Annotated in this window: 436 protein-coding genes, 11 tRNA genes, 1 other RNA gene and 2 pseudogenes (1 of these 450 cut by a window edge); 208 read left to right on the forward strand and 242 right to left on the reverse strand. The window is 64.6% G+C overall.

Annotated elements, in window-relative coordinates; all coding sequences use genetic code 11:
• The first annotated feature begins 311 nt into the window (after positions 1-311).
• Positions 312-1,256: a formate dehydrogenase accessory protein FdhE gene (gene fdhE / locus DFO50_RS03535; RefSeq protein ID WP_112692040.1), complete on the forward strand. Its 945-nt coding sequence runs from the start codon at positions 312-314 to the stop codon at positions 1,254-1,256.
• 49 nt (positions 1,257-1,305) lie between these two features.
• Here the strand turns inward: fdhE and cysM are convergent, their stop codons facing one another.
• The gene (gene cysM / locus DFO50_RS03540; RefSeq protein WP_028500079.1) at positions 1,306-2,205 is read right to left on the reverse strand and encodes a cysteine synthase CysM; all 900 of its coding nucleotides are present in this window, start codon (positions 2,203-2,205) and stop codon (positions 1,306-1,308) included.
• A gap of 175 nt (positions 2,206-2,380) precedes the next feature.
• On the opposite strand from cysM, the gene DFO50_RS03545 reads away from it, so the two are divergent.
• Positions 2,381-3,568, forward strand: coding sequence for an MFS transporter (locus DFO50_RS03545; protein WP_051529007.1), 1,188 nt, complete (start codon positions 2,381-2,383; stop codon positions 3,566-3,568).
• A 63-nt stretch (positions 3,569-3,631) separates the two neighbouring features.
• On the opposite strand, the gene DFO50_RS03550 is transcribed toward DFO50_RS03545, so the two are convergent.
• Positions 3,632-5,155, reverse strand: a complete 1,524-nt coding sequence (locus DFO50_RS03550) for an MFS transporter (RefSeq protein ID WP_084300259.1) — start codon at positions 5,153-5,155, stop codon at positions 3,632-3,634.
• 30 nt (positions 5,156-5,185) lie between these two features.
• Positions 5,186-6,052, reverse strand: coding sequence for a LysR family transcriptional regulator (locus DFO50_RS03555; protein ID WP_051529006.1), 867 nt, complete (start codon positions 6,050-6,052; stop codon positions 5,186-5,188).
• Positions 6,053-6,431: 379 nt separating this feature from the next.
• On the opposite strand from DFO50_RS03555, the gene DFO50_RS03560 reads away from it, so the two are divergent.
• The 4 genes from DFO50_RS03560 (at position 6,432) to DFO50_RS03575 (ending at position 11,640) form a co-directional block, all read left to right on the forward strand.
• Positions 6,432-7,784 (forward strand): EAL domain-containing protein, encoded by a 1,353-nt coding sequence (locus DFO50_RS03560; RefSeq protein ID WP_107889511.1) that lies wholly within the window; start codon positions 6,432-6,434, stop codon positions 7,782-7,784.
• A gap of 76 nt (positions 7,785-7,860) precedes the next feature.
• Positions 7,861-9,474 (forward strand): methyl-accepting chemotaxis protein, encoded by a 1,614-nt coding sequence (locus DFO50_RS03565; protein WP_028500075.1) that lies wholly within the window; start codon positions 7,861-7,863, stop codon positions 9,472-9,474.
• Between the two features lie 102 nt (positions 9,475-9,576).
• Complete coding sequence (locus DFO50_RS03570; RefSeq protein ID WP_112692041.1) at positions 9,577-10,704, forward strand: alanine--glyoxylate aminotransferase family protein; 1,128 nt, start codon at positions 9,577-9,579, stop codon at positions 10,702-10,704.
• Positions 10,705-10,788: 84 nt separating this feature from the next.
• On the forward strand, positions 10,789-11,640 hold the full coding sequence (locus tag DFO50_RS03575) for a hypothetical protein (RefSeq protein WP_112692042.1): 852 nt from the start codon (positions 10,789-10,791) through the stop codon (positions 11,638-11,640).
• Between the two features lie 19 nt (positions 11,641-11,659).
• Here DFO50_RS03575 and DFO50_RS03580 read toward each other — a convergent pair whose 3' ends face one another.
• Positions 11,660-11,968, reverse strand: coding sequence for a chaperone modulator CbpM (locus DFO50_RS03580; RefSeq protein WP_028500072.1), 309 nt, complete (start codon positions 11,966-11,968; stop codon positions 11,660-11,662).
• Between the two features lie 3 nt (positions 11,969-11,971).
• Positions 11,972-12,919 (reverse strand): DnaJ C-terminal domain-containing protein, encoded by a 948-nt coding sequence (locus tag DFO50_RS03585; protein ID WP_107889508.1) that lies wholly within the window; start codon positions 12,917-12,919, stop codon positions 11,972-11,974.
• A gap of 283 nt (positions 12,920-13,202) precedes the next feature.
• On the opposite strand from DFO50_RS03585, the gene DFO50_RS03590 reads away from it, so the two are divergent.
• Positions 13,203-13,652 (forward strand): Hsp20/alpha crystallin family protein, encoded by a 450-nt coding sequence (locus DFO50_RS03590; protein WP_028500070.1) that lies wholly within the window; start codon positions 13,203-13,205, stop codon positions 13,650-13,652.
• Between the two features lie 16 nt (positions 13,653-13,668).
• Here the strand turns inward: DFO50_RS03590 and DFO50_RS03595 are convergent, their stop codons facing one another.
• The 9 genes from DFO50_RS03595 to DFO50_RS03635 form a co-directional block, all read right to left on the reverse strand.
• Entirely contained in the window at positions 13,669-13,992 is a 324-nt protein-coding gene (locus DFO50_RS03595; RefSeq protein ID WP_107889507.1) for a hypothetical protein, read from the reverse strand.
• A gap of 69 nt (positions 13,993-14,061) precedes the next feature.
• Complete coding sequence (locus DFO50_RS03600) at positions 14,062-14,862, reverse strand: alpha/beta fold hydrolase (protein ID WP_107889506.1); 801 nt, start codon at positions 14,860-14,862, stop codon at positions 14,062-14,064.
• A gap of 147 nt (positions 14,863-15,009) precedes the next feature.
• Positions 15,010-16,383 carry a pyridoxal phosphate-dependent aminotransferase gene (locus DFO50_RS03605; RefSeq protein ID WP_112692043.1) on the reverse strand — a complete coding sequence of 458 codons (1,374 nt, stop codon included), beginning with the start codon at positions 16,381-16,383 and terminating at the stop codon, positions 15,010-15,012.
• Between the two features lie 10 nt (positions 16,384-16,393).
• Complete coding sequence (locus DFO50_RS03610) at positions 16,394-18,031, reverse strand: L-serine ammonia-lyase, iron-sulfur-dependent, subunit alpha (protein ID WP_112692044.1); 1,638 nt, start codon at positions 18,029-18,031, stop codon at positions 16,394-16,396.
• A gap of 52 nt (positions 18,032-18,083) precedes the next feature.
• Positions 18,084-19,877 (reverse strand): PDZ domain-containing protein, encoded by a 1,794-nt coding sequence (locus DFO50_RS03615; protein WP_107889502.1) that lies wholly within the window; start codon positions 19,875-19,877, stop codon positions 18,084-18,086.
• Positions 19,878-19,961: 84 nt separating this feature from the next.
• Complete coding sequence (locus DFO50_RS03620; protein WP_028500065.1) at positions 19,962-21,983, reverse strand: thiamine pyrophosphate-binding protein; 2,022 nt, start codon at positions 21,981-21,983, stop codon at positions 19,962-19,964.
• 77 nt (positions 21,984-22,060) lie between these two features.
• Entirely contained in the window at positions 22,061-24,001 is a 1,941-nt protein-coding gene (locus DFO50_RS03625; RefSeq protein ID WP_107889499.1) for a lipoxygenase family protein, read from the reverse strand.
• A gap of 261 nt (positions 24,002-24,262) precedes the next feature.
• Positions 24,263-27,106, reverse strand: coding sequence for an adenosylcobalamin-dependent ribonucleoside-diphosphate reductase (locus DFO50_RS03630; protein WP_107889498.1), 2,844 nt, complete (start codon positions 27,104-27,106; stop codon positions 24,263-24,265).
• A gap of 514 nt (positions 27,107-27,620) precedes the next feature.
• Complete coding sequence (locus DFO50_RS03635) at positions 27,621-28,280, reverse strand: cytochrome b/b6 domain-containing protein (protein WP_028500062.1); 660 nt, start codon at positions 28,278-28,280, stop codon at positions 27,621-27,623.
• A 251-nt stretch (positions 28,281-28,531) separates the two neighbouring features.
• Here DFO50_RS03635 and DFO50_RS03640 point away from each other — a divergent pair, with 251 nt between their 5' ends.
• Positions 28,532-28,741 (forward strand): glycine zipper 2TM domain-containing protein, encoded by a 210-nt coding sequence (locus tag DFO50_RS03640; RefSeq protein ID WP_028500061.1) that lies wholly within the window; start codon positions 28,532-28,534, stop codon positions 28,739-28,741.
• A 57-nt stretch (positions 28,742-28,798) separates the two neighbouring features.
• Here the strand turns inward: DFO50_RS03640 and DFO50_RS03645 are convergent, their stop codons facing one another.
• Positions 28,799-30,601 carry a GGDEF domain-containing protein gene (locus DFO50_RS03645; RefSeq protein ID WP_084300262.1) on the reverse strand — a complete coding sequence of 601 codons (1,803 nt, stop codon included), beginning with the start codon at positions 30,599-30,601 and terminating at the stop codon, positions 28,799-28,801.
• A gap of 120 nt (positions 30,602-30,721) precedes the next feature.
• Between DFO50_RS03645 and rph the strand changes: the two genes are divergently transcribed.
• The gene (rph, locus tag DFO50_RS03650) at positions 30,722-31,444 is read left to right on the forward strand and encodes a ribonuclease PH (RefSeq protein WP_112692045.1); all 723 of its coding nucleotides are present in this window, start codon (positions 30,722-30,724) and stop codon (positions 31,442-31,444) included.
• Here rph and DFO50_RS03655 read toward each other — a convergent pair.
• The 5 genes from DFO50_RS03655 to DFO50_RS03675 form a co-directional block, all read right to left on the reverse strand.
• Positions 31,441-32,862, reverse strand: coding sequence for a hypothetical protein (locus DFO50_RS03655; protein ID WP_028500058.1), 1,422 nt, complete (start codon positions 32,860-32,862; stop codon positions 31,441-31,443). The genes rph and DFO50_RS03655 overlap by 4 nt on opposite strands.
• Positions 32,863-33,080: 218 nt before the next feature.
• Complete coding sequence (locus DFO50_RS03660) at positions 33,081-33,587, reverse strand: hypothetical protein (protein ID WP_146745009.1); 507 nt, start codon at positions 33,585-33,587, stop codon at positions 33,081-33,083.
• 11 nt (positions 33,588-33,598) lie between these two features.
• Positions 33,599-34,294: a C39 family peptidase gene (locus DFO50_RS03665; protein ID WP_051529003.1), complete on the reverse strand. Its 696-nt coding sequence runs from the start codon at positions 34,292-34,294 to the stop codon at positions 33,599-33,601.
• 11 nt (positions 34,295-34,305) lie between these two features.
• Complete coding sequence (locus DFO50_RS03670; protein ID WP_112692046.1) at positions 34,306-34,674, reverse strand: hypothetical protein; 369 nt, start codon at positions 34,672-34,674, stop codon at positions 34,306-34,308.
• Positions 34,675-34,749: 75 nt separating this feature from the next.
• A complete protein-coding gene (locus tag DFO50_RS03675) occupies positions 34,750-35,751 on the reverse strand; it encodes a hypothetical protein (protein ID WP_028500056.1) in 1,002 nt (333 codons plus the stop codon).
• Positions 35,752-36,231: 480 nt separating this feature from the next.
• On the opposite strand from DFO50_RS03675, the gene DFO50_RS03680 reads away from it, so the two are divergent.
• The gene (locus DFO50_RS03680; protein WP_112692047.1) at positions 36,232-37,638 is read left to right on the forward strand and encodes a sigma-54 dependent transcriptional regulator; all 1,407 of its coding nucleotides are present in this window, start codon (positions 36,232-36,234) and stop codon (positions 37,636-37,638) included.
• Positions 37,639-37,665: 27 nt separating this feature from the next.
• Here DFO50_RS03680 and DFO50_RS03685 read toward each other — a convergent pair whose 3' ends face one another.
• The 3 genes from DFO50_RS03685 to DFO50_RS03695 form a co-directional block, all read right to left on the reverse strand.
• Positions 37,666-38,730: an ABC transporter ATP-binding protein gene (locus DFO50_RS03685; protein WP_036386556.1), complete on the reverse strand. Its 1,065-nt coding sequence runs from the start codon at positions 38,728-38,730 to the stop codon at positions 37,666-37,668.
• On the reverse strand, positions 38,723-40,366 hold the full coding sequence (locus DFO50_RS03690) for an iron ABC transporter permease (protein WP_051529001.1): 1,644 nt from the start codon (positions 40,364-40,366) through the stop codon (positions 38,723-38,725). Before DFO50_RS03690 ends, DFO50_RS03685 begins: the two co-directional genes overlap by 8 nt.
• A 72-nt stretch (positions 40,367-40,438) precedes the next feature.
• Positions 40,439-41,434 (reverse strand): Fe(3+) ABC transporter substrate-binding protein, encoded by a 996-nt coding sequence (locus DFO50_RS03695; RefSeq protein ID WP_199489736.1) that lies wholly within the window; start codon positions 41,432-41,434, stop codon positions 40,439-40,441.
• Between the two features lie 196 nt (positions 41,435-41,630).
• Here DFO50_RS03695 and DFO50_RS03700 point away from each other — a divergent pair, with 196 nt between their 5' ends.
• Positions 41,631-41,975, forward strand: coding sequence for a DUF2325 domain-containing protein (locus DFO50_RS03700; RefSeq protein WP_028500053.1), 345 nt, complete (start codon positions 41,631-41,633; stop codon positions 41,973-41,975).
• Between the two features lie 9 nt (positions 41,976-41,984).
• On the opposite strand, the gene radA is transcribed toward DFO50_RS03700, so the two are convergent.
• From radA to hpnC, 6 genes are read right to left on the reverse strand one after another with little or no spacing between them, the layout of a single operon-like run.
• Positions 41,985-43,340: a DNA repair protein RadA gene (gene radA, locus DFO50_RS03705; protein ID WP_107889495.1), complete on the reverse strand. Its 1,356-nt coding sequence runs from the start codon at positions 43,338-43,340 to the stop codon at positions 41,985-41,987.
• A 2-nt stretch (positions 43,341-43,342) separates the two neighbouring features.
• Entirely contained in the window at positions 43,343-43,840 is a 498-nt protein-coding gene (locus tag DFO50_RS03710) for a hypothetical protein (RefSeq protein ID WP_051529000.1), read from the reverse strand.
• Between the two features lie 14 nt (positions 43,841-43,854).
• The gene (locus tag DFO50_RS03715; RefSeq protein WP_028500051.1) at positions 43,855-44,598 is read right to left on the reverse strand and encodes an SDR family oxidoreductase; all 744 of its coding nucleotides are present in this window, start codon (positions 44,596-44,598) and stop codon (positions 43,855-43,857) included.
• Entirely contained in the window at positions 44,595-45,908 is a 1,314-nt protein-coding gene (gene hpnE / locus DFO50_RS03720) for a hydroxysqualene dehydroxylase HpnE (RefSeq protein WP_233495178.1), read from the reverse strand. Before hpnE ends, DFO50_RS03715 begins: the two co-directional genes overlap by 4 nt.
• The gene (gene hpnD, locus DFO50_RS03725) at positions 45,893-46,729 is read right to left on the reverse strand and encodes a presqualene diphosphate synthase HpnD (protein WP_028500049.1); all 837 of its coding nucleotides are present in this window, start codon (positions 46,727-46,729) and stop codon (positions 45,893-45,895) included. Before hpnD ends, hpnE begins: the two co-directional genes overlap by 16 nt.
• 43 nt (positions 46,730-46,772) lie before the next feature.
• A complete protein-coding gene (gene hpnC / locus DFO50_RS03730) occupies positions 46,773-47,585 on the reverse strand; it encodes a squalene synthase HpnC (RefSeq protein ID WP_028500048.1) in 813 nt (270 codons plus the stop codon).
• 164 nt (positions 47,586-47,749) lie between these two features.
• Here hpnC and DFO50_RS03735 point away from each other — a divergent pair.
• From DFO50_RS03735 to DFO50_RS19075, 7 genes are all read left to right on the forward strand, one after another.
• Positions 47,750-47,825: transfer RNA gene (locus DFO50_RS03735), tRNA-Ala, on the forward strand.
• A gap of 49 nt (positions 47,826-47,874) precedes the next feature.
• Positions 47,875-47,950 (forward strand) — tRNA-Glu (locus DFO50_RS03740).
• A gap of 348 nt (positions 47,951-48,298) precedes the next feature.
• Positions 48,299-49,915, forward strand: a complete 1,617-nt coding sequence (locus tag DFO50_RS03745) for a methyl-accepting chemotaxis protein (RefSeq protein ID WP_158537396.1) — start codon at positions 48,299-48,301, stop codon at positions 49,913-49,915.
• A gap of 219 nt (positions 49,916-50,134) precedes the next feature.
• Positions 50,135-50,767, forward strand: coding sequence for a PolC-type DNA polymerase III (locus tag DFO50_RS03750; protein WP_107890336.1), 633 nt, complete (start codon positions 50,135-50,137; stop codon positions 50,765-50,767).
• A complete protein-coding gene (gene arfB, locus DFO50_RS03755) occupies positions 50,752-51,150 on the forward strand; it encodes an alternative ribosome rescue aminoacyl-tRNA hydrolase ArfB (RefSeq protein ID WP_028500046.1) in 399 nt (132 codons plus the stop codon). The genes DFO50_RS03750 and arfB overlap by 16 nt, the downstream gene beginning before the upstream one ends.
• Before the next feature lie 163 nt (positions 51,151-51,313).
• Positions 51,314-51,389: transfer RNA gene (locus tag DFO50_RS03760), tRNA-Ala, on the forward strand.
• A complete protein-coding gene (locus tag DFO50_RS19075) occupies positions 51,350-53,161 on the forward strand; it encodes a methyl-accepting chemotaxis protein (protein WP_233495193.1) in 1,812 nt (603 codons plus the stop codon). Before DFO50_RS03760 ends, DFO50_RS19075 begins: the two co-directional genes overlap by 40 nt.
• 16 nt (positions 53,162-53,177) lie before the next feature.
• On the opposite strand, the gene DFO50_RS03770 is transcribed toward DFO50_RS19075, so the two are convergent.
• Both DFO50_RS03770 and DFO50_RS03775 read right to left on the reverse strand, forming a co-directional pair.
• Complete coding sequence (locus tag DFO50_RS03770) at positions 53,178-53,495, reverse strand: RnfH family protein (RefSeq protein ID WP_112692049.1); 318 nt, start codon at positions 53,493-53,495, stop codon at positions 53,178-53,180.
• Entirely contained in the window at positions 53,482-53,919 is a 438-nt protein-coding gene (locus DFO50_RS03775) for a type II toxin-antitoxin system RatA family toxin (RefSeq protein ID WP_028500043.1), read from the reverse strand. The genes DFO50_RS03770 and DFO50_RS03775 overlap by 14 nt, the downstream gene beginning before the upstream one ends.
• Positions 53,920-54,067: 148 nt before the next feature.
• Between DFO50_RS03775 and smpB the strand changes: the two genes are divergently transcribed.
• Both smpB and guaA read left to right on the forward strand, forming a co-directional pair.
• Positions 54,068-54,517 carry an SsrA-binding protein SmpB gene (gene smpB / locus DFO50_RS03780; protein ID WP_028500042.1) on the forward strand — a complete coding sequence of 150 codons (450 nt, stop codon included), beginning with the start codon at positions 54,068-54,070 and terminating at the stop codon, positions 54,515-54,517.
• Between the two features lie 88 nt (positions 54,518-54,605).
• Complete coding sequence (gene guaA / locus DFO50_RS03785; protein ID WP_107889490.1) at positions 54,606-56,183, forward strand: glutamine-hydrolyzing GMP synthase; 1,578 nt, start codon at positions 54,606-54,608, stop codon at positions 56,181-56,183.
• A gap of 200 nt (positions 56,184-56,383) precedes the next feature.
• On the opposite strand, the gene DFO50_RS03790 is transcribed toward guaA, so the two are convergent.
• From DFO50_RS03790 to DFO50_RS03800, 3 genes are all read right to left on the reverse strand, one after another.
• On the reverse strand, positions 56,384-57,664 hold the full coding sequence (locus tag DFO50_RS03790) for a type II toxin-antitoxin system HipA family toxin (RefSeq protein ID WP_112692050.1): 1,281 nt from the start codon (positions 57,662-57,664) through the stop codon (positions 56,384-56,386).
• Positions 57,657-58,043, reverse strand: coding sequence for a helix-turn-helix transcriptional regulator (locus DFO50_RS03795; RefSeq protein ID WP_199489737.1), 387 nt, complete (start codon positions 58,041-58,043; stop codon positions 57,657-57,659). Before DFO50_RS03795 ends, DFO50_RS03790 begins: the two co-directional genes overlap by 8 nt.
• A 115-nt stretch (positions 58,044-58,158) precedes the next feature.
• Entirely contained in the window at positions 58,159-58,650 is a 492-nt protein-coding gene (locus DFO50_RS03800; RefSeq protein ID WP_028497834.1) for a DUF2938 domain-containing protein, read from the reverse strand.
• A gap of 40 nt (positions 58,651-58,690) precedes the next feature.
• Here DFO50_RS03800 and DFO50_RS03805 point away from each other — a divergent pair, with 40 nt between their 5' ends.
• Both DFO50_RS03805 and DFO50_RS03810 read left to right on the forward strand, forming a co-directional pair.
• Positions 58,691-59,149: a helix-turn-helix domain-containing protein gene (locus tag DFO50_RS03805; protein ID WP_199489738.1), complete on the forward strand. Its 459-nt coding sequence runs from the start codon at positions 58,691-58,693 to the stop codon at positions 59,147-59,149.
• A 207-nt stretch (positions 59,150-59,356) separates the two neighbouring features.
• Complete coding sequence (locus DFO50_RS03810; protein WP_112692051.1) at positions 59,357-60,970, forward strand: ABC-F family ATP-binding cassette domain-containing protein; 1,614 nt, start codon at positions 59,357-59,359, stop codon at positions 60,968-60,970.
• A gap of 253 nt (positions 60,971-61,223) precedes the next feature.
• Here the strand turns inward: DFO50_RS03810 and DFO50_RS03815 are convergent, their stop codons facing one another.
• The 15 genes from DFO50_RS03815 to DFO50_RS03885 all read right to left on the reverse strand — a co-directional run bounded on the left by DFO50_RS03815 (position 61,224) and on the right by DFO50_RS03885 (position 69,536).
• Complete coding sequence (locus DFO50_RS03815; protein ID WP_112692052.1) at positions 61,224-61,580, reverse strand: Mor transcription activator family protein; 357 nt, start codon at positions 61,578-61,580, stop codon at positions 61,224-61,226.
• Positions 61,577-62,176, reverse strand: a complete 600-nt coding sequence (locus DFO50_RS03820; RefSeq protein WP_112692053.1) for a gp16 family protein — start codon at positions 62,174-62,176, stop codon at positions 61,577-61,579. The genes DFO50_RS03815 and DFO50_RS03820 overlap by 4 nt, the downstream gene beginning before the upstream one ends.
• Before the next feature lie 15 nt (positions 62,177-62,191).
• Positions 62,192-62,266: hammerhead ribozyme type II (locus DFO50_RS03825), an RNA gene on the reverse strand.
• On the reverse strand, positions 62,266-62,538 hold the full coding sequence (locus tag DFO50_RS03830; RefSeq protein WP_112692054.1) for an HU family DNA-binding protein: 273 nt from the start codon (positions 62,536-62,538) through the stop codon (positions 62,266-62,268). The genes DFO50_RS03825 and DFO50_RS03830 overlap by 1 nt, the downstream gene beginning before the upstream one ends.
• 68 nt (positions 62,539-62,606) lie before the next feature.
• On the reverse strand, positions 62,607-63,122 hold the full coding sequence (locus DFO50_RS03835; RefSeq protein WP_233495180.1) for a host-nuclease inhibitor Gam family protein: 516 nt from the start codon (positions 63,120-63,122) through the stop codon (positions 62,607-62,609).
• Between the two features lie 14 nt (positions 63,123-63,136).
• Positions 63,137-63,697 (reverse strand): hypothetical protein, encoded by a 561-nt coding sequence (locus tag DFO50_RS03840; protein WP_112692055.1) that lies wholly within the window; start codon positions 63,695-63,697, stop codon positions 63,137-63,139.
• Positions 63,694-63,939 (reverse strand): DNA-binding transcriptional regulator, encoded by a 246-nt coding sequence (locus DFO50_RS03845; RefSeq protein WP_112692056.1) that lies wholly within the window; start codon positions 63,937-63,939, stop codon positions 63,694-63,696. The genes DFO50_RS03840 and DFO50_RS03845 overlap by 4 nt, the downstream gene beginning before the upstream one ends.
• The gene (locus DFO50_RS18775) at positions 63,936-64,235 is read right to left on the reverse strand and encodes a hypothetical protein (protein ID WP_146745010.1); all 300 of its coding nucleotides are present in this window, start codon (positions 64,233-64,235) and stop codon (positions 63,936-63,938) included. The genes DFO50_RS03845 and DFO50_RS18775 overlap by 4 nt, the downstream gene beginning before the upstream one ends.
• Position 64,236: 1 nt before the next feature.
• The gene (locus tag DFO50_RS03855; protein ID WP_112692058.1) at positions 64,237-65,433 is read right to left on the reverse strand and encodes an ExeA family protein; all 1,197 of its coding nucleotides are present in this window, start codon (positions 65,431-65,433) and stop codon (positions 64,237-64,239) included.
• Between the two features lie 9 nt (positions 65,434-65,442).
• Complete coding sequence (locus DFO50_RS03860; RefSeq protein ID WP_112692059.1) at positions 65,443-67,230, reverse strand: DDE-type integrase/transposase/recombinase; 1,788 nt, start codon at positions 67,228-67,230, stop codon at positions 65,443-65,445.
• 3 nt (positions 67,231-67,233) lie between these two features.
• Positions 67,234-68,163 (reverse strand): DUF3102 domain-containing protein, encoded by a 930-nt coding sequence (locus tag DFO50_RS03865; RefSeq protein WP_112692060.1) that lies wholly within the window; start codon positions 68,161-68,163, stop codon positions 67,234-67,236.
• Positions 68,164-68,181: 18 nt separating this feature from the next.
• Positions 68,182-68,490 carry a helix-turn-helix domain-containing protein gene (locus DFO50_RS03870; protein ID WP_112692061.1) on the reverse strand — a complete coding sequence of 103 codons (309 nt, stop codon included), beginning with the start codon at positions 68,488-68,490 and terminating at the stop codon, positions 68,182-68,184.
• A complete protein-coding gene (locus DFO50_RS03875; protein WP_112692062.1) occupies positions 68,487-68,966 on the reverse strand; it encodes a hypothetical protein in 480 nt (159 codons plus the stop codon). The genes DFO50_RS03870 and DFO50_RS03875 overlap by 4 nt, the downstream gene beginning before the upstream one ends.
• Positions 68,963-69,358 carry a hypothetical protein gene (locus DFO50_RS03880; protein ID WP_158537397.1) on the reverse strand — a complete coding sequence of 132 codons (396 nt, stop codon included), beginning with the start codon at positions 69,356-69,358 and terminating at the stop codon, positions 68,963-68,965. The genes DFO50_RS03875 and DFO50_RS03880 overlap by 4 nt, the downstream gene beginning before the upstream one ends.
• Positions 69,339-69,536, reverse strand: coding sequence for a DNA-binding protein (locus tag DFO50_RS03885; RefSeq protein WP_112692064.1), 198 nt, complete (start codon positions 69,534-69,536; stop codon positions 69,339-69,341). The genes DFO50_RS03880 and DFO50_RS03885 overlap by 20 nt, the downstream gene beginning before the upstream one ends.
• Before the next feature lie 83 nt (positions 69,537-69,619).
• Here DFO50_RS03885 and DFO50_RS03890 point away from each other — a divergent pair, with 83 nt between their 5' ends.
• The 24 genes from DFO50_RS03890 to DFO50_RS04005 all read left to right on the forward strand — a co-directional run bounded on the left by DFO50_RS03890 (position 69,620) and on the right by DFO50_RS04005 (position 84,814).
• A complete protein-coding gene (locus DFO50_RS03890) occupies positions 69,620-70,036 on the forward strand; it encodes an XRE family transcriptional regulator (RefSeq protein WP_146745011.1) in 417 nt (138 codons plus the stop codon).
• Positions 70,033-70,749: a hypothetical protein gene (locus DFO50_RS03895; RefSeq protein WP_112692066.1), complete on the forward strand. Its 717-nt coding sequence runs from the start codon at positions 70,033-70,035 to the stop codon at positions 70,747-70,749. The genes DFO50_RS03890 and DFO50_RS03895 overlap by 4 nt, the downstream gene beginning before the upstream one ends.
• Positions 70,746-71,303 carry a hypothetical protein gene (locus DFO50_RS03900; RefSeq protein WP_146745012.1) on the forward strand — a complete coding sequence of 186 codons (558 nt, stop codon included), beginning with the start codon at positions 70,746-70,748 and terminating at the stop codon, positions 71,301-71,303. The genes DFO50_RS03895 and DFO50_RS03900 overlap by 4 nt, the downstream gene beginning before the upstream one ends.
• A gap of 87 nt (positions 71,304-71,390) precedes the next feature.
• Positions 71,391-71,798 (forward strand): M15 family metallopeptidase, encoded by a 408-nt coding sequence (locus DFO50_RS03905; protein ID WP_112692068.1) that lies wholly within the window; start codon positions 71,391-71,393, stop codon positions 71,796-71,798.
• Positions 71,798-72,004 (forward strand): hypothetical protein, encoded by a 207-nt coding sequence (locus DFO50_RS03910; protein ID WP_112692069.1) that lies wholly within the window; start codon positions 71,798-71,800, stop codon positions 72,002-72,004. The genes DFO50_RS03905 and DFO50_RS03910 overlap by 1 nt, the downstream gene beginning before the upstream one ends.
• Positions 71,985-72,599, forward strand: a complete 615-nt coding sequence (locus DFO50_RS19080; protein WP_158537398.1) for a hypothetical protein — start codon at positions 71,985-71,987, stop codon at positions 72,597-72,599. Before DFO50_RS03910 ends, DFO50_RS19080 begins: the two co-directional genes overlap by 20 nt.
• Positions 72,596-72,973: a hypothetical protein gene (locus DFO50_RS03920; RefSeq protein WP_112692071.1), complete on the forward strand. Its 378-nt coding sequence runs from the start codon at positions 72,596-72,598 to the stop codon at positions 72,971-72,973. The genes DFO50_RS19080 and DFO50_RS03920 overlap by 4 nt, the downstream gene beginning before the upstream one ends.
• Entirely contained in the window at positions 72,966-73,277 is a 312-nt protein-coding gene (locus DFO50_RS03925) for a hypothetical protein (protein ID WP_112692072.1), read from the forward strand. Before DFO50_RS03920 ends, DFO50_RS03925 begins: the two co-directional genes overlap by 8 nt.
• Before the next feature lie 26 nt (positions 73,278-73,303).
• Positions 73,304-73,846: a DUF3486 family protein gene (locus tag DFO50_RS03930; protein ID WP_233495181.1), complete on the forward strand. Its 543-nt coding sequence runs from the start codon at positions 73,304-73,306 to the stop codon at positions 73,844-73,846.
• Between the two features lie 4 nt (positions 73,847-73,850).
• Positions 73,851-74,096, forward strand: a complete 246-nt coding sequence (locus tag DFO50_RS03935) for a hypothetical protein (protein ID WP_112692074.1) — start codon at positions 73,851-73,853, stop codon at positions 74,094-74,096.
• Positions 74,093-75,700 carry a terminase large subunit domain-containing protein gene (locus DFO50_RS03940; RefSeq protein WP_112692075.1) on the forward strand — a complete coding sequence of 536 codons (1,608 nt, stop codon included), beginning with the start codon at positions 74,093-74,095 and terminating at the stop codon, positions 75,698-75,700. The genes DFO50_RS03935 and DFO50_RS03940 overlap by 4 nt, the downstream gene beginning before the upstream one ends.
• An 11-nt stretch (positions 75,701-75,711) precedes the next feature.
• A complete protein-coding gene (locus tag DFO50_RS03945; RefSeq protein WP_233495182.1) occupies positions 75,712-77,163 on the forward strand; it encodes a DUF935 domain-containing protein in 1,452 nt (483 codons plus the stop codon).
• On the forward strand, positions 77,156-77,989 hold the full coding sequence (locus DFO50_RS03950) for a phage minor head protein (protein ID WP_112692077.1): 834 nt from the start codon (positions 77,156-77,158) through the stop codon (positions 77,987-77,989). The genes DFO50_RS03945 and DFO50_RS03950 overlap by 8 nt, the downstream gene beginning before the upstream one ends.
• Positions 77,986-78,438, forward strand: coding sequence for a phage virion morphogenesis protein (locus DFO50_RS03955; RefSeq protein ID WP_112692078.1), 453 nt, complete (start codon positions 77,986-77,988; stop codon positions 78,436-78,438). The genes DFO50_RS03950 and DFO50_RS03955 overlap by 4 nt, the downstream gene beginning before the upstream one ends.
• A 190-nt stretch (positions 78,439-78,628) precedes the next feature.
• The gene (locus DFO50_RS03960; protein ID WP_112692079.1) at positions 78,629-79,747 is read left to right on the forward strand and encodes a peptidase; all 1,119 of its coding nucleotides are present in this window, start codon (positions 78,629-78,631) and stop codon (positions 79,745-79,747) included.
• A gap of 27 nt (positions 79,748-79,774) precedes the next feature.
• A complete protein-coding gene (locus DFO50_RS03965; RefSeq protein ID WP_112692080.1) occupies positions 79,775-80,701 on the forward strand; it encodes a hypothetical protein in 927 nt (308 codons plus the stop codon).
• 8 nt (positions 80,702-80,709) lie between these two features.
• Positions 80,710-80,946, forward strand: coding sequence for a hypothetical protein (locus DFO50_RS03970; RefSeq protein ID WP_112692081.1), 237 nt, complete (start codon positions 80,710-80,712; stop codon positions 80,944-80,946).
• The gene (locus DFO50_RS03975) at positions 80,943-81,275 is read left to right on the forward strand and encodes a capsid cement protein (RefSeq protein WP_112692082.1); all 333 of its coding nucleotides are present in this window, start codon (positions 80,943-80,945) and stop codon (positions 81,273-81,275) included. Before DFO50_RS03970 ends, DFO50_RS03975 begins: the two co-directional genes overlap by 4 nt.
• 2 nt (positions 81,276-81,277) lie before the next feature.
• Positions 81,278-81,715: a gp436 family protein gene (locus DFO50_RS03980; protein WP_112692083.1), complete on the forward strand. Its 438-nt coding sequence runs from the start codon at positions 81,278-81,280 to the stop codon at positions 81,713-81,715.
• The gene (locus DFO50_RS03985) at positions 81,715-82,179 is read left to right on the forward strand and encodes a Gp37 family protein (protein ID WP_112692084.1); all 465 of its coding nucleotides are present in this window, start codon (positions 81,715-81,717) and stop codon (positions 82,177-82,179) included. Before DFO50_RS03980 ends, DFO50_RS03985 begins: the two co-directional genes overlap by 1 nt.
• Positions 82,176-82,409 (forward strand): hypothetical protein, encoded by a 234-nt coding sequence (locus DFO50_RS03990; RefSeq protein WP_112692085.1) that lies wholly within the window; start codon positions 82,176-82,178, stop codon positions 82,407-82,409. The genes DFO50_RS03985 and DFO50_RS03990 overlap by 4 nt, the downstream gene beginning before the upstream one ends.
• A gap of 3 nt (positions 82,410-82,412) precedes the next feature.
• A complete protein-coding gene (locus DFO50_RS03995) occupies positions 82,413-83,843 on the forward strand; it encodes a phage tail sheath subtilisin-like domain-containing protein (RefSeq protein ID WP_112692086.1) in 1,431 nt (476 codons plus the stop codon).
• A gap of 2 nt (positions 83,844-83,845) precedes the next feature.
• Positions 83,846-84,370: a phage major tail tube protein gene (locus tag DFO50_RS04000; RefSeq protein WP_112692087.1), complete on the forward strand. Its 525-nt coding sequence runs from the start codon at positions 83,846-83,848 to the stop codon at positions 84,368-84,370.
• 138 nt (positions 84,371-84,508) lie between these two features.
• Positions 84,509-84,814, forward strand: a complete 306-nt coding sequence (locus DFO50_RS04005) for a phage tail assembly protein (protein WP_112692088.1) — start codon at positions 84,509-84,511, stop codon at positions 84,812-84,814.
• Positions 84,815-84,873: 59 nt separating this feature from the next.
• On the opposite strand, the gene DFO50_RS04015 is transcribed toward DFO50_RS04005, so the two are convergent.
• Positions 84,874-85,113 (reverse strand): hypothetical protein, encoded by a 240-nt coding sequence (locus DFO50_RS04015; protein ID WP_112692089.1) that lies wholly within the window; start codon positions 85,111-85,113, stop codon positions 84,874-84,876.
• Between the two features lie 28 nt (positions 85,114-85,141).
• Here DFO50_RS04015 and DFO50_RS04020 point away from each other — a divergent pair, with 28 nt between their 5' ends.
• From DFO50_RS04020 to DFO50_RS04080, 14 genes are all read left to right on the forward strand, one after another.
• On the forward strand, positions 85,142-87,754 hold the full coding sequence (locus tag DFO50_RS04020; protein ID WP_112692090.1) for a phage tail tape measure protein: 2,613 nt from the start codon (positions 85,142-85,144) through the stop codon (positions 87,752-87,754).
• Positions 87,754-88,680, forward strand: coding sequence for a phage tail protein (locus DFO50_RS04025; protein ID WP_112692091.1), 927 nt, complete (start codon positions 87,754-87,756; stop codon positions 88,678-88,680). The genes DFO50_RS04020 and DFO50_RS04025 overlap by 1 nt, the downstream gene beginning before the upstream one ends.
• Entirely contained in the window at positions 88,680-88,886 is a 207-nt protein-coding gene (locus DFO50_RS04030) for a tail protein X (protein ID WP_112692092.1), read from the forward strand. Before DFO50_RS04025 ends, DFO50_RS04030 begins: the two co-directional genes overlap by 1 nt.
• Positions 88,874-90,073 carry a phage late control D family protein gene (locus DFO50_RS04035; protein ID WP_112692093.1) on the forward strand — a complete coding sequence of 400 codons (1,200 nt, stop codon included), beginning with the start codon at positions 88,874-88,876 and terminating at the stop codon, positions 90,071-90,073. Before DFO50_RS04030 ends, DFO50_RS04035 begins: the two co-directional genes overlap by 13 nt.
• Entirely contained in the window at positions 90,070-90,681 is a 612-nt protein-coding gene (locus DFO50_RS04040; RefSeq protein ID WP_112692094.1) for a phage baseplate assembly protein V, read from the forward strand. The genes DFO50_RS04035 and DFO50_RS04040 overlap by 4 nt, the downstream gene beginning before the upstream one ends.
• A gap of 44 nt (positions 90,682-90,725) precedes the next feature.
• A complete protein-coding gene (locus tag DFO50_RS19960; RefSeq protein WP_374755023.1) occupies positions 90,726-90,974 on the forward strand; it encodes a CV_2116 domain-containing protein in 249 nt (82 codons plus the stop codon).
• Between the two features lie 52 nt (positions 90,975-91,026).
• Positions 91,027-91,374: a GPW/gp25 family protein gene (locus DFO50_RS04045; protein WP_112692095.1), complete on the forward strand. Its 348-nt coding sequence runs from the start codon at positions 91,027-91,029 to the stop codon at positions 91,372-91,374.
• Positions 91,371-92,477: a baseplate J/gp47 family protein gene (locus tag DFO50_RS04050; protein ID WP_112692096.1), complete on the forward strand. Its 1,107-nt coding sequence runs from the start codon at positions 91,371-91,373 to the stop codon at positions 92,475-92,477. The genes DFO50_RS04045 and DFO50_RS04050 overlap by 4 nt, the downstream gene beginning before the upstream one ends.
• Positions 92,470-93,585 (forward strand): phage tail protein, encoded by a 1,116-nt coding sequence (locus tag DFO50_RS04055; RefSeq protein ID WP_112692097.1) that lies wholly within the window; start codon positions 92,470-92,472, stop codon positions 93,583-93,585. Before DFO50_RS04050 ends, DFO50_RS04055 begins: the two co-directional genes overlap by 8 nt.
• On the forward strand, positions 93,585-93,947 hold the full coding sequence (locus tag DFO50_RS04060; RefSeq protein WP_028500631.1) for a hypothetical protein: 363 nt from the start codon (positions 93,585-93,587) through the stop codon (positions 93,945-93,947). The genes DFO50_RS04055 and DFO50_RS04060 overlap by 1 nt, the downstream gene beginning before the upstream one ends.
• A gap of 8 nt (positions 93,948-93,955) precedes the next feature.
• Positions 93,956-96,505, forward strand: coding sequence for a hypothetical protein (locus DFO50_RS04065; RefSeq protein ID WP_112692098.1), 2,550 nt, complete (start codon positions 93,956-93,958; stop codon positions 96,503-96,505).
• A gap of 2 nt (positions 96,506-96,507) precedes the next feature.
• On the forward strand, positions 96,508-97,077 hold the full coding sequence (locus tag DFO50_RS19335) for a hypothetical protein (protein WP_199489739.1): 570 nt from the start codon (positions 96,508-96,510) through the stop codon (positions 97,075-97,077).
• A complete protein-coding gene (locus DFO50_RS04075) occupies positions 97,074-97,379 on the forward strand; it encodes a hypothetical protein (RefSeq protein WP_199489740.1) in 306 nt (101 codons plus the stop codon). Before DFO50_RS19335 ends, DFO50_RS04075 begins: the two co-directional genes overlap by 4 nt.
• A gap of 132 nt (positions 97,380-97,511) precedes the next feature.
• Complete coding sequence (locus DFO50_RS04080) at positions 97,512-98,306, forward strand: DNA adenine methylase (RefSeq protein WP_233495183.1); 795 nt, start codon at positions 97,512-97,514, stop codon at positions 98,304-98,306.
• Positions 98,307-98,461: 155 nt separating this feature from the next.
• On the opposite strand, the gene DFO50_RS04085 is transcribed toward DFO50_RS04080, so the two are convergent.
• Complete coding sequence (locus DFO50_RS04085) at positions 98,462-99,337, reverse strand: LysR substrate-binding domain-containing protein (protein WP_028497832.1); 876 nt, start codon at positions 99,335-99,337, stop codon at positions 98,462-98,464.
• Positions 99,338-99,463: 126 nt separating this feature from the next.
• Here DFO50_RS04085 and DFO50_RS04090 point away from each other — a divergent pair, with 126 nt between their 5' ends.
• Both DFO50_RS04090 and DFO50_RS04095 read left to right on the forward strand, forming a co-directional pair.
• Positions 99,464-100,087 carry a glutathione S-transferase family protein gene (locus DFO50_RS04090; protein ID WP_028497831.1) on the forward strand — a complete coding sequence of 208 codons (624 nt, stop codon included), beginning with the start codon at positions 99,464-99,466 and terminating at the stop codon, positions 100,085-100,087.
• 101 nt (positions 100,088-100,188) lie between these two features.
• Complete coding sequence (locus DFO50_RS04095) at positions 100,189-100,842, forward strand: DJ-1/PfpI family protein (protein WP_112692101.1); 654 nt, start codon at positions 100,189-100,191, stop codon at positions 100,840-100,842.
• 225 nt (positions 100,843-101,067) lie between these two features.
• On the opposite strand, the gene DFO50_RS04100 is transcribed toward DFO50_RS04095, so the two are convergent.
• Positions 101,068-101,835, reverse strand: a complete 768-nt coding sequence (locus tag DFO50_RS04100; RefSeq protein ID WP_112692102.1) for an alpha/beta fold hydrolase — start codon at positions 101,833-101,835, stop codon at positions 101,068-101,070.
• Positions 101,836-101,933: 98 nt separating this feature from the next.
• Between DFO50_RS04100 and DFO50_RS04105 the strand changes: the two genes are divergently transcribed.
• Positions 101,934-102,812, forward strand: coding sequence for a LysR family transcriptional regulator (locus DFO50_RS04105; protein ID WP_028497829.1), 879 nt, complete (start codon positions 101,934-101,936; stop codon positions 102,810-102,812).
• Positions 102,813-102,821: 9 nt separating this feature from the next.
• On the opposite strand, the gene DFO50_RS04110 is transcribed toward DFO50_RS04105, so the two are convergent.
• From DFO50_RS04110 to DFO50_RS04140, 7 genes are all read right to left on the reverse strand, one after another.
• On the reverse strand, positions 102,822-103,205 hold the full coding sequence (locus DFO50_RS04110) for a VOC family protein (protein WP_107889475.1): 384 nt from the start codon (positions 103,203-103,205) through the stop codon (positions 102,822-102,824).
• Positions 103,206-103,239: 34 nt separating this feature from the next.
• On the reverse strand, positions 103,240-104,496 hold the full coding sequence (locus tag DFO50_RS04115; protein ID WP_112692103.1) for an MFS transporter: 1,257 nt from the start codon (positions 104,494-104,496) through the stop codon (positions 103,240-103,242).
• Between the two features lie 89 nt (positions 104,497-104,585).
• On the reverse strand, positions 104,586-105,830 hold the full coding sequence (locus tag DFO50_RS04120; RefSeq protein WP_028497826.1) for a DEAD/DEAH box helicase: 1,245 nt from the start codon (positions 105,828-105,830) through the stop codon (positions 104,586-104,588).
• A 123-nt stretch (positions 105,831-105,953) separates the two neighbouring features.
• Positions 105,954-106,361 carry a DoxX family protein gene (locus tag DFO50_RS04125; protein ID WP_028497825.1) on the reverse strand — a complete coding sequence of 136 codons (408 nt, stop codon included), beginning with the start codon at positions 106,359-106,361 and terminating at the stop codon, positions 105,954-105,956.
• Between the two features lie 23 nt (positions 106,362-106,384).
• Positions 106,385-107,086, reverse strand: coding sequence for an alpha/beta hydrolase (locus tag DFO50_RS04130; RefSeq protein WP_028497824.1), 702 nt, complete (start codon positions 107,084-107,086; stop codon positions 106,385-106,387).
• Between the two features lie 11 nt (positions 107,087-107,097).
• Positions 107,098-107,901, reverse strand: a complete 804-nt coding sequence (locus DFO50_RS04135) for a dioxygenase (RefSeq protein WP_112692104.1) — start codon at positions 107,899-107,901, stop codon at positions 107,098-107,100.
• A gap of 28 nt (positions 107,902-107,929) precedes the next feature.
• Entirely contained in the window at positions 107,930-108,565 is a 636-nt protein-coding gene (locus tag DFO50_RS04140) for an NADPH-dependent F420 reductase (protein ID WP_112692105.1), read from the reverse strand.
• Positions 108,566-108,690: 125 nt separating this feature from the next.
• On the opposite strand from DFO50_RS04140, the gene DFO50_RS04145 reads away from it, so the two are divergent.
• Positions 108,691-109,584: a LysR family transcriptional regulator gene (locus DFO50_RS04145; protein WP_233495184.1), complete on the forward strand. Its 894-nt coding sequence runs from the start codon at positions 108,691-108,693 to the stop codon at positions 109,582-109,584.
• Positions 109,585-109,590: 6 nt separating this feature from the next.
• On the opposite strand, the gene DFO50_RS04150 is transcribed toward DFO50_RS04145, so the two are convergent.
• Positions 109,591-110,385, reverse strand: coding sequence for an SDR family NAD(P)-dependent oxidoreductase (locus tag DFO50_RS04150; RefSeq protein ID WP_112692106.1), 795 nt, complete (start codon positions 110,383-110,385; stop codon positions 109,591-109,593).
• 227 nt (positions 110,386-110,612) lie between these two features.
• Here DFO50_RS04150 and ssuD point away from each other — a divergent pair, with 227 nt between their 5' ends.
• From ssuD to DFO50_RS04170, 4 genes are all read left to right on the forward strand, one after another.
• A complete protein-coding gene (gene ssuD / locus DFO50_RS04155; protein ID WP_028497820.1) occupies positions 110,613-111,749 on the forward strand; it encodes an FMNH2-dependent alkanesulfonate monooxygenase in 1,137 nt (378 codons plus the stop codon).
• Entirely contained in the window at positions 111,746-112,597 is an 852-nt protein-coding gene (locus DFO50_RS04160) for an amidohydrolase family protein (RefSeq protein WP_112692107.1), read from the forward strand. Before ssuD ends, DFO50_RS04160 begins: the two co-directional genes overlap by 4 nt.
• Positions 112,598-112,656: 59 nt before the next feature.
• Positions 112,657-113,625, forward strand: coding sequence for a sulfonate ABC transporter substrate-binding protein (locus tag DFO50_RS04165; protein ID WP_028497818.1), 969 nt, complete (start codon positions 112,657-112,659; stop codon positions 113,623-113,625).
• A 197-nt stretch (positions 113,626-113,822) separates the two neighbouring features.
• Positions 113,823-114,758 carry a CysB family HTH-type transcriptional regulator gene (locus tag DFO50_RS04170; protein ID WP_028497817.1) on the forward strand — a complete coding sequence of 312 codons (936 nt, stop codon included), beginning with the start codon at positions 113,823-113,825 and terminating at the stop codon, positions 114,756-114,758.
• A gap of 43 nt (positions 114,759-114,801) precedes the next feature.
• On the opposite strand, the gene DFO50_RS04175 is transcribed toward DFO50_RS04170, so the two are convergent.
• From DFO50_RS04175 to DFO50_RS04185, 3 genes are all read right to left on the reverse strand, one after another.
• Positions 114,802-115,536, reverse strand: coding sequence for an ATP-binding cassette domain-containing protein (locus DFO50_RS04175; protein ID WP_112692108.1), 735 nt, complete (start codon positions 115,534-115,536; stop codon positions 114,802-114,804).
• A gap of 10 nt (positions 115,537-115,546) precedes the next feature.
• A complete protein-coding gene (gene ssuC, locus DFO50_RS04180) occupies positions 115,547-116,341 on the reverse strand; it encodes an aliphatic sulfonate ABC transporter permease SsuC (RefSeq protein ID WP_107889468.1) in 795 nt (264 codons plus the stop codon).
• A 158-nt stretch (positions 116,342-116,499) separates the two neighbouring features.
• Complete coding sequence (locus DFO50_RS04185; RefSeq protein WP_112692109.1) at positions 116,500-118,182, reverse strand: ShlB/FhaC/HecB family hemolysin secretion/activation protein; 1,683 nt, start codon at positions 118,180-118,182, stop codon at positions 116,500-116,502.
• A 274-nt stretch (positions 118,183-118,456) separates the two neighbouring features.
• Here DFO50_RS04185 and DFO50_RS04190 point away from each other — a divergent pair, with 274 nt between their 5' ends.
• Both DFO50_RS04190 and DFO50_RS04195 read left to right on the forward strand, forming a co-directional pair.
• Positions 118,457-118,723: a hypothetical protein gene (locus tag DFO50_RS04190; RefSeq protein WP_028497814.1), complete on the forward strand. Its 267-nt coding sequence runs from the start codon at positions 118,457-118,459 to the stop codon at positions 118,721-118,723.
• Between the two features lie 38 nt (positions 118,724-118,761).
• Positions 118,762-119,112 carry a tRNA-binding protein gene (locus DFO50_RS04195; RefSeq protein ID WP_028497813.1) on the forward strand — a complete coding sequence of 117 codons (351 nt, stop codon included), beginning with the start codon at positions 118,762-118,764 and terminating at the stop codon, positions 119,110-119,112.
• A 77-nt stretch (positions 119,113-119,189) separates the two neighbouring features.
• Here the strand turns inward: DFO50_RS04195 and DFO50_RS04200 are convergent, their stop codons facing one another.
• The 4 genes from DFO50_RS04200 to DFO50_RS04210 all read right to left on the reverse strand — a co-directional run bounded on the left by DFO50_RS04200 (position 119,190) and on the right by DFO50_RS04210 (position 122,424).
• Positions 119,190-119,978, reverse strand: coding sequence for an autotransporter domain-containing protein (locus DFO50_RS04200; protein WP_233495194.1), 789 nt, complete (start codon positions 119,976-119,978; stop codon positions 119,190-119,192).
• A gap of 190 nt (positions 119,979-120,168) precedes the next feature.
• On the reverse strand, positions 120,169-120,360 hold the full coding sequence (locus DFO50_RS19460; protein WP_233495185.1) for a hypothetical protein: 192 nt from the start codon (positions 120,358-120,360) through the stop codon (positions 120,169-120,171).
• A 47-nt stretch (positions 120,361-120,407) separates the two neighbouring features.
• Entirely contained in the window at positions 120,408-120,986 is a 579-nt protein-coding gene (locus DFO50_RS04205; protein WP_146745014.1) for a hypothetical protein, read from the reverse strand.
• A 67-nt stretch (positions 120,987-121,053) separates the two neighbouring features.
• On the reverse strand, positions 121,054-122,424 hold the full coding sequence (locus tag DFO50_RS04210; RefSeq protein WP_112692111.1) for a sigma-54-dependent Fis family transcriptional regulator: 1,371 nt from the start codon (positions 122,422-122,424) through the stop codon (positions 121,054-121,056).
• A gap of 229 nt (positions 122,425-122,653) precedes the next feature.
• Here DFO50_RS04210 and ddaH point away from each other — a divergent pair, with 229 nt between their 5' ends.
• Complete coding sequence (gene ddaH, locus DFO50_RS04215; RefSeq protein ID WP_028497809.1) at positions 122,654-123,418, forward strand: dimethylargininase; 765 nt, start codon at positions 122,654-122,656, stop codon at positions 123,416-123,418.
• A gap of 209 nt (positions 123,419-123,627) precedes the next feature.
• Positions 123,628-125,043 (forward strand): basic amino acid/polyamine antiporter, encoded by a 1,416-nt coding sequence (locus DFO50_RS04220; RefSeq protein ID WP_036384720.1) that lies wholly within the window; start codon positions 123,628-123,630, stop codon positions 125,041-125,043.
• On the opposite strand, the gene recR is transcribed toward DFO50_RS04220, so the two are convergent.
• From recR to dnaX, 4 genes are read right to left on the reverse strand one after another with little or no spacing between them, the layout of a single operon-like run.
• Positions 125,040-125,642, reverse strand: coding sequence for a recombination mediator RecR (gene recR, locus DFO50_RS04225; RefSeq protein WP_028497807.1), 603 nt, complete (start codon positions 125,640-125,642; stop codon positions 125,040-125,042). The genes DFO50_RS04220 and recR overlap by 4 nt on opposite strands.
• A gap of 12 nt (positions 125,643-125,654) precedes the next feature.
• Complete coding sequence (locus tag DFO50_RS04230) at positions 125,655-126,056, reverse strand: GFA family protein (protein ID WP_112692112.1); 402 nt, start codon at positions 126,054-126,056, stop codon at positions 125,655-125,657.
• Positions 126,057-126,083: 27 nt separating this feature from the next.
• Positions 126,084-126,410, reverse strand: a complete 327-nt coding sequence (locus tag DFO50_RS04235) for a YbaB/EbfC family nucleoid-associated protein (protein WP_028497805.1) — start codon at positions 126,408-126,410, stop codon at positions 126,084-126,086.
• Positions 126,411-126,413: 3 nt separating this feature from the next.
• Positions 126,414-128,501 (reverse strand): DNA polymerase III subunit gamma/tau, encoded by a 2,088-nt coding sequence (dnaX, locus tag DFO50_RS04240; RefSeq protein ID WP_112692113.1) that lies wholly within the window; start codon positions 128,499-128,501, stop codon positions 126,414-126,416.
• Between the two features lie 135 nt (positions 128,502-128,636).
• Between dnaX and DFO50_RS04245 the strand changes: the two genes are divergently transcribed.
• Positions 128,637-130,013, forward strand: a complete 1,377-nt coding sequence (locus DFO50_RS04245) for an FAD-binding oxidoreductase (RefSeq protein ID WP_107889464.1) — start codon at positions 128,637-128,639, stop codon at positions 130,011-130,013.
• 23 nt (positions 130,014-130,036) lie between these two features.
• Here DFO50_RS04245 and DFO50_RS04250 read toward each other — a convergent pair whose 3' ends face one another.
• Positions 130,037-130,555, reverse strand: a complete 519-nt coding sequence (locus tag DFO50_RS04250) for a GNAT family N-acetyltransferase (protein WP_199489741.1) — start codon at positions 130,553-130,555, stop codon at positions 130,037-130,039.
• Positions 130,539-132,542, reverse strand: coding sequence for an excinuclease ABC subunit UvrB (uvrB, locus tag DFO50_RS04255; protein WP_028497801.1), 2,004 nt, complete (start codon positions 132,540-132,542; stop codon positions 130,539-130,541). Before uvrB ends, DFO50_RS04250 begins: the two co-directional genes overlap by 17 nt.
• 225 nt (positions 132,543-132,767) lie before the next feature.
• Here uvrB and DFO50_RS04260 point away from each other — a divergent pair, with 225 nt between their 5' ends.
• Positions 132,768-133,640, forward strand: coding sequence for a D-alanyl-D-alanine carboxypeptidase family protein (locus tag DFO50_RS04260; protein ID WP_107889463.1), 873 nt, complete (start codon positions 132,768-132,770; stop codon positions 133,638-133,640).
• Between the two features lie 224 nt (positions 133,641-133,864).
• Here DFO50_RS04260 and kdpE read toward each other — a convergent pair whose 3' ends face one another.
• The 7 genes from kdpE to DFO50_RS19770 form a co-directional block, all read right to left on the reverse strand.
• Positions 133,865-134,554 carry a two-component system response regulator KdpE gene (kdpE, locus tag DFO50_RS04265; protein ID WP_112692114.1) on the reverse strand — a complete coding sequence of 230 codons (690 nt, stop codon included), beginning with the start codon at positions 134,552-134,554 and terminating at the stop codon, positions 133,865-133,867.
• Positions 134,551-137,226 carry a sensor histidine kinase KdpD gene (locus DFO50_RS04270; protein ID WP_112692115.1) on the reverse strand — a complete coding sequence of 892 codons (2,676 nt, stop codon included), beginning with the start codon at positions 137,224-137,226 and terminating at the stop codon, positions 134,551-134,553. Before DFO50_RS04270 ends, kdpE begins: the two co-directional genes overlap by 4 nt.
• A 76-nt stretch (positions 137,227-137,302) precedes the next feature.
• A complete protein-coding gene (gene kdpC, locus DFO50_RS04275; protein WP_112692116.1) occupies positions 137,303-137,944 on the reverse strand; it encodes a potassium-transporting ATPase subunit KdpC in 642 nt (213 codons plus the stop codon).
• Between the two features lie 20 nt (positions 137,945-137,964).
• A complete protein-coding gene (gene kdpB / locus DFO50_RS04280; protein ID WP_036384713.1) occupies positions 137,965-140,028 on the reverse strand; it encodes a potassium-transporting ATPase subunit KdpB in 2,064 nt (687 codons plus the stop codon).
• A 58-nt stretch (positions 140,029-140,086) separates the two neighbouring features.
• Positions 140,087-141,865 carry a potassium-transporting ATPase subunit KdpA gene (gene kdpA / locus DFO50_RS04285; protein ID WP_107889461.1) on the reverse strand — a complete coding sequence of 593 codons (1,779 nt, stop codon included), beginning with the start codon at positions 141,863-141,865 and terminating at the stop codon, positions 140,087-140,089.
• Positions 141,862-141,954 carry a K(+)-transporting ATPase subunit F gene (gene kdpF, locus DFO50_RS19085; RefSeq protein WP_084299741.1) on the reverse strand — a complete coding sequence of 31 codons (93 nt, stop codon included), beginning with the start codon at positions 141,952-141,954 and terminating at the stop codon, positions 141,862-141,864. The genes kdpA and kdpF overlap by 4 nt, the downstream gene beginning before the upstream one ends.
• A complete protein-coding gene (locus tag DFO50_RS19770) occupies positions 141,951-142,076 on the reverse strand; it encodes a hypothetical protein (RefSeq protein WP_255420178.1) in 126 nt (41 codons plus the stop codon). The genes kdpF and DFO50_RS19770 overlap by 4 nt, the downstream gene beginning before the upstream one ends.
• A 242-nt stretch (positions 142,077-142,318) precedes the next feature.
• Here DFO50_RS19770 and DFO50_RS04295 point away from each other — a divergent pair, with 242 nt between their 5' ends.
• Entirely contained in the window at positions 142,319-143,884 is a 1,566-nt protein-coding gene (locus tag DFO50_RS04295; protein ID WP_107889460.1) for a PAS domain-containing methyl-accepting chemotaxis protein, read from the forward strand.
• A 105-nt stretch (positions 143,885-143,989) separates the two neighbouring features.
• Here DFO50_RS04295 and DFO50_RS04300 read toward each other — a convergent pair whose 3' ends face one another.
• The 4 genes from DFO50_RS04300 to earP form a co-directional block, all read right to left on the reverse strand.
• On the reverse strand, positions 143,990-145,297 hold the full coding sequence (locus tag DFO50_RS04300; RefSeq protein ID WP_107889459.1) for a hemolysin family protein: 1,308 nt from the start codon (positions 145,295-145,297) through the stop codon (positions 143,990-143,992).
• 222 nt (positions 145,298-145,519) lie between these two features.
• Complete coding sequence (locus tag DFO50_RS04305) at positions 145,520-145,873, reverse strand: DNA-binding transcriptional regulator (protein WP_308417826.1); 354 nt, start codon at positions 145,871-145,873, stop codon at positions 145,520-145,522.
• 339 nt (positions 145,874-146,212) lie between these two features.
• Positions 146,213-146,773, reverse strand: a complete 561-nt coding sequence (gene efp / locus DFO50_RS04310) for an elongation factor P (RefSeq protein ID WP_028497791.1) — start codon at positions 146,771-146,773, stop codon at positions 146,213-146,215.
• Between the two features lie 67 nt (positions 146,774-146,840).
• Positions 146,841-147,974 (reverse strand): elongation factor P maturation arginine rhamnosyltransferase EarP, encoded by a 1,134-nt coding sequence (gene earP, locus DFO50_RS04315; RefSeq protein WP_112692117.1) that lies wholly within the window; start codon positions 147,972-147,974, stop codon positions 146,841-146,843.
• A 120-nt stretch (positions 147,975-148,094) separates the two neighbouring features.
• Between earP and DFO50_RS04320 the strand changes: the two genes are divergently transcribed.
• Positions 148,095-148,547: a peroxiredoxin gene (locus DFO50_RS04320; RefSeq protein WP_112692118.1), complete on the forward strand. Its 453-nt coding sequence runs from the start codon at positions 148,095-148,097 to the stop codon at positions 148,545-148,547.
• A gap of 52 nt (positions 148,548-148,599) precedes the next feature.
• Here the strand turns inward: DFO50_RS04320 and leuD are convergent, their stop codons facing one another.
• The 6 genes from leuD to DFO50_RS04350 all read right to left on the reverse strand — a co-directional run bounded on the left by leuD (position 148,600) and on the right by DFO50_RS04350 (position 152,730).
• Positions 148,600-149,241 (reverse strand): 3-isopropylmalate dehydratase small subunit, encoded by a 642-nt coding sequence (leuD, locus tag DFO50_RS04325; protein ID WP_028497788.1) that lies wholly within the window; start codon positions 149,239-149,241, stop codon positions 148,600-148,602.
• Complete coding sequence (locus tag DFO50_RS04330; RefSeq protein WP_107889456.1) at positions 149,238-149,360, reverse strand: entericidin A/B family lipoprotein; 123 nt, start codon at positions 149,358-149,360, stop codon at positions 149,238-149,240. The genes leuD and DFO50_RS04330 overlap by 4 nt, the downstream gene beginning before the upstream one ends.
• Before the next feature lie 85 nt (positions 149,361-149,445).
• Complete coding sequence (locus tag DFO50_RS04335) at positions 149,446-149,589, reverse strand: entericidin A/B family lipoprotein (RefSeq protein WP_084299739.1); 144 nt, start codon at positions 149,587-149,589, stop codon at positions 149,446-149,448.
• A gap of 82 nt (positions 149,590-149,671) precedes the next feature.
• Positions 149,672-151,090: a 3-isopropylmalate dehydratase large subunit gene (gene leuC / locus DFO50_RS04340; RefSeq protein WP_107889455.1), complete on the reverse strand. Its 1,419-nt coding sequence runs from the start codon at positions 151,088-151,090 to the stop codon at positions 149,672-149,674.
• A gap of 114 nt (positions 151,091-151,204) precedes the next feature.
• On the reverse strand, positions 151,205-152,113 hold the full coding sequence (locus DFO50_RS04345) for a LysR family transcriptional regulator (RefSeq protein WP_199489742.1): 909 nt from the start codon (positions 152,111-152,113) through the stop codon (positions 151,205-151,207).
• Positions 152,114-152,118: 5 nt separating this feature from the next.
• Positions 152,119-152,730, reverse strand: coding sequence for a TetR/AcrR family transcriptional regulator (locus DFO50_RS04350; RefSeq protein ID WP_084299738.1), 612 nt, complete (start codon positions 152,728-152,730; stop codon positions 152,119-152,121).
• A gap of 403 nt (positions 152,731-153,133) precedes the next feature.
• On the opposite strand from DFO50_RS04350, the gene DFO50_RS04355 reads away from it, so the two are divergent.
• Genes DFO50_RS04355 through adeC form a run of 3 tightly spaced genes read left to right on the forward strand, consistent with a single transcriptional unit; the run spans position 153,134 to position 158,921 of the window.
• Positions 153,134-154,315 (forward strand): efflux RND transporter periplasmic adaptor subunit, encoded by a 1,182-nt coding sequence (locus tag DFO50_RS04355; RefSeq protein ID WP_028497784.1) that lies wholly within the window; start codon positions 153,134-153,136, stop codon positions 154,313-154,315.
• A gap of 12 nt (positions 154,316-154,327) precedes the next feature.
• Complete coding sequence (locus DFO50_RS04360; protein WP_028497783.1) at positions 154,328-157,477, forward strand: efflux RND transporter permease subunit; 3,150 nt, start codon at positions 154,328-154,330, stop codon at positions 157,475-157,477.
• Position 157,478: 1 nt separating this feature from the next.
• The gene (gene adeC, locus DFO50_RS04365) at positions 157,479-158,921 is read left to right on the forward strand and encodes an AdeC/AdeK/OprM family multidrug efflux complex outer membrane factor (RefSeq protein WP_028497782.1); all 1,443 of its coding nucleotides are present in this window, start codon (positions 157,479-157,481) and stop codon (positions 158,919-158,921) included.
• A 71-nt stretch (positions 158,922-158,992) separates the two neighbouring features.
• Here the strand turns inward: adeC and DFO50_RS04370 are convergent, their stop codons facing one another.
• Entirely contained in the window at positions 158,993-160,510 is a 1,518-nt protein-coding gene (locus DFO50_RS04370) for an MFS transporter (protein WP_028497781.1), read from the reverse strand.
• 87 nt (positions 160,511-160,597) lie between these two features.
• Between DFO50_RS04370 and DFO50_RS04375 the strand changes: the two genes are divergently transcribed.
• A complete protein-coding gene (locus DFO50_RS04375; RefSeq protein ID WP_107890331.1) occupies positions 160,598-161,530 on the forward strand; it encodes a LysR family transcriptional regulator in 933 nt (310 codons plus the stop codon).
• Between the two features lie 24 nt (positions 161,531-161,554).
• Here DFO50_RS04375 and DFO50_RS18790 read toward each other — a convergent pair whose 3' ends face one another.
• The 6 genes from DFO50_RS18790 to DFO50_RS04405 form a co-directional block, all read right to left on the reverse strand.
• Positions 161,555-165,703: an RHS repeat protein gene (locus DFO50_RS18790; RefSeq protein WP_146745016.1), complete on the reverse strand. Its 4,149-nt coding sequence runs from the start codon at positions 165,701-165,703 to the stop codon at positions 161,555-161,557.
• 43 nt (positions 165,704-165,746) lie between these two features.
• Positions 165,747-166,724: an RHS repeat-associated core domain-containing protein gene (locus tag DFO50_RS04385; protein WP_199489743.1), complete on the reverse strand. Its 978-nt coding sequence runs from the start codon at positions 166,722-166,724 to the stop codon at positions 165,747-165,749.
• A 54-nt stretch (positions 166,725-166,778) separates the two neighbouring features.
• Positions 166,779-167,798, reverse strand: a complete 1,020-nt coding sequence (locus DFO50_RS04390) for an RHS repeat-associated core domain-containing protein (protein ID WP_112692120.1) — start codon at positions 167,796-167,798, stop codon at positions 166,779-166,781.
• A 225-nt stretch (positions 167,799-168,023) separates the two neighbouring features.
• Positions 168,024-169,052: a low specificity L-threonine aldolase gene (locus tag DFO50_RS04395; protein WP_107889452.1), complete on the reverse strand. Its 1,029-nt coding sequence runs from the start codon at positions 169,050-169,052 to the stop codon at positions 168,024-168,026.
• A 118-nt stretch (positions 169,053-169,170) separates the two neighbouring features.
• Positions 169,171-170,736, reverse strand: a complete 1,566-nt coding sequence (locus DFO50_RS04400) for an MDR family MFS transporter (RefSeq protein ID WP_112692121.1) — start codon at positions 170,734-170,736, stop codon at positions 169,171-169,173.
• Positions 170,733-171,173: a MarR family winged helix-turn-helix transcriptional regulator gene (locus DFO50_RS04405; RefSeq protein WP_051528607.1), complete on the reverse strand. Its 441-nt coding sequence runs from the start codon at positions 171,171-171,173 to the stop codon at positions 170,733-170,735. The genes DFO50_RS04400 and DFO50_RS04405 overlap by 4 nt, the downstream gene beginning before the upstream one ends.
• A gap of 139 nt (positions 171,174-171,312) precedes the next feature.
• Between DFO50_RS04405 and tadA the strand changes: the two genes are divergently transcribed.
• From tadA to DFO50_RS04425, 4 genes are read left to right on the forward strand one after another with little or no spacing between them, the layout of a single operon-like run.
• On the forward strand, positions 171,313-171,846 hold the full coding sequence (gene tadA / locus DFO50_RS04410) for a tRNA adenosine(34) deaminase TadA (RefSeq protein ID WP_107889449.1): 534 nt from the start codon (positions 171,313-171,315) through the stop codon (positions 171,844-171,846).
• Positions 171,800-172,279, forward strand: coding sequence for a L,D-transpeptidase (locus DFO50_RS04415; protein ID WP_112692123.1), 480 nt, complete (start codon positions 171,800-171,802; stop codon positions 172,277-172,279). Before tadA ends, DFO50_RS04415 begins: the two co-directional genes overlap by 47 nt.
• A complete protein-coding gene (locus DFO50_RS04420) occupies positions 172,276-172,971 on the forward strand; it encodes a L,D-transpeptidase (RefSeq protein WP_112692124.1) in 696 nt (231 codons plus the stop codon). The genes DFO50_RS04415 and DFO50_RS04420 overlap by 4 nt, the downstream gene beginning before the upstream one ends.
• A 2-nt stretch (positions 172,972-172,973) precedes the next feature.
• Positions 172,974-173,411 carry a DUF2721 domain-containing protein gene (locus tag DFO50_RS04425; RefSeq protein WP_028497773.1) on the forward strand — a complete coding sequence of 146 codons (438 nt, stop codon included), beginning with the start codon at positions 172,974-172,976 and terminating at the stop codon, positions 173,409-173,411.
• 16 nt (positions 173,412-173,427) lie between these two features.
• On the opposite strand, the gene DFO50_RS04430 is transcribed toward DFO50_RS04425, so the two are convergent.
• The 10 genes from DFO50_RS04430 to ccoN form a co-directional block, all read right to left on the reverse strand.
• Positions 173,428-174,081: a hypothetical protein gene (locus DFO50_RS04430; protein ID WP_112692125.1), complete on the reverse strand. Its 654-nt coding sequence runs from the start codon at positions 174,079-174,081 to the stop codon at positions 173,428-173,430.
• A 16-nt stretch (positions 174,082-174,097) separates the two neighbouring features.
• On the reverse strand, positions 174,098-175,480 hold the full coding sequence (locus tag DFO50_RS04435; RefSeq protein WP_028497772.1) for an AAA family ATPase: 1,383 nt from the start codon (positions 175,478-175,480) through the stop codon (positions 174,098-174,100).
• 198 nt (positions 175,481-175,678) lie between these two features.
• The gene (locus tag DFO50_RS04440) at positions 175,679-176,098 is read right to left on the reverse strand and encodes a Spy/CpxP family protein refolding chaperone (RefSeq protein ID WP_028497771.1); all 420 of its coding nucleotides are present in this window, start codon (positions 176,096-176,098) and stop codon (positions 175,679-175,681) included.
• Positions 176,099-176,433: 335 nt separating this feature from the next.
• Positions 176,434-176,877, reverse strand: a complete 444-nt coding sequence (locus DFO50_RS04445; RefSeq protein WP_051528604.1) for a YbaY family lipoprotein — start codon at positions 176,875-176,877, stop codon at positions 176,434-176,436.
• On the reverse strand, positions 176,874-177,383 hold the full coding sequence (locus DFO50_RS04450) for a FixH family protein (protein WP_051528603.1): 510 nt from the start codon (positions 177,381-177,383) through the stop codon (positions 176,874-176,876). Before DFO50_RS04450 ends, DFO50_RS04445 begins: the two co-directional genes overlap by 4 nt.
• Positions 177,384-177,435: 52 nt before the next feature.
• The gene (ccoG, locus tag DFO50_RS04455) at positions 177,436-178,869 is read right to left on the reverse strand and encodes a cytochrome c oxidase accessory protein CcoG (protein ID WP_112692126.1); all 1,434 of its coding nucleotides are present in this window, start codon (positions 178,867-178,869) and stop codon (positions 177,436-177,438) included.
• Between the two features lie 194 nt (positions 178,870-179,063).
• On the reverse strand, positions 179,064-179,990 hold the full coding sequence (gene ccoP, locus DFO50_RS04460) for a cytochrome-c oxidase, cbb3-type subunit III (protein ID WP_028497768.1): 927 nt from the start codon (positions 179,988-179,990) through the stop codon (positions 179,064-179,066).
• Complete coding sequence (locus DFO50_RS04465) at positions 179,990-180,202, reverse strand: cbb3-type cytochrome c oxidase subunit 3 (protein WP_028497767.1); 213 nt, start codon at positions 180,200-180,202, stop codon at positions 179,990-179,992. Before DFO50_RS04465 ends, ccoP begins: the two co-directional genes overlap by 1 nt.
• An 11-nt stretch (positions 180,203-180,213) precedes the next feature.
• Positions 180,214-180,828, reverse strand: coding sequence for a cytochrome-c oxidase, cbb3-type subunit II (gene ccoO, locus DFO50_RS04470; protein WP_028497766.1), 615 nt, complete (start codon positions 180,826-180,828; stop codon positions 180,214-180,216).
• 23 nt (positions 180,829-180,851) lie between these two features.
• Entirely contained in the window at positions 180,852-182,273 is a 1,422-nt protein-coding gene (ccoN, locus tag DFO50_RS04475; protein ID WP_028497765.1) for a cytochrome-c oxidase, cbb3-type subunit I, read from the reverse strand.
• 353 nt (positions 182,274-182,626) lie between these two features.
• Here ccoN and DFO50_RS04480 point away from each other — a divergent pair, with 353 nt between their 5' ends.
• On the forward strand, positions 182,627-184,417 hold the full coding sequence (locus tag DFO50_RS04480; protein ID WP_028497764.1) for a M61 family metallopeptidase: 1,791 nt from the start codon (positions 182,627-182,629) through the stop codon (positions 184,415-184,417).
• 7 nt (positions 184,418-184,424) lie between these two features.
• On the opposite strand, the gene DFO50_RS04485 is transcribed toward DFO50_RS04480, so the two are convergent.
• Positions 184,425-185,471 (reverse strand): AraC family transcriptional regulator, encoded by a 1,047-nt coding sequence (locus DFO50_RS04485; RefSeq protein ID WP_028497763.1) that lies wholly within the window; start codon positions 185,469-185,471, stop codon positions 184,425-184,427.
• A 221-nt stretch (positions 185,472-185,692) separates the two neighbouring features.
• On the opposite strand from DFO50_RS04485, the gene DFO50_RS04490 reads away from it, so the two are divergent.
• The 9 genes from DFO50_RS04490 to pepN all read left to right on the forward strand — a co-directional run bounded on the left by DFO50_RS04490 (position 185,693) and on the right by pepN (position 199,290).
• A complete protein-coding gene (locus DFO50_RS04490; protein ID WP_107889447.1) occupies positions 185,693-186,964 on the forward strand; it encodes a hydantoinase/carbamoylase family amidase in 1,272 nt (423 codons plus the stop codon).
• A gap of 44 nt (positions 186,965-187,008) precedes the next feature.
• A complete protein-coding gene (locus DFO50_RS04495) occupies positions 187,009-187,689 on the forward strand; it encodes a glutathione S-transferase family protein (RefSeq protein WP_084299722.1) in 681 nt (226 codons plus the stop codon).
• Between the two features lie 226 nt (positions 187,690-187,915).
• The gene (gene allE, locus DFO50_RS04500; protein WP_028497761.1) at positions 187,916-188,689 is read left to right on the forward strand and encodes a (S)-ureidoglycine aminohydrolase; all 774 of its coding nucleotides are present in this window, start codon (positions 187,916-187,918) and stop codon (positions 188,687-188,689) included.
• Between the two features lie 135 nt (positions 188,690-188,824).
• Positions 188,825-189,853, forward strand: coding sequence for an aspartate carbamoyltransferase (locus DFO50_RS04505; RefSeq protein WP_107889446.1), 1,029 nt, complete (start codon positions 188,825-188,827; stop codon positions 189,851-189,853).
• 351 nt (positions 189,854-190,204) lie between these two features.
• Positions 190,205-191,662: a YfcC family protein gene (locus DFO50_RS04510; protein WP_199489744.1), complete on the forward strand. Its 1,458-nt coding sequence runs from the start codon at positions 190,205-190,207 to the stop codon at positions 191,660-191,662.
• An 88-nt stretch (positions 191,663-191,750) separates the two neighbouring features.
• Positions 191,751-193,115 (forward strand): allantoinase AllB, encoded by a 1,365-nt coding sequence (gene allB / locus DFO50_RS04515; protein ID WP_028497758.1) that lies wholly within the window; start codon positions 191,751-191,753, stop codon positions 193,113-193,115.
• Positions 193,116-193,339: 224 nt separating this feature from the next.
• On the forward strand, positions 193,340-194,779 hold the full coding sequence (locus DFO50_RS04520; RefSeq protein ID WP_036384703.1) for an NCS1 family nucleobase:cation symporter-1: 1,440 nt from the start codon (positions 193,340-193,342) through the stop codon (positions 194,777-194,779).
• Between the two features lie 151 nt (positions 194,780-194,930).
• Positions 194,931-196,370 (forward strand): YfcC family protein, encoded by a 1,440-nt coding sequence (locus tag DFO50_RS04525; RefSeq protein WP_036384702.1) that lies wholly within the window; start codon positions 194,931-194,933, stop codon positions 196,368-196,370.
• 298 nt (positions 196,371-196,668) lie between these two features.
• Positions 196,669-199,290 carry an aminopeptidase N gene (gene pepN / locus DFO50_RS04530; RefSeq protein ID WP_112692127.1) on the forward strand — a complete coding sequence of 874 codons (2,622 nt, stop codon included), beginning with the start codon at positions 196,669-196,671 and terminating at the stop codon, positions 199,288-199,290.
• 104 nt (positions 199,291-199,394) lie between these two features.
• Here the strand turns inward: pepN and DFO50_RS04535 are convergent, their stop codons facing one another.
• Positions 199,395-199,727, reverse strand: coding sequence for an SCP2 sterol-binding domain-containing protein (locus DFO50_RS04535; RefSeq protein ID WP_028497755.1), 333 nt, complete (start codon positions 199,725-199,727; stop codon positions 199,395-199,397).
• Between the two features lie 262 nt (positions 199,728-199,989).
• Here DFO50_RS04535 and DFO50_RS04540 point away from each other — a divergent pair, with 262 nt between their 5' ends.
• From DFO50_RS04540 to DFO50_RS19940, 4 genes are all read left to right on the forward strand, one after another.
• A complete protein-coding gene (locus DFO50_RS04540; protein ID WP_107889444.1) occupies positions 199,990-200,640 on the forward strand; it encodes a GntR family transcriptional regulator in 651 nt (216 codons plus the stop codon).
• 310 nt (positions 200,641-200,950) lie between these two features.
• On the forward strand, positions 200,951-202,867 hold the full coding sequence (locus DFO50_RS04545; RefSeq protein ID WP_107889443.1) for a M14 family metallopeptidase: 1,917 nt from the start codon (positions 200,951-200,953) through the stop codon (positions 202,865-202,867).
• Between the two features lie 455 nt (positions 202,868-203,322).
• Complete coding sequence (locus DFO50_RS04550; RefSeq protein ID WP_036384701.1) at positions 203,323-203,832, forward strand: PAS domain-containing protein; 510 nt, start codon at positions 203,323-203,325, stop codon at positions 203,830-203,832.
• Between the two features lie 16 nt (positions 203,833-203,848).
• On the forward strand, positions 203,849-205,312 hold the full coding sequence (locus DFO50_RS19940) for a methyl-accepting chemotaxis protein (protein WP_107889442.1): 1,464 nt from the start codon (positions 203,849-203,851) through the stop codon (positions 205,310-205,312).
• Positions 205,313-205,389: 77 nt separating this feature from the next.
• On the opposite strand, the gene DFO50_RS04560 is transcribed toward DFO50_RS19940, so the two are convergent.
• Positions 205,390-206,325: a LysR family transcriptional regulator gene (locus DFO50_RS04560; protein WP_112692128.1), complete on the reverse strand. Its 936-nt coding sequence runs from the start codon at positions 206,323-206,325 to the stop codon at positions 205,390-205,392.
• 103 nt (positions 206,326-206,428) lie between these two features.
• Between DFO50_RS04560 and DFO50_RS04565 the strand changes: the two genes are divergently transcribed.
• Positions 206,429-207,427 (forward strand): aldo/keto reductase, encoded by a 999-nt coding sequence (locus DFO50_RS04565; RefSeq protein WP_107889440.1) that lies wholly within the window; start codon positions 206,429-206,431, stop codon positions 207,425-207,427.
• 13 nt (positions 207,428-207,440) lie between these two features.
• On the opposite strand, the gene DFO50_RS04570 is transcribed toward DFO50_RS04565, so the two are convergent.
• Positions 207,441-208,844 carry an MFS transporter gene (locus DFO50_RS04570; RefSeq protein WP_112692129.1) on the reverse strand — a complete coding sequence of 468 codons (1,404 nt, stop codon included), beginning with the start codon at positions 208,842-208,844 and terminating at the stop codon, positions 207,441-207,443.
• Positions 208,845-208,957: 113 nt separating this feature from the next.
• Between DFO50_RS04570 and DFO50_RS04575 the strand changes: the two genes are divergently transcribed.
• The gene (locus tag DFO50_RS04575; protein WP_028497749.1) at positions 208,958-209,821 is read left to right on the forward strand and encodes a helix-turn-helix transcriptional regulator; all 864 of its coding nucleotides are present in this window, start codon (positions 208,958-208,960) and stop codon (positions 209,819-209,821) included.
• A 194-nt stretch (positions 209,822-210,015) separates the two neighbouring features.
• Here the strand turns inward: DFO50_RS04575 and DFO50_RS04580 are convergent, their stop codons facing one another.
• Positions 210,016-210,204, reverse strand: a complete 189-nt coding sequence (locus DFO50_RS04580; protein WP_146745017.1) for a hypothetical protein — start codon at positions 210,202-210,204, stop codon at positions 210,016-210,018.
• Between the two features lie 115 nt (positions 210,205-210,319).
• On the opposite strand from DFO50_RS04580, the gene DFO50_RS04585 reads away from it, so the two are divergent.
• Positions 210,320-210,574, forward strand: coding sequence for a type II toxin-antitoxin system HicA family toxin (locus DFO50_RS04585; RefSeq protein WP_112692131.1), 255 nt, complete (start codon positions 210,320-210,322; stop codon positions 210,572-210,574).
• Complete coding sequence (locus DFO50_RS04590; protein WP_028497747.1) at positions 210,571-210,912, forward strand: type II toxin-antitoxin system HicB family antitoxin; 342 nt, start codon at positions 210,571-210,573, stop codon at positions 210,910-210,912. The genes DFO50_RS04585 and DFO50_RS04590 overlap by 4 nt, the downstream gene beginning before the upstream one ends.
• Before the next feature lie 282 nt (positions 210,913-211,194).
• Here the strand turns inward: DFO50_RS04590 and DFO50_RS04595 are convergent.
• From DFO50_RS04595 to DFO50_RS04605, 3 genes are all read right to left on the reverse strand, one after another.
• A tRNA-His gene (locus DFO50_RS04595) sits at positions 211,195-211,270 on the reverse strand.
• A gap of 43 nt (positions 211,271-211,313) precedes the next feature.
• Positions 211,314-211,390 (reverse strand) — tRNA-Arg (locus DFO50_RS04600).
• A gap of 25 nt (positions 211,391-211,415) precedes the next feature.
• A tRNA-Pro gene (locus DFO50_RS04605) sits at positions 211,416-211,493 on the reverse strand.
• Positions 211,494-211,605: 112 nt separating this feature from the next.
• Between DFO50_RS04605 and folD the strand changes: the two genes are divergently transcribed.
• The 11 genes from folD to DFO50_RS19090 all read left to right on the forward strand — a co-directional run bounded on the left by folD (position 211,606) and on the right by DFO50_RS19090 (position 220,684).
• Entirely contained in the window at positions 211,606-212,457 is an 852-nt protein-coding gene (gene folD, locus DFO50_RS04610; RefSeq protein WP_028497746.1) for a bifunctional methylenetetrahydrofolate dehydrogenase/methenyltetrahydrofolate cyclohydrolase FolD, read from the forward strand.
• Between the two features lie 79 nt (positions 212,458-212,536).
• Positions 212,537-213,397, forward strand: coding sequence for a formyltetrahydrofolate deformylase (gene purU, locus DFO50_RS04615; protein ID WP_028497745.1), 861 nt, complete (start codon positions 212,537-212,539; stop codon positions 213,395-213,397).
• A complete protein-coding gene (locus tag DFO50_RS04620; RefSeq protein ID WP_028497744.1) occupies positions 213,397-214,002 on the forward strand; it encodes a hypothetical protein in 606 nt (201 codons plus the stop codon). The genes purU and DFO50_RS04620 overlap by 1 nt, the downstream gene beginning before the upstream one ends.
• A 186-nt stretch (positions 214,003-214,188) precedes the next feature.
• On the forward strand, positions 214,189-215,121 hold the full coding sequence (secF, locus tag DFO50_RS04625; protein ID WP_028497743.1) for a protein translocase subunit SecF: 933 nt from the start codon (positions 214,189-214,191) through the stop codon (positions 215,119-215,121).
• A gap of 142 nt (positions 215,122-215,263) precedes the next feature.
• Positions 215,264-215,902, forward strand: coding sequence for a DedA family protein (locus DFO50_RS04630; protein WP_107889436.1), 639 nt, complete (start codon positions 215,264-215,266; stop codon positions 215,900-215,902).
• Between the two features lie 41 nt (positions 215,903-215,943).
• Positions 215,944-217,866: a DNA mismatch repair endonuclease MutL gene (gene mutL, locus DFO50_RS04635; RefSeq protein WP_112692132.1), complete on the forward strand. Its 1,923-nt coding sequence runs from the start codon at positions 215,944-215,946 to the stop codon at positions 217,864-217,866.
• Between the two features lie 81 nt (positions 217,867-217,947).
• On the forward strand, positions 217,948-219,114 hold the full coding sequence (locus DFO50_RS04640) for a benzoate/H(+) symporter BenE family transporter (RefSeq protein ID WP_028497740.1): 1,167 nt from the start codon (positions 217,948-217,950) through the stop codon (positions 219,112-219,114).
• A gap of 32 nt (positions 219,115-219,146) precedes the next feature.
• Positions 219,147-219,680: a helix-turn-helix domain-containing protein gene (locus DFO50_RS04645; protein WP_233495187.1), complete on the forward strand. Its 534-nt coding sequence runs from the start codon at positions 219,147-219,149 to the stop codon at positions 219,678-219,680.
• Entirely contained in the window at positions 219,680-220,252 is a 573-nt protein-coding gene (locus DFO50_RS04650; protein WP_036384697.1) for a PIN domain-containing protein, read from the forward strand. The genes DFO50_RS04645 and DFO50_RS04650 overlap by 1 nt, the downstream gene beginning before the upstream one ends.
• A 73-nt stretch (positions 220,253-220,325) precedes the next feature.
• On the forward strand, positions 220,326-220,511 hold the full coding sequence (locus DFO50_RS04655; protein ID WP_255420181.1) for a DUF2269 family protein: 186 nt from the start codon (positions 220,326-220,328) through the stop codon (positions 220,509-220,511).
• A complete protein-coding gene (locus DFO50_RS19090; protein WP_156952444.1) occupies positions 220,508-220,684 on the forward strand; it encodes a hypothetical protein in 177 nt (58 codons plus the stop codon). Before DFO50_RS04655 ends, DFO50_RS19090 begins: the two co-directional genes overlap by 4 nt.
• 5 nt (positions 220,685-220,689) lie before the next feature.
• On the opposite strand, the gene DFO50_RS04660 is transcribed toward DFO50_RS19090, so the two are convergent.
• Positions 220,690-221,298: a glutathione S-transferase gene (locus DFO50_RS04660; RefSeq protein ID WP_112692133.1), complete on the reverse strand. Its 609-nt coding sequence runs from the start codon at positions 221,296-221,298 to the stop codon at positions 220,690-220,692.
• Positions 221,299-221,418: 120 nt separating this feature from the next.
• On the opposite strand from DFO50_RS04660, the gene DFO50_RS04665 reads away from it, so the two are divergent.
• Positions 221,419-221,874 carry an Lrp/AsnC family transcriptional regulator gene (locus DFO50_RS04665; protein WP_107889434.1) on the forward strand — a complete coding sequence of 152 codons (456 nt, stop codon included), beginning with the start codon at positions 221,419-221,421 and terminating at the stop codon, positions 221,872-221,874.
• Positions 221,875-221,894: 20 nt separating this feature from the next.
• Here the strand turns inward: DFO50_RS04665 and DFO50_RS04670 are convergent, their stop codons facing one another.
• Positions 221,895-222,821, reverse strand: coding sequence for a pyridoxal-phosphate dependent enzyme (locus DFO50_RS04670; RefSeq protein ID WP_028497735.1), 927 nt, complete (start codon positions 222,819-222,821; stop codon positions 221,895-221,897).
• A gap of 147 nt (positions 222,822-222,968) precedes the next feature.
• Here DFO50_RS04670 and DFO50_RS04675 point away from each other — a divergent pair, with 147 nt between their 5' ends.
• Together DFO50_RS04675 and DFO50_RS04680 are read left to right on the forward strand one after the other, a co-directional pair.
• Entirely contained in the window at positions 222,969-224,777 is a 1,809-nt protein-coding gene (locus DFO50_RS04675; protein ID WP_028497734.1) for a putative nucleotidyltransferase substrate binding domain-containing protein, read from the forward strand.
• Entirely contained in the window at positions 224,777-225,385 is a 609-nt protein-coding gene (locus DFO50_RS04680; protein ID WP_028497733.1) for a 3'-5' exonuclease, read from the forward strand. Before DFO50_RS04675 ends, DFO50_RS04680 begins: the two co-directional genes overlap by 1 nt.
• 53 nt (positions 225,386-225,438) lie before the next feature.
• On the opposite strand, the gene yiaY is transcribed toward DFO50_RS04680, so the two are convergent.
• Together yiaY and adh are read right to left on the reverse strand one after the other, a co-directional pair.
• Positions 225,439-226,587, reverse strand: a complete 1,149-nt coding sequence (yiaY, locus tag DFO50_RS04685; protein ID WP_107889433.1) for an L-threonine dehydrogenase — start codon at positions 226,585-226,587, stop codon at positions 225,439-225,441.
• An 88-nt stretch (positions 226,588-226,675) separates the two neighbouring features.
• Positions 226,676-228,196 carry an aldehyde dehydrogenase gene (adh, locus tag DFO50_RS04690; RefSeq protein ID WP_028497731.1) on the reverse strand — a complete coding sequence of 507 codons (1,521 nt, stop codon included), beginning with the start codon at positions 228,194-228,196 and terminating at the stop codon, positions 226,676-226,678.
• Between the two features lie 326 nt (positions 228,197-228,522).
• Between adh and DFO50_RS04695 the strand changes: the two genes are divergently transcribed.
• Positions 228,523-230,352: a sigma-54-dependent Fis family transcriptional regulator gene (locus DFO50_RS04695; RefSeq protein ID WP_112692134.1), complete on the forward strand. Its 1,830-nt coding sequence runs from the start codon at positions 228,523-228,525 to the stop codon at positions 230,350-230,352.
• A gap of 3 nt (positions 230,353-230,355) precedes the next feature.
• Here DFO50_RS04695 and cysK read toward each other — a convergent pair whose 3' ends face one another.
• Positions 230,356-231,288: a cysteine synthase A gene (cysK, locus tag DFO50_RS04700; RefSeq protein ID WP_028497730.1), complete on the reverse strand. Its 933-nt coding sequence runs from the start codon at positions 231,286-231,288 to the stop codon at positions 230,356-230,358.
• Positions 231,289-231,461: 173 nt separating this feature from the next.
• Between cysK and DFO50_RS04705 the strand changes: the two genes are divergently transcribed.
• Entirely contained in the window at positions 231,462-232,262 is an 801-nt protein-coding gene (locus tag DFO50_RS04705) for a CHAD domain-containing protein (RefSeq protein ID WP_112692135.1), read from the forward strand.
• 123 nt (positions 232,263-232,385) lie between these two features.
• Here the strand turns inward: DFO50_RS04705 and DFO50_RS04710 are convergent, their stop codons facing one another.
• Positions 232,386-234,005 carry a YdgA family protein gene (locus DFO50_RS04710; RefSeq protein ID WP_028497728.1) on the reverse strand — a complete coding sequence of 540 codons (1,620 nt, stop codon included), beginning with the start codon at positions 234,003-234,005 and terminating at the stop codon, positions 232,386-232,388.
• A gap of 156 nt (positions 234,006-234,161) precedes the next feature.
• Here DFO50_RS04710 and DFO50_RS04715 point away from each other — a divergent pair, with 156 nt between their 5' ends.
• The 4 genes from DFO50_RS04715 to DFO50_RS04730 all read left to right on the forward strand — a co-directional run bounded on the left by DFO50_RS04715 (position 234,162) and on the right by DFO50_RS04730 (position 237,285).
• A complete protein-coding gene (locus DFO50_RS04715; RefSeq protein ID WP_112692136.1) occupies positions 234,162-235,343 on the forward strand; it encodes a fatty acid desaturase in 1,182 nt (393 codons plus the stop codon).
• A gap of 16 nt (positions 235,344-235,359) precedes the next feature.
• Positions 235,360-235,950 (forward strand): methyltransferase domain-containing protein, encoded by a 591-nt coding sequence (locus DFO50_RS04720; RefSeq protein ID WP_112692137.1) that lies wholly within the window; start codon positions 235,360-235,362, stop codon positions 235,948-235,950.
• Positions 235,951-236,042: 92 nt separating this feature from the next.
• Complete coding sequence (locus DFO50_RS04725) at positions 236,043-236,777, forward strand: energy transducer TonB (RefSeq protein ID WP_158537399.1); 735 nt, start codon at positions 236,043-236,045, stop codon at positions 236,775-236,777.
• 37 nt (positions 236,778-236,814) lie between these two features.
• Positions 236,815-237,285, forward strand: coding sequence for a copper chaperone PCu(A)C (locus tag DFO50_RS04730; RefSeq protein WP_112692138.1), 471 nt, complete (start codon positions 236,815-236,817; stop codon positions 237,283-237,285).
• A 156-nt stretch (positions 237,286-237,441) separates the two neighbouring features.
• Here the strand turns inward: DFO50_RS04730 and DFO50_RS04735 are convergent, their stop codons facing one another.
• The gene (locus tag DFO50_RS04735; RefSeq protein WP_028497725.1) at positions 237,442-237,846 is read right to left on the reverse strand and encodes a RidA family protein; all 405 of its coding nucleotides are present in this window, start codon (positions 237,844-237,846) and stop codon (positions 237,442-237,444) included.
• 125 nt (positions 237,847-237,971) lie between these two features.
• On the opposite strand from DFO50_RS04735, the gene DFO50_RS04740 reads away from it, so the two are divergent.
• The 11 genes from DFO50_RS04740 to DFO50_RS19965 all read left to right on the forward strand — a co-directional run bounded on the left by DFO50_RS04740 (position 237,972) and on the right by DFO50_RS19965 (position 247,081).
• Positions 237,972-238,874, forward strand: a complete 903-nt coding sequence (locus DFO50_RS04740) for a LysR family transcriptional regulator (RefSeq protein ID WP_112692139.1) — start codon at positions 237,972-237,974, stop codon at positions 238,872-238,874.
• A gap of 100 nt (positions 238,875-238,974) precedes the next feature.
• Positions 238,975-239,193, forward strand: coding sequence for a DUF2892 domain-containing protein (locus DFO50_RS04745; RefSeq protein WP_028497723.1), 219 nt, complete (start codon positions 238,975-238,977; stop codon positions 239,191-239,193).
• A 6-nt stretch (positions 239,194-239,199) separates the two neighbouring features.
• On the forward strand, positions 239,200-239,562 hold the full coding sequence (locus DFO50_RS04750; RefSeq protein WP_028497722.1) for a carboxymuconolactone decarboxylase family protein: 363 nt from the start codon (positions 239,200-239,202) through the stop codon (positions 239,560-239,562).
• A 248-nt stretch (positions 239,563-239,810) separates the two neighbouring features.
• Positions 239,811-241,532: an arginine--tRNA ligase gene (argS, locus tag DFO50_RS04755; RefSeq protein ID WP_028497721.1), complete on the forward strand. Its 1,722-nt coding sequence runs from the start codon at positions 239,811-239,813 to the stop codon at positions 241,530-241,532.
• A gap of 179 nt (positions 241,533-241,711) precedes the next feature.
• The gene (locus tag DFO50_RS04760) at positions 241,712-242,740 is read left to right on the forward strand and encodes a folate-binding protein YgfZ (RefSeq protein ID WP_028497720.1); all 1,029 of its coding nucleotides are present in this window, start codon (positions 241,712-241,714) and stop codon (positions 242,738-242,740) included.
• A 147-nt stretch (positions 242,741-242,887) separates the two neighbouring features.
• On the forward strand, positions 242,888-244,633 hold the full coding sequence (locus DFO50_RS04765) for a bifunctional diguanylate cyclase/phosphodiesterase (protein WP_051528598.1): 1,746 nt from the start codon (positions 242,888-242,890) through the stop codon (positions 244,631-244,633).
• A 333-nt stretch (positions 244,634-244,966) separates the two neighbouring features.
• On the forward strand, positions 244,967-245,260 hold the full coding sequence (locus DFO50_RS04770) for an H-NS histone family protein (RefSeq protein WP_308417874.1): 294 nt from the start codon (positions 244,967-244,969) through the stop codon (positions 245,258-245,260).
• A 203-nt stretch (positions 245,261-245,463) separates the two neighbouring features.
• Positions 245,464-246,396 carry a dihydroorotate oxidase gene (locus DFO50_RS04775; RefSeq protein ID WP_107889427.1) on the forward strand — a complete coding sequence of 311 codons (933 nt, stop codon included), beginning with the start codon at positions 245,464-245,466 and terminating at the stop codon, positions 246,394-246,396.
• A 128-nt stretch (positions 246,397-246,524) separates the two neighbouring features.
• Positions 246,525-246,600: transfer RNA gene (locus DFO50_RS04780), tRNA-Asn, on the forward strand.
• A 58-nt stretch (positions 246,601-246,658) separates the two neighbouring features.
• Positions 246,659-246,952, forward strand: a complete 294-nt coding sequence (locus DFO50_RS04785) for a GIY-YIG nuclease family protein (protein WP_028497717.1) — start codon at positions 246,659-246,661, stop codon at positions 246,950-246,952.
• Between the two features lie 24 nt (positions 246,953-246,976).
• Positions 246,977-247,081, forward strand: a complete 105-nt coding sequence (locus DFO50_RS19965; RefSeq protein WP_107890327.1) for a type II toxin-antitoxin system HicB family antitoxin — start codon at positions 246,977-246,979, stop codon at positions 247,079-247,081.
• Positions 247,082-247,084: 3 nt separating this feature from the next.
• On the opposite strand, the gene DFO50_RS04795 is transcribed toward DFO50_RS19965, so the two are convergent.
• The 4 genes from DFO50_RS04795 to DFO50_RS04810 form a co-directional block, all read right to left on the reverse strand.
• Positions 247,085-248,839: a cytochrome c peroxidase gene (locus tag DFO50_RS04795; RefSeq protein ID WP_112692140.1), complete on the reverse strand. Its 1,755-nt coding sequence runs from the start codon at positions 248,837-248,839 to the stop codon at positions 247,085-247,087.
• A gap of 14 nt (positions 248,840-248,853) precedes the next feature.
• Positions 248,854-251,517 (reverse strand): TonB-dependent receptor, encoded by a 2,664-nt coding sequence (locus tag DFO50_RS04800; RefSeq protein ID WP_158537400.1) that lies wholly within the window; start codon positions 251,515-251,517, stop codon positions 248,854-248,856.
• Between the two features lie 137 nt (positions 251,518-251,654).
• Positions 251,655-252,614, reverse strand: coding sequence for a FecR domain-containing protein (locus tag DFO50_RS04805; protein ID WP_112692142.1), 960 nt, complete (start codon positions 252,612-252,614; stop codon positions 251,655-251,657).
• Positions 252,611-253,126 carry a sigma-70 family RNA polymerase sigma factor gene (locus tag DFO50_RS04810; RefSeq protein ID WP_028497714.1) on the reverse strand — a complete coding sequence of 172 codons (516 nt, stop codon included), beginning with the start codon at positions 253,124-253,126 and terminating at the stop codon, positions 252,611-252,613. The genes DFO50_RS04805 and DFO50_RS04810 overlap by 4 nt, the downstream gene beginning before the upstream one ends.
• Before the next feature lie 186 nt (positions 253,127-253,312).
• Here DFO50_RS04810 and DFO50_RS04815 point away from each other — a divergent pair, with 186 nt between their 5' ends.
• The 3 genes from DFO50_RS04815 to DFO50_RS19095 all read left to right on the forward strand — a co-directional run bounded on the left by DFO50_RS04815 (position 253,313) and on the right by DFO50_RS19095 (position 255,279).
• Positions 253,313-254,365: an NADP(H)-dependent aldo-keto reductase gene (locus DFO50_RS04815; protein WP_107889422.1), complete on the forward strand. Its 1,053-nt coding sequence runs from the start codon at positions 253,313-253,315 to the stop codon at positions 254,363-254,365.
• A gap of 88 nt (positions 254,366-254,453) precedes the next feature.
• Positions 254,454-255,062, forward strand: coding sequence for a LexA family transcriptional regulator (locus DFO50_RS04820; protein WP_036384696.1), 609 nt, complete (start codon positions 254,454-254,456; stop codon positions 255,060-255,062).
• A 52-nt stretch (positions 255,063-255,114) separates the two neighbouring features.
• On the forward strand, positions 255,115-255,279 hold the full coding sequence (locus DFO50_RS19095; protein WP_156952443.1) for a hypothetical protein: 165 nt from the start codon (positions 255,115-255,117) through the stop codon (positions 255,277-255,279).
• A gap of 91 nt (positions 255,280-255,370) precedes the next feature.
• On the opposite strand, the gene DFO50_RS04825 is transcribed toward DFO50_RS19095, so the two are convergent.
• From DFO50_RS04825 to uvrC, 6 genes are all read right to left on the reverse strand, one after another.
• Positions 255,371-255,444 (reverse strand) — tRNA-Cys (locus DFO50_RS04825).
• A gap of 41 nt (positions 255,445-255,485) precedes the next feature.
• Positions 255,486-255,561: transfer RNA gene (locus DFO50_RS04830), tRNA-Gly, on the reverse strand.
• 19 nt (positions 255,562-255,580) lie between these two features.
• Positions 255,581-255,656, reverse strand: a tRNA-Gly gene (locus DFO50_RS04835).
• 31 nt (positions 255,657-255,687) lie between these two features.
• Positions 255,688-255,763: transfer RNA gene (locus DFO50_RS04840), tRNA-Gly, on the reverse strand.
• Between the two features lie 81 nt (positions 255,764-255,844).
• Positions 255,845-256,426 (reverse strand): CDP-diacylglycerol--glycerol-3-phosphate 3-phosphatidyltransferase, encoded by a 582-nt coding sequence (pgsA, locus tag DFO50_RS04845; protein ID WP_028497711.1) that lies wholly within the window; start codon positions 256,424-256,426, stop codon positions 255,845-255,847.
• A 30-nt stretch (positions 256,427-256,456) separates the two neighbouring features.
• Complete coding sequence (uvrC, locus tag DFO50_RS04850) at positions 256,457-258,253, reverse strand: excinuclease ABC subunit UvrC (protein ID WP_028497710.1); 1,797 nt, start codon at positions 258,251-258,253, stop codon at positions 256,457-256,459.
• A 114-nt stretch (positions 258,254-258,367) separates the two neighbouring features.
• On the opposite strand from uvrC, the gene guaB reads away from it, so the two are divergent.
• Positions 258,368-259,828 carry an IMP dehydrogenase gene (gene guaB, locus DFO50_RS04855; RefSeq protein ID WP_028497709.1) on the forward strand — a complete coding sequence of 487 codons (1,461 nt, stop codon included), beginning with the start codon at positions 258,368-258,370 and terminating at the stop codon, positions 259,826-259,828.
• A gap of 91 nt (positions 259,829-259,919) precedes the next feature.
• Here guaB and astE read toward each other — a convergent pair whose 3' ends face one another.
• The 3 genes from astE to DFO50_RS04870 form a co-directional block, all read right to left on the reverse strand.
• Positions 259,920-260,924, reverse strand: coding sequence for a succinylglutamate desuccinylase (astE, locus tag DFO50_RS04860; protein WP_112692143.1), 1,005 nt, complete (start codon positions 260,922-260,924; stop codon positions 259,920-259,922).
• A gap of 123 nt (positions 260,925-261,047) precedes the next feature.
• On the reverse strand, positions 261,048-261,926 hold the full coding sequence (locus DFO50_RS04865) for a hypothetical protein (RefSeq protein ID WP_051528595.1): 879 nt from the start codon (positions 261,924-261,926) through the stop codon (positions 261,048-261,050).
• A gap of 132 nt (positions 261,927-262,058) precedes the next feature.
• Positions 262,059-263,240, reverse strand: coding sequence for an NAD(P)/FAD-dependent oxidoreductase (locus DFO50_RS04870; RefSeq protein ID WP_233495188.1), 1,182 nt, complete (start codon positions 263,238-263,240; stop codon positions 262,059-262,061).
• Between the two features lie 193 nt (positions 263,241-263,433).
• On the opposite strand from DFO50_RS04870, the gene DFO50_RS04875 reads away from it, so the two are divergent.
• The 5 genes from DFO50_RS04875 (at position 263,434) to DFO50_RS04895 (ending at position 269,448) form a co-directional block, all read left to right on the forward strand.
• Positions 263,434-264,408 (forward strand): ABC transporter substrate-binding protein, encoded by a 975-nt coding sequence (locus DFO50_RS04875; protein WP_036384695.1) that lies wholly within the window; start codon positions 263,434-263,436, stop codon positions 264,406-264,408.
• A gap of 110 nt (positions 264,409-264,518) precedes the next feature.
• On the forward strand, positions 264,519-265,337 hold the full coding sequence (locus tag DFO50_RS04880) for an ABC transporter permease (RefSeq protein WP_028497706.1): 819 nt from the start codon (positions 264,519-264,521) through the stop codon (positions 265,335-265,337).
• A 52-nt stretch (positions 265,338-265,389) separates the two neighbouring features.
• Positions 265,390-266,184 carry an ABC transporter ATP-binding protein gene (locus DFO50_RS04885; protein WP_199489745.1) on the forward strand — a complete coding sequence of 265 codons (795 nt, stop codon included), beginning with the start codon at positions 265,390-265,392 and terminating at the stop codon, positions 266,182-266,184.
• 97 nt (positions 266,185-266,281) lie between these two features.
• Positions 266,282-268,108 (forward strand): ATP-binding protein, encoded by a 1,827-nt coding sequence (locus tag DFO50_RS04890; protein ID WP_158537401.1) that lies wholly within the window; start codon positions 266,282-266,284, stop codon positions 268,106-268,108.
• On the forward strand, positions 268,105-269,448 hold the full coding sequence (locus tag DFO50_RS04895) for a sigma-54 dependent transcriptional regulator (RefSeq protein ID WP_107889417.1): 1,344 nt from the start codon (positions 268,105-268,107) through the stop codon (positions 269,446-269,448). Before DFO50_RS04890 ends, DFO50_RS04895 begins: the two co-directional genes overlap by 4 nt.
• 2 nt (positions 269,449-269,450) lie before the next feature.
• On the opposite strand, the gene DFO50_RS04900 is transcribed toward DFO50_RS04895, so the two are convergent.
• From DFO50_RS04900 to DFO50_RS04910, 3 genes are all read right to left on the reverse strand, one after another.
• The gene (locus DFO50_RS04900) at positions 269,451-270,746 is read right to left on the reverse strand and encodes an EAL domain-containing protein (protein WP_112692145.1); all 1,296 of its coding nucleotides are present in this window, start codon (positions 270,744-270,746) and stop codon (positions 269,451-269,453) included.
• Between the two features lie 170 nt (positions 270,747-270,916).
• The gene (locus DFO50_RS04905; RefSeq protein ID WP_158537402.1) at positions 270,917-271,561 is read right to left on the reverse strand and encodes a response regulator; all 645 of its coding nucleotides are present in this window, start codon (positions 271,559-271,561) and stop codon (positions 270,917-270,919) included.
• Between the two features lie 43 nt (positions 271,562-271,604).
• Complete coding sequence (locus DFO50_RS04910) at positions 271,605-271,925, reverse strand: helix-turn-helix transcriptional regulator (protein ID WP_107889414.1); 321 nt, start codon at positions 271,923-271,925, stop codon at positions 271,605-271,607.
• A gap of 199 nt (positions 271,926-272,124) precedes the next feature.
• Between DFO50_RS04910 and DFO50_RS04915 the strand changes: the two genes are divergently transcribed.
• Both DFO50_RS04915 and DFO50_RS04920 read left to right on the forward strand, forming a co-directional pair.
• Positions 272,125-272,742, forward strand: coding sequence for a helix-turn-helix transcriptional regulator (locus DFO50_RS04915; RefSeq protein ID WP_107889413.1), 618 nt, complete (start codon positions 272,125-272,127; stop codon positions 272,740-272,742).
• Between the two features lie 117 nt (positions 272,743-272,859).
• Positions 272,860-273,519, forward strand: coding sequence for a helix-turn-helix transcriptional regulator (locus tag DFO50_RS04920; protein WP_028497700.1), 660 nt, complete (start codon positions 272,860-272,862; stop codon positions 273,517-273,519).
• Between the two features lie 4 nt (positions 273,520-273,523).
• Here the strand turns inward: DFO50_RS04920 and corA are convergent, their stop codons facing one another.
• The 9 genes from corA to DFO50_RS04965 form a co-directional block, all read right to left on the reverse strand.
• Entirely contained in the window at positions 273,524-274,621 is a 1,098-nt protein-coding gene (corA, locus tag DFO50_RS04925; RefSeq protein WP_107889412.1) for a magnesium/cobalt transporter CorA, read from the reverse strand.
• Between the two features lie 69 nt (positions 274,622-274,690).
• Positions 274,691-276,202 (reverse strand): Ppx/GppA phosphatase family protein, encoded by a 1,512-nt coding sequence (locus tag DFO50_RS04930; RefSeq protein WP_112692146.1) that lies wholly within the window; start codon positions 276,200-276,202, stop codon positions 274,691-274,693.
• A 177-nt stretch (positions 276,203-276,379) separates the two neighbouring features.
• Complete coding sequence (phoU, locus tag DFO50_RS04935; RefSeq protein WP_028497697.1) at positions 276,380-277,081, reverse strand: phosphate signaling complex protein PhoU; 702 nt, start codon at positions 277,079-277,081, stop codon at positions 276,380-276,382.
• A 146-nt stretch (positions 277,082-277,227) separates the two neighbouring features.
• On the reverse strand, positions 277,228-277,890 hold the full coding sequence (gene rpiA / locus DFO50_RS04940) for a ribose-5-phosphate isomerase RpiA (protein WP_028497696.1): 663 nt from the start codon (positions 277,888-277,890) through the stop codon (positions 277,228-277,230).
• Between the two features lie 89 nt (positions 277,891-277,979).
• Positions 277,980-278,474 (reverse strand): 2-C-methyl-D-erythritol 2,4-cyclodiphosphate synthase, encoded by a 495-nt coding sequence (ispF, locus tag DFO50_RS04945; RefSeq protein WP_036384690.1) that lies wholly within the window; start codon positions 278,472-278,474, stop codon positions 277,980-277,982.
• A gap of 13 nt (positions 278,475-278,487) precedes the next feature.
• Positions 278,488-279,183 (reverse strand): 2-C-methyl-D-erythritol 4-phosphate cytidylyltransferase, encoded by a 696-nt coding sequence (gene ispD, locus DFO50_RS04950; protein ID WP_028497694.1) that lies wholly within the window; start codon positions 279,181-279,183, stop codon positions 278,488-278,490.
• The gene (gene dnaQ / locus DFO50_RS04955; RefSeq protein ID WP_028497693.1) at positions 279,180-279,905 is read right to left on the reverse strand and encodes a DNA polymerase III subunit epsilon; all 726 of its coding nucleotides are present in this window, start codon (positions 279,903-279,905) and stop codon (positions 279,180-279,182) included. The genes ispD and dnaQ overlap by 4 nt, the downstream gene beginning before the upstream one ends.
• Positions 279,906-279,931: 26 nt before the next feature.
• On the reverse strand, positions 279,932-280,381 hold the full coding sequence (rnhA, locus tag DFO50_RS04960; protein WP_112692147.1) for a ribonuclease HI: 450 nt from the start codon (positions 280,379-280,381) through the stop codon (positions 279,932-279,934).
• Positions 280,371-281,105, reverse strand: coding sequence for a class I SAM-dependent methyltransferase (locus tag DFO50_RS04965; protein WP_107889410.1), 735 nt, complete (start codon positions 281,103-281,105; stop codon positions 280,371-280,373). The genes rnhA and DFO50_RS04965 overlap by 11 nt, the downstream gene beginning before the upstream one ends.
• Before the next feature lie 30 nt (positions 281,106-281,135).
• Between DFO50_RS04965 and gloB the strand changes: the two genes are divergently transcribed.
• Together gloB and DFO50_RS04975 are read left to right on the forward strand one after the other, a co-directional pair.
• A complete protein-coding gene (gene gloB, locus DFO50_RS04970; protein WP_112692148.1) occupies positions 281,136-281,909 on the forward strand; it encodes a hydroxyacylglutathione hydrolase in 774 nt (257 codons plus the stop codon).
• Between the two features lie 265 nt (positions 281,910-282,174).
• Entirely contained in the window at positions 282,175-284,073 is a 1,899-nt protein-coding gene (locus DFO50_RS04975; RefSeq protein ID WP_112692149.1) for a LysM peptidoglycan-binding domain-containing protein, read from the forward strand.
• 94 nt (positions 284,074-284,167) lie between these two features.
• Here DFO50_RS04975 and DFO50_RS04980 read toward each other — a convergent pair whose 3' ends face one another.
• From DFO50_RS04980 to cmk, 9 genes are all read right to left on the reverse strand, one after another.
• The gene (locus DFO50_RS04980) at positions 284,168-284,812 is read right to left on the reverse strand and encodes an MBL fold metallo-hydrolase (RefSeq protein ID WP_084299701.1); all 645 of its coding nucleotides are present in this window, start codon (positions 284,810-284,812) and stop codon (positions 284,168-284,170) included.
• Complete coding sequence (gene rfaD / locus DFO50_RS04985; protein WP_028497687.1) at positions 284,812-285,801, reverse strand: ADP-glyceromanno-heptose 6-epimerase; 990 nt, start codon at positions 285,799-285,801, stop codon at positions 284,812-284,814. Before rfaD ends, DFO50_RS04980 begins: the two co-directional genes overlap by 1 nt.
• A gap of 48 nt (positions 285,802-285,849) precedes the next feature.
• Positions 285,850-286,815: a D-glycero-beta-D-manno-heptose-7-phosphate kinase gene (gene rfaE1, locus DFO50_RS04990; RefSeq protein ID WP_051528592.1), complete on the reverse strand. Its 966-nt coding sequence runs from the start codon at positions 286,813-286,815 to the stop codon at positions 285,850-285,852.
• A gap of 14 nt (positions 286,816-286,829) precedes the next feature.
• A complete protein-coding gene (pyrF, locus tag DFO50_RS04995) occupies positions 286,830-287,561 on the reverse strand; it encodes an orotidine-5'-phosphate decarboxylase (protein ID WP_051528591.1) in 732 nt (243 codons plus the stop codon).
• 13 nt (positions 287,562-287,574) lie between these two features.
• Positions 287,575-288,744 (reverse strand): lipopolysaccharide assembly protein LapB, encoded by a 1,170-nt coding sequence (gene lapB / locus DFO50_RS05000; protein ID WP_028497685.1) that lies wholly within the window; start codon positions 288,742-288,744, stop codon positions 287,575-287,577.
• An 85-nt stretch (positions 288,745-288,829) separates the two neighbouring features.
• Entirely contained in the window at positions 288,830-289,126 is a 297-nt protein-coding gene (locus DFO50_RS05005) for a lipopolysaccharide assembly LapA domain-containing protein (RefSeq protein ID WP_028497684.1), read from the reverse strand.
• Between the two features lie 180 nt (positions 289,127-289,306).
• Positions 289,307-289,615, reverse strand: a complete 309-nt coding sequence (locus DFO50_RS05010; RefSeq protein WP_028497683.1) for an integration host factor subunit beta — start codon at positions 289,613-289,615, stop codon at positions 289,307-289,309.
• Positions 289,616-289,627: 12 nt separating this feature from the next.
• Complete coding sequence (gene rpsA / locus DFO50_RS05015) at positions 289,628-291,397, reverse strand: 30S ribosomal protein S1 (protein WP_084299696.1); 1,770 nt, start codon at positions 291,395-291,397, stop codon at positions 289,628-289,630.
• Positions 291,398-291,415: 18 nt separating this feature from the next.
• On the reverse strand, positions 291,416-292,081 hold the full coding sequence (cmk, locus tag DFO50_RS05020; RefSeq protein ID WP_028497681.1) for a (d)CMP kinase: 666 nt from the start codon (positions 292,079-292,081) through the stop codon (positions 291,416-291,418).
• 190 nt (positions 292,082-292,271) lie between these two features.
• On the opposite strand from cmk, the gene aroA reads away from it, so the two are divergent.
• Together aroA and DFO50_RS05030 are read left to right on the forward strand one after the other, a co-directional pair.
• Entirely contained in the window at positions 292,272-293,558 is a 1,287-nt protein-coding gene (gene aroA, locus DFO50_RS05025) for a 3-phosphoshikimate 1-carboxyvinyltransferase (protein WP_107889407.1), read from the forward strand.
• Positions 293,555-294,004, forward strand: a complete 450-nt coding sequence (locus DFO50_RS05030) for a nucleoside triphosphate pyrophosphohydrolase family protein (protein ID WP_051528589.1) — start codon at positions 293,555-293,557, stop codon at positions 294,002-294,004. Before aroA ends, DFO50_RS05030 begins: the two co-directional genes overlap by 4 nt.
• A 134-nt stretch (positions 294,005-294,138) precedes the next feature.
• On the opposite strand, the gene DFO50_RS05035 is transcribed toward DFO50_RS05030, so the two are convergent.
• The 19 genes from DFO50_RS05035 to DFO50_RS05125 all read right to left on the reverse strand — a co-directional run bounded on the left by DFO50_RS05035 (position 294,139) and on the right by DFO50_RS05125 (position 313,430).
• On the reverse strand, positions 294,139-294,864 hold the full coding sequence (locus DFO50_RS05035; RefSeq protein ID WP_028497678.1) for a YebC/PmpR family DNA-binding transcriptional regulator: 726 nt from the start codon (positions 294,862-294,864) through the stop codon (positions 294,139-294,141).
• Between the two features lie 119 nt (positions 294,865-294,983).
• Entirely contained in the window at positions 294,984-295,778 is a 795-nt protein-coding gene (fliR, locus tag DFO50_RS05040; RefSeq protein WP_028497677.1) for a flagellar biosynthetic protein FliR, read from the reverse strand.
• 1 nt (position 295,779) lies between these two features.
• A complete protein-coding gene (fliQ, locus tag DFO50_RS05045) occupies positions 295,780-296,049 on the reverse strand; it encodes a flagellar biosynthesis protein FliQ (RefSeq protein WP_028497676.1) in 270 nt (89 codons plus the stop codon).
• A gap of 10 nt (positions 296,050-296,059) precedes the next feature.
• The gene (gene fliP / locus DFO50_RS05050; protein WP_051528588.1) at positions 296,060-296,821 is read right to left on the reverse strand and encodes a flagellar type III secretion system pore protein FliP; all 762 of its coding nucleotides are present in this window, start codon (positions 296,819-296,821) and stop codon (positions 296,060-296,062) included.
• Entirely contained in the window at positions 296,821-297,264 is a 444-nt protein-coding gene (gene fliO / locus DFO50_RS05055) for a flagellar biosynthetic protein FliO (protein WP_051528587.1), read from the reverse strand. Before fliO ends, fliP begins: the two co-directional genes overlap by 1 nt.
• A 4-nt stretch (positions 297,265-297,268) precedes the next feature.
• Positions 297,269-297,712 carry a flagellar motor switch protein FliN gene (fliN, locus tag DFO50_RS05060; RefSeq protein ID WP_028497674.1) on the reverse strand — a complete coding sequence of 148 codons (444 nt, stop codon included), beginning with the start codon at positions 297,710-297,712 and terminating at the stop codon, positions 297,269-297,271.
• A 37-nt stretch (positions 297,713-297,749) separates the two neighbouring features.
• Positions 297,750-298,751 carry a flagellar motor switch protein FliM gene (gene fliM / locus DFO50_RS05065; protein ID WP_028497673.1) on the reverse strand — a complete coding sequence of 334 codons (1,002 nt, stop codon included), beginning with the start codon at positions 298,749-298,751 and terminating at the stop codon, positions 297,750-297,752.
• 2 nt (positions 298,752-298,753) lie between these two features.
• Positions 298,754-299,194: a flagellar basal body-associated protein FliL gene (fliL, locus tag DFO50_RS05070; RefSeq protein ID WP_051528586.1), complete on the reverse strand. Its 441-nt coding sequence runs from the start codon at positions 299,192-299,194 to the stop codon at positions 298,754-298,756.
• A 113-nt stretch (positions 299,195-299,307) separates the two neighbouring features.
• Positions 299,308-300,549, reverse strand: coding sequence for a flagellar hook-length control protein FliK (locus DFO50_RS05075; protein WP_158537403.1), 1,242 nt, complete (start codon positions 300,547-300,549; stop codon positions 299,308-299,310).
• 109 nt (positions 300,550-300,658) lie between these two features.
• The gene (fliJ, locus tag DFO50_RS05080; RefSeq protein WP_107889405.1) at positions 300,659-301,093 is read right to left on the reverse strand and encodes a flagellar export protein FliJ; all 435 of its coding nucleotides are present in this window, start codon (positions 301,091-301,093) and stop codon (positions 300,659-300,661) included.
• Positions 301,094-301,100: 7 nt separating this feature from the next.
• Positions 301,101-302,504 (reverse strand): flagellar protein export ATPase FliI, encoded by a 1,404-nt coding sequence (gene fliI / locus DFO50_RS05085; protein ID WP_112692150.1) that lies wholly within the window; start codon positions 302,502-302,504, stop codon positions 301,101-301,103.
• On the reverse strand, positions 302,491-303,303 hold the full coding sequence (locus tag DFO50_RS05090; protein ID WP_158537404.1) for a FliH/SctL family protein: 813 nt from the start codon (positions 303,301-303,303) through the stop codon (positions 302,491-302,493). The genes fliI and DFO50_RS05090 overlap by 14 nt, the downstream gene beginning before the upstream one ends.
• Before the next feature lie 4 nt (positions 303,304-303,307).
• Positions 303,308-304,306: a flagellar motor switch protein FliG gene (gene fliG / locus DFO50_RS05095; protein ID WP_028497668.1), complete on the reverse strand. Its 999-nt coding sequence runs from the start codon at positions 304,304-304,306 to the stop codon at positions 303,308-303,310.
• Complete coding sequence (gene fliF, locus DFO50_RS05100; protein ID WP_112692152.1) at positions 304,299-306,011, reverse strand: flagellar basal-body MS-ring/collar protein FliF; 1,713 nt, start codon at positions 306,009-306,011, stop codon at positions 304,299-304,301. Before fliF ends, fliG begins: the two co-directional genes overlap by 8 nt.
• A gap of 128 nt (positions 306,012-306,139) precedes the next feature.
• Positions 306,140-306,475, reverse strand: a complete 336-nt coding sequence (fliE, locus tag DFO50_RS05105) for a flagellar hook-basal body complex protein FliE (protein WP_028497666.1) — start codon at positions 306,473-306,475, stop codon at positions 306,140-306,142.
• A complete protein-coding gene (locus DFO50_RS05110; RefSeq protein ID WP_112692153.1) occupies positions 306,472-307,887 on the reverse strand; it encodes a sigma-54 dependent transcriptional regulator in 1,416 nt (471 codons plus the stop codon). Before DFO50_RS05110 ends, fliE begins: the two co-directional genes overlap by 4 nt.
• A 4-nt stretch (positions 307,888-307,891) precedes the next feature.
• A complete protein-coding gene (locus DFO50_RS05115; RefSeq protein WP_028497664.1) occupies positions 307,892-308,572 on the reverse strand; it encodes a chemotaxis protein CheB in 681 nt (226 codons plus the stop codon).
• Positions 308,569-312,741: an EAL domain-containing protein gene (locus tag DFO50_RS05120; RefSeq protein WP_158537405.1), complete on the reverse strand. Its 4,173-nt coding sequence runs from the start codon at positions 312,739-312,741 to the stop codon at positions 308,569-308,571. The genes DFO50_RS05115 and DFO50_RS05120 overlap by 4 nt, the downstream gene beginning before the upstream one ends.
• A 284-nt stretch (positions 312,742-313,025) precedes the next feature.
• Positions 313,026-313,430 (reverse strand): OsmC family protein, encoded by a 405-nt coding sequence (locus DFO50_RS05125; RefSeq protein WP_028497663.1) that lies wholly within the window; start codon positions 313,428-313,430, stop codon positions 313,026-313,028.
• 501 nt (positions 313,431-313,931) lie between these two features.
• Here DFO50_RS05125 and DFO50_RS05130 point away from each other — a divergent pair.
• Positions 313,932-316,337: a hypothetical protein gene (locus DFO50_RS05130; protein WP_146745018.1), complete on the forward strand. Its 2,406-nt coding sequence runs from the start codon at positions 313,932-313,934 to the stop codon at positions 316,335-316,337.
• Between the two features lie 39 nt (positions 316,338-316,376).
• On the opposite strand, the gene DFO50_RS19100 is transcribed toward DFO50_RS05130, so the two are convergent.
• Positions 316,377-316,556, reverse strand: a complete 180-nt coding sequence (locus DFO50_RS19100) for a hypothetical protein (RefSeq protein ID WP_107889402.1) — start codon at positions 316,554-316,556, stop codon at positions 316,377-316,379.
• Positions 316,557-316,664: 108 nt separating this feature from the next.
• Here DFO50_RS19100 and DFO50_RS05135 point away from each other — a divergent pair, with 108 nt between their 5' ends.
• The 6 genes and pseudogenes from DFO50_RS05135 (at position 316,665) to DFO50_RS19470 (ending at position 333,466) form a co-directional block, all read left to right on the forward strand.
• Positions 316,665-318,935, forward strand: coding sequence for a hypothetical protein (locus DFO50_RS05135; RefSeq protein WP_158537406.1), 2,271 nt, complete (start codon positions 316,665-316,667; stop codon positions 318,933-318,935).
• 48 nt (positions 318,936-318,983) lie between these two features.
• Entirely contained in the window at positions 318,984-321,788 is a 2,805-nt protein-coding gene (locus DFO50_RS05140) for a Tc toxin subunit A (protein ID WP_112692156.1), read from the forward strand.
• A 54-nt stretch (positions 321,789-321,842) separates the two neighbouring features.
• The gene (locus DFO50_RS05145) at positions 321,843-326,009 is read left to right on the forward strand and encodes a neuraminidase-like domain-containing protein (RefSeq protein ID WP_112692157.1); all 4,167 of its coding nucleotides are present in this window, start codon (positions 321,843-321,845) and stop codon (positions 326,007-326,009) included.
• A 53-nt stretch (positions 326,010-326,062) separates the two neighbouring features.
• Entirely contained in the window at positions 326,063-328,858 is a 2,796-nt protein-coding gene (locus DFO50_RS05150; protein WP_051528582.1) for an RHS repeat-associated core domain-containing protein, read from the forward strand.
• Between the two features lie 167 nt (positions 328,859-329,025).
• Positions 329,026-331,347, forward strand: a pseudogene (locus tag DFO50_RS19340) (SpvB/TcaC N-terminal domain-containing protein); the annotation flags it as partial.
• 49 nt (positions 331,348-331,396) lie between these two features.
• Positions 331,397-333,466, forward strand: coding sequence for a toxin TcdB middle/C-terminal domain-containing protein (locus DFO50_RS19470; protein WP_233495189.1), 2,070 nt, complete (start codon positions 331,397-331,399; stop codon positions 333,464-333,466).
• A 5-nt stretch (positions 333,467-333,471) separates the two neighbouring features.
• Here DFO50_RS19470 and DFO50_RS05160 read toward each other — a convergent pair whose 3' ends face one another.
• The gene (locus DFO50_RS05160; RefSeq protein ID WP_051528581.1) at positions 333,472-333,993 is read right to left on the reverse strand and encodes a murein L,D-transpeptidase family protein; all 522 of its coding nucleotides are present in this window, start codon (positions 333,991-333,993) and stop codon (positions 333,472-333,474) included.
• Between the two features lie 164 nt (positions 333,994-334,157).
• Between DFO50_RS05160 and tsaD the strand changes: the two genes are divergently transcribed.
• Together tsaD and DFO50_RS05170 are read left to right on the forward strand one after the other, a co-directional pair.
• A complete protein-coding gene (gene tsaD, locus DFO50_RS05165; RefSeq protein ID WP_028497657.1) occupies positions 334,158-335,192 on the forward strand; it encodes a tRNA (adenosine(37)-N6)-threonylcarbamoyltransferase complex transferase subunit TsaD in 1,035 nt (344 codons plus the stop codon).
• 4 nt (positions 335,193-335,196) lie between these two features.
• A complete protein-coding gene (locus tag DFO50_RS05170; protein WP_028497656.1) occupies positions 335,197-336,501 on the forward strand; it encodes a replication-associated recombination protein A in 1,305 nt (434 codons plus the stop codon).
• Positions 336,502-336,508: 7 nt separating this feature from the next.
• On the opposite strand, the gene DFO50_RS05175 is transcribed toward DFO50_RS05170, so the two are convergent.
• The 3 genes from DFO50_RS05175 to DFO50_RS05185 all read right to left on the reverse strand — a co-directional run bounded on the left by DFO50_RS05175 (position 336,509) and on the right by DFO50_RS05185 (position 338,071).
• Entirely contained in the window at positions 336,509-336,838 is a 330-nt protein-coding gene (locus DFO50_RS05175) for a type II toxin-antitoxin system RelE/ParE family toxin (protein ID WP_028497655.1), read from the reverse strand.
• Positions 336,835-337,107, reverse strand: coding sequence for a type II toxin-antitoxin system Phd/YefM family antitoxin (locus DFO50_RS05180; RefSeq protein WP_028497654.1), 273 nt, complete (start codon positions 337,105-337,107; stop codon positions 336,835-336,837). The genes DFO50_RS05175 and DFO50_RS05180 overlap by 4 nt, the downstream gene beginning before the upstream one ends.
• 88 nt (positions 337,108-337,195) lie before the next feature.
• On the reverse strand, positions 337,196-338,071 hold the full coding sequence (locus tag DFO50_RS05185; protein ID WP_233495190.1) for a prephenate dehydrogenase/arogenate dehydrogenase family protein: 876 nt from the start codon (positions 338,069-338,071) through the stop codon (positions 337,196-337,198).
• Positions 338,072-338,324: 253 nt separating this feature from the next.
• Between DFO50_RS05185 and DFO50_RS05190 the strand changes: the two genes are divergently transcribed.
• The 3 genes from DFO50_RS05190 (at position 338,325) to DFO50_RS05200 (ending at position 339,423) form a co-directional block, all read left to right on the forward strand.
• Positions 338,325-338,645, forward strand: coding sequence for a YqjD family protein (locus DFO50_RS05190; protein WP_028497652.1), 321 nt, complete (start codon positions 338,325-338,327; stop codon positions 338,643-338,645).
• Positions 338,646-338,737: 92 nt separating this feature from the next.
• Complete coding sequence (locus DFO50_RS05195; protein ID WP_084299685.1) at positions 338,738-339,118, forward strand: phage holin family protein; 381 nt, start codon at positions 338,738-338,740, stop codon at positions 339,116-339,118.
• Positions 339,115-339,423, forward strand: coding sequence for a hypothetical protein (locus DFO50_RS05200; protein ID WP_028497650.1), 309 nt, complete (start codon positions 339,115-339,117; stop codon positions 339,421-339,423). Before DFO50_RS05195 ends, DFO50_RS05200 begins: the two co-directional genes overlap by 4 nt.
• A 9-nt stretch (positions 339,424-339,432) precedes the next feature.
• Here the strand turns inward: DFO50_RS05200 and DFO50_RS05205 are convergent, their stop codons facing one another.
• The 20 genes from DFO50_RS05205 to DFO50_RS05300 all read right to left on the reverse strand — a co-directional run bounded on the left by DFO50_RS05205 (position 339,433) and on the right by DFO50_RS05300 (position 365,157).
• A complete protein-coding gene (locus DFO50_RS05205; protein ID WP_036384673.1) occupies positions 339,433-340,602 on the reverse strand; it encodes a dicarboxylate/amino acid:cation symporter in 1,170 nt (389 codons plus the stop codon).
• Between the two features lie 95 nt (positions 340,603-340,697).
• Positions 340,698-341,495 carry an aminodeoxychorismate lyase gene (pabC, locus tag DFO50_RS05210; protein ID WP_028497649.1) on the reverse strand — a complete coding sequence of 266 codons (798 nt, stop codon included), beginning with the start codon at positions 341,493-341,495 and terminating at the stop codon, positions 340,698-340,700.
• 55 nt (positions 341,496-341,550) lie between these two features.
• Positions 341,551-342,399 (reverse strand): Rossmann-like and DUF2520 domain-containing protein, encoded by an 849-nt coding sequence (locus tag DFO50_RS05215; RefSeq protein WP_028497648.1) that lies wholly within the window; start codon positions 342,397-342,399, stop codon positions 341,551-341,553.
• 69 nt (positions 342,400-342,468) lie between these two features.
• Complete coding sequence (locus DFO50_RS05220) at positions 342,469-343,743, reverse strand: O-acetylhomoserine aminocarboxypropyltransferase/cysteine synthase family protein (protein WP_107889396.1); 1,275 nt, start codon at positions 343,741-343,743, stop codon at positions 342,469-342,471.
• A 115-nt stretch (positions 343,744-343,858) separates the two neighbouring features.
• Positions 343,859-345,013, reverse strand: coding sequence for an alanine--glyoxylate aminotransferase family protein (locus DFO50_RS05225; RefSeq protein ID WP_112692158.1), 1,155 nt, complete (start codon positions 345,011-345,013; stop codon positions 343,859-343,861).
• A gap of 289 nt (positions 345,014-345,302) precedes the next feature.
• Entirely contained in the window at positions 345,303-346,277 is a 975-nt protein-coding gene (locus DFO50_RS05230; RefSeq protein ID WP_028497645.1) for a peptide ABC transporter ATP-binding protein, read from the reverse strand.
• Positions 346,274-347,236, reverse strand: a complete 963-nt coding sequence (locus DFO50_RS05235; protein WP_107889393.1) for an ABC transporter ATP-binding protein — start codon at positions 347,234-347,236, stop codon at positions 346,274-346,276. The genes DFO50_RS05230 and DFO50_RS05235 overlap by 4 nt, the downstream gene beginning before the upstream one ends.
• 10 nt (positions 347,237-347,246) lie before the next feature.
• Positions 347,247-348,161: an ABC transporter permease subunit gene (locus DFO50_RS05240; protein ID WP_051528580.1), complete on the reverse strand. Its 915-nt coding sequence runs from the start codon at positions 348,159-348,161 to the stop codon at positions 347,247-347,249.
• Between the two features lie 9 nt (positions 348,162-348,170).
• A complete protein-coding gene (locus DFO50_RS05245; RefSeq protein ID WP_028497642.1) occupies positions 348,171-349,199 on the reverse strand; it encodes an ABC transporter permease subunit in 1,029 nt (342 codons plus the stop codon).
• A gap of 420 nt (positions 349,200-349,619) precedes the next feature.
• Positions 349,620-351,215: an ABC transporter substrate-binding protein gene (locus tag DFO50_RS05250; RefSeq protein ID WP_107889391.1), complete on the reverse strand. Its 1,596-nt coding sequence runs from the start codon at positions 351,213-351,215 to the stop codon at positions 349,620-349,622.
• A 216-nt stretch (positions 351,216-351,431) separates the two neighbouring features.
• Positions 351,432-351,626 (reverse strand): DNA gyrase inhibitor YacG, encoded by a 195-nt coding sequence (locus tag DFO50_RS05255; protein WP_028497640.1) that lies wholly within the window; start codon positions 351,624-351,626, stop codon positions 351,432-351,434.
• A gap of 8 nt (positions 351,627-351,634) precedes the next feature.
• A complete protein-coding gene (zapD, locus tag DFO50_RS05260; protein WP_233495191.1) occupies positions 351,635-352,399 on the reverse strand; it encodes a cell division protein ZapD in 765 nt (254 codons plus the stop codon).
• Positions 352,400-352,424: 25 nt separating this feature from the next.
• On the reverse strand, positions 352,425-353,039 hold the full coding sequence (gene coaE / locus DFO50_RS05265) for a dephospho-CoA kinase (RefSeq protein WP_028497638.1): 615 nt from the start codon (positions 353,037-353,039) through the stop codon (positions 352,425-352,427).
• A gap of 52 nt (positions 353,040-353,091) precedes the next feature.
• Positions 353,092-353,877 carry an A24 family peptidase gene (locus DFO50_RS05270; RefSeq protein WP_112692159.1) on the reverse strand — a complete coding sequence of 262 codons (786 nt, stop codon included), beginning with the start codon at positions 353,875-353,877 and terminating at the stop codon, positions 353,092-353,094.
• Positions 353,878-353,886: 9 nt separating this feature from the next.
• Positions 353,887-355,143 carry an HlyC/CorC family transporter gene (locus DFO50_RS05275; RefSeq protein WP_028497636.1) on the reverse strand — a complete coding sequence of 419 codons (1,257 nt, stop codon included), beginning with the start codon at positions 355,141-355,143 and terminating at the stop codon, positions 353,887-353,889.
• Positions 355,144-355,279: 136 nt separating this feature from the next.
• Positions 355,280-356,353, reverse strand: coding sequence for a porin (locus DFO50_RS05280; protein WP_028497635.1), 1,074 nt, complete (start codon positions 356,351-356,353; stop codon positions 355,280-355,282).
• Between the two features lie 372 nt (positions 356,354-356,725).
• Positions 356,726-358,360, reverse strand: a complete 1,635-nt coding sequence (gene groL / locus DFO50_RS05285) for a chaperonin GroEL (protein ID WP_028497634.1) — start codon at positions 358,358-358,360, stop codon at positions 356,726-356,728.
• Positions 358,361-358,412: 52 nt separating this feature from the next.
• Complete coding sequence (gene groES, locus DFO50_RS05290; protein ID WP_028497633.1) at positions 358,413-358,700, reverse strand: co-chaperone GroES; 288 nt, start codon at positions 358,698-358,700, stop codon at positions 358,413-358,415.
• Between the two features lie 179 nt (positions 358,701-358,879).
• Positions 358,880-363,565 carry an autotransporter outer membrane beta-barrel domain-containing protein gene (locus tag DFO50_RS05295; RefSeq protein ID WP_158537407.1) on the reverse strand — a complete coding sequence of 1,562 codons (4,686 nt, stop codon included), beginning with the start codon at positions 363,563-363,565 and terminating at the stop codon, positions 358,880-358,882.
• A gap of 278 nt (positions 363,566-363,843) precedes the next feature.
• Entirely contained in the window at positions 363,844-365,157 is a 1,314-nt protein-coding gene (locus tag DFO50_RS05300; protein ID WP_028497631.1) for a sodium-dependent transporter, read from the reverse strand.
• Between the two features lie 271 nt (positions 365,158-365,428).
• Here DFO50_RS05300 and lhpH point away from each other — a divergent pair, with 271 nt between their 5' ends.
• Positions 365,429-366,436: a trans-3-hydroxy-L-proline dehydratase gene (lhpH, locus tag DFO50_RS05305; protein ID WP_112692161.1), complete on the forward strand. Its 1,008-nt coding sequence runs from the start codon at positions 365,429-365,431 to the stop codon at positions 366,434-366,436.
• A 23-nt stretch (positions 366,437-366,459) separates the two neighbouring features.
• Positions 366,460-367,377: a bifunctional Delta(1)-pyrroline-2-carboxylate/Delta(1)-piperideine-2-carboxylate reductase gene (gene lhpI, locus DFO50_RS05310; protein WP_112692162.1), complete on the forward strand. Its 918-nt coding sequence runs from the start codon at positions 366,460-366,462 to the stop codon at positions 367,375-367,377.
• On the opposite strand, the gene DFO50_RS05315 is transcribed toward lhpI, so the two are convergent.
• Both DFO50_RS05315 and ccoG (DFO50_RS05320) read right to left on the reverse strand, forming a co-directional pair.
• Positions 367,370-368,950, reverse strand: a complete 1,581-nt coding sequence (locus tag DFO50_RS05315) for an ABC transporter substrate-binding protein (RefSeq protein WP_112692163.1) — start codon at positions 368,948-368,950, stop codon at positions 367,370-367,372. The genes lhpI and DFO50_RS05315 overlap by 8 nt on opposite strands.
• 120 nt (positions 368,951-369,070) lie before the next feature.
• On the reverse strand, positions 369,071-370,462 hold the full coding sequence (gene ccoG / locus DFO50_RS05320) for a cytochrome c oxidase accessory protein CcoG (protein ID WP_107889380.1): 1,392 nt from the start codon (positions 370,460-370,462) through the stop codon (positions 369,071-369,073).
• A 139-nt stretch (positions 370,463-370,601) separates the two neighbouring features.
• Here ccoG (DFO50_RS05320) and DFO50_RS05325 point away from each other — a divergent pair, with 139 nt between their 5' ends.
• The gene (locus tag DFO50_RS05325; RefSeq protein ID WP_036384665.1) at positions 370,602-372,020 is read left to right on the forward strand and encodes a PLP-dependent aminotransferase family protein; all 1,419 of its coding nucleotides are present in this window, start codon (positions 370,602-370,604) and stop codon (positions 372,018-372,020) included.
• A 29-nt stretch (positions 372,021-372,049) separates the two neighbouring features.
• Here DFO50_RS05325 and DFO50_RS05330 read toward each other — a convergent pair whose 3' ends face one another.
• The 9 genes from DFO50_RS05330 to DFO50_RS05370 all read right to left on the reverse strand — a co-directional run bounded on the left by DFO50_RS05330 (position 372,050) and on the right by DFO50_RS05370 (position 384,606).
• Positions 372,050-372,583 (reverse strand): ABC-type transport auxiliary lipoprotein family protein, encoded by a 534-nt coding sequence (locus tag DFO50_RS05330; RefSeq protein ID WP_112692164.1) that lies wholly within the window; start codon positions 372,581-372,583, stop codon positions 372,050-372,052.
• Positions 372,580-373,485: an MlaD family protein gene (locus DFO50_RS05335; RefSeq protein ID WP_107889375.1), complete on the reverse strand. Its 906-nt coding sequence runs from the start codon at positions 373,483-373,485 to the stop codon at positions 372,580-372,582. The genes DFO50_RS05330 and DFO50_RS05335 overlap by 4 nt, the downstream gene beginning before the upstream one ends.
• Positions 373,485-374,279, reverse strand: a complete 795-nt coding sequence (locus tag DFO50_RS05340) for an ABC transporter ATP-binding protein (RefSeq protein WP_199489747.1) — start codon at positions 374,277-374,279, stop codon at positions 373,485-373,487. Before DFO50_RS05340 ends, DFO50_RS05335 begins: the two co-directional genes overlap by 1 nt.
• Positions 374,280-374,281: 2 nt before the next feature.
• The gene (locus DFO50_RS05345) at positions 374,282-375,394 is read right to left on the reverse strand and encodes an ABC transporter permease (protein ID WP_112692165.1); all 1,113 of its coding nucleotides are present in this window, start codon (positions 375,392-375,394) and stop codon (positions 374,282-374,284) included.
• Between the two features lie 38 nt (positions 375,395-375,432).
• Complete coding sequence (locus tag DFO50_RS05350; protein ID WP_112692166.1) at positions 375,433-376,014, reverse strand: DJ-1/PfpI family protein; 582 nt, start codon at positions 376,012-376,014, stop codon at positions 375,433-375,435.
• 142 nt (positions 376,015-376,156) lie between these two features.
• Positions 376,157-377,569, reverse strand: a complete 1,413-nt coding sequence (locus tag DFO50_RS05355; RefSeq protein WP_028497622.1) for an FAD-dependent oxidoreductase — start codon at positions 377,567-377,569, stop codon at positions 376,157-376,159.
• 138 nt (positions 377,570-377,707) lie between these two features.
• Positions 377,708-382,159 (reverse strand): glutamate synthase large subunit, encoded by a 4,452-nt coding sequence (gltB, locus tag DFO50_RS05360; RefSeq protein WP_028497621.1) that lies wholly within the window; start codon positions 382,157-382,159, stop codon positions 377,708-377,710.
• Between the two features lie 318 nt (positions 382,160-382,477).
• Positions 382,478-383,386 carry an oxygen-dependent coproporphyrinogen oxidase gene (hemF, locus tag DFO50_RS05365; protein ID WP_028497620.1) on the reverse strand — a complete coding sequence of 303 codons (909 nt, stop codon included), beginning with the start codon at positions 383,384-383,386 and terminating at the stop codon, positions 382,478-382,480.
• A gap of 71 nt (positions 383,387-383,457) precedes the next feature.
• On the reverse strand, positions 383,458-384,606 hold the full coding sequence (locus DFO50_RS05370) for a PLP-dependent aspartate aminotransferase family protein (RefSeq protein ID WP_028497619.1): 1,149 nt from the start codon (positions 384,604-384,606) through the stop codon (positions 383,458-383,460).
• Between the two features lie 299 nt (positions 384,607-384,905).
• On the opposite strand from DFO50_RS05370, the gene DFO50_RS05375 reads away from it, so the two are divergent.
• Positions 384,906-386,675, forward strand: coding sequence for a long-chain fatty acid--CoA ligase (locus DFO50_RS05375; protein ID WP_028497618.1), 1,770 nt, complete (start codon positions 384,906-384,908; stop codon positions 386,673-386,675).
• 180 nt (positions 386,676-386,855) lie between these two features.
• Here DFO50_RS05375 and DFO50_RS05380 read toward each other — a convergent pair whose 3' ends face one another.
• The 6 genes from DFO50_RS05380 to queG all read right to left on the reverse strand — a co-directional run bounded on the left by DFO50_RS05380 (position 386,856) and on the right by queG (position 391,782).
• Entirely contained in the window at positions 386,856-387,428 is a 573-nt protein-coding gene (locus DFO50_RS05380; RefSeq protein WP_199489748.1) for a GNAT family N-acetyltransferase, read from the reverse strand.
• Positions 387,407-387,799 carry a VOC family protein gene (locus DFO50_RS05385; RefSeq protein ID WP_028497617.1) on the reverse strand — a complete coding sequence of 131 codons (393 nt, stop codon included), beginning with the start codon at positions 387,797-387,799 and terminating at the stop codon, positions 387,407-387,409. The genes DFO50_RS05380 and DFO50_RS05385 overlap by 22 nt, the downstream gene beginning before the upstream one ends.
• A gap of 106 nt (positions 387,800-387,905) precedes the next feature.
• Positions 387,906-388,136 carry a hypothetical protein gene (locus DFO50_RS05390; protein ID WP_028497616.1) on the reverse strand — a complete coding sequence of 77 codons (231 nt, stop codon included), beginning with the start codon at positions 388,134-388,136 and terminating at the stop codon, positions 387,906-387,908.
• A 314-nt stretch (positions 388,137-388,450) separates the two neighbouring features.
• Positions 388,451-389,560 (reverse strand): porin, encoded by a 1,110-nt coding sequence (locus DFO50_RS05395; protein ID WP_107889370.1) that lies wholly within the window; start codon positions 389,558-389,560, stop codon positions 388,451-388,453.
• Between the two features lie 266 nt (positions 389,561-389,826).
• Positions 389,827-390,636, reverse strand: coding sequence for a glutamate racemase (gene murI / locus DFO50_RS05400; protein WP_112692167.1), 810 nt, complete (start codon positions 390,634-390,636; stop codon positions 389,827-389,829).
• Between the two features lie 39 nt (positions 390,637-390,675).
• Complete coding sequence (gene queG, locus DFO50_RS05405; protein WP_028497613.1) at positions 390,676-391,782, reverse strand: tRNA epoxyqueuosine(34) reductase QueG; 1,107 nt, start codon at positions 391,780-391,782, stop codon at positions 390,676-390,678.
• Between queG and tsaE the strand changes: the two genes are divergently transcribed.
• Positions 391,781-392,248, forward strand: coding sequence for a tRNA (adenosine(37)-N6)-threonylcarbamoyltransferase complex ATPase subunit type 1 TsaE (gene tsaE / locus DFO50_RS05410; RefSeq protein ID WP_028497612.1), 468 nt, complete (start codon positions 391,781-391,783; stop codon positions 392,246-392,248). The two genes, queG and tsaE, sit on opposite strands and share 2 nt — an antisense overlap.
• A complete protein-coding gene (locus DFO50_RS05415; protein WP_112692168.1) occupies positions 392,230-393,495 on the forward strand; it encodes an N-acetylmuramoyl-L-alanine amidase in 1,266 nt (421 codons plus the stop codon). The genes tsaE and DFO50_RS05415 overlap by 19 nt, the downstream gene beginning before the upstream one ends.
• 63 nt (positions 393,496-393,558) lie before the next feature.
• Here the strand turns inward: DFO50_RS05415 and DFO50_RS05420 are convergent, their stop codons facing one another.
• Together DFO50_RS05420 and DFO50_RS05425 are read right to left on the reverse strand one after the other, a co-directional pair.
• Positions 393,559-394,299 carry a beta-ketoacyl-ACP reductase gene (locus tag DFO50_RS05420; RefSeq protein ID WP_028497610.1) on the reverse strand — a complete coding sequence of 247 codons (741 nt, stop codon included), beginning with the start codon at positions 394,297-394,299 and terminating at the stop codon, positions 393,559-393,561.
• A gap of 380 nt (positions 394,300-394,679) precedes the next feature.
• Positions 394,680-396,311 (reverse strand): ABC-F family ATPase, encoded by a 1,632-nt coding sequence (locus DFO50_RS05425; protein WP_028497609.1) that lies wholly within the window; start codon positions 396,309-396,311, stop codon positions 394,680-394,682.
• Positions 396,312-396,509: 198 nt separating this feature from the next.
• Between DFO50_RS05425 and dapA the strand changes: the two genes are divergently transcribed.
• On the forward strand, positions 396,510-397,385 hold the full coding sequence (gene dapA / locus DFO50_RS05430) for a 4-hydroxy-tetrahydrodipicolinate synthase (protein WP_107889367.1): 876 nt from the start codon (positions 396,510-396,512) through the stop codon (positions 397,383-397,385).
• Positions 397,386-397,405: 20 nt separating this feature from the next.
• A complete protein-coding gene (gene bamC / locus DFO50_RS05435; protein WP_028497607.1) occupies positions 397,406-398,569 on the forward strand; it encodes an outer membrane protein assembly factor BamC in 1,164 nt (387 codons plus the stop codon).
• Between the two features lie 836 nt (positions 398,570-399,405).
• On the opposite strand, the gene DFO50_RS05445 is transcribed toward bamC, so the two are convergent.
• Positions 399,406-400,548, reverse strand: coding sequence for a cupin domain-containing protein (locus DFO50_RS05445; protein WP_028497606.1), 1,143 nt, complete (start codon positions 400,546-400,548; stop codon positions 399,406-399,408).
• Positions 400,549-400,648: 100 nt separating this feature from the next.
• On the opposite strand from DFO50_RS05445, the gene DFO50_RS05450 reads away from it, so the two are divergent.
• The gene (locus DFO50_RS05450) at positions 400,649-401,134 is read left to right on the forward strand and encodes a peptidylprolyl isomerase (protein WP_028497605.1); all 486 of its coding nucleotides are present in this window, start codon (positions 400,649-400,651) and stop codon (positions 401,132-401,134) included.
• Positions 401,135-401,276: 142 nt separating this feature from the next.
• On the opposite strand, the gene prmC is transcribed toward DFO50_RS05450, so the two are convergent.
• From prmC to DFO50_RS05475, 5 genes and pseudogenes are all read right to left on the reverse strand, one after another.
• A complete protein-coding gene (gene prmC / locus DFO50_RS05455; RefSeq protein ID WP_107889366.1) occupies positions 401,277-402,086 on the reverse strand; it encodes a peptide chain release factor N(5)-glutamine methyltransferase in 810 nt (269 codons plus the stop codon).
• Positions 402,086-403,363, reverse strand: a pseudogene (mgtE, locus tag DFO50_RS05460) (magnesium transporter); the annotation flags it as partial. The pseudogene mgtE and the gene prmC, both read right to left, overlap by 1 nt.
• A gap of 440 nt (positions 403,364-403,803) precedes the next feature.
• Entirely contained in the window at positions 403,804-404,487 is a 684-nt protein-coding gene (mtgA, locus tag DFO50_RS05465; protein ID WP_028497602.1) for a monofunctional biosynthetic peptidoglycan transglycosylase, read from the reverse strand.
• Positions 404,488-404,759: 272 nt separating this feature from the next.
• Positions 404,760-405,584: a shikimate dehydrogenase gene (aroE, locus tag DFO50_RS05470; RefSeq protein ID WP_028497601.1), complete on the reverse strand. Its 825-nt coding sequence runs from the start codon at positions 405,582-405,584 to the stop codon at positions 404,760-404,762.
• 48 nt (positions 405,585-405,632) lie between these two features.
• Positions 405,633-406,082: a rhodanese-like domain-containing protein gene (locus DFO50_RS05475; RefSeq protein WP_028497600.1), complete on the reverse strand. Its 450-nt coding sequence runs from the start codon at positions 406,080-406,082 to the stop codon at positions 405,633-405,635.
• A 328-nt stretch (positions 406,083-406,410) separates the two neighbouring features.
• Here DFO50_RS05475 and glnA point away from each other — a divergent pair, with 328 nt between their 5' ends.
• From glnA to ntrC, 4 genes are all read left to right on the forward strand, one after another.
• Positions 406,411-407,829 (forward strand): type I glutamate--ammonia ligase, encoded by a 1,419-nt coding sequence (glnA, locus tag DFO50_RS05480; RefSeq protein ID WP_028497599.1) that lies wholly within the window; start codon positions 406,411-406,413, stop codon positions 407,827-407,829.
• Between the two features lie 251 nt (positions 407,830-408,080).
• Positions 408,081-408,353, forward strand: a complete 273-nt coding sequence (locus DFO50_RS05485; RefSeq protein WP_107889364.1) for a hypothetical protein — start codon at positions 408,081-408,083, stop codon at positions 408,351-408,353.
• A 72-nt stretch (positions 408,354-408,425) separates the two neighbouring features.
• Complete coding sequence (glnL, locus tag DFO50_RS05490) at positions 408,426-409,481, forward strand: nitrogen regulation protein NR(II) (protein WP_028497597.1); 1,056 nt, start codon at positions 408,426-408,428, stop codon at positions 409,479-409,481.
• Positions 409,478-410,896: a nitrogen regulation protein NR(I) gene (gene ntrC / locus DFO50_RS05495; RefSeq protein WP_028497596.1), complete on the forward strand. Its 1,419-nt coding sequence runs from the start codon at positions 409,478-409,480 to the stop codon at positions 410,894-410,896. Before glnL ends, ntrC begins: the two co-directional genes overlap by 4 nt.
• Positions 410,897-410,937: 41 nt before the next feature.
• Here ntrC and ylqF read toward each other — a convergent pair whose 3' ends face one another.
• Together ylqF and DFO50_RS05505 are read right to left on the reverse strand one after the other, a co-directional pair.
• A complete protein-coding gene (gene ylqF, locus DFO50_RS05500; protein WP_028497595.1) occupies positions 410,938-411,888 on the reverse strand; it encodes a ribosome biogenesis GTPase YlqF in 951 nt (316 codons plus the stop codon).
• Between the two features lie 43 nt (positions 411,889-411,931).
• Complete coding sequence (locus tag DFO50_RS05505; protein WP_028497594.1) at positions 411,932-412,198, reverse strand: hypothetical protein; 267 nt, start codon at positions 412,196-412,198, stop codon at positions 411,932-411,934.
• Positions 412,199-412,238: 40 nt separating this feature from the next.
• Between DFO50_RS05505 and DFO50_RS05510 the strand changes: the two genes are divergently transcribed.
• Entirely contained in the window at positions 412,239-413,639 is a 1,401-nt protein-coding gene (locus DFO50_RS05510) for a deoxyribodipyrimidine photo-lyase (RefSeq protein ID WP_112692169.1), read from the forward strand.
• A 62-nt stretch (positions 413,640-413,701) separates the two neighbouring features.
• On the opposite strand, the gene DFO50_RS05515 is transcribed toward DFO50_RS05510, so the two are convergent.
• The 4 genes from DFO50_RS05515 to DFO50_RS05530 all read right to left on the reverse strand — a co-directional run bounded on the left by DFO50_RS05515 (position 413,702) and on the right by DFO50_RS05530 (position 415,690).
• Positions 413,702-413,902 (reverse strand): CsbD family protein, encoded by a 201-nt coding sequence (locus tag DFO50_RS05515; RefSeq protein WP_028497592.1) that lies wholly within the window; start codon positions 413,900-413,902, stop codon positions 413,702-413,704.
• 45 nt (positions 413,903-413,947) lie between these two features.
• Positions 413,948-414,103, reverse strand: a complete 156-nt coding sequence (locus DFO50_RS05520) for a DUF1328 domain-containing protein (protein WP_084299677.1) — start codon at positions 414,101-414,103, stop codon at positions 413,948-413,950.
• Between the two features lie 73 nt (positions 414,104-414,176).
• Entirely contained in the window at positions 414,177-414,782 is a 606-nt protein-coding gene (osmY, locus tag DFO50_RS05525; protein ID WP_084299675.1) for a molecular chaperone OsmY, read from the reverse strand.
• Between the two features lie 290 nt (positions 414,783-415,072).
• Positions 415,073-415,690 carry a glutathione S-transferase N-terminal domain-containing protein gene (locus DFO50_RS05530; RefSeq protein WP_028497590.1) on the reverse strand — a complete coding sequence of 206 codons (618 nt, stop codon included), beginning with the start codon at positions 415,688-415,690 and terminating at the stop codon, positions 415,073-415,075.
• Between the two features lie 170 nt (positions 415,691-415,860).
• On the opposite strand from DFO50_RS05530, the gene DFO50_RS05535 reads away from it, so the two are divergent.
• The gene (locus tag DFO50_RS05535) at positions 415,861-416,466 is read left to right on the forward strand and encodes a TetR/AcrR family transcriptional regulator (protein ID WP_036384647.1); all 606 of its coding nucleotides are present in this window, start codon (positions 415,861-415,863) and stop codon (positions 416,464-416,466) included.
• An 85-nt stretch (positions 416,467-416,551) separates the two neighbouring features.
• Positions 416,552-417,658, forward strand: a complete 1,107-nt coding sequence (gene nemA, locus DFO50_RS05540; RefSeq protein ID WP_112692170.1) for an N-ethylmaleimide reductase — start codon at positions 416,552-416,554, stop codon at positions 417,656-417,658.
• 32 nt (positions 417,659-417,690) lie between these two features.
• Here nemA and DFO50_RS05545 read toward each other — a convergent pair whose 3' ends face one another.
• Positions 417,691-418,281, reverse strand: a complete 591-nt coding sequence (locus tag DFO50_RS05545) for a lysophospholipid acyltransferase family protein (protein WP_028497587.1) — start codon at positions 418,279-418,281, stop codon at positions 417,691-417,693.
• 210 nt (positions 418,282-418,491) lie between these two features.
• Between DFO50_RS05545 and DFO50_RS05550 the strand changes: the two genes are divergently transcribed.
• The gene (locus DFO50_RS05550; protein ID WP_051528577.1) at positions 418,492-418,743 is read left to right on the forward strand and encodes a DUF2325 domain-containing protein; all 252 of its coding nucleotides are present in this window, start codon (positions 418,492-418,494) and stop codon (positions 418,741-418,743) included.
• Positions 418,744-418,756: 13 nt separating this feature from the next.
• Here the strand turns inward: DFO50_RS05550 and ubiE are convergent, their stop codons facing one another.
• Genes ubiE through queA form a run of 3 tightly spaced genes read right to left on the reverse strand, consistent with a single transcriptional unit; the run spans position 418,757 to position 420,890 of the window.
• A complete protein-coding gene (ubiE, locus tag DFO50_RS05555; RefSeq protein WP_028497586.1) occupies positions 418,757-419,491 on the reverse strand; it encodes a bifunctional demethylmenaquinone methyltransferase/2-methoxy-6-polyprenyl-1,4-benzoquinol methylase UbiE in 735 nt (244 codons plus the stop codon).
• A 2-nt stretch (positions 419,492-419,493) separates the two neighbouring features.
• Positions 419,494-419,865 (reverse strand): gamma-butyrobetaine hydroxylase-like domain-containing protein, encoded by a 372-nt coding sequence (locus tag DFO50_RS05560; RefSeq protein WP_028497585.1) that lies wholly within the window; start codon positions 419,863-419,865, stop codon positions 419,494-419,496.
• Positions 419,862-420,890, reverse strand: a complete 1,029-nt coding sequence (gene queA, locus DFO50_RS05565; RefSeq protein ID WP_028497584.1) for a tRNA preQ1(34) S-adenosylmethionine ribosyltransferase-isomerase QueA — start codon at positions 420,888-420,890, stop codon at positions 419,862-419,864. Before queA ends, DFO50_RS05560 begins: the two co-directional genes overlap by 4 nt.
• A 227-nt stretch (positions 420,891-421,117) precedes the next feature.
• On the opposite strand from queA, the gene aroQ reads away from it, so the two are divergent.
• The 10 genes from aroQ to parE all read left to right on the forward strand — a co-directional run bounded on the left by aroQ (position 421,118) and on the right by parE (position 431,973).
• A complete protein-coding gene (gene aroQ, locus DFO50_RS05570; protein WP_028497583.1) occupies positions 421,118-421,585 on the forward strand; it encodes a type II 3-dehydroquinate dehydratase in 468 nt (155 codons plus the stop codon).
• 47 nt (positions 421,586-421,632) lie between these two features.
• The gene (gene accB, locus DFO50_RS05575) at positions 421,633-422,088 is read left to right on the forward strand and encodes an acetyl-CoA carboxylase biotin carboxyl carrier protein (protein WP_028497582.1); all 456 of its coding nucleotides are present in this window, start codon (positions 421,633-421,635) and stop codon (positions 422,086-422,088) included.
• A gap of 210 nt (positions 422,089-422,298) precedes the next feature.
• Positions 422,299-423,654, forward strand: a complete 1,356-nt coding sequence (accC, locus tag DFO50_RS05580) for an acetyl-CoA carboxylase biotin carboxylase subunit (protein WP_028497581.1) — start codon at positions 422,299-422,301, stop codon at positions 423,652-423,654.
• 1 nt (position 423,655) lies between these two features.
• Positions 423,656-424,552 (forward strand): 50S ribosomal protein L11 methyltransferase, encoded by an 897-nt coding sequence (gene prmA / locus DFO50_RS05585; RefSeq protein WP_028497580.1) that lies wholly within the window; start codon positions 423,656-423,658, stop codon positions 424,550-424,552.
• A 109-nt stretch (positions 424,553-424,661) separates the two neighbouring features.
• On the forward strand, positions 424,662-425,909 hold the full coding sequence (locus DFO50_RS05590) for a DUF3426 domain-containing protein (protein WP_107889357.1): 1,248 nt from the start codon (positions 424,662-424,664) through the stop codon (positions 425,907-425,909).
• A 236-nt stretch (positions 425,910-426,145) separates the two neighbouring features.
• Positions 426,146-428,131, forward strand: coding sequence for a methyl-accepting chemotaxis protein (locus tag DFO50_RS05595; protein ID WP_112692171.1), 1,986 nt, complete (start codon positions 426,146-426,148; stop codon positions 428,129-428,131).
• Between the two features lie 107 nt (positions 428,132-428,238).
• The gene (locus tag DFO50_RS05600; protein ID WP_028497577.1) at positions 428,239-428,730 is read left to right on the forward strand and encodes an RNA pyrophosphohydrolase; all 492 of its coding nucleotides are present in this window, start codon (positions 428,239-428,241) and stop codon (positions 428,728-428,730) included.
• Positions 428,731-428,811: 81 nt separating this feature from the next.
• The gene (locus DFO50_RS05605) at positions 428,812-429,366 is read left to right on the forward strand and encodes a thioredoxin family protein (RefSeq protein WP_028497576.1); all 555 of its coding nucleotides are present in this window, start codon (positions 428,812-428,814) and stop codon (positions 429,364-429,366) included.
• A gap of 16 nt (positions 429,367-429,382) precedes the next feature.
• Complete coding sequence (locus DFO50_RS05610) at positions 429,383-430,003, forward strand: DUF2238 domain-containing protein (RefSeq protein WP_112692172.1); 621 nt, start codon at positions 429,383-429,385, stop codon at positions 430,001-430,003.
• Positions 430,003-431,973, forward strand: coding sequence for a DNA topoisomerase IV subunit B (gene parE, locus DFO50_RS05615; RefSeq protein WP_028497575.1), 1,971 nt, complete (start codon positions 430,003-430,005; stop codon positions 431,971-431,973). The genes DFO50_RS05610 and parE overlap by 1 nt, the downstream gene beginning before the upstream one ends.
• Before the next feature lie 101 nt (positions 431,974-432,074).
• On the opposite strand, the gene cysB is transcribed toward parE, so the two are convergent.
• Positions 432,075-433,010 (reverse strand): HTH-type transcriptional regulator CysB, encoded by a 936-nt coding sequence (cysB, locus tag DFO50_RS05620; RefSeq protein ID WP_028497574.1) that lies wholly within the window; start codon positions 433,008-433,010, stop codon positions 432,075-432,077.
• A 144-nt stretch (positions 433,011-433,154) separates the two neighbouring features.
• Here cysB and DFO50_RS05625 point away from each other — a divergent pair, with 144 nt between their 5' ends.
• The 9 genes from DFO50_RS05625 (at position 433,155) to DFO50_RS19775 (ending at position 442,470) form a co-directional block, all read left to right on the forward strand.
• The gene (locus tag DFO50_RS05625; RefSeq protein WP_112692173.1) at positions 433,155-433,853 is read left to right on the forward strand and encodes a phosphoadenylyl-sulfate reductase; all 699 of its coding nucleotides are present in this window, start codon (positions 433,155-433,157) and stop codon (positions 433,851-433,853) included.
• 61 nt (positions 433,854-433,914) lie between these two features.
• Positions 433,915-435,585, forward strand: a complete 1,671-nt coding sequence (locus DFO50_RS05630; RefSeq protein WP_028497572.1) for a nitrite/sulfite reductase — start codon at positions 433,915-433,917, stop codon at positions 435,583-435,585.
• Positions 435,560-436,066, forward strand: a complete 507-nt coding sequence (locus DFO50_RS05635) for a DUF934 domain-containing protein (protein ID WP_028497571.1) — start codon at positions 435,560-435,562, stop codon at positions 436,064-436,066. Before DFO50_RS05630 ends, DFO50_RS05635 begins: the two co-directional genes overlap by 26 nt.
• A 197-nt stretch (positions 436,067-436,263) precedes the next feature.
• Positions 436,264-436,920 (forward strand): OmpA family protein, encoded by a 657-nt coding sequence (locus tag DFO50_RS05640; RefSeq protein ID WP_028497570.1) that lies wholly within the window; start codon positions 436,264-436,266, stop codon positions 436,918-436,920.
• 201 nt (positions 436,921-437,121) lie between these two features.
• Positions 437,122-438,042 carry a bifunctional riboflavin kinase/FAD synthetase gene (locus DFO50_RS05645; RefSeq protein WP_112692174.1) on the forward strand — a complete coding sequence of 307 codons (921 nt, stop codon included), beginning with the start codon at positions 437,122-437,124 and terminating at the stop codon, positions 438,040-438,042.
• A 16-nt stretch (positions 438,043-438,058) separates the two neighbouring features.
• Positions 438,059-440,923, forward strand: coding sequence for an isoleucine--tRNA ligase (gene ileS, locus DFO50_RS05650; RefSeq protein ID WP_112692175.1), 2,865 nt, complete (start codon positions 438,059-438,061; stop codon positions 440,921-440,923).
• Positions 440,916-441,389 carry a signal peptidase II gene (gene lspA / locus DFO50_RS05655; protein WP_199489750.1) on the forward strand — a complete coding sequence of 158 codons (474 nt, stop codon included), beginning with the start codon at positions 440,916-440,918 and terminating at the stop codon, positions 441,387-441,389. Before ileS ends, lspA begins: the two co-directional genes overlap by 8 nt.
• Complete coding sequence (gene ispH / locus DFO50_RS05660) at positions 441,386-442,318, forward strand: 4-hydroxy-3-methylbut-2-enyl diphosphate reductase (RefSeq protein WP_028497566.1); 933 nt, start codon at positions 441,386-441,388, stop codon at positions 442,316-442,318. The genes lspA and ispH overlap by 4 nt, the downstream gene beginning before the upstream one ends.
• Positions 442,319-442,338: 20 nt before the next feature.
• Positions 442,339-442,470, forward strand: a complete 132-nt coding sequence (locus tag DFO50_RS19775; RefSeq protein ID WP_255420186.1) for a hypothetical protein — start codon at positions 442,339-442,341, stop codon at positions 442,468-442,470.
• On the opposite strand, the gene DFO50_RS19105 is transcribed toward DFO50_RS19775, so the two are convergent.
• A complete protein-coding gene (locus tag DFO50_RS19105) occupies positions 442,460-443,962 on the reverse strand; it encodes a methyl-accepting chemotaxis protein (protein WP_107889343.1) in 1,503 nt (500 codons plus the stop codon). The two genes, DFO50_RS19775 and DFO50_RS19105, sit on opposite strands and share 11 nt — an antisense overlap.
• Positions 443,959-444,642 carry a PAS domain-containing protein gene (locus DFO50_RS05670; RefSeq protein ID WP_233495192.1) on the reverse strand — a complete coding sequence of 228 codons (684 nt, stop codon included), beginning with the start codon at positions 444,640-444,642 and terminating at the stop codon, positions 443,959-443,961. Before DFO50_RS05670 ends, DFO50_RS19105 begins: the two co-directional genes overlap by 4 nt.
• A 57-nt stretch (positions 444,643-444,699) precedes the next feature.
• Here DFO50_RS05670 and purT point away from each other — a divergent pair, with 57 nt between their 5' ends.
• From purT to DFO50_RS05685, 3 genes are all read left to right on the forward strand, one after another.
• Positions 444,700-445,908 (forward strand): formate-dependent phosphoribosylglycinamide formyltransferase, encoded by a 1,209-nt coding sequence (gene purT, locus DFO50_RS05675; RefSeq protein ID WP_028497564.1) that lies wholly within the window; start codon positions 444,700-444,702, stop codon positions 445,906-445,908.
• Positions 445,905-446,291: a group II truncated hemoglobin gene (locus DFO50_RS05680; protein WP_028497563.1), complete on the forward strand. Its 387-nt coding sequence runs from the start codon at positions 445,905-445,907 to the stop codon at positions 446,289-446,291. The genes purT and DFO50_RS05680 overlap by 4 nt, the downstream gene beginning before the upstream one ends.
• Positions 446,292-446,439: 148 nt before the next feature.
• Positions 446,440-446,838 (forward strand): hypothetical protein, encoded by a 399-nt coding sequence (locus DFO50_RS05685; RefSeq protein WP_028497562.1) that lies wholly within the window; start codon positions 446,440-446,442, stop codon positions 446,836-446,838.
• A 67-nt stretch (positions 446,839-446,905) separates the two neighbouring features.
• Here DFO50_RS05685 and folB read toward each other — a convergent pair whose 3' ends face one another.
• Entirely contained in the window at positions 446,906-447,262 is a 357-nt protein-coding gene (gene folB, locus DFO50_RS05690) for a dihydroneopterin aldolase (protein ID WP_028497561.1), read from the reverse strand.
• 81 nt (positions 447,263-447,343) lie between these two features.
• Between folB and plsY the strand changes: the two genes are divergently transcribed.
• The 3 genes from plsY (at position 447,344) to DFO50_RS05705 (ending at position 449,142) form a co-directional block, all read left to right on the forward strand.
• Positions 447,344-447,970 carry a glycerol-3-phosphate 1-O-acyltransferase PlsY gene (gene plsY / locus DFO50_RS05695; protein ID WP_112692195.1) on the forward strand — a complete coding sequence of 209 codons (627 nt, stop codon included), beginning with the start codon at positions 447,344-447,346 and terminating at the stop codon, positions 447,968-447,970.
• Positions 447,971-447,994: 24 nt separating this feature from the next.
• Positions 447,995-448,201, forward strand: coding sequence for a hypothetical protein (locus DFO50_RS05700; RefSeq protein ID WP_028497559.1), 207 nt, complete (start codon positions 447,995-447,997; stop codon positions 448,199-448,201).
• 68 nt (positions 448,202-448,269) lie between these two features.
• Positions 448,270-449,142 carry an ATP-binding protein gene (locus DFO50_RS05705; protein WP_107889335.1) on the forward strand — a complete coding sequence of 291 codons (873 nt, stop codon included), beginning with the start codon at positions 448,270-448,272 and terminating at the stop codon, positions 449,140-449,142.
• Between the two features lie 10 nt (positions 449,143-449,152).
• On the opposite strand, the gene DFO50_RS05710 is transcribed toward DFO50_RS05705, so the two are convergent.
• Positions 449,153-449,578 (reverse strand): potassium channel family protein, encoded by a 426-nt coding sequence (locus DFO50_RS05710; RefSeq protein ID WP_051528574.1) that lies wholly within the window; start codon positions 449,576-449,578, stop codon positions 449,153-449,155.
• A 90-nt stretch (positions 449,579-449,668) separates the two neighbouring features.
• Between DFO50_RS05710 and DFO50_RS05715 the strand changes: the two genes are divergently transcribed.
• Complete coding sequence (locus tag DFO50_RS05715) at positions 449,669-450,619, forward strand: class I SAM-dependent methyltransferase (protein ID WP_028497557.1); 951 nt, start codon at positions 449,669-449,671, stop codon at positions 450,617-450,619.
• Between the two features lie 343 nt (positions 450,620-450,962).
• Here the strand turns inward: DFO50_RS05715 and DFO50_RS05720 are convergent, their stop codons facing one another.
• Positions 450,963-451,901 carry a LysR family transcriptional regulator gene (locus DFO50_RS05720; protein ID WP_028497556.1) on the reverse strand — a complete coding sequence of 313 codons (939 nt, stop codon included), beginning with the start codon at positions 451,899-451,901 and terminating at the stop codon, positions 450,963-450,965.
• A gap of 101 nt (positions 451,902-452,002) precedes the next feature.
• On the opposite strand from DFO50_RS05720, the gene DFO50_RS05725 reads away from it, so the two are divergent.
• From DFO50_RS05725 to DFO50_RS05735, 3 genes are all read left to right on the forward strand, one after another.
• Complete coding sequence (locus DFO50_RS05725; RefSeq protein WP_112692176.1) at positions 452,003-453,211, forward strand: MFS transporter; 1,209 nt, start codon at positions 452,003-452,005, stop codon at positions 453,209-453,211.
• 118 nt (positions 453,212-453,329) lie between these two features.
• Positions 453,330-453,701 carry a thioredoxin gene (trxA, locus tag DFO50_RS05730; RefSeq protein ID WP_028497554.1) on the forward strand — a complete coding sequence of 124 codons (372 nt, stop codon included), beginning with the start codon at positions 453,330-453,332 and terminating at the stop codon, positions 453,699-453,701.
• 77 nt (positions 453,702-453,778) lie between these two features.
• A complete protein-coding gene (locus DFO50_RS05735) occupies positions 453,779-454,315 on the forward strand; it encodes a glutathione peroxidase (protein WP_112692177.1) in 537 nt (178 codons plus the stop codon).
• A gap of 9 nt (positions 454,316-454,324) precedes the next feature.
• Here DFO50_RS05735 and DFO50_RS05740 read toward each other — a convergent pair whose 3' ends face one another.
• Entirely contained in the window at positions 454,325-454,813 is a 489-nt protein-coding gene (locus DFO50_RS05740; protein WP_028497552.1) for an Lrp/AsnC family transcriptional regulator, read from the reverse strand.
• A 167-nt stretch (positions 454,814-454,980) separates the two neighbouring features.
• On the opposite strand from DFO50_RS05740, the gene DFO50_RS05745 reads away from it, so the two are divergent.
• Together DFO50_RS05745 and hppD are read left to right on the forward strand one after the other, a co-directional pair.
• Positions 454,981-455,733, forward strand: a complete 753-nt coding sequence (locus DFO50_RS05745) for a phenylalanine 4-monooxygenase (RefSeq protein WP_112692178.1) — start codon at positions 454,981-454,983, stop codon at positions 455,731-455,733.
• 62 nt (positions 455,734-455,795) lie between these two features.
• A protein-coding gene (hppD, locus tag DFO50_RS05750) for a 4-hydroxyphenylpyruvate dioxygenase (RefSeq protein WP_112692179.1) crosses the window boundary here: on the forward strand, positions 455,796-456,715 show its 5' portion. It continues 139 nt past the right edge of the window; only the first 920 of its 1,059 coding nucleotides appear in the window; the start codon lies at positions 455,796-455,798; its stop codon lies beyond the right edge, outside the window.

Below are 456,715 nucleotides of genomic sequence, written 5' to 3' on the forward strand. Positions count from 1 at the left end.
CGGCGCTGATCCTGATCGCCGGCATCATCATCCACGTCTATGCGGCAATCTGGGTCAAGGGCACGATCCGGGCCATGGTCGAAGGCGTGGTCACCACCAGCTGGGCACGGGTCCACCATCCGAAGTGGCTGCGCGAGATGCAGGCGAAGCCGCGGAAATAAGCCCCTTTGTCAGTCCCCGACAGCAGGCCATCGGCCTGCTGTTTTTCATTCCGGCGCCGGCGGCGGAGCCCGCGCACGGATGTGGGATAATCACGGTCAATTCGGCCCGCCCATGGCGACCGGCCGTACGACCGTTCAACCGGAGCCTCCATGTCTCTCAGAATTCTCCCGCAGGACCAACTGGCGCAATCGTCGACCACCATCGTGCCGTTCTTCCTGCCCGAGTCGACCCCGCCGTATGCGGCGCGGGCGAACCGTTTCAACGAACTGGCGCCGGGACACGCGCTGGAAGCCTATCTGCGCCTGTGCGCCGCGATCAGCCACGCGCAGGCTGCCGCCGCCAGCGAGGTCGACGTGGCCGCGCCGGTGCGCGAACAGCGCTACTGGGACCAGTGCGCGCTGCACGACCTGCCGCCGCTCGGCACCGAAGGCTGGCCGCGCGATCCGGTCTGGCGGACGCTGCTGGCGCATCTGCTCGCCACGCTGGCTGCCGATCCGGCGCTGCCGGCCGAAACCCGGACCGTGCTCGAGCGGCTGGCCGCCAGTGACGCAGACGGGCTCGAACGGCGCGCGACACAGCTGCTGTCCGGCGACTGGAGCGGGCTCGACCGCGCCGAGGCGCCCTTTGTCGCCGCCGCGCTGCAGGTGTATTTCAATCGTCTGGCCGCACAGCTGTCACCGCTGCAGGTCGGCAACCCGTATGTGCATGCCCATGGCTGTCCGGCCTGTGGCGCCGCGCCGACCGCCAGCCGCATCCGCCCCGGCGCCGACGGCCTGCGCTATCTGCACTGCAGTCTGTGCGAAACCGAATGGCACAAGGTGCGGTCGAGCTGCACCCAGTGCGGCGGTACCCATGACATCGGCTACTGGTCGCTGGAGACCGAAGACGACGGACGCCCGACCGAACGCCAGCAACCGCCGATGCGGGCGGAAGGGTGTGGCGATTGCCATGCATATCTGAAGATGCTCGATCCGGGCAGGGCGCAGAACGGCGACGTGCTGGCCGATGACATCGCCACGCTGACGCTGGATCTGGCCATGGATGAAAAGGGCTTCGAGCGCGCCGGACCGAACCTGCTGTTCTTCCCGGGCTGATGCCGGGGGGCGGGACGGCCGGCATCAGCCCGCCGTTTCCGCCCGGCCCTTACGCCGGGAACAGCCCGGTCGAGATGTAGCGGTCGCCGCGATCCGGCAGGATCGACACGATGACCGCATTGTCGAGCTGTGCCGACAGCCGCAGCGCCACGGCCAGCGCTCCGCCGCCGGACGGACCGGCAAAGATCCCCTCCTCGCGCGCCAGCCGGCGGGTGGTGTCCTCGGCTTCGGCCTGACTGACGTGCTCGAGCTGGTCGAGCTGGTCGAAATCGCAGATCGCCGGCACGTACGGGTCTTCCCATTTGCGGATGCCGGGAATCTGGCTGCCGGATTCCGGCTGTACGCCAATGATGCGGATGGCCGGGTTCTGCTGTTTCAGGTAGCGCCCGGTCCCCATCACCGTGCCGGTGGTGCCCATGCTGGACACGAAGTGGGTGACGGTACCGGCGGTATCGCGCCAGATTTCCGGGCCGGTCGACGCCACGTGCGCGGCCGGGTTGTCCGGGTTGGCGAACTGGTCGAGGATGATGCCGGTGCCGGCATCACGCAGCCGGTTAGCCTCGTCGATCGAGCCCGGCATCGACAGCGCCGACGGCGTCAGCACCACCTCGGCACCATAGGCTTTCATCGTCGCCACGCGTTCGGCGCTGGAGCTGTCCGGCATGACCAGGATCATCCGGTAGCCCATCACCGCGGCGGCCATCGCCAGTCCGATACCGGTATTGCCGCTGGTGGCCTCGATCAGCGTATCGCCGGGATGAATGTCGCCCCGTGCCTGCGCGGCGCGGATCATGTTGATCGCCGGCCTGTCCTTGACCGAACCGGCCGGGTTGTTGCCTTCCAGCTTCAGCAACAGGGTATTGGTCGTCTGCCCGGGCAGACGCTTGAGCCGGACCAGCGGCGTATTGCCGATGAAATCTTCCAGGGTTTTGAAAACGGGACGGGACATCGGAGCGACAGGCGGTAATGTTGAATGCGGCATCTTAGCGCCATCGTCCGCACGCCGCTGTATCGTTTGGCGCTTTCCTTATGCGTGTGCGACGGCAAGCCCCTTGCGCCAGTCAGGTTGACGCCCGCCGGTGCGGATGAAATAGTGCCAGCCCCCGTTTGCTGCGAGCGCCGCCGTGTCCGCCGTTCCCGATATTTTGCCCGCCCGTCACGGCCACGCCCTGCTGCTTGCCGGCATTATTCTGGTCGGTCTGAACCTGCGACCGGCCCTGTCCAGCATCTCGCCGGTACTGGAAGACATCCGGCTCACGCTCGGGCTGTCTGCCGTCACGGCTGGCTGGCTGACCACGCTCCCGGTGTTCTGCCTCGGCCTGTTCGCGCCGCTGGCTCCGCTGCTGGCCCGCCGCATCGGCCCCGAGCGCGGCATCCTGGTCGCGCTGGCCGTGCTGGCCGGCGGCATGCTGCTGCGCACCCGCTTCGGCATCCCCGGCCTGTTTGCCGGCACCGTGATCGCCGGGGCCGGCATCGGCATCGCCGGGGTGTTGCTGCCCGGCATCGTCAAGCGCAACTTTCCGGCCCAGGCCGATCTGATGACCGGGGTCTACACCATGGCGCTGTGCGCCGGCGCGGCACTGGCAGCAGGCTTTACCGTGCCACTGGCGCAGTATTTCGGCAGCTGGAGGCCGGCCATCGCCAGCTGGGCGCTACTGGCCGTGCTCGCCGCGCTGCTGTGGCTGCCGCAGGTGCGCCATGCCCATACGCTGAACAGCCAGGCACAGGTACCGGCCCGGCTGTGGCGCGAGCCGCTGGCCTGGCAGGTCACGCTGTTCATGGGCCTGCAGTCATCGACGGCCTATATCGTCTTCGGCTGGCTGCCGTCCATTCTGCAGGCACGCGGACTGACGCCGCTGGCAGCCGGGGGCTGGATGTCGGTCTCGGTCATGATGCAGCTGATCACCTCGCTCGGCGGGCCATGGCTGGCGCGCCGCGCCCGCGACCAGCGCGGTCCGATCGTACTGATGCTGACCCTGACCGCTGCCGGCCTGTTCGGCTGCCTGTATGCGCCGGCCACACAGCTGCCGCTGTGGGCCGTGGTGCTCGGCCTCGGTCAGGGCGGCAATTTCAGCCTGGCGCTGTCGCTGCTGGTACTGCGCACCCGCAATGCCACCACCGCCGCGCAGCTGTCCGGCATGGCCCAGGGGCTCGGCTACACGCTGGCGGCGCTGGGTCCGCTGACCATCGGCATGGTCCGCGAGTGGAGCGGCAGCTGGCAGGCCACCGGTCCGCTGCTGGCGCTGATCGTGCTCGGCGCGCTGATCGCCGGGCTTGCTGCCGGCCGCGACCGCAAGATCGGCCACGACTGACCTGCCCCTTTCCCGCCAGCGCAGAGAGCCCTCCCGGACACCCGCTGCAGAATGCAGCCGCGTCTAACGGGGCGCCTCGCTGTGCGTCAGTGCCGCACCGGCACCGGGTGGCAACCGCCGCGTCTCGACCACCGACAGTATCGAGAACAGACCGACCACCACGAAGGCAGGCCAGAAATCGGCCGCGCCCAGTTGCGCATGGCCCTGCACCCGCTGCGAGATCTGCAGCGTCATGCCGGCAACGATGACCCCGAGCCCGAGCGACAACTGCTGCACCACGCTGGCCAGGCTGGTTGCGCGGCCGGCGTCGGCGCTGGCAATCTCGGCATAGACGATCGAATTCAGACAGGTGAACTGCAGCGACGGGAAGAAGCCGCCAAAAGCGACCAGCGCCAGCATCAGCAGATGCGGCATCGATGGGGTAAACAGGCCGTATGACGCAATCGCCAGCCCGGCCAGTACCGCATTGACCAGCAGCACCTTGCGAAAGCCGTGACGCTGCAGCAGCGCCGGCGCGATGGTCTTCATGAACAGCGCACCAAAGGCCGACGCGCAGGTGATGGCGCCGGACTGGAATGGCGTCATGCCCAGCCCCTCCTGCAAGGCCAGCGGCAGCAGGAACGGCACGGCGCCCAGGCCAATACGGAACAGCGATCCGCCGACCACGCTGGCGCGGAAGGTCGGCAGCCGCAGCAGGCGCAGATCGAGCAATGGCGAAGCGGTGCGTCCGGCATGCTTCCAGTAGCCCGCCAGCAACAGGCCACCTGTGGCGCACATCAGCAGCGACACCCAGACCGGCACCAGCTCGCTGTCGAGCAGGGCCAGCCCCAGCATCAGTGAGGCCCCGCCGGCGGCAGACAGCAGAAAGCCGCGGATGTCGAGCGGCCCCGGATCAGCCTCGCGCAGGTTGTCGATAAAGCGCCCGGCCAGCCAGATGCCGAGCAGGCTGACCGGCACATTGATGAAGAAGATCCAGCGCCAGTGAAAATAGGTCGTGATGAAACCACCGAGCGGCGGTCCGATCACCGGCCCGAGCAGGGCCGGCATGGTCAGGTAGCCGATGGCCTTGACCAGTTCGGTGCGCGGCACCGAACGGAAGATGACGATGCGGCCAACCGGCACCATCATCGCCCCGCCGACGCCCTGCAGAAAGCGGGCGGCAACGAAGGCCGGCAGCGAGTCGGAGAAGGCGCAGCAGATCGACCCCAGCATGAAGATGCAGATGGCAGAACGAAAGACCGTGCGCGAGCCGAAGCGGTCGGCCACCCAGCCGCAGACCGGGATGAACACGCCGAGTCCGACCACGTAAGCGGTCAGTGCCAGCTTGAGGGTGATCGGGTCCTGCCCCAGATCGCGTGCCAGCGCCGGCAGCGAGGTCGCGATGACCGTGGCGTCGATGTTCTCCATGAACAGCGCGCAGGCCACGATCAGAGGAATAATGACAGTACGGGACACGATGGCGGGGCCGCGGTGTCGGCGGCCCGATATAGGTAAAGAGACCGGACTATTCTGGCACGATTCGCGGGATGCCGTAGTCGCTTTGCCGACGGTCGGGGGCGACAGGAGTGTTATGGCCGCCGCGGTCATTGCACGGCAAGAACATCGTCATGGGAAAGGTCATGCGAACTGTTTGCGCAGCATGTCGATAAAGAATCGCACCCGCGCCGGAAGATATTTTCGACTGAGATAAATGGCATAGATGCCGCTGACCGGCGGAGCCCATCCGGTCAATACCTGCTGCAATCGCCCGGCGCGCAGATCGGTATTGACCAGAAAGCTTGGCAGGATGGCAATGCCGCCATGGGCCAGCACCAGCTTGCGCACGATGCGCAGCGAGTTGACCTGGATCTGTCCATGCACCGGGACCCGTTCGGTCTGCTGCTCTGCCGTGCTCAGCTCCCAGAAGCGTGTCGCCTGGTTGTCATCGTGGACAATCAGCCGGTGCATGGCCAGGTCCTGCGGCGATTTCGGCAGCCCGGCACGCGCCAGATAGGCCGTCGACGCCACCAGGTACGGCTTGAAATCGGTCAGCTTGATCGCATGCAGGCTGGAATCCTTCGGCTGGCCGACACGAAGGTCGATATCGACACGCTCGGTGACCAGATCCAGCGGGCCATCGGTGGTGACCAGGTTAATCGAGACTTCCGGATAGCGGTCGGTGAAACTGACCACATTCTCGATCAGGAAATTGGATACCAGATAATCCGGCGCCGAGATGCGCAGCAATCCCCTGGGGGTGTCGTAGTCGTTCCGGACCTGTTCCAGCACTTGCCGGTAGTTGAGAAACAACCTTTTGCATTCATGAAAGTATTGATCACCGGCGGGTGTCAGCACCATGCGCCGCGTTGTCCTGACCACCAGTTGCGTACCGACATAGGCCTCCAGCCGCTTGATCCGGTCACTGACAACCGAACGGCTCACGCGCAGGGCAGCGGCCGCGCCGATGAATGAGCCTTTCTCCCCCAGCGCGACAAATGTCAGCACGCACTCAGGGTGCGCTATTTTATAGTTTTCCATCCTGGCACCAGTAAAAAACGGGCTATCTATATACCATCCCCAGTAAGGCAAATTGAATTATTCGCGTGGAATTTGCATATGAACAAAGGACAGAAACGCTGACCGAGAGAAACATCACAGCAATTCGTTACATCCGGCATCTATAATAAGCAGCAGGAAACTTCAATAATTCAGTGTGGCCGGTCATTTACCCAACGGTGCATCACACTGGCCTTCCTGGTGGGCACCAGGCCAGCCCACACCAAAAAGGCTGTTAGATTACCGCGTCCCGACACAAAAGAATGAACGCCATTGTTCTGACTGGCAGACATATGAGTTCAGTGTCATCCCGGGAGCATCATGCATAATGGTGCAACCTGAATTTCCTCAACCTTCCAGATATGCGATAGCCAATATGGAACCTTTATACCGAACGGAAGGGCGCGCGCTGGCGGGCATTTTTGACGGTGCCACACTCGAGGTGGCGGTTTCAACGCTATTAAAAGACCCGGAATGGAAACCCTTCGGTCTTGGCATATTGATGCTGGAAAGTTATCGCTCAGCCCTGACCAGTTGCGGCCGCAAAACAGCAGAAAAGCAGATTGCCCAGATCACGGAAACCCTGCAACAGCAGGTTGAAGCAACGTGGCCGTTTTTTCGCATTGCCGACGATATTTTCGTCTTCCTGGTACAGGGGCCGGATCGCACGGCCTTTCAGGGCGCATGCGAATGCCTGCGGGAGCAAATTGCCGGTTTGCGTTATGCGCTCAATGGTGAGGAATTCCCGATCCCGACCCGGATGGGGCTCTTGTCGGTCGATGAGCGGGAAGCCTGCGCCGACCGGCTGATCGACCAGGCACTGGCCTATGGCCTGCTGGCCAGGCCCACTGACGGCATCCACTTTGCCCGGGCGGTCAGCGCACACGAACATGACCAGCGCATCTCGCCGCATCACTGGATTGCGCGCATCCACCAGTCGGTCGCCGACGACCGCTTCGTGCTGTTCTCGCAGCGCATCCTGCCCCTGCATCCGCGCCGCCAGGATGAATACCGGCATGAAATCCTGTTGCGGATGATGGATGCCCAGGGCCAGATCTGGTCGCCCGGCTATTTTCTGCCAACGGCGGAGCGACTGTCACTGACGCCGGATATCGATCGCTGGGTTATCAGGAGCACCTATGAATGGCTGAGCCGGCATCGGCAGCATCTGGGAGTCAGCCGCCTGTCGACCTCGATCAATCTGTCCGGCCATATTCTGTCCCGGCCTGCCCTGGCGGATTACGTCCTTGAACAGCAAAGCTTGTACGGGATAGACAGCCGGGAAATTTTCTTTGAAATTACCGAGACCTCCGCGATTACCGACCTGCCGCAGGCGATTGAAACCATTCTGGCCCTGCGCCAGCATGGCTATCGCTTTGCACTCGACGATTATGGCAGTGGCATGGCCACTCTGTCGCGCATGCGCGACCTGCCGGTCGATCTGATCAAGGTTGACGGCAGCTTCATCAAGAATATCGCCAACGACCCGGTCAGCCGTTATCTGGTCCAGCATATCTGCGAAATCAGCCGGGCACTCGGCCGCGAAGTCCTCGCTGAGTTCGTTGAAAACGAAGCCATTCTTGATTGCATTACCGAGCTGGGATTCGATTATGCGCAAGGGTATTGCATTGGTCGTCCCATTCCCCTGCAGCAACTGCAGAACGGGCTGGGTCTTGCCTGAATTTTTTTGCCTTGAACATTAGTATTTAACAATACTTTTCATAACCGGAATTCGCATCCTTGAAAGTACCTTTCCCATGAGAATCTCCACTCGTCTTTACAGTCTTGCCGCCTTTGGCATTCTGGGGCTGCTGATCATGACCCTCACTGCTTATCGGGATTTTTCCTCGATCCGCGATGAAAACGCCATTATGCAGACTCAGATTCTGCCCTCGGTCCAGCGCATCAATCAGATCGAGGCGGAATTCGCCGCCAGCCGGCGTGCCGTGCTGCAGCACATACTGGCGGGACCGGAAGGCAAGGCCAAATACCTGGCGCTGTTCCAGCAGGCGCGAAAAAACATCCTCGAACACATCGAATACTACAATACCCATCTGGTGGCCGATGACAAGGACCGCCAGAACATGACGGCGGTCCAGCGCGAGTTCGATACCTATTATGCGGAAGTGCCGGCCGTCTTCGCCCTGTCCGATCAGGGTCGCCAGGAAGAGGCGCGCGCCATGTCGGCGCAGAAAGTCACGCCGGTCTCCGAGAAGACCGGAGTCATCCTCGAACAGGCGGTGGAACACAACCGGGAACTGCTTGCTGAAGCCAATCAGGCCCTGGGCGACGCCATTGCCCATGGCAACACCATGCTGATCAGCACGTTTGCCATCGTCGGGCTGATTCTGCTTGCCGCCAGCCTGTGGACGCTGAAGAAGATCCTGCTGCCGCTGACCGGCCTGCGCGACGGGCTGATCCAGCTGTCCGGCGATTACGACTTTACCCGCCGTTTCGAGCGCAAGGAAAAGGACGAAATCAACGAGGCATTCCAGGCACTGAACGCCCTGCTTGGCGTGCTGCAGGCCAGCTTCACCCAGTTGCGCTCGCTGAGCCAGAACGTCAACCAGACGGCGCATGCCGTGGCATCGGCCTCGACGCAGATGACTTCGGCGTCGCAGCATGTCAGCGAATCGTCGTCCAGCATGTCGGCCGCGGTCGAGCAGATGACGGTCAGCATCACCCATGTCGCCGACCGTGCCCAGGAAGCCGATCAGCGCTGCCGCGAATCCGGCACCGAAGCGAATACCGGCGGCGAAGTCATCCACGACACCATCGGCACCTTCCAGCAGACCATGGTCGCCGTACAGGCAACGGCGGAGCAGATCACCCGGCTCAAGACCCACACCACCAATATCGGTACTGTGGTCAACGTGATCAAGGATATCGCCGACCAGACCAATCTGCTGGCGCTGAACGCCGCGATCGAAGCCGCCCGCGCCGGCGAGCTCGGCCGCGGCTTTGCCGTAGTTGCCGATGAAGTGCGCCTGCTGGCCGAACGCACCGCGCAGTCGACCCAGGAAATCACCGGCACCGTACACAGTATCCAGGAAGAGGCGAGTCAGACCGTCGAGGCCATGCGTCAGGTCGTGAACCGGGTCGAACACGGAATGGAGCAGGCCTCGCAGGCCACCGAGGCGATCCAGCGCATCATCGACGGCACCGGCAGCGCGGTCTCGCAGGTGTCGGAGATCTCCGGCTCAATGCGCGAACAGTCGCTGGCCAGCACCAATATCTCGCAGCAGGTCGAACGCATCGCGCAGATGATGGAAGAGAACCACGCCAGCGCGACCAATACCACGGCCTCGGCCGAGGAACTGAAACAGGTCGCCCAGGAAATGCACGGCACCATCGAGAAGTTCAGGATCTGAAAGGGGCGGGAACGGTCCCCGTTCCCGCCGCGCGCTTGCCGCGCGATTTTGCCCGGGTGTATCGTCGTCGGCTTCCTGCCTACCCGCCCCCGGTTGTCCATCATGCCCCGACAAGCTCTCGAACTCTTCATCCCCGGCCCGACCTGGCTGCGTCCCGAAACCCGGCAGGCTGCCCTGCTGCCGGAATTCGGCCATCGCGACAGCCAGGCACGGGAGGTGGTGTCCTCCATTTTCGACAATCTGCGCGCCATCGCCGAATTGCCTGACGACTACGATATCGCGCTGGTCAACGGCAGTGGCAGCACCGGCATGGAGTGCGCGCTGCGCTCGCTGGTCGCCGACGACGACCGCCTGCTGTGCGTCACCGTCGGCGTTTTCGGCGCACTGTTCCATTCGATGGCGATCGGCAACGGCAAGCAGGTCGAACGGCTCGATTTCGAGCCCGGCTGCAGCATCGATCTGGACGTCCTTGAACACACACTGCGCAACGGTCGCTTCAATGTGGTCACGCTGACCCACAACGAGAGCTCGACCGGCGTGGTGTCCGATATCGTCGGCGCCTGCCGGCTGATCCGCGCCCATGGTGCGCTGCCGATCGTCGACGGCGTCAGCCTGTTCGGAGGCAACCACAGCCGCATCGCCGACGCCCTGCCGGCGGTCTATGCGACCACCACCCAGAAGTGTCTGGCGCTGCCGGCCGGCCAGGCCATCCTGTTCGTCCACCGCGACGCCCTGGACAAGGCGGCACAGGTCAGCAACCGCGGCTATACCAGCGACCTGCTGAAACACGTCGAATTCGGCCGCGACCGGCAGATCATGACCACGCCGGATACCACGCTGCTGAACCAGATGCAGGTCCAGCTCGACACCATCGTCCATGCGGAAGGCGTACTGCAGCGCTTTGCCCGCCACCGGGCGATGCGGGCCACCGTGCGCGCCTGGGCCACCGCCCGCCCCGACCGGTTCGAGCTGTTCGTTGCCGACGCCGACGCCTCGCCCAGTCTGACCACGGTCAGCATCGACCCGGCGCTGGACCCGGCCGCCCTGAAAGCCGCCATGCGCGAGCGCGGCTACCTGATCGACACCGGCCACAAGAAGCTGAACGACATCCTCGGAGCGCAGTCGCGCCGGCTGCTGATCCGCATTCCGCACATGGGCGATATCGGGCCAGCCATGCTTGACCGCTATCTGGACGCACTCGACAGCGAATCGGCCGCGCTGCGGCGCTGACGCCGCGGGTCAGGTATCGGCCTGATGGTCCGTCCCGCCGGGACGGACTACCGTGTTCCGGTCAGATTTCCGGAATCGCCCTCCATGTTTGTCGCTCCTTCCCCCCAGCCAGCTCCCTCCTCCCGGCAGGGCCTGGCATCGGGCCTGTCTTTCCAGGCAACACATCACGGAGTGACCTTCAGTGTCAGTACCGACGGCACGCCACAGAGCCACGGCCTGCTGTTTCCGGAGAGCGGCATCCCCCTGGACCAGGCCGCCTCCGATCCCGCCCATTTCCGGCAGCGGCTCCAGGGCCTGCGGCAGGAAGAACGCCAGGCCATACAGTGGGCAATGGTCGGACAGCCCGCTGATGTTCTCCAGCCTGTCCACAAGGGCATGCAGGTGGAGGCGGGCCTGTATGCGACGCTCAACAGCCATCTCGCCGACGGTATCCGGCTCGATCCGGGCGAATGGTCCATGATGCGGGACCTGTCATCCGCGCTGGGCAGGCTGCCGCCGGTACCCGGCGAGTACCTGCGGGTCGTCGAGTACCGTGACCTGGCCGCCATTCCATGGGGTACGGCCATTCAGGTCGGTGATCTGGTAACGAACCACCCGTGCTTCATGAGCACCACCCCCGACGACAGTTATGCAAAATGGGCCGTTGGCGAATACGCGTGCTCGGCGCAGCCCTATGCCCTCGTCTTTTGCAGGATCGGGTCGGCAACCAGCGGCGTCCCGTTATGGCCCGGCGTTGATGCCCGACCGGGAGACCCGTCCGTGGTGCTGTTTCCCAGGGACGCCTGCTTTCTGGTGAAAAGCATTGCCAGGGCACAGGCGACCGGGCAGGCTTTTCCGGCCATGCGCATCGGCGTGGTGCTTGAACAGGTCGCCAGCGGCCAGCCGCTCAGGAACCTCCACTCTGGCGAGCCGGTGCGGGTCCGGACCCCGTGGTGAGTCCCGACCGGCCCGGATTTCAGCACAGCCCGGCGGCCCGTGCCCGGATGCGCAGCGCATCCATTTCTTCCAGCAGGTCGGCCATCAGCGCCGCCAGCTCCGGCACCGCGTCGAAATCGCGTTCCAGTTGCCGCATGCGGCGGGCACGCAGGATGGAAACGGTCGAGAAACGCCATACGCCGGCCACGCTTTCGGCATGCGGAAACAGGCCTTCCTCGATATGACGCAGCAGCCATTGCGGCTCCACTGCGCAGGCACCGGCGACCTGCTCCAGCGTAAGCCAGGTGTCTTCCACCAGACTGCCGATCAGGATGTCTTCATCGTGCATCGCTCACTCCCTCCCCTGCTGCCGCGGATCGAAAGCCAGATCCCGCGCCATGGTCTCGTACAGTTCCCTTGCCCGCGGCGTATCGGCAGGCGGCACCACTATCCGGATATCCAGCAGCAGATCGCCCGGCGGCTCGCCGGGAATGCCGCGTCCGCGTACCCGCAACCGGCGCCCTCCCTGCGCGCCCTCCGGCACGCGGACCCGAAGGCTGCCCGGCGGCAGGTCCACGGTCACGACGGCACCCAGCACCGCTTCCCACGGCGTGACCGGCAAATCCAGATGCAGGTTGCGGCCGTCGGTACGAAAACGCGGGTGCGGCTTGAAGTGGACTTCCAGCAGCAGGTCGCCAGCCGGCGCCCCGCCCGACCCCGGGGCCCCCTGGCCGGCCAGCCGGATCATCTGCCCCTCGCACACCCCTTTCGGGATTTTCACGCTCAGCGTGCGCGTTCCCACCCCGACATGTCCCTGGCTGTCGAGTTGCGGAATGCGCAGTGAAATCTGCCGCGTCGCGCCGGTAAAGGCATCCTCCAGATCCAGCAGCACCTTGGCCCGGTGGTCGTCGCCATGCACGGGGCCGGTGGCACCGCGGCCCCGGTGAGGACGGCCTCCCGTCTGACCGAACAGGCCGGCAAAGAAGTCGGAGAACTCCGCCGCCTCGCCCGGCGAGAAGCCATGTGTGGAAAATTCGAAACCGCTGTCCCAGTCCGGCGGGGGACGGAAATCCTGGCCCGGCTGATAGCCCTGGGCCAACTGGTCGTAGGCGACGCGTTTTTCGGCATCCGCCAGCACCGCATAGGCCTCGTTGACTTCCTTCATCCGCTCTTCGGCTTCCGGCTCCCGGGAAAGGTCCGGATGGTATTTGCGCGCCATGCGCCGGAAGGCTTTCTTGATCTCATCCGCCGTCGCGGTGCGATCCACACCCAATACCTGGTAGTAATCCTTGAATTGCATGCCCCTGCCCCATATTTGAAATTGCGCGAGTTCCGGATTCCTTCCCCGACTTCATTTCATCACTATAGAAGCTATGCTGAAGACGGCATCGGGATTGCCCGGCCCTGGGCCGGCCGGATGCATGGCCGACCCGTTCCGGCCCAGGCGCAGCAAGGGGATCAGGACCGGGAGTGCTTTCCGGATTCTCGCCAACCCGGGTCAGGAACACTGGCAATGACAAATACCGGCCCAATGGTTTTTTTCATGCAGCATGTTTTCAAACCGTACCCAAAGGAGCGTCACCATGAGTTTGATCAAATGGGATCCATTCACCGAACTTGAGGAAATGTCGCATCGCCTGAATCGCCTGATCGGGCGCCCCGGTCTGCCGGCGTCCACCGGCAGCGAGATGCTGAAGATCGTCGACTGGACGCCGTCCGCCGATATCAGCGAAACGGAAACTGCCTATCTGATCAAGGCGGAAATCCCCGGCGTGAACAGGGAAGACGTCAGCGTCACGGTCGAGGACGGGGTGCTGACCATCCAGGGCGAGCGCAAGGCGGAAAAGGAAGAAACCGGCAAGAAGTTCCACCGCATCGAGCGGTCCTACGGCAGCTTCGTGCGCAGCTTCCGCCTGCCGCAGGGTGTCGACGACACGGCGGCAAAGGCCGAATTCAAGGACGGCATGCTGAACATCACGCTGCCCAAGTCCGAACAGGCCAAACCCAGAGCGGTCAGCATAAAAGTGGACTAGACGGACCGGCGCCGGCTCAGGCCAGGTGATACTTGAGCCAGAACGCTTCCCGGCAGGCATTGTCGAAGCTTTTGCCGGCCGGGCTCACCTGGCAGCACGGCGCGTGCCCGATCACTTCGTAACTGATCCAGCATTCGGCACAGGCCAGTTCGCTCGGGAACTGGTCCTGTTCCACCACGCGGCGGAGGTGCACACCGTTGTCGAAACGGTAGTCGGTGCACTCCCGCTGCACCTCGAAGCCCTGATCCAGCCAGCGCTCCCGCGCGACGGACTGTTCCACGATCGAGACCGGGCCCGGCAGGCCGTGGATCACGCCAACATACGTCACCAGCCTATCCATGGCGGCACTCCGCCCCATCGGCGATCCCGTTCATGCGCTGTCGTACCATTGCCGCTTCGCTCTTCCTGCTCAGATAGCCGCCACTTTACCATCCTGACCGGCCAGCGGACCGAGGAAGCGCCCGACTGCATCAATCACGACGTTTTCCTGCTCGCGATGCGGCACATGACCGCAGGCCGGCACGATTTCGGCCACGGCAGGGCCGCTGCTCAACGTACGGATGCGCTCGGGATGTCGCAGCGAGCCGTATTCATCGTGCTCGCCATGAATTGCCAGCAGCGGACAATGCACCCGCGACAGTTCCTCATCCAGATTCCAGTGCAGAAAATCCGGAGCCAGCCAGGTGTCGACCCAGGCGTCGAGCACCCACTGCGCCTTGTCGCCGTGGTATTTCCGGAGCCGGTCGAACTGCGCCTCGTCCGCGAAAGTCTGCCGGGCATGGCGGATGCCGGCCAGCGTCCGTTCTTCGACAAAAGCCTGGGCCGATTCAGTCACCACACCCTGACACTGTGCCGGAAAGCGCGCCGCACAGCTGACCGCCATCGCACCGCCGACGCTGTGGCCGAATGCGATGAAATGCTCAATGCCCAGCTGCCCGCACAGGGCCGGAAACACCTGCCCGGCCTCCTCCCGCACGAAATGACGGTCCAGCAGGCCCGGATGCGGATCGGAGCGGCCGAATCCCAGCCGGTCATAGGCAATCACCTGACGCCCGCTCGCCTGCGACAGCCGGTCCGGAAAGTCCCGCCACAGCGCCACGCAACCGAGCGAGTCGTGGAACAGCACAATCGGCGGCAGCATGCCGCGCTCGCCCCAGCTGCAGGCAAAAAGACGGCCTTGCGGTGTATCGATGCGGATTTCCCGCGCCATGGACAGTCTCGCGAAAAGGGGACAGGAAAAGCATGGCACTGGCCATGGCGGCAAATCAAGCCGCAGCCGGGGCGACCGCCATCACCAGAGACAAAAAAACCGCCGCGTGAAACCTCGCGCGGCGGCCAGACGGACCCTGCCCCCTGCTCAGGCATTCACCGCCAGCGGCTTGAGCAGGGCATGCAGCGAGCGGCCCATGCGCTCGATTCCCTTCACTACCCGGTCCTTCGGTTCCGCGGTGTAGCACATGCGGAAGAAGCCGGGCTCGCGGCTGAAGCATTCCTGCCCGGGGATCAGGGAGACGCCGGAACTGGCCGTGATGTATTCCGACAGGCGTTCCTCTCGCGGGTCGATGTCGGGGTGCAGCGCTTTGTGCAGCGCCTGGTGCTCGCTGCCGTCGGGTGGCGGTACGCGGTCGAGAAATTCCCGCAGATCGAGCCAGAAGAAGATGGCACTGCTGTTGTGGTCAAGGAATTTCAGCCGTGCCGAAGCCAGGGCTTCGCGGGTGGCGGCATACTGGGTCCTGAGCAGCGACGAGGCTTCCGGTCCGGCGTAGAGCTGCATGGCTTGCTGCGCCAGCGCGGGATCGGGCAGACCGTCCCCGTCGAGGAACAGCGGGGCCAGGGTGCGGTATTTGAGCGAATCGAAAGGAGTGAACCAGGCCATGGTGCGCAAGGAGGCATCGCCCGACATCAGGGCATGCACCTTCTGATTGCGCGAGATCACGAAGCCCACCTTGAAGCCCGACATGCCGAAATCCTTGGCCAGCCCCCAGACGGCGTGCACCCGCTCCCGCCCGTCCTCGCCGGCCTCGCGCACGGCGTCGAGGGCAAAGGCCGGCACGAAAGGTTCGCCGCCTCCCACCTGCGAGAAAAAGTAAATCTCGTCGGAGATGATGTGCATCCGGGTTTCTTCCAGGACCCACTTGTAGATGGCGTTCAGCGTTTCCGGGGAATAGTTGCCACCCAGCGGGTTTCTGGGGTTGGTCAGCACCAGGAACTTCGGCTGCGGCTGCACCGAGAGACAGGCCCGCTTCACGTCCTCCAGCGTGAGTTCGAACTTGTCGATGCCCTTCTCCAGCAGATCGAATGGCACGAAGCTGACGCGCGGCCGCTGGGCAAAACTCCAGGGAAAACCGTACCAGAGCGGTGCGGGCGAAATGGCGACATCGCCCGGCGTGCCCAGAATGAAGGCCAGGCATTCCAGCGCCGCCGAAGTGCCCCCCACCGCAAACACGTCCTGGGCAGTCAGCAGATCGCCATGGCCCCAGGCCTGGTTGAGAAAACCGGCCCAGCTGGAGCGAAAGGCATCGCTGCCATAGAACTTTGGCGGATAGCGCAGATCTCCCGCGGTAAAGGGTCTGGCTGCGTCAAAGAGATGCGCCCGGTAGAAATCGAACAGCAGGACATTCTCGGCAGTCGACAGGTTTACCGCATAGGGGGCAGCAACGCTGCGGTAGTGCGCAACGCGCTCTTCCACATCGGTCAGGTGGCGCAGGGACAGGTTGTGTGTCAAGGACATGGCAATCCCCTCAGCAGGTGGTACGGGACAGGGAGATCCGCATGTGTGAACGGGCCGTGCACAGTTCCCGGGTCGGCGGGAACAGATCGGGGCGCCTGGCCTTGACCTCGTCCTGCATCACCAGGGCAAGGCCGCCGGTCGAGGTTTCCTTGTACTGGTCGTTCATGTTCTCCGAGATCTGCTGCATGGCCGTCACCGCCTTGTCGAAGGGGATGTCGGACACGAAGGCCGTTCCCAGCTTCGCCATCGCCTGGGCCACGGTCACGGCGACGATGGCCGCACTCAGGTTGCGGTCGATGCACGGCAGTTCCACCAGCCCGCCCACGGGGTCACAGGTCGACCCCAGCTGGTCCTCGAGCGAAGCCTCGGCCGCATTGAAGGTGATGATGTTGTTGTTCCCGCCCAGCAGATGGGCGAGGCCACCGGCAGCCATGGCGCCCGACGTCCCCACTTCGGCCTGACAGCCGCCCACCCCGCCCGAGATATTGGCATTGCTCTTGACGATGCCGCCCACGGTACTGGCGATAATGAGGAAACGCAGGATGCCGTTCAGTGCCGTGCCCGGAGTCCGGCCGAACAGCCAGTCGATCTCGTCCTCGTCCGCCTGGGTGACGATGTAATGGTAGAGAACGGCGGGCACCGTGCCACAGGAGCCGTTGGTGGGGGCCGTCACCACGTGCTTGAGTGCCCCGTTCTGCTCGGACACCGCCAGTGCGAACAGGCTCACCAGATCGAGCTGCTGCTCGAAGCTGAAATCCCTGGACAGCCGGCGCAGGCTGCGGAAAAAAGCTTCCTGCGTACTGGTATCGGCCCGATCGCCAATGAGATTCCGGTAGAGCGTCTTCGCCCGCGGGGTGGCGAACATCACCTTGTAGCAGTCATCGTCGTCGGCGTAGGTAACGCCATCGTAGATCAGCGTGCCCATCTGCAAGCCAATATCCTGCAGATAGGCAACCACGCCGGCCCGGTCGGTCGGCAGGCCGGGCTGGGCCGGGTCGGGATGCGCCTTGCGGTATTGGGCGAAGGCCTCCTCGTTCTGCATGATGGCTTCGCACAGGTCGCCGGGCGCGGCAGCCACCAGGGTGGCGGCATCAACGTATTCCACCGGCAGGCTGGTCAGTGCCTGATAGAGCGGCTGCATCACCGGTGCAGTGCCATAAGAGCCGCCGCCGTAGGAATAGTAGGTCAGTTCATCGGGCCGGCCGCTCGCCGGCGCGCCATCCCGGTAGGTAAAGCGGAAGACCATCTTTTCCTTGTCCGTATCTTCCCGGGTATCGAAGATCAGCTGATAGGCCACGGTCGGGCCGCCCGGATAGGCAAGGCTGGAGAGCTGGGCGATATCGGTGATGGAGGAAATGCCCAGCGTCGCCTTCAGCTGGGAGCTGACGTCGAAGGTCATCACATCCTTGCCCAGCAGTCCGAGCGGAATGGCGATGGTGGTGTAGTGCCCGCGCCCGACAAAGGCCAGCGAGCCGTAAAGGGTGACGGAAACCACCTCCAGATCCGCCAGCCAGCCGCCCGTTGCCAGGGCGTCGTAACAGGCCATGGCGGAGCGCCAGGGCGCCAGGGTGTGGGAGCTGGACGAGCCGATGCCCTTTTTCAGAAGATCGCAAACGCTGAATTTGATGAAGTCTGTCTGTACAGTCATGGTGCCTCCCTGGTGAGGCCGGAGCACGCCGGGACGAACCCGGCGCCCGGACTCAGATCATGGTTTCGATGCCGTGGAAGTTTTCGTAGAAGTCGAAGCTGAACAGCTCGCCCTGACCGGGGTCGAACGCCTGCCCCAGCCAGCTGGCGATCTGTGCAGCCTGCCCGGCACTGCCCTGCCAGCGCATCGAGGTAAACAGGACGGGCTCCAGCGGGACCGGGGCAAGGGTAAAGGACAGCAGGCGATGCCCGCGCCGCACGGTCAGCGTCACCGGCGCGGTTTGCGCCGCCACCCATTTCAGGGCGTCGCCGCTGAAGGCATAGCCATCAATGGCAGTGATTTCATCGCCGGCGGCAATGCCGCTCTGCCCGGCCGGGCTGGTATCGGCCACGTTGTAGATTGTGGGCCCGAGGTCATTGAGGAACACCAGCCCCAGATAGTTGCCGGGCGTGGCCTCCAGCCTGAAGCCCAGATTTTCCAGGAAACGCGGCACCGCAAGCCCGCCCGGGTGGGCCGCCCCCGCCTCCATCTGCGCCCCCAGACCGGGCAACCGGCTCTCGAAGAAGGCAATCACGTCCCCGGTGGTGTAGCCCGGATAGCCGGGGCCACCGTCGACATACTCCCGATAGAAGGCGGAAAACGCCTCGTCGAGGGAGCTGCCGGCCCGCAGGCGCAGCGCGACATCGGCCTCGAAGGCAATCAGCATGCCCTTATCGTAGTAATCGATGGAATTGTTGACCCGACCCGCATACTTGCTGTGGTTCAGATAGGTGGCCAGCGAGGAATCCACCCCGCTGACCCGCTGATAGGCCGGCTGCACGGTGAGATGGTTGTAATAGCCCATCACGGCGCTGAAGAACTGCCCGGGCGTATAGGCGCCGGCGCGGGTGCTGAGCAGATACTCGTAATAGCGGGTAAAGCCCTCGGCCACCCACAGCCCCTCGGTGAAGCAGCCGCAGGAAAGCTGGTGCTGCAGATCCTTGAGCGGCGCGGGACGCAGGCGGCGCACGTTCCAGGCATGGAACATCTCGTGGGCGCAGACCCGCACGCCATGCGCCGTCTGGTCCGGCAGAATGAAGACACTGGGTCCCAGTCCGCACATGGTACTGGTCAGATGCTCCAGCCCCCATTCCGCGTCGGGGTTGAGGCTCATGATGAAGGTGTAATCGCTGAAGGGGAAAGAGCCAAAAATGGCGAAACACTGCCGGGCCACCTCGGCCAGCTGGCTGGCGAAGGCTTCCGCCTTCTGCGGAAAACCGATGCCGCGATCGACAAACAGGCTGTAGATGGGTGTGCCGTGCACCGTCTTCTCGATCAGGTCGAACTTGCCGAGGGCGACCGGGGTATCGAGCAGGATTTCGTAGTCGGGATATTCCCAGGTGTTGTCCGCCAGCGCCCTGGCCCCGGACGGATGGTGGATGCGGGTCCAGCCATCCGGCAGCAGATAGCGGACCTGGCAAGGCCCCGAATGCAGGGGGGTGAACAGATAGCGGGTGCCCAGCAGGATGGCGTACTCGTCGTCGAGGATGCCGCAGGGCTCGCCAAAATCAGTGCAATAGGCGCTGGCCGTGTAAGTGATGGTGGCGGCACCGTCGGCGCCCCGCACCACGAAGCCCTGCCAGCCATTGCGTTCGACGGCAAGGGCCGCGCCGGTTTGCGGATTGACGGCACGCAGGTCGAAGAGATCGCGGGCGTAGGTGTCAAAGCTGTAATCGCCGGGCACCCAGGTGGGGATATTGAGCGGGATATCGCCCCGGGCGCACGGCCCGCTCAGGGAGAGCTCCACTGCCATCTCGTGCCGGCCGGGGTTCAGGCTGACGGTGTATTTCACGCTATTTTCAGTCATCGGAAAGTCGTCCTGTTGCTTGGAGCACGCAAAAGAAACCGCCAGGCCACGGAGAAATGCGGAGATGGCCCGGCGGCAGGATTGCTACTTCAGCTTCCAGCGCGTGTTGGAAGGCAGGTCGCGGCCCACATTGCGGACCGCCACCAGCGTGAAGGTGGAGGGGGATGGTGGCCGGGCCCCGCCGTGCTCGAATTGCGGGCACCCATCGCCCGGAGTACCGCCGGTGCACGGTCCGTGCGGCAGTGCCGGCGGCGGCGTGCTGGTGCGCAGCGTGGCCAGTACGTCCTGAAGCTGCTGGTTGCTCACCACTTCGTAACCCACGCCGCCAAATCCCCTGGCCAGGCTCGGCCAGTCCCACAGCGAGGTTTGCTGCACCTGGGCAAGGTCGACAAACTTCACCGTGGGCGGGGTGGCGTAGGCCTGAACATTGACCAGGAACTGCTCGATGGCGAACACCCCGTTGGCCATCACGAACACCACGCAATCCTGCCCCAGCTCGGCCAGCTGGCCGAGGGCGTTGGCGCTTTCGGCAAATGCCCCGTCACCGCACACGGCAATCACCCGGCGCTTGATGCCCCTGGTCTCCAGCGCCAGCTTGACGCCGCTCACGGCCCCCGGCGCATAGCCGATGGCCCCCCAGGCGAGCTGGGCGATATAGCCGCTTTCCGGAACTTTCACGTTGTTCAGCGAATAGAAAGTCAGCCCGGTATCGGCCAGCAGGATGGGCGCCTGGTCTTCCGGCAGCGCCGTCAGGAACTGGTGGTGAAGCAGGGACTTGAAGCTGTCCCAGGTAATCTGGTCACCAGCCGGATAGGTATTGGGGGCGGGAATCTCCCACGGGCTGCCCTGCAGGCGGGGGAAGGTGGCCACGCCATTGAGCTGCCCGTCCGGCTGCAGCCCCTTTACCGCCGCCGTCAGTGCCTCCATGAACGGGCCGAGCTGGATATCGCCCCAGTAGAGCTCGCCTTCGGTCTCCGGGCTGGCGAAACTGTTGATCATCACGGCGCCCAGACGGGCCTCGATCTGGCCAATCAGCGGCAGCGGCAGACCGGCCGCCGAATTGGGACTGTAATCGGCCGAGGCCACCCCCGAGAAGTTGAAGTCGGTCTCGCGCACGCCAAGCATGAAAATCATGTCCGCCGAGCGCACCAGGTCCTGCACGTTCTGCTGTGAGTTGCGGCCGTTGTAGACGCCCGAGAACTGCACGTCTTCACGGTATTCGCTGAGGATGCTCTTGCCCAGCAGGTCCGACAGATAGGGGGCTTTCAGGGCTTTCAGCAGCTCGACAAACTGCGCCTGCAGCCCGCCGCGCGCGATTTCCACGCCGCCGATCACCACCAGCTTCTTCGCATTCTGGAGCGAGGCCAGCACCATGTTCACCGCACTGAGCAGCGAGACGGCGTTTTGCGGCAGCGGCGAGGGACGCAACGGCGGGCGGCCGTCCACGGCCACGCAGGGATAGGCCTGGAGCCCCACCGCCATCTCGATATAGACCGGACGACTTTCGGTAATGCAGGTGGTGAGCGCGGCATCGATCAGATCGGGCGCCGTGGCCGGGTTGTCGAGGCTCACCGCCATGGCCGTCACTTCCCGCAGGACGCGCAGATCGGTGTGCGCACCATCGAACATGTGGTGCCACAGCACCCCCTGGTCGCGCTGCGAATTGAACTGGGCCTGGGACGGGGTGCCGTTGATCATTACCAGCGGCACGTTCTCGACATAGGCACCGGCCATGGCCTGCACGGCGTTCAGCGAGCCCACGCCGTAGGTGAAGGCCACACAGCCCACCGTCTGTCCGCTCAGTGCGCGGCCATAGCCATCGGCGGCATAGGTGGCGAGCATTTCGTTGTTCGGGTGCACCCGCACCAGACCCTCATTGATGCCGGGGTCATCGAGGGTCTCCACCCAGGGGGCGATATAGTCGCCGGGAATGGCCTGCACATATTTGCAGCCGATTTCCACCAGCCGTTTGTTGAGATAGCTGGCGATGGTTTCCGTGCTGCCGGTGGCGGCAGCCAGGAGGGAGCGCAGCGGTTGGCCAGCCTGGGACACGGGGTCGAATTCCCGCTTCTGGCTGGCGCCGGACATCAGAAAGCTTTTGAGCATGGTTCAGTCTTTTATGAAATGGGACGGGATGCCGCCTGACGGCGGCCTCCCGGAACGGGGTCAGCAGCCAGGCCGATTCAGATCTGGATGCAGCTCATGGCCGCCGAATTCAGTTCGGCGGACTGGGCAGACGGCGCCGACACGGTGAGATAGAAGTAGCCCACGCTGTTCGGCACGGTGGCGGCCTGTGGATTGGCCTCCTTGTAGGCGTTGACGCGCGCCTTCTGCCGGGACTGGATGTTCGACTGCACCGAGGCCGGGCCGGAACCCCAGACCGCCGCATGGAAGTTGTGCACCGCCTGGGCCTGGGCCGATCCTGCCGGATAGCCGTACGTCGCCTGGAGCGAGGCTTCGCTGCCATCGCCCGCCACCAGATCGTCCACCTCCGAGGTGCCGTTCATGACGAAGGCAATCTGGTTCTGGATCGGCCAGGCCACATGGCCGTCCGTGACCGCCTTCGGGTCGGGCAGCGCAGCCAGCAGTTGCTCGTCACTGACGCCCGGCGCGACGGGCGGCGGAGCAGTCATGGCAAAAGCAGCGTTGGGCAGGAAACCCAGGCCCGGCAGCATGCTGTTATTGATTGCCGTGTGCTGTATCGACCCGATAAAGAACAGGTTCGTCGCGAGCTGTTTCAGATATGCCCTGGTGGGCTGCCAGGTAAACCGGGCCGTGCCGCCAGGCTGATTGAAAGCCGCGGAGACCTTGCTCATCCAGGCATTGAGCGGCTGATCCTGGGCCACGGCCGCGTCGCTGGCATAGCTGGCATCCACCACCTCGCTCACGAAGTTCTCGATGGCATCCCACCAGACCTGGCCATCGTCGCGGTAAGGGAAGGAAACCGGCAGGGTCGCCTGATCGATGCCACGCAGCTTGAGCTGGTTGGGGAACGAGGCATCATCGAGGCTGTAGGAGCTGAACAGGCTGCTGATGATGTCGTAGAGCCCGATGCGGCCGGTGGGCAGGAACTGGTCACAGAACTGGCCCGACTGATAGAGGCCGGAGCCATCGGCGCTGTAGACCAGATTATTGATGTTGAAGACTTTTTTCAGATGTGGCTGAAGCAGCTTCAGGATCGGATGTGTTGCCGGAAGCTGGCCCTGCTCCAGCAGATTGAGGGCCGCGGTACCGAACTGCATCACCACGGTGTGGGTGTTGTAGAGGTGGGTGCCACTGAACCACCACTGGGCATCGGCATTGCCCACCCACAGCTTGGCCAGCAGCCAGCTGTTGGCATCGTCACCGGGGGTAAAGATATAGGCGCCCGGCGTCAGCTGGATGGCCACGGGCAGCAGTTTGCCGCCGTCGACCACAAAATAGACCAGCGGCGAGGTCAGCCACTGACCCGAACGTACCAGTTGCTGGCGTACCGCGTTGCCCAGAGCAATCTGATAGTCACAGACAAACAGCGTATTCGCATTGACCGCCGCCTGGAGTTGCCGGGTCAGCGCCTGCGCGTCCTTGCTGCCCTTGGCGCCCTGCACCCACTGGGCGATGGTCGCAGCGGTACCCACATAACGGGCAATGACATTGGGGTTGGCACCGCCCAGACGCTGGCGGGCGAACTCGGCGTCATCGGCGATCCAGTTCTGGGTCAGGCGGTCCACATACCCCTGGCTGAAGGTAGCCTCATCCCAGATCCCCTTGGTGTAGCGCTGCCGGATCTGTTCGGCGGCCGTCCCGGTATAGCTCTGCCCGGGCACCCTGGCCTCGATACTGGCCTGCTCGGCGACCACCTGCCCGCCCCGCTTCTGGCTGGCAGCCAGATCGGCACTGGTCCACTGCCAGTCGGCAGGGATGGTATCGAGGCGGTTGAACCACGGCGGCAGCACACCGCCATAGACACCGCTGGTCGGATACTCGGCCGGACCGTAGCTGAGATCGGCCTTGAGGTACTCGAAGGTGTAGTCGGTCAGGCTGCCCGCCGCGGTCAGGCGTTCTTCACCCTGGATCCTTGGCAGGCTTACACCGGTGGCAAGCCCGTTCATGTACTGCTGGATGGCAGAGATTTTTTCGGTCATGGGTGTGTCACTCCTTGTTATGTCAGGATCATCGTCTTCACTGCAAATATGAAGAAAGCATAGAAATGATCTTGAAAATAGCAACAAGGAATTGCTTCACCCCCCGTCGTGCGGGACTCCCGCACCCGGCAGCAGGCATGAAAATGCCCCGCGATCAGGGATCGCGGGGCATCGGGTCAGACTATCAGCAGCAATGCAGCACAGACACGTGGCCGCCTGTGCCGTTCACATGCAACACGGCGGCGGCGGTCTCCGTTCCTCTCAGCCGCAGCTGCCGATATGGCCGCAGGCGGTGCAGAACTCGCAGCCGTCCTTCTTGATCACGGCGTGGTTGCCGCATTCCGGGCACTTGCGGCCAGCCGTCGGCGTGGTGTGGGTGGACAGCGACTCGAACAGCTCGCCCTGCTCCGGCACCATCACGCCCATTTCCTCCAGCGGATAGCCGTCCTCGTTCAGCACGCCGAGCATGGCGAAGCGGTGGATCATCAGCCGCGCAATATAGGCGACGGTCGACGGCCAGCTCTGCGACTTCTCGCTGCCCGGCAGGCGGGCGAAGAAGTCGCCCTGCGGTTCGGCATAGGTCAGCAGCTTGCGCAGCTTCATGCCGATCCAGGCCGGATCGATCACGCGCATGTCCAGGCTCAGCAGCTTGCACAGGCCGTCGAGCTCGCGCGGGTAACTGCCGGCCAGCCAGACCGAGAACGGGCGGCGCTGACCGTTCGGCAGCACCAGTTCCTTCAGGAACAGCACGAAGTCGTCATCAGTGGCCGGGTTGACCACATCGACCGACCAGCTCATGGTGCCGTCAACGCCGGACTTCGGTTCCTTCTTGGCGAACAGCGCGTCCATCACCGGCGTGGCTTCGCCGGCAACGGCCGTCAGCGCGCCCAGCTCGACGACGCGATGGCGCACCACCTGCGCCAGCACCGAGCTGGCGCTGGTTGCGTGAATGGTGTCGCTGCCGAGTTCCAGCGCGTAATGCTTGTCGTCGAAGGTCTTGGCCAGCGCGTCGAGCTTGGTGGTCAGCCAGGCGCGATCGAGCGAGCGCATGTCCATCGACAGGGTCTTGGCAACCGCGCCAAGGCCGCGCGGCTGTTCCGCGCCATTGACCCACACCTCGAACGGCTGGGTGTGGCCGTTTTCGATATGGCCGACAAACACGGCAAAGTCGCCGCTCGGGTGCTCGACCATATAGGTCCAGCCCGGATTGCCGCCCTTGAGCTTCGGCCGGTTCGGCCACTTCAGCGAGGCCAGCGCCGGTTGCGGCGCCGCGTTCAGCGCGATGCGGCGATCGGGATCATCCGGCGACTGGACGATGTCAGCCGGCGACGCATTGGTCGGCTCGATCGACAGCACCGAACCCAGCACGCTGTTCGGCCGGTAGGTGGTGATGCCCTTCAGGCCGGCACGCCAGGCTTCCAGGTACAGGCTTTCAAAGTCGGCGAACGGATAGTCGGCCGGCACGTTGACGGTCTTGGAGATCGCGGTATCGATATACGGCGCGATCGACGCCACCATGCGCATGTGATCGAGTGCGCTCATCGACAGCGCCGACTCGAAGTACGCCGGCAGATTGTCGATATCGCCGCCGAGTTCGCGATAGACGCGATAGGCGTGATCCTCGACCCGGTATTCCTGCTGCGAACCGTCGGCCATGCGCTTCTTGCGGGTATAGAACCAGCTGAACGGCGGCTCGATGCCATTGCTGGCATTGTCGGCAAAGGCGAGCGAGATGGTACCGGTCGGTGCGATCGACAACAGGTGCGAGTTGCGGATGCCGTGCTTCTTGATCCGGGCCTTGAGCTCCTTCGGCAGGCGGCTGGCGCAATGCGGTTCGGCCAGGTACTTGTCGGCCTCGAACAGCGGGAAGGCACCCTTCTCGATGGCGAGGTCGACCGATGCGGCGTAGGCGGCGTTGCGCATGCATTCAGAGACCCGGGCGGCAAAGGCGCGGCCGGCATCCGAACTGTACTTCATGGTCAGCATGATCAGCGCATCGCCCATGCCGGTGTAGCCCAGGCCAATGCGGCGCTTGTTCTGCGCTTCGCGCTTCTGTTCCGGCAGCGGCCAGACCGTCAGGTCGAGCACGTTGTCGAGCATGCGCACCGACTGTGCGACCACCTGCTCGAACAGACCGAAATCAAAGGTGGCCTTGCCCGAGAACGGCTCGCGCACGAAACGGGTCAGGTTGATCGAGCCGAGGTCGCAGCAACCATAGTCCGGCAGCGGCTGCTCACCGCACGGGTTGGTCGACTCGATGACTTCGCAGTAGCTGAGGTTGTTGTCGCGGTTGATCTTGGACATGAACAGCACGCCCGGCTCGGCATGGTCATAGGTCGACATCATGATCTGCTGCCACAGGTCGCGGGCCCGGACCGCACGATAGACCCAGCGGCCATCCTCGCGCAGATAGGCATCGGCGAACTCGCGGCGGTCGGGCTCTTCCTTGTGCACCAGCTCCCACTGGCCGTCGGCTTCCACCGCTTCCATGAACGCATCGGACACGCCGACCGAGATATTGAAATTGCGCAGGTCGCCCTGGTCCTTGGCGTGGATGAACGCCTCGATATCCGGGTGGTCGCAGTCGAGCACGCCCATCTGCGCGCCACGACGGGCACCGGCCGACTCGACCGTCTCGCAACTGCGGTCGAACACGCGCATGTACGACACCGGGCCGGACGCGCGGCTGTTGGTGCCCTTGACCCGGGCACCCTTCGGCCGGATGCGGCTGAAGTTGTAGCCGACGCCGCCGCCACGGCGCATGGTTTCCGCCGCCTGCAGCAGGGCTTCGTAGATGCCGACCTTGCCGTCACGCAACTCGCTGACCGAGTCGCCGACCGGCTGCACGAAGCAGTTGATCAGCGTGGCGGCCAGGTCGGTCCCGGCAGCAGAGTTGATGCGCCCGCCGGGGATGAAACCCTGCTCCAGTGCCCAGAAGAAGCGGTCGGCATGCTCGGCCGGGTTCTTCTCGATGCCGGCCAGCGCGCCGGCCACGCGGCGGCGTACATCAGCGACGTTCTGTTCGTCGCCCTTGGCATATTTTTCCAGCAGGACTTCGCGGGAGATGTCTTGCTCGGGCAGGAGTGCGAGTTTCTCGTGGATCACGATCGGGTTCCCATCTGTAGCGCGCGGGGCCCGGGCTGCAAGCCCGGCCCGCCATGAAAAACCGCCGTGCTCCCCGGACGGGGACGGCGGTGCAACGTGTTCGGTCATTTGCGTTGAATTCTACTAGATGTCGCTATGCATTCAAGCCTTGACACTAGATGTAGATTCTGGGGTCGGACATTGGCAGCAGCGAAAGCCCCGCCCCGCAAGGCTTTGTGTGCCCGGTTTTTTTTTCCGGCCCCCGGCAGGCGGCAGACGGACGGTCAGAATGAACGCCGGCGGACGGAAAGCGCCCGCTGCTGAAAAAGCGCTGAAAACGCGTGGAAAACCTGGACAGCGCCGGCCTTTTTGCCGTTCCCGGCCCTGCGGTCGCCCCGGCCTGCTGTTGCCAAAACACGACAGCCGGCCGGTCCGGGCACCGGCCTGCATCAGGCGGCTTGCACGTTTTATCCATGAAAAACGGACCGCTTACCGGGATAAGTGGTCCGTGTCGTCCGCCTCGCTCCGGCAGTGCTTACAAGCGCGTCACCAGCGTATAGATCGCACCGGCCGACACCACCAGCGTCACCATGGCGATCACGGTCGGGATGAATTCCAGCTTGCCGACTTCACGCTCGAAGCGCTGGTCACCGGTCAGCATCGGCCGGACCAGGTTGCGCTTCCTGGCCAGCGCATAGAACGCGATTGCGCTCAGGTGCAGCCCGACGGCGCCCAGCAGCACGTTGAACAGCAGCTTGTGCCAGCCGGTGATGCTCTCGGCCAGATCGCTGTCGATCAGATGGGCCAGCGGGCCGTCATACGAATAGCTGTCGACGTCGGCGGCAAAGAAACCCAGGGTGATCTGGGTCGCCAGCAGCGCCAGCATCAGCAGCACCATCAGCGCGCCCAGCGGGTTGTGGCCCGGCACCTGCTCTTCGGGCAGCGTGCCGCGCAGATAGCCGATGATGGCGCGCGGACCGCGGATGAAGAATGTGAAGCGCGAGGTCTGGCTGCCCAGCAGGCCCCAGATCAGCCGGAACAGCACCAGGGTGGCGATGCCGTAGCCGGCCCAGATGTGGTACTGCAGCCATTCGCCGCCCTGTGTACCGGTAAACCACATGGCACAGAACAGCACGACCAGCGACCAGTGGAACAGACGGGTTGGCACATCCCAGATTCTGACCAGGACCGACATAAGCTCTCCTCGGTTCGATTAAAACGATAGATGACACATTTTATTCCAGATGCTTTAACGCCAGATGATTCCGTTTTTTCATTTTCCCGGCGAACGGTCATGATTACGTCATCAATCATGCCGTGCGGGCAGGGTATTTACAGTTCAAAACACTCGTTTACAGGTTTATCGCCAGCCAGCATTGGGAATCGTCGTGATTGCTGGTAAATATAACGCCATTGCCATTAGGAAATACCGAGGAGAACCCTGTCATGAAACGCACCCTGATTCCGATTACCTTGCTGCTTGCTGCCATTCTGAGTACCGGCTGCGCCGACATGAACAAGCGTCAGCGCAATACGGCGGCAGGGGCAGCGATCGGTGGCGTGGCCGGCGCGGTGCTGACTGGCGGCAGCACGGTCGGCACGCTGGGCGGTGCCGCCATCGGCGGCGTGATCGGCCACGAGACCACCCGGCGATAGTTCGCGCCAGCAGGCGCACCGCCCCCCACGATGCCGGCGCAAGCCGGCATCGTGCATTCAGGCCGGCACGCGGCGCTCGACGAACAGGCTGCGCCCGGGGGTCTTCTTGGCGATATGCTTGGCATCGGCGGCGGCAGCCGACAGCTCGTGGTGGCTCGCATACTGGCCCGGTTCGACCTTGACCGCACCGATCGACATGCAGGTCAGCGGGAAGAACGCCGCATCGCCGGTCCGGCCCGGCAGCACATAGCCCCCGGCCTCGCGATGGCCCGGCCTGAAGAAGGCCCGGGCGCCGTCGTCGAACGCGACCAGCACCCGTTCCAGCCGGGGCTGCCAGTCGACACTGCGCATCAGCATGATGAAATCGTCGCCGCCGATATGGCCGACAAAATCGCAACGGCCATCAGCGGCCTCCACCAGCGTGCTGCCGGCCAGCTGGATCAGTTCGTCACCCTTGTGATAGCCGTACAGGTCGTTGAACGGCTTGAAGTGGTCGAGATCGCAATAGGCAATGACGAAGCGGGCATTGTCGGCCAGCAACTGGTCGATGGTTTCGTTGATCGGCACATTGCCGGGCAGGCCGGTCAGCGGGTTCGCATAGCGTGCGGCCGAGATCTGCATTTCGGTCATGCGCCGCATCAGGTCGAAGCCGGTGCCCATGCCCAGATAGCGGCCTTCGTCGGTGATGATGAAACCGTCGACCAGATAGCGCCGGTCAGCGGCGACCACGCGCGCCGACAGGGCCTCGAGGCTCATGCGACGATCGACCACCAGCGGGTCGGCGTCCATCATCTGCATGCAGGATTTCTTGCTGTACAGCTCGCGGCTGAATGGCCTGGCAAAGGTCTCCAGCACATGGTGGCGACGCAGCAGGCCAACCGGCTGGCCGCCATCGACCACCGGAATGGCAAAGCAGTCGCTGTCGGCGTTGAACAGCTGATAGGCCTGCTCGTTCAGTGCGGCGGGTGGCAGGGTCGGGACTTCGATCAGCAGTTCCCCGGCCGTGGCCCGCGCGGGCGAAGCGGTCATCGGAGCATAGGTGGTCATACGGTCTCTGGTCTCCCGTTCGATGGCGCCGAGCGGAACGGCTTCGGGCCGGCCAAACAGATAGCCCTGGCCCAGCCCGATACCGTAGCGGTACAGCGGTTCCAGCTCGTCGAAGGTTTCGATGCCCTCGGCAATGACGCGCGCGCCGGTTGCTGCGGCAATGTCGGCCACCGCGGCGGCAAAGCGCTGCCGGACCGGGTCCTGATGAATGCCGCGGACAAAGAATTTGTCCAGTTTGACGAAATCGGGCTGCAATTCAGCCCACAGGCGCAGGCTGGAAAAGCCCTCGCCGAGGTCATCGAGGGCAAGCCCGAAGCCCATGTCGCGATAGCGACGCAACTGGCTGCGCAAATGATCATAGTGACCGGACGGGCGCGATTCGGTCAACTCTATGACAATATCTTCCGGCCGCATGCCGCGGGCCGCCAGCGCGCGCAGGCAGGCTTCCGGCCTGCCGCGTCCTGCGAGGATGCTGTCCGGACAGACATTGACGAACCATTTTCCGGTCCGGCCGCAGGCCGCCACGCCGGCCAGCATGACATCGAGGCAGAGCCGGTCGAGTTCAAGCAGGCGCCCGCCGGTTTCCGCCGCGGCGAACAGGTCGGTCGGCTGGGCCAGCACGCTGGTCGCCGGCCCCCGGATCAGTCCTTCATGCGCAAAGATCCGCCCGTCAGCCAGCTCGACGATCGGTTGATACACGGCCGTCAGGCGCCGGTGCTGCAGAATGGCCCCCAATTCCGCCGACAGCGCATCCCCCGCCAGCCAGTCCGGCAACCGGTCCGCAGGAGAAGACACCAGGGAAGCCTTTGACATCGTCACCATCCGCTCGCCTCTTGATAATGCCGGCACTGTATAAGCCGAGCGTGACGACGGCATGACATGCGCCCGCCGGGCTACAATGCCGCCTTGTCGAAAGAACCAAGGATGTCCCCCATGCGCCCCTCCCAACGAACGGCCGAGGCATTGCGCCCGATCCGCTTTACCCGCCACTACACCCGCCATGCCGAAGGCTCGGTGCTGGTCGAGTTCGGTGATACCAGGGTCCTGTGCACTGCCTCGGTCGAGGAATCGGTACCGGGCTTCCTGAAGGGCAAGGGACGCGGCTGGGTCACGGCCGAGTACGGCATGCTGCCCCGTTCGACCCATTCCCGCATGCGCCGCGAAGCGGCCGCCGGCAAGCAGTCGGGCCGCACCCAGGAAATCCAGCGCCTGATCGGTCGCAGCCTGCGCGCCGTGGTCGATCTCGCCGCGCTCGGCGAACGGCAGATCCTGATTGACTGCGATGTGCTCCAGGCCGATGGCGGCACCCGTACCGCCAGCATCTCCGGTGCCTATGTCGCGCTGGCGGATGCCATTGCCGGCCTGATCACCAGAGGGGCACTGACAGCCTCCCCGCTGCGTGACGCCGTCGCCGCCGTGTCGGTCGGCATTGTCGACGGCACGCCGGTGCTCGACCTCGATTACGAAGAGGACTCGGCCTGCGACACCGACATGAATGTCGTCATGACCGGTGCCGGTGGCTTTGTCGAAATCCAGGGCACGGCCGAAGGCGCCCCGTTCTCGCGGGCCGAGATGGACCGGCTGATGGCGCTGGCCGAACAGGGCATCCGCGAGATCGTCACCCTGCAGCGCGAAGCCCTGCAGGCACCGCGCTAGAACGAAATCGGCGCGCGCAGCGTCAGCTGGACATCCGGCGAGTCCCGGGTCACCCCCACGCCAAGCGTCAGGTTGACCGCTGTCGACTTGGTCAGCCGGTAGGCGTAGCCGAGCTGCAGCATGCCGATCTGGGCGGTGTACGCATCCTCGGGCGTCTGGCCGTTGACCTTGCTCTTCAGTACCACGTTGTGGTCGTAGGCAAGGCTGAACGACGAGCGGTCGTTGATGGCGATCCCCATGCCGATATTGAAGCCGATCACGTCGCCCGGGTCGAAGTCCTTGATATAGGTGGCGCTGCACACCGAGGTGTCGTTCGCGTCGCTGCGGTAGCGCACGCAGCGGTTCTGGTTGACGCTGGTCTTCTGGTTCCAGGTGTAATTCACCGAGCCGAAGAACACGGCCGGATCGGACGGCAGGATGGCCGACAGCCCCAGCTGGTAGCTCCAGAAGCCGGAACCGGTCGCCAGCTCGGTCTGATAGTCGATGCCCTTGGTGGTATCGGTCACATAGCTGACATCGAACGGCCCCTTGCCGGTCGTCGACTTGACCCGCAGACTGCCGATGTAATACGGACTGCCGTCGACCGGCTGGTTCAACTGGTAGCGCAGCGCCAGTTCCATGTCGCCGATGCCATTGCCGGTCGTGTTGAACACGCTGTCGTGCGAACTGCCGGTCGCCAGCGGGCGCTGGATCGAATCCTCAGTCTGGTACACGTACGGTATGCGACCTTCGATTTCCAGCCGGTTGGTGATGCCGTAACGGCCGGTCAGGCCGAGCACGAAGGCCGAACGGTTGACCTGGCGGATATCGATCAGGCCGATAGTGATGGCCGGGATGATGGTGTAGCCGATCAGGGCCACACGGTCGGAACTGGTGTAGGTGTACTGCAGCGACGGCTCGAACACGAAGCTGCCGCGCGGCGTCAGCACGCCGGGCACATCGAGATTCTGGGCAACGGCCTGGGTGCGCGCCTCGGTCGCCGGGTTGGTCGACGAGGGCGTGGACGTGATCGCCGGACGGGCCGGCGTCACTTCGGCGCCGCCGGGGCTGGCCGTCACATCGGGCGCCGGCGGCGAAGCGCTGGCTACCGTGGCGCCGATCGCATCCGGTGCCGGCGTAACCACCGGACCGCCCGGGCTGGCGCTGACATTCGGTGCCGGCACGGCGGCAGCGACCGCCCCGGACGGCTGCACATTGAGCCGGGACTCCAGCTCCTGAATGCGCTGGCGCTGATCGGCCAGTTGCTGTTCCGTATTGCGACGATAGGACTGCCAGTCGTCGAGTTGTTTCTGCATGGCGTTGAGCCGCGCTTCCAGGCTGCTGTTCGCGGTCTTTTTCGGGGGGGTGGCCGACTGCGCCGACGCCGAGACCAGCAGCCCCGCGATCGCCAGGTAGAGGGTTTTCCGTTTTGCTGGCACGAGTTCCCTTTCGCCGGTTCATGACCGGAATCACCGCAGGCCAGGAAGGCTGGGCCGCCAGCGGGACCGTTTGCGGGTGATTCCATTAAAGGTGAGGACAGCGCGATAGCCAATGCCGGATGCGTTAACCGGGTGCGAGGCATGCGATGTTGCCGATAAACGGCAATCTGCCTGGCACGAAAAGACAAACATGACGACAGCCTGATGACGGCAATGCCTCAGCGCAGCACCGATCCCAGCGTGGCCTGCTGGAGATTCCGCCCCAGTTGCAGTGCATTGAATGCGCTGAGGCTCGGAGCAGACAGGTTCAGTGTGGTCAGGGTCTGGATCAGCCGGCCGTCGACGCTGTTCTGCACCGTCACCACGGTCGGCAGCATGCTCTGCACCACATTGGTCATGCCGGTCGACAGCGAACCACCGGACAGCGCCAGCGACGTCAGCCCGGCACTGACCGCACCGGCCTGCGACACGGCCTTGCCGACATCGGCAATATTCAGGCTCTGCAGGCTCGCCAGCTGGCCATCGATATACACCGCCTGGCTGATGCCGAACGACATGACCGTCCCGCCCGGCACGGCATAGCCGCCGCGCAGGGTGTCCAGCTCCGGCATCGGTACCGCCTCGCCACGGGCGAGCACCACCGTGTCGTCAGCCGGCGCCGGTGCTGCCGCCAGTGCCGGGGACAGCGGCAGACAGCACAGCGCCATCCACAAAATCCGTTTCATGTCGTCTCCATTCAGAAATCCGTGGCGGGCGGTCGCAGCCAGGTCACATTGGCGAACGCGGGGTCGTAGCGCGCGGCCGACAGCGGCGCCGGTTCCCGGACCCGCCATTCGGGGTCGCGGTTGAAGCTGCGCTGCCCCTGTTCCTTCCGGTTCAGGATCACGAACACCACTCCGCCCCAGTTCGCCTCGAACTCGGGCCGGGTCAGGGTGCGCGTACCCAGCGCCGGATCACCGATCAGCACCCGGCTGGCGCTGATCCCCTTGACCACGACGAAATGCCGGTAGCCACCGTTGTTGATCAGCACGATGGCAGGGATGCCGGCCTGGGCAAAGTCATCCAGCCCGACCTTGAAACCGTTGGCCTGAAAACCGCGCGCATCCAGATAGCGTTTCATGTCCGCCATGGAAAAGCCGACGCGCTGGATCTTCGCCTGGTCGCCGGTGCGGTACATGGCGGCGAACGTGTCTTCTTCCCGCGTCGGCGTGCCGTAGTGAAAGTTCAGCAGCGTCGCCAGCGCCGCCGACCCGCAACTGAAGTCATAGCGCTGCCGCACGGTCGAGCGGAATGCCCGCTCCTTCAGGCTTTCCACCCTGACGTGGAACACGCCAAGGCTGCCCAGCGGCGCCCCCATGTCGTCGGCCTGCGCCGGCAACGGGAAAAAAGGCGCCGCCAGGGCGGCGCACAGCAGAAGCGGATGCAGGTTCACACATCGCTCCTTCAGAACAGGGAGACGTTGAGAATGGTGGAGTTCTGTATCACCACCTGGTTGCCGGAGTTCTGCACTACGGTGCCGATGCCGTTCAGGCCGGACAGCGCGCCCCCGGCCATCAGGTTCACTCCGGTGCTCACGCCGTTGAAGGTGCCGTTGCCGACACTGGCCTCCAGATCGGCACGCTGGCCGACAAAGCTGATCATGTCTGCCCGGTTGGCCGCCTGCCCGGCCTGACCGTCCAGGTCCGCAAGCATGGTTGCACCATGCAGCACCACCTGCTGTGCATCGGCCGGTGGCGGTGCAGGCGGTTCGGCCCGGGCCGCCGCCCCGAGCAAGGCGAGCGCAACCGGAAGCGTATTGAATATTCGGTTCATTGCCTGTTCCTTTCTGCATGCAGGTATCGGGCAACGGGTGCCCGATACCTTTTTCACTTCATGGAACAAGCGCAATCACTTCGCCGTCACCGGCGCCAGCACATTCACCGACTGCTGCACCACGGCACTGAGGCCGGAGTTCAGCGACACCTGGGCGATGCCGGCCGTGCTGCCGAACGCGCCCTGGTCGATGCTGTTGTTGCCGGTCAGCATGGAAGGTACGCCCGTGCTGTGGAAGCCGGTGCCCGACACCGACACATTGGACGTCGCCGCGCTCAGGTCGGTGGCAATCCAGGTGTTGGTGTAGGTCTTGTTGTGGCTGTCGGTCGTCGTCGTCGTGTTGTACGAGTCCTTGGTCGTATTGCGGGTCGTCGACAGTGCCAGGTTGCTGGTGTTGTTGGAGTCGGAATAGGCGTTGCTGCCGTCATTGGCCGCATTGCCACCCTTGCTGGCGCTGACCGTGGTCCTGGTCGACGTGTTGTTCGAGTCCGCCGTCGCATTGCCGCCATTGGACGCCACCCCGCCCTTGGACGCGCTGACGCTGGTCCTGGTCGAGGTATTGCCCGAATCGCTGGTATTGCCCGAATCGGCCGTCGCATTGCCGCCGTTGGCAGCAGCACCGCCCTTGGAGGCAGAGGTGTTGACCGACGAGTTGGTCCTGGTCGACGTATTGCCCGAATCGCTGGTATTGCCCGAATCGGCCGTCGCATTGCCACCGTTGGCCGCCACCCCGCCCTTGGACGCACCGACCCTGGTGGTGGTCGAGCTGTCGGTATAGGTACTGGTCTTGGTCGAGGTGTTGCCGGAGTTGCTGGTGTTGCCCGAATCGGCGGTCGCATTGCCGCCGTTTGCGGCCACCCCGCCCTTGGACGCGCCGACCCTGGTGGTGGTCGAGCTGTCGGAACTGCTGGACGCGCTGCTGTGATTGATCGTATTCCCGGAATCCGTATTGGCCGTACTGCCGCCGGTTGCGGCAGAGCCACCGGCCAGCGCATTGCCGTCCACGGTAACGGCGGCCAGGGCGGCCGGGGCGGCAAATGCCATGGCGATGGCGGCGGCGAGAGCGAGTTTCTTCATTACCTTCTCCTGGTGAGTCGAATTGCATTGCGTCCCCAAGCGGGAACGTCACCAGGATGGCAAGAGTCATGCCTACATGTAAAAATCTGTTAATTCGTTGTTTTTTAACGATTTTAATTTTCAGATGAAAAACATGAAAAAAAACCGGTACCGCCCGTCACTGGCAGTGTCTCGATTCTGAGTCAGTTCGCCGCACGGGCCGCCACCCGCCTTCACCTGCCGTTGGCACAATCGGCCGCTCACCTGACGACATGCCCGGTTTTATTGCCCCTCGCATATTCTGGATGTGCAGAAAACGCCAAATGTCCAGCGCGTTTGCCGTGCCGGACCGACAGGCGGAAAGCGCCATTGCCGCTCGTCATTCCTGACCGTCTGTCTCAATGACGAGACAAATTGCAGGCGGGAATGCCTTCTATCCCTTATATCCGTGAGGGGGGCCGCGAAAGAAGGTCACCATGCGGTACACAGGGGTAAAAGAAAGTGCAGAAAAAACGCATCCTCATAGCCAATGCTTGTGCGGAAACAACCCGTATCGCCACCCTGCTGAAAAAGCACGGCTGGGAAGTCCAGACGGAGAACCACCCGGACCGGCTGGCCCAGGTGTGCAGGCAGTTCAAACCGGCAGTCGGCCTGTTCCGCCTGGATGACACGCTGACCGGTCACCACCTGGCGCCACCGCTGCGCGCGGCGCTGGCGGAAACGCAGATCGACTGGATTGCGGCAGTACCGCGCCGGCTGATCGACCTGCCGGCCTGGCAGACACTGCTGTACGAGTGGTTCTACGATTACCACACCCTGCCCTATGATCCCGAACGCCTGCTGGTCACCCTGGGCCGGGCCTATGGCCGGGCGCTGCTGAACCAGAACGGGGGGGAGCAGGTCGAGCCGCAGACGCTCGAATACGCCGATTTCATCGGTCAGTGCGCCAATATGCGCAAGCTGAAGGACGATATCCGCAAAGTCGCCTCGACCGGCATCAGCGCGATGATCACCGGCGAGTCGGGGACCGGCAAGGAGATGGTGGCCCGGCTGCTGCACGAGATGTCACCGCGCAAGGGCGGCCCGTTCGTCGCAGTCAACTGCGCAGCCATTCCCGGCACGCTGATCCAGTCCGAGCTGTTCGGTTATGAGCGCGGCGCCTTTACCGGCGCCAACCAGCGCAAGATCGGCCGCATCGAGGCCGCCGATACCGGCACCCTGTTTCTCGACGAGATTGGTGACCTGGCGCGCGACCTGCAGGCCAACCTGTTGCGCTTTCTGCAGGAAGGCACGATCGAGCGGGTCGGTTCCGCCGTCAGCAAGGAAGTCGATGTGCGCGTCATCTCCGCCACCCACGTCAACCTGCCGCTGGCCATTGCCGCCGGCAACTTCCGCGACGACCTGTTCTATCGGCTGAACGTCTGCAATCTGCGCATTCCGCCGCTGCGCGAACGGCAGGAAGACATCATCCCGCTGGCCGAACGCTTTCTGACCGGCTGTGTTGCCCGGCAGAAACTGCCGCCCAAGCGCTTTGCCAGCGAAGCACTGACGGCGATGCAGCGCTACACCTGGCCCGGCAATGTGCGCGAGCTGCAGAACCGTGTCTATCAGGGGGCGGTCATGTCGGCCGGCCGCCAGGTCACGCCGCTGGACATGGGCATCGACGACAAGATCGTGCCGGAAATTGCCTGGCAGACCCTGGACGAGGTCCGGGGTCTGGCCGAGCGCGGCGCGCTGCAGCGGACGCTGACGCTGTGCCGTTACAACTATTCGCTCGCGGCGCAGAACCTGGGCATTTCCCGCGCCACGCTGTACCGGCTGCTGGACAAGCACCAGCTCGGCACCGGCGATGATCCCGACGACGAGGCCGATATCGACGCCGACAAGGGGGCATCGGTTCCGGGCTGAAACGGCGGCTGTGTCAGCGCTGAGACATCATTCCCCGGTGCGCGGAAACAGGGCCACACCCTGGACATCGAGCCGGAAGCCGACCTGCTCGCCCGGCTCGTGGCGGGCGTGGCTCGGCATCAGCGACAGCAGTTCCCGTCCGGAAGGCAGGCGCAGCGCGTACAGGAACTCGGCCCCGCGGAATACCCGCGACACCACTTCCGCCCGCAGCGCGGCCGCCGGATCGATCACCACGTCATCCGGACGCAACAGCACATCGACCGCGGCACCGGCCGGCAGCGCCTCGCTGCCGTGGCAGTCGATGCCATCGCCAACATCAACCCGGCCATCCGCCGCCATCACCCCGGCCAGCAGTGCGCCCTCGCCGACGAAATCGGCGACAAAGCGCGTGGCCGGCTCGTGGTACAGCGCATACGGCGTGGCCCATTGTTCAATCCTGCCGCCGCGCATCACCCCGACCCGATCGGCAATGGCAAAAGCCTCGCGCTGGTCATGCGTGACCAGCACCGCAGCCACGTTCTCGCGCTTGAGGATCTGCCGCACCTCCTGACCCAGGGTTTCGCGCAGCATCACGTCCAGATTGGAAAACGGTTCGTCCAGCAGCAGCAGGCGGGGCCGCGGCGCCAGCGCACGCGCCAGGGCCACCCGCTGCTGCTGTCCACCGGACAGTTCGTGCGGATAGACCGCGTCGCGCCCGGCCAGGCCGACCAGCTCCAGCAGGCCGGCCACCCGCTCCCGGCGCGCGCCGTCGGCCAGCGCCTCCAGGCCGAAGCCGACATTGCCGGCCACGGTCAGGTGCGGAAACAGCGCATAGTCCTGGAACACCATGCCGATGCCGCGCCGGTGCGCGGCCATCTGGTAGCCGGCCCGGGAAAAAACCGTCCCGTCGACCCGGATCTCGCCGGCCGACAGCGGTTCAAAGCCGGCAATGGCGCGCAGCACCGTGGTCTTGCCGCAGCCGGACGCCCCGAGCAGGCAGCCGATCTCGCCGGCAGCCAGCGAAAACGACAGCCGGTCAACCACCGGGGCGTCACCATAGCGCACGCTGAGTCGATCGACGTCGAGCAGCGGCAATGCGTCTGTCTCATTCATGTGATTCATTCCCCTTGTCCGGACGGCTGCCCTGCAGCAGCCGTTCCCTGGCCAGCAACAACACCGGCGCCAGCCCCACCAGCACAATGGCAACGGACGGCAATGCGGCCCGCTCCCATTCCCCTTCACTGGTCATCTCGAATACCCGCACCGCCAGCGTGTCCCAGCCAAATGGCCTCGTCATCAGCGTGATCGGCATTTCCTTCATGATGTCGACGAACACCATCAGCAGCGCAACCAGTACGCCGCCGGACAATTGCGGCAGATACAGCCGCCGGAACAGCGCCATCCCGCGCACGCCAAGCAGGCGGGCAGACTCTTCCTGGCTGGGCGGCACGCGCTGGAACGCGCTTTCCACCGGCGAGAAGCCGACCGCGCAAAAGCGTGCCGCCAGTGCCAGCAGCATCACCACCAGCGTGCCCTTGAACACGGCCGTCTGCCCGGCCAGCGCCGGGACGTGATCGATCAGCACATTGTCCAGCCAGGCAACCGGCACGAACACGCCGACCGCGAGCACCGTGCCCGGCACCGCATAACCAAGCGTGGCCAGCCGCACCAGCAACCGGGTCGGCCAGCTGCGGTCGCGACGCTGCGCATAACCGAGCAGCAGGGCCAGCAGCAGCACCATGGTCGCGCCGAGCCCGGCCAGCACGACTGAATTCAGCGTGAACTGCCAGTAACGGGCATCGAGGTCAGCGGCGGCGACCTCGTACGCCCACAGCAGCAATTGCACGAACGGCACGACAAAGGCGACGCCCAGTACCGTGCCGGCCCACAGCGCCGCCCCCCAGCCGCGTGCACCGCCCAGCCGGAGGCGGCGCAGCGGTGTCGCCGCGCGCGCGGCATAGGCGCGCCGGCCGCGTGCATGCTGTTCGAGCCAGACCAGCAGAAACACCGCCAGAATCAGCAGTGATGCCAGTTGCGCGGCGGACGACAGCGAAAACAGCGAAAACCACGCCTTGTAGATGGCGGTGGTAAAGGTATCGACGTTGAACACCGCCACGGTGCCGAAATCAGCCAGTGTTTCCATCAGCGCCAGCGACAGCCCGCCAATGATCCACGGCCGCGCCATCGGCAGCGCCACGCGCCGGAAACCGCGCCGGCGGTCCAGTCCCAGCGAAGCGGCGGCCTCGAGCGCGCGCCGGCCCTGGGTCGCGAACGCATTGCGGGCCAGCAGGTACACATACGGGTACAGCGCCAGGCTCATGACCAGCACCACGCCGCCGATGGAACGGATCGGCGGAAACCGGACCGGACCGCCGGCCAGCTCGCGCAGCTGCGTCTGCAGCGGGCCGGTAAAGTCCAGCAGGCCGACCATCGCGAAGGCCAGCACATAGGCCGGCATCGCCATCGGCAGCATCAGCGCCCAGGCAAAGAAGCGCCGGCCGGGGAAATCGTGCACCGCCACCAGCCATGCCAGCGGCACGCCAAGCAGCAGCACCCCGGCACCGACGCCGCCGAGCAGGATCGCGGTATTGCCCAGCAGGCGCGGCAGCACGAACTCGCCAAGGTGCGACCAGATGTCCCGGTCGATGGTGGTAAACGACGACAGGATCACGGCGAGGGGCAGCAGCGTGACCAGCGACAGCAGCCCGGCCAGCCACTGCCAGCGCCGGACGGAAAAGGAGAACGGCATCGGATCGATTCAGACAAGCGGGAACGGGAAAAACCGCCCGGGGGCGGTTTCGGGAATCAGGCAGAAAATGAATCAGCGATACCCGGCACGATCCATCAGCTTGACCGCCTCGGCCTGCAGCTCACCGGCCTTGGACACATTCACGTAGTTGTGCTTGAAATCGCCCCAGGCGGCCACGGCCGGGTCCGGCTTCACCTTCGGGTTGACCGGGTATTCCATGTTCTTGTCGGCGTACAGGTTCTGCGCCTGCGGGCCGGACAGCCATTCGAGCAGCTTCAGCGCACCCTTCTCGTTCTTCGCATGTGCAGTCACGCCAGCACCGGACACGTTCACGTGGGTGCCGGAGGTCTTCTGGTTGGCCCAGAAGAGGCCCAGCGGCAGCCTGGGCTGCTTCTCCATCAGACGGCCGTAGTAGTAGGTGTTGGCAATGCCGACATCACACTGGCCGGCCGCAATCGCCTCCAGCATCCTGGTGTCGTCCGGGAACGGCGCCGTGGCCAGGTTGGCCACCCAGCCCCTGACGATCTTCTCGGTCCTGGCCGCACCGTGTTCGGCGATCATCGTCGCCACCAGCGACTGGTTGTAGACCTTCTTCGACGTGCGCAGGCACAGCCGGCCCTTCCACTTCGGATCGGCCAGGTTCTCGTAGGTCGACAGGTCGGCCGGCTTCACCTTCTGCGTGTTGTAGAACATGGTGCGGGCGCGCACCGACAGCCCGTACCACTGCCCCTTCGGATCACGCAGGTGGGCCGGCACATTGGCGTCCAGCGTCTTCGATGCGACCGGCTTCAGCAGGCCTTCATGCGCGGCCTGCCACAGGTTGCCGGCATCGACCGTCATCAGCATGTCGGCCGGCGTGTTTTTGCCCTCGGCCTTCAGCCGCTCCATCAGCGGACCTTCCTTGTCGGTGACGAACCTGACCTCGACCCCGGTCTCCCTGGTGTAGGCATCGAACAGGGGCTTGATGAGCTGCTCGTTGCGGGCGGTGTACACGGTCACGGCCTCGGCGTGCGCCAGCGCAGTCAGGGTGGACAGAGCCACCGCGGCCAGGGCGAATTTTTTCATCATGAATCCTTCAGTCGATCGGGGAAGTGAGAATGAAACTCACCTTACTTGTCGATTCTTAACGGATTCTTGGCACGTGCCCGTGTCAATGTTGAAAACAGTTCTCATTTACATCTTGACAGACCCGGTCCGGTATAGCTGATAATAATTCTCAATTATCCAGATTAACCCACGCTATCCCCTGAACAGGAGACAGACCATGAACGCGATGCTGGTTGGTGCCGATACCCTGGGCAACATTCCGAACGTCCTGAACGAATTCGGCATTTCCATTCACCGTCATGTCAGTGGCCGCAACAGCGCCCACCAGCGCAAGTCCAACACGCTGCCGGCAGACACCGACCTGCTGATCCTGTTCACCGATTTTCTGGGGCACAACGTGATGAAGCACTTCCGCTCGCTGGCCGCCAGCCGCGACGTCCGCTTCGTGGCTTGTCGCCGCTCAACCTGCGCGCTGAAGCAGGCGCTGTCGGCCGTGGGCCTGCAGACCTGCAGCGGCTGCGACACCCCCTGCGGCAGCGTCCGCCCGCTGAAACGCGTTTGAGCAACGCGGTCAGCGGCAGGCGTCCACCGCCTGCTCCAGGCGTTCCACGGCGATGATCTCCATGCCTTCCACCGGCTGCTTCGGCCGGTTGGCCAGTGGCACGATCGCCCGCTCGAAGCCCAGTTTCGCCGCTTCCCTGAGCCGCTCCTGCCCGCGCTGCACCGGCCGGACCTCGCCCCCCAGCCCCACCTCGCCGAACACCACCAGCTTGTCCGGCAACGGCTTGTTGCGCAAAGACGACACGATGGCGAGCAGCACGGCCAGGTCGGCCGCCGGCTCGGCAATCTTGACACCGCCCACCGCATTGACGAACACATCCTGGTCAAAGCAGGCAATGCCGGCATGCCGGTGCAGTACCGCCAGCAGCATCGCCAGCCGGTTCTGCTCCAGCCCCACCGTCAGCCGGCGCGGCTGCGGTGCGTGGGTGTCGTCGACCAGTGCCTGTATCTCGACCAGCAGCGGTCGGGTCCCTTCCTGGGTCACCAGCACGCAGGAGCCCGGCACGTCATCACGGCGGCTGGACAGGAAAATCGCCGACGGATTGCTGACTCCGCGCAGGCCGCGATCGGTCATTGCGAACACGCCCAGCTCGTTGACGGCGCCAAAGCGGTTCTTGATCGCGCGGATCATGCGGAAGCTGGAATGGGTGTCGCCCTCGAAATACAGCACCGAGTCGACGATATGCTCCAGCACGCGGGGCCCGGCCAGCGCGCCTTCCTTGGTCACGTGTCCGACCATGACGATGGTGATGCCGGTCTGCTTGGCCACGCGGGTCAGCTGGGCCGCACACTCGCGCACCTGGGCGACCGAGCCCGGCGCCGAATTCAGCGCATCGGCGTAGACGGTCTGGATCGAGTCGATGACCGCCACATCCGGTGCTTCATGCTTCAGCGTGGCAATGATCTGGTCGAGGCGGATTTCCGCCAGCAGGCGCACCGCCGATGCATCGACCGCCAGCCGCGACGCGCGCAGCGCCACCTGGGCGGCGGATTCCTCGCCGGTCACATACAGGACCTTGCGACTGAGTCCGATCGTGGCCAGCGCCTGCAGCAGCAGGGTCGACTTGCCGATACCCGGATCACCGCCGATCAGCACCACCGCACCATGTACCAGCCCGCCGCCGAGCACCCGGTCGAGTTCCTCGATGCCGGTCGGCGTGCGCGGCGCTTCCTCCGCCTGCACGTCGGCCAGGGTCTGCACCGAGGACGTGACCGACAGCGCTTCGTAGCGACCGCCCGGCTTCGCCGGCTCGATCACGGTTTCGGTCAGCGAGTTCCAGGCGCCGCAGCCCGGGCACTGTCCCTGCCATTTCGGCGAAGTCGCACCGCAGTCACCGCAGACATAGGCCGCTTTTGCGCGGGCCATGCTCAGTGGGCGGCCGGCGGTACCGGCGACGAGCGGCGGGCTTCTTCGTCGGCCGTCTTGCGCAGGGTCGGAATCAGTCGCTCGGACGCGTCAGCCACATTCTGGCGCCGGGTCGGCATGTGATCGGACGCATTGGTCGCCTCGATCACCTTCATCAGCTTTTCCACTTCCGGGTCCAGCGGCTCGCTCCGGGCCGGCTTCAGCGTTTCCGGCTTCTTGCCGGCTCCGGCCTTGTCGGCCGCCGGTACCGGCGGGGGCGGCGGCGTCAGGGTCGGCAGCTGGTTCTTGGCCATGTACTCGTTCATTTCCTTCCAGCCCGCGTACACCTGCGCACGGTCCGCGTCCGTATTGCGCTGATAGCATTCTTCCAGCGAGCGGCCAGTCTGCCGGCAGCCGGCACCGATCGCCTTGTTGGCATCACGGTTCAGGCCACTGACATTGCCAATCCAGTTGCAGCCGGTCGTTGCCAGGGTCAGGGCAAGCACAATGAGAGCGCGCATGAGTTGGGGTCCGTTCAAGAATTGAGTTCGACGACTTCGCCGCTGCGTCCCTGACTGGCCGGACCGCTCCAGTAGCAGAACGCCGGCAGCAGCGTTTCAATATTCGGCAGTTCGCTCTTTGCCTGCCCCGGATGGGTCCGCACGCGCTGCGGCGAGTTGACCGGGCCCGGCACCAGCAGATTCACGCGCAGGTTCGGATGCATGTCCCACTCGTCGGCGGCAATGCGGGTCAGATGCGACAGCCCGCTCTTGGACACCGAGAACGCGCCCCAGTACGGCGATGCTTTCAGGCCGTGGGTTTCGCCGACAAAGACCACCGCCGCATCCGGCGAACGGGTCAGCAGGGGCAGGCAGGCACGCGTCAGGGCAAACGGCGCCACGGTATTGATGCGGAACTGGTTCACCCATTCCTCGATGCGCTGGTCCTTCAGCGGCGACAGCGCATACATGTGCGCCGCGCAATGGACGATGCCGTCGAGCCGGCCGACGGTCTTGTAGATCTGCAGCGCCAGCTGCTCGAACTGCTCATCGGTGGTCGTCAGCAGGTCGAGCGGGATGGCAGCCGGTTCCGGGTAGCCGGCGGCGACGATTTCGTCATAGACCGCCTCGAGTCGACGCGCGCCGCGCGCCAGCAGCACGATGGTCGCGCCACGGCTGGCGAAGTCCATCGCCACGGCCCGGCCTATGCCCTGGGTCGCCCCGGTGACCAGAATGACGCGGTCTTTGAGTTCGTCGGCTTGGGGAAGGTAGTCGTTCATGTCCGGTTTTCTTGTTTGAGGCCCGCGTCCAGCGCGCGCGCGGCGGTCAATCCGCTGCGAACCGCACCCTCGATCGTGGCCGGATATTCATTTTGTACACCGTCGCCGGCAAGCCGCAGGCGCGCGTGCGGCGTGTCGGTCCGAAGCCGCTGCATGCCGGCCTCGCAACTGAAAGTCGCCCGCCTCTCGGCAATCACTTTCAACACTTCCACCCCATCGAGCTGCGGCCATTGCTGCGCCAGTTCTGCGGCGACCCGCTGGCCGATTTCAGCATGATCCCACGCTTCGTGAGCGCCGGGGCCACTGATGACGACCGCAAACAGGTCTTCCTGATCGCTGAATTGTCCGCGATCAAACACCCACTGGGCAATGCCGCCAGCCAGCCCCATCATCGGGAGCGGCAAACGGGCACCGGTCCGTGCACGCAAGTACACGGTGTATATCGGCTGAAAAGCGATGGAATTGACCCTGGATCGCAGATCGTCGAATGACCGGTCGGCCGGCAGCAGCGCAGACAGATGCTGTGGCGCCGTGGCCAGCACGCAACCATCGAAATGCTGGCCGTCGACATCGACTCCCGCGTCGACCGGCACGATACGCTGCACCCGGCAGCCGGGCCGGTATGCATGCCCGCGTGCGCCCAGCCAGGCGATGGCCGGTTCCGGCAGCAGCGCGGACAGGTCGGTACGCGGAATCAGCAGGTCGCTGGCGGCGCGGCCGGCGGCAAGGCTGTCGCGCAGCACGTTGGCCAGAATCTGCATGTCGGCCTTTGCCGGCGGCGTGTTCATGGCGGCCAGCACCAGCGGGGTCCAGAAGCCGTCGACCAGCGCCGGCCCCTGCCCGGTCGCCGCCAGCCAGGCGGCGACGGTCATGCCGGCCGGCACGCGAAAGCGCGCCAGCTGCAGCCGCAGCATGGCAGCCAGCAGACGCGCGCGCGCCGACCGGTCGAGCCCGGTCGCGGTCGCCAGCCCGGCCAGCACGTGCAGCGGCGCCGGCCACGCCGGCAGGCGCAGGCCGACACCGCCGGCCACGTCCAGCGCCAGCGGATGCCGCAGCAGCAGCCGGTCCGGATCGGCGCCGACCGACCGCATCAGCGCCAGTGTCTCGCGGTAGGCGCCGAGCAGCAGGTGCTGGCCATTGTCCAGCCCGCGCGGTGCCTGCCCCAGCCGCCGCGCACGGCCACCGGCCACCCGGCCGGCCTCGAACAGCGTGACCCGGTGATCCCGTCGCGCCAGTTCGACAGCAGCGGCAATGCCGGCATAGCCGGCGCCGATCACGGCGACCTGCGCCGGCTTCAGCCGAAGGTCCATGTTTTCCAGGCCAGCCACAGCTTGCGCAGCGGGGTCAGCGACAGGTGCTGGTTCAGGACCCTGGCCGGGCCGTCACGACGGATTTCGTCCAGTGTCGCCCGGTAGATGGCCGCCATCGCCAGCCCGACCCGCTGCGACTTGCGGTCGGCAGCCGGCAGCTGTGCCAGCGCCTGTGCGTACCACTGCTCGGCCCGCTCGATCTGGAAGGTCATCAGCCGGCCGAATGCCTCGCTTTCGCGATAGGCGAGCACATCGGCCGCCGGCACCCCGAAGCGCTGCAGTTCGTCGACCGGCAGGTAGATGCGGCCGCGCCGGGCATCCTCGCCCACGTCGCGGACGATATTGGTCAGCTGGAAAGCGATGCCGAGATCATGTGCATAGTCGAGCGTGCGCGGATCGGTATGGCCGAAAATCCGCGCCGACAACTGCCCGACCACGCCGGCCACGCGGTGACAGTAGCGCTGCAGATCGGCAAAGGTCGCGTAGCGCGCCTGGTCCAGATCCATTTCCATGCCGTCGATAATCTCGCCGAACAGCCCCTGCGGCAGATCCATGGCCTGCACGTGTGGCTGCAGCGCCCGGGTCACCGGATGCGTCGGCGCCCCGGCGTACAGCGCGGCCAGTTCGCCGCGCCACCAGTTCAGCGTCATCCGCGCCACCTGTTCTTCGCGGGTTTCGTCGACCACATCGTCGACCTCGCGACAAAACGCGTACAGGGCGGTAATCGCCCGCCGCCTGTCATCGGACAGGAAGCGGAAGCTGTAGTAGAAACTGGAACCGCTTTTCGCGGCCTTGTCTTCGCAATACTGGTCCGGCGTCACGCCGCCCTCCCCCTGAATGTGTTCATTGCCGACTGCGGCTGTCTTATTTTTTTCTCAGTGCCCGCCAGACCATATAGGCCCAGTCGCGACTATCCAGCACCGGCCGCTGACGGAAGACATCGCCGTCAACCTGATGAATCTTGTACAGGATGCGTTCGCCACCCATGACGATCATCCGCAGTTCGAAGCCGAAGCGGCCTCTCATCTGCTGCGCCAGCGGCGCCCCGGCTGCCAGCATGCCGCGCGCGCGCTGGATCTGATCGCGCATCATGGCGCCCCACAGGCCGCCGGTGTCGGCGCGGCCGATCTGTGCCTCGTCGATGCGGTAGCGCCGCAGGGCGTCCTGCGGCAGGTAGACCCGGCCCTTTTTCCAGTCCAGCGCCACGTCCTGCAGGAAGTTGATCAGTTGCAGCGCAGTACAGATGCCGTCGCTCATCGCCACCCGGCGCGCATCGTGCTCGCCCATCAGCTGCAGCATCAGCCGGCCGACCGGATTGGCCGACTTGCGGCAGTACGACACCAGATCGCCAAACGTCTCGTAGCGGGTGACCGTCACGTCCTGTTCGAATGCGTCCAGCAGGTCATGGAACGGTTGCATCGGCAGCGCGTGCCGGCGGATTTCCCGCGCCAGTTCGGCATACAGCGCGTCGCCGGGCGTCTGGCCGGCCTCGATCTCGTGCAGCCGGGCCCGGCAGACCGCCAGCGCGGCCAGCCGCTCGCCGGCACTGGCATCCCCTTCGTCGGCAATGTCGTCGGCACTGCGCGCAAAGCGGTAAATGGCGTGCACGGCACGGCGGATCCGGCGCGGCAACAGAATGGAACCTACCGGAAAATTCTCGTAATGTCCGACGCCCACTGTCCCGTCCCGTCTGGTCTCAAAGCCGCAAAGTATAGCCCAGCCAGCCCGGCCCAAGACGGGAACGACGGAAAAGTGTTGACAGGCTGAAAGCCGATCAATAATATGCGCCCCACTTCGACGCAGCGCCGGCCCAACCGCGCTGCAGATTGTGTCGGATTCGTGGGGGTATAGCTCAGCTGGGAGAGCGCTTGCATGGCATGCAAGAGGTCAGCGGTTCGATCCCGCTTACCTCCACCAACGGTTTCGCGGTATCGCAACGGTTCAGTGTTGCGACGATCCGGAAGATGTCCCCATCGTCTAGAGGCCTAGGACACCGCCCTTTCACGGCGACGACCGGGGTTCGACTCCCCGTGGGGACGCCAGCATCAGGAAAAAGCGGCTGCTTGCCATCAAGCAGCCGCTTTTTCTTTGCCTGTCGTTTTCGCCCCCCCCCTGCCCCGGCACGACCCGGCGTCTGCAATCCATAAAATCAGGTCTCTGATTCATCATTTATTTTCCCGTCGGATAAGACTGGATTAACACTCGCAGGCATGTCGATCCGGTCATATAAAAATCGGACCCCATTTCGATATGGCCGAATGCTCATATAACCTATCATCCCGGCAGCAGCTTTCACGCTGACAAAACAAGAACAAATAGAGCGAGCCCTACGTCCTCACTTTTCTATATACCTATAATGCAGGAGCTTCCTCATGTTGCAATTTTTCCGGATGACGAGTATTCGGACCCGCCTGATATTGGGCTTTGCACTGGTTTTACTGTTTCAGCTCTTGCTCTCTTTCAGTATCTGGCAACAACAGCGCGCGATGCAGGCCGAAGTCACATCCATCGTGGAAATCTCCGGCCTGAACATTCATGAATTGAATTCCCTGCAGCAACACGGCAACGATATTCTGCGCGCCATCAATCAGGCCGAGCAGAGAATGGACGCCAGTGTCATCGGCAATACCGTGGCAGAACAGCGTCAGCAGATCCAGCAGAATCTGTCCCGTCTGCGAGCCAATATCGACAGTGCCGACAGCATGCCGAGCGAACGCGAAGCATTAAGCAAGATGCTTTCCGCGTACAACGACTTCAATACCGAAGCCGACAAGACCCTGCGCCTGATTGCAGCCAGGGATGCCGCCGCCACCCAGCAGCAACAGGACGGGCCGATGAGCGCCAGTCATGAACGTCTGCAAGCGGCCGTCAATGCGCTGCTGAATATCGAGTTCGATTCCAATACCGAAGACAGCGAACAGATTCTGGCGCTGATGCAGACCAATCACATGATCCTGCTGGTCGTGACCCTGATCACGCTCAGCCTCGGCATCCTGCTGGCCTGGGTACTGACCCGTTCCATCACCCTGCCGCTGGGCCAGGCCGTCGATGCTGCCGACGCCGTGGCCGCCGGCCGGCTCGACCATCAGGTCGACATCACCCATGGCGGCGAACTCGGCCGCCTGCAGGCTGCGATGCAGCGCATGATCATCCAGTTGCGCCAGACCGTCGGCAGCGTCCGTCAGGGGGTCGATGATGCCAGCACCATGAGCGAGGAACTGGCCACGGCGGCACAGCAGGTCCACGAGGCCTGCAAGTCGCAGTCGGGCTCGGCCAGCGCCTCCGCCGCCGCGGTGGAACAGCTGTCGGTCAGCATCAGTCTGGTCAGCGATGCCGTGGCCGCCCTGCGCCAGAACGCCACCGCCAATCTCGACGACAGCCGCCAGGGCGTCATGCAGATGGGCCAGCTTGAGCAGGCGATGGTGTCGATGCAGTCGCTGATCCGCAATCTGGCCACGGCGGTCGACGACTTCGTCAACAGCTCGGCTTCCATCACCCAGATGACCGGCGATGTGCGCGACATTGCCGACCAGACCAATCTGCTGGCGCTGAATGCCGCCATCGAGGCGGCGCGTGCCGGCGAGGCCGGGCGCGGTTTTGCCGTGGTCGCCGACGAGGTCCGGCTGCTGGCGGAGAAGTCCGCCACGTCGGCCTCGGAGATCGATGCGGTCAACCGGCAACTCGGCGACAAGTCCGCCGCCCTCAGCGAGGTCGTGCGTCAGGGGCTGGATGCCCTGCAGGCCAGCGTGGAAAAGATGGAACACGTCGCCACCCTGTTCCGCGCCAGTGCCAGCAGTGCCGAACATGCCAATGCCGATATCGACCATATCGCCAATCAGGCACAGGAGCAGAAAGTCGCCAGCGGCGAGATCGAGCGCCACATGGAACAGATGGTGGCCATGACCGAACAGACCACGGCGGCCATGGAAAGCATGACCGAACACAGTGCGGCCATTGCCACGCTGTCGAAGACACTGGACGACAGCGTCAGCATTTTCAAAATCTGACAGCAGACTGCTGTCAGTCGGGGGCACGGCAGTCTGCCGGATTGAAGCCAGCCTCTTCCGCCCCCCGCTGCGCTCGTCCATTCTTCGTGGGCGGCGTTGACGGACAGTCCGGGCCGCCCCTTGCCGGGCGGCTTTTTTCCGCCCGTGTCCTGCAGCCTGCGGCGCCAGGCCTTACACTGCGTGTCTTTCCCGATTCCACCCTATCAGCAGGTCTTTCCGTTGGAACCCATTGCCGTCATCGACTTCGAAACCACCGGTATCTCTCCCGGCCAGCAGGGACGCGCGACCGAAATCGCCGCCGTGCTGGTCGAAGATGGCCACATCGTTGCCCGCTACCAGAGCCTGATGAACGCCGGCGTCAGCGTGCCGCCGTTTATCGAGGCGCTGACCGGCATCTCCACCCGCATGCTGCGCGAAGCACCGCCGGCGGCGCAGGTGATGCGCGAGGTCGCCGCCTTCGTCGGCGACACGCCGCTGGTTGCCCACAATGCCGCCTTCGACCAGAAATTCTGGGATGCCGAACTGGCACGCATCGGCCTGGCCCGCCGGCAGGCATTCGCCTGTTCGATGCTGCTGTCGCGCCGGCTGCTGCCGGACGCGCCGAACCACAAGCTCGGCAACCTGACCGCCTGGGCGCAACTGCCCGTCACCGGACAGGCGCACCGGGCACTGGCCGATGCGGAAATGGCAGCCAATCTGACCACCTATCTGCTTGACCAGTTGCAGACCCGCCATCGCGTCGCGGCACCGACCCATTCGCTGCTGTGCGCGCTGCAGCGCGTGCCAAAGGCCCGGGTCGGCGAATTCCTGCGCCAGCAACCGGGAAAGTCCGCACCATGCCGGTCACGCTGAACGAACTCGAAGTCGAATTCAGCGCCATCCGTGCGCAGGGCGCCGGCGGCCAGAATGTGAACAAGGTGTCGAGCGCGGTCCACCTGCGCTTCGATATCCGCGCGTCTTCACTGCCGGATGCGGTCAAGGAAGCACTGCTGGCCCTGCACGACCAGCGCATCGCCAAGGATGGCGTGATCGTCATCAAGGGGCAGCGCTATCGCAGCCAGGACAAGAATCGCGCCGATGCACTGGAGCGCCTGCGCCAGCTGATCGCCAGCGTGTGCGTGCCGGTCAAGGCGCGCAAGGCGACCCGACCGACCCATGGTTCGGTGAAACGACGGCTGGAATCGAAAGGCAAGCGCGCAGAGGTGAAGCGTCTGCGGGGAAAACCCGCCGAATAGTTGCATCAGGGCCAAAGGAAAAACCCTTTCTGTTTCATTCCCTTATCCGCTTTGCCGGCCATGGCAGCCAGATTTCTTGTGACAGGGGGCTTGCGCAGTACGAATCACTATGGCAAAGTTGCGTCCTCTTCAGCGCAGTCCGCCGATTGTCGCCGAAGAAACGGGGGGTATAGCTCAGCTGGGAGAGCGCTTGCATGGCATGCAAGAGGTCAGCGGTTCGATCCCGCTTACCTCCACCAGGATCAGAGAAAACGGCAGCGGAAACGCTGCCGTTTTTTCGTTCGTCGCCGCACCGCCGACAACATCTTTTGCTCCGGATACTAGCACTTGGGTCCAGATACCATGCGCCGTTAACTGGCATCCCCGTGAGAGCCTGGAGCAAATCGTGAAAATAGCGCACAAGCTCGTTATTCTGAGTCTATCCATTATTGCCGTTTTCGCCATTCAGATATCGGTCTCCCTGTATTTGATGTCCCGGGCGAGAATCAGCGTGGAAAACATTACCGGTAATGTGATCCCGACCCTGTCCCGGGTACCGGCAATCCAGATGGAATTTTCCGAGGCGCGCCGCAGTCTGGTTTTATATGCCGCCTCCGATCCGGCTGCACGAGCGGATCTGCGCCAGCAATTCATCAACAAGCGCAGTGAAATCGACACCGCGCTTGCCGGCTATGAAGAAGCCCTCAAACTGGATCCGGCTGAAATTCTGGACGAAGACCAGCGCCTGTTTCAGGAGCTGAAAACCAGACTGGGTCTCTGGCTCGATTCGACCGGAAAACTGCTGGACAGCAGCGATGAAACCCGGCTTCATGCCTACCTTGCCGGCGCCAGCCGCCCGTCGCAGGCAGCCAGCAATGTGTATCAGGCCATTGATGCCCTGACTGAATTCAACAATGGGGAAGCGCGACGCCAGAATGCCCTGACGGAGAACACCCTGTCGCTGATGACAACCGGCACCCTGGTCATCAGCCTCGGCAGTGGTCTGTTGCTGACCCTGGCCTGCGTTCTGCTGTCACGCAGCATTGTCCGCCCCCTGCTCCGGCTGCAGCGTGACAGCGTCCATGTCAGTGACCACTACGATTTCACCCATCGCTTCGAGGGCGAACGGCGGGATGAAACCGGCAAGACGGCACTGGCACTGAATGATCTGCTGGCCAGTCTCCAGCACAGCCTGGGCCGGCTGGTCATGATCGGCAACCGCGTCGGCCATGGCTCGGAGACACTCGACAGCCGCGCCTGCGCGCTGTCGGCAACATCGGACCGGGTGACCCGCTCCACGGTGGAGATGGCGGCAGCGATCGAGCAGATGACGGTGAGCATTGCCCATGTCGCCGAGCAGTCCGGCGACGCGCTGCGCGCGGCGCAGACATCAAGGGAGCTGGCCGAGAGTGGCAGCACGGCCATTGCCGACACCATAAACAAAGTCCACTGCATTGCCGACCAGGCGGCCCGCAGCTCGACCCAGGTGGCGACCCTGTCCGCGCAGCTGTCCGATGTCAGCGCCATCGTCACCATCATCAAGGACATCGCCGACCAGACCAATCTGCTGGCGCTGAATGCGGCGATTGAAGCCGCCCGTGCCGGCGAGCGGGGACGGGGGTTTGCCGTCGTGGCGGACGAGATCAGGAAACTGGCCGAACGGACAGCAGAATCGACCCAGCAGATTTCGGCCACCATCACCCATGTCCAGGGCGAGGCGGTCGAGACGGTGGAGGCCATTCAGCGCACGGAGGAAGAAGTCATCGCCGGAGTGGCTCACGCCCGGTCGGCCGATGAAGCGATCGGAAAGATCCTGGCTGGCGCCAGCACGGTGGTCGACCGGATCAGCGAGATTTCCGAAGCGATGCGCGAACAGCACATTGCCAGCAACGGCATCGCCATCGAAGTCGAAAGAATCGCCAGTCTGGCGGAGGAAAGCCACGCCGGCGCCATGGAAACGGCCAATGTCAGCACCAGCCTGAACCAGGATGGCACTGCACTGCTGGCCATCGTCGCCCAGTACCGGGTGTGACCGGCGGGCGGCGGGACTACTCGCCGCTCCCGCCCTTTTTCATGCTCTTGCCGGCCTCGGCGCGTGCGCGACGCACCGCCTTCGGGTCGGCAATCAGCGGGCGATAGATCTCGACCCGGTCATGTTCGCGCAGCACGGTCTCTTCGCTGATCGCTCTGGAGAAGATGCCAAGCGCCATCTGCGCCGGGTCGATATCGTCGAACTGCCCGAGGATGCCGGACTGGCGCACCGCCTGCCCGGCCGTGGTGCCGGCGGCGACCTTCAGCCGGATGATCATCTGCCGCTCCGGCCGCGCATAGGCGACCTCGACGTCGAAGGATTCAGTCGTCGCCATACAGCTTGTCCGCTTCCCGGATAAAGGCGTCGACCAGCGACGTCATGATGCGGCTGAACACCGGCCCGATCACCTTCTCCAGCAGCTTGCTGGAAAAATCATAGCTGAGTTCGAACACGATCTTGCAGCCGATATCGCCCAGCGGCTGGAAGCGCCAGCCCCCCGACAGGTGCTTGAACGGGCCATCGACCAGATCCATGTCGATGCGCTCGTTGTCGACCAGCCGGTTGCGGGTGGTGAAATGCTGCCGGATGCGCAGATAGTCGATATGCAGGCTGGCCACCATCTCGCCATTGCCGGACTCGACGACCTCGGCATGCGAGCACCAGGGCAGGAATTTCGGATAGCGTGGCACGTCGTTGACCAGATTGAACATTTGGGCCGGAGAGTGCGCCACCAGGACGGTTTTTTCGATGACGGGCATGTAAGAGGAAGAAGGGGCCGGTGTGGACAGTCGCGCATTATAAACCGGCCGGCACGCCCCGCGCGGACCAGGATCAAGCTGTTGAATCAAGGCGGATTTCGGCCCGGGGCCGGATTTTGCTACAATAGCCGGCTTCACGGAGCCCGCTATGAGCATCATCGAAAACAGAAAGGCGTTGCACGACTACTTCATCGAAGAACGCTTCGAGGCCGGCCTCGTGCTTGAGGGATGGGAAGTCAAGTCGATCCGCGCCGGTCGCGCGCAGATCAAGGAAGGCTATGTCGTACTGATCAACGGCGCATTCTGGCTGATCGGCGCGCACATCTCCGCCCTGCCTACCGCCAGTACCCACATCACTCCCGACCCGGTACGCCGCCGCAAGCTGCTGCTGTCCCGCCGCGAGACCGACAAGCTGATCGGCAAGGTCGAACGCGCCGGCTACACCATTGCGCCGCTGAACCTGCACTACAAGCAGGGCTGGATCAAGCTGGAAATCGGCCTGGCCAAGGGCAAGAAGCAGCACGACAAGCGCGAGAGCACCAAGGAACGGGAAGCGGAACGCGAGAAGCAGCGCTATATGAAAGAAAACCGCAAGTGACGCGCCCCGTGCCGCGCCACTGCCCACAATCCGAATATTCCGGCCGCGCCGTGCGCGGCCTTTGCCATTAAGACAGCCAGGGAACGCCATGGACAAGATCCTCATCCTCGACTTCGGCTCGCAAGTCGCCCAACTGATCGCCCGCCGCGTGCGCGAAGCCCACGTCTACTGCGAACTGCACCCGTACGACATGCCGATCGCCGACATCCGCGCGTTCGCGCCGAAGGCCATCATCCTGTCCGGCGGCCCGAACTCGGTGTACGAATCCGAATACCTCGCCGATCCGGCGCTGTTCGATCTCGGCGTGCCGGTGCTCGGCATCTGCTACGGCATGCAGTGGATGGCCCAGTCGCTGGGCGGCAAGGTCGACGCCGGCCACATGCGTGAATTCGGCTACGCCGAAATCCGCGCCCGCGGCCACTCCAAACTGCTGGAAGGCCTGCAGGACCGCGCCAACGACGCCGGCCACGGCCTGCTCGACGTGTGGATGAGCCATGGCGACAAGGTCGTCGCGCTGCCGGACGGCTTCAAGGTCATCGCCGAAACCCCGTCCTGCCCGATCGCCGGCATGGCCGACGAGGCCCGCCACTTCTACGGCGTGCAGTTCCACCCGGAAGTCACCCACACCCGGCGCGGCACCGAGATGATCCACCGCTTCGTGCTGCACATTGCCGGCGCGCAACCGTCGTGGACCATGCCGAACTACATCGACGAAGCGGTGAAGAAGATCCGCGCCCAGGTCGGCAGCGAGGAAGTCATCCTCGGCCTGTCCGGCGGCGTCGACAGCTCGGTGGCCGCCGCGCTGATCCACCGCGCCATCGGCGACCAGCTGACCTGCGTGTTCGTCGACCATGGCCTGCTGCGCCTGAACGAAGGCCAGATGGTGATGGACATGTTCGCGAAGAACCTCGGCGTGAAGGTGATCCAGGTCGACGCCAGCACCGCCTTCATGGGCAAGCTCGCCGGCGAAACCGACCCGGAGAAGAAGCGCAAGATCATCGGCGCCGAATTCGTCGAAGTGTTCCAGGACGAGTCGAAGAAGCTGACCAACGCCCGCTGGCTCGCCCAGGGCACCATCTACCCGGACGTGATCGAATCGGCCGGCGCCAAGACCAAGAAGGCGCACACCATCAAGAGCCACCACAACGTCGGTGGCCTGCCGGAAACGCTGAACCTCAAGCTGCTGGAACCGCTGCGCGAACTGTTCAAGGACGAAGTCCGCCAACTCGGCATCGAGCTTGGCCTGCCGCACGACATGGTCTACCGCCACCCGTTCCCGGGCCCGGGCCTTGGCGTGCGCATCCTCGGTGAAGTCAAAATGGAATTCGCCGACCTGCTGCGCCGCGCTGACGCGATCTTTATCGAAGAACTGCGCAACACCATCGACCCGGCCAGCGGCAAGACCTGGTATGACCTGACCAGCCAGGCCTTTGCCGTGTTCCTGCCGGTCAAGTCGGTCGGCGTGATGGGCGACGGCCGCACCTACGACTACGTGGTCGCCCTGCGCGCCGTGGTCACCAGCGACTTCATGACCGCCCACTGGGCCGAACTGCCGTACAGCCTGCTCGGCCGGGTGTCGAACCGCATCATCAATGAGGTGCGCGGCATCAACCGGGTGGTGTATGACGTGAGCGGCAAGCCGCCGGCGACGATTGAGTGGGAATGATCCGGCGATAGTTTTCAGCCTTTGGCCACTATCGTGAACAACGATGAAACCCCTGAATTTTCAGGGGTTTCTTTGTTTCTACGGTCGACCGCTATTGATGGAGGTCGGCTCATGCCGCCACTGCCACCTCCGCAAGCCGATTGCACCTGCAAATCCTTTGCCACCACCCGGCAGGCACCGTGCCGAAGACGATAATCACCTCAGCCCCCCGCCCGAGCCCCCTGACGCAGCAGATCAACATTCTGGTCGATGCGGCTCTGGATCATGTGCAGGGTGTCGTGGGTGATGAGCTGCGGATACTGCTTGTCGGCGATGACGGCAAACTGGCTGGCCACGTCGCAGATGCGGTCAACGATGCGGCCGGCTGTCTCCTCGGAAACCTCGGCCTCCTCGGCCAGTCGGAGCATCGCGGTGCGATCAATCTCCAGTGCCTCCCCCATCACGTCCATCTGGTGATACCCGCCGGGCCCCTCGCAGAAGGTCACGTCGTAAGCCGGCGCCAGCTTCCACTCGCCAGTTGGCGACATAAGGTAGGCGAAGTTCTTGGGGTGGTCGTCCCGGTTGTTGAACGCCACATTGAAGACGGCACGCTCGAAGGCGAATGCCTTCTCTCGCACGTCGTTGGTGCACATCTGGGTCGCGCGCAAGAAGTTGACGTAGTCCAGGACCCCGGGGCTCTTGTAGTCGCCCCCGGTAAAAGCGGCGAGGCTTTGCATGGGAATGCGCTGACCGTCCTGACGATCAAAGCGTTTGCTGGCGAACGCCGCCAGCCCATCGGGCAGACTGAAATACTGCGTGTCCGGGGTCTGGATACCGCACATGCGCAAACACGCGGCATAGACCATTTCGATAGTGCACACTTCTGCATGCTCGTCTTTGGCCGGGAACTTGACCAGCCAGGCTTCGAAGCCCGGCGTCACGGCAGTGGTAAATGCACCGGTTTGAGGATCGCGATAAACCAGCGCCTTTGGTCTGGCACCTTGGGGCGAGCCCCCTACCAGCAGCAGTCTCTGCAGGAATTCTCCACCGTCGCCACGGAGCACTTCCTGCACTTCGGCGGCAAGCCGATCGAGCGAGAGATGCACTCGGGATCCCTGGCCCTCGGGCACCACTGGCTCGAACGATATGGCGCCCATCGCATTGCTGCCAATGTATGCCAGTCGCTCCAGGGGGCCGATACGCGCAGTGGCAAGACCACGGCGCCGGAACAAACGGTCCATCAACAACATGCCCCAGCCGTCAGGCAACGCGTCATAGACGGGTCCTGGCAATCCCAACTGGTGGGACGGGAAACCCCGGCGCAGCGGGGGCCCCGCCAGCGGCAGGGTGTAGGACGACAGCTCCAGGCCTTTTTGCCTGGCCTCATTGCTGTACTCAAACACGATCTGGGGGCGACCGGTCAGGGCGGTGGTGGAGATCAGCGTGCCCCATAGCCATCGCTCACCCCAGCCCTCGTAGTACACGTTTACTTGCTCAAGCATTGCCGGACTTCCTCCTGGCACGGTGACGACTGGCGCTGTTTTCGTAGCGCCGAATGTCTTCGAGGCTGTCCAGTTTTGGCAGGAACAGGTCTTCGAGCTCCCGGGCCCGGCCAAGGACCATTGCCACGCGGACCACGTTCTCGAACCCGACATTGCGCCCGGCCTCGAGGTTGGACACGGTATTGGCGCCGATGCCGGCGCGACCGGCCACGTCGGCTTGCGTCATCTGCAGCGCCAGACGCTCCGTGCGCAGACGCTCGCAAAGCCGTTTGACGACCTCATCCGGCTTGCTGAAGCTTAAATCCAGCATGGCGTGCATTCCTGTCGAGTCCTGCTTGTTGGCATCCGAAATTGCAGAATCAGCCAAAGCACCGATCAAGCATAATAATTCCTGTATTTTGTGTCTTATATTAAATAATAGTACTTTAGCCACAATATACTGGATTTAATTTTACCATGATCTGCGATCGTACCGGCTTTCCCGGTCACGCCGGTCAAGACACGAAAGCGATCAGGACTGCCGACAAGTAAAGGCCCAGTCCGAAGACAGTGTGCGTCATCACGCTGCGCAGGCAGTTCCTGCCGGGCGCCGGGGTTCTGGAAGACGCGAATCCCGCCCCCATGGCTGGCTGTATCAGGAACAGCGGTACAACCACGGTCGCGGCACCCACGATGATGGCGGGCGCCGGGGTCGGCGCCTGCAGCCAGGCCAGGCCCTGAATGCAGGCCAGGAGAACGGCGAAGGCAATGCCGGTGGCGTAGTGCACGATCCAGCCCAGCGCTGCTTCCCTGTGCACCGGACGGGCCTGGCCGATGCGGGTGTGTGAAAACCGGCCATGGCACAGGTGTCCCACCCAGCGCCCGACCAGGGCGAAGTTGAGCGTGGGAACGCCAAGCGCCCTCATGAGCATCAGCCAGAGATCCATGATGACCGTGGCGCCAATGCCCATCAGGACAACCCGTGTTGCCGCTTCCAGTAATGCCATGCCCGCCTCCCCTTTATTGACTGCCCGGATTGACGGATGGATGATAGAAGTTGAAGTCAACTTCAAGTCAATGGGTCGATGCATGGATATCGCGGAAGTCGCCAGGCGAACGGGGGTTCCTGCTCACACGCTGCGTTTTTATGAGAAAAAGGGGCTGATCTCGTCGGTCAGCCCGCGTGGAGTGCGCCGCCAGTTTGCACCGTCCGTGCTCGATCAGCTGGCCCTGATCGCGCTGGGTCAGGCCGGTGGTCTTTCGCTGGATGAAATACGCACCATGCTTTCCCCGAGTGGAGAGGCGCGCGTCGACAGGGCGATGCTGGTGGCCAGGGCTGATGAGATCGATGCGACGATCAAGCAGCTTCAGGCCATGAGCCGCGGATTGCGGCATGCGGCCGCATGTCCCGCCGCCAGTCATGCCGCGTGTCCGACCTTTCAGCGCCTGCTCAAGGCTGCGGCTGCCGGTGCCCTGAAACAGCAGCGCACCTGCCCGCACGGTTGAAGGATGGCTGACTGCCTGCACGACGGAGCGCCTCGAACGGGTGAGCGGCACGGCTTTGCCCTTGACCGCCGATACCCTTAAGATTGCAGAAGAACCACACTTCACCGGGGTTATCGTCATGCGCCATTGATGCCGCCGTCTTCATGACGGCCAGTCTCCACCTACCCCCACAAGCAGGGGGAGTACCTGGCATCCCTGGAGTGACACATGACGAGTCCCGGTCTCACGCTGGAAGGCGTATCCCATGTTCTGCCGGACGGCAGAACGCTTTTCACCGGCCTCAACGAACAGTTTGATCTGCGCCGCACCGGTCTGGTCGGGCGCAATGGCATCGGCAAGACCGTGCTGGCACGCATGCTGGCCGGACAGGTTCCGCCGACGACCGGGCGTTGCATGCGCTCTGGCAGCGTGTATTACCTGGCACAGCAGGTATCGCTTCCGGCAATCCCGACCGTTGCCGGTCTGGCCGGTGTGCAGGCCACGCTCGATGCGCTGGAACGCATCGAGGCGGGCAGTACGGCGCCCGGGGATTTCGATGCCGTGGGCGACCGCTGGGATATGCACCAGCGATTGCAGCACGAGCTGGAGCACCATGGTCTGGGCTATCTCGATGCGGCGACGCCAGCCTGCACGCTCAGCGGCGGCGAAGCCATGCGCGTGTCGCTGATCGGTGCCTGGTTGTCGGATGCCGATTTCCTGATTCTGGACGAGCCCAGCAACCACCTCGACCGGCCGGGCCGCCAGGCACTGATTGCGCAGCTGCAGTGCTGGTCGCGCGGACTGCTGGTCGTCAGCCACGACCGCCAGTTGCTGGAGACGATGGCGCGCATCGTGGAGCTGTCTTCGCTGGGACTGCGCAGCTACGGTGGCAATTACTCCTTTTACGCCCAGTGCAAGGTGCAGGAGCGGCAGAACGCCGTCCGGCAGCTTGAGCAGCGCAAGCACGAACGCCAGCGCGAAGAACAGTCCCTGCGCGAGCAGCACGAGCGCCAGCAGCAGCGGCAGGCGCGCGGCAACCGGCACGGGCACGAAGCCAATCAGGCCAGGATTCTGCTCGACCGTCAGAAAGCGCGCAGCGAAACTTCGGCGGGCAAGCTGCACCAGCAGCATGCCGCGGCCCGTGAACAACTGGCCCGGCGCGTGCACGAGGCCGCCCGGCAGGTCGAGGACGACATGGCCATCGTGCTGCACGCGCTGCCGGTCGCCCCGTCTTCACAGCGACGTGTCGCCGAGCTCGATGCGGTGGTGCTGCCCTTCGTGCCGGCAGCCACGCGCCATGTCAGCCTGACGTTGGGCGGACAGCAGCGTGTGGGGCTGGTCGGGCCCAACGGCTGCGGCAAGTCGACCTTGCTCAAAGTCCTCGCCGGCCAGCTCCAGCCTCTGGCCGGGACATGCAGAACGCCGGTTAAGGGCATCCATCTGGATCAGCGGCTGGCCAGCCTGGCACCGCAGCGCTCCGTGCTGGAACAGATGCGTGACGCCAATCGCACGGCCACGGAAAGCGCGCTGCGCATGCGCCTGGCCCAGCTCGGGCTGGATGCCCGGAAAATCGTCGTGCCCAGCGATTCACTCAGCGGTGGCGAGCGCCTGAAAGCGGCGCTGGCATGCGTGCTCTATGCCGACCCGCCAGCGCAGTTGCTGTTGCTGGATGAACCCGGCAACCATCTGGATCTGCCTTCGCTGCAGGCGCTGGAGACCATGCTGCGCAGCTATCAGGGCGCGCTGGTCGTGGTCTCGCACGACGATGCCTTCATGGACAGGCTGGGTTTGACGCATCGCCTGGTGGCGACCGGACAGGGATGGCGACTGGAGCCGTGGTGAGGAACACGGCAGTCAGAAACGACACTCGAAAGTTGTCATCTGACACCCCCGTAAAACCCTCCTGATGCTGGAGATCACTGATGGCCCGTTCGTCTCATCCGGGCGGGGTGCTGTGGTGGTGTGAGATATCCCGACAGAGAAGTCAGAGATAATTGGGACTTGCCGGGACGATATGGGAAGAGTCTGGACGACAGAACTGAAAAACTGTTGCAACAGATGAAAGTCAGAACGGGCCAGATTGTGGCCCGTTCGTTCAGGTGAACATGTCGCCTTGGCGGCGTGCCGTCTCTTCCTGGCGGACGGTCTTCACGATCTTGTAAATCCACTGCAGCGAGACACCGTACTTGCGTGCCAGGTCGCTATGGTTGGTGCCGTTGAACGCATCGTAAATCTGCTGGTCACGCTGGGACAGCTTGTAGGACAGCCCCATCGGGAAATAGATGTTCTGGCCACCCCAGTGTGCGGCCATGCGGTCCGCGATCTCCCGGCCAGCCTGCTCGGCCCTGGCGGGCTCAATGCCCAGCAGCTCGGTCAGCGCTACCGCAGTATGTTGAGCGAGGTCGACCAATAGTTCCGGCCCCTTGCTCTTGAAGTCCGCCCCCCCTTTCATACGTCCTCCCTGACAAAGTGTCCTATGACGGCCTTGAATTCGATCTCGGTCATATCGCCCACGCTGGCCCTGCGTCCAAGCACCTGATTGGCTGCATCACGCAGTTGGTCTTCCTGTGCGGCCATCTGCTCAATGCTGGAGGGGGAAGCCAGGTGCATAGCCTTTGCCAACCTGGCACGGCGGTCCCAGATCACACGCTCGCGCCACTCTTTCAGATGCTCAATAACCTGGCTGGCCTGTTCGGCCGATAGCCACTTCAACATGTCGACCCTGGTCATGCGGGCGACGAAGGTACGCAGGGCCAATTCCGACGGATTGCGTACTACGCCCATACTCGCCAGCTCCAGCCACAAGCCGCGAATCATTTTCGACTGTGGGTCATCGGCCAGGCTCAAGCCGCTGTTCTTGGAACGCACCTTGAAGCCGCTACGCTTCATGTATTCCAAAACCTTCTCCAGTTCTGGAACGGTCAAATTTGCAGCTGACGCCTTCTTTCCAATCCGCAGCAGGATGGCGCGATAGCTGCCGTCATCCAGGCCGAGATCGCGCTTGGCCACGTGGACCAGGCGGATCAGCCGTTGGCGTTCTTGATTCATTTGCGGTGCATTCATCGTTGGCTGCTCATCAGTACCCGGCGACCCTGCCGGGCAGACCACGCACATGTGTCCATGCGCGCGGTTTCGCTTTACGCGGCGGCGTCCTTCAGTGCCTTGGCCGGCGCAAATCGGGGAACGCGCCTGGCTGCAATCTGGATGGTTTCCCCGGTTTTCGGGTTACGTCCGGTTTTGGCTGCGCGTTGGGATGTGCCGAATTTTCCGAGGTCAGCGATAAGCAGTTCACCGCCGGTACGAACGGTGTCCTGCACCGTGCTGGTCAGCGCGTTAAGCACGGCTTCGGCCTGCTTGCTGGAAACGTCCGCCTGGGCGGCCAGGTGCTTGATCAGTTCCTGCTTGGTCATGGTCAGATCCTTACTGGTGAGAAATATTGTGAGTACAAAGCCGTGCTCAATCCGTTCGCACATTTGGCTCAGACACCCGTTACCACCTCGACCTCAAACGGCTGAACAATGAAGTCTTCAACCCCGGTCACAATGCTGATGCCGGCAATACCGGAAACCGCCGTCGGATCGGACAGCATGGCTTCCTTGTTCGGTTCGTCCTTGCTGCGGATAAAACGGTCGAGTCCCAATGCGCGCAGGGTGTCCATCACCTTGTCCACAGCACGAATGGAAACGCTGGGGGGGCGCTGACGCCAGGACACTTCCCCGGTGATGAGATTGGCCGTCTTCCTGCCATCGGCACACAGTTCCGCCCGATGGGCTTCGCACCAGGTATGAATACCGGCGGTCAGCGTCTCGACCTGAACCTTGAGTGCATTGATTTGCTCTTTGCGGGACGCGGTGGCCTCGGCGATCAGGTCGTTGATCTCCGTCTCGATGCGGGTCAGCTCTCGCTGTGCATCACCCAAGGCACGGATGGAGTCCATCGCCTGCTCTTTGCTTTGGCACACGAAGGCAGCCGCTTTGGTTTTCTGTTTTGCCACTGGAATCTCCTTAATCAGCTGGCGGTCTTGTTCAAGGTCTGTTTCACAAATGCCGGCATGGGCGCACGCCTGGCCTTGGACAACGGCGGCGAATCTCGCGCCAGGGCGTCGGCTGCAGGGATAAAGCCGCAGCCTTGGCGCCAGCCCTCTCCCTGCTGCCGTCGGTATTCGCGGGCCGTTTCGGCCTTTGCCTCAAACTGGTTGGTCTGGCTGGCGATCACCTCATACAGGTAGCCGTGCGTTTTCAGCGGAAGCTGCAACTTGCCGGCATCGCGTGCGGCCAACACCACCTCTATTGCGGTCACCCACACCACTTGTGGTGCCGACCAGTCACGACCGTTACGCTGAACTTGCGCACGCTCGATGTCGGGCAGCAGCTCATTCAGCAGGCTGGCAACACGCTCGAAGCTCAGTTCCCGCTTGAGCGGCCGGAACAGCGCCAGGTACTGGATCAAACGCTTGCCGAGGGGGGCCGGAGCGCGCAATGCCAGCATCACCGCTTCACGCGCGCCCTCACTGGCGATCAGCACATCCAGGCTGGACAGCGCGCCGCAGGCCGGACATTTCAGCTTCATGCCCCACCCGCCGTACCGTTCTCCAGCACGGCACGGATCTGCTCGGCATTACTGGCATTGATCTGCCGGGTGTCGATGCCCAGCACATAGTGCAGTCGCAGCAGTTCGATCACCGACGCAGGCATGTCGCGGCCGCTTTCATAACGACTCCCACCGGACTGGGTGACATGCACTTGCTGCCAGAACGTCTGCTGGGTGCGCCCGGACAGGCGGCGAAGTTCGCGAGGCTGGATACGGGTCATGACTTGCTCCGATGAGACATGGTTGATGGCAATACGCTGTGGACTTCATTCCACACGACTCGGCACTCATCGACGTGGATGCTGACCCAGGTGCCGACAGCACTCCGGCGGGTCGTGATGCAACTGGCCTGGCGGCGCAGCAACGGTCCGGCAGACGCATCAACCAGCAGCGTCAGATCAGGATCAGAGTCGACGGCGATGACCTGGACGCCCTGTTCGCGCAGGCGGCGCAGCACACGGTTCTGCAGCCCCAGGCGAGCCGTCGCAGCGGGGTTCAATACGCGGTTCGGCGTCATGTCATACCCCCTTGACCACGTCGGCCGTCACGCGCGGAAAGCCATACTCGGCAGCCTTGTTCATGCATGCGGTCAGCAAATTGCCGATGGCCAGCGGGTACAGCAGCGACACCGTCTCCGCGCCATGCTGCCTGGAGCTGGTCACCGTCAGCTTGGCGCGCAGCGCCTCAATACCACCGGCGTCAATGACATCGCCGGCCGGTTTCCCCATGCGCTCCAGCTTGAACTTCAGGTATTCGTCCAGTTGCTGCCCCTCCAGGGGCGTCAGCTCGACCATCTCGCACCGTTGCACCACTTCACGCACGTCCTGGGCGCGCTCATTGAGCTTGGCTTTCAGTTCCGGCTGACCGATGAGGATGATCGACAGCAGTTTTTTGAAGCCGGATTCCAGCTCAAAAAATCGCTTCAGATGCTTGATGGTCGGAATGGGCAGCGCATGGGCTTCGTCGATCACCAGGCAATGCCGGTAGCCAGCGGCGTGACTCTCGCGCAATGCCTTATGCAACTGGGCGAAACGCGCCTCCGGGCTCGACCTCGGCTTTTCCAGCGGCGCCACGGCAGCCATGATCGCCTCGGCGATATGCGTTGCTTTCAGGCTCTTGCCCTTCTGGTCGTTGTCCTCCATTGCCAGGACATACGGCCGGATGAGGGTAATCGGCTGGGCCTCGCGCAGAATGCGGTCTTCCAGGTCACGCAGCAGCGTGGTCTTGCCGGCGCCCGACTCGGCGACCACCGCCAGCAGTCCGCCATGCCTGGCCGTCTGCAGCATGGCCTCGCGAACGTAGCGAATGTCCGGGCTGATATACATGTCCTCGTTCGACTGGACCGCCTCGTCAGCAAACGGGTCGCGGAACAGGGCGAAATGTTTGCGGGTTGCTGGATACAAGGTCTGTTTGCGCAGTAGCATGGAGTCCTCCTGATTGATGTCTTCACGGGTTTTCGATGGGGAGACCGGGCGGGCTGCGTTGGCGCGCAGCTCGCTCACCTCGATAAAAGCGTCAGCCTGTTCGGCCGCAGTCGCGCCGTGGCTGTGCAGGAAAATGCAGGTGCTTTCCCGCAACGCTCGCTCATCCAGACTCCTCGGCCATTCGCCGTGGTTGACGATCTGGGCCACGGTGGCCGAACTGACATTGAGGTGTCGGGCCAGCTCGGACTGGGTACGGCCGAGCTGCTGCAGCAGGGATTTCAGTTTCAGCATGAGAGCTCCTCAAGCCGTCTTCAGCAGGCGAAGCGGCGGATTCTGGACAGCCGACTGGCCAGTCAGTTCTGCAACAATGGCGCTGAACGCATCCTGGGGGATTCCTTCCGGATAGCGCTGCTGCAGCCACTTCAACTGCGCAGCACTCCAACTGCCACCATTGGCCTCCACCCGGGGCTTGAGCAACTTGGCGGCTTCAAAATGGGTGAGCATCGGCAGCTCGACGATCGGGGCAATCAGCTCGTGAGCCGTACCACGACGCGGGATGAAAATAGGCAGATCGGCATCGACCAGCGGTTTGTACGGGTCCAGCCGACCGCCGAATGGCAGCGCCCTGGTTTTGCGCGCTGACTCAGCGGCAGTCACGCTGTCGGTACCGGTTACCAGTTGTTCGATCCGCCCCAGCGCGACCTGCGCCGGGGTATGTGCCAGTGGCTTGAACGACTCGCCAATCACGGCAGCATCAGCACGGAATCCATACTCGTCGCGCTGGATGGCATCGACCACGTGAAAGCACTCGCGGCCATCCGCGCCGACCAAGACCACCTGGGCGGCCTGATCGCGCCAGGGATTGCGGGTGACCATCAACTTCTCGCCCACCATCACTTCCGGCACGCGGGACACGTCGTACTCGACGCCATGGAACGACACCGTCATCCGTGGGGACACCTTGCGGCTTTCCGGCTCGGCGATGGCTAGCTCGCGGCATACCGCAATCGCAGGCACCTTGATCAACTGGCTGGCACTGATGGTCATCCACAGTGCCGTGCGCGTGCATCCGTGCCGGGAGTGCAGCGCAGTGGCATTGAAGTGGCTGCGCCATTTCCTGGCGAGGACATTCAGTGAATTCAGGTCATGCACCGGCTGGAACTTCAGACCCGGCTCCAGCTTGCATTCGATCAGATTGTTGCTGTTCTCGACCTGGCCCTTGGCCCGCGCATTGCCGACCTTGTTGACGACCATCTGGATGCCCAGCGCCCGGCACAGATTGCGAGTCATGGCGGCCGTATTCGCCGACCCCGGGTCCATCATCAGCAGCGTCGGACGGCCATGCAGCACATCGGCGCCACCACGCTCCTGCATGGCATTGATCAGCACCGAGCACAGGTTCTCGCCCGACTCGCCGCCGGTGACATATTCGACATAGACCCAGCCGCTGCTGTGGTCGGTGATGGCATAGCGCCATACCCGCTCGTTGGCGATGCGAGTCAGATTGCCTGGTTTGTTCTTGTAAAACACCTCAGCATCCATCACCCGCAAACCGTTGGCGCGGGCATCCGCAGACGGGCGCAGGTAATACAGCACGCACATGCTGGCATCTACCTGCCAGACATGGTTTGGATGACGGCTGGCCAACTCGGTGACCGGGGCCGGGGCCAGCAGCTGGTCCGGGTGCAGGCCATAGCCGCGCAGCGCACGAGAAATCGTGCTTTCGGACAGTGGCCGCAGTTCGCCCGTCGCCGTATCAATGCCCATGGCCCGGATCATGTCATTGCTGCGCAGAGTCGCCACCGCATCAGCAACGGCATACAGCCGTTTGCCATTTTTGCGCGTGGACTCCATCAACACAGCTGAGATCAACATGGCCTCATCCCGGCTCAGGGCCGTTTGCCCGGCATCAGACCGACGCTTGCGTGGTGTCATCACTGCGACCTCCTTGAGTTTGCGCAGCAGCGTGGCGCGGGACAGATTCAGGTCACGGCAGGCAGCGTCATAGATCGCCCCCTTGCCGCCATGCCCGGCACTGCGGGCGGCGAGCGCCACAGCGACCAAGCGTTCGGTCAGGACGGCGCTCATGAGTTATGCCCTGGCCAGATCTGCCGCCAGCGGCAAATCGAGCGGGTCCTGGTCATCCCGGAGCCAGGCAGGCACGTCCTGGCCATCCGCGCCCGGCTTGACCCCGAACTCTCCTCGCAACTGCTTGACGGCCAGTTCGCACTGCCCAAGCAGGCCCGCCATAAAATCGTCATGCGGGATGCCGTGCTTCTCGGTGTGGGCAGCCAGGGCCTGGAATGCTGCATGCAACTTGCCACGCACTACCGACTCAGCCTCAAACGCGAACGCGCTGGCTTCCTTGCGAATTTCCTCACCCTCGACATCCGGTGGCGGGGTCTGAATGCGTGGAGTCCTGGTGGTGAGCCGGGTGGCCATCTCATCCAGCTTGCGGTTCTTGTCCGACAGCAACCGCGCCTGGGCATGGGCGTCCTCGCGAGCGTCACGCAATGCCTGCTTCAACTCGCGGCTGGTCATGCGGTCGATATCGTCCAGCGTCATGCCAGCCACCGTGCCGCCATCGGCCAGGGCCTGCAGCTGGTCATCGTCCTCGGTCATCAGCTCAAACAGCTTGGTCTTGCCCAAATGCGCCAGCGCTGGCGCTTTTGCCGTCAGTGCTGGCGACAGATACTTGATCGATGCCTGCATCATCCGTTGCGCCGTGCGCTCCGGCAGGCCAAGTTGCTCACGCACAATGCTTTCAAACTCGCCATGCGGCTCGTTTTCTTTCAGTACAATCAGCCGCTTCCCCGCCTCCAGCATCGCCTCGGCACTCTGTGCCATATAGAAGCGCACTTCGCACACCACACGACCGCGCTCATAAGGCTGGCCATCGCCAAAGCGTTCCGCGATTTCTGTGGCATGCGCAGCCATCCGGTTCTGGTCTGCAAGAATCGGCGCCGCCGGCAACGGGGGCAGTACCGTAGTTTCTGTAGTGGGTGAAGCGTGTCGTCCCATGTTTTTCCCCTTATCCCCTTAGTTCCATACCCCAGCGGCAATGCGCTGGTTGATTTCAGCAATGCGCCCCTGCAACTTGGCTACATGCTCGGCATGCGCCTGGGCGATCTGCAGCATCTGCACCGAGTGAGCGAACCGTCCGTTATCCAGTTTCACTACCAGTCCGGCCTCGATCAGATCAGCCGTAGCGCGAGTAATGGCCGATGCCGGGCAGCCGATGGCATCGGCCAGATCCTTGTTGGAAAGCCCGGTGACCGTTTGCCCCTTCAAGGCTTTCAGTACTTCCAGCACCCGGATACCGGTGCTGCTGGTTCGTGTCTTGCTCATGACGCATTCCCCAGTTCCAGCTCCGGCTGCACGTACTTCTCGACATTGCCGTGATGCCAGGCCAGCCCTTCCATCGCCAGTTGAATCCCGGCCAGCGTGTCCACCGCATTGGCCTTGTCGGCCGCAAACTGCAGTAGCTTGCCGACCGCATCGTTCAGTGCGCCCTGCAGCACCTGGATGTCTTCGGCAATGATCTTTCGGCCAGTGGGAATCTCGATCAGCAAGCTGCCGTCACTGGCGGCCAGCCAGCGGGTTGCGTAGTTGATGCCGCATACCGTTTCGTAGGCGCGGATCATGTTGGCCGGGATGCGGCCGCTATTGATCCACTTGTAGACAGTCCAGTGATCTGCCACCCCCATCCGGTCGGCAATGCGCTCGACCGACAAGTTGCGATGCTCCCTGGCGTAGTCCTTGCACAACTCGAGCGCATGACGCAGCGACGTCGGCTGAATGCGCTTCCAGCCATGTTTCATCATTGGAATGACCTCTCTGGCAGTGGCTCCAAACACGGAGCGGTTTTGCCTCTGGGCAAGGCGTTTGCCGTGGATAGAATGAAAAGCGGATAATCTGCACAGGAACTCAATTCATGCTCGATGCCGATTTCAATGAACTGGCAGGCCGGATTGACGGCATTGCCCAGGCCTTCCTGCATCTGGCGGCAGAGGCCGAGCGGCAGGGTGCGGCCGATGGGCCGAGACTGACGGCAGCACTTCGACAGCGAGCCCGCTACTGGCCTGCCTGTCCCGAACAAGCGGGTCTGCAACGGACGCTGTACTTTCTTGCTGATCAACTTGACGATGCACGCAGTGCACGCCGAGGCCTGCTGAGAGCCCATGACAATGGTGTCCTTATGCGGCGATGTGTTCATGCTCAGGTGACTTGAGGCCAAGCTTCACAGCGATTTCGTGTGCGCGGCCGTAGTTGCCTTTGTCGAAGCCATTGAGGACGCGGTACACCGCATTGCGGGTGTAACCGTTCTCATCCGCCCATGCGGTAAAGGTTCGCCCCTCACGGCGGAACCTGGCTTTGACTTGTGCAGGGGTCATGGCAGTGGCTCCTGTATGAATGATGTTGGTGATTTGTTGGGGTGATTATGGTTCAAAATTTTGAACCTTGCAAGGGGCTTTTGGTGCATAGAATTGAACTTGGGGCGCGACTGGTAGAAGAGCGAAAACGGTTGGGATACAACCAGACCGATTTCGGCCGCGTGGGCGGCGTCTCGAAGGGATCGCAAATCCTCTACGAGAAAGGCGATGGCGCCCCGAATGGGGACTACCTGTCCGCCATTGCCTTGGCCGGCGTAGATGTGCAATATGTGCTGACCGGAATGCGTTCGTCATGCGCCATGACGCCAGCAGAGCGGGTGCTGATAGAGCGGTTCCGTGCCTGCCCGCCTGCGTTGCAGGACGCGGCAATGCGTGTCCTGCTGGGAGAGGAGACTTCCCCAGGGCAGCAAATTTTTCATGGCGATGTAGGCCAGGTGATCAAGGGTGGTGTCGATCAGACCGGGCTTCATTTGTCCGTGGGGAGCAGGAAGAAAAAATGAATCAGAACTTTCACGGCAATGTCGCTCAGGCCGTGCAGGGTGATGTGAAACATACCGGCCCTGAAGTCAGCAATTCCAACTCGGTCACCTTGCATATCAACGGGGTGGCGTCGCCTGAGCCGACAGCAAGTGTCAGTGAACCGCTGTCGTGGCAGCAACAGGAAGAGATCCGTGTTCTGGTCCGTGCCATCGCCGACGCGTCGGATACGGACATGGGCACAATCTGGCGAAAATTTTCCGCCTATTTCGATGGTGTCTATTACCAGCAGCTACCGAAAGAACGCTACCGCGAGGCGGACCGGTGGCTGAACGAATGGCTTGACCGCGTGCGCTCCACTGCATCTATCACACCAGATACCGCGTCGACCGTGGTCCTGCCCCAGACATTCCCTGAAGGTATTCAGGCTGCCCCGTGCGCCGCTTGTGCAGCGGCGGAAAAACAGGTGGCCCTTATTTACAAAGCGGCATTGGCTGTCGCGGTGGTCGCATTGCTGGCCGGCTTTACTGCAGTGCATTTTGCTTGGCAAACATCAACGTTAAGACAGGCGGTCGCTGCGACCGAGGCACGCCTCCGCCAATGCGAATTTGAAGGCCGGTCGTACTCACTGGGCAGCATCATCGCGAACGAACATGCGGATGATGTGCAGTGCATTTCCGACAAGAAGGAATCGCCGCCACAATGGCGTGCCATTAAAGCAGGCACTCAAACATGAAAACAGCAGAAAAGGGCGGATTGAATATGCGGAAAGCAGCAACAACCTTAACTTTGGCTATGGTATTGGCGCTGGCCGCATGTGGTGATGAGCCACCCAAGACCATCAAGGAGATCGACTCCCATATCCTCAAAGTCGAGGAAAGCAAGGATGGGGGGAAGACGAGTCTGCGAGTTATCTGGGAGCTGCCTGGTATGTCAGCTTCATCTGATATGACTTCTGCTACTTTCGGCATGGAAAAAATTGTCAAGGGGATTGTGACGTACTTCCCAAATCAACAGGCTGATGAGATTCGCTTTGTCCTGAATGCAGGGCTTGTAGACCACTATGGCAATAAAAGCCGTGCGGACGTGGTTGAGGTTCCTTTCCAGATGACCGAGATTCGGAAGATCAATTTTGCGTCCGACAGCTTCACTCAATGGGATTTGCTCAACTTGAGCGGGGACACCAGAACCCCCCATCCTGTGGGACTAGAATTCATCACGGAATACTGCAAGGAGGAGAGCAACGCGAAGTATGCGAGGGACTTCTGCTTGCGAAGCTTGAAGCTTTAAACTCACTTTCCCATCCTTAAATCAGATTAAAAGACCCCTCCAGATATGCCGCCGACAATGGCGGCATGTTCACGTCTGGAGGGCGCCATGCCTAGCCGAAAACTCGAAGACCTGCACCCCGACCTGCAACCGGTCTGTCACGAATTCCTGCGCCGCTGCGCGGAGGCTGGTCTCGATATCCTGATTACCTGCACCTGGCGCTCCGGCGCCGAACAGGATGCGCTGTATGCCCAGGGTCGTACCCGACCTGGTGCGCGCGTAACCAATGCCCGCGCCGGCCAATCCGCTCACAACCACACCATTGCCGGCAAGCCGGCCTCACGCGCCTTTGACATCGTGCCGCTCCAGCATGGCAAGGCGATGTGGAACGCCGCGTTCCCTGCGTGGTCGATCGCCGGCCAGATCGGCGAGTCCCTGGGGCTGGTCTGGTATGGCAACCCGAAGGCGCGCTTCCACGAGATGCCGCACTTCGAGCTGGCCCGGGGGTATCAGTGATGGCGCTGGTACCCGAATGGCGGCGAGCATGGCGCTACTGGTCGGTACGTCTGGCCGCTGCGACGGCGATGGTGGCGCTGGCCGAACCGCTGCTGCCCCAGTTGTCGGCGTTGCTGCCGCCGCGCTGGTATGCACTGGCCGCGCTGGCTATCGGCGTGGCCCGGATCATCAAGCAGGAGGTGGTCGATGCTGCCGATGCCGATTGACCCGGGCCGACTTCAGAAATGGCTGGCCGGGGTCGGCGTGGCCACCTTCGTGGCGCTTGCGTGTGGCGCCGCTGGCTATCGCCTGGGCCATGCTCATGCAGCCGCAGATGGCGCCACGGCGCTGGCCAGCTATCAGGCCGCCACGTCTGCCCGTGCCCTTGCCAGCGAAAAAGCCGCACGCAATCGCGAGCAGGCCCTGACCGCCACTGCCAACCAGCTCGGCTGGACGCTGATCGACGAGCGTGCCACCCATGCCCGAGAGGCCGAACACCTTCAGCAAAGGATCTCCGATGTCACCCAATACCGTCCGACAGAGGATGCCGCACTCCAGCCTGCTCCTCGCTGCGTGTTCACTCGTGGTGCTGTCCGCGTGTGGAACGATGCCGTCGGCGCCGATGCCGGGGGTGACGGTCTGCCCGCAGCCGACCCTGCCGCCGACGTTGCTGCAACGGCCGCCGCCGATGACACCGTTGATTCCGGGGTATCACAGGCCGACGCCCTCGCTCACCTGATCGACTACGGCCAGCGCTGCCGTGGCATCGAATCCCAACTGAACCGCCTGCTCGACTGGCATGTCGAGGAGGCCAGACCATGACGGTCCAGATCGAATTCTGGCAGCTGGTCACCTTGCTGCTCACCTTCTTTGGCGCTGTCGCCGGTGGCGCCAAGGCGTTGTTCGGCCAGATCGACCGTCGGCTCGACGAGCGATTCACCTCGCTCGAGGCGGCGCGCCAGGCGGCCGACGCTGCAATGCAGACCACGCTAGCCCGCCATGCCGACGAGGAACAGCGGGTGGTCGAGCGCATGCAGAACCTGGACCGCGATTTCATGCAATGGAAGGCCGAACTGCCGCTCCAGTACGTGCGCCGCGAAGACTACATCCGCAACCAGACCGTGATCGAGGCCAAGCTCGATGCGGTGGCGTTGCGCCTTGAAAACTGGCAATTGAAGGGGGCCACCCGTGATTGATCAAGCCAAAGTCCGGCGCGAATCGCTGCGCTGGTATCTGCTGCTGGCACTGTACAACGCGCGTCCGGAGGAACTGTCCGAGTCGCCAATCCAGATGACCATGCAGTCAATCTACCCGGACGTGACGCCGATCGAGGTCCGCCGCGAGCTGGACTACCTGTTCAGCCGTGACCTGGTCGAGCTGCGCAAGGAGGCGTCCGGCCGCTGGTGGGGCAGCTTGACCCGCTATGGCACCGACATCGCCGAGTACACCATCGATTGCGAATCGGGTATTGCCCGCCCGGCCAAGTACTGGAGCCAGTGATGGCGCGCCGCAACAGTGTCGGTCAGTTGCCCCAGCCTGTGCGCGAGTGGCTGGACAAGTCCCTGGTCGAGGGCAATTTCAGCGGCTACCAGCTGCTGGAAGAAGCGTTGCGCGACAAAGGCTTCGCCATCAGCAAGTCGGCGATCCACCGCTACGGTCAGAAAATCGAGCGGCGATTCGCCGCCATCAAGGCCAGCACCGAGGCCGCGCGCCTGCTGACAGAGGGTGCGGCCGACGATCAGGACGCCCGCTCCGAGGCGGTGATCGCCCTGGTACAGACCGAGTTGTTCGAGAGCATCGTCAACCTGCAGGAGGCTGGAGACGAAGACATCGACCCGGCCGAACGCATTGGCCTCTTGTCCAGCGCGGCCAAGAACATCGCCACCCTGGCCCGTGCCAGCGTCAACCAGAAGCGCTTCAGGTTGGACGAGCAAGCCCGCATCGAGCGCGAGGCCCGCGACAAGCTGCTGGCCGAGCAGGAGGAGAAGCTGCTGGAAATGCGCGGCTCGGACGGCATGAGCGAGCAGATGGAGGTCCGCATCCGTCGCATTCTGCTGGGTAAGGAATAGAAAAATGCGAGCAGTAACCGAGCGAGATATTCGGCTTCCTGAGTTTCGGGATGCCAAACTTGAAGACCTAGAGTTGCGAGCAGACGGAAAAGTGGTTCGCAAGGACCGTTGGGAGATGGGCATTCACAAGATCCGTAGTGCACTCGGTGACACACGGCGCGAGTTCGAGATTGACGAAATTGTGTGTGCGGTGAAAGCCTTGGTCGCGACGGTACCACCCTCTCCCGATGATGAGACAGAGGAAGAATGAAGCCCGATGCCGAACTCCTGGAGCCGCTGGGCTCGCCGCGCAAGATCGACCTGGCCGAGGAGTTGGAACTGGCCGGCGTGGTGGTGCCACAGGATGTGGCCGACGCGATTCCGGCCAATGAACCGGTGTTCCTGCCCTATCAGCAGCGCTGGTTCGAAGACGAAGCCCAGATCATGTTCGGGGAAAAATCCCGACGCACAGGGATTACCTGGGCAGAAGCCGGCCGCAATGTTGTCAAAGGTGCCAAGCCTCGCAAGCGTGGTGGGTGCAATACCTTCTATGTCGGCAGCAAGAAGGAGATGGCGCTGGAGTACATCGCAGCCTGTGCGCTGTTTGCCAAGGCGTTCAACGAGCTGGCGCAGGCCGACGTGTACGAGCAGACCTTCTGGGACGATGGCAAGCAGGAAGAGATCCTGACCTACATGATCCGCTTCCCCAAAAGCGGCTTCAAAATCCAGGCGCTGTCCAGCCGGCCGTCCAATCTGCGCGGCCTGCAGGGCGACGTGGTGATTGATGAGGCGGCATTCCACGAAAAGCTGGAAGAGCTGCTCAAGGCCGCGCTGGCGCTGACCATGTGGGGCAACAAGGTACGGCTGATCAGCACTCACAACGGCGTCGAAAATCTGTTCAATCAGTACATCCAGGAAGCGCGAGAGGGCCGCAAGGACTACAGCGTGCGCCGCATCACGCTGGACGACGCCATCGCGGACGGCCTGTACAAACGTATCTGCTACGTCACCGGCCAGACCTGGACGCCGGAGGGCGAAAAGAAATGGCGCGACGATCTGTACAAGAACGCGCCCAACACCGAATCCGCCGACGAGGAATACGGCTGCATTCCGAAGCACAGCGGCGGCGCCTGGCTGTCCCGCGCCCTGATCGAATCGCGCATGTCGGCCGACACCCCGGTGCTGCGCTGGGCATGCCCGCAGGGCTTTGAACTGTTGCCCGACCACATCCGCATCGCCGATTGCCGCGACTGGCTGGAGGCCAAGCTGGCACCGCTGCTGGCTGCGCTGCCGGCGGACGCCATCAGCTTCGATGGCGAGGACTTTGGCCGCACTGGTGACCTCACCGTCCACGTGCCGCTGATCCAGACGCAGAACCTGGTGCGCCGCGTCCCGTTCATCCTGGAGCTGCGCAATGTGCCGTTCCGCCAGCAAGAGCAAGTAGCGTTTTACCTGCTGGATCGGCTGCCACGCTTTACCGGTGCCGCCTTTGACGCCCGTGGCAACGGCCAGGCGCTAGCCGAGTACGCCATGCAGCGATACGGCGCCAGCCGCATCCAGCAGGTGATGCTGTCCGAAGGCTGGTACCGCGAACACATGCCGCCGGTGAAGGCCGCGCTCGAGGACGGCGAGCTGATCGATCTGCCCAAGGACGCCGACATCCTGGCCGACTTGCGCGCCGTGCAGGTGGTCAAGGGCGTGCCGCGCATCCCCGATAGCCGCAGCACCGGTGAAGACAAGGGCAAGCGCCACGGCGATGCCGCTGTGGCGGTGGCGCTGGCTTACTTTGCCAGCCGTGAAATCAACAAAGGCCCGGTGACAGTGAAGTCCCGCCGCCGTCGTGCCGGCAGCAAAATCACCCAGGGGTATCAATGAGAGCCAAAGGCATGTGGGTCAGCCCCACCGAGTTCATCCAGTTCGGGGAGCCGCGCAAGTCGCTGTCCGAGCAGATCGCCACGCGCGAGCGCAGCATCGACTTCCACACGCTGGGCATGCACCTGCCCAACCCGGACTCGGTGCTGAAGGCGCTGGGCAAGGACATCAAGATCTATCGCGAGCTGCGTGCCGATGCCCACGTCGGCGGCTGCGTGCGCCGTCGCAAGGCGGCGGTCAAGGCGCTGGAATGGGGGCTGGATCGTGACAAGGCCAGGAGCCGCGTGTCCAGGTCGATCGAGAGTCTGTTCGCCGACCTCGATCTGTCGAGGATCATCACCGAGATGCTGGACGCAGTGCTCTATGGTTACCAGCCGATGGAAGTGATGTGGGGCAAGGTCGGCGGATTGCTGGTGCCGGTCGACATTGTCGGCAAACCGCCGGATTGGTTCGTGTACGACCAGGACAACCAGCTGCGCTTCCGTTCCCGGCACAACAGCATTCAGGGCGAGGCGCTGCCGCCGCGCAAATTTCTGGTGCCACGCCAGGACGCCACCTATGACAACCCCTACGGATTTGCCGACCTCAGCATGGTGTTCTGGCCGACCACCTTCAAGAAGGGGGGCCTCAAGTTCTGGGTGAAGTTCACCGAGAAATACGGCTCGCCGTGGATTATCGGCAAACACCCGCGCAGCGCGACGCCGACCGAGACAGATCAGTTGCTCGACAGTCTGGATGCCATGGTGCAGGACGCGGTGGCAGTTATTCCGGATGATGCCAGCGTCGAGATCAAGGAAGCCGCGGGCAAAACCGGGTCGGCCGAGGTATATGAGCGACTGCTGACCTTCTGCCGCTCCGAGGTGTCGATCGCCCTGCTGGGCCAGAACCAAACCACTGAGGCCAACAGCAACCGTGCCTCGGCCCAGGCCGGGCTGGAGGTGACGCGCGACATCCGTGACGGCGACTCGGCCATTGTCGAGGAGACGATAAACACCCTGATCCGCTGGGTGTGCGAGCTGAATTTCAACGACGGTGCCCGGCCGGTGTTTTCACTATGGGAGCAGGAAGAAGTCGACAAGGTACTGGCCGAGCGCGATGAGAAGCTGACGCGCGCCGGGGCCAAGCTGACGCCGGCCTACTTCAAGCGCGCCTACAAGCTGCAGGACGGCGACCTGGTCGAGGCGGCCACGCCGGACGTACCGGCGGCCGAGTTTGCGGAGGGCGAGGAAGCACCCGACCAGGACGCGCTGGACGCCGCCTTGGATGTGCTGTCGGCCGACACTCTCAACGCCGACGCCCAGGCGATGCTGGCGCCGCTGTTAAAGCGCATTGAAGACGGTGCCCAGCCCGACGAGCTGCTCGGCGCGCTGGCCGAGCTGTATCCGGAGATGGATGCCAGCGGCCTGCAGGAGCGCCTGGCGCGTGCCCTCTTCGTCGCCAAGCTGTGGGGGCACCTCCATGCCTAAAGTGGATCTCGCCTACTGCATGAGCCTGGAGCCGAAGAAGGCGGTCGAGTACCTGAAGAACAAGGGCTACGCCATCACCTGGAACTGGGAGGAACTGTGGCAAGACGCCCAGGCCCAAGCATTCACCGTGGCCAAGGCAACGCGGCTGGACATTCTGCAGGACATCCGTGAGGCGGTGGAAAAGGCCCTGGCCAAGGGCAAGACCGTTGACTGGTTTAAAAAGGAGCTGACGCCGGTGCTGCAGGCCAAGGGCTGGTGGGGCAAGCAGGAGCATGTCGACGAGGAAACTGGCGAGATCAGCCAGGTGCAACTGGGCAGCCCGTGGCGCCTGCAGACCATCTTCCGCACCAACCTGCAGACGACCTACATGGCCGGCCGCTGGCAATCCCAGATTGAGAATATCGACGACCGCCCGTACTGGCGCTACGTCGCCATCCTGGACAGCCGTACCCGGCCCAGCCACCGTGCGATGAACGGCAAGGTGCTGCGCTACGACGACCCGTTCTGGCAATCGTTCTACCCGCCCAACGGCTGGGGCTGCCGCTGCCGGGTCACCACCCTGTCGGCAGACGACATCAAGGCGCGGGGCGTCAAGGTCGAAACCTCTGAAGGCAAACTGGGCAGCGCGATGAAGGCCGTCTCGGCAAAGAGCGGCGAAGAGCGCGAGGTGGCCACCTTCCGCGCTGTCGATCCGAAGACCGGCCGTGAGGTCACGGTTTCGCCGGACGTGGGCTGGAGCTACAACCCTGGCGCCGCTGCGTGGGCCCCCGATCTCGGGCGCTATACCGGCGACTTGGCCAAGCTGGCTAGAAAGGAACTGCAATGAGCGACTTCGTCAGTATCACCGTCGACGACAGCCAGCTGCAGGCGGCGCTACAGCGGCTGGAATCGTCGGTGCTCGACATGACCCCGGCCATGCGCAAGATCGCCGGCACGCTGGCGCATGCGGTCGAGGAGAACCTGGAAGCCGAAGGTCGGCCGCGCTGGGCGCCCAGCCAACGCGCCAGCAGCGAGGGTGGTGTCACGCTGCAGCAGTCCGGCCGCCTGGCGTCTTCCGTCGTCACGGATTACGACGCCGCCTCGGTGGTGATCGGCAGCAACACCGAGTACGCCCGTATCCACCAGCTCGGCGGCAAGGCCGGCCGTGGCCACTCAGTCGAGTTGCCTGCGCGCCCCTATCTGCCCATCACCGCTGACGGCGATCTGCAGCCCGAAAGCAGCGAAGCGGTACTCGGTACCGTGCTGCGTCACCTGAAAACCGCCGCTGGCGTCTAGCCGTTCTTGCGGCTTTGGGGCGCGCGGAACGCGCAACGATAGCCCCGCAGCCTGATCGCCGCCCCGTAAAGCTTTATAAAGGCTTTACATCCAGCAAGCCGACCGCCTTCTCCCGCGTCATTTCCAGTCCGGCGCGGAATTGTAAAGTCGATTAAAAGACCCTCTACCGTTCGCCGTCGATCATGACGGCATGAACGCGACCAAACCCCTGCACATCTTCAAGCCTGGCCGCCAGACCGCGATGTCTGGTGCGGTACTGGACTTCTCCGAGTCCGATCTCGCGGCCTGTGCCCGCGCCTACGATCCGGCCCTGCATGAAGCACCGATCGTCATTGGTCACCCCAGACATGATGCCCCGGCCTATGGCTGGGTGAAGTCGCTGGCTGCAGGGCATGACGGTCTCAACGCCGATCCACACCAGGTCGATGCCAATTTCGCTGAATTGGTGACCGCGGGTCGTTTCAAAAAAATCTCTTCCAGCTTCTATCTGCCCGATTCGCCGAATAACCCGGTGCCCGGCGTTTATTACCTGCGCCACGTCGCTTTCCTTGGCGCCCAGCCACCGGCCGTCAAGGGCCTCAAGCAGGCCGCATTCGCCGAGGGCGAAGCCGGTGTGGTCGAGTTCGGCGACTGGGGGCTGGAAACCAATGCCTCGCTATGGCGGCGCCTGCGCGAATGGCTGCTGGCCAAGTTCGACCAGGAAACCGCCGACGCGGTAGTACCTAACTGGGAAATCGAGTCCATCCGTGAAGCGGCCAACCGTGACGACGTGCCGCGTACCGCCTTCTCCGAACCTGCTGTTGATCCCGTCCACCCCACGAACAAGGAAATCACCCCTGTGACGCCCGAAGAGAAGGCCGCGCTGGAGGCCGAAAACGCCCAGCTGAAACAACGACTGGCGGCGTCCGATGCCGAGAAGAAATCTGCCGCCGCCGCCAAGCGCCACGGCGAGCATCTGGCCTATGCCGAGCAGCTCGTTGGCGAAGGCAAGCTCGCGCCGAAGCACCGTTGCGCCGTGGTTGCCTTCCTGGACTTCGCTGACGGCGAGACCGCCGTGGAGTTTGGCGAGGCTGATGCCAGGCAGCCGCTGGCGGCTGCCTTCAAGGGCTTCCTGGGCGACATGCCCAAGCTGGTCGACTTCGGCGAGACCGCCACCAAGGACAAGGCCGGCAAGGGCGGTGATGCCAATGTCGCCGAGTTCGCCGAGAAGTCTACCGACCCCGATCGTCTCAACCTGCACGTGCGCGCCACCGAGCTGGCGGCTGAAAAGGGCATCCCCTACGAGCAGGCCGTGCGCCAGCTGCTGTAACTCCAACCGACTGACAAGGAGCCTGTAATGGCAGACCGCTTGAAAAAACTCCGGGTCGTCGACCCGGTACTGACCAGCCTGGCGCGTGGCTACCACAACGCGCAATTCATCGGCGAGGGCCTGTTCCCGGTGGCCGAGCTGGATAAAGAGTCCGGCATCATCCCGCTGTTCGGGCAGGCCGCCTTCCGCCTGTGGGAGACCGAGCGCGCGATCCGCGCCAAGTCCAACGTGATGACGGCGGACGATGCCGACACCCTGGACGTGGTGCTGCGCGAGCACGACCTGGCCTACCCGGTGGACTACCGCGAACAGGCCGAATCCATGTTCAACGAAGAAGCCAAGGCGGCCCGCCGCGTGAAGGACGCGATCGACTTGGGTCGAGAGGTACGCGCGGCCTACCTGGCACAGAACCCGAACACTTACCAGGCCGGCGCCAAGGTCACGCTGTCCGGCTCCAGCCAGTGGAGCGGTGGTGGCGGCGACCCGATCAAGGCGGTGGAGGACGGCAAGGAAGTCGTCCGCCAGCGTACCGGCATGCGCCCGAATACAGCGGTCATCGGTGCCGCCGCCTACGCCTCGCTCAAGTTCCACTCGAAACTGGCTGCCGCCCTGGGCGCCGACAAGGACAAGCTCATCACCCTCGAGCACCTGAAGGCCATCTGGGGTCTCGAAAATATCTACGTCGGCGAGGCCCTGGCGGCAAATGGCCAAGGCGCGCTGGGCGACATCTGGGGCGACAACGTGGTGCTGGCCTATGTGGCCAAACCTGGTGCTGGCCAGGCTGACCACGATGTGCCGTCCTTCGGTTACACCCTGCGCAAGAAGGGCATGCCGGAAACCGACAAGTACGACGCCGAAGGCAACAAGGTCGAGTACGTGCGTCACACCGACGTCTACAAGGTGGTAGTGGTCGGCGCCGACGCCGGCTACCTGATCGCCGATACCAACGCATGAGGTCTGCCATGAACACCAAGACTTACCGCGTGCGCGGCATCGACCTGGATCACGACGGCAAACGCTACCCGGAAGGCAGCACGATCGAAATGGGTGACGACGAGGCTGCCGAGAAGCGTCGCTGGCTGGAACCGGTGGCCTCCACCGAGCCGCTGACCTTAGTCGAGCAAACGAAGTCGACGAAAGGCTCCAAGGCCGACGACAAGGGCCAGTCCACCGGCCAAGGTGAAGGAGACAAGCAATGACCTCGCAAAATGTGATCCTGGTCGCCTCGGTGCTGGCCATCGCTGACCTTCCCGCGAGCCGCTTCGTCGGTTTCGACGGCGGCGTCTGCGCCGATGGCGCCAAGGCGTTGGGCGTGGTGGAGGTGGACACCGAGGTCGACAACATGGCCCCGGCCAACGTGCTGGGAGTGATCCTGGTGGAAGCCGGCGCCGCCGTGGCAGCCGGCGCCGAGGTGCAGTCCGACGCCAGCGGCCGTGCCATCACCAAGGCCGCCGGTGTCGCCAACGGCACAGCCTGGGATACGGCAACGGCCGCTGGCGAACTGATCCGCATCGTGCGGGGCATCTGACCATGCGCTACTGCTCGCTTGCCGACCTGCAGCTGGCGATTCCGCTGGCCACCCTGATTCAGCTGTCAAACGACACGGTTCCAGCCGAGCCGACCCTGAATCTGGCCGTGGTGGAAGAAGCCGTGCGCCAGGGCGAGGAGCTGGTCGACGCTCACTTGCGCGGCCGCTACAACCTGCCGCTCGACCCGGTGCCGTCCGTCGTCAAAGACGCGACGGTCAACCTGGCGCGGCATTGGCTGTACGCCCGGCGGCCGGAAGGCAGCGAGCTGCCCGATGCGGTCACCCGCACCTACAAATCTGCCCTGCAGATACTGGAGGCGATCCGCGACGGCAAGCTGACCATCGGCGTGCCGACCGGGGAATCCGCCCCGGAGCCGGGCGAGATGAAGGTGCGGGCTCGGCCGCGCCGCTTCGGCTCCGACCTGCTGGATCGCTACTGATGGCCACCACGCTAGAGATCATTGACGCAGTGGTGGGCTGCCTGCGCACCAGGCTACCCGCCCTGGCTGTCGAATACTTTCCGGAGCGCCCGGTGGACTACCGGCTCAACCATCCCAAGGGCGCGCTGCTGGTGAGCTACCTCGGCAGCCAGTTCGGCGACACCGTCGACACCCAGTACATTGCCCAGCCCCGCACTGTGAAGCTGTCCGTCACCGTGGTGCTGCGCCAGCTCAATGGCCGTGGCGGCGCGGTCGATGTGCTCGACTTGGTACGCCGGGCACTGGTGGGCTTCCGCCCTCCAGACTGCAGGAAGCTCAAGGCCGTGTCCGAGAAGTTCCTGGGCGAGTCGGCCGGCATCTGGCAGTACGCGGTCGACGTGGCCTCCCAGGCCATGCTGGTCGAGGATGCCGACGTCGACACCGAGACACCCCTGACCCAAGTCACTCACGAGGAAATCCCATGAAATACCGCTACAGCGGCCCGACCAGCGGCGTGACGCTGCAGGAGGGCGAAGAAGTCCGCGAGGTGATGCTGCACACCGGCGTCGAGGTCGAACTGCCGGAAGAGCACGAGTACACCAAGACCCTGCTGGCCCTGCAGTACCTGACTCCGGTGGACGACAAGGCCAAGCAAACCAAAGCGTCGGCGCGCACCAGCGCCGGCACCGATGAACCGGCAGCGAAAGGAGCGTAAGCGATGGCTGCAAATTACTTGCATGGCGTGGAAACCATTGAGGTCGAGCGCGGCCCGCGTCCCGTTCGCACGGTGAAGTCGGCCGTGATCGGCTTGATCGGCACGGCACCGATCGGTGCGGTCAACGTGACCACCCTGACCCTGTCCGAGAAAGACGCGGCCGCGTTCGGCCCGCAGCTGTCCGGCTTCACCATCCCGCAGGCGCTGGACGCGATCTACGATCACGGCGCCGGCACGGTGATCGTGATCAACGTGCTCGATCCGGCAATCCACAAGACCAACGAACCGAGCGAGGCTATCACCTTCGACGCCTCGACCGATCGCGTGAAGCTCGTCCATGGCGCCGTGGCCAACCTGGTGCTGAAGAGCAACGACAACGCGACCACCTACGTGAAAGACACCGACTACACCGCCAACCTGGTCACCGGCGAGATCGTTCGCGTCAAGGGCGGCGGCCTCACGGCCGGCGCCAGCGTCAAGGCCGGCTACGACTACGCCGACCCGACCAAGGTCACGGCGGCCGACATCATCGGCGCGGTCGACGCGGCCGGCGTGCGCACCGGCCTGAAGGCGCTCAAGGACACCTACAACCTGTTCGGCTTCTTCGCCAAAATCCTGATCGCTCCCGCCTTCTGCACGCAGAACTCGGTGGCGACCGAGCTCATCGCGATGGCCAGCCAACTGGGCGCGGTGACCTACGTCGACGCGCCGATCGGTACCACCTACGCCCAGGCGCTGGCGGGGCGCGGCCCGGCTGGCACCATCAACTTCAACACCTCGAGCGACCGCGTGCGCCTGTGCTACCCGCACGTGAAGGTGTACGACCCGGTGCTGAACGCCGAGCGCCTGGAGCCGCTGTCGGCCCGCGCAGCCGGCCTGCGCGCCAAGGTCGACCTGGACAAGGGCTTCTGGTGGTCGAGTTCCAACCAGGAGATTGCCGGGGTGACCGGCGTCGAGCGTCAACTGTCGGCGATGATCGACGACCCGCAGTCCGAGGTGAACCTGCTCAACGAACAGGGCATCACCACGGTGTTTTCCAGCTACGGCTCCGGCTTCCGGCTGTGGGGTAACCGCACCGCTGCCTGGCCGACAGTGAGCCACATGCGCAACTTCGAGAACGTGCGCCGCACTGGCGACGTGCTCAACGAGTCGATCCGCTACTTCAGCCAGCAGTACATCGATATGCCGCTGAACCAGGCGCTGATCGATGCCCTGGTGGAGTCGGTGAACGGCTACGGCCGCAAGCTGATCGGCGACGGTGCGCTGCTGGGCTTCAAAGCGTGGTTTGACCCGGCGCGTAATGAGGAGACCGAGCTGGCCAACGGGCACCTGCTGATCAGCTACAAGTACACCGTGCCGCCGCCGCTGGAGCGCCTGACGTTTGAGACCGAGATCACCTCGGAATATCTGCTGACCCTGAAGGGAGGTAACTGATCATGGCCGGCAAGATCGAGATCAACCGCATCACCAACGCCAATATCTACGTGAACGGCAACTCGCTGCTCGGCCGCGCCGAGGAGGTCAAGCTGCCGGACGTGTCGGCGATCATGCAGGAGCACAAGGCGCTCGGCATGGTCGGCAAGATCGAACTGCCGGCCGGATTTGACAAACTTGAGGGCGAGATCAAGTGGAACTCGCTGTATCGGGACGTGGCCAAGACCGTGGCCAACCCGTTCAAGACGGCACAGCTGCAGTGCCGCTCCAACATCGAGACCTACGGCGCGCAGGGCCGCCTGCAGGAAGTGAGCCTGGTCACCTTCCTGACGGTGATGTTCAAGAAGAACCCGCTCGGCACTTTCAAGCAGCACGACAACGCGGAGTTCGGCTCCAGCTTCACCGCCACCTACCTCAAGCAGGTGATCGATGGTGAAGAAATGCTGGAGCTGGACTACCTGGCCAACATCTTCCGCGTCGGTGGCGAGGACATGCTGGCAACGTATCGCAGCAATATCGGCGGCTGACCATCCCCACTTCCGCTTGAGACCCACTTCGGTGGGTTTTTTCATTTGTTAAAGCCGTTTAACTGACCCCCGCGCGTCGTCCGTCGACAATCCTTCGTGTACCTCCCGTTTCCGTTCAACCGATACGAAGGAATCCTCATGGAACTTAAACTGCAATACCCCTTTATCACAGCAGCCGGCCAACAGGTCGATACCGTCGCCGTGCGCCGCCTCAAGGTCAGGGACTTGAAAGTGATCGGTGAACAAAGCGGCGGTAATGAAGTACTGCTGGAACTGAACGGTGTGGCACGCATGTGTGGCTTGGTGCCCGAAGACCTGGATGAGATGGATGCCGCCGACTACCAGGTGGTGAAGGCCCGATTTCTGGCGTTCGTGGGTGTCACCGGACAACCTGTGGGCGGGACAGAGTCTGCTGGCGCGGTGGTTCCGGTTTCAGCCGAGTGAGATTGACCGGCTGACGGTGGACAGCTTTTGTCGCTGGGTAGATGAGGCCGGCAAGCAGATCAAGCGCGAGCACGGCGATGGCTGATCAGCCACGCCGCTGCCTTGATGAGAGCTGCAGCGACAAAAGCCACCACTGCAATGACCGGGCCGAGGAAGGCCAGGCCGAAGAAAGCTACGAGACCAAAGATGAACGGCACCGCCCAGAGCGGCAGCTCAATGACCAGCCAGATGCCGAGTGCGACTGCAAGCACGACGACGATGGCGTAGGCGATGGTTTCGGCAAGGGTTTCGACGTTCATAACTGCATCCTAAGTTCCGAGTATCCACATGGCAAGTGAGTTCTACATTGGCGTCAAGATCGGCGCGACGATGCTGGCCAGCTTCGGCACCGCGCTGTCTGGAGCCCGAAACACCATGACCAGCCTCGGCAAGGTGGCCGACGACCTGAAGGTGAAGCATGTCCGCTTGGGCGAAGCCATGGCGCGTGCGATGGCACACCCAACTCGCAACGTTGGCGAGTTACGCCGCCAATACGAGCAACTCGGCAAGACGATGGAGACCGTGGCCGCCAAGCAGGCGGCTTTAGCGTCTCGCCTGGCGCGCGGTGATACCTTGCGCCAGCAGCGCATGGGGATCGGTAGCGAGATGGTCGGTACGTACTTGACCGCCACGGCAACCGCCGCCCCTATCATCGGAGCGGTCAAGCAGGCGGCCAACTTCGAGGCTGGCCTACGTGACATCGCCATCACAGGCAACCTGACCAAGCAAGAAGAATTCAAGGTCGGCGAGGCTGTCCGCAAGGCCGCGCTATCCACCAGTCAGGGCCACGCGGCCATTCTGGAAGGCGTGGGCACACTGGTGGCGGCGGGCATGGATGCCAATAAGGCCGGCCAGTATTCTGGGTTGCTGGGCAAGGTGGCCACCGCGACCAATGCCGACATGAAAGACCTCGCAGGCATGGTCTATTCACTGTCCGAAACCTTGGGCATCAAGGGCGACGCGGCGCTCAAGGAAGCGTTCAACCGGGCGGCCTTCGGTGGCAAGCTCGGCCGCTTCGAGCTAAAGGATATGGCCAAGGCGCTGCCGGAGATGACGGCGGCCTTTGCATCAAAGGGCATCAAGGGGCAGGCCGCCCTGACGCAGATTATTGCCAGCCTGGAAGTCGGCCGTGAGGGTGCGGGTTCCGGTGATGAGGCGGTGACCAATCTGCGCAACTGGCTGTCGCACATGAACACCAAGCACACCATCGACGCCTACAGCAAGGCCGGGGTTGACTACCAGAAGTCGATGCAGACCCTGGTGGCGGACGGCTATTCCAGCTATGAAGCATCCCTGCAGATTGCGCAGAAATTCGTTGCCTCCCGAGGTGACGGCTTCATGAAGCAGTGGAAGGAGGCCGGCGCAAAGGGGGATGAAGAAGCACAACGCCGCCTGATGGAAAGCTTTGGCCTAAATGAGGTGTTCCAGGACATCCAGACCATCAACCACTTGCTGGCCATGCGCCAAGGCTGGGACAAGTATCAGGACAACAAGAAAAAGATGGGTAGCCAGGAGGCGATGGGCACCATCGACACGGACTACCAGAAGCGTGCCGAACTCGCTACCAAGGCGTGGGAACGCTTCAAGACGCGTGTTGCCGACGTAGGTATCACGGTCGGCAATGCGTTGATGCCTTCGCTGACCGGCCTGCTCAACACGCTGACCCCGACGATCGAAAAGATCGGGCAGTTCGCCGCAGCGCATCCCGGCGTGATCCGCGCCGTTGCCGGCTTCGCTGTGAGCGTGATCGGACTCAAGATGGCCACGCTCGCCTTGGGCTGGGGGCTGAACTTCTTCGTCAAATCGCCGCTGAACATGCTCGGCACCGCCTTCACCACAGTTTCCGCCAAATGGACGCTGATGCGCGCTCTGGTGTTTGGTGGTGCTCCGCGTCTAGCAACAGTCTTCCAACTGTTCGGTGTCGGTGCGGGGACCGCCGGCAAGCTCGCCGCCGGCATCGGCCGGCTGGGAGGAGTATTTGTCTCACTCGGCCGTGGTGCGCTGGCTACCGGCCGCTTGCTGTTGCCCTTCGGCCGTGGAGTGGCGATGGCCTTTGGCTCGCCTCTGATGCTGGCTGGCCGTGGCATGTTGTTCCTGGGCAAGTTGCTGGCCGGCAACCTGCTGTCAGGTCTGCGCCTGGCAGGCCAGGCCGTGCTGTGGCTTGGCCGAGCCCTGCTGATGAACCCGATTGGGCTGCTGGTGACGGGCATCGCCGTTAGTGCCTACCTGATCTATCGCCACTGGGGCACGATCAAACCGTGGTTCCAGCGGCTATGGGCCGGAGTCCGGACCATTTTCGCCGGTGGCATCGGCAGCGTGGCCAGGGCGATTCTCAACTGGTCGCCGCTGGGGCTGTTCTACAAGGCCTTCGCCGGGGTGATGCGATGGTTCGGTGTCAGCCTGCCGAAGAACTTCACCGACTTCGGCAGCATGCTGATCGGTGGTCTGGTCAACGGTATCAAGGCCAAGCTCGGCGCCGCCAGGGATGCCATCGTCGGGTTCGGTAGCAGCATCAAGGGCTGGTTCACCAGTACGCTCGGCATCAAATCCCCGTCGCGCGTGTTCATGGGTTTCGGCGACAACATCGCCCAGGGCGCGGCGATCGGCATCGGCCGCTCGAGCGGACTCGCCTCCCGGGCTGCCGCCGGCATGGCATCGCAAACGGCTGCTGCTGCGACCGCCAAGCGCCTCGGCGCCGGTCAGGCCAGTGGCGCCGGAACGGGCGCGGCTGCAGGGGCTGCTGGCGGATTTGTTATTCATTACAGCCCGACGATTCAGTTGCCTGCAGGCACGCCGGAAAGCGTCAAGGGACAGGTTGAGGCCGCCCAGAAGCTCACGCTGCACGATCTGGAGAAGCTGATCGACCGGGTGCTCGCTCAACGTGCACGGAGGGCCTACTGATGTTCGCGCTGCTGGGTGACATCCAGTTCGACCTCATCACGTATTTCGACGGCTTCGAGTCGCAGTTTGGTGCGGACTTCGCCGAGCATGCTCTGATCGAAGGAAAGCCGCGCCTGCAGTGGATCGGCGACAAACTGGATGAGATTCGCATCCAGCTCTCCTTCCACACCCAGTTCTGCGATCCGGAGCGCGAACTGCTGCGCCTGAAGACGGCCAAGGAAGCGCACCAGGCTATGGCGATGGTGCTGGGCAATGGCGATTACAAGGGCTGGTTCGTCCTGACCGATGTCAGCGCCACCAGCAAGCAGACCGACAAGGCCGGCACGCTGCTGGCACTGGAGGCCAGTCTGACACTGCGCGAGTATGTCGGCGACAAGAAGAACCCGATGTTACCACCCGCCGTACAGCCCAAGCTGCCGCCGGTAGCCGCCAAGCTGTTGCCGGCCAACCTGACTGCCAAGGTGGCCTCAGTGGGGGCTGGCCTGGCCGGGGCGGCGAATGCCGTGCGTGACAATATCCGCCAGGCCGTGACCTACGCCAATCAGGCGCAATCGTCGATTCGGGTGGCTGTGGATGCGGCACGTCTGGCGCAGGGTCTGCGTGCCAATCCAATGGCAGCACTGGGTCAGGCGGCGGGCTTGCTAAGCAGCATGAAGCAGGTGGCTGACCCGCTGACCAAGCTGTCTCCGGTGCTGGCCAGCCTGACCAGCCAGTTGCCCGAGGCAGCCAGTATCCTGCGTGCCGGCACCAGTGCGCTGGGTGCTGTGCGCAATGCACAAGGCGCCCTGTCGGCCATCAATGTGGGCAATGTGACGGGCCGCATCGACTACCTGTCTGGCCGACTGTCGGCTGCGGCCGGCGTTCTGGAGGCTGCGGTGCCCAGCATCAGCAAGCTGGCCGGCGCGGTCGTGACGAGGAAGATCTGATGTTCCTGACCCACATTTCTGCCGAGGGTGAGCGCTGGGACCAGCTCGCCCATCGCTACTACGGTGACCCGTTGCAGTACGAGCGCATCGTCGCGGCCAACCCGCACGTGCCGTTGACTGTCACGCTGCCGAGCGGCCTGACGTTGTCGATCCCGGTGATCGAACAAGTCGACCTGTCCGAGGAGCTGCCACCATGGTTGCGCTGACCGATCGGATGTCGGGTGCGGTAGCCAGGGTGCCGCACCCGGTATTCATGCTGTCCTACGGGCATAAAAACATCACCGAGGACATCGAACCCTATGTGCTGTCGGTGACCTATACCGATTACCTGTCCGGCCAGTCCGATGAGCTGGAGGTGCAACTGGAGGACGCAGACGGCCGCTGGATGCGCGCCTGGTACCCCGGCAAGGGCGACAGCCTGTCGCTGAAGATCGGTTACGAGGCCGAATCCCTGTTGCCGGTCGGTCCATTCGAGATCGACGAGATCGAGTTCGCCCATCCGCCGGCAACGGTCACCATTCGGGCGCTGGCTACGGGTATCAAGAAATCAGTACGCACCCGCGTCGGCCGCGCTTACGAGAACACCACGCTGGCCGCAATTGCCGGCCGCATCGCCAAGCGCAACCGCCTGACGCTGACCGGAAAAATCCGTGATATCCGTATCGACAGAGTGACACAGTATCAGGAACGCGATGTGGCATTCCTGACTCGGCTGGCACGTGAATATGGCCATGCCTTCAAGATCGTCGGCAGCAAGCTGGTCTTTACCGAGTTAGGCGATCTGCGTGATGGCAAGATCGCTGCCACGCTCAAGTTGACCGATCTGAAGAGCATCAGCCTGCGTGACAAGATCAAGGACGTGTACAACGAGGTCAAGGTCAAGTACCACAACCCCAAGACCAAGAAACTGGTGGTCTATGGCGTGAAAGGGGGCCAGGTCGCTGCGGTTGGCCAGACCACGGTGACTACCAGGCGGCGCTCCGGCCAGTCGGCCAGCGGTGACACCCTGAAGCTGTCCACCCGGTCGGGCTCGAAGGCCGCCGCCCAAGCCAAGGCCAAGGCTGCGCTCGACAAGTCAAACCAGCAGCAAACCGGCGGTACCCTGACCCTGATTGGCAACCCGAAACTGGTGGCAGGCAACACCGTGCAGCTGGAGGACTGTGGCCGGCTATCCGGCAAGTACTTGATCGAATCGGCTCGCCATCGCCGGGATCGCAGCAGCGGCTACACCACCGAGCTGGAGGTGAAGCGTGTGGCCGGCGTGCAGCAGGGAAAAGGCAACACCGCTGCCGCAAAGAAAAAGACCTCGGGCAAAGGCCTCAAGGTGTACGGCCTCAAGAACGGCCAGATACAGGTGGTCGGTACCACGCCGCAGAAGAGCAAAAAGAAATGAACGACGACACCCTCGACGAGTTTGGTGCCTCCGTCAAATTCGGCACGGTCAGTGCCTCGCGGCCGGGGTTTGCCCGCGTGCGGCTGCCGGCCGTCGACAATATGCGCACCATGTGGCTACCGATCGCGTACCCCAAGACCAAGGACGATCAGTGCTGCTGGACGTACGACAACGGCGAGCACGTCGCGGTGCTGCTGGACTCGCGCGGCGAGGATGGTGTGATCCTGGGCGCGGTGTACTCCAGCGCCGACATGCCGCCAGTTACCGACCCGAACAAGTTCGTCATCCGTTTCAAGGACTCCGCGCTCCTGGAGTACGACCGGAACAGCCACGTGCTGACGGTTTCCGGGGTGCAGAAGGTTGTCGTCGAGGCCAGCGCCGAGATCCTGCTCAAGGCCGACGCCAAGGTGACGGTCGATACGCCGGAGGCCGAGTTCACTGGTAACCTGACCGTGCAGAAGAAACTCACCTACCTGGGCGGCATGTCCGGATCGGGGGGCAGTGGCGTCGCCGCGACCATCACCGGCAATCTTCACGTCGACGGAAACGTCGACGCCACCGGGGCCATCGTGGATGCCGGCGGCAACTCTAACCACCATTCGCACTAGGTGTCCTACATTAGATAGATATCCGAAGTCTTAAGGAGTTAATGATGGAGCTTTTGTACCGTGGATACTTGATCAGCCCTAGTTGTCATTTTTATCCTGATCTAAATCGTTGGGGAGTTAGGTTCTTTGTCCGCAAGGACAACTTGGATAATACGGTGCTAGTCCCGTTTGATGTCTCTGACATGGATTGCGACTCAGAAGTAGAGGCTCAGCGGCATAGCCTTGCTGCCGCCAGACAACGGGTTGACCGGCATTTAGATGACCAAGACGGATCCCTAGACGGCCTCGACTAAGCCTTAAAGCCCTTTAATATCCCCCGGCCGGGCATGGCGGCACGATAGCCGCATGACCCGGCTATCTGACTCCCTTCACTGGCAACCCGCCCTCGGCAGCTTCGGCATCGTCGAAACCGTGGTGGACATCGACCAGGCCATCCGTGTGATCTTGCGCACTCCCAAGGGGAGCGACCCGCATCGCCCGGAATTCGGCTCCAACCTGCACCTCTACCAGGATTACCCGGTCGACCAGGCCGTGCCGCATGTGGTGCGCGAGACGGTCGAGGCGATTCGCCAGTGGGAGCCGCGCTGCGAGCTGGTCAAGGTCACGCCAACGATTGAGGAGTCCCGTATCACCCTGCGCGTGCAGTGGAAGCTGGGCGACGGCATTGAACGTGAGACGGAGGTGCGCCTGTGAGCCTGCCCGAGCCGAATTTCATCGACCGCGACCCGGACGCCATCACCGCCGAGATCGTGGCGCAGTACGAGCAGCTGTCTGGCAAGACCTTGTATCCGGCGCAGGTCGAGCGGCTGCTGATCGACGTGATCGCCTACCGCGAGACCCTGGTGCGCATCGGCATCCAGGAGGCGGCCAAGCAGAACCTGGTGGCCTACGCCCGCGCGCCGATGCTGGACTACCTGGGCGAACTGGCGGGCGTCACCCGCCTGCCAGCACAACCTGCCAAGACCACCCTGCGTTTCACCTTGGAAGTGGCGCTGGCCACCAACCTGCTGATCCCGGCCGGCACTCGTGTCGAGGGCGGGGATGGCGCGGTGACTTTCGCCACCGACGCCGACGCCACCTTGCTGGCCGGCCAGCTGTCAATCGACGCCGTCGCGACCTGCGAGGAGCCCGGCGCCGCCGGCAACGGCTGGCAGCCCGGCCAGATCAACAGCCTGGTCGACGAACTGGGCGACGTCGAGGTCGTAGCCGCCAACACCACGGTGACCAGCGACGGCTACGAGGAGGAGGAAAACGACCGGCTGCGCGAGCGCATCAAGCTTGCTCCGGAGTCCTTCTCCAACGCCGGCAGCCGTCTGGCCTACCGCTTTCACGCCCTCAAGGCTCACCAGAGCATCGTCGACGTGGCGGTGCTGTCGCCCACGCCCGGCGTGGTCAAACTCTACCCGCTGCTGGTCACCGGTTTGCCCGACGCGAACATACTGTCCCTGGTGGCAGCGACCTGCTCAGCCGACCGCGTGCGGCCGCTGACCGATCAGGTGCAGGCCCTGATGCCGTCGCCCGTCGACTTTACGATTGACGCTCAACTGGTGCTCTACACCAACGTCGACGCCGCCAGCGTAAAGGCCCAGGCACAGGCCAATGCCGAAGCCTACAAGGCCGACCGCGCCGCCGGTCTCGGCCGCGACGTGGTGCCGAGCCAGGTAATTGCCGCCCTGCAGGTGGCTGGCGTGTACCAGGTGATCCTCAACGCGCCGGCGCTGAAGGCGCTGGCCGAGAACGAGTGGGCGCACTGCACGGGCATCACCCTGACCGTGACGGGCTCAGTCAATGGCTGACGCGCTGTTGCTCCCGCCACCGCTGGCTGGCGACGAACGGTTCCGGGCTCTGGGCCGGATTGCCGCCCGAATCAGCGATATTGACCTGTCTCCGCTGCTGGTCTATCTGGTTGATGCCGTTAACGCCACGGCGCTGCCGCATCTGGCCGAGCAGTTCCATGTCATGGGAGATGAAGGTTGGAATCTGGCCGGCAGCGACGCCGAGCGCCGAACACTGATCAAAGCCGCAATCGAACTGCACCGCTATAAAGGCACACCTTGGGCGATCAAGACCGCGCTGGCGAAGATTGGTTATCCCGACTCGGAACTGATCGAGTACCACGACTACTCCCGGCATTGGACAGCAGCAGGCGGCCATACCCTCAATGGCGACTGGCTTCTGGATGGTGGTGTGGGTCTTGTGGCTCCGGCCGGTATCCCGCTTCGTCGTGTAGCGCTCAGTCACTGGGCCGAATATGCGATCCGGCTCAATGTAGGAACCGACCTCTGGACCCAGGAACAGCAACGGGCTATCCGCCGCATGGCCATGATGTACGCGCCAGTGCGCAGCCATCTGAAGTCGCTTCTGATCTGGGCATCTCTGGAATTCGACGCCAGTGTCCGTCTGACCGGCTATCGCGGCCGCGTGCATACCCGTCTCGACCGCTGCCGGCGTCTGAGTGCGCACAACCGCACGACGCTCGACGGCTGCTGGCTGCTCGATGGCGACGACGCCCCGCTGATGCTGGCCAGCTGGCCGCTCGACGGCCGCCGCCTGCACGGACGCACACCGGCCGGCCGGCCGCTCAATGCCGGCGCGATGTCGCTGCGCACCCGCCTGCGCCAGCGTATTCGCTCCAGCCTCGGCGGGTCGCGCACACGCACGGTCACGCTCGGCGGCAGGTTCGCCCGGCTCGATGGCCGCACCCGACTGTCCGAATCCACGCTCGGCGACGGCTGGACGCTCGCCAGTGGCCGCTCGCTGGGCGACTCCACGCTGGACCGCATCGCGGCACCACGGCTCGACGGCACGTGGCTGCTCGGCGGTGAGACCGGCCAGCCGGGGCTGTGGTTCACCGGCACCCTGACCATTCGCCGTAATGGCATCACTACAACGGAGGCCATCTGATGGCTCAACAGGCTATCGCCGTTTCGCACACGTATCGGCACCAGGTCGCGCTCGCCGCGGCCGCCGGCACCGCCATTCCGAAAACCGCGTGGATGGCATTCGGCCGTAGCGACCGACCGTATGAGCCGGAGACCGATTTCGCGCTCGGCGACGAGTTCGTGCGCGTACCGGTCACGACACAGGTCGACGGCCCGACGCTGATCGCGTCCGGCGTCCTGACCGGCGAGGCGGCCGGCGGCAACACACTGCGCGAGGTCGGCGTGTTCACCGCCGACGGCACGCTGATGGGCCGCCGCGTGCTGGCCCCCAAATCGTTCGAGCCCGACACCGAGTTCGAGGTCGAACTCGTTTTTGAATACTGAGAGGCACCATGACCCAGACCACGCTGACCCCGTCCGACGCCCCGGCGCTGACGACCTCGCTGCCGGCGCTGACCACCAGCAGCGTCGCCCACCCGGATACCTGGAATCCGACCCATCAGGCGCTGCTCGACAACGACGCCTATCTGAATGCCACCCTGGCGTCGCTGAGCGACAGCACGGACACCCGCGTCGGCGAGCTTGATGCGCGCGTGTCGGGCGTCGAGGCGACCAGCAGCGTGGCTGTCCAGCGCGCGGTCAGCCTCGACTGGCTGTATCGCGGCAACCGCGTCGCATTCGAGCTGTTCACCCCCGGCTATACGCTGATCGACCTCGCGCCGGTCCCGGTGACCGGCGGCGTCAATGGTGACGACTCGCTCGATGTGGCCAGCACCGCCAGCCTGCGCGTCGGTGATTACTATGTGCTGGCTGATGCTGGCGGCACTGCAGCTCTGGTCCTGGTGTCGGCCATCCTGTCGGCGACCCGCCTGCGCCTGAGCGCGAATCTCGGCCGCGACTGGACGGCCGGCGCGACCCTGTCGCGGTCGAGCCTCGACGTGCGCGGTGCCGCAAACGCGGTGGCCGCCGTCGGTGACCTCTACCTGAGCCGCCCGATCAATATCGGCACCGACCTCGACGGCGGTGCCGTCGTGCTGCGCCGCACGCTGAATGCCGGCGAGGCGCGGCTCTACTACCGCGATGCCTACCAGACGACCTGGCGCGAGTGCGGCTGGTCGGTGCGTCGCCAGGGCGATGGCGTGCCGGCCGGATTTGCCGACTACGAATACATGTTGCCGATGCGTGGCGATGGCGCGCTGCGCCTCGACATCAGCGGCGAGCCGATGACGATTCACCATCTGGTCGCGCTCGGTGCGCCGACCGGCCTCGGCGGGTTCATCAACCCGGCCCAGCGCCCCAATACCCCGACCCTCAGCGTGCCAGCTGCTGCTGCCACCAGCATCATGGAGCGGCCGACGCTGGCGCTGGCCGGTTACAGCAGCCCGGCCAACAATGCCCAGGCGGCAGTGCAGTTCCAGTTGTCGGTGACGGCGGATTTTGCGGCGGTGCTGCACGACTCCGGCGAACTGCCGGCCGGGCTGTCCTACCCGCTGCCGGCCGGCGTGCTGGCAGTCGGCAAGACCTATCAGGTGCGCGCCCGTGTCCGTGACGTGGCCGGCCTGTGGTCGGACTGGTCGGCCGCCAGCGCGTTCACCACCGCTGCATCGTTCGTCTACGTCGCCACGCCGACGCTGACCGGTCCGGCCATGAACGCGGTCGACATCCCCGAACAGCCGACGCTGGCATCGAGCCCGTTCGCCGTGTCGGGCGCGACCGACACCCATGCGGCGAGCCAGTGGCAGATCCGCAGTGCGGCCGGCAGCTATGCGGCGCCGGTCTGGGACAGCGGGACCGATACCGTCAACAAAACGTCGGTCGTGACCCCGGCCGGCAAACTGCAGCCCGGACAGAACAGCTATTTCCTGCGCGTGCGCCACCAGGGGGCAGCCAAGGGCTGGTCGGACTGGTCGAATGAAATCAGGATCACCACCAAAACCCAGTTTGCCAACGTGATCGGCATCGTGCTGGCCCAGACCGGCGGCGGAGCCGGCACCTGGCGGCGCATCGACGAGAACGGCAATGACCGGGTCACGGATGCGTCGTTTTTCAACACGCACCCGGTCTATGGCGCCGTCAGCGACGTGACGATCGACGGGCAGGCGATGGTCCGCATCCCGGCGTTCTATGTGAAGACCGGTACGCTGGCCGCAGGGCCATATGCGGGGCGTCGATTCTGGTCGATCTCGGACCAGCCGCTGCCCGGCTACGCGCTGCACCCGGCATTCATGGTCGATGGGGCGCCGGTCGGGCAGTTCTGGGTCGGCAAGTATCAGGGGGCGATGGTTGCGCAGAGCCTGAGTTCGGTTGCAGGGTTGAGTCCGCTCAACCCCACAAATTTCAACAATGTTCGGGTGTACGCAGCCAATCGCAACGTGGGCGGCGCCAGCGGGTTCAGCCTCTGGAATTACCACCAGTTGTCGGCCATTCAGTTGCTGGCCCTGATCGAGTTCGGGGGGGCCGACAGTCAGGCGCTGGTGGCGCCTGGCCATCTGAGCGGCGCGCCAGTTGGTACAAACGCCCCCGCTAATCTCGCGGCGTCGTGGCGGGGGGTGACCGGTTTGTGGGGGAATGTGTTTCAACTGGTAGAGGGGCTGCGTATCGCGCCGGATGACAGCATCCAGATCTGGGACAACAGAGGGACGCGGAACTGGGTGACCACATCCGCCAAAATTGGGCCGTTTCCGGTGCCGGTGACGTTTTCGACTGCGCAGGGTACGGGTTATGACCTGTCGCTGACGTTCGTACCTGGCACCACCTCGAATATGGTTACTGACAGCAGCAATGGCGATTATTTCAACGCGAAACAAACGGCCGGTTATCGGGTTGCCATGCACGGTGGGGCCGCGGGTTACTCAAATGCTGTTGGTCTGTTCTGCCTGTATCTGCTGGGGGACGACGCTGAGGTGTTTGGTGGTACCGGCTCCCGTCTCGTAAAGGTGTAATCATGAAAATCGAAAACCATACCCTGATCCTCGGCGAGACCCTGCTGCCCCTGCCGCGTCTCGCCACCCCGGCCACCGTCGATGTCTGGACGGTGCCGACCGACTACCGCGCCGACGGACATTTTGTCGCCGTGACCCCACTCGGCCAGCCACCGGAAATTCCGGCCTGCGCGATGGCCGATGCCGAGTACCTCGGTCAGCTCACGCTGGCGCCCGATGACGACGCGCTGCTCGATGCGGCTCGACAGGCGGCACTGGCACGCATCAATGCCGCATGCAGCGCAGCACTGGCCGCGCTGGCCGCCAGCTACCCGGACGGCGAGGTCACCAGTTGGGCGCAGCAGGTGCGCGAGGCTGAGGCGCTGGCGCACGATGCCGGGGCCGACACGCCGCTGCTGTCGGCGATTGCCGGTGCACGCGGGCTGACCGTGGCCGTGCTGGCCGAGCGGGTGCAGGCCAAGGCCGCTGCCTATGCGCTGGCGTCCGGTGCGCTGATCGGCCGCCGCCAGGCCGCCGAGGACCGCATTGCTGCCGCCGGGACGCTGGACCAGGTGCAGGAGGTGACGTGGTGAAACAGCGCCTTGCACTACTCGGGATCTGGTCGCTGTGCATGCTGGCCAGCCTCATTGCCGGGCTGTGGATGCTGCTCGCCGTAGCATTCGGCAGCCGGCGCGCCTGGACACTGGCTGTCGCGCATGACCAGCTGGCGAATGCAGCATTCGGCGGGAGCGAGGACGAGACCATCAGCAGCCGTGCCGGGCGTGGTGCCAGGCGCGGGATTTATCGCTGGTGCCTGCTGTGCCGATTGCTGGACCGTATCGATCCCGGACACTGCGAAAGAAGCATTGAAGACGGCAGCAAGAAGTCTGCCTAAATCGTAGAGACGGCGACCGGGAGGGTGTTGACGCACAATCCCGGTCAGCTGACCCGCAGAACGCCCTGCAAGTCACCCCAAGGCCGCCACCGTGGGCCCACGGTTCGGCAAGCGTAGCGGTGAATTTCATTTATGAAAAGAGCCTTGCAGATGTTACAAACCTCAGCAACACCCCTTGTCCCCTGGATCGGGGGCAAACGCAGGCTGGCAAAACACATTCTGCCGCTGTTCCCGAGTCATGAATGCTATGTCGAGCCGTTCTGTGGGGCGGCTGCACTCTACTTCCTGAAAGCGCCGACCAAGGTTGAAGTGATCAACGACGTGAACGGTGAGCTGGTCAACTTATATAGAGTCGTGCGCCACCACCTGGAGGAATTCGTCCGGCAGTTCAAATGGGCGCTGACCTCGCGACAAATCTTCAAATGGCTGCAGATCACGCCCGAGGAGACGCTGACGGACATCCAGAGAGCCGCACGCTTCTTCTACCTGCAGAAAATGGCCTTCGGAGGCAAGGTCCGTGGGCAAAGCTTCGGCACGGCCACGACCAGCCCTCCAAGTCTCAACCTGCTGCGCCTGGAGGAAGACTTGTCTACCGCGCACTTGCGCTTGAGCCGCACGTATATCGAGAACCTCGACTGGAGCGACTGCATCAGGAAATATGACCGCGAACACACCCTGGTGTACTGCGACCCGCCGTATTGGGGCACGGAAGGGTACGGCGTCGATTTCGGCCTGCACCAGTACCAGCGCATGGCCGAGCTGGCCAAGAGCATCAAGGGCCGCATGGTCATCTCGGTCAATGACATCCCGGAGATGCGCCAGGCGTTCGACGGTCTGGCCATCAAACGGGTGGACATCAATTACAGCGTCGGCGGCGCGGGCCGCAGTCAGGACAGGTCGGGCGAGCTGATCATCTGCAACTGGTGATCAAGCTCCAGAAGAGAGGAAGGGGCCACGCGGCCCCTTCTTGCAGGAATGAAATTTTGTTGCAAATGCTGGAAGGATGGACCATCTACCATTTATCGTGCAAAAAGCGCTCAGTTTTCGCGCCGCGCTTCAGGGTGCGCCGGGCCATCCCTTGGTCACTCCCCCGCTTCCTCCATCACCCACTCCCTGAACGCCCGGACCGCCGGCAGCTCGGCCGCATCGGGCCGGGTCACGAAGTAATAGGCAAACCGGGCCGGCCACGGTTTGTCGAGCACCTGTACCAGATGCCCGGCGGCAATCTCTTCCTGCGCATGAATCCGGGGAACCAGCGCCAGCCCCTGCCCGGAGGCGGCCGCGCGGATCAGCAGGTAGTCGTCGTCGAAGCTCGATCCGCGCTCGGCACGCGGATCGTCCGCCACGCCATGCGCGGCCAGCCACAACGGCCAGTCAGCGCGATCGCTGCCGTGCAGCAGCGGATAGTCCAGGCAGTCCTTCGGACCGGACAAGCGCGGAACCCGTTCGGGACTGGCCACCGGCACCAGCACCGGGGCCATCAGCCGGGTGGTGTGCAGCCCGGGGTAATGGCCCAGCCCGTGGCGCAGCGCCACATCGACCCGGTCGCGCCACAGGTCCACCAGCGCGGAGGTGGTCTCGACCCGGACCTCGATACCGGGGTGACGCCGGGTGAAGCGGCCCAGTCGCGGCACCAGCCACGATGCGGCAAAGCTGGCGACGGTACTGACGGTCAGCGTCTGCCGGGCGCCGGTTTCGACCAGCCGGTCAACCGCGCGTTCCATCTGCCCGAAAGCTTCGAGCAGGTCCGGATGGACACTGGCGCCGGCCTCGGTCAGACGCAGGCCATGGCGCTCGCGGATGAACAGTGTCGTGCCGGTCCGCTCTTCCAGCAGCCGGATCTGCTGGCTGACGGCACCGGAGGTGACATGCAGCGCCAGGGCAGCGGCCTTGATGCTGCCGCGCTGGCCCACCTCGACGAAAGCGCGCAACGCAAGCAGTGGCAGGGGTTTGGTCATGGCATTCAGTTTTTCTAAACCTTGATGGCAAAAGCATCGTTTCCGCTTTGACAGCCGGAAGGCCACCATGCGCGTGCAATGACTCATTGTCATGAGTCACAAAAACCAAAGCAACCGGAGCGTGCCATGATCCAGCTGTACACCGACAGTTCCCCCAATGGTTTCAAGATCACCATTGCACTGGAGGAACTGGGCCTGCCCTATGTGCTGCATCACGTCGATATCGATAAGGGCGAGAACCGGCGCCCTGAATTTCTGCGCCTCAATCCCTTCGGCCGCATTCCGGTGCTGGTCGATGACGGCAGCGGCATTGCCCTGTTCGAGTCGGCAGCCATTCTGCTCTATCTGGCCGAGAAAACCGGCCGTCTGCTGCCGACGGAGGAAAAGGCGCGCTGGGAGGCCATCAAATGGCTGACCGTACATGCAGCCAGCGTGGGGCCGCTTGTCGGCCAGCGCGTTCACTTCGAGCTGTTCGCGGCAGAGCGCCATCCTGCGGCAATCGAACGCTACCGCCGCCTGACCGACGATGCCTTCTCGGTGCTGGATTCGCATCTGGCAAGCCGGCCGTATTTTGCCGGCGATGACTACTCGATCGCCGACATCGCCCATTTCGGCTGGACCCATATTGCGCAGATTATCCGGTTCGATTTCAGCGCCCTCCCTCACCTGAGCGCCTGGCATCAGCGCATCGCCGCCAGGCCGGCGGTGCAAAGGGGCGTCACCCTGCCGGCGCCCGCCACGGGAGCCTGATACCGTGCTCCGGAGCGAGCGGTGTTGATGCTTTCTCTTGCCAGCACCATCCAAACCGGCAAATCATGGCGTCATAACCCCAGTCTGCGGAGATCCATTCAATGCATGTACGGCCTGAAGCGCTGACCGCCATCGTCGCCAGCGGACGTCCGATCGAAGTCGGCATCCTGTTGTTTCCCGATGTGGAGATTCTCGATTTTGCCGGTCCGTTCGAAGTGTTCTCGGTCGCATCCCGCGTCACCCGCCGCAATGGCGCGCTGGCCACGGTGCCGTTCCGGGTATCCACCGTGGCGGCACAGCGGGAAACGGTCGTCGCACGGCATGGGCTGCGGGTCGAGCCGGATCATGATTTTGCCGATGCGCCGGCCTTCGACCTGCTGATCGTGCCCGGCGGGGTGATGACCCAGCCGCTGGCAGATCCGGCGACGCTGGACTGGGTTGCCGCGGCCGCCCGTGCGGCAACGCTGACCGCCTCGGTCTGCACCGGTGCCTTCGTACTGGCCCGGCTCGGTCTGCTGGACGGTCTGGAGGCCACGACCCACTGGGAGGACATTCCCGATCTGCGCGCCGCCTTCCCGGATGTGCGGGTGGTGGAGGACGTGCCGTTCGTCGATGAAGGGCAGATCGTCACGTCGGCCGGCATTTCGGCCGGCATCGGCATGAGCCTGCATCTGGTCGGCCGCGTGCTCGGCACCGAGCTGGCCAGCGCCACGGCAAGACAGATGCAGTACGACTGGACGCCGCGCGCCGCCTGAGCGGCACTCAGGGCAGGCACTCCTGCTGCCCGGCCTCGGCACAGGCGCTGGTCGCGGACCCGGCCACGGGCGCCGTCCGGCTGGCCGGTCCGTTCCTTTCGCCGGCCAGGGCCGAAGCGCTGATCGGGCACAGCTTTCTGGCCGGCTATCAGGCTGCCATGCTGCTGTTGCTGGCGCTGTCGGCCGGCGTCCTCATGCTGCCTGGCTGGCTTGGCCGGCGCCAGGTCAGGCTGGTGTCTGCCGGGCGTGCGACACGCCTGGCCGGCATGGCTCGCCCGGTTCATGCAGCCAGTCAGCCAGCGCCTGCGTCACCGCAGACGGATTCTCCATCGGCGCCAGATGACCGCTGTCGGGAATGACCACCAGTCGCGCACGCGGATTCAGTGCCGCCATCTCCCGGTGTGCCGCCAGCGGCGTCAGCAGATCCTGTTCGCCGCAGGCGATCAGCAGCGGGCAGTCCAGCGACTGCAGCACGGCGGCACCATCCTCGCGGACCAGCCCGCTCTGGCGCAGGAACACCTCGCTGCCAAGCCGCGAAGTCATGGCGCGGATGCGGCCGATCAGCGCTTCGTCATGCCGATGCGCCGGCGCCAGATAGGTGTCGAGCATGCGGTCGCCAAAGGCATTGAAGGTACCCTGCAGGCGCACCAGCTGCTCGTGCGAGCGGCGCAGTGCGGCGCGTGCCGGCGTATCGGGCCGGATGGCGGTATCGAGCAGGGCCAGTCGTTCGATGCGCTGCGGTGCGCGCCGGGCGATTTCCTGTGCCACATAGCCGCCGAGCGAAAAGCCGGCCAGGGCAAAGGTCGGGGCGGCATCGGCAAGCACGCTGTCGGCCAGCGCCTGCATCGACTCGCCGCGCGTAATGTCGGCCACCCGGCAGTCGGCCAGGCCAGCGAGACCGGTCAGCTGGTCACGCCACAGTCCGGCATCGTTCAGCAGGCCGGGGATCAGGATCAGTTGCGGACGGGAAGCGGGGTGCGGATCGGTGGACATGCAGGCATTCGGACTGGAAGTGGCCCGACTTTAGTTCCCGACTCGAAATATGTCCAATATATGATAACGTTAACTTCAATACATTTTGGAGATACCAGATGGAACTGCGGCATATCCGTTATTTCCTGGCCGTGGCCGACGAACGGAACTTCACCCGCGCCGCCACCCGGATCGGCATCGGCCAGCCGCCGCTCAGCCAGCAGATCCGCGATCTGGAGGCGGAAGTGGGCACCGCCCTGTTCCATCGCGTGCCGCATGGTGCCGAGCTGACCGATGCCGGCCGCGCATTCCACGATATCGTGCAGGGCTTCCCGGCCCAGGCGGCGCGCGCCATCCATGCCGCACGGCGGGCCGCCCGTGGCGAAACCGGCGTGCTGCGCGTCGGTTTTACCGGCACGGCCGCCTTCGATCCGGTGGTGCAGGCCGCGATCCGTTCGTTTCGCGGTGACTATCCCGAGGTGGAACTGACACTGGAAGAAGCGAACACGACCCGGCTGGTCGCCGGTCTCAGTGCCGGCGAGCTCGATGCGGTGTTCCTGCGCGCGACCTCGGCCGAGAGCGAAGCGCTGCAACTGCGCCAGGTGTCGGCCGCGCCGATGATCGCCGTGCTGCCCGAGCATCATCCGGCCGCCGCCTCGTCGCGGTTGCGACTGGAGGCGCTGCGCGACGAGGCGTTTATCCTCACCCCGCGCCCGGTCGGGCCGACCCTGTTCGATACCGTGATCGCCGCCTGCCGCGATGCCGGCTTCGAGCCGACACTCGGTCAGGTCGCGCCGCAGATCAGCTCGGTGGTCAGCCTGGTGGCCGCCGGACTCGGCGTCTCCGTCGTGCCGGCCTCGATGCGCCAGTTGCAGCTGGCTGGCGTGGTCTACCGCGAAATCGACGGCGACGGACCCGTTGCCAGGCTGTCGCTGGCCTGCCGTCGTTCGGACAGCTCGGGCGTGGTACGGAACTTCATCCGCCACGCGGTCGGCTGAGCGCACGGCTCAGCCGGAATAGTTCGAGATCTCGATCAGATTCTGGTCCGGATCGCGCAGGTAGACCGAACGGATCGGCCCGCTGGCCCCGGTCCGCTCGACCGGGCCTTCCTCGATCGTGATGCCCTGCCCGTGCAGTTCGTCGATTACCTGTTCCAGCGGCGTGTCGGCAATAAAGCACAGATCGGCCGAACCGGCGGTCGGCAACAGCGCCTTCGGTTCGAACTCGCGCCCGGTCTGGTGCAGATTGATTTTCTGCCGGCCGAACACCAGCGCCTTGCGGTCGCCGCGGAAGGTCACGACCTCGAAGCCCAGCACCTGCCGGTAGAACTGGCAGCTGCGCTCGATATCGGCCACGGTCAGGACCAGATGGTCAAGCCGGTTGATCTGCATGATTGCGCATCCCTGATGAAAAAAGTGCCGGTACTTATTCGCCGCGACGCTGCAGGACCAGCGCCGCCACCAGTGCCAGCGCCAGCAGCAGCAGGGCGAAGGCCGCCACCGCCGGCCAGCCGGCATGCTCCCAGAACCAGCCGCCCGAGGCGCCGAGCACGCTGGAGCCAAGATAATAGGCCAGCAGATACAGTGATGCCGCATGCCCCTTGGACTGCCCGCCAAGCCGGCCGACCCAGCTGCTGGCCACCGAGTGGGCGACGAAGAAGCCGATGGTCAGCAGCACCACGCCGCCAATGACCAGCACCACCGATGCCGACAGCGTCAGCAGCACACCGAGCGCCGCCAGCGCAATGCCGGTCAGCAGTACCGGCGCCCGGCCATGGCGGTCGGCATGGATGCCGGCGGTGGACGAGGCGACGATACCGAACAGATAGGCGCTGAAAATCAGCCCGATCGCGGTCTGGCTCAGGTTGAACGGCGCCTGCATCAGCCGGAAGCCGGCATAGTTGTAGACGGTGACGAACATCCCCATCACCAGAAAGCCGATGGCGAACAGCCACGGCAGCCCGCGATGGCGGAGCTGCTGGCCCCAGGTGCGGAAATGCCCGGCCAGCCGGAACTGGCGGCGACGCACGAAGTGCCGTGACGGCGGCAACAGCAGCAGGAAGCCAATCGCGGCCAGCAGGTCCACCACGCTGACCACGGCCAGCGCGGTGCGCCATGAATACAGGTCGGTCAGCATGCTCATGCCGACACGACCGATCATGCCGCCAAAAGCCGTACCGCCGACATACAGCCCCATGGCCCGTCCGAGGCCGGCCGGGTGGATTTCCTCGGCCAGATAGGCCATCGCCACCGCCGGCACCCCGCCCAGCACCAGTCCTTCCAGCGCGCGGGCGACCAGCAGTCCGTGCCAGTCCGGCGTCATCGATGCCGCCAGGTTCAGCCCGGCGGCCAGCGCCATCGATGCGAACATCAGCGAGCGCCGGCCAAGATTTTCGGACAGGGCCCCGGCCACCAGAATGGCAAATGCCAGACAGCCGGTGGACAGCGACAGCGCCATCGCACTGGTGGCGGCACCAATATGAAAATCGGCCGCGAACAGCGGCAGCAACGGCTGCACGCAGTACAGCAGCGAGAAGGTGGCAAAGCCGGCCAGAAACAGCGCCAGACTGATGCGCCGATAGGCGCTGGTGCCCGCTTCGGCCCAGCTCGCCGGCGCGGCGGCCGGTGTCAACGCCGGATCGGAACAGGCGGGAGGAAGGAGGACGGCGGTGTCGGTACTCATGCCGCGAGTATCGACCGGCGATTTTCATTCGTCCAATATATGAAATAGTAGTATTTCATCTGTTTTACAGATGGCAGCCCCCCCCCTGCTTACTCCCCGCGCGCCGCCAGCTGGCGCAGCTTGTCCTTCTTGCTCGGCCGCTTGCCCTTGATGCCGCCATTGGACGGCGCATCGGCCGGCGCGGTCGCGGTCTCTACCGGCTCGAAACCGGGAATGCGTTCGCGCGGCACGCGGCAGTGCTGGCGTTTCTCGATCAGGCGGAAATGCGCGTCGGTGTCCGCGCTGACAAAGCTGATGGCCAGACCGGTTTCGCCGGCGCGGCCGGTGCGGCCGATACGGTGGGTGTAGTCGACCGGCGAGCGCGGCAGGTCGTAATTCAGCACCACCGGCAGTTGTGAAATGTCGATGCCGCGTGCCGCCACATCGGTGGCGACCAGCACCTGCAGGCGAGAGGCCTTGAAGTCGGCCAGCACCTGGCTGCGCATGCCCTGGCTGCATTCGCCGTGGAACGGCGCGGCGTCGATGCCGGCCCGGTACAGCTTGGTGGCGACCCGGTCGGCGGCCAGCTTGCTGGCGACGAACACCAGCACCCGCTCCCAGCCGTTTTCGCGCAGCAGATGACGCAGCAGCAGGGTACGACGGCCGGCATCGACCTCGATCGCCCGCTGGCGGATGGCCGGCTCGTCGGTGGCCGTGGCCGGCACGTCAATGCGCAGCGGGTCGTACAGCAACTGCCCGGCCAGCGTCCGGACCGCATGCGGGAAGGTCGCCGAGAAGAACAGGTTCTGCCGCCGGACCGGCAGCAAGTCGAGAAGGCGGCCGATTTCATCGGCAAATCCCATGTCGAGCAGGCGGTCGGCCTCGTCCAGCACCAGCGTTGTCGTCCCGCCGATATCGATGGCATTGTGGTCGATCAGGTCCAGCAGCCGCCCTGGCGTGGCCACCACGAAATCGGCGCCGCCGCGCAGTGCCTGCATCTGCGGATTGATCGACACGCCGCCGAACAGTGCGGCGACTTTTACCGCCGCCGGCAGAGTCTGCGCCAGCGCCTGCAGCGTGTCGCCGACCTGCGTCGCCAGTTCGCGCGTCGGCACCAGAATCAGGGCGCTGACCGGACGCGGACGCTGGTCGCGGCGCCCTTCCAGCCAGTATTGCAGCAGCGGCAGCGCGAACGCCGCCGTCTTGCCGGAACCGGTCGGCGCCGAGGCCAGCACGTCATTGCCGCGCAGGATGGCCGGGATGGCCTCGACCTGGATCGCAGTCGGGGTGACATAACCCTGTTCGTCGACGGCGCTCAGCAGGGCGGGACACAGTCCCAGGGCAGAAAATGACATGAAGAAGCCTTGAAATGACGGGAAAGCGCACGAAAACTGGCGCCATCCCGGGGGCAGAACCCCGGAAAGGCGCCAGTTTAAGGGCTCGCGTCACCAAGTCCAAGACCGGTGACCGGCGGTGGCTCAGGCCGACCGGGCTTTCGACGGCTTCAGCGCATGCGCACCATCACCGATCAGTGCCAGCGCTGCGGCGGCCACGGTCAGGAAGATCGGGTATTCCCAGCCACCGTTCGGGTTGGCAAAGCTCCAGCCGTTGCCGAAGTGGACGGTCGAGGCGGCAAACAGTTGCACCACGGCCAGCAGGGCGACCCAGCGTGTGAATACGCCGAGGACCAGCAGCACGCCGGCGCCGATCTCGAAGGCGATCACCGGATAGGCCAGCCAGCCGGGGAAGCCGACCGAGGCGAAGAAACCGGCGGTGCCGGCCGGGGTGAACACCAGCAGCTTGGTCAGGCCGTGGGCGAGAAACATGATGCCCAGTGCCAGGCGAAGCAGCAGGGCGGCATACGGGGTAGTGCGGGAATCGGTCATGACGGTATCTCCGGGGTAAGGGGTCAGATCAGGGAAAGCGGCTCGGCGAGCCAGTGTTTGAAGTCGTCGACCACGGTCAGGCTCAGTTCGTGGCCAATCGGGTACAGCTGCGTGCGATGCGGCACGCCGAGCGCGTCGAGCCACTGGTCGGCCCGTTCGGCCCAGGCGACCGGCAATTTGTCGTCGAAGCGCCCATGGGCAATAAAGCCGTTGCTGCCGGCCAGTTCGGTGCGCGGCGCAAGGTACGGTTCGAGCTCGGGCAGGATGCGTCCGCTGAGCACGGCAAAGCCGGCGACGTCGAGCGGCGCGCTCAGACCGACGCTGGCGCTGAGAATGCCGCCCTGGCTGAAACCGGCAACCACGGTACGGGCCGGCGTCCCGCCGTCCTGCGTTTGCAGCCCGCGCACCAGCGTCAGCAATTGCTGGCGGCTGCGCTCGGCCTGCACTGGATCGATGACCGGGCCACCAGCGCCGAAGCGGACCTGGAACCAGGCGAACTGCTCCGGACCGAGCGCCAGCGGCGCCCGCACCAGCACGACCTGCACGCGCGGATCGATGGCGGCGGCCAGCATGGCCAGATTGGTTTCATTGCCGCCGACGCCGTGCAGCAGCAACAGCCGCGCCGACACCGGACCCGGCCTGCCCTGCTCGCGCAGCCGGTAATGCAGCCCCGATCCGGGGTCTTGTTGCAGCGGACCGAAGCCGCTGTCAGGGCGGATATTCATGTGGATCTCCTTTACAGCTGGGGAATGGCGGGTTCGGCACCATGGCCGATCAGGTACGATTCCATCGACAGCACGCCATCGGTAATGCCGCCGTCGATCACCGTGACCGGGGCGTTGCTGCCGCCGGCCCCCAGCGCCACCAGCAGTGGCAGAAAATGTTCTTCGCTCGGATGGGCGCGCGCGGCCTGCGGTGCCAGCCGGCGATAGTCGAGCAGGCCCGGTACATCCCCGGCCAGCACCGCGGTGCGGACCCAGCGGGTGAAGTCCCCGACATAGCCGGCATCGTCACCGTGACGACGAAACTCGAACAGGTTGTGGGTCATGCCGCCGGAGGCGACGATCAACACGCCCTCGTCCCGCAGCGGCGCCAGCACTTGCCCCAGCCGCAGTGCGCCGGCCGGATCGAGCGGATGCGGCAGCGACACCTGGAACACCGGCACGGTGGCCTGCGGCAGCAGATGCATCAGCGGCACCCAGGCACCGTGATCGAGGCCGCGTACCGGGTCGGCTTCGGCGGGAATGCCCGCCTGGCGCAGCAGTGTCAGCGTCCGCGCTGCCAGCGCCGGGTGCCCGGGGGCCGGATAGCGCAGCGCATACAGCGCATGAGGAAAGCCGCCAAAGTCGTGAAGGGTTTCCGGCTCGGCCGCATGGCCGACCCGCACGCCGCCGGCGCTCATCCAGTGCGGCGACAGCACCAGCACGGCGCTGACCGGCGGCAACCGGCGACCGATGTCCGCCAGCAGCGCCCCGGCCCGGCCGGGTTCGAGTGCAAAGGTCGGTGCACCGTGGGAAACGAACAGAACGGGGAGCGGCATGGCGGTGTCTCCAGTGTCGGGGGCCGAATCAGGCGGCCTTGGCGATCCAGGTCGGGGCGATGGCGGTGCCGAGGCCGGCGCCATAACCGAAGTAGATGTTCAGGCCGGCCAGCGGCTCCAGGTAGCGGGCGTTTTTCAGCGGACCGGCATCGACGGCCCTGAAGCCGAGGCTGTCGATCAGCGCCTTTACCGTCTGTCTGGCACGCTCGCTGTCGCTGGCAAAGAACACCGGCGCGATCTGTCCGTCGGCAAATTGCGGACCATCGGCCAGCATCGGCGCGAACAGGGTGTTGAACGCCTTGACCAGTTCGATGCCGGGCACGGCGCGGGCGATTTCCTCGGCCGCCGAGGTGTCATGGCCAAGGGTCAGGCCCATGTAGTCGGCGGTCAGCGGATTGGTGATGTCGATGACCACCTTGCCGTCCAGCTGACCGAGCGCGCGCAGCGCCGGTACCGCATCGTCAAAGCCGGTCGCCAGCACGATCACCTCGCTGTCGCCAAGCGCTTCTGCAGCCGGCGCGGCGGTGGCGCCCGGATAGGTGGCGGCCAGTGCCTGCGCCCTGGCCAGATCGCGGCCGGTGACGCGGACGACATGGCCGACCCGGGTGAGTTGCTTGACGAAGGCCGAACCCATGTTGCCGGTACCGATAACGGTGATGTTCATGCTGTTGCCTCTATGCGTTGCTTGATCAGGAGCCCCCAGTTTATTGACCCGGACCTTGCTGATAAACACGTAGAATAAAGACTTACCATCCCGAAAAATGGAACAATATGGATCGCGCTCTGGAAATGACCGTATTTACTGCCGTGGTCGATGCCGGCAGTTTTGTCGGTGCGGTCGAGCCGCTGCGCATGTCGAAAGCTGCGGTGTCGCGCCATGTCGACGCGCTGGAGAAGCGCCTGGGCGTGCGCCTGTTGCAGCGCACTACCCGGCGGCTGTCGCTGACCGAGGAAGGGCGACTGTTCTACCTGCGCGCCCGCGAGCTGCTGGCGGCGCTGGACGAGGCGGAATCGGAGGTCAGCTCGCGTGCCGCCGAGCCCGGTGGAACCATCCGCATCAATGTGCCGGTCACGTTCGGCATCCTGCACCTGGCGCCATGCTGGGCAGCCTTCCTGGAACGCTACCCGCGGGTGTCGCTGGACGTGACGCTGAACGACCGGCTGGTCGACATGGTCGACGAGGGCTACGACCTGGCGGTGCGCATCAGTTCGCTGCCGAATTCGACCCTGATCAGCCGCCAGCTGGCGACCACCCGCATGCAGTTGTGCGCGTCACCGGCCTATCTGGCTGCGCACGGCACGCCGACGCACCCGCAGCAGCTGGCCGATCATCGCGTGCTCGCCTACACCAACTGGGCCGACCGCGACGAATGGCACTTCGACGGACCGGACGGCCGGGTCTCGATCCACCCGCACTCCTGCGTCGACTCGAACAATGGCGATACCTGCCGCGCCATCGCGCTGCGCGGCGGCGGCATCATGCTGCAGCCGAGCTTTCTGGTCGACGACGACCTGCGCCGCGGCGACCTGGTCGAGCTGATGCCCGACTACCGCGCGGCCACGCTCGGCGTCCATGCCGTCTATCCGAGCCGCAAGCATCTGCCGCCGAAGGTGCGCCGGCTGGTCGATTTTCTGGTCGATGCGTTCCGCGATGCACCGTGGAGCAGCCCGGCCGCCGACTGAGCGCGATCAGGCGATGGTGTCGACCACACCGCCATCGACCCGCAGCGCCGCGCCGGTCGTGGCCGAGGCCTGTGGCGAGCACGCATAGACGATCAGATTGGCGACTTCGTCGACCGTAGCCAGCCGCTGCAGGATCGACGATGGGCGGTGGGCCTTGACGAAGGCCGTACCGGCCTGGGCAATGGTCTGGCCGGCCGCCTCGGCATCTGCCTTCAGCATTGCAGCGACGCCTTCGGACAGGGTCGGACCGGGCAGCACCGCATTGACGGTGACGCCGGTGCCGCTCATGCGCTTGGCCAGCCCGCGCGACACCGACAGCAGCGCGGTCTTGGTCATGCCGTAATGGATCATGTCGGCCGGGATGTTCAGCGCCGATTCCGAGGACAGGAACACCACCCGCCCCCACTGCTGCCGGGCCATGCCTGGCAGATAGGCGCGTGACAGTCGCACCCCGGACATCACGTTGACATCGAAGAAGCGGGTCCATTCGCTGTCGGGAATATCGAAAAAATCCTGCGGGCCGAAGATGCCGACATTGTTGACCAGAATGTCGCACGCCGGCTGCGCCGCCAGCAGCGTCTCGCAGCCCTCGGCCTGGCTGAGGTCGGCCGCCACCCCGTACACCTTTGCCGCCGGCACCGCCGCCATGATCTCCTGCAGTGCGCGGTCGACTGCCTCGCGGGTCCGGCCGTTGACCACGACCGTGGCGCCGGCTGCTGCCAGCCCGCGCGCGGTCGCCAGGCCGATGCCGGCGGTAGAGCCGGTGACGATGGCGGTCCTGCCGGAAAGTTCGATATGCATTTCTGACTCCTTGTCTGACACGGGAATGGCCGCTGCCGGCCTTCACCCTAGCCATGACGGAAGCCGGAATCAATCCCGGCACGGGAACCTCGTGCCGGTTATGCATCTGGCAGATTAACTGTGCAGTTTTAATCAGTTCTCCGGCTCCGGGGCACTTTCTACAATCGTTCATCCCTTTTGTTGTTATCCGCCGCTTCCGTTCCGGAACCGGCCACAAGGAATGAACGATGAGTCTCGACATTTTCTGGTTCCTGCCCACTTCCGGCGATACGCGCTATCTCGGGGAATCGGCCTCCGGCCGCAGCGTGACCAACGAGTATCTGCGTCAGGTGGCGGTGGCGGCCGATACCCTCGGCTACGACGGCATCCTGATTCCGACCGGCAGCGGTTGCGTCGACCCGTGGGTGACCGCCGCGTCGATTGCACCGGTGACGCGGAAGCTGAAGCTGCTGGTCGCGGTGCGGACTGCGCTGACCCGTCCGGCCGCCGCAGCGCGGATGGCCGCCACGCTGGACCAGGCGCTGCACGGCCGCCTGCTGATCAATGTCGTCGCCGGCGGCGATGCGGCCGAACTGGCGGCGGACGGCATCTTCCTCGACCACGATGCCCGTTATGCGGAAGCCGGCGAGTTTCTGACCATCTGGCGCCAGCTGCTGGCCGGCGAGACGGTCAATTTCGACGGCAAGTACCACCAGATTCGCGACGGGAAGAACTACTTCCCGCCGGTGCAGAAGCCGTATCCCGGCGTGTACTTCGGCGGCTCGTCGCCAGCGGCGCACGAGCTGGCGGCGGAACAGGTCGATGCCTACCTGAGCTGGGGCGAACCGCCGGCGGCCGTGGCGGAGAAAATCGCCGACGTCCGCGAACGCGCGGCCCGTCATGGCCGCAGCGTCCGCTTTGGTGTACGTCTGCACGTCATCGTCCGCGAGACCAGTGACGAGGCCTGGGCCGCCGCCGAACGGCTGATCAGCCACCTCGACGACGAGACAATTGCCAAAGTCCAGCAGCGCTACGCCAGCATGGATTCGGAAGGGCAGCGGCGCATGGCCGCACTGCACGGCGGCCGGCGCGACCGGCTCGAAGTCAGCCCGAACCTGTGGGCCGGCGTCGGTCTGGTGCGCGGCGGCGCCGGCACCGCGCTGGTCGGTGATCCGCAGACCGTTGCCGCCCGGCTGAAGGAATATGCCGACCTCGGCGTCGACACCTTCGTGCTGTCCGGCTATCCGCATCTGGAAGAAGCCTTCCGCTTCGCCGAGCTGGTGTTTCCGCTGCTGCCGGGCAAGGAACACACCGTGTCCGGCGCCCAGGTCATCACCGGCGGGCCGTTCGACGCCAGCACCGTCCGCGCGAAAGTGGCCGCATGACGACGCCCGTGATCGACATGCGTTGCCGGCCGGCCTTTCTGCATGATTTCTTCGGCGCCACGCCGGGCACGGCCGCCTTCGAGACGGCACGCTGGCTGAACCGCCGTGTCGGTTCGCATGACGACAGCCATTTCACCGCCTCGCTGACCCGCGACGGCTTTCTCGACGTGGTGCGCCAGGCCGGCCTGTCCCGCGCGGTGGTGGTCGGCCGGCAGATTCCGTCGCAGCGGCTGTCCAACGACCTGATCCACGACATCGTCCACCAGCACGAGGTGCTGATCGGCATCGCCGGCGTCGACCCGGCCAGCGACGGACTGGCTGCCGTCGACGAGGCCGAACGGGCCATCGGACAGCTGGGGCTGGCCGCCATCGATATCGAGCCCGGCTTTGGCGAGCCGGCACGACGGGCCGACGACCGGGTGTTCTACCCGGTCTACGAGACCTGCGCCCGACTCGGCGTGCCGGTGTGCCTGATGACCGGGCCGACCACCCCCGACCCGGCGTTCAACGACCCGGCGCCGGTGGCACGGGTCGCGCGCGATTTTCCGCAGCTGCCCATCGTCTGCTACCACGGCTTCTGGCCGAACGTGGATCAGGTCGTCGGCCTCGCCTTCCGCCACGAGAACATCCACGTCATCCCGGACATGTACCTGTTCGTGCCCGGCAGCCAGCGCTATGTCGACGCGGCCAACGGCTTCATGGCCGACCAGTTCCTGTTCGGGTCATCGTATCCGTTCCGCCCGATCTCGCAGTCGATCGACGATTTCATCGCGCTCGGCTTCAGGGAATCGGTGCTGGACAAGGTGCTGCACGGCAATGCCGAACGCCTGCTCGGGCTGCGGCACTGACGCTTTCTTCCCCTCTCCCCGGCCGCCTGTCGCGGCCCTGATTCAGACAAAGGCTCCTGATGACACCGTTTACTCCCCGCCGCCGCACCCTGATCGGACTGCTGGCCGCCATCGGCCTGTCCATCGCCCTGCCGGGCCTGGCCTCCGCCGCCGACAAACCCGATCCGCTGCGCATCGGTTACCAGAAATACGGCACGCTGGTGCTGCTGAAAGCCCGTGGCACACTGGAAAAGCGCCTGGCGCCGCTGGGCATCGAGGTCAAGTGGGCCGAGTTCCCGGCTGGTCCGCAACTGCTGGAAGGGCTGAATGTCGGCAGCGTCGACTTCGGTACCACCGGCGAAACCCCGCCGATCTTCGCCCAGGCGGCCGGCGCCGACCTGCTGTATATCGCCACCGAACCGCCGGCCCCGGCCGGTGAGGGCATTGTCGTGCCGAGGGATTCGGCCATTCACAGCGTGAAGGAACTGAAGGGCAAGAAGGTGGCGCTGAACAAGGGCTCGAACGTGCATTACCTGCTGGTCAGGGCACTGGAGAAAGCCGGCCTGAAATACAGCGACATCACCCCGGTCTATCTGCCGCCGGCCGATGCCCGTGCCGCGTTCGAGCGCGGCAGTGTCGATGCCTGGGCGATCTGGGACCCGTTCTATGCCGCTGCCGAGAAGCAGACCGGCGCCAGACGGATCGCCGACGGCCGCGGCGGCGTGGTCGACAACAACCAGTTCTATCTGTCGTCCGGCAGCTATGCGAAGAAGAACCCGGCCGTGATCAAGGCCGTGATCGAGGAACTGGCCAGACTCGATGCCTGGAGCAAGACCCACCTCGACGAGGTCGCCGATGTGCTGTCGGCACAGATCGGCCTCGACAAGTCGATCGTGCAGCTGGCGGCCAACCGCGCGTCGTATGGCGTCAAGCCGCTGGACGGCAAGATCATCGCCGGCCAGCAGCGCATTGCCGACACCTTCTACCAGTTGAAGCTGATCCCGAAGAAACTGGTGGTCAGGGACATCGTCTGGCAGGCACCGAAATAGGCGCGAGCCCGCCCTGTCCCGACGGCCCGGTCAGAAACCGGGCCGTTGCCGTTTCTACCGCATCCGCGGTGCTAAGCAGCAAATCAATAGTTATTTTTGAAATATAAAACACGCCAATATCATGCATCCGGTTATTAGCAATCAGGCCGGGCCGGCCAGACCGGTGCGTGGCCTCCAACCGATATGGCAGGTTTGGCATGAATTTCCAGCAATTACGCATCATCAGGGAGACGGTCCGGCAGCATTTCAATCTGACCGAGGTCGCCAATGCCCTGTTCACGTCGCAGTCCGGCGTCAGCAAGCACATCAAGGATCTGGAAGACGAGTTGAACGTGGAGCTGTTTGTCCGCAAGGGCAAGCGCTTTCTCGGTCTGACCGACCCGGGCAAGGAGCTGCTGGTCATTGTCGAGCGCATGCTGCTCGACGCCGGCAATATCAAGCGTCTGGCCGAGCAGTTCAGCCAGCGTGACCAGGGCCAGCTGACCGTCGCCACCACCCACACCCAGGCGCGCTACGCGCTGCCGCGGGTCATTACCGCGTTCAAGGCGGCTTTTCCCAGGGTCCATCTGGTGCTGCATCAGGCCAGTCCTGACGAGCTGGTCCGTCTGCTGCTGGATGGTCAGGCCGATATCGGCATCGCCACCGAGGCCATCGCCGACGTGCCGGAACTGGCGTCGTTCCCGTTCTACAGCTGGCATCACTCGGTGATCGCCCCGGTCGACCACCCGCTGCAGCAGGCGCAGACCCTGAGCAAGGAAGCGATCAGCGAGTACCCGATCGTCACCTATCACCATGGCTTCACCGGCCGGGCCCAGATCGACCGTGGCTTTGCCGAGGCCGGCCTGACGCCGGACATCGTCATGACGGCGCTGGACGCCGATGTCATCAAGACCTATGTCGAACTGGGGCTGGGGCTGGGCATTGTCGCGTCGATGGCTGTGGACCCGTCCCGCGACCACGGCATCACCGAGCTGAAGGGCCCCCCGCTGTTCGGCAGCCAGACCACCCGGCTGGCCATCCGCCGCGGCCATTATCTGCGCAGCTACGCCTATCGCTTTATCGAGCTGTGCTCGTCCAGCCTCGACGAGCAGACCGTGCGCCAGGCGCTGCAGCTGTCGCGAGCACCGGAATAGTCCCGTGTGGCCGGGGCAGCCCCGGCCACACGCGGAACCGGCATCACGATGCCCCGGTATCCTGCCCCAGCACCCGGGCCAGCACCCGGCTTTCCAGCGCCACGAAGCGCGGGTCCGCACGGTCGCGCGGGCGCGGCAGATCGACCGGCAGATCCAGTCCGACCCGACCGTTTTCGATCAGCACCACACGATCGGCCAGGGCGACCGCCTCGCCGACATCATGGGTGACCAGCAGGGTCGTGCAGCGATATTGCCGCCACAGGCGCTCGATCAGTTGCTGCATGTCGATGCGGGTCAGGGCATCGAGCGCGCCCAGCGGTTCATCCAGCAACAGCAGGCGCGGCCGGTGCACCAGCGCCCGCGCCAGTGCCACGCGCTGACGCTGACCGCCGGACAGCCGTACCGGCCACTCATGGCCGCGATCGGCCAGCCCCACCTCGTCGAGTGCCTGGCGCGCGCGGTCCTGCCTGTCGTCACCGTCCAGCCCGAGACCGACATTGTCGAGTACGGTCTTCCACGGCAGCAGCCGCGCATCCTGGAACATCACCCGCACCTGGCCGGCATCATGGCGATTCAGTTCACCGCCATCGAGCTTGTCCAGCCCGGCCACCAGCCGCAGCAGCGTGCTCTTGCCGCAGCCGGAACGACCGACGACCGCAATGAACTGGCCGACCGGCACATGCAGGTTCAGCCCGTCCAGCACCGTGCGCGGACCAAAGCGCTTGCCGACCGCGCGCATGTCCAGCGCGGCGCCATTCAGGTTTTCTCGTACACTCATTTCAGATTCCTTACTGCGCGGTCTGGTAGGACGGATGCCAGCGCAGGCTGTAGCGTTCGATCGCACGCGCCAGCATGTCCACTGCCTTGCCCAGCAGGGCATACAGCAGGATCGCCAGCACCACGACATCGGTCTGCAGGAATTCGCGGGCATTCATCGCCAGATAGCCGATGCCGCTGCTTGCCGAGATGGTTTCCGCCACGATCAGGATGATCCAGGCAATGCCCAGCGCGTAGCGCACGCCGACCAGAATGGACGGCAAGGCCCCCGGCAGCAGCACATGGCGGAACAGCGCAAAGCCCTTCAGCCCATAGCTGCGCGCCATTTCCAGCAGCGCCGGATCGATGGTGCGGATACCGTGGAAGGTATTCAGATAGATCGGGAACAGCACACCGAAAGTCACCAGAAACACCTTGGCCGATTCATCGATACCGAACCACAGGATGACCAGCGGAATCAGCGCCAGCGGCGGAATATTGCGCAGCATCTGCAGCGAGGTATCGAACAGCCCCTCGCCCAGCCGCGACAGGCCGGATACCAGCCCCAGCACCAGCCCGAGGCTGCCGCCAATGGCAAAACCGACGCTGACCCGCCAGAAGCTGATTTTCAGGTGTGCCCAGATATCGCCGCTGAGCGTCAGCTCGATGCCGGCCTTGAGTACGTCCAGCGGCGCCGGCAGTACCCGGTGATTGATCCAGCCCAGCCCGGACGCCAGTTGCCAGATCGCGACCAGCAGCGCCGGTACCAGCCACGGCAATGCATGACGCCCCAGCGCCCGGGCGGGCCTGGTCAGGGAAACAGACATGGAAGCCCTTCGCTTTTCTTGATGAACGGACCCGACTCACGCTTCGGGATGCGCAGCCACGATAACCGGGGGCCCGGCGGGGCGGAAATGCGAAAAAATGGCTATCAATGCAGAAATCGAGATAAGCCGAATGCGCCAGACAGACCTTGTCCTCCGGCTCAGAAACTGCTGTTGATGCTGAAACCGCCCGTGGTTCTGGCGGTCCGGAACCCGGTCGGCTTGCGCAGCGGCCAGCCGGCGAACAGGTCCCAGTTCAGCCGGCTGCTGCCACCGCGCCAGCCGATGACCGCACCGCTCAGTTCCCGGCCCAGCAGCCGCCGGGCGGACGGGCCGCCGACGCGGCCATGGTCGAGACCGAGATAGAGCTCCTGGCTGCCGCCGCCGGGGCTCAGGCCAAGCTCGTTGCGGATCAGCCAGCCCCGCTCGCCGGTCAGCGACAGTTCGCCATCGAAGCCGCGCACGCTGTAGCGTCCGCCAATGGCAAAACGGTCCTGCGGCGTCAGCGCGACATCGCTCCACTGCCCGCGCAGCGTGCCGGCATAGCGCCAGCGTTGCCCCGGCCACGAAAACGGCAGGGTCAGGCCAAGGTCGGCGCGCAGGAAACCGCCGCGCGCATCCTCCTCGCCCAGCCTCTGCCCCGGTGCCGGCAAGGCATTGAACGCGCCCGTGCCGCGCCGCCAGGTCAGTGTGCCTTCCAGCAGGCTGCCGGCCAGATGCACCCGCTGGCCCAGTGACAGTTCCCAGCCCGCGGTGCGGCGGCGTTGCGATGCCATCGCGTTGTCGTCGACGTGGTTGCTCGACTGCCGTCGCCAGCCGCGCAATGCCAGGGTGGTCTTGCGTTCGGCGCTGCGCAACAGCACCCGGGACAGGCTGAGCTGGGCGTTGCGGCTGTTGCCACGGTACACCCGGCCGGGAACCGGGCTGGCCACGGTCTGGAAATAGTCGTAGTCGCTGGCATTGGCACCGAGCAACCAGTAACCGAAAGGCAGGGAATAATGGACCGCACTGTTGCGCGTACCGTGGCGCGGCCCGCCGTCGCCGCCGAGGCTGCGGCCGGTGCTGAAATAGAACAGGTCGCTGAGGGTCAGCAGATTGTCGATCGACAGCGTCACCGTGCCCTGGTAGCGGCCGGTCGAGCGCGAGCCGCCATCGTCGGCGGACAGGGTCAGCCGGTACGGAAAGGCCTCGTTGCCGCTGAGTACCAGGTCGCTGATGCCGGGTTGCTCGGCCGGCTCGATGCGCAGCGCGGCTTCGGTCGACGGTACGCGCTTGAGGTTTTCCAGCCCCTGCTCGATATCGCGCAGGTTCAGCAGGTCTCCGGGGCGGACCGGAATCGCATTGCGATGCGCCGGGCGCAGGCGGGAAGCGGTCTCGTCGCGGATGGCGCGCAGGCGGCCGGGCAGCACGGTCAGTGTCAGGATTCCCGTATCCAGATGCTGGGCACCGACCAGCACCCGGGTGGTGACATAGCCGTCGCTCGCGATCGCCTGCTGTACCCGGCGGGCGGCGGCAGCGATGCCCAGCGCGCCGAGGCAGCGACCAGCAGGATCGCCGATGGCCGCCAGTGCCCGCCGGAAGCGTTCGGCCTGTTCGCCGTCGAGGCGGACGGTGTGAATGGGAAAGCACGGGGTTTCGTCCGCCGGCCAGTCGGCCCCTCCTCCCGTTTCCGGGGGCGGCAGGCGCAGCGCGGGGAGGGCCTCCAGCCGTTCACGCTGCGCCTTTTCCCGTTCCTGCTGACGAATCAGTTCCTGATCCGGGGTGTCGGCAAGGCTGACGGGCGGCAGTTGCGCCAGCCCCAGGGCCAGGCTGGTGGTCACGAGGCGGCGGAGAAGGAACGACATGTCATCGCGGGCAAGGAGGTCGCAGGAGCCCGTACGCTACGCGGCCAGGCTGGCACTGACATCGCGACGAATCTTTAATTTCATACGGAAAAAACTGATTTTTTACGGCTTGCCAGGCAGGATAAAGAAGGAAAGAAACCCTGCTCCCCGCTTGGCCCAGCCCCGGATTCCGGACTTTTTCCCACGACTGTTTCCCGAGCCATCGATGACCCGGGGCTTACAAAAATTGCCCGCGCGGGGCAGACTGGGGCCCATGACCGCACGCTGGATAAAAATGCGTCATCAGCTGGAAGTCCGCTCGCTGATTACCAACAAGACCCACCAGGGCGAATGTACGCATCTGTCGGTCGAGGGCATGGTCTTTCTGGCTGACTTCGTGCCCCAGCATGCGGAGCGGCTGGAGGTCACCATGCTGCCAGCCGATATCGGCGCCTACCGCGCCACGCCATTCGTCGCCGAGACCGAGGTCCGGCACTGCTACCGGCACACGGATGGCGAACGTTATGAAATCGGCGTGGTCATCCGGGAACGCAAGCGCTGACGCGTGTCCCGGCGAGCACGCCCATGCAAGGACACCTCATGAGCGCTCCCGTCAAACCGGTCGTCACCCTGGACGATCTGGACAAACTCGATATCCGTCTCGGCCAGATTCTTGCCGTCGACGATGTGCCGCGCAGCGACAAGCTGGTGCAACTGACCGTCGACTTCGGCGATTTCCAGCGCACCATCCTGTCCGGCATGAAGCAGGAACGCGATCCGCAGGAGATTGTCGGCAAGCAGGCGCTGTTCGTGGTCAATCTCGCACCGCGCAAACTGTCCGGCGTGGTGTCGGAAGGCATGGTGTTCGACATCGGCTTTGCCGATGGCGTCGCCAAACCGGCGCTGGCCCAGCCCGAACACCCCCTGCCGAACGGCTCGCGCGCAGGCTAGCGCAGCCTCGCACCCGACAAAAAGCCACGGGTTTTCGCCCGTGGCTTTTCTGTTGCTGACGAAGCGGGAAGCCGGACTCAGAACATCCAGCGCGCCTTGACCGAAGCGGTCTGGTTGGTGAAGCCCTCGCGGAACTCGATGTCGTAGCGTGCAGACAGTTCCAGCGTGTCGTTGACCCTGTTCACCAGCCCCAGCCCGCCGCGACCCAGCCACTTGCTCGGCTCGATGCCCTTGGTCGTGAACGCGGCCGACGGCGTGCCGGCAAAGGCGGCGACAATGCTCGACTGCTTGCCGAGGAAATCGTAACCGGCGCCGATGTTCGCCACCAGCGTCGTGCGCTCGTTCAGTATCTGCGACAGCTTGCCGTCCACGCCGACGATCAGTTCCTCGGCCCGGTTGCTGTCCACGTTCAGGTTCAGCGCATCGGCGCCGGTTTCGCGGTAGCCCTGGTCGCGGATCACCGCGTAGTCGGCGCGCAGCGACGGGGTGAACGAGGTGCGCTCGCCCAGCGCCAGGGTATGGGCCACCGCCACGCCAAGACGGCTGGATTCGTTCAGCCCGGTGTCGGCCCCGACCACCATGCAGTAGGTCCTGGCCGTGTAGCCGCTGGCACCGTTGCTGTCGGCCTGATCGGCCCAGCTGCCGAACGGCCTGGCCCAGACCCGGCGGTCGGTAAAGAACTCGTCACCGGACGAGCGGCCGTGCTGGCCTTCCTGACGCGCCTGCACCACGCGGTTGGTGCCGTGCAGCGCGCCGCTGGTCGCCTGGGATGCGCCGGCGGTCAGCAGCGGCAGGGTCTGGCTGACGGCGTTCGATACTTCACGCTCGCTGCCGAGCTGGCCCAGTGCGGTGATCACGGTTCCCATGTCACCGCCGGCATTGCCGCCAGCAATCAGGCGGTCAAAGACCCGGGCAGCCCCCAGGGCCGGGCTGTTGCCATTGCTGATGGCGGCCTGACTGGCGCTGGTGCTCTGGCTCTTGACGATCTCGAGGTCGATGCGGCCGCCTTCCCCGCTGTTGATGGCCAGGCTCCTGAAGTCGAACAGGGCGCTGTTGTCAGTGACTTTGCTGAAGTTGCCACTGAGGGCCGCCCCCGGCCATGACCACGCCGACGAGCTTCTGGCCGACGGCGAGGGTGTTGGCGGTCTTGACGTCGACATCGGCGCTGCCGGCGAGGCTGACGACACCGTCCACGGCCAGCTGGCTGTAACCGCCGGTCAGGCTGCTCTGGGCGGCAATGCGCAGCACGCCGGTCCCGGTCTGGGTAAAGTTGCCGACGACATAGCCGGTGTCTTTCAGCCCCAGGTCGATGGTGCCGGCGTTAGGGAGGCAAACCCGCCGGTCTCCCCGGCGGCAAAGACGTTGATGACACCACCGCTGGCGTTGAGCAGGCTGCCCCCCGTGGAAATGGTCTCGGCCTCGATGCCCCGCACCCGGATGTCGCCATTGTTGCCGCTATTGGTGGCCGTGCCGGTAATCAGGCCATTGTTGACCAGCTGGCCGGAAATCGTGACGCTGTAGATGCCGTCGGCAACGGCCAGACCTTGTCCGGCGCTATTGGCCGCACTGGCAGACATGTTCCGGTTCTTGGTCAGCGTGCCGGAAAGATCGCCATCGATGTAAATGCCGTAGGCCTTGGCCCATTGCCCCGTCTGATTGGCCGACCCCGCGCGGATAGCGCCGGCATTGGTCAGGGTGCCGGCCAGATTCCGGGTGACCCGGATGCCGTAGTTGGTGTCCTCGACCATCAATGAGGCATCAATGATGCCGTTGTTGAGCAAGGTCTTGCCGACGCCAAGATCGGTGGCGAACTGGACCGCCGCCGGCTGGTCCTGCTGTTCCACCCCCGAACCGGCGCCGGTCGTTCTGAGCAAATCCGGGACGGAATTACCTTTTTGTCATCGCAGCGCCGGATCTGGCCGCAGGATAAAACCCTCTCCGTCAGGCCTGCAGCCCCAGCCGCTGCATGCGCCCGATCAGGGTAGTGCGCGGCAGTCCCAGCGCCGCTGCCGCCCGGGCCGCATTGCCGCCATGCGTCGCCAGCGCCTGGGCGATCCACTGTCGTTCGGCCTCCTCCAGCCGGTGGTGCAGGTCGCCGTCGACCGGCAGGACCGGCGGCAGTGCCGGCGACTCGCCGTCGTCCGGCAGCGAGATCCGCTCCAGCACTGCCCCCTGCCCGCCATGCAGCAGCAGGCTGCGGCGGATGGCGTTTTCCAGCTCACGGACATTGCCGGGCCATGGCAGCCGCTGCAGCTGCGCCAGCGCCGCATCGCCCAGCGCGGTCACGTTCGGGTTCAGTTCGGCCGCATCGCGGCGGACGAAGGCGTGTGCCAGCAGCGCGATGTCGTCACGGCGCTCGCGCAGCGGCGGAATATGCAGGCAGCCGACATTGAGCCGGTAGTACAGGTCCTCGCGCAGGCGGCCATCGGCGATCGCCTCGCGCGGGCGCTGGTTCAGCGCTGCAATCAGCCGCACATTGGCATGCTGGGCCAGCTGGCTGCCCAGCGGCAGATAACTGCCGTCCTGCAGCACGCGCAACAGCTTGCTCTGCAGCGACTGCGGCATCGAGTTGATTTCGTCCAGGAACAGGGTGCCGCCATCAGCCAGGGCGAACATGCCCTTGCGGTTTTCCGCACCGGTAAACGCGCCACGCGTGGTGCCGAACAGCGTGCTTTCCAGCAGGGTTTCCGGAATGGCGGCGCAGTTCAGGCTGATCATCGGCCGCGCGCTGCGGCGGCTCATCGCATGCGCGCGCCGCGCAAACAGTTCCTTGCCGGTTCCGGTCTCGCCATGGATCAGCAACGGCAGGTCGGTCACGGCGAAGATGTCCAGCGCCGCCAGTTGCCGCTGCATGGCCGGGTCACGGGTCAGGATGTCCGGTGGCGGGGTATGCCGCGCCGCGCCGTCACTCGGCATTTCCGATACCGTACGGCCGACTTCCATCGCGCCGATCAGCTCACCGTCGCGATCCAGCAGCGGGAAGGCACGGTGCAGGTAATGGACCGGTTGCCCGCCGGCGCCGTGGTAGGCCTGATAGGCATCGACCAGCGGCACCCGCTCGCGCAGGCAGCGCAGCAGCGTGCTGTCATCGGCATCCAGCCACGGCGTGATCTCCAGCACATGGCAACCGATCATCTGCTGCGGGTCGGTGCCGTCCAGCAGGGCACTGGCATGGTTGTAGTAAACGAAGCGGCCCTGGGTATCGACGATGGTGACCGGCTGATCGAGCCCGTCCAGACCGGTCCGGACGCAGTCAACCAGCCATTGCAGCGATTCGGCAACACGGAATGTCGCGTGGTCGTCGGTTGTCATCACAATCCCTTGTTCTGTCTGAGTCGCAGGATCGTCGAAATATGGACATGCGTCCGTTTTTCGACAAACGATCCCATTTTACCTGCTTCGGCCAGCCTGAATATGGCAAAAAACAGCGAAAAACACCGCATTTTCCATTTTTCAGCGTCTGAAATTCCAGAAAACCAGGCACGCACCTTGCTAAGTAACAGGCAGACACTCCCGATTACCAAACGGAAAGGACTCCACCATGTTCAAGCACATCATTGCCCGCACTCCCTGCCGCGCGCTGGTCGACGGACTGAGCTCCAGCCATCTGGGCAAGCCGATCTATGAAAAGGCGCTCGAACAGCACAATGCCTATATCCGGGCGCTGCAAACCTGCGAGGTGGACATCACGCTGCTGCCGGCGGATGAACGCTTTCCGGACTCGGTCTTTGTCGAAGACCCGGTACTGTGCACACCGCATTGCGCCATCATCACCCGCCCGGGCGCCGAAACCCGGCGTGAGGAAACCGAGATCATCGTCGAGACCATCGAACGCTTCTATCCGGGCAAGGTCGAGCGCATCACGGCACCGGGCACGGTCGAGGCCGGCGACATCATGATGGTCGGCAGCCACTTCTATATCGGCCAGTCGGCACGGACCAATGCCGAAGGCGCCCGGCAGATGATCGCCATCCTCGAACGCCACGGCATGACCGGTTCGGTGGTGAAACTGGAAAAAGTGCTGCACCTGAAGACCGGCCTCGCCTATCTGGAGCACAACAATCTGCTGGCCTGCGGCGAGTTCATCACCAAGCCGGAATTCCAGTCGTTCAACATCATCGAGATTCCGGAAGAAGAGTCGTATGCAGCCAACTGCATCTGGGTCAACGAACGCGTGATCATGCCTTCCGGCTACCCGGTCACCCGCGACAAGATCGCCAAACTCGGCTACCAGGTGATCGAAGTCGACACGTCCGAATACCGCAAGGTGGACGGCGGGGTGAGCTGCATGTCGCTGCGCTTCTGAACCGGCAGGTCCGGCGGGCACCGGCAGCCGGGGGGCAACGGTGCCTGTCCGACGGGGTGCGGGGCTGGCGGGCAGTTTCTCCGCTGCCTTCCGGCCCCGCCCGCCCCTGCAGTGGCGGGCAGACCCCGCTTCGCTCATCCATCCTGCATGATGCAGGCGGGTGAGCAAACCGGCCCGGGCAATCCCGGGCCTTTTCGGTGGAGCGCACAATGACAAACGCAACACGACTCGGCCTGCCCGCGCTGACGGCGCTGGTGGTGGGCGGCATTATCGGCAGCGGCATATTCAGCCTGCCGCAGAACATGGCTGAAGGGGCTGGCGCTGGCGCCATCCTGATTGCCTGGGCCATCACCTTCGTCGGCATGCTGACGCTGACGCGGATCTTCCAGTGGCTGTCGACATCGCGTCCGGATATCGACGACGGGGTCTACGGCTATGCGCGCGAGGGCTTCGGCCGCTATCTGGGCTTCAATGCCGCCTGGGGCTACTGGATTTCAGCCTGGATCGGCAGTACCGGCTATCTGGTGGTCATGTTCAGCGCACTCGGCTCGTTCGCCGCGCTGAGCTTCTTCGGCGACGGCACCACACTGCCGGCCCTGCTGTGCGAACTGGCCGTGCTGTGGCTGGTCCACTCCTTCGTACTGCGCGGTGTGCAGAGCGCGGCGCTGACCAACTTCGTGGTCACGGTGGCCAAGATCGTGCCGATCGGCCTGTTCATTGTCTGTGCCGCCCTGATGTTCCGCGTCGATGTGTTCCGCATCGATTTCTGGGGCAGCGCGGCACTGGGCAGCGTGACCGACCAGGTGAAGAACACCATGCTGTATACGGTGTGGGTGTTCCTCGGCATCGAGAGCGCCACGGTCTATGCGTCCCGGGCGCGCAATATGGTCGACGTCAGCCGGGCAACCTTCCTCGGTTTCATCATCACCATGCTGTTGCTGGTCTGCGTGTCGGTGCTGTCGCTGGGCATCGTGCCGCAGCATGAACTGGCGGCGATGAAGAATCCGTCGATGGCGCAGGTGCTGGCAGCGGCCGTCGGACCGTGGGGCGCGGCGCTGATCAATATCGGCCTGATCGTCTCGGTGGCAGGTGCCCTGCTGGCCTGGACCATGCTGGCGGCGGAAATGCTGTACCTGGCCAGCCGGGGCGAACGCAATACCGCGCCGTCGCTGTTCGGTCGCGTCAACGCCCGCGGTACGCCGGCACCGGCACTGTGGCTGACCAATGTACTGGTTTCCGGTCTGCTGCTGATCGCCTATCTGAATGCGTCCGGCTACAACGCACTGATCCAGCTGGCCACGTCGATGGCGCTGATCCCGTATCTGCTGTGTGCGGGCTTCTCGCTGCAACAGGCCATGCACGCGCCGCAGCCGTCCACCGCCCGTATCGGTCTGACCGCGCTGGGCTCGGCTTACGGGGTATGGCTGATCTATGCCGCCGGGCTGAAGTTCCTGCTGCTGTCGATGATCCTGTATGCACCGGGGCTGCTGTTCTTCCTGTGGGCGCGGCGCGAACGCGGCGAACCGGTGTTCGCCAACCGGGGCGAGCAACTGGCAGCCGGTGTGGTACTGGTGCTGGCGGTGACGGCGGTCGTCGCCATGCTCAGCGGCAAGCTGGCGCTTTAATCCTTGATCCCGCGCCGCTCGTACAGTGCCTGTGCGAGCGTGCCGGGATCGACGTATTCGAGCTCGCCGCCGACCGGCAGGCCACGGGCAATGCGCGTCAGCGTCAGCCCGCGATCCTTCAGCAAGGTGTGCAGCACATGCGCTGTCGCCTCGCCCTCGGCGGTGAAATTGGTCGCCAGCACCACTTCCGATACCGTGCCGTCCAGCGCCCGCCGCGCCAGCTGTTCCAGCGGCAGGTCGCGCGCGGTCAGGCCGTCCAGCGGCGATACCCGTCCCATCAGCACGAAGTACAGGCCGTCGTAGCTGCGGGTCTGTTCAATCATCATTTCATCAGCCGGCATCTCGACGATGCACAGCAGGTCCTGGCGCCGCTGCGGATCGGCACAGACTCCGCACAGCTCGCTTTCGCTGAAGGTATTGCAGCGGGCGCAGTGCTTCAGGTGGCTGCGCGCATGGTCGATGGCGCGGGCAAGCCGGTCGGCGCCGGCGGTGTCGCGCTGCATCAGGTGATAGGCCATGCGCTGCGCCGACTTCGGGCCGACACCGGGCAGGACACGCAGCGCGGTGATCAGCGAATCGAGCGAGGGAGGATTTTTCATGCAGTCGGGGGGTCAGTCGTCGAGCTCGCCGTGCAGGCTGCGCGGCAGGGTATCGTCGATATGGAAACCGGGAATGGCGCTGGCGGTCCACACATGGACCTGCGCCGCAATGGCTTCCGGATGGTCCAGCGTGGCAACGCTGACTTCGAAATAGTCGCCGTCGAGCGGCTCGAAGAACAGGCTCGAACCGCAGGTCGGACAGAAATGCCGCCACGCACGTGCCGATGAGCGGTAACGGGCAGTCTGCCCGTCCACGCTCACCGCCTCGCGCGGGAACGAGACGCCGAAATACACCGGCGCCCCGGTCGCCCGCTGGCAGGTGCGACAGTAGCAATAGCCTGCCTTCAGCGGCTGGCCGTGACACTGGTAGCGAACCGCGCCGCACAGGCAGCGGCCCTGAAGACAGTCATCCATCGCGCGCCCTCCGGGCAGCCGGATCACTCAGAACGGCAGCTTCATCCCTGCCGGCAGATTCAGGCCTTGCGAGAAACCGCCCATTTTTTCCTGGGTGGTGGTGTCAATGCGACGGTTCGCGTCATTGACGGCGGCCGCGACCAGGTCTTCCAGCATTTCCTTGTCGTCCATCACGCTGTCGTCGATCTGCACGCGCTTGACGTCGTGGTTGCAGGTCATGGTGATCTTGACCATGCCGGCGCCGGACTGGCCTTCCACCTCGATGGTGGCCAGCTCGTCCTGGGCCTTCTTCATGTTTTCCTGCATTTGCTGCGCCTGCTTCATCAGGCCTGCAATACCGTTCTTGCCGAACATGGCTTACTCCTCAATCGGTTGAATGGATTCGGGCACGAGCGTGGCGTTGAATTCCCGCATCAGCTCGGCCACTTTCGGGTCGCTATCGATGGCGGCGCGCGCGGCGGCAAGTTTTTCGCCCTGCACCCGTGCACGCTGCATCAGATGGGTTTCGCCAGCCACTTCGCCGATCTCGACATCGATCTGCACCGGCTGGCCGAAGTGATCGGCCAGCGCGCTGGCCAGTTGCTGCTGGTAATCGTGTCCGGACACGAAGCGGTGGGCAGACGGCACGCGCAAGGCAAAGCGGGTACCGTCCAGCCCGGCGCACTCGGCGTTCTGCGCCAGCATGCGCGCCTTCGCGCCCAGTCCTTCCTTCAACTGGTCGACCAGCGCAATCCAGTCGCCGTCGAACGACAGCGGCGAATCGGCGCCGACCGGCGCGATAACCGGCGCGATAACCGGCGCTACGGCCGGCACGCCAGCGTCGGCGGCAGGCGGCAGTACCGCCGCTTCCGGTTCCGGAGCAGGTTCCGCGGCAACGGCGGCGGGCGGTTCGCCAAACATGTCGTCGTGCGCTTCGGCCTCGGCCGCGGTCAGCCCGTCGGGCTGCGCACCGTCGTCGGCCACTGCGGCCGGCTCGACCGGCGACGGCGCCTCGACGACCGGCGTCGGCTGATCGGCTACGGCATCGGCGACCGGTGCGTCGTCCCAGGGCGGCACGACAGCCGCTTCCGGTACAGGCGGCGGTTCCGCCACAAGCTCGGGCGCCGGTACCGGCTCGGGTTCAGGCGGTGGCGTGTCGTCGGGTGGTGGCGTTGGCGCAGCCGGGCGCGGCGCGACCCGGGTCGCCGGCGCGGGTGGCGGGGTCGCCGGTCCGCGCTTGAGGAATTTTTCCAGTGCGGCACGCGCCGCAGCCGGACCGGTGCCGCCCGCAGGCGGCGGGGAGGACGGCCGTTCGACGGCAGGACGCGCGGCAGCGGCGGGTGCCGGACTGGCCGGGGCAGCGGCTTCGGCCACCGGCGCATGCGCCGGGTGGAAGGCCAGCATGCGCAGCAGCGTCATGTTGAAGCCGAGCTGCTCGTCCGGTGCCAGCGGCAGGTCGCGACGGCCCTGGGTGGCAATCTGGTAATACAGCTGGACGTCTTCCGCCGCCAGGGTCTGCGCCAGTGCCAGCAGCGCCTCGTGGTCGGGGTCGTCCTCGGCCAGTGCCTGCGGTACGGTCTGCGCCAGCGAGATCTGGTAGAACAGGCAGGCGAGTTCTTCCAGCGCGGCATCGAAACCGACGCCGCGCTGCGCCAGTTCGCTGGCTTCGGCCAGCAGGGCCGCGCCATCGGCATCGGCCAGCGCCGCGATCAGCGCGAACAGGTAGCGGCGGTCAACGGCCCCGAGCATGGCGCGCACGCCGGCTTCCTGCACTTCGCCAAGGCCATAGGCGATCGCCTGGTCGAGCAGCGACAGCGCGTCGCGCATCGAGCCATTGGCCGCCCGGCCGAGCAGCGTCAGCGCGCCGGGCTCGTACGGCACCTGCTCGGTTTCGAGCACATGGGCCAGGTGGCCGGACACCTGCGGCGGTGTCATGTTGCGCAGGCTGAACTGCAGGCAGCGCGACAGCACCGTCACCGGCACCTTTTGCGGGTCGGTGGTGGCCAGAATGAATTTGACGTGCGCCGGCGGTTCTTCCAGCGTCTTCAGCATGGCGTTGAACGCCGACTTCGACAGCATGTGCACTTCGTCGATGATGTACACCTTGTAGCGGCCGGCAGTCGGCGTGTACTGGGCGTTCTCGATGACTTCGCGGATGTTGTCGATGCCGGTATTGCTGGCCGCGTCGATTTCGAGCAGGTCGACGAAGCGGCCGGCGTCGATCTGGCGACAGGCCGCGCATTCGCCGCACGGCTCGGCGCCAACGCCGCGTTCGCAGTTCAGGCTCTTGGCCAGAATGCGGGCGATGGTGGTCTTGCCGACCCCGCGTGTGCCGGTCAGCAGATAGGCGTGGTGCAGGCGTTCGCCGGCCAGCGCATTGCCAAGCGCACGCACGACGTGCTCCTGGCCGACCAGATCGGCAAAGCGTTTCGGACGCCACTTGCGGGCAAGGACTTGATAGCTCATAGGTAGCGGATTCTATCTTAGGTTGCCGGACAACTCATAAAGGGATGCTGCAAAAAGCCGGAGGGGGGCGTAGTCTTTTTTGCATAAAAACCGACTGCAACCGATCCGGAACGGATCCCGGGAGAAGAAACTGCAATGATTCCTGCCGCCGCACTGGCCGAGCTGTCGTCGCTGCTTGGCGACCGCCTGTCCACCACCCGCAGCGTCTGCGACCAGCATGGCCGCGACGAATCCCCCTACCCGGCCATGCCGCCCGACGCGGTCGCCTTCGCCGACAGTACCGACGAGGTCGCCCGCATCGTGCAGGTTTGCGCCCGCCACCGCGTGCCGGTCATCCCGTATGGCGCCGGCTCGTCGATCGAGGGCCATCTGCTCGCCATCCGGGGCGGGCTCAGCCTCGACCTGTCGCGCATGACCCGCATCATCGCCATCGACGCCGACGACCTGACCGCCACGGTCGAGGCCGGCGTGACCCGCGAGGCGCTGAACGACGCGCTGCGCCACAGCGGGCTGTTCTTTCCGATCGACCCCGGCGCCAACGCCAGCCTGGGCGGCATGAGCGCCACCCGCGCGTCCGGCACCAATGCCGTTCGCTACGGCACCATGCGCGAGAACGTGCTGGCGCTGACCGTGGTCACCGCCGCCGGCAAGGTCATCCATACCGGGACGCGGGCGCGCAAATCGTCGGCCGGCTATGACCTGACCCGGGCCTTCGTCGGCTCGGAAGGCACGCTGGGCGTCATGACGGAAATCACCGTGCGCCTGCATCCGCAGCCGATGGCGGTATCGGCGGCGGTCGCCACCTTCGACAGCGTCGCCGACGCCGTGAATACCGTGATCCGCACCATCCAGTACGGGATTCCGGTCGCACGGGTCGAGTTCATGGATATCCAGGCCGTCCGTGCGGTCAACGCCTACTCGAAGCTGTCGCTGCGCGAGGCGCCGACGCTGCTGTTCGAGTTCCACGGCAGCGAGGCCGGTGTGGCCGAGCAGGCGGAGACCGTGCAGGCCATCGCACACGAGTTTGGCGGCACCGATTTCGAGTGGGCCAGCCGCCAGGAAGACCGCAGCCGGCTGTGGGCGGCGCGGCACAAGGCCTATTTTGCCTCGCTGCAGCTGCAGCCGGGCTCGACCTGCGTGACTACCGATGTCTGCGTACCGATTTCCCGGCTGGCCGAATGCGTGACTGCCACCTGTGCCGATATCGACGCGTCCGGCATCCTGGCCACCGTGCTCGGCCATGTCGGCGACGGCAATTTCCACGTGCTGTTGCTGGTCGACCCCGCCGACCCGCAATCGCGCGAACGCGCCGAAGCCGTGAATGCCCGCATCGTGCGCCGTGCGCTGGACATGGACGGCACCTGCACCGGCGAGCACGGCGTCGGCCTGCACAAGATGGACTTCATGCGTGCCGAGCATGGCGAGGACGCGCTGGACATGATGCGCGCGCTGAAGCGCGCCTTCGACCCGCTGAACCTGATGAACCCGGGCAAAATCGTCACGCTGGACTAGCACCGGGCGCCGGCACGGGATCGCTACAGCAGCAATTGCATCTCGTGCCACGCCATACCGCCATGCAGCGACGGCGACGGTCGCACATACGCATAGCCGAGTTTTTCGTACAGCGGCACGTGCCGCTCGCGGCACATCAGCTGGATCGAGATCTTGCGCCACTGCCGTGCGCGTTCGACAAAGGCGCGCATCAGGGCGCCGGCCAGCCCCCTGCCCTGCCAGTCCGGATGAACGACCACGGACAGGATCACCAGATGGGCGCCGTCCGGGTCGTGGCCGACCAGTTCCTTGAACGCCTCGTCCTCCATTTCCACCACGTCGGCCGCGCCGGCGTTGATGAAGCCGGCGACCTCGCCGTCCATCTCGGCCACCAGGAAGGCCTGCGGAAAGGTCTCGATGCGGATGCGGATCTTGTCGCGGGTGGCGGCTTCGTCACCCTCATAGGATTCGGTCTCGATCCGGTAGCAACGGTCGAGATCCCGCGCCTCGACCTGGCGGATGCGGCAGGCATCGCCTGCCCGCTCATCATTCTTCGTCGACAAACAACTGCTCCTTCAGTGAACGCAGGGTATCGCGCAGACGGGCCGCTTCCTCGAACCGCAGGTCGCGGGCCGCTGCCATCATGTCTTTCTCGGTGGTCTTGATCAGCTTGGCCAGCTGCTTTTCGTCATGCAGCTTCGGCGCGGCCTTCGCCTTCGGGTCATTGTGATAAACGCCGTCGATAATGTCCTTGATGCGCTTCTGCACCCCGCGCGGCACGATGCCGTTGGCCAGGTTGAACGCCGTCTGTTTGGTGCGGCGACGGTCGGTCTCGCCGATCGCGCGCTCCATCGACGGCGTGATCCGGTCCGCATACAGAATGGCGAGGCCGTGCAGGTTGCGCGCCGCGCGGCCGATGGTCTGGATCAGCGACCGCTCGCTGCGCAGGAAACCTTCCTTGTCGGCATCAAGGATGGCGACCAGGCTGACTTCCGGGATATCCAGCCCCTCGCGCAGCAGGTTGATGCCGACCAGCACGTCGAACACGCCGAGACGCAGGTCGCGGATGATCTCCACCCGCTCCACGGTGTCGATGTCCGAGTGCAGGTAGCGCACCTTGATCCCGTGTTCGGTGTAGTAATCGGCCAGTTGTTCCGACATGCGCTTGGTCAGCGTGGTCACCAGCACCCGCTCGCCCTTGGCCACGCGCAGGGTGATTTCGCTCATCAGGTCGTCAACCTGGGTCGCCACCGGCCGCACGCTGATCAGCGGGTCGACCAGCCCGGTCGGCCGCACCACCTGTTCGACCACCTGTCCGGCGTGGTCGGCCTCGTACGGACCCGGCGTGGCCGAGACGAAGATGGTCTGCGGCATCAGTTGCTCGAATTCCTCGAACTTCAGCGGCCGGTTGTCGAGCGCGGAAGGCAGGCGGAAGCCGTAGTCGACCAGGTTTTCCTTGCGCGCCCGGTCGCCGCGATACATGCCGCCGACCTGCGGCACGGTCACGTGGCTTTCGTCGATGATCATCAGCGCGTTTTCCGGCAGATAGTCGATCAGCGTCGGCGGCGCCTCGCCCGGCAGCTTGCCGGAGAAGTGGCGCGAGTAGTTCTCGATGCCCTTGCAGAAGCCCATCTCGTACAGCATTTCCAGGTCGAAGCGGGTGCGCTGCTCGATGCGCTGCGCCTCGACCAGCTTGCCCTCGCGCTCGAAGCGGCTGCGCCGCTCGGTCAGCTCTTCCTTGATGGTTTCGCACGCGCGCAGCACGGTCTCGCGCGGTGTCACGTAGTGGCTGGACGGGAACACGGTAAAGCGGCCGACCCGGCTGTGGATGCGCCCGGTCAGCGGGTCGAACAGCTGCAGCGTCTCGACCTCGTCGTCGAACAGGCCGATACGCAGCGCCAGCTCGGCACTTTCGGCCGGGAACACGTCGATGATGTCGCCGCGCACGCGGAAGGTGCCGCGGGTGAAATCGACCTCGTTGCGGTCGTACTGCATCACGGCGAGGCGGGCGATGATGTCGCGCTGCGGGCAGCGGTCGCCTTCCTTCAGATGCAGGATCATCTTGTGGTAGTCGGACGGGTCGCCGATACCGTAGATCGCGCTGACTGTCGCCACGATGATACAGTCCGGCCGCTCCAGCAGCGCCTTGGTCGCCGACAGCCGCATCTGTTCGATATGCTCGTTGATCTGCGAATCCTTTTCGATGAAAAGGTCGCGGCTCGGCACATACGCTTCCGGCTGGTAATAGTCGTAGTAACTGACGAAATACTCGATGGCATTCTCGGGAAAGAACTCGCGCATTTCGGCATACAGCTGCGCGGCCAGCGTCTTGTTCGGCGCCATGACAATGGCCGGCCTGCCGGTGCGGGCGATGACGTTGGCCATGGTGTAGGTCTTGCCCGAACCGGTTACGCCAAGCAGCGTCTGGTAGGCCAGCCCGTCGTCCAGCCCGTCGATCAGCTTTTCAATCGCGGCCGGCTGGTCGCCGGCCGGCGGAAACGGCTGGTGCAACTGGTACGGGGAGCCCGGAAAGGTGACGACATCGGCCATGTGATCGCCTATGAATCAAAGAATAAGAAGGAAATTGTAGGCGTATGCCGCCCCTCGCGGCGAGCCCGACCCGGAATTTACAATTTTTCGATTCGGAACCACCTGTGCTTGCGTTTAAAATCGGAGCCTTCGCCAACCAGGGAAACCCTTACGGCCTTTGACGATGCCGTCTGCCGGGCGGCGGACGCATCGCATGCGACAGGCTCTCGAGGGAGGAAACAATAAATGCTGCCCCGCTTTCTCATTTCCGGATTGACCGCCGCCGTGCTGGCGCTCAGTCCGATGCTGCCCGCCGCCGCCGAGCAACTGCGCGTCGCGTCGCTGGACAGCCTGGAGTCGGCTCCCGTGCTGCACTCCAACGCCGTGCTGATCATCAATGCACAGACCGGCGTTCCGGTATTCAGCAAGAATGCCGACAAATTGTCGTCCATCGCCTCGATCACCAAACTGATGACCGCCATGGTCGCCCTGGACAGCAATCCGGATCTGGACGCCGCGCTGACCATCAGCGACGACGAGGTCGACCGGCTCAAGCGCACCACGTCCCGCCTGCCGGTCGGCACCACGCTGACCCGCCGCGAAATGCTGCTGCTGGCGCTGATGTCCAGCGAGAACCGCGCCGCCCACGTGCTGGCCCGCTCGGCCCTGCCCGGCGGCACCGGCATCTTCGTGTCCCGCATGAACCAGAAGGCGCGCCAGCTCGGCATGACCCATACCCGCTTCTACGACCCGACCGGGCTGAACAGCGGCAATGTGTCCACCGCGCAGGACCTGGCCAAGATGGTGGCGGCGGCCTACCGCTATCCGCTGATCCGCCAGTTCACCACCACGCAGGAACATGACGTCTACGTGAAAACCCGCCTCACGCACTACAAGAACAGCAATGCGCTGGTGCGCGAGGGCGAATGGCAGATCGGGCTGTCCAAGACCGGCTACATCCAGGAAGCGGGCCGTTGCCTGGTCATGCACGCCATGGTCGGCACCACGCCGCTGATCATGGTATTCCTCGACGCCGGCGGTTCGGCCGCACGCACCAACGACGCGCGCGCCATCCGCACCTGGCTCGAAGGCCATCCGGGGACGTGGCTGGCCGGTTGAGGCTCCCCCCATCGGCGCCCGGAACACCGTGGCGCCATTCCATGCCCGGCAAACACCAGGGGGCGCCAGACACGGCAGCCCCCTGTTCGATTCCGGTGCTCGCCCTGTCTCGCTGCGGCAAGCGAATCCCGCTTCGCTCGTCCATGGTTTCTGCTGCCTGTGCGCGGTGGTAACGGCACCGGCACCAGAATCCCCATTTCATCCGGGCTGGGGGCTCACGTCCCTCACAGCAACAGCCGGTAGCCGACCCCTGTCTCGGTCAGCAGGTGGCGCGGCTGGGCCGGATCGGCCTCCAGCTTCTGCCGCAGATGGCCCATGTAGATGCGCAGATAGTGCGGCCGGTCGGCGTAGCCGGGGCCCCAGGTATCGAGCAGCAACTGGCGATGGGTCAGCACCCTGCCGTGGGCCTTGATCAGCGTTGCCAGCAGCCGGTATTCGATCTGCGTCAGCCGGACCGGCTCGCCGTTGCGGCTGACCGCGCGCGCGGCGAGGTCGACACTGATATCGCCGAAGCGGCAGATGCTGTCGCCGTCATCGGCCAGACGCGTGCCGCGCCGCAGTTGCGCCCTCACCCGCGCCAGCAGCTCGGGCACGCCGAACGGCTTGACCAGATAGTCGTCCGCACCGGCATCCAGCGCGGCAACCTTGTCCTCTTCCCGTTCGCGCGCCGACAGCACGATGACCGGCACCGCCGACCAGCCGCGCAGGTCGGTCAGCACCTCGATGCCGTCCAGATCGGGCAGGCCGAGGTCGAGCACCACCAGGTCCGGCTGCCGGGTCCCGGCCTCGATCAGGCCACGCTGGCCACCGTCGGCCTCGAACACGACAAAGTGCTCGGCCTCCAGTGCCGCACGCAGAAAGCGGCGGATGGGCGGATCGTCCTCGATGATCAGGATGCGGGGTTCGGTATTCATGCGTCGGACTCGGCTGCGTCAATGTCAGGCGGTGTGGTCAGCGGCAGCGTAAAGCTCAGCCGCGCGCCGCCCCCCGTCAGGGATTCGGCCTGCATCTTACCGCCATGCGCGTCGATGATGCTGCGCGCCAGCGCCAGCCCGAGGCCGGCGCCCGGCGTGGCCGATTCGCGCTCGCCACGGGCAAAGGTATCGAACAGCCGCTCGGGGTCACCGTCCGGCAACCCGGGACCGTCGTCCTCGACGCCAACCACCAGATAGTGACCGTCGACCCGGGCGAACAGCCGGACCCGGCTGCCGGCCGGCGTGTACTTGGCGGCATTGTCGAGCAGGTTGCACAGTACGCGTTCGATCATGACCGCATCGAACTGCACCAGCGGCAGTTCGGCCGGCAGCCGGGTTTCGACCCGGTGGCCGCCGAGGCTGGCCGCACTGGCACGCAGGGCGCTGCCGACCACCTCTTCCACGGCCTGCCATTCGCGGTTCAGGCGGACACCGCCGGCCTGCAGCCGCGCCAGCGCCAGCAGATTGTCGACCAGCGCCGCCAGCCGTTTCGCCTCGTGATGCACGGCACTGGCCAGCCCGTCGCGCGTCGCCGCCGGCTGGGCCGGATTGGCCGCGGTTTCCGCCAGCCCGACCAGCGCCGTCAGCGGGGTACGCAGATCGTGCGACACGCTGGCCAGCAATGCATGGCGCAAACGCTCGGATTCCATTTTCACCAGCACGTCCTGCGCCACTTCCACATAGTGGATCCGTTCGATGGCCAGTGCGATCTGCGCTGCCGACGCTTCCAGCCACTGCACCGTTTCCGGCTCGTCCAGCCGCGCCAGATCGGCCGGGCGCAGGCCGAGCACGCCGCGAATGCGCATCGGCGCTTTCAGCGGCAGGTAGCGCGCCGTGGCGGCCGACAGCGTCCGGGTACCGGCGCCGGCCGCCTGGCCGCTGTCGTAGACCCACTGCGCGACCGCGCTGTCCGGCACCCAGTCACCGCCCTGCCCGTCGCTGGTCGCCGCCCGTACCCGTTCGTGGCTGTCCGGCAGCAGCAGCACGCTGACTGCGCCCAGCGCACTGTCCAGATGCCGGGGCAGACACTCGACCACCTGGTCCAGCGTCAGCGCCGCCGACAACTCGCGCGCCAGCGCCGCCAGAGCATAGGCGCGCCGTTCGCGCGCCCGGGCCACATCGGCGGCAAAGCGCAACCGCGCCGCCAGCTGGCCGATCCCCAGCGCCACCGCCAGCATCAGCACAAAGGTGAACAGATACTGGCCGTCGGCCACCGTGAACGAAAAACGCGGCGGCACAAAGAAGAAATCCAGTCCGCCAACGGCCAGCAAGGCGGCCAGCGCGCCGGGGCCACGGCCCCAGCGATAGGCGATGCCGACCACCGCCACCAGATAGACCATCACCACGTTGGCAAGGTCGAACACCGTCAGCAGCAAGGCAGTCAGCGCGGTGGTCAGTACGCCGATGGCAACCGTCCACGCATAGCCGCGCCAGTCGGTGCGGCGCGGCTGGCGCGAGCGGATCGGCGCCCGCGGCACATCGAGCGCGATCTGGTGCAGTTCCAGCCCCGGCGCCAGCCGGGCCAGCGATTCGGCCAGTCGGGGGCGCAGGCCGGCCCAGCCCCGGCGCCGGCTGCCGGCGCCCAGCACTACGGTGCCGGCATTGTGCCGGCTGGCACATTCCTGCAGCGCGGCCGCGATGTCGTCGCCGGCCAGCGATACGGTTTCGGCGCCGAGTTCGGCCGCCAGTTGCAGCGCCGACAGCGCACGGCCGCGCACCTCGGCGCTGGCGCGCGCCAGTTGCGGCGTTTCCACATAGACCGCCAGCCAGTCGGCGCGCAGCGATTCGGCCAGCCGCGCCGTCGCCCGCACCACCTGCTCGCCGCCATCCGGTCCGACACAGGCCAGCAGTCTCGGCACCGCTGGCCACACCGGCCGGATATCGCGGTCGGCGCGCCAGGCACGCATTTCGGCGTCGACCCGCGCCGCCGTCCGCCGCAGCGCCAGTTCACGCAGCGCCAGCAGATTGCCCTTGCGGAAAAAGTGCCCGGCCGCGCGTTCGGCCTGGCCGGCCAGATAGACCTTGCCGGCCTTGAGCCGGTTCAGCAGTTCGTCCGGCGGCAGATCGCACAGAATGACGTCCTCGGCGGCATCGAACACCCGGTCCGGCACGGTTTCCGCCACGCGGATACCGGTGATGCGGCCGACAACGTCGTTCAGGCTTTCCAGATGCTGGACATTGAGCGCGGTATAGACGTCGATGCCGGCGGCCAGCAGCGCTTCGATATCCTGCCAGCGCTTCGGGTGCCGGCTGCCGGCGACGTTGCTGTGGGCGAGTTCGTCGACGATGATCAGCGCCGGCTTTGCCGCCAGCGCCGCATCGAGGTCGAACTCGGCCAGTGTCCGTCCGCGGTACTCGACTGCGCGCGGCGGCAGGATCGGCAACCCGTCGAGCAGCGCGGCGGTCTCGACCCGGCCATGGGTCTCGGCCACGCCGATCAGAACGTTGGCGCCGGCCTGCAGCTGTTCGCGCGCGGCGGACAGCATCGCGTAGGTCTTGCCGACGCCGGCGCAGGCGCCGAAGAAGATTTTCAGCTTGCCACGGGCGGCGCGTTCGCTGTCGCGTGACAGGCTTTCCAGCAGTCGGTCGGGATCGGGACGGGTATCGTTCATCGGCACGGCAGTCTGTGAATGTGAGTCGACCCGTCCCGCGCAGGGCGGGACGGGTGGCGGCGGATCGGGGTAACGCTCAGCGCTTCAGGTCATCCAGCGCCAGGTTCAGCGCCAGCACATTGACGCGCGATTCACCGAACAGCCCCAGTTGCGGGCCCTCGGTCGCATGCACGATCAGCGCCCTGACCTCGCTTTCGGGCAACTGGCGCGCCCGGGCGATGCGACCCGCCTGATACAGCGCCGCTTCCGGCGAGATATGCGGGTCCAGACCGGAGGCCGAGCTGGTGGCCAGGTCGGCCGGCACCGGACCGCGCTGGTCCGGATGCGCGGCGCGCAGCGCGGCAACGCGGGTCGCGACCTGCTCGGCCAGCACCGGGCTGTTCGGCCCCAGGTTGGCCGCGCCGGACGACGCCGCATTATAGGCTTGCGGCCCGGTGGCCGACGGGCGGCCCCAGAAGTAGCGCTCACCGGTGAACGACTGGCCGATCAGCCGCGAGCCGACCACCTTGCCATCGCGGACGATCAGGCTGCCGGCAGCCTGATCCGGGAACAGCAGCCGGGCCACGCCGGTCACGGCCAGCGGGTACAGCAGGCCAACGATGGCCGACAGCACGACAAATACGGTCAGCGCCGGGCGCAGCACGCCGCGCCAGATCGAGTCCTTGCCGCGAGCGGCGGCGTGCGCCGGGTGCGACGGGTTTGCAAGCGATTGGTACATGGAATGTCTCCGGTCGGGGATCAGGCCCAACCCAGCGCATTCAGCGCCAGGTCGATCAGTTTGATGCCGGCAAACGGCACGAGGATGCCGCCGAGGCCGTAGATCAGCAGGTTGCGACGCAGCAGCCGCGCCGCGCCCAGTGCGCGATAGCGCACCCCCTTCAGTGCCAGCGGAATCAGGAACACGATCACGATGGCGTTGAAGATCACCGCCGACAGGATGGCCGAGCTCGGGCTGGTCAGGCCCATGATGTCCAGCCGGCCCAGTTGCGGGTAGGTGACGGCGAAGGCGGCCGGGATGATGGCAAAGTACTTGGCGACGTCGTTGGCCAGACTGAAGGTCGTCAGCGCACCGCGCGTCATCAGCATCTGCTTGCCGATCTCGACAATCTCGATCAGCTTGGTCGGGTTCGAGTCGAGGTCGACCATGTTGCCGGCCTCTTTCGCCGCCTGGGTACCGGTGTTCATCGCCACCGCGACGTCGGCCTGGGCCAGCGCCGGCGCGTCGTTGGTACCGTCGCCGGTCATGGCCACCAGCTTGCCTTCGGACTGGTAGCGGCGGATCAGCGCCAGCTTGTCTTCCGGGCGGGCTTCGGCCAGGAAGTCGTCGACGCCGGCTTCGGCAGCGATGGCAGCAGCGGTCAGCCGGTTGTCACCGGTAATCATCACCGTCTTGATGCCCATGGCGCGCAGTTCGGCAAAGCGCTCCTTGATGCCGCCCTTGACGATATCCTTGAGCTCGACCACCCCCAGCACGCGCAGCCCGTCGACCACCACCAGCGGCGTGGCGCCACGGCGGGCAACGTCGTCGATGGTGCCGTCCAGCGCCGCCGGCCACTGACCGCCACCGTCAGCCACATGGCGGCGCACCGCGTCAGCAGCCCCCTTGCGGATATGGCGCGAGCCGATGTCGACCCCGCTCATCCGCGTCTGGGCGGTAAACGGCAGGAAGTGGGCATCGCCCAGTGCGCGACCGCGCAGGTCGAAGCGGGTCTTGGCCAGCACGACAATCGAGCGGCCTTCCGGCGTCTCGTCCGACAGCGATGCCAGTTGTGCCGCATCGGCCAGTTCGCGCTCGTCCACGCCCTGCGCCGGCAGGAAGGCGCTGGCCTGGCGGTTGCCGAGGGTGATGGTGCCGGTCTTGTCCAGCAGCAGCACGTCGACGTCACCGGCTGCCTCGACCGCACGGCCGGAAGTGGCGATGACATTGGCCTGCATCATCCGGCTCATGCCGGCGACACCGATGGCGGACAGCAGGCCGCCGATGGTGGTCGGAATCAGGCACACCAGCAGCGCCACCAGCACGGCGATGCCGACCGGACTGCCACTGCCGGCTGCATCGGCGCTGTAGATCGAGAACGGCAGCAGTGTGGTGCAGGCCAGCAGGAACACCAGCGTCAGTGCGGTCAGCAGGATGGTCAGTGCGATCTCGTTCGGGGTTTTCTGCCGACGCGCGCCTTCGACCATGGCGATCATGCGGTCGAGGAAGGCCTCGCCGGGCTTGACCGTGATGCGCACCACCAGCCAGTCGGACAGCACGCGGGTCCCGCCAGTGACAGCGGTGAAGTCACCGCCGGATTCGCGGATCACCGGTGCAGACTCGCCGGTAATGGCGGATTCGTCGACCGACGCCACGCCATCGATCACCTCACCGTCCAGCGGCACAATGTCGCCGGCCTCGATCAGCACGATGTCGCCGCACTGCAGCGAGAAGGCGTCGATCACGCTGACGGTCGAGAGACGGTCGGCAGAGGCCAGCCGCTTGGCGCTGACATTCTTGCGGGCGCCGCGCAGCGCGGCAGCCTGGGCCCGGCCCCGGCCTTCGGCCAGCGCCTCGGCCAGGTTGGCGAACAGCACGGTGAACCACAGCCAGGCGGCGATCGCCAGGGTAAAGCCGGCCGGGGCGTCGGCCACGCCGGCCAGCGCCGCAAAGCCGAGCAGCGAGGTCAGCACGCTGCCGGCCCAGACGACGAACATCACCGGATTTTTCCACTGCGCCCACGGCGACAGCTTCCTGAACGCGTCTTTCAGCGCCGGTCGCAGCAGCGCCGGGTCAAGCAGCGGCAAGGTACGAGTTGTATTCATGATCGTTTCCATGGCCCGCCGGAGCGGGCACAAATGATTTCTGCGGGATGCGCCAGGCTCAGCGGAACAGTTGCAGGTGGTCGACGATCGGCCCCAGCGCCAGCGACGGAATGAAGGTCAGCGCGCCGACCAGCAACACCGTGCCGACCAGCAGGGTGACGAACAGCGGACCATGCGTGGGCAGGCTGCCGGCGGTGGTCGCCAGCTTCGGCTTGGCGGCCAGATGACCGGCAATGGCCAGCACCGGGATGATCACGCCGAAGCGGCCGAACCACATCGCCATGCCCAGCATCACGTTGTAGAACGGGGTATTGGCCGACAGACCGGCAAAGGCCGAACCGTTGTTGTTGGCGGCGGACGTGAACGCGTACAGCACCTCGGAGAAGCCGTGCGCCCCGGTATTCAGCATGCCGGCGCGGCCAGCCTCGACCACCACGGCGATGGCACTGCCGCCCAGCACCAGCGTCGGCGGGATGAGGATGGCCAGCGCCAGCATCTTCATCTCGAAGGCTTCGATCTTCTTGCCCAGGTATTCCGGCGTGCGGCCGATCATCAGCCCGGACACGAACACGGCGACCAGCGCGAACACCAGCATGCCGTAGAAGCCGGAACCGACCCCGCCGTAGATCACCTCGCCCAGCTGCATTTCCAGCATCGGCACCAGACCGCCTAGCGGCATCAGCGCATCGTGCATGGCGTTGACCGCACCGCACGAGGCCGCCGTGGTCACCACGGCGAACAGCATGGTGCCGACCACGCCGAAGCGCATTTCCTTGCCTTCCATATTGCCGAGGCCCGGATCGAGCCCGGCAAGCTGCGGGTTCAGCTGGCCCTCGGCCATAAACGCCGCCGCCGCCATCAGCACGAACAGCACCGTCATGGCAGCAAGAATGGCGACACCCTGGCGCCGGTCGCCGATCATCCGGCCGAACACCAGGCACAGTGCGGCCGGGATCAGCAGGATGGCCAGCATCTGGCTGAAGTTGGACAGCGGGGTCGGGTTTTCGTACGGGTGTGCCGAGTTGGCGTTGAAGAAGCCGCCACCATTGGTGCCGAGCAGCTTGATCGCTTCCTGCGAAGCCACCGGTCCCATCGCCAGCAACTGGGTGGTCGCCTGCTCGGTCTTCATGGCCGGCAGGCCGGCCGCATCGGTCTGCGGCTTGCCGTCGGCATCGACGACCGGCACGCTGTAGCTGACCGTTTCGGTCAGTTGCGCCAGCCGGTAGCTGTCGACGTTCTGGATCACGCCCTGGCCGACCAGGAACAGGGCATACAGGAACGACAGCGGCAGCAGCAGGCCCAGGGTCGCCCGCGACAGGTCGATCCAGATATTGCCGAGGCCGCTGGCCGAACGACGGGCAAAGGCACGCATCAGCACCACGGCAACCACAATGCCGGTCGCGGCGGACAGGAAGTTCTGCACCGCCAGCGCCAGCATCTGCGTCAGGTAGCTCATCGTCGATTCGCCGCCGTAACCCTGCCAGTTGGTATTGGTCACGAACGAAACGGCAGTATTGAATGCCGAATCAGGGGCGACGGCCGCAAAGTCCTGCGGATTGAACGGCAGTCCGCCCTGCACGCGCTGCAGCAGATAGACGGCGATGAGGCCGATCACGTTGAACACCAGCAGTGCACTGGCGTAGCGGCTCCAGTGCATGTCCTGGTCCGCATCGGCGCCGGCCAGCCGGCAGACGCCACGCTCGACGGCATCCAGCCAGCGCCAGCGCGCGGCCAGCCGGCCGTCGAACAGGGCCGCGCAGTAATTCGACAGCGGCCACGCCAGAACCAGCAGCACGGCCAGGAACAGCCCGACCTGCAGGATGGCAGCATGGTTCATGCGACCTCCTCGGCGTTGATCAACGCCCAGACCAGGTAAACCGCCAGGCCCAGCGCCACGGCGCCGGCCATCCAGTAAAGCATACTCATCGCCGGGTCTCCAGTTTGCGGCAGCCGGACAGCAGACCGGCTACAGCCAGGGCAAACAGCGCACAAAGCGCCAGATAGACGACATCCATTCCGGTCTCCAGATCAGTGGGGGATTTCGTCATGGATGCTAGGCGCCGGCGTATAAATCCGGCGTCGAGAGCCCGGCCATCCCTGTAAACGGAATGTAAAAAAAGGCGTGCCGGGCCGCGGAGCCCGACGAAAGAAAACGGGGAAAACAGCATTGAAAACAGCCATTTGCAATGAAACATGCCAGGAACATGCCTGCAAAGTCAGCTCTTTGACATAAATAGGTCAACCGTGCCGCTATAATGATTTCGCCCCTTATAAGAAAAAGCCTTCCCGAATGCGCAACAACCAGCCCGTCACCCAGCAAGAACGCAGTTTTCCAGGCGAACAGCGACTGATCTCCAGTACCGACCTGAAAGGCCGCATCACGTATTGCAACGATGCGTTCGTCCATCAGTGCGGGTTCAGCCGTGACGAGCTGATCCGTGCGCCGCACAATCTGATCCGCCACCCCGACGTGCCGGCTGCCGTATTCGGTCACATGTGGGCCGCGCTGAAGCAGGGGCAGCCGTGGATGGGCATCGTCAAGAACCGCTGCAAGAATGGCGATCACTACTGGGTCAACGCCTATGTGACGCCGGTCTATGACGGCGACCAGGTGTCGGGCTACGAATCGGTACGGGTCAAGCCGACCCGTGAGCAGATCGCCCGGGCGGAAAAGCTGTATGCCCGCATCAATGCCGGCAAGTCGGCCACGTCCCGCATCAGCCGCGTGCTGCCGCAGGTGATCGACTGGCTGCCGTACGGCGTCGTGGCCGTACTGGGTGGCGTGGCGGGCGCGCTGTTCGGCCCCGCCGCCGGTCTGGGCGCCGCCGTGGCACTGGCGGTACCGGTCGGTCTGGCCGGGCTGCGCTTCCAGCGTCGTGAACTGGCGCGCTTGCTGGAACTGCCGGGACAGGCCCTGTCCGATCCGCTGCTGGCCGCGCTGTACACCGACCGCAGCGGCGTGGTCGCCCAGCTGGAAATGTCCATGCTCAGCCAGGAAGCGCGGCTGCGCACCTGCATGACGCGGCTGGAGGACAGTGCGGTGCAGCTGGCCAGCCAGGCGCAGGAAGCCGATCGCCTGACGCACGGCAGTTCCGACAGCCTGAAGCGCCAGCAGGAGGAAACCGAGCGGATTGCGGTCGCCGTCGGCCAGATGGCCAGTTCGGTGCAGAGCGTCGCCGACGGCGTGCAGAGCACGGCCAACGCCACCCACGAAGCCAATCAGCTGACCCGTCAGGGCCGCGACATGACCACCGAAACCCATGACGCGATCCAGCGTCTGTCGCAGGTGGTCGGCAAGGCCGGCGAGTCGATGGGGCGCCTGGCCCGCGACAGCGAAGAGATCGGCGGGGTGGTCGATGTGATCGAGGGCATTGCCGAACAGACCAATCTGCTGGCACTGAATGCGGCGATCGAGGCCGCACGCGCCGGGGACCAGGGCCGCGGCTTCGCCGTGGTGGCCGATGAAGTGCGGACGCTGGCCCAGCGTACCGCCCAGTCGACCCAGCAGATTCACGGGCTGATCGCCCGCCTGCAGGGCACGGTCAATGAAGCGGTCGCCACCATGGATACGGCCTGTACCCAGGCCAGCGCCTCGGTGGTGCAGGTCGGTCAGGCCGAGCAGGCACTGGCCGGCATCAGCGACGCCGTCTCCCGCATCAACCAGATGACCCTGCAGATTGCCAGTGCCGCCGATGCGCAAAGTCGCTCGGCCGAGGAGATCAACCTCAATGTCGGCACCATCGCCCGGCTGACCGACGCCACCAATGACGAAGTGCACCGGACCGCGCGCCTGAGCGAAAGCCTGACCCAGACCGCGCTGGACCAGCAGGCGCTGGTGTCACGCTTCAACCGCTAGTCCGGCCCGCGGGAAACCGGCATGAAAAAGCCCCGTGCTGCCATGGCAGCACGGGGCTTTGACTGCGGCGACAGCAGCAGCGCCGGGTTTACGCAGCCCTGCGCTTTATTCGTCGTGCGGGTAAATCCGCAGCAGCACGATGCGCGGGCCATGCATCTTCTTGACCACGGCGTCAAAGTGCTCGAACTCGATCCGTTCCCCTTCGGACGGCACATTGCCGAGCCGGGAGAAAATCAGCCCGCCGACCGTGTCGACCTCTTCGCCCTGGTCCGGCTCGATATCGACCCCCAGCGCGCGTTCCAGGGTAAAGATCGGCAGGCTGCCCTTGCCAAGCAGCGAGCCGTCGTCGAGCCGCGCCCATTCGTTGCGCGCCTGGCGGAACTCGTCGCGGATCTCGCCGACCATCGCGCCGAGCAGGTTGTCCAGCGTCAGATAGCCGAGCGGCTGGCCGTCGTCACTGTCCTCGACGATGGCGAAGTGCGGCGCTCCCTGCTGCAGGCGGCGGAACAGCTCCATGGCCGACAGGTGCGGCGACACCCGCAGTGCCGGACGCAGCAGTTCGCCGAGATCGACGTCGTCATGCTTCTGCATGGCGAACAGCACGTCTTTCAGGTGAATGATGCCCTGCACGTGACCATTGTCATCGAGATACGGGTAGCGGCTGAAACGGTGCTGGGCCGCACGGTCGAGGCTGGTCTGGAAATCGTCCTCGGCCCGCAGGCACACCGCCTCGTTGAACGGGCGCATCAGGTCCGACACTTCGAGTTTGCGAAAATCGAGCGACTGCGCAAGCACGCGCCATTCGTCGCCGGTGAACTGGCCGTCGGCACGCGACGAGCGCAGGATCAGCTTCAGCTCGTCGGCGGAATAGTGGCTGTCATGCCCGGTGTCGCCATCCAGTTTCAGCAGGCTCAGCACCTTGCCGGCGCTGTGATTCAGCAGCCAGATGGCCGGATACATGGCCCAGTAGAACACGTACAGCGGCGGAGCCGTCCACAGGCCGACTTTCTCCGACATGCGGATGGCCAGCGATTTCGGGGCAAGTTCGCCAACGACGATGTGCAGATAGGAAATGGTAAAGAAGGCCACGACAAACGAGATGCCGTGCACCAGTTGCGGCGAGTCAATGCCTGCGGCCTGCAGCAGCGGTTCGAGCAGGCGCGAGAAAGCCGGTTCACCAATCCAGCCCAGACCGAGCGAGGACAGCGTGATGCCGAGCTGGCAGGCTGACAGGTAGGCGTCCAGGTCCTGATGCACCCTGACCAGCAGACGCCCGCGACGCCCGTGCGTCTTGGCCATTGCCTGCACGTGGGTCTGCCGGAGCTTGACCAGGCCGAATTCGGCCGCAACGAAAAACCCGTTCAGCAGAACGAGCAGGAACGCAGCAAAAACGAGTAATAAGTTACTACCCATATCGGGGACACCAGCGGATGTCCCACACCTTTCCGATTGTCAGGAGAGGGCAAATTGTGCACGAATCGCCGCACGCTGTCGCGGAAATGGCATGCTGCGACGCAATGAGCCGGAGCCGGCCCATACCGCCCCCGGCCGGATTTTTTCATCTGCCGGGCATCGCCCCGCCGCGCCAGCAACGGGCACGGAGCCTGCGCATGGCAGCCGGCGGCACGGGCACGGTCAGCCCTTGCGCTTGATCATTTTTGCCAGGCTCGCATACAGCTCCGGATGCTGGTCGCGCAGATAATGGACAATCTTCAGATCATCTTCATTCAGCGCTTCAATATCGACGTGCCGGACGTAGAGCAGGTTCAGCAATATCCGCACCGGTTTCGGAATATAGTAACCACGCTCATAGCGACTGCCGCCACTTTGTGAAATACCCAATGGGCTCCAGAACTGTTTCTGGGTTAATCCGACTCCCTCCCGGATACGAATGACATCGCTGTTATCGAACAATTTGCGCACAAACGGTTTGCGGCTGCCAACCGCCATGACCGACTGGGCCGCGCCGTGGCTGAGCTGATTATCCATATTACCCCCGATAAAAACCGTATTCGCCAGCAAATAACACCTGTCTGGGTGCCAGTATTCCGCGTGACCAGACCGGAGTGACCTTGAGTTCCCTCCGCTGACCAACTAGGCTTAGCCATGCTAAATATTCCGCACGGTCACCAGCAATAGGATTTTTCTCAAATTAAGTGGCGTCATTTCTGATGCCATGGACATGTCAGATAAATCAAGTCGGCAGAAGGCTACAATCAGGGCAATCCCGGTCATATACCGGCCGGAAATGAAAACGCCGCTTTCCGTGAGAAAAGCGGCGTTTCGGCCAGAGATTCAACTGCGGCCCCGGGGGGGCGGTGAGTGAACTCAGGCGCGCTTCTTGAATTCGCCAGTGCGGGTGTCGATTTCGATGAGGTCACCGATTTCGACGAATGCCGCCACCTGAACGATGGTACCGTTCAGCAGACGGGCCGGCTTCAGCACCTTGCCCGACGTGTCGCCGCGAACGGCCGGTTCGGTGTATTCGACTTCGCGCACGACGGTGGTCGGCAGTTCGAGCGAGATCGCGCGGCCATCGTAGAACACCACTTCGCACACGTCTTCCATGCCGTCCTGCAGGTACGGGAGCACGTCACCCATGTTGTCGGCTTCGATCTCGTACTGGTTGTACTCGGTGTCCATGAACACGTACATCGGGTCGGCGAAGTACGAGTAGGTGCACTCCTTCTTGTCGAGGGTGATGACGTCGAACTTTTCGTCTGCCTTGTACACGGCTTCGCTTGCGCTGCCGGTCAGCAGGTTCTTCATCTTCATCTTGACGACGGCGGCATTGCGGCCCGACTTGTTGTACTCGGTTTTTTGCACGACCATCGGCTGGCCGTCGAACATGAACACGTTGCCGGAGCGAAGTTCCTGAGCGGTTTTCATCTAATATCCTGTAACTGACTGTCTGATTGGCGAGCGGCAAAGTGCCCGCGTTTCGGAAAACGCGTGATTATAAAAGACTTTCGCAAAAACGCGCCAGATTGGACGTCAGATCCCCCAGCGCGGCAAGCCGGTCCGCCCAGCGGCGCGCATGTGCGCGAATTTCCGGCAGTGCGGCGACATAGGCCTGCCAGGCCTCGCCGATCCCGTCGCCGGCCCCGTTCCAGACCCGATGCATTTGCCGCACCGAAGCCGCCGCCGCCGGGCTCAGGCCCTCGCAATACCGGGTCAGCCACGCGTCCAGTTTGACCAGATGGGCATCGTCCTGCTGCGGGTAGATATGCCACAGCAGGGGCCGGGCCGCCCACTGTGCACGCACGAACGAGTCTTCGCCGCGAATGAAATTGATGTCGCAAGACCATAACAGCGGGTCGTAATCCGGCTGGGCGACAAACGGCAGCACGCTGAGGGCCAGCGCACCGCGGTGCAGTGTTTCGCCACGGGTCAGCGGTCGTCCGGCCCAGCCGGCGACCGAATCGAGCACGCGCCCTTCCGGCACCAGCACGTGCACGGCACATTCGCCAGAGGCCAGCGCGTCCAGCCAGGCCGGCAGCGCCGGGTTCTCGTAGGCGAACAGCGAGACGGTCAATGCGCCCTCGTCGATGCTCAGGCCGGCCTCGTGCCGGAACGCGGCCTGCGCGACCGGATCAGCCACGAAGGCATCGCGCTGCGCAGACAGCGCACGCTCGGCCAGCAGTCCGCCACTGCGCGGGGTGAAACCGGGAAAGAAGAAATGCTTGCGCAGCGGCGGCTGCGGCGAGGCCATGCCGTGACAATCGTCGATCCAGCTCTCCGCCGACAGGTATTCGAGATTGATCCACGCCGGCGGTGGCGACGCAGCCGCCATGGCCTGACGAAACCGGGGCGGAATCTCGCAGGCGAAAGCCTCGACCACCACCCGGTGCGGCACGACCTCGTCCCAGTGCGCAGACCAGTGGCGCACGTCGACGCCATCCCGCGTCTGCGCGGCCAGCGCCGGGTCGATCTGTGGCGCAATGCGGGCGAAGCTGTGCAGGTCGTCGACCCACAGCCGCACCGGCTCGCACCGTTCGGCGGCCAGTTGCCGGGCCAGCCGCCAGCACACGCCGATATCGCCGTAATTGTCGATGACGGTGCAGAAGATATCCCAGGAAAGCACGGGCATGGGGAGAGGCCTGCGGAGGAAAAGTGGCATGCTCTCACAAGCGGCGGGCGGCGCGAAGACTGGAAGCGGCGGCGCCATTCGCTACACTATGCAGACTGAAGACCCCAGCCGGAGAAGTTCATGAGCGCCACGCCCTGCCCCGATTTCACCCTGCCGTCCACTGGCGACGCCAGCTTCACGCTGTCCAGCGCGCCAAAGCTGCTGGTGCTGTATTTTTATCCGAAGGACAACACGCCCGGCTGCAGCAACGAGGCCGCCGCCTTCCGTGACCTGTACCCGGCCTTCCGCGCTGCCGGCGCCGAGGTGGTCGGCATTTCGCGCGACAGCCTGAAATCGCACGAGAATTTCCGCGCCAGATTCGAGCTGCCGTTCGCACTGCTGTCCGACAGCGACGAAACCGTCTGCACGCTGTTCGACGTGATCAAGATGAAGAATATGTACGGCAAGCAGGTGCGCGGCATCGAGCGCAGCACCTTCCTGATCGGCCGGGATGGCGCGATCGCCGCCGAGTGGCGCAAGGTCAAGGTACCCGGCCACGCCGAGCAGGTGCTGGAAGCGGTAAAAGCGCTGTAAGTGCACCGGCGGGATCGGGGCAGACCCCGGTCCCGCCGGAAAGATCAGGCACTTACGACGCGAACAGCCACGGCTGCGACTGCTTGCGCGCGTCCTCGAATGCGTGGATCTCGTCCGCGTGCTGCAGGGTCAGGCCGATTTCATCCAGTCCGTTCAGCAGGCAGTGTTTGCGGTGCTCGGTGATGTCGAACGGGAACGACTCGCCGGACGGCGTGGTCACCACCTGGGCGGCCAGATCGACCACCAGCCGGTAGCCTTCGCTGGCCTCGCACTCGCGGAACAGCTGGTCGACGACCGCTTCCGGCAGCACGATCGGCAGCAGGCCGTTCTTGAAGCTGTTGTTGAAGAAGATGTCGGCAAAGCCCGGCGCGATAACGGCACGGAAGCCATAGTCGTCCAGCGCCCACGGCGCGTGCTCGCGCGAACTGCCGCAGCCGAAATTCTGCCGTGCCAGCAGCACCTGCGCACCACGGTAGCGCGGGAAGTTCAGCACGAAATCGGGATTCTGCGGCCGCTTGCTGTTGTCCATGCCCGGTTCGCCATGGTCGAGATAGCGCCATTCGTCGAACAGGTTCGGGCCAAAGCCCGAGCGCTGGATCGATTTCAGGAACTGCTTCGGAATGATGGCGTCGGTATCGACGTTGGCGCGGTCGAGCGGACAGGCGAGTCCGTCGAGTCGGGTAAAGGCTTTCATTTGGCTACTCTCTCAATGGCGCGACCGCCGGCACTGATGTCGCGGCCGACCCCTTGCACGGTGTTGCAGCCGGCCAGAACGCCGGCCAGAAGAACAACAAGTACGCTCAGCTTTGTCATGTTTTTCATCTATCGATCAGCAGTCCGGGACCGACCCGCAGGCCCCGGACTGCCGCCCCCTTCAGTCAATGTGCGGCAGGTGTCGCTACATTTTTTCTTTGACGTCCTCGGCAGAATTCGACATGCCCTGCCCGGCAGCCTTGACGTCCTTGCCCATGCCGGACACGGTGTTGCACGCGGACAACCCGATGGCGGCCAGCGCCGCTACAGCCACTAACAACAGCTTCATGTCACGCTCCTTGAGGTGCTGCCATCATCCGATGGCCACCCTAAGCATAGCGCGTGAATCCGCCGTGCCGGACCGTGCGGCGTCAGCCCGCGGTACGCAGGTCGACGAAATGGCCGGCGACGGCAGCGGCGGCGGCCATGGCCGGGCTGACCAGATGGGTACGCCCGCCCTGCCCCTGCCGCCCTTCGAAATTGCGGTTCGAGGTCGATGCGCAGCGCTCGCCCGGCTCCAGCCGGTCGGCGTTCATCGCCAGGCACATCGAGCAGCCCGGCTCGCGCCACTCGAAGCCGGCAGCGCGGAACACCTGGTCCAGCCCCTCGGCCTCGGCCTGCGCCTTGACGTTGCCGGACCCCGGCACCACCATCGCCAGCCGGACCGAATCGGCCTTGTGCTTGCCGGCCACGATCGCGGCCGCTTCACGCAGGTCCTCGATGCGCGAGTTGGTACAGCTGCCGATGAATACCTTGTCGATGGCGATGTCGGTGATCGGCGTATTCGCTTCCAGTCCCATATAGCTGAGGGCGCGGATCATGCCGTCGCGGCGGACCGGGTCGGTCTCGCGCGCCGGGTCCGGCACCCGGCCGGTGACGTCGGTCACCATTTCCGGCGACGTGCCCCAGGTCACTTGCGGCGCGATGGCGGCAGCATCCAGCCCGACCACGTGGTCGAACTGCGCACCGTCGTCGGACACCAGCGTGCGCCAGTTGGCGACGGCGGCTTCCCATTGCGCGTCGGTCGGCGCAAACGGGCGTCCCTTCACGTAATCGATGGTGGTCTGGTCGACGGCGACCAGGCCGGAGCGCGCACCGGCCTCGATAGCCATATTGCACAGCGTCATCCGCCCTTCCATCGACAGTCCGCGAATCGCGTCACCGGCGAATTCGATCGCGTAGCCGGTACCGCCGGCCGTGCCGATATGACCGATGATGGCCAGGGCGATGTCCTTGGCGGTCACGCCGGGCTGCAGCTTGCCGTCGACGCGGACCAGCATGTTCTTCGATTTCTTCGCCGTCAGGCACTGGGTCGCCATCACGTGCTCGACTTCGGACGTGCCGATACCATGGGCCAGTGCGGCAAAGGCACCATGGGTCGAGGTGTGTGAGTCGCCACAGACCACGGTCATGCCCGGCAGCGTCGCGCCCTGCTCCGGACCGACGACGTGGACGATGCCCTGGTTGCGGTCCATGAACGGGAAGTAGGCCAGCGCACCGGTGGCACGCACATTGGCATCCAGCGTCTCGACCTGCAGCCGCGAGATCGGGTCCTTGATCCCGGCGATGCCTTCCTCCCAGTGGTCGGTCGGCGTGTTGTGATCGGCGGTGGCGACGATGGAAGTGATGCGCCACGGCTTGCGACCGGCAATCTTCAGCCCCTCGAACGCCTGCGGGCTGGTGACTTCATGCACCAGGTGGCGGTCGATATACAGCAGGGCGGTGCCGTCGGCGTCGGTACGCACGACATGGCTCTGCCAGAGTTTGTCGTAAAGGGTGAGTGCGGCCATGGTGAACCTTCCGGTAAGGAGATGGCGGGAGAATATGCAGCGATTATGCACGCCCGCCGTCCTCATCGGCACTGAAATCGGACGACGCAGACATCGCGGATGGCGATGGCTGGATCAGGCGCTTTCGCCGCTGGCGGCCAGGTGGCCGAACAGGCGTTCGGCGGCCGGCGACAGTGAGGCCCCCGCCTTGCGGCACAGGTACAGATGGTGGGTGGCCCACGGTTCGTCCAGCGTCAGCGCCGCCAGACCGAGCGGCACCAGATACGGCGAGATGGCGGCGCGCGGCACCACGCCGACCCCCAGCCCGGCCGACACCATCGCGCAGACGGCATCGAAGCTGCCGACCTGGATGCGCAGCGGCAGGTCACGGCCGATATCGCCGGCGGCCAGCAGCAGCCGGCCATGCAGCGTACTGCCGGCTTTCAGCCCGACCATCGGATAGTCGAGTGCCGCGGCAAAGCGCAGCCGCGTCTGCCGGGTCAGCGGATGGCCGGGCGGCGCCAGCAGCACCAGTTCGTCGCTGCGGCACAGTGTCAGTTCCAGCCCGTCGTGGCGCAGCAGTTCGCTGACGACACCAAGGTCGGCCACGCCTTCGGTCACCGCCTGGGCGATGCGGGCCGACACGTGCTCTTCCAGATCGACGCGGATGCCGGGCCACTGCCGGTCGAAGCTGGCCAGCACCGGTGGCAGGAATTCGACGATGGACGAAATATTGGCGAACAGCCGCACATGGCCGCTGAGCCCGGCGCCATAGCTGGCAATCTCGCGCTCGACCCGGCCGGCTTCTTCCAGCAGGCCGCGCGAGCGCACCAGCAGCGCCAGCCCGGCCGCAGTCGGCCGCACGCCACGATTGTGCCGCTCGAGCAGTGCGGTACCGAAGGCGGCTTCAAGGTCGGACAGCCGCTTGCTGGCGGCACTCGGCACGATATGGCAGCGCTCGGCGGCGCGGGCGATGCTGCCGCTGTCGGCGGCGGCGATAAACAGCTCAAGGTCCCGCCAGTCAAAACCGATGCGCGTGGGCATGGCGGTCAGGCGCTGAGCAGGTACTGCATGACCATCTTCAGGCTGCGCATGATGGCTTCCTTGTCGAAGTCGTCATTGCGTACCGAGCGGATGATCAGCCCGTCGAAAATGGCGCTGATGATTTCCACCCGCCCGTTCAGTTCCCGCTCATCCTGAACCCAGCCGGTCTGCAGCGCATTGCGCAGCATGTTGCGGAAGCGGGCGCGAACGATGGCATCGGCCTCCGACACCATGGCCGAGACCTTCGGATTGCGCGAGGCCTCGCTGAGGATTTCCAGCCACAGCCCGGCCTCGTACGGGTCGATCGACATTTCGACGCCCTCGTCGACACAGTCGAGCAGATGGCGGAATACGTCCTCGGCGGCCTCGAAGGCGGCGATCTTTTCCAGCATGTCGGCCAGGTCACGCTGGACGATGGCGGCAATGATCGCCTCCTTGTTGGCAAAGTAATGGTAGATGTGGCCAACGCTCATCCCCGCTTCTCTGGCGATGCCCGCCATGCCCGCGCCATGAAAGCCATGCTGCCTGAAACAGTCGGCTGCGGCCTTGATGACCTGTTCCCGCCGACTGTCCGCACAGCACGGCGAACCCGCCGCGTGCATTTCCTTACCTGCCATTCCTTTGTCTCCCGAACATGTTGTGCTTGACGCGTGACCGCATTGTAGTGGCAATGCGCCGCCACAGGTAAAAAACTAGAATGAACGTTCACTCTAGCGCCAGAAACGGTGCTAGACTGCGCGTCCACCCACTAGTGGAATCGCTATGTCGTGCGATTCAGTTGCCATTAACTCGAACGGCCTACGCTGCGCGACTCACCGCGCGGGCGCCCGCCATTCCTCTTTTGCCGCGCAGATCCGTGGCAGGGGCCACAGGCCCTCCCCTTGTTGTAGCAAGCGCCGCCCTGGCATGCAGCCGGCCACCGCGACGCCATCGTACGAAGCATCAGACAGCAGCCAAAAATAACAATCGCCAATGCCCGCCTGCGCTCATTGGCCAGCTTTCATTCCAGAGAGGTTCCACATGCAGATCAATCGAACTGTCGCGCAGTTGACTGCCGCCGGCATCCTGCTCTCCGGCAGCATCCTGCTGACCGGCTGCGGCAAGAAGGACGCCCCGCCGCCCCCGGGGCCGCAGGAAGTGTCCGTGGTCTCGGTCGTGTCGCAGCAACTGGCCATGACAACCGAATTGCCGGGCCGCACCTCATCGTTCCAGATTGCCGAAGTCCGCCCGCAAGTCGGCGGCATCATCCAGAAGCGCCTGTTCCGCGAAGGCGCCGACGTCAAGGCTGGCCAGCCGCTGTACCAGATTGATCCGGCCACCTATCGCGCCGCCTACGACAGTGCCCGCGCCACGCTGGCCAAGGCCGATGCCAATCTGACCACCGCGCGGCTGAAGGCCGAACGCTACCGCGAGCTGGTGTCGATCAATGCCGTCAGCAAGCAGGAATACGACGACGCCGACGCCGCCTTCAAGCAGGCCGCCGCCGACGTGGCCGGCGCCAGGGCTGCCGTGGAAAGCGCGCGCATCAACCTCGACTACACCCGCGTGAGTTCGCCGATCTCCGGCCGCATCGGCAAGTCGACGGTGACGCCGGGCGCCCTGGTGACGCAGAACCAGGCCGATGCGCTGACCACGGTCCAGCAGATCGACCCGATCTATGTCGACGTGACCCAGTCGAGCACCGAAGTGCTGCGCCTGCGTCGCGAACTGGAAAGCGGCAAGCTGGCCCGCGCCGGCAACGGTGGCGCCCGGGTCAAGCTGCGGCTGGAAGACGGCAGCGACTATGCGCATGAAGGCCGGCTGGAGTTCTCCGACATCACTGTCGACCAGGGCACCGGCGCCATCACCATCCGCGCGGTATTCCCGAACCCGGAACGCAATCTGCTGCCGGGCATGTATGTCCGCGCCGTGCTGGAAGAAGGGGTCAATGACCAGGCGATCCTGGTTCCGCAACAGGGTGTGACCCGCAATCACAAGGGCGAAGCCACCGCACTGGTGGTCGGTCAGGACAACAAGGTCGCCGAGCGCGTGCTGAACGTGTCGCGCACCATCGGCGACAAGTGGCTGGTAAACAGCGGCCTGAAGCAGGGTGACCGGGTCATCGTCGAAGGGCTGCAGAAAGTGCACCCGGGCGCGGTGGTCAAGCCTGTCCCGGCCAAGCCGGCCAAACCCGCCCCGCAAGCCGCGGCCGCCAAGCCGTAAGAGGATTCATTCATGGCCAAGTTTTTCATTGACCGGCCGATTTTCGCCTGGGTCATCGCCCTCGTCATCATGCTGGCGGGCGCCCTGTCGATTCTGAAGTTGCCGGTTTCACAGTACCCGAGCATTGCGCCGCCGTCGGTCACGATCAGCGCCAACTACCCGGGTGCCTCGGCCCAGACGCTGCAGGATACGGTCACCCAGGTGATCGAACAGCAGATGAAGGGGATTGACCACCTGACCTATATGTCCTCGACCAGCGATTCGAGCGGCTCGGCCAGCATCACCCTGACATTCGATGCCGGCACCGATCCCGATATCGCCCAGGTCCAGGTGCAGAACAAGCTGTCGCTGGCGACGCCGCTGCTACCGCAGGAAGTCCAGCGTCAGGGCATTTCCGTGTCCAAGAGCTCGTCGAGCTTCCTGATGGTGCTCGGCTTCGTGTCCGAAGACGGCAGCATGAGCGGCAGTGACCTGACCGACTATGTGGTCGCCAACCTCCGTGATCCGATCAGCCGGGTCAACGGGGTCGGTACCGTGCAGGTGTTCGGTTCGCAGTATGCGATGCGCGTCTGGCTGGACCCGAACCGGCTCGACAAGTTCAGGCTGACACCGAGCGACATCGCCACGGCGATCACCGCGCAGAACGCGCAGATCTCCGCCGGCCAGCTCGGCGGCACGCCGTCGATTCCGGGCCAGCAGATCAACGCCACCATTACTGCGCAGACCCGGCTGCAGACGGCCGAGCAGTTCGAGCAGATCCTGCTGCGGGTGCAGCCTGACGGCTCCAAGGTATTGCTGAAGGATGTCGCCCGGGTCGAGATCGGCAGCGAAAGCTACGATACCGTCGCGCGCTTCAACGGCAAGCCGGCGGCCGGCGTGGGCATCCAGCTCGCGACCGGTGCCAATGCGCTGGACACGGCATCGGCCCTCGAAGCCAAGCTGGCCGAACTGCAGCCGTACTTCCCGGCCGGCACCAAGGTCGTGATCCCGTACGACACCACGCCGTTCGTGAAAGTGTCGATCCATGAGGTGATCAAGACGCTGGGCGAAGCCATCGTGCTGGTGTTCCTGGTCATGTACCTGTTCCTGCAGAACTGGCGCGCGACGCTGATTCCGACCATCGCCGTGCCGGTGGTGCTGCTGGGCACCTTCGGCGTGCTGGCGGCGGCCGGATTCTCGATCAACATGCTGACCATGTTCGCCATGGTGCTCGCCATCGGTCTGCTGGTCGACGATGCGATCGTGGTGGTGGAAAACGTCGAGCGGGTGATGAGCGAGGATGGCCTGTCGCCACGCGAGGCAACCCGCAAGTCGATGGGACAGATCACCGGCGCCCTGGTCGGCATCGCCCTGGTGCTGTCGGCCGTGTTCGTGCCGATGGCGTTCTTCGGCGGCTCGACCGGCGTGATCTATCGCCAGTTCTCGATCACCATCGTTTCGGCCATGGTGCTGTCGGTGCTGGTGGCCATGATCCTGACCCCGGCCCTGTGCGCGACGCTGCTGAAACCGGTCCAGAAGGGCCACCACATCGTCGATACCGGCTTCTTCGGCTGGTTCAACCGAGTGTTCGACACCGGCACCCAGCGCTATCAGTCCGGCGTGCGCGGCATTCTCGGCCGCAGCAAGCGTTTCATGCTGATCTACGGTGTGATCATCGCCGTGATGGCGCTGATGTTCATGCGCCTGCCGACCTCGTTCCTGCCAGACGAGGACCAGGGCATCCTGTTCAGCCAGATCCAGCTGCCGGCCGGTGCCACCCAGGAACGTACCCTGGAGGTCATCAAGCAGGTCGAACAGCACTTCATGGTCAAGGAAAAGGACGCGGTCTCGTCAGTGTTCGCCGTCGCCGGCTTCAGCTTCAGCGGCAATGGCCAGAACAACGCGATCGCCTTCGTCAGCCTGAAGGACTGGGACCAGCGTGACGGCAAGACCCAGAGCGTGAAGGCTCTGGCCGGGCGCGCGATGGGTGCGTTCTCGCAGATCAAGGACGCGATGGTGTTCGCCTTCGCCCCGCCGGCCGTGGTCGAGCTGGGCAATGCGACCGGCTTCGACCTGCAACTGCAGGATCGCGGCGGCCTCGGTCACGACAAGCTGATGGAAGCGCGCAACCAGTTGCTCGGCATGGCGGCGAAGAGCCCGGCGCTGGCAGGGGTGCGTCCGAACGGTCAGGAAGATACGCCGCAGCTGCGCATCAACATTGACCAGCAGAAGGCCACCGCACAGGGGCTGAGCATCGCCGCGATCAACGACACCCTGTCGTCGGCCTGGGGCGGCGCCTACGTCAACGACTTTATCGACCGCGGCCGGGTGAAGAAGGTCTATCTGCAGGCCGATGCACCGTACCGCATGGTGCCGGAAGACCTGAACAAGTGGTTCGTGCGCAATACCCAGGGCGACATGGTGCCGTTCTCGTCCTTCGCCACCGCAAGCTGGGAATACGGTTCCCCGCGTCTGGAACGCTATAACGGCGTGCCGTCGCTGGAAATCCTCGGCGAACCGGCGCCGGGCAAGAGCTCGGGCGAGGCGATGCAGGAAGTCGAGGACATGATCGCCAAGCTGCCCCCGGGCATCGGCTACGAGTGGACCGGTCTGTCGTTCCAGGAACGCATGACCGGCTCGCAGGCACCGGCGCTGTACGCGATCTCGCTGCTGGTGGTGTTCCTGTGCCTGGCCGCACTGTACGAAAGCTGGTCGATTCCGTTCGCGGTGATGCTGTCCGTGCCGCTTGGCGTGGTCGGTGCGGTGGTTGCCACCAGCGTGACCGGGCTGTCCAACGACGTGTACTTCAAGGTCGGCCTGCTGACCACGATCGGTCTGGCGGCGAAAAACGCCATTCTGATTGTCGAATTCGCCAAGGAGCTGTACGAAGGCGGAATGGGCCTGATCGACGCCACGCTGGAAGCGGTGCGGATGCGCTTGCGCCCGATCCTGATGACCTCGCTGGCCTTCACGCTTGGCGTGCTGCCGCTGGCAATCAACAACGGTGCCGGTTCCGGCGCGCAGAACGCGATCGGTACCGGCGTGGTCGGCGGCATGATTTCCGCCACCGTACTGGTGATCTTCCTGGTTCCGCTGTTCTTCGTGCTGGTCCGCCATCTGGCCGACCGCAAGCGCACGGCCGCGACGGCAACCGAAGCTACCCCATCCCAAGAGGGTCAATGACATGAAGTACGCCCCCCTCTCCGCACTGGCCGCCGCGCTGCTGCTCAGCGGTTGCATCAGCATGGCGCCGACCTACCACCGGCCGGCCGAGCCGGTGGATGCGGCCTGGCCGCAAGGCCCGGCCTACCCGAAGGAGGCGTCGCCGGCCGACGCCACCCCGGCGGCCGATATCGGCTGGCGCGATTTCTTCGTCGATGAGCGGCTCAAGCGCCTGATCGCGCTGGCGCTGGACAACAACCGCGACCTGCGCGTCGCCGCACTGAACATCGAGAAGGCGCGTGCGCAGTACCAGATCCAGCGCGCGGACCTGTTCCCGTCGATCAACGCCCAGGGCGCCGGCACCGGCCAGCGCACGCCGGGCAGCCTGAGCACCACCGGCCAGGCGCTGACCACGCGTCAGTATTCCGCCGGACTGGGCTTCAGCGCCTATGAGCTGGACCTGTTCGGCCGGCTGACCAGCCTGAAGAACCAGGCGCTCGAGCAGTACTTCGCCACCGAAGCGGCGCGCAACAGCGCACAGATCAGCCTGGTGGCGGAAGTCGCCAATGCGTGGCTGACCCTGTCGGCTGACCGTGAACGACTGCGGGTCGCCGCTGACACGCTGAAAAGCCAGCAGTCGTCGTACACGCTGATCCAGCGTCGCTTCGAGCTCGGCTCGGCCTCGGCGCTGGACCTGCGTCAGGCGCAGACCAGTGTCGATTCGGCCCGGGTCGATATCGCCGGCTTCACCGCCCAGGTCGCCCAGGACGAGAACGCGCTGGCACTGCTGGTCGGCATGCCGGTTCCGCAGGACCTGCTGCCGGTCGAATCGGTCGAACGCGTCGCCGCGGTCACCGACATTCCGGCCGGCCTGCCCTCGACGGTACTGGTCCGGCGTCCGGACGTGCTGCAGGCCGAGTACCAGCTGAAAGCGGCCAATGCCAATATCGGCGCGGCCCGCGCGGCGTTCTTCCCGAGCATCACGCTGACGGCATCCGGCGGTACGGCCAGCAACACCCTGTCCGGCCTGTTCAAGGCCGGATCGGGCGCCTGGTCGTTTGCCCCGCAGATCAATCTGCCGATCTTCTCCGGGGGCCGCAACCTGGCCAATCTGGACGTGGCAAAGACCGAAGAGAAGATCGCCGTCGCCCAGTACGAGAAAGCGATCCAGAGCGCGTTCCGCGAGGTCGCCGATGCGCTGGCCCAGCGCGGCACGGTCAATGATCAGCTCGACGCCCAGTCGTCGCTGGTCACGGCCACGGCCGATGCCTACCGCCTGTCGGGCGCCCGCTACGACAAGGGGGTCGACAGCTATCTGAACGTGCTGGACTCGCAGCGCTCGCTGTACAGCGCCCGTCAGGGCCTGATCACCGTGCGCCTCGCGCAGCTGGCCAACCAGGTCACGCTGTACAAGGTGCTTGGCGGCGGGCTCGGTGAAACCACGAAAGTGGCCGCCAAACCCTGAAACGGTCAGCCATCTGCAGAAAAACGCCACATCCGGTCCGGATGTGGCGTTTTTTCATGGATGGCCGGCAGTCAGTTGTAGACCCGCTGCCGGTAGACGATCAGGCCGACGATCACCGCCATCACCGCCAGCAACTGGTAGTAGTCGAGACAGGACATCAGCATCGACTGGCGATCCACGCTTCGCGCCAGCACACTGAGCGCCATCTGCCCGCCCGGGTCGTGCAGGATGCCATCCAGTTGCTCGACCTGCTGCCGGTACAGCGGGTTGAAGAGGCTGAAATTCTCCGACAGCCGGCTGTAGTGCACCGCGCCGCGCGACTGCAGAAACAGCGTCGCCAGCGTGATGCCGAACGACGATGCCAGCTCGCGGATGACATTCTTGCTCTGGTAGGCATGCGAGAACGTGCGCTCGTCCATGTTCATGAACGCGCCCTGTGCCACCGGACCGATAAACAGCGACATGAAGCCGCCGCCCAGCAGCATGGTGACGCCGAACCAGGCCCAGGTCACATCCGGCGAGAAGCGGCTCATCAGCGCCGACGACCCGGCCAGAATCACCAGCCCGCTGAGCATGTAGACGCGGAAACCGGCCTTGATCCGCAGCAGCGTCACGTGCAGCAGGGCGCTGGCCAGACTGCCGATCGACGACAGCGCCGCCAGCCCGCCGGTATTCAGGATGGTGAAGCCCAGCCCCTCATGCGCCAGCTTCGGCATGATGAAGCCGTTGGCGTTGACCACCAGATAGCCGAAGAAATAGCACATCATGCCGATCAGGAAGCGGGCCTGGAACAGCGGCCGGTAGTCGATCAGCGGCCGCGCGTGCCCCATCTGCCGGCGGCAGAACCACAGCACGCACAGCGCACCGGCCACCGACAGCGCCAGCAGCCGGCCGGACTCGCTGAAGAAGTCATAGCGCGAGCGCTGCAGCGCATACTGCAGGCCGATCCCGCCGACGACCACCCAGATCAGCCCGCCCCAGTGCGCCTGGCTCTTGTCTTCCGCCGAGCCGACCTCGGTCGGCATGAACCGCCAGCACAGTACGGCGACCAGCGCCAGCACCGGCAGCATGGACCAGAACAGGTCGCGCCACTGGCCATGGTCGAGCAGCCAGCCGGCCAGCAGCGGCGCCAGCGTCGATGCGCCCAGCAGGGCGATGACGAAGGCCAGCAGCGGCCGCAGCCGGCCCGGGCCGGCGACGGTATTGCACATGACCCGGCCGGCACAGAAGAAGGTCGCGCCGCCCGCGCCCTGCAGCACGCGCCCCAGCACGAATTCCGGCACATTGGCGGACAGGGCACAGACTACGGTGCCGATCGCGTACACCAGCAGTGACACCAGCGCAAAGTCGCGGTAGCCCAGCTGCTCGGCCAGCCAGCGATGCTTGAACAGCATCAGGATGGCGGCCACCGAGTAGGCCATGGCGGCGAAACTGAATTCTTCCGGCGCAGCACCAATGCCGCCGACGATATACGAGGCGGAAAAATTGACCATGCCGTTCTGCAGGAACTCGATGCAGGTCAGGCTGGCGATGAACAACAGGAACAGCGGGCCGGGCAGCGGCTCGCCCGGGGAGGCTGGCTGGGTCATGCGATGGGGGCAATGGGGGAGAAGAGCCCGATTGTAGGAATATCAGCCCAATCACACCAATCGATGCGAAAGATTTACAGTATCGACATGGATAATATTCAACATGCGGACTTCCGCCGGCTGGACCTGAACCTGCTGGTCGCCTTCGACGCGCTGATGCAGGAGCGCAGCGTCAGCCGCGCGGCCGAGCGGCTGTATATCGGCCAGCCGGCCATGAGTCATGCCCTGGCGCGCCTGCGCGAGCTGTTCGGCGACGAGCTGCTGTTCCGCAACGGCGCGGTCATGGAACCGACCTCGCGGGCGCTGGAGCTGGCGGCCCGCATCCGCCCGCTGCTGATGCAGGCCGGCACCCTGACCCAGCAGAGCGCGTTCGATCCGTCGACCCTGAACAGTCACGTTCGCATCTCGATGTCCGACCCGCTGGAAGCCATCCTGCTGCCCGGGCTGATCGCCCGCCTGCGCGAGCAGGCCCGCGGACTGACGCTGTCGGTGCAGCCGTCGTCGGCACCGATGCAGCTGGAATTGCTCGATCGCGGCGAGATTCTGCTTGCGGCCGGTCACTTCCCCGAGCTGCGCGATGTGCATCAGGCCGTGCCGCTGCTCGATGTCCCCTACTACGGCATGTTCAATCCGGCCCTGGTGCCGCTCGGCGAGGCGCCGACGCTGGAACAGATCCTGTCCGTGCCACACATCCACACCGCTTACGGCGGCGACTCGCTGGGGATTTTCGACCGGGCACTGAAACGCCAGGGCCTGCAGCGGCGCATTGTCGTGCGCAGCGCCAGCCTGCTGTCGATTCCATTCGTGGTCAGCCAGTCGGCACTGTTCGCCGTCCTGCCGGCCATTGCCACCCGCCCGTTCCTGCACCACCGCGAGTTGCGCATCGTCCCGATTCCGCTCGATGGCCTGGCGCTGGCACTGCATGTTGTCAGCCACCGCCGCAATCAGGCCGACCCGCTGGTCGCCTATCTGGCCGGTCTGATCATAGACAGCGGGCGGGAGCTGTTTCCATCCAGCTGAATCACTGGCTTCTCCACACCAATTTTATTTAGTCAATACTTTATCGGAAAAGATGTAAGAAGCCCGGTTTTTCAAATCAAAGGTCAAGCCGTACGCAGTTTGTCCCTGAAAGTGAAAATCATAGTATCGATAGACATTAAGGGTTTCACTGCTGGGTGAAATTCTCCGTGAATATTTATCTATGGTTCCCACGGCCAGCAATGTCCCATCTGGCTGGCTCAGACAAGGCTGGACCCACTTGTCACCGTCCTTGTCCACATGCGTCATGTATAGCATATTGCCTTCAACACGATGAAAAATCGTCAATGTGCCGTCTTGTGGACTGGCGTTCGGTCTCTGCCACTCGAACAGGAGCACTCCGTCCAGGTAATAGCGCGCCGTATCCTGTTCCACGCCATCCGCGGCAGCACGCAGATAAATCAGGCGCCCACCGGCATCGTACCAGTTAGCCAGCGTCGAGGTGGTCTTCAACCATTTTGCAGTAACGGTCTTGACACCATCCTCCATGCCATAATCAAATGTTTTTATATTATAGCTGCCATGGAGAACAAACTGCTGCTTGCTGACATGTCCTTCGTCATCATTAGTAAAAGCAACGGCATCCGGAAAATAGCTTGTAACAGTCTGACTATTATTGCCAATCTGGAACAACTGGTTGTTGGCATTGTAGCGATAAACAGCATGATTGTAACCATCACTTGTTTCGCTATTGATCTGCGATATATTCCCGGCATGGTCATACAGGAATGACTGGGAAGCAATGGAATTACCGAATTGATCCTGGCAAACCAGGTTTCCCGTCCGGTGCCAGCTGGCAAGTTGTGCGCGATCATTATATGCAAACGAATCCACCCAGCGGGTTCCCCCTCCTCCCAGGCTGGAAGTATGCTTCGCCAGCAGCAACAAACCATGGTGGTCATAATTCATGGAAACCGCCATAATCCGCCGGAGCTTGCCGGCTACCGTACCTGCACTGTCCTGCCTCGGGGGAGGCCCCAGCTTCCATTCGGCATGGTTTGTCCTGTTATAATTCCCGTACCCATAATTAATTTCCATGGGTATCCGTTCCAAACCCGGCGAAACGATTCGTGCAGAAGAACCGCGGATATTTCTGATATTTCCATTTATTTCATCACGCATGATAGTTGCTTCGCACAGCAATGCGTCATGCATCGACCAGCTCATCTTCCGTGTCAGCCCCTGCGAGTCATACTGACAGTCGATAACAATTGTGTGTGCCGGCGGCGTCACAGGAAAAGAGAACAATGCCCGCAGCAGCAGGCCTTGCACGGAGCGAGGGGTCTGGACGGAATAGGATCCGAATGCCAGACCGGCCCATCCACCACTGCTGCCGTTCTCGTTGTTGAACTCATCATAGGAAAACGTATGCGTATACTGGTCAGCGCGATGACTTTTCAGCAAGCGGGTACGAGTATCATACTCATAAATCCTCGATGCCGATTCCGTACCATCGGCATTGCTGACATCCCGTCTTGTAACATTATCAAGGACGGCATCGTACTGATAGGCCCAGGTTCTTCCGTTGAAAATCTTCACCGTTGACGGGCGAGAAAACATGGCTGAACCGGCATAGTCATATGAGGTACTGACCCCATCCACAATTGAGGATTTCTGCCGTCCCAACCCGTCAAATTCTCGAGTTCCGATCACTTTTTCGTCGATGGCAATCATGCATACCGACTCATCCAGTAAATGAGGGGCGTAAGTCATCGTCTGCCGCCCGCTCGATGACCCTGTTCTGGCCACGGGGCGATCAAATGCGTCATATTCAAAAGATTCGGTTTCCCGGGCTGTTTTGGCATGACGGATCAAGCGTAAAAAAGCATCATAGAACAGGGTTTCGGTCACATCCGCCATCGCCTTGCTGGCTGGACTGCAGATTTCCCGCTTGCTTAGCTCGCCACGGGCATCAAAACAGGTCAGGGTTTTGACGTCACCAGGCTGATGAACCTGCTCAATGGAAAATGTCCCGTCTGCCATTTGAAAAAACTGATAGTCGTCAGAAGAACACCCCGGTTTTTTCATACTAACCAATTCATCATAGACATTATAGTCCGACAGGGTTGTTTTCGAAAAAACCTGCTCTCCTGCATAGTCATATTGCGTTTCTTGTATCAGCTGACCAATTTCGTTATGGATAAAACCAGCCATCAAATAATCCAGCACCTTTCCATCCCGAATGATATTCACTTCTTTTTTAACCACATGACCGGATCCATCCCGGACAAGGGTTTCACTGAAAGCATCTGTTGTACTCCTGGTGACCTGCTTGCCGGATTGCCACTGATACGTGACATCCACTGTATAACCGTACGGTCGCCCCGGCGCGTAAACGGTCCTGATGGTACGCCCTATCTCATCATAGCCATATTCGGTGATCACACCATTTTCATTAACAGCTGACTGAACAAGCCCCGTGGTGTACGCACGCGTCACCACTTCACTTTTGGTCACTTGATCCCAGCCGACAATCTTTTTGGTGACAGACAGCTGTCTGGTATTTTCGTTTCGCTGATAAATAAAATAAAGTATCGTTGAAAAATAATCATCAGTCGTCAATGATTTGATACTGGATATTTTTTTTAATGGTGCACCATGGCTACCATAAGTATGGCTAACCATCGACTGTGCCACGAAAGCGGCCGTACTTTCATTTTGCAGAGCAAACTGTTCGGTTTTCACCATGACCAATGAAGTCGCAGCAATGGATTGATAAGTGTAGCCAAAAATTTTTCTGGGATAATCACCAGATCCATTGCCTGAAGATATAATCTTTGTTTTAATATAATTGACAAATCCATTTGGATCAGCAGGGCACAACACTTCCCCGTCACCATTCTTCTCACCCATCACGTCATAATATTCATACCACTCTTTCATTCCATTTTCATCAGTGAATTGGACGAGATTGGCAAATTGATCATATTGACAGGATGTCAGCCGTGAAACGTTACAAGGTGTTCCGGCACGATCACTGCCGGTGCTCACATTGACATTCAAAACAGACAGCATGAAAGTCGATGATTGCGCATCAATACCCTTTCCAGGAACCAATGCATATCCGTATGTGCTGTATTTTCTGCGCGCGGCGCCATCTTCCCTGCCTGGACGAGGAAAACATTTCACAAGCAGATAGAATTTATTATAATGAAATTCGGTAATCTTGGCCGGCGGAGCCGTATTCCCGATCTTCTCGGTTACAATATACGTATAGTCATCCGGTCGGGATTCCAGATTGTCGGCATCAGAAATCCATGCCGGGCCGTCAGCCCCCCCCAGGTAATTCGTTTTTCCATATTCATACGCAAAGTGTACCGCATACTCTGCTGACTGACGGGAATCAATGAAATCAACAGCCCGGACATCCTGTTTGAGCCCCGATGGTTTTGGCAGGCTTTTATAAGAAATGATATCCTGTTGAACATAATTAACCCAGGCATCCCATTTTATTATTTCCAGATAACTGTCGTTATGAATCGCATACTTCATGCTGCACAGTGATGGCCCTGAGCGAATGGCGACGCCAGTCAGCTGTTCAACACCACTGCTGTCGCAGGTAAAATCCAGCAGCGAGTCCACAACCGATACAGTATGAATTTTCCCCGTCGCTGTCGTCGCAATTGTTGTCGTAACAAGATTTACACCTCCATCATCACTGATTACAAACGAAGAATCACTGTTCCAGGCCAGATTGAGGCCGAGACCATTGGGCAGTTCAACCCGGGTCGTTCTCCCGTTTTCTATTGTTTCAATGATGCCTTCTTTGCCTACCAGCTGGTATTTATCAGGATTTGCAGGGATTTGTTTGAAATCAAATGTCAATGTCCGCTTGTATTTCAATGTCGCGGTGCCATCCTGATCTTCAATCAACTGATAGCGCGCCCCGTTTGAGAGGACCAGTGTCTGAATGGCGTTATTATTTTCGTCAACCTCGGTATCGATATGAGAAAGATTAAATTCCCAGCCAACGCCAAATCCATAATTCAATGCATTGAACTGGTTGAAGCGAAGGGCTAGCGAGATTTCAGGCCCCTGCAATTTATTACCTGATACGCTGGCCACCGGGATATGACGAAGATACATTCCACTACATGGGTCAATGCCATTTTTCGCCCAGTCCATCAGGCTGAAAATATTGGAATAGAACAGCATACCCCCCCCTACCTGATATAGTATTCGGACCGGCGTTGACTGGTTAAATAATGATATTAAAATATTGCATCGAAATAACAGAATTTGCATGCGAGGAATTCTGAAAACTGGACGGGGCCGTAAAAAACACATGCTCAGGCGTAGGTAACGAACGCAATGAGCTGCCCAATGACCCCCCTTCGCGCAACTGCTGCAGAGATGACATGCCGCTATGGCTTCGTGCTTCCATCAAAAACCAGTTTGATGCCGACTTTGAACCGGGCAGCCCAACCAGGGATTCTGGATTCGAAGCCGTGCGTGTCATCCCTGAAAATCCGCTCATGCCGGAAGAGACAGACCGCCTGGACGAGGTCAAGGTACTGCGGCCGCTTTGTGCGGCGAGTGCTTTGGCAACGGTCCTCGCAGTTATTGCCCCCCGTAGTGCAGCCAATTGGCCCAGGACGAGAAATACTACGGACACAATATAAAAGCCGTTGGCAACCCTTATCAGGGTTGCGGACAATGCAGGATTATCATCCTGGGCAAGCGCACCCACAATTTGCAGTACTCCCCCTGACAGCATCAACGCGCCAGAGAGGATTGCAGACCAGAGGACAATTCCGGCCCCCCCGGCAAAGAGCAATATGGTAAACCCCAGAAAAACCATCAGCAAATTACCCAGGCCCAATATCAAATTTTGCCTCACATCAATGTTACTGATATCTGCGTAGCCTGACGGATCGCTTCGGTTGACAGGATCTCCCGAGCAGAATCCATATGGATTGACACCGCCTATTGAAAAAGGGCTGAAAATGTCCTGACTCAGGAAACGCCCATATGCCGGATCGTAGCACCGTACACCATGACCAAGAAGATATAGCTGACAGTGGGGCCCTACCCAGACAATCCGTTCTCCATGCATGCCGATGCAAGGCGGAACGCTGTCGGCCTTGACCACGCTGGATGCTTTCTCTTCCTGAGTGGCGATCCGGTCAGGCTTTTTCCTCTGCGGCGGGCGGGAAAAACGAAAAGGAGGCATCATGTTTCTCCTGGAAAAATATTGGCTGCACCCATGACTGTGCAAAAAAGCATTGCGTCAAAAATGCATCAGCCCACCCAGCTTTGCATCAAAGAACAGAAGATCAAATCCCCTTGCCGGATCAAATCGGCGGATGCCATACAGAGAACTGGTTCCGAGCGCAATGACTTCTCTGTTCAGCCTTCTCGCCAGGAGTGCAGCATTTGCGTGGGCCCCGTTCTTTGCTGCATGGCAGGACATCAGATAAAGTGGCGTACGGCTTGAGCTCAAACGATAAACCTCCATTCTGGCCAATTCATTAGCCCAGACATTGACCGGCATATACTCCCCACTATATCCCTGCAGAATGCCTGGTCTGCCATGCGTCGCCACCAGAGAACCTTGTTTAAAATCTGTGGCAAACAGAAAATCTATTGCTGGCTTATCACTGGATTTTGGACTGAAATTATTTTTGATATAGCCGCTTGCCACTCCCTTGAGATAATGTCCCCTCAGCTTGGCATAGCTTGCTGCCAGCGGCATGGGCAGCCCCAGCAGAATGGAGGCAATGCTCAGCCCCAGCGTAGTCCACCCCAGTGCACGCGACAGCACTGGATCAACCTCCTTCACAAGGATGGATACAATTCCATATACCCCGGCTGTCACGCCCAGCGCCAATGAGCTGACCGCAAGAAACAGTCCGACAGGCAATAACGAAATTGAAAATACGCCAAAGGTGGCCAGACTCAGAACAATACCCAGAACAGCGAGTGCAATACCAAACCAGTCCGCAGCTGAGACATAGCCGGATGGATCACTTCGATTGACAGGATCGCCCAGGCAATAGGCATAGGAATTGGTGCCAGCAATGGAAAATGGGCTGAATGGATCCTGGCTCAGAAAGCGCCCGCACTCTGGATCATAGCTGCGGGCACCATTACCAAGAAAATACAGCTGGCAGCGCTGTCCCACCCAGGTTATTCGCTCGCCGTGCAAGCCCACAGATGTCGTCAGGGCACCTCGAACCGGCGCAGTGCCCTGCCTTGCCTGCGGCAGCAACCGGCCGCCTGAAGTCGGATTGGTAGAGGCAGAAGGCATGATATTTCCATGCTGGAACCGTCAGCGCATGATCAGACCAGGCTCGCAACGAGTGACAGGAAAGTGTGCATGCGATTTTTAATAAGGAAAATCAGAAAACACGCAGCCCGGAAAGAAAGCTGGTGGCACTGTGCAGTGATTACTCTTCTGCTTTATAGGTGAGTTCAACCTGTGGCAGGGGCCAGCCGACGAATGGGGAGCCCGTTACTGAAACGGGCCCCCCCTTTATACCGTCAGCCCCGACTCGACTGCAGTAGCCAGCTTCGCCACATCTTCTTCAGTGATCTGCCAGTGGGTCACGAAACGCATCATCCCGTGTTCCGGCGGATTGGCCCTGATCCCGTGCGCCGTCAGTGCCGCCATCAGCGCCACGGTGTCGACTTCGGGGGCGAGGCGGCACCAGACCATATTGATATCGAGCTGACCGCGCATGACCGAAATACCTGGCAGGGCATCGAGCCGGGCCGCCAGGCGGCGGGCGTTCGCGTGGTCCTGGTCGAGTCGCTGCGTCATGCTGTCCAGCGCAATCAGCCCGGCGGCGGCCAGGATGCCGACCTGACGCAGCCCGCCGCCCATCAGCTTGCGCTTGCGTCGCGCGGCAGTGATGAAATCGCGCGAGCCGGCCAGCATCGAGCCGACCGGCGCCGCCAGCCCCTTGGACAGACAGATCATGACCGAATCGGCATGGGCGGCGACCCGGGCCGCATCGACCCCGAGCGCCGTGGCCGCATTGAACAGCCGCGCGCCGTCCAGATGCACCGGCACGCCGAGGGCATGGGCGTGGGCCGCGATGGCGGCCATATTGTCCAGCGGGATGACGCGTCCGTTCGAGTGGGCGTTTTCCAGACAGACCAGCCCGGTTTTCGGCTCGTGGATATCGTCGGTGCAGCGGAGGCGCGCGGCGACCGCCGCCGGATCGAGTACCCCCTGATCGCTGGCTAGCGTGCGCAGGTTGACACCGGCAATGACCGCCGCAGCGCCGCCCTCGTGCCAGACGATATGGCAGTCATCGCCGAGCACGACTTCGTCGCCGCGCCGGCAGTGGGTGAACAGCGCCAGCTGGTTGCCGAAGGTGCCGGACGGCACGAACAGCGCCGCCTCCTTGCCCAGCCGGGCCGCGACGCGCGACTCCAGCTCGATCACGGTCGGGTCGTCGCCATAGACGTCGTCGCCGACCTCGGCGCGCGCCATCGCGTCGCGCATGGCAGGGGTGGGATGGGTCACGGTGTCACTGCGTACGTCGATCCAGCGCATGGCAATCGGCCTCTTCGGTCAGGAAAGGCATCAGACTAGCATGCGGCCCGGCACCGATCAGCCCGCAGGCCGGACGACATCTCCCTCCCGCGCGCCGGGTCCCCCGGCCATCGTCGTCTCAGGCCGGGCTGTCGGTCCGCCGGTCTGCGAACGGCGGCAGGCGCCGGCTGATGGCAAAGCTGATGCCGGCGATCAGTACGCAGCCGGCAAAGGCAAGATGGATGCCACTGACCAGCCCGAGTCGCGCCTGTTCGACCAGTGTGGCGGCATCGAACCCGCCCGCATGCGACAGCGCAGACAGCGTCTGCAGGTCCTGGGCCCGCACCAGCAGTTGCGGGCTGTCGAACAGCTGCGTCACGCGCGCATCGGTGACCCCGCGGCCGGCCAGTGCCGCCCCGATCTCATGCCCGTAACGCACATTGACCAGCATCCCGGCCAGGCTGGCGCCAAACATGCTGCCCAGCGTGCGGTTGGTCTGGATCAGCGCCGAGGCAATGCCGGTATCCTGCCGCGTCACGGCCGACTGGACCTGCAGCGTCAGGTTCGGCAGCTGAAAGCCCAGACTCAGCCCGCACAGGCCGAATACCAGCGCCAGCCATGCGACCGGCGAGTCATGCTCGAGCGTCACCAGCAGCGCGCAACCGGCCATCAGACCGAGCAGCCCCCACGAAATCAGTTTTTCCGGATGCGCCAGCCGCGGCATCAGCCGGCCGTTGATGATGCTGCCGATGGTCACGCACACCAGCAGCGGCGTGACCAGCAGACCGGCCATTTTCGGCGAGAAGCCAAAGCCGCCCTGCAGCAGCAGTGGGGCATAGAACACCAGCACGAACATCGCCAGCCCGGTCAGCGCGCTGATCACGCACAACTGGCGCACGGCCGGGGTGGAGAACAGGTGAGCGGGAATCACCGGCGCACGGCTGCGACGCTGGTGGCGGACGAAGACCGTGCACAGCACGATGGCCGCAACCACGATGGCCCAGTACAGCGGGTTGCCGAAGCCCAGCGTCGCCCCCTGCTCCGAGGCCAGCAGCAGCCCGCACATCGACAGTGTCAGCAGCAACGCACCGCCCCAGTCGATACCGGCATCGTCAGCACGCCGATGGACGATATGCGGCAGAAAGATCCACACCACGGGCAGCGCCAGCAGCGCGACCGGCAGGTTCACGTAGAACACGCTGCGCCAGCCAAGGTGCTCGGTCAGCCAGCCGCCCAGTACCGGCCCCATTGCCGTGGCAATGCCGAAGCTCGCCGACAGCATGGCCTGCCAGCGCACCCGCTCCAGCGGCTCGGGAAACAGGTCGCTGACGCAGGCGAAGGCGGTACCGGCCAGCATGCCGCCGCCAATCCCCTGCAAGCCACGCGCCAGCACCAGCTGCAGCATGCTGTCGGCCATGCCGCACAGTGCGGAAGCCAGAGTGAACAGCACGATCGCTGCCAGCACCAGCCCCTTGCGGCCGTGCAGGTCGCCCAGCCGGCCGGCAATCGGAATCATCACTGCCGTGGTCAGCAGATAGGCAGACGCCACCCACTGGTACAGCGCGAAGCCCTGCAGCTCGGCCACCACGCGCGGCAGGGCGGTGCCGACCACGGTCTGGTCGAGTGCAATCAGCAACATGACCAGGCAGATACCCAGCATGGCCGCTACCGACTGCGAGCGGCTGCGCACCGGACTGGCACTCATGATTCACCTCGTGCCGCCTGGCCGGTTTCGAATACCTGCTGCAGGATATCGAGCGCATCGTGAACGGTGTCGCGCGCCGTCGGCGGCACGCGATCGAGCAGGGCGCCGGCATGACGGTCGAGCTCGGCATTGATCCGCGCCGCCTGCTCCTGGCCGGCCGGGGTCAGCGTCAGCAGCACGCCACGGCGGTCGGTCTCGCTCGGCTGGCGTTCGACCCAGCCCTGGGCCACCAGCCGGTCCACCGCCCGGCTGATCCAGCTTTTTTCCCACGCGCCAATCCGGCACAGCGCCGCCTGCGAAATCGGCCCATGGCGATACAGCCACGACAGCATGCGGCTCTGCGCCGGCTGGCCGAACGTCGACAACGCCTGTTTCTGTTCATTGATGAAAAAACGCATGACATTGCGCAACTGGGCAATCTGCCTGTCGTCAGCCATCCGGCTTCTCCCGACGGAACCAAGAATGACTGCAATGTAGCCGTAAAAGTTGTCTTTAGCAACAATAACGCCAGTAATCGATGCCACGACGCCGACGGGCGGCGCGTATAATTCCCGGATTCTCACCGCCGATGCCGCCATGACCCCCGCCCTTCCCCACGACGAATTTTTCATGCGCCAGGCGCTTGAACTGGCGATGGAAGCGGCTGCACGGGGCGAAGTGCCGGTCGGCGCCGTCGTGGTGCTCGACGGCAAGGTGATCGGTCGCGGCTCCAACGCGCCGATCGGCAACAGCGACCCGACTGCACACGCCGAAATCGTCGCCCTGCGCGCGGCCGGCGAGCGGCTGGGCAACTACCGCCTGCCCGGCGCCGAGCTGTACGTGACGCTGGAACCGTGCGTGATGTGCACCGGCGCGATCCAGCATGCGCGGATCGCGCGGGTGATTTTCGGTGCCCGCGACCCGAAAACCGGCGCGGCCGGCAGCGTGGTCGACCTGTTTGCCGAACCCCTGCTGAACCACCATGCGGACGTCACCAGCGGCGTACTGGCCCAGACCTGCGCCGACATGCTGTCCGATTTTTTCCGTTCCCGGCGCGCGGCCCAGAAGGCGGCGCGGAGTGCCCATGCAGATTCGCATTGTTCTTGCCGACCAGACCCTGACCTTGCTTGACGACGCGGGCGCACTGGTGCGCCGCTATCCGGTCTCCACCGCTGCGCGCGGCGCCGGCGAGCAGTCCGGCAGCTTCCAGACCCCGCGCGGCCGCCACCTGATCCGCGCCCGGATCGGCGCCGGCCAGCCGGCAGGCGCCGTGTTCAGGGCGCGCCGACCGACCGGGGAGATCTGCGATGCCGCCAGTTATGCCGCCAATCCGTACCGCGACTGGATCCTGACCCGCATCCTGTGGCTGTCCGGCTGCGAACCGGGTCGCAACCGGCTCGGCAAGGTCGACACCATGCGCCGCTATGTCTATATCCACGGTACCCCCGACGAGGTCGATATCGGCAAGCCGGGCTCGCACGGCTGCGTGCGCATGCGCAACCATGACCTGATCGACCTGTTCGACCGCGTACCGGTCGGCACACCGGTGGAAATCATCGAATGAATGCCGGTCTGCCGCTGGCTGCCACCCTGCTCCTGGCCGCCGCCCTCGCCCAGGCGGCACCGGCCGATTTTGTCGATGCACAGCAACGCGTACCGTTGCTGGCTCACGCGACCAATCCGCGCAGCCCGGACAAACCGTGGCTGCGGGTTGACGTCGCCGGCCAGTGGCTGACCCTGTACGACGCCGACGGTACGCCGCGTCGCCACTACCGTGTCTCCACGGCCAGCAATGGCGTGGGCGAAACCGAAGGCAGTTACCAGACGCCGCGCGGCTGGCACGTGGTCTGCGACAAGATCGGCGACGACGCACCGGCGGACACCATCATCTATCGCCAGCAGGTCACCGACTGGCGCTACACACCGGCGCTGCATGCACAGTATCCGGACAAGGACTGGATCCTGACCCGCATCCTGTGGCTGTGCGGCGTCGAACCGGGCCGCAATCAGGGGGAGCGCGACGACGGCACCGTGGTCGACAGCTACCGCCGCTTCATCTACATCCATGGTGCCGGCGATCATGTACCGTGGGGAACGCCAAGCTCGAAAGGCTGCGTGCGCATGTCCAGCCCGGACGTGATCGACCTGTACCGCATCGCCCGCCCCGGCCTGGAAGTCCTGATCGATGCCCCGCACGACCCGGCGCCCCTGTCCGCTGGCGCGCCTTCTTCCGACCCGCTGCACCAGGACCCATGACAATGGAATTGTCCCTGACCACCCCGGCACTGCTGTTCCCGGCCCTGTCCCTGCTGCTGCTCGCCTACACCAACCGCTTTCTGAGCCTGTCGGCGGTGATCCGCAACCTGTACGACCGTCACCGGGAAAAGCCCGATCCGCGCCACCTGCGCCAGCTCGACAACCTGCGCCGCCGCGTCGAACTGATCCGGCAGATGCAGACCGCCGGCACGCTGAGCATTCTGCTGACCTCGGTCAGCATGACCTTCCTGTTCTTCGGCCTGCACCTGGCCGGCCTGATCGCCTTCGGCATCTCGCTGGTGCTGATGTGCGTCTCGCTGGCGCTGTCGGTCATGGAACTGGCGATTTCCGGCGATGCGCTGACCATCCTGCTCGCCGACCTCGAACAGATCAGCGGCGAGGACAAACCGAAACCGCGCCGCTGGCTGCGCCGGCCGTAGGAACGGCCCCCCGGTCTTATTCCTTGCGTGCAGCCCCCAGCCGGGTTTGCGAAAAACGGTTTACCTGCGTCCTGAAATGCCGATAGGAGTCCAGCCCTTTCACAGGGCCATTCGGGTCAAGATCAAAGGTCAGCCGTGCCCGCATGTCAGCAAAACGCCCCTTGAATTTTTTCAGCCGGCTGCCTTGTGTCTGGCTGGCCTCGCAAAGCGCCTCACACAGCAACTGCTTGCTGTCCCGGACTTTCTCCAGTCTTGAAATACCGGGGATACACTCAAGGCTTCCCTTGTAGCCACTATTGCCAGCAACTCTCTTGATGGCTTCCGCATCTGCCAGCAACCAGGTTTCCAGCATCGTAACCGGGATAACAGGGATAATCCGTTCAGCCGCCAAGATACCGAGCGCGGCACGCCATACTTCCTGCTCACGAGTCTCAACACCGACATTATCAGCATCACGGTGAACAAATATCACATCACTATTCGGATAGTGCCTTGCCAATGCCATAAGTTTTTCTCTGACAGAACGACCAACAGCGGGGCTGAACAGGCTGAGATCGGGTGCTTCACCACGCACCTCAGTGAAACCTTCTTCAATTAATACGCTTCCAATATGTTCAACCAGACGCAGATCGGAGCTGCCCTCTCCGGTAAGAATGAAGCTTAATTTCATATTTTCGCCCCTGTATTCAGTGTTCGAAATCCATCGATATCTGGCTGTCAGGCGGAAGCGCCAGGTACGCAATAATGGATCCCTTGTCTATGCATTCCTCCCCTGATTTGCAGCGCCAGCTTTCTCGCAAGCTTTTACAACGGATAGTGGATGCAGGCTTGCCATCCGGCCCCCTTACCTTGACCGCATCGGCATAAATCAGGTCATCCGGCGTTTCCAGTTTGACCAGGACCGGAGAGTGTGTGGCGATAAGAATCTGCCGCATGGGGTTGTCTTCGCCCGCAGCCAGATCGGGGTCAACCGCCAACTCTTTCAACAGTGCCAGCATTGCGCTCATTTTGGCCGGATGAATACCGTTTTCAGGCTCCTCAAAGCAAAGCAGCCCACTGAAATCCGGGTCTTCTGCCATGATGCACAGGGCCAGAAAACGCAGCGTGCCATCGGAAAGAGCACGAGCGGGCAGGAATGCGCCGGCTCGTTCCTTGACCTCCAGCGTCAGCAATTGCCTTACCGGATCCATATCCACCCGGACATCGGAGGTTGGCACAATCTCCGACAGCCTGCTGGCAATACGGGAATATACGTTTTCGTCTCGCCGATGCAGCTTGTACAGCGCCGCCGCCAGTTTGCCGCCATCGGCACCGACACTACCGTTCTCGTGGATTTTGTTCGAGCGGCGCATTGCACTGGGTTCCAGCGACAGAAACCGCCACGACTGCATCTCTCGGCGAGCCGCGAGGATCGTTGGCCAGACAGCACTATTGGTATTGGCAATCACTGTTTTCGGAATATGGCGTGCAGGGATTTTTTGTGGCTGACCACTACTGCCACCATCCTGGTGCAAATGAATCTCGATGATTCCATCATCCATCACCTGCGTTGAAATATAGCCTGCACCTTTTCGCTTGTTGACCACGGCCTGATCGCGAAACCGGGTAGCGCTCAATGGGAAGTGCAGGTGATTTACCGCTTCACCCTTGTTGATATAGCTCAGCGTCTCGCGGGCAAGATAAAGGCCAAAGGAGCCATTTGCCTCCTCCTGCAAGTCTCTGGCGAGCTCTACTTCATAGCGGAGAAAGGTAGAAGTCGCAATGGCCTTTCTTCCGAAGTCATCGATGATATCCAGCGGCACAAGCATCTCTGCTGCTAATACCAGGCGCTCTGCCCGGTAATCTCCATTGGTCCAGAAAATATCCAGAGGATCGGTCGACTCGGAGTCCCGTACCGCCAATGCGGCCTCAACAATAGATTTATCACTTAATAGGGAAAGGAACTTTATGGCATCGAAAATATTCGATTTTCCCACCCCGTTCAGCCCGGCGATACAATTGAATGGCCCCAGGGATACGGAAAAATCCAGAAGATTTTTGAAGCCATGGGCTTCGAGCTTGGTGAGCATGAGCGTTCTCTGTCATCGAACTGATGGTCAGAACTGTAACAGAGTCTGCCAGTCATGACGGCTGCAGCAGGAAGGTGCAAATGGGGACATGTGGCATCAAGCACACAAAAAAAGGCACCGTCCGAAGACGGTGCGAACCCATGGAGGAATGCCGATGAGGACATTACCGGTGTGGGCTACCTGCCCACCGAGGTTTGACTAGGGCTGACGCGAGGGTAACGCGGGCTTTTCGTCGAAAATCGTTTGCTGCGCCGGTGTCAGCTGGGTGTACAGCGCGGTGACAACCGGTTTCATGGCTTCGAGGTGCCTGACCTGCGTGCGGGCCATTTCAATATGGCGTTCGACACGTTCAGGCGCGGTGGCCGGCGGGTGACGGCGGTTCGCTTCAGCGAGTTCGCGCATCTGGCGCTGCTGCTGCTCACGGAGCGCGCGGTAACGTTGCCAGGCCGGCTCCTGCTTCCCGGTGAGCTCGAGTCTGGACTGGAGCGTTTCAAGTTGCCGTTCCCCCTCTTCCATCGACAATGGGCCGGCCCGCATGACTTGTGCTGCCGGCGGGACGCCGTCGGTCACTGGCGCGGCGACGACAGCGCCCGAAAAAAGAGACACTCCCAGCAGCATGGCGGACGCCGTAGCGCGTACAGGTGTTCGCATGGCGTGTTCTCCGTTTCTTGGTGAATTATCAGGAGACCCCGGTGGGGAAGTGAAATTCATCATAGGCGGTCCTGGTAACGATCATGTGTCCGCCCGGCGCCAATTGTTAACAAACATTGCGTTCTCCCCAGTCTCGCTGGGCAAGCGGGTGGACATCCTGTGGATATCTGGCCACGACACTGATCAAGTCTTTATTTTTAAACGATATCCGTGAAATTGCTCATTTTTTCAGCTAAACGGCCATCAACAGGCCACAATAAAAAACGGGCCCTTTCCAGGACCCGTTTTTTACTGGCGGATGTTCAGTGCCCTATCGGCCTCACCGTCACGTCAACGTGTGCAGGTGCCCCCTGCGTCAGCACCGGATACGCATCGGCAGTCAGCATCAGCAGCCGGCCGTCACGGTCGGTAATGCGGGCCGACACCTGATAACGGGCGTGCCTGCTCACCTTGTCCGCATCCGTGCACAGCTCGAAGGCGTGCGGCAGTGTGCGTTCGCCGCCCAGTCCGGTGTACTGCTCGGCCAGCACGGTCGCCGGCGCATCGGCCAGCGACGTGTCCAGCAGCTGGACGCGCAGCAGCGCACCCGGCGGCAGGGCAGCAGCGCCGGCGGGCAGCAGCACCCTGCCGCTCACCGTGACCTGGGCCGGAGCGACAGCAGCAGGCCGCGCCAGCGGCGGCGCGGCGCAGGCGGCAAGCCCGGCCGCCATCACCAGCGCCAGCACAACCGGGCGGATTCTGCTCAACGTGCCGGTTCCAGCATCACGCCATTGCCCTTGTCCGGCGTCCATTGCCCTTCGACCCGCCAGCTGTCGGCCGGGTCCTGCAGGCGCACGTACCAGTGCTTGGATGCCACCGTCAGCTTGACCTCACCGATATAGCTGCCCGCTCCCTCGCGCTTCAGCGTTGCGGTCACGTCATGACCGGCGATGGTCGGATGCTGGAATGACAGCGTCAGCGTGTCCGGCAGCGGCTGGCTGCCCTGCTGGCGCAGCAGCACGCGCACCGCACCGCCCTGATCGGCAAACAGCATCTGCGCGCTCAGTCCGCGCTGTGCGGCGGCGGCATCGCGCCCGAGGTCCTCGTTGATCTCGTTGCCGCGCTTGTAGTAGTCGTCGTTGACCAGCGGATCATTGGTCTGGACGGCAATCACCAGCGTCGCAATCCCGGCAACGACCACGATGGCCGGTCCGAGCATCAGCAGCCACGGCCAGCGCTGCTTGTACCACGGGGGGGTCAGGGTGGTGCTCATGCGGATTCTCCGTTTGCAGTCGGCCGGGCTCACGCCCGGCCATGGATCATTGTCATTCGCCGATGAAGCTCGACTTTTCCGACAGCGAGATGCTGCCGCCGTCGACCGAGGTCGCGGTGAAGTGGATCGGATGGCTGCCGCTGGTCGCCGCTTCCGGGTCCACCTGTGCATGCACGGTAATCACTTCGTTGCCGGTCGGCCCGATCGTGACCACCGGGGTGTCGGTCACCAGCTTGATGCCTTCCAGCCCGTTGACGCCCAGCCGGACCTGCTGCGGCTTCTCGGACAGGTTGATCAGACGCAGGTTGTAGGTATTCTCCAGCATCCCTTCATCGGTTTCACGCACCAGCGACGCACGGTCGCGAACGATGTCGAGCCGCATCGGCTGGCGCATGACCAGCGAGGTCATCGCCACCCCGAGCACGGTCAGCAGCACCACGGCGTACATGACCACGCGCGGCCGCTTGAGCCGGGTCAGGATCGCACTTTCCGGATACTTCTTCTCCAGCGCGCTCTCGGTGGTGTAGCGGATCAGCCCGCGCGGATAGCCCATCTTGTCCATCACGTCGTCGCAGGCATCGATACAGGCAGCGCAACCGATGCACTCGTACTGCAGCCCGTCGCGGATATCGATGCCGGTCGGACAGACCTGGACGCAGATGCCGCAGTTCACGCAGTCGCCCTTGCCGGCCGCGTGGGCATCGACGCCCTTCTTGCGTGCGCCGCGCGGTTCGCCACGTTCGGCGTCATAGGAAATGATCAGCGTATCGGCATCGAACATCACACTCTGGAAGCGGGCGTACGGGCACATGTACTTGCAGACCTGTTCGCGCAGCATGCCGGCAAACAGATAGGTGGCGCCGGCATAGAAGAACACCCAGAACGCTTCCCAGCCCGCCACGTTCAGCGACACCAGATCGCCGAACACGCTGCGGATCGGCAGGAAATAGCCGACCAGGGTAATGCCCGACAGCAGCGACACGGCAATCCACAGCGCATGCTTGACCGTTTTCTTGCCGATCTTGGTCGCAGTCAGCGGGCCCTTGTCGAGCTTGATCCGCTTGTTGCGATCGCCTTCGACCAGGTTCTCGATCCACATCATGATTTCGGTGTAGACCGTCTGCGGACAGGCATAGCCGCACCACAGCCGCCCGGCGATGGTGGTCCAGACAAACAGGCCGAATGCACAGCTGATCAGCAGCGCGGCCAGATAGATGAAGTCCTGCGGGAACAGCGTCAGACCGAACAGATAGAACTTGCGGTTCATCAGGTCGAACAGCACGGCCGGCCGATCGTTCCAGGTCAGCCACGGCAGACCGAAATACACCAGCTGGGTCAGCACGACCAGCGCGATGCGCCAGTTGGCGAACACGCCCCAGGCCTGGCGCGCATAGATCTTCTTGTGGCTTTCGTACAGCGAGATCGGCTGGATCTCGACCACTTTTCTGGGTTTGTTGTCGGGGTCTTGCTGCTGCGGGTCACTCATTTCGGCAGTTCCCTTTACGGAGGATTCGACGGAAACCGCGCAAGCGGTCTCGATCCAGTCCTCCCGATGATGCGCATTACACATTACAGGAGACGGAAACGATCACGGCACCGGCCGGACCGCTTCCACAAGCGTCACTGCCCGCACGGGGCGGGCAGCGATTCACACTTACAGCGTACCGTCAGACGACCAGTTTACTGCTGGGCGGCTGCTTTGGCAGGCTTGTTCGACAGGCCCCAGACATAGGAGGCCAGCAGGTGCACCTTGCCGTCGCCGAGGAAGTCCTTCCACGCCGGCATCTGGTTGCTGCGACCATTGGTGATGGTCTCGACGATGGTCTTTTCGGTACCACCGTACAGCCAGATATTGTCGGTCAGGTTCGGCGCGCCGATATCCTTGTTGCCCTTGCCGTCCGGACCGTGGCAGGTCGCGCAGATGGCCTTGAACGTGTCGGCACCGCGGGTGGCGCGTTCGGCATTGTGCTTCTTGCCGGACAGCGACATCACGTAGTTGGCCACGTCCTTGACCTTTTCCTCGCCGAATGCAGCGCCGAACGGCGGCATCTGGCCATGGCGACCGTTGAGGATGGTTTCCTGGATTTTCTCAGGCGAGCCACCGTACAGCCAGTCGTTGTCGGTCAGGTTCGGGAAACCCTTCGCACCGCGGGCATCGGAGCCGTGGCACTGGACACAGTAGGTCTGGAACAGGCGATAGCCCATTTCCTGTGCCTTCTGGTCGCCGGCGACGGTCGGGATGTCCTGCTTCAGGAAGGCGTCATACAGCGGCTGGTACTTGGCTTCCGCCGCGGCGCGTTCCGCCGTGTACTCGCCAACCGACGTCCAGTTGCGGATGCCCTTGAACGAGCCCATGCCCGGATACAGCACCAGGTAGGCAACGCCGAACACCAGCGTGAGCGTGAACATCCACATCCACCATTTCGGCAGCGGGTTGTTGTACTCGGCCAGATCACCGTCCCAGACGTGGCCCGTGGTCTTGACCTCGGTCCCCGACTCGACTTTCAGTCTGTTCTGCGAGAACAGCAGATAGGTCAGACCGACAATCCCGACGACGACGACGCCGGAGATCCAGTAGCTCCAGAAATCGCTTACGAAATCACTCATTATTTTGCTCCGTTGTGGCCCGGGGTCGACAGGCGACCCAGGCCGGACCGCGCAGCATTATCGTTGTCATCGTCGGCAAACGGCAGGTTCGCCGCCTCCTCGAAGCTTTTCTTCGCCGCCCTGCCACCAAAGGCCCAGATCAGGATCAGGATGAAGCTGGCAAATGCGGCAACGGTGACGATGATGTGAATCAGCGTGGCGGTATCTAGCATATCGATTGCTCTCAGCGGGTGTTTTTCAGCGCGAGACCGAGGCCTTGCAGGTAAGTGACCAGGGCGTCCATTTCCGACTTCCCTTCCACTTCGCTCTTGGCCTTGGCGATCTCTTCATCCGAATACGGCACACCGACCAGGCGCAGGGCGCGCATCTTGGCCTGGACGCTGTCCGCGTCAGCCAGGTTGCGGGCCAGCCACGGGAACGCCGGCATGTTCGATTCGCTGACCACGTCACGCGGATTGATCAGGTGGACGCGGTGCCATTCATCCGAATAGCGGCCGCCGACACGGGCCAGATCGGGACCGGTACGCTTCGAACCCCACAGGAACGGGTGATCGTAGACCGACTCCCCCGCCACCGAGTAGTGACCGTAACGCTCGGTTTCCGCACGGAACGGACGGATCATCTGCGAGTGGCAGTTGTAGCAGCCTTCGCGGATGTAGATGTCGCGACCGGTCAGTTGCAGTGCCGTGAACGGCTTGACACCGGCAACCGGCTGCGTGGTCGAGCGCTGGAACATCAGCGGCAGGATTTCAGCCAGCATCGCCACGCTGACCACGAGCAGGGTAAACACGATCAGATAGCCGACATGCTCTTCGACCAGTTTTTGGATTCTTTCCATTTGCGTCTCTCTCGTCAGCTATATCAGGCGTGTGCGGCAACGGCCGGGATACGGGCGTCGACAGCACGGCCCATCGTGACGGTGCGGAACACGTTGTAAGCCATGACCAGCATGCCGACCAGATACAGCAGGCCACCGATCAGACGAACGAAGTGGTACGGATAGGTTGCCTTGACCACTTCGGCGAACGCGTAGGTCAGCGTGCCGTCCGGGTTCAGGGCGCGCCACATCAGACCCTGGGTCACACCGGCGATCCACAGCGCGGCGATGTACAGCACGACGCCCAGCGTGGCCAGCCAGAAGTGAACTTCGATCAGCTTGGTCGAGAACATCTGTTCACGGTTGAACAGGCGCGGGATCAGGTAGTACAGCGAACCCATGGTGATGAAGCCAACCCAGCCCAGCGCACCGGAGTGAACGTGACCAATGGTCCAGTCGGTGTAGTGCGACAGCGCGTTGACGGTCTTGATGGCCATCATCGGGCCTTCGAAGGTCGACATGCCGTAGAACGACAGCGACACCACGAGGAACTTCAGGATCGGGTCGGTACGCAGTTTGTGCCATGCGCCGGACAGGGTCATGATGCCGTTGATCATGCCGCCCCAGCTCGGTGCCAGCAGAATCAGCGAGAACACCATGCCGAGCGACTGGGTCCAGTCAGGCAGCGCGGTGTAGTGCAGATGGTGAGGACCCGCCCACATGTAGGTGAAGATCAGCGCCCAGAAGTGGACCACCGACAGGCGGTACGAGTAGACCGGACGACCGGCCTGCTTCGGGACGAAGTAGTACATCATGCCGAGGAAGCCGGCGGTCAGGAAGAAGCCGACCGCGTTGTGGCCGTACCACCACTGCACCATCGCATCGACGGCACCGGCGTAAGCCGAGTAGGACTTCCACATCGACACCGGGATGAAGGCACTGTTGACCACGTGCAGCAGGGCCACGGCGAGAATGAACGCACCGTAGAACCAGTTGGCGACGTAGATGTGCTTGACCTTGCGCTTGGCGATGGTGCCGAAGAACACGACCGCGTAGGCGACCCAGACAATGGTCAGCAGTACCTTGATCGGCCATTCCATCTCGGCATATTCCTTGTTGAAGGAAAGGCCGAGCGGGTAGGTGATCACGCACAGGACGATGACTGCCTGGTAACCCCAGAAGGTAAAGGCGGCCAGTGCATCAGAGAAGATGCGGGTCTGACAGGTGCGCTGCACCACGTAGTAGCTGGTCGCGAAAAGGCCACAGCCGCCAAATGCGAAAATCACACCGCTGGTATGAAGTGCGCGCAGGCGACCAAAGTGGAAGTACGGTCCGAAGTTCAGATCAGGCCAGACCAGTTGGGCTGCGATCGTCACGCCGACCAGCATACCGATGACACCCCACACGACTGTCATCACGGCAAACTGGCGCACCACCTTATAGTTATAAGTGGATTGCGTCTCCATCGAGGATTCTCCAAGGTTACGAACGAGTCATCCGCAAAAGACCGCCAGACCTTCGTCTGACAGCCAGTCAGGCCGGCCCCCAGCCAGACCATGACATGTTTCCGGATTGATTTTTTGACGGCGCGCCACCATCTTCTGGCGAGCACCCCGTTTGCATGGTGGCATTCTAATGCAAACCCGCATGGCGAACTAGCTGAACAAAAGCTTAAAGCACCATGCGCGCAGCACGTAAACAGCCACATCTTGCATACGGCGGATTATATTGTCATGACCGTTTGACCCCTTGACGCAGGTCAATTGCGGACGGCCCTTCACTCGCCCGTCATGGGCCTGGATCTGACGGAACGCTTCTCATGTCCCACCCCGTGCACTACCGGATCACCGCGGCCGACCCCGCCGCCCATCTGTTTTCCATTGAAATGACCGTTCGTCGGCCGGCTGCCGACGGCCAGGTATTTCGCCTGCCGCGCTGGATTCCGGGCAGCTACCTGCTGCGTGATTTCTCCCGCCATCTCGGCCCGCTGTCGGCCCGGTCGGCGCACGGGCCGGTCACGCTGACCGCACTCGACAACCACAGCTGGCAGGCCGCGCCCTGCCATGGCCCGCTGACCCTCAGCTACACCGCCTATGCCTTCGACCTGTCGGTCAGGGGTGCCTATCTCGACCGCGAGCGGGGCTTCTTCAACCCGACCAGCCTGTGTCTGGAGGCAGTCGGACAGTCCGGCCAGTCACACGGGCTCCGTGTCGACGCGCCGGCGCCGGGCACGGTCAGCGGCGACTGGCGTCTGGCCGGCACGCTGCCGGCCGACGGCGCTGCGCCGTTCGGCTTTGGCGACTTTGTCGCCGACAGTTACGACACGCTGATCGATCACCCGTTCGAGCTCGGCCATTTCGACGTTGTCCCCTTCCGCGTCTGCAACACCGATTATGAAATTGTCGTATCCGGCCGCCATCGCGGCGATCTCGACCGGCTGGCGCGCGATGTCGCACGGATCTGCGAATGGCAGATCCGGCTGTTCGGCGAACCGGCACCGTTTCACCGCTACCAGTTCCAGCTGTTTGTCGGCAAGGACGTCTATGGCGGGCTGGAGCATCGCGACTCGACCGCGCTGATGGCGAGCCGCGACGACCTGCCGGTCCACGGCGACGACACGCTGAGCGACGGCTATCTCGACCTGCTCGGCCTGTTCAGCCACGAACATTTCCATGCCTGGAACGTCAAGCGGATCAAGCCGGCCGCCTTCACCCCCTACGACCTGTCACAGGCGGCGCTGACCTCGCTGCTGTGGGCCTTCGAGGGCGTCACGTCGTACTACGACGATCTGACCCTGGTGCGCAGCGGCGTGGTGCCGGTCGAACGCTACCTGGCCCAGCTGGCGCGAACCCTCACCGCCGTGCAGCGCGGCAGTGGTCGCCACAAGCAGACGCTGGCCGAATCCAGCCTCGATGCCTGGACCAAGTACTACCAGCAGAATGAAAACAGCCCCAACGCCATTGTCAGCTATTACCAGAAGGGTGCGCTGGCCGCGCTGGCGCTGGATCTGAAGATCCGCCAGGACAGCCACGGCACCCGCTCACTCGACGATGTGATGCGGGCGCTGTGGCGGCGCTGGCGCGATACCGGCGCCGGCATCGGCGAGACGGAGTGGGAACGGATCGCTCAGCAGGCGACCGGGCTGGATCTGGGCGCCTTCTTTGACCAGGCCATCCGCTCGACGGCCGACCTGCCGCTGCAGGCGCTGCTGCAGGACGCCGGCGTGACCGTTGCCTGGCGTGTCGCCCAGAGTGGCGCCGACAAGGGGGGCGCGCCGTTGCCCGCCGCAAGCGACACACCACCACGTGCCGTCATCGGCGTGCGCAGCGCGGCCGATCCGGCAGGCATCCGCCTGACCCATGTTCTGGACGGGGGGGCCGCACAGGCGGCGGGCCTGTCGGCAGGGGATGTTCTGGTGGCGATCGACGGGCTGCGCGCCAGCGATCTCGAACGCCAGCTTGCCCGCCACCGGCCCGGCGGCAGCGTTCGCCTGCACGCCTTCCGCCGCGACGAGCTGCTGGCCTTCGACGTCATCGTCCAGGCCGCGCCCGCCGATACCTGCTGGCTGGCGCCGCAGGACACACCGCTGTGGCTGTCGCCGGCGGCCTGAGTCGCGCTCAGGTCACCAGTTGCAGGCAGCGCTGGCGATACTCGCTCGGCGAACAGCAGAACCAGCGGTGGCAGGCCCGGCAGAAATTGCTGGGGTCGGAGAACCCCAGCCGGTAGCCGATCTCGACCACCGCCAGATTGCCGTGGCTGAGCCAGTCGCTGGCCAGCGTGCGCCGCACCTGGTCGAGCAGCGCCTGAAAACTCTGGTTTTCCTGGCGCAGCTTGCGCTGCAGCGTACGCACCGACAGCCCGAGATGGGTGGCAACATCGACCAGCTTCGGTTCGCCGCTGGGCAGCATGTCCTGGATCTGGGTCAGCACCCGGTCCGAGAACAGGCTGCGTTCCAGCCGCGACAGATAGTCGCGGATCGCCTTTTCGTTCAGCCCCACCAGCATGGTATTGGCACTGGCATACGGCTCGATGGTATCGGCATAGGTAAAGCCGATCGCATCGGCCTCGGCCCCCAGCGTCACCGGCACATGGAAATACTGGTCCAGCCGCTCGGTCCCCGGCGCCGGCGGCATGCCGAGGGTCACGAAGGACGGAATCACCTGACGCTGGCTCAGCTTGCATGCCTGGCGATAGACAAAGGCCAGCATGGCGATGCGCGCCGCGTGGTTCATCTCGCTGCCGCCGAGCGTGTTGACCACCAGCGCGCTGCCGCCGGCATCATGGCGCAGACTGATATACATGGTGGTCGACAGCACGGTCGCATAGCGCGCGACCAGGCTCATCAGCTCGGACAGCGAACCGCAGGCGAGGATGGCCAGCCCGAGCCCGTGCAGCGTGGCCGGCTGGACTTCCTCGCCGAGCCGCAACCCGAGCAGCGGGTCGCCGGTCGCCTCGATTGCCAGTCGCCAGAAGCGGCGCACGCCGATCATCGGGAAGCGCGCCTCCGGCACATTGAGCCGGTTGGCGTCCAGCCCGGCCCCTGCCATCAGCGGCAGCGGATCGCAGCCGTAGCCGCGCACGGTCTGGCAAAGCGCCCGGATCCAGCTGGCCAGCACACTGGGAGACACCGGGTCGAGCGATGCTGCGTAACTGTCCTGAGCCACTTGCGTCTCCCTGCGAAAATCGGATCGGTGGCGGCCCCGGGCCGGTGCAACACCGGTGTTCCGCGCCGCCCTGGTCTGGCAGATAGCCGGCTTTTCTCATGCCGGCATGTTGGTGATCATAGCAACCGGAACCGCGCGGAATCTTGACTGGCGTCCAATGACAAGGATTTGGCGCAGGAAATCAATTCGTCCCGCCCGCCAGCACCTAGACTTAGTCAATCATGACCCAGCTTCCCTTCTCCTACCCGGCCATCGACGGCGAGCGCCTGCTCGCCGACCTGCACACCCTGCGCGGTTTCGGCGCCGTCGGACACGGCGTGGTCCGCCCCAGCCTGTCGCCGGAAGACATCGCCTCCCGGCACTGGCTGCGTCAGCGCATGGCCGATGCCGGCCTCGACGCGACCCTCGACGGTGTCGGCAATGTCATCGGCCGTTCGCCGCAGCCGGGGCCGGCACTGCTGCTCGGCTCGCATACCGACACCCAGCCACTCGGCGGCTGGCTCGACGGCGTCTATGGGGTAATCGCCGCACTGGAAGTCGCCCGCACCCTGCGACACGACCCGGTACTGGGTGCCATCGCCCTGGATGTCGCCAGTTTCATTGACGAAGAAGGCACGCATTACAGCTTTCTCGGCAGCCTGTCGGCCAGCGGCCAGCTCGACCAGCAGACACTGGACGCCGCACGCTGTCGCGACGGCACCTCGCTGCCGGAACGCCTGCATGCCGCCGGGCTCGACGGCCGGATCGCACCACTCGACCTGCGCCGCTACGCCGGCTTCATCGAACTGCATATCGAACAGGGACCGGTACTCGACGATGGCGGCAAGCGCCTCGGCGTGGTCAGCGGGATTGTCGGCGCACGCAATATCGATATCGTCGTCAGCGGCGAGGCCAATCATGCCGGCACCACGCCGATGGCGCGCCGGCATGATGCCGGCCGGGCGCTGATCGCGCTGGCCAGTGCCATCGAGGACACCTTCAGCCGCACGGCCGGCCCGGAAACAGTATGGAATATCGGCCGCATGAGCTTCCAGCCGGGCGCGGCCGCCATCGTGCCGGAACGCGCCGAATTGCGGCTGCAGTTCCGCGACCTCGACAGCCGCCGGCTCGACCGGCTGGAAGCCGCCCTGCAACCGCTGGCGGCAGATATCCGTACCCGCTGGCAGGTCGGCGTCGACATTGCCCGCGCCGGCCAGCCAACCCTGCCGGCCCATCTGTCGCCGGTGCTGCAGGCGCACCTGGTCCGGGCAACCGAACGTCGCGCATCCGGCGCCTGGATCACCCTGCCCAGCGGCGCCATGCACGACGCCGGCATCTTTGCCCAGGTCATGCCGGCCGCCATGCTGTTCGTCCCCAGCCTTGGCGGACGCAGCCACTGCCCGGAAGAAGACACCCGCCCCGACGATCTGGTACTGGGCGCCCAGGCACTTGCCGACGCCGTTGTCGACTGGGCCCGCTTCACCCTCCCCGACCGGCTGCCCGCACGCAAGTAGCCCCGCGGCCGGTTGCTCCCTCCCCGCAAGAACAGGAGATCGACATGATCACGCTTTATGGCCGGCGCAATTCCGGCAATGTGCAGAAAGTCCTCTGGACCCTGGATGAAATCGGTATCGGGTACCAGCGCCTGAATGCCGGCGGCAGCTTCGGCGGCACCCAGGTTGCCGACTATCTGGCACTGAATCCGAACGGGAAAGTGCCGACCCTGGTCGATGGCGACCTGGCCCTGTTCGAGTCCAACACCATCGTGCGCTACCTGGCCGCCCGCTACGGCAAAGACTCGCTGTGGCCGGCCGATCCGGCGCAACGCGCCGCCCGCGAAAAATGGATGGACTGGGAACTGTCCACCCTGGCGCCGGTGGTCGGCCCGGCCTTCCTCGCCACCATCCGCACTGCCCCGGCCGAACGCGACCACAAGCTGATTGCCGCCCGCGCGGCAGCGCTGGCCGACACCTTCGGCCTGCTGGACCGAGAGCTGGCCCGGACCCCGTATCTGTCCGGGGCCGAATTCGGGCTGGCCGACATCCCGGCCGGCACGCTGACCGCACGCTACAGGGCGCTGCCGCTGGATCGCCCGACCCTGGTCCATGTCGACGCCTGGTTCGAGCGGCTGTCGGCGCGCCCGGCTTTCCGCCGTCATGTACTGATCGAGATCGGCAGCACCCCGGACGAATGGACCCGGCTGGAGCGCGCCGAGGCCGGCCAAACCGGCAAACAATGACTGCGAACAGGAAAAAACGACCGCCGCAAGGCGGTTTTTTCATTGCCTTTCAACAGCTTGAAACACATGGCGCGCAGAGACAACGACTTGTCATCCCCGGCCATGCGACTTGCACGGGGCCACGCGTAGACTTCATTCAACACCTGAAGACAAACCGCCACAAACACCATGAGTACGGCGATTTTTCTGAAAGATGAATGCACGTTAACCGAACTTGGAGATAATCATGCCCTATCCCGACGGCCCGCTGAAGAACCGCTCCGTAGTCAAGCACGGCAACTATGCCGTCCTGTCGAACGACGGTCGCGTCATCAACTGCGTTCCCGGCTTCGCCGACTGCAAGCTGACCATCCTCGCCACGCCGAAGATGGGTGCCAGTTTCATCCAGTTCATCGGCACGGTCGGCGCGGAAGGTCGCACCACGCTGACTTACGCCGCCCAGCCGCACGAAGAAAGCTTTATCTACATCCTCGATGGTGAAGGCCAGCTCAAGCTGACCGTCGGTGGCGAAAGCAAGGTGATGGGTCAGGGTGGCTATGCGTATGCCACCGCCGGCCAGGGCATTGCCTTCGAGAACGCCAACGGCAAGGAATGCCGGATCCTGCTGTACAAGCAGCGCTATGTGCCGCACCCGGATGGCCGCAAGCCGTTCACCGTGTTCGGCAATACCAATGAAATCGAATGGCAGGACTACGACGGCATGAGCAACGTCCACCTGAAGGACCTGCTGCCGATCAACGAAGCGTTCGACATGAACATGCACATCCTGAGTTTCGATCCGGCTGGCTGCCATCCGATCATCGAAACCCATGTGCAGGAACACGGCGCCTACCTGTACGAAGGCGAAGGCCTGTACCTGCTCGATACCGACTGGATCCACGTGCAGGCGGAAGACTTCATCTGGTTCGGCCCGTTCACCAAACAGGCCTGCTATGGGACCGGACGTGGCCCGCTGACCTACATCTACTCGAAGGACTGCAACCGCGACGTCGAGATCTGAAGCTTTCTGTCCGCGCCGGGCTTCCTTTCCTCTCCGCTAACCGCCTGATTCCCCGTCCGGCCCGTCACCGGGCGGGAGGCGCGGACAGCCCTTATGAACGCTCCATTCCGTATCCCTTTCTGAAGGAATCGCATCATGGCTCTCACCAAGAACTTCAAGACCCTGGACATCCGCGAGCAACTGGCCGCTACCGGCATGAAGGGCAAGAACATCACCTTCCTCGACGATTTCAAGCGCGAACAGATCCATGCGCTGTATGAATCCGCGAAGATGCTCGAACCGTTCCTGCGCACCGGCGTCGACCTGCTGAAGGGCAAGACCCTGTACACGCTGTTCTTCCAGCCGTCGACCCGTACCCGCTGCAGCCATGAAAACGCCATGCTGCGCCTGGGCGGCAACGTGATCACCGAAGCCGACCCGCTGCACAACTCGTCGGTAGCCAAGAACGAAAGCCTGTACGACAGCCTGCGCGTCACCTCGCAGTACGCCGACGTGATCGTCATGCGTCACCCGGACGACAAGGAAGCGCTCGGCGCCATCGAACAGCTCGGCACCGACAGCTCGCCGATCATCTCCGGCGGCTACGGCCACGTGACCCACCCGACCCAGGGCCTGCTGGACAGCTACACCTGCTGGCGCGCCTTTGGCGACCTGCAGAACGCCACCGTGGTGATCAGCTCGCCCGACCTGTCCCGCGCCCGCTCCGGTCAGTCGTTCGCTCTGGCGCTGGCCGCCATGGGTGCCCGCATTGTCTACACCGGCACCAGCGAGCTGCGCACGCCGGAAATCATCCGCAAGAAGCTGACCGCCATGGGCGCACGCTGGGAAGAGCATTTCGACCTCGACCAGAAGAAGCATGCGGAAATGTTTGCCGACGTCGGCGCCGACCTGATCTACCTGCCGGGCTGCTCGGTGAAAAAGGACGATCCGGACCGCGAAGCGTTCATGCGCAAGCTGGAAAACCACTACGTGTCGCTCGACATGCTCGACAACCTGAAGAAGAAGACCGGCAAGGTCGTCGGTGTCCATCACTCGCTGCCGCGCAACCCGGGCGAGTTCGACATGGCCATCGACCGTACCGAACACGAGCTGTACTTCAAGGCCATCGGTTTCTCGGTCGCCGTGCGCATGGCCCTGCTGGCATCGGTCATCGGCGTCAACTGATCAGGTTCCCTCGTTCCAGTACCGGCCGCTGCCTGCGGTGGCCGGTTTGCGTTGCGAATGCCGCCGTCCCGGCGTACCCGGTGCGGCGGCCGGTCGCGAGTACTGTTTGGCTTCAGATGCCAGGAGGCGACACGGCGCCCTGCCATGCCGCCCTGTGCCAGGAGGTGGATCGGTCATTGGCCGGGACGCCCTGCTGACGGACGGGGATGTCCCCGACCCGGTCAAGCACCTGCTGCCGCATGTTGTCTGCCGGTTTTCCGGCATACGCATACCGGACCCTGACGCCCGAACCCGGCAAGTCCCTGGCCGTCGTCCGGTGTGCTGACACCCGTCAACACTCTGGAGAGAAGCATGAGCACCCATCCCGCCACCAATGCGCCGATGCCCCCCGACAGCCGGCCGGCCCGCAAATCATTCCGGATGCCGGACATCTACATCGTCCTGTCGGTCTTTATCCTGGTCATGGCCGTCCTGACCTTCATCATCCCCGCCGGCGAATACACCCGCGAAACCCTGCAGACCGCCCACGGTCCGCAAACGCTGGTCGTGGCCGGCACCTACCACCAGGTCGCCCAGCAACCGGTCGGCTTCATGCAACTGGTCACCGCCATCCCTGACGGCCTGAAGCGCGCCGCATCCATCGTGTTCCTGACCTTCATGGTCGGGGGCGGCATGGGGCTGATCAAGCGTGCCGGACTGATCGACATCGGCGTGCACAAGCTGATCGACGGCGTCGGCGACAAGGGCTTTCTGGTCATTCCGATCCTGATCGGCATTTTCACCGGCCTGGCCGCCTTTATCGGTGTGCCGGAACTGTCGCTGGCCTACCTGCCGGTGCTGCTGCCGCTGTTCTACCGGCTCGGCTATGACGGCATGTCGGCCATGGCGGTCGCCCTGCTCGGACCGTGCATGGGCTTCACCTTCGGCCTGACCATTCCGGGCTCGGTCGGTGTCGGCCAGCAGATCGCCCAGTTGCCGATCTTCTCCGGTTCGGCCTTCCGCGCCGTGGTGCTGGTGATCGTCACCATCGTCACCGTCGCCTACGTGATGCGCTATGCCGCCCGGGTCAAGGCTGACCCGAGCCGCAGCCTGACGCTGGACTCCGACCAGCTGATGCGTGCCGAGCTGCAGGAAGCGCAGCGCGAACAGGGCGAGCTGGTCGTCACCCGCCGCCACATCCTGGCCGGCCTCGCCTGCCTGGTGATGTTCCCGTGCGCCATTGCCGCCATCCTGATCAACAACCTCGGTTTCGAGGCCATCGGCGGGCTGTTCCTGTTCATCGGCATCACGGCATCCGCCATTGCCGGCAAGCGGCCGCAACAGATCTGCGACGACGTCAATGCCGGCATGCGTGACATGATGGTCGCCGCGCTGCTGTGCGGGGTGGCCAGCGCCATCGCCGTGGTCATGGACCGTGGCGTGATCACCGATACCCTGGTGTACTGGCTGGAACAGATCATGCGCAGCGTGCCGGCCGAAGTGTCCGCCATCGTGGTGTTCTGGGAACAGGCGCTGTTCAATGCACTGGTGCCGGGCGCCACTGCCCTGACCGTGCTGACCATGCCGGTGCTGTCGCCGCTCGGCACCCTGCTCGGCATCTCGCAGCAGGCCGTCGTCACCGCCAATGCCTGGGGTGGCCAGCTGACCGACATCTTCTTCCCGACTTCGGGCTTCTTCGTCGCCACGCTGGTGATGGGCAAGGTCGACTTCGGCAAGTGGATCCGCTTCTACACCCCGCTGATGCTGATACTGGGCGCCATCGCCTGTGTCGCCCTGTACCTGATGCAGACCATGAACCTCGGCATGTAGCCGCAGACGGCCCATGAAGATGGGCACGGACCGCCAGAGGCGGGCCTGGCGACAGGCCCGCCACAATGAACCGAAAGGACTCCTTACCATGATGTTCGACACGATCATCCGCAATGGCGCCGTCGTGTTGCGCGACGGCACCGTTCCGCTCGACCTCGGCATCCGCGACGGCAAGATCACCTGTCTCGCCGGCCGCCTCGACCCGGCGCAGGCCGCCGAAGTCATCGACGCCGACGGCCAGTACGTGCTGCCCGGCATGGTCGACGCGCACATGCACATTTCCGAGCCCGGCCGCACCGAGTGGGAAGGCTATCTGAGCGGCACCCGGGCCATGGCCGCCGGCGGCACCACCACCTTTGTCGAGATGCCGCTGAACACCATCCCGGCCACCACCGACCTGGCCTCGCTGCAGATCAAGCTGGATGCCGCACGGGGCCAGTGCCACGTCGACTATGCGCCGATGGGCGGGCTGGTGCCGTGGAACCTCGCCGACCTCGAACCGCTGTCCGCCGCCGGCGTGGCCGCCTTCAAGTGCTTTGTCGCCACCTGCGGCTCCGGCAAGCCGGGCGATTTCATGAATGTCGACGACTACGAGCTGTATCGCGGCATGCAGGTGCTGGCCAGAACCGGTGACCTGCTGGTCATCCACTGCGAAAACGCAGCCCTGACCGACAAGCTCGGCCGTGACGCCCGCGCCGCCGGCAAGACCCGCGTGTCCGACTACGTGGCCAGCCGCCCGGTGTTCACCGAGGTCGAAGCGGTCCAGCGCGTGCTGCTGATCGCCAGGGAAACCGGCTGCCGGGTGCATATCGCCCACAACAGCTGCCCGGAAGCGGTCGACGCCATCCACCGCGCCATAGCCGACGGGGTCGATGCCAGCGTCGAGTCCTGCCCGCACTACTTCCTGCTCTGCACCGAGGAGCTGGATGCGATCGGCCCGCGCGCCAAGTGCTCGCCGCCGATCCGCGACCGCGCCAACCAGGAACGGATGTGGGACGCGCTGCGTGCCGAACGCATCCACATCATCGGTTCCGATCACTCGCCATGCACGCCGGACCTGAAAGCATCGCCGAATGCCTTCGATGCCTGGGGCGGGCTGTCCGCCTGCCAGAACAGCGTCGACGCGATGTTCGATGCTGCCGTACTCCAGCGCGGCATCGACCCGTCGCTGCTGATGCGGCTGCTGGCCACCCGACCGGCCGAACGCTTCCGCCTCGGCCAGAAGGGCGAGATCGCAATCGGCAAGGATGCCGACGTGGTGCTGCTCGACCCGACGCGGCCATACACGCTGCGCGCCGAGGACCTGTACTACAAGAACCGTTTCAGCGCCTACGAAGGACGGCGCATCGGCTGCCGCATCACCCGCACGCTGCTGCGCGGGCGCACGGTCTTCCGCCTCGACAGCGGCATCGTCGGCGAGCCGGCCGGCCAGTTGCTGCGGCCGGGTGAGTGAACGGCGCGAAAAGACCACATGCTGTCGGGTCATGACAACTCCCGTCCGGTAACCGGTCCGTAAACTGGTTCTGTTCCGGCCGTCACGACAGGCGGCCGGCACCACCGGATATATCCGGTGTGGCGGCCGGCCAGCGGCGACCGCCACACCCGACAGCGCCGCACCGTGCGACGACCTTCCCGCAACGGGTGCGGCACAGGAATTCATCCTTCAGGGAGCTTTTCATGAACGCACCGGACCCCTCCACCCTTCCGCCCTCGTACAGCCCGCGTCTGACCAATGACGATCTGCTCCCGATCTCGCGGCGCAGCTGGGGTACCTACAACTACTTCGCCATGTGGATGAGCGATATCCACAGCGTCGGCGGCTATGTATTCGCCGCCGGGCTGTTCTTTCTCGGCCTGTCCGGCTGGCAGATCCTGCTGGCGATGATGGCCGGCATCCTGGTGGTCAACAAGCTGCTCGACGGCGTCGGCGTGATGGGCCAGCAGCTCGGCGTCCCGTATCCGGTCATCGCCCGGCTCAGTTTCGGCGTGTTCGGCGCCAATCTGCCGGCCATCCTGCGTGCCATTGTCGGCATCGTCTGGTACGGCGTGCAGACCTGGCTGGCCTCGACCGCGCTGGTGATCATGGTGGCCGCGCTGTGGCCGGCGGCAGTCGGCCGGCTCGACGGCATGTGGCTCGGGCTGACCGAGCTGGGCTGGATCTGCCTGATGATCATGTGGTGTCTGCAACTGGCGCTGTTCTGGCGCGGCATGGAATGGGTGCGCCGCTTTATCGACTTCTGCGGCCCGGCGGTCTACCTGGTCATGTTCGCACTGGCGGCCTGGATGCTGTCGCAGGCCGGCTGGGGCGCCCTGACCCTGTCGCTGTCTGACAAGACGCTGAGTCCCGGCGAGACCCTGTACCAGATGCTGTCGGTGGTGGCGCTGGTCATCGCCTACTTTGCCGCACTGCTACTGAACTTCGCCGATTTCTCGCGCTTCGGCGTCAGCACGAAGGCGGTCCGGCGCGGCAATTTTCTCGGCCTGCCGATCAACTTCCTCGCTTTCGCGCTGGTGACGGTTGCGGTCACCGCCAGTACTGTTTCCGTCTTCGGCGAGGCCATTCTCGACCCGATCCATGTCGTGCAGCGCATCGATCACCCGACCGTGCTGGTGCTGGGCTGCCTGACCTTCGTCATCGCCACCATCGGCATCAATATCGTCGCCAATTTCGTCTCCGCCGCGTACGACATTGCCAATATCGCGCCGAAGCACATCTCGTTCTGGCGCGGCGGCGTCATCACTGCCGTGCTGTCCATCCTGGTCATGCCGTGGTCGCTGTACCACAACCCGATCGTGATCAATCTGTTCGTCGGCTGCCTCGGCGCCTGTCTCGGCCCGCTGTTCGGCGTGATCATCACCGACTACTACGCGATCGCCCGCCGCCAGGTCGACATCAGCGCGCTGTACAGCGAATCGCCGGACGGTGCCTACTGGTATCACCGCGGCGTCAACCGCCGTGCGGTACTGGCGTTCTTCGTCGCCGCCATTCCGTCCTGTGTCATTGCCCTGTGGTCGCCGCTGGAACGGCTGGCGCCGTTCGCCTGGATCATCGGCACGCTGCTCGCCTCGGCGCTGTACTGGCTGCTGATGAAGCATCGCCGCCAGCCGGTCATCTGACGACCAACGGCATGGCGTGCAAGGACAATGCATTGTCAGTCCCGGACAGCAAAGCCCTTCCGCACCCTGCTTAGACTAGCCATGAGTCATATCACGTTCCCCTGGCGGCCGGCCCAAGCCGGTTCGCCCAGTCCCAAACCTGGAGGTCATCATGGCTACCCTGCACACCCCGTCCGAGCAGAAGACGGACAGCAAGTCACCCGCGGCGAAGAAGTTCGTGATTCCGGACATCTACGTCATCCTTGGCGCCATGGTGCTGATCGTCGCCGTGCTCAGCTACATCATGCCGGCCGGCGAATATGCACGCACCATGGTCAACGGTCGTTCGACCGTGGTGCCGGGTTCGTTCCAGTTCATCGAACAGACCCCGCTGAGCTTCATGCAGATCATGTCCGCCATTCCTGACGGCATGGTCAAGGCGGCCGACGTGGTCATCCTGACCCTGCTGGTCGGCGGCGCGGTTGGCGTCATCCGCATGGCCGGCGTCATCAACTATGCGATCGACAAGCTGCTGGCCGCCCTCGGCGCGCGGGTCAGCCTGATCATGTTCGTGCTGGTCTTCATTTTCAGCCTGATCGCTGCCTTTGTCGGCACGCCGGAACTCGGCATCGCCTACCTGCCGATCGTGCTGCCGCTGATGCTCCGGCTCGGCTATGACACCACCAGTGCCGTCGCCATCGCGCTGCTCGGCCCGTCGGTCGGCTTCGCCTTCGCCCTGACCGCCCCGGCCACCATCGGCACCTCGCATATCGTCGGCCAGCTGCCGATGTTCTCCGGCGCCGGCTATCGCGCGATCTTCCTGGTGGTCAGCACCCTGATCTCGATCGCCTATCTGATGCGCTACGCGGCACGGGTCAAGGCAGATCCGGCCCGCAGCCTGACGCCGGAACTCGACGCCACCCTGCGCAGCAAATACCAGGCCGAAACCAACGCCGGCCCGGTGGAATACACCGTCCGCCAGCGGATCGCTGCCGTCGCCACCCTGGTGATGTTCATCACCATCATCTGGTCGATCCTGCAGTTCAAGCTCGGCTTCGTCCCGATCTCCGGCCTGTTCATGGGCATGGCCGTGGTATGCAGCCTGATTGTCGGCCAGCGCCTGAACGACATCTGCTCGAACTACAACGAAGCGATGCGCGGCGTGATGGTCGGCGCACTGATCTGCGGCGTGGCACGCGGCGTCTCGGTCGCCCTGGAAAACGGCCATATCCTCGACACCATGGTGTACTACCTCGCGCAGATGCTGTCCGGCCTGCCGACCTCGCTGACCGCCATCGGCATCTGGATCGTGGAATGGGCATTCAACCTGGTGGTGCCGTCCGGCGCCGGCAAGGCCGTGATCACGCTGCCGGTGTTCTTCCCGCTGGCCGACCTGGTCGGTCTGCACCGCCAGGTGGTCGTGCTCGGCCTGCAATGGGGTGACGGGCTGGCCAACCTGATGCAGCCGACCGAAGGCTACTTCATGGCCATCATCGCCATGGCCGGCCTGCCGTTCGGCAAGTGGCTGAAGTTCTACCTGCCGCTGTTCGCCATTCTCAGCGCCGTCTGCATCATCGGTCTGCTGGCAGCGGTCTCCATCGGCCTGAACTGATCCTGGCCTGCGCGCTCTGCAAACGCCGTCCTTCGGGACGGCGTCTGACTGTCCATGAACCCCGGCCACAAAGAACGGACGAGCGTGGCGAGGTTTCCCCGCGGCGGCGGGGACAGAAGAGGCAGGGTTCAATCAGGCAGACTGCCGTGCTCGGGACAGATTCTGTCAGTCGGGTGTGTACCGACGCCACGGTGAACATCGGCGCCCACCTTGATGAGCCGTCTGGACGGTGTTCGGTCGCCCGGCCGGGCACGGCGTATAATCCCGGGGTCTGAAGCCACTTTCCCGGACCTGGATCATGAGCCAACCGCAAGCCAAGTACCGCGCCGATTATCTCCCGTCTGCCTTTCTGATCGATTCGGTCGATCTGACCTTCGACCTGCGCGACGACGACGTCCGCATCGACAGCCGCATGACGGTCCGGCGCAATCCGGCGGCGGCGGCCAGCAGCGAGCTGGTGCTCGACGGCACGGCCGAACTGGTGTCGGTGACCCTCGACGGCGAACCGGTCGCCGTCAACCACTATTCGAACGACGCGGAAACGCTGACCCTGCGTGACGTGCCGGAAAGTTTCATTCTCGAAATCGCCACCCGCGTCGACCCGTATGCGAACTCGTCGCTGATGGGGCTGTACGCCAGCAACGGCAACCTGTTCACCCAGTGCGAGCCGGAAGGCTTCCGCAAGATCACCTATTACCTTGACCGTCCGGACGTGATGGCCAAGTTTTCCACCACCATCATCGCCGAACGCAACCGCTTCCCGGTGCTGCTGTCCAACGGCAACAAGGTCGGCGAAGGCCAGACCGACAAGCGGCGTCACTGGGTCAAATGGGTCGACCCGTACCGCAAGCCGAGCTATCTGTTTGCGCTGGTCGCCGCGCGCCTGTCGGTGCTGCGCGACGAGTTTGTCACCCGGGGCGGCAAGAAGGTCACCCTGGAAATCTGGGTCGAGCCGCAGGACCTGGACAAGTCGCAGCACGCGATGGAAAGCCTGAAGCGCGCAATGGACTGGGACGAACGCCGCTTCGGTCTCGAATACGACCTCGACACCTACATGATCGTCGCCGTCGGCGACTTCAACATGGGGGCGATGGAAAACAAGGGCCTGAACGTCTTCAACACCAAGTACGTACTGGCCAGCCGCGCCACCGCCACCGACACCGATTTCGACGGCGTCGAGGGCGTGATCGGCCACGAATACTTCCACAACTGGACCGGCAACCGCGTGACCTGCCGCGACTGGTTCCAGCTGTCGCTGAAGGAAGGGCTGACCGTCTTCCGCGACCAGGAATTCTCGGCCGACATGGGCAGCCGCGCGGTCAAGCGCATCGGCGACGTGCGCAATCTGCGCGCGATGCAGTTCCCGGAAGACGCCGGCCCGATGTCGCACCCGATCCGTCCCGAGAGCTATCTCGAGATGAACAACTTCTACACCATGACCGTGTATGAAAAAGGCGCGGAAGTGGTGCGGATGTACCACACCCTGTTCGGCGAGGACGGCTTCCGCCGCGGCATGGATCTGTATTTCAAACGCCATGACGGCCAGGCCGTCACCTGCGACGATTTCCGCGCCGCCATGGCCGACGCCAACGGCGCCGACCTGACCCAGTTCGGCCGCTGGTACAGCCAGGCCGGCACGCCGGAGGTGAAAGTCTCCTGCCAGTGGTCGGAACTCGGCCATACGCTGACGCTGACCGTCAGCCAGTCGACACCGCCGACCCCGGGCCAGGCCGACAAGCTGCCGCTGCACATCCCGCTGGCCATCGGCCTGCTCGATCCGGACGGCAGGGAATTCCCGCTGACCCTGTCCAGCGACGCCGCCCCCGGCCCGACCACGCGCGTGCTGTCGGTGCAGGAAGCCACCCAGCATTTCACTTTCATCAATATCGACCGCAAACCGGTCCCGTCGCTGCTGCGCGGCTTCTCCGCACCGGTCCGGCTGACTTACGACTACAGCGACAGCGAACTGGCCTTCCTGCTGGCTCATGACCGCGACGACTTCGCCCGCTGGGAAGCCGGCCAGCAACTGGCCGAACGCATGCTGCTGGCGCTGTACCGCGCCAGCGTCGACGGTCTCGAACTGGCCGTGCCGGACGACTTCATCTGCGCCTGCCGCGCCGTGCTGGTCGATACCGCGCTGGACCCGGCCTTCGTTGCACTGGCGCTGGTACTGCCATCGGAAAACGAGCTGCTGGAAAAGATCGACGCCGCCGATCCGGAACGCATCCGCCAGGTGCGCGCCTTTGCCCGCGCCGAACTGGCCCGCCAGTTGCGCGCCGACCTGATTGCCGCCTACGAACTGAACGACATCAAACCGTTCAGCCATGAACACGCCGGTCAGCGCGAGCTGAAGAACCTGTGCCTCGGCTACCTGGCCGCACTGGACGATCCGCTGGCCATCGATCTGGCCGTCAGCCAGTGCCGCAATGCCGACAACATGACCGACCAGATCGGCGCACTGAACGCGCTGCGCGATATCCGCCATCCGGATCGCGACGCGGTGTTCAACGAGTTTGCCCATCGCTGGATCGACGACGCGCTGGTGATGGACAAATGGTTCGCGCTGAATGCCGCCAGCCATCGCGGCGACACGCTGCAGATGGTGCAGGACCTGCTGCTGCACCCGGCGTTCTCGCTGCGCAACCCGAACAAGGCACGCGCGCTGCTCGGCAGCTTCGGCCGCAATATCGCCGCCTTCCATCGCGAGGATGGCGCCGGCTACCGCTTCATGGCCGACCAGGTGCTGGCGGTCGATGCGATCAACCCGCAGGTCGCGGCGCGGCTGGTGGCGGCGTTCAACCGCTGGAAGCGGGTCGATCCGGCGCGGCGGCAGATGATGCAGGCCGAGCTGGAACGGCTGATCGCGCATCCGGCCCTGTCCAAGGACGTCTACGAAATCGTCGAAAAGAACCTCGCGTAGCCCGTATCAGCAAAACGGCCCGGAAATCCGGGCCGTTTTGCTGTCCACAAACGCCGCCTGCGAAGAACGGACGAGCGCAGCGAGGTGCCTGCTGAATCAGGCGCTCAGGCCGGGCGGGAGAACGCCTGCATCAGCGTCATCATTTCCGGCAGGTTGGACAGCTTGATCTTGCCCTGCATGAAGGCCACTTCCGGCCGCAGTTCGCCACGCTCGATCGCCAGATAATCGGCACCGCTGGCTTCAACCACACACTTCGCTTCGCCGGTCAGCCCCTTTTCGACCTGGCACTGGCCCTTGTCGAGCGCCACGGTCCATTCGCCGCCCGGCTCGCCGGACAGTTTGAAATGGAAGCGGCTGACCACGCCGGCGGCCTTGTCGGCCTGCAGGCGTGCCGGCATGCCGGCAAACAGTTCATCGAGAGTGGAAGGCAATGCCATGTCGGGTTCTCCAGACGGGTCCGCAGCGGCCGGCAAGCCGGGCGGACGGGGTTAAACAAGTGTTTAATGTCATAGTACTACCAGTTTCCAGCTAATGGATACGCGAATCTGCGGCACTTGTCCAACCACGCCAGCCCCGGTCATTCCGACATAAATGCGACACCCTGCGCCATGTTCTTGTGTCAAACACCAAGACAATCTTGTGTGCCGTCGCAGCGTATAGGAAAATACTAATATTAAAAATACCGGGCATGTTCATATCATGACATTCAAAGCCAACGATTCCCTGACGGAGCAGATTGCCCGTTATCTGGGCAAGCAGATCATCCAGAACGACATGCATGCCGGCGAGCGCATCCAGGAACTGCGCATTGCCGCCGAACTGGACGTCAGCCGCGGGTCGGTGCGCGAAGCGCTGCTGCTGCTGGAACGCCGCCATCTGGTCAATATCTACCCGCGCCGCGGCGCCGTGGTGGCGGAACTCGGAGCGGAAAGCGCCGACGAGTTCTTCGACCTGTGGTTCGCACTGATCGAACGGGTGGTGGTCACCTTCTGCCAGACCTGGGACAACGAAGAACTGGCGCCGTTCTTCGACATCAGCACCCGGCTGATGGAAGCCCAGCAGCATGATGACCTCGAAGCGTACTACGACAGCTCGGTCGCCCTGCTCAGCGCACTGTATCCGCTCGGCCGCAACCGCTATCTGGAACAGACGCTGGACGACCTGCTGCCGCTGACCCAGCGCTGCTTCTACGCCGTGCTGAAGAGCGGCAAGACGCAGATGGCCATGACCAACCAGTTGGTCGACGCCACGCTGAAGGCGGTCACCGCACGCGATGTCGAGCGTGTCCGCAAGGCCATTGCGGACTTCAGTGCCGCCTACCGCCACATCATTGCCGAGGCACTGCAATAAACGCGGCGACAGGAACACGGAAAAGACAAAGACTCGTCCCGCACGAGTCTTTTTTCTTGTGCCTGCGAAAATTGCAGCTACACCCAATTGATCTGCATCACCCTAAATTTAAGAAATAGTTAATATACTTATTACCTCGGAATCCGCGTTCGAATGCCCACCCGGCATGCAGGCGCCGGATTCCATCGTGGATAGTCGGGCGGCCGCCCGGCCTGCGCCCAGTCGCCGATCTTCCGGCCAACACCGGACTCGACGTCCGTTACGCGACCGGACCCCGCTTTCATGCCTCACCCGTTACGGAGAGCCATAAATGCACACCTTCCCTTCCCGTCGTTTCGCCCTTGCCACCAGCGCGCTCGCCATCATGAGCCTGCCGGCACTGGCAGCCCTGCCACAAGCCCCGGGCTATATCGACGATTCGACCGCCGTTCCGGCCGCCAAGACCCGCATTCTGCCGCCGATGTTCGAGCAGACACTGACCAGTACCCGATTCCTGGTCAGTGCCGACAATCCGCTCGCCACCGTCGCCGAGGCCAGCGACTTCCACAAGACCAGCAACTACACGCAGACCGTCGAGTACATGAAGAAACTCGCGGCCGCCTCCAGTGGCGCGATCAAGCTGACCTGGATGCCGGAGAAAAGCGCCGAAGGCTACGACATGATGCTGGCCGTCGCGTCGACATCGGCGGACAAGAGCCCGGAAGGCCTGAAGAAGTCCGGCAAGCCGACCGTGCTGGTCGAAGCAGAAATCCACCCGGGTGAAGCCAACGGCAAGGACGCGATGTTCATGCTGCTGCGCGACATGACCACCGGCAAGAAGCCGCTGGCGTCGATTCTGGACAAGGTCAACATCCTGTTCATCCCGACCGTCAACGTTGACGGCGACATGCGCACCAGCGCCTATGGCCGCATCAACCAGAATGGTCCGGACATCACCGGCTGGCGCGTCAACGGCCAGAACCTGAACCTGAACCGCGACTTCACCAAGCTCGACAGCGCCGAAATCCGCAACGTGGCCTGGGTGTTCAACCAGTACGACCTGAGTTTCTTCGCCGACACCCACTCGACCGACGGCGCCATGTATCCGTACGACAGCTCGTACTGCAATAACGGCGAAGGCTGGTCGCCGGCCGCGACCCGCTGGATGGATACCGTGATGCAGCCGCACGTCTACAAGGAAGTGCAGAGCTACGGCCACCAGATCCACGAGTGCATCAGCCTGAACGACAACAAGGACCTGACCCAGGGCTACTACCCGTACCGTACCGACCTGGCCCGCTTCTCGAACCAGTACGGCGATATCCGCAGCGTGCCCTCGGTGCTGATCGAACAGCATGCGCTGCACCCGTACAAGACCCAGGTACTCGGCAACTACGTGATGCTGAAGGCGATGTTCGAGTCGGTCGGCAACAATGCCGGCTCGCTGAAGACCGCCATTGCCGCCGACCGCAGCAAGGCACTGTCCGACGACAAGGTCACCCTGACCTGGAAGCCGGGTACACCGAAGAAAGTCCAGTTCACCGGCGGCGCCTACACCTACGAGATGTCGCCGATCACCGGCCAGAAAACCATCAAGTGGACCAACAAGCCGAAGACGATGACCGTACCGGTCACCGCCAACGACGTGCCGGACCTGACCGTCACCCGGCCGGCCGAGTACATCGTGCCGGTGCAGTGGAGCGACGTGATCAAGCGGCTGCGCGCGCACGGCATCCAGATGAAGACCCTGGACAAGCCGACGCCGGTCGAAGTCACCCTGTACCGGATGGACAACGTCAAGCTCGCCGGCGGCTTCGAGCCCGACCGGGCGGCGAAGAACCAGATCCCCGGCTATGAAGGCCACCTGCTGGTCAGCGGCGATGCCAAACCGGTCAAGCGCCTGCAGACTTTCCCGGCCGGCTCGGTGGTCATCGATGCCCGGCAGCCGCTCGGCGTGCTGGCCATGAACCTGCTCGAACCGACCAGCCCGGATTCGTTCTGGTCATGGGGCTTCTTCAACTCGACCCTGGTCGCCGCCGAAGAACCCGAGGAATACGTGATGGAACCGATGGCGCGGCAGATGCTGGCCCAGGACCCGAAACTCAAGGCCGAATTCCAGCACAAGCTGAAGACCGACAAGGCCTTCGCCAGGGATGCCGGCGCCCGTCTGCAGTGGTTCTACCAGCACACGCCGTTCTATGACGCCAATGCCTATCTGTATCCGATTGGCCGGGTAGAAAAGAAGTAGTTTTTCCGGCAGTCCCGGGACAAGGGCGACGCCTGCCGCGTCGCCCTTGTCTTTTTGTCATGACCCTGATTTTTTCCAGCGAAAACAAGGCAATCCGCTTGACAATAGCAAGCGGATTAACCTAAATTCCGTCAATGCCGGCAGCATCAGAATTGTCGCAAAAAAATGCGGAACAACAGCGGACGAATGGCCGCACCGGACGCCACGGCATCCCGGCGTGCGTCAGCAAATCCCTGCCACGAAGCCCTGTCATGACCCGCCCTCCCCCCTGCGCCCGCGCAGCCCTGACAAAAAGTCGTACCGGTCCCGGGCAGGCGGGCCGCCGCCCCTCCCGCCGCCCCCTCTCCCTCGCAGACATTTCCCTCGCCTGCCGTGCGCCATGCACCGCCGGCGTTGTGGCGTAGCCGATGGCGAACGACCGGTCGCAAAGACACAAAGCAACGGAGTTGATTTCAATGAACAACCAGGAAGTGCGACTGCAGCCCGACGACCTGATCATCACCAAGACGGACCAGAAAGGCATCATCACCTATGCCAACCGGAAGTTCATGCAGGTGTCGAACTACGCGGAATCCGCCTTGCTGGGACAAGCGCACAACCTGATCCGCCACCCGGACATGCCGCGCGGCGTCTTCCGGCTGATGTGGAAGACACTCATGCAGGGCAAGGAATTCTTCGGCATCCTGAAGAATTACACCGCGGATGGCGGGTTCTACTGGGTGTTCGCCAATGTCACGCCTGACTATGGCATCGATGGCAGCACCAAGGGCTATTATTCGGTCCGCCGCATGCCGACCCGGCATGCCATCGACACCATGACCAGAATCTATGCCGAAATGCGCGCGGTGGAACAGTCCGCCGGCAAGGCAGCAGCACCGGATACCTCGCTGGCCTGGTTACAGGACTACCTGGACAAGGCCCACGCCGGCTCGTACGAAAATTTCGTCCTCGGCCTGAACAAGTAACAGAGAATCAACCTACATGGGCACCACCACCACTTCCTCGCTGTTCCTGAAACAGCGTACCTATCTGTATCTGCTGGCATTCAACATCCTGATCCTGATCGCGGCCGGCCATGAAGTCTTCATCGACAACGACAGCCTGTACCTGCTGGCCCTGCCCGCCTGTTCGATCCTGCTGAGCTTCCATGTCCACCGGCAAACGTCGCGGATGTTCGCCATTCTCGGCATCCTGAAGGAGCAGTTGAGCTACGCGAACAAGGGCGAGCTGTACCACCGCGCAACCCGCACGCCGGGCATGGGCGAAATCGGCCTGGTCGCCTGGGAACTCAACGATTTCATGGACCTGATCGAGACCTATTTCAAGGAAATCAATACCTGCTTCGTGCGCATCAGCAAGGGCGATTTCAACCGCTATCCGCTGTCGTCCGGGATGCCGGGGGTGTTCTCGCTGTCGATGGAAGTGTTCGCCAAGGCGATCAAGGCGATGGAGGACAACGACGTCTATGTGCGCCAGAACCAGCTGTCATCCCAGCTGCACAAACTGAACACCCAGTACCTGCAGAGCAATCTGGCCTCCAACCAGAGTGACCTGAACGTGATCAGCAGCGAGATGGAATCGGTGTCCCGGCTGGCGGAAGGCAATGCCGCCGGTGCCGACGAGAGCCTGAAGAGTGCGCAGGACCTGAGCCTGCAGCTGGATACCATCGTCGACAGCGTCAGCGCCGTGAATGAAACCGCGATGACCCTCAGCGAAAAATGGACCCATATCGAGACCTCGCTGTCGTCGATTGCCGCCATTGCCGACCAGACCAACCTGCTGGCGCTGAATGCCGCCATCGAGGCGGCGCGGGCCGGTGAACAGGGGCGTGGCTTTGCCGTGGTCGCCGACGAGGTGCGCATCCTGGCCGAGCGCAGCAAGAGCACGGCCGGCGAAGTCAAGAACGTGCTGACCGTGCTGTCGGACCTGATCGCCAACATGCGCGAAAAGTCGAGCCAGAGCGGCGAGACCGCCGCCCGGGTCAAGACCTCGATCGACGCATTCCGCAGCCAGTTCGAGAACCTGGCGGAAACGTCGAGCGAAGTGATCGGCCGCGTGTCGCTGGTACGCGACAAATCGCTGGTGTCGCGGGTCAAGGTCGACCACATCATCTACAAGCAGGGTGCGTACATGCACCTCGACGCACGTCAGGCCAGCGAGTCCGACAAGCGCGACGTGCGCAGCGATACCTGGATCAAGAGCGAAGGCCAGACGCAGTTCGGCAGCACCCGCTCGTTCCAGGCGCTGCAGGCCAGGATATCGCTGGTCAGCGACAATATCGCCACCGCCACCGCCACCCTGGCCGAACACGGTGCCGGGGAAAGCGAAGCCATCCTCGCCCGGATGCGCGAAGCGGAAAAGGCCAGCCAGGAAACCATCCAGTTGATCGACGCCATGGTAGTGGAGAAGCACGATACCGGCAGCAAGGCCGCCATCGCCGCCTGATCCGCTCCGCCCGACAGGCGCCGCCGGCGCGGGAGACGTGCCCGCGCCGGCGGCGTTTTCATTTCCGCACGAGGCCGTCAGCCGGCAACGGGTGGACGCAACAGCCCGATAAACGCCCGCAGCGTGGCCGGCATCTGCCGCCGGCCCGGGTAATAGAGAAAGAAGTCCAGCGGCGGCAGGCAATAGCTGTCGAGCACGCGCAGCAGCCGCCCGTCGGCAAGTGCGTCCGCCACCATGGCCTCGTACATATAGGCCAGGCCGATGCCGTCCAGCACTGCGCCGAGGATCAGCACATCGTCGTCGAGCAGCAGCGGTCCATTCACCTGCACTGCCAGCGGCCGGCCATGGCGGACAAACTCCCAGTCATACACCGCGCCACCAGGGAAGCGACGGCCGATGCAGGCGTGATCCTTCAGTTCGTCCGGCGTGACCGGCAGTCCGTGCAGTGCGGCGTAGGCCGGCGCGGCAACGACAATCAGCCGCGATGCCGGCGCCAGCGGCAGCGCCACCATGTCACCGGCCAGACTGTCACCGAAACGGATGCCGGCATCGAAACCGCCAGCGACGATATCCACCAGTCCGTCATCCGTGACCACTTCCAGCCGCACCTGCGGGCAGGCCTGGTGAAAGCGTGCGAACAGCGGCGCCAGCAGCAATCTTGCCGCTGCCCGCGGCACATTCAGCCGCAGCGTGCCGCTGGGCGTATCACGGAACAGATTGACCTCGTCGAGCGCCTCGCCAATCTCGCGCAGCGCCGGCGCCAGCCGCGCCAGCAGGCGCTCGCCGGCCTCGGTCGGGGTGACGCTGCGCGTGGTGCGGTTCAGCAGACGCACGCCCATGCGCGCCTCCAGTCCGCGCAGTGCATGGCTGAGCGCCGACGCCGACACCCGCCGCTCGGCGGCGGCCTTGCGAAAGCTGCGATGGCGCGCCACGCAGGCGAACGCCTCCAGCTCTCCCAGATCGGGCGGGGCCTGGTGGCCATGGGCGCGAACCTCGTTGTCGGATCGGGTCATTGATGAATTTTCCTCAGTAGTTCATCCATCATAAGCGGACTTATCACCAGCAATGAAGCACGCGACACTACCGGGGTCGTCACCTGACCAGGAAAACTCCGCAATGAAAACCCGCACACTGGGCCGGCAAGGCCTGAACGTTTCCGCCATCGGCCTCGGCTGCATGGGCATGAGCTTCGGCTACGGCGCCGCCGACGAGCAGGAGGCCATCGCCACGCTGCAGCGCGCCATTGATCTTGGCGTCAGCTTTCTCGATACCGCCGAAGTCTACGGCCCGTATACCAACGAGACCCTGCTCGGCCGCGCCATCAGGGGCCGCCGCGACCAGGTGGTGCTGGCGACCAAATTCGGCTTCAACATCCTGCCGCACGGCCAGGGCACCGAGCGCATGGCCGGCGTCAACAGCCGGCCGGAACATGTGCACGAGGCGGTGGAAGGCTCGCTGCGCCGCCTCGGCGTCGACTGCATCGACCTGCTGTACCAGCACCGGGTCGACCCGCAGGTGCCGATCGAGGACACCGTCGGCGCCATGGCCGAACTGGTGCGTGCCGGCAAGGTGCGCCACCTTGGCCTGTCGGAAGTGTCGGCGGCCACGCTGCGCCGCGCGCACGCGGTGCATCCGATTGCCGCCGTCCAGTCCGAGTATTCGCTGTGGAGCCGCGATGCCGAACGTGAAGTGCTGCCGGTCTGCCGCGAACTCGGCATCGGCTTCGTCCCGTACAGCCCGCTCGGACGCGGTTTCCTGACCGGCAAGCTGACCAGCACCGACAGCCTGGCGGCTGACGATTTCCGCCGCACGCTGCCGCGCTTCCAGGACGAGGCGCTGCGCCACAACCTGGTGCTGGTCGACGCGCTGACCAGGCTGGCGACCAGCCGGGGCTGCACGCCGGCGCAGCTGGCGCTGGCCTGGCTGCTGGCACAGCATGAACAGATCGTACCGATCCCCGGCGCACGCCGCGTCAGCCATCTGGAGGAGAATGCCGCCGCCGCCAATATCGAACTCGATGCCGACGCACGCGCCGCCATCACGGCGGCCCTGCCCCCGTCCAGCGTGGTCGGCCAGCGCTACAACGATGCGCAGCTGACCATGGTCAACCTCTGAGCAGTACCTGCCGTCACCGGCAGCGATAGCGTACGGCACTGGCCACCAGCACTGCCATCAGGCACAGCTCGGCGGCCAGTGCCGTCAGCACCGCCTGCAGATAATCACCACCGGTCGCGTGCAGGCGGTGGGCAAACACCGCCCCCAGCAGCGCTGGCCCCAGCCCCAGTGCGGCCTGCTGCACCGTGGTCAGCATGGCTCCGCCGGCACCGGCCCGGGTCACCGGCACATCGGACAGGCCGATGCGGAAAAAGCAGCTGACGATCAAGGCCTGCCCGCTGCCGATCAGCAACGACCCCGGCACCAGACTCAGCACGCCAAGCTGCGGCCATGCCCGGCTCAGCGTCAGCATCAGCACCAGCAGGCCGGTCATCTGGACAACGCAGCCAAGCCGCAGCGTCACCACCTTGCCGAAACGCTCGACCAGCCGCGCAGTCTGCAGCGATGCCAGAAAATAGATCACGCCCAGCGTGATAAAGGCATTGCCGGACTGGAAGGGCGACAATCCGGCTCCGGACTGCAGCAGCAGCGCCACCACGAACATGAAGCCACTCCAGCACGAGAAGAACAGCACGGCGATCAGCAGGCCGAAGCGCACGCTCGGCAGGCGCAGCAAGGCCGGCGGCAGCAAGGGAAACGCACCACGCCGTTCCTGGCGCAACTCGACCCGCCACAGTGCCCACAGCAGTGGCGGCACCGCCAGCAGCATCGCCACGCACGGCCACGGCCAGTGCTGCGCCGGCCCCAGTGCCAGCGGCAGCAGCAGAAAGACGATCAGCAACGCCAGCAGCACGGTGCCGGGCCGGTCGATGCGTGCGGCGTCGTTTTGCCGGGTCTCCGGCACCCACAGACGGGCGCAGCCCAGTACCAGCACGCAGATCGGCAGATTGATCAGGAACACGCTGCGCCAGCCAAGCCCGGCAATATCGGCCGAGACCAGAAAGCCGCCCAGCACCTGGCCGACCACGAAGGCCAGCCCGCCGATGGCGCCATACAGACCGAGCGCACGCGAATGTTCGCGGCCGCGCAGGCTGACATGCAGGGTGGCCAGGATCTGCGGCACGATCAGCGCGGCGCCGACGCCCTGCAGCGCCCGCGCCAGCAACAGCATCCATACCGTGCCCGCCAGCCCGCACAGCAGCGAAGCGAAGCCGAACAGCCAGACACCGTGGCAGAACAGCCGCCGCCGGCCAAAATTGTCGCCAAGCCGGCCACCCATGGCCAGGCAGACGGCAAAGGCCACACCATAGATGGCGACGATCAGTTCGAGCTGTGTCGGCGTGGCATCCAGTGAGCGGGCGATGGCATCGAGCGCAACATTGACAATGGAGAAGTCGATCATCGGCAGCAACTGCCCGGCCAGCAGGATCATCAGTCCGGCACGGCCGAGCGCTGGCGGGTAAACGGGGTTTTTCATGGGATGCAATCGTGGTTCCGGCTGGAGTGAAGTGCCAGCATCGCGTATCGTTTAACCGGGTACCAGTTCTTGCTTATCCTGGTATAAAAACTGCCCGTCACCGGAATGCCATCATGCCCAGCGCCCCCCAGACCGACGCCGCCGCCCACCGCACCCGCGAACTGGGTACCTTTCTGCGCAGCCGCAGGGAAAGTCTGGACCCGGTCCGCCTTGGCCTGCCGCGCGTCGGCCGCCGCCGCACCCCGGGCCTGCGCCGGGAAGAAGTCGCCCAGCTGGCCGAGGTCGGCGTCACCTGGTACACCTGGCTGGAACAGGGCCGGCCGATCCAGGCCTCGGCCAGATCGCTCGGCGCCATTGCCGTCGCCCTGCAGTGCAGCGCGGCGGAAACCCGCCATCTGTTCGCCCTTGCCGGCCTCGGTGAACCGGTTGCGCCTCACGCGCCTTCCTGCGAACGACTGTCGACCGCTTCCCGCATCCTGCTCGACCAGCTCGATCCGCTGCCGGCCCTGATCCAGAATGCCCGCTTCGACATCCTCGGCTACAACCCGGCCTACAGCCGCCTGATCGGCGTCGATCTGACGCAGGTCCCGCATGAGGATCGCAACTGCATTTATCTGGCGCTGACCCACCCGGTCTGGCGCAGCCGGCTGGCCGACTGGAACGATATCCTGCCGCGCATGGTCGCCTCGTTCCGCGCAGCCATGGCCGGCCATCTGGAAGACCCGCAATGGGGCGCGCAATTGCAGCGTTTTCTCAGCATCTCCGCCGACTTCCGCGACACCTGGCAGCGCAATGAGGTGCGCAGCATCGAGAACCAGAGCAAACGCTTCCGCCACCCGCTGGTTGGTGTGCTGGAGCTACAGCAGGTCAATTGGTGGTCGGCACCAAGAAACGGCGATCGTTTGCTGGTGTACGTACCGGTCGATGCCGACAGCGAGCGGGCGTTGAAGCGGATCGCGGAAGACGGGGGACCATGACCGGACTCACCGGCGGCCACTTGCCGCTACCCCATTGATTCTCATCTGACCCCTGCATAAAAACCCGGAATTTTGCAGGGATTCTTTTTGTCGCCAGAAAGGGTTTGTGACGCCGGCGTCACACCCCGGCCGGTCACAGGATAATGAAGTGCAGGTCGCTCTCATTCATCTGGTCGAGGCGGTCGATGGCGGCTTTAACCTGGCACACGGGGGTCAGCCTGTTGCGGGCGGCAATCGATGGCACCGTCCCGGTCATCGAGCGTGACCTCGACCGCATCGCTCTCCAGACCGGCCTTGTCGGTAATGCGCAGGCTGATCAGACGGTCACGGAACGTGGCGGTAGTGTCCTTGCCATCGGCAAGGATCTGGAAATCCGGTCGCATGGGGCTCCCCCAAAAAAACAAAGCCCCATGCCGGTGGAAGGTCAACACCGACACCAGCCGCCGCATCTACCCATCAATGGTTTGACTTGGTACTACAATTTGGTACCATAAATCAATGAAACGCAGATACCAATCCACGCTGGAACTGATCTTCAAGCGCCCCGTCAGCGGCAACATCCGCTGGAAAGAGATTGAGGCCCTGCTCGTCGAACTGGGCGCCACGGTGGAAGAGCGCGAGGGTTCGCGCATCGGCGTGACGCTGTTCGGGTCGGTGCGCGTGTTTCACCGGCCCCACCCGTCACCGGAGACAGACAAGGGTGCCGTAGCATCAGTCCGCAAGTGGTTGGAAGAAAACGGAGTCAAGCCATGAACAACATCATGATCATCAACGGCCAGAAGGCCGTCATTGCCTACGATCCCGAAATCGAGATGTTCCGCGGCGAGTTCATCGGTCTGAGCGGCGGAGCCGACTTCTATGCGGCGGATGTCGCCAGCCTCAAGGCCGAGGGCGAAACCTCTCTCCGGGTTTACTTGGCTATGTGCACGGAAAAGGGTATCGAGCCCTACAAGTCCTATTCTGGCAAATTCAACGTGCGCATTGATCCGGCCACTCATTCTGCGGCCGCCGTTTCTGCAGCTGCACAGGGGAAAAGCCTGAATGAGTGGGTAGCCGAAGCTATCGAAGAGTACGCTGAGCACGCTGCATAGGCATTCTGCCGCCGAGCCATTCAAGCGGCATCGGCATGCCGGCTTTCAAGTACAGCGAGACGAATGCCCGGTTCATCCCCGCGCACGCGGGGAACACTGATCGAACGGCACTACGACAGACGACGAGCAAGGGTCGCCAAGCCGGTCCGGTGACCTCACGACAACAGGTCAAGTTCCGAAAACACAAAATCATCTTCCGAAATTCAGCCTGGACCAGCAGGCGCCACAACGTCCGAAACGACACAAGCCCCTGATTCTGCTGAATCAGGGGCTTGTGAATTTTGGGGTGGATGATGGGGCTCGAACCCACGACAACTGGAATCACAATCCAGGACTCTACCAACTGAGCTACATCCACCACAGAAACCGGTACTACAACTCTTGCTGCTGACCACTCCGAGTGGCGCGCCCGACAGGATTCGAACCTGTGACCCTCGGCTTAGAAGGCCGATGCTCTATCCAACTGAGCTACGGGCGCACGGACCGTCGGGCGTTGCCTTGAATGGTCGGGGCGGTGGGATTCGAACTCACGACCCCCTGATCCCAAATCAGGTGCGCTAACCAGGCTGCGCTACGCCCCGAACAAGAGGACGCCACTATAAAAACCCGGACGATTCCTGTCAACACCTGTTGAGCAAAAAGCCCAAAAAATGCGAAAATCCGCTTTTCGGTTTCTGGTGTGAAAGCAAGGGCATGACGGCACAACTGATTGATGGAAAAACCATTTCCGCAGATCTGCTCGACCGGGTGGAAAACGGCGTAAAAATTCGTCTCGATGCAGGCAAACGCGCACCGTGCCTCGCGGTCATCCTGGTCGGCAACAATCCGGCTTCGGAAGTCTATGTGCGCAACAAGAAGCGCTCGTGCGAGAAGGTCGGCATCACCTCGGTCGCCCATGACCTGCCGGCCACCACCACCGAAGCCGAGCTGCTGGCACTGATCGACCAGTTGAATGCACGCGACGACGTCGACGGCATTCTGGTGCAGCTGCCGCTGCCGGAGCACATCGCGTCGGAAACCGTGATCGAGCGCATTGCGCCGCACAAGGACGTCGACGGTTTCCACCCGTACAACATGGGTCGTCTGCTGGTGAAGATGCCGCTGATGCGCCCGTGCACGCCGCGCGGGGTGATGATCATGCTCGAACACACCGGCATCAACGTGAAGGGCATGAACGCCGTGGTGATCGGCCAGTCGAATATCGTCGGCCGGCCGATGGCGCTGGAACTGCTGATGGAACGCGCCACCGTGACCATCTGCCACAGCCAGACCCGCGACCTGCCGGCCAGGGTGCGCGACGCCGACCTGGTCGTTGCCGCCGTCGGCATCCCGCATTTCGTCAAGGGTGACTGGATCAAGCCGGGCGCCGTGGTCATTGACGTCGGCATCAACCGCCTCGACAACGGCAAGCTGGCCGGCGACGTCGATTTCGACGCCGCGCGCGAACGCGCGAGCTGGATCACGCCGGTGCCGGGTGGCGTGGGCCTGATGACCGTCGCCACGCTGCTGCAGAACACCCTCGACGCCGCCAACCGCAACGCGTAACCTCGCGCGCACTCCCGCCTTACGATATTGAGACGGGCTGCTTTTCGGGCAGCCCGTCGTGCATTTATACAGATTGATCATGAGCGAACAACATTCCGCCACGCTGTTGATGAGCTGCCCGGACCAGAAGGGTCTGGTCGCGGCCATCGCCAATTTCCTGATGACCTACAACGCCAACATCCTGCATGCCGACCAGCATCAGGATGCCGGCGAGAACCTGTTCCTGATGCGCGTGGAATGGGATCTGGACGGTTTCACCCTGCCGATGGAAAGCTTTGCCGCCGCGTTCCAGCCGATCGCCGACGAGCACCGGATGGACTGGAACGTGTCGCTGTCGTCGCGCAAGCCGCGGATGGCGATTTTCGTGTCGAAGTACGAGCACTGCCTGGTCGACCTGTTGCACCGCTGGCGCATCGGCGAGCTCGGCTGCGACATCCCGCTGGTGATCTCGAATCATGAAGACTGCCGCCGGCTGGTCGAGTTCAACGGCATTCCGTTCCATGTCGTGCCGGTCACCCGCGACAACAAGGCCGAAGCCGAAGCCGAGCAGTTCCGCCTGCTGGAAGAAGCCGGTATCGATTTCGTGGTGCTGGCGCGCTACATGCAGGTGCTGTCGGCCGACTTCGTCCGTCGCTACCCGAACCGCGTCATCAATATCCACCACAGTTTCCTGCCGGCCTTCGACGGCGCCAAACCGTACCATCGCGCCCACGCCCGCGGCGTGAAGCTGATCGGCGCCACCAGCCACTATGTAACCCAGGATCTCGACGAAGGCCCGATCATCGAGCAGGAAGTGGCCCGCATTTCGCACCGCGACGCGGTCGACGCGCTGATCGAAAAAGGCCGCGATCTGGAAAAGGTCGTGCTGTCGCGCGCCGTGCGCTGGCATGTGGACAACCGCGTGCTGTCGTACTGCAACAAGACGGTCGTGTTCGACTGATGCGACTGATCGACGACGCGCTGGAACTGGCCCGCTTCCGCATCTGGACGCTGGAGGCCTACCAGTATCCGTTCTGGCAGAGTGCGCTGCTGCTGACGCTGGTCGGCATCACCTCGGCCGCCAGCAACGAGGCGGTCGGCTTCGTGGCCGGCGCCGGCACGCGGATGCTGTTCTTCATCATCCTGACCTGGGCGGAAACGCTGCTGTTCATGGTGTTTATCGGCGGCTGGATGAAGCACGCCGGCTGGGAACGGCCGGCACCGCTGTTCGGCCTGATCGTGCTGACCTACGCCCCGCAGTTGCTGACGCCGCTGACCAGCTGGCTGCCGCCGGATGTCAGCCAGGGGCTGAACTTCGCGCTGTCGGTCTATTCGATCCTGCTGCTGATGCGCTCGCTGACCCTGATCAGCGGCCTGTCGCGCGGCCGGGTGATCGCCGGCATCCTGCTGTTCGCGCCGGTGTCGATCCTGGTGATGTCGCTGATGCTGAGCGTCGGCGTCTCGGCCGGCTGGATCGACCTGCCGGCCGACATGGCGGCATCCGTGTCGTCGTCCTCGTCATCCGGCGATGACGGCGGCAGTGCCGACGATGCGGCACTGCCGTAAAAACCCTGCCGGCATCAGCTGGCCGTCAGCAATGTGCCGACGGCCCTGTGCTACCATACCCGGCTGATTTTCTGTCGGTGGCGACGCGTTCGCCGCCTGCATGCGGCCCGATGCCGCCTAACGATGGAAACCTCATTCATGCAAGACAGCAAGACGCCGGCCCCGGCCGGCAAACATCCGTGGTGGATGAAGCACTTCCTGAAGCACGACATCCGCTTCATGAGCTACGGCAAGGTGACCACGCTCATCTCGCTGCTGACCTTCCTCGCCGCCGTCTTCTTCCTGTACGCCAAGGGCCTGAACTACTCGGTCGAATTCACCGGCGGTACGGTGATGGAAGTCCAGTACCAGCAGGCAGCGCAACCGGAAAAGATCCGTACCCAGATCGACGGCCTGCATATCGGCGACCCGGTAGTGCAGATGCTCGGCACCTCGCGCGACGTGCTGATCCGCCTGCCGAACATCAAGGACCGCACGTCGGCCCAGGTCTCCAACGAGGTGCTGACGGCACTGAAGTCCGGCGGTGACCAGGTCGAGATGCGCAAGGTCGAGTTCGTCGGCCCGCAGGTCGGCGAAGAACTGGTGACCCACGGCCTGACCGCGCTGACCATCGTCTGCCTCGGCATCATCGCCTACCTGGCCGTGCGCTTCGAGTGGCGCTTCGCCGTCGCGGCCGTGATTGCCAACATGCATGACGTGGTGATCATTCTCGGCTGCTTCGCGCTGTTCCAGTGGGAGTTCTCGCTGACGGTGCTGGCGGCGGTGCTGGCGGTACTTGGCTACTCGGTCAACGAATCGGTGGTGGTGTTCGACCGGATCCGGGAAAACTTCCGCAAGCCGGGCATGCGCGGCAAGAGCACGGCGGCAATCATCGACAACGCCATTACCGCAACCATGAGCCGGACCATCATCACCCACGGTTCGACCGAAATGATGGTGCTGTCGATGCTGTTCTTCGGCGGCCCGGCACTGCACGGCTTCGCCATGGCGCTGACCATCGGCATCGTGTTCGGCATCTACTCGTCGGTGCTGGTGGCCAGCCCGATCGCACTGGCGCTCGGCGTATCGCGCGAGCACATGATCAAGCCGGTCAAGCCGAAGGAAGAAGCGGTCGTCTGACCCCGCTGCGCTCGTCCGCGCTTCCGGGCGGGGTTATCGGCAGTGTGAACGTGCGGCTGCGGCCGCACGTTTTGCATGCCGCTCATTCATTCATCCTTAAGCTCCGGACTGGCACAGTCCGTCTTTTTCCCCGGTGCGCCCCATGGAATTCATCAGCTTCATCATCGATTTCATCCTCCATATCGATGTGCACCTGACCGAGCTGGTCGCCGCCTACGGGCCGTGGATCTACCTGATCCTGTTCCTGATCGTATTCTGTGAAACCGGGCTGGTGGTGATGCCGTTCCTGCCCGGTGATTCGCTGCTGTTCGTCGCCGGCGCCATTGCCGCGCTGGGCGGCATGGATGTCCACCTGCTGGTGATCACGCTGATCGCCGCCGCCGTGATCGGCGACACGGTCAATTACCAGATCGGCAAGTATTTCGGCCACCGGCTGTTCAGCAATCCGGATTCGCGCGTGTTCCGTCGCGCGTATCTGGAAAAAACCCACGACTTCTACGCCCGCCATGGCGGCAAGACCATCATCCTGGCGCGCTTCGTGCCGATCGTGCGCACCTTCGCGCCGTTCGTGGCCGGCATCGGCGGCATGGGTTATCGCAAATTCCTCAGCTTCAATCTGGTCGGCGCCGTGCTCTGGGTCGCCGGCATCTGCTACGCCGGTTATCTGTTCGGCAACCTGCCGGTCATCCGCAGCAATCTGTCGCTGCTGATCGTCGCCATCGTCTTCGTGTCCTTCCTGCCCGGCCTGATCGAACTGTGGCGCGTACGCCGGCTGCGCTAAGCCGGTAAAATCGCGTTTTCTGCCGTTCCGCCGGAGCCCGCATGTCCCGCATCCACCGCCTGCCCGACCATCTCGTCAACCAGATTGCCGCCGGCGAGGTGGTGGAACGGCCGGCGTCGGCGCTGAAGGAACTGCTGGAGAACAGCCTCGACGCCGACGCCAGCCGCATCACCGTCGACCTTGGCCAGGGCGGCATCCAGCTGATCCGGGTCAACGACGACGGCAACGGCATCAGCCAGGACGACCTGTCACTGGCGCTGCACCGCCACGCCACCAGCAAGATCTCGTCACTGGACGATCTGGAGCAGGTGTCCACGCTCGGTTTCCGTGGCGAAGGTCTGGCCAGCATCGCTTCGGTCTCGCGGATGACACTGGTCAGCCGCACTGCCGACAGTGAACACGCCTGGTCGGTCTCGGCACTGGACGGCACACTGGAAGCACCGGAACCGGCCGCCCACGCCCCGGGCACCACGGTCGAAGTGGCCGACATCTATTTCAACACCCCGGCGCGGCGCAAATTCCTGAAAAGCGAATCGACCGAATTCGCCCACTGCGCAACCGTGTTCGAGCGCGTCGCCCTCGCCTACCCGCATGTCGAATTCCTGCTGCGCCACAATGGCCGGGTGGTGAACCGGCTGCCGTCCGAGTCGCTGGCCGACCGGGTCGGCCGGCTGCTGGGCAAGGACTTCGTTGCCGCGGCTCTGGATATCGACGAAGCGGCCGGCCCGCTGGCCATCGCCGGGTTCGCTGCCTCGCCATCACTGAGCAAGGCCGGCCGGGATGCGCAGTACTGCTTCGTCAATGGCCGTTTCGTCCGCGACAAGCTGCTGGCGCATGCCGTGCGCCAGGCCTATCGCGACGTGCTGCATCATGAACGCCAGCCGTGCTACGCGCTGTTCCTGCGCGTGCCGCCGGAAGCGGTCGACGTCAATGTGCATCCGACCAAGGTCGAAGTGCGCTTCCGCGAATCCCAGGCCGTGCACCAGTTCGTGTTCCATGCCGTTAACCGGCGGCTGGCGACCACCCGCACCCGGGAAGCCGGCCAGGCCGACACCGGCGATGACCGCCCGGCCGATACCGATGCCCCCGATACCGATGCCCCCGCCATCCGGCCCGACACGGCCTCGCCGACGCCACACTACAGTGCAGGCGGCAATGGCAGTGCCGGCTTCGCCTATCGCGGCGGCACCCGGCCGCTGGACCTGAAAGCGGCCGAAGGCGGGCTGGACACCTACCGCCTGCTGTTCGGCGATATCGAATCCCGGGAACGCGCCAGTGCCGGCGTCCGGCCCGCCGGCAGCGATGACGGCGATGCGCCAGCACCACAGACCGGCTCGCCGCTCGAGCCGGCGCCGGCACTGACAACCGGCGACGACACCCTGCCGCCGCTGGGCTTCGCCATTGCCCAGTTGCATGGCGTCTACGTGCTGGCACAAAACGCCGCCGGGCTGATCATCGTCGACATGCACGCGGCACACGAACGCATTGTCTACGAACGGCTGAAGCGCGCGTTCGACCGCGACGGGCTGCCGAACCAGCCGCTGCTGATTCCGGTCACCTTCCCGGCCGACCGCTTTGAAGTCGCCACCGCCGCCGACCAGGCCGAACTGCTGGCAAGGCTGGGCTTCGAGCTGACCGTGCTCGGCCCGGCGCAGCTGGCGGTCCGCGCCCGCCCGGCGCTGCTGGCCGATGCCGACCCGGTATCGCTGGCGCGGGCCACGCTGGCCGAAGTGCGCGAGCTCGGCGCCAGCGAGGCGATTACCGCCCGCCGCGACGAGATGCTGGCCACCATGGCCTGCCATGGCGCAGTCCGCGCCAACCGGCCGCTGACGCTGACCGAAATGAACGCGCTGCTGCGCGACATGGAAGCCACCGAACGCTCCGACCAGTGCAACCACGGCCGGCCGACCTGGCGGCAACTGAGCATGAAAGAGCTGGACGGGCTGTTCCTGCGCGGCCAGTAACCACGCCTCGTCCCCTTGGCGTCACGGGCGGGTTCGCAGTTACACTCACCCTCCCGTCATTCGTGTCTGGCAGTCTGACCCATGCGTGCTTTCAAGGATTTGTCGCTGTCGGCGATCATCGCCGGCTTCGTGACCGTGCTGGTCGGCTTTACCAGCTCGGCCGTCATCGTGTTCCAGGCCGCTGAGGCATCAGGCGCCAATGCGGCCGAAGTCGCCTCCTGGATGTGGGCGCTCGGCCTCGGCATGGGCCTGACCTGCATCGTGCTGTCGCTGCGCTACCGGGTGCCCATCGTCACCGCCTGGTCGACACCGGGCGCCGCCATGCTGATTACCGGCGCTGCCGGCGTGCCGATGAGCGAGGCCATCGGCGCCTTTGTCGTCTCGGCGGCACTGATCACCGCAGCCGGATTCTCCGGCGTGTTCGAGCGGGCAATAAAGCGCATTCCGGTCTCGCTGGCCGCCGGCATGCTGGCCGGCGTCCTGTTGCGTTTCGGCCTCAATGTGTTCGTCGCCCTGCAGGCGCAGTTCCTGCTGGTCGTGAGCATGTGCGCCGTCTACCTGCTTGCCCGCCGTCTGCTGCCGCGCTACGCCATCATTCTCGCGCTGGCGGCCGGCCTGGCCGTGGCGCTGCTGCATGGACAGCTGCACTTCGGCGATGTGCGACTGGAACTGGCCACGCCGGTGTTCACCCTGCCGTCGTTCTCGTTCGCCGCGCTGGTCGGCATCGCCCTGCCGCTGTTCGTCGTCACCATGGCATCGCAGAATGTGCCCGGCGTCGCCGTGATCCGCGCTTCCGGCTACGACGTGCCCGTGTCGCCACTGGTCGGCTGGACCGGTCTGACCACGCTGCTGCTGGCGCCATTCGGCGCCTATGCGCTGAATCTGGCCGCCATCACCGCCGCCATCTGCATGGGCCGCGAGGCGCATGAAGACCCGTCGCGCCGCTATATGGCCGCCGTATCGGCCGGGGTGTTCTACCTGCTGATCGGCGCCTTTGGCGCCACGGTCGGTGCGGTATTCTCCGCCCTGCCGAAGGAACTGGTGCTGGCCATTGCCGGTCTGGCGCTGCTCGGCACCATCGGCAACGGCCTGGCGGTCGCCCTGCGCGAGGACAGCGATCGCGAGCCGGCGCTGATCACCTTTCTGGTCACCGCGTCCGGCGTCACCCTGGCCGGCGTCGGTTCGGCCTTCTGGGGGCTGGTCGCCGGCGTGATTGCGCTGCTGGTGCTGCGCGTGCGGAACCGGTGAGGCGGGCAGGCTCACCGGCACCATTTCGTTTATTGCGATTTTCGATTATTTCGTTTACGGTGTACCTGTCCGATATGGCTAAACAAGGGAAACAAGCCATGACCCCAGTTCTGTCAGCCGAAATGACGCTCCCGGCGGCGCGGGAGGCACAGCTGGCCGGTGAAGGGCGACGTGCGCTGGCCGCCTGCCTGGCAAGCGGCCCCGGCACCCAGCGCCTGCAGATACTCGATGAACAGAATCAGTCCCACCAGCTGGATCTGCCCATCTCTGCCCTGCGCCTGCTGCTGGATATCCTGGCCGAACAGGCAGAAGGCAATACCGTCAAAGTCGTTCCCGTGCATGCCGAACTGACCACACAGGAAGCGGCGGATCTGCTGAATGTCTCACGCCCGCATCTGGTCAAGCTGCTCGATAACGACGCTTTGCCCTGCCACAGGACAGGCAAGCATCGACGTATCCGGCTCACCGACCTGATGCGTTTCAAGGCTGAACGTGATCACAACAGTGAGCAGGCCATGGCTGCACTGGCCAGCCAGGCCCAGGCGCTGGGCATGGGCTACGACTGATGGCGACGCCCTTTGTCGCCCTCTGCGATGCCTGCGTCCTCTACCCTGCACCACTGCGGGACCTGCTGATATGGCTCGGACTGTCAGGGCAGTTCCGGGCACGATGGAGCCCGCAAATCCACGCCGAATGGCAGCGCAACCTGCTGAAGAACCGCCCGGACCTGACACCCCGGCAAGTCAGCCGCACCGCAGCCCTGATGGACCAGGCCATCCCGGATGCCGTGGTGACAGGTCATGAACACCTGATAGAAGCGCTGGCCTTGCCTGATGCTGATGACCGCCATGTGCTGGCCGCAGCCATACACGGCAATGCCAGCGTGATCGTGACTTTCAATGAAAAAGACTTTCCGTCCAGGGTACTGTCAGGCTACGGAATCGACGCTCAGCATCCGGACAGCTTTATCGAAAACCTGTTCGATCTGGATCAGGCAGCCGTCGTCCAGGCAGCCCGGAAACAGCGAGAGCAGCTCAGAAATCCACCGATAGCGGTGGATCACTACCTCGCCATTCTGCTGAAGCAGGGCCTGGTGCGGACAAGCAAACTGCTTTCGTCTTTCCGGGGCATTCTCTAGCCTTTTTCCAACCAGCGTATGGATTGCCGCCAGCCTGTTCCTGTATTTTTTTGCCGGTGCCTGCTGACTGCCCGTGGTCTGGCTGCAGATACGCATGCAGCGCCTCGCCAGCGAAGCCATGGTCCGGGGCACGCCCCTGCCCGCGCGGTACTGGACCATGACCCGGTGGTGGTTCTGGCTCGGCGTCCCGGCCTTTCTCTCGATGGTACGGGTCGTGGCACTGATGGTCTTCAAACACTTTCCGGGAGCCGGATCATGAAAAGTCTGATACAGCAGGTGCTCGGCGCCGACTGGGATGCCCTGCCGCCAGCGCTGCAGGCCCATTACCACTTCGGCACGACAAGCGACACCGGCCGGATGGATATCGAATGCCCCCGGTTCATGCAGCCGTTCCTGCATCTGCCCGGCCTGTGCGGTGTACTGGTTAATTGAACCGGTCAGCGCTGCGGCGACGCCAGGAATGCAGGCAGGCGTTCCGCGCGCAGCGAGAAGTCGGCCAGCAGCGGGCAGGCGTCGGGGACAAGGAGGTCCGGCAGCATCAGTTGCATGAATGCCCAGGCCACGGCAACCGACAGATCGGCCTGTGTCATGAGGGCGGCGTCGGCCGACAGCGGTGTGGCTGTCGCTTCCTGCTCGATGGCCGACCAGGCCGCAACGAGCTGACTGCCGATCCTGTCCAGCCAGGGCTGATGCTGCTTCCCGGCCGGTCGAAGGTTTTGCTCGTAGACGATCTGCACCGTTTTCTCGCAGGCGACCAGCGCCAGCCCGGTGAGACGCAGCGCGCGGACCCGTTCGCTGGCGGCAGCCGGCATCAGGGAGCGGCAGCTCACTCCCTCGGCGTAGTCGATGATCAGCGAGGAATCCATCAGCACAGTGCCGTCGTCGCAGATCAGCGTCGGTGCCTTCACCACCGGATTGATCTCGCGAAACCGGTCAAAGTCACTGAATACCGACAGCGGCCGGTGTTCGAAGGGCAGCCCCAGCAGCCGCAGGGAAATCGCCGTGCGCCGCACGTAGGGTGAATCCAGCATTCCGATGAGTTGCATTTGTCCTCCCGAGGAAAGTACCCCACGATACCGGGGATGCCATTCGTGGCGAATGGCAGTTCATCGGAAATCCGCCCTCCTGACCGATGATTCATCGGTCAGCAACCCGATCGGAAGCACATGCCTGTCGACAAGAAGGACCGCCAGATCCTGGAAGCGCTCCAGGCTGACGCACGCCAGAGCCTGGCGGCACTGGGAAAGAAGATCGGCCTTTCACAGCCGGCGATGAGTGAGCGCGTGCGCAAGCTGGAACACAGCGGCGTTATCGAAGGGTACGGCGCCCGCGTCAACCTGCGCGCGCTGGGCGTCGGCCTGGAAGCCATTATCCGGATCAGGACCACGCATGCCGGCATCGCCCGGTATCTGGCGCTGTTCGAGGCCATGCCCGAGGTGCTGAGCGCTGACCGCGTGACCGGCGAAGACTGCTTTATCGTGCGCTGCGCCATCGCCGAGCCGCAGGACCTGGAACGCGTCGTGGATGCCCTGGCCGTCGAGGGCGCGGTGACGACCTCACTGGTGCTGTCGAGCCCGGTCCGCAAACACGTGACCGTGCAGGCGGTAAAGATCGCGCCGTAACGGCCACCCGGGCAGACGCGCTACGCCTGGTCCTGCTGCCCGGCCCAGGTACGGATCTGGTCGATGGTCGCCGTCGCGCCGCCGCATACGATCACCAGCACCTTGCGGCAGGCGGCCAGGGCGGTGGCCTGCTCGTAGACCGCGGCCAGCGCTGCGCCACAGGCCGGTTCGACCAGAATGCGGTGATCGGTCAGAAAACGCTCGCAGGCAGCAAGGGCGCTGCGATCCGGTATCACCAGACTGTGGACCGGGTGTGTCTGCGCGCAGTGCCATGCCTGCTCGCACACCTGCTTGGCACCCAGCGAAGTGGCAATACTGCTGATCCGCTCCAGTGCCACCGGATGCCCGGCCTGCACGGCGGCCTGGAACGAGGCCGCTCCTTCGGTTTCCACCGCCAGCACCGGCACGTCATGCCAGCCATTGCGCTGCAGACCCGCCACGACGCCGGACAGCAGACCGCCACCACCGACCGACAGCACCACGGCATCCGGCTTGCCACTGGCCCGGGCGACCTCGTCGATCATCGTCGCATGGCCCTCCCATAGCAGCGGATCATCGAACGGATGCAGGAAGGCATCGCTCGCACCCAGCAGGGTTTGTGCATGCTGGTTGGCCTCCTGCCAGGAACTGCCGTGCACGATGACATCGGCCCCTTCCAGAGCCAGTAGTTCTTTCGCCCGTGCCGTCGTCGTTTCCGGCACCACGACCGTGACCGGCAGCCCCAGACAACGCCCGGCATAGGCGACGGCCAGCCCGGCATTGCCGCCGGATGACGACACGAAACGCTGCGCCCCGCGCTGCCGGTAAACGGTGCATGCGTGGCCGATACCCCGGATCTTGAACGACCCTGGCACTTGCAGCGCCTCCAGCTTCAGCCAGACGGACTGGCCGCTCAGCACGCTCAACGGGCGTGATTCCATCAACGGGGTTTCAATGTGCAGTGGCATGGCAGTGTGTTTCCGGGCGGAGGCACAAGATAGCACGGGTTTTCGCCGGCTCCCCAATGGCAAACATCTTGTCCGACAATCCTGATGACGCGCGTTCGGCAAACGGGCATCATGACGAAAGGATAATCACGACGGACTCGCCCCGCCATGCAACGATTCGACTTTTCCCACCCGCCTTTCGACGTTCTGGGGCCGGCCGAGCGCAGCCGGGTCGAGCAGGCAGTCGACATCCTGTACTTTGCGGCCGAAGCGGTGATTCTGGCTCCGGGCGAGGCGGTCGAACACATGTTCGTGGTCATGAAGGGCATGGCCTGCGAGCGCGCCGATGATGGCGAGATCGTCGCCGTCTTCCGCGAGAACGACACCTTCGACAGTCGTGCGCTGATCGCCGGCCGCGCCGGCCACCGCATTGACGCGCATGAGGAAACGCTGCTGTTCGCGATCCCGAAGGCGGTAGTCATGGCGCTGATCGACGGCAACAGCCTGTTCGCCGCCTTTTTCTTCCAGAGCGCGGCACAGAAATTCGCTGCGCTGGCCGGTCGCGGCAACAATCGCGAGTTGCAGACCATCCTGACCGCCTCGGTACGGGACGCCGTCGTGAAACCGGCGGTGTTCCTGCCCGCCGATGCCACCGTTTTCGACGCCGCCGTCGCCATGCGCGACCACAAAGTGCGCTCGGTGCTGGTCGGTGCCACTGACCGGGTCGGCATCTTCACCACCAGCGATTGCCGTGACGTGATCATCAACGGCACGCCGTCCGACACCCCGCTGGACGCACTGTGCCGCTTTGAACTGATTACCGTCGACATCGACGACTACCTGTTCGACGCCCTGCTGATCATGACCCGCCACATCATCCAGCGCGTGGTCGTCACCGAGGAAGGCCGCCCGGTCGGCGTACTGGAACAGATCGACCTGCTGTCGTACTTCTCCAACCATTCGCACCTGATCGCCCAGCAGCTGGAAGTCGCCGACTCGCTGGACGCGCTGCGCGCGGTCGCCGCGCAGATGGAGACACTGATCGCCATGCTGGCCGGCCACGGCGTCAAGGCACGCGAACTGGCCCGGCTGATGCAGGCGCTGAACGGCAAACTGTTCGCCCGCGCCTGGGAACTGATCGCGCCGGACGGGCTGTTCGCCAACAGCTGTCTGGTGGTGATGGGATCGGAAGGCCGTGGCGAACAGATCATCAAGACCGATCAGGACAATGCCCTGATCGTGCGCGACGGCTACCCGCTCGACGGGGTCATGGTCGCCTGCGAGGCGTTCTCCGCCGCGCTGGCCGATTTCGGCTACCCGCCATGCCCGGGCCGCATCATGGTCAACAACCCGGAATGGGTGCAGTCGCAGACCGGCTTCCGCAACATGCTGTATCGCTGGATCTACCAGCCGGACGAGGCGGCACAGATGAAGCTGGCCATTTTCGTCGATGCCAGCACCGTTGCCGGCGATGCCTCGCTGCTGCAACAGGCTCGCGAGTACCTGTTCGGCATCATGCACGACGACGCGTCCTATTTCGCCCGCTTCGCCCGTGCCGTCGACCAGTTCGATGCGCCGATGGGACGGCTGTCGCAGTGGCTGGGCAGCGGTCGCCACGGCGCCGAGCTGCTCGACCTGAAAAAGACCGGCATCTTCCCCATCGTCCATGGCGTGCGTGCCTATGCGCTGGAGTCCGGGCTCGACGACACCAATACCTTTGACCGGCTGACCGCGCTGGCAGCGGCCGGCCGCCTCGACGGCGAACTGGCGCACGACACGGCCGAAGCCCTGTCCTTCCTGCTCGAACTGCGACTGGCTCACGGTCTGGAGGCACAGAAACTCGGCCAGAAGGTCGATACCCAGATCGATGCCGCCCGCCTGTCGACACTGGAACGCGACCTGCTGAAGGATGCGCTGGCCGTGGTCAAGCGCTTCAAGACCATCGTCCGCCACCACTTCAAGAGCGGGGCTTTCTGATGTGGGCAAAACTGCGCACGACGCTGGCGCGGCGGCGCCTGCGCCCGGAATGGCTCGGCCTGCTCGATACCCCGACCGACGAATATGTGTCCCTCGACTGCGAAACCACCAGCCTGAATGTGCGCGAGGCCGAGATCCTGTCCATCGGCGCAGTGCGGCTGACGCCGGGCCATATTCACGCCAGCGAATCGCTGTACCTGCTGGTCAAGCCGGAGCGGCTGCCCGAGCCGGGCAGCGTGGTAGTGCACGGCCTGCGCCCGAGTGACCTGTCCGATGGCCTGCCGCCGGCCGAGGCGGTCAGCCGCCTGCTGGAATTCATCGGCGGCCGCACGCTGGTCGGCTATTACCTCGAATACGATGTGGCGGTGCTGAACAAATACGTGCGCCCGCTGATCGGCACCGGTCTGCCACAGCCGCAGATCGATGTCTCCGGGCTGTATTACGACTGGAAGCTGAAACAGACGCCGAACGGCTATGTCGATCTGCGTCTGCAATCCATCCTCGACGAGCTGCACCTGCCGTCGCTGGGCCGGCATGATGCGCTGACCGATGCCATTACCGCCGCCGTGATCTGGCAGGCAATGGCCAGCCGCGGGCATCCGGGGTGATGCCTGCGGCGGGCGGGCACCGACGCCAGCAGGAACGTCGGTGTCTTTCCTGGCTACATCGCGTTGCGGAACAGGGCTTCGATCTCCTGCTGGCTGGCCGGACGCGGATTGGTCAGCCCGCAGGCGTCCTTCAGGGCATTGGCCGCCAGCAGCGGAATGTCTTCCGCCTTGACCCCGAGGCTGCTCAGACCGGCCGGAATGCCGACATCCTCTGACAGCTGACGGATCGCCGTCAGGCACGCCTCGGCACCGGCCTGCCCGCCGCCGGAGACGCTGCCGCCCATCGCCCGCGCCACATCGGCAAGCCGGTCCGCCGAGGTGGCGGCATTGAATGCCTGCACGTGCGGCAGCAGCACCGCGTTGCACACGCCATGCGGCAGGTCATAGACGCCGCCAAGCTGGTGCGCCATCGCATGCACGTAGCCGAGCGATGCATTGTTGAAGGCCATGCCGGCGAGGAATTGCGCGTAGGCCATCTGTTCGCGGGCCTCGGCATTGCCGCCGTTGGCCACCGCGCTGCGCAGGTGGCGCGAAATCAGATCGACCGCCTTCAGTGCACAGGCATCGGTAATCGGCGTCGAGGCGGTCGACACATAGGCCTCGACCGCATGGGTCAGCGCATCCATGCCGGTGGCTGCGGTCAGCGACGGCGGCATGCCGGCCATCAGCGCCGGGTCGTTGACCGACAGCAGCGGGGTCACGTTGCGGTCGACAATGGCCATTTTCACGTGCCGCTGCTCGTCGGTGATGATGCAGAACCGCGTCATCTCGCTGGCGGTGCCGGCGGTCGTGTTGATGGCGATCAGCGGCAGTTGCGGCCGGGTCGAACGGTCGACGCCCTCATAGTCGGAAATATGCCCGCCATTGGTCGCGCACAGCGCGATGCCCTTGGCGCAGTCATGCGGCGAGCCGCCGCCGAGCGAGACGATCGCGTCGCAGTCGGCGGCCTTCAGCGCCGCCAGCCCGGCTTCGACGTTGGCCACGGTCGGGTTCGGCTTGGCGCCGTCGAATACCGTTGACTGGATATCTGCATCGGCCAGCAACTGCTGGATGCGGGCCGCCATGCCGGAACGGGCCAGACCGGCATCGGTCACGATCAGCAACCGGCGCAGCCCGTGGCGGCGGATGGTCGCCACGGCCTCGCTGATGCAGCCGGTGCCCATGATATTGACGGACGGAATGAAAAACGTAGTGGTGGCCATGCCATGTCTCCTGTGTTGTTTTTGACTTCAGGTATGCCAGTGCGCCCGCCACGGGCTGCGTGCCCCGCGGCGGGAAAAGGGGAAAAAATCAGAAGAAGCCGAGCGCGTCGGGGCTGTAGCTGACCAGCATGTTCTTGGTCTGCTGGTAGTGGTCGAGCATCATCTTGTGGTTCTCGCGACCGACGCCGGACTGCTTGTAGCCGCCAAACGCCGCATGCGCCGGATACAGGTGGTAGCAGTTGACCCACACCCGCCCGGCCTGGATGCCGCGACCGAAGCGATAGGCGCGCGAGCCGTCGCGCGTCCACACCCCGGCGCCCAGTCCGTACAGCGTATCGTTGGCAATTTCCAGTGCTTCGGCCTCATCCCTGAAGGTCGTTACCGCCACCACCGGGCCGAAGATTTCTTCCTGGAAGATGCGCATCTTGTTGTGGCCCTCGAACACGGTCGGCTTCACGTAGTAACCGCCACCGAGTTCGCCGCCGAGTTGCTGGCGTTCGCCGCCGGTCAGGCAGCGCGCCCCTTCCTGGCGGCCCAGCTCCAGATAGGACAGGATCTTGCTCAGTTGCTCGTTCGAGGCCTGGGCGCCGATCATGGTGGTCGGATCGAGCGGATGGCCCTGCTTGATCGCCTCGACGCGCTTGATCGCACGCTCCATGAAGCGGTCGTAGATCGAGGCCTGCACCAGGGCGCGCGACGGGCAGGTGCAGACTTCGCCCTGGTTCAGCGCGAACATGGCGAACGCTTCCAGCGCCTTGTCGAAATAGGCGTCGTCCTCGTTCATCACATCGGCAAAGAAGATGTTCGGGCTCTTGCCGCCCAGTTCCAGCGTGACCGGAATCAGGTTCTGGCTCGCATACTGCATGATCAGCCGGCCGGTGCCGGTTTCGCCGGTAAACGCGACCTTGGCGATGCGGCGACTGGAGGCCAGCGGCTTGCCGGCCTCGAGCCCGAAACCGTTGATGACATTGATGACACCCGGCGGCAGCAGGTCGCCGATCAGCTCCATCAGCACCATGATCGACGCCGGCGTCTGCTCGGCCGGCTTCAGCACCACGCAGTTGCCGGCCGCCAGCGCCGGCGCGAGCTTCCAGATCGCCATCAGGATCGGAAAGTTCCACGGAATGATCTGCGCCACCACGCCGAGCGGTTCGTGGAAATGGTAGGCAATGGTGTCGTGATCGACTTCGGAAATGCTGCCTTCCTGCGCCCGCAGGCAGGCAGCGAAATAACGGATGTGATCGACGGCCAGCGGCAGGTCGGCGGCACGGGTTTCACGGATCGGCTTGCCGTTGTCGATGCTCTCGGCCAGCGCCAGCGTTTCCAGATTCTGCTCCATCCGGTCTGCGACCCGGTTCAGCAGCAGGGCGCGCTCGGCGGCCGACGTGCGACCCCAGGCGGCCTTGGCCGCATGCGCGGCATCCAGCGCCCGTTCGACATCGGCTTCCTTCGAGCGGGCAATGCGGCAGAACGGCAGGCCGGTGATCGGCGAGATATTGTCGAAATACTCGCCGTCGGCCGGCGCGACCCACTGGCCGCCAATGAAATTGTCGTAGCTGTCGCGGAACGGATAGGCGACGCCCAGGAACTGCAATTCGGCGTGGTTCATTGGTGTTTCTCCTCCCGGGCTTGTTCTGGCGTGGCCCCTCACCGGCCCGGGGTTTCGGCGGAGGCCCCCCTTCATCCGCAATTCCCGTGCCACCCGCCAGACAGCCGGTAACAAGCCGAAACAAGGGCTTACAGCGGAGATTCTCTGTGCCGGGACGGGACAGTCCGGGTGACCGCTGTATCGTTTCGGCACACCCGGGCGCCGGAATCGGCGCCCGGCGCGCGGTCCTGGCCGGGGCGTGCTAATGTTCTAAGCATTCCCGGCCAGCAGATGCCGCACGAGCGGCACGCCCACAGTCAATGAGCCCGGGATGAGGAGACAAGCCCATGACGGCCCGACTCGATTCGCGCCCCGTCCCGCGGCTGGCCGGCCATGCCGACCTGATCGCGCACGCGCATGCCCGTTCCGCCACCCACGGCCTGCGCCGCCAGGACGCCCCCGACCTCGACCGCCTGCCGCGCTCGGAACTCGAGCTGCGACGGGAACAGCACCGGACCCTGCTGCGACAGGCCACCCCGGTCATGACCGAGCTGTGCCGGCAGCTGGCCGGCACGCGCTGCATGGCGGTGCTGTCCGGCCCGGACGGACTGCTGCTGCATGCCGATGGCGACGCCCGCTTCCTGCGCCGCTCGGAACAGGTAGCCCTGCAGCCAGGGGCCGACTGGTCCGAAGGCCGCAAGGGCACCAATGCCATCGGCACGGCCCTGGCCACCGGCACCCCGCTGGTGGTCGGCGGGCCGGAACACTTTCTCGATGCCAACCGCTTTCTGGTCTGCGCCTGCGCGCCAATAGAAGATGCCGACGGCACCCTGCTCGGTGCGCTCGATGTCTCCGGCGATGCTTCGTCGTCCGGTCTCCATCCGCTGACGCCGGTCCAGACCGCCGTGCTGCAGATGGAACACTGCCTGTTCCTGGCCCGCCACGCCGATGCAGTCTGCCTGGCCGTCGACGACCGGCCGCAGCGGCTCGGCACGCCGGCGGAAGGCCTGCTGGCCTTTACGCCGGACGGGCGCGGGCTGGCCATGAATCGCGCCGCGCGGCGGCTGTTCGGCCTGCATCCCCGGGCGCTGCCGCCGGCGTTTGCCGATCTGTTCGACGCCGGTTGCGAACCGGAGGCCGCGCTGCCTCACGCGACAGAGTCCCGGACCATACGCGGCCGGGATGGCTGCGACTGGCTGGTCCGCCGCTACCCGGCGCCCGCCCCGGTGGTCCGCCCTCCGGCCGTCGAACCGGTTGCCGGCCGGGCCCTGTCGGCGCTGCAGTCCGGCGACCCGGTCATCAATGCCGCCATCGGCAAGCTGAAGCGGGTGCTGGGCAAACAGGTGGCGGTGGTGCTGTCCGGCGAAACCGGTACCGGCAAGGAGCTGTTCGCCCGTGCCATCCACGACGACACCCCCGGCCGCGACGGCCCGTTCGTCGCCGTCAACTGCGCGGCCATTCCGGAAGCACTGATCGAAGCCGAGCTGTTCGGCTACGAAGAAGGCGCCTTTACCGGCGCCAGACGCAAGGGCGGCATCGGCAAGCTGCTGCAGGCTGATCGCGGCACGCTGTTCCTGGACGAGATCGGCGATATGCCGACCAGCCTGCAGGCGCGACTGCTGCGGGTGCTGCAGGAACGTGCGGTCACGCCGCTCGGCAGCACCCGTACCCTGCCCACCGACTTCATGCTGGTCTGCGCCACCCACCGCGACCTGCGGGCGATGGTCGACGATGGCAGCTTCCGCGCCGACCTGTACTACCGGCTGAACGGCCTGACCATCCGTCTGCCCGCCCTGCGCGAGCGCGTCGATCTGGCAGCCCTGATCGGCAGGATGCTCGGAGCCGGAACGACAACGCCGCCGCCGCGTCTGAGTGACGCGGCGGCGGCGTTGCTGCTTGGCCATGACTGGCCGGGCAATCTGCGCGAGCTGGCGACGGTACTGCACACCGCCCGCTGTCTGGCCGACGACGGGCTGATCGATGTCGAGCACCTGCCGGATGAGCTGACGACCCGCCCCCGCCTGCCGCCTGCCGCCACGGCAGTCCGCCTCTGCGAACATCAGGACCGGCTGGTCGCCGATACGCTGGAACGGCTTGGCGGCAATATCTCGGCGGCGGCACGCGCGCTGGGCATCTCGCGCAACCGGCTGTACCGCCAGCTGGCGCGGGCCCGCTGACGATCAGTCGACCAGATCGGCGTACAGCGGCGTGGACAGGTAGCGTTCGCCGAACGACGGAATGATCACGACGATGGTCTTGCCGGCGTTTTCCGGCCGTCTGGCCAGCTCCAGCGCGGCCCAGGTCGCGGCGCCGGACGAAATGCCGACCAGCAGCCCTTCCTTCGCCGCCATGGCGCGGGCAGTGGAGAATGCATCGTCGTTCTTGACGCGGATGATCTCGTCGTAGATTTCGGTATTCAGCACCTTCGGCACGAAGCCGGCGCCAATGCCCTGGATCGGGTGCGGTCCCTTCGCACCACCGGACAGCACCGGGCTGGCATCCGGTTCAACGGCGACGATCTTCACGCCCGGCTTGTGTGCTTTCAGCACTTCGCCCACGCCGGTAATGGTGCCGCCGGTGCCGACGCCGGACACGAAGATGTCGACCTGGCCGTCGGTATCGCGCCAGATTTCCTCGGCCGTGGTCTTGCGGTGGATTTCCGGGTTGGCCGGATTTTCAAACTGCTGCGGAATCAGATAGCGGCTGTCGGCCGCGGCCAGCTCACTGGCCTTGGCGATGGCGCCGCCCATGCCGTCCGGCCCCGGGGTCAGGATCAGTTCCGCGCCGTAAGCCTTCAGCAGGATGCGGCGCTCGCGGCTCATGGTTTCCGGCATGACGATGGTCAGCTTGTAGCCGCGCGCGGCGCAGACCATGGCCAGGCCAATGCCGGTATTGCCACTGGTCGGCTCCAGGAAGATGGTGTCCGGCTTGACCTTGCCGGCCTGTTCGGCGGCATCGACCATGGCGACCGCAATGCGATCCTTCACACTGTGGGCAGGGCTGTAGAACTCCAGCTTGGCGAGCACGGTCGCCTGCGCGCCCTCTGTCACCCGGTTGAGTTTCACCAGCGGCGTGTTGCCGACCAGTTCACTGACATTCTGCGCAATGGCCATTTCTATATTCCTGAAAAATAGGTTTCACACATGGACTAGCCTCTAACGAGCATATTAGCCCGATTGCGGCCGACTGCGCGCGCGCAGTTTGTTCTAAATTAGGGCAAATTCGCTATATCCTGCATGTTGTTGCCCAATGGACCGGCCCACGCTGCCCGACCGAGAGTCACACCATGCCCCAGTCGCTGAAAAAACTGCTTGCCCTCGAAATCGCTCACCGCATCGATGCCATGCGGACGTGCCGCAAGCGCGCGCTGCGCGGTGAGGATGCCGAGTCGCTGCACAATCTGCGCGTCGCGCTGCGCCGCCTGCGCAGCCTGACCCGGCCGCTGCAGCCGCTGCTGACGCCCCGCATCCGCCGCATCGAACGCCGGCTCAAGCGGCTGGTGCAGGACACCAATGCCCTGCGCGATGCGGAAGTCCACCAGCAATGGCTGTCGCGCCTGGCACCGGACCTGCCGCCGCCGTCGCCACGGCGCAAGGATGCCGCCCGGCTGAGCCGGGCCCTGAAAAGCGGCCGGCTCAAGCGCGATCTGAACCTGCTGCGCGAGCGGCTGCCGCGGCAACTGGCGAAAACGCCGAAATTCGCACTGACCCGGCTGCTGGCCGGCGGCTGCGACGCGGCCCAGATCGAACTGGCGCATGCGCTGTCGCGCAGCGGCTTTGACGATGCCGTCCCGCAGGACCTGCACAACAGCCGCCTGCTGACCAAACGGGTGCGGTATCAGGCGGAAAGCTATGCGGTTCTGCTCGGTGACAGCCGGCTGGCCTTGCTGGCCACGCCGTGCCGGGAACTGCAGGATGCGCTGGGCGATCTGCGCGACCTCGAGGCCTGTGCCGCCTCCCTGCCGCAGGCAGAACAGAAACGGGCCGCGGCCCGGGTCCGCCAGGCCCGTGCCGAATGCCGGGAACGCGCGCGGCTGGCCTGGCAGGACATGCACGACCGGCTGGCACCGACCCCGCTCGAAGACTGAACACAAAGGGGGCACCGGCGGTCATCGTGGGGGAAACCCCGCTTCGTGCGTGCGTCCTTCAATCCCTGCAGCAGCAAGTGAAAAGCCCCCCGTTCATATGGACTGAACGGGGGGCTTTTCATTTTACGGTCTGGCAGCGGCGGCAGGTGGTGGTGCCGGCTCCGGCTCCGGTGCCGGCGGCGCTTCCTGCCACGGCATGGACACCGGCTTGCCGCTGATGCTCATCTTGCCGTCCTTCCAGTTCATCCGCGTCCTGACCTGGCCATTCTGGATGGTCAGGTAGTGCCCTTCCTGCCAGATCTCCAGTTGCGAAGCGAGCAGGTTGCGGGCCAGATCGTCGATCTCGTCCACGCTCGGCGGGTTCTCGGCCGTTTCGTCGACCACGAACAGATTGCGCGCCTGCGCGACCACCATCGACTCCAGCGTCAGCTTCGGCACTTCGATGCTGGCATTGGCTTCGACCTTGGCCAGGAAGTCCGCCGGCTTGTTCAGGTCAGCCTCGCGCAGATTGTTCAGCGCCAGATCGCCGGAAGCCTTGACCTCGCCGGCCGGCAGCTTCAGGTAGAAATCGTTGACCAGCAGCTTCGGATTGTTGGTCAGCAGCGGCAGCCCGTTCTTCTTGATGGTATCGATGTACTGCTGGCGCAAAGCGGCCGGCTCGACCCCCTCGAACGGAATCGCCGACAGCGCCTGGTCCAGCCTGACCAGCGTCGGGCCGTGCAGGTGGTTGGCCGACACGTCGAGCCGCATCGGCCCGTAGCTGTTCTGGTCCACGCTGAGGTGGGCAAACGACAGCTTGCCGCGGGTGTTGACGAAATCGTCCTGCTCGCTGGTGACGATCTGGTAGCGCAGCTGGTCGAGCACCGCCCTGGACGGCTTGATCTCGCCCACCGGGTTGATGAACTCGCCGACGCGCATGCGCGTCAGCAGGTACACCAGTTCGTTCAGCTTGATCTCGTACGGCAGGCTTTCCTTGGCGTCGAGGCTGACCTTGACGACGGACATCTCCGACGAGCCCAGCGTCACCCCGGTCTGGCCCGGGCGATGGCTGGACTGGTAATGCACCCCGTCCAGCGCGACGCGGCCCTTGGTCGCGGCCTCGACATTCAGCCCCGGCACCTTGACGTCGACCGCGTACTCCTTGTAGCCCGGCTCGTAGTCGATCCGGGTGTCCAGCCCCTTCCAGTCGACCTTGACCCCGGCCAGCGGCTCTTCATAGTCGAATTTCGGAATGCTGGCGGTCAGCGTGCCGCCACCGCCGAAGTTCAGCCGGTTGATGACCGTGATCGGCGGCTTGTCGCCAAAGAACTTCTGCAGCGTCTTGCGCGTCTGTTCGCTCATCGCGAACTCGGTGGTCACCACCGCGCGTCCCGGACGGAAGCCGAAGTCGCCGATTTCCGGCAGCGGGCCGTGCTTGATGTGATTGGTGTAGCGCACCGTGGTATCGAGCCACTCGGCCGCATTGGCCGGCAGCATCGACAGATACGGCGTGAACAGCTTCTTGTTGAACGTCAGCTCGGTCGTCTCGGTCGAACTGAACCAGCCGCGCTGGTAGCTGTGCGACTTGACCACGAACAGCGGCACGCTCTGCAGCAGGCGATACTGCTCGGCCAGCGTCTGCTCGGTTTTCAGGCCGAACCAGTAGGAACCGCCGCCCCAGGCAACGGCGGCAACGACGACGCCGGCGGCGGCCTGCTTGAGGCCACGGCTGCGGAACACGGACAAAAAGGTATGCGAGGACATGGCGCGGAATGTTACACGACTCACCCCGGCTGGCGCAGCCAATGTGGCGTATCGCTGTGTACCGTTCCTCCGGCCGTCGCCACCCGCACCGTCGGCCCCCACCCGTTTCACAGTCTGTGTAGAATGGAGTTTCTGCTCCAATATTGAGATACATCAATGGAATACCTGAATGGCCTTGTCAACTGGCCATGGTGGGGGTACGTGCTGTACACGCTGGCCGTGACCCACGTCACCATCGCCTCCGTCACCATCTTCCTGCACCGTCACCAGGCGCACCGCGCGCTGGACCTGCACCCGATCGCCAGCCACTTCTTCCGCTTCTGGCTCTGGCTCACCACCGGCATGGTGACCAAGGAATGGGCGGCCATCCACCGCAAGCACCATGCACGCTGCGAAACGGCCGACGATCCGCACAGCCCGCAGGTTCTCGGCCTGAAGACGGTCATGTGGCAGGGCGCCGACCTGTACCGCGAAGCCGCCAAAGACCAGGCGCTGCTGGACAAGTTCGGTCACGGCACGCCGGACGACTGGATGGAACGCAACGTCTATACCCGCCGCAGCGCGCTGGGCGTCGGCATCCTGCTGGTACTCAACCTGATCCTGTTCGGACCGATCGGCCTGACCATCTGGGCGGTACAGATGGCATGGATTCCGTTCTGGGCCGCCGGCGTGGTCAATGGCGTCGGCCACTTCTGGGGCTATCGCAACTTCGAGAACGAGGACGCCGCCACCAACCTGCTGCCGTGGGGCATCCTGATCGGCGGCGAGGAACTGCACAACAATCACCATACCTTCGGCACCTCGGCCAAGCTGTCGTACAAGTGGTATGAATTCGACATCGGCTGGATGTATATCCGGCTGATGGAAATGGTCGGACTGGCCAGGGTCCGCCGCGTGCACCCGGTACTGCTGCAGGGCACGCCGAAGCCGCAGCTCGATCTGGCCACGCTGCAGAGCATCGTCAGCAACCGCTATGCACTGGCGTCGCGCTATGCACGGGAACTGAAGGCGGCCTACCGCGCCGAGATCGACGCCATCCGCCGCCAGCACCCGGACATCTGCGCCCGCACGCTGCGCCGGAAGATGAAAGTGTGGCTGAAGCAGGAAGCCAGGGACACGCCGAGCACCGAACGCCATGTGCTCGATCGCGCGCTGGCGGTCAGCCCGACGCTGGACACCATCTATCGCATGCGCCAGGATCTGAGCCGGGTGTGGGAGCGTTCCAGCCTCAGCCGCGAACAGCTGCTGCAGGAACTGCAGGACTGGTGCGCCCGCGCCGAAGCCAGCGGCATCCGCCAGCTGGAGAACTTTGCCCGACGCCTGCGCGCGGTCGGCTGAGCGGACGCAGAAAGCCATGGCACAGGACAGCTCGCTTGCCGACTTCTGGGATACCCGCTACCAGCAGGGCGTCACGCCGTGGGACGCGGGCCAGGTACCGGTCGAGTTTGCCGCCTTTGCCGAAGAACAGCCGCGTGGCCGGGTGCTGGTGCCCGGCTGCGGCAGCGGCTACGAGGTACGCTGGCTGGCCGAACGCGGCCACGCCGTCAGCGCCATCGACTTCAGCCCCGCCGCCATCGCCGTGGCGCGCCAGGTCATCGGCAACGACAGCCTGCTGCGCGAGGCCGACTTCTTTGCCCTGGACGAGCCCGCGTACGACTGGATTTACGAGCGGGCCCTGCTGTGCGCGCTGCCGCCGCGCACCTGGGCAGACTGGGGCGCGCAGATGGCGCGCCTGATCCGTCCCGGCGGCCTGCTGGCCGGCTACTTCTTCCATGCCGACACGCCGAAGGGGCCGCCGTTCGGCCTGCACGACACCCGGCTGCGGCAATTGCTCGAACCCGGCTTCCGCCGCATCGACGATCGCCCGAGCGGTACCGGCCTGCCGATCTTCAGCGGTCGCGAGCGCTGGCAGGTCTGGCAGCGGCTGGACAACGCCGGCACCTGATCACCATCAAGCATCCTGCGACGGATTGCCGCACGCCACCGTCATGCCCCCCGCAGCCCGCCCGCCGCAGGTAAACTGGCGCCGCCATGCTGATGTCCCGCCCCCTGATTCCCGCTGCCGTATCGCTTGCCCATATTGCCGTTCTCGCGGCACTGGCCGGCGTGTGGGTGGTCGAGCGTGCGCCAATCCCGCCGCGACCGCTGCAGGCCATGCTGTACACCCCGGCGGTCGCCGCTCCGGTCGAGGCACCGCCGGCGTCGGCACCACCGGCACCACAGGCCCGACCGGCCGCCGCAACCGCACCGGCGCACAGCATCCCCACTCGCGAACAAGCTGACGCCCCGGCCGACATCACCCGGAAAACCCGCCCGCAGCCGCCCGCACCGACCGCGGCACCGGCGGCACCGGCGGCACCGGCCAGTCCGCCGGCAGCAGCGAGTGCCGCGCCGGACAGCAGCAGCGCCACGGCCGACGGCAGCGCAACCGCCAGTGGCGGTCAGGGCCGGCACGGCACGCAGGACAGCAGCGGCGACGGCCCGCACGAAGCCAGAATCATCAGCTCGATGTACAGCAATCGACCGCCGACCTATCCGGCAGCATCGCGCAGCCTCGGCGAAGAAGGCCGCGTCATTCTCAAGGTCCGCGTCAATGCGGCAGGACGGCCGGAGAGCATCGACATCGACACCTCCAGCGGCTTCCCGCGCCTCGACCGCGCCGCGACCGACGCCGTCCACCGCTGGCGTTTCGAGCCGGCGATGTCGCAAGGTCAGCCGGTCGCCGGCTGGGTCCGCGTCCCCATTCTGTTCCGGCTCGACAACAGCCGCTGATTTCTCCCCCTTTACCCCGTTCTGCAAGGACACCCCAATGAAGACCTTTGTATCCGCTGCCCTGTTGCTGCTGTCGAGCTCCGCCTTCGCCCACAGCTATACCGCCGGCGACGTCGCCATCGGCCACCCGTGGGCCCGCGCCACACCGGGCCCGGTCAAGACCGGCGCGGCCTACCTGACGCTGCAGAACAAGGGCAAGAGCGCCGACACGCTGCAGGGTGCCGACGGCGATGTCGCCGACCGGGTCGAAATCCACAACCATATCAACGACAACGGCGTGCTGAAGATGCGCCGGGTCGATGGCGTGAGCGTCGAACCGGGCCAGCGCGTGGCACTGCAACCCGGCAGCTACCACATCATGCTGATCGGCCTGAAAAAGCCGCTGCTGGCCGGCGAATCGTTCCCGCTGACACTGCACTTCAAGCGCGCCGGCGATGTCAGGGTCGACGTCAAGATCGAAGCGACCACCAGTGAGGCCCCCGCGGCCGACGCCCACGGCGAACACTGATCCGGACAGCATCCGGGCGGCAAGGATTCTGCTCCCTGTTTTGCGCACGCAAGTGCGCAGGACAGAGGGGGGCGTCCTTGCCGCCCTTTGCATTGCGGGGCAACGGTCATGAGGCAACGCCCTGCGAGTCAAGGCGTGCGGGCACAGGCATCCTCGCTACGGCCTTGCCCCGGGCAGTCTGGCCACCACCTTGATCTCGAGATCAAAGCCGTACAGCCAGGTAACGCCCACGGCGGTGAGTGCAGGATGGGGCGCCTCCCCCCAGTAATCGGGCAGGACCTTCCACAGGGTATCGAGCACGGCCTCGGGGTTGACGATAAACAGCGTGACATCGATGACATGATCAAAGCTGCAGCCTGCGGCTGACAGGATGGCGTTGAGATTGTCAAACGCCCGGCGGATCTGTGCTTCCAGACCGGGCTCGGGCGAGCCGTCCTCGCGGCTGCCGACCTGGCCGGACACGAAAAGAAAGCCGTTGGCGCGGATGGCGGGCGAATAGCGGTTTTTCTCGTACAAGGCCTGACGGCCGGCGGGAAAAACGACCTGGCGAACATTGCTCATGTAAAGTCTCGACCACGAAGTGACAGGAGCCGCCACTATCCGCGAGGGCCAGGCCGCGATAAACAGGCAACACTCCCCAGCGCTGTTTGTAAAATTCAAACAATCGACAGAGAGGGAGCGCGCCATTGGACCGTTTCGACGCCATGCAGGCTTTTGCCAGGGTCGTGGAGACCGGCAGCTTCACCAGGGCGGCGGATGCCCTGCACATCAGCCGGACCACGGCCACCCAGCTGGTCCAGCAACTGGAGGCGCGGCTGCGCGTGAGCCTGCTTCACCGCACCACGCGCAAGGTCGGACTGACCCCGGCCGGCAGTATTTATTACGAGCGCGTGGTCCAGCTGCTGGCCGATCTGGACCGGGCCGAGGCGGATCTTCCGCAGGCGCTGGGCACGCCCGCGGGCCGGCTGCGCGTCGACGTACCCGGGCCGCTGGCCAGCATGGTGCTGGTGCCTGCGCTGCCGGCGTTTTTTGAACGCTATCCCGGCATCGAGCTGCACATGGGTGCCGGCGATCGCATGGCCGATCTGCTCGACGAGAGCATTGATTGCGTGGTGCGCGGCGGACCCGTCACCGACCAGTCCCTGATCGCCAGACATGTCGGGGATCTGCAGATGTCGGTATACGCGGCGCCGTCTTATCTGGCCCGCAAGGGGCTGCCCGCACACCCGGGCCAGTTGGCGGGGCCGGAGCACAGCCTGGTCGGTTTTCTGTGGGAGTACCGCAATCTGCCGCAGCCTTATGCGCTGCGGCGCGGGAACGAGAGTATCCCCGTGCGCGGCCACTACGCCCTGGCGCTCAATGATGGCAATGCCTATCTGGCGGCCGGTCTGGCCGGGCTGGGCGTCGTCCTGCTGCCCGACTACATGGCCCGCCAGGCAGTCAGCGAGGACCGGCTGCAGCGTCTGTTCGAGGGCTGGCACGTCGACCCCATGCCCATACACGTGGCTTTTCATCGCACCAGGCACAGCAACGCGCGGCTGCGGGCCTTTATCGACTGGGTGGTCGAACTCATGGCCTCCCTCCGCTAGCGCGCAGCCCCGGCCCGACCCGGCCGGAAAACAATATGCTTGATAATATAATGTTATTTGTTATTATATTTGCCAGTGTATTGTTAACCCGGAGAACAACATGCAAGCCAATGTGGGCGGTCCCGACCGCATCCTTCGCATCATCGCCGGCCTGGCGCTGATCGCCGCCACGGCACTCGGCTGGATTGGCGCCTGGGGCTGGATCGGCCTGCTGGTCCTGGCCAGCGGCGTATTCCGTTTCTGCTTTGCCTACCGGCTGCTCGGTCTGAACACCTGCGGCAGTTGCTGCAGCGGCAAAACCTGCAAGAAAGCGGAGTAAATCCACATGAACAGCACCGATTACCGTGATCTGACCCGGACCCTTACCCAGAACCTGTCCGCGCTGCGCAGCGATCTGCCCGAGCTGATGAAAGGCTTCGGCGATCTCGGCCGCGCCGCCACCCGCGACGGCGCACTGGACCACAAGACCAAGGAACTGATCGCCCTCGCACTCGGCGTCGCCGCGCGCTGCGACGGTTGCATCGGCTTCCATACCCAGGCGCTGGTCAGGCTGGGTGCCAGCAAGGCCGAAGTCGAGGAAGCCCTCGGCATGGCGGTCTACATGGGCGGCGGGCCGTCGCTGATGTACTCGGCCAACGCCATCGCCGCCTTCGACGAATTCAGCGCCGCCGCCACCGACGCACGCTGACGCCCTGCCATCGGCCGGGGGCACCGACGCCACGGCAACCGCCGGTGCCCACCCTTGCAAGCAGCCCGCAACCGCCTTCATGGCGGTTTTTCCTTTCCCTTTCGGGAAGTTCCGGATATCCAGCGTTGCCGGGGCGGGGGGCCCGGACATACAATCAAGCGGTACTTTTCTGCATTTGCCGGCATCAATGCTGCTTTGGCTGTTATTTGCAGCTTTTTTACCGCGCCCCTCACTACGGAATCCGCAAGATGACGCTGCAACATCTTCTGCAAGACAAGCTCGCCGCCGCGCTCGCCGCCGCCGGTGTCCCCGACGCCCAGCCGCTACTGCAACCCGCAAGCCGACCAGAGTTCGGCGATTACCAGGCCAACGGCGTGATGTCCGCGGCCAAACAGCTGAAGATGAATCCGCGAGAGCTGGCGCAGAAAGTCATCGACAAGCTCGACCTGACCGGCATTGCCAGCAAGGTCGACATCGCCGGACCGGGCTTCATCAACATCACGCTGGATCCGGCCTTCCTGGCATCGCGCCTGGACCATGTACTCGAACAGCCGAAGCTCGGCGTCGAACCGCAGCAGCCGACCAAACGCGTGATGGTCGAATACTCGTCGCCGAACCTGGCCAAGGAAATGCACGTCGGCCACCTGCGCTCGACCATCATCGGCGACACGCTGGCCCGCGTGGTCGACTATCTCGGCCATGACCTGGTGCGTGGCAACCACGTCGGCGACTGGGGCACCCAGTTCGGCATGCTGACTGCCTACCTGGTGGAAACCCAGCAGGCCGGCAATGCCGCGCTGGAACTGAACGACCTGGAAGGCTTCTACCGCAAGGCCAAGATCCGCTTTGACGAAGACGCAGACTTCGCCGATCGCGCCCGCGACTACGTGGTGCGCCTGCAGGGCGGTGACGCTGACGTGCTGGCACTGTGGAGACAGTTCGTCGACGTGTCGCTGAAGCATTGCGAGGCGGTCTACCGCAAGCTTGGCGTCGGTCTGACCCGCGACGACGTGCGCGGCGAATCGTCCTACAACGACGACCTGCCGATCATCGTCCAGGAACTGCACGATGCCGGCCTGCTGACCGAAGACAACGGCGCCCAGGTCGTGTACCTGAACGAATTCAAGAACCACGACGGCGAACCGATGGGCGTCATCGTGCAGAAAAAGGACGGCGGCTTCCTGTACACCACCACCGATATCGGTGCCGTGCGCTACCGCCACAAGACGCTACACCTTGACCGCGTGATCTACGTGGTCGATGCGCGCCAGAGCCAGCACTTCCAGCAGATGTTCAGCATCTGCCGCAAGGCCGGCTTCGCCCCGGCCGGCATGTCGCTGGAGCACGTCGGCTTCGGCACGATGATGGGTGACGACGGCAAGCCGTTCAAGACCCGCACCGGCGGCACGGTCAAGCTGATCGAGCTGCTGGACGAGGCCGAGGAACGCGCCTTCGCCCTGGTCAGCGAAAAGAACCCGGATCTGGCGGAAGCCGAACGCCGCAAGATCGCCCACGCGGTCGGCATCGGCGCGGTCAAGTACGCCGACCTGTCGAAGAACCGCAACAGCGACTACATCTTCAACTGGGACCTGATGCTGGCGTTCGAGGGCAATACCGCCCCGTACCTGCAGTATGCCTACACCCGCGTGGCCAGCATCTTCCGCAAGGCCGGCGCCTTTGACGCCAGCGCACCGCTGCAACTGAACGAACCGGCCGAGAAACAGCTCGCGCTGGTACTGGCACAGTTTGGCGACACGCTGAATGCCGTGGCCGACGACTGCCTGCCGCACGTGCTGTGTGGTTACCTGTACCAGGTTGCCACCCACTTCATGCGCTTCTACGAAGCCTGCCCGGTGCTGAAGAGCGAAGGCGCCGTGCGCGCCAGCCGCCTGAAGCTGGCCCGGATCACGGCGGAAACGCTGCGTACCGGTCTGGACCTGCTCGGCATCGAAGTGCTCGAGTCGATGTAAGCCCGGGGAACGGGAGCCGGTTCGCGCCGGTTCCGTTCGCGAACCGCATGCCGGCGTGCCCCTTTCGGGACACGCCGGCATTTTTTTACTTGTCGACCCGGCCTGCCGTCCCCATCTTGTCCGCCAGTACATCGCACGGCACGATCGATACCGCCGCGCCCAATGGAGAATCCCTCAGCATGAATGCATCCTGGCTCGAATTCCTGGCCGCGCAAGGCGCGGTCGTTACCGATGGTCATGTCAGCGCCTTCGCCGGCCGCGACGCGCGCGCCGACAGCGGGCTGGCAGCGGCACACGCGCCGACCGTCACGCCGCTGACCCGGTTCGCCGTGCTCGATTTTGCCGGCGACGATGCGCAGGCCTTCCTGCAAAGCCAGTTTTCCAGCGATGTACGCCAGGTCGACGCGACCAGCGCCCAGCTGTCCAGCTACTCGACCGCCAAGGGCCGCATGCTGGCCAGTTTCCTGATCTGGCAGCGCGACGGCCGCTACCGGCTGCTGCTGGCCGCAGACCTCGCCAGCGCCATCGACCGCCGTCTCGGCATGTTCATCCTGCGCAGCAAGGTCAGCCATGCCCCGCTGACCGGACAGGTCCTGCTCGGCATCGCCGGCGAGCACGCCGCCCGCCGTGCCGGCGTCATCGCCCCCGCACCGGCCGCCGATTTCAGCCTGACCGCCTTCGACGGTGGCGAAGTCATCCGCCTGCCGGGCGAGCGCTTTGTCGTCATGGTCGCGGAAGACCGGGCGGCGGACGTCTGGCATGCGCTGCAGGAAGCCGGTTCGCAAGCGACCGGCGAAGCCGCGTGGGACTGGCACGACATCGCCACCGGCACCCCGTGGATCAGCCTGGCCACCCAGGAAGCCTTCGTGCCGCAGATGACCAATATGGAGCTGCTTGGCGCGGTCAATTTCAAGAAAGGCTGCTATCCAGGCCAGGAAATCGTCGCCCGCACCCAGTACATCGGCAAGGTCAAGCGGCGCATGCTGCGTGCCCATGTCGATGCCGATGCCAGCGCCGGCCAGGACCTGTACGCGGCGGAAACCGGCGAGCAGTCGATCGGCAAGATCGTGCAATCGGTGCCGGCCGCACACGGTGGCAGCGAAGTACTGGCGGTCGCGCAGCTGTCGGCCTGGGCATCCGGGGTGCATCTCGGCGCCCCGGACGGACCGGCGCTGACGGCCGGCACCCTGCCCTATCCGGTAGCGTAAATCACGGCGCTGACAGATAAGCATTCGTAATACCGGTGCGAACCGGCGATGCGGATCAATTGTCAGCGCAGGACGACTAATGCCACAATCGCGGCGCCCGACCGTGCAACGGAGAATGCCTCCCCGGCGGGACACCGAGGTCCTCCCGTGAAGTGGTTTTCGCTGTATCCGTCCTTCCTGCAACCCGCCAGGTCCGAGCCGCCACCGGCCCAGACCCAGATACTGCTGTGCGCGCTGGAACAGTGCGTCGACTCGGTAATGATTACCGACGCCAATGGCATCATCACTTATGTGAATGCCGCCTTCGAGCGCATCACCGGCTTCAGCAAGCGGGAAACCCTCGGCCGTACCGCCTCGCTGCTGCGTTCCGGCCGCATGAGCGCCGCTTTCTATGCCCAGTTGTGGGCACAGCTGCGCGCCGGACGGGTATTCAAGGCCATCTTCATCAATCGCCGGAAAAACGGCGAGCTGTACAGTGAAGAGAAAACCATCACGCCGCTGACCGACGAAAACGGTCAGATCACCCACTACATTTCCACCGCGCGCGATGTCACCGAACGCCTGCGCACCCAGGACCAGCTGCACCGGCTCAGTCATTTCGACCTGCTGACCGGGCTGAACAACCGCGGTGCCTTCCTGAGCCTCGGCGAGCGGGTACTGGAGCGGGCGCGGCTGGACAATCATCGCGTTGCCGTCGTCCTGGCCGACGTCGACCACTTCGGCCAGCTGAATGCCATTCATGGCCAGAATGTCGGCGATGCACTGCTGGTGGAAATGGCCGAGCGCCTGAGCCGGCTGTGCCAGAGCGAACACCTGGCCCGCACCAGCGGCCGCGGCTTTGCCTGGCTGATGACCGATCCGGCACCGGACACGGTGCTGACCCAGGCCATGCGCCCGCTGCAGAGCTGGCAGACCCCGTTCCCCTGCGACAATGTCTCGCTGCCGATCACCGTCTCGGCCGGCATCGCCCTGTTTCCGGACGATGCCGAGAACTTCTTCGACCTGCTGCACAAGGCGCAACTGGCCAAGCGGCTGGCCAAACAGGGCGGCGGCGGCATCAGCCAGCGCTACCAGCCGGAACTCGGTCTCCGCGAAAGCGGCGACAGCCGGCTGTGCGCCGAACTGCGTACGGCACTCGGCAACGCCGAGCTGTCGGTGTTCTACCAGCCAATCTTCGACCTGACCTGGAACCGGCTGGTCTCGGTCGAGGCGCTGCTGCGCTGGGATCATCCACAGCACGGCATGCTGTCGCCGGCAATCTTCCTGCCGCTGGCACAGCGCAGCGGGCTGATGCCGCAGCTGAACCGCTACGTCAGCGACATCGCCTGCACCGCCCTGTCCCGCATCAACGACGGCAGGGAACGGCCGCTGCGGCTGTCGATCAACCTGTCGGTGGGCCAGTTCGCCGACCCCGGGTTGCCGGACACCATGCGCCAGGTACTGACGCGTACCGGCTTCCCGCCCGGGCTGCTGACCGTGGAAGTCGACAGCGCGGCACTGAGCGGCCCGCAGGCGCGCCCGGACGGTGCGCTGACGGCGCTGGGCGCGCTCGGCATCGAACTGGCCATCGACGACTTCGGCCTCGGCCACCTGGCGCTGGAAGCCCTGCGCCGGCTGCCGGTGCAGGCGGTCAAACTCGACCGGCAGCTGGTCGGCCGGCTCGACAGTGACCCGCTGGCGGAAAATGTGGCTCGCGCCAGCCTGCTGCTGGCCCGGGAACTCGGCCTGACCCTGATTGCCGAAGGGATAGAAACGCCCCGCCAGATCCAGTGGCTGCAACAGCAGGGCTGCCATTTTGGCCAGGGTTATCTGCTGGCAAAACCGATGTCGGCAACGGCATTGGCGGAATATCTGGATTCCGACCAGTGTCGCTTTGGCAGCGAACTGCTATAAGCAACGGTTCATCATGCCGGGCTGAAAATACCCGGCGTCTTCTGCCCGGCAAGTTCCGTGACGATGCGCCGAAAATTCATCTGCACAAGTGTCCGTTCGTTCATCGGCACGTAAGAAATACCCCTTTTAATCGGGCGGGCAATCCTTCCGCCGGCCAATTTACAAAAAATTGACAAATATCAGCCCGCAAATGACCCCGGGGGTCTTTTCAAAGCCGGCAAAAACTATTATTTTCCGGGGTGTTTCTTGACAAACAGAAACCTGTTTCGCTAACGTGAAGCAAGTTTCCGATTCACCCGCACAAAAAGGCAGAACACAATGGACTTCCAAAACATGGAATACACCGAACTCCTGACGCTGAAGGCGCAGATCGAGTTCGAAATCAAGCGTCGCGAATCCGAAGAAAAGAGCAAGGCCCGCAAACAGATTCTCGAACTGGCCAAGACCTACGGTCTGGAACTCGACGAAGTGCTGGGCAAGGTGGCTACCACCACCCGCAAGCCGGTTGAAGCCAAATACCGCCACCCGGCCGACCCGTCGCAAACCTGGACCGGCCGTGGCCGCAAGCCGCGCTGGGTTGAAGAACTGCTGCAAAGCGGCAAGACGCTGGAAGACCTGGCCATCTGAGCCTGGCCATTGCCTTCCGAAAGCGGCAGAGAAATCTGCCGCTTTCGTTTTTTCAACACAACACGAATGGGCACATTATCCGGCCATTTCAAGACCAGCTGCATAATGAGAATCCATGCACGAATAGCGCTTGACCGGTCACAACACCGGCAGCGGAAAATTCGCGCATAGTGCCCTTTTCCCTTCGACGCAGGAGCCTGCCCGTGACCGATATCTCCACCCACATCCTCGACCAGCGCATGCGCAGCCCGGTATACAACGCGTCCGGCGTGATGTGCAGGGAGACTACGGAGCTTGAAGCCGTACGCCACAGCGATGCCGGCGCACTGGTCAGCAAAAGCTGCACGCTGGAGGCCCGCGACGGCAATCCCGAGCCGCGTTACGCCGCCACGCCATTCGGCAGCATCAATTCGATGGGCCTGCCCAACCACGGCTATCGCTATTATCTCGACTACGCCGCCCATTACGATTACACCGACAAGCCACTGTTCATCTCGATTTCCGGACTGAGCCTGGCGGACAATCTGCACATGCTCGACGCGTTCCAGCGCCTGAAACGCCCGCTGCTGCCGGAGGTGAATCTCTCCTGCCCGAACGTGCCGGGCAAACCGCAACTCGGCTACAGCTTTGACGACATGGCCACGGCGCTGACCGCCATCCACGCGGCGATGGACATTCCGTTCGGCGTCAAATTGCCCCCGTATTTCGATATCAGCCACTTTGAAATGGCGGCGGAAATCTTCAATCGCTTTGAACGTCTGAAGTTCCTTACCTGCATCAATTCGATCGGCAATGGGCTGGTGGTGGACACCGACAGCGAGACCGTGCTGATCAAGCCCAAGAACGGGCTGGGCGGCATTGGCGGCGATTATGTATTGCCAACGGCATTGGCCAACGTCAATACGTTCTATCGGCTGTGCCCGGACAAGCAGATTATCGGCTGCGGCGGCATCGGAGCCGGTGAGCAGGTATTCCAGCACATACTCTGCGGCGCAAGTGCCGTTCAGGTCGGTACCCGGTTGTGGGAAGAAGGCGCCGGCCTGTTCACCCGTCTCAATCAGGAGCTGGTGGCGATCATGCAGCGCAAGGGTTACCAGTGCCTGGCGGACTTCCGTGGCAAGCTGTGCACGCTTTAAACCGCTTAGTGGATGATGGAAAAGGGAAAAGTGCCGGCAAGGCCGGCCATTCCGGTCCGGACGTTCTGAATTCCTGAAGAAACGCTTGACGCTTCAATAAGGAAACCGTATAGTTCGCCTCCATCAATTCCCCGATAGCTCAGTTGGTAGAGCGCCGGACTGTTAATCCGTAGGTCCCTGGTTCGAGCCCAGGTCGGGGAGCCAGATTCAACGCCGTGAACCATTGGTTCACGGCGTTTCACGTTATGGGCCATCCCTTGCCATGAACTGGTACCTGTACCTGCTCGAATGCCGCGGCGGCAGCCTGTATACCGGCATCACCACCGATGTCGAGCGCCGCTATGCGATGCACGCGGCCGGCAAGGGGGCCCGCTATACCCGCCTGCATCCCCCCGAACGCATCGCGCTGGTCGTCGCCTTCGACAGCAAGTCCGACGCCCTGAAAGCCGAGTACGCCATCAAGCGCTTCAGCCCGGCCGAGAAGCGCCGCTGGATCGCCGAAGCCGGTGGCGCTGCCGGGCAGCCCCTGACCGCACAGGAAGACGGCCATCGGTAGAAACAGCGAAATCCACCAACTTGCCTGCCCCGGCGCGTACTGACCCTGATCGACCGCTATGCCAGGGCACACCACGAAAGCCGCACGGGCTTTCTCGCCCGTGCGGCCGTCCTGGCCATGCGCGACTGACCCTCAGCGCCGCGCCGACACCGGCTCCAGCCCCATCTCGGCCGGTGTGGCCGGCCCGGTCCTGGCTTCGCCGCTGACCGCCTGCAGGAATGCATGCAGCGCCTGTTTCTCCCGCAGCGTCAGCCCCAGCGGCCTCAGCTCGGGCGCCGCCTGCGGCAGATCGGGCCGGCTGGCGGCCGTCTGCACCATACCGGCATCGTACATGGCGATCACCCCCAGGTTCTCGGTCAGCGGAAACAGCCCGTTATGCATGTACGGACCGGTCAGCAGGATGTCGCGCAGTGACGGCGTACGGAATTTGCCCCGGTCAGCCGGGTCACCGGTCACGGCGTAACGGCCAAGGTCCTCGAGTTCGCGGCCGAAATAATGCAGGCCGTTGCTGTGGAAACGGTTGTCGGACAGCAGCACCCCATTGTGGCAGTTGATGCAGCGCGCCTTGGTCCGGTACAGATGCAGCCCCCACAGCGCCCGGTCATCAAGCGCCATGCGCTCGCCCTTCAGGAAACGGTCGAAGGCGCTGTCATGGCTGATCAGCGTGCGCTCGAACGTCGCCAGTGCCCGTGCCATGCGCAGCGTATCGACCCGCGCATCACCAAAGGCCGCCGCAAACAGCGGCGCATACCCAGGCTGTGCCGCGATGCGGGCGACTGCACGCGCCAGCGGCTGGTGCATTTCCAGCGGATTGCTGATCGGTCCCAGCGCCTGCGCTTCCAGCGAGCCCGCCCGGCCGTCCCAGAACAGCGACGTGGCATAGGCACTGTTCAGGATGCTCATCGAATTGCGCTCGCCACGCTGGCCGAGATGGCCCAGCGAGACCGCGCGCCGGTCGGTCCAGCCGGTGGCCGGATTGTGACAGCTGGCGCAGGACACCTGCCCGTTGCGCGACAGTTGCGGATCGAAGAACAGCCGACGCCCGAGTTCGACCTTCTGCGGAGAGTACGGATTGTCGGCCGGGAACGGCACGGGGGGCAGCAGGCCCAGATCGGCGAAGCCGTCGCGCACCGACGCATCGATCTGCGGCGGCGGCCAGTCCGGCTGCCATGACTCGCCCGGGCGGTAGCGCGCGTACTGCGCCCGCCATTGCGCCAGTTGCGCCGCCGACGGCGGCAGATCCTCCCCCACCGCGGCCGCTGGCGGCCGCAGGAAGGCGCCAGACGGGCCGGACCGGCGGGCCGGCACGACCGCCGGCTGCCCGCGCACCAGCCGCACGGCACCGGCACGCGTCGGCAACAGACTGGTGGCCGGCAGCTCGCGGTGGGTATCGTCGAACCACACGGCGCGCACGCCGCCGACCCGGTGCAGGGTCGAACTCCAGTAGAAGGTCGGCAGCGCATCCGGAAACGCCCGCCGGTCGATGGCCGGCCGCGACGGCCGGGTGGCAACACGGGACAGATCGAGCAGCGATTTCAGCTCGTCCTCGTCCGGCAGCCGCCAGTCGTCATGGCCGCACAGCCGCGCGGCATTGACCGCCGCCACATACGACGGCGCATCGCAGCGGGGCAATGCCGCATCGCAGCGCCCGGCCTCGCCGCCGCGGCGGCTGTCGACCGGCAGATACACATGGTCGCGCGCGCGCAGCCCGGAGCGGGTCTTCCGCTCCCAGAGCAGACCGGTACGCCGGTCGAGCACGCAGGCCACCTCGCCAGTGCGCCCGCCAGTCTGCGGCACAAAGCGCAGACCGTCATCGCCGCGTGCCATGGCCGGCAGGGCGGCGCCCAGCGCCAGCGCTCCCGGCAGCAGATACTTGAATATCGACATGTGCCAGCCCTCCGTCAGAACCGATAGTTGGCTTGCAGCCAGATTTCGCGACCATTGCCATACTGGTCGTTGTTGCGCTTGATCAGCGGCGAGGTCGACACCAGCACCGGCTGGCGGTTCAGCACATTGAGAATGTCCACCGTCAGTTCCAGCTGGCGCCAGAACGTCGGCTGCCAGACCAGCCGCGCATCCCAGGTCCAGTACGACGGCAGCGTGCCCTCCTGGTACATATCCAGCTGGTCGGCCTTGTTCACGCCGACATAGAACACGTCGTCGCGCTTGCTCAGCCAGTTGAAGCGGTTGTTCCAGCGCAGCCCGATGCCGTTCCAGCCGGCGTTGAGATCGAGCGTGACCCGCGACGGCTGGTTGAAGTTCGCCGTCGGGCGGTCGGCAGCATCGATCAGCCTGCCGTTGTAGTAGATCTGCCCGTTGTCGACCCCGGTGTCGTCATAGCCGTCGACCAGACTGTTGTTACTGCGGAAACGCTCGTAGCTCAGTGCCAGCCGCATCTGCCAGTCCGCGCCCAGCGCCCGCCACGGCCGCTGGTTGGCGAGGCTGAGCCCGAACGAATCGGTGCGCGACTCGCCGTCGTTCACATACTCGTAGCCGAGCAGCACGTTCTTGCTGTCGCGCAGCGCCCGCTTGTTGATTTGGTCGCGTCCCTCGCGATGGACATAGGACAGCACGCCCTCCAGCCCGGCGAACTGCTGGGTCAGCGCCAGCGAGCGCTCGTCGTTGTACGGCGTATCCAGGTCGCGGTAGCGCGAGATCTCCCCGCTGCCCGGCGAGGCCACCGGCAGGCCGGCGCTGTTCAGTACCGACTCGGTCAGTTTGCTGACCCGCTCGCGCAGCGCCAGATCGAGCACGTTGTCGCCGTAATAGCGCGCCATGCCGAACGTGACCACCGACTGGCGGCTGCCGAACAGGTCCCAGTCCAGCCGCGTCCGCGGCGACAGATTGCTGTTGCCCAGATAGCTGTCGCGGTCGAAACGCAGCCCCGGGGTCAGACTCACCCGCCCCCAGCGCATCTCGTCGGCCAGCCACAGTGCCCGGCTGTTGTAGGACACGCCGACCTGGCCAGCGTGATAGCGGGTCAGGCTGGTGATCTTTTCGCTGCCGTTGGCCTGATGCGTCAGCCGGTACGAGCTGGTGTCATTGAAGCGCTGGTAGTCGACCTCGACCCACTGACTGTCGACCCCGACCGACAGCGTGTGCGCCACCGGCCCGGTCAGCAGCGGATCGAGATCCAGCCGCGCCTTCAGCGCCCAGCTGTCGCGGGTTTTCTGTTCCTTGCCCAGCCCGCCGGTGGTGAACTGGGTGCGGGTGCTGGCGAAATAGTGGGTGACCAGATCGTCGCTGTTCGAGGTGCGGCTGTCGTCGAAACGGTCCCAGCCCAGCTGGAAGTTGAATTTCGCGCCATTCAGGCGCTGATCCAGATTCCACGCCACCCCGGCCGCATCATGCTCGTTGTCCCAGCGTGAATCGACAAACAGCGAATTGGCCCGCTGCTCGCGGCGGGCGCTGTACTTCAGCGTCAGATCGGTCACCGTATCGCTGTCGATCCACCAGCTGAGCTTGCCCAGCAGATTGTCGACCCGGTCCTGTTCGGTCGAGGTGCCGGCCACCACACTCTTGTCCAGGCTGACCGAGCTGGCGCGGCGGATATCCGACTCGCGGCGCGACAGGCCGAGGACCACGCCGAAGCGGTCATCCAGCTTGCGGTCGACATTCAGCGAATAGAAGCGCTTGCGCCAGTCCGGGGTATAACCGGACATGCCGAGATCGTAGTTCGACTGGTTGCCGTCGCTGACCCGCTGTTCGCTGAGATTGGAGCCACTCATGCGATAGCCGACATCGACACTGTCCTGGCCACTGGCCCGCTTCAGCCGCGCATCGACCACACCGCCATTGAAGCGGCCGTATTCGACCGGAATATTGCTGTCGAACACCCGCACTTCGCCCAGCAGGCGGGTATCCAGGAAATAGGCCTGGCTGTTGCTGGGAATGTTCCTGACCTGCAAATTGCTGTTCTTGTTGGCCGGATTGATATTGTTGCTGCCATCCATGCCGTCGATCTGGAACAGGTTCTGGTACGGGCTCGCACCATGGAACGACAGGTCCTCCGGCGCCAGCGAGCCACGCGTCAGCGAGCCCCCGGCGCTGCTGTTCTGGCGCACGGCCGGATGGGTGGCCAGCAGTTCGCTCAGGTCGCCATTGGCCGCCGGCGTATTGCGGATATCGTCGGCGCTCAGCAGCGCCCGGCCCGGCGCCAGCGGCGGACGCCGGTCGCTGATCACCACCACCGGCAGGCGGATTTCATCGCGCAGGCGGTCGGCGATCACCACCACCGCCGGCAGGCTGTCAGGGTTGCCGTCAGCGCTCCGGCCATCCGGGCGCAGCACGAAGCCGTCGCGGGCATCGCCGGCGACCTCGATGCCGCTGCCGACCAGCAGCTGCTTCAGCGCATCGAGCAGCGAATAGCGACCGTCCAGCCCGGCGGTCTGCCGGCCGGCCGCAATATGGGAACCGAACGAAATCATCACCCCGGCCTCCCGGCCCAGCCAGTTGACCGCCGCCTCCAGCGAGCCGGCCGGGATCTGGTAGTAACGGGTCTCCGCGGGCAATCCGTCGGCCCGTGCCGGCGCGGCCGGCACGCACAGCGCGGCCCCCAGGGTCATGCCGATCAGGACGCGCCGGAATGGCGCCGGAACGGAAAGTCTTCGCCGATGCATGTCTTCTGTCTCTCTGTGCAGTGGAGTTCTCCCTCTGCTGTCACGCGAGACGAAAAAACGGACCATGAAAATACGGATTATTTTCAGATGGCGACCGGAGCGGGCGGGCGCGGATACAGCCCGACCCACAATCGGGTGCGCTGGCGCAGCTCCAGCCCCAGCCCGCTGGCGAGCAGATGCAGGATGCGGTCGGTATCGGCCAGCGGATAGGTGCCGGAGACGCGCAGCCCGGCAATGGCAGGGTCGCAGTGGATCCAGCCATGCCGGTAGCGCCCCAGTTCGGCAAGCAGATCGGCCAGCCGCCAGCCGGACACCACCAGCATGCCGTCGGCCCAGCTGGCGTCCTCCGCCGCCAGCACGACGTTCGACACGATGCCTGCCGCACGGAAGCGCACCTGTCTGCCTGCAGGCAGCGACAGGGGCCGGGCCGCAGACGGACAGAGCCGCACCGCGCCGGTGTGCACGCCGAGCGTGTCGCTGTCCCCGCCGGCCCGCAGCACGAACTGCGCCTCAACGGCCTCCGCCCATCCCTGCCCGCAGGCAAGACGCAGCGGCCGCCCGGCGCGGGCCGACACGCTGGCCAGCACTTCGCCGCGCAGCAGCGTGACCTGATGCCTGTGCGGATCGCGGCCCAGCGCAATGGCGCTGTCGGTATTCAGCGTCAGCCGCACACCGTCGGCCAGCGCCACGCTGCGCGTCTCGCCGACCCCGGTCAGATAATCGGCCTGCCACGGCTGCGCCCGCGCGACCAGCAGCGCCGACGTGCCGCCGACGGCCAGCACGCCCAGCGCCTGCAATGCACGGCGGCGGGCCGGCGAGGCCGGCCGCTCCAGCGTATCGCGCGCGGCGCCGGGCGGCAGTTGCCGCCAGCGCGCCCGCACCGTCTCGATCCGCTGCCAGGCCTGATGGTGAACCGGGTCGGCGTCCAGCCACGAACGCCACTGCGCCAGCCGCTGCGGCGTCGGCGGGCAATCGGCGAACTCGACCAGCCAGGCCACCGCCTGACCGGCCACTGCGGCGCTGAACGGCGCGGCGCGGCTCATTGCGGCAGCTCGGCGAAATAACACTGCATCGCCGCCCGGCTCATGTGCCGCTTGACCGTGCTGACCGAGATGCCGAGCCGGGCACCGATCTCGGCATAGCCGAGGCCATCGAGCTGGGACAGCAGAAAGGTGCGCCGCACCGCCGCCGGCAATCCGTCCAGCAGCCGGTCCAGCTCGCACAGTGTTTCCAGAATCATGAGCCGCGTTTCCGGTGGCGGCGCCACCGGTTCCGGCAGGCCGGCGAGCGTCTCCAGCCAGGCGCGCTCGATCTCGGCCCGGCGGTAGTGGTTGGCCAGCACGCGTCGCGCCACCGTGGTCAGAAAGGCACGCGGTTCCTGAATCGCGCCGACATCACGCGACAGCAGTACGCGCACAAAAGTGTCCTGCGCCAGATCGGCGGCCTGCTCCACGTCTGCCAGCCGGCGGCGCAACCAGCCGGACAGCCAGTGGTGATGCCCGTGGTAGAGCTCGGCCACCACCGACGCCGCATGGGCAGTAGATGCGTCAGCCACAATCCCTCCGCGTCGGAAAAAACCCAAATAGTAATGAGAATCGTTCTATTCGTGAAGCATTAATTCCCATTCGGCATGCCGCCGATATAACCATCCGGCCGGCTGCAGCGCAGCAGAAGCCATTTGAGGCCGCGAACCGCTCTGCTACCCTGAGCGACCCGAATCCCGTCTCGCAAAGGACGCGCAATGGAATACGTCGCATTGGGCGACAGCGGCCTCGATATCAGCCGCCTGACTCTGGGCACCATGACCTGGGGCGAACAGAACACGGCGCAGGACGCCTTTTCGCAGATCGACCTGGCACTTGAACACGGCATCAACCTGATCGACGTCGCCGAGATGTACCCGGTCCCGCCCCGCCCGGAAACGCAGGGCGACACCGAGCGCATTCTCGGCCAGTGGCTGGCGCGCTCCGGCCGCCGCGACAAGGTGCTGATCGCCACCAAGGTGGTCGGCCCGATCAACGACCCGACCCGACCCAGTCACTTCCGTGACGGCAACACCCACTTCGATCGCGCCAATCTGACCGCTGCCCTCGACGCCAGCCTCAAGCGCCTGGGCACCGACTACGTCGACCTGTACCAGCTGCACTGGCCGGATCGCAATGCCAACTACTTCGGCAAGCTCGGCTACCCCTACCAGGACGACGCGCCGGACAGCGCCCCCATCGAGGAAACCCTCGCCGTGCTGAAGGAATTCATCGCGGCCGGCAAGGTGCGCCATATCGGTGTATCCAATGAAACCCCGTGGGGAGTCGGCCGCTTCCTGGAAGCCGCCCGTCATGCCGACCTGCCACGCATCGTGTCGATCCAGAATCCGTACAGCCTGCTGAACCGCAGCTACGAGATCGGCCTGTCGGAATTCGCCCACCGCGACGGCATCGGCCTGCTCGCCTATTCGCCGCTGGCATTCGGCGTCCTGTCCGGCAAGTACCTGAACGGCGCCCGGCCGGCCGGTGGCCGCCTGACCCTGTTCGACCGCTTTGTCCGCTACAGCAATCCGCAGGCCGAGGCCGCCACCGCGCAGTACGTCGCCCTGGCCGATGCCCATGGGCTGACACCGGCGCAACTGGCGCTGGCGTGGGTCAACAGCCGCCCGTTCGTACTCAGCAACATCATTGGCGCGACCACGCTGGCGCAGCTGGAAGAGAACCTGCGCAGCATCGATGTCACCCTCGACGCCACGCTGCTGGCCGGCATCGAAGCCATCCACACCCGGCAGCCGAATCCGGCGCCCTGACACCGTTCGTCGGCCTGTACGCCGACACGGGCTTGCCGACGGCGGGGTTTCTGTTATTCTTGTTACACGAATAACAGAAACCCCGTGCATGAGCGAAACCCCGAAACCCCGACAACGCAAACCCGGCGCCGGCCGCAAGGCCGGTACCGGCCAGTTCGGTGGCGAGCCGACCGTGATCGTCCGCCTGCCCGAGGCCGATCGCGACTCGCTGCTCGAGCTGGCCCGCCTGCGCTCCGAACGACGACGCGGCCTGTTCCCGCCACTGCCGGCCGACCAGGTCTACCGCCCGATGCCCGATGCGCCCCGGGTCGCCATCCCGCTGGCCGGCGTCTCGGTCCGAGCCGGCCTGCCGTCCCCCGCCGCCGACTTCGAGAGCGAGCAGCTGGATCTGAACGACTACCTGCTGCGCGATGCGCCATCGACCATCATGTATCGGGTCAAGGGCCTGTCGATGATCGGCTGCGGCATCGACGAAGGAGATCTGCTTGTCATAGACCGCAAGCTCGAGGCCGGGCACAATGACATTGTACTCGCCGAGATCCCGGGTGAAGGTGCCACGGTCAAACGCCTGTACCGCAAGGGTGGCCGCGTGGCGCTGCTGCCCGAGAACCCGGACTTCGAGCCCATGGAATTCTGCGGCGAGCAGGAGTTGCTGCTCGTCGGCGTCGTTACCGGCTGCATCAAGAAATTCCGCTAGCCCCGGTCCCGCTTACCTTTATCGCAGTCGTCACCGTATTGCGGAGGTCACCATGTCCCATCTGATGAACTTCATTCCCCGCCGCCTGGCGGTCTTTCCCACCGAACGCGAGGCGATGCTGTACGCACGGCAGAAGCTGGCGGAGGGCCTGAAACAGGTCAACGTCGTCGCCGGCAAGCATGGCTGGGTGGTCAACCGCGCCGGCCGCCTGAACTGAAACGCCGGCGGGCACCGTGACAGGTGCCCGCCTGAATGCCGCCCATGCAAAAAGCCACCGTCGGGACGGTGGCTTTTTACTTCGGTGTCACTGGAGGCGGGGGTCGGAATCGAACCGGCGTCTACGGATTTGCAGTCCGCTGCATAACCACTTTGCTACCCCGCCTTTGAACGGCACGGCAGGAACACTTCCTGCCGGGATAAAACTGGAGCGGGAAACGAGGCTCGAACTCGCGACCTCAACCTTGGCAAGGTTGCGCTCTACCAACTGAGCTATTCCCGCTTGGGGGTGAAAATCAGGCTGGAGCGGGAAACGAGGCTCGAACTCGCGACCTCAACCTTGGCAAGGTTGCGCTCTACCAACTGAGCTATTCCCGCATACCGTGATTTTCTGCCGCAAAGAAAGAAGTGGAGCGGGAAACGAGGCTCGAACTCGCGACCTCAACCTTGGCAAGGTTGCGCTCTACCAACTGAGCTATTCCCGCATACTTTCTCTTTGCCTCCCGCGTCGTTGCCGTCGCGAGAGATTGCGAATTATAGGGATTGCCGAATGGCTGTCAACCCCATCAGACGTCGATTTTTTTACCCGACAGCTCGACCGAAGCCATTTTCAGGTAATAAACCATTGACCACAAAGTAAGAATGGCCGCGATCACCATCAGCACATTTCCCAGCAAATTTGTATCGACATACGGAACCAGCGGCGCATCGGACAGCAGCAACAGAATGGCAACCATCTGCGCCGTGGTCTTCAGCTTGCCGACGGTGGCCACGGCGACGCTCTTGCGCTGGCCAAGCTGCGCCATCCACTCGCGCAATGCCGAAATGGTGATCTCGCGACCGATGATGATCATCGCCAGGATGCTGTCGGTCCGTTCAAGGCGCACCAGCAGGATCAGCGCCGCCGCGACGATCAGCTTGTCCGCCACCGGGTCGAGGAAGGCGCCGAATGCCGAGGTCTGCCCCCAGCGCCGGGCGAGAAAACCATCGAGCCAGTCGGTCACCGCAGCGAACGCAAAGATCAGCGCCCCGACCAGATTGGCCGTTTCCACCTGGATCCAGCTTACCGGCAGGTAGAACACCGCCACGAACACCGGGATCAGCGCCACGCGCATCCAGGTCAACAAGATAGGAAAATTAAACGGCATCGCTCGGTCTTCGGTTGTCTTCCGCACGGCTCAATGCAGCGCGGCATGTATTTTTTCCGCCAGCACGCGGTTGATGCCTTCCACCTGGGCGATATCGTCCACGCTCGCCGCCGCCAGCCCCTTCAGGCCGCCGAACCGGGTCAGCAGCCGCTGCCTGCGCTTGGGACCCACGCCGGCAATCTGTTCGAGCGAAGAAACGGTGCGCGCCTTGGCCCGGCGCGCGCGGTGGCCGGTGATGGCGAAGCGGTGCGCTTCGTCTCTTACCGTCTGGATCAGGTGCAGTGCTGGATGGTCTTTCGGCAATTGTATCGCCTTTTGCTCGCGAACCAGTATCAGGGTCTCCAGACCGGGCTTGCGCGCCTCGCCCTTGGCCACGCCGACAATGGGCAGATCGTTCAGGCCCAGCTCGTTGAGCACCTCCAGCGCCACCCCGACCTGGCCCTTGCCGCCGTCGATCAGCAGCACGTCGGGCAGCTTGCCCTCGCCGGCGGCCAGCCGCGCATAGCGCCGGTTCAGCGCATCGCGCATCGCCGCATAGTCATCGCCCGGCGTGATGCCGCTGATGTTGAAATGGCGGTACTCGCCCGGCTGCATCGCGCCCTTGTCATAGACCACGCAGCTGGCCACGGTCGCCTCGCCCATGGTGTGACTGATGTCGAAGCACTCCAGCCGCTCGACATTCTCGTAGCCCAGCGCCTCGCCCAGCGCGGCCAGCCGCGCCTCCTGGGTCGCCTGGCCGGACAGTCGCTGCTCGATCGACAGCCGGGCATTCTTCTCGGCCATATCGAGCCAGACCCGGCGTTCGCCATTCGGGTTCGACACGATGGCCACCCGGTGGCCGGCCAGGCTGGCCAGCGCTTCGGTAACGACGCCGTCGACCGGCTGGTTCACATAGATGACGCCGGGCGCCGGCTGGCGGCCGTAATGCTGCAGCAGGAAAGCCTCGACAATGCCGCGCTCGTCCATCTCGTCGGCGTTGTCGGGGAAAAAGCGCTTGTCCCCCAGATGACGCCCGCCGCGGATCATGACCAGGTTCACGCACGGCATGCCCTGCCACACCACACAGGCAGCGACATCGCAGTCGATCTCGCTCGAATTGCTGCTGACGTACTGGCGCTCCTGCACCCGGGCCAGCGCCTGGATCTGGTCGCGCAGCTCGGCCGCCTTCTCGAACGCCAGCTCGGCACTGGCCGCCACCATGTCCGCCGTCAGCTCGTCGATCAGTTCGCTTTGCCGGCCGGACAGGAAGTCGGACGCGCGGCGCACGTCGGCACGGTAGTCGTCGTCAGAGATCCGCCCGACACAGGGCGCGGTGCAGCGCTTGATCTGGTACAGCAGACAGGGCCGCGAGCGGTTGGCGAACACCGCATCCTCACAGGTTCGCAACTTGAAGACCCGCTGCAGCACATGAATGGCCTCGCGCACCGCCAGGCCATTCGGGTACGGGCCAAAATACTGGTGCTGCCGGTCCAGCGCACCGCGGTAATAGGCCAGTTGCGGATAGGCATGACCGGACAGCATCAGGTACGGATAGGACTTGTCGTCGCGGAACAGGATGTTGTACTTCGGCGTCAGCGACTTGATCAGGTTGTTTTCCAGCACCAGCGCCTCGGCCTCGGAACGGGCCACGGTGGTCTCGATCGACGCGATCTGGCGCACCATCAGCCGGATGCGCGGGCTGAGGTCGGACTTCTGGAAATACTGGCTGACGCGACGCTTCAGGTCGACGGCCTTGCCGACATAAAGCACCTGCGCATCCGCGTCCAGCATGCGGTAAACCCCCGGCAGGTTCGGCAGGGTGGCGAGTACGGGTTTCGGATCGAACATCGGAAAGCAGACAGTAACAATTTGGTGAATCGGGGTTACAACGCGGCAGTCGCCAGATTTTGCCCAACGAATAGCACGCCCGGTATAATGTTTTTTTGCCGCAAAGGAAACACGATGCGCATCGTCCAGAAAGCGTATACGTTCGACGACGTTCTGCTGGTTCCCGCCCACTCCTCCGTTCTTCCGCGTGACGTCAGTCTCGCCACCCAGTTCACCCGCAACATCCGGCTGAATCTTCCGCTCGTGTCCGCCGCCATGGACACCGTGACCGAAGCCCGCCTCGCCATTGCCCTGGCGCAGGAAGGCGGTCTCGGCATCGTGCACAAGAACATGTCGGCACAGAAGCAGGCGGCCGAGGTCGGCAAGGTCAAGCGTCACGAGTCCGGTGTGGTCAAGGACCCGATCATCATCCGTCCGGACATGCTGGTCCGCGACGTCATCAAGCTGTCCCGCGAACACAAGATCTCCGGCCTGCCGGTGATCGAGAACGGCACCGTGGTCGGCATCGTCACCAACCGCGACATCCGTTTCGAGAACCGTCTCGACACGCCGGTTCGTGACATCATGACCCCTCGCGACCGTTTGGTCACGGTCCGTGAAGGCGCCTCGCTTGAAGACGCGCGCGAACTGATGCACGCCCACAAGCTGGAACGCGTGCTGGTCGTCAACGACGCGTTCGAACTGAAGGGCCTGATCACGGTCAAGGACATCATCAAGACCAGCGAAAAACCGCTGGCCTGCAAGGATGACCAGGGCCGTCTGCGCGTCGGCGCCGCTGTCGGCGTGGGTGAAGGCACCGAAGAACGCGTGACGCTGCTGGTCGAAGCCGGCGTCGACGTCGTCGTGGTCGACACCGCCCACGGCCACAGCCAGGGCGTGATCGATCGCGTGCGCTGGGTCAAGCAGAACTTCCCGCACGTCGAAGTCATCGGCGGCAACATCGCCACCGCCTCGGCTGCGCGCGCACTGGCAGACGCCGGCGCCGACGCGGTCAAGGTCGGCATCGGCCCGGGCTCGATCTGCACCACGCGTATCGTCGCCGGTGTCGGCGTGCCGCAGCTGACTGCCGTGTCTAACGTCTGCAAGGAACTCGCCGGCTCCGGCATTCCGCTGATCGCCGACGGCGGCATCCGCTTCTCCGGCGACATCAGCAAGGCCATCGCCGCCGGTGCGAACACCGTCATGCTCGGCGGCCTGCTGGCCGGTACCGAGGAAGCCCCGGGTGAAATCGAACTGTTCCAGGGCCGCTCGTTCAAGAGCTACCGTGGCATGGGTTCGCTCGGAGCCATGCAGCAGGGTTCCAGCGACCGCTACTTCCAGGACAACGAGGCGAATGCCGACAAGCTGGTTCCGGAAGGCATCGAAGGTCGCGTGCCGTACAAGGGTTCGGTCATTGCCGTCATCCATCAGCTGATGGGCGGTCTGCGCTCGTCGATGGGCTATTGTGGCTGCGGGTCGATCGACGACATGCGTACCCGTGCCGAGTTCGTCGAGATCACCTCGGCCGGCATGCGTGAAAGCCACGTCCACGACGTGACCATCACCAAGGAAGCACCCAACTACCACGTGGATTGATGCAGGCGGCCGTTTGCCATGGCAAACGGCCGGTGCCCGCCACGCAAAAGGAGCTGCAGCTGCAGCTCCTTTTTCTTTGGCACAGACCGACTCAGTCCAGCGTTACCGGCTCGACAACGATACCGGCGCGCAGCCCGGGCCTGACAGTCGGGTTCGGGAACAGGATGCGCTCGCCGCCGCCCTCGGCGATCCAGCGTTCCTCGCCGTCCTCGGCAATGACAAAGCCCGCCGCCAGCGGGGTGAAATTTTCCACCGAGTCGGCCAGGTTCAACCGGAACGCTTCGCTGCGCTTGACCAGATCGTACCTGGCGCGGAACAGCGGCAGTGCCGGATCGAAATCGGCCTTGCCATCGTCGGCCCCTCCGAGCAGCGCCCGCAACGCGCGGTCAATGCCGGCAAAACGCGAGAGGTCGTTGTGGCCGAACGGCCGCGCCTTGCCCAGCTCCAGCGTATAGGCATCCACACCGAGCCGATGGCTGGTGAAGTAGCTGAATGTCGCCGCCGGCGCACTGTGCAGCAGCACGGCTTCGATGCCGGCCTGGCCGAGCCAGCCGAGCCGGGCACGCGCGGTCGGGCGCTCGTGCAGATACGGCTGAATGGCGAATTTCTCGAACAGCGAGCCGCGAATCGCCGTATGCAGATCCAGATGCAGCCGCGCGCCATGGCTGGATGAAAAAAAGGTGGTCGCGGTCTGTTCCAGCCGCCGCGCATGCGCAGCCTCGCGCATGTCGGGCTGGGCAGCATGCCGGCCATCGAACAGCCGGTTCAGGTCGTAGTCCAGATAGCGCTCGCCGCTGCGCAGCGCATCGGGGTTGCCGAGCTGCACCCGCGCGCGTCGCGCCAGCGTCAGCCGGCCATGCAGCAGGTCATCGATGATGGCCATCACCACCTCGACCGGTGCCGTTTCATTGCCGTGGATGCCGACCGTCAGCAGTACGTCGGTATTCGATGCGCCGGCCTGCGCCGGCAGCAGGTCGAACACGCCATCGGTCACCATCCGCAGGCTGCCGCCTGCGGCCAGGGCGAGATCGGGTACGGCACGGCCGGCCAGGGCGTCATCGAGCAGGCGGGCGGCGGTATAGTCGGGGGTCTGCATGGCGGCTCTCGGAACGGAAGTCGACCGATTGTAGGCATGGATTGCCGTCGTGACGATGCCGTGACGCGGTTTTGACCGCCCATGGCGGAAATCGCCCGCTCCCCGGCATCGCCGACAGCGGTGCTAGAGGCCGACCGAACGCAACGCCTGCGCCACATGCGAGCGGGTCGGCAGGCCGGTGATGCCGGCCAGCAGCCGGCCGGTTTCCGCCAGCCGGCCCAGATCCACCCCGGTCCTGACCTCCAGCCCGTCGAGCAGATAGACCACATCCTCGCTGGCCAGCGTGCCGGCGCAGCCAGGCAGCCACGGATTCGGCAGCACGCCGCCAGTCGCCGTCTCCACCGTCGTCACCCCGCACTGCAGGCTGGCGAGCAGATTGGCGATGCCCAGCCCGTAACTGTCCATCCAGCGCACGGCCAGTTTCTTTACCGGTACCCGCCGGTCCACGGCCTCGAACACCCGGCGGACCCGGTCCGGCGTCAGGTGACCGGTCAGATCGGACAGCACCACGCTGTCGCAGCCCATCGCATACAGCTCGCCGGCCACTGCCGCTACCGCCAGTGGCGACAGATCGCCCTCGTACGGGCAGCCGAACGCGCCGGCCACGCGGCCGCGCACCTTGAAGCCGGCCTGATTGATGGTGTCGATCGTGCCTGCCAGATGGTCGAGCACGGCAGCCAGGCTGCCGTCCAGATGCCGGCGCGAGAACGTCTCGCTGGCGGTCGCCCGGACCATCAGTTCGCCGGGCCAGTTGGCCGGCAGACGCGGCATGGCCGTCAGCGGGCCACCGCCTTCCGCCAGATAGCGCACGCCCTTGCGTGGCGGCAGCTCGCCCAGCAGCCCGGATTCGGCATCCAGAGCCCCCACGGCCAGCGTCGGCATGCCGGCATCGGTCAGCCGGATGGCGATATCGAGCTGGTGTGGCCGCAGTGCCACCCACGAAGGCAGCACCTCGCTCAGCACCAGATCGACGATATGGACCTGTTTCGGTAGTGTCTGCATGACTCCCTCCGCCCTCGCCGTCCCGAGGGGACCTCGGAAACCCCCGGCATCGCGTGATGACGGCGGCCCACCGGCGGGCTCAGCCCTTCTCTATGTAGCGCCTGAGCCGGGGATTGCCAGTCCGATCCGCAATCAGTCGATATCGAGCGCAACCGGGCGATGCCCGTCCAGCCGGTCCCCCACCTCGCGCGCAATGGCCAGACAGGCCGTCAGGCCGGGCGATTCGATACCGAACAGATTGACCAGCCCGTCCAGCCCGTGGACTTCCGGCCCCTCGATGCAGAAATCGCCGCTCCGGCCATCGAGCTTCGGCCGCACACCGGCATAGGCCGGCATCAGTGCCGTCTCCGGCAGAGCCGGCCACCAGCGGCGGATCGCTTCGGCAAAGGCACCGGCCCGGCCCGGGTCCACCTGGTAATCGGGCTGTTCGACCCACTCGACATCCGGGCCGAAACGCGCCTGCCCGCCCAGATCCAGGGTCAGGTGCACGCCAAGCCCGCCCGGCTCGGGCAGCGGATAGATCAGCCGCTCGAACGGCACCCGCCCGGCGACGGAAAAATAGTTGCCCTTCGCATAGCGGGCACGCGGCACATCGGGCAGGCCCTCGATCATCGCCGCCAGGCCGGCCGCATCCAGCCCGGCCGCATTGACCAGTTGCCGGGTCGCCAGCAGCGACACATTGTCACTGCCTTCCTCCCCGATCTCCAGCCGCAGCACGCCACCGTCGCAGTCGATGCGCCGCACCGGGCTGTGCAGCACCAGCACCGCGCCGGCCGCTTCGGCATCGGCCAGCAGCGACCACATCAGCGCATGGCTGTCGATGATGCCGGTGGACGGCGACGACAGCGCGCCCCGGCAGCGCAGCGACGGTTCCAGCCGGGCCACGCCATCCGCATCCAGCAGGACCAGATCGTCGACGCCACTGGCACGGGCACGCATGGCCATCGACTCCAGCAGCGGCAGCTGGGCATCCTCGGTGGCGATCACGAGTTTGCCCAGCCGGCGGAACGGCACGCCACGTGCCGCGCAATAGCCATAGAGCAGCTCGCGTCCCTCGACGCACAGCCGCGCCTTCCACGAGCCGATCGGGTAATAGATGCCCGCGTGCACAACCTCGCTGCTGCGTGCGCTGATGCCCTGCCCGATCGCTCCGGCCTGCTCCAGCAGCCATACCTCACGCCCGCGCTGTGCCAGCTCGCGGGCCACCGCCAGACCGATGACGCCTGCCCCGATCACGACGGTATCGACGATTTCCTGCATGTCGATCCTTTCATTCCATAGCACGTTTTCGCACGTCAGCGGGCGGAAATCCATCCCGTTTTCCAGCCCGGTGTGCGAATCCCCGCACATACCCCGACAGGAAAATACACCAACACAATGATTTCAATCATGTTTTCTTCAAACCGGAGCTGGCATGCCGTTTGCGTTAACGGAAAGCATGGACGACACGTTCCATACACGCACCGCCCGGGTACGGCGGTGACGAACGAGAACATGAGGAGACACCATGACCCCCCAACGCTATCTGCTGGCCGGCGCACTGACGCTTGCCGCCCTGTCCGCCTCCGCCGCCGACCTGGTCCGCCTCGGCAACCTGAAGTTCGCCCACTACGGTGCGGTGTCCTACATGAAGGAACTGGCACCGAAGTACAACCTGAAAATCGACGAGCGCGTGTTTGCCAAGGGCATCGACATCATTCCTGCCATCGTGGCCGGGGAAATCGACATCGCGGCCAGCGCGGCTGATGGCGCCATCGCCGGCCGTGCGGCCGGCGCACCGATCTACGTAGTCGCCGGTTTCTCCAAGGGCGGCGTGCGCTTCGTGTCGCGCAAGGGCGCCGGCATCCAGACACTGGCGGACCTGAAAGGCAAGAAGGTCGGCGTGGCGCGTGGCGGCACCCAGGAAATGCTGCTGCTGGCCGAACTGGCCAAAGCCGGCCTGAGCTGGTCGGACAAACCGGGCAAGGATGTGCTGGTGCTGTACATGCCGTATGCCGACCTGAACCAGGCGATGCTGGCCGGCAGCATCGATGCGATGAGCCAGTCCGAACCGCAGGCGGCGCAGGCCATCAACAAGGGCTTCGGCGTCGAGCTGCTGAAGCCGTATGACACGCCGATCGGCGAGCCGGTGCGCACGCTGGTCATGACCGAAAAAATGTACAAGGAAAAGCCGGACGTGGCGCTGCGGGTCATGAAGCTGTTCGTCGAGGCCACCAGAACCTTTATCGACAAGCCGCAACTGGCCGAACAGTACGTGCGCCAGACCATGTTCAAGAACCAGATCAGCGCGGAGGACTACAAGGACGCCATGGGCAATGCCCGCTTCAGCTACAGCACCTCGGTCAAGGAGATCCAGACCAATACCGACATGATGAAGCGCTATGGCGTCGGCAAGATGACCCAGCCGCCGAAAGCCGCTGACTGGGTGAAGCTCGATCTGCTGCAAAAGGCGGAAGGCGCGCTGAAGACCGGTTCGAACTGAGCCCGCGGGTGCACCGGCGGCCAGGATGGCGCCGGTGCCGGCCTGACTGATTGCGAACAAAGGCGCGTGTCCCGGCTACGCCGGGAGGCCGCCCGTTGCTGGAGCATGAGATGAAACCCAGATTCAACCGGACCGTTCAGGGTCTGCTTGTCCCGATTGTGCTGCTGGTGCTGTGGGAGGCCGTCGTCCGCGCCGGACTGGTCAACCCGCACCTGCTGCCCGCCCCGTCGCAGGTCGCCGTCAAATGGTGGGAATACCTGCTGCCGACCCAGCCGTTCGAGCCCGAAGCCGGCTCGCGACTGGCATGGTGGTTTTCCGGCGACCTGATCCACGATGCGTTTGCCAGCCTGTACCGGGTACTGATCGGCTTTCTGGTCGGCGCCGGCCTGGCCTTGCCGCTGGGCCTGCTGATGGGCGCCAACGACCGTGTCTATCACTTCTTCAACCCGCTGGTTCAGTTGCTGCGCCCGATCCCGCCGATTGCCTTCATTCCGCTGTCCATTCTCTGGTTCGGCCTCGGCAATCCGCCGGCGTTCTTCCTGATCGCCATCGGCGCGTTCTTCCCGGTGCTGATCAACACGCTGTCCGGGGTGCGCAACGTCGACAGCATCTACCTGCGCGCGGCACGCAACCTCGGCGTCGGCCGCATGACGCTGTTTACCCGGGTCATTCTGCCGGCCGCCACGCCATACATCCTGACCGGCGCGCGCATCGGCATCGGTACCGCCTTCATTGTCGTCATCGTCGCCGAGATGATTGCGGTCAACGACGGCCTCGGCTACCGCATTCTGGAAGCGCGCGAGTACATGTGGTCGGACAAGATCATTGCCGGCATGTTGTCGATCGGCGTGCTCGGACTGGCCATCGACCTCGGCATGACCCGGCTGAACAACCATCTGCTGCGCTGGCATCGCGGGCTGGAAAGCTGACGGCGCGCACCATGCCCGTCATCCCGTCCCCTGCCGCCCCGAAGGAATTTCCATGTCCGACCTGATCCATATCCGCAATGTCGACAAGCGCTTCGCCACTGCCGACAAGGAAGTCGTCGCGCTCGACGACATCAACCTCACCATTCCCGCCGGCCAGTTCGTCTGCCTGCTCGGCCCCTCCGGCTGCGGCAAGTCCACCCTGCTGAACGCCATTGCCGGTTTCTCGCTGCCGAGCAGCGGCGACATCCTGGTCGACGGCCAGCCGGTGCGCGAGCCCGGACCGGACCGGGGCATGGTGTTCCAGGAGTACGCGCTGTTCCCGTGGATGACCGTCGAGCAGAACATCCGCTTCGGCCTGGAAATCAAGCGGCTCGGCCAGCGCGAAATGGCCGAGAAGGTCGACGCGCTGCTGGCAATGCTGAGCCTGTCAGACTTCCGCCACCGCTTCCCGAAAGACCTGTCCGGCGGCATGCGCCAGCGCGTCGCCATTGCCCGCGTACTGGCGCTGGACTCGCCGATCATGCTGATGGACGAGCCCTTCGGCGCACTCGACGCCCTGACCCGGCGCAATCTGCAGGACGAGTTGCTGAAGCTGTGGGCGGAGCTGAAAAAGACCATCATCTTCGTCACCCACAGTATCGAGGAGTCGATCTACCTGGCCGACCGTACCATCGTGCTGACCTACCGGCCCGGCCGGATCAAGCGCGACGTGCAGATCGACATGGAACGACCGCGCGACCCGAGCGCGCCCGGCTTCAATGCGCTGAAGCGGGAACTGGCCGAACTGGTCATGGAAGAGCAGCGTCGCCACCACAACGACGAAATCCACGCCGTCACCAGCGACTGAGACAGCCGACGCCATTGCATGGTATCTAAACGGGACAGCGGGGCGCGCCATGCGCGGGCCCTGCCGTCCCGGCCATCCCGTTTTACGCAGGTTTCCCATGCCGTCTTCCTTCCGCTTTCGCCTGCGCGGCACGCGCTGGCTGGCCGCTGCCGCCATCTGCTGCGCCAGCCTGGTCGCAGCGGTGGTCTATCACGTGGTCTACGCACACGGTCTGGACACGCTGACCCAGCTTGGCCGTCACCGGGCCGAACTGTTCAGTGCCGGGCTGAGAAGCAGCATCGCCCGCTACGACTACCTGCCGACCCTGCTCGCCCTGAACCCGGAAGTGGCGCGCCTGCTGCGCGAACCGCATGATCCGGCCCAGGTCGACCGGCTGAACCGTTATCTGGCACGCATCAATGCCGAGGCCCAGTCGTCGGCGCTGTACGTGATTGCCGCCAACGGCACCACGCTGGCCGCCAGCAACTGGAACCAGCCCAGCAGCTATGTCGGCAGCAACTATGCATTCCGGCCATACTTCCGCGACGCGCTGGCCGGCGGGACCGGCCACTTCTATGCCGTAGGCGCCACCACGCGCGAGCCCGGCTATTTTCTGGCCAAGCCGGTGCGCGACGCCGGCCGCCTGGTCGGTGTGGTCGCGGTCAAGATCGATCTGGCGGCGCTGGAGCGCACCTGGCGGCAGAGCGCCGAAAAGGTCATGGTGTCCGACGACAACGGCATCATCGCGCTGGCAGCCGATCCGGCCTGGAAATTCGCCGCGCTGGACGAACTGGATGCGCGCCAGCGCGCCCGGCTGACCAGCACGCGCCAGTATTACACCTCGCCGCTGCCGCGACTGTCGGTGGTCTGGCACGACGACGATCAACTGGCGCTGGATGGTCACCGCTATCTGGTCAATACCACACCGCTGCCGATACTCGACTGGCGCATGCGCATCCTGCTCGACCTGCAGCCGCTGAAGACCACTGCCGGGCTGGCCGGGCTGGCCAGCGCGCTCGCCTGCTGGGTAGTGATGCTGCTGGTACTCTACGCGCGCCAGCGCACGCGCCGGTTGCGCGAGCGGCTGGCTGCGCGCGATGCGCTGGAACGTACCGTGGCCGAGCGAACCGCCGAGCTGGCCGAGGCCAATGCCCAGCTGACACGCGAGATTGCCGAACGCCGCGACACCGAAGCCAGGCTGCGGGTGACCCAGCACGATCTGGTGCAGACCAGCCGGCTGGCGGCCCTCGGCCAGATGGCTGCCGGGCTGGCCCACGAACTGAACCAGCCACTGGCTGCCCTCGCCACCTATGCCGGCAATACCCGCCAGTTGCTGGCGCGCGGTCAGCGCGATCTGGCCGAAGACAATCTCGACCAGATCGCGGCGCTGGTCGAACGCATGGCCCGGCTGACCTCGCAACTGAAGCTGTATGCGTCACGGCGGCGGGCCGAAGGCAGCGGTGCCGGGACAGCCCGGCCCGACCAGGCGCTGGACCATGTCCGGCACTGGATGGACGCCCGTTTCGCCCGCGCCGGTGCCACACTGATCACGGCGATGCCGCCGCATGCCCCGCTGCTGCCGCTGGAACCCGCCGCTCTCGAGCAGGTGCTGCAGAACCTGCTCGCCAATGCGCTGGATGCCATGCCGCCCGATGCATTGCGCCGCGAAGTCCGGGTCAGCGCCGGCGAGGACGACAGCGGCCGGCGCTGGCTGGAAGTGCGGGACAGCGGCACCGGCATCGCCAGCGAGCTGATCGACCGCATCACCGAACCGTTCTTTTCCACCAAGCCGCTTGGCCAGGGTCTCGGGCTTGGCCTCGCCATCGTGCGCGGGCTGATCGAGGACAGTGGCGGGCGGCTCGGCATCGCCAATGCCGATGACGGCGGCGCCAGCATCATGGCAGTCTGGCCGCCCTCGGCTGCCCCGACAGGAGAACCGGCATGAATGCCACCGCGTCCCCCGACATCCACGTCGTCTACGTCGAAGACGATGCCGCCGTGCGTCGCGCCAGCACCCAGGCTTTCGTGCTGGCCGATCTGCAGGTCCGCGACCTGCCGCGCGCCGAGCCGGCACTGCCACTGCTGACGCCCGACGCCCCGTGCATACTGGTCAGTGACGTGCGCCTGCCCGGCATGAGCGGGCTGGAACTGCTGGAGCGGGTGCGCCAGCAGGCGCCGGACCTGCCGGTGATCCTGGTGACCGGACACGGCGATGTCGGCATGGCGGTCAATGCGATGCGCGCCGGCGCCTATGACTTTATCGAGAAACCCTATTCGCCGGAACGACTGCTCGATGTCGTTCATCGCGCGATCGACCAGCGCCGGCTGACGCTGGAAAACCGGCGCCTGCGCGAGCGGCTGGCGACGCTGGAAGGCATGGATGCGGTCCTGCTCGGCCACAGCCCGGCCATTGAGCGGGTCCGCCACATCGTCGCCAACCTGGCCGACACCGATGCCGATGTGCTGATCCTCGGCGAAACCGGCACCGGCAAGGAACTGGTCGCGCAAAGCCTGCATGACGGCGGTCGCTGGCGTGCCGGCAACTTTGTTGCCATCAACTGCGCGGCGCTGCCGGAAAGCGTGTTCGAGAGCGAGATGTTCGGCGCCGAGCCCGGCGCCTACACCGGCGCCACCCGACGCCGGATCGGCAAGATCGAACACGCCCACCGCGGCACGCTGTTTCTTGACGAGATTGAGGGCATGCCATTGCCGTTGCAGGCCAAATTGCTGCGGGTTCTGCAGCAGCGCTCGGTGGAACGGCTTGGCGCCAACGAGGCCGTGCCGGTCCAGTGCCGGGTGGTGGCCGCCAGCAAGGAAGACCTGGCCGATGCCAGCCGCGACGGCCGCTTCCGCGCCGACCTGTACTACCGGCTGAATGTCGCCACGCTGACCCTGCCGCCACTGCGCGAACGACGCGAGGACATTCCGCTGCTGTTCACCCACTTTCTGCATCAGGCCGCGCGCCGCTTCGAGCGACCGGCACCGGAGCTGTCGCCGGCGCTCAGCGACCGGCTGACGGCCCAGCACTGGCCGGGCAATGTCCGCGAGCTCAAGCATGCAGCCGAGCGCCATGTGCTGGGATTGTGGGAAACCGACCTGCCAGCCGGCGATGACACGCTGTCGTTGCCCTTGCGGGTCGAACGCTTCGAGAGCGCGCTGATCGAGTCGGCGCTGGCCGCCAGTCGCGGTGGCGTCACCGAAGCGGCGGCCGCGCTCGGCATCGCCCGCAAGACGCTGTATGACAAGCTGGCCCGCAACGGCATCGATCCGGCCCGCTTCCGCTGAGCTCAGCACGCACCGGCACGGGTCTGCCGGCAGCGCAGCCAGTCGATAAAGTCGGTTTCGCACATGGCCGGCGCGATGAAATGCCCCTGGACCTCGTCACAGCCCAGCGAACGCACCAGCTGGTAGTCCTCGTCGCGCTCGATGCCCTCGGCCACGGTACGCAGACCGATCCGGTGCGCCAGTTGCTGCACGGCGGTCAGCACCTGGGTCGCCGTCTCGCTGCAGCTGGCGCGGTGGACCAGCGAGCGGTCGATCTTCAATTCATCCAGCGGCAGTTCGGCCAGCAGGTGCAGCGCGTTGTAGCCGGCGCCAAAGTCGTCCAGCGACAGCTGGAAGCCCCGCATGCCAAGGCGGATCAGGTTGTCCAGCGTCGGCCCCATGTGCTGGATGACCGACCATTCGGTCATTTCCAGCACGACACGCTCGGGCTCGATCCGGTACGCGCGGGTCTGGTGCAGGATGCGATCGGCCAGCGCCGGATCCGCCAGCTGCGACCAGCACAGGTTGAAGCTCAGCGTCAGTCCGGCGTCCTGCGATTCCAGCTGGCCCAGCAACTGCAGCGACTGCTCCAGCAGGATGGCACTCATCCGTTCCATCAGGCCATGCAGCTCGATCCCGCTGAGAAAGCAGGCCGTCGGCAGGATGCCCTGCTCGGGGTGGCGCCAGCGCGCCAGCACCTCGAAGCCGAGCGGCCGGCCGGTCAGCGGGTCCGTCTTGGGCTGGTACCACGGCTCGATGGCACGGCTGTCGAGCGCGCGTTCCAGCACGGGGCGGCTGACGAACATGGGTTGTGCTGACGACGGATACGTATTCACCGGCTTGCCTGCCCTCGTACGATCGGTCACCACTTCCTGCAGCAGCCTGTGCAGCTGCTCGGGACGGACCGGTTTGTCCAGCAGCCCTCCGAAAGGGACCTGGTATTGCCGCATCATTTCACGCACGGCCAGCATCAGCCGCGGCGGCAGTGAACAGCTGAGCAGCAGCACCGGCTTGCGCGGCAGCGCGGCCAGCTGCCGGATCAGCTCGACGCCATCCATCTCCGGCAGTTGCAGGTCACAGATCACCACGTCGACGGCCCCGATGCCAAGCCCGTCCTCCGCCAGTCCGTCCAGCCCGCGCAGGATATGGTAGGCATCCCAGCCGCTGCTTGCTGCATAGATCACGCAGGCGCCCAGTGCGCGCAGTGCCTGGCACAGCGCGGTCCGCTGGCTGTCATGCCGCTCGGCGATCAGCACGTTGAGCGGCAGGCACGCCTCGGACAGACAGACCGGCGACGGGGAAAAGGTGTTTCTGGTCATGAGCGGAACCCCGGCAACAAAACGATATGGCGCGTCAACATTGAACACGCCGCAGCAGCTTACCGCCCGGTCCGGAATGACTTGAATCAGCCAAATCCTTTTCTTGGCATCACATAATCCGAGTATATGAAAGCCATCACTTACGTCATCAGAACTTTCTGGTTTTTGTGTCAGCGGGCCCGCTGCATCAGCCCGCTCTGCTCGGCAAATTCGAACAACGCCCGATCGCTGCCCAGCCCCAGCTTGTGAAACGCGGTGACCTTCTGCTGGCTGATGGTCTTGATGCTGCGGTTGCGCAAACCGGCGATCTCGGTCACCGACAGCCCGCGCAGGCACAGCAGCAGCACTTCCCGCTCCCGGCGCGACAGCCGGTCGAGACCGCTTTGCCACCAGGGGGCGCCATCGCCCGATGCCGCGCAGACGGCGCTGCGGACACTTCGGTCGACAAAGGTGCCGCCGGCCGCGACCACGCGCAATGCCAGTGCCAGTTGCCGGCGGGCGATGCATTTAAGCAACAGTCCGTGCACGCCGGTGTCCAGCACCAGCCGCAGCACGGCCGGATTGACCAGCATGGTCAGCACGATGATCTTCAGTGCCGGGTAGCGCCGGCGCAATCCGGCCACCATCGCCACCCCGTCGCCATGATCGCCACCGGGCATCATCAGGTCGGTGACCAGAATGTCCGGCAGTTGCCGTTCCAGCAGCGGCATCAGCGTGGTCGAGCTGTCCGCCTCGCCGCACAGGCTGGCATCGCGCATGCCGGTCACCAGGCTGCCGATGCCCATCCGGACCAGTGCATGGTCGTCGGCAATCATGATGCGGATGGCGTGTCCGTGCCGGGACGCCCCGCCCGTTCCGTCACACCCGTCCCTTGTCCATCCCGTCGCCATGATTGCCCTCCCGCAGCGGTGACTGACTGACCGTTCTTGGTCGCAGAACGCGCTTGCCATTAACATCCCAGCGGTCCGGCCACAGCTCGCACAGCGGGATGCCAAGGAAAGCCGCGATGACGATTTCACCGGAGCGTACCGGCCGACGCAATGCGTTGCGAACGTTGGCGGATGGCAGGTGATGCTCCCGCGCCAGATCCGCCATGCTTTTGCCGCGTTTCCTGATGGCCGCCTTGACGTCTTCCGGGTGCCAGTACCGGGGTGTGTCGTTCGTGTTCAGGTTTGTCATGTGGATTTTCTCAATCCGGCCATTTGCCGTATAAGTTAGCGTTCGGGATCAACTGAGAATCCAGTTGACCATATTCGGCCTTCTCTGCATCCAAATTCGCAATATAGCGAATGCAGTGACGGCAGTACATTCGCCAACCCTTCACAGAGGACAAGTGTGCTAACGACGCCACACCCAACCGTTAGCGCCAGACAACCGGATGAACAGAAAACTGAAGAATCCCGAATTTGTGCAACGCGTGAAATGGCTGATCGATACCCGTTACGACGGCATTCCGGCCCGGCTCAGCGACGCCACCGGCGTCTCGAAGGCCGGCCTGTCGAAGATTCTCAATTCGGGAACGCAGCCGTTTTCCCGCACGGTGACCAAGCTGGTGGAGGGCACTGGCTGCACGCGCGACTGGCTGCTCGATGGGGATGGCGAGCCGTTCCCGGGTGAGCCCCGCCTGCCGGCCATGGCAATGAGCGATGCTTTGGCGGCGACGCCGGCCGAGTCGTGGCAGCAGCGCTGCTTTATCGAACTCTATGGCCATGTATGCGCGATGTCGGGAGCGCTGCCGGTGGCAATCGAGCCTGAACGTCTTGCCCGGGGCATCGCTGTCGCCACCCGCACGGCGATGCCGGACAGCCAGCTGGAACCCGTCGCACTGGAGACGGCCATTGTCGTGGTTGAAACCAGGCTGGCGCAGCGGGCGTTGCGCCTGACGGCCGAACAGCGGGCGGTGATGGCACTGAGCTGCTACCAGTTGAACGCACTGGCCGGCGGCTCGTCGTTTGACGATATCCTGCGCGTGTTGCTGGAAGACCACGTCCGTTGACGGCGTCCCTGCGTCCGATTGGTTTTTTCACGCCGCATGAGTTAGCGTTCGGGACCGAATGCCGGTGAGTGCGAACACACCACCGGCTCCCCGTTCACCCGTGGGTAACCGTAGCCGATGATCCAGAAACTGAAAAACCCCGAGTTCGTGCAGCGGGTGCAATGGCTGATCGACACCCGTTTCGACGGCATTCCCGCCCGGCTCAGCGAGTCCAGCGGCGTATCCCGGGCCGGTCTGTCAAAAATCCTCAATGAGGGTACGCGGCCGTTCGCCCGCACCGTGACCAAGCTGGTGAATGCTGCCGGCTGCAGCCGGGACTGGCTGGTCGATGGGGTTGGCGACGCATTTCCCGCGCCGGCCGACACGACGCTGTGCGAGACGCGGGCAAGTTACGGTCCGTTGCCGGCACCGGACGCCGGCCTGCCGGAACGGCAGCGCTTCATCCGCATCTATTCCCATGTCAGCGCGCTGACCCGGGCGCTGCCGGTCGAGACCACGCCGGAGCGGCTGGCCAGGACCATCGCCATTGCCGCCCATGCGGCGACGCCGGCCGAAGTCGGGCTGGATGTTGCGGCGCTCGAATCGACCATTGTCGCCGTGGAAAAGGCACTGGTGCAGTACGGCATCGCGCTCGATGCCGAACAGCGCGCCATCATCACGCTGAATCTGCGCCAGCTCGACCTGCTGACCGGCGGCCGCTTCTTCGATCACATTCTGGCCGCCCTGCTCGATGGTCATCCACGGCAGGCGGATGCGGAGATCGAACCCGCATCATGAGCGGCTACAGCCAGCGCCGGCGCCAGAACACCCAGCCCATGACCATGGCAATGCCGATCATCACGCTCCAGACCAGGAAATAGCCGTAGCGCCAGTGCAGTTCCGGCATGAATTCGAAGTTCATGCCATACACGCCGACGATGAAGGTCAGCGGCATGAACAGGGTCGAGACCACGGTCAGGAAGCGCATTTCGCGATTCAGGCGGTTCGACTGGTTGGACTGGTACAGCTCGACCATGTCGCTGATCAGATCGCGCAACAGGTCCAGCGATTCGATCAGCTGGGTCGCATGGTCGTAGACATCACGCAGGAAGATCCGCGTATTGTCCTGCACCAGGTCATGGTCGCCGCGCACCAGGGTATTGATCGCCTCGCGCAACGGCCACATCGCCCGCCGCAGCTCGAGCGCGTCGAGCTTCAGTCCGCGGATGCGGTGCAGTGCGCCGCCGTCGATCGGCATGCCGGCCAGCAGCATGTCGTCGAGCTGGTCGGTCTGGTCGGCAAAGCGGTCCAGGGTGATGAAGTAATAGTCGACCACGGCATCCAGTAGCGCATAGGCGAGGTAGTCCGGCCCGTACTTGCGCGCCTGGCCCTTGCCGGTCCGCAGCCGCTCGCGCAGTGCCTCGAAGCGGCCGGTCGGCCGTTCCTGCACGCTGAGCACGAAGTCGCGGCCGAGCACGATGCTGATCTGGTCGCTGTCGAGTTCCCCGTCGCCGTTCAGGCCGAAGGTGCGGGTGACAATGAACAGGTAGTCGCCGTAGTCCTCGACCTTGGGCCGCTGCTGGGTGTTCAGCATGTCCTCGACCACCAGCGGGTGCAGCTTGTAGCGGCGCCCGATCTCCTCGAGCACGGACGGGTTCTGCAGCCCGTACACATTCAGCCACTGCACGCCATTTTCCAGCGGCGGCTGGGTGCGGCTTTCGTTGACGGCCTCCAGTCCGGTCTGCCGGTAATCGGTGTCGTTGTATTCGATCAGGGCCAGCGACGGCGCATCGGTGCGCACGGCGCCGATATGTGCCAGGGTGCCGGCCTCCTGGCCAACCTTGACCAGTCGCGCCTTGCCCGGGCGGCGATGCTTGCGTTTGTAGCGCGAATCCGTCATGCGTACTCCAGCGGAACGTCAGCCTGCCACCCTGCCACGGACCACGCGCCGGCGCCAGCCCGGAAATGCTCAGGCCAGCAGTTTGCGATCGTCCTGCCCGCGCACGGTCAGCTGGAAACCGATGTCCTTCCAGCCGCTGGCTTCCTCGCGCAGTGCGCTGGCCGTCATCGGATGGCTGTCCAGCCAGTCGGCGTCCAGAACCACCCGGAACTGGCGTGGCGCGACGGTGCTGAAGTGCAGGTTCTCCGGCAGCGTCAGGTCGCGACGGCTGCGCGAGAACAGGGCCGCCAGCCGCAGCGACACGATCACCGGCCACAGGCTGTCGTCGGTGACCTGCGACAGCAGTTTGCCGAGCGAGCCGCGATGGGCCAGGATCAGCGTCGCCAGCACCTTCTGCTCCTGGCGGGAAAAGCCGGGCATGTCGGCATTCTCGACGATATATGCCGAATGCTTGTGGTAACCGGTGTGCGAGATATCGAGCCCGATCTCGTGCAGCGCCGCCGCCCAGCCCAGTTCGCGTTTCCAGTCCGGCGCCGCCTCCTGCCCGGCCGACAGCCCGGCCAGCACGTGATGGGCCACCCGGGCCACGCGCGTGGCCTGCACGGTGTCGACATGGTAGCGGCGCATCATCTGCGCCACGCTGTCGGCACGCGGGTCGCGCTCGTCCTGGCGACCGAGCAGGTCGTACAGCACGCCGTCGCGCAGGGCGCCGAGCGTAACGTCCATGCGCTGGATACCGAGTTCCTCGAATACTGCCAGCATGATCGACAGCCCCCCCGGCAGGACCGGGGCGCGATCGCCGCGCAGGCCGTTCAGGTGGGCGGCTTTCAGGCTGCCGGCGCGGATCAGTTCGGCGCGCAGCTTTTCCATGCCGTCCAGGGTGATGCCTTCGCTGGAGAAATCGGACTGTTCGAGGATGTCGCGCAGCGAACGCGCAGTGCCGGAAGTGCCGATGGCGAGCTGCCACTGGTCGGGGCCGAATTCGGCGGCGATGCGCTGGATCTGGTCGCGCGCGGCCACCACCGCATCCTTGAAGTTGTGCCGGGTCAGACGACCGTCGGGGAAGAAGCGCAGGCTGTAGCTGACACAGCCAAGGTTCAGGCTTTCGGTCTTCAGCGACCGCATGCCCTGGCCGACAATGAACTCGGTCGAGCCGCCACCGATATCGACCACCAGCCGCTTTTCCTGGCTGGCCGGCAGGCTGTGCGCCGCACCGAGATAAATCAGGCGCGCTTCTTCGCGGCCGGCGATGATTTCGATCGGAAAGCCGAGCAGCCGTTCCGCCCTGGCGATGAACAAGGCGGCATCCCTGGCAACGCGCAGGGTATTGGTGCCGACCACGCGCACCCGGTCAGGGTGGAAACCGCGCAGGCGTTCGCCAAAGCGGGCCAGACAGGCCAGCGCACGGTCGGCGATGTCCTGGTCGAGTTCGCCGGAAGGCAGCAGCGCGCCACCAAGGCGGACGGTGTCCTTCAGCGAGTCCAGCGGGTACAGCATGCCGTCCATCACGCGGACGATTTGCAGGCGAAAACTGTTCGAGCCGAGATCGACGGCGGCGAGGGTGTCAAACGATGCGGTCATCTGGGCGGCGCTGGCAGGGAAAGGAAGGAAAGCGACACGGTGCGCCGCAGGGGGTCTGCCGGCGACACCGGGCAACACGGGCAGGGGCGGACCGGATGGCCCGACCCTGGCCGCGCTATTGTCACACAGCTGGCGGGAACCGGCAGCAAGCCGCTACCGGTTGCCACCGGGAAAGGCCTACAGACCTTCGCGCTCGACGTCCTCGAGCGAGGTGTGACGGATGTCCTTGCCCTTGACCAGGTACACCACGTATTCGGAGATGTTCTTGGCATGGTCACCGATGCGCTCGATCGCCTTGGCGATAAAGATGGTGTCCAGCGACATGGTGATGGTGCGCGGGTCTTCCATCATGAAGGTGATCAGCTGGCGCAGGCTGGCGCTGAAGTCCTCGTCGAGCTGACGGTCCTGGCGGGCCACGTCCAGCGCGCCGTAGACGTCGAGACGGGCAAAGGCATCCAGCACGCGGCGCAGCATCACCAGCGCGACATTGGCCATCTTCTCGATTTCGCGCAGGCGCGGCACCTGGACCCGCTCGTCTTCCAGCATTTTCTTGCCGACGCGCGCGATCTTCTGCGCCTCGTCACCGATGCGCTCAAGATCGGTAATGGTCTTGATCACGGTGATGACCATGCGCAAGTCGCTGGCCGCCGGCTGGCGACGGGCGATGATGTGCTGACACTCCTCGTCGATCCCCACCTCCATCGCATTCACATGCACGTCGTCGGCGACGACGCGGCCCAGTGTCTCGATGTCACCGTCAATCAGCGCCTGCATGGCACTGCTGATCTGTTGTTCGACCAGTCCCCCCATCTGCAGCACGCGGGTGCGGATGGTTTCGAGTTCCATGTCGAACTGCTTGGATATATGTTCTTTTGGCATTATCGCGCTCTTCGGTTTGCCCAGCGTCAGCAGACGAGTGTATTGCCCTGCCGTGACATCGGTATGACAGGCCGTTGTAACGGACCGGGCCGGCGCAGGTCATGCAGACACTGCCCCGGCCCGGTCCAGCGACATGATATCGGCGCTTACTCGAGAACCTGTACCGTGCCATCGGCACGGCCGAGCAGCAGCACGTCGGCATGACGGCGGGCAAACAGGCCGCAGCAGATCACGCCCGGAATGTGGTTGATGGTTTCTTCCATCTCCACCGGCGCCATGATGTTCAGCCCGTGCACGTCGAGGATGATGTTGCCGTTGTCGGTCACGTAGTCCTGCCGCCATTCCGGATGACCGCCCAGCTTGACCAGCTTGCGTGCGACCAGGCTGCGCGCCATCGGCAGGACTTCCACCGGCAGCGGGAATGCGCCGAGCTTCTGTACCAGCTTGGCCTCATCGGCGATGCAGACCAGCTGTCTGGATGCGGCGGCAACGATCTTCTCGCGCGTCAGCGCACCGCCACCGCCCTTGATCATGTGCAGGTGATGGTTGATTTCGTCGGCGCCATCGATATACACCTCGAGGTCGCCAACCGAGTTCAGTTCGTAGACCGGGATGCCGATCGCCTTCAGCCGGGCGGTGGTCGCCTCGGAACTGGATACGGCACCGTCGATGCGGTCCCTGATTGTGGCCAGCTCGTCGATCAGGAAATTGACGGTGGAACCGGTGCCGACGCCGATGATGGCGTTGTCCGGAATGTACTGCACTGCCTTCTTGGCCGCAGCCATCTTCATTTGGTCTTGGGTTTTCATGCTGACGTCTCCGTTGCAGATAGCAGGATTATCCCATAGCCGGGCGCCAACGGCCCACCGGATCGCAGCGGGCGGGCCGGACCGTGCAGTTACTTGCCGCTACGGTGCGACAGCAGGCATACCGCCTCGGCGGCGATGCCCTCTTCACGTCCCAGATGGCCAAGCCGCTCGCTGGTCTTGGCCTTGACGTTCACATTGTCGGGCGGGACGCCAAGGTCGGCCGCCAGGTTCGCGCGCATGCGGTTCACGTACGGGGCCAGCTTCGGTGCCTGGGCAATCACGGTGCAGTCGATGTTGACCACGTCGAAACCGGCCGCCCGCACCCGCTGAACCGCTTCGCGCAGCAGCACCCGACTGTCCGCTCCCTTGAAATCTAGGTCAGTATCGGGGAAATGGCGGCCAATATCGCCAAGCCCGGCCGCGCCGAACAGCGCGTCGGTCACGGCATGACACAACGCGTCGGCATCGGAATGACCATCAAGGCCCCGGTCATGCGGAATGATCACGCCGCCGAGAATCAGCTTGCGGCCTTCGACCAGCCGGTGGACATCCCAGCCCTGTCCGATGCGGAAAGGTATTGTCATCGCGTTTCTCCCGTCATTCGACCCGCCCGCCCCGCTCCGCGGCCAGGATGGCGCGCGCCAGCGGCAGATCATGCGGCCAGGTCACTTTCAGATTCATGGTATCCCCTTCGACCAGCCGCGGCGACAGTCCCAGCCGTTCGACGGCACTGGCCTCGTCGGTCACACCGGCATCCAGCTCACCGCCCAGCGCCCGTGCCAGCAGGCCGGCGCGGAACATCTGCGGCGTCTGCGCCTGCCACAGGCCATCGCGCGCCACGGTGGCGGCAACGCGCAGCCCGCCGTCAGCCCGTTTCAGCGTGTCGGCCACCGGCACCGCCAGCAGGCCGCCGACCTCGTCGTCGTCCAGCGTGTCGATCAGCCGTGCCAGCGCGGCGGCCGGCAGACAGCAGCGGGCGGCATCGTGGACCAGCACCCAGTCGCCGGCGTCCGCCGCCAGCACCGCCAGTCCGTTGCGCACGCTTTCGGCGCGCGACGGGCCACCGACGCGGAGCACGGCCAGCCGGCGATCTTCCGGCCAGGCGAAGGTATCGAACCAGCCGTCATCCGCCGCCAGGACCAGGACGATGCGGTCGAGGCGCGGCTCGGCCAGCAGGCGTGCCAGCGTGTGCGCCAGCAGCGGCCGGCCGGCCAGTTCCAGATACTGCTTCGGCCGCCCGGCGCCCATGCGGCTGCCGCCGCCGGCGGCCGGCACCAGGGCAATGCGGCTCACGACGCGTCGGCGCCGGCCGGCGCGTCCAGCGGCTCGTAGTCGCGCCATACGCAGGCGCCGCCGGCCTTCTTGTCCAGCCGCGCCAGCATCGCCTCATGCCCGGCCTGCTCGGCCGCGCTGGCGCGCTGCACGATCAGCGGCTTGCGCGCGCCGAGCGACAGGTCGTTGCTGCTGTCACTGTCGGTCTCGATCGCCATTTCCAGGCTTTCCTGACCACGGGTCAGCGCCAGATAGACTTCGGCCAGCAGCTCGCAGTCGATCAGCGCGCCGTGCAGGGTCCGGTTGCTGCGGTCGATCTCGAAGCGGTCGCACAGGGCATCGAGGTTGTTGCGCTTGCCGGGAAAGACCTCGCGCGCCATCGCCAGGGTGTCGATCACACCACCGGCCACGCTGCGGGTCTTCGGCAGCCGCACCCGCTCGAACTCGGCATCGAGAAAGCCGATGTCGAACGCCGCGTTGTGGATGATCAGTTCGGCATCACGCAGGAAGTCGGCAATCTCGCCGGCCACCTGCTTGAACACCGGCTTGCCTTCGAGCATGTCGAGGCTGATGCCGTGCACGCGCTGCGCATCCGGATCGATGTCGCGCTGCGGGTGGATATAGAAGTGGCAGTGCCTGCCGGTCAGCTTGCGGTTGACCATTTCCAGCCCGGCCACTTCGATCAGGCGGTGTTCGCGCGGATCGAGGCCGGTGGTTTCGGTGTCGAGGATGATTTGTCGCATGGGGGTCCTGTGCGCCGGTCCGGCCATCAGCGCGAGCGTTCGCTGACGCCGCGATTGGCCAGCTGGTCGGCGCGTTCATTGAATTCGTGGCCGGCGTGGCCCTTGACCCAGCGCCAGTCGATGTCGTGCGGCTGCCGGGCGGCATCCAGTTGCTGCCACAGGTCGGCATTCTTGACCGGTTCCTTGCTGGCGGTCTTCCAGCCGCGCGCCTTCCAGCCCTTGATCCACTCGCTGATGCCCTTCTGCACGTACTGCGAATCGGTGTACAGCACGATGCGGCACGGCCGCTTCAGGCATTTCAGCGCTTCGATGACCGCCATCATTTCCATGCGGTTGTTGGTGGTCATCGGCTCGCCGCCGAACAGTTCCTTCTCCTGGCCGCGATAGATCAGCAGCGCGCCCCAGCCGCCGGGGCCGGGATTGCCCTTGCAGGCGCCGTCGGTATAGATGTCGATATGTTCTGGTTCAGTCTGCAATGTCGTCTTTCAGCATTTCATTCGGGGTCATGGCCGGGCGCTTGGCGCGGGTGACGGCAATCAGTGGCTGGGCCAGCACTTTCCAGCGCGGCATGATCAGGCGCATGCCGCGCACGCGCTTGACCGCCTCCAGCGCATAGACGCCGCTGGCGACCGGCCACCAGCGATCGCCGGCATCTTCCATGAAGGCGAAGCGGCCCCGCCACTTGTCGGAGGCCAGCGGCGGCGCGTAGCACAGGAAGGCGCCGCCGGCGATATCGAAATTCAGCAGCTCGAGCCAGTCCTTCAGCCGGCCGAGGCTCAGGAAGTTGCCGTTCCACGGCGACGGCGCGCGGGTCAGTACCCGACGCACGCCAAACAGCGAGACCGGGTTGAAGCCGGTCAGCAACAAACGCCCTTCCGGCACCAGCACCCGCTCGACCTCCCTGAGCACCTCGTGCGGATGCGACGTAAAATCGAGGGTATGCGGCATCAGGACCAGGTCGAGACTCTGTGCGGCGAACGGCAGCTGTGCCGGATCGGCGACAATGTCGGCATCGGGCCGCAGGCCGACCACGCGCTGCCATGGAATCCGGTTGTCGCGCAGGAACGGCTGGTCGGCAAAGCCGATCTGGATCGCACGATAGCCAAAGGCATCCGCAACCGCCTGGTCAAAATAGGCCTGTTCGCGCGCCATCACATACTGGCCCAGCGGCGACGCCAGCCACTCTTTCAATCCGGGCATCCGCCCACTCCTTGTAGCAAAGGGCTCGTCATGGTCGACGTCACTCCGGTTCCCGCCTTCAGCAGCAATTATATCTGGGTTCTGCACCGCGCCCAGACCGCAGTCGCAGTCGACCCCGGCGATGCCGCGCCGTTGCTCGACCATCTTGCCGGCGCCGGGCTGGTGCTGGACGCGGTACTGATCACCCATCATCACGCCGATCATGTTGGCGGATTGCCGGCGCTGCAGGCGAGATTCCCCGCCCTGACGGTCTGCGGGCCGGCCGGCGTGGCCGGCGTCACCCACCCGCTGGCGGACGGCGACCGGGTGGAACTGGCCGCGCTCGGGCTCAGCCTGGACGTACTGGCAGTGCCCGGCCACACGCTCGATCACCTGGCCTATGCCGGCGCAGGCTGGCTGTTCTGTGGCGACACGCTGTTCGCCGCCGGCTGCGGCCGGCTGTTCGAGGGCACGCCGGCGCAGATGCTGGCGTCGCTGACGCGGCTGGCCGCACTGCCTGATGACACCCGCATCGCCTGTGCCCATGAATACACGCTGGACAACCTGCGTTTCGCACTGGCGGTCGAGCCGGACAACCCGGCACTGCATGCCCGTCTCCGCCGCGACCAGGCCAGCCGCGATGCCGGCCTGCCGACCCTGCCCTCGACGCTGGCGCAGGAACGCGACACCAATCCGTTCCTGCGCGTCCGCGTGCCGTCAGTGCAGGCCGCCGCCGCGCGTCAGACCGGCGAGCCGGCGACCGATGACGGGCTGGCGACCTTCACCACGCTGCGGCGCTGGAAAGACCGGTTCCAGGCCGGATAGCCCCGGTTTCGCCCGCCACGCCCACGGCATGAAATGACCGTCCGGCGGATATTCCGGCGGAATGAATTGCGTAAATTCAACCGCCAACAGTTCAAATCGGGACAAACCCGCTGAAACTATTGACATTTCCTGTTGACGATCCTTCCGGCGAGCGCATACGATTCCCGCTAATTTTGTATCAATCCTTTACAGGGGACCTCCAAAAACCGACGCGCGCACCGTGCGGCCGGCTTTTGAAGGTGCCCTTCACATCGGGCCGGGCACGATGAAACACACACTGAAGCTGGCATTGTCGCTGGCGTTCGCAGGCGGCCTTGCCGGCCAGGCACACGCGGAGTTCGACAACCTGTCCTATTCCTCCGGGCAGGCGATGATGCAGCAGAACAACATCCTGCTGCGCAATGGCGACGATGTCTGGCAGCGCATCCGCGAAGGCTTCCAGATGGATGAAGTCAACGCCGATCTGGTCCGCCGTTTCGAACGCCAGTACGCCGCCAATCCGGCCGGCATCGAACGCACGCTGGGCCGCAGTCACAAATACCTGTTCCATATCATCAACGAAGTCGAAAAGCGCGGCATGCCGACCGAGCTGGCCCTGCTGCCGGTGGTCGAAAGCGCCTTCGTCCCGCAGGCGGAATCGCCGGTCGGCGCAGCCGGCCTGTGGCAGTTCATGCCGGCCACCGGCCGTCATTACGGCCTTGAGCAGACCTGGTGGTACGACGGTCGCCGTGACGTGGTCGGTGCCACCCAGGCAGCGCTGAACTATCTCGAATACCTGCACGGCCTGTTCGGCGACTGGTCGCTGGCGCTGGCGGCCTACAACTGGGGCGAGGGCAATGTCAGTCGCGCCCAGGAACGCAACCGCGCCCAGGGCCTGCCGGACGACTTCGAGCACATCCGCATGCCGGCCGAGACGCGCAACTATGTGCCGAAGCTGATTGCCGTGCGCAATGTGCTGTCCGACCCGAAGCGCTACAACGTCGCGCTGAACAAATTCCCGAACCGTCCGTACTTCGTCGCCGTCAGCACCGGCAAGCATATCGACATCGACGTGGCGGCCAAACTCGCCAATGTGCCGGAAGCCGAGCTGAAAACGCTGAACCCCGGCTACAAGCGCCCGCTGCTCGCCTACAAGAACGGCCGCCAGTTGCTGATTCCGGTCGACCACTTCGACCGCTTCGAGAAGAACCTGGCCAGCTGGGACAAGCCGCTGTCGCAGTGGCAGGCCGTGGTCGCCCAGGATGGCGACACGCCTGACGTGGTGGCCGAACGCTACAACATGACCGTGGCCGAGCTGCGCTCGGTCAATGGCGCGCTGGGTGGCCGGCTGCAGGCCGGCCAGCCGCTGCTGGTGGCCCAGCGCGGCAGCAGCGCGGCACCGGCCCTGATTGCCGCCGCCGATCGCGACGACCAGGCCGAGGCCCCGCGCACCGTCGCCGCCCGTCCGGTCAGCGACAGCCCGGCCCGCCCGGTGGTGACCGTTGCCCGTGCGCCGGTCGTGGCCGACAAGGCCCCGGTCATGGCGGCCGCGCCGGTCGCCAGGCCCGCCGTGATGGTCGCCAGCGCCGATACCCGCCCGGCGGCCAGCAGCAGAAGCAGCAGCGCCGTGACCACCGACCTGCCGCCGGCCGTCGATACCGTGGCCTCGCCGCGTCCGTTCGCCGATATCGAGGTCGTGCCGTCTCCGGTCGTCGCCACAGCCGCTTCGGCCGAGGATGCGATCAGCGAAATCGCGTCGATCAGCCCGGCCGTCGATACCGTGGCCCGGACTGAACCGGCCCGCCCGCAGCAGACAGTCGCTGTCGCGACTTCATCACGGCATACGGTCAGCAGCGGCGATACGCTGTATAGCCTGGCCAAACGCTACAACATGAGCGTCGCCCAGCTGCGCGATCTGAACCAGCTGAACGGCAATGCGCTGCAGCTCGGACAGACGCTGCAGGTCGCCGCCGGCAGCAGCAGTGACCTGATCACGGTCGCGGCCAGCAGCGCCGCCGCCCCGCGCACCCAGCAATACCAGTACGTGGTCCAGCGTGGCGATACGCTGTACAGCATCGCCCGCAAGTTCGGTCTTGATCATCAGGACCTGCGCCGCTGGAACGACGAGCGCAAGCTCGCCCGCCTGCAACCGGGCAACCGGGTCACGCTGGTGGTCGGCATCTAGTCGCAGCGGGGCCACCCCGCTTTGCCGCGCCTCGCGTCAGAATGAAAACAGGCCACCGGTTTACCCGGTGGCCTGTTTGTCTTTCATGCCGGCTTCAGCCGAAGCGCTTGTCGGCCACAAACGGATTGTGCCGGCGCTCGTCGCCGAAGGTCGACTCCGGGCCATGGCCGGGAACGAAGCGGATGTCGTCGCCGAGCGGGAACAGCTTGCCGCGAATTGACGCCACCAGGTCATCCTGATTGCCACCGGGAAAGTCGGTACGGCCAACCGAGCCGGCGAACAGCACGTCGCCAACCCAGGCCCGGGCGGCTTCGCGGTCGACAAACACCACGTGGCCGGGGGTATGGCCGGGACAGTGCAGTACATCCAGCGTGCGTTCGCCGACGCGGATGCGGTCGCCCTCGTCCAGCCAGCGGTCCGGCGTCAGCGCCTCGGCCGGCGGGAAGCCGAACATCTCCGCCTGCTGCGGCAGGCCGGTCAGCCAGTACTCGTCGGCGCGATGCGGACCGAGAATCGGCACGTCCAGCGCCGTTGCCAGCGCGGCAGCGGCCCCGACGTGGTCGAGATGGCCATGGGTCAGCAGCACGCGGGTCACCTTGACGTCCAGCGCGTCAATGGTGGCCAGCAGCGTGTCGACATCACCGCCGGGGTCGACCACGGCGGCTTCACGGGTGGCGTCGCACCACAGGATCGAGCAGTTCTGCGCGAACGCGGTGACCGGAACGATGCGGTCGCCCATCAGCGCAACGCGTCCGCGTAGCGGGCCACGCCATCGGCGACGGTCAGGAACTCGTCAGCGTAGCCGGCCGCACGCAGCGCGCCGATATCGGCGCAGGTGTAGCTCTGGTACTTGCCCTTCAGGGCGTCCGGGAAGTCGATGTACTCGACGATGCCGGCGGCGATCATCTGCTCCAGCGTCATTTCTGCCTCACCCTGCTGGCGGCGGCAGGCGTTGACCGCTGCCAGCGCCACATTGTTGAACGGTTCGGCTCGGCCGGTGCCCAGGTTCCAGATGCCGGACGATTCCGGGTGATCGAGGAAGTGCAGGTTGACCCTGACCACGTCTTCCACCGACACGAAGTCACGGCTCTGCATGCCGGCTTCATAGCCATCGTAGCTGCCGAACAGCTTCACCTTGCCCGTGTCGCGATACTGGTTGAAGTGGTGGAAGGCCACCGAAGCCATGCGCCCCTTGTGCTGCTCGCGCGGGCCATAGACGTTGAAGTAGCGGAAGCCGGCGACCTGGGCGGTCAGCCCGTTCTGCATCCGCTTGCGCACGACCTGGTCGAACAGGAATTTCGAGTAGCCGTAGACATTCAGCGGGCTTTCGAAGCCGCGTTCCTCGCGGAACACCTGCCCCCCGCCGTACACCGCCGCACTGGACGCGTACAGCAGCGGGATGGCGTCCTGCTGGCAGTATTCGAGCAGGCTGACCGAATACTGGTAGTTGTTCTCCATCATGAACTTGCCGTTGTGCTCCATGGTGTCGGAGCACGCGCCCTGGTGCAGGATCGCGCGGATCTCGCCGTCCCAGACGCCATCGAGCAGCATCTCGATAAACTGGTCCTTGTCGACGTAATGGGCGATGTCGCAATCGACCAGATTGCGGAATTTGGGGCCATCGGTCAGATCATCGACCGCGATAATGTTGCGTTCGCCGCGCGCATTCAGTGCGTGGACCAGGTTGGCGCCGATAAAGCCTGCGGCACCGGTAACGACGGTATACATGGAGTGCTCCTTCTGGCGCGCCGCGAACGATCGCGACGACGCGTTTGATCAATGACCGAACAGTTCGGACCGTCGGACGACGGCCGTGCCCAGCTTGCCGACCACGATGCCGGCAGCGACATTGGCCACCTGCATCGCCTCGGGCAGCGCCAGCCCGGCGGCGACCATCAGGCCGAGTGTGCCGATCACGGTGTCCCCGGCGCCGGATACGTCGAACACTTCGCGGGCGACGGTCGGCACATTCAGCGGGCCGTCGGCGCGGAACAGGCTCATGCCGTCCTCGCTGCGCGTGACCAGCAGCGCGTCGAGCTGCAGATCGCTGCGGATGCGCTCGGCGCGCGCCGCCAGGTCATGCTCGTCGCGCCACTGTCCCGCCACCTGACGGAATTCGCTGCGGTTCGGCGTCAGCAGCGTGGCACCGGCGTACTTGTCCCATTCATCGCCCTTCGGGTCGATCAGCACCGGCTTGCCGGCAGCGCGGGCCAGTTCGATCATGCGCGTGACGTGGGTCAGGCCCCCCTTGCCGTAGTCGGACAGGATGACCACATCGTGGTCGGCGATCAGGCGGCTGTACTCGTCGAGTTTTTCCGCCAGCACTTCATGGCTGGGCGCATCCTCGAAATCAAGCCGGATCAGTTGCTGCTGGCGGGCGATCACCCGCAGCTTGACCGTAGTGGCGATGCGCGCGTCGCGCCGGAACGACACCGCCACGCCATCGCGTTCCAGCAGGGCAGCCAGGGCATCGGCCGCCTCGTCCTCGCCCACAACCGACAGCAGCGTAGCGTTGCCACCGAGGCTGACGATATTGCGCGCGACGTTGGCCGCGCCACCGGCGCGCTCTTCCATGCGGGCAATGCGCGCCACCGGTACCGGCGCTTCCGGCGAGATGCGCTCGACGTCACCGAACCAGTAGCGGTCCAGCATCACGTCACCGACCACCAGCAGGCGGGCGGCGGACATCCGCGCCATCAGACCGGGTTCGCGCGCCAGCAGCGCGGGAATGAATTCACTCATCGGACGGACTCCGTTCAGGCCAGGCCAAGTTCGGCATGGATGGCGGCCAGCGTCGCCAGCGGATCGGCGGCACGCGTGATCGGCCGGCCGATGACCAGGTAGTCGCTGCCGGCCTGCAGCGCGGCGGACGGGGTCATGACCCGACGCTGGTCATCGGCCACGGCATCGGCCAGGCGGATGCCCGGCGTGACCAGCCTGAACGACTCGCCCAGTGCAGCCTTCAGTTGTGCCGCCTCGAGGGCGGAGCACACCACGCCGTCCAGCCCGCTGTCGCACGCCAGCCGTGCCAACCGTTCGACCTGGGCCGCAGCGCCGTCGTTCAGGCCGATTTCGGCCAGTTCGGCATCACTCATGCTGGTCAGCACGGTCACGCCGATCAGCAGCGGCGGCTGCGACAGGCTGGCCACGGCTTCGCGTGCGGCCTCCATCATTCGCCGGCCGCCGGACGCATGCATGTCGACCATCCACACCCCGAGATCGGCCGCCACGCGGCAGGCGCTGGCCACGGTATTCGGGATGTCGTGGTACTTGAGGTCGAGAAACACGTCGAAGCCGCGCGCGGTCAGCTTGTCGACCAGGTGGCGACCGGATGCGGTGAAGATTTCCTTGCCGATTTTCAGCCGGCACAGGCCCGGCTCCAGCCGGGCGACGAATTCGAGCAGGTCTTTCTCGGCCGGGAAGTCGAGAGCGACGATAACGGGCGACGCGCTGTGCGCGATCGGGGCGGCGGGAGCAAACGGATTCATGGTTGGGCGGCGTTCAGACGGACAGCGACTCGCTGCGGTTCGGAGTCAGGCTTTCCCACTCCCCGCAGGCCGGGCACTTCCAGAAAAAGGTTTTGGAACGGAAATTGCAGTGCTGGCAACGATGCACGCGCAGGCGCTTGGCATGTGACAGCACCACTTCGCGGGCCAGTTCGGCATCCTGCCGGGTGGCCGGGTCCATGGAGCCGAATTTGGCGTCGATCAGTTTGGCAATGCCGGCCAGCGACGGATAGCCGTGCACGGCATCGCGCAGGAACGACAGGCCTTCCCGCTCGCCGCCATGCTGGGCGACCCGCGGATACAGCAGATCGGCCAGGTCGAGCTGCGGATAGGTTTCCAGCCAGCCCCGGACCAGTTTGATGCCGTCAGCGGTCCGGCCCAGCGCGTCATAGGCGCCCAGCACCCGTTCCGCGACCAGGGTCAGGTATTCCGGCTGCTGGTTTTCCAGTGACTGCCAGGCAGTAATCGCGCCTTCGGTGTCACCGGCGGTCAGCAGGATGTCACCATTGAGCAGATACGCTCGCGGGCAGCGGCGATTGGCAGCGAACGCGGCCGCGACTTCCTTGCGGGCCTGTTCCAGATCGGACTTGAACAGCGCAGCCTGGGCCAGCTCGCAATGGAATTCGGCCAGTTCGCGCTGGAACTGTGTCGCGTCGTTGCGCAGCGTCTTCGCCAGCGTGATGGCCCGGTCCCAGTCGCGTTCCTGCTGGTACAGGGCCAGCAGCCGCGAGCGTGCCAGGCTGGCGACGGCGGGCCGGTCGGTCAGCTGGGTAAGGATTTCCTCGGCCCGGTCGACCAGTCCGGCGCGCTGGAAGTCGTCGGCCAGTTCCAGCCGGATCTGGTCATGGGCAGGCTCGGGCAGGTCCGGGTTTTCCAGCAAGCCCTGGTGCAGGCGGATGGCAAGGTCGTTCTCGCCACGGCGGCGGTACAGCTTGCCGAGCGCGATCTGCAGATCCAGCGCACCGGGTTCCTGTCGGGCCACTTCAGCCAGCCGGCGGCTGGCTTCGCTGGTGTCGTCATCGACCAGGGCGGCCAGGCCGCGGAAATAGTTGGTCGGCAGTTTGCGGGCACCGGCGATCACGGCCCGCATGTCGATGCGCGCGGCCAGCCAGCCCAGCGCGAAGAACAGCGGGAAGATCAGCAGCCACCAGAGTTCGAAATCCACCAAGAGGAAGATCCTTAGGAAACGGGAATGACGGAAAGCGCCGGGCCGAAACGGCCCGGGATGCGGTCAGGCGCGGGAAGCGCGATTACTCGGCCACGGATTCGCTCGGGTCGTTGACGACCTGACCCGGCGCCTGCTGACGCGCACGCAGTTCTTTCTTCAGTTGCGTCAGTTCGCGACGCAGCTTCAGCGAATAGAAGAAACCGGCAGACAGGCCGGCGGCGGCGCCGACGGCGAAGAAAACCAGCAGCACCAGGATCAGCGGTGCCTGCCAGGTATGGCCCATGAACAGGTTCAGCGTGACCGAATCACTGTTCTGCATGGCGAGCGTGAGCAGCAGCACAAACACCAGAAACTTGATTATCCAGCCTACATAGCGCATTGCGCGACCCTCCATGACAGAGGCTGAAGTTTAAACGATGTCGGCGGGCCCGGCATCGCGTTGGACGAAAAACGCTAAGGAATGACAGCCGCGGATGAACAAATACTGCGCAATCCCGCAATGCGCGGACGGCAGACGCAAAAACGCCGCAGGTTACCCTGCGGCGTTTCGTGACTCGCGTTAGCCCGAGGCTTGCGCTTCTTCCTGAATCCGAGCGTCGACGCGTTCGCGCAACTCCTTGCCGGCCTTGAAGTGCGGAACGTATTTCTCCGGCACTTCAACACTGCTCCCCGACTTGGGATTGCGACCGGTACGCGGCGGACGGTAGTTCAGATCGAAGCTGCCGAAGCCGCGGATCTCGATGCGCTGGCCACGTGACAGGCACGTTGCCATCGCATCAAGAATGGTCTTCACCGCGAGCTCCGCGTCCTTGGCAATCAACTGAGGATAGCGCTCCGCGAGCCTGGCAATCAGCTCAGACTTGGTCATTGCACTGCCTGATTACTCGTTGCCGCCGGACAGTTTGGCCTTCAGCAGCGCGCCCAGGTTCGTGGTGCCGGCGTTGGCGTTGGCTTCAGCCTGGAAGCGGCTGACCGCACCCTGCTCTTCAGCCGCATCCTTGGCCTTGATCGACAGCTTCAGCGAACGGCTCTTGCGGTCGACGTTGATGACCAGAGCTTCGATCTCTTCGCCTTCCTTCAGCAGCGAACGGGCATCTTCGACGCGGTCACGCGACAGCTCGGAAGCCGGCAGGTAACCTTCGATGTCGCCGTCCAGCGCGATCACGGCGCCACGTGCGTCAACGGTCTTGATGATGCCCTTGACCAGCGTGTTCTTGTCGTGGATCGACACGAAGCTGCCGAACGGATCGCCTTCGAGTTGCTTGATGCCCATCGAGATGCGTTCCTTGTCGGTATCGATCGACAGGACCAGCGCTTCGACTTCGTCGCCCTTCTTGAACTGGCGGATGGCTTCTTCGCCGGCAACGCTCCACGACAGGTCGGACAGGTGCACCAGACCGTCGATGCCGCCCGGCAGGCCGATGAACACGCCGAAGTCGGTGATCGACTTGATGGTGCCGGTGATCTTGTCACCCTTCTTGTAGTTGGCCGAGAAATCATCCCACGGGTTCGGCATGCACTGCTTCATGCCCAGCGAGATGCGGCGGCGGTCTTCGTCGATCTCGAGGATCATGACTTCGACTTCGTCACCCAGCGACACAACCTTGGACGGATGCACGTTCTTGTTGGTCCAGTCCATTTCGGACACGTGGACCAGGCCTTCGATGCCCTGTTCGATTTCGACGAAGGCGCCGTAGTCGGTCAGGTTGGTGACCTTGCCGAACAGGCGGGTGCTTTGCGGGTAGCGACGGCTCAGGCCCACCCACGGATCTTCGCCCAGCTGCTTCAGGCCCAGCGACACGCGGTTCTTCTCTTGATCGAACTTCAGCACCTTGGCTTCGACTTCGTCGCCGACGGCCAGGACTTCGCTCGGGTGCTTCACACGACGCCATGCGAGGTCGGTGATGTGCAGCAGACCATCAATGCCGCCCAGGTCCACGAAGGCGCCGTAGTCGGTGATGTTCTTGACGATGCCCTTGACGACTGCACCTTCCTTCAGGTTTTCCAGCAGTGCCTTGCGCTCTTCGCCCAGGGTTTCTTCCAGCACGGCGCGACGCGACACAACGACGTTGTTACGCTTGCGGTCGAGCTTGATGACCTTGAATTCGATCTGCTTGCCTTCGAACGGCGTGGTGTCCTTGACCGGACGCACGTCGACCAGGGAACCCGGCAGGAAGGCGCGGATGCTGTTGACCATGACGGTCAGGCCGCCCTTGACCTTGCCGCTGATGACGCCGGACAGGATCTTGCTGGTTTCCAGCGCTTCTTCGAGCTCAAGCCATGCAGCCATGCGCTTGGCCTTGTCGCGCGACAGCTTGGTTTCGCCATAGCCGTTTTCCAGGCTATCGAGCGCCACGGTAACGAAATCACCGATGCTGACTTCCAGTTCGCCCTTGTCGTTCTTGAACTCTTCGACCGGGATCAGCGACTCGGACTTGAGGCCGGCGTTGACGGTGACGAAATTCGGATCGATAAGGACAACTTCAGCGGTGATCACTTCACCGGCCTTCATCACCTGACGGGACAGGCTTTCTTCGAAGAGGGCGGCAAAGCTTTCCATGGCGGGAACAGTGTTAGTCATTGAAATGGAGACTCGGTGCGAACGATGGGAATCCGCGAGGTGACGTTGATGATGTCCGCACGATCCCATCCCGTACGGAGAAAAAAATCATGCCCGCGGCGCGATGGCGCGATACCACTCGATGACCTGATCGACGGCGGCGTCAATGGTCAGGCGGGTGGTGTCGAGCAACCGGGCGTCGGGCTCTTGCCGGAGCGGTGCCACCGGGCGGGCGGCATCGCGCTCGTCACGGTCGGCAATATCCTGCTGAATCTGCTGGAGATTAGCAGACGCGCCCTTTCCGATCAACTGCTTATAGCGTCTGCGGCCCCGTTCGTCGGCACTGGCGGTCAGGAAAACCTTCAGCGTGGCGTCGGGAAACACGACCGAGCCCATGTCGCGACCGTCGGTCACCAGACCGGGCGGGTGGCGAAAGTCGCGCTGGCGCTGCAGCAGCGCGCTGCGCAGCGCCGGCAGGGCGCCGATCCGCGACGCACAGAGACCGATGTCCTCGCTGCGGATCTCGTCGGTGACATCGATGTCCTCGAGCCAGACCCGGCCGTCGCGAAACGCGATCGGCAGCCGCACGGCGGCCATCGCCAGCTTGGCCTCGTTGTCCAGCGGGATCTGGTGGCGGACGGCGTACAGCGCAGCCAGACGGTAAAGCGAACCGGAATCCAGGTAGTGGAATCCCAGGCGAAGCGCGACCATCGCAGCCACGGTGCCTTTGCCGGAGGCGGACGGACCATCGAGCGTAATGACAGGTGCAGACATGTGTAAGGTTGGATACCGGCAGCAAATGACAAACAGCCGGACGCATCCGGCTGCAAACGTATGAAATGCTAGCGCATTTTCATTGCGCTGCACAATCCGCCGGCATGACTATGGCGTCGTCGCTCCCACGCCGGCGGGCGGGTGTGCTAGCGTTCGGCATCCGACTCAACGCTTGGTTCCCCTCTCCCGCATGGAATTTCTCGATCTATCCGTTCGTGACCGGGCACAAGGCACCGTATGCCTTCCCGGTTCGAAAAGCATCTCCAACCGCATCCTGCTGCTGGCCGCACTGGCCAGTGGCGACACTCTGGTCCGTGGCGTGCTCGCCGCCGACGACACCGAGCGCATGCTCGACGCGTTGACGACACTGGGTGTCGCGCTTTCGCCGCAGTCCGGCACGCGGGATATCCTGATTCATGGCGTCGGCGGCCGCTTTCCGGTCCGGCGCGCCGATCTGTTCCTCGGCAATGCCGGCACCGCCTTCCGGCCGCTGACCGCCGCACTGGCGCTGACCGGTGGCGATTACCACCTGCACGGCGTGCCGCGCATGCATGAGCGCCCGATCGGCGATCTGGTCGACGCGCTGACCGCACTCGGTGCCCGGATCGACTATCCCGGCCAGCCCGGCTTCCCGCCGCTGGACATCCATCCGGTCGACATCGCCGCCGGCGGCACCACGCGCGTCAACGGCAATGTGTCCAGCCAGTTCCTGTCCGCGCTGCTGATGGCGCTGCCACTGGTGGGCGGCGGTACGGTCGAGGTGATCGGCGAGCTGATTTCCCGCCCCTATGTCGACCTGACGCTGAACCTGATCGCCCGCTTCGGCGTCACGGTCGTGCGCGACGGTTACGCCCGCTTTACCGTACCGGCCGGCAGCTGCTATGTGAGCCCCGGCGAGATCCATGTCGAAGGTGACGCGTCCAGCGCCAGTTACTTCCTGGCCGCCGGCGCCATCGGCGGCGGTCCGGTCCGGGTCGAGGGCGTGGGTCGCGACAGCATCCAGGGCGATGTCCACTTCGCTGCCGCGCTGGCGCAGATGGGCGCGCAGATCGAGATGGGTCCGGACTGGATCGAGGCGCGGGCGCCGGCCGGTGGCCGGCTGCGGGCGGTCACGCTGGACTGCAATGCGATTCCGGATGCGGCGATGACGCTGGCAGTGGCCGCGCTGTTTGCCGACGGCACCACCCGGCTGGAGCAGATCGCCAGCTGGCGGGTCAAGGAGACCGACCGCATCGCGGCCATGGTCACCGAGCTGACCAGGCTGGGCGCCACGGTCGAGTCCGGCGACGATTTCATTGCCGTGACTCCGCCGGCACAACTGACGCCGCAGGCCGCCATCGACACTTACGACGACCATCGCATGGCGATGTGCTTCTCGCTGGCCAGCTTTGCGGTACCGGTGCGCATCAACGATCCGCGCTGCGTGGCCAAGACCTTCCCTGACTACTTCGACGTTTTCGCGGGGCTGTGCGCATGAGCCGGGACCGTTTCGTCACCGATCGCCATGCCTTCATGGCCGCCGCCGGCGAACCGCAGCCGCAGTCGCCGGTTTTCCGCCCGCAACAGCTGCCGATGTGGGAAACCATGCTGGCTGAAGAGCTGGCCGAATTGCGCGAGGCGATCGATCACTATCGCGCGGTCGACCCGAATGACGCCGACGCGCTGGCGGCGGCCCAGGCCGAGTTCTGCGCCGAGGGCTGCGACGCAATCAATGTGCTGGTCGGGCTGATGATTTCCCAGGGGCTGCCGATCGATGCCATGGCCGATGCGATCCACGCCGCCAATATGGCCAAGTGCGTCGATGGCCACATGGTTCGCCGCGACGACGGCAAGATCCTGAAGCCGGCCGGCTGGCAGCCGGCGGACAAGCTCGGCGTGATTCTTGCGGCCAGACAGCGGCAAATGGAGAAGGCGCAAGGGTAACCGCAGCGTCGGTGCACGCCCGGCTGACAACGGGGTTCGCGAACACGCCATTCCCGCCTCACCCGCCACGCTTCACAGGCAGAAAAAACGGCGATGCATTCGATGCATCGCCGTTTTTTCCTGCGCGGACGGGTTTATTCGTCCATGACAGCGCTGGTATAGACTTCCTGCACGTCGTCGAGGTCTTCGAGCGCGTCGATCAGCCGTTGCATGCGCGCGGCGTCGTCGCCGGTCAGTTCGGTATCGTTCTGCGCGCGCATGGTCACTTCACCGATATCGGTCTTGTAGCCGGCCGCTTCCAGCCGTTCCTTGATGTCGGCGTACTCGTACGGCGGCGTGATGACTTCGATCGAGCCGTCGTCGTTGGTGACCACGTCGTCGGCGCCGGCTTCCAGCGCGGACTCCATCAGCGCATCCTCGTCGGTGCCCGGTGCGAACACCAGGTAGCCACAATGCGTGAACTGGAAGGCCACGCAGCCGTCGGTGCCCATATTGCCGCCGAACTTCGAGAACGCATGGCGAACGTCGGCCACGGTGCGGGTCTTGTTGTCGGTCAGGCAGTCGACCATGACGGCAGCGCCACCGATGCCGTAGCCTTCGTAGCGGATTTCTTCATAGGTCACGCCATCGAGCTGGCCGGTGCCGCGCTTGATCGCGTTCTCGATATTGTCCTTGGGCATCGACTCGCCCTTGGCCTTTTCCACCGCCAGGCGCAGGCGCGGGTTGGCCGTCGGATCCCCGCCGCCCATCTTGGCGGCAACGGTGATTTCCTTGATGAGTCGGGTGAAGATCTTGCCGCGCTTGGCGTCCTGGCGACCCTTGCGGTGCTGGATGTTCGCCCATTTGCTGTGACCGGCCATGTGTAACCTCGTGAAGATCGAAAAAACCCGCCGCAGGCGGGTTCAGACGGGTGATATCGGTGAGCACCGGCGGCGACAGAGGCGTCGGTGCGGGGTCTGGTACGGATTCTAGCACCGCCTCACGGGGCGCTGCCAGTCTGCGGCAGCAGCAGTTGACGCATGAGGACGAAGGCCTGCAGGTAGACCTGTTCCAGCGCCGTTCCCAGCAGCGGGATCGACAGGTACAGCACGACGAAGCCGATGGTCAGCGTCATCGGAAAGCCAAAGCTGAAAATGTTGAACTGCGGCGCGGCGCGCGTCATCACCCCGACCGACAGGTTGACGATCAGCAGCGCCGCCACCAGCGGCAGCGACAGCCACAGGCCAAGGGCCAGCATGGTGCCGCCCCAGCCGGCCAGCATTTTCAGGCTCATCGCCGGCAGCGGTGCCAGCGATACCGGCAGCAGGGTGAAGCTTTCCACCAGGGTGCCGAGCATGACGTGGTGACCGTTGATGGCCAGCAGGATCAGATAGGTGAACAGGGTCAGCAGCCGCGAGACCGACGACACCTGGGCGCCAGAGCCCGGATCGAACTGCATGGCGAAGCCCAGGCCCATCTGCATGGCAATAATGGCACCGGACACCTCGACGGCGGTAATCGCCAGCCGCATGGTAAAGCCCATGGCGGCGCCAATCAGCAGTTGCTGGACGATGATGAACACGCCCTCGCCCGAGACGACCGGCACCGCCGGCATCGGCGGCAGCAGTGGTGCAATCAGCACCGTCAGCGAGATCGCCAGCACGGTCTTGATCCGGCGCGGGACCTGCTTGGTGCCGAACAGCGGGTCGGCCAGCAGGAAACCGGTAATGCGGAACAGCGGCCACAGATAGGTCGACAGCAGCAGGCCGATCTGGGTGTCGGTCAGTTCGAGCACGTCAGCCGATCATGTTGGGAATACTGGCCAGCAGGCGCGTGGTGTATTCGATCAGCGTGCGCAGCATCCACGGTCCCGCCAGCACCAGCACCAGGAACATGGCCAGCAGCTTCGGGATGAAGGTCAGCGTCATTTCGTTGATCTGGGTCGCGGCCTGGAACACGCTGACCAGCAGGCCGACGCCGAGCGCGACCAGCAGCATCGGCGCGGCGACGATGATCAGGATGAACAGCGCATTCTGGACCAGGTTGATGACCATTTCCGGCGTCATGTCCGCACCTTCACTTTATGTAGAAGCTCTGCACCAGCGAGCCGATCAGCAGGGTCCAGCCGTCGACCAGCACGAACAGCATCAGCTTGAACGGCAGCGAGATCATGGTCGGCGACACCATCATCATGCCCATCGCCATCAGCACGCTGGCCACGACCAGGTCGATGATCAGGAACGGGATGAACACCATGAAGCCGATCTGGAACGCCGTCTTCAGTTCACTGACCACGAAGGCCGGAATCAGCGTTTTCAGGCTGACGTCGGCCTGGGTGGCCGGCTTGTCCTCGCGGGCAATCTCGATGAAAAAGGCCAGGTCCTTCTCGCGCGTCTGCCGCAGCATGAATTCGCGGAACGGCTCCGCGCCCTTCTCCGCTGCCTGCAGGATGCTGATCTGGTCTTCGGAGAACGGCAGCCAGGCGTCCTTGTAGGCCTTGTCGAAGGTCGGCGCCATGACGAACAGGGTCAGGAACAGCGACAGGCCGATGACCACCTGGTTAGGCGGCGCCTGCATCAGGCCGATGGCCTGGCGCAGCAGCGACAGCACGATCACGATGCGGGTGAACGCGGTCATCATCAGCAGCAGCGCCGGGATGAAGGTCAGCCCGGTCAGGAACAGCAGCATCTGCAGCGACAGCGAGTACTGGGTACCGCCATCCGGCGCCGGGCCGGAATTCATCAGCGGCAGCCCGCCTGCCGCCATCGCCGCTGCCGGAAGCAACCATAGCGCCAGCGGCAGCAGCGCCCGGCGACAGTAGGACAAAAGGGAAACCATCATGCTTTTCGGTCGGAAGGCGTTCGTTGCAGACGTTCGATCGCCGTTTTGAGACGGGCGGCAAAGTTGCCGTCCGCAAGGGAAGGAGGAGGCGTATCGGCGTTGTCGGGGCGTTCCATGTCCTTCAGCAGGCTGATGTGCTGCGGCGTGACGCCGAGCACCAGCCAGCGACCGGACACCTCGACCACCACCACGCGTTCGCGCCCGCCAAGCAGCGTGCCGCCGACGACGCGCACCGCGCGTCCACCGGACAGTCCCGCCTGGTTCAGCCGGCGTACCAGCCAGGCCAGTGCAGCAATCAGTCCGAGAACCAGACCGAGGGCCAGCACGACCTGCACCAGCCCGCCGATCGGGCCGGGCATGGCGGCGGCCGGCGCCGCGGCGCGGGCCGACAGCGAAACCGCCGCCAGCGTTGCGGCGGCGGCGACGGGCGTCAGGCGCATGGTGCTACTTCTGCAAACGGCGCAGCCGCTCGGCAGGGGTAATGATGTCGGTCAGGCGGATACCGAACTTGTCGTTCACCACCACGACTTCGCCCTGGGCGATCAGGCAGCCGTTGACCAGCACGTCCATCGGTTCGCCGGCCAGGCCGTCGAGCTCCACCACCGAGCCCTGTGCCAGTTGCAGCAGGTTGCGGATGGCAATCTTGGTCCGCCCCAGTTCCACGGTCATGCTGACCGGGATGTCGAGAATCATGTCCAGGTTGGTCGCACCACCGGCGGCCTGCTGTGTCGCGGGCGAAAACTCCTGGAACAGCCCGGCGGCCGGCTGTGCGCCGCCAGCCGCTTCTGCCGGCGCGGCCGCAGCCTCGCCTTCAGGCGGCGCGTCGGTGGCACTTTGCTGTTCGGCCATTGCGGAGGCCCAATCGTCCATCGTCACTTCGTCGTTCATGTCTTATCGATCTCGTTTGCGTCGGATTGCTCGCCACTCAACTGCCATGAGCCAGCGCTTGTTCACTCAGTTCCTGCGCGCCGGCCAGGACTTTTTCGACCTTCAGCGCGTATTGACCGCCGGAGGTGCCATAACCGCACTCCAGCACCGGGATGCCGGACACGTCAGCCACCACCGTCGAGGCGATATCGACCGGGATCACATCGCCCACTTTCAGGTTCAGGATGTCGCCCAGCGCGACCTCGGTTTCGGTCAGCGTGGCAACCAGCTCGACCTCGGCGATCTGCACCTGTTTCGACAGCAGGTTGACCCAGCGGTTGTCGACTTCGGTCCGGTCGGCCGCCATGGTCGACGACAGCACGTCGCGGATCGGCTCGATGGTCGAGTACGGCATGCAGACGTGGAAGTCGCCGCCGCCCGCGCCCAGCTCGATGCGGAAGGTCATCGACACCACGACTTCGGTCGGCGTGGCGATGTTGGCAAACTGGGTATTCATTTCGGAACGCATGTAGTTGAACTCGATCGGATAGACCGGTTCCCATGCCTTCTGGTACTCGTTGAACACCACGTCCAGCAGTCTGCGGATGATGCGCTGCTCGGTCGCGGTAAAGTCGCGCCCCTCGACCCGCACATGGTAGCGACCGTCGGAGCCGAACAGGTTGTCGACGATCAGGAACACCAGGTCGGGATCGAAAATCAGCAGCGACGTCCCGCGCAGCGGCTTGACGTGGCACAGGTTGAGGTTGGTCGGCACCACCAGGTTGCGGATGAACTCGCTGTACTTGTGGACCTTGACCGGCCCCACCGAAATTTCGGCGTTGCGGCGGATGAAGTTGAACAGGCCGATACGCAGGTTGCGCGCGAAACGCTCATTGATGACTTCGAGCGTCGGCATCCGGCCGCGCACGATGCGTTCCTGCCGCCCGATCTCGTAATTGCGGACATCGGGCGAACTGGCGTCGCCGACATCGTTGTCGTTGCCGGTAACGCCGCGCAGCAGCGCGTCGACCTCTTCCTGCGAGAGGATGTCGTCGGACATGATTACTGCAACTGAACGATGAAGGACGTGAATACTACCGAGCGCACGACGTCGGCGTGGCCGGAATCAGCGAGCGACTCGTTGATGACGCTGCGGATCTGCGCCTTCAGCCGGGCCTTGCCTTCGGCCGTGGCCACATCGGCCGAGGTCTTGCTGGACAGCAGCAGGATCAGGTTGCTGCGGATGCGCGGCATGTAGGCCGAGATCAGCTCGGCGTCGCCCGGCTTGCCGAGTTCGACCTGCAGTTCGGTCTGCAGCATCGTGCCCGGATCGGACAGGTTGACGACGAAGGTGTCGATCTTGCTGAACGTCGGCGCGGCCGGCGCGGCGGCGGCTTCTTCAGCCTTCGGCTTGCTTTCGCCATTGCCGTGCGCCAGGAACAGATAGCCGACAGCGCCAGCGAGCAACAGGACAACTCCGACCAGCGCGCCAATGACCAGCATTAGTTTTTTACCGCCCGCTGCCGGTTGAGCTTCTGTCAAAGATGCCATGTGCAATACCTGTAAAGATTTGTAAATACGTATTTTCGCGTAATTGTCGCTTGCCGACTAGCGTATCACGCAAATACGCTGACTCTTCCATCATCCTTGCCGGTCGCAGGCTGGATAACTGTTGTCGTCACCCCCGCGCCGGCATTGCCATCCAGCGAAAAACTGCCGTCGCCGCGGCCGGACGAGGACTGCCCGCCCTGTTGCGCAAATGACGACGCGCTCTGCTGATCGCGCTGCCCGCTCGACACCTGCGCATCGGCAAGCTGGATGCCCTGCCCGGCCAGTTGCTGCGCCAGGCGCGGCAGGTTCTGTTCCAGTACATCCCTTGTATTCGGCACGGCGGAGACAAAATTGAGCGTCAACTGATTTTCCGCGCCGAACTTCAGCGTGACCTCGATCGGCCCCATTTTTTCCGGGTTCATCTGCAGGCGAGCCCCGTCGAGCTTGTGCTGCGCCAGCAGGGCGACGTGCTGGCCGAGCTCCTGGCCCCATTGCGGGCTGGTCACCGGCTGCTGCATCTGCAGTGCCAGCGGGGCCGGAGCGGCGGCAGTCGGCGCGGTCTGTCCGCCATTGGCGATATGGGCCAGTGCCGAGGCCGCCTGCTGCGGCGTGGCGGCGCTGGCGACGGTGGCCGCACCGGAGGATCGGGCCGCCGCCTGCAGTTCGCTGCCGAAGTCCACCGGTTGCTTGCTCTCGACCGGCGCGGTTTCGTCCAGCGTGGCTTTTGCCACGCCCTGGGTGCCGGGCTGCGCAGCCCGGCCCGCGGCAGCGGTGGTGGCGGCAGCACGCTGCGCGGCAGCATCCTGGACGGTCTTGCCGCCGTCCTGTGCCGGTACCTGAGCCTGGCCCTGTGCATTGCGCGCCGCCACAGCGGCACGGTCGGCCGCCTGGGCGGCATTCTCCTCGCTGTCACCGCTGGCGGCCACGACCGCGGCGCCCTCGTCCCTGCCCGTCAGGCGCAGGTCGGCCTGACCGTCGTCGCTGGCAGCCACGACCTGCTCGCCAACCGCGGTGTCGACGACCGGTTTGACCGGCTCGGTCAGCACCGGCGCGCCCAGCATGGCGGCAAGTGTTGCCGGATCGGGACGGACGTCCTTGCCGTCCGGCTCCCCGGTCTTGCTGTCCGCCTCGTCGACCACGGTGGTCTTGTCGGTCTTGCCCTTGCCGTCGAGCACGGCGATCTGTTCGTCGACCAGCTGTGTGAACGTGTTGTCCGGCGTGGACGGTCCTTTTCCTGCCGAAGCGGTCTTGCTGCTGGCGGCAGACTGCGCCTGGGCGACGGTCGGGGTGGAAAGCGAAATACTCATGGCAGGCAGGCCCAAGGTTAGGTACACAACAGACAACAGCAATGCAAGAATCATGCCTGAAAAAATGCGCCATGCGGCGCAAGAAACGATCCGGAATTCCAGTCGCGGCCTAGCGTGGACGGCGGAAACCGCGGGTGGCCAGTTCGTCGGTCAGCTTCTGCTCGCGCCGCGCCTTGACCGCCTGTTCGCGCTGCGCGGCCTGCTCGTCGAGGGTTTCGAATGCCTTCAGTTTCTTGCGCTCGGCCAGCCAGCGGGTGCGCGTGGCTTCGCACTCCGCCTCGCGCAGAACCAGTTCCTCGCGCTGGGCATTCACGGCAGTCTCGATGCGTTCGAGAAAGCGCTGATAGTCGGCCCACTGCACGGCCGACATGCCGGTGCTGGCACGCTGGATGCGCTGCATGCGGTATTCGGCCAGAAACTGCTCCAGTTGCGCGAGTTTCTGCCCGGCCTGGACCAGACGCTGCTGTGCCTGGCCCATCAGTTTGGCGGCGGCGTCGGTGCGATCGGTCGCCAGCCGGGTCAGCAGTGCGTAACGGCTGTTCATGCCGGGCTCACTGGCCCGTGACCTGCACCAGCCCGGCGAGCGAGGTCTCGAAGTCGCTGGCCTCGCCGGCCGGCTGGATCAGGTAGGCATTCATGGCCGGTTCGAGGCGGATGGCCTCGTCCAGCAGGCGGTCGGCGCCGGGCACGTAGGCACCGACGCTGATCAGGTCCAGGTTGCGCTGGTAGCGCGAATAGAACTGCTTGAAGCGGCGGGCGGCGTCCAGGTGTTCCTGCGGGACGACGTCGGCCATGACCCGGCTGATCGACTGTTCGATGTCGATGGCCGGATAGTGGCCGGATTCGGCCAGCCGGCGACTGAGCACGAAGTGGCCGTCGAGAATGGCCCGTGCACTGTCGGCAATCGGGTCCTGCTGGTCATCGCCCTCGGACAGCACGGTATAGAACGCGGTAATCGAGCCACCGCCCGGCCGGCCGTTACCGGCCCGCTCGATCAGTTGCGGCAGCTTGGCGAACACGGACGGCGGATAGCCCTTGGTGACCGGCGGTTCGCCGATGGCCAGGGCGATTTCGCGCTGGGCCATCGCATAGCGGGTCACCGAGTCCATCAGCAGCAGGACGTCCAGTCCCTGGTCGCGGAAGTACTCGGCCAGCGCGGTCGCATAGGCGGCACCGTGCAGGCGCATCAGCGGCGGCGAGTCGGCCGGCGCGGCGACCACGACCGAACGGGCGAGGCCTTCCTCGCCGAGAATGGCTTCGATGAAGTCCTTGACCTCGCGGCCCCGCTCGCCGATCAGCCCGACCACGACCACGTCGGCACGGGTGTACTTGGCCATCATGCCGAGCAGCACCGATTTGCCGACACCGGAGCCGGCGAACAGGCCGAGACGCTGGCCGCGGCCGACCGTCAGCAGGCCGTTGATGGCGCGCACGCCGACGTCCATGCTGTTGCGCACCGGGTCGCGGTCGAGCGGATTGACCGGCTGCGAGTACAGCGGATAGAAATCGTCGGCCAGGATCTCGCCGCCGTCGTCGAGCGGTCGCCCGAGCGAGTCGACGATGCGCCCCAGCAGTTTGAAGCCGACCGGCACCCGTCGCCCGCCAGCCTGGTCGGACGGCGCCTGGCTGTGGCCGAAGCGCGGCGGCGAATGCACGATCAGCGGTTCGACGGCAATGCCCGGCATCAGGCCGTGCACGTTGTTGACCGGCATCAGGAACAGGGTATCGGTGTTGAAGCCGACCACTTCGGCTTCAACCCGCCGGCCGTCCGGCAGGCAGACCGAACAGGCGCCGCCGACCGGCAGCCGCAGCCCGGCCGCCTCCATCACCATGCCGGTGACGCGCGTCAGCTGGCCGTTCGGTCGCGACAGGTCCGCCGTGCGCACGGTGTCGCGGCAGGCGGACAGGTAATCACTCCACGGATGGCCGGATTGGCCGGTCTCAGCGGACGACATGATCCGCCTCGACGTCACCCGGCACCGGTTCGGCGCCGAGCGCTTCACCCAGCGCTTCGCGCCGGGTGGCCAGGCGCAGGTCGATCCGCCCGCTGGGCAGGTCGATCAGGCAGCCGCCGCGTCCGACCGAGGCGTCGGGAATGTACTGCCAGCTGGCATCGGCCGCCTCGCGTTCGATCACGCGGCGCGCGACGATCAGGTCGTCGGGATGCACGCGCAGCCGGGCCTGCTTCAGCGAGCCGGCCAGATTGGCCAGCGCCCCGGTCAGCAGCGGTTCCAGGGCATCCTCGCAGGCCGCCACGTGCGCGCCAACCAGCCGGTCCGCACATTCCAGCGCCAGCGACAGCAGTTGCGGCGCCAGGTCGGACTCCAGCTGGGTCAGCGAGGTTTCCAGCCGTGTGCGCAGCGCCTGCAGCAGCGCCAGTTCGGCCTGCAGCTCGGGGCGCAGTTCGTCATGTGCCGCAACTTTGCCTTCTTCGCGGCCCTTGTCCAGACCTTCGGCGTGACCGGCCTCGAAACCGGCCTGCCATGCTTCCTGGTGAATGGCTTCCAGTTCGGCGGCGGTCGGGTACGACGACAGCGTTTCCGGCTCGATGTCGACCTCTTCGGTCGGCACATCGACGCCGCGCGGATCGATTTCCGGCTCGTCGACGACTTCCGGTTCCGGCTCGGCCACGACTTCCGGCGCGACCGGATCCAGGCGCGCGCGGGCCTTGGCCGGCGTCAGAAACGCCGGGGGGGCCGGGGGCTCTATGGGGCGAAGGTCCCAACGCTGCCACGCAGCGTCTTCGCCTGACACGGGCTTATTCGACAACACCTTCCTCGCCACCCTTGCCGCCCAGCACTATCTGGCCGTCGTCGGCCAGTTTGCGAACGATCTTGAGAATTTCCTTTTGCTCGGCCTCGACCTCGGACACCTTGACCGGTCCCTTGGCCTCCAGGTCGTCCTTGAGCATTTCCGCGGCCCGCGACGACATGTTCTTGAAGATCTTGTCCTTGAGGGTCTCGCTGGTGCCCTTGAGGGCGGTAATGAGGCTTTCGCTGGAGACTTCGCGCAGCAGCACCTGGATCGACCGGTTGTCGATATCGCACAGGTTCTCGAACACGAACATCTTGTCCTGGATGCGCTGGGCCAGATCCGGGTCGTGCTCGCGGATCGATCCCAGCGCGGCGCCTTCGACCTGCGCCCCCATGAAGTTGAGGATTTCGGCCGCCAGCTGCACGCCCCCCATGGCGCTCTTCTTGATCCGGTCGGAGCCGGACAGCAGCTGGGTCAGCACGTCGTTCAGTTCGCGCAGCGCCTGCGGCTGCACGCCTTCGAGTGTGGCGATACGCAGCAGCACGTCGTTGCGCAGCCGCTCGGTAAAGTTCGACAGGATCGCGCTCGACTGGTCCGGGTCCAGGTGGACCAGGATGGTGGCGATGATCTGCGGGTGCTCGTTGCGGATCAGGTCGGACGCGCTGGACGGGTCCATCCACTTCAGGCTTTCGATGCCGGTGTGGTCGTTGCCCTGGGTAATCTTGTCCAGCAGGTTCGAGGCCTTGTCCTCGCCCAGCGCCTCGGTCAGCACGCTGCGCAGGAATTCGTCGGACGAGTCGATGGACGCGCGCATCCGCGCTTCGTCCTTGAACAGCTGGGCGGCCTGGATGATCTCGTCGCGGCCAAGGTTGCTGATCTGCGTCATCAGCGTCGAGATCTTCTGCACTTCCTTCGGCCCCAGGTACTTGAACACCTCGACGGCATCCGCCTGACCGAGACTGAACAGCAGCACGGCACTGCGCCGGATACCCGCATCACTCATCGTTGCTCACCCATTCCTTGATGATCTGGGCCGCCATGCGCGGATCGTTGCGCACGACCTGTCGGGCAGATTCCAGCGCCATTTCGTATTCACGGCGCGCCACTTCGACCGGGTCGTCGCTCGGCAGGCCGCTGTCGGTGCTGCTGATGGCGACGCCGTCGGCATCGACTTCCGCCCCTTCCATGCCCGGCGGCAGCGGCACTTCCTTCGGCCGGATGATGTCGCGCACCACCGGACGGACCACGCCGAACAGCAGGTACAGCACCACCAGCAGCAGGAAGCCGTACTTGAGCACGTCGCTGAGGTTGTTGGTCACGTAGTCGACGGCACGATCCTGCAGCGACAGCCGTTCCGGACCGGTGGCGGCAAAGCTGGCATTGACCACGTTCAGCGAGTCGCCACGGGTCTGGTTGTAACCCATCGCTTCACGAACCAGATCCTGGATCTGCTTGATTTCCTTGTCCGACAGCGGCGTCGGGCGCTCGACGCCATCCTTGCCGGCAGCGAGCTTGTAGTTGACGACCACGGCGGCGTTCACGCGCTTGATCGAGCCGACCGGCTGCTTGACGTGCTGGATGGTGCGGTCAAGCTCGTAGTTGGTCGTGTTGTCCTTGCTGCTCTTCAGCGGCGGCTGCGCCGCCTGGCCATTGGCCGGCGTCGGCATCAGTCCGGCCTGGGTGCCCGGCGGCAGCGTGATCGGCGCGGCGGCGGCCGACGGCGGCTGGTTCGACAGCGCGCCCGGCACGCCCCCCTGCGGATCGGTCACGCGCGTGGACGATTCGGACGTCTGCTGGCTGCGGATCGCAGCCGCATTCGGCGGGGTGTTCGGGTTGAAGTTTTCCGAGGTCTGCTCGGTTTCGGAGAAGTCGAGCGCGGCGGTGACTTCGGCGCGCACGTTGCCGGCGCCGACGATCGGTTCGAGGATGGCCTCGATGCGCTTGGTCAGTCCCTGCTCCACCTGACGCACATAGTCGAGCTGGCGGCGCGACAGGCCGGACAGGCCGTCATCCAGATCCGGGTGCTTGGAGATCAGGTTGCCTTCCTGGTCGACGATGGTGATGTTTTTCTGCGACAACCCCGGCACCGCGGACGCCACCAGGTTGCGGATCCCGGCAATCTGCCCGGCATCGAGGATGAAGCCGGGACGCAGCGTCAGCATCACCGACGCGGTCGACGGCTGCTGCTCGCGCACGAATACGCTCTGTTTCGGGATGGCGAGGTGAACGCGGGCGTGCTCGACCACGTCCAGCGACTCGACCGTACGCGCCAGTTCACCTTCGACGGCGCGCTGGTAGTTGACCTGCTCGGCAAACTGGCTGATACCGAACTTCTGGTTGTCCATCAGTTCGAAACCGACGCCGGAGGCTTTCGGCAACCCCTGCGCCGCCAGTTTCAGACGAGTGTCATAGACGCGGGCGGACGGGATCTCGATCACGCCGCTGTCGGTCAGCTTGTACGGCACGTTCAGCTTCTGCAGCGCTTCGGTAATCTGCCCGCCATCGCGGTCGGACACGTTGCTGAACAGCACCTTGTAGGCCGGTTCGCGCATGTAGAAGTAGCTGCCGAGCAGGACGGTAAAAATGGCGGCGAGGCCACCGAGCAAGAGCATTTTCTTGTTCGGCGGCAAATCGCGATAACGCGCCATGCTTTCACGCACACGCGTCTGCATGGAGGGAGGGGGAGGCGAACCAGCCAATTCGGCCATGAGATAGACAATTCCGGACCCACCAGCCGAGCCGGCCGGCAGGAAAAGGTAGATCACAGAAAAACCGCGCAGTACACGGAGACCGACGCAGAACGGGAACGCGGAGGCTTTGCCCGGTTTTCGTTACATCAAATCTGGGTGTTCATGACTTCCTGATAGGCGGTCACCAGCTTGTTGCGCACCTGGACCATGGTCTGGAACGACAGGCTGGCCTTCTGCAGCGACAGCATTACGTCATGCAGGTTGACGCTTTCATCGCCAAGTTCGTAGCGCTTCTGCATGTCGACGCTGGTGCCCTGGGTCTCGGCGACCTTGTCGATCGACTGCTTCAGGATGTCGGAAAAGTCGACAGCCTTGCCTGCGCCATCCAGCGCGGCCGGTGCAGCAGCCGGTTTGCCGCTGGCCATCGCGGCAGCAGAGCGCAGTTCGCCCAGCAACTGATCGATACCTTGAATATTGTTCATTGATTCTCTCCGCGGTCGCCGCCGCAAGCCGGTTCGCTGGTCTCGACATCGCCCGTTTCGCGCCAACGGGCCAGTTTGTAACGCAAGGTTCGTTCGCTGATGCCCAGTCGTTCCGCCGCCAGGCGCCGCACGCCGTTCACGGCCTGCAGCGTGTCCAGAATGTACTGTTTTTCCAGACTGCGAATTCCCTGAGACTCAGTCTCATCAGACGATTTCGTCCGAACAATCTCGGACTTGAGCATTTGCCCCAGCTCTACAACAGTAGTTGCTGGTGCCGGCACCAGCGTGAAATGCAGGCTGTCGCAGTCAATTTCCTCACCGCATGCAAGAATTTCCGCACGCTGCAGGACATTTTCCAGTTCGCGGATGTTACCGGGCCAGTCATAGGCGGTCAATTTGGCGATGGCCGCCTGCGACAGCCCGGGGGACAGCCGCTTCGAACGCCGGGCCAGTCCGCACAGAATGCTCTCGGCCAGCGGCACGATGTCAGCGCGGCGCTGGCGCAGCGGCGGCAGGGTCAGCGGGAACACGTTGACGCGATAGTACAGGTCGGCGCGGAAGCGGCCGGCCGCGACTTCGCCGGCGAGATCGCGGTTGGTGGTCGCCAGGATGCGAATATCGAGCTTGACCGTGCGACTGCCGCCGACGCGTTCCAGCTCGCGCTCCTGCAGCACGCGCAGCAGTTTGGCCTGCAGCGACAGTGGCATTTCCGAGATTTCATCCAGCAGCAGCGTGCCACCCTGTGCCTGCTCGAACTTGCCCTGATAGGTCGCCACCGCACCGGTGAAGGCGCCCTTTTCGTGGCCGAACAGCGTCGACTCGAACAGCGCTTCGGGGATGGCCGCACAGTTGACGGCAATGAACGGCGCCAGCCGGCGCGGTGAATGGCAGTGCAGAAAGCGCGCCATGACTTCCTTGCCGACGCCGGATTCGCCATTGATCAGCACGGTCGCCTCGCTGGCGGCGACGCGGCGGGCCAGTTCGAACACATCGCGCGACGCCTTGGCGACCGCGACCACGGCCGGCGGCTGCGACTCGTCGGCCGGCAGGGTCATCCGGTGGCGGTTGACTTCGGCCAGCAGGACATCGGGTTCGAACGGTTTGGTCAGGTAGTGGCAGGCGCCGGCACGCAGCAGGTCGACGGCACGATCGACCGCGCCATAGGCGGTCATCAGCATGAACGGCACCTGCAGCGCACGGCGACGAATCTCGTGGAACAGCCGGTAACCATCCATCGGTTTCATCTGTCCGTCGGACAGCACCAGTCCCACTGCTTCGTGGCGCAGCACACTCAGCGCTTCCTCGCCGTCGCCGGCCGTCAGCACCTGCAGTCCGCCCAGTTCGAGCGTATCGACCAGCGCTTCGCGCAAGGCGACGTCGTCTTCCACGACCAGTATCGGCAACTCCGCCATTCGTTTACTTTCCTCCGGGTGCAGGCCGGCGCGCCAGACACTCCATGATTCGTCCGCCAATGCGGTCCAGCGGCAGCACTTCATAAGCGGCCCCCAGCGCGATGGCTTCTTTCGGCATGCCGAAAACCACCGAGCTGGCTTCGTCCTGGGCCAGGGTATAGGCCCCGGCCTGCTTCATTTCCAGCAGCCCGCGCGCGCCGTCGCGGCCCATGCCGGTCAGGATCACGCCCAGTGCGGCACTGCCGCTTTCGTTCGCGGCGGAGCGGAACAGCACGTCGACCGACGGCTTGTGCCGGTTGACCTCCGAACCGCGGTCCAGCACCGCCATCCAGTTGGCCCGCCAGCCGGCCATCAGGTGGGCATCGCCGGGCGCAATATACGCGCAGCCGCGTTGCAGCGGTTCGTTATGCTCGGCTTCCTTGACCCGTATCCGGCACAGGCCATCGAGCCGCGCGGCAAACGAACGGGTGAAGTTCGGCGGCATGTGCTGGGCGACAAGGATAGGCGGGCAATCGGGAGACAGGGCCGACAACACTATTTTCAGCGCCTCGGTCCCCCCGGTGGATGCGCCGATAAAGACCAGCGGCGGGCGGACCGGCGGCGGACGGGTGCCTCGCGGCAGGATGACATCTGCGTCATAGCTGGGAGCAACCTGGATAATCGTGCTCGGGGACGCTTCTTTCACACTTCACTCCTGAAGCCATCATGGCGTACGGTTTCGGCCAGTTCCATTATCGGTAACGGCCGCGAAATCAGGAAGCCCTGTACTTCGTCGCAGCCCTGCCCGCGCAGGAACTGCCACTGTGATTCGGTTTCCACGCCCTCGGCCAGCACCTGGACGCCGAGGCTGTGTCCCAGGCCGATAATGGCGTTGACGATAAGGGCATTATCGTCGTCCACACCGATATCCTGCACAAAGGAACGATCAATTTTGATCTGGTCCAGCGGAAAACGCTTGAGGTAGGCGAGACTGGAATAGCCGGTGCCGAAATCGTCTATCGACAGCGACAGGCCGCGCGCCTTCAGTTCGGACAGCACGGCTTCGGTTTCGCGCAGGTCTTCCATCAGCACGCTTTCGGTCGCTTCGACCTGCAGCCAGCACGGCGCCAGCCCGGTCAGCGCCAGGGCACGGTCGATGGTGTCGACCACATGCGCAGTAAACTGCCGCGCCGACAGGTTGACGGCAAAGGTGATCGGCGGCAGCCCGTCTTCCTGCCAGGCTCTGGCCGCCTGACAGGCGGTATGGATCACCCAGTCGCCGATCGGCACGATCAGCCCGGTTTCCTCGGCGATCGGGATGAAGCGCGCCGGCGAGATCAGCCCCTGCTCCGGATGTTTCCAGCGCAACAGCGCTTCGACGCCGATCAGTTTCCCGCTGCGCATGTCGATCTGCGGCTGGTAGTGCAGTTCGAATTCCTGCCGGTCGAGCGCGCGGCGCAGCCCGTTTTCGATCACCAGGTATTCGCTGATGCGTTCGTTGATGGCCCGGGTGAAGAACTGGTAGTTGTTCCGGCCCAGCGCCTTGGCGTGGTACAGCGCGGCATCGGCGTGACGCAGCAGGGTGTCGATGTCGCGGCCGTCATGCGGGTACACGGCGATGCCGAGCGATGTGGTCACCATCAGGTCGGTATCGCCGACGTGTACCGGCGCGCTGACCGAGGCCCTGAGCTGGTCGGCCAGCCGGGCGAGGTCGTTGACCGAGTGCATGCCGGTCAGCACGACGACGAACTCGTCGCCGCCGTAGCGGCAGACCACGTCGCTGCTTCGCGTCTGGCGCGAGAAGCGCTGGGCGATCACCCGCAGCAGCCCGTCGCCGTAGCTGTGGCCGAGGGTATCGTTGATGTTCTTGAAGCGGTCGAGATCGCAGAACAGCACGCCGACCAGCGAGCCGTCACGGTCCGCCTGCGCCAGGGCGGCGTTCAGCCGTTCGTACAGCAGCGGCCGGCTCGGCAGGTCGGTCAGGTGGTCGTAATTGGCCAGCCGCAGTGCGCGCGCTTCGGCGGCTTTCAGGTCGGAAATGTCGACGAACATGCCTATATAGTGGGAAATCCGGCCCCCGGCATCGCGTGCGCTGGCGATCGAACACCACTCGGGATGGACCTCGCCGTTGGCGCGTCGCCCCGACACCTCGCCCTGCCAGTGTCCGCTCTGCGCCAGTGCGGCTGCCTGTGCGGTCAGCAGCGCGGGCGCCCCCTGCCAGCGATAGGTCATCGGCTGGCCGCATGCCTGCCCGGCCGCATAGCCGGTAATGGCGCAGAACGCGGCATTGACGCGGACGATCTCGCCCTGCGGGTCGGTGATGAACACCGCTTCGCGGCCGTGCTCGAACACCTGCGCCGACAGCGCCAGCTCCCGCTCGGCCGCCCGCTCGTCGGTCACGTCCTGTACCGACCCGATCAGCTGGATGGCACCGGCCGCCAGATCGTGGCGGTGGCTGATCAGCTCCAGGGTGCGCAGTTCGCCCTGCGCGGTCAGCACCTGGATATCGATCGACTTGCCGCTGCTCTCGCCGCGCAGCAGCTCGGCCAGCCGGCTCATGACCCGTCCGCGGCTCTCGGCAGTCATGAAGTCGAGTGCCACCGACAGTTCGACCTTCTCGTCCGCCGAGACCAGACCCAGCAACCGGTAGGTCTGCGGGGTCCAGAACAGGGTCAGTGTTTCCGGGTCCAGTTGCCAGCCGCCAATCCGCGCGGCGTGCTGGGTCTGGGCCATCAGCTGTGCCTGGCGCTCGCTGTCGGTGATGTCGCGCAGCATGCAGACCATGCCATCGAAGCGGCCCAGCGTATCGCGGTACGGCTCCAGGCTGATCTCGACATGGCGCGGGCCGCGCCCGCCATGGTTCACCCAGCAGCGCTCGCGCACGCTGTCGCCGCCCTGGCAGCGCGCGCGCGCTGCCGCCAGGTCCAGCGTCAGCCCCATGGCCCGGGCCCGCTCGGAAAACGGCCGGCCCAGCACGGCGGCACCATCGGTTCCCAGCCAGTCACGCATGGTCCGGTTGGCCAGCTCGATACGGTCATTGCGGTCGATGAAGGCCATGCCGTCCGACGTGGCTTCGACCACCTTGCGGAAGCGGCGCGCCGTTTCCTCGGCCTGCTTCTGCGGGCTCAGGTCGATCATGACGCCATGCATGCGCTGCGGCAGGCCGTCCTCGTCGCGCAGATAGACCTGCCCCCGGTCCAGCACCGGCAGGACACTGCCATCCGCGCGCAGCAGCCGGTATTCGGCGAAATACAGTGCGGTTTCGCCGCGCAGGTGGCGCCCGAGTTCATGCGCGACATGGGCGACATCCTCCGGATGCACACGGGCACCGCGGTCGCGGTAGCTGTCGGCCGGCATCGTATCCAGCCCGACCATGCCGAGCCAGGATGGCGAAAAATAGGCCCCGGGCAGCGCCAGGGTCAGCAGGCCGTCGCCGTCCGGCGAGCGCAGCGCAGCGCGCCAGGCGTCGCCGGACGGGAAAGTCAGGTCGAACACCATGTCGCCGGTCGCGGCAAATACCGCTTTCCAGCGCGCATCCTGTTCGGCCAGTTCATGTTCACGCTGTTTGAGTTCGGTAATGTCGACAAAGGACACGATCAGGGCAACTGACGCCGCCCCCTCGACATGCAGCGGCTCGACATGGGTGCGGACCCAGCACGGCGGCTGGCCGTCATCGCGCAGTACGCCGATGACGACATTGCGCACGGCCTGTCCGCCGCGCAGCACGCGTTCGGTCGGATAGTCGTCGGGGGCCAGCGCCCTGCCCTGCTCGTCGACCATGCGCCAGCGCCGGTCATTCAGCAGCATGCCGCCCGCTGCCAGTCCGGGCTGACCGAGAATGCGTTCGGCCGCCTGGTTGCCGACCAGAACCCGCCCGCCGCCATCCACCAGCAGCAACCCCTCGGACAGCGCCGAGACCATGGCCCGGTAGCGCGCCTCATTGACGGCCAGCGAGCGCTCGGCCCGCTGCAGCCGCTCGTCATGGCACCAGACCGCGATCAGCGCCGCGCAGGCGGCCGTGACCGGACGCAGACGTTCCCGCACCAGCAATTCGTCGCCATCATGCCGGGTGACCAGTCCCAGCAGGCCGACCTGCCGGCCGGCATGCATCAGCGGCACATGGATCAGGCGCCGCGCGCCGGCGACGCCGGACTCGCAGCAGGGACCGTCCACCGGCGCCCGCGGGTTTTCTCCACCGTCCAGCAGCAGCTGACGCAGGCAGGGCGGCAGCACGGCGCTGTCACAGCCACTGGCCAGGCAATCGGGTCCGTAGCGGCCGGTCGCCAGCGTGCGGGGCGGCCGGCCTTCGCAGACGTGGGCGATCAGCCCGCATTCGCTGCCGGTCAGCTCGACCAGATGGGTAATCAGATCAGTGAACACGCCCTGCTCGCCGTCGGCATGCAGCAGCCGCGACAGCGCGCCGGTCACCCAGTCCAGCAATGCATGGCCGTTGTCGCCGGCCGGCGTGTCGCGTTCGGTGACATCCTTCTGCATGCCGAGCAGGTAACGACCGTCCCCGAACTCCGCCGCCACCACGCTGAGGTCGTTCCAGAACACCGAGCCGTCGGCGCGGACATTCTTCAGTACGCCCCGGAACGGACGTCCGTCGGCCAGGCAGTCGCGCAGGCGCGCTCGGGTGACGGTGTCGTCATCGCCATATTGCAGGAAGCGGCCGTTGCGCCCCAGCACCTGGTGACGGCTGTAGCCGGTCAGCCGTTCGAATGCCGGATTGCAGTAGACGATGGGATGGCCGGGATGGTCGGCATCGACGATCACGGCACTGTGCTCGATACAGTCGAGCGCCTGGGTCAGAAAGCGCGGCGGCCCCGATTCCTGCCCGGATGAAGAGACGTTTTGAACGGTATATTCGTCCATACGACGGCGGAGGCATCCCTGCAAAGTCGAAAAAATCCCGGCGGGCCAGGGCCTCGCCGCGCACTCGTGTCGTCGTTGCCGCTCCCCCGCCGTCAGCGGAGGAAACAGGCCGGGAAACATTCTTTACCTGTTTGAGATTTTTTTCCACACCGATCAAGCCGGCAAGCATAAACCCTGCCAGCCCCCAAGCGGATCGTGCGCGAGTCCGGCCCCGACCACAAGGGGTGGACAGCAACCGCCTGCCCGGCCAGGGACAAGGCGGCGGGCGGGTTGTCTGCCCTGTCCTACTGGCAGTCCACAATCTCGAAGTCGTGGCTGAGGGTGGCCGTCTTGCCGAGCATGATCGAGGCCGAGCAGTACTTTTCCGCCGACAGGCTGATGGCCCGGCCGACATGTTCCGGCTTGAGGTCGCGTCCGTGGACAATGAAGTGGAAATGGATGCGCGTGAACACCTTGGGATCGCTGTCGGCGCGGTCGGCATCCAGCTCGACCTGCACGTCGCGCACATCCTGGCGGGCTTTCTTCAGGATGCTGACCACGTCGTAGCAAGTGCAACCGCCAGCGCCCATCAGCACCAGTTCCATCGGGCTGGCGCCAAACTGCTTGTCCGGGTCGATGACGACCCCATGGCCGCTTTCGGACTCGCCAAGGAAGCGGGTACCTTCGATCTGCTTCAGTCGTGCTTTCATGAATCAGGGACTTTCAATTCGCTATCGGAAACAGCGTTGAGAATACCCGACAGCGGAATCCGGCCGCCAGCCGTTTCCGCGGCAGGCCACCTGCTGCCGCCCCTGTCGCCACGCGCTTTCGCCACTACCACAGGGGCACCGCACGCCAGGCCGGAGAGCGTCAATGGCGATTCACTACCGCCTGTCTCCACCCGATATCCATTCATCGGAACGCGAGCAAATCGACTGGAAAAATAGCACGCTTGGCAGATACTGAGGAAAACCTTCAGTCCTCACCGCAAAGTCAGCGTCTCTATTCTGCCGGATCGCATTCCGCCAATGGCCATCGGCCCAGCAATACCGGTTTGCGCCCCCGGCCCGGCATGTCACGCCGTGAATCCGGATTCACGATAAAACGCCAGGTGCCTCGCGTTCGCTGAATACCGTACCTGCTCCATGGTGTCCGTTGCACGACGATGGAGAGTCATCCGCCTGTATTTCATTCGGGCCGGGAGCCAGTTCATGTCTGAAAACTCCAAAAATGATCTGCTTGCCATGATGCTTGGCCATTCAATAACGCTTGGCTGGGATGCCATAAGCGTTTATCAAAGAAACAGCCTAAACGATATTATCTGGCAACAGTTTTCCCAATATATTTCGACAGGCGAATTATTTGATACTGCGGAAGAAGACATCCCGGGAAACCACGATCAGAATGGCGACAGCGTCTATATACATGCCAACAATCTGGTACTCGGGCAGCCCCGGCTTTCATTCGATACGGCAACGCTCGACGACGCGGCGGCATCGCTGCAGATACCGTTCCTGTCCGGATTTTTTTTCACGCTGAGCGAATCGCCTGGCGCACCGGTCGCCCTGACCGGATACCACACGGTTTTCCCGGACAGCGAGTTCAGCCTGGAACTGGGTTTGCCGCTGCAGCAAAGCAGCAGCGATGTTTCTCCCCAAAGCGACATCTACTTCGACCTGTCCGACGGCATCCCGGGCAGCGCCACTGTCAACCTGACCACGGACGACCGGACAAATCAGCAGATCGGCCAGTATTTCCTGGACAAATTCACCAGCATTGGCGTCTCTGCCAGGCACTATGTGCTGGCCACGCTGAGCACCGGCGACGATGAGACGCCACTGACCCCGGTGGCATTCGCCATCCGTACCCAGGCCGCGCCGGGCGGGGCGGGCGATGGCGCCGTGCTGGTCTTCGTCCAGACCCGCAACGGCACCGGCGGCACCCTGCCGTCGGCCGACTCCGGTTTCCCCTACCTGATTCCGGATGATTCGCAGGATGGCAGTGCGCTTTATTCCGGTTCGGTGCTTATTTCCAGTCGTGCCCTGTGCAACGATCTCGTGGCCCCTGCCTTTCAGGACCAGATTAGCGCAAACGGGCTGTCGCTCCAGCCCGGACAGAGCAGTACGAGCGGCCTGTGCGGATATCTGGTCGCCACCGGGGGGGTCGCACCGACGGACAGCGTCACGCTCTCATGGTCGGCCACGCACGAGGCCGACGAGTACGACTATACCGCGACCCTCTCGTCACTCGATTTTCCCTATGCGCCACAGGATGGCCCGGGTTTTACCCTGGTGCCGAATCTGACCGGCCTGTATCAGGAGTGGAACAACAATGAATCCTGTGTTATCCGGCTGCACGGCAGCAGCCCGCGGGGAAACAGCGACGGCGAGGAAACCCTCGATCCTGTTTTTTATTCGCACAGCCACTTTCCTGTTTCCATTTCGCCAGAAAACGCGGTCGCATTCCATTTGTCGCTCAATGAGCGGGATATTACCGTCAATCTGCCCGGCATAAGTGCACTGCTGAAAGCCTGGGACTGGCGCTGCGAACAGACCAATGAATTGCTGGCCACGCTCCGCGGCCTCGTGTCGCAGATTCTTCATTCTGCCGATACGATCGATCTTCCCGGTATCGCCCGGTTCACACTCGACAATCAGCTGTTCCCGGACGGCAGCACGCTGCAGCTCGGTGATGTTGCCATTCCCGGCGACATGGCCCTGTTCGGCCAGCTGGCTCCCTCGTCGTCCAGCCAGTCGCTGTTGCCACGGCAGGCAACCGTGGCGGCCGGCACCTCCTGCACCTTCACGCTGGAGGCCGACGGCGCAAGTGCTGTCACCTGGTCGATCGGGAACGCATCGGGCATCGATGTCACCGGCCGCATCCGGGCCAGCGCCAACGGCAGCGCCGTCTATCAGGCGCCGGACCGGGCGGCATTGAGCAGCGCATCGATGCCGGAAACCGTCACGGCCAGCTTTACTGCCCGCGATGGCAGCAACGGCAGGGCCAGTGCGGTCGTGGTCGTGTCCGGCAACGCCATCAATGTGAATCCGGGCTTCATTCTGGCCACGGCCGGCCAGGCACCGATCATTTTCACCGCCTCGGTGGCCGGGAATGCCGACACCACCGTCACCTGGAGCCAGGCCACGGAAACCGGATCCCCGCAACCGGGCGTCCACCAGGCCAGCTATTCCCCCGTCCTGGGCAGCGGCCAGTCCTGCGCACTGCAGACCGTCACCGCCAGCATCGGCAGTGCGACCGGTGACACCGCCACGGCCAGCGTACTGGTCATGGCGCCCGACACCACGCCTTCCCTGCTGGTCGGCGGTGGCTCCTGGCAGTCCGGCAACCCGTCGGAAGTCGTCACGGGAGGCCTGTTTCCGCTGCCGCCCTATGGCCAGCGACAACTGACCGCGCTGGAAGGCAATCCCGGCGATGGCAGCTATGCGAACGTCACCGCCAGTTGCACCTGGCAGATTCTGGACGACCCCCCCCAGGGGTCCATCAACCAGGGGCTGTATATCGCTCCGGCAACCATCACCACTTCCTGCGTGACCATTCTTGCCAGCAATGGCAGCCATTTCGGTTACACCGTCGTCCCGCTGGCGCCAGGCGACTGAGGTTTTTCCGACGCGCCCGTTTCAAGGAGTCCCATGATGTCAAACTCGAAAACCGACCTGCTTTCCGCTCTGGACGGCAAGTCCATCACGCTGGGCTGGAATGCCGTCGTCGTCTACAACCGCGACCGGATCAATGCCCTGTTTGCCCAGCAGTTCGCCCAGAAAACGGCCGCGGGAAACAATCTGGTGGTGCCGGATCAGGAAATCCCCGACAACCACTCGTCCAGCGCCAGCGACATCTATCTCAGTGTCAGCGATCTGGCGCTGGGACCGCCCCTGCTGTCGTTCGCCAATGCGGACCTCGACACTTCCACGGCCGCGCTGACCATGCAGTTCCTGTCCGGCTATTTCTTCTCGATTGCGGAGTCGGAAACGGCGCCCTCGACCATCAGCCGCTATGACGGGGTATTGCCAGACAGCAATTTCAACCTGACCGCCACGCTGGACCTGTCAAAAACCGAGGGGGACATCAGCAGCTCCGGCGATGTGTATCTTGACCTGTCCCAGGCCAGCGCGGCGGACATCAGTGTCAATCTGGTCGAAGGGCAATCCAATATCACGCAGTTGAGCACCTATTTTCAGCAGCTGTTCAATCAGGCAAGCGACGAGCAAAAACGGTACCCGCTGGGTTCACTGCAAAATATCGACAGCAGCAACCCGCTGAACCCGACGCAATTTGCACTGCGCACCCAGCCGGCCCCCACGGCCTCGGCAAATATTTCGGACAAGAGCTATGGCGACGGCGCCGTGGTCCTGTTCATCCAGACCGCAGCCAATACCAGCGGCACGACCGGCAGCCTGCCCTCGTCAGGCTCCGGCTATCCCTACCTGATTCCGGACGATACAGACAGTGCAGGCAATGCCCTGTACTCGGGCGCAGTCATTGTGGAAAGCGCAACGCTTTTCGACAGCATCATCAGACCGGCCTATCTGTCCCAGATCGGCAGCGATGACGTTGTACTGAACACCAAACTGCTGGACAACGGCACCGCCTCCCCGGCCAGTTATCTCATGGCAGCGACCGGGCATGTCCGTGGCGGCACGCTGGACATGTCATGGGAATTTTATGAAGAGCAACCTTATCCAGCCCCCACGGCGCATGTCATCGTTACTGTCCACACGTCCGACACCAATAAAAATCTCCAGCCAGTTCTTCTCGATATCACCGGCATGACGGTTGTGCCCTCTGCCCAGTCGATAAAACTAAGCTGGTCGGGACAATTCGACCAGTTCATCTATCAGCTGCACCACCAGCTTTCCCCGAATGATTTCCAAGACATTACCAACCAGAGCATGCGCATTTCCTACCCGCTCACCAGCACGTCGACACCTTCCGTCGATCCCGACAGCAATATTGTCAAAATCACCAACTCCCGGAGCAGCACGGACATTACGCTGGGCGGTTATCCCTGGTGCAACGAAATCGATGACGCCGAGTACCGTGATCAAATCACGCAGGACTTGTCCGGAGACACTTACTCGGCCATCGAGAAGCTGGCCTCGCTGCAGGTTCCGGATATCGATGTCTTTACCCTCAGCAACATGCTGTTCCCGAACGACAACGCACTGCAGCTCAGTGATGCCTCCGTCCCCGGCGACATGGCGCTGTTCGGTCAGATCAATCCATCGGCCACGACCTGCCTGCTGTCGCCGCTGCAGGCGACGGTCGTCGCCAGCAATCCGGCGCAATCCGCCCTGGTCAATGACACCCAGGTCTTCACCCTGACCGGACCGGCCGGCGCCACCATCAGCTGGTCGCTGAGCAACAACGCCGACGTCTGCACGGATGATCGCATCGAAGGTCGTGAAGACGGCATCAGCGCGACCTACAAGGCGCCGGATATCTCGCTGCTGAGCAGTGCATCGTTCCAGGAAGTCATCACCGCCGTCGCCGTTGTCGACAATGCCGACGGCACCACGAGCACGTATACCGCCAGCGCGGTTGCCATCGTGTCGGCCAACCCGATCAATATCAATCCGTGCTTCGCCTATGCCGTCTCCGGCAGCAGCGCGCCAATCACGTTCACCGCATCCGTGGTCAACAAATCAGCCGAAGATGCGGGTCAGCCCGCCTGGGGCGGCGCCACCGACACGACCCCCGACAGCGCCCCGCCCGGCATCTACACCGCCAGCTACACGCCGACCCTGTCTACGGGAGCATACGGGCTGGAAACCGTCACGTTCTCGATAGGCTCGGTCTCCGCCACGGCCAGTGTCCTGGTGGTCAAGCCGGGTCTCTACCCGACGCTCCATGTCGGTGCCGGCACCTGGCACGCCGGAGATACCGATCCCGATGAAGTCGTGGCCGGCAACCTGACCCCGCTGGCGCCCGGCGCATCGCGCCAGCTTGCGGCAATCCAGACCAACATGATGACGGGCGAAAGCACCGACATCGCCAGCACCCCCGGCTGCACCTGCTCCATTCTCGGCGCCCCGGTGCCGGATGACGGCTCACTGGGCTCCCTTTCCGCAACCGGGCTCTACACGGCGCCGGCCCTCGCCAAAACCACCTGTGTCGCCATCATGTTCATGACCACTTCCGGCAGTGACTTCGGCTACACCGTCATCCCCCTGCTGCCCGGCAAGACGGCGGCCTGAGCTTCGTCCCAACCGGCCGCGGCACCGGCCATCCGCAAAGGAACTGACATGCCCTCCACCCCTCTGCTTTCACAGTTGCTGCAACGGCACGGCCTCGACAGCAACACGTTCGACTCGCTGTTCGATATCGTCGGCCAGTCGAAAAGCGCCTTTGTCCGCCGGCATGGTTCCCGTCTCGGAGCCGGCGCCGCCAGCCTGTACGACGATGCGCTGCGCCAGGCGGTCCCGCTGGCCCGCCGCTATCGCACCCGCCGCCGGGGCGGCAGCGCCCCGGCGGCGCTGATCGACGGCCAGCCGACCTATCAGTCGCTGTTCCAGGAAGACTGGCACACATGCAGCCCGGAAGACGCGCTGGAAGCCAACGATTCCCCGGTCATCTATCTGTGCCGGCTGTACCAGTGGGCGCAGCAGATGGATGCGATCTCGGACGACGGCAGCGGCAGCATGATCCCGCTGACCACCCGCCGTCCCGATCTCGCATCACTGGTACTCGACCGGGTCAGCACCGACCAGACCGTCACCGCCCTGTCGCTGGTGAACGAGATCCTGGGCAAGGCGCTTGAGAGCTACACCGGCACCACCACGCTGAAAGCGCTCAACGACAAGCTGGCGGCAGCCCGCTTTCCGTTCACCCTGCCCTACGATTACGCCAGCCAGCAGATTACCCGCGGGCTGGACGGTGTCCGGTCGTCGCTGATGTCGCTGACCCAGCAGCTCGATACCGCATGGCCGTATTTCCTCGTCCCCGCGTTGTCGACCACGCAGGGGGAAACCGCCCAGCAACAGGGCAGCCAGCTGTCGACGGAACAGTACACGCTGCTGACCGAGCCCCCCCCGAGCACTTATTCCTACCCGACGAACTACGGTGTCGCGGACAGCAGCAGCCTGAAGACACTGTCCGGTTTCTGCCACCAGACCGGCCTGGCGGCCTGTGACGTGCAGGACCTGCTGTGCTCGCAGGGCAAGGACGCCGCCTACAGCGTGGTGGCCTCGCACAACGTGACCTCCCCGGCTCTCGTCGCCGCGCCAAACCAGTATGGTGCGGTCTACATTCACGGCGACAGCACGGCCGACACCAGCATCATGACCCTTGCCGCTGACAGCGGAGACCCGGATGCCTCGACCCTGACCCATACCAGCGACGATCGCTTCGACCGCATGAGCCGGTTCATCCGCCTGCGCAACTGGATGCAATTGCCGTTCGACCAGCTTGATCTGCTGCTGGTGTCGACGATGATGGCCGAGGGCAATGTGAAGGATAACACCCAGCCTGTGGACCTGCTGGCCAATGCCAATACGGTGCGGACGCTCGGCGTGTTCAGGGAACTGAACCGCAGCGCCACCATCAGTGCCGAAACCTTTGCCGCCTGGGTCGGCCAGATCACGCCGTATGCAGTCGGCAACAACGTCCCGTTCTACGACCGGCTGTTCAACAGCAATGGCCTGTTCAGCACGCCGCTGGTCTGCGATGGCAGCGCATTCTCGTCCAGCAGCACCACCGTCATCAAGCAGCTGTCTGCCGGCCTGGGCATTACCCAGGCCGAATACGAGCTGCTGGCCAGTCATGTATCGGCCAAGCAGAGTCTGACCTGCTCGCTGCCGGTATTCTCGGCCTTCTACCGGCTGGTGACCCTGCCGCGCGCCTTCGGCCTGAGTGTCACCGCCGGTCTCGGCATCATCAACCTGCTCGGTTCCCATGTGATCGGCACGCTGGCGGGCAAGCCTCCGGTCAACACCACGCCCAGCGACACCGCGCCGGACATCCTCGACATTATCGTGGCCTTCGCCGCCTGCGCCGACTGGATCAGCAGCCACGACCTGTCGGTGGCAGCCGTCACCTTCATGGTGCATGCGCCGACGGGTACGCTGACCGGCACCCCGGCCCAGACCACCCTGATCGACGGCATTGTCCACGATCTGGCGTCGACGCTGCTGACCGTGGACCGGCTGATCGCCGCCGGCGCACCGCAAAGCGACAGCGACGGTGCCGCCATCGACTGGGCCACGGCGCTGGCCAGCGTGCTGGATGCCAGCGGGCTGGTCATTGATCAGGCCGATCTGTCCGGCGCCATCGATACGGCACTGGCCGCCGTCAAGATCGACGCCGCCGCCAGCCAGCTGGTCAAGACACAGTTGCTGACGGCCGATACCGCCCAGCAGGGCGTGACCATCGCCGCGCTGTCCGGCTATCTGGATGCCGCTCCGGACTATCCGCTGCTGCTGCTGCAGTGGGCCGGCAGCGACAGCTACACCTTCCTGTCCACCACGCTGACGCTGGATGCGGATGGCGTCATCACGCCGACCGCGGACTACCTGAAACTGCTGTACACGCTGGGCCGCATCCAGGCGGTAGTGGTGAGCTTCGCGCTCAGCGCCGGTCTGGTGCAGACCTATGTGAACCATCCGGGCTGGTTCGGCGCCAGCGTCTCCAGCGGCGCCATTGCGGTCACCCTCGGTACGCTGTACGGCTTCAGCCGCTACAACGACCTGCTCGATGGCAGCACCGCCGATGAAAGCGCCCTGCTCGACTATCTGGCCGGCGTCAATGCCGCCACTCCGCCGAGTGCCGCCGTCGCGGCAAAGCTGCTGGCAGCCCTGATCGACTGGTCGGACAGCGAAGTCGCGAATGCGGCAGCGCAGATGGAGCCCTCCGGCAAGATCGCCAGGACGCTGCAGGAGATCGACGGCGTGCGGCGCCAGCAGGCGCTATGGCAGCAGACCGGCCTGTCGGCCGAGCTGCAGATCCAGCTCAGCGCACTGGTCCCCACCAAGACCGACGGTTATGCCGCAGCGGGCGAGTCCGTGGTCGCCGGCCTGAACAGCCGTCTGAACGGCACGGGCGAAGCCGGATAACCCGTCTTCCGCATCCCGCCTTGCCTTCCCCCATTCGCACCGCAGAGGTGAATCATGAGAAATCTCCATGCACAACTGGACGAGTCGCTGCGCGACGCATATGTCTCGTACTACCTTGGGCAGCTCGTACCCAATACGCCGGCGCTGTCGGCGGTCAAGACCGAAGCCGATCTGTATGAATACCTGCTGATCGACCCCCGGGTGGCGACCGACGTCACGACCAGCCGGGTCGCTCAGGCCATTGCCAGCGTCCAGCAATACATCAACGCCGTGATGCTGAACATGGAGCCCGGCCGCGCGTCGCTGCCGGCCGACGATGTCGCCGACTGGGCGCAGAGCGGCAGCCAGTACTCGATCTGGGCCGGTGACCAGGAATTGCAGGACTACCCGGAAAACTATATCGACCCGACACTGCGCGAGCGGAAGACCGGACTGTTCGGGTTGCTGGAAAACCAGCTGGCCGCCCACGCCCTGAACGACACGTCGATCCAGCAGAGCTTTCTCGCCTACCTGACCGGCTTCGAAACCATCAGCAACCTGAAGGTACTGAACGGCTACGCCGAATCGCCGGATTCGGGCAATGCGGTCTACTACCTGACCGGCCAGAGCAACATCGTGCCGAACCAGTTCTACTGGCGTTCACTGGACATGTCGGCACGCGACAGCAGTGGCGCGCTCAATCCGACCGCCTGGACCGAGTGGAACGCTATCGAGCTGGCGCAATCGGCCGATATCGAAATCATCCGCCCGTTCGTGTCCGGCGGCCGGCTGCATCTGGTCTGGCTGCAACGCGGTGAATTGCCGCAGACCGGGCCGGAGACGGATACCACCGAGTATTCGGAATACAAGCTGTGCTGTGCCTATCGCGGTTTCGACGGCAACTGGAGCGTGCCGCACACGCTGCGCAGCTGGAGCAGCCCGGACGGCACGACCGATGCCAGTGCCTACGATTACGAGCTGATTGCCGTCATCGACCAGCGACCGGACAAGTACAAGGCCGGAACCACGCCCGACTACACGTACTACAACGACGAAGACATCATCTACATTTCGCTGGTCGCGACGCAGACGGCTGACGCCAGCAAGGTCACCTATCTGAATGCGCCCTGCGACCTGCTGTTCACGCCACTCGGCGAACCGGCCGTGCCGAGCAGCGACTACGACAGCTTCGGCCAGTACCTGCACATGACGCTGTACAGTTCGGACAGCACGCTGCAGAGCACATTCAGTAAACAAACCGCCACCACCACCACAGCAACAGGGGCAAGCGGTTCGTCGACGCATCAGGCAGACATGGCGCTGAACATCATCAGCAGCACACTGAGTGCCGATGGCTCGCAGATCACTTACGTCCTCGAAGGCACGGACAGCTACACCAGCGCGGCCACCGGCAAGGGCACGCTGCAACTGACCAGCGCGGACGGCTCGGTGACCATCTGCAGTGCAAGCGTTGCGCTGAATGACAGCGGCAGCGCCAGTACCGGCCAGGGCAGCTGCACCGTCGCCTACAGTGCCGGCGCCACCACCACGGTTCAGCTGTCGTATACCGCCAGCACCTCCAGCGAGGAGATGGCAGACGACGCCGCCGTCAATTTCAAGATCACCACGGCCGAGAGTTATCCCGATACCAGCAACATTCCGATACTGAAAACGAATGCCGGCAACAATGCCCAGTATCTGGATTTCACCGGCAGCGACGACACCGGCGTCAATACGCTGCGCATCCGCCTGAACACCCAGATCGGCAAGGACCTGATTGCCCGCGCCAGCGCCTCGGTTGCCAGTGTGCTGAGCTGGGACACGCAGAACCTGACCGAACCGCCGCTGCTCAGCACGGATGCACCGGCCCCCATCGATTTCAACGGCGCGAACGGCCTGTATTTCTGGGAACTGTTCTTTCATGCCCCGCACCTGGTTGCCTACCGGCTGAACCAGGAACAGCAGTATGCAAAAGCGGCGCTGTGGATACATTATCTGTTCGACCCGTCGGCGCGACGTTCCGACGGCAGCTCGCCGCCGCCCTACTGGAACTCGCGCCCGCTGGTCGAGGCCGGCAATGCATCCTATGAGGCAGCGGGTCCGACCGATCCGGATGCCATCGCCTACTCGAATCCGGTCCACTACCAGAAGACGCTGTTCCAGTTGTATGTCCGCAACCTGATTGCGGCCGGGGATGCGTTCTACCGCACGCAGACCCCGGACAGCCTGAGCATGGCCAAGCTGATCTACCGCCAGGCGCTCGATCTGCTGGGGCCATTCCCGGGCGGGGAACTGGAGAACGACTGGGCGCCGGTCACGCTGGGCAGCGCCGTCTCCGCAGGCAATCCGGCGCTGCGGGACTTCGAGCGCACTCAGGCCGGGCCGACGCCGGTGCCGCAGGCCACACCGGCCCCCCACCCGCTGCTGGGCGCGCTGGACCTGCCCTCGCGGCCGCCGCTGAACTCGCAGTTGCTCGGTTACTGGTCGACGCTGGACAGCCGCCTGTACAACCTGCGCCACAACCTGAGCCTGACCGGGCAGCCGATGTCGGTGCCACTGTACGCGACACCGGCCGACCCGGCCCGGCTGATGGCCGCGCGTGGCGCCGGCGCCACGCCGCTGCAGGTGCTCGGCTACGCGGCAGCGCCAACCATTCCGGCCTATCGCTTCCAGGCACTGCTGCCCAGCGCCTACCGCGCCGTCGCCACGCTGAACCGCTTCGGCGATCTGCTGCTGTCGTATCAGGAACGGAAGGACCGCGCCAGCCAGGAAGAAATGCAGCAGGAACAACTGCTGGCCCTGTCTGCCTTTACCGTCAGCCTGCAGCAGCTGTCGCTGCAGGCGGCCAACGACACCCTGGATGTGCTGAATGCCAACCTGAGCAGCGCAACCGACCGCCAGACGCACTTCCAGCAGTTGGCCAGCAACGGCAACTCCACCCAGGAAACGGCCGCGATGGGGCTGCAGGGTACCGGGCTGATACTGGGGACGTCCTCCATTCCGTTCCTTGCCGCCGGTGCCGCCCTGGCAATGATGCCCAATATCAGGGGCACCGCCTGGGGGGGCGCCATGAAGCAGGCGCCCCTGCTGGCCACCGGAACCATTCTCCAGACCCTGGCCATCAGTCTCAACGGCTCTGCCGCGATCATCGCCGAGTCGGAAGCCTACGATCGTCGCAACAAGGAGTGGCAATTCCAGGCCGATCAGGCACAAGACGAGATCGATACGCTCCACCTCCAGGTCACCGTGCAGAATGTTCTGGTCACCGCGGCCCAGACTTCACTGGATCAGGCCAATGCCCAGCAGCAGCAGATTCTGGACATGAAAAATTTCCTGCAGACCCGGGACAGCAGCGGCTCCCTGTACCAATGGCTGGTCGGCCAGATGTCCGCGCTGTACAGCAGCGCCTACCAGGCAGTCCAGGCACTGTGCCTCGGCACCCAGGCGAGCTGGCAGTACGAAATGGGGGATTACAAGACCACCTTCGTCAACCCCAATGCCTGGGACGACAGCCACAAGGGCCTGACTGCCGGCGACACGCTGACGTTCAACCTGCAACAGATGGAAAACGCCTATCTGCAGCGCAACGAGCGCAGGCTGGAGATCGTCAAGACGGTAGCGCTGAGCACACTGCTCGGCAGTGACTGGAAAGGCAGCATCGTCACGCCCACCGACGGCACGGACACCAGCTATATCGATTTCTCCATCAATGAAGCGCTGCTGGACAGCGACTACCCGGGCCATTATCTGCGCCAGCTGAAATCGGTCAGCCTGACCCTGCCGGCCACGGTCGGGCCCTACCAGGATGTGCGTGCCACGCTGGCACAGTCCAGCAGTTCGGTACTGCTGACGGCGGATATCGCAGGCGTCAACTACCTGCTGGATCCGGACGGCAGCGGCGCATCCCCGGCCAATGTCATCACCAATCTGCGGCCAAGCCAGCAGATCGTGCTGTCCACCGGACTCAACGATGCCGGCCAGTTCGTGCTCGACATGTACGACCAGCGCTACCTGCCATTCGAGGGTACCGGCGCCGTCTCGGGCTGGCGGCTGACTTTCCCGCACGCCAGCGGCACAGATCAGGCGTCCCTCCTCGGCTCGCTGACCGACATCATTGTCCAGTTGCGATACACCGCCAGGGACGGCGGCCCGGCCTTCGCCAAGGCGGTCATTGCCGCGCAGACGGCACCGGCCGCCAGCGGCAAGGCGACAAAAACCGCGTCCCGGGCCACCCGTCACTGACCCGGCCCCGCCGCCCGGCCCGCCGGGCGGCACCTGCATAATGAGGTGCAGCAATGATAGACAGCTACGACGAAATCGGCCGGGTGTGCGCCAATACCCCGGACATCACCGTCTTCGACGTCTGCGGCAACGTGGCACGACAGGTTCAGTCCAACCGGATACTGCCCGACGATCCGCTGGAGATCCGGATCACCCGCAACACTTATTCGATAAACGGTTTTCTGGTCTCCAGCATCGATCCGCGCCTGTTCGACCTGCAGCAGCAGGACAGCACCGTCCAGCCAAACGTCAGCCAGTTGAACGACCTGACCGGCCGCTGCCTGCGCAGCGACAGTGTCGACGCCGGCAAGCGCACCCTGGTATGGGATGTCGCAGGCAATCCGTTCCTGCAGTTTCTCGACGACGACGCCACCAGGCAGAGCCGCTTCGACTACGACACGCTGGGCCGACCGACTGCCGCCTACCAGAACGACGCCACCGGGACCGAACGGGTACGGGAACGCTGGTGCTATGGCGAGGGGGAGTCCGACCAGACGGCCGCCCGGGCCGGCAACCTGCTCGGCCGTTGCGTCCGCCATTACGACACGGCCGGCCGGCGAAGCATTTCCGGCTACACGCCCGGCGGCAAACCGCTTGGCGAGACCCGCCAGCTGGTCAAGGACCGCAGCCAGGGAACCGACTGGCAGGGGGCCGACGATGCAGCCTGGGCGGCCCTGCTGGAAACAAACGCCTATACCAGCACTCATGCCTACGATGCGCTGGACAATCCGCTGTCGCTGCTCGATGCGGTCGGCAACCGGCATGACCGCACGTACAACGTCGCCGGCCAGCTGGTCTCCATTGCCATCACCCAGAAAGGCAAGGATGCGGTCACGGTGATCAGCGACATCCGCTACGACGCCAACGGCCTGCGCATTTTCGACCGGCTCGGCAACAATGTGACCAACGAGCACAGCTACGATCCGGCCACCCGACGACTGATTGCCAGCCAGACCCTGCGCCCGGAGCAGGAAGGGCGCGACCCGATGCTGCAGGATCTGTACTACGACTATGACCCGGTCGGCAACATCATTGCCACCTACAACTATGCGCTGAACGACAGCGACAACGACAACGCCGGCATGCTGGGTGAGTCCACCTTTACCTACGATGCGTGCTACCAGCTGTGCGCCACGTCGGCCCGGGAAAATGCCAGGACCCGGCAGGGCCCCATGCCGCCCGATCCGATCACGCCGATCGTCATCGACCCGACGCAGATGAGTCCGTACGGACGCACCTACCGCTATGACAAGGGCGGGAACCTGCAGCAGATCAAGCATGAGGGGGCGGTGTCGTTCACCCAGGATTTCGTCGTGTCCGCCCGCAGCAACCGCAGCGTACTGCAGACCGCCACCGGCATCGACCCGGGCGCCGTCGATGCGCTGTTCGACGCACAGGGCAACCCGGCCACGCTGAGCACCGGCGCCACGCTGGCCTGGAACCGCTACAACCAGCTGGCGCAGGTCACCACCGTCACCCGCAGCGATGGCAATCCGAACGATACCGAAAGCTATTTCTACGATGGGCAGGGACAGCGGGTCTGCAAGGAAAGCAAGACGCTGCAGAGCACCGACAGTGGCAGCGTCAATACGATCCAGACCCTTTACCTGCCGGGCCTGACGCTGCGGCGCACCTATTACGGCAGTACGCTGAATGAGGAATTGCACACGCTGTCGATCCACGGCAGCAGCGACCAGGATATCCGCATCCTGCACTGGGAAGCCGGCGCACCGACCGATATCGCCAACGACCAGTATCGCTACAGCGTCAACAACCAGACGCGGTCGAACCTGATCGAGCTCGATGCCAATGCCGATATCCTGACCCTGGAGGAATACTATCCCTTCGGCGGCACGGCGGTCTGGTCGACGAAAAACACCACCGAGGCGAAGTACAAATTCCAGCGCTACGCCGGCAAGGAACGGGATGTCACCGGCCTGTACTACTACGGCTTCCGTTATTACATCCCGTGGATGGCGCGCTGGGTCAATCCGGACCCGGCCGGCTATTCGGACGGGCTGAATGTCTATGAAATGACCAGGAACAATCCGGCCACCTATTTCGACCCGGATGGCCATCACAGTTTCAGCTACAGCGTACCGGACAGTGGTGTGCCGTGGATGTTCATGCTGCTGCCGGCACTCCTCGTGCTGCGACCGCCGGAACGCGGGTGGCTGGACGAGCCCCTCCCTGATCATCCAGGCATTCTCGAGTTGAGTCACTTCGATCGCGGACCGGCTTCCGGTACGGAAACGGGTAACGAGGAATACATCGACGGCTACCTGCTGGAAGACGTCCCGCTGGACAGCCCGTCGCCGGAGGCAGGCGACGCGTTCGTGGCGAGCGGGATGTCTGCTGAAGCGGCGCCGCTGCTGCCCGAGCGCCCTCTCGCCAGCCCGGCGCCAGCCAGCCGCGCCACCTTGAAAGCACGGGAGCTGGCAGGCAATCTGGGGGCACTCAGGGCCGCGACCGAGACCCATACCGGCACGGTGCGCTATACCGCCGAGATCGAGTATGCACAGACGATGGTCAATACCCTGACTGCCATCGAAAAGCTCATTATCGATGATCCTGGGCATGTGGCCGAGATCATGGAGGCATTGGGATTCCCTGCAACGGAAACGATGCACGAAGCATTCGATATTCTGCATACGCAGAAGGGGAGAAGCAGTGAAATTGCCCAGAGCATTGCGACCGACCTCGGCACGCAAATGAAGCGACTGCATGCCAACAAGCCCGTCCAGGCTTTCAACAGCTCCACGTATTACCTGCACATGGATGGCGCGACGACAATGTCCAGCCATGCTTGATCCCCCGGTCCCGGCAAGGGGCCGGTGCTGCCCGCCCCTTGCCGGTCCAGTGCCATCCTGATCAGGAACGCATCATGAATCAGCAATTGGATGTCATTACCCCTTCGTCACTGCCGAAGGGCGGCGGCACGATCCAGGGCATGGGCGAGGCACTCGGCAAGGTCGGCATGACGGGCCAGGCCGGCCTGACCCTCCCCCTGCCGGTGTCGGCCGGCCGCGGCCATGCCCCGTCCGCCGTGCTTGCTTATGGCAGCGGCAGCGGCAACGGCCCGTTCGGGCTCGGCTGGTCGCTGGCCGGCCCGTGGGAAATCCGTCGCCGCACCAGCCTCGGCGTGCCGCGCTACCAGGACGATGACCTGTTTCTCGGCCCGGACGGCGAGGTGCTGGTCATCGCGGCCGGAGACGACAATCCGGTCACGGTCTCGACCTATGGTGACCTGACACTGGACCAGAGCTATACCGTCACCCGCTACTTGCCACGCATCGAAAGCGGATTCGATCGCATCGAACGCTGGCAGGGCAAGGACGACGGCAATGATTTCTGGCTGGTGCATGGCAGCGACGGCCAGTTGCACTGCGCCGGCAAGAGTGTGGCGGCCCGCGTCGCCGACCCGGCCGACGCCAGCCGCATTGCCCGCTGGCTGCTGGAAGAGTCGGTTACGCCGTCCGGCGAACACATCAGCTACCAGTACCGGCACGAGAATGCCGATGGCGTGACGCTGAGCGGCGCCGAGGCACTGCGCGACCATGCCGCGCAGTGCTATCCGCTGCAGTTCCAGTACGGCAATACCGTGCCCTGTGTGCCGTTGTACGCCTGGGGCCAGGGCGATCCGCCCGTCTGGCTGTTCACGCTGGTGTTCGACTATGGCGAACGCGGCACCGATGGCATGACCGCGCCGCCGTGGACAGCACCTGACAGCTGGCCGGTGCGGCAGGACCCGTTCTCCGACTATGCATGCGGCTTCGAGCTGCGCACGCTGCGGCTGTGCCGCCAGGTGCTGATGTTTCACCAGTTCGCGGCACTCGGCACGGCACCGGTGCTGGTTGGTCGCCTGCTGTTCGACCATGACGAAACTCCGTTGTGCAGCCAGCTGGTCGGTGCCCGGCACTGGGCCTACGACAGCCGTGGCACGCCGCTGTCGCTGCCGCCTCTGGATCTCGGCTATGCACCGTTCAGCACCGACTGGCCGGCCGACGGCTACCAGCCGTTCCCTGCCCTGCCGGGTCTGGATGAAAGCCCGCATTACCAGCTGGTCGACCTGTACGGCGAGGGCCTGCCCGGCGTGCTGTACCGCAATGGCAGCGACTGGCGCTATCGCCCGCCGCAGCGCGATGCGCAGTCGGGTGGCGATGCCATTGCCTACGGACCATGGGAATCTCTGCCGCTGGTGCCGACGCTGCAGGCGGACAGCATGGCATTGATGGACCTGAATGGCGACGGCCGGCTGGACTGGCTGCTGGCCAGCCCCGGTCTGAGCGGTTATTTCACGCTGAACCCGGATCACAGCTGGTCCGGCTTCGTGCCGTTTCCGGCGCTGCCGACCGAGTTCCACCACCCGGAAGCACAACTGGCCGACCTGATCGGTGCCGGGCTGTCCGATCTGGCGCTGATCGGTCCGCGCAGCGTGCGGCTGTATGCAAACCGGCGCGAGGCCGGTTTCGGCCCCGGCGAGCAGGTCGACTGCCCCGACGCCACCCTGCCGACCATCGGCCACGACCCGGCCGCACTGGTCGCCTTCAGCGATATACTCGGCTCCGGCCAGCAGCATCTGGTACGCATCCGCCACGACCGGATCGAATGCTGGCCCAATCTGGGGCGCGGCCATTTTGGCGCCATGCTGACCCTGGCCGACGACCTGCCGTTCGATGCCGCCTCGTTCAACCCCGCCCGGGTGTTTCTCGCCGACCTGGATGGCTCCGGCGCCGCGGACATGATCTATGCCGAGTCAGACCAGATCCGGATTTTCCTCAATCAGTCCGGCAACGGTTTCGACAGCAACGGACACACCCTGCCGCTGCCGGCCGGCATCCGCTTCGACGACCTGTGCCACCTGGCTTTCGCCGATGTCGGCGGCAATGGCACCGCCAGCCTGGTGCTCAGCGTACCGCACATGACACCACAGCACTGGCGCTACGATTTTGCCGCCGCCAAGCCGTATCTGCTGACCTCGATGAACAACAATATGGGCGCCGGCACCACCTGGAGCTATCGCGGTTCGGCACAGGAATGGCTGGATGAAAAACAGGCGGCGCCGGAGCACGTTTGCTCACTGCCGTTCGCCATGCCGCTGCTGTCGCGCATGGTCAGCACCGACGAGATCACCGGCAATACGCTGACCCAGCAATACCACTACCGCCAGGGCGTGTATGACGGCGCATGCCGGGAGTTCCGCGGCTTTGGCTTCGTCCAGCATCTGGACACCGACGCGTGCGCAGTGCCGACCGGCAGCGATGATGACTACTCGCCGCCGACGCTGACCAGGGCGTGGTATCACACCGGTGTGCAGGATGCCGAGGACAACCCGGCCGACACCCCGTATGCCGATCCGGCGCTGTTCGCTCTCGGCCCGTCCCGCTTCAACCGGCACCGGCGCCGACGACGTGCTGCCGGCGCCGGATGCCAGTACCCTGTTCCAGCTGTCGCGAGCCCTGAAGGGATCGCTGCTGCGCCAGGAGGTCTACGGCCAGGATGGCAGTGCACAGGCCGGGGTTCCGTACCATGTGCAGACCGCCCGCTACCAGGTCCGCCTGCTGCAGCCAGCCAGCGACACACAGCCGTACGCGGTCGTGCTGCCTATGCTGCTGGAGCAGCTGGACGTGCACTACGAGCGGATCGCCAGCGATCCGCTGGTGCAGCAGCAAGTGACACTGCAGGTCGACGCGTATGGCGTGCCCACGACAGCGGTCGCCATCAACTACGCGCGCCGGCCGCAGGGCGAGGTCGACCCGTACCCGTCCACGCTGCCGGCAACGCTGTGGGACAGCAGCTATGACGATGCCCAGCAATCGCTGCGGCTGACGGAAAGCCTGACCGGGGTGTATCACCTGACCGACCCGCAGGCATGGCGGCTCGGTCTGCCATGGCAGCAGCGCCGGAATGTGGTGACCGATCCGGACGGCTATGCCGGCTACCCGGTCGGCAACAGCAGCACCGGGCTCGATTACGAGGCGCTGGTCCAGCCCGACGGCGTGCTTGGCGACAGCCAGCCCCGGGACTATGCCGGGCAAAGCCTGGTCTGCTATTTCAATCAGGCCGGCACCGCACAGCAGGATGCGCAGTCCGCGCCGCCCTGGCTGGCGCTGGTCCACCACATCGAAGTCGCCGAGCTGGATGCCGAGGCGCTGCATGCGTATGACGATGTGCCCGACTTCGACCTCAAGACCGAACTGGCGGCGGCCGGCTATGCGGAACAGCCGCTGCTGTTTCCGCGAGCGGACGAATCGGCCGCCACGGTATGGGTCATCGCCCACGGCTATCACGGCTACGTCGATGCCGAAGGCGCCTGGCTGCCGTTCAATCTGCCGCGCACGCAGCAAAGCAGCCTGCTGGTCGGCGCCAGCACGCTGGCCTATGACGACGACAGCTGCGTCGTTGTCAGCAGTACCGATGCGCTGGGCAACCAGACCCGGACCGCCTGCGACTACCGTTTTCTGGCCCCGTGGCAGTTGATCGATGCCAACGGCAACAAGCAGGAAGTCCTGTTCGACGCACTCGGACGCGTGTGCGCGACCAGTTTCTACGGCAGCGAACTGGACGAGAACGACGCGGTGATCAGCACCGGCTTCGACCCGGTCGCGGACTACGATGCCGGCGCGGCCGCCCTCGCCAGCATCGACGCGGCACTGGACGATCCGGCCGGTGCGGTGCAGGGCTGCGCGTCGGCCTGCCTGTACCAGCCCGACAGCTGGATGGGCAGCGTCAGCCAGGCAGGGCTGGCCGCGTACGGATCAGCGGCACAGGCCGCCGCCTGGTGGCAGGCGCTGCTGCACGCCCACCTGATTGCGCCGGATGGCCGGATCCGCTCCCGTGGCCATGCATGGGCACGAGGCACGACCGATATCGCCGGCCTGCCCTCATCACTGCGCCCGCTGCTGGCCGATGCGCCACGCAGCCCGGTACAGAGCGCAATCCTGCAGGCCGACCAGTACCCGGGCGCGGACACCGCCGCGCAGATCCGCATCGCGCTGACCCAGTCCGACGGCTTCGGCCGTGCGCTGCAGAGCAAGCAGAAGGCGGAACCCGGCGACGCATACCAGGTCGATGCCGACGGCAATGTGCTGCTCGACGACAACGGCATGCCGGTGGTGGCCGATACCGGTACCGCACCGCGCTGGACGGTGTCCGGCCGGGTCGAGTACGACAACAAGGGCCAGCCGATACGCCAGTACCAGCCGTATTTCATCAATGCGCCGCAGTACGTGAACGACTCGTCGATCCGCAACTGGGGCTATGCCGATACCCATTACCACGATGCGCTGGGACGGGAAATCCGCGTTGTCACCGCACTGGGTTACCTGCGCCGGCACAGCGACTACCCGTGGTTCAGTGTCGACGAGGACGAGAACGATACTTTGAGCGAGGTGCTGTCGGCACAGGGGGCGCGCTGACCGCTTCACGGCCGGATCTCGACCTGCGTTCCCTGATCGATCAGGTCGAACAGCTCGCGCATGTCGGCATCGTCCAGCGCCACGCAGCCATCGGTCCAGTCGAAGGTGGCGCCGCCGCCATGGATGAACAGCGCGCCGCCGAGCCGGGTGTCCCACGGAGGGACTTCGCCGGCGGCGTGGGCGGCCATGATGCGGCGGTAGTCGTTGTCGGAAATCAGCCCGGCTTCCAGCCCGCGCAGGGCGTCATCCGGCCCCGGATAGCTGATGCCCAGTGAGCGATAAAAGCGGCTGGCCGGATTCTTGACCCGGATATCGTACTGGCCCTCGGCGGTGCGGCCGTCGCCGGCCTCGTGCTTGGTGCCCAGCGGGTGGCTGCCCAGCGACACCCGATAACTGCGGATCGGCTGGCCGTCAGCCAGTACCACCAGGGTGCGGGCACGCTTGTCGACCCGCAATGTCAGGGTAGCCGCACCGGCCAGCAGCGGCAGCAGCGCGATCAGGAACAGCAGCAGGCGAAGGCGGGTCACGTCGGGTCGGCCGGGAAGTCGGGGGGAAGCGGCATGATGTTACCCCGGCGCGAACCGGGCCCCGCCCGCCCGGCTGACGAACGGTTCGCGCGCGTCCGCTTGCCGCACGGGGTAAAATGACCGATTGATCACGCAGACTGCCGGCCTTCGCCGGCCCGCTCCCCATGCTCGTTCTCGGCTTTGAATCCTCGTGCGATGAGACCGGCGTTGCGCTGTACGACAGCGAACGCGGTCTGATCGCCCATGCACTGCACACCCAGATGGCCATGCATGCCGAATATGGCGGCGTGGTGCCGGAACTGGCCAGTCGCGACCACATCCGCCGTGCGATCCCGCTGGCCCAGGAGTGCCTGAAATCCGGCGGCAAGACACTGGCCGATGTCGACGCCATTGCCTACACCGAAGGCCCCGGCCTCGGCGGCGCGCTGCTGGTCGGCGCATCGGTCGCCAATGCACTGGCCTTCGGCCTCGGCATCCCGGTAGTGGCGGTCCATCATCTGGAAGGCCACCTGCTGTCGCCGATGCTGGCCGACCCGGCACCGGCCTTCCCGTTCGTTGCCCTGCTGGTGTCCGGCGGCCATACCCAGTTGATGGCGGTCCGCGCCATCGGCGACTACCAGACCCTCGGCGAAACGCTGGACGATGCAGCGGGCGAGGCCTTCGACAAGACCGCCAAACTGCTTGGTCTGCCGTATCCCGGCGGCCCGCTGCTGTCGAAGCTGGCCGAGTCCGGTGATCCGCTACGCTTTACCCTGCCCCGGCCGATGCTGCACTCCGGCGATCTCGACATGAGCTTTTCCGGACTGAAAACCGCGGTGCTGACGCTGGTGCGCAAGATCGAACGCGAAGCCGGCGGCATCGACGAACAGACCCGCGCCGACATCTGCCGCGCGTTCCAGGAAGCCATTGTCGACGTGCTGCTGCACAAGTCGCTCGGCGCGCTGAAGCGCAGCGGCCTGAAACGGCTGGTGGTGGCCGGCGGCGTCGGCGCCAACACCCAGTTGCGCGCCGCGCTCGACCGCGCTGCCGCCCGCCACCGTTTCGAGGTGTTCTACCCGCCGCTGTCGCTGTGTACCGACAATGGCGCGATGATCGCGCTGGCCGGCTGCCACCGGCTCGCGCACGCACACCCGGCAGGCAGCTATTCGGTCAAGCCGCGCTGGGATCTGTCGGCACTGCCGGCACTGACCGGAGGCTGAACCGATGGCGGACCTGTTCAAAGTCGACCCGACGCCGCCGCTGGCCGAAGCCCTGCGGCCGCAGACACTGGACGAGGTCATCGGCCAGACCCACCTGCTCGGTCCCGGCAAGCCGCTGCGGCTGGCGTTCGAGTCCGGCACGCCGCACTCGATGATTCTGTGGGGCCCGCCCGGCGTCGGCAAGACCACGCTGGCGCGGCTGACTGCCCATGCGTTCGACTGCGCGTTCATCGCGCTGTCGGCCGTATTTGCCGGGGTCAAGGATATCCGCTCGGCCATGGAACAGGCCGAGCAGCATCTGGCACAGGGCCGGCACACCATTCTGTTCGTCGACGAGATCCACCGCTTCAACAAGTCGCAGCAGGACGCGCTGCTGCCGTATGTCGAATCCGGCCTGGTGACCTTTATCGGCGCCACGACCGAAAACCCGTCGTTCGAGGTCAACTCCGCGCTGCTGTCGCGCGCCCAGGTCTATGTGCTGAAATCGTTCGGCGACGACGAGCTGCGCCAGTTGCTGGCGCGCGCGCGCGACAAGGCGCTGACGACGCTGCAGTTCGACGATGCCGCCGTCGATACGCTGATCGGTTATGCCGACGGTGACGCCCGCCGTTTCCTGAATCTGCTCGAACAGGTGCAGACCGCGTCGCGTGCTGCCAGAACAACCACGATCAGCGCCGCCTTCCTGCAGGAGGCGCTGACGCTGAACGCGCGCCGCTTCGACAAGGGCGGCGACAATTTCTACGACCAGATTTCGGCGCTGCACAAATCGGTGCGCGGCTCGGACCCGGATGCCGCGCTGTACTGGCTGTGCCGGATGCTGGATGGCGGCGCCGACCCGCGCTACCTGTCGCGGCGCATCGTGCGCATGGCGTGGGAGGATATCGGGCTGGCCGATCCGCGCGCGATGCAGATCGCCAACGACGCGGCGACCACCTTCGAGCGCCTCGGCTCGCCGGAAGGCGAGCTGGCGCTGGGGCAGGCAGTCATCTATCTGGCCATCGCCGCCAAGAGCAACGCCGGCTATATGGCGTACAACCAGGCACGTGCCTTCGTCAAACAGGACAAGTCGCGCGAGGTGCCGGTGCATCTGCGCAATGCGCCCACGAAGCTGATGAAGGAACTCGGCTACGGCCATGAGTACCGCTATGCCCATGACGAGCCGCACGCCTATGCGGCGGGTGAAACCTATCTGCCCGACGACATGCCGCCACCGCGCTGGTATGTGCCGGTGCCACGCGGGCTGGAAAGCAAGATTGCCGACAAGCTGGCCTTCCTGCGCCAGCTGGACGAGGACGCCGGCAAGTCGTAGAGGGGCGCTACGGTACGCTCAGCAACCTTCGTGTCAATAGTGACTGCATGTCTTCTCTGGCATCTGCGATCAGGTGGATGTAAACCGTACTCTGCCTGACCTCGTAGATGATGCGATTCATGCCCGCCAGCGCCTGCCGGTATTGCGTCAGGTTCAGGCGCTCGATTTCCTCGGGAATCCCTCCCGCCAGCGGGAAGGTTTCCAGCGCGCGGATGGATGCCTTTATCTTGTCGTAGCTGTCCTGCCAGACCGCCGCAGAAAAGCGCCGGAGCAGATAGCGCCTGAGTGTCTGCAGATCCCGCGTGGCGGAGGCCAGCAGTACGACGCGATGGCTCATTGCGGATCTTCCCGGTCCAGTTCGGCAAAGACGTCTTCGGCATCACGAAATTGCGCCAGCTCGATTTCCCGGTTTCCCATGGCCAGCAGCTTCAGCAAGGCCATGGTCTGCTCCTGCTCCTCATAGCTTTTTACGTCCATGACCACCAGCTTGGCTTCGCCATTCTGGGTAATCAGCAACGGCTCGCGGCTGCAGGAAATGTCCCTGACAATTTCGGCAGCATGGCTCTTGAGATAACTGATGGGTTTGATGTGCGATGAAAATTTCATGGAGGGCCCCGGCTCGGCGCTGAACAGACAGGACTGATTTTAGACCGAATTCAGTCCACAACCAATTCTGCTCCGCCCGGCGGTACCCTCACCGCTTCTGAAAGCGCGCAAACCAGTCCAGCCGGACGGCGCGCGCGCGCCGGTAGCGGGCTTCCATCGCGTCGCCGTCCCCGGCTGCCAGCTCGGCACGCAGGGCGGCCAGCTCGTTGCTGAAGGCATCGATCTCGGCCAGCAGCGCCTCGCGGTTGACCAGCGAGATATCGCGCCACATTTCCGGGTGACTGCCGGCGATGCGGGTGAAATCGCGAAAGCCGGTCGAGGCGAAGTCCAGGCAGCGCTGGGCATCGGGCCGCGAGGCCACGCTGTTCACGTACGAGAATGCCAGCAGGTGCGGCAGGTGACTGACGGTGGCGAACACCCGGTCGTGGTCGGCCGGCGCCATCGCCACCACGGTGGCGCCACAGGTGCGCCAGGCGTCGCTGACCCGTTCGACGGCATCGGGCAGGGTCGTGTCCAGCGGCGCGACCACCACGGTGCGGTGCTCGAACAGCCCGTACTGGGCCGCCGCCGCACCGGACAGGTCGGAGCCGGCGATCGGATGCGCCGGCACACAGTAACCGAGCTGGCATGGCAGGTGCCGCTGCATCAGCAAGGCCACGTCGCCCTTGGTGCTGCCGGCATCGGTGACGATGGCCCGGGGCGGCAGGTGGGCAGCAATGGCGTCGAACACTCCGCCCATCTGTCCGACCGGCGTGGCCACCAGCACCAGGTCGGCATCGCGCACCGCAAGGCCGGCATCGTGTTCGCAAGCATCGATCACGCCCAGTTCGATGGCGCGTTCGAGGTTGCGCACGCTGCGCCCGACCCCGACCACATGGTCCACCTGGCCGGCGCGCTTCAGCGCCAGCGCGAAAGAGCCGCCGATCAGGCCGACGCCGATGATCACCAGTTTGCCGATCCGCACACCTGTCCCCATCCCGAATAAATGCCCGTCATGATAGGCGAAAGGCGCGCCCGCCGGTCCAAGTTTGTCGATTGCCGGCCAGGGCCGGCGTCGGCTGCGCCATTGCCAAGTCGCCATGATTACGCAACTATGCAGAGACAAGCGCTTGATCCTCGCCCGACCGCCCCCAGCTGTCTTCTTGTAGCCGCCGACGGCCCGGGTCCGGACCGTCAGTGCATGTCTTCCCCTTCTTTCAACCCCACAGGAGAGTTTCATGGCAACTCAGAACGCAAGAAAGCAGGACCCGCAGGAAGCCCTGATCGACGATCTGCGCGATGTGCTGGCCGATACCGAAGCCATGATCGACGATGTGACCGCCCAGGGTGGCGAAAAGGCGCTGGCGCTGCGCGGCAAGATTGCCGACAACCTGCGCGCCGTGCGCAGCCGTCTGTACGACGCGGAACAGAAGGTGGCCGGCAAGGCCAAGGAAGCCGCCAGGGCGACCGATACCTATGTGCATGACCATCCGTGGCAATCGGTCGGCGTCGCCGCCGGCGTCGGCTTTCTGCTCGGCCTGCTGGTGTCGCGCCGCTGAGGCACCACCGATGACGCTGCCAGGCCGTCCCGCACTGCGGGGTGGCCGGCGCGTTTTTTTCTGATACCCGACCGAGACCCTTCACTGCGACCATGACCGATACCCGGCGCCCCTCCGCTTCCCCTGGCGTCATGCAACGGCTGCTCGGCAGCCTGCTTGGCCTGCTTCACGCCCACATGGGCCTGCTCGGCGTCGAGCTGGAGGAAGCGCGCGAGCGCATTCTCAGGATGGTGGTCCTCGGCATGCTCGGTGCCGGCGCGCTGCTGCTGTGCCTGCAGACGGTGATGATCGGCATCATCGTGCTGGCCGATCCGTCATGGCGACCGTATGCGGTCGGCACCATGGTGCTGGTCTTCCTGCTGATGGGCCTGGGCTGCATCGCTGCCGCACGCAAGCTGGCGCTGCACTCGCCGACGCCGTTTGCCGCCACGCTGGATGAACTCAAGCGCGACAAGGAGCGTCTGCTGTCATGAGCATGAGTGCCGCCGAAATCCGCGCCCGCCGCGATATCCGCAAGCAGCTTTACCGTCTCGAACTCGAATCGCACCGGCTGGAACTGGTCAGCGTGCTGGACGAGATGAAGCACCCGATCCGTCAGGCCGGCCGCTTTGCCGCCATGCTCGGCCTGCTGCGTGGCGGCTCGTCCGGCTGGATCGCCGCGCTTGGCAGCCTGGCCGCCTCGTCACGCTGGAAAGGTGCCGCCAGGTTCATTCCGCTGGCGCTGGCCGGCTGGCGACTGGCCGGCATCGTGCGCCGGCTGATTGCCCGCCGGCGCTGATCCCTTCTCTCAGGCTTCGTCACCGACCGCTACCGCGGCCGGCACGGCCGCATCGACCGCCACCGCAATCGCGCCGTCGCCGGTCACGTTGCAGGCAGTGCCGAAGCTGTCCTGGGCCACATACAGCGCAATCATCAGCGCCAGGCTGGCATCGCCGAAACCGAGCATCGACGCCAGCAGACCCAGCGCCGCCATCACGCCGCCGCCCGGCACGCCGGGTGCGGCGACCATGGCCACCCCCAGCATCAGGATGAACGGCAGCATGGTCGACCAGCTGGCCACGTCAAGCCCGGCGGTCATCATCATCACCGCCGTCGCGCACGACACCAGCGTGATGGTGCTGCCGCACAGATGGATGGTCGCGCACAGCGGGATGACGAAATCGCCGATCTCGTCGCGTACCGGCATCGCCCGCGCCTGACGCAGCGTGACCGGAATGGTCGCCGCCGACGACATGGTGCCGAGCGCGGTCAGGTAGGCCGGCAGCATGGTCCGCAGCAGGCGCAGCGGATTGCGTCCGGTCGCCGTACCGGCCACCGTATACAGCACCGCCAGCCATACCCAGTGCAGCAGCACCGCCAGCAGCAGCACCACGCCAAAGGTCTTCAGCGTATCGAACACCGTGCCGTCGGCCGCCATGCCGGCGAACACGCCGGCAATATAGAACGGCAGCAGCGGGATCAGGGCACTGGCCAGTACCCACTCGACGATATTGCGCCCCTCGTCGGCGACCCGGCGCAGCGAGGTCGCACCGGTCGCGGAAATGCCGATGCCGCCGATAAAGGCCAGGCCCAGCGCGGTCATGACGTCAAACAGCGGCTTGATGTCGACGGTAAAGAACGGCTCCAGCGCCTGTTCATGCCGGGCCGCGGCATGGATGCCCTCGGCGATCAGCCCCGGCAACACCTCGTGCGCCACCGCAAAGGCGAAGCCGCCGGCCAGAATGGTCGACAGATAGGCCAGCCCGACCGTCAGCCCGAGCAGCCGGCCGGAATTGCGTTCCAGGCTGGCAATCCCGCTCATGATGTAGAACAGGATGATCAGCGGGATGACGAAATTGAGGAACTGGCCGAACAGTGCCTTGAAGGTCAGCAGACCGCGCACCACGTCCGCCGGGGCGAACAGGCCGAGCAGCGCACCGACCAGCATGCCGGCCAGCAATTTCAGGATAAGGTTCATCGACGATTCGAATCTGACATGCAAACCGGCGATTATATAAGTTATCCACGAAATGCTCAGTCAGACGCTTCCTGTTTTCGTTCAGAAAAGCGCCACTATCCGGCCTCGGCCAGTACGGCCGCCAGCTGTTCTGCCGCCGTGCGCGAGCGGCTGCGCCAGTCGCCGAGCCGGGCCAGCGGCCAGACGCCAATCAGCGAATTGACGCAGAGGATCTCGTCGGCAGCAAGCAGTTCGTCCAGTCGCAATTCGGTTTCCTGCAGCGGCAACGTCGCCATCAGGCAGGCGCGCACGGCGCCGGCGACACCGGCACCGTCCAGCCGTGGCGTCAGCAACGCACCCCCACGGCAGATGACCAGATTGGACATCGTGCCTTCGATCACCCGGCCTTCGCTGTCGCGCAGGATGCCTTCGCGAATGGCCGGGTCGGTCCATTCGGCCCGGGCCAGCACGTTCTCCAGCCGGTTCAGGTGCTTGATGCCGGCCAGCCGCGGCTGGAGCGCCAGCCGCCAGTCGCACAGCCGGGCGACGATGCCGTCGCGAAAGCAGCTGTCCGGCGCCGCCAGATACGGCGAGGCCTGGACGATCAGGGTCGAGCCCGGCGCCGAGGCCGGCGAATAGCCGCGTGCGCCCTGCCCCCGGGTCACGGTGATCCGGACCGTGGCTTCGTCAATGCCGGCGCAGACGCGGGTAATGTCGGCCAGCAGCGGGTCGACATCCGGCAGCGGCAGCCCCAGTGCCGCGCAGTCATGCGCCAGCCGCTGCCATTGCCAGCGCCACAGCCGGGGCTGGCCATGGCTGGCGCGCAGGGTGCGGAACACGCCGTCGCCATAGGTGAAGCCCCGGTCGGACACGGACAGACTCTCGGCGGGCTGATGATTGATCAGGATCGGCATGGCGGCAGCAAACAGGGGAACGAAGCCGCCATGATGCCAGTTCGGCAGCGGACAATCACCGCGCCAGCGCCTCGTGCACGGCGGCGATCCGGGCCGGCTCCAGCCCCGGCGCAGCCAGTTGCAGGGCCAGCCGGCCCAGCGCCCGGTAAGCGTCGGCGTCGGCCGGCACCTGGTCGAGACCGGCCAGATGCAGCGCCACGGTGGCCGCATCGCCGCGCGCCACCGGTCCGGTCAGGGCGGCCGCCGGGCCAAGGGTGAAGGCATTGGCCAGCGACTGGCCTGCCAGCGGTGCCAGCACCGCACGTGCGGTCGCGGCATCCAGCCCGGCCCGCTGCGCGGTCCGCAATGCCAGATCGGCCAGCACCACCGCGTAGTTCGAGGCGATCGCACAGGCGGCGTGATACCCGGGCTTGGCGGCGGCGGCAAGCGGGAACGGCGCGCCACCGATGGCGGCAAACAGGGCAGACAGGGTCTGGCAGGCTGCCGCATCGCCTTCCAGTGCCACCGGCGTACCGGCAAACTCGCGCACCGCCCGCGCCGGCTCGGCAAAGCTCAGCGCCGGGTGCGCGCTGGCGGTCGCCAGCCCGCGCGCGGCCAGCGGTGCCAGCACGGCGGCGGTCAGCGCACCGCTGGCGTGAAAAACCGTGCCGCGGTCGATGCGACCGGCCAGTGTCTCGGCAACCGCAGCCAGTTCGCTGTCGGGCACGGCCAGCAGCCACAGCGCAGCCGGCGGCATGGCGTCCAGCGCCAGTGCCTGACCGGCGCCGATAAAGGCCACCGCGTCAGCGGCGGAGTCCGTACGCCGGGTACAGACGCCGCCGAGGCGCACCGCGCCGGCCTGATGCCACAAGCGCGCCAGCGACCGGCCGACCCGACCGGCGCCCACCACGTTCAATACCTGCATGCCAGGCAACCTCCAGCAATGAAAACGGCGCGATGGCCAAGGCCATCGCGCCGGCAAACATACACTTTGTCAGGCTGCAGCGGCCAGCGCCTGGTCGATATCTTCCAGCAGGTCGTCGATATGCTCGATGCCGATCGACAGCCGGATCATTTCCGGACGCACGCCGGCCTTCAACTGCTCTTCCGGGCTCAACTGACGGTGGGTGGTGCTGCCCGGATGGCAGGCCAGGCTCTTGGCGTCGCCGATATTGACCAGTCGCGTGACCAGCTGCAGCGCGTCGATGAACCTGGCGCCACCGGCCGCACCGGTCTTGATGCCGAAGCTGAGCACGCCGGAAGCGCGTCCGCCCATGTACATGTCGACCAGCAGCTTGCTGATATTGCCTTCCAGCGCCGCATACTCGACCCAGTCGACCAGCGGATGCCGGGACAGGTGGCGGGCGATGGCCAGTGCGTTGTCGCAGATCCGGTCCATGCGCAGCGGCAGGGTCTCGATGCCCTGCAGGATCAGGAAGCTGTTCATCGGCGAGATCGCCGCGCCCATATTGCGCAACGGCACCACCCGCGCCCGGGCGATATAGGCAGCCGCCCCCAGCACTTCGACGTAGTTGACGCCGTGATAGCTGACGTCCGGTTCGTTCAGGCGCTTGAAGCGCTCCTTGTGCTCGCCCCACGGGAACTTGCCCGAGTCGACGATGATGCCGCCGATGCTGGTGCCGTGGCCACCAAGGTATTTGGTCAGCGAATGGACCACGATATCGGCGCCATGCTCGAACGGACGGCACAGGTACGGACTCGGTACGGTGTTGTCGACGATCAGCGGCACACCGTGGGCGTGGGCAATGTCGGCAAAGGCGGCGAAATCGACCACATTGCCGAGCGGATTGCCGATGCTTTCGCAGAACACCGCCTTGGTGCGTGCGTCGATCAGGCCGGCAATGTCTTCCGGTTTGCGATAGTCGACGAAGCGCACTTCGATGCCCAGTTGCGGCAGGGTATGGGCGAACAGGTTGTAGGTGCCGCCATACAGGGTCGAGGTGGCGATGATGTTGTCACCGGTCTCGGCAATGGTCTGGATTGCGTAGCAGGTTGCGGCCATGCCGCTGGCGACGGCCAGTGCGCCGATGCCGCCCTCCATCGCCGCGACGCGCTTTTCCAGCACGTCGGTGGTCGGGTTCATGATGCGGGTGTAGATATTGCCCTGCACCTTCAGGTCGAACAGGTCGGCACCATGCTGGGTGCTGTCGAACGCAAAGCTGGTGGTCTGGTAGATCGGGACGGCGACGGCCTTGGTGGTCGGGTCGGGCGAGAATCCGCCATGGACGGCCAGGGTTTCAATGCGCATGACGACAGGTCCTGTACGAAAAGAGGGATGACCGCAACATAACCGGCCACGGCCATGCAGGCAACCATCCCTCTGTACTGACTTAATAGCTATTTGGCATTTGCCGTGGCGCTGCTTACCCGGCAGCACGCACCAGTTCGCGCTGCAGTACGGCCAGCCCGGCGCCCAGCTCGACCGGGATCCCGCTGCGCACGGCGGCACGCTCGATCGCCGCCAGCGTGGCTACCAGATCGTGCGCGTCGATATTGCCCATATGGCCCAGGCGGAACATGCGGCCGGCATAGGCAGCCAGCCCGCCAGCCACCATCACCCCCTCCTCGGCCAGCAGCCGGCGGAAGGCGGCATCGTCGGCCCCGGACGGATAGATCAGGTTGGACAGTGTCACCGCACGATGATCGGCCTCGGCCAGTACCTGGAAGCCCAGTGCTTCCAGCGCGGCCTGCATCGCCCGCGCCGTGCGCCGGTGGCGGGCGTAACGGTTTTCCAGTCCTTCTTCCTTGATCAGCCGCACCGCTTCCTTCAGTGCCCAGACCAGGTTGACGGCCGGGGTGGCAAAGTACTTGGCCGGCTCGTGCATGATCGGCAGCCACTTGTCGAAGTCGATGTAGTAGTCGGGAATGGTGCCCAGCGATGCACGACGCGCCAGCGCCTTCGGCCCGGCCCACAGGATCGCCAGTCCCGGCGGTACGCCGAATGCCTTCTGCGAACCGGTCAGCAGAATGTCGATGCCCATGTCGTCGACGTACTCCGGTTCGGCGGCGGTCGCGCACACGCCATCGACGATATACAGCGTGTCGGGGAAGCGGCGCAGCAGCTGGCCGATTTCGGCGACCGGCGCGCACACCCCGGTCGAGGTATCGACGTGGGTCACGGTGATCGCCTGGTAGTTCTTGCTCGCCAGCGCGCGTTCGATCTGCTCCAGCGGCACGATCCGGCCCCATTCGCTGGCCAGCACGTCGACTTCGATGCCACGGCGCGAGCACAGCTCGGAGAAACGGTCGCCAAAGTAGCCGTGCGACACCACCAGCGCCCGGTCGCCGGCGCGCAGGCTGTTGGCGACGGCCATTTCCATCCCCAGCGTACCGGTGCCGGCGACGACAAAGACTTCGCCCGTCGTTTTCCACAGCGACTTCAGGTCATTGAGCAGCGACGTGAAGTCGCGCACGAAGTCGGGATCGCCAAAGGCGGCGGTCTCGCGTCCCATCTGTTCCTGAATGGAACGCACGACTGGCGTCGGTCCCGGAATCATCACCAGCTTCTTGGTCTTCATTCCCATCTGCCTTTCTGGAGCGTGTCGCAGGCCTGCGAAAAAAAATCCCTGTCAAACTGCCCACACCCCTCCCGGCGAAGAACGGACGAGCGCAGCGAGGTTTCCCCGCGACGGCGGGGACGGAAGGGGCAGGATTCAATCAGGCAGACTGCCGCCTGCACTGACAGTACTGTCAGTCGGGCATGCACCGACGCCACGCAAACCGTCGGTGCCCGCCTTCATGAGCAGTCTTGTAGTCATAAACCGGATTTACCGATTCGGCATTGACGCAGATCGACCACCGCCATGCTCAGCCGTTGATCGACTCCGCATGATGGCAGGCGACCCGGGTTTCGCCGAGCGGTCGCAATTCCGGCACCTCGTGCCGGCAGCGTTCGGTCGCGAACGGGCAGCGCTTGTGGAACGCACAGCCTTCCGGCGGGTTGAGCGGACTCGGCAGCTCGCCGGTCACCTTGATCTTGATCTTGCGGTTCTCGGCATGGATGGACGGCGTGGCCGACAGCAGCACCCTGGTGTACGGGTGCAGCGGCGTCGCATACAGAGTGGCCTTGTCCGCCACTTCGACCGCCCGGCCGAGGTACATCACCATCACCGTATCGGCAACGTGTTCGACCACGGCCAGGTTGTGGGTGATGAACACATAGGCAGTACGGAACTCGTCCTGCAGGTCCATGAACAGGTTCAGCACCTGGGCCTGGATCGACACGTCCAGCGCCGAGGTCGGTTCGTCGGCGACAACGATGCCGGGGTTCAGCATCATCGCCCGCGCAATGGCAATGCGCTGGCGCTGACCACCGGAAAACATGTGCGGATAGCGGAAGAAGTACTCCGGTCGCAGGCCGACCCGGTCCATCATCTCGCGCACCTTGTCATCGCGTTCCTGCCGCGACAGCGCGGTGTTGATCGCCAGCGGTTCGCCAAGCTGGGTGCCGATCTTCTGCCGCGGGTTCAGCGAGCCGTACGGGTTCTGGAACACCATCTGCACCTTCTGCCGCAGGGTGTGGATCAGCGCCTTGTCGGCCCGGGCCGCATCATGGCCGTCGATCTGCAGCGAGCCGCTGGTCGGGGCCTCGATCAGGGTCAGTTGCCGCGCCAGCGTGGACTTGCCGCAGCCGGACTCGCCGACCACGGCCAGCGTGCGGCCCGGACTCAGGTCAAAACTGACACCGTTCAGCGCCTTGACCGTGGCCAGGCCCTTCATGAAGCCGCGGCTGACCTGGTAGTGACGGGTCAGGTCGCGGGCGGAAAGAATGACGTCGCTCATGCGGCCTCCGTATAGGTCAGCGGGTAGTAGCAGCGCGCCTCGCCATGCGAGGTGGCCACCAGTTCCGGCCGCGTGGCGCGGCAGTTGTCCTGCACGTACGGGCAGCGTGGCGACAGCAGACAGCCGCCGGGCCGGTCATAGGCGCCGGGTACCACGCCGGGCAGCGTGCGCAAGCGCGACGCGCCCTTGCTGTGCTCGGGAATGGCCGACAGCAGCGCTTCGGTATACGGATGGTGCGGGGTGCGGAACAGCTGCGGCACGCGACCGGTCTCGACCACCTGGCCGGCATACATCACCTGCACCCGGTCAGCGATCTCGGCGATAACCGCCAGGTCGTGGGTAATCATCACCAGCGCCATGCCATGGTTTTTCTGCAGGTTGACCAGCAGTTCCATGATCTGCGCCTGGATGGTGACGTCGAGCGCGGTGGTCGGCTCGTCGGCGATCAGCAGTTTCGGACGACAGGCGATCGCCATTGCAATCACCACCCGCTGGCTCATGCCGCCGGACAGCTGGTGCGGATAGGCATTGAGCCGGCTGGCCGGGCTGGGGATTTCGACCAGCTCCATCAGTTCGATCGCGCGCTGTTTCAGTGCGGCGCCGTGCAGGCCCTGGTGCAGTTTCAGCACTTCCATGATCTGGAAGCCGACGGTATAGCTCGGGTTCAGGCTGGTCATCGGGTCCTGGAAGATCATGGCGATGTCCTTGCCGACGATCTTGCGCCGGGCGCGGGCACCCATTTTCATCAGGTCCTTGCCATCGAAGGTCATGGCATCGGCACTGATCGTGCCATTGCTGTCGATCAGCCCCATCAGCGCCATCATGGTCACCGACTTGCCCGAACCGGACTCGCCGACGATGCCGACGATCTCGCCGGCCTCGACTTGCAGGTCGACACCCTCGACGGCATTGAAGTGGCCGAAGCGTACCGCCAGATTGCGGATATCCAACAAACTCATCAGCGGTCTCCTAGGCGGCGCGCTTGAGTTTCGGGTCCAGCGCATCGCGCAGCCCGTCACCCATCAGATTGATCGCCAGCACCGACAGCAGAATGGTCAGCCCCGGCAGAGTCACGACCCACCACGCACGTTCGATATAGTCGCGCGCGCTGGCCAGCATGGTGCCCCACTCCGGCGTCGGCGGTTGCACGCCCAGGCCGAGGAAGCCGAGCGCGGCGGCATCGAGAATCGCGGTGGAGAAGCCCATGGTCGCGTTGACGATCAGCGGCGCCATGCAGTTCGGCAGTACGGTAATGAACATCAGGCGCAGGATGCCGGCGCCGGCCACCCGGCTGGCGGTCACGTATTCACGGTTCAGTTCGGACATGGCCGACGCCCGCGTCAGCCGCACATAACCCGGCAGGGCGACGATGGCAATGGCCATCATGGTATTGATCAGGCCCGGCCCGAGGATGGCGACGATGGCCACCGCCAGCAGCAGGCTCGGCAGCGCCATCATCACGTCCATCAGCCGCATGATCAGGCTGCCGGCCAGTTTCGGAAAGAAAGCGGCCGCCAGACCGAGTGCAATGCCCGGCAGCAGTGACATCACCACCGAGGACAGGCCGATCAGCAGCGACAGCCGGGCGCCATAGATCAGTCGCGACAGGATGTCGCGTCCCAGTTCATCGGTACCGAACAGGAACTGGCTGCTGCCGCCATCCAGCCAGACCGGCGGTGTCAGCAGGTGATCGCGGAACTGCTCGATCGGATCGTGCGGCGCCAGCAGCGGCGCGAACAGCGCACAGGCGAGCACCAGCAGCATGAACAGCAGGCCGGCGACGGCGCCGCGGTTGTGTGCAAAGCTCTGCCAGAATTCGCGCAGCGGGGACGGATGGTCCGGCGCGTCGGCCGGTGCCACGGTCAGGGTATTCGTTGTCGTCATGACGCCCTCTTATCTCTGGTGGCGGATGCGCGGGTTGGCGATGCCGTACAGCACGTCAACGAGGAAGTTCACCACGATGACCAGCGTGGCGACGATCAGGATGCCGTTCTGCACCACCGGGTAGTCGCGGCGGCCAATGGCGTCGATCAGCCATTTGCCGATGCCCGGCCACGAGAAGATGGTCTCGGTCAGCACCGCACCGGCGAGCAGCGTGCCCACCTGCAGGCCGATCACGGTCAGCACCGGGATCAGCGCATTGCGCAGCGCATGCACGAACACCACCCGCATCGGCGACAGCCCCTTGGCGCGCGCGGTGCGGATATAGTCCTCGCGCAGCACTTCGAGCATCGACGAGCGCGTCATCCGCGCAATCACCGCCAGCGGGATGGTGGCGAGCACCACGGCCGGCAGGATCAGGTGGCGGACGGCGTCGACAAAGGCGCCGGCGTTCAGTTCCGGATCGGCCTGCTGCGCCAGCCAGGTGTCGATCAGCATGAAGCCGGTTTTCGGGTCGATGTCATACATCAGGTCGATGCGCCCGGACACCGGGGTCCAGCCCAGCGTCACCGAGAAGAACATGATCAGGATCAGCCCCCACCAGAAGATCGGCATCGAGAAACCGGTCAGGCTCAGGCCCATTACGCCATGGTCGAGAATGGTGCCGCGCTTGATGGCGGCAACGACGCCGGCCAGCAGGCCGAGCACCACCGCGATCAGCATCGCGGCACTGGCCAGTTCCAGCGTGGCCGGGAACAGCACGGTGAATTCCTTCCACACGCTCTCGCGCGTCACCAGCGACTGCCCGAGATCGCCATGAGCCAGACTGGTGATGTAGTCGAGATATTGTGCCGGCAGGGATTTGTCGAGTCCGAGGCGATGCATGGCTTCTGCATGCATGACCGGATCGACGCGACGCTCGCCCATCATCACTTCGACCGGGTCGCCGGGAATCAGCCGGATCAACCCGAAGGTGATCAGCGTGATGCCGAAGAAGGTCGGAATGAGCAGGCCGAGTCGTCTCAGAACGAACGAGAACATCGGTGAGTCCTTTTAGGAAATGCGTTTGACGCTTTCATGAACGGCGGATCATAGCGGCGGGGTCGCCCGGCAACAATCAACGCATGATCCCGCCCCCCGGCGACACCATGCCGCAGCGGGCCGGCACATGTTCGAACACGAACGCCCGCGCACCCGGCCAGTGCTGCACAAACCGGTCTGATGACAGAAATTCCGCAATTCGCCCCAAAAAACGCAAGCAAGCGCCACTTCCATTCCGTCAGCATGGTCATTAACACTCAAGGAATGGGGAATGTTCACTTTCGCGCCTCACCGCCGCAAGCACAGTATGTCGCCTGCAGAAATGAATATGGCGCATCGCTGTCTTTTATGCATCCAGCCACATGAACAAAAAACGGCCCCCGGAACCCCGGGGGCCGTCCTTGTCGTCTCAGTGGCTGCTTACTGCACACTGACGCCGTAGAACGAATTCAGCGAGAACGGGCTGATCCTGTAGCCCTGCACCTTCTTGCTCATCGGCTTGTCGATGGTCGAGTGGGCCACCGGCGTGAACGGCACTTCCTGCTTGAAGATCTGCTGGGCCTGCATGTAGTACTTGCTGCGCTCAGCCTGGTTGCTGGTCGAACGGCCCTTGACGATCAGGTCGTTGAACGGCTTCTGGCACCACTTGGAGAAGTTGTTGCCATTGATCGCGTCGCAGCCGAGCAGCGTGCCCAGCCAGTTGTCCGGATCCCCATTGTCACCGGTCCAGCCAATCAGCAGCACATCATGCTCGCCGGCCTTGGCACGCTTCATGTATTCGCCCCACTCGTACGAGACGATTTTCGCCTTGACGCCGATCTTGGCCCAGTCGGCCTGCAGCATTTCCGCCATCAGCTTGGCGTTCGGGTTGTACGGGCGCTGCACCGGCATCGCCCACAGCGTGATGCTGAAGCCGTTCGGCACGCCGGCCTTCTTCAGCAGTGCCTTGGCCTTGTTCAGGTCGTACGGCGCATCCTTCAGCGCCTTGTTGTACGACCATTGCGTCGGCGGCATCGGGTTGGTCGCCAGCTGGCCGGCGCCCTGGTAGACGGCGTTGATGATCGCCTTCTTGTTGACCGCCATGTCCAGCGCCTGGCGCACTTCCAGCTTGTCGAACGGCTTGTGCTTGACGTTGTAGGCGATGTAACCCAGGTTGAAGCCGGCTTGCGACTGCACGGTCAGCTTCGGGTCGGCCTTCAGCCCGGCCACGTCGGCCGGCTTCGGGTACGAGGCAATATGGCATTCGCCGGCCTTGACCTTCTGCGCCCGCACCGATGCGTCGGTGTTGATGGCGAAGATCAGGTTGTCCAGCTTGACGGCATTGGCACCCTTTTCCCAATACTGCTTGTTGCCGACGAAGCGGATCTGCGCATCCTTCTGGTAGCGCTTGAAGATGAACGGGCCGGTGCCGATCGGCTGGGTGTTCAGCTGCGCCGCCTTGCCGGTCTTCAGCAACTGGTTCGCGTATTCGGCCGACTGGATCGACGCGAAGCTCATGGCCATGTTCTGGATAAAGGCCGCTTCCGGTTTCTTCAGGACGAATTTGACCGTATACGGATCGATTTTCTCGACCTTGGCAATGGTCTGATTCATGCCCATGTCGGTGAAATACGGGAATTCGGTCGGATAAGCCTTGCGGAACGCATTGTTGCGGTCAAGCATGCGATCGAAGGTGAACACGACGTCGTCGGCGTTGAAATCACGCGTCGGCTTGAAATAGTCGGTGGTGTGGAATTTCACGCCCTTGCGCAGATGGAAGGTATAAGCCAGACCGTCCGGCGCAATATCCCATTTTTCGGCCAGGCCCGGCACGACTTTGGTCGAGCCGCGCTCGAATTGCGACAGGCGGTTGAATACGGTTTCGGCTGACGCGTCGAAATCGGTGCCGGTGGTGTACTGGGCCGGGTCAAAACCGGCCGGGCTGCCTTCCGAGCAATAGATCAGGGTGCCGGCAGCATAGGCCTGGGCCATGAAACCGGTTGCGGCTAGCGCCAGCGCGAGCTTCTTGATGCGCATATTCTCTCCAGTGTAGCGTCGTTATGGTGCGCGTGTTTCCACACGCATGTGCTAAAGCTACACAATGGAAAAACAATGGCGCAAGCGGAATATGCATTCTGTTGCGCTGCATCAGAGTCCAATGTCGGACAATTAGATCAAATCAGTAAAAATACAAGGCGATTTCAATAAATCCCGTGACAAACGGATAAACGGCCATCCCGACATACCCGCTTGTCAGTGGGTAAAATCCTGCCCGTTTTCAGTATCAGCCCGGGGATCGGCCGGTTCGCATGGCACGGTATAGCGACCCTCGGCCCATTGCCCGAGGTCGATCAGTTTGCAGCGCTCGCTGCAGAACGGCCGCCAGCGGCTCTCGGCGGTCCATTCGACCGGGCGGGAGCAGGTCGGGCATTTGACGACGGTGGTCATGGAAATCCTTACAGCTTGCAATAGGTCAGCGTGAACTCGATGTCCTTGCCGACCGGACGCGGCCGCTCGTTGCCGGTACCCGGCTGCACGAAACGGACGTTGATCGCGTACTTGTTGGCCGACAGTTCCGGCACGACACCATACAGCTCGTCGATGACGATGCGGATCATGTGGACGATGCGCCCCCCGGACATCTGCTGGAAATTGCCGCCACGGGCGACCAGCGGATAGGTCTTGCCATTGTCGCGCAGCAGCTGCAGCAGCACGTCGGCAGCGGCACGGGCCGGCTTCAGCGGCGCATACCAGCGATCGACGTCAGCGCGGCGCATGGCATCGGGCCGGTGCAGCCAGAAGTGATAGGACGGCAGGTCGAACTCGCACACCCCGCCGGGAATGCCGGAGCGCTGGCGGATGGTCGACAGCCATTCGTTCTCGCGCAAATGCTGGCCGACGCGACTGGTAGAGTCGAACAGACCGCTCATCGCCGCTTCGATATCGGCCAGCACCGCGTCCAGCGCGTCTTCGGCAATGGCCGGATTGTCGCGCAGCGCATCCAGCGCATGCTTCTGCCGGTCGAGTTCCTGCAGCAGCTCGCCCTTGACGTCGGAACGCGCACCGATCTCCGAAATCTCGAACAGCGACAGCAGCGCCGCATGATGGTCGGTCGGGGTACCGCGTTCCATGAAGTGCGCAAGACGCTGGAACAGATCTTCGAGGCGCAACAACAGACGGATGCGCTCGGCGATGGGAAACTCGAAGCTGATCACAGGCACTGTCGCAGCAAGAGGTTGATCGGGGTCAGGCGGCTGCCAGCGTCAGGTAGTCGTGGTGTTTTTCCGCCACGGCCAGCGCCAGCGACGACAGCGAACCGCTATTGTCGACAATATCGTCCGCCTGCGCCAGCCGCGCGTCACGCGGCATCTGGGCCGTCATGATAGCCCTGACCTGATCGGCCGCCAAGCCACTACGTGCCGTGACCCGCGCTACCTGCATCCATTCCGGGCAATCGACGGCCAGTGTGCGCTGGCACAGGTCGGCATAACCGCCGGTCTCGAACAGCAGCGGCACCACCAGCAGCACATAGGGGCCACAGCTGGCGGCAATCTGGCGCCGGCTTTCCGCATTGATGCGCGGATGCAGAATGGCATTCAGCCGCTGCCGTTCCGCCTCATCGCCGAACACCCGCGCCCGCATCGCCGCACGGTCCAGGCTGCCGTCGGCCAGCGCGAACTGCGGGCCGAATGCCGCCACGATGTCGGCCATCGCCGCCCCGCCGGCCACGGTCAGGTCGCGTGCGATCTGGTCGGTATCGACCACCGGCACGCCGTGCGACGCAAACAGGTCGGCAACGGCGCTCTTGCCACTGCCGATACCCCCGGTCAATCCGACCACAAACGGTGCTTTTTTTGTCATGCCTCACCCCTGGTCGCCATCAGTCTGATTTCACCCACGCCGATTCCTTCTGTCAAAACGGTGCGCGCCACAGCACGACCACGGCTGCAGCAGCAAGATACGGGCCAAACGGGATGGCATCATGACGATGACGCCGACCGGACGCGATCAGCAGCACGCCGACCAGCGCCGCCGACCCGGCTGCCAGCAGCAGCACCGGGCCCAGTTGCGGCCAGCCCAGCCAGGCGCCGATCGCCGCCAGCAGTTTGAAATCGCCATGCCCCATGCCATCCCGGCCGGTCAGCAGTGTGCATGCGCGACAAGTCAGCCACAAGACAGCATAGCCGCCCGCCGCGCCGATCACGGCGGCGGGGAGCGGCGCAAAACCGTCGGCGGACAGATTGAACAGCAGGCCCAGCCACAGCAGCGGCCGGGTCAGGCTGTCCGGCAGCAAACCGGTACGGGCGTCGATGACGGCCAGCGGCAGCAGAAAACCGCACAGCAGCAGTGCCCCCGCCAGCGACCAGCCGGCGCCAAAATGCCAGGCCAGCGCCGCCGCCAGCAGCATGCTGCCGGCCTCCAGCAACGGATAGTGCCAGCCAACGGGCGTGTGGCACGCGCGACAGCGGCCACGCAGCCCCAGCCACGACAGCAGCGGCAGGTTCTCCCATGCGCCCAGCACGTGCCGGCAATGCGGGCAATGCGAGCGTGGCGCCCACAGCGTATCGGCACTGTCGCCGAGCAGCCGTCGCGGCAAGCGGTGCACCAGCACGGTAAAGAAGCTGCCGAACAGCAGCCCGAGCACGGCGCAGCCCGCGATCAGCGGTGCCGGCGCAATCAGCGCGAGGACGCCATTCATGGCCGGGACTCAGCCCGGAGGCCGGATGCGGACCCGGCGCACACCCTTGTCGCCGGCCTGCACCACTTCGAACACGCAGCCATGCAGCTTGAAGCAGGTGCCCGGCTCGGGGATGTCCTGGAAGTATTCGAGCACCAGACCGTTGACGGTACGCGGTCCGTCGACCGGCAGCCGGGTATCGAACTTGCGGTTCAGGTCGCGCAGCTGCTCGCTGCCATCGACCAGCACCGAGCCGTCGGCCTGGCGGTCGAGGTGGGTGGCAAAGGTTGGCGCCGAGGTGGTGAACTCGCCGACCACCTGTTCGAGAATGTCTTCCAGCGTCAGCAGCCCCTGCATCTCGCCATACTCGTCGACGACGATGCCGATGCGGCGGCGGTTTTCCTGGAAATTCTGCAACTGGGTGAACAGCGGCGTGCCGGCCGGCACGTAGTACGGCGAGCGCAGCACGCTGCGCAGCCGCAGCGGTGTCAGTGCCGTGTCGGTCAGGCCAAGCACCTTGCGCGTATGCAGCACGCCGATCACATTGTCGCTGGAACCCTCGCAGACCGGCAGCCGGGTGTGATGGCAGGTGCGCAGCTGGCGCACGATATCGTCGATGTCATCGGCCAGGTCGATCATTTCGATCTGCTGGCGCGGGATCATCACATCATCGACCGTGCAGTTCTGCAGCTCGAACAGGTTCAGCAGCATCGACTGGTGCTTCTTGGCAATGAACTGCCCGCTTTCCAGCACCAGCACCCGCAATTCTTCCGGTGTCAGCTGCGTCGTTTCCGGCTCGGGCTGCACGCGCAGCAGACGGATCAGCCCGTGGACGAACAGGTTGACGAACCAGACTACCGGATAGGCGAGTTTCAGCAGCAACGTCAGCGGGTAGCTGGCGGCCAGCGCAATCCGTTCCGGGTGGGTGGCGGCAATGACTTTCGGCGTCGCCTCGGCAAACACCAGAATGGCGAAGGTCACCAGCACGGTGGCAATGCCGAGCGCGATCTCGTTCTGTCCGACCAGGCGGAAGGTGATGACCGTCGCCAGTGACGCCGCCGCCGCATTGACGAAGTTGTTGCCGAGCAGGATCACGCCGAGCAGCTTGTCGGTACGGGCCAGCAGCGCCTGCGCCAGCTTTGCCCCGCGATGGCCGTGCAAGGCCCGGTGTCGCAGCCGATAGCGGTTGACCGCCATCATGCTGGTTTCGGACATGGAAAAAAACGCCGACAGCACCAGCAGCAGGATCAGGGTGGTCAGCAACAGCGATAAGGGAATGTCGTCCAAGGTCGGTTTCGGGACTGGGTAGAACGGAAAGTATTGCCAGTGGCGACCCGCAGGTCAAGGCAGATGCAAAAACCCCGCCTGACGGCGGGGTTTTCCGTAACCGGCCGGAGCCGGTCATGCATTCCAATCGTAACGATTAGAACTTGTGTTGCACGCCAACGGCGAAGGTTTGTTCGCTGCTGACTTCGTTGGCCTTGTGGTCAACATAACCGTACGAAGCGTAGGTCGTGGTGCGCTTGGACAGGGCGTAGTCAACACCAACCACGTACTGGTTCAGGGCGCTGTCGGCAATCTTGTTGTCGTTTTGCTTGATGTCCCAGACACGGTTGTACGTGAACTTCGGCGTGAAGGCACCGATGGTGTAACCCACGGTCAGTGCAGCTTCCTTGGTCTTGAACTCGTCATTGCCACCAACGGCCAGGTTGGCCAGTTGGGCGTACGGGCTGTTGTCACCGTACATCTTGCTTTGACCGTAGGACACCACTGCCAGCAGGTTGTTGGCGTTGTAGCCGCCTTCAACACGCCAGTAGTTGGCGTTCTTGTCGCCAGCAGCGTTGTTGTCCTGGAAGCCGACATAGCCAGCGTCAACGAAGTAGCCGCTGTTTTCGTAGCCGAGGCCCAGGTTCCAGGTGTTCTTGTTGGTGCGATCGTCACCAACATAGGCACGCTGCTCGTCAGCACCGTACAGGGCGGTGAACTTGAAGCCGGCAAAGTTCGGGCTGTCGTAACGCACGGCGTTGTTCACGCGGCCGTCCAGCAGGTTAGCCGAGTTGTACGTCGAACCGTTCACGCCTGCGCCGTAGATCCAGGCGTCAAACTTTTCCATGTCCGAGTTCAGGTACGTGCTCAGACGACCCAGGCGGACGGTACCGAAATCACCGGTCAGGCCGACGAAGCTGTCGCGGGTCGCCCAGGTGTTGTTGTAGCCGTTGCCCGAACCCGAACCGGTGGTGCCGTCGATGTTCAGGCCTTGCTCGACTTGCCAGATGGCCTTCAGGCCATTGCCCAGATCTTCGTTGCCCTTGAAGCCGATGTACGAACCGGTGTCGTCGATGCGGACGCCACTCTTCAGCTTGCTGGTGTTGCTGTCGAAGTTGTAGCCGTTCGACTTGCCACCTTCAACGCTGGCTTCGATGTTGCCGTACAGGGTCACGTCGGCCATAGCGGCCAGCGGCAGTGCAGCAACGGCCAGTGCGATCAGTTTTTTCATGGTCAGTTACCTCTTTGGAGTAAATCAGCGGGTCGATGCGCCCGACTTCTAAACATCGGATCAGCACGTGCTCTGTGCTTTGTGTGAACTCACTATACGGTGCTTTGTTGCTATTTCGCCAACGCAATTCACGTTTATGCGTCTTTTTTGCAACATGCGGCCGAAACAACACGCAAATACATGATTCTATTGAATTTTTATTGTGACGACATTGTTGCACATTAGCAACATATGATTGATGACGTGGCAAAAACACGCCATTGCCCGGTCGGGATTCCGCGCCTGGCGGCCAGCGGCAGGCCATGAAAAACCCCCGCGAACCTGCGTTCGCGGGGGTTTTGCCGGGCATGGCGCGAGCGCCATGCAGCGGTATTACATCATGCCGCCCATGCCACCCATGCCGCCCATGTCCGGGGCCGACGGCTTGTCGTCCGGCACTTCGGCGATCATGCAATCGGTGGTCAGCATCAGGCCGGCGATCGAGGCGGCGTGTTGCAGCGCGCTGCGGGTCACCTTGGTCGGATCGAGCACACCCATTTCAACCACGTCACCGTATTCGCCGGTGGCGGCGTTGAAACCGAAGTTGCCCTTGCCTTCGTAGACCTTGCTCACCACCACGCTCGGCTCGTCGCCGGCGTTGGCGACGATCTGGCGCAGCGGAGCTTCGATCGCCTTCAGCACGATCTGGATACCGGCGTCCTGTTCGGCATTGCTGCCCTTCAGGTTGCTCAGGTTGCCACGGGCGCGCAGCAGGGCCACGCCGCCGCCAGGAACGATGCCTTCTTCAACGGCGGCACGGGTCGCGTGCAGCGCGTCTTCGACGCGGGCCTTCTTTTCCTTCATTTCGACTTCGGTCGCGGCACCGACCTTGATCACGGCCACGCCGCCGGCCAGCTTGGCCACGCGTTCCTGCAGCTTTTCGCGGTCGTAGTCGCTGGTCGCTTCTTCGATCTGCTTGCGGATCTGGTCGACACGCGCCTTGATGGCGGCTTCCTGGCCGGCACCGTCGATCAGCGTGGTGTTTTCCTTGCCGATTTCGACGCGCTTGGCCTGGCCCAGCTGTTCCAGCGTGGCCTTTTCCAGCGTCAGGCCGACTTCTTCGGCGATCACGGTGCCGCCGGTCAGGATGGCGATGTCTTCCAGCATGGCCTTGCGACGGTCGCCGAAGCCCGGTGCCTTGACGGCCACGGTCTTCAGGATGCCGCGGATGTTGTTGACCACCAGGGTAGCCAGCGCTTCACCATCGACGTCTTCAGCGATGATCAGCAGCGGACGGCCCGACTTGGCCACCTGTTCCAGCACCGGCAGCAGGTCGCGGATGTTCGAGATCTTCTTGTCGAACAGCAGCACGAACGGGTTGTCGAGCTGGGCGATCTGTTTTTCCGGCTGGTTGATGAAGTACGGGCTCAGGTAGCCGCGGTCGAACTGCATGCCTTCGACCACGTCGAGTTCGTCTTCCAGGCCCGAGCCGTCTTCAACGGTGATCACGCCTTCCTTGCCGACCTTTTCCATCGCGGCGGCGATCTTTTCACCGATCACGCTGTCGCTGTTGGCCGAAATCGCGCCGACCTGGGCGATTTCCTTGCCGGTCGCGCACGGCTTGGAGATTTTTTTCAGTTCTTCAACGATGGCGATGACCGCCTTGTCGATGCCGCGCTTCAGGTCCATCGGGTTCATGCCGGCGGCAACGTACTTCATGCCTTCCTGCACGACGGCCTGGGCCAGCACGGTCGCGGTGGTGGTGCCGTCACCGGCAACGTCGTTGGTCTTGGAAGCCACTTCCTTGACCATTTGCGCGCCCATGTTTTCGAAGCGGTCCTTCAGTTCGATTTCCTTGGCGACCGACACACCGTCCTTGGTGATGGTCGGCGAGCCGAAGCTGCGCTCCAGCACCACATTGCGGCCCTTCGGGCCCAGGGTCACCTTGACGGCGTCAGCCAGCACGTTGACACCAATGACCATCTTGGCACGAGCGGAATCACCGAATTTTACGTCTTTTGCAGCCATGTTCTTTTACTCCAGGAAATTGGATCGGGACAACGGGACGGGACCGGGTCGATTACTCGACGATGCCCATCACGTCTTCTTCGCGCATCACCAGCAGCTCTTCGCCGTCAACCTTGACGGTCTGGCCGGCGTACTTGCCGAAGATGACCTTGTCGCCCTTCTTGAGCTCCAGCGGACGGCGTTCGCCGTTTTCCAGAATCTTGCCATTGCCGGCGGCGACGACTTCACCCATGTCCGGCTTTTCTGCCGCGTTGCCCGGCAACACGATGCCCGAAGCGGTTTTCTCTTCGGCTTCGAGGCGTTTGATCACAACACGGTCATGCAGGGGGCGGATTACCATGGAAAAACTCTCCTGTACTCGAGTAGTTATCTGAAACAATCAGAAAACACTAAAAAAATCAGCGATTTGGCACGAGCGACTGGCACTCGTCCGTTGCGAGTGCCAATGGTATGGGCGAGGAAAGGGCTTTTCAAGGGTTGGCGGGCAAAAAAATTGCGGCGAACGGCCGCCGCACTGCGCTACCAGCTCATGTGCATGACGAGTTCGGCACGGCGGGCACCGCCGTGGCCGCCCGGTGCACCCTGCCAGTCCAGGCTGCCGCGCACGCTGGTTTGTTTGCCCAGCCGGATGTCCAGACCGGCCCCGGCATCGGCCAGCATGCCGCGCATGCCGGTCCGGAACGGAAGATAGCCGTTGTCGGAAGAGAAGGATGCGCCCGGCCTGGCGGCGGACTCCCGGCCCAGCCCGGCACGAACCCAGACCGATGACGACGGCGATGCCGCATGCTCGCCGAGCAGACCGACCCGGGTCTGCAGCGACTCCATCCCGCCGAAGCGGACCTGGGCCGCACCATCGGACGCCGCGTCCAGCCGGATGCGCTGGTAGCTCAGCCGGACCTGAGGCGTCAGCCGCCAGGACGGGTCGACCCGCAGCGGGAAGCCGGCCTCCAGTGACACTGCGCCGCCATGGCCGCGGCTGTGCAGCGGCCGCACCTGGGCGGAGACGGAACGCACGCGGTATTGACTGGCCTGGGCCACGGCATCGACATAGGCCCCGCTGTCGGCCTGCCAGTTCCAGTAGCCGCCCAGCGTGCGCCCGTCGAGCTGGTCATGGCCGGCACGACGACCGTCATCGTGATCGACGGTGGCGCTGGCCTGGCCGATGGCCAGATACAACCCGCCACGCAGCACCGAGCCGTCCCGCCCATGACGGAGCAGCAGGTCATGACCAGCCTGCAGTGCCTGCAACTCGCTCGCATACCGCGGCCCGTTCGCCAGTATGCCGCCGCCATCGTAGTGGCCCGCCTCGTTGATCGCCCGCCCCCAGGCCGCCGGCAACGGCCGGGTGGTGGCCAGATTCGTCGCCCGGACCTCGCGCGTCGCCAGCATCGTCTGGCCATAGGCCAGCGCCATGGCCGGCACGACGGCATACAGCGAGGTTTCACCGCGGTAGTCGGGTCTTTTGCCATCATCCGGCGTATCCGCCTCATCGCTGCGCTCCGAACGCAGATACCAGTTGTCCGCCGTACCGGCCCCCTGGCCGCCGCGATACAGGCGGTAGGCGTACGGACCGGCCAGTACCGGCGCGTCGAGCCGGAACGCCTGGGCCCCGGTTTGCCCCCCGTTGCCGGTTTCGATCAGCAGGATGCCATCGCCCCGGGTCTGGGCACCGGCACCACCGACATTGACTACCTGCAGTGCGGTCTCGCCACTGGCGCGACCGCCATCCAGCAGTACGCGGTCAGCCGGCGAATCATCGCCGTCCAGCCGGGCATGAACCCGCAGCCAGGCAGAGCCGGTGCCACGGTAGTCACCTTGCAGCACCAGCGCATTGCCGACACCGGCACCGCCGAGCAGGATGCCGCCCCGGTTGTCCAGCGCCCCGCGGATTTCCAGTCTGCCGGTCCCGGACAGCCGCGTCGCAGCGTCAGCCACCACCAGATAGCCGTCGTTGCCGACATCGCCGACCACGACGCCGTAGCCACCCAGCACCGCCCCGCCGGCAACCGTGACCGGGCCGCCGCCCCCCAGCGTCGCGGCGGCATTGTCCAGCAGCAGTCCGCCGCCCTCGATGCGGGTACCGCCACGGTGATCGAGCCCCTGCCCGGCCAGCACGACACCGCTGCCGCGCTTAACCAGTTCGCCGGCCCCGGTCAGCGCATTCAGCAGCCGTCCCTCACCGGCAACGTCGAGAAGCAGCACACCCTCATCCGTCACACTGGCGCTGCCGAGCTGTCGCGTGTCGGTCACGGTCAGCCGGCTGTCGGCATCGATGTCGAAGCGACCGGCAAAGCCGTCATTGGCGCCGGACAGCGTCAGGCCGCTCTGCACCAGTTGCACATCCCCCCGGCCATCCAGCGCATTGGACAGCACGCCATTTGCCGCGTCGAAGCGCAGCGTGCCATCGTTGAAAATGCCGCCGCGTCCCAGCCCGCCGACATCGTCCACGACTGCGCTGGCGCCTGCCGCGATCTGCGTCGTTACCGCCAGCGCAGGATTGGCACCCTCCAGCCGCAGCTCGCCACCGGTCAGGGTCAGCAGGCCGCTGCCGGACAGCGTGCCGGCCGCGATGCGGCCGCCATTGCCGATACTCAGCCCGCCGCCGTCGAACGCCACGCGCGACCCGGTCCGGGCTTCGAGGCGGCCCGAGCCCCAGGGCGGCAGTACCGCCAGCTGGCCGCCGGACAGCTGCAGATCGCCATCAATCAGCAATTCCCCCACGCCCTGCACATGCCCGTTGGCTGCAACGGTCGCCCCGGCATCGATGCGCAGCTGCGAGGTCTGTCCGAGCACATTGTCGTTGCCCAGTACCAGTGTCTTGCCGGAGACCTGCGTGGTGCCGGTGTAAGTGTTGGCCGCATTGTTCAGGGTAATGCTGCCGGCAGCCTCGATCAGCAGATTGCCGCTGCCGGTCAGCCTGGCATCCAGCGTCGAACCCGCCAGGGTGCCGTCGTCCCCGGTCAGGTGCAGCAGCTGGCCGGCCTGTATGTCGAGCCGGTGCAGGCCGTAGCCGACATACAGCCCGTCGTTGCCGGCACCGGTACCCAGATAAAAGCCATAGTCGCCAACGGCAACGGCCAGTCCGTGCTGCTCGATGCCGATCTGTCGTTCCGTTCCCAGCACCGTGCCATTCTGGTCGATCAGCGCCAGCAGGCTGGCGCTGCCGGTGATGCCGGTCGTACTGATCAGCCGGCTGACGATGGTATCGTCCTGGCGCAGCAGGGTCGGCGCCCGGCCATCCCATGCTTCGCCCGGCGTGTAGTGGTCGGGCACATAGGCCTGCACGCTGCCGCCCTGCAGGTCCAGCCGGCCGGTGGAGATCTCGCTGATGATGGTGGCCGGTGCCTCGGTCGGCAGTACCAGCGCACCGCCGGCAATGGACAGCTGTCCCAGCGCCAGCCGGTCATTGTCGACGGTGGTGGTATTGCCGCTTTCCAGCCGCAGTGTCGCCCGGGCCAGTTGCGCCGCCTGGTCGCCGTCCAGGTTGAACTGGCTGCGGCCCAGCGCCAGCGTGCCGGCAAATGCGGACCCCGCCCCGCTTCCCAGCCGGAAATCCGCAGACGGCGTTCCCAGGTCAACCCGTACCGTGCCGCTCCCCGTCAGTGCCCGGTCAAAGGTCCACGCCTGCGGCGTCGCGGCGAAATCGAGCAGGTAGACGGCGCCGGCTGCGACCGATACCGAATCACCGCTGATGGCACGGGCCGAATCCAGCCGCAATGTGCCAGCCTCGACCCGGGTCGGCCCGCGATAGCTGTTCGCGCCATTGAGGGTCAGCATGCCGCTGCCGGACTGGGTGAGCCCGCCATCGCCACTGATCGAGCGGGAAAAAGCCGTGTCATCGGCGCGGTCAAATACCAGTTCGCCATTGTCGATGATCGACCCATTGAACGAACCACTGGCGGCCCCCTCACCGATCCGCAGTGTGGCCCCCTGCGCAATCGTGGCCCCGCCCCGGCTGTCGACGGTGCCGCCGAGGGTCAGCCGTCCCTGCCGGACCGACAGGGTGTCGGCGGCGGTGCCGATCAGTGCCACATCGCCGCTGAGCGTCCAGTCGTCGCCGGCCATGGTCAGGGAACGGAATCCGTCACCGGCGCCCGCGCCCACGAAGCGGCTGTCTTCGACCGCGCTGCCCAGCAGTGTCAGCGTATTGTTGCTGCCGGCACTGAGCACATCGCCGTCCAGCACCGAACCACTGTCCAGTTCGAGCACATTGCCGGCGCCCCCCAGCCGGATCGCAGTGCCTGCCTCGCCGCGGATCCGGCCACGATTGCGTATCCGGTTGCCCGACGTCTGCAGGTCGATGCCGGTCTGTCCGCTGATGCTTGCACCAGGTCCGTTGTCGATGGTTGCCACGGCACCGCCGGTCACGCGCAGCCCTGCCGACCGGGTGCCGGCCAGCGAGCCGGTATTGCTGACCGTCGCCTGCGAGCCCGTGATGAGCAGCCCGGTGGCGCCACGAACCGATCCGGTATTGCGGACCGTGGCATGCCCCTGAGTGCCCCCTTCGACGAAGATGCCATCGCTGGTCGTACCGCCTGCGTCCACCGTACCTGACTGCGTGACATCCACGGTGCCGGCATTGATCGTCCGCGCCTCGATGCCATTGGCCAGCGCCGTCTGCACCGTCCCGCGGTTGGTCACCGAGACATCACCGCCCCGAAGGCTTTGCGCATACAGGCCGCGAGCCGTCGCGCCCCGGGTACTGACGCTGCCGGTGGATACCACGGTGGCGTTATTGTTCACCTGGACGAAAAGGGCACGCGCATCGGCGCCAAAGGTCGTGATATTGCCGTAGTTAAGCACCGTACCGGATGCATTCCCGCTCGTGCCACGAATGGAAATACCCCGCGCATTCGCCTGCCGGGTCGTAATGCTCGCCCCGGCTTCGACCAGAATGCGTGCCGATCCGGCAGGGGTAAAGCCACTGCTGCTGACTCCGATACCCACCGTATAGGGGCCGATACTCTCCGCTGCACCACTGGTATCAACAGCCACCCGCCCCGTCAGCGTCAGACTGATATCCGCTCCACTGTAGCCAATGCCGTTCGCGTACGGGTTTTTCTGCCCGGCACTGCTGCCAGAGCCATTGCAACTGACGGTCAGACCGGTACCGCATTCATTGATGGCCCAGGCCGGGCCGGCAACCGTCCACAGCATTGCCGTGCCGACCAGCCAGCCCCTGCCGGTCGAAAGAGAAACCTGCACAGAATGAGCGTAAACCACACGATTCTCGATAAAAAAGACATCTTGCGGGTACCACAAGAAAATGGCATCGCCTGCAACCATGATTGGCGAAACAGGTAAACAGGGCAGATATTGCCCTGACCTGGCGCATATCGGCAGGTTGCTCTTTTTTCATGAGAAAGGAAGGGAGAATACTGATTTCGTGCTCTCCCTTCATCGAACAGACAATAAAAACCTTCTATTTGATATTATTTTTTATTCAATAACGATTTAAAAACCGCCGCATCAAAAAAAGATTTTCATATATTCCAGACCAGGATCACGCCGATCAATACCGGTGCAAACAGCCGACACATCCAGCGCATTGCCACCGTCATTCCGGCGGGCAGCTCGAGCTCGTCGCGCAGCGTCGGCCAGATTTTCCAGCCGGCAAACAGCGCGGTGCCGATACCGCCGAGCGGCAGCAGGATATTGCTGGCGCCATAGTCCATCAGTTCGAACACATTGCGGTCGAACCACTTGTAGTCGGCCAGCAGACCGAACGACAGCGACGCGGGGATACCGGCGGCAAACACCAGGGCGGACACCACCAGGGAAGCGCGACGGCGCGACACACCCCAGTCGTCGATCGGCAGCACCACGATCAGCTCCAGCAGCGAAACCGACGAGGTCAGTGCGGCGAACAGCAGCAGGGCGAAGAACGCCAGGGCAAAGCCCTGACCGAACGGCAGGTGGTTGAACACGATCGGCATGGTCATGTAGGTCAGGCCGGGCCCGGCGGCGGCATCGAGGCCGAAGGCGGCGATGGCCGGGAAAATCATCAGCCCGGCCAGGATCGATGTCAGCGTGGTCAGCCCGGTCACCCACAGCGCCGCCCCGGTCAGCTTGACGTCGCGTCCCAGGTAAGAGCCGTAGGCGAGCATGCAGCCGGCGCCGACCGACAGCGAAAAAAAGGCCAGCCCCAGCGCGTCGACCAGCATGGCCGGCGTAACGCGGGAAAAGTCGGGCGCCAGGAACATCGCCACCCCGGCCGATGCGCCCGGCAGGGTCAGCGAACGGACGATCAGCACCAGCATCAGCAGGAACAGCGCCGGCATCATGATCTTGCCGGCCCGCTCGATGCCTTTCTGGATGCCGGACATCACCACCACCAGCGTCAGCAGGACAAACAGCGCCAGGGTCAGCAGCGGCTCGACCGGGCTGGACACATACTGGCCGAACAGGGCGGCCAGCGCCTCGGGCGAATCGCTCATGACCCGACCGTCGATCGCACGCCACAGGTAGCCGAGCGTCCAGCCGCCGACCACGCAGTAGAACGACAGCACCAGAAAGCCGCACAGCACGCCGGCGTAGCCGACCAGCGGCCAGCCACCGCCGCCCAGCTTGCGCAGCGCGCTGACGGCGCCGCAGCCGGCGGCGCGACCGATGGCGATTTCGGCCAGCAGCAGCGTCAGGCCAAGGGTGAAGGTAATGGCGACAAAGATGGCGAGGAAGGCGCCGCCACCATTCATGGCGGTCACATACGGAAACTTCCAGATCGAGCCGAGGCCAACGGTCGCACCGGCCGATGCGAGGATGAATCCGACCCTGGATCCCCATTGCGAGCGGGACATTGCATTCTCCTTTTGAGTGGGAATGCCGCCGCCAGGGACAGGCAGGAATGACAAGGCCGCCCTGTGCGGCGGCCTGTCGTAAGCAAAGAAATACCCGACGCCGCCCTTGTCAGGCGCGCCACCATCCGGCGAGAAAAACGGCTGTCATCGAAATATTCATATGTGGCGCCACCATGCCTTGCCCGGCGCCTCCGCGTCAAGCATTCTGTCCTGTCCCCACCGTGGCGACTGACCGGCACGGCCCCCGATCCCCGACCCGAAGCGAGGCTCCATGAACCTGAACCGCATGATCAGTACCGTCGAGATGCACACCGGCGGCGAACCGTTCCGCATCGTCACCAGCGGCCTGCCGAAGCTGCCGGGTGCGACCATTGTCGAACGGCGCGCCTGGGCCAGGGACCATATCGACGCGCTGCGCACCGCCCTGATTTTCGAGCCGCGCGGTCATGCCGACATGTACGCCGGTTTCCTGACCGACCCGGTCAGCGACAGTGCCGATTTCGGCGTGATCTTCGTTCACAACGAGGGCTACAGCGATCACTGCGGCCACGGCACCATCGCGCTGGCCACCGCCGCCGTGGCGCTGGGCTGGGTCGAGCGCACCGAGCCGGAAACCCGGGTCGGCATCGATGCGCCGTGCGGTTTCATCGAGGCTTTCGTCGAGTGGGATGGCGAGCGGGCCGGCGCGACGCGCTTCGTCAACGTGCCGTCGTTCCTGTATCTGCGCGATGTCGAAGTCGACACGCCGTCGTTTGGCCGCGTGCGCGGCGACATCGCCTTTGGCGGCGCATTCTATTTCTATACCCCGGGCGAACCGCACCAGTTGCAGATCCGCGAACACGAGGCCGAACGGCTGATCCGCTTCGGCGCCGAGGTCAAGGCGGCGGCCAACCGGGCGTTTCCGGTGGTCCATCCGCTGATTCCGGAAATCAACCATATCTACGGCACCATTGTCGACAACACACCGCGTCACGCCGGTTCGACCCAGGCCAACTGCTGCATCTTCGCCGACCGCGAAGTCGACCGTTCACCGACCGGCTCCGGCACCGCCGGCCGCGCGGCACAGTTGCATGCCCGCGGCCTGCTGACCGCGGACGACACCCTGGTCAACGAATCCATCATCGGCACCCGGATGCAGGCCCGCATCCTGCGCGAAACCCGGGTCGGCGATATCGACGCGGTCATCCCCGAAATCAGCGGCCAGGCCCATCTGTGCGGCTTTGCCAACTGGGTCATCGATCCGCACGATCCGCTGACCCATGGTTTTCTCGTTCGCTGACCCCTTTCCCGGAGACCCGGACCATGTCCCCATCCGCCCCGCCCCGCGTATTTGACGCCACCGCAACGGCCGGCCTGCTGCCGTATCCACAGCTGGTCGACGCACTGGAACAGGCCTGCCGCGACTATGCCGCCGGCCGTATCGACTGCCCGGAGCGCCAGGTCGTACCACTGCCGCAACACGGCGTGATGCTGTCGATGCCGGCCGTGGCCGAACGCCTCGCCATTCACAAACTGGTCAATATCACCCCGGCCAACCGCGAGCGCGGCTTGCCGACCCTGCACGGCCAGGTGTCCGCCTACGACAGCGTGACCGGCCAGTTGCTGCTGATCCTGGATGGCCCGACCGTGACCGGCCGCCGTACCGCCGCCATCTCGCTGCTCGGCCTGCGCGCGCTGCTGCCGCAGGCGCCGACGGCCGTGCTGCTGATCGGCACAGGTACCCAGGCGAAGAATCATGCCGAAGCGCTGGCCGCGCTGTATCCGGGCATCACGCTGTATGTGCGCGGCTCGGCCCCGGGCCGCGACGAGGCATTCCGCCGCGAACTGGCGACGCTGGACGCCGACCTGCGAGCGGCGCCGGAACAGACGCCGGCAGTCGATGCCGTCATCACCCTGACCACCAGCCGCACGCCGGTCTACCACGATGCCGCCCGTGCCGGCCGGCTGGTGATCGGCGTCGGCGCCTTCCAGCCGACGGCGGCGGAAATCGCGGCGGACACCATTGCCGCCAGCCGGCTGTTCGTCGACGATCCGGCCGGCGCCCGCCACGAGGCCGGCGACCTGATTCTGGCCGGAGTCGACTGGGAGCGGGTCGAGCCGCTGGTGTCGGCGCTGGACCGGCGGCCGGACGACGGCCGGCCCATCGTCTGCAAGACGGTCGGCTGCGCCGCCTGGGACCTGGCGGCGGCCGGGCTGGCGTTGTCGAGGCTGGCTACCTGACCACGACCGGCGCGAAGTCCTGGCGGCCGAACGGACTGACCCGGTAGCCGCCGACTTCGCGCCGGACCAGCACCGTTGCGGTCGGATGGGCCAGCGGCACCCACAGTGCCTGGTCATGAATCCACTTCTGTGCCGCCACGTACTGCCGGGTGCGCTCGACCACATTGGCGGTACGCTTGCCGGCCTCGATCTGGCGATCGAGCGTCGGCGAGCAGTAGCGGGCGAAATTGGTGCCGGAGGTCACGGCCGCACAACTGAACTGCGGGGTCAGGAAATTGTCCGGGTCGCCATTGTCGCCGGCCCAGCCCATGAACAGCAGATCATGCTCGCCGGCCTTGCCACGCTTGATCAGCTCGCCCCATTCGATGACCTTGATCGAGGCGCGAATGCCGACGCGGGCCAGATCGGCCTGCAGCAGCTCGGCACCGGCGCGCGGGTTCGGGTTCAGCGTACTGCCGGACGGACGGGTCCAGATCGTGGTCTCGAAGCCCTTCGCCAGCCCGGCCTCGGCCAGCAGCGCCCGCGCGCGTGCCGGGTCGTGCGGCCACGGTCTGACGTCGCGGGCATAGCTCCAGGTATTCGGCGGGTAGATCTGGGTCGCGGCCACGGCCGTGCCGCCGAACACGCTGTTCAGATAGGCTGTGCGGTCGAAAGCCAGGTTGATTGCCTGGCGCACCTTCGGATTGTCCAGCGGCTTGTGCTGGCTGTTCAGTGCCACGAACGCGGTCATGAAGGCCGGCACCGACAGCGCCTGCAGCGCCGGATTGCCACGGATGCCGGCCACATCCTGCGGCTTCGGCGACAGCGCGATCTGGCATTCGCCGGCACGCAGCTTCTGCAGCCGCACGGTGGCATCGGGCACGATGCTGAACAGCAGCCGTTCGACCTTCGGCTTGCCACCGAAATAGTCCGGATTGGCGACGTAGCGAACGGCCGCATCCTTCTGGTAGGCCCTGAACACGAACGGCCCGGTGCCGATTGGCTGGCTGTTCAGCAGCGCCGGCTTGCCGGCCGCCATCAGCTTGTCCATGTACTCGGCCGAGTAGATCGACGCAAAGCCCATGGTCAGCATCGGCAGGAAGGTCGCGTCGGCCTCGTTCAGGGTAAAGCGGACGGTCTGGTCGTCGATCCGGTCCACGGCGCGCACCAGCTTCGGCAACTGCATCGACTGCGCATGCGGGAAGCCGTTGACGGCGATCCGGTGCCACGGATGGTCCGGCTTAAGCATGCGCTCGAAGCTCTGCACCACGTCGTCGGCGTTCAGCTTGCGCCCCGGCCTGAAGTAGTCGGTGGCATGGAACGCCACGTTGCGGCGCAGGGTAAAGGTATAGCTCAGGCCATCCGCGCTGACGGTCCAGCGTTCGGCCAGCCCCGGCACCACCTTGCCGGCGCGGGCATCGAACTCGACCAGCCGGTTCATCAGCACATCGGCCGAGGCGTTGGTGGTCACCAGCGAGTTGTACTGGACAACGTCGAAGCCTTCCGGGCTGGCGTCGGTGCAGACAGTCAGCGGCTTCGCCATGGCCAGCGCCGGCAGGAGCAGCAACAGCGGGATCGGGAGCGATAGTTTCATCAAGGGGGTCCGTCAGTGTTTCAGTCCGATAGTCCCTTTATATCGCATCGTCCCGCCAGGCTGCAGCATCGATATGCCACTTGCGAATAACCGGAAACGCTATAGCCGGCTACCAGCGGATCATTCGGCGATAAAACTCGCGTCGGTTTCCAGCGCCTCGCCCTGCTTCGGCACCAGGCGGAAACGGAACGGATGACTGCCGCGCGGCAGGTCGGCGGTATCGGCGCGCACCCAGGCGTAGACCGTCGCATCCCCGTTCGCCTCGACCCGGATTTTCTCCGGCCGGGTGCTGACGCTGGCGGACGGCAGGCCTTCCACCTCGACCCGGTAATCCTGTGCGCTTTCGCCGTAGTTCATCACCCGCAGCGTAAAGCCGTTTTCCAGCAGGCCGTCGTCGGTTTCCCGGCTCAGGAAGGCGCGGTCGCGCAGGACGTTGAACTTGTACGGCTGGTGCTGCCACAGGCCGACGCCCATGGCCCCGATCACGGTGGCCATCAGCACGGCGTAGACCACCATCCGTGGCCGGAACAGGGTCTTCCAGCCAAACAGCCGGCCGACGCCGCGCGCCATGGCATTCTGCGAGGTAAAGCGGATCAGCCCGCGCGGCGCGCCGATCTTGTCCATCACCGTGTCGCAGGCGTCGATACAGGCGGCACAGCCGATGCACTCGTACTGCAGCCCCTCGCGAATATCGATGCCGGTCGGGCACACCTGCACGCAGATACTGCAGTCGACACAGTCGCCACGCGGCTTGTCGCCCTGCTTGCGCGAACCGCGCGGTTCGCCGCGCACCGGATCATAGGAGATGATCAGCGTGTCATCATCGAACATCGCGCCCTGGAAGCGCGCATACGGGCACATGTGCTTGCACACCTGCTCACGCAGCAGACCGGCCAGCACATAGGTGAACACGGCATAGAACAGCAGCCAGAACTGGGTCCAGCCCCCCAGCGCAAACCACGAGCCGCTGGTGGCAATGTCCTGAATCGGCGTGAAATAGCCGACAAAGGTCGCACCGGTCAGCAGCGCAAACCCCATCATCAGGCCGTGCGACAGGCCCTTGCGCCACAGCGTGTTCCACGCGCGCGGCGCCGCATCCAGCCGCATCCGCGCCGGGCGGTCGCCCTGCACTGCACGCTCGATCCACAGCATGATCTCGGTGTAGACCGTCTGCGGACAGGCGTTGCCGCACCACAGTCGCCCGGCCAGTGCCGTCCAGCCGAACAGGCCCAGGGCGCTGACGATCAGCAAGCCGGCCAGGTAGACCAGATCCTGCGGGCCGAGAATCAGGCCGAACAGATAGAAGCGTTCGTGGTCAATATCGAGCAGCACGGCCTGACGGCCATTCCACTGCAGCCACGGCAGGCCGAAGAACACGGCCTGGGTGATCAGTACGGTCAGCACGCGAATGGTGTTGAAACGACCGCGCGTCAGGCGCGGATAGATCTTGTTGCGCGCATCGCGGGCCGCTTTGGCACTGACGCGATGCAGGGGTTGGACGGTGGTCGACATGACGGCTCCGGGCGGAATGGGAGAACGTCGCGCAGGCTATACCCCGTCTCTGGTATCAGGAACACACAGGTTTTTGCATTTTCAATGCATACAGATGCGACAATGCCACCCGGATGCGATGTTCCACGGTAAAGCCCCCATGCCACCAGAAGCCACAGCCCCCGTACGCAAGTTCCGACTGCTGACCGATACCCTGATCCATGCCATGCGCAGCGGGGCGATGAAACCCGGCGACCGCCTGCCATCGGTGCGCGCGCTATGCCGTATCCACCAGCTCAGCACCAGTACCGTGCGCCGCGTACTGGAGGACCTGGAAGCGGCCGGCCTGATCGAGGCGCAGCCGCGACGCGGCTATTTCGTTCTCGAACCGCGCATGCCGTCGCCGTCGCCGTCCGCGTCCCGGCCACAGAAGGTCGCGGTCGCACCGCTGGCGCTGCGCCTGTTCGACGCGCTGCGCGACAGCCATATCGCACCGTTCGGCTCGCCGTTCATCGAACCGGCCTGGCTTGATCTCGACCGGGTCAACTACCACCTGCGCCAGGCCGCCCGGCGCTTCTCGCCCGAGCGCGGGCTGCGCGACCTGCCGCCCGGCAGTGACGCGCTGCGCCAGCAGATCGCCCGCCGCGCCCTGCATCAGGGGGTCACGCTGGACTGGGAGGAAACCGTCATCACCTGCGGCGCCATGGAGGCACTGAACCTGGCCCTGCGCGCCGTGGCCCGCCCCGGCGACGTGATCGCGGTCGAATCACCCACTTTCTACGGTCTGCTGCACGCCATCGAAAACAACGGCATGCAGGCGCTGGAGATCCGCACCGACCCGGCACGCGGCATCGACCTCGACGAACTGGATGCCGCCATCCCGCGCCACAACGTCGCTGCCTGCCTGCTGATGCCCTCGCTGCAGAATCCGCTGGGGTTCGTCATGCGTGAAGCCGACAAGCAGCGGCTGATCGACATCCTCGAACGCCACCGGATCCCGCTGATCGAGGACGACGCCTATCGCGAGCTGGCGTTCTCCGACGTGCCGTACCGGCCGGTCAAGCATTACGACCGCAGCGGCCGGGTGCTGTACTGCTCGACGTTCTCGAAGGCATTCTCGCCGGGACCGCGCATCGGCTGGCTCGCTGCCGGCCGTTACTACCGCGAGACGCTGCTGCTGAAGCTGATGGGCACGCTGGCCACGCCGATTCCGAACCAGATGGCGGTCGCCAGCTATCTGCAGCATGAAAAGCCGGACCGGCGCCTGGCCCAGCTGCGCCGCCGCCTGTCCGGCCAGCTGGCGCGGCTGGCCGACGAGGTCGAACGGCACTTCCCGCCCGGCACCCGCGTGTCACGCCCCGCCGGCGGCTACGTACTGTGGGCCGCCCTGCCGGACAACGTCGATACCCTGGCCGCCTACGACGCCACCATTGCCGACGGCATGAGCTACGTACCCGGCACGATCTTTTCCCCGTCCGGCCGCTTCGGCCACTGCCTGCGCCTGAACGGCGGCTTCGACTTCGACCGCGATGCGCTGGCCCGCCTGGCCCGGCTGGGGCGGCGGCTGACAACGGGCTGAGCGCCAGGGCAGTGCGCGCCCGCTTGCCGTTACGGGTGTTGCGCCGCCCAGCGCAGCGCCCGGGCCAGCAGTTCGTCACTGGCGGCGGACAGCGCCGCCACGCCGGCGGCCGCGTCGGCACCAGCCGGCTTTTCCACGCTCAGCCGCGTGCTGTCGACCAGGCGGCCGTCGCGACCGTCACGCAGGCTCAGTGACGCGTCGACGCGGCCGACGCTGTCGGTCGGCGACGAGAACACCTGGCTGAAGTCGTTCAGGCGGATATCGAGAGTCCGCATCCCGGCCTGCGGTGCCGGATCGATGCGCTCTCCGACCAGGTTCGGCACCGCCGACGCCCAGGCACTGCCGGCATAGCGGTAGAGGCGGTGCGGATCGCGATAGGCCAGCCGGTAGTACATGTCGCGGCCGTCCAGCCAGCTTGCCGCCGAGACGGTGACACTCAGCGGCGCGCGCGCCATGCTCCGGGTGTCCAGGGTAAAGCGCGCCGGCCGGGCGACCGGTGCCAGTGCGCAGGCACTCAGGGCCAGCGCGGTCGCGAGGATGAGGAGGGTGGGCAGCCGTTTCATTGATGAGGGTCCTTTTCCCCGGCAAATCCCGGCTCGCCCGGGCCCGGCGGCTCGCTGGCCGCACCGCGCAACAGCTGCTGCGGATCACGCCGCTGCGACTCGATCAGCCGATCGAGCGAGGCGCTGGTCCGCCGCAGTTCATCTACCGCCCGCCGCACTTCCGGCAGCACGCCACGGTCGGTGCGCTCGCCGAGCGCACCGAGACGATCGGCGGCCTGACTGACCGAGCGGGCAGCATCGACCACACTCTGGTCGATGCGGGCCAGGCTGCCACGGCTCTGCTCGCTCAGCGCCTGCAGGCTCTGCATCAGCGCACGGCTGTCGCGCAGCGCGGCACGGGCGTCCTTGCCCAGCGCCGGCAATTCGCGACTGCTGCGGTCGAGATTGGCCAGCAGCGAGGCAATATGTTCGCGGTTGTCCGCATTCAGAATGTCGTTGACGTGCGCGGCCAGCCTGCGCACTTCAAGCATGGTTTCCGGAATCAGCAGGCCGACTTCCTGCAGCATGGAGGGCGCGACCTCGATCACGTCGCGCTCCGGGTCGAAGGCCGGCCCGCCGCCGTCATCGATCAGTTCGACGAAGGACAGCCCGGTCACGCCCTGGGTGCCGAGCTTGGCGTGCAGCTTGCGGCTGAAATGCAGGCCGGGGTCGATCTTGGCAGTCATGCGCACCTTTTGCATGTCGACCGGATCGATGCGCATGCTGGTCAGCCGCCCGACCTGCAGTCCGCGCAGCAGCACCGGCGCTTCCGGCCGCAGCCCGGCGACCGACTGGCTGGCGACCAGCTGGTAGTCGACCGGCCGCGTACCGCCGCCGCTCATCCACACCACCATGGCGACCAGCAGCGCCAGCAGCGTCAGGGTGAATACCCCGGTCCACAGGGCCAGGCTCTTGCTTTCCATCAGGATTCTCCGGCGGCGTCCCGACCGCTGGCGGCGGGAGGATTCCCGCCGGCGGTCGTGGCGAATTCCGCCCCGAAATAGGATTGAATGAACGGGTGCTGCACCTGGCAGATCTGCGCCAGCGTACCGATGGCGACCAGTTTCCGGTCGGCCAGCACGGCGACCCGGTCGACCAGCCGGCGCATGCGCGCCAGGTCATGGGTCACCATGACGGCGGTCAGCTGATGGCGCTGGCGGGTTTCCAGGATCAGGTCGACGAAGCTCTGCGCCGACAGCGGGTCGAGGCCCGAGGTCGGCTCGTCGAGGAACAGCAGTTCAGGGTCCAGTGCCAGCGAGCGCGCCAGCGCCACGCGCTTGACCATGCCGCCGGACAGCGCCGACGGCGGCTTGTGCAGGTCGGCACTGGCAATGCCGACTTCATCGAGCTTCAGCCGGGCGACCATGCTGGCCACATCGGCCGGCATCCGTGCCGCCTTCAGCGGCAGCATGACGTTTTCCAGCACGCTGAGACTGCCGAACAGCGCGCCGAACTGGAACACCACGCCGAGACGGCGACGCAGCGCACGCTGGCGCATGAACGACATCTGGCCGGGGCGCTCGCCGAGTACGGTCACGCTGCCGGCGGCCGGTTCGGTCAGGCCGATCATGTGCTGCAGCAGCGTGGTCTTGCCGCTGCCGGAACCGCCGACCAGCGCCAGCACCTCGCCGGTCGCGACCTGCAGCGAAATGTCGTCGTGAATGACCCGCCCGCCAAGCACGGTATGGATATGGGACAGCTGGATGGCGATCGGCACGGTCACTGGACCTGGAACGGAGAGAACAGGATGGCGAACACGGCATCGGCCAGGATCACCAGCGTGATGGACACCACCACCGCACGGGTGGTGGCCGCACCGAGGCTTTCGCTGTTCGGCGCGACGCTGAGCCCGTTGCGGCAGGCCACCAGACCGATCAGCGCCCCGAACACCAGTGACTTGCCCAGCCCGAGATACAGATGCTTGACGGCGACGGCGGTCGGAAAGCGGTCGATGAACACCGCCAGCGGCAGATCCAGCGATACCCATGCTGCCAGCGCGCCGCCGATCAGCGCCATCACGTCGGTCCACAGCGCCACCAGCGGCATGGCAATGATCAGTGCCACCACCCGGGGCCATACCAGACTCAGGTTCGGCGACAGGCCCATCGCCAGCATGGCATCGAGCTCCTGGCGGATTTTCATCACCCCGAGTTCGGCCGTGATCGCCGAGCCGGAGCGACCGGCGACCAGGATCGCCGCCAGCATCGGCCCCAGTTCGCGCAGGATGCCGACGCCGAGCAGATCGACTACCAGGATATTGGCGCCATAGCGGGCCAGTTGCTGCGCCGACAGATAGCTGAGCACGATGCCGATCAGAAAACCGACCAGTGCGGTGATGCCGAGCGCCTTGACCCCGACGCGGAACAGGTTGGCCGACAGGCCGCGCCACGGCATGTCGACCGGATAGCGGAGAATCCAGCCGCTGGCAATCAGCAGCTGGCCGAACAGCATGGTCACGTCGCGCAGTTGCCGGCACAGGGTCAGCATCACGTCACCGACGAAGACCGGCAGGATGCGCCAGCCGGAGGCCTGTCCGCCGGGTGGCGCCGGCAGGGGCGGCAGCGCAGCCAGCCGTGCCAGCAGGACGCGCAGCGGCTCGGCCGCCGTCACGGCCTGCGGCCAGCGCTGTCCCCACACCTGCCACAGCAGGGCGGCACCGCAACTGTCGAGGTGGCCGATGGCGTCGAGATTCCAGCCGGCGGCCTGTGCGGCCGCCTGCTCCAGCCGCTCGCGGAACCGCGCATCCGCCGCCGACAGACCACTCTGGGTCCAGTCGCCGAGCAACGTCAGCGTCCCGTCGGCGGTATCGACCTTCAGCCCGGGAGGATTCATCCGCGAGCGCCCCTTTCCATCATGCCAGTGGCACGAGTTTACAGGGTGATGCGGGTTCCCAGCACCTGCAGAAACTGCGCCAGCCATGCCGGGTGCGCCGGCCAGGCCGGCGCGGTGACCAGATTGCCGTCGGTATGGGCGCTGTCGACCGGGATCGCCTGGTAGCGACCGCCGGCCAGCGTGACCTCGGGCGCGCAGGCCGGGTAGGCCGAACACTCGCGCCCGTCCAGCACGCCGGCAGCCGCCAGCAGCTGGGCACCGTGGCAGACGGCCGCGATCGGCTTTTTGTGCGCGGCGAAGTGGCGGACGATATTCAGCACCCTGTCGTTGAGGCGCAGGTATTCGGGTGCCCGCCCGCCGGGAATCAGCAGTGCGTCGTAATCGGCGGCGTCGGTATCGGCAAAGTCGGCATTCAGCGCGAAGCGATGGCCGGGCTTCTCGCTGTAGGTCTGGGCGCCGTCGAAGTCATGGATGGCGGTCTGCACATGCTCGCCGGCCTTTTTGTCCGGGCACACCGCATGCACGATATGGCCCACCATGGTCAGCGCCTGGAACGGCACCATGGTTTCGTAGTCTTCGGCATAGTCGCCGACCAGCATCAGGATTTTCTTCGCTGCCATCGCTGTCACCTCTTCGCATCGAATCGCCCCAGCGGCGATCCACCGCGTTCAGCATAGCCCTCCGGGGCAGCCGGCGCGCGAGGATGAAAAAAAGCAGGCGCGAGGCCTGCTTCTTCGATGCGAAACACGATGGCACGGCCCGTTACCAGACCTTCAGGTAAGCAAGCATGCCTTCGGCAGCCTGGCGGCCTTCGAATACCGCCCGCACCACCAGATCGGCGCCACGGACCTGGTCACCGCCGGCGAACACCTTCGGGTTGCTGGTCTGGAACTTGTACAGCTGCTTTTCCGCCGCACGGGTGCGACCGCGCTCGTCGGTGGCAATCGATGCACCGTCGAACCACGACTGGCGCTCGGCCTGGAAGCCGAAGGCGATGATGACGTGGTCGCACTCGATGACCTGCTCGCTGCCCGATACCACTTCGGCCGAGCGGCGGCCCTTCGCGTCCGGCTCGCCAAGCCGGGTTTCCGCCAGCTTCAGCCGCAGCGACCCATCGGCAGCGGCTTCGATCGCCACCGGCTGACGGTTCCACAGGAATTCGACGCCTTCCTCGCGCGCATTGCCGACTTCGCGCCGGGAACCCGGCATATTGGCCTCGTCGCGACGATAGGCGCAGATCACCCGCTTCGCGCCCTGACGGATCGAAGTGCGGTTGCAGTCCATCGCCGTGTCGCCGCCGCCCAGCACGACCACGCGCTTGCCTTCCATGCTGACCGGCGCTTCGTCCTTCAGCGTGCCAAGGCTCTGGCGCACGTTGTTGATCAGGAACGGCAGCGCTTCCATCACGCCCGGCAGCGCCTCACCGGCAAAGCCGCCCTTCATGTACTGGTAGGCGCCCATGCCCATGAACACCGCGTCGTACTCGCCCAGCAGCGTGTCGATGCTGATGTCGCGGCCGATCTCGACGCCGAGGCGGAATTCGACGCCCATGCCTTCCATGATTTCGCGACGACGCGCGACCACGGATTTTTCCAGCTTGAACTCGGGAATGCCGAAGGTCAGCAGCCCGCCGATTTCCTCATAGCGGTCGAACACCACCGGCTTCACGCCGTTGCGCACCAGCACGTCGGCGCAGCCGAGGCCGGCCGGGCCGGCACCGATGACGGCGACCTTCCGGTCGGTCCATACCACCTTGCTCATGTCCGGACGCCAGCCGGCCTTGAACGCCTCGTCGGTAATGTACTTTTCGACCGAGCCGATGCTGACCGCGCCGAAGCCGCCCTGGTTCAGGGTACAGCTGCCTTCGCACAGGCGGTCCTGCGGGCAGACGCGACCGCAGATTTCCGGCAGCGAGTTGGTCTTGTGCGACAGCTCGGCCGCCTCGAACAATTTGCCTTCCGTCACCAGCTTCAGCCAGTTCGGGATGTAGTTGTGCACCGGGCACTCCCACTCGCAGTACGGATTGCCGCAGGACAGGCAGCGGCCAGCCTGCTCGTCCGCGTCATGCGCGTCCAGCGGTGTGTAGATTTCGATGAACTTGCGCCGGCGCAATTCGGCGGGAAGCTTCTCGCCCGGATTGCGCTGCACGTTCATGAACTGGAATACGTCACCCATGATTATGTTCCAGTGAGCCGCGCGCGAATCATTGCCCGCGCGCGGCGGATTTCCCCGGGGACGGCCGGCCCGTGGCGCGGCAGCCCCCCTCTGTGACCCGGGTCCGGGCGCGGTCCCGCGCCCGTCCCGTTTGCAGCATCAGTCTTTCAGCAGGCTTTCGAGCGTGGCCGCCTTCGGTTTCACCAGCCAGAAGTAGTCGACGTAGTCGTCGAAGTTTTCCAGCATCGCGCGACCGACCACCGATCCGGTGAATTCGACATGCCTGGCGATCTTGTCGAGCAGATAGGCACGGTACATGCCGGTCGCTTCGTTGTTGATCAGGTGAATGTCGACCAGTTCGTTGTTGTAGCGGTAGGCAAAGCGCTCATTCGGGTCGTAGACGAAGCCGAAGCCGCCGGTCATGCCGGCACCGAAGTTGTAGCCGGTTTCACCAAGCACGATGACCACGCCGCCGGTCATGTATTCGCAGCAATGGTCGCCCGCACCTTCGATGACCGCCAGCGCGCCGGAGTTGCGCACGCCGAAGCGCTCGCCGGCCATGCCGGCCGCGAACAGCTGACCACCGGTGGCGCCGTACAGGCAGGTGTTGCCGACGATGATCGACGCATTCGATGCGTAGGCGGCCTGTTTCGGCGGGTAGATGACGATGCGGCCACCGGCCATGCCCTTGCCGACGTAGTCGTTGGCATCGCCTTCGAGGTCCAGATGCAGACCGCGCGAGTTCCAGACCCCGAAGCTCTGACCGGCGGAACCGTGGAACCTGAAGGTCAGGCAGCCGTCGGGCAGGCCGTCGGCGCCGTAGCGGCGGGCAATCTCGCCCGACACCCGCGCACCGATCGAGCGGTTGATGTTGCGGATCGGATAGTCGAGCGTCAGCATCGCCTTGTGCTCGATGGCATCCATCGCGTCGACCACCATCTGCTCGGCCAGCTCACCCTTGTCGAAGCTCGGGTTCGAGTCGACCACGCAGAAGCGCGGTTCGCTGTCGGGAATGTCGCCCATCGACACCAGTTCGGACAGGTCCAGCCGCTTCTGGCGGTCGGTCCTGCCTTCGGCCAGTTCGATCAGGTCGAGGCGGCCGATCAGTTCTTCCATCGAGCGCACGCCGAGCTTCGCCATCCATTCGCGCGTTTCCTGCGCGACGAAGGTGAAGTAGTTCATGACCATTTCCGGCAGGCCGATGAAGTACTTGCTGCGCAGCTTGATTTCCTGGGTCGCCACGCCGGTGGCGCAGTTGTTCAGGTGGCAGATGCGCAGGAACTTGCAGCCCAGCGCAATCATCGGGCCGGTACCGAAGCCGAACGACTCGGCGCCGAGGATGGCGGCCTTGATCACGTCGAGGCCGGTTTTCAGGCCACCGTCGGTCTGCATCCGCACCCGGCCGCGCAGGCCGTTGGCGCGCAGCACCTGCTGGGCTTCGGTCAGGCCGAGTTCCCACGGGCTGCCGGCATACTTGACCGAGGTCAGCGGGCTGGCGCCGGTACCGCCGTCATAGCCGGAGATGGTGATCAGGTCGGCATAGGCCTTGGCCACGCCGGCGGCAATGGTGCCGACGCCGGGTTCGGCCACCAGCTTGACGCTGACCAGTGCGGTCGGGTTCACCTGCTTGAGGTCGAAGATCAGCTGGGACAGATCCTCGATCGAGTAGATGTCGTGGTGCGGCGGCGGCGAGATCAGGCTGATGCCGGGCTTGGCGCAGCGCAGGCGGGCGATCAGCGGGCTGACCTTGTCGCCCGGCAGCTGGCCACCTTCGCCGGGCTTGGCGCCCTGCGCCACCTTGATCTGCAGCACTTCGGCATTGACCAGGTAATGCGGGGTCACGCCGAAGCGGCCGGAGGCGACCTGCTTGATCTTCGACATCCGTTCGGTGCCGTAGCGGGCCGGGTCTTCGCCGCCCTCGCCGGAGTTCGAGCGGCCGCCGAGGCGGTTCATCGCCGTGGCCATCGCTTCGTGGGCTTCCGGGCTCAGCGCGCCGAGCGACATGCCGGCCGAGTCGAAGCGCTTCAGGATCGCCTCGACCGATTCGACCTGGTCGATGTCGATGGCCTGCGCCGGATCGAGCTTCAGCCCCATCAGGTCACGGAACATCGCCACCGGGCGGGTGTTGACCATGTGGGCATAGGTCTGCCATGCATCGTAGTCGGTGTTCTGCACCGCCTTCTGCAGCATCATCACCACGTCCGGGTTGTACGCGTGGTACTCCTCGCCGTGGACGTACTTCAGCAGCCCACCCTGCGACAGCGGCCGCATCGGGTTGAAGGCAAAGCGGGTCAGCGCCTGCTGGTCGGACTCGAAGTCCTCGAAGCGGGCGCCGGAGATGCGCGACGTGGTGCCGCGCAGGCACAGCTCGACCACGTCCTCGTGAACGCCGACCGCTTCGAACAGCTGCGAGCCGCGATAGCTGGCGACGGTGGAAATCCCCATCTTCGACAGCACCTTCAGCAGGCCCTTGTTGATGCCCTTGCGGTAGTGCTGCAGCGCCTCGTTGATCTTCTGGCCGACGACGACCTGGGTGTTGACCAGATCGACGATGACCTGGTACGCCAGGTACGGATAGACCCCGGTCGCGCCATAGCCGATCAGGCAGGCGATCTGGTGCGGGTCGCGCGCGGTGGCGGTCTCGACCAGGATGTTGGTGCGACAGCGCAGGCCGGTCTCGATCAGCGCATGGTGCACGGCGCCGGTGGCGAACAGGGCATGGATCGGCAGGCGGTTGTGCGCGACATTGCGGTCGGACAGCACGACAATGACCGTGCCTTCGCGCACCGCCTCGACCACGTGCCCGGTCAGGCGGCGGATCGCCGCTTCCAGGTCGATGTCCGCCGGGTCGTAGCACAGGTCGAAGGTGGTCGCCTTCAGGTTGGGGTCCGGACGGGTGGTCAGGTGAACGAATTTCTCGTGGCTCAGTACCGGGCTGCGCACTTCGAGCCGCTTCGCGTGTTCGGCGGTTTCCTCGAACATGTTGCGTTCAGGGCCGAAGACGGTGTTCAGCGACATGACCACCGCTTCGCGGATCGGGTCGATCGGCGGGTTGGTGACCTGGGCGAACTGCTGACGCAGGAAGTCGAACGGCGAGCGCACGCGCTCGGACAGCACCGCCATCGGCGTGTCGTCACCCATCGAGCCGACTGCTTCCTGGGCCTGTTCGGCCAGCACGCGCAGCACCTGGTCGCGTTCTTCGGCACTGACGTTGAACAGCTTCTGGTAGATGGCCAGTTGCTCGGGCGGCATTACCGCCAGCGTGGTGTCGTCGTCGAGCGAGAATTCGAGCTTGCGCGCGTTGTCCTTGATCCACTGCCGGTACGGCTTGGCGGTCTTCAGCATCGCGTCGATGTCGTCCGGCAGCAGCAGCTCGCCGGTGCTCAGGTCGGCGCCGAAGATCTGCCCCGGCTTGACCCGGCCCTTGGTGACCACGTCTTCAGGGGCGTAGTCCCACACGCCCACTTCGGACGAGATGGTCAGGATGCGGTCCCTGGTGACCACGTAGCGCGCCGGACGCAGGCCGTTGCGGTCGAGCATGCAGGCGGCGTAGCGCCCGTCGGTCAGCACAATGCCGGCCGGGCCGTCCCACGGCTCCATGTGCATCGAGTTGAATTCGTAGAAGGCGCGCAGGTCCTTGTCGGTCGAGTCGACGTTCTGCCAGGCCGGCGGTACCAGCAGGCGCAGGGCGCGGAACAGCGGGATGCCGCCCATCAGCAGGCCTTCGAGCATATTGTCGAGGCTCATCGAGTCGGAGCCGTCGACCTGCACGATCGGACGCACCGCGTCCATGTCCAGCACCGGCGATTCCATGATCCGCTCGCGGGCGCGGGCCCAGTAGCGGTTGCCCTGCACGGTGTTGATTTCACCGTTGTGCGCCAGGTAGCGGAACGGCTGCGCCAGCTTCCACTGCGGCCAGGTATTGGTCGAGAAGCGCTGGTGGAACACGGCCAGGCTCGACTCGAAACGCGGGTCGTTCAGGTCGAGGAAGAACAGCGGCAGGTTGTCCGGCGTGACCAGGCCCTTGTACGACAGGGTGTCCGGGTTCAGGGTCGGAATGTAGAAGGACTTGTCGCCCTGATTGGCCTTTTCGGCCAGCCGGCGGCCAACGTACAGGCTGCGCTTGAACGCCGCCTCCTCCATCCCGAACGGACAGTTGACGAAGACCTGCTTGATCACCGGCAGCGTCTTCAGTGCATATTCACCACAGGCCGACACATCGGTCGGCACGTCGCGATAGCCGGCGACTTCCAGCCCCTGCTGTTCGAGCGTCTCGCTCAACCGGGCCAGCGACGCCTGGCCGACCGCGGGGTCGGCACCGACGAACACCAGACCGGCCGCGTAGATTTTCTTCAGCGCGATGCCGCTTTCGGCGGCGACTTCACGCAGGAAGCCGTCGGGTTTGCGAAAAAGCAGGCCACAGCCGTCACCCGACTTGCCATCGGCGGCAACCGCGCCGCGGTGGGTCAGTTGGGCCAGCGAACTGATGGCGGTCTTGACCAGCCAGTGGGACGGCTGATCGTCAAGCTGCGCGATCAGGCCGAAGCCACAGCTGTCCTGCTCGAAGGCGGGGCGATACAAGGTCCCCCGCAACCACTGCTGTCTTTCCATTACTGCCTGCCTAACAATCATGAATCAATGACACGGATGTGAACGATTGTAGGGTCGCACGGGCACCAGCGGCAAACCTTTTTTGTGCATTGCATTATCAATTTCAAATCAATGACTTGCCGTTTTTTTCTGCTGATTTTTCCCGTCAGTTTGTACATATTTGCGTCAGAATTTTCCGTACTTCGGACATGACTGTTTAATATTCCGCACCAGATGTTTGATCTTTTTTTACACCCGGGACCGGACAAAATGCTGATTGCCGGACAAGAAAAATGCCGCGGCAAGCGGCATTCGGGGATTTGATGCCAAAAATCCGGCTCAGGCCGCAGCCAGCCAGTCGCGCGGCGGCAGGAAAGCGTCAAGCAGCCGCGCTTCGTCACTGCCGGCGGCCGGCGCATGCGCATAGCGCCACTCGACTCTGGGCGGCATTGACATCAGGATCGACTCGGTGCGTCCCCCCGACTGCAGGCCGAACAGCGTGCCGCGATCGTAGACCAGGTTGAATTCGACGTAGCGTCCGCGACGGATCGCCTGCCACTCGCGTTCGCGCTCGCCGAAGGGCAGATCGCCGCGCCGCGCCAGGATCGGCAGGTAGGCGCCGAGAAAGGCGTCGCCAACCGAGCGCGTCAGCGCAAAGCTGCGCTCGTAGCCAAGGTCGTTCAGGTCGTCGAAGAAGATGCCGCCGATGCCGCGCGCCTCATTGCGGTGCTTGAGGAAGAAGTAGCGGTCACACCAGGCCTTGTAGGCCGGATGGCGATCAGCGCCGAAGGGCGCCAGCGCGTCGCGACAGGCGGTGTGGAAATGGCGGGCGTCGTCCTCGAAGCCGTAATACGGCGTCAGGTCCATGCCGCCGCCGAACCACCACACCGGTGCCTCGCCGTCGCGGGTGGCGACGAACACCCGCACGTTCATGTGCGTGGTCGGTGCATACGGATTGCGCGGATGCAGCACCAGCGACACGCCGAGCGCCTCGAAGCCGCGGCCGGCCAGTTCCGGGCGCGAGGCCGAGGCCGACGGCGGCAGACAGGCGCCGCTGACATGGGAGAAATTCACCCCGCCGCGCTCGAACACATTGCCGCCCTCGATCACGCAGCTGGTGCCGCCGCCGCCTTCGGGACGTGTCCAGCTGTCGCGGACGAAGGCCTGGCCGTCCAGCGCTTCCAGGCTGCCGACGATGCGCGCCTGCAGGCCGGTGAAATAGGTTTTGAGTTCGGTAACGGAGAGCATGGCGGGCGGGAGGCAGTCGGAAACCGGTATTGTAACGGCATTGCCTCCCGTGCCCATGCCGATCGGCCGGCTCAGTCCGCCAGCGCCCGGGTCAGGTCATCGATCAGGTCATCCGCGTCCTCGATGCCGATCGACAGCCGCAGCATGCCTTCGCGGATGCCGCAGGCCGCCTTGACCTCGGCCGGCATCGAACCGTGCGACATGGTCGCCGAGTGGTTGACGATGCTCTCGACGCCGCCTAGCGACTCGCCAAGCGCGAACAGCTGCAGCCGGTCAGCCACCCGCGCGGCGGCGGCACGGCTGTTGTCGCGCAGATAAATGGTGACGATGCCGCCGAAGCCGCGCATCTGCCGGCGGGCCAGCGCATGCTGCGGATGGCTGGCCAGTCCCGGATAGATGACCTTTTCCACCGCCGGCTGCCCCTGCAGCCATTCGGCGATGCGACCGGCGTTTTCCTCATGTCGCTGCATGCGCAGATGCAGGGTCTTGATGCCGCGCAGCACCAGGAAGGAATCCTGCGGGCCGGCAACGGCGCCAGCGCTGTTCTGCACCAGCTTCATCTGCTGGAACAGCGCGTCGTCGTCGACGCAGGCCACGCCCAGCAGCACGTCGGAGTGACCGCCAAGGTATTTGGTGGCCGAGTGGACAATGATGTCGATGCCGAAGTCACGCGGCGACTGCAGGTAGGGCGAGGCGAAGGTATTGTCGATCGCGGTCGGCACGCCACGCGCGCGGCAGATCGACGCGACCCGTTCCAGGTCGACGATGTTCAGCAGCGGGTTGGTCGGCGACTCCAGCCACACCAGCCGGGTACGCTCGCTGATCAGCGCGTTCAGCTGCCCGGGGTCGCTCGCCAGGTCGGCGAAGGTCACGATCACGCCGGACGGCTGGTACAGCCGGGTCAGCAGCCGGTAGGCGCCGCCATAGCAGTCGGCGACGGCGATGATCTCGTCGCCCGGCTTCAGCATCGCGCGCAGCACGCTGTCGATGGCCGCCATGCCGCTGCCGAAGGCCAGGCCGTACTTCATGCCTTCCAGTGCGGCGACATTGGCTTCGAGTGCCGCCCGGGTCGGGTTGCCGGAGCGCGAATAGCAGAACGGCTGCTCATCGCCGAGGTGGTCATAGCTGAAGATCGAGGTCTGATAGATCGGCGGCATCACCGCATGGGTGGTGGCGTCACGCTCATAGCCGGCGTGAATGGCTCGGGTTGCGAATTTCATGGCAGTAAGGATGACGGACGGAGCGGACTAGCATAGCAGGGTGGCCCGCGCACGTGTCACTGGCATGATCGCGCGTGTCAAGTCGTGGCAACGCCATTTTATTCCTCACGGATATCAAGGTGTTATCTGCCATTTTTTTGAATTAGAGCAAAAACTCTTATTGTCTGACAAAAACGGTCACCTGCAGAAAACAATGCCTCAAAACCCTTGATCTGTTTCAGCTTTTCCCTCGTCAGAACTTTACATCGCCAGGCAAAAGTCTTACCTTCGGCTCCTTCGCAGTCAATTCAACCTTTCGAATGGCTCTTACCCGTGTTTTTGACCTGATCCGCCACCAGCTCGCCTCCTACCCCCGCCCGGACTGCCTCAATGCCCGGGACGGCCACGGCTGGCGCAGCTACAGTACCCAGGACGTTGTCGACACCGCCGACCGCCTGAGTCATGGCCTGCTGGCCATGGGCATCCGCCGCGGCGACAAGGTGGCGCTGGTATCGAACAACTGCCCGGAGTGGCTGCTGGTCGACCTCGCCCTGCAACAGATCGGCGCGATCAGCGTCCCGCTGTACCCGACCCTGCCGGTCGACGACATGCGCTACATCGTCGACCATGCCGGCATCAAGCTGGCGTTCGCCGGCGACAAGGCGCTGTTCCAGCGCATCACCGAAGCCACCAGCCACCTGCCCGCCTGCCCGGTCTACACCTTTGCCGATGTCGCCGGTGCGCCGTCCTGGCATGAAGTGCTGCTGCGCGGCGGCGATGGTCACCCGGCCGTGCTTGATGCGCTGCGCGACTCGGTACAGGCCGATGACCTGCTGACCATCATCTACACCTCCGGCACCACCGGGCGGCCCAAGGGCGTCATGCTGAGCCACCACAATGTGGTCAGCAACGCGATGGCCGTTTCGCGCTTCACGCCGCTGGAATACGGGATCTGGAAGGCGGTCAGCTTCCTGCCGCTGTCGCACGTGTTCGAGCGCAGCGTCACCTACATCTATTTCTATGCCGGCATTGGCGTGTATCACGCCAAGAATGTCGACGCGATCGCCGCGACCCTGGGCGATGTCCATCCGGAAGTGTTCACCACCGTTCCGCGCCTGCTGGAAAAGGTCTACGAAAAGCTGGTAGGCAAGCAGAACGAGCTGCATGGTGTCACCCGCAAGCTGTACCAGGCCGCGATCCGCCATGCCGAGACCTTCGAGCCGCGCGACAAGCCCGGCGTCATCGGCCGCCTGCGCCACCAGCTGTTCGACCGCCTGGTCTACAGCAAGTGGCGCGCCGCGCTCGGCGGCAACACAAAGATGATCGTGGTCGGTTCGGCCGCGCTGCAGCCGCGCCTGTCGCGCCTGTTCTGGGCCGCCGGCATCATCGTGTCCGAAGGTTATGGCATGACCGAGGCGTCGCCGATCCTGACCGGCAACGTGTTCAATGCCGAACACACCGCCATCGGCACCGTCGGCGTCCCGATGGACAATGTGGAAATCCGCATCGCGCCGGATGGCGAGATCATCGCCCGCGGGCCGAACATCATGCTCGGCTACTACCGCGACCCGGAGCAGACCGCCGAAGCCCTGAAGGACGGCTGGCTGCATACCGGCGACGTCGGCGAATTCGATGCCGAAGGCAATCTGCGCATCACCGATCGCAAGAAGGAAATGTTCAAGACCAGCTGCGGCAAGTATGTCGCGCCGCAGGTGATCGAGAACAAGCTGAAGGAATCGGCCTTTATCGATCAGGTGATGGTGGTCGGCGACGGCCGCAAGTACGCCAGTGCGCTGGTGGTGCCGCTGTTCGAGCAGCTGCGCGCCTGGTGCGTGCAGCAGGGGCTGAACCTCAGAAGCGAAGCCGAGATGATCGCGCACCCGAAAGTCCGCGAGCTGATCGAGCACGAGGTCAAGCGCTTCAACCGCCTGTTCGGCAACTGGGAGCAGGTGAAGAAGATCGCGCTGGTCGACCGGCCATGGAGCATTGACGCCGGCGAGCTGGCGCCAACGCTGAAACTGCGCCGCAAGGTGATCACCGAACGCTTCCATACGCTGATCGACAGCATGTACGCGGGCCATGCCCTGTAAGCCGGGACCAGACGGCGACAAAGGTGGGCATCAACGGTCACCGTGGCGTCGGTGCACGCCCGCCTGACAGAATCTGCCGTCCCCGCCGCCGCGGGGAAACCTCGCTTCGCTTGTCCGTTCTTTGCAGGCAGCGTTTATGGACTGTCCAGGGCCCGCTGATGCGGGCCCTTTCTTTTTCGGCTATCCATCACCGTGCGGTGCCGATGCGGATGCGTGTCGGGGCGCCAGCATCCTGACCATCGCCACCCGCCCGGCGAGGCCGGCTTCGGCCTCCGCCGCGAGGATGTCGGCGATAAAGCCGGGAATGTCCTTGTCCGCCAGCGGCAAAAACCCGCCGCGCCGGTACAGCGCCATCCCCGGCCCGAACGCCTGGAACGTGGTCAGGTACAGGGCCGGCGCGCCCGCCCGCTGCGCCCAGTCGATCACGGCGTCGAGCAGACCGCTGCCGATACCGCGGCGGCCGTGCGCCGGATGCACATCGATCTCCACCAGCAGCGCGGCCTTCCCTTCCCGGCGCGCGCAGGCAAACCCGACCACGGTTCCGGCCGGATCGCGGGCGACCCACAGCCGGCCTTCGCGCTGCGCCGCCTCCAGTTGCGGCAACGGCAGGGTGTCGCCGCGCAATGGCACGGGCAGCAGGGACAGCGGGAAACGGCTCGCGGCAGCACGTTCGACAGCGGCCAGCGCCGGCACCTCGTCCGGCTGTGCCGGTGCAAGCCGGTAGCCGTCGATCAACCGCCGATGGGGGAGCACAGCTCGACCAGCACCCCGTTCATGTCACGCACATAGGCGACCGTCTGGCCCCATGGCTGCACGGCCGGTACCGCGACCGAGGTCGCGCCGGCCGCCACGGCACGGGCATGGGCGGCAACCACGTCGTCGCTGACGAAGGCCAGCTCGATGCCGAGCGGATCGGCTGCCGGCGCCGCCTTGACGTAGCGCCCGCCCAGCAACTGGTCTCCCATGCCGTGCGACGCGAATGCCAGCGCGGTGCCGCCGGTCTCCAGCTCGCCGTACTCGCCCGACTCGTGCAGGAAGCGGGTATCAAAGCCAAAGGCCTGCTGGTAGAAGGCCAGCGTTTCCGCGACCGATGCCACATAAACGATGGTGTAGCCGAATTTCATGCAGGGGGACTCCGGGCAAGGGGGTTTCAGGAACGGCAGGCAAAAAAACGGCCGCCAGATGGCGACCGGGTCAACTTTGCCTGTATCAGTTCCCTGCTGGCAACGCTCAGAACGACGACGACAGCGTCGCGGCGAGTGCCACGCACAATCCCATCAGCGACAGCGGCGCCACCCAGCGCGCCGATGAGCGACGAACGGCCGGGCGCTTGCGCAGGATCGCCCGCGGCATCGCTTCGTCGCCAAGATAGCAGCTGGCACGGTCAAGCGAACCGGTCAGGTAGTCGAAGGCGTCATGCTTCGGGTGTTCGATGCGGGCGGTAGAGTAGCGGCCGTTCATTTGGAAATCTCCACTGGGTCAGTGCGTGCTTGCATGTTACACCAAAGGTACAGCATGTAACAGCTTGTACATGACCAGCGGCAAAATACTCTTGCGGCATGGCTTTCACGACAAATGGTGCATCGCCATATCCAGTGCATCTGCCTGCGATATGACGAAAAACACTTGGTTTTCCATACCGGAAACGGCGTCGACCACAGGAACCGGCCTGTATTCCTGGTGTGGTATTTTTCACACGCCGCAGACGAAAAAAACCGCCACCTGTCCAGGTGGCGGAAAAGCGGGCTCTTTATACCCCGGCATGCCAGGCAGGATCAGAACCTGTGCTGCAGGCCGACCGCCACCGTGTGCTCGCTGTCGTCGCTGCCATTGGTGTACTGGTCGCTGCCGTACTTTGTATAGCCATACGATGCATAGGCCGTGGTGCGCTTGCTCAGCGCGTAGTCGACACCGACGATGTACTGGTTGTAGCCGCTGTTGTTCTGGGTGCTGCCATTGACCTTGGCATCGTCGCCCCATGCATAGGTCACGCGCGGCGTGATGGCGCCAAAGGTGTAGCCAACGGTCAGCGCGGCTTCCCGGGTTTCGATCTTGTCGCTGTTGCCGAAGCTGCCGACCCCGGTCACGCTGCCGTTCAGGTCATTGCTGCTGCGGCCCCAGATATTGCTGGAGCCCAGCGTGGCATCGCTGCCGTACTGCTTCGACTCCTGGTAGGCCGCCGACACCAGCAGGTTGTTGGCGTGATAGCCACCCTCCAGCCGCCAGTAGTTGCCGTCCTGACCATTGGCGCCCTGGTCCTGGAACTGCATGTAGCCGAGTTTGCCGAAGAAGCCGCTGTTCTGGTAACCCATGCCGACGCCCCAGGCATCGCCGTGATTGCGCCCGTTGCCCTGGTGCGAGCCGTCCGGCTGCTCGTTCTCGCCCACGCTGTAGATGGCGGAGAAGTCGAAGCCGTACAGCGTCGGCATGTCGTAGCGGACGGCATTGTTGTAGCGGCCGTCAAAGCGGGTCATGGTGCCGAGCCCGTTGACACCCTGCCCGTACAGCCACGGGTCCATGGTTTCCATGTCGGAGTTCATGTAGTCGGACAGCTTGCCGACGCGCACGGTACCGAACTGGCTCTGCAGGCCGACGAAGCTGTCACGGGTCGCCCATGAGCCATTGCCGTTGATGTCGGAGCCGTCGACGCTGAGGTAGGACTCGACCTGCCACAGTGCTTTCAGGCCGTTGCCCAGTTCCTCGTCCCCCTTGAAGCCGATATACGAGCCGGTGTCGTCGACCCGGGTCTGGCTGCCGTGGCCCTGATCGGCATTCATCAGGCTTTTGCCGCTCTCCACATCGGCCTCGATATTGCCGTAGATCGTGACATCGGCCAGGGCGGTCAGCGGCAGCATGGCCACTGTCAGTGCAATCAGTTTTTTCATCTGCATTTCCTTCTCGTCAAGTCGGGGGATCGCCACGACAGGGTGGCGACGGCACAAGCGCCTTCACGCCCTGCACAGCCGGAATATACATACATACATACAAGAATGTATTTTAATTAACGGGACGGGGGTGGATACACCGGGCGCGATCCGGAACAAAGCGCTTTTTATTCATCGATTTGCCGAAAAATTTCCCGCATGTTGCACAAAAACAACACGCCCCGTCCGGCAAGGGACGGGGCGTGTGACAGGCAGCGGGTGACGGCTTACAGATTGACCATTTCCAGCCGCTGGATGCTGCGGCCGAGGAAGCGCTCGCCAATGGTCTGGAACTTCAGCGGGATGTCGGTCACGAAATAGCGGTAATGGGTTTCGGGCGACGGCCCGTTCAGCAGGTTCAGCGCACCGAGCGTCTGTGCGGTCGATTCCGCCGTGGTCACGGCCGAGTCGACGAGTTCGATGCCGCTGCCGGCCACCTCGGCCAGCAGCGGCTTCAGCAGCGGGTAATGGGTGCAGCCGAGCACCAGGGTGTCGACATTCTCGATCAGCACCGTCTTCAGGTATTCCTCGGCGGTCAGCCGGGTGACGGCATGGTCGAGCCAGCCTTCCTCGACCAGCGGCACGAACAGCGGACAGGCCTGCGAGTACACACGCGCATCCGGATTGATCTGGTGGATCGCCCGTGCATAGGCATTGGCATTGATGGTGGTCGGCGTGGCAATCACGGCGATGTCACCGGAGCGGCTGGCCGCCGCCGCCGCGCGGCTGCCGGCATCGATCACATCCAGCACCGGTACGTCACCGGCCACTTCACGCACGATGTCGGCCGCCACCGCCGCCATGGTATTGCAGGCGATGATCAGCGCCTTGACGTCGCGCGCCAGCAGGAATTCGGCAATCTGCCGGGTATAGCTCTGGATGGTCGAAACCGACTTGCTGCCGTACGGCACGCGGGCGGTGTCGCCAAAATAAAGGATGTTCTCGAACGGCAGGCGGTCCATCAAGGCGCGCACGACGGTCAATCCGCCAATGCCGGAATCGAATACGCCTATCGGGCGTCGGTCGGGAGCAGTCATGATCTGGAAACCTGGGGCGAACGAAACAAGCCGGCCAGTCTACTCCTTGTCGGCACAAGACTCATGTCCGCCGGACTGCCCGTGCCGGGCCCAGGCCCAGTGCACATGCTCGCGCACCAGGGCCGACGGATCGTCCAGCCGGCTCTGCAGCGCGGCCAGCACCGCCGGCGTCGTCGGCGCATTGCCGAGCGCCACGGCGATATTGCGCAGCCAGCGCTCGTGGCCGATGCGGTGGATGGCGCTGCCGGCCAGGCGCTCGGCAAAATCCGCTGCACTCCAGGCAAACAGCCCGACCAGGCTGGCGCTGTCCAGCCCGTGCCGCGGCGCGAAGTCGGCCTCGGCGGTCGGCACCGCAAAGCGGTTCCACGGGCAGACCAGCTGACAGTCGTCGCAGCCGTAGATCCGGTTGCCGAGCAGTGGCCGCAGCGGCTCGGGAATCGCACCTTGCAGCTCGATGGTCAGGTAGGAGATGCAGCGCCGCGCGTCAACGGTGTATGGCGCCACGATGGCGCCGGTCGGACAGACGTCGATGCAGCGCGTGCAGCGGCCGCAGTGCGGTTCAATCGCCTGATCGACATCCAGCGGCAGGTCGGTAAACAGCTCGCCAAGGAAGAACAGCGAGCCCTGCTCGCGCGTCAGCAGCAAGGTGTGCTTGCCGCGCCAGCCGAGCCCGGACTGGCTGGCCAGCGCAACCTCCATCACCGGCGCACTGTCGGTGAAGGCGCGATGGCCGAACGGGCCGACTGCCTGCTGGATGCGCTCTGCCAGCTTCTGCAGCCGGTTGCGCAAGACCTTGTGGTAGTCACGGCCCAGCGCATAGCGCGAGATGTAGGCACGATCGGGGTCAGCCAGTTGCTGGTCGGCATCGTGCGCGCTGCCGGGCCAGTAATTGAGCCGCACGCTGATGACCGTGCGCGAGCCCGGCACCAGCTCGGCGGGCCGGGCGCGCTTGAAGCCGTGCCGGGCCATATAATCCATGTCACCATGAAATCCGGCGGCCAGCCACGATTCAAGACCGGTTTCGGCCCCGACAGGCAATGACGCCCGGGTAATCTTGATGTCGGTGAAGCCAAGATCGCGCGCCCACTCTTTGACTCGATCGGTCAATTCGCGATAATCGGTGTTTTCTGGGATGGATGCGGACATGGCGACGGCAACGGACACGCTGGAATGGGTTCTGGCCGACGAAGCCGCCACGCTCGCTTGTGGCGTTCGGCTGGCGGCTTTACTACAACCGGGAATGACGGTCTTTCTGGACGGCGATCTCGGCGCCGGAAAAACCACGTTGACCCGCGGCATTTTACGGGGTTTCGGCCATGCGGGCCGGGTGAAAAGCCCTACCTATGCGCTGGTCGAGCCCTACGCATTCGATACCTTTACCGTTTATCACTTTGACCTCTACCGATTCGCCGATCCGGATGAATGGGTGGACGCCGGCTTTCGCGAGCTCTTTCGCGACGACAGCATTTGCCTGATCGAGTGGCCGGAAAAAGCCGGGGCGCTGTTGCCGGCCCCCGACCTGACTGCGCGTCTGCTGCCTGACGGTGACGGGCGCACGCTCAGTCTGACCGCGCACAGCGCCAAGGGAATGCAATGTCTGAATCGACTCTGATCACCCGCCGCCGGCTGCTGCAGGCCGGCGGTGCCGTCATGCTGCTGTCGCTGTCGCGCGTGGGTTGCGCCGCGGCGCCGACCATTGTCGCCGTCCGCAGCTGGCCGTCCAATACCTACACCCGCGTCACGCTGGAGTCCAGCGAGAAGCTGAAGTTCCGCTCGTTCACCATGCAGAACCCGGACCGGGTAGTCATCGACATCGAGGGGGTGCAGCTGAACGCTGCGCTGCGCGACGTCGGCAATGCCATTCTCGGCGACGATCCGTATATCCGCGCCGCCCGCGCCGGCCAGTTCGACCCGAACACGGTACGGCTGGTGCTCGACGTCAAGGCACCGGTCAACCCGCAGGTGTTCACGCTGCCACCGGTGTCCGAGTACCGCCACCGGCTGGTCATCGACCTGTATCCGACCCACAGCGCCGACCCGTTGCTGGCGCTGCTGAACGACTACAACAACGGCAAGATCCAGAACGATGTGGCCACGCCGCCGCCGGCCCGGGACAAGGACGCCGCGCCGTCGCGCCAGCCGGATCGCGGCCGGCGCGAGTTTCTGGTCATGCTCGACCCCGGCCATGGCGGCGAGGACCCGGGCGCGATCGGCCCCAGCGGCGCACGCGAAAAGGATGTGGTGCTGGCGATCGCCAAGCAGCTGAAACGCCGCATCGACGCCACGCCGGGCATGCGCGTGATGCTGACCCGCGACGACGACATCTTCATTCCGCTCGGGGTGCGGGTCGCCAAGGCACGCAAGGCGAATGCCGACCTGTTCATCTCCATCCATGCCGACGCATTCACCACCCCGGCCGCCAACGGCTCCTCGGTGTTCACGCTGTCGGACAAGGGCGCGACCAGCACCGCCGCCAAGTGGCTGGCCAAGACCCAGAACGACGCCGACCTGATCGGCGGGGTCAGGATCGACGCCGGGCGCGACCGCTACCTGGCCCACACGCTGCTGGACCTGACCCAGACCGCGACCATCAACGACAGCATGCGGCTGGCCAAGTCGGTGCTCGGCGAGATCGGCGACATCAACCGCCTGCACAGCGGCAAGGTCGAACAGGCCGGCTTTGCGGTACTGAAGGCGCCGGACATCCCGTCGATCCTGGTCGAGACGGCCTTTATCTCCAACCCGGCCGAAGAGGCCCGGCTGGTGACGTCGTCGCACCAGGCCAAGATCGCCGATGCAATCCTGACCGGGGTCAAGCGCTACGCGTCGCGCACCAACTCCATCGTCGCCCGCAGCTAGGGCGCCTGGTCCGGACGAAAAAAAAGCATCCTCTGCAGGATGCTTTTTTCGTTCCGGCTGCGCTTACAGCGTCAGGCCGCCGGTCACTTCGATGGCGGCGCCGTTGATGTAGCTCGCTTCGTCGCTGGCCAGGAAGGCGTAGACGTTGGCGATTTCGGCCGGGTCGGCCATGCGCTTCATCGGCACCTTGTCTTCCATGGCCTGGATGACTTTTTCCGGCATCGACTTCAGGATCGGGGTGGCGACGAAGCCCGGGCACACGGCGTTGGCACGGATGCCCTTCTTGCCGAGTTCCTTGGCCCAGGTCTTGACGAAACCGATCACGCCGAACTTGGTCGCCGCGTAGTTGGTCTGGCCGAAGTTGCCGTAGACGCCGACCACCGAGCTGGCGTTCAGGATCACGCCGCTGCCCTGTTCGATCATGGTGTCGACCACGGCGCGGGCGCAGTTGTAGACGCCCTTCAGGTTGATGTCGATCACGCGGTCGAACTGCTCGTCGGTCATCTTGACCAGCTGGGCGTCGGCCACGATGCCGGCGTTGTTGACCAGCACGTCGATGCGGCCGAAGCGGGCCTTCAGGTCGCCGACCATGTCGTTGATCTGCGCGCGGTCGGTCACATTGACCACGTAGCCGGCAGCCTTGGCGCCAGTGGCTTCGAGTTCCTTGACGACCTTGTCGACCGCTTCCTGGCTCAGGTCACACACGGCAACGATCGCGCCTTCAGCGGCGAACTTCAGGGCCGTTGCGTGGCCGATGCCGCTGGCGGCGCCGGTGATGATGGAAACTTTCCCTTGCAGACGCATTGCAGTTCCTTTTCTGAATGGATTACGACCGGCCCAAAACGGCGAGTGCCACGCTCCATCCTCTCCCGTAACGACCGGAGCCCGTCGTGCACCATGCTGCGGCAGCACACACCGGCATTCCCCCGTCCGCGAGTATCGATTTTGACGTTATTCGGGCCCGGCGCGGTGCCTTATGTTGCACTGCACCGAACACGGCGGACTATAACCCAAGGGTTGTGGCCGGTCAAAACCCCCATGTCGTATTTAACGTAAACGTAAAGCGGGCCCCAAAGCCCCGAACAGCAAGAAACCCCGGCCACTGGCCGGGGTTTCTTGCTGTTTCGGACGGACGGGCTGCACGGCGAACACTGTCGTCGGCAGTACCGCCCGTCGGCTGGTACCTACACCAGGCCGCGGGACGCCAGATAGTCGTCGTAGCTGCCGGTGTAGTGGGTGTAGCCACCGGTGCCGTCGAGCTCGATGATCTGGGTCGCCAGCGAGCTGACGAACTGGCGGTCGTGCGAGACGAAGATCAGGGTGCCGGTGTACTTTTCCAGCGCCATGTTCAGCGATTCGATCGACTCCATGTCCATGTGGTTGGTCGGTTCGTCCATGATCATCACGTTCGGGCGCTGCAGGATCAGCTTGCCGTACAGCATGCGACCCTTCTCGCCGCCGGACAGCACGCGTACCGACTTGGTCACGTCGTCGCTGCCGAACAGCAGGCGGCCGAGGGTCGCGCGAACGGCCTGCTCGTCATCACCTTCCTGCGCCCATTCGCGCATCCACTCGGACAGGTTGTCGTCCGAATCGAAGTCCGACTCGTGATCCTGGGCGAAGTAGCCGACCTGGGCTTTTTCCGCCCACTTGATCCGGCCGGCATCGGCATGAATGCCGTCGCCGAAGGTCGGCTGGTACGCGCCGGCCAGCAGCTTGACCAGCGTGGACTTGCCGGCGCCGTTCGGACCGATGATGGCGATGCGCTGACCGGCTTCGAGAATCAGGTTCAGGTCGCGGAACAGCACCTTGTCGTCGTAGGCCTTGCACAGCCCGCTGACTTCCACTGCCTGGCGGTGCAGCTTCATCTTGTCGTCGAGCTCGAAGCGGATGAACGGGTTCTGCCGCGTCGACGGCTTGACCACCACCATGTCGCTCTTCAGCTTGTCGACCTGCTTCAGGCGACTGGTCGCCTGACGTGCCTTGGACTTGTTGGCCGAGAAGCGCGCCACGAACTCCTGCAGTTCCTGGATGCGTTCCTTCGCCTTCGCGTTCGACGACATCTGCCGTTCACGTGCCTGGGCCGCGGCGAGCATATAGTCGTCGTAGGTGCCCGGATACACGGTGATGGTGTTGTAGTCGAGGTCGGCCATGTGCGTGCACACCGCATTCAGGAAGTGGCGGTCGTGCGAAATGATGATCATGGTCGAGTTGCGCTGGTTCAGCACATCCTCGAGCCAGCGAATCGTATTGATGTCCAGGTTGTTGGTCGGTTCGTCGAGCAACAGGATGTCCGGATTCGAGAACAGCGCCTGTGCCAGCAGCACGCGCAGCTTCCAGCCCGGCGCCACTTCGCTCATCGGGCCGTTGTGCTGTTCCAGCGGAATGCCGACGCCCAGCAGCAGTTCGCCGGCACGCGCTTCGGCGGTATAGCCGTCGTACTCGGCGAACTTGGCTTCAAGCTCGGCCGCGCGCATGTAGTCGTCCTCGGTCGCCTCGAGATTCGCGTAGATGGCATCGCGCTCACTCATCGCCGCCCACATCTCGCCGTGCCCCATCAGGACGACGTCGATCACTCGCTGATTCTCGAAGGCGAACTGGTCCTGACGCAACTTGCCCAGGCGCAGACCGGGCTCGATCGACACATTGCCCGAGGTCGGTTCCAGATCACCGCCGAGGATTTTCATGAACGTCGATTTGCCCGAGCCGTTGGCGCCGATCAGGCCATAACGGTTGCCTTCGCCGAACCGGACCGACACGTTCTCGAATAACGGCTTTGCGCCGAACTGCATCGTAATGTTCGCGGTAGTAATCACGCGTGAAGATTCCTCGTCACCTAAAGGTTTGTCCGATAACCGGAAAACAGCGGATTCTATCACAGCAGTCCGTCACCGACCCATGCCGTCGCGCCGCAACAATTCATTACGATTGCATGCCGGGCGCATTCGCGCGCGGCGAAAGATTTGGGCTACAATCCTGCGCTCGTAAACCTTGAACACATGACAGGCAGTCCCATGCTTAGCGGAAGTCTGGTCGCGATCGTGACCCCCATGTTCGAGGACGGCAGCGTCGATTTTGCGTCGCTGGACCGTCTGGTCGATTTTCACATCGAGTCCGGCACCAGCAGCATCGTCGCCGTCGGCACGACCGGCGAGTCAGCGACGCTGACGGTCGACGAGCACCTGCAGGTGGTCGAGTCGGTCATCAAGCGCGCGGCGGGACGCATCCCGGTCATCGCCGGTGGCGGCGCCAACTCGACCCACGAAGCGATTGCGCTGACCCGCGAGGCCAAGCGCCTCGGCGCCAGCCATGTGCTGTCGGTGGTGCCGTATTACAACAAGCCGACCCAGGAAGGGCTGTACCAGCACTTCCGCGCGATTGCCGAAGCGGTCGACATCCCGGTCATTCTGTACAACGTGCCGGGCCGCACCGTCGCCGACCTCGGCAACGATACCGCGCTGCGCCTGGCCGAGATCGACAATATCGTCGGCCTGAAGGACGCCACCGCCGACCTCGAACGCTGCTGCGACCTGGTCAAGCGGGCGCCGAAGGATTTCGCGCTGTTCACCGGCGACGACGCCACTGCCATGGCCTTCATGCTCTGTGGCGGCCATGGCGTGATCTCGGTCACCGCCAACGTCGCCCCGAAGCAGATGGCCGATCTGTGCCGCGCGGCACTGGCCGGCGACGTGAAGGCGGCGCGCGCCATCAACAATCCGCTGCAGGATCTGCACAGGAACCTGTTCTGCGAAGCCAACCCGACCCCGGTCAAGTGGGCACTCGAACGCATGGGCCGCATCGCGGGCGGTATCCGCCTGCCGCTGGTCCCGCTGACCCCGGCCGGCCAGGCCAAAGTCGAAGCCGCGCTGGTCGCTGCCAACCTGATCTGAACCATTCTTACGGAGCACGGATGAAACGCCGTCACCTGATTCCCCTTCTGATTGCCACGGCAAGCATCGCCGCCTGCTCTTCGACCACCGAAGGCGGCAAGTCCAAGATCGACTACCAGAGCGATACCCCGGCGCCGAAACGCACGCTGGAAGTGCCGCCGGACCTGACCGCGCCTGACCTGACCAACAACTTCGCGCTGCCGTCCGGCGGCGTGACCGCCCGTGGTCTGGCCAGCCAGCAGCAATCGCAGCAGTCGCAGCAGTCCGCAATTGCTGCCGGCACCGCCCAGGTCGCCGCCTCGCCGAGCGCCAACCTGAAGATCGAGCGCGCCGGCACCCAGCGCTGGCTGGTCGTCAGCGGCAAGAGCGCCGAGCAGCTGTGGCCGCAAGTGCGCGAGTTCTGGCAGGACAACGGCTTCGTGCTGAAGCGCGACGAGCCGCAGGTCGGCATCATGGAAACCGACTGGGCGGAAAACCGCGCCAAGATCCCGCAGGACGGGCTGCGCAACCTGCTGTCGAAAGTCGGCCTCGACGGCCTGTACTCGACGCCGGAACGCGACCGCTTCCGCACCCGCTTCGAGCGCCACGGCAGCGATGTCGAGATCTACATCAGCCATCGCGGCATGGTGGAGAGCTTTACCGAAGGCAAGAACGACACCAAGTGGCAATCGCGCCCGGATGATCCCGAGCTCGAAGCCGAATTCCTCAGCCGCCTGATGGTCACCCTCGGCGCCGACGAGAAGAAGGCCAAGGATGCCGTCGAACAGGCCGCCCAGCCGAAGTCGCAGCAGGCCGCCGGCTCGCGCGCGCGTGTCGATGGCGACAGTGTTGTCGTCGACGACGGCTTCGACCGCGCCTGGCGCCGTACCGGCCTGGCGCTGGACCGCACCGGCCTGATCGTGACCGACCGCGACCGCACGGCGGGGACCTACTTTGTTCGTCCGGCCAAGAGCGATGCCGACAGCAAGGGCGACGACGACAGCGGTTTCTGGTCCAGCCTCGCCTTCTGGCGCGACAAACCGGACACCCGCAGCAAGGTCAGCCAGGAGTTCAGCTACCGCGTCGTGGTCAAGCAGGTCAGTGACAACGAAAGCCGCGTCAGCCTGCTCGACCCGAACGGTCAGCCGGTCGACGGCAAGGTGCGCGACGCCGCACTGCAGAAACTGGCCACCCAGTTGCGCTGAGCAGAAACGACAGAAACCCCGGGATGCCCTCCCGGGGTTTTTTCATGCCTGCCGTTGCGCAAGCACACATGCAAATACGCCCGGGCACAAGCCGTGGGCGTATCTGCATGGATCTCCCGCCAGCGGCGGGCAACAAAAAAGCCGACCTAGGTCGGCTTTTTCGCTGGAGAAGTAAAGATTACTTCTTTTCTTCGGCCGGAGCGGCAGCCGGAGCAGCAGCGTCAGCAGCCGGAGCGGCGGCAGCGTCAGCAGCCGGGGCAGCAGCGTCAGCAGCCGGAGCGGCAGCGTCAGCAGCCGGGGCAGCCGGCGCAGCAGCGTCAGCAGCCGGAGCTTGTTGTTCAGCAGCCGGAGCAGCAGCGTCAGCAGCCGGAGCTTCTTCTTTTTTACCGCAAGCGGTCAGGGCAACGGCCAGCAGGGCAGCAACGAGGAGCGACTGTTTCATTTGTATACCTATTTGGGAAGTAGCGTTGGACAAAGACAGCAGCCAACCCGAGGTGTGTGTTGCATTACGGTTAGCTGTTGGGGCGGATTGTAGCATGTTTTGATGTTCGGAAAAGGCGGCAGAATGTTCGATCTGCGACCATCTGCGTTCATCTTACAAAGCGTTACAAAGCAAACCGGTACTGAAACGCCAAATAGCGGTTTTGTCGGCATTTGTGGCCGGCAAGTATGTCAATCAGGTTTATCTATAAGATTCGGATAACAATGCTGCCGAAAACACTCACCCTTGGTAACAAAGCGACGCATTGGACAACGCTGCAAGGGGCGCCGCCCCCCCGGCGAACTGTTGTATTCAAGCATCAACCGTTCACCGGGCCCGACTTTTACCGGCTGTTTCAGTCTGCAGCCGGGCGACTTTCACCCAGTTGCCAGTAACCGGCCTCGTATCCCTCGTACAGCGCGTCGAGCATGCCGTCGGACACGGCCGCCCCCGCCAGATGACGGGCGTTGCCGAACTGCTGCCAGCGCGCGGCATCCTCTGCCCCGGTCTCCAGCCGCTCGCCGTTGGCGTACACCGCGTCGTCGGTGAACAGGATCTGGCTCTTCAGGTCCAGCCTGATGCCCTGCTCCACCACCGCATCGGCAAATGCGTCGAAATCCAGCGCCGCGTCCGGGCCCTCGTAGAACACGTGCGGTTTTGGCTCACTCAGGTAACGACCGAGAAAATCAGCCACCGTGTCGCGATCCCAGTGAATGCGTTCCAGCATCGCGGCGACCTGTTCGACCATGTCGTCGCCGATGCGGGCCGGTGCGTCGACCGGACGCAGTCCCGGATCGGCATACATGCCGTCCAGACAGATCGAGTCCTGCAGATGCACCAGGAACTGGGTTGCCATTTCCTGCACCGTCGGTGCACGGAAGCCGACCGAATAGGTCATGCCGGCATCGAGGGCGACGCCGTAGTGCGACAGCTTCGGCGGCAGGTACAGCATGTCGCCGTGCGCCAGCTCCCAGGTATCGAGCGCCGTGAACGAGTCCAGTACCTTGATCGGCGCGCCTTCCTGCAGCCGCTGGTTGTCCGGGCTGCCGATCTGCCAGCGCTTGCGGCCGCCGACCTGCAGCAGGAACACATCATAGGAATCGAAATGCGGCCCGACCGTCCCGCCGGGTGGCGCATAGCTGATCATCAGGTCGTCAATGCGCGCATACGGCAGGAAATCGAACTGCCACAGCAGGTCGGCAATATGCGGCAGGTGGTGGTTGACGTTCTGTACCAGCAGGGTCCAGTCGCTTTCCGGCAGGCGGGCGAGCCGGGACGGCCGCAACGGGCCGGACTCGACGAACCAGCGCCCCGCGCGCGACTCGATCAGCCGTGACTCGACGTCATCACGCTGCGCCAGCGCCGACAGCACCGCCAGATCGGCATGCGGACCGACGTCGGGAAAGGCGCCCCGCACCAGCAGGGGTTTTTTCTGCCAGTATTCGGACAGGAACTGCTCGGCGGTCAATCCGCCCAGAAAAGAGATCGGCGTTTTCATTTTCATATGGCGCCCGGCTCGGCGGGCCCTCCGGATTACATTACAATGCCGGGCAGCACGGCGTTGGCCGTGAGCCCGAAACTCTTTCAGGAAAACCCTCATGCAAATCGCCAAGAATACCGTCGTGTCGCTCAACTATGAGATGTACGACGCCGACAACAACCTGATCGACAAGACCGAAGAGCCGATCAGCTATCTTCATGGCGGCTACGATGGCATCTTCCCGCTGGTGGAAGAAGCCCTGCATGGCAAGTCCGCTGGCGACAACATCGACGTCAAGCTGGACCCGGACAATGCGTTCGGCGAACCGGACGAATCGCTGGTCCGCGTCGAAGACCTCAGCGTGTTCCCTGACGACGTGGAAATCGACGTCGGCACCATGTTTGAAGCTGACGATCCGGAAACCGGCGACGTCGTCGTGTTCCGCGTGACCGACATCTCCGAAGGCAAGGTCGTCGTTGACGGCAACCACCCGCTGGCCGGTCACACCATCCGCTTCGTCGCCACGGTGGCCGAAGTCCGCCCGGCAAGCCAGGAAGAGCTCGACCATGGTCACGTGCACGGTGCAGGCGGCCATCACCACTGATCGGCCCCCGCATTCGGGAGAGTGAAGCGTAACGGCGGGTCTGCTGCCGCGCCGCTTCCTTCTCCCTGCACCAGCTCACGCCGCCCTTTCGGGCGGCGTTATGCATTATCGCAGCAGTGACGACACTGGCATACGCATCAGATCAAGCCCGCTGGCCGACCGTGACCCGGTCCAGCCCGGCCAGGTCGTGCAGCGTGACGACCCGCTCCAGCCCGGCCGCCGCAAACAGCGTGCGGCAGGCCTCTCCCTGGTCGTAGCCGTGCTCGATCGCCAGCCAGCCTTCCGGCCGCAAGCGCGATGCCGCGCCGGCGACAATGAGGCGGATCGCCTGCAGGCCGTCGGCAAAGTCGGTCAGCGCGCCCGGCGGTTCAAAACGCAGATCCCCCTGTTCCAGGTGCGGATCGCCACTGGCGACATAGGGCGGATTCGAGGCGATCAGATCGAACGTCTCGCCGGCTTCCAGCGCGGCAAACCAGTCGGACAGCAGAAAGCGGCAGCGTGCGCCAAGGTCGCGGGCATTACCGCTGGCGATCGCCAGCGCCGCCGGCGACACATCAAGCGCCGTCATGTCGGTGTCGGGCCGTTCCAGCGCAATGCTGACGGCAATGGCACCGCTGCCGGTGCCCATGTCCAGACAGCGCGCCTGCGGTGGCAGATGCGCGAGGGCAAACTCGACCAGCACTTCGGTTTCCGGCCGCGGAATCAGTACGCCGGGCGCCACATGGAAATCCCGGCCAAAGAACTCGCGCACCCCGACCAGATAGGCGATCGGTTCGCCGGCCAGCCGGCGGGCGACCAGCGCATCGAAGCGGGCGGCATCGGCCTCCGGCACTTCCAGCTCGGGCCAGGTCGACTGACGGGTACGGCCGATGCGCGCCGCCTGCTCGAGCAGCATGCGCGCTTCCAGCCTCGGCAGGCCACTGCCGGCCAGCAGTTCGGCGACGGTCCGCATCACATCAGGAACACGGTGGCGAGACCGAGGAAGATGAAGAAGCCGCCGGAATCGGTACAGGCAGTGATCAGCACGCTGGAACCCAGCGCCGGATCACGTCCCAGTTTCTGCATCAGCGTCGGGATCATCACCCCCATGGTCGCTGCCAGCACCAGGTTCAGCGTCATCGCCGTGGTCATCACCACCCCCAGTTGCCAGCTGCCGTACAGCGCCCAGGCCAGTACGCCGAGCGCACTGCCCCAGACCAGGCCATTGATGACGCTGACGCCGATTTCCTTGCGCCACAACCGCCATGCCTGGTTCAGCTGCATCTGGCCCATGGCCAGTGCGCGCACGATCATGGTGATGGTCTGATTGCCGGAGTTGCCGCCGATCCCGGCCACGATCGGCATCAGTGCCGCCAGCGCGACCAGGTTCTGGATCGAATGTTCGAAGGCGCCGATCACCCGGCTGGCGACAAAGGCCGTGCACAGATTGACCGCCAGCCACGCCCAGCGGTTCTTCACCGAGGCCAGCACGCCGGCGAACAGGTCTTCCTCTTCCTTCAGGCCGGCCATGCTGAGCACTTCGCTCTCGCTCTCCTCACGGATGTAGTCGACCATGTCGGCCACCGTGAGCCGGCCGACCAGCCGGTAATTGCTGTCGACCACCGGTGCGGACACCAGGTCATAGCGCTCGAACGCCTGGGCCGCATCCCCGACGTCGTCGTCAGGCAGGAAGGTGACCACATCGCGCGCCATGACCGACGACACTTCGGATTCGGGATCGGAAATCAGCAGTTTGTTCAGTGGCAGTACGCCGACCAGGGTTTCCTCGTCGTCGACGACGAAGATCTTGTCGGCGTGGTCGGGCAGTTCCTCGAAGCGGCGCAGATAGCGCAGCACGACTTCCAGTGTCACATCGGCGCGGATCTTGACCAGCTCGAAATCCATCACGCCGCCGACCTGGTCCTCGCGGTACGACATCGCGCTTTGCAGCTGCTCGCGTTCCTTCAGGTCCAGGCCGCCCATGACCTCGTACACCACCTGGCTCGGCAGGTCGGGCGCCAGGTCGGCGAGTTCGTCGGCATCAAGCTGTTCGGCGGCGGCGACCAGCTCTTCGCGGTCCATCGACTCGATCAGCGTCTCGCGCACCGCGTCGGACACTTCGAGCAGGATGTCGCCATCGCGGTCGGCCTTGACCAGATCCCACACCCGCAGCCGCTCGTCCAGCGGCAGCGATTCAAGAATGTAGGCGACGTCGGCGGGGTGGAGCTGGTCGAGCTTTTTGCTCAACTCGGCGCTGTGCTGCTTGTGGACCAGATTCTCGACCAGCTGCTGGCGAGGCATGTCCTGCTTGTGGACGAGATCCTCGACCAGCTGCATGCGGTTCAGCAGGTTCTGCACCTGCGTCAGGCTGGCCTGGAGGTTGTCCTGGTTTCTTGTGGTATCGACGGTCATGCAAGTCGTCTCCCGTACCCGCACGGAAGATCGGCGCCGGCGAATACGTCAGTCGTTATGTTTGTAGGGAGAAGGCGGCGGGTAACTGGGTAAGTCCATGGTTGGAGCCGGGGAAAGGTGCGCCCGGCAGAGTACACAGAGGGCGCGAATTGTAACGCCGGCGCAATAAACCACGCCAGACTGCTGACGAAAATTGCTGCGCCGCACGCCATCGCGTCGATCGCGATCCGGCGTGCGCCACGCGCGCCGGACACCGGCGCAATGATGCGGCGCAAACATTACGGGATGTCGGCGTAGGCCATTCGCCGCTGCAGGATGGCAGCCTTGCGCCGGAGCCGGGAATCATTGCGGTGATCATCGTAATAGCGCGGATTCGGCACCATGGCCGCCAGTCTGGCTGCCTGCGACGCCGACAGCCGCGACGCGCCGGTCTTGTAGTAATGCCGGGCCGCCGCTTCGGCGCCGAACACGCCATTGCCCCACTCGATCACGTTCAGATAGATCTCGAAGATGCGCCGCTTGTCCATCACCGCTTCCAGCATCACGGTGATGATGGCCTCCTCGGCCTTGCGCCACGGCGTGCGTTTGGACGACAGGAACAGGTTCTTCGCCAGTTGCTGGCTGATGGTCGAGCCGCCGGCGACGATGCGGCCCTTCTGCATGTTCTTCTCCCAGGCGGTCTGCATCCCCTCCCAGTCGAATCCCTCGTGGGCAAGGAACTTGGCATCCTCACTGGCGACCAGCGCCCGCTTCAGGTTGCTGGAAATGCGGTCGTACGACACCCAGCGATAGCGGATCTCGATATCGGGATTGGTTTCGGCCAGCACGGCCTGCTGTTCGGTCATGAAGGCGGTCGTGGACGGGTTGTTCCACTTCCAGTACAGGATGTGCCCGAACAGCCACAGTTGATACAGCAGGAACACCGCGGCCAGCAGACCGACCAGCTTGAAAAGCAACTTCACGAAAAGCTCCGCAAAAAAGAAAACAGCCGGAAGAACCGGCCCAGACTGCCCACAAACCCCGTCCATTGAAGAACGGACGAGCGAAGCGAGGTTTCCCCGCAGCGGCGGGGACGGAAGACGCAGGAGTCAATCAGACAGACTGCCGTACTCACGGCAGATCCTGTCAGTCGGGCGTGCACCGACGCCACGGTGACCGTCGGTGCCCACCTTTATCAGCAGTCTGAGCCGGAAGAACCGGCCGTGGGTCGGGCATGTAACGGCGCAGCCGTCAGTCATGCCAGCAAATCGCGAAGGCTGTTCATCACCGGACGTGTCTCCGGCTGCACGCCATGCCAGATCCGGTACGACTCGGCCGCCTGTTCGACCAGCATGCCCAGTCCGTCGGACAGCATGCCGGCCCGTTCGGCCTGCGCCCGCGCCAGGAACGGCGTCAGGCCCTTGCCGTACACCATGTCGTAGACCAGCTCGCTGTCGGTCAGCACCCCGTCCGGCAGCGGCGGCAGCGCGCCGCTGAGACCGGCCGACGTGCCGTTGATGACGATGTCGAAGTGGCGTCCGGCCAGTTGCTCGTACGCACAGACCTCGATCCGGCCCCAGCCGGCGAAGTCGGCCGCAACCTGCTGCGCCTTGTCCAGCGTGCGGTTGACCAGGGTGACGCTGGCCGGCTTCTGCTCCAGCAGCGGCAGCAGCACGCCGCGCACGGCGCCGCCGGCGCCCAGCACCAGCACATTCTTGCCGGCGATGGCGACATCGAGGTTGACGGTGATGTCACGGGTCAGGCCGATACCGTCGGTATTGTCGCCATGGACCTCGCCATCGCGGAAAGTCAGCGTATTGACGGCCCCGGCCGCACGGGCACGCTCGGTCAGGTGCTGCCGCGCCAGCTCATGCGCTTCGAGCTTGAACGGCAGGGTCACGTTCAGTCCGTGGCCGCCGCCGGCGACAAAATCGCGCACGCTGGCGGCAAAGCCGTCCAGCGGCGCCAGCAGGCGTTCATAGGCCAGCGGCACTCCCTGCAGGCGGGCGAACTCGAGGTGGATGTACGGCGACTGGCTGTGCGCAATCGGGTTGCCGATAACGGCGTAGCGTTGGGTCATGATGGTCACTATCGCAAAGGGAAATTCGGAATTCGGTCGCGGGGCGGCTCAGCCCTGCCGCCATGGCAGGCCGCTGACACGCCAGCCGCCAAGGCGGTTGCGCTGGCCCTGCCCGTCGAGCGGGCCCTCGAAGCCGTCGAGGATGTTGTAGGCCTGGTAGCCCAGCCCGGCCGCCAGCGTGGCGGCGGCCACCGAGCGGACCCCGCTGCGGCACAGGAACAGGACCGGCAGGTCTTTCGCCACCGCCGCTTCGAGCTGGCCGGCAAAGGCCGGATTGGGCTGCATGCCGGGCCAGGTCCTGAATTCGATGCCGGTCGCGGACGGCGGCATGCCGACAAAGCTCCACTCGGCAGCGCTGCGCACGTCGACCAGGCGCGCGGCGCCCAGTTCGACCAGTCGCCAGGCCTCCGCCGGGGTCACCTCACCGGCATAGGCGCTGCCCGCTTCGCGTCCGCGTGTCGCGGCCCGGGCCAGAATTGTGTCAATTGTGTCGTCCATCGCGAAGCCAGCAAGCCGGGTGTCATGTTCGGGCGATTATAGTAGCAGCGAATGCACGGACAATGACAAGGCTTGTCCGGCAGTCGCCGGACGGTCCAAACCGGTGCATGCCCGTCAGCAATGCACCGGTTTTGTGCCACCGCACGGCAAATTGCACGCTTATGGTGCATCATGCCGTTGAGCGAGCCGGACGGGACGGCGTCCAGTCCCCGGGAATGCCGCGACAGCGGGCATGGCACAGTTTCTGCTATGTTTTCTGCCAGCTATCCGGTGCGCCCGGACCTCAACTTGAACGACTCGTAACACCTGAACACTTTGGGAGATTTGTATGGCGGCTGCCGACGTTAAGAAACTGATCGAGGATAACGACGTAAAGTTCGTTGACCTGCGCTTTACCGACACCAAGGGCAAGGAACAGCACGTCACCATCCCGGCGCACGTCCTGACCGAAGATGCCGAAGCCTGGTTCGAGCACGGCCATGCGTTCGATGGCTCGTCCATCGCCGGCTGGAAGGGTATCCAGGCCTCCGACATGCTGCTGATCGCCGACCCGGCGACGGCCTTCATCGACCCGTTCTACGACGAACCGACGGTGTTCATGACCTGCGACGTGGTCGATCCGGCCGACGGCAAGGGCTACGACCGCTGCCCGCGTTCGATCGCCAAGCGCGCTGAAGCCTACCTGAAGGCCAGCGGCATCGGCGATGTCGCCTTCTTCGGTCCGGAACCGGAATTCTTCGTGTTCGACAGCATCACCTGGCACGCCGACATGTCCGGCTGCCACGTGAAGATCAACTCGGAAGAAGCCGCCTGGTCGTCCGCCGATCCGCTCGACGGCGCCAACACCGGCCACCGTCCGCGCGTCAAGGGCGGCTACTTCCCGGTCCCGCCGGTCGACAGCTTCCAGGACATGCGCTCGCAAATGTGCCTGGTGCTGGAAGAACTCGGCGTGCCGGTCGAAGTGCACCACCACGAAGTGGCGACCGCCGGCCAGTGTGAAATCGGCACCCGCTTCAGCACGCTGACCCAGCGCGCCGACTGGACCCAGATCACCAAGTACGTGGTGCAGAACGTCGCCCACAGCTTCGGCAAGACCGCCACCTTCATGCCGAAGCCGATCTGCGGCGACAACGGCTCGGGCATGCACGTTCACCAGTCGATCTGGAAAGACGGCGTGAACCTGTTCGCCGGTGACGGCTATGCCGGCCTGTCCGACTTCGCGCTGTACTACATCGGCGGCATCATCAAGCACGCCAAGGCGCTGAACGCGATCACCAACCCGGGCACCAACTCGTACAAGCGCCTCGTGCCGCATTACGAAGCCCCGGTGAAGCTCGCCTACTCGGCCCGCAACCGTTCGGCCTCGATCCGCATTCCGCACGTGGCCAGCCCGAAGGCCCGCCGCATCGAAGCGCGCTTCCCGGACCCTTCGGCCAACCCGTACCTGTGCTTCGCCGCGCTGATGATGGCCGGCCTGGACGGCGTGCAGAACAAGATCCACCCGGGCGAACCGGCCAGCAAGAACCTGTACGACCTGCCGCCGGAAGAAGACAAGCTGATCCCGACCGTCTGCGCGTCGCTGGACGAAGCGCTGGGCGAGCTCGACAAGGACCGCGACTTCCTGACCCGTGGCGGCGTGTTCAGCAACGAGTGGATCGATGCCTTCATCGAACTCAAGATGCAGGAAGTCAACCGCATCCGCATGACGCCGCACCCGGTCGAGTTCGACGAGTACTACAGCCTGTAAGGGCCTGGCAGGGCGGGCACCGGAACACCGGGAGCCCGCCCGGCTGATACGGGGGACTGTCACACGACAGTCCCCCGGTTTTTTTGCACGGCCGGGCACCGACGTTCACCGTGGCGCGGTGCACGCCGGCTGACAGGATCTGCCCCGCTTCCGTCCCCGCCGCCGCGGGGAAACCCCGCTTCGCCCGTCCGTTCGACGTGGTCACTTTTTTCAGCCTTTTCCGACCCGGTCGATGGCGTATCATCGGCAGCATGACTCTGCGCCCCGCCCTTCCGCTGCTGGCTGCGCTGCTGGCGCTGCCGGTAACCGCCGCGCCCGTGCCGGTGGACGGCACGACACCATACCCGACGCCGCCCGACATCCGGCTCTCGCGCCCGGTGCCGACCGCGCCGTATGCGCCGCCGTCCCGCTTCGGCACCATCGCACCGATCCCGCCAGCGAGTGATCGCCAGCCGGCACCGGTACGCGATATCGACATGGACATCCGGCCCGCGCCGCGCCGTCTGCCCGACCGTCCGCGCTGAGCCCGGCACGGGTGCCGGCCACATGGCAGGCATTTTGCTTTATCGTCGTTATTCATTCCCTTTTGGCTGCCGATGCCCGATTCCGTTTTCGCCGGTCTTGCCCTGCTCGACACGGCGGTCCTCGCCGTCAACCGCGAGGGCGCCATCCTCCACGCCAACCCGGCAGCCGAAAACCTGCTGGCGCTGGGCAGTCGCGAACTGGTCCGCCACACCCTGTCGAGCCTGTTCGTCAATGCCCAGCCGCTGATGCGCGGCCTGGCCACCGCCGTCGACAACGATGTCAGTTTCACCGAACACGATCTGACGCTGGACACCACCAACCAGCTGCACCTGCACCTGTACTGCTCGCTGACGCCGATCGACGCCAACGGCGCGGCGGCGCTGCTGGAGCTGCGGCCGATCGACCAGCAGATCCGCATCGCCAACGAGGAACGCCTGCTGATCCAGCAGCAGGCGAACCGCGAGCTGATCCGCAATCTCGCCCACGAGATCAAGAACCCGCTTGGCGGCATCCGGGGTGCCGCGCAGTTGCTGGCACTGGAACTCGATGACCGCCCGGACCTGACCGAGTACCTCGATGTCATCCGCAACGAGGCGTTGCGCCTGCAATCGCTGGTCGACCGCCTGCTGGCGCCGAACCGGCGCCATGTGCAGGACGACGTCAATATCCACGAAGTGCTGGAACGGGTGCGCAGCCTGCTGCTGGCCGAGTATCCGGACGGACTGCACGTTCTCCGCGACTACGATATCAGCCTGCCGATGCTGACCGCCGACAAGGAGCAGTTGATCCAGATCGTCCTCAATATCGTCAAGAACGCGGCACAGGCCATGGCCGGCCACGGCACCATCCGCCTGAAAACCCGCATCGCCCGCCAGGTCACGCTGGCACGCCGCCGCTACGCGCTGGCACTGGAATTGCAGATCATCGATGACGGCCCCGGCATCCCGCCCGACCTGCACGACCATGTGTTCTACCCGCTGGTGACCGGCAGGGCCGAGGGAACCGGACTGGGCCTGACGCTGGCACAGACCTTCGTGCATCAGCACCAAGGAACCATCGAGTTCGAATCCCGGCCAGGACGCACCTGCTTTACCGTGCTCCTGCCGTTCCTGGAGAAAAGCGCATGACCACTGCACCGGTCTGGATTATCGACGACGACAAGTCCATCCGCTGGGTTCTGGAAAAAGCACTGGCCCGCGCCGGCATCGCCTTCCAGAGTTTCAGCAATGCCGACGATGCCCTGAACGCCATGTACGACGACACGCCGAAGGTGATAGTCAGCGATATCCGCATGCCGGGCACGGACGGACTGAAATTCCTGGGCAAGATCAAGGCTGACCATCCGCAACTGCCGGTCATCGTCATGACCGCGCACTCGGATCTCGACAGCGCCGTTTCGGCCTTTCAGGGCGGCGCATTCGAGTACCTGCCCAAGCCGTTCGACATCGACCAGGCCGTCCAGCTGGTCGAACGCGCACTCGGCGAGGTCGCCAGCATCGACCGCCCGGCGGACACGCTGGAACCGCTGCCGGTGCTGCTTGGCCAGGCGCCGGCAATGCAGGACGTGTTTCGCGCCATCGGCCGGCTCAGCCAGTCCAGCGTCACCGTGCTGATCACCGGCGAATCCGGCTCCGGCAAGGAACTGGTCGCGCAGGCGCTGCACCGCCACTCGGCGCGTGCCGCCAAGCCGTTCATCGCCATCAACACCGCCGCCATCCCGCGCGATCTGCTGGAGAGCGAGCTGTTCGGCCACGAGCGTGGTGCCTTCACCGGCGCCACCGCGCAACGGCGCGGCCGCTTCGAGGAGGCCGAGGGCGGTACGCTGTTCCTGGATGAAATCGGCGACATGCCGACCGAGCTGCAGACCCGCCTGCTGCGGGTGCTGTCGGACGGGCAGTTCTATCGCGTCGGCGGCCATATGCCGATCAAGGCCAATGTGCGGGTCATCGCCGCCACCCACCAGAACCTGGAATCCCGCGTGCGCGACGGCCAGTTCCGCGAGGACCTGTTCCATCGCCTGAACGTGATCCGCCTGCGTCTGCCGCCGCTGCGCGAGCGCCACGAGGACATCCCGCTGCTGACCCGGCATTTCCTGGCCCGCAGCGCGTCCAGCCTTGGCGTCGACGCCAAGCGGCTGTCGGAAGCCGCCATGGCCCAGCTGGCCGACTATGCCTTCCCAGGCAATGTCCGCCAGCTGGAGAACCTGTGCCAGTGGCTGACAGTGATGGCACCGGGCCAGACCGTCGAGCCGGCCGACCTGCCGCCGGAGCTGAAGGAAAGCGGCGGGGACGCGGTCGCAGGCCACCATCCGGCGACAGCCGGCGACTGGGCCGGCAGCCTGGCCGCCGTCGCCGCCGAGCAGTTGCGCCGAGGCGAGACCGGCATCATCGACGCGCTGACCCGCGAGTTCGAGGGCACGCTGATCCGCACCGCACTGGCGCACACCGGCGGGCGCCGGGTCGAGGCGGCGTCCCTGCTCGGGCTCGGCCGCAACACGCTGACACGCAAGGTGCAGGAGCTGGGGATAGACAGCGACGAATAAAAGAAGGGGACCTCGCGGTCCCCTTCTTTGTGCCCTGCATGCTACTCGGCGCTGTCCTTGCGGCCTTCGCGCCGCGCCTTGCGCTCGGCGCGGTCGGCCTCGTCAGCCAGCCGCTCGGCTTCGAGCCGGGCTTCGATTTCCTGGGCCATGACCTCCCACTGCGCCGGCGTTTCCAGCGTCAGCCGGCCGATACGGCCGTCGCGGAAGTCGTTCAGCACCACTTCGGCCGCCTTCTGCTCGTCCAGCACGCCACCGGCACGCATGGCGCCACGGCGACGGCCGATTTCCTCGAACAGTGCTACATCGCTGTCCGGCAGCGCGCTCAGGTTGTAGCGCGCCATCAGTTCGGCCGGGTAGACCGGCATCAGCATCGCCAGCAGTTCGAGCGCCACCTCGGCCTCGTCCATCGCATTGCGGCCGACGGCGCCGCTGGCGGCCAGCGCATAGCCGGAACGCTCATGCTCGATCTTCGGCCACAGCATGCCCGGGGTATCGAACAGCACGACTTCGTCGGTCAGCTGGATGCGCTGCTGCGCCTTGGTGATGGCGGGCTCGTTGCCGGTCTTGGCGATCTTCTTGCCCATCAGGCTGTTGATCAGCGTCGATTTGCCGACGTTGGGAATACCGCACACGATCAGCCGCAATGGCCGGTCCGCACCGATCACCCGACCGGGCACCAGCGCGCGCGCCGCGTCGATAATCTTCTTTTTCGGATTGCTCTCGCCGTTGTCGAGCGCAATCGCGCCGGTCCCCGGCTGCGAGGCGAACCAGGCCAGCCAGTCCCGGGTGGTGGCCGGGTCGGCCAGATCCTGCTTGTTGAGGATCTTGAGCTTCGGCCGCCGGGTCTCGAGCAGACGGGAAATCATCGGGTTGGACGACGACATCGGCAGACGCGCATCGCACATCTCGATCACCACGTCGACTTCGGCGAGCTTGTCGGCAAACTCGCGCTTGGCCTTGTGCATGTGACCGGGGAACCATTGGATGGCCATGGGGAGAATCCTTCTGTGGTCGTCCTGGAGCGGCCGACCGGCTTTAACGGCAAAACGGCGCGCATTGTACCCGTGCGGCAGCCTGCCGGATATGGCGGTCGCAGGCAAACCCTTGGCGAAACGGGCTTTTGTGCCGTACTTGACCCCGGTCAATGACGTGCTGCTTAGCCATGGCCGGCACGAACGGGCGGTCGTACATTGTTCCCATGCTGTGCCGCGCATCGGCCAGCAGGGTGTTCTTCACGCAAGCTTGAATCAAAGCCTTGGGCGTCACTGCGGTGGCGCCTTTTTTATTGTCGTCGGCCGCCATCCCGTACACTCGACACCTTGCCGTTTTTCTCCGGTACGCGATGACACGCTTTGATATCTCGATCTGCTGGTTCCGCCGCGACCTGCGGCTGTCCGACCATGCCGCGCTGTACCAGGCCCTGAAGCACAGCCGGAGCGTGGTGTGCGTCTTCGTATTCGACCGCGCCATTCTCGAACCACTGCCAAGGGCCGACCGCCGGGTGGATTTCATCCACCGCTCGCTGGCCGAACTCAAGCAGGCGCTGCGCGAGCACGGCAGCGATCTGCTGGTCCGCCATGCCGATGCCTGCGAGGCGATTCCCGAACTGGCTCGCACGCTGGGTGCCGGCGCCGTGTTTGCCAACCGCGACGATGACCCGGCCGCCATCGCCCGTGACGATGCCGTGGCTGCCGCCCTGGCCGCCGACGGGCGCACGCTGCTCACCAGCAAGGACGTGACGCTGTTCGAGCGTGACGAGGTCCTGACCGCATCCGGGACGCCCTACAGCGTCTATACGCCGTACCGGAACGCATGGCGGAAAAAGCTCGATCCGTTCTTCCTGCAGGCCTATCCGGTGGAACGCTACCTGACAGCACTGGCGCCGCTGCCGCCGCAACCGTTCCCGTCCCTGCCCGAACTCGGCTTTGCGCCGGCCGACCCCGGCGTGCCGACCGGGATGTCCGGCGCGCAGGCCCTGTTTGCGGCCTTTCAGCCACGCATCGCCCATTACCGCACCCTGCGCGACTACCCGGCCGACAATGGCGTGTCGGCGCTGTCGGTCCACCTGCGCTTCGGCACGATCTCGATCCGGCAACTGGCGCAGTTCGCCTGGGCCGACGGTTCGGACGGCGCGATGTGCTGGCTCGACGAACTGATCTGGCGCGACTTCTACCACCAGATCCTCTGGCACCATCCCCGGGTCGGTCAAGGGCGGTCGTTCAAGCCGGAGTACGAGGGCCTGGCCTTCCCCGGCGACCCGCAGCATTTCGACGCCTGGTGCGAGGGACGGACCGGCTATCCGCTGGTCGACGCCGCGATGCGTCAGCTGAACCGGACCGGCTGGATGCACAACCGGCTGCGCATGGTCAGTGCCAGCTTTCTGGTCAAGGACCTGTTGATCGACTGGCGCCATGGCGAAGCGTATTTCGCCGAAAAGCTGCTGGATTTCGATCTGGCCGCCAACAATGGCGGCTGGCAGTGGGCCGCCTCGACCGGCTGCGATGCCCAGCCATACTTCCGCATTTTCAACCCGGTCACCCAGTCGGAGAAATTCGACCCGCGCGGCGATTTCATCCGCCGCTTCGTCCCGGAACTGGCCGCGCTGGACCACAAGGCCATCCACGCGCCGTGGCAGGCCAGGCAGTTGCCGCCCGGCTTCCGGCTGTCGCATGACTATCCGGCGCCGATCGTCGACCATGCCGTGCAGCGGCAGCGTGCGCTGGCGCTGTACGGCAAGGACTGACGGCAGACAGCAGCAAGCCCGCAGACCTTTCCGTCTGCGGGCTTGCCGTAGGTGAACGCCGGTTACTTGTGGCGGTCGAGGAAGGCGCGGATTTCGGTTTCCGCCTGCTCCTTCGTTCGGCCGTAGCGCTCGCGGATCAGGCCGTTGAGCTGCTCGACCTTGCCATTGATGCGGGTCAGGTCATCATCGGTCAGCTCGCCCCAGGCGGCCTTGACCTTGCCCTTCAGTTGTTCCCACTTGCCTTCAAACGTATCACTGTTCATGGTCTTTCTCCTTGCAGGTTGGACTTCGTGCCCCGGAGCGGCCGGTCAGCCGCGACGGGAAAACAGGCTGAGCACGAAGAGGATGAGGCCAACGACAAAAACGATTTTGGCCGCGTAGGCTGCCGTACCGGCCAGACCGCCGAATCCAAGCGCGGCCGCAACCAGTGCGACAATCAGAAAAATGACGCCCCAACGAAACATGTCTGTCTCCTTCGGTGCTGACGCGCCGGAACGGGCCGCGACATGGGTGGGGGGAATGCGTGCCGGGCGGGAATTACTTCACCCGCAGGTCGTTCTTGACCGAGGTGACGCCCTGGATGCCGCCGGCGACTTCCGCCGCGCGGAGCACCTGGGCCTTGTTCCTGACCACGCCGCTGAGCTGGACCCGGCCATTGCTGGTACTTACGCTGATCGGAAATGACTTCACATCGGCATCGGCCAGCAGCGCCGCCTTCACCTGGCTGGTGATGGCCGTATCGCTGAGATAGCCCCTGGCGCCCTTGTCACCGCCGTCCTTCAGCCTCAGGTCACTTCTGACCTCCTTGACGCCGGGCACGTTCGCCGCCAGTTGCGCGGCCAGCGACGACTGCTGCATATCGTTGACGAAGCCTGACAGCAGCACGACGCCCTGCTGGGTCTCCACGCCGATATCGAGGCTTTTGATCTGCTCGTCGGCCAGCAGCGCAGCCTTGACCCTGGCCGTCACCGCGCTGTCGTCGATATAGGCATCCGCCTGCTTTGCACCACTCTCGATCTTGCTGCCGGCCTTGTCGATACTCTGGCCGAGGGTGTCCGCCATCGCCGCGCCACTGAAGACCAGCGAGGAAGCGAGGAGCCACGGGGTCGCATGCTGGAACATCCGGTTTCGGGTCGTATTCATGGGGGTGCATCCTTTCCGTTGTTGTTCGGTTTCGGTGTGCTTGTTGCGTACCCCCAGACTAGGGCAGTCATGCCGACGACCCAATGGCGAAAGGTTTAGCAAATGTAAGTATAGCCAGTACATAATGACACATTATGTTAAGGGCCTGTTTTTATTGTAAAAATATTGAAACACCTAGTCACACCGGAAACGCGCTGCGCCGGTGGCAGGCCGGGATTCCGGCATGAAAAAGCCGGAAGCGGCACAGGATGTGCAGCTTCCGGCCGACGGGGGCAGGCCCGGCGCGATGACTAGCCCAGCAGTCCTTCCGCCGTCATCGCCGCCTGCACGGCCGGCCGCTTGAACACCCGCGCGCGCAGCGCCTTGATGCGCGGCCAGCGATCGAGCGAATGATGCAGGAAGCCCAGCCAGCCCAGGCAGGTGAACAGATAGGCATCGGCCACGCTGTAGCTGCCGTTCAGGTAGTCCCGCCCCGCCAGGCGCGTTTCGACATCGTCGAGTCGCAGGCTGAGCCGGGCCCAGGCACGCTGCTTCATCCCGGCCGAGTTCTGGCCATCCACATCCCACAGCGGCCCCGTGCCCTTGTGGATTTCAGTGGCGATAAAGTTCAGCCATTCCGCCAGTTGCGCCCGTTCCAGCGTGCCGGCACGCGGTACCAGCCCCTTGCCGGGCACCAGGTCAGCCACGTACTGCATGATCGCTGCCGCCTCGGTCAGCACCGTACCGCACGGCAGGGCCAGCGCCGGCACATAGTTGCGCGGGTTGATGGTGCGGAAGTCGCGACCATCGGCGGTCAGGCGCGGTGACGCACGCAGGTTGATGCGTTCGAGGTCGTACGGCAGGCCGGCTTCTTCCAGCACGATATGCACCGCCATCGAGCACGCGCCCGGGGTGTAGTACAGCTTCATTCCTGTTCCTCTCGTCATGAATCACGATGCCGGCCAGCAGGTCGTCGCGGCTCGCCGGCCGCTACAGTATGGCGCGGCGATGGCGGGCTGACAAAGGCCGCCGGCCCGCGGAAGCCTTGCGTTCGTCGCCGGGGCTTGCATTAGACCGACCGGTCTAATACCATGTCCCCATGATGACTGAAGCCTCACCGTCGCACGATACCCGCGAACACATTCTTGCCGTCGCCGAGCCGATGATCCTCGGTCGCGGCTTCACCGCGGTCGGCCTGACCGAGCTGCTGACGGCAGCCGGCGTGCCCAAGGGATCGTTCTACCATTACTTCCGTTCCAAGGAGCACTTCGGTGAAGCGCTGCTGGAACGCTACTTCGCCGGCTACGCCAGCCGGATGGAAACGCTTTTCGCCGACGGCGTGCCCGGCCCGATGCGCGACCGGCTGCTGGCCTATTTTGCGTCCTGGCTGCACGGCGCCTGCGATATTGAAAATCACGGCAGTTGCCTGGCGGTCAAGCTGTCGGGCGAGGTCTGCGATCTGTCCGAGCCAATGCGCGAAGCGCTCGCGCACGGCATGAACCAGGTGGTCGGCAAGCTGTCTGCCGCCATCGCGGCGGCCGTTGCCGACGGCTCGACCACGGCCGGCGACGATTGCGATGCACTGGCCGAAGCCCTGTACTCGATGTGGCTGGGTGCCGCGCTGCGAACCAAGGTGCTGCGCGACCCGGCTCCACTGCAACGGGCGCTGGACGAAACCCGGCGGCGCCTGCCGCAACCGGACTGATCCCTGTTCCGGCCGGTGTGACCACGACACCGGCCTTTCATTTCCCCACCAACTAGACGACCAGTCTATTTTCAGGACACCACCGATGAACGCCGACAAGTTGCTCACGCCGCTCACCCTGGGCGCAATCGAACTCCGCAACCGCATTGTGATGGCCCCGCTGACCCGCCTGCGCGCCATCGAACCGGGCGATATCCCGACTCCGCTGATGGCCGAGTACTACACCCAGCGGGCCAGCGCCGGCCTGATCATTACCGAGGCCGCGCAGATTTCGCCGGTCGGCAAGGGCTATGCCGGCGCACCGGGCATCTATGACGAAACCCAGGTCGCCGCCTGGAAGTACATCACCGATGCCGTCCATGAGCACGGCGGCCGCATGGCGATCCAGTTGTGGCACGTCGGCCGCATTTCGCACACCGCGCTGCAGCCCGGCCACGCCGCCCCGGTGGCACCGTCGGCGCTGGCTGCCGACACCCGCACCACCATTCGCGATGAAAACGGCAATCTGACCCGCGTGCCCTGCTCGGTGCCGCGCGCACTGGAAACCGCCGAACTGGAAGACCTGGTTGAAGACTACCGTCTGGCCACCGACCGCGCGCGCCGCGCCGGCTTTGACCTGATTGAAATCCATGCCGCACACGGCTACCTGCTGGCCCAGTTCCTGTCGCCGCAGTCCAATGTCCGCACCGACGCCTATGGCGGCAGTATCGAGAACCGGGCCCGGCTGACGCTGGAAGTGGTCGATGCGACCATCGCCGAGTGGGACAGCGCTCACGTCGGCATCCGCATTTCACCGCTGGGGATGTTCAACGGGCTGGACGATGCCGGGCAGGAAGAAATGGCCTATTACCTGGTCAGCGAGCTGGCGCGGCGCAATCTCGCCTACCTGCATATCTCGGAACCGGACTGGGCTGGTGGCCCGGCCTACAGCGAGGCGTTCCGCCGCGCGCTGCGCGACCGCTACCCGGGCAAAATTCTGGCCGCCGGCAGTTACACCACGGAAAAGGGCGAGAAGCTGATCTCGCAGGGGCTGATCGACGCCGCCGTCTTTGGCCGGCCGTTTATCGCCAATCCGGATCTGGTCGAACGACTGACCCTGGGTGCGCCGCTGAACGCCGTCGACGAAGCCACGGTGTATGCGTCGGGCGCCACCGGCTACACCGACTACCCGACCCTGTCCGCCCGGGCCTGAGCCCGGCATGACGCAAGACCGGCGCGGCCTCGTCAACCGGCCTTGCCGGTCTTGCCCCCCGGGTGACGCCCGGTCTTGTCCTGATAGAACGCGCGAATCTCGCGCATGTCGCGCTCGATATCGCCGGTCGGCTGGAACAGCGGGCCGAAGCCGGCGGTCTTGCTCGGGTAGTCCATATAGGCCATCAGGATCGGCACTTCGGCGCCGACGGCAATATAGTAGAAGCCGGTCTTCCATTCGGTGACGCGGTTGCGCGTCCCCTCCGGCGGAATGGCGACCACCAGCCGCTCGGACCGACGGTAGACCTCGACCATCTGTTCGACCAGCGAATTGCGCTGGCCGCGCTGGACCGGAATCCCCCCGAGCCAGCGCATGATCGGCCCCATCGGTCCGCGAAACAGGCTGGCCTTGCCCATCCAGTAGATTTTCGCCCGTGCGGCGAAGCACATGCCGAGTGTCAGCGGAAAGTCCCAGTTGCTGGTATGTGGTGCGGCGATCAGCACGTACTTGGGCTGATCGGGAAAGCGGCCAACCAGCTTCCAGCCACTGACGCGCAGCAGCACAATGGAAATCCAGGCGAACAGCGTGCGAATGACGGGGGTATCGAAAAGGGTGTAGTGCATCGGGTTCGGCCGAAGCCGCTCGGGTCGCAGTGGAAAAGGCGGCGGACTGTACCTGAAATCGCTTCGCCTGGTATTAACGACAGCACGCCCGCGACAGCGGGTTTGATCTTTCTCATATACCAGTTCTGAATTTGCAATCCATTTTTAATTGCATTTCAGAATATGAGCACTGCGTAGACTGGGGCTGTCAGTATTCGCGGAGATCCCGCCATGCGAGCCCTCATTGTCGGCGGCGACCATATCGAGCCCACCCGGCGCGCCCTGCAGGCGCAAGGTTTTCAGGACATCGTGCACTGGAGCGGCCGCAAGACCGGCGACCTGACCCGGCCGATGCCGGCCCGGGTCGGCCATATGGTCATCATGCTCGGCTACATCAACCACAACCTGGCCAGGCGCATGCGCCAGATTGCCCGGGCGCAGAACATCCGGCTCGATTTCGTCGGCCGCAAGGGACTGCACTAGCGACCGGCAGACATCAGAACTTGTAGCCCTTGTGCAGCGCGACGATGCCGGCGCTGAGGTTGTGATAATCGACCTTGCCGAAGCCGACATCGAGCATCATCTGCTTCAGCGTTTCCTGGTCCGGGTGCATGCGGATCGACTCGGCCAGGTACTGGTAGCTGGCAGCATCGCCGGCAATCAGCTTGCCCATGATCGGCAGCGCCTTCAGCGAATACAGGTCGTAGACCGGCTTCAGCGGCGACCAGATGCGCGAGAACTCCAGCACCAGCAGCTTGCCGCCCGGCTTCAGCACCCGCAGCATCTCGGCCAGTGCCAGTTCCTTGTGGGTCATGTTGCGCAGGCCGAAGGCGACGCTGACCAGATCGAAGTAGTTGTCCGGGAACGGCAGCTTTTCCGCATCGGCCAGCGCGACCGGCAGCACCGTACCCTCGTCCAGCAGCCGGTCACGGCCGACGGTCAGCATCGAGCTGTTGATGTCGGTCAGCCAGACTTCGCCCTGCTTGCCGACCCGTTTGGCCCAGCCGCGCGCCAGGTCGCCAGTGCCACCGGCGATATCGAGCACTTTCTGGCCCGGGCGCAGCCCGGCGGTATTCAGCGTGAAGTGCTTCCAGATCCGGTGCAGGCCACCCGACATCATGTCGTTCATCACGTCGTACTTGTTGGCGACCGAATGGAACACCTCGGCCACCTTGCCGGCCTTGGCATTTTCTTCGACGGTCTGGAATCCGAAATGGGTCTGCTTGTCCATGCTTACTCCCTGCTGGCGCCGGCGGCGGCGAGGCGGTCGAGATAGTGTTGCCAGTATTCGGCCTGCTTGAGGCCGAGCTCGTAAAGATAATCCCAGCTGTACAGCCCGGTGGAATGACCGTCGTCAAACACCAGCTTCAAGGCGTAGTGACCAACCGGTTCGAGATCGGTTATGGCCACGTGACGCTTGCCGACCTGCAGCGTTTCCTGGCCGGGGCCATGGCCGCGGACTTCCGCCGACGGCGAGAACACCCGCAGGTATTCGCACGGCAGCTGAAAACGCGCGCCGTCGTCGAAGGCGATTTCCAGTTGTGCGCTGCGCGTGTGCAGCACGATGTCGGTCGGGCGGGGAGAAGCAGGGGTCAGGCCGGTCATGCGCGGGTCTCCTTTTCCAGCAGCATGGCGTCGCCATAGCTGAAGAAGCGGTATTCCTGTTCCACCGCATGCCGGTATGCGCCGCGCAGGGTGTCGATGCCGGCAAAGGCACTGACCAGCATCAGCAGCGTGGACTTCGGCAGGTGGAAATTGGTCAGCAGGCGGTCGACCACCCGGAAGCGGTAGCCCGGCGTGATGAAAATGTCGGTCTCACCGCGGCCGGCGCGCAGCGCGCCGTCCTGGGCCGCCGCTTCCAGCGCGCGCATCGAGGTGGTGCCGACGGCAACCACGCGGCCACCGGCCGCATGGCAGGCGGCGATCGCGTCCACGGTCCCGACCGGAATCTCGAAGCGTTCGCTGTGCATCTTGTGTTCGTCGATATTGTCGACCCGCACCGGCTGGAAAGTGCCGGCGCCGACATGCAGCGTGACCGTCGCCGTGCCGATGCCGCGCGCGCGGATGGCGGCGAGGATCTCGTCGGTGAAGTGCAGGCCGGCCGTCGGCGCCGCCACGGCGCCGCGTTCGCGGGCATACACGGTCTGATAGCGCGACTCGTCGTCACCGCCGGCGGCCCGCTCGATATATGGAGGCAGCGGCAGCTTGCCGGCGTCGTCGAGGATCGCGTATACGTCGCGGTCGCCGAGGAAGCGCAGCAGGAACAGTTCGCCCTGGCGTTCGACCATCTCCGCCTCCCAGCGGTCGGCAAACAGCAGCCGGGTGCCCGGCTTCGGCGATTTGGAGGCGCGGACATGAGCCAGCGCATGGTGATCGTCGAGCACGCGCTCGACCAGCGCCTCGATCGCACCGCCGCTGGCCTTGCGGCCGTACAGCCGTGCCTTGATGACGCGGGTATCGTTCATCACCAGCAGGTCGCCGGGGGCGAGCAGCCCGATGAGGTCGGGAAAACGCAGGTCGCTCAGGCGGTCGCCCTCAACGTGCAGCAACCGGCTGTTGCCGCGCTGTTCGGGAGGAAACTGCGCGATCAGGCGCTCGGGAAGGTCGTAATCGAATTCGGAAAGCAGCATGGGGAACGGCACGGCCGGAAGGCAATCGCCGGATTATAACGTTTTGCCCGGTCCCTACCTGCAAAATGCCGCCATGACCCTGTTGCGAGTGCGGAGACGACGAGCGGGAAAATCGAGCAAATACTCTGAAAAATCAGGCCGGCAGCAGCATGGCGGTGACCATTTTCGAGTCACTTGTAACGGAAGTTGCTTGCCAGTTCGCGAACGTTTGCCGCAAAATCGCCGCCATGTCGACGACAAACCCCCGAAACCCCAGCCGCGTACTTGTGCTGCACGGACCGAACCTGAACCTGCTCGGCACCCGTGAACCCCAGCATTATGGCGCAGATACGCTCGCCGGGATCAATGCGCGTCTGATCGAGCGGGCCCGTGCCCGCGGCGTGGCCTGCGATACCTTCCAGTCCAATGCCGAGCACCTGCTGATCGAGCGCATCCATGCCGCCCGCGAGGACGGCACGGGGTTCATCGTCATCAATCCGGCGGCATTCACCCACACCAGCGTCGCCCTGCGCGATGCGCTTGCCGCTGTCGATCTCCCCTTCGTCGAGGTGCACCTCTCCAATGTGCACAAGCGCGAACCGTTCCGACACCACTCGTATTTCTCCGACCTCGCGGTCGGCGTGATCTGCGGGCTGGGTGCGCGCGGCTACGAATTCGCACTCGATATCGCCCTGGACTCGTTGGCGGCCCACTGAGCCATCCGCCCGGTGCGCCGCCCAAGCAAATCTTACGGGAATCCGCCATGGACCTTCGCAAGCTGAAAAAACTGATCGACCTCGTCGAGGAATCCGGCATCGCCGAACTCGAAGTTACCGAGGGAGAAGAAAAAGTCCGCATCACCCGCGTGCAGGCAGGCAACACTGTCAGCTACGCCGCACCGCCGATGGCGATGCAGGCCCCGGCACCGGCCGCCGCCCCCGTGGCAGCAGCCCCGGTGGTCGAGGCCAAGCCGGTCGTCGACGACACCAAGCTGATCAAGTCGCCGATGGTCGGGACTTTCTACCGCTCGTCCAGCCCGGGTTCGAAGCCGTTCCTCGAAGTCGGCCAGACGGTCAATGTCGGCGATACGCTGTGCATCATCGAAGCGATGAAGCTGATGAATGAAATCGAAGCGGACCGTTCCGGCGTGATCAAGTCGATCCTGGCCGAAAACGGCCAGCCGGTCGAATACGGCGAGCCGCTGTTCGTCATCGAGTAATTCCCGCGTGTGCAACGTGAACCCTGAGAAGGCGATGCCGCTGGCGGTGATTCTTCTGACGGTTCACGTTTCACGTTTCACGGATGCAGCCTGCAACCCCACTCGTCGCCGTCCCGGCGGTCCCGCTCCGGCATCCTGCCCGGACCGGACAGTCGGACCGACACCGGTCAGCGGTGTCGCGCCATGACGGACGAGTCGCGGAGACCCGCCATGTTTGAAAAAATCCTTATCGCCAATCGCGGAGAAATCGCGCTGCGCATCCAGCGTGCCTGCCGCGAAATGGGCATCAAGACCGTGGTCGTCCACTCCGAGGCCGACCGCGAAGCCAAGTACGTGAAGCTCGCCGATGAATCGGTGTGCATCGGTCCGGCCGCGTCCGCGCTGAGCTACCTGAATGTGCCGGCGATCATCGCCGCTGCCGAAGTCACCGATGCCCAGGCCATCCACCCCGGCTACGGCTTCCTGTCGGAAAACGCCGATTTCGCCGAGCGCGTCGAGCAGTCGGGCTTCGTCTTTATCGGCCCGCGTCCGGAAACCATCCGCCAGATGGGCGACAAGGTGTGTGCCAAGCAGGCCATGATCGAAGCCGGCGTGCCCTGCGTACCGGGCTCCGGCGGCGAACTGCCGGATGATCCGGCCGAAATCACCAAGACGGCCCGCGAAGTCGGCTACCCGGTCATCATCAAGGCGGCCGGCGGCGGCGGCGGTCGCGGCATGCGCGTCGTGCATTCCGAAGCCTCGCTGATCAACGCGGTCAACATGACCAAGACCGAGGCCCAGTCCGCGTTCGGCAACCCGGCCGTGTACATGGAAAAATTCCTCGAGACACCGCGTCACATCGAGATCCAGGTGCTGGCCGACGAGTACGGCCACGCCATCTATCTCGGCGAACGCGACTGCTCGATGCAGCGCCGTCACCAGAAGGTCATCGAAGAAGCGCCGGCCCCCGGCATCACCGACAAGCAGCGCAAGCAGATCGGCGAAGCCTGCGCCGAAGCCTGCCGCCGCATCGGCTACCGTGGCGCGGGCACGTTCGAGTTCCTGTTCGAGAACGGCGAGTTCTATTTCATCGAAATGAACACCCGCGTCCAGGTCGAACACCCGGTGACCGAACTGATCACCGGCATCGACATCGTCCAGGAACAGATCCGCGTGGCCGCCGGCGAAAAGCTGCGCTACACGCAGAAGGACGTGAAGATCCACGGTCACGCCATCGAGTGCCGCATCAACGCCGAAGACCCGTTCACCTTCGTGCCGAGCCCGGGCAAGATCGAAAGCTATCACCCGGCCGGTGGCCCCGGCATCCGCATCGATTCGCACATTTACCAGGGCTATACCGTCCCGCCGTATTACGATTCGATGGTCGGCAAGCTGATCGCCTATGGCGATACCCGTGACCAGGCCATTGCCCGCATGCGCGTGGCGCTGTCCGAACTGGCCATTTCCGGCATCAAGACCAATATTCCGCTGCACCAGGAACTGATGATGGACGCCGCCTTCCAGCGCGGCGGCACCAGCATCCACTATCTGGAGCACCGGCTTGCAGAACGAAACAAGAAGGGCTGACATGGCTTGGCTTCAAGTCTCTATCGATGCTGACAGCCGTATCGCTGAACGCTTCGCCGACGCACTGATGGAACTCGGCGCCCTGTCCACCGCCATCGAGGATGCGGCGGCGGGTACCGAATTCGAGCAACCGATCTTCGGTGAACCGGGCGAGCCGGTCGACCAGTTGTGGGACAAGAGCCGCATCATCGCCCTGTTCGACGCCGACGCCGACGTGGCGGTGATGATCGCCGCCGCGGCCGCCGAGGCCGGCATGGCCCTGCCGGCCTGGAAGGAAGAGACGGTCGAGGCGCAGGACTGGGTGCGGGTGACCCAGGCGCAATTCGACCCGATCCGCATTTCCGACCGGCTGTGGATCACGCCGACCTGGCATGAGTCGCCGGCGCCCGATGCCATCAACCTGGCCCTGGACCCGGGCCTGGCCTTCGGCACCGGCAGCCATCCGACCACGCGGCTGTGCCTGCAGTGGCTGGATGCCAGCATCACCGGCGGCGAGCATATCCTCGACTACGGCTGCGGCAGCGGCATCCTTGCCATTGCCGCGCTGAAGCTGGGCGCCGCCGATGCGGTAGGCATCGACATCGACAAGCAGGCCGTCACCGCCAGCAATGACAATGCGGCTCAGAACAGCGTCACCGCCACCTTCGGTCTGCCCGATACGCTGGTGGAGGCGTCGCAGTACGACGTGCTGCTGGCCAATATCCTCGCCAATCCGCTGCGTGTGCTCGGCGACCTGCTCGCCTCCCACGTGCGCCCCGGCGGCCGCATCGTGCTGTCCGGCATCCTCGACGAGCAGGCAGAGGAACTGTCCCGCCTGTACAGTCAGTGGTTCGACATGGATGCGCCGGTATTCGACGAGGGCTGGACCCGACTGACGGGTACCAGACGGAGTGTTTGATTACGCTGACATAATTGCAATGCGCCGCAGCCGAGCGGCGCATTTGCATTTATCGTACCCGCCTGTGTAACCTCATAAGCAAGAACCGAGAAAACCCATAGCTGACCCCATGTATACAACCCAATGCCCTCATTGCGACACCCGCTTCCGCCTGCAACCCGAACAGCTGGACGCTGCAGACGGGCTGGTGCGCTGCGGACGCTGCCGCACGGTGTTCAACGCCAGAGCGCATCTGGAAGAAGAGCCGGCAGCGGAAACGCCGGTCGAGCCCGACACGACCGCCCCGGCCGGCGCACGCGCCGAAGACTTTGCGACCCCCGGCACCGGATCAACCGCGCCGTGGGATGAAAACGCCCCGGCCAATGAGGCGCAACGGCTCGCGCATCGCATGCGCCAGGCCAAGTCGGGCGAATGGGCAGCCGAGCCGCTGAAAGCCTCCAGCGACGAAACCGAACTGGCACCGGCCGGCAGCTCGCACGATTTCGACCTCGACCTGCCCGACCTCGCCACCCTGTCGAGTTATGGCGAAGTCGAGACACCGCCCCCGCCGGCAGAGGAGCCGGAAGTGCCACCGCTGCCGCCGCTGCAGGAAGACCGGCAGCCGGAAGCGCAGCCCCCGGAACCCGAGACGCCGGTCAGGAATGAAGAGCCCGACTTCGCCAGCCTGCTCGACAGCCTGAAGACGCCACCCCGGGTCGAACCGGTCGTCGGCGCCGTCGTCAGCGCCACCACCGAGCCGGACTTCGACGTCAGGATCGGCGACCACAAGACTCCGCTGCGCGTCGATGACGAGCACACGCCGGTCCCGCTGCCGGAAGACCGGCCGGTGCGTCCCGCCCGCTCCGAAAAAGCCAGGAAGAAGACCGCCGGGCCGAAGCGCAGCTTCGCCTGGCTGTGGCTGATCGGCGCCCTGCTGGCCGCCATCGCCCTGGCCGCCCAGCTGGTGTACCTGTTCCGTACCGAGATCGCCAGCCAGGTGCCGGGCGCCCGCGCGCCGCTGGAAGCCGCCTGTAAGGCGTTCGACTGCACGGTGCCCTTGCCGCGCCAGAGCGAGCTGCTGCGCACCGAGTGGTCGGAAATGAGCTTTATCCCGGAACAGAGCGCACTGGTGCAGCTGTCCGCCACGGTCATGAACCACGCCGACTACGACATGGACTGGCCGTACATGCAGGTCACGTTCAAGGACGCCTCCGAGCACGTGCTGCTGAAAAAGGTCTTCCCGCCGAAGGAATGGCTGCCTGCCGGCGAGCAGAAACAGCCGGCCTTTGCCGCCAACAAGGAGGTCAAGGTCAACATGCAATTGAACCTCGGCACCCTGCGTGCGCAGGGCTACAGCATCGCCTGGGTCTATCCGTAACATCTGGCCAAGGCAAATCCCGCTCCATCTGCTAGGATGAGCGGGTTTTTTTTCACCTTTTGTTGACGAGAATCATATTCCATTCGTCATAGTTAAAGCACGATGACCTATCTTGCGCCGGCACGGTCCTGACTTGTCTCATTCCCGACCGCTCCTGCGTTGCAGGGCAGTCCGAAGCAGCATGACCGATCCGGCACCGCCCGACTGCCGTCTCCGGCTCCGTCAGAGAATCCGCCATGCCCGACTTGTCCATTCGCACTCGTCTGTCCCTGCTGATCGCCGTGCCGCTGCTTGCACTGACCGGCTATGCCGGATACGACGCAAACAGAAGCTGGAACACCATCGAGGAGATGGCGTCGACATCGGCGCTGATCGCTTTCTCGACCGCCTCCGGTGACCTGGTTCATGCCCTGCAGGCCGAACGCGGCCGCTCGATCGGCTTCCTGAACGGCGACCCTGACCGCAAGCCGGTCGACGCGACCCGTGAGGACAGCGATCGCGCCAACGCCAACCTGCTCGATTTCATCCAGAATCGCCCGCTGCCGATTGCCATACAATCGAATATCGCACCGCTGAAAGCCAAGCTCGGCGAACTGGCCGCGCTGCGCGCCAGACTCGACGCGCGCCAGCTGCAGCCGGCCCAGGCGCTGGCGGCCTATACCAGCCTGATCGACGAGCTGTTCGCCTTTGTCGGCACACTGGAACATGCCACCCGCGACCCGGAGCTGTCCCGTGACACCACCGCGCTGCTCGGCCTGATGTGCCAGAAGGAATTCGCCGGCCGCGAACGCGCCACGCTGAACGGCGCACTGTCTGCCGGCCAGCTCGACACTGCCGCCCGCGACCGCATCATCGGCGGCATGGGCCAGCAGGCGGCCTGTGAGAAGCAGTTCGAGCGCGCTGCCGCGCCGGAAATGAGCGAGGTGTACAAGATCATCCAGGGCACGCCGGAATACCAGGGCGGGCAGAAGATGCGTGATTCACTGATCGTGCCGGGCGAAATCGCCGCCGTCGGCGTCAAGCCTGCCGACTGGTTCAAGGCCTCGACACTGCATATCGACGCGATCAAGGGCATGCAGGACACGCTGAGCCTGACCATGCAGGCCAAGGCCGACAGCCACCTGGCCGACGCCCGCCGCTCGCTGGCCATCACGGGCGGCATTACCGCGCTGCTGCTGGCCATCGTCATCGTCATGTCGCTGATGACGCTGCGCAGCATCCTCAAGCCGATCAACCAGCTGCGCCAGTTGATGGACGACATGGCCCGTTCGCTGAACCTGTCGCTGCGCACCGGCATGAAGGGCAAGAACGAAATCGCCGCCATGGCCGGCAGCTTCGACCGTCTGGCCGCCACCTTCGAGCAATCGCTGAGCGAAGTCGGTGACAACGCGGCCACACTGGCCACCGCCGCGCGCCAGCTTACCGCCATCAGCGCCCAGGCCTCCGAGGCCAGCAGCGCCCAGACCGAATCGTCGAACCGCATTGCCGATGCCGGCGAGGAAATGAGCCAGGGCATTGCCGAGGTCGTGCGCCATGCGCATGCCAGTCGCGACAATGCCGATGCCTCGCGCCGCCTGGCCGACGAGGGGGTCGAGCACATGAATGCCACCACCGCCGAAATTCGCCAGCTGGCCAGCCAGGTCAACGATGCCACCCAGCGCATCGAGGGCCTGCATGCCCGCTCGCAGGAAATCAGCCGCATTATCGTGACCATCCGTGAAATCGCCGACCAGACCAATCTGCTGGCGCTGAACGCGGCCATCGAAGCCGCGCGGGCCGGCGAGCAGGGCCGCGGCTTTGCCGTGGTGGCCGACGAAGTGCGCAAGCTGGCGGAACGCTCGAGCCTGGCCACGGTCGAAATTTCCACCCTGATCGGCGCCATTCGCACCGACACCGATGATGTCGCCGGGCAGATGAACGAGGCCAGCCAGCGCATGCACGACGGGCTGACCCTGCTCGACACCGTGCAGCAGACGCTGGGCCGCATCCGTGCCAGCGCCGAGGGCACGCTGGACAAGACCAGCGAGATCAGCAAGTCGATGCAGGAGCAGGAAGTGTCCAGCGACGCCGTGGCCCAGGGCATCGTCACCATTGCCGGCCAGATTGCGCAGACCGGCCAGCTGGTCAACGAAACAGCCGAGGTCGCCGGGGCGCTGGACGTGACCGCCGACCGCCTGATCGGGCTGGTCGGACGCTTCCGCCACGGCCAAATACAGGCTTGACAAAACGCCCCGCCGGTCTTTCCGCCGTTTAATCGTTCAGGCGCGTTGCTCCGGGCGGGGCTCTGTGAAAAAATCGACTCAATTCAACGGATTTTGGTTTTCTCACTATGCTGGACCGGGACGGCTATCGCCCCAACGTGGGAATTATCCTCTGTAACGCGAAAAATCAGGTGTTCTGGGGCAAGCGGGTGCGCGAGCACTCGTGGCAGTTTCCACAAGGGGGTATCAAACCGGGCGAAAGCCCGGAAGCGGCCATGTACCGCGAACTGATGGAAGAAGTGGGCTTGTCCCCTCATCACGTGAAGATCCTCGGTCGCACCCGCGACTGGATGCGTTATGAGGTACCGCCCAACTGGGTCCGTCGGGAATGGCGAGGCAGTTACAAGGGACAGAAACAGATCTGGTTCCTGCTGCGCCTGACCGGACGTGACTCCGACGTCTGTTTGCGGGCATCGAGCCATCCTGAGTTCGATGGCTGGCGCTGGAGCGACTACTGGTCGCCCATCGACAGCGTGATCGACTTCAAACGCGGCGTGTACGAATCGGCGCTGACCGAGCTCGCCCGTCTGTTGCGCGGGCTGGACGCCCGCCAGTCGTAGCGCCCTGCCCCCCGGCTTCCGGGAGGTTTATCGACCCGCCCGGCGTGGCGGTGCCGCGCCGATTGCGAAAAGGAGCTGTGCATGGCCCTGACCCCTTCTTCCATGCTGCCGCTCGGCTACCCGCTGCCGGCGTTCGAGCTGCCGGACGGCACCGGCCGCCGCTACCGCAGCGAGCAGCTTGCCGGTCCGGCCGGCCTGCTGGTCATTTTCATCTGCAACCATTGCCCTTATGTGAAGCACATCGACCCGGTGCTCGCCCCGCTGGGCGCGGTACTGGCGGCACAGGGTATCGGCATGGTCGCCATCTCCAGCAACGACGTGGTCGCCTATCCGGACGACGCGCCGGCGCGCATGGCGGAGACCGCGCACCTGCTCGGCTACACCTTTCCGTACCTGTATGACGAAGACCAGTCGGTTGCCCACGCCTTCCATGCCGCCTGCACCCCGGACCCGTACCTGTTCGATGCCGGCGGCCACCTGGTCTGGCGCGGCCAGCTCGATGCCAGCCGGCCCGGCAATGGCATTGCGGACGCCGCCGACCTCAGGCGCGCCGTCACCGCCATGCTGGCCGGCCAGCCGCCGCTGACCGAACAGAAGCCCAGCATCGGCTGCGGCATCAAGTGGCGCAAAGCCTGACCCTTTCCGGACATCCATGCTGAATACACCCCGCCCCCCGTACGGGCTGGCCGCGCTGGTCGCCGTTGTGGCGACCTGGTCGGCCATCCTGCCGTTCGACCGCCCGACCTGGTGGCTGGAAGTCGCGCCGGTACTGCTGGCCGCGCCGCTGATCGCCCTGAGCTGGCGCCGCTTCCCGCTGACGCCGCTGCTGTGCGCCGCCGTGGCGCTGCACATGATCCTGCTGTTGTATGGCGGCCACTACACCTATGCCGAGACGCCGTTCGGCAACTGGCTGCGCGAGCAGCTCGGTACCGAACGCAATCCGTTCGACCGCCTCGGCCACCTGGCGCAGGGCTTCGTGCCGGCACTGGCGGTCCGCGAGATCCTGCTCCGCCGCTCGCCGCTGCACGCCGGCAAATGGCTGACCTTCATCACCCTGTCGATCTGCCTGGCCATCAGTGCCGCCTACGAACTGTTAGAATTCGCGGCGGCGATGGCCATCGGCCAGGGCGCCGACGAATTCCTCGCCACCCAGGGCGATCCGTGGGATACACAGTGGGACATGCTGTGCGCGCTGATCGGCGCGACGCTGTCACTGCTGTTGCTGTCACCACTCCACAATCACCAGATCGCGAAACTCCGTAGATTTTCCTGATGAGTCAGACTTACGACGAAAGTGCCGTCCGTGTCCTGAAGGGCCTCGAGCCCGTCAAGGAACGGCCGGGCATGTACACCCGCACCACCGACCCCACCCATATCTGCCAGGAAGTCGTCGACAACGCGGCGGACGAGGCACTGGGCGGCTATGCGCGCAAGATTGCCGTCACCGTACACACGGACGGCTCGCTGTCGGTCGAGGATGACGGCCGTGGCATTCCGGTCGGCCTGCATCCGGCCGAACACATTCCGGTAGTCGAGCTGGTGTTCACCCAGCTGCACGCCGGCGGCAAGTTCGACAAGACGGCCGGCGGCGCCTATGCGTTCTCCGGCGGCCTGCACGGTGTCGGCGTCTCGGTCACCAATGCGCTGTCGACCCGGCTGGAAGTCGAGGTCAAGCGCGACGGCGCGGTATGGCGCATCGTGTTCTCCGGCGGCGACGTCATCGAACCGCTGACGCAGATCGGTGAATGCGGTGCCCGGACCTCCGGCACCAGCGTCCGCGTCTGGCCGGACCCGAAATACTTCGAGAGCCCGCGCTACTCGATGACCGAGCTCGAACGCCTGCTGCGCGCCAAGGCGGTGTTGCTGCCCGGCGTGGCCGTGACGCTGACGATCGAAAAGGCCGACGGCAGCAGCGACACCCGTACCTGGCGCTATCCGGACGGACTGAAAAGCTATCTGGACGAGCTGTGCAACAGCGACGCGCCGCTGGCGCCGCCGTTCGCCGCCGAACACTATGCCGGCCCCGATCACGACACCTTTGCCGAGGGCGAAGGTGCGGCATGGGCCTTTGCCTGGTTCGAGGAAGGCACCGGCGGCGGCGAAAGCTACGTCAACCTGATCCCGACCGCCTCCGGCGGCACCCACGAGGCGGGGCTGCGCACCGGCGTGTTCGAGGCAATGAAAGCCTTCGTCGAGCACCATGGCCTGATGCCGCGCGGCGTGAAGCTGCTGGCGGAAGACGTATGGAGCCGCGCCCGCTATGTGCTGTCGGCCCGCGTGCTTGACCCGCAGTTCCAGGGCCAGACCAAGGAAAAGCTCAACAACCGCGATGCGCTGAAGCTGGTCTCGGCCATGGTGCGCGACCCGTTCGAGCACTGGCTGAACACCCATGTCGACGACGGCAAGAAAATCGCCGAGCTGGCCATTCGCCAGGCGCAGCACCGGCTGAAGTCCACGCGCAAGGTCGAAAAGAAAAAGGGCTCCGGCGTCGCCGTGCTGCCCGGCAAGCTGACCGACTGCGAGAGCGAGGACATCGAGCGCAACGAACTGTTCCTGGTCGAGGGCGACTCGGCCGGCGGTTCGGCCAAGCTGGCGCGCGACAAGGAAACCCAGGCCATCCTGCCGCTGCGCGGCAAGGTGCTGAACAGCTGGGAAACCGACCGCGACCAGCTGTTCGGCAATGCCGAAATTCATGATATCTCGGTGGCGATCGGCGTCGATCCGCATGGTGACGGCGATGCGCCGGACCTGTCCGGCCTGCGCTACGGCAAGATCGCCATCCTGTCGGATGCCGACGTCGACGGCTCCCACATCCAGGTGCTGCTGCTGACGCTGTTCTATCGCCATTTCCCGAAGCTGGTCGAACACGGCCATATCTACGTGGCACAGCCGCCGCTGTTCCGCGTCGACGTTCCCGGCCAGGGCAAGACCCGTCCGCCGCGCAAGTTCTACGCGCTGGACGAGGCGGAAATGGACGGCATCGTCGACCGGCTGCGCGCCGAGCAGGTGCGCGAAGGCAGCTGGTCGGTCAGCCGCTTCAAGGGCCTGGGCGAGATGAACCCGGAGCAGTTGCGCGACACCACCATGAATCCGGACACCCGCCGGCTGCTGCCGGTGCAGATCCGCACCGACGCCCACGACGACACCCGCAGGATGTTCTCGATGCTGATGGGCAAGGGCGAGGCCAGCAGTCGCCGCACCTGGATGGAAGCGCACGGCAACGAAGTCGAGACCGATATCTAGACTGCCGGTCACTGCGGGCGGCATGGCGCCGGTTTGCAGACAAACAGAAGGGAGCCCTGGGGCTCCCTTCTGTTTTTGCCGCTTTGGCCTTCCGGTCCGGACTATTCGTCGTCGCCGCCGCGCATGCTGCGGTCAACTACCTGACGGGTCAGGTGCGGGGCGAACAGTTCGATGAAGTGGTAGGCGAAGCCGCGCAGGTACGCATCGCGGCGGATGCCGATCCGGGTGGTCGACGGCAGGAACAGGTGCTCGGCATGCACGAAGCCGAGCTGGGTGTCGCGCTCCGGCTCGAATGCCATGGTGGCGATGATGCCGACCCCGAGTCCCAGCCCGACATAGGTCTTGATCACGTCGGTGTCGATGGCGGTCAGCACGATGTTCGGTTCGATGCCGGACAGTTCGAAGGCACGGTTGATATTGTTGCGGCCGGCAAACGCGTAGTCGTAGGTCACGATCGGCCACGCGGCGATGTCCGCCAGCGTCAGCGGATGGTCGAGCGACAGGATCGGATGGCCGAGCGGCGCCACCACACTGCGGTTCCACTGGTAGCAGTCGAGTGCGGTCAGTTCGGAGAACTGGTCGATGCTTTCGGTCGCCACGGCAAAATCGGCCTCGCCAGCCACGACCATTTCGCAGATCTGGATCGGATTGCCCTGCTTGATGCGCAGCGAGACCTTCGGATAGCGCTTCAGAAACGCCTGCACCGCGGTCGGCAGCGCATAGCGTGCCTGGGTGTGCGTGGTGGCGATGGTCAGTTCGCCCTCTTCCTCGCGGGCGAACTCGTCGCCGACCCGCTTCAGGTTCTGCGCTTCGCGCAGGATGCGGCCGGCGATATCCAATACCTGCTGACCCGGTTCGCTGACCGCCACCACCCGCTTGCCGTTGCGGATAAACACCTGAATGCCCAGTTCGTCTTCCAGCAGGCGAATCTGCTTGGAAATCCCGGGCTGCGACGTGTGGAGCTTCTCCGCCGCCTCGGACACATTCAGGCCCTGCTTGGCGACCTCCACCAGATAACGCAACTGCTGCAGCTTCATTCTGCTCCCCTGCCGGGCGGCCCCCTGTCGTCTGGCCGCCGGTTTCTAAATAACCCTGAACGCTTAAACTCTAACACAATCTTCTTTTGGTGTTCTAAAGCCGTCTGGGTACGATACGGCCTCAGCCAGTAACAGGAGAATGCAGTGGAACTCGACGCCAAAGTCGCGGCCGCGCGCGCGCTACTCGCCGGAATCGCCAGCGGGCATGCCCCGGCAGTGTTCACGACGAGCTTCGGCGCCGAGGACATGGTCATCACCGACCTTATCGCCGACGGGAATATCGATATCGATATCGTCAGCATTGATACCGGTCGCCTGCCGGCAGAGACTTATGAACTGATGACGCGAACGGCCAGCCGCTATCCGCAGCAGCGCATCGACGTGCTGTTTCCCGATCATCAGGGCGTGGAAGCCTTTGTCGCACAACACGGCATCAATGGTTTCTACGACAGCGTCGACGCGCGCAAGGCCTGCTGCGCGGCACGCAAGCTCGAACCGCTGCGCCGCGCACTGGCCGGCCGCAATGCCTGGGTGACCGGCCTGCGCCGTGCCCAGTCGGTGACCCGCGAAGGGCTGGGCGAAAGCGAATACGACGAACAGTACCGGCTGACCAAATTCAACCCGCTGCTCGAATGGAGCGAACGCGACGTCTGGGATTACCTCCGCGCCCGCGACGTGCCCTACAACACCCTGCACGACCAGCACTATCCGTCCATCGGCTGCGCCCCCTGTACGCGGGCCATCGCCGTCGGCGAAGACGTGCGCGCCGGCCGGTGGTGGTGGGAGAATCCCGAAAACAAGGAGTGCGGCCTGCACGTCCATATGCTGAAACCCGCTGCCTGAGTGGCGTTTCCCGATCCGCCCGACCGCCTTTGCGCGTGTCATCAATGCCTGCAATCGAGCCATGTACCAGTACGACGACTTTGACCGCCGCATCGTACGCGAGCGCGTCGACCAGTTCCGCGACCAGACCCGACGCTTTCTCGCCGGCGAACTGTCCGAGGATGACTATCGACCGCTTCGCCTGCAGAACGGCCTGTATATCCAGCGCCATGCGCCCATGCTGCGCATCGCCATTCCCTACGGCACCCTGTCCAGCGTCCAGCTGCGGGCGCTGGCCGCCATTGCCCGCGAGTTCGACCAGGGCTGGGGCCACTTCACCACCCGCCAGAACCTGCAACTGAACTGGCCGAAACTGGAAACCGTGCCGGACATCCTCGACCGGCTGGCCGACGTCGACATGCACGCCATCCAGACCTCGGGCAACTGCATCCGCAATACCACCACCGACCACTTCGCCGGCGTCGCCGCCGACGAGCTGTTCGACCCGCGCCCGTACTGTGAACTGATTCGTCAGTGGTCGACGCTGCACCCCGAGTTCGCCTACCTGCCGCGCAAGTTCAAGATCGCCGTCAACGGTTCGGCCACCGAGGACCGCGCCGCGAGCTGGTTCCACGATGTCGGCCTGTGTGCGCAGCGCAACGAGGCCGGCGAGATCGGCTTCAAGGTCATGGTCGGCGGCGGCCTCGGCCGCACGCCGATCATCGGCAGCGTCATCCGCGACTTCCTGCCGCCGGAACACCTGCTGACCTATCTCGACGCCATCCTGCGCGTCTACAACCGCTATGGCCGGCGCGACAACAAGTACAAGGCGCGCATCAAGATCCTGGTCAAGGCAATGACGCCGGAAGCCTTCGCCGCACGGGTCGAGGACGAGTGGCGTCATCTGAAGGATGGCGTCGGCACCGTCAGCGCCGACACCATCGCCATGCTGACCCGCCACTTCGCGCCGCCGGCTTACGACACGCTGGAAACACCGGATGCCGGCTTCGCCGCGCAGCGCCGCGACGACCGTGCTTTCGCCCGCTGGCTGGAACGCAACACCCTGGACCACCAGGTGCCCGGCTACCGCGCCGTCACCCTGTCGCTGAAACCGCACGGGCTGCCGCCCGGCGACATCAGCTCGGAACAGATGGAAGCCGCCGCCGGCTGGGCCGACCGCTTCGGCTACGGTGAAGTCCGCGTCAGCCACAACCAGAACCTGATCCTGCCGGACGTGCGCGAGCGCGACCTGTACACGCTGTGGCAACTGGCGCGGGAGCAGCGGCTGGCAACGCCGAACATCGGCCTGCTGACCGACGCGATCTGCTGCCCGGGCGGCGACTACTGTTCCCTGGCCAACGCCAAGTCGATCCCGGTCATTGCCGCCATCGCCGAGCGCTTCGACAACCTCGACTACCTGGAAGACCTCGGCGACCTCGAACTGAACCTGTCCGGCTGCATGAATGCCTGTGGTCACCACCATATCGGCCATATCGGCATTCTCGGCGTCGACAAGAACGGGGAGGAGTGGTACCAGGTCACGCTGGGCGGCGACGCCGGCCGCAGTGCATCGCTGGGCAAGGTCATCGGTCCGTCGTTCGCGCGTGCCGACATGCCGGACGTCATCGAAAAGCTGCTGCATACCTATATCGAACACCGTGCTGCCGGTGAGCGCTTTATCGACACCCTGCGCCGCATCGGCGCGGAACCGTTCAAGGAACGCGTATATGCCAAAGCTGATCAGACTCACTGATGCCGGCGCGGTCATCGGCAACGATGACTGGACCCTGCTGCGCGATCCGGAAACGGAGGCGCTGCCGGCGTCCGGCGACGTGATCGTGCCACTGGCCCTGTGGCAGACCCGGCGCGAGGCGCTGGAAAAACATGCCGGCCGGGTTGGCGTGTGGCTTGCGGCCGATCAGGAGCCGGCCGAAATGGGGGCGGATGTTGCAAATTTGCCACTAATTGCCATCGATTTTCCGCAATTTGCCGACGGAAGAGGCTATAGCAGCGCAAAGTTGTTGCGAGAAAGATACAATTACAGACAGGAGTTGCGTGCAATCGGTGACGTACAACGCGACCAGCTATATTACCTTTCGCAAGTTGGATTTAATGCGTTTGCCATTAGATCCGACCGAAATCCGGAAAGTGAAATCGCTGGTCTGTCCGACTTTTCCACCAGCTATCGCAGCAGGGGTTGGGGAGGACGACGTGTTCAAGGGTCTGACGCATGATTTGTGGTACCGTAGCGCCGCTGGTTCACGGCCATGCACGCGTCAAGACCGTTGGCGTACGCTTAATTGACAGCGCCTCGGGCAGAAATCTATATTAGCGATGCCTGTATCTTCTGGATTGCATAATTTACCGACGCGCGTGAGTGATCCGGTATCGTGCAACTAGCCAAAGTTCCTGACGAAAAAGAGGGTAACCGATGAAAACCACCAACAAAATCAAGCTGGGCGGTCTGATGGGCGCGCTGCTGGTGTCGCTGTTTTCGGCCAACGCCTACGCGACCAAGCCGGGCTACACCGTAGACCAGTCCACCGACGCAGTGACGCGTAACAGCTACAACGAATGCTGGCGCACTTCGTACTTCGACAAGGCCAAGGACGGCCTGGTCGAGTGCGGCGATGCAGCAGCCAAGCAAGCACCGAGCGCCGTCATGGTGCCGGTGAAGGAAAAGATCTCGCTGTCCGCCGAAGTGCTGTTCGACTTCGACAAGGCCACGCTGCGCCAGGATGGCAAGAAGGCCCTGCTGGAAGTGGCCGACAAGATCAAGGCCAAGGGCGCCAAGCTGGTTGGCGTCGAAGTGACGGGCTTCACTGACTACCTGGGTAGCGACAAGTACAACCAGGCGCTGTCCGAACGCCGTGCCAACACCGTCCGCAACGAAATCGTTGCCTACGGCGTGGCCCCGGAAAAAGTGACCGCGGTTGGCAAGGGTGAATCCGAAGCCAAGATGACCCAGGAATGCCAAGCCAAGAAATTCAAGAAGCGTGCCGACCTGAAGGCTTGCCTGGCTCCGGACCGTCGCGTTGATGTGGACATCACCGCCCAGCAAGAAACCCTGCAGGAAAAAACCAAGTAATTGGTTTTCCCCTCAGGTGCAAAACCCCGCGATCTCGCGGGGTTTTTTATTTCTGCCGCCGCGATCAGGCGCTTCATGAGCACGCTCATGCACCACGGCAACCGTCGGTACCCCCATTATCGGCAGCCTGACTGCAGCGTATTCTTTACGCTACCGGCCCCCGCTCGCTACAATCGGTCGTTTAACGGACTCACATTACAGATGCAGGTTCACTTCGGCGGACACCCGGGCGACACATTCCCGCCCTGTGCGTTGACCATCGGCAATTTCGACGGCGTACACCTCGGCCACCAGGCCATCCTTCGCGACCTCCGGCGCGAGGCTGACGCGCGCGGGCTGCCCACCGCCCTGCTGACGTTCGAACCGCATCCGCGCGAATTCTTTTCCCGCAACGACCCGCCGGCACGGCTGGCGACGTTGCGCGACAAACTGGCTTTCCTGCAGGGCACCGGTCTGGTCGACCGGGTCCATGTACAGCGTTTCAACCGCGGTTTTGCCTCGCTGTCGCCGCAGGCATTCATCGACAGCGTGCTGGTCGAGCGGCTCGATACCCGCTTTCTGCTGATCGGCGACGATTTCCGCTTTGGCAGCCGCCGCACCGGTGATTTCTCGCTGCTGGCCGCCGAGCCGCGCTTCACCACCCGGGCGATGCCGACGGTCGAGCTTGACGGTGCACGCGCCTCCAGCACCGCCATCCGCGAAGCGCTCGAAGCCGGTGACATGCCGCTTGCGGCACGCCTGCTTGGCCGGCCGTACCAGTTGTCCGGCCGGGTCGTGCATGGTCGCAAGCTCGGGCGTACGCTCGGCTTCCCGACCGCGAACATCCACCTGCCGCACCGCAAACCGGCGCTGGCCGGTGTCTTTGCCGTCGAGTGCCTGACGCCGGACGGGCAGCGCCATGTCGGCGCCGCCAGCCTCGGCAAGAACCCGACCATCGACGACGCCGGCTGCTACCGGCTGGAAGTCTACCTGCTCGACTATTCGGGCGATCTGTATGGCCAGCGCCTGATCGTCCGCTTTATCCACAAGCTGCGGGACGAGGAGAAGTACGACTCGCTCGACGCGCTGATTGCCCAAATTCATGCGGACGTCGCTGAGACGCGCCGCCTCATGCCCTGTTGATTATCCGGAAAGTCCCATGAGCCTCGATGTGAAAAAAACCGTCAATCTGCTCGACACGCCGTTCCCGATGCGTGGCGATCTCGCCAGGCGCGAACCCGGCTGGCTCAAGCAATGGCAGGCCCAGCAGCGCTACCAGAAGCTGCGCCAGATTGCGGCCGGCCGGCCGAAGTTCATTCTTCATGACGGCCCGCCGTATGCAAACGGCGACATTCACATCGGTCACGCGGTCAACAAGATCCTCAAGGACATCATTGTCCGCTCGAAAACCCAGTCCGGTTTCGATGCCCCGTACGTGCCGGGCTGGGACTGCCACGGCCTGCCGATCGAACACCAGATCGAGAAGCTGACCAAGGGCGACAAGAAGGCCATTGCGGCCGCGCCGACCATCCATGCGCGCATCGTCGAATACCGCAAGCAGCACGGTCTGGAACCGAAGGACGTCCGCCTGCCGGCCGCCTTTACCCGCGAGCTGTGCCGCGAGTACGCCGGTCTGCAGATCGAACGGCAGAAACAGGACTTCATCCGCCTCGGCGTGCTCGGCGACTGGGACAATCCGTACCTGACGATGAACTTCAAGACCGAAGCCGACATCGTCCGCACCCTGGGCCGCATCCACCAGAACGACTTCCTGTTCAAGGGCGAGAAGCCGGTGCACTGGTGCATCGAATGCGGCTCGGCGCTGGCCGAAGCCGAAGTCGAATACGAAGACAAGGATTCGCCGGCCATCGACGTGGCCTTCCGCGTGCTGGACGGCCAGAAGCTGGCAACGGCCTTCGGCCTCGCCGCGCCGGTCGATGATGCCAGCGCCGTGATCTGGACCACCACACCGTGGACGCTGCCGGCCAACCAGGCGGTGTCCGCCCATGCGGAACTGACCTACCAGCTGTTCGATACCGCCCGGGGCAAGCTGATTCTGGTACGCGAACTGGCCGCCGCCGCGCTGAAGCGCTACGGCTGCGAAGACGCGCGCCTGCTCGGCGAGACCGTCGGCGCCAGGCTCGAACACCTGCAGCTCGCCCATCCGTTCCTCGACCGCAGCGTGCCGATGATCCTCGGCGAGCACGTGACCACCGACGCCGGCACCGGCCTGGTCCACACTGCGCCGGCCCATGGCGTGGAAGACTTCCAGGTCGGCCGCCTGTACTCGCTGCCGATCGACAATCCGGTCGGCGATGACGGCCGCTACAAGAAGAGCGCGCCGGTGTTTGCCGGCGACACGGTCTGGGAAGCCAATCCGAAGATCGTTGCCCTGCTGACCGAACGCGGCGCGCTGCTGGCCAGCGAAACCCTGAATCACAGCTATCCGCACTGCTGGCGCCACAAGACGCCGATCATCTTCCGCTCGACCGCCCAGTGGTTCATCGGCATGGAAAAGCACGGTCGCGACGGCCGCACCCTGCGCGACCACGCCAACGAAGCGGTCGAAGCCACCGAGTTCTTCCCGGCCTGGGGCCGTGCCCGCCTCGAATCGATGATCCGCAACCGCCCTGACTGGTGCGTATCGCGCCAGCGCAACTGGGGCGTGCCGATGACCTTCTTCGTGCACAAGGAAACCGGCGAGCTGCACCCGCGCTCGGGCGAACTGCTGGAAGCCGTCGCCAGGCGCATCGAGGAACGCGGCATCGAAGCCTGGTTCAGTCTGGACGCTGCCGAACTGCTCGGTGCCGAGGCCGCCGACTACCGCAAGCTGACCGACACCCTCGACGTCTGGTTCGACTCCGGTTCGACCCACTATGCCGTGCTGCGCCAGCGCCCGGAACTGGCCTGGCCGGCCAATCTGTATCTGGAAGGCTCCGACCAGCATCGCGGCTGGTTCCAGAGCTCGCTGCTGACCGGCTGCGCGACCGAAGGCCGCGCGCCGTACGACCAGTTGCTGACTCACGGCTTCGTCGTCGACGGCGAAGGCCGCAAGATGTCGAAGTCCAAGGGCAATGTGGTCGCTCCGCAACAGATCAACGACAGCCTTGGTGCCGACATCCTGCGCCTGTGGGTCGCATCGACCGACTACTCGGGCGAACTGGCAATCTCGGACAAGATCCTCAAGGGCACCACCGACAGCTATCGCCGCCTGCGCAACACGCTGCGCTTCCTGCTGGCCAACCTGTCGGACTTCGACCCGGCCCGCGACGCACTGCCGGTGGCGGAACTGGTCGAGATCGACCGCTACGCGCTGGTGCTTGCCGGCCGCCTGCATGACGAGATCACCGGTCAGCACTACCCGCGCTATGCGTTCCACAATGCGATGCAGCGCATCGTCGGCTATTGCTCGGACGAGCTTGGCGCGTTCTGGCTCGATATCCTCAAGGACCGGCTGTACACCACCCCGGCCGGCTCCGCCGCCCGCCGCTCGGCGCAGACCGCACTGTGGCACGTCACCCGCAGCCTGCTCGGCCTGCTGTCGCCGGTGCTGTGCTTTACCGCGGACGAAGCCTGGCATGTGCTGAACGGCGACAGCGACGACAGTCCGCTGTTCCACCTGTGGCACGAGGTACCGGCCGTCGACGACGCCGAAGCGCTGGCCGCCCGCTGGGATGCCATCCGTCCGCTGCGCGCGGCGGTCAACAAGGAAATCGAAGCCCGTCGCGAAGCCGGCGAAATCGGCGCCTCGCTGCAGGCCGAAGTCGATATCGTGGCTGATGCCGAGCTGTACCCGGCACTGGCCGCGCTCGGCGACGAACTGAAGTTCGTGCTGATCGTGTCCCGCGTCGGCCTGAGCCAGGGCGAGACGACCGCGATCACGGTCGCGTCGTCCGCCTATCGCAAATGCGAGCGCTGCTGGCATTACCTGCCGAGCGTCGGCGAGCATGCCGAACACCCGACCCTGTGCGCGCGCTGCGTGGACAATGTGTTCGGCCACGGCGAGACCCGCGCCCATGCGTAAGGCCGCGGGATGGTTCGGCCTGGCGCTGGTGGTGATCGTGCTCGATCAGCTGACCAAGCTGTATTTCAACGGCAGCTACCAGTACGGAGAGGTGCGTCCGGTCATTGACGGGCTGTTCAACTTCGTCCTGGTCTACAACCCGGGAGCGGCGTTCAACTTCCTCGCCGATGCCGGCGGCTGGCAGCGCCATTTCTTCACCGTGCTGGCGCTGGCGGTGGCCGGCTGGCTTGGCTGGCAGATCTGCCGCGCCCGGCAAAGCACGCTGATGAACCTGGCGGCGGCGCTGATTATCGGTGGCGCGCTCGGCAACCTGGTCGACCGCGTCATCCATGGTCATGTGATCGACTTCATCCAGGTCTACTGGCGCACCTTCTACTGGCCGGCATTCAATATCGCCGACAGTGCGATCTGCGTCGGCGCGGTGCTGATGGTGATCGACGGTTTCCGCAAGGAGCGCAACGGATGAGACATATTGTGCTGGCCAACCCGCGCGGCTTCTGCGCCGGGGTCGATCGTGCGATCGCCATCGTCGAGCGCGCGCTGGAAAAGTACGGCGCGCCGATCTATGTCCGCCACGAAGTGGTGCACAACACCTTCGTCGTCGAGGGTCTGAAGGCGAAGGGGGCGATCTTCATCGAGGATCTGGCCGATGTGCCGGCAGGCCACACGCTGATCTACTCGGCGCATGGCGTGCCGCTGTCGGTGCGCGAGGAGGCCGCCCGGCGCGGCCTCAACGTCTACGACGCAACCTGTCCGCTGGTGACCAAGGTCCATGTCGAAGTGCGCAAGATGAACGAGCTCGGCCACGAGATCGTCATGATCGGCCACAAGGGGCACCCGGAAGTCGAAGGCACGATGGGCCAGGCGGCCAGCGACAATATGTATCTGGTCGAAACGGTGGATGACGTTGCCCGGCTGGAAGTCCGCGATCCGGAACAGCTGGCCTATGTCAGCCAGACCACGCTGTCGGTCGACGAGACACGCGACATCATTGCCGCCCTGCGCGCCCGCTTCCCGGCCATCCACGGGCCGAAGAAGGACGATATCTGCTACGCGACGCAGAACCGGCAGGATGCGGTCAAGCAGCTGGCTGACGAGTGCGACCTGGTGATCGTGGTCGGTTCGCCGACCAGCTCGAACTCGAACCGTCTGCGGGAAGTCGCCGCCGGTCGTGGCATCGAATCGTACATGGTCGACAATGCCGGCGAGCTGAAGCGCGAATGGTTCGACGGCAAGCGCCGGGTCGGGCTGACCGCAGGCGCCTCGGCACCGGAAGTGCTGGTGCAGTCGGTCGTGACCACCATTCTCGGCTATGGTGTCGACGGGGTGGACGAGTTGTCCGGCGTCGAGGAAAACACGATTTTCTCGTTGCCGGCCGGACTTCGCGACGCCTGACCCCACCGAAAGGAAAGCCCATGTCCCCGCATTCCCTGTTCCGCCACCTGGCGCTTGCCGCCATGGTCGCCCTGCTTGCCGCCTGTGCCAGCGGCGGCTCGCAGACCACGGCCTACGGCAACGTCGAAGTCGGCGCGTCGGTCAACCGCTGACGCGCGCGGCGTGCCGGCCGGCCGCGACCGGCTCGCCGCCACCCAGTATCCCGGCATGACGTTCGCTGACCAGCTTGTCCAGCAGACCGAACGATGCGCGACTGGCGCGCTCGGCCTCGCTGGCTGCCGCCAGCAGTGCGTCGGCACCGGTTTCGCCGGCTTCCACCAGGGCAATGGCCGCCTCGAGTCGCTGGTAGGTCTGTGCCAGCTGCGCCGACACGCCCTTCCAGGCACCGAGATCGCCAAAACGCTGCTGCCCCTGCTGCTGTGCCCAGTCCTCGACCCGCTGCCGCAACTCGGTCCGCGCCGCATGGTCGCCATTGGCACTGCCGCCCAGCGCGTGATAGCCAAGCTGCTTGTACAGCACATTGTCGGTCTTGATCAGCGAGCAGGCCGACTGGTCCTTCACATGCTCGACGTGGGCGATCACCGCCGACGAGGTCTGCGCCAGGCGCACGAACACCGCCCGGAAGCCATCCACTGACTCGCGCACTTCGCCGGCCACGGTATTGGCCGCCTGCGAGCGCGCCAGCATGTCCTCGACCCGGCTGCTCAACTGGCTCAGCGTCGCCTGCACCTGCACCGCCGACGCCTTGCTGCGGTTGGACAGTGTCTTGACCTCATCCGCCACCACGGCAAAACCGCGCCCGGCCTCGCCGGCCCGGGCAGCCTCGATAGCTGCATTCAGCGCCAGCAGGTTGGTCTGTTCGGCCAGGCCGGAAATGGCCTGCAGGGCGGACTCGATCAGTGTCCATTCCTTTTCCAGCGCAGAACCGGCGGCATTCACCGCCTCGACGCTGGCGGCGATGGTATCGAGCTGCTGGCCGATCTGGCCGGCCGCGCTCTCGCTGGCCCGCGCCTGCTCGGCGTTCTCGCCGGCAATGCTGGCGATCTGCTGCATCTCGTCACTGATGGTGCGCAGGTCGCTCTGGCTGGCGCCCAGGTCTTCGCGCAGATTGGCCGTGTTCAGCGTATGCAGTTGCGCGGCCAGCTGGTTCTGCTTCAGATAGGCACTGTTCTGCGCCATCGCATCAATGGCGTGATCGATGTCATCGAGCGAATCGGCGAACACGCCGGGCAGGCCGGCCGACAGCGGACGACGGCCGTAGTCGCCGCCGCGGATGCGCGAGAAGCAGTTGCTGATTTCCTTGAAATAGCTCTCGACCAGGTCCATGAACTCGTTCAGTTCCCAGGCCACCTGACCGACCTCACCCAGGTTGCGGACCCGGGTGGTGCGATGGTGCAGCTCGCCGCGCCGGGCATGCTCGATATGCTCGCGCAGCAGATACAGCACACGGAACGGGCGTCCGGAATGCACGACCACATAGGCCGTCAGCAGCAGCGCCAGCACCGGGCTGCCCCACACCGGCAGGCCGATGCCAAGTCCGAAGCACACGACCGTCGCCAGCACCAGCAGGTTGTAGCAGACCAGCACCAGCTTGAACTGGGTGGACAGGAACGGCGGGCGCCGACGTGGCTGGGATGCGCTCATGCGTGTTGTCTCCGGCTGAATACTTCCTGGTTCAATGAAAGCACCAGTTGTTCGTAGCTGGCGAAGCCGAGCTCGGCGATATGCCGTTCCAGCCAGGCCAGCGACAGGTCGGGGGCATCTTTCTTTCCGCTATTGCGCTCGATGGCGCTCATCTGCTCATAGACGGGAATCAGGGCATCGAGGGCGGCGCGTGCCGGGCGGCGACGCACCGAGTAGTAGCCTTTGAGCGCACCGTGGCGGTCAAAGTCCGGGGTGATGTTGGCCAGCACCCAGTAAAAGCCGTTGTCGGCGATGCGGTTCTTGACCACGCCAAAGAATTCTTCGCCCCGCTGCAGGGTCTTCCACAGCAGGCGGAAAGCACCGCGCGGCATGTCCGGGTGACGGATGATGCTGTGCGGATGGCCGAGCAAGGCATCCTCCCGGTAACCGCAAATACGCATGAAGTCCCGGTTGGCATAGGTAATGACCCCCTTGGGGTCGGTCTTGGTGATGATCAGATCATCATCGGTCAGCACATACTCACGCTGAGCGATCAAGGACAGCGGCGCATTCATATTTATAGGAGTACGTGCGGGGTGGAAAAGCCGGCATTCTAATGAGAACCATGCAAATAACATCTGTCCAATGACGTTTTCTTGCGCTAGATCATGATTTTGTCGTCTGTGCAACAATTCAGTCATATCGGCTGACCCATGCTAGCATTTGCGCCGTTTTCAGCGTTTTGTACGGACATCGCCATGCCAATCGGAACCCCTCTCTCCCCCTCCGCCACCCGCGTGATGCTGCTTGGCAGCGGCGAACTCGGCAAGGAGGTCGCCATCGCCCTGCAACGCCTCGGCTGTGAAGTCATCGCCGTCGATCGCTATCCACATGCGCCGGCCATGCAGGTTGCCCACCGCAGCCACGTCATCGCCATGACCGACGGCGCGGCGTTGCGGGCACTGATCGAGCAGGAACGGCCGGCACTGGTGGTACCGGAAATCGAAGCCATCGCCACGGCCACCCTGCTGGACATCGAACGCGAAGCGCTGACCGAAGTCATCCCGACTGCCCGTGCCGCCCATCTGACCATGAACCGCGAAGGCATCCGCCGGCTGGCGGCCGAGACCCTCGGCCTGCCGACCTCGCCGTTTGCCTTCGCCTCCAGCCTGGACGAACTGCAGGCCGCCATCGACGCCGGCATCGGCTACCCGTGCGTGGTCAAGCCGGTCATGAGCTCCAGCGGCAAGGGCCAGTCGGTGCTGCGCAGCGCGGACGATGTCCGTACCGCCTGGGACTACGCCGCCAGTGGCGGCCGGGTCGACAGCGGCCGGGTCATCGTCGAAGGCTTTATCGACTTCGACTACGAAATCACCCTGCTGACCGTGCGCGCGCGCGGCCGCGACGGCCAGCCGGAAATCCACTTTTGCGCACCGGTCGGCCACCTGCAGCAGAACGGCGACTATATCGAGAGCTGGCAGCCGCAGCCGATGTCGCCGCTGGCGCTCGAACGCGCCCGCGACGTAGCCGGACGCGTGGTCGACGCACTGGGCGGACGTGGCCTGTTCGGCGTCGAGCTGTTCGTCAAGGGTGACGAGGTCTGGTTCTCGGAAGTCAGCCCGCGCCCGCACGACACCGGTCTGGTGACCCTGGCCAGCCAGATGCTGTCCGAATTCGAGCTGCACGCCCGCGCCATTCTCGGCCTGCCGGTCGACACCGGCATGCGCGTGCCGGCGGCGGCCAGCGCCGTCATCTACGGCGGCGTCGACGCGGTCGGCATCGTGTTCGACGGCGTGGCCGACGCCCTGGCCGTCCCAGGCGCCGACCTGCGCCTGTTCGGCAAGCCGGAGAGCTTCGTCCGTCGCCGCATGGGCGTGGCAGTCGCATCGGCCGACGATATCGACACCGCCCGCAGCCGTGCCCGCGAGGCGGCCGGCAAGGTCAAGCCGCGCGAGGCCGGGCAATGAGCGACGCGACCGCCACCCCGTACCAGCTGCTCGGCGGCGAAGCCGGCGTGCTGCACCTGGTCGACCGCTTCTACAATTTCATGGACGCCGATCCGCGGGTGAAGTCGCTGCGCGACATCCACCCGCCGGATCTGGAAGATTCGCGCCGCAAGCTGTACATGTTCCTGTCCGGCTGGCTGGGCGGCCCCAACCTGTTCGTCGAGGCCTTCGGCCATCCGCGGCTGCGGGCGCGGCACCTGCCGTTCGCGGTCGACGAGGCCATGCGCGATGCGTGGATGCTGTGCATGCACGAGGCGCTGAACGGGCTGGAAGCCTCACCGGAAGTGACCCGACGGCTGTATGACGCGCTGTGGGATCTGGCCGACTTCATGCGCAACAGGTAATCCGACAGACGGACCCGTTTTTTCGCTGCCACCTTCTATCGTGCAGATGTGGACTGGCCCAAGCCCGTATGAAAAACGGGCAGGCCCTCCCGTTACGACATCGCCCGCGCATCAGGGAGGGCGATGCCTTCTGCACGAGGAGACAAACATGCAGCGGGCATTCTGGGCAAGCCTCGGCGCCGTCGCGACGCTGGGCACCACCGCGGCCGACGCGGCGGAATTATCAAATGCATTCGGGCTGGGCGACCCCTGGTCGCCACAGGCACTGGCGCGCATCGACGCAATGCCGCCAGCCGGCTCTCCGGCCAATACCCTCTCCAATGGCTGCATGCCGGGCGCGACCCTGTGCAGCAGGCTGATCGGCGTATCGCCCTCGGCCTCCGGCCAGCCACTGGGCACACTGAATCTGACCTCGACGATCTCGCTGGAGGCGGAAAAGCTCGGCAACGGCTACACCGCGCTGAAACCGACGCTGAAAATCGGCAAGAACGCCCGCCTGTCGATACGGCCAAAGCAGCGCATGCTGCTGTGGCGGCTGGATTTCTGAGCCGCCGCAAATGGCAGGCACGCGAAAGCCGCCGGGCCTCCGGCGGCTTTGACGGCGGCGCCCTGTCCTAGCTCCGGTTACCGCGCTCGATCTGCACCCCGACCCGCTTGACGCCGGCCAGGATACCGAGCTTGGTCACGCTGACCCGTACCCATGGCGCACCGAACTCGTCGCGGATAACGTGAGCGATATGCTCGGCCAGGGCCTCGATCAGCAGGAAGTGCCGTTCGGCCAGAATCGCGCGCAGTCGCTCGACCACCACGCCATAGTGGATGGTGTCGCCGATGTCGTCGCTGTGACAAGGGGTCTCGCTGGGGATGCCGATGTCGAGGTCGATCTCGATGGTCTGCGGCGCATGCCGCTCCCATTCATAGAGACCGATGACGGTATCGACGCGCACTTCGCGCAAAAAGATGATGTCCATTCCGACACTAAGAAAGACGGCAGTGGGGCGATGGCCGCCAATGCCGTAAAATGCAAGGTTTCGTATTTTAAAGAATTCGACATGTCCACGATAGCGTTCATCGTTGCCGCCTACCTGATCGGGTCCTTGCCCTTCGCTGTCATCGTCAGCAAAACGATGGGACTGTCCGACCCGCGCAGCTACGGATCGAAGAATCCGGGCGCGACCAACGTGCTGCGCAGCGGCAACAAGAAGGCGGCAGCGCTGACCCTGCTCGGCGACGCGGCCAAGGGCTGGCTGGCGGTCTTTCTCGCCCAGCAGTTCGGCCCGCGCCATGGACTGGCCGAACCGGAATTTGCCATGGTCGCACTGGCGGTATTCGCCGGCCACCTGTGGCCGCTGTTCCTGCGCTTTCGCGGCGGCAAGGGCGTGGCCACGGCGCTCGGTGTACTGGTTGCCGTCAATCCGCTGATTGCGCTGAGTTCGGCCGCCGTGTGGCTGCTGATCGCCGCCACGACCCGCTACTCGTCGCTGGCCGCCATTCTGGCCGCCATCGCCGCGCCGGTCGCCACGGCCTTTATCCAGCCCGGCGTCTACTTTGGCGCCATTGTCGTCATCGCCCTGTTGCTGGTGCGCAAGCACAAGCAGAATATCCTCAACCTGCTGTCCGGCCAGGAAGGCCGGATCGGTGCCGGCAAGACGGCGGCAAACGGCGAGCAGGATTCTTGACCGACCCCACTCAGGAGCACGACCATGGCCAGAAAACAGGAACACGAACAGCTGGACGACGAAACACTGGCGCTGCTGGCCTGGTGTGCCGAGGTGGAAACCCACCTGGTGGCGGCCGGGGCCACGGTGGCCGAGGCGCAGGAGCATATCGAGGACCAGGCCGAGTGGTATACCGACCAGTTCTATGACGGCCTGACCCCGGAGGAAGCCGCAAAGGCCGCACTCGCCTGACAGCGGGGACTTGCCAAGACGGCGTCATGGCGGTTTGATGATGATTTAGTCCCTGAACGTCAACCGCCATGACCGACCACATCGACGCCCTGATTTCCCGGTTCGACCAGTTGCTCGAACGCCTCGATCGCGCGCTGCCGCCACTGCCGGAACCCACCGACTGGCGTGCGCATGCCTTCCGCTGGCGCGTGCGCAATGGCCGCGGCTGGCTGGCGGCCGTCGACCAGCCGCACAGCATCCGCCTGAGCGACATCGCCAATGTCGACGCGCAGAAGGACAAGCTGGTGCGCAACACCGCCGCCTTTGTCGCCGGACGTCCGGCCAACAATGTGCTGCTGTCCGGCTCGCGCGGCTCGGGCAAGTCGTCGCTGGTCAAGGCCCTGCTGCCGGCCTTCTCCGCGCAGGGACTGCGTCTGGTCGAAGTCGATCGCACCCATCTGGCCGATCTGCCGGACATCATCGAGCAGGTGGCCGACCGCCCCGAACGCTTTATCCTGTTCTGTGACGACCTGTCGTTCGAAGAGGGCGACGACGCGTACAAGGCGCTGAAGAGCGCGCTGGACGGCGGCATCAGCCGCCGCTGCGACAACCTGCTGGTCTACTCGACCTCGAACCGGCGCCACCTGCTGCCGGACCGGATGCGCGACAACCTCGATACCCGCTCGGTCGATGGCGAAATCCATCCCGGCGAGGCGGTGGAGGAAAAAGTGTCACTGTCCGAACGCTTCGGGCTGTGGCTGTCGTTCTATCCGTTCAACCAGGACGAATACCTGGCCGCCGCCGAGGTCTGGCTCTCCCATTTCAAGCTCAAACTGACGAAGGAAGCCCGCCAGGCCGCCCTGCTGTGGGCGCAGATGCGCGGCGCGCGCTCGGGCCGCGTCGCCTGGCAGTTCGCCTGCGACTGGGCCGGCCGCACACCGGCCGAGCGCAAACAGTTGTAGGACCGCGGGCTTACGGATGGTGGCGCGGCAATTCGGCCAGCCAGCTCGGCACCGCGACCCGGATCAGGAACGCCGTCGACAGGCCGGCCATCAGGATGCCGACGATGGCCTCGAACGGACCGATGACGCGTTCGTGCCCGCTCGGCACCACATCGCCATAGCCCACGGTGGTGTAGCTGGACATCGAGTAGTACAGCGCGTCGCTGAAATCCGTCAGCGAGGTCTGCCACTGGATCGCTTCCGCCCACAGCAGCATCTCCAGCGCATGCACCAGCAGCAGGGCAAAGGTCACCAGCCCGAGACGGGCCAGTTCGGCCACGACGCGCTGCCGTTTCCGCGCCGGCCGCAGCACGCGCAGAATCAGGTACAGGCCGGCGACATGCAGGGTCACCGTGGCCAGTGTCAGGCCCAGTCCGAGGAAAAAATGCTCAAGCATGGCGGCGAACCCGGATAATGATCGGTTGTCAAAACCGGCGCCCTCCTCTGTGGAGCGTGCCGGTCGCTTACCCTATCAAGGATTTTCCCCGTGCGCGACCTCACCCCGCTCATCAACCGGCTGAAGAAAAACGATCGCCACCTCGGCAAATGGGCCCGCCGGGAAGGCATCCAGTGCTATCGCGTCTATGATCGCGACCTGCCCGAGTTTCCCGTCGCCATCGACCGCTACGCCGACCGCCTGCATATCGCCGAGTACGACACCGGCTGGCAGCAGGACGAAGATACCCACGAAGTCTGGGTCGAAGGCGTCAAGGCGGCGGCCAGCGAGGCGCTCGGCGTCGCGTTCGAGACCATCGCCTTCAAGACCCGTCGCCGGCAGAAGGGCCTGGCCCAGTACGAAAAGACCGGCGAGGACGGCGCCTTCTTCGTCGTCGAGGAGGCCGGGCTGAAATTTCGCGTCAATCTCGACAGCTATCTGGATACCGGACTGTTTCTCGACCATCGCCCGACCCGCGCCCGCATCCGTCAGGAAGCGGCCGGCAAGCGTTTCCTGAACCTGTTCGCCTATACCGGCAGTTTCAGCGTCTACGCGGCGGCGGGGGGCGCGCGCGAGACAGTGACGGTGGATCTGTCCAACACCTATCTGCAGTGGGCCGGTCTGAACATGGAGCTGAACGGCTTCACCGACCCGGCGGCGCACCGTCGCGACCGCGCCGACGTGTTCCAGTGGCTGGACGACACCATTCGCGACGGCGAACATTTCGACCTGATCGTCATGGACCCGCCGACCTTCTCCAACTCGAAGAAGATGATCGACGTACTCGACATCCAGCGCGATCACGGCTGGCTGATCGACAGCGCGATGATGGTGCTCGCCCCCGGTGGCACGTTGTACTTTTCGACCAATCTGCGCGGCTTCAGGCTGGACGCCGACCTGGCGGACAAGTACCGGCTGGAGGATATCAGCGCGGTTTCGGTGCCCGAGGACTTCCGCAACCGCAAGATCCACCAGTGCTTCCGCCTGCAGGCCAGGGCCTGAGTCCGGCAAGCGCACGGAAATTTGATTTTCGTCAAAGTTAGTTTTCCGCTTTTCTCTAATATACAAACCGAGCCGCAGTTGGTTCGATGTAGTTTCTCCTCTATTTCTCCTTTGCAGACTTCACGCCACGGCCCCACCGTGGCGTTTTTTTTGTCCGGATTTCGTCCATCAGGCTTTGTTGATATGCATCAACATTACGAATCCAGAAAAGTCTAATATTCGCTTCGAACCGCAGTCGGTTCGATGTAGTTTCTCCTCTATTTCTCCTTTGCAGACTTCTCGCCACGCTTCTCCGCGTGGCGTTTTTTTTTGCCTGCAGCCTGCCTGCTCTCGTCTTTTCCGGTCAGGGCAATGGCACCTGCATGCCCGAGATGCCCGGCATCGCCTCGCGCATCAGCTGGAGGAACAGGCGCAGGCGGGCCGGGTAGTAACTTGCGAACGGGTAAACCAGGAACACCGGCAACGGGTCGGCACGCCAGCCCGGGGCCAGATGCAGCAGGCGCCCTTCCGCCACGTCGTCCTTCACCATCCAGGCGGACACCAGGCCGGCCCCCAGCCCCGACAGCATGGCATTGCGCAGCGCGTACAGGCTGTCGGTACTCAACCGTGGCCGGATGGCAAAGCGGTGGACATCGCCGTCACCCAGCGACGTCAGTGCCACTTCGTGACGATAGAAGGTCTGCAGCGCCAGCCACGGCAGTGTCTCCAGCGCTGCCGCCGAGGTGGGCAAAGGCCGCCCGGCGAGCAGCGACGGTGCGGCCACGGCAATGCGCGGCACTTCGGCCAGCCGGATGGCCACCACCGACGGATCATCTACCGACCCGACCTGAATGGCGCAGTCGATGCCTTCGGCGATGAAATCCGGCCGCCGGTCATGCAGCAGCCATTCCACTGTCACCCGCGGATGGCGATCCAGATAGGCCATCAGCGGCGCAATCAGCTGGCCCTGGCCAAACGCATGCGGCGCGATGACGCGCAGATGACCTTCCGCCTCGTCCTTGACCCCGCGCAGGTCCGCACTCATCGCCTGCCAGCTGTCGAGCAGCGTCTTGGCATGGGCGAAGCAGCGCCGGCCGTCGTCGGTCAGGGTCATGGCATGGGTCGAGCGCTGCAGCAGCTTCAGTCCGAGTGCGCGTTCCAGTGTCTGCAGCCGCCGGCTGACCGTTGGCTGGCTGGTCTCCAGTTGCGCCGCGGCGGCCGACAGGCTGCCCGCTTCGACGATGCGGACGAAGGTCTGCATCAGTCCGATCCGGTCCAGGCCGGCAAAATCGGTGTCTTTCATACGTCAAGCGTATAACAAATCTGCGTCGGCGGTGACTACCGGATTCGGGCTCCGGCGCAGAAACTGGCGCCATCGTTCGTTTCCACAGAAAGATCCGCGCCATGACCACCATCCAATTAACGCATGAAACCAGCCAGCCAGCTCCCTCGCGCCAACTGGTGCTGCTGCTGGCGGCCGGCGCCGGGCTGAGCGTGGCCTCGCTGTACTACAGCCAGCCGATGCTGGGCGTGCTGGGCCCCGACCTGCAGACCAGCGACCGGATGGCCGGTCTGGTGCCGACCCTGACCCAGCTCGGCTATGCGCTGGGCATCCTGCTGCTGGCTCCGCTCGGCGACCGTTTCGACCGCCGCCTGATCATCGTGACCAAGGCCGTGCTGCTGACGCTGGCCCTGCTGCTGAGCGGGCTCGCCCCCGGCATCGCGCCACTGCTGGTCAGCAGCGCGGCGGTCGGGCTGACGGCGACGCTGGCACAGGACATCGTGCCGGCCGCCGCGATCCTGGCGCCCGCCGCCCAGCGCGGCAGGATTGTCGGCACGGTGATGACCGGCCTGCTGCTGGGCATTCTGCTGTCGCGGGTGGTCAGCGGTTTTGTGGCCGAGCATTTCGGCTGGCGCACGATGTATGTCACCGCCGCCGCGGCCATCGCCCTGACCGGCCTCGCCGCCTGGCGCGGCCTGCCCCGCTTCCGGCCCACCACGCAACTGGCTTATGGCGCGCTGATGCATTCGCTGCTGGTGCTGTGGCGTCGCCATGCAGCGCTGCGCCGTGCAGCCTGGGCCCAGGGCCTGCTGTCGGTCGGCTTCAGTGCCTTCTGGTCCACGCTGGCCGTGATGCTGCATGCGTCCTTCCATCTGGGCAGCGCGGCCGCCGGAGCCTTTGGCCTGGCCGGTGCCGCCGGGGCGCTGGCGGCCCCGCTGGCCGGTCGTCTGGCCGATCGCAAGGGTCCGGAACGGGTCATGCGCCTCGGCGCCGGGCTGGCCGCCCTGTCGTTCGCTCTGCTCGGCCTCGCTGTCCTGCTGCCCGCGACGGCCCAGCTGGCCCTGATCGCCCTCGCGGCAGCAGGTTTCGACTTCGGCATCCAGGCGGCACTGGTCGCCCACCAGACCCAGGTCTATGGCATTGAGCCCGCTGCACGCAGCCGCCTGAATGCCCTGCTGTTCACCGGGGTGTTCATCGGCATGGCAACGGGCGCGGCGCTCGGCAGTCTGGCGCTGGCGCAATGGGGCTGGACGGGGGTTATTGCCCTGGCCACGGCGGCATCGCTGGCCGCCCTGCTTGTCCGCCTGACACAGCGCACTGGCGCGGCATAGTGCGACACTATCGGGCGGGATGAAAAATTCAATCCCGCCCGCCGCTTGCCTTGCCGGCAGGCGACGCCATCTGCGCAGCATCCGGCCACTCGCGCCGCCCAATGCAAAGGAGACCCTCATGGCCGTCGAAAATCTGAATCAGGACACATTCAAAACCGCGCTGGACGATGAGCGTCCGCTTGTCGTCGATTTCTGGGCGCCGTGGTGCGGCCCGTGCCGCAATTTCGCCCCGGTGTTCGAAGCCGCATCCGAAGCCCATCCGGACATACGCTTCGTCAAGATCAACACAGAGGAAGAACAGGACCTGGCCAATGCTTTCCGCATCCGCTCGATCCCGACGCTGATGGTGTTCCGCGAACAGGTGATGCTGTTCAACCAGGCCGGCGCACTGTCCGCTCCCCAGCTCGAACAGCTGATCGGGCAGATCAAGTCGGTCGACATGGCGGAAGTGCATCGTCAGATTGCCGAGGACGCGGCAGCAAAGGAATAGGCAACGGACAAGGGCATCAGGGCGCTCCATTCGCTCTATCATCAGGTTTGAAGATGACTCGATAGACAGGACTCCTGATGCCCCGCCTGCTCCCTCTCACCCTGCTGCTGATCGCCGGCATGGCCAATGCCGCCTGCCCGCCGCTGCTCGACCACCGCTTCAAACTGCTGGACGGCAGCAGCCTCGACCTGTGTCAGTACGCGGACCAGCCGATTCTGGTGGTGAACACTGCCAGCAAATGCGGCTTTGCGCCGCAGTTCGACGCGCTGGAAAAGCTGTACCGCGACTACAAGCCGCGCGGGCTGCTGGTCATCGGTTTCCCGAGCAACGACTTCCGCCAGGAGCTTCCCAGCAACAAGGAAATCGGCGATTTCTGCCGGCTGACTTATTTCGTCCAGTTCCCGATGGTGGAAAGCTCGGTGGTGACCGGCAGCAAGGCCATCCCGTTCTTCAGGCAACTGAAGGCGGCAACCGGCGACGTGCCGCGCTGGAATTTCCACAAGTACGTGATCGCGCCGGGCGGCAAGACCGTTACCGCTTTCGGCACGCTCACCAAACCGGATGCCCCGGAGATACTGGATGCGATCCGGCCGGGACTGCGCCCGGCCCCGTGACGCCTGCGCTCAGGACGGGATGCCCATATGCGACAGCGGCAACGCTGTCGTATGCTTGATCTCGTTCAGCACGAAGCTGGATTTCACGTCCGACACGCCCGGGTGGGTGATCAGCGTGTTCATGATGAAGCGCGAGAAGTGCTCCAGGTCCTCGAAATACACGTGCAGCAGGAAGTCCACTTCGCCGGTCATGGCGAAGCCGCTGATGACTTCCGGCCAGCTGCGCACCGCGCGGCTGAAGGCGTTGATCGACTCGCCGTCGCGCTTTTCCAGCGATACGCGGACGAATGCCTGCAGGCCCAGCCCGATGCGGGCCGGCTCGAGCAGGGCCACGTACTGGCGGATCACGCCGCTTTCCTCAAGCTGCTTCAGGCGTCGCAGGCACGGCGAGGGCGATAGGGCGACGGTTTCGGCCAGCTCCACATTGGTCAGCCTGCCATTCTTCTGCAGGGCGGCGAGAATCTTGATGTCTGTCTTGTCTAGTTCGAGGCTTGGCATTTCGTGCTATCCAGATTGCGCTGAATCCGTGATTCATGTCCCGCATATTGTACCCATGAGCAACAATGCAACAAAATTGCTTTGTGCGACGTCTACGCTCTAATTGACGACTTCGTCCGGTCCATATCGCGCCTTCCCTGCCCGGGACGGTCGCCCGGGAGCCCCTGATGTCCGCCCCATCCGACACCGCCTGCATGATCGATCTGGCCACTTTCCCCGTCCCCGACTACAGCGATACCGAGCATGAGACCTGGACGCGCCTGTATGCGCGCCAGCGCGAACTGCTGCCCGGCCGCGCCTGTGACGAGTACCTGGCCGGCCTGGCCCGGCTGGAACTGTCGGAAACCCGGCTGCCACGACTGGTCGACATCAGCCGCCGCATCGAGCAGTACACCGGCTGGCGGCTGACCCGGGTCGCCGGGCTGGTCGAGAACGACGACTTTTTCACCCTGCTGGCCGGACGCTGTTTTCCGTCCACCGACTTTATCCGCAAGCCGGACGAGCTCGACTACACCCCGGCGCCGGACATGTTCCATGACCTGATCGGCCACGCACCGCTGCTGACCCACTCGCGCTTCGCCGCTTTCTTCGAGCGCTTCGGTCATGCCGGCAAGGCAGCGTTCGCCAGCGGCCATCCGGCCACCGAGTGGCTGCCGCGCATCTACTGGTACACGGTCGAGTTCGGCCTGATTCGTGCGGCCGAAGGGCTGCGCATCTATGGTTCGGGCATCGTGTCATCACCGGGCGAGGTGCTGCACAGTCTGTCCGACGCGGTTACCCGCCACGATTTCGACCTCGATGCCATCGCCGCGCGCGATTACGACATCTGGCACATGCAGAACGACCTGTTCGTCATCGACAGTTTCGACCAGCTCGAAGACGATTTTGCCGCCTGGTGCCGCGAGGCCCGGCTCGGCTGAGCAACAGCGGCAGCACCCGATTCCCGCCATCCAGAGCGGGAACACACGAGGAGACAATACGCATGGCAGACCCCCTCAATCCGATGGGAACCGACGGTTTCGAGTTCATCGAATTCGTCGCCCCCGAGCCCGCGGCGCTGGAAGCGCTGTTCACCCAACTGGGCTTCGTCCGTACCGGCCTGCACCGCACCAAGCGCGTCGCGCTGTGGCAGCAGGGTGATATCCATTTCATCGTCAATGCCGAACCGGCCAGTTTCGGCGCCGACTTCGCCCGCCTGCACGGCCCGTCGGTGTGCGCCTTTGCCTTCCGGGTCGGCAATGCCGCCGATGCCTACCGGCGCGCGCTCGAGCTCGGCGCCGAGGGCGTTCCGCACCGCGCCGGACCGATGGAACTGAACCTGCCGGCGATCAGGGGCATCGGCGGCGCCTGCCTGTATCTGGTCGAGCGCTTCGGCGAGCATTCGCTGTACGACGTCGATTTCCGGCTGACCCCGGCCGATACCCGGGGTTGCGGCCTGACCGGCATCGATCACCTGACCCACAACGTCGAACGCGGCCATATGGACGACTGGGCCGGTTTCTACCAGCGGCTGTTCAATTTCCGCGAGATCCGCTATTTCGATATCGAGGGCAAACTGACCGGGCTCAGGAGCCGGGCGATGACCAGCCCGTGCGGCAAGATCCGCATCCCGATCAACGAATCGGCCGATGACCGCTCGCAGATCGAGGAGTACCTGCGCGCCTACCATGGCGAAGGGGTCCAGCACATCGCGCTCGGCTGCGACGACATCTATGCGACAGTCGAGGCACTGCGTGCGCGCGGCGTGCGTTTTCTCGATACGCCGGACAGCTACTACGACGGCATCGATGCCCGCCTGCCCGGCCATGGTGAAGACCTGGCGCGGCTGCGCAGCGATCGCATCCTGATCGACGGCAGCCCCGGCGGCGGGCGGTTGCTGCAGATTTTCACCGATACCGTCAT

It is taken from the genome of Microvirgula sp. AG722 (genome assembly GCF_003269145.1).
In the GTDB taxonomy this organism is placed as follows: Bacteria; Pseudomonadota; Gammaproteobacteria; order Burkholderiales; family Aquaspirillaceae; genus Microvirgula; species Microvirgula aerodenitrificans.

Coding starts and splice junctions, on each gene's coding strand:
- fdhE (WP_112692040.1), top strand. CDS start 312: ATGTCTCTCAGAATTCTCCCGCAGGACCAACTGGCGCAATCGTCGACC.
- cysM (WP_028500079.1), bottom strand. CDS start 2,205: ATGTCCCGTCCCGTTTTCAAAACCCTGGAAGATTTCATCGGCAATACG.
- DFO50_RS03550 (WP_084300259.1), bottom strand. CDS start 5,155: ATGACCGCGGCGGCCATAACACTCCTGTCGCCCCCGACCGTCGGCAAA.
- DFO50_RS03560 (WP_107889511.1), top strand. CDS start 6,432: ATGGTGCAACCTGAATTTCCTCAACCTTCCAGATATGCGATAGCCAAT.
- DFO50_RS03565 (WP_028500075.1), top strand. CDS start 7,861: ATGAGAATCTCCACTCGTCTTTACAGTCTTGCCGCCTTTGGCATTCTG.
- DFO50_RS03570 (WP_112692041.1), top strand. CDS start 9,577: ATGCCCCGACAAGCTCTCGAACTCTTCATCCCCGGCCCGACCTGGCTG.
- DFO50_RS03575 (WP_112692042.1), top strand. CDS start 10,789: ATGTTTGTCGCTCCTTCCCCCCAGCCAGCTCCCTCCTCCCGGCAGGGC.
- DFO50_RS03580 (WP_028500072.1), bottom strand. CDS start 11,968: ATGCACGATGAAGACATCCTGATCGGCAGTCTGGTGGAAGACACCTGG.
- DFO50_RS03585 (WP_107889508.1), bottom strand. CDS start 12,919: ATGCAATTCAAGGATTACTACCAGGTATTGGGTGTGGATCGCACCGCG.
- DFO50_RS03590 (WP_028500070.1), top strand. CDS start 13,203: ATGAGTTTGATCAAATGGGATCCATTCACCGAACTTGAGGAAATGTCG.
- DFO50_RS03595 (WP_107889507.1), bottom strand. CDS start 13,992: ATGGATAGGCTGGTGACGTATGTTGGCGTGATCCACGGCCTGCCGGGC.
- DFO50_RS03600 (WP_107889506.1), bottom strand. CDS start 14,862: ATGGCGCGGGAAATCCGCATCGATACACCGCAAGGCCGTCTTTTTGCC.
- DFO50_RS03605 (WP_112692043.1), bottom strand. CDS start 16,383: ATGTCCTTGACACACAACCTGTCCCTGCGCCACCTGACCGATGTGGAA.
- DFO50_RS03610 (WP_112692044.1), bottom strand. CDS start 18,031: ATGACTGTACAGACAGACTTCATCAAATTCAGCGTTTGCGATCTTCTG.
- DFO50_RS03615 (WP_107889502.1), bottom strand. CDS start 19,877: ATGACTGAAAATAGCGTGAAATACACCGTCAGCCTGAACCCCGGCCGG.
- DFO50_RS03620 (WP_028500065.1), bottom strand. CDS start 21,983: ATGCTCAAAAGCTTTCTGATGTCCGGCGCCAGCCAGAAGCGGGAATTC.
- DFO50_RS03625 (WP_107889499.1), bottom strand. CDS start 24,001: ATGACCGAAAAAATCTCTGCCATCCAGCAGTACATGAACGGGCTTGCC.
- DFO50_RS03635 (WP_028500062.1), bottom strand. CDS start 28,280: ATGTCGGTCCTGGTCAGAATCTGGGATGTGCCAACCCGTCTGTTCCAC.
- DFO50_RS03640 (WP_028500061.1), top strand. CDS start 28,532: ATGAAACGCACCCTGATTCCGATTACCTTGCTGCTTGCTGCCATTCTG.
- DFO50_RS03645 (WP_084300262.1), bottom strand. CDS start 30,601: ATGTCAAAGGCTTCCCTGGTGTCTTCTCCTGCGGACCGGTTGCCGGAC.
- rph (WP_112692045.1), top strand. CDS start 30,722: ATGCGCCCCTCCCAACGAACGGCCGAGGCATTGCGCCCGATCCGCTTT.
- DFO50_RS03660 (WP_146745009.1), bottom strand. CDS start 33,587: ATGAAACGGATTTTGTGGATGGCGCTGTGCTGTCTGCCGCTGTCCCCG.
- DFO50_RS03670 (WP_112692046.1), bottom strand. CDS start 34,674: ATGAACCGAATATTCAATACGCTTCCGGTTGCGCTCGCCTTGCTCGGG.
- DFO50_RS03675 (WP_028500056.1), bottom strand. CDS start 35,751: ATGAAGAAACTCGCTCTCGCCGCCGCCATCGCCATGGCATTTGCCGCC.
- DFO50_RS03685 (WP_036386556.1), bottom strand. CDS start 38,730: ATGAATGAGACAGACGCATTGCCGCTGCTCGACGTCGATCGACTCAGC.
- DFO50_RS03690 (WP_051529001.1), bottom strand. CDS start 40,366: ATGCCGTTCTCCTTTTCCGTCCGGCGCTGGCAGTGGCTGGCCGGGCTG.
- DFO50_RS03695 (WP_199489736.1), bottom strand. CDS start 41,434: ATGATGAAAAAATTCGCCCTGGCCGCGGTGGCTCTGTCCACCCTGACT.
- DFO50_RS03700 (WP_028500053.1), top strand. CDS start 41,631: ATGAACGCGATGCTGGTTGGTGCCGATACCCTGGGCAACATTCCGAAC.
- radA (WP_107889495.1), bottom strand. CDS start 43,340: ATGGCCCGCGCAAAAGCGGCCTATGTCTGCGGTGACTGCGGTGCGACT.
- DFO50_RS03710 (WP_051529000.1), bottom strand. CDS start 43,840: ATGCGCGCTCTCATTGTGCTTGCCCTGACCCTGGCAACGACCGGCTGC.
- DFO50_RS03715 (WP_028500051.1), bottom strand. CDS start 44,598: ATGAACGACTACCTTCCCCAAGCCGACGAACTCAAAGACCGCGTCATT.
- hpnE (WP_233495178.1), bottom strand. CDS start 45,908: ATGGACCTTCGGCTGAAGCCGGCGCAGGTCGCCGTGATCGGCGCCGGC.
- DFO50_RS03745 (WP_158537396.1), top strand. CDS start 48,299: ATGACGAGTATTCGGACCCGCCTGATATTGGGCTTTGCACTGGTTTTA.
- arfB (WP_028500046.1), top strand. CDS start 50,752: ATGCCGGTCACGCTGAACGAACTCGAAGTCGAATTCAGCGCCATCCGT.
- DFO50_RS19075 (WP_233495193.1), top strand. CDS start 51,350: ATGCAAGAGGTCAGCGGTTCGATCCCGCTTACCTCCACCAGGATCAGA.
- DFO50_RS03770 (WP_112692049.1), bottom strand. CDS start 53,495: ATGGCGACGACTGAATCCTTCGACGTCGAGGTCGCCTATGCGCGGCCG.
- DFO50_RS03775 (WP_028500043.1), bottom strand. CDS start 53,919: ATGCCCGTCATCGAAAAAACCGTCCTGGTGGCGCACTCTCCGGCCCAA.
- smpB (WP_028500042.1), top strand. CDS start 54,068: ATGAGCATCATCGAAAACAGAAAGGCGTTGCACGACTACTTCATCGAA.
- guaA (WP_107889490.1), top strand. CDS start 54,606: ATGGACAAGATCCTCATCCTCGACTTCGGCTCGCAAGTCGCCCAACTG.
- DFO50_RS03790 (WP_112692050.1), bottom strand. CDS start 57,664: ATGCTTGAGCAAGTAAACGTGTACTACGAGGGCTGGGGTGAGCGATGG.
- DFO50_RS03800 (WP_028497834.1), bottom strand. CDS start 58,650: ATGGCATTACTGGAAGCGGCAACACGGGTTGTCCTGATGGGCATTGGC.
- DFO50_RS03805 (WP_199489738.1), top strand. CDS start 58,691: ATGATAGAAGTTGAAGTCAACTTCAAGTCAATGGGTCGATGCATGGAT.
- DFO50_RS03810 (WP_112692051.1), top strand. CDS start 59,357: ATGACGAGTCCCGGTCTCACGCTGGAAGGCGTATCCCATGTTCTGCCG.
- DFO50_RS03815 (WP_112692052.1), bottom strand. CDS start 61,580: ATGAAAGGGGGGGCGGACTTCAAGAGCAAGGGGCCGGAACTATTGGTC.
- DFO50_RS03820 (WP_112692053.1), bottom strand. CDS start 62,176: ATGAATCAAGAACGCCAACGGCTGATCCGCCTGGTCCACGTGGCCAAG.
- DFO50_RS03830 (WP_112692054.1), bottom strand. CDS start 62,538: ATGACCAAGCAGGAACTGATCAAGCACCTGGCCGCCCAGGCGGACGTT.
- DFO50_RS03840 (WP_112692055.1), bottom strand. CDS start 63,697: ATGAAGCTGAAATGTCCGGCCTGCGGCGCGCTGTCCAGCCTGGATGTG.
- DFO50_RS03845 (WP_112692056.1), bottom strand. CDS start 63,939: ATGACCCGTATCCAGCCTCGCGAACTTCGCCGCCTGTCCGGGCGCACC.
- DFO50_RS18775 (WP_146745010.1), bottom strand. CDS start 64,235: ATGACGCCGAACCGCGTATTGAACCCCGCTGCGACGGCTCGCCTGGGG.
- DFO50_RS03855 (WP_112692058.1), bottom strand. CDS start 65,433: ATGCTGAAACTGAAATCCCTGCTGCAGCAGCTCGGCCGTACCCAGTCC.
- DFO50_RS03860 (WP_112692059.1), bottom strand. CDS start 67,230: ATGAGCGCCGTCCTGACCGAACGCTTGGTCGCTGTGGCGCTCGCCGCC.
- DFO50_RS03865 (WP_112692060.1), bottom strand. CDS start 68,163: ATGGGACGACACGCTTCACCCACTACAGAAACTACGGTACTGCCCCCG.
- DFO50_RS03870 (WP_112692061.1), bottom strand. CDS start 68,490: ATGAGCAAGACACGAACCAGCAGCACCGGTATCCGGGTGCTGGAAGTA.
- DFO50_RS03875 (WP_112692062.1), bottom strand. CDS start 68,966: ATGATGAAACATGGCTGGAAGCGCATTCAGCCGACGTCGCTGCGTCAT.
- DFO50_RS03880 (WP_158537397.1), bottom strand. CDS start 69,358: ATGAACACATCGCCGCATAAGGACACCATTGTCATGGGCTCTCAGCAG.
- DFO50_RS03885 (WP_112692064.1), bottom strand. CDS start 69,536: ATGACCCCTGCACAAGTCAAAGCCAGGTTCCGCCGTGAGGGGCGAACC.
- DFO50_RS03895 (WP_112692066.1), top strand. CDS start 70,033: ATGAATCAGAACTTTCACGGCAATGTCGCTCAGGCCGTGCAGGGTGAT.
- DFO50_RS03900 (WP_146745012.1), top strand. CDS start 70,746: ATGAAAACAGCAGAAAAGGGCGGATTGAATATGCGGAAAGCAGCAACA.
- DFO50_RS03905 (WP_112692068.1), top strand. CDS start 71,391: ATGCCTAGCCGAAAACTCGAAGACCTGCACCCCGACCTGCAACCGGTC.
- DFO50_RS03910 (WP_112692069.1), top strand. CDS start 71,798: ATGGCGCTGGTACCCGAATGGCGGCGAGCATGGCGCTACTGGTCGGTA.
- DFO50_RS19080 (WP_158537398.1), top strand. CDS start 71,985: ATGCTGCCGATGCCGATTGACCCGGGCCGACTTCAGAAATGGCTGGCC.
- DFO50_RS03920 (WP_112692071.1), top strand. CDS start 72,596: ATGACGGTCCAGATCGAATTCTGGCAGCTGGTCACCTTGCTGCTCACC.
- DFO50_RS03935 (WP_112692074.1), top strand. CDS start 73,851: ATGCGAGCAGTAACCGAGCGAGATATTCGGCTTCCTGAGTTTCGGGAT.
- DFO50_RS03940 (WP_112692075.1), top strand. CDS start 74,093: ATGAAGCCCGATGCCGAACTCCTGGAGCCGCTGGGCTCGCCGCGCAAG.
- DFO50_RS03945 (WP_233495182.1), top strand. CDS start 75,712: ATGTGGGTCAGCCCCACCGAGTTCATCCAGTTCGGGGAGCCGCGCAAG.
- DFO50_RS03950 (WP_112692077.1), top strand. CDS start 77,156: ATGCCTAAAGTGGATCTCGCCTACTGCATGAGCCTGGAGCCGAAGAAG.
- DFO50_RS03955 (WP_112692078.1), top strand. CDS start 77,986: ATGAGCGACTTCGTCAGTATCACCGTCGACGACAGCCAGCTGCAGGCG.
- DFO50_RS03960 (WP_112692079.1), top strand. CDS start 78,629: ATGAACGCGACCAAACCCCTGCACATCTTCAAGCCTGGCCGCCAGACC.
- DFO50_RS03965 (WP_112692080.1), top strand. CDS start 79,775: ATGGCAGACCGCTTGAAAAAACTCCGGGTCGTCGACCCGGTACTGACC.
- DFO50_RS03970 (WP_112692081.1), top strand. CDS start 80,710: ATGAACACCAAGACTTACCGCGTGCGCGGCATCGACCTGGATCACGAC.
- DFO50_RS03975 (WP_112692082.1), top strand. CDS start 80,943: ATGACCTCGCAAAATGTGATCCTGGTCGCCTCGGTGCTGGCCATCGCT.
- DFO50_RS03980 (WP_112692083.1), top strand. CDS start 81,278: ATGCGCTACTGCTCGCTTGCCGACCTGCAGCTGGCGATTCCGCTGGCC.
- DFO50_RS03985 (WP_112692084.1), top strand. CDS start 81,715: ATGGCCACCACGCTAGAGATCATTGACGCAGTGGTGGGCTGCCTGCGC.
- DFO50_RS03990 (WP_112692085.1), top strand. CDS start 82,176: ATGAAATACCGCTACAGCGGCCCGACCAGCGGCGTGACGCTGCAGGAG.
- DFO50_RS03995 (WP_112692086.1), top strand. CDS start 82,413: ATGGCTGCAAATTACTTGCATGGCGTGGAAACCATTGAGGTCGAGCGC.
- DFO50_RS04000 (WP_112692087.1), top strand. CDS start 83,846: ATGGCCGGCAAGATCGAGATCAACCGCATCACCAACGCCAATATCTAC.
- DFO50_RS04005 (WP_112692088.1), top strand. CDS start 84,509: ATGGAACTTAAACTGCAATACCCCTTTATCACAGCAGCCGGCCAACAG.
- DFO50_RS04015 (WP_112692089.1), bottom strand. CDS start 85,113: ATGAACGTCGAAACCCTTGCCGAAACCATCGCCTACGCCATCGTCGTC.
- DFO50_RS04020 (WP_112692090.1), top strand. CDS start 85,142: ATGGCAAGTGAGTTCTACATTGGCGTCAAGATCGGCGCGACGATGCTG.
- DFO50_RS04025 (WP_112692091.1), top strand. CDS start 87,754: ATGTTCGCGCTGCTGGGTGACATCCAGTTCGACCTCATCACGTATTTC.
- DFO50_RS04030 (WP_112692092.1), top strand. CDS start 88,680: ATGTTCCTGACCCACATTTCTGCCGAGGGTGAGCGCTGGGACCAGCTC.
- DFO50_RS04035 (WP_112692093.1), top strand. CDS start 88,874: ATGGTTGCGCTGACCGATCGGATGTCGGGTGCGGTAGCCAGGGTGCCG.
- DFO50_RS04040 (WP_112692094.1), top strand. CDS start 90,070: ATGAACGACGACACCCTCGACGAGTTTGGTGCCTCCGTCAAATTCGGC.
- DFO50_RS19960 (WP_374755023.1), top strand. CDS start 90,726: ATGGAGCTTTTGTACCGTGGATACTTGATCAGCCCTAGTTGTCATTTT.
- DFO50_RS04045 (WP_112692095.1), top strand. CDS start 91,027: ATGACCCGGCTATCTGACTCCCTTCACTGGCAACCCGCCCTCGGCAGC.
- DFO50_RS04055 (WP_112692097.1), top strand. CDS start 92,470: ATGGCTGACGCGCTGTTGCTCCCGCCACCGCTGGCTGGCGACGAACGG.
- DFO50_RS04060 (WP_028500631.1), top strand. CDS start 93,585: ATGGCTCAACAGGCTATCGCCGTTTCGCACACGTATCGGCACCAGGTC.
- DFO50_RS04065 (WP_112692098.1), top strand. CDS start 93,956: ATGACCCAGACCACGCTGACCCCGTCCGACGCCCCGGCGCTGACGACC.
- DFO50_RS19335 (WP_199489739.1), top strand. CDS start 96,508: ATGAAAATCGAAAACCATACCCTGATCCTCGGCGAGACCCTGCTGCCC.
- DFO50_RS04080 (WP_233495183.1), top strand. CDS start 97,512: ATGAAAAGAGCCTTGCAGATGTTACAAACCTCAGCAACACCCCTTGTC.
- DFO50_RS04085 (WP_028497832.1), bottom strand. CDS start 99,337: ATGACCAAACCCCTGCCACTGCTTGCGTTGCGCGCTTTCGTCGAGGTG.
- DFO50_RS04090 (WP_028497831.1), top strand. CDS start 99,464: ATGATCCAGCTGTACACCGACAGTTCCCCCAATGGTTTCAAGATCACC.
- DFO50_RS04095 (WP_112692101.1), top strand. CDS start 100,189: ATGCATGTACGGCCTGAAGCGCTGACCGCCATCGTCGCCAGCGGACGT.
- DFO50_RS04100 (WP_112692102.1), bottom strand. CDS start 101,835: ATGTCCACCGATCCGCACCCCGCTTCCCGTCCGCAACTGATCCTGATC.
- DFO50_RS04105 (WP_028497829.1), top strand. CDS start 101,934: ATGGAACTGCGGCATATCCGTTATTTCCTGGCCGTGGCCGACGAACGG.
- DFO50_RS04110 (WP_107889475.1), bottom strand. CDS start 103,205: ATGCAGATCAACCGGCTTGACCATCTGGTCCTGACCGTGGCCGATATC.
- DFO50_RS04115 (WP_112692103.1), bottom strand. CDS start 104,496: ATGAGTACCGACACCGCCGTCCTCCTTCCTCCCGCCTGTTCCGATCCG.
- DFO50_RS04120 (WP_028497826.1), bottom strand. CDS start 105,830: ATGTCATTTTCTGCCCTGGGACTGTGTCCCGCCCTGCTGAGCGCCGTC.
- DFO50_RS04125 (WP_028497825.1), bottom strand. CDS start 106,361: ATGACCGATTCCCGCACTACCCCGTATGCCGCCCTGCTGCTTCGCCTG.
- DFO50_RS04130 (WP_028497824.1), bottom strand. CDS start 107,086: ATGAATATCCGCCCTGACAGCGGCTTCGGTCCGCTGCAACAAGACCCC.
- DFO50_RS04135 (WP_112692104.1), bottom strand. CDS start 107,901: ATGCCGCTCCCCGTTCTGTTCGTTTCCCACGGTGCACCGACCTTTGCA.
- DFO50_RS04140 (WP_112692105.1), bottom strand. CDS start 108,565: ATGAACATCACCGTTATCGGTACCGGCAACATGGGTTCGGCCTTCGTC.
- DFO50_RS04145 (WP_233495184.1), top strand. CDS start 108,691: ATGACCGTATTTACTGCCGTGGTCGATGCCGGCAGTTTTGTCGGTGCG.
- DFO50_RS04150 (WP_112692106.1), bottom strand. CDS start 110,385: ATGCATATCGAACTTTCCGGCAGGACCGCCATCGTCACCGGCTCTACC.
- ssuD (WP_028497820.1), top strand. CDS start 110,613: ATGAGTCTCGACATTTTCTGGTTCCTGCCCACTTCCGGCGATACGCGC.
- DFO50_RS04160 (WP_112692107.1), top strand. CDS start 111,746: ATGACGACGCCCGTGATCGACATGCGTTGCCGGCCGGCCTTTCTGCAT.
- DFO50_RS04165 (WP_028497818.1), top strand. CDS start 112,657: ATGACACCGTTTACTCCCCGCCGCCGCACCCTGATCGGACTGCTGGCC.
- DFO50_RS04170 (WP_028497817.1), top strand. CDS start 113,823: ATGAATTTCCAGCAATTACGCATCATCAGGGAGACGGTCCGGCAGCAT.
- DFO50_RS04175 (WP_112692108.1), bottom strand. CDS start 115,536: ATGAGTGTACGAGAAAACCTGAATGGCGCCGCGCTGGACATGCGCGCG.
- ssuC (WP_107889468.1), bottom strand. CDS start 116,341: ATGTCTGTTTCCCTGACCAGGCCCGCCCGGGCGCTGGGGCGTCATGCA.
- DFO50_RS04185 (WP_112692109.1), bottom strand. CDS start 118,182: ATGTCGTTCCTTCTCCGCCGCCTCGTGACCACCAGCCTGGCCCTGGGG.
- DFO50_RS04190 (WP_028497814.1), top strand. CDS start 118,457: ATGCGTCATCAGCTGGAAGTCCGCTCGCTGATTACCAACAAGACCCAC.
- DFO50_RS04195 (WP_028497813.1), top strand. CDS start 118,762: ATGAGCGCTCCCGTCAAACCGGTCGTCACCCTGGACGATCTGGACAAA.
- DFO50_RS04200 (WP_233495194.1), bottom strand. CDS start 119,978: ATGGGAACCGTGATCACCGCACTGGGCCAGCTCGGCAGCGAGCGTGAA.
- DFO50_RS04210 (WP_112692111.1), bottom strand. CDS start 122,424: ATGACAACCGACGACCACGCGACATTCCGTGTTGCCGAATCGCTGCAA.
- ddaH (WP_028497809.1), top strand. CDS start 122,654: ATGTTCAAGCACATCATTGCCCGCACTCCCTGCCGCGCGCTGGTCGAC.
- DFO50_RS04220 (WP_036384720.1), top strand. CDS start 123,628: ATGACAAACGCAACACGACTCGGCCTGCCCGCGCTGACGGCGCTGGTG.
- recR (WP_028497807.1), bottom strand. CDS start 125,642: ATGAAAAATCCTCCCTCGCTCGATTCGCTGATCACCGCGCTGCGTGTC.
- DFO50_RS04230 (WP_112692112.1), bottom strand. CDS start 126,056: ATGGATGACTGTCTTCAGGGCCGCTGCCTGTGCGGCGCGGTTCGCTAC.
- DFO50_RS04235 (WP_028497805.1), bottom strand. CDS start 126,410: ATGTTCGGCAAGAACGGTATTGCAGGCCTGATGAAGCAGGCGCAGCAA.
- dnaX (WP_112692113.1), bottom strand. CDS start 128,501: ATGAGCTATCAAGTCCTTGCCCGCAAGTGGCGTCCGAAACGCTTTGCC.
- DFO50_RS04245 (WP_107889464.1), top strand. CDS start 128,637: ATGATTCCTGCCGCCGCACTGGCCGAGCTGTCGTCGCTGCTTGGCGAC.
- uvrB (WP_028497801.1), bottom strand. CDS start 132,542: ATGGCCGATGTCGTCACCTTTCCGGGCTCCCCGTACCAGTTGCACCAG.
- DFO50_RS04260 (WP_107889463.1), top strand. CDS start 132,768: ATGCTGCCCCGCTTTCTCATTTCCGGATTGACCGCCGCCGTGCTGGCG.
- kdpE (WP_112692114.1), bottom strand. CDS start 134,554: ATGAATACCGAACCCCGCATCCTGATCATCGAGGACGATCCGCCCATC.
- DFO50_RS04270 (WP_112692115.1), bottom strand. CDS start 137,226: ATGAACGATACCCGTCCCGATCCCGACCGACTGCTGGAAAGCCTGTCA.
- kdpC (WP_112692116.1), bottom strand. CDS start 137,944: ATGTACCAATCGCTTGCAAACCCGTCGCACCCGGCGCACGCCGCCGCT.
- kdpB (WP_036384713.1), bottom strand. CDS start 140,028: ATGAATACAACTCGTACCTTGCCGCTGCTTGACCCGGCGCTGCTGCGA.
- kdpA (WP_107889461.1), bottom strand. CDS start 141,865: ATGAACCATGCTGCCATCCTGCAGGTCGGGCTGTTCCTGGCCGTGCTG.
- kdpF (WP_084299741.1), bottom strand. CDS start 141,954: ATGAGTATGCTTTACTGGATGGCCGGCGCCGTGGCGCTGGGCCTGGCG.
- DFO50_RS19770 (WP_255420178.1), bottom strand. CDS start 142,076: ATGACGAAATCCCCCACTGATCTGGAGACCGGAATGGATGTCGTCTAT.
- DFO50_RS04295 (WP_107889460.1), top strand. CDS start 142,319: ATGCGCAACAACCAGCCCGTCACCCAGCAAGAACGCAGTTTTCCAGGC.
- DFO50_RS04300 (WP_107889459.1), bottom strand. CDS start 145,297: ATGGGTAGTAACTTATTACTCGTTTTTGCTGCGTTCCTGCTCGTTCTG.
- DFO50_RS04305 (WP_308417826.1), bottom strand. CDS start 145,873: ATGGATAATCAGCTCAGCCACGGCGCGGCCCAGTCGGTCATGGCGGTT.
- efp (WP_028497791.1), bottom strand. CDS start 146,773: ATGAAAACCGCTCAGGAACTTCGCTCCGGCAACGTGTTCATGTTCGAC.
- earP (WP_112692117.1), bottom strand. CDS start 147,974: ATGCCCGTGCTTTCCTGGGATATCTTCTGCACCGTCATCGACAATTAC.
- DFO50_RS04320 (WP_112692118.1), top strand. CDS start 148,095: ATGAGCGCCACGCCCTGCCCCGATTTCACCCTGCCGTCCACTGGCGAC.
- leuD (WP_028497788.1), bottom strand. CDS start 149,241: ATGAAAGCCTTTACCCGACTCGACGGACTCGCCTGTCCGCTCGACCGC.
- DFO50_RS04330 (WP_107889456.1), bottom strand. CDS start 149,360: ATGACAAAGCTGAGCGTACTTGTTGTTCTTCTGGCCGGCGTTCTGGCC.
- DFO50_RS04335 (WP_084299739.1), bottom strand. CDS start 149,589: ATGAAGCTGTTGTTAGTGGCTGTAGCGGCGCTGGCCGCCATCGGGTTG.
- leuC (WP_107889455.1), bottom strand. CDS start 151,090: ATGGCCGCACTCACCCTTTACGACAAACTCTGGCAGAGCCATGTCGTG.
- DFO50_RS04345 (WP_199489742.1), bottom strand. CDS start 152,113: ATGCCCACGCGCATCGGTTTTGACTGGCGGGACCTTGAGCTGTTTATC.
- DFO50_RS04350 (WP_084299738.1), bottom strand. CDS start 152,730: ATGGCAGGTAAGGAAATGCACGCGGCGGGTTCGCCGTGCTGTGCGGAC.
- DFO50_RS04355 (WP_028497784.1), top strand. CDS start 153,134: ATGCAGATCAATCGAACTGTCGCGCAGTTGACTGCCGCCGGCATCCTG.
- DFO50_RS04360 (WP_028497783.1), top strand. CDS start 154,328: ATGGCCAAGTTTTTCATTGACCGGCCGATTTTCGCCTGGGTCATCGCC.
- adeC (WP_028497782.1), top strand. CDS start 157,479: ATGAAGTACGCCCCCCTCTCCGCACTGGCCGCCGCGCTGCTGCTCAGC.
- DFO50_RS04370 (WP_028497781.1), bottom strand. CDS start 160,510: ATGACCCAGCCAGCCTCCCCGGGCGAGCCGCTGCCCGGCCCGCTGTTC.
- DFO50_RS04375 (WP_107890331.1), top strand. CDS start 160,598: ATGGATAATATTCAACATGCGGACTTCCGCCGGCTGGACCTGAACCTG.
- DFO50_RS18790 (WP_146745016.1), bottom strand. CDS start 165,703: ATGCTGTTCTATTCCAATATTTTCAGCCTGATGGACTGGGCGAAAAAT.
- DFO50_RS04385 (WP_199489743.1), bottom strand. CDS start 166,724: ATGATGCCTCCTTTTCGTTTTTCCCGCCCGCCGCAGAGGAAAAAGCCT.
- DFO50_RS04390 (WP_112692120.1), bottom strand. CDS start 167,798: ATGCCTTCTGCCTCTACCAATCCGACTTCAGGCGGCCGGTTGCTGCCG.
- DFO50_RS04395 (WP_107889452.1), bottom strand. CDS start 169,052: ATGCGCTGGATCGACGTACGCAGTGACACCGTGACCCATCCCACCCCT.
- DFO50_RS04400 (WP_112692121.1), bottom strand. CDS start 170,736: ATGAGTGCCAGTCCGGTGCGCAGCCGCTCGCAGTCGGTAGCGGCCATG.
- DFO50_RS04405 (WP_051528607.1), bottom strand. CDS start 171,173: ATGGCTGACGACAGGCAGATTGCCCAGTTGCGCAATGTCATGCGTTTT.
- tadA (WP_107889449.1), top strand. CDS start 171,313: ATGACCCCCGCCCTTCCCCACGACGAATTTTTCATGCGCCAGGCGCTT.
- DFO50_RS04415 (WP_112692123.1), top strand. CDS start 171,800: ATGCAGATTCGCATTGTTCTTGCCGACCAGACCCTGACCTTGCTTGAC.
- DFO50_RS04420 (WP_112692124.1), top strand. CDS start 172,276: ATGAATGCCGGTCTGCCGCTGGCTGCCACCCTGCTCCTGGCCGCCGCC.
- DFO50_RS04425 (WP_028497773.1), top strand. CDS start 172,974: ATGGAATTGTCCCTGACCACCCCGGCACTGCTGTTCCCGGCCCTGTCC.
- DFO50_RS04430 (WP_112692125.1), bottom strand. CDS start 174,081: ATGAAATTAAGCTTCATTCTTACCGGAGAGGGCAGCTCCGATCTGCGT.
- DFO50_RS04435 (WP_028497772.1), bottom strand. CDS start 175,480: ATGCTCACCAAGCTCGAAGCCCATGGCTTCAAAAATCTTCTGGATTTT.
- DFO50_RS04440 (WP_028497771.1), bottom strand. CDS start 176,098: ATGCTGCTGGGAGTGTCTCTTTTTTCGGGCGCTGTCGTCGCCGCGCCA.
- DFO50_RS04450 (WP_051528603.1), bottom strand. CDS start 177,383: ATGAGCACCACCCTGACCCCCCCGTGGTACAAGCAGCGCTGGCCGTGG.
- ccoG (WP_112692126.1), bottom strand. CDS start 178,869: ATGAGTGACCCGCAGCAGCAAGACCCCGACAACAAACCCAGAAAAGTG.
- ccoP (WP_028497768.1), bottom strand. CDS start 179,990: ATGAGTGATTTCGTAAGCGATTTCTGGAGCTACTGGATCTCCGGCGTC.
- DFO50_RS04465 (WP_028497767.1), bottom strand. CDS start 180,202: ATGCTAGATACCGCCACGCTGATTCACATCATCGTCACCGTTGCCGCA.
- ccoO (WP_028497766.1), bottom strand. CDS start 180,828: ATGGAAAGAATCCAAAAACTGGTCGAAGAGCATGTCGGCTATCTGATC.
- ccoN (WP_028497765.1), bottom strand. CDS start 182,273: ATGGAGACGCAATCCACTTATAACTATAAGGTGGTGCGCCAGTTTGCC.
- DFO50_RS04480 (WP_028497764.1), top strand. CDS start 182,627: ATGTCCCACCCCGTGCACTACCGGATCACCGCGGCCGACCCCGCCGCC.
- DFO50_RS04490 (WP_107889447.1), top strand. CDS start 185,693: ATGACCCAGCTTCCCTTCTCCTACCCGGCCATCGACGGCGAGCGCCTG.
- DFO50_RS04495 (WP_084299722.1), top strand. CDS start 187,009: ATGATCACGCTTTATGGCCGGCGCAATTCCGGCAATGTGCAGAAAGTC.
- allE (WP_028497761.1), top strand. CDS start 187,916: ATGCCCTATCCCGACGGCCCGCTGAAGAACCGCTCCGTAGTCAAGCAC.
- DFO50_RS04505 (WP_107889446.1), top strand. CDS start 188,825: ATGGCTCTCACCAAGAACTTCAAGACCCTGGACATCCGCGAGCAACTG.
- DFO50_RS04510 (WP_199489744.1), top strand. CDS start 190,205: ATGAGCACCCATCCCGCCACCAATGCGCCGATGCCCCCCGACAGCCGG.
- allB (WP_028497758.1), top strand. CDS start 191,751: ATGATGTTCGACACGATCATCCGCAATGGCGCCGTCGTGTTGCGCGAC.
- DFO50_RS04520 (WP_036384703.1), top strand. CDS start 193,340: ATGAACGCACCGGACCCCTCCACCCTTCCGCCCTCGTACAGCCCGCGT.
- DFO50_RS04525 (WP_036384702.1), top strand. CDS start 194,931: ATGGCTACCCTGCACACCCCGTCCGAGCAGAAGACGGACAGCAAGTCA.
- pepN (WP_112692127.1), top strand. CDS start 196,669: ATGAGCCAACCGCAAGCCAAGTACCGCGCCGATTATCTCCCGTCTGCC.
- DFO50_RS04535 (WP_028497755.1), bottom strand. CDS start 199,727: ATGGCATTGCCTTCCACTCTCGATGAACTGTTTGCCGGCATGCCGGCA.
- DFO50_RS04540 (WP_107889444.1), top strand. CDS start 199,990: ATGACATTCAAAGCCAACGATTCCCTGACGGAGCAGATTGCCCGTTAT.
- DFO50_RS04545 (WP_107889443.1), top strand. CDS start 200,951: ATGCACACCTTCCCTTCCCGTCGTTTCGCCCTTGCCACCAGCGCGCTC.
- DFO50_RS04550 (WP_036384701.1), top strand. CDS start 203,323: ATGAACAACCAGGAAGTGCGACTGCAGCCCGACGACCTGATCATCACC.
- DFO50_RS19940 (WP_107889442.1), top strand. CDS start 203,849: ATGGGCACCACCACCACTTCCTCGCTGTTCCTGAAACAGCGTACCTAT.
- DFO50_RS04560 (WP_112692128.1), bottom strand. CDS start 206,325: ATGACCCGATCCGACAACGAGGTTCGCGCCCATGGCCACCAGGCCCCG.
- DFO50_RS04565 (WP_107889440.1), top strand. CDS start 206,429: ATGAAAACCCGCACACTGGGCCGGCAAGGCCTGAACGTTTCCGCCATC.
- DFO50_RS04570 (WP_112692129.1), bottom strand. CDS start 208,844: ATGAAAAACCCCGTTTACCCGCCAGCGCTCGGCCGTGCCGGACTGATG.
- DFO50_RS04575 (WP_028497749.1), top strand. CDS start 208,958: ATGCCCAGCGCCCCCCAGACCGACGCCGCCGCCCACCGCACCCGCGAA.
- DFO50_RS04580 (WP_146745017.1), bottom strand. CDS start 210,204: ATGCGACCGGATTTCCAGATCCTTGCCGATGGCAAGGACACTACCGCC.
- DFO50_RS04585 (WP_112692131.1), top strand. CDS start 210,320: ATGAAACGCAGATACCAATCCACGCTGGAACTGATCTTCAAGCGCCCC.
- DFO50_RS04590 (WP_028497747.1), top strand. CDS start 210,571: ATGAACAACATCATGATCATCAACGGCCAGAAGGCCGTCATTGCCTAC.
- folD (WP_028497746.1), top strand. CDS start 211,606: ATGACGGCACAACTGATTGATGGAAAAACCATTTCCGCAGATCTGCTC.
- purU (WP_028497745.1), top strand. CDS start 212,537: ATGAGCGAACAACATTCCGCCACGCTGTTGATGAGCTGCCCGGACCAG.
- DFO50_RS04620 (WP_028497744.1), top strand. CDS start 213,397: ATGCGACTGATCGACGACGCGCTGGAACTGGCCCGCTTCCGCATCTGG.
- secF (WP_028497743.1), top strand. CDS start 214,189: ATGAAGCACTTCCTGAAGCACGACATCCGCTTCATGAGCTACGGCAAG.
- DFO50_RS04630 (WP_107889436.1), top strand. CDS start 215,264: ATGGAATTCATCAGCTTCATCATCGATTTCATCCTCCATATCGATGTG.
- mutL (WP_112692132.1), top strand. CDS start 215,944: ATGTCCCGCATCCACCGCCTGCCCGACCATCTCGTCAACCAGATTGCC.
- DFO50_RS04640 (WP_028497740.1), top strand. CDS start 217,948: ATGCGTGCTTTCAAGGATTTGTCGCTGTCGGCGATCATCGCCGGCTTC.
- DFO50_RS04650 (WP_036384697.1), top strand. CDS start 219,680: ATGGCGACGCCCTTTGTCGCCCTCTGCGATGCCTGCGTCCTCTACCCT.
- DFO50_RS19090 (WP_156952444.1), top strand. CDS start 220,508: ATGAAAAGTCTGATACAGCAGGTGCTCGGCGCCGACTGGGATGCCCTG.
- DFO50_RS04660 (WP_112692133.1), bottom strand. CDS start 221,298: ATGCAACTCATCGGAATGCTGGATTCACCCTACGTGCGGCGCACGGCG.
- DFO50_RS04665 (WP_107889434.1), top strand. CDS start 221,419: ATGCCTGTCGACAAGAAGGACCGCCAGATCCTGGAAGCGCTCCAGGCT.
- DFO50_RS04670 (WP_028497735.1), bottom strand. CDS start 222,821: ATGCCACTGCACATTGAAACCCCGTTGATGGAATCACGCCCGTTGAGC.
- DFO50_RS04675 (WP_028497734.1), top strand. CDS start 222,969: ATGCAACGATTCGACTTTTCCCACCCGCCTTTCGACGTTCTGGGGCCG.
- DFO50_RS04680 (WP_028497733.1), top strand. CDS start 224,777: ATGTGGGCAAAACTGCGCACGACGCTGGCGCGGCGGCGCCTGCGCCCG.
- yiaY (WP_107889433.1), bottom strand. CDS start 226,587: ATGGCCACCACTACGTTTTTCATTCCGTCCGTCAATATCATGGGCACC.
- adh (WP_028497731.1), bottom strand. CDS start 228,196: ATGAACCACGCCGAATTGCAGTTCCTGGGCGTCGCCTATCCGTTCCGC.
- DFO50_RS04695 (WP_112692134.1), top strand. CDS start 228,523: ATGACGGCCCGACTCGATTCGCGCCCCGTCCCGCGGCTGGCCGGCCAT.
- cysK (WP_028497730.1), bottom strand. CDS start 231,288: ATGGCCATTGCGCAGAATGTCAGTGAACTGGTCGGCAACACGCCGCTG.
- DFO50_RS04705 (WP_112692135.1), top strand. CDS start 231,462: ATGCCCCAGTCGCTGAAAAAACTGCTTGCCCTCGAAATCGCTCACCGC.
- DFO50_RS04710 (WP_028497728.1), bottom strand. CDS start 234,005: ATGTCCTCGCATACCTTTTTGTCCGTGTTCCGCAGCCGTGGCCTCAAG.
- DFO50_RS04715 (WP_112692136.1), top strand. CDS start 234,162: ATGGAATACCTGAATGGCCTTGTCAACTGGCCATGGTGGGGGTACGTG.
- DFO50_RS04720 (WP_112692137.1), top strand. CDS start 235,360: ATGGCACAGGACAGCTCGCTTGCCGACTTCTGGGATACCCGCTACCAG.
- DFO50_RS04725 (WP_158537399.1), top strand. CDS start 236,043: ATGTCCCGCCCCCTGATTCCCGCTGCCGTATCGCTTGCCCATATTGCC.
- DFO50_RS04730 (WP_112692138.1), top strand. CDS start 236,815: ATGAAGACCTTTGTATCCGCTGCCCTGTTGCTGCTGTCGAGCTCCGCC.
- DFO50_RS04735 (WP_028497725.1), bottom strand. CDS start 237,846: ATGAGCAATGTTCGCCAGGTCGTTTTTCCCGCCGGCCGTCAGGCCTTG.
- DFO50_RS04745 (WP_028497723.1), top strand. CDS start 238,975: ATGCAAGCCAATGTGGGCGGTCCCGACCGCATCCTTCGCATCATCGCC.
- DFO50_RS04750 (WP_028497722.1), top strand. CDS start 239,200: ATGAACAGCACCGATTACCGTGATCTGACCCGGACCCTTACCCAGAAC.
- argS (WP_028497721.1), top strand. CDS start 239,811: ATGACGCTGCAACATCTTCTGCAAGACAAGCTCGCCGCCGCGCTCGCC.
- DFO50_RS04760 (WP_028497720.1), top strand. CDS start 241,712: ATGAATGCATCCTGGCTCGAATTCCTGGCCGCGCAAGGCGCGGTCGTT.
- DFO50_RS04770 (WP_308417874.1), top strand. CDS start 244,967: ATGGAATACACCGAACTCCTGACGCTGAAGGCGCAGATCGAGTTCGAA.
- DFO50_RS04785 (WP_028497717.1), top strand. CDS start 246,659: ATGAACTGGTACCTGTACCTGCTCGAATGCCGCGGCGGCAGCCTGTAT.
- DFO50_RS04795 (WP_112692140.1), bottom strand. CDS start 248,839: ATGTCGATATTCAAGTATCTGCTGCCGGGAGCGCTGGCGCTGGGCGCC.
- DFO50_RS04800 (WP_158537400.1), bottom strand. CDS start 251,517: ATGACCCTGGGGGCCGCGCTGTGCGTGCCGGCCGCGCCGGCACGGGCC.
- DFO50_RS04805 (WP_112692142.1), bottom strand. CDS start 252,614: ATGAGCCGCGCCGCGCCGTTCAGCGCCGCAGTGGCCGGTCAGGCGGTG.
- DFO50_RS04815 (WP_107889422.1), top strand. CDS start 253,313: ATGGAATACGTCGCATTGGGCGACAGCGGCCTCGATATCAGCCGCCTG.
- DFO50_RS04820 (WP_036384696.1), top strand. CDS start 254,454: ATGAGCGAAACCCCGAAACCCCGACAACGCAAACCCGGCGCCGGCCGC.
- DFO50_RS19095 (WP_156952443.1), top strand. CDS start 255,115: ATGTCCCATCTGATGAACTTCATTCCCCGCCGCCTGGCGGTCTTTCCC.
- pgsA (WP_028497711.1), bottom strand. CDS start 256,426: ATGCCGTTTAATTTTCCTATCTTGTTGACCTGGATGCGCGTGGCGCTG.
- uvrC (WP_028497710.1), bottom strand. CDS start 258,253: ATGTTCGATCCGAAACCCGTACTCGCCACCCTGCCGAACCTGCCGGGG.
- guaB (WP_028497709.1), top strand. CDS start 258,368: ATGCGCATCGTCCAGAAAGCGTATACGTTCGACGACGTTCTGCTGGTT.
- astE (WP_112692143.1), bottom strand. CDS start 260,924: ATGCAGACCCCCGACTATACCGCCGCCCGCCTGCTCGATGACGCCCTG.
- DFO50_RS04865 (WP_051528595.1), bottom strand. CDS start 261,926: ATGCAGACACTACCGAAACAGGTCCATATCGTCGATCTGGTGCTGAGC.
- DFO50_RS04870 (WP_233495188.1), bottom strand. CDS start 263,240: ATGGATTTCCGCCCGCTGACGTGCGAAAACGTGCTATGGAATGAAAGG.
- DFO50_RS04875 (WP_036384695.1), top strand. CDS start 263,434: ATGACCCCCCAACGCTATCTGCTGGCCGGCGCACTGACGCTTGCCGCC.
- DFO50_RS04880 (WP_028497706.1), top strand. CDS start 264,519: ATGAAACCCAGATTCAACCGGACCGTTCAGGGTCTGCTTGTCCCGATT.
- DFO50_RS04885 (WP_199489745.1), top strand. CDS start 265,390: ATGTCCGACCTGATCCATATCCGCAATGTCGACAAGCGCTTCGCCACT.
- DFO50_RS04890 (WP_158537401.1), top strand. CDS start 266,282: ATGCCGTCTTCCTTCCGCTTTCGCCTGCGCGGCACGCGCTGGCTGGCC.
- DFO50_RS04895 (WP_107889417.1), top strand. CDS start 268,105: ATGAATGCCACCGCGTCCCCCGACATCCACGTCGTCTACGTCGAAGAC.
- DFO50_RS04900 (WP_112692145.1), bottom strand. CDS start 270,746: ATGACCAGAAACACCTTTTCCCCGTCGCCGGTCTGTCTGTCCGAGGCG.
- DFO50_RS04905 (WP_158537402.1), bottom strand. CDS start 271,561: ATGATTGCCGACGACCATGCACTGGTCCGGATGGGCATCGGCAGCCTG.
- DFO50_RS04910 (WP_107889414.1), bottom strand. CDS start 271,925: ATGACAAACCTGAACACGAACGACACACCCCGGTACTGGCACCCGGAA.
- DFO50_RS04915 (WP_107889413.1), top strand. CDS start 272,125: ATGAACAGAAAACTGAAGAATCCCGAATTTGTGCAACGCGTGAAATGG.
- DFO50_RS04920 (WP_028497700.1), top strand. CDS start 272,860: ATGATCCAGAAACTGAAAAACCCCGAGTTCGTGCAGCGGGTGCAATGG.
- corA (WP_107889412.1), bottom strand. CDS start 274,621: ATGACGGATTCGCGCTACAAACGCAAGCATCGCCGCCCGGGCAAGGCG.
- DFO50_RS04930 (WP_112692146.1), bottom strand. CDS start 276,202: ATGACCGCATCGTTTGACACCCTCGCCGCCGTCGATCTCGGCTCGAAC.
- phoU (WP_028497697.1), bottom strand. CDS start 277,081: ATGCCAAAAGAACATATATCCAAGCAGTTCGACATGGAACTCGAAACC.
- rpiA (WP_028497696.1), bottom strand. CDS start 277,890: ATGAAAACCCAAGACCAAATGAAGATGGCTGCGGCCAAGAAGGCAGTG.
- ispF (WP_036384690.1), bottom strand. CDS start 278,474: ATGACAATACCTTTCCGCATCGGACAGGGCTGGGATGTCCACCGGCTG.
- dnaQ (WP_028497693.1), bottom strand. CDS start 279,905: ATGCGACAAATCATCCTCGACACCGAAACCACCGGCCTCGATCCGCGC.
- DFO50_RS04965 (WP_107889410.1), bottom strand. CDS start 281,105: ATGCCCGGATTGAAAGAGTGGCTGGCGTCGCCGCTGGGCCAGTATGTG.
- gloB (WP_112692148.1), top strand. CDS start 281,136: ATGGTCGACGTCACTCCGGTTCCCGCCTTCAGCAGCAATTATATCTGG.
- DFO50_RS04975 (WP_112692149.1), top strand. CDS start 282,175: ATGAAACACACACTGAAGCTGGCATTGTCGCTGGCGTTCGCAGGCGGC.
- DFO50_RS04980 (WP_084299701.1), bottom strand. CDS start 284,812: ATGGGCGACCGCATCGTTCCGGTCACCGCGTTCGCGCAGAACTGCTCG.
- rfaD (WP_028497687.1), bottom strand. CDS start 285,801: ATGTATACCGTCGTTACCGGTGCCGCAGGCTTTATCGGCGCCAACCTG.
- rfaE1 (WP_051528592.1), bottom strand. CDS start 286,815: ATGAGTGAATTCATTCCCGCGCTGCTGGCGCGCGAACCCGGTCTGATG.
- pyrF (WP_051528591.1), bottom strand. CDS start 287,561: ATGAATCCGTTTGCTCCCGCCGCCCCGATCGCGCACAGCGCGTCGCCC.
- DFO50_RS05005 (WP_028497684.1), bottom strand. CDS start 289,126: ATGCGCTATGTAGGCTGGATAATCAAGTTTCTGGTGTTTGTGCTGCTG.
- DFO50_RS05010 (WP_028497683.1), bottom strand. CDS start 289,615: ATGACCAAGTCTGAGCTGATTGCCAGGCTCGCGGAGCGCTATCCTCAG.
- rpsA (WP_084299696.1), bottom strand. CDS start 291,397: ATGGGATCGTGCGGACATCATCAACGTCACCTCGCGGATTCCCATCGT.
- cmk (WP_028497681.1), bottom strand. CDS start 292,081: ATGTCTGCACCTGTCATTACGCTCGATGGTCCGTCCGCCTCCGGCAAA.
- aroA (WP_107889407.1), top strand. CDS start 292,272: ATGGAATTTCTCGATCTATCCGTTCGTGACCGGGCACAAGGCACCGTA.
- DFO50_RS05030 (WP_051528589.1), top strand. CDS start 293,555: ATGAGCCGGGACCGTTTCGTCACCGATCGCCATGCCTTCATGGCCGCC.
- DFO50_RS05035 (WP_028497678.1), bottom strand. CDS start 294,864: ATGGCCGGTCACAGCAAATGGGCGAACATCCAGCACCGCAAGGGTCGC.
- fliQ (WP_028497676.1), bottom strand. CDS start 296,049: ATGACGCCGGAAATGGTCATCAACCTGGTCCAGAATGCGCTGTTCATC.
- fliP (WP_051528588.1), bottom strand. CDS start 296,821: ATGGTTTCCCTTTTGTCCTACTGTCGCCGGGCGCTGCTGCCGCTGGCG.
- fliO (WP_051528587.1), bottom strand. CDS start 297,264: ATGCGCCTGACGCCCGTCGCCGCCGCCGCAACGCTGGCGGCGGTTTCG.
- fliN (WP_028497674.1), bottom strand. CDS start 297,712: ATGAACGACGAAGTGACGATGGACGATTGGGCCTCCGCAATGGCCGAA.
- fliM (WP_028497673.1), bottom strand. CDS start 298,751: ATGTCCGACGACATCCTCTCGCAGGAAGAGGTCGACGCGCTGCTGCGC.
- fliL (WP_051528586.1), bottom strand. CDS start 299,194: ATGCTGGTCATTGGCGCGCTGGTCGGAGTTGTCCTGTTGCTCGCTGGC.
- DFO50_RS05075 (WP_158537403.1), bottom strand. CDS start 300,549: ATGAGTATTTCGCTTTCCACCCCGACCGTCGCCCAGGCGCAGTCTGCC.
- fliJ (WP_107889405.1), bottom strand. CDS start 301,093: ATGAACAGCCGTTACGCACTGCTGACCCGGCTGGCGACCGATCGCACC.
- fliI (WP_112692150.1), bottom strand. CDS start 302,504: ATGTCGTCCGCTGAGACCGGCCAATCCGGCCATCCGTGGAGTGATTAC.
- fliG (WP_028497668.1), bottom strand. CDS start 304,306: ATGAGTGATGCGGGTATCCGGCGCAGTGCCGTGCTGCTGTTCAGTCTC.
- fliF (WP_112692152.1), bottom strand. CDS start 306,011: ATGGCCGAATTGGCTGGTTCGCCTCCCCCTCCCTCCATGCAGACGCGT.
- fliE (WP_028497666.1), bottom strand. CDS start 306,475: ATGAACAATATTCAAGGTATCGATCAGTTGCTGGGCGAACTGCGCTCT.
- DFO50_RS05110 (WP_112692153.1), bottom strand. CDS start 307,887: ATGGCGGAGTTGCCGATACTGGTCGTGGAAGACGACGTCGCCTTGCGC.
- DFO50_RS05120 (WP_158537405.1), bottom strand. CDS start 312,741: ATGGACGAATATACCGTTCAAAACGTCTCTTCATCCGGGCAGGAATCG.
- DFO50_RS05125 (WP_028497663.1), bottom strand. CDS start 313,430: ATGAAAGCACGACTGAAGCAGATCGAAGGTACCCGCTTCCTTGGCGAG.
- DFO50_RS05130 (WP_146745018.1), top strand. CDS start 313,932: ATGTCTGAAAACTCCAAAAATGATCTGCTTGCCATGATGCTTGGCCAT.
- DFO50_RS05135 (WP_158537406.1), top strand. CDS start 316,665: ATGCAGTTCCTGTCCGGCTATTTCTTCTCGATTGCGGAGTCGGAAACG.
- DFO50_RS05140 (WP_112692156.1), top strand. CDS start 318,984: ATGCCCTCCACCCCTCTGCTTTCACAGTTGCTGCAACGGCACGGCCTC.
- DFO50_RS05145 (WP_112692157.1), top strand. CDS start 321,843: ATGAGAAATCTCCATGCACAACTGGACGAGTCGCTGCGCGACGCATAT.
- DFO50_RS05150 (WP_051528582.1), top strand. CDS start 326,063: ATGATAGACAGCTACGACGAAATCGGCCGGGTGTGCGCCAATACCCCG.
- DFO50_RS19470 (WP_233495189.1), top strand. CDS start 331,397: ATGCCGATCCGGCGCTGTTCGCTCTCGGCCCGTCCCGCTTCAACCGGC.
- tsaD (WP_028497657.1), top strand. CDS start 334,158: ATGCTCGTTCTCGGCTTTGAATCCTCGTGCGATGAGACCGGCGTTGCG.
- DFO50_RS05170 (WP_028497656.1), top strand. CDS start 335,197: ATGGCGGACCTGTTCAAAGTCGACCCGACGCCGCCGCTGGCCGAAGCC.
- DFO50_RS05175 (WP_028497655.1), bottom strand. CDS start 336,838: ATGAGCCATCGCGTCGTACTGCTGGCCTCCGCCACGCGGGATCTGCAG.
- DFO50_RS05180 (WP_028497654.1), bottom strand. CDS start 337,107: ATGAAATTTTCATCGCACATCAAACCCATCAGTTATCTCAAGAGCCAT.
- DFO50_RS05190 (WP_028497652.1), top strand. CDS start 338,325: ATGGCAACTCAGAACGCAAGAAAGCAGGACCCGCAGGAAGCCCTGATC.
- DFO50_RS05195 (WP_084299685.1), top strand. CDS start 338,738: ATGACCGATACCCGGCGCCCCTCCGCTTCCCCTGGCGTCATGCAACGG.
- DFO50_RS05200 (WP_028497650.1), top strand. CDS start 339,115: ATGAGCATGAGTGCCGCCGAAATCCGCGCCCGCCGCGATATCCGCAAG.
- DFO50_RS05205 (WP_036384673.1), bottom strand. CDS start 340,602: ATGAACCTTATCCTGAAATTGCTGGCCGGCATGCTGGTCGGTGCGCTG.
- pabC (WP_028497649.1), bottom strand. CDS start 341,495: ATGCCGATCCTGATCAATCATCAGCCCGCCGAGAGTCTGTCCGTGTCC.
- DFO50_RS05215 (WP_028497648.1), bottom strand. CDS start 342,399: ATGCAGGTATTGAACGTGGTGGGCGCCGGTCGGGTCGGCCGGTCGCTG.
- DFO50_RS05220 (WP_107889396.1), bottom strand. CDS start 343,743: ATGCGCATTGAAACCCTGGCCGTCCATGGCGGATTCTCGCCCGACCCG.
- DFO50_RS05225 (WP_112692158.1), bottom strand. CDS start 345,013: ATGAAGACCAAGAAGCTGGTGATGATTCCGGGACCGACGCCAGTCGTG.
- DFO50_RS05230 (WP_028497645.1), bottom strand. CDS start 346,277: ATGAGCGACGTCATTCTTTCCGCCCGCGACCTGACCCGTCACTACCAG.
- DFO50_RS05235 (WP_107889393.1), bottom strand. CDS start 347,236: ATGAGTTTGTTGGATATCCGCAATCTGGCGGTACGCTTCGGCCACTTC.
- DFO50_RS05240 (WP_051528580.1), bottom strand. CDS start 348,161: ATGACGACAACGAATACCCTGACCGTGGCACCGGCCGACGCGCCGGAC.
- DFO50_RS05245 (WP_028497642.1), bottom strand. CDS start 349,199: ATGTTCTCGTTCGTTCTGAGACGACTCGGCCTGCTCATTCCGACCTTC.
- DFO50_RS05250 (WP_107889391.1), bottom strand. CDS start 351,215: ATGCGCATCAAGAAGCTCGCGCTGGCGCTAGCCGCAACCGGTTTCATG.
- DFO50_RS05255 (WP_028497640.1), bottom strand. CDS start 351,626: ATGACCACCGTCGTCAAATGCCCGACCTGCTCCCGCCCGGTCGAATGG.
- coaE (WP_028497638.1), bottom strand. CDS start 353,039: ATGACAAAAAAAGCACCGTTTGTGGTCGGATTGACCGGGGGTATCGGC.
- DFO50_RS05270 (WP_112692159.1), bottom strand. CDS start 353,877: ATGAATGGCGTCCTCGCGCTGATTGCGCCGGCACCGCTGATCGCGGGC.
- DFO50_RS05280 (WP_028497635.1), bottom strand. CDS start 356,353: ATGAAAAAACTGATCGCACTGGCCGTTGCTGCACTGCCGCTGGCCGCT.
- groL (WP_028497634.1), bottom strand. CDS start 358,360: ATGGCTGCAAAAGACGTAAAATTCGGTGATTCCGCTCGTGCCAAGATG.
- groES (WP_028497633.1), bottom strand. CDS start 358,700: ATGGTAATCCGCCCCCTGCATGACCGTGTTGTGATCAAACGCCTCGAA.
- DFO50_RS05300 (WP_028497631.1), bottom strand. CDS start 365,157: ATGTCCCGCTCGCAATGGGGATCCAGGGTCGGATTCATCCTCGCATCG.
- lhpH (WP_112692161.1), top strand. CDS start 365,429: ATGAACCTGAACCGCATGATCAGTACCGTCGAGATGCACACCGGCGGC.
- lhpI (WP_112692162.1), top strand. CDS start 366,460: ATGTCCCCATCCGCCCCGCCCCGCGTATTTGACGCCACCGCAACGGCC.
- DFO50_RS05315 (WP_112692163.1), bottom strand. CDS start 368,950: ATGAAACTATCGCTCCCGATCCCGCTGTTGCTGCTCCTGCCGGCGCTG.
- ccoG (WP_107889380.1), bottom strand. CDS start 370,462: ATGTCGACCACCGTCCAACCCCTGCATCGCGTCAGTGCCAAAGCGGCC.
- DFO50_RS05325 (WP_036384665.1), top strand. CDS start 370,602: ATGCCACCAGAAGCCACAGCCCCCGTACGCAAGTTCCGACTGCTGACC.
- DFO50_RS05330 (WP_112692164.1), bottom strand. CDS start 372,583: ATGAAACGGCTGCCCACCCTCCTCATCCTCGCGACCGCGCTGGCCCTG.
- DFO50_RS05335 (WP_107889375.1), bottom strand. CDS start 373,485: ATGGAAAGCAAGAGCCTGGCCCTGTGGACCGGGGTATTCACCCTGACG.
- DFO50_RS05345 (WP_112692165.1), bottom strand. CDS start 375,394: ATGAATCCTCCCGGGCTGAAGGTCGATACCGCCGACGGGACGCTGACG.
- DFO50_RS05350 (WP_112692166.1), bottom strand. CDS start 376,014: ATGGCAGCGAAGAAAATCCTGATGCTGGTCGGCGACTATGCCGAAGAC.
- DFO50_RS05355 (WP_028497622.1), bottom strand. CDS start 377,569: ATGGGTGACGTATTCCAGTTCATGAACGTGCAGCGCAATCCGGGCGAG.
- gltB (WP_028497621.1), bottom strand. CDS start 382,159: ATGGAAAGACAGCAGTGGTTGCGGGGGACCTTGTATCGCCCCGCCTTC.
- hemF (WP_028497620.1), bottom strand. CDS start 383,386: ATGCTCTCCGTTACCGAACTCAAAACCTATTTCACCGGCCTGCAGGCG.
- DFO50_RS05370 (WP_028497619.1), bottom strand. CDS start 384,606: ATGAAATTCGCAACCCGAGCCATTCACGCCGGCTATGAGCGTGACGCC.
- DFO50_RS05375 (WP_028497618.1), top strand. CDS start 384,906: ATGGCTCTTACCCGTGTTTTTGACCTGATCCGCCACCAGCTCGCCTCC.
- DFO50_RS05385 (WP_028497617.1), bottom strand. CDS start 387,799: ATGAAATTCGGCTACACCATCGTTTATGTGGCATCGGTCGCGGAAACG.
- DFO50_RS05390 (WP_028497616.1), bottom strand. CDS start 388,136: ATGAACGGCCGCTACTCTACCGCCCGCATCGAACACCCGAAGCATGAC.
- DFO50_RS05395 (WP_107889370.1), bottom strand. CDS start 389,560: ATGAAAAAACTGATTGCACTGACAGTGGCCATGCTGCCGCTGACCGCC.
- murI (WP_112692167.1), bottom strand. CDS start 390,636: ATGACTGCTCCCGACCGACGCCCGATAGGCGTATTCGATTCCGGCATT.
- tsaE (WP_028497612.1), top strand. CDS start 391,781: ATGGCGACGGCAACGGACACGCTGGAATGGGTTCTGGCCGACGAAGCC.
- queG (WP_028497613.1), bottom strand. CDS start 391,782: ATGTCCGCATCCATCCCAGAAAACACCGATTATCGCGAATTGACCGAT.
- DFO50_RS05415 (WP_112692168.1), top strand. CDS start 392,230: ATGTCTGAATCGACTCTGATCACCCGCCGCCGGCTGCTGCAGGCCGGC.
- DFO50_RS05420 (WP_028497610.1), bottom strand. CDS start 394,299: ATGCGTCTGCAAGGGAAAGTTTCCATCATCACCGGCGCCGCCAGCGGC.
- dapA (WP_107889367.1), top strand. CDS start 396,510: ATGCTTAGCGGAAGTCTGGTCGCGATCGTGACCCCCATGTTCGAGGAC.
- bamC (WP_028497607.1), top strand. CDS start 397,406: ATGAAACGCCGTCACCTGATTCCCCTTCTGATTGCCACGGCAAGCATC.
- DFO50_RS05445 (WP_028497606.1), bottom strand. CDS start 400,548: ATGAAAACGCCGATCTCTTTTCTGGGCGGATTGACCGCCGAGCAGTTC.
- DFO50_RS05450 (WP_028497605.1), top strand. CDS start 400,649: ATGCAAATCGCCAAGAATACCGTCGTGTCGCTCAACTATGAGATGTAC.
- prmC (WP_107889366.1), bottom strand. CDS start 402,086: ATGCGGACCGTCGCCGAACTGCTGGCCGGCAGTGGCCTGCCGAGGCTG.
- aroE (WP_028497601.1), bottom strand. CDS start 405,584: ATGACCCAACGCTACGCCGTTATCGGCAACCCGATTGCGCACAGCCAG.
- DFO50_RS05475 (WP_028497600.1), bottom strand. CDS start 406,082: ATGGACGACACAATTGACACAATTCTGGCCCGGGCCGCGACACGCGGA.
- glnA (WP_028497599.1), top strand. CDS start 406,411: ATGGCGGCTGCCGACGTTAAGAAACTGATCGAGGATAACGACGTAAAG.
- DFO50_RS05485 (WP_107889364.1), top strand. CDS start 408,081: ATGACTCTGCGCCCCGCCCTTCCGCTGCTGGCTGCGCTGCTGGCGCTG.
- glnL (WP_028497597.1), top strand. CDS start 408,426: ATGCCCGATTCCGTTTTCGCCGGTCTTGCCCTGCTCGACACGGCGGTC.
- ntrC (WP_028497596.1), top strand. CDS start 409,478: ATGACCACTGCACCGGTCTGGATTATCGACGACGACAAGTCCATCCGC.
- ylqF (WP_028497595.1), bottom strand. CDS start 411,888: ATGGCCATCCAATGGTTCCCCGGTCACATGCACAAGGCCAAGCGCGAG.
- DFO50_RS05505 (WP_028497594.1), bottom strand. CDS start 412,198: ATGGCGGCCGACGACAATAAAAAAGGCGCCACCGCAGTGACGCCCAAG.
- DFO50_RS05510 (WP_112692169.1), top strand. CDS start 412,239: ATGACACGCTTTGATATCTCGATCTGCTGGTTCCGCCGCGACCTGCGG.
- DFO50_RS05515 (WP_028497592.1), bottom strand. CDS start 413,902: ATGAACAGTGATACGTTTGAAGGCAAGTGGGAACAACTGAAGGGCAAG.
- DFO50_RS05520 (WP_084299677.1), bottom strand. CDS start 414,103: ATGTTTCGTTGGGGCGTCATTTTTCTGATTGTCGCACTGGTTGCGGCC.
- osmY (WP_084299675.1), bottom strand. CDS start 414,782: ATGAATACGACCCGAAACCGGATGTTCCAGCATGCGACCCCGTGGCTC.
- DFO50_RS05530 (WP_028497590.1), bottom strand. CDS start 415,690: ATGAAGCTGTACTACACCCCGGGCGCGTGCTCGATGGCGGTGCATATC.
- DFO50_RS05535 (WP_036384647.1), top strand. CDS start 415,861: ATGATGACTGAAGCCTCACCGTCGCACGATACCCGCGAACACATTCTT.
- nemA (WP_112692170.1), top strand. CDS start 416,552: ATGAACGCCGACAAGTTGCTCACGCCGCTCACCCTGGGCGCAATCGAA.
- DFO50_RS05545 (WP_028497587.1), bottom strand. CDS start 418,281: ATGCACTACACCCTTTTCGATACCCCCGTCATTCGCACGCTGTTCGCC.
- DFO50_RS05550 (WP_051528577.1), top strand. CDS start 418,492: ATGCGAGCCCTCATTGTCGGCGGCGACCATATCGAGCCCACCCGGCGC.
- ubiE (WP_028497586.1), bottom strand. CDS start 419,491: ATGGACAAGCAGACCCATTTCGGATTCCAGACCGTCGAAGAAAATGCC.
- DFO50_RS05560 (WP_028497585.1), bottom strand. CDS start 419,865: ATGACCGGCCTGACCCCTGCTTCTCCCCGCCCGACCGACATCGTGCTG.
- queA (WP_028497584.1), bottom strand. CDS start 420,890: ATGCTGCTTTCCGAATTCGATTACGACCTTCCCGAGCGCCTGATCGCG.
- aroQ (WP_028497583.1), top strand. CDS start 421,118: ATGTCGACGACAAACCCCCGAAACCCCAGCCGCGTACTTGTGCTGCAC.
- accB (WP_028497582.1), top strand. CDS start 421,633: ATGGACCTTCGCAAGCTGAAAAAACTGATCGACCTCGTCGAGGAATCC.
- accC (WP_028497581.1), top strand. CDS start 422,299: ATGTTTGAAAAAATCCTTATCGCCAATCGCGGAGAAATCGCGCTGCGC.
- prmA (WP_028497580.1), top strand. CDS start 423,656: ATGGCTTGGCTTCAAGTCTCTATCGATGCTGACAGCCGTATCGCTGAA.
- DFO50_RS05590 (WP_107889357.1), top strand. CDS start 424,662: ATGTATACAACCCAATGCCCTCATTGCGACACCCGCTTCCGCCTGCAA.
- DFO50_RS05595 (WP_112692171.1), top strand. CDS start 426,146: ATGCCCGACTTGTCCATTCGCACTCGTCTGTCCCTGCTGATCGCCGTG.
- DFO50_RS05600 (WP_028497577.1), top strand. CDS start 428,239: ATGCTGGACCGGGACGGCTATCGCCCCAACGTGGGAATTATCCTCTGT.
- DFO50_RS05605 (WP_028497576.1), top strand. CDS start 428,812: ATGGCCCTGACCCCTTCTTCCATGCTGCCGCTCGGCTACCCGCTGCCG.
- DFO50_RS05610 (WP_112692172.1), top strand. CDS start 429,383: ATGCTGAATACACCCCGCCCCCCGTACGGGCTGGCCGCGCTGGTCGCC.
- parE (WP_028497575.1), top strand. CDS start 430,003: ATGAGTCAGACTTACGACGAAAGTGCCGTCCGTGTCCTGAAGGGCCTC.
- cysB (WP_028497574.1), bottom strand. CDS start 433,010: ATGAAGCTGCAGCAGTTGCGTTATCTGGTGGAGGTCGCCAAGCAGGGC.
- DFO50_RS05630 (WP_028497572.1), top strand. CDS start 433,915: ATGTACCAGTACGACGACTTTGACCGCCGCATCGTACGCGAGCGCGTC.
- DFO50_RS05635 (WP_028497571.1), top strand. CDS start 435,560: ATGCCAAAGCTGATCAGACTCACTGATGCCGGCGCGGTCATCGGCAAC.
- DFO50_RS05640 (WP_028497570.1), top strand. CDS start 436,264: ATGAAAACCACCAACAAAATCAAGCTGGGCGGTCTGATGGGCGCGCTG.
- DFO50_RS05645 (WP_112692174.1), top strand. CDS start 437,122: ATGCAGGTTCACTTCGGCGGACACCCGGGCGACACATTCCCGCCCTGT.
- ileS (WP_112692175.1), top strand. CDS start 438,059: ATGAGCCTCGATGTGAAAAAAACCGTCAATCTGCTCGACACGCCGTTC.
- lspA (WP_199489750.1), top strand. CDS start 440,916: ATGCGTAAGGCCGCGGGATGGTTCGGCCTGGCGCTGGTGGTGATCGTG.
- ispH (WP_028497566.1), top strand. CDS start 441,386: ATGAGACATATTGTGCTGGCCAACCCGCGCGGCTTCTGCGCCGGGGTC.
- DFO50_RS19775 (WP_255420186.1), top strand. CDS start 442,339: ATGTCCCCGCATTCCCTGTTCCGCCACCTGGCGCTTGCCGCCATGGTC.
- DFO50_RS19105 (WP_107889343.1), bottom strand. CDS start 443,962: ATGAGCGCATCCCAGCCACGTCGGCGCCCGCCGTTCCTGTCCACCCAG.
- DFO50_RS05670 (WP_233495192.1), bottom strand. CDS start 444,642: ATGACTGAATTGTTGCACAGACGACAAAATCATGATCTAGCGCAAGAA.
- purT (WP_028497564.1), top strand. CDS start 444,700: ATGCCAATCGGAACCCCTCTCTCCCCCTCCGCCACCCGCGTGATGCTG.
- DFO50_RS05680 (WP_028497563.1), top strand. CDS start 445,905: ATGAGCGACGCGACCGCCACCCCGTACCAGCTGCTCGGCGGCGAAGCC.
- DFO50_RS05685 (WP_028497562.1), top strand. CDS start 446,440: ATGCAGCGGGCATTCTGGGCAAGCCTCGGCGCCGTCGCGACGCTGGGC.
- folB (WP_028497561.1), bottom strand. CDS start 447,262: ATGGACATCATCTTTTTGCGCGAAGTGCGCGTCGATACCGTCATCGGT.
- plsY (WP_112692195.1), top strand. CDS start 447,344: ATGTCCACGATAGCGTTCATCGTTGCCGCCTACCTGATCGGGTCCTTG.
- DFO50_RS05700 (WP_028497559.1), top strand. CDS start 447,995: ATGGCCAGAAAACAGGAACACGAACAGCTGGACGACGAAACACTGGCG.
- DFO50_RS05705 (WP_107889335.1), top strand. CDS start 448,270: ATGACCGACCACATCGACGCCCTGATTTCCCGGTTCGACCAGTTGCTC.
- DFO50_RS05710 (WP_051528574.1), bottom strand. CDS start 449,578: ATGCTTGAGCATTTTTTCCTCGGACTGGGCCTGACACTGGCCACGGTG.
- DFO50_RS05720 (WP_028497556.1), bottom strand. CDS start 451,901: ATGAAAGACACCGATTTTGCCGGCCTGGACCGGATCGGACTGATGCAG.
- DFO50_RS05725 (WP_112692176.1), top strand. CDS start 452,003: ATGACCACCATCCAATTAACGCATGAAACCAGCCAGCCAGCTCCCTCG.
- trxA (WP_028497554.1), top strand. CDS start 453,330: ATGGCCGTCGAAAATCTGAATCAGGACACATTCAAAACCGCGCTGGAC.
- DFO50_RS05735 (WP_112692177.1), top strand. CDS start 453,779: ATGCCCCGCCTGCTCCCTCTCACCCTGCTGCTGATCGCCGGCATGGCC.
- DFO50_RS05740 (WP_028497552.1), bottom strand. CDS start 454,813: ATGCCAAGCCTCGAACTAGACAAGACAGACATCAAGATTCTCGCCGCC.
- DFO50_RS05745 (WP_112692178.1), top strand. CDS start 454,981: ATGTCCGCCCCATCCGACACCGCCTGCATGATCGATCTGGCCACTTTC.